Consider the following 454,256-nt stretch of genomic DNA (forward strand, 5'->3'; position numbering starts at 1 on the left):
CTCCAAGACCATGGTCGAGATGGCGGCGATCGCCAACGCGACCGGCCTGGTGCCCGACAAGCCAGGCATGCACGGGCCGGCCGCGACGCTCGGCGAACTGTCCAAGGTCCTGGTGCCGCAGAAGGATGGAGGGGTGCTGTCGAAGGTCGGCGTCGTCGACTATTCGATCGGCAAGGGCGTGGCGCCCGGCGTCTTCGTCATCGCCGACATGTCGCACCCGCGCATCTCCGAGCGCATGGAAGATCTGAAGATGGGCAAGGGCCCCTACTTCACCTTCCACCGCCCCTATCACCTGACTTCGCTCGAAGTGCCGCTGACCTGCGCGCGCGTCGTGCTTTACGGCAGGGCCGACATGGTGCCGCTGGCGAAACCGGTCGCCGAGGTCTGCGCCGTCGCCAAGAAGGACCTCAAGCCCGGCGACAGGCTCGATGCGATCGGCGAGTACTGCTACCGCGCCTGGATTATGACGGCTGAAGAGGCACGCGCCGCCAAGGCGATCCCCTGCGGCCTGCTGCAGGGCGGCTCGGTGACCGCGCCGGTCAAGAAAGGCGAGCTGATTACTTACCAGAATGCGGCGCCGGTACCCGGCTCAAAAATCGCGGAGCTCAGGGCGCGCCAGGACAGACTGGTCTACGGAGCATAGCAATGGCCACCGCCAGGAAGCTCGCCGACGCCGAAACGCCGTCCAACCTGCCTTTCGCCTACCGGCATTACAGCGCCGACCAGCTCAAGGACGTGCTGCGCAAGATGTATCTGATCCGCCGCTTCGAGGAAGGCGCGGAGGACTGCTACACGCGCGGACTGATCCACGGAACGATGCACCTCTCCATCGGCCAGGAAGCGAGCGCAATGGGCATCTGCATGCCGCTCACGGTCGAGGATCAGATCACCTCGACGCATCGCGGCCACGGGCATTGCATCGCCAAGGGCGCTGACGTGAAAAGGATGTTCGCCGAGTTCTTCGGCAAGACGACCGGCTACTGCAGGGGCCGCGGCGGCTCGATGCACATCGCCGACGTGTCGATGGGCAATCTCGGCGCCAACGGCATCGTGGCGGGCGGGATTCCGATCGCGGTCGGCGCCGCGCTGTCGTCCAAGCGGATGAAGACCGGCAAGGTGGTCGTCTCCTTCTTCGGCGACGGCGCCAACAACGAGGGCGCCTTCCACGAGGCGCTGAACATGGCCTCGATCTGGAAGCTGCCTGTCATCTTCGTCTGCGAGAACAACGGCTACGGCATGTCGACGTCCACCGCCCGCTCGACCGCGGTGAAGAACATCGCCGACCGCGCGGGCGCCTATTCGATGCCGGGCGTCATCGTCAACGGCAACATCTTTTCGGAGGTCGCGGAGGCCTCCCATGCGGCGGTCGAGCGGGCGCGCGCCGGCGAAGGCCCGACGCTGATCGAGTCCAAGACCTACCGTTACCGCGGCCACTCCAAGAGCGACCGCAACCGCTACCGCACCAAGGAGGAGATCGAAGACTGGATCTCCAACCGCGATCCGATCGCGCTGTTCGAGGCCGATCTCAAGGAGTTCGGCATCGTCGACGACAGGGGCATCGAAGCGATCCGCGAAGACGTGCGCGCCGAAATCGAGGCCGGCATCGAGTTCGCCAAGGCGAGCCCCTCCCCCGACATCCGCGACCTGGAAGAATTCGTCTACACGGAACCGGCCTGACCATGGACGCGACGCCGCGCGAGCTCAGTTATTCGCAAGCCATCCAGGAAGCCATGGCGATCGCCATGGAAGCCGACGAACGCGTCTTCCTGATGGGCGAGGACATCGGCGTCTATGGCGGCGCCTTCCAGGTGACGGGCGATCTCGTCGAGCGCTTCGGGGCGGATCGCGTCATTGACACGCCGATCTCCGAGCTTGGCGGCGCCGGCGTCGCCGTCGGCGCTGCGATGACCGGCATGCGGCCGATCTTCGAGTTCCAGTTCTCGGATTTCGCCACGCTGGCGATGGAGCAGATCGTCAACCAGGCGGCCAAGATGCGTTTCATGCTGGGCGGCGAGGTCTCGGTACCCGTCGTGATGCGCTTTCCGGCCGGCTCGGGAACAGGCGCGGCGGCTCAGCACAGCCAGAGCCTGGAAGCCTGGCTCGGCCACGTTCCCGGCCTCAAGGTCATCCAGCCGGCGACGCCGCATGACGCCAAGGGCATGCTGCTGGCGGCAATCGCCGATCCCGACCCCGTCATGATCTTCGAGCACAAGCTGCTCTACAAGATGAAGGGGCCGGTGCCGGAGGGCCACTACACGGTGCCGATCGGCAAGGCCGAGGTCCGGCGCGAGGGCAGCGACCTCACCATCGTCGCGACCTCGATCATGGTGCACAAGGCGCTTGAGGCCGCGGAGACGCTGGCCGCCGAAGGCATCGACATCGAAGTGGTCGACCTCAGAACCATCCGTCCGATGGACAAGGCCACCATCATCGCGAGCGTCAAGAAAACGTCGCGGCTTCTCTGCGTCTACGAGGCGGTGAAGACTCTCGGCATAGGCGCCGAGGTCAGCGCGACCATCGCCGAGAGCGAGGCGTTCGACTATCTCGACGCTCCGATCGTGCGGCTGGGCGGGACGGAGACGCCTGTCCCCTACAATCCCGAACTCGAGAAGGCCACAGTGCCTCAGGTGCACGACATCGTCGCCGCCGCGCGCGATCTCGTGCGCGGAAAGCGCTGATGCCGGTCGAAGTCATCCTGCCCAAGGTCGACATGGACATGGCGACCGGCCAGATCTCGCGCTGGTTCGTTGCCGAGGGCGCGACTGTGAAGCAGGGCGACCTGTTGTTCGAGATCGAGACCGACAAGGCCGCGATGGAGATCGACTCGCCGGCCGGAGGCATCGTCCGCGACATCGTCGGCAAGGAAGGCATGGACATTCCGGTCGGCGCGCCGGTGGCGTGGATCTATGCCGAGGGCGAGGCGTATCAAGGTTCGAAGGCTGAGCGCTCCAGCTCTGCGCTCAAGGAAGGTGGCGACGCCGAGCAAGGCGCAGGAGCCCCGCCAACGGTCGAAAGCGTTTCTAGGGCGTCCTCCCAAGACGCTGCCACGCTGGCCGCGCCGTCCGTTCCGCACGCTGCGGACGAGGCGGGCGCAGTCCGCGCGACTCCCCTTGCCCGCCGGCTGGCGCGTGAGAACGGCATCGCGTTGTCGGATATCACCGGTTCCGGTCCGCATGGCCGCGTGGTGAAGGCGGATGTCGAGGCTGCGGCCAGGACACCCCCCTCTGGCCTGCCGGCCATCTCCCCCTCGAGGGGGGAGACTACGCCTGCATCCACACCCGCGTCGAAGCCGATGTCTGACGACGCAGTCCTGCGCCTGTTCGAGCAAGGCTCCTACGAGCTCGTCCCGCACGATAATATGAGGAAGACCATCGCGCGGCGTCTGGTCGAGGCGAAGTCGACCATCCCGCATTTCTACCTGACGCTCGACTGCGAGATCGACGCGCTGTTGAAGCTGCGCGCCGAGATCAACGCGGCGGCCCCTGTCAAGAAGACCGAGAAGGGCGAGGAGCCGGCCTACAAGGTCTCGGTCAACGACATGGTCATCAAGGCGATGGCGCTGGCGCTGCGCGACGTGCCCTCGGCCAACGTGTCGTGGACCGAAAGCGCGATGGTCCAGCACAGGCATGCCGATGTCGGCGTCGCCGTCTCCATCCCTGGCGGGCTGATCACGCCGATCATCCGCCGCGCCGAGGAAAAGACGCTGTCGGTGATCGCCAACGAGATGAAGGACCTCGCCGCGCGGGCCCGCAACAAGAAGCTGAAGCCGGAGGAGTATCAGGGCGGCACCACCGCCGTTTCCAACCTCGGTATGTTCGGCATCAAGGATTTTTCGGCCGTCATCAACCCGCCGCATGCGACGATCCTGGCTGTGGGCGCGGGCGAGGAACGTGCCGTCGTGAAGAAAGGACAGGTCGTTGCCGCCACCATCATGTCGGTGACGCTGTCGACCGACCACCGCGCCGTCGACGGCGCGCTCGGCGCCGAACTGCTCGCCGCCTTCAAGCGCCGCATCGAGAACCCGCTGGGCATACTGGTGTAGCTAGGCAGGCGCGCCCTGCAGGTCGGCGTCAGCGCAAAAAGCCGCGCGCTTCCAGTTCCCGCCGTACCGCGTGCCAGTTCGCACAGGCGGCGAGCGCGCCGCGCGACATCAGCCTCTCTGCGTGCCCGTCATAGGTGTGGCCGCCGCCGGTGTAGCCGATCGCGGTCATGTTCGCCGCGACCGCACCCTCGACGCCGAACGGGGAATCCTCGATTACCACGCAGCACGACGGGTCCGCTCCCATCTTTTCTGCTGCGTGGAGAAAAATATCCGGAGCGGGCTTGCCGCGCTTCACCATGGACGAACTGAAGACAGCCTCCCCGAAGAACGGCGCCAGTCCCGTGATTTCCAGGCTGTGATGGATACGCTCGAGCGACGATGAAGATGCAACGCAGCGCTCCACCGACAGTGCTTCGAGAAAGTGTCTAAGTCCCTCGGTCTCCGCCAGTTTCTCCGTGAACAGCTGCTTGGTTTCGGCCCAGATGTCGTCATGCGCGTGGTCCGGAAACTGGTGGCCCGTCAATTCCTTGATCTTCACGATGATGTCGGCCTGCTTCATGCCTATGCACTGCGCGATGATGTCGGCGCCGACGCCGCTCATGCCGTGCTTCTCGTAGACACGCTCATAGGCTTCCGCCGCCAGCGGCTCGCTGTCGACAAGCACGCCGTCGCAATCGAAGATGATCAATCTATCCGCCAAGAGAAACGCGCCCCAGCCCAGCTGTCACAAATTCAGTCGATGAGTTCCGGCAGGGGATGTCTAATGCCGGTAAGCGAGCCGACGGTGGTCCGGCGTCTCGAGCGCCTCCACGATCGCCGGGCGCGAATGCGGATCGTCCGGGAGGAGCCAGTTCGGCTCGCCACCCAGAAACCTGTCCAGGAAGGCGACGGCATAAGCAGGCATCTCCGACACGTTCTCGCGATAGGACCACCACGTCCTGAGATCGTCGGCGCATTTGTCGATCGCCGGCGCCTCCCCGAACTCCTGTTCGTATATGGCGGCGATCGCCGAGACGCAGAAGTTGGTGTAGAGGAACCCTTCCGGCCAGAACTCCACGATTTCCGCCATTTCCGGGCCGGCCGACACCAGCGGCTGCTGGAGCGCTCTCTCGACCACTTTTGCAGGCTCCTGACGGATCAATTCCCGCAACACGAGGCCGGCGGCGAAGATGACGAAGTCGGCGCGGTCCACCTTGGCAAAATCCTTCCGCTTCTCCATCGTCTCGACCCAGTCGAGAAAGGCTTTCGTCAGCCTGGCATCGTCGATCTCGAAGCGCAGGCCATAGGTCGAGCCGACAAGCCGCGCATGGCTGCGGAACGTCAAGCGGAACCAGCGCAGCCTGCGCAGCCTGTGCCGCAAATCCGGCATCAACGCCAGTTCATCCTTGAAGCGCAGGTCCATAGGCATTTCTCCCATAGAGAAGTTTATCACCCTCGGCCAAGCGATCCAATGAGGTGATATTGTGTCGGAAGGACGCTCCTCAGGAATTATACACATTGACATTCTGAAAAACAAATGTTCTGTGATTGTCAGTTCCGGGGAAGCCTTGCCCGGCGTCGCAGGACTGGCTTGGGAGGAAGCCTGATGGCTATTTGGCAATGGGGATTGCTTGGTCTTTTTTGCGTCTGGGCGCTGCAGTCGCTCGGCGTCTGGCTTCAGATGCGGCACTATACCGACGTCTTCAAGGGCCTCACCAATCAGTACAATGACGGCTTTGTCGGCGCCGGCAACTTCCGCGGCCGTTTCTCCAAGGGGACGATCGTCGTCATCGTCGTGACGCCGGACCTGATCGTGCGCCGCCTGCTCGTCATGAGCGGCCGCACGGTATTCACCAAATTTCGCAGGCATGAAGAATTCGAGGGGATGACCCTCGATCGGCTCCGGTCCAATCCCGCCGTTCTGGGAGAGGGGGAACCGGGTGTGGCCGAGGCCGTCAAAAAGGCGATCGAACAGGTCGATCGCGCGCGGTCGGAGCCAGGGAGGCAGCCGGGCTTGTCCGGCTTGAACGCAGCTCGCGCATAGCGCAACCGCCCCTGCCGACAGGGACATGAGGCAAGGCGGCTGAAGGAGGAGATATGTCAGTCTTTACATTGTTGGCACAGCATGCCGACATGGCCGTCCAGCACCTGCATGTTGCGGGCGCGATGGTCACGGATGCTGCTATCCATCACGGCGCGGTCGGCCTCGATCATGCACGTGACAATCTCGTCGTGCTCGCGCAGGCGACCACGGAAGCCCCGGCGACACCTGCCCCCGGCGGCGGGATCTCGGTCGAGGAGTTCAAGGACAAGCTCGACAACATTACCCAGGAAGAGCAACTCGGCTGGCTGACTGCCGCCGGCAAATATTTCATCGGCATCTTCCAGGAGGGCGGCAAGGTCTTCGCCGGCTTCGTGACCGGCATCATCCCGACGCTGGTCGTGCTCATGACCGCCTTCTACGCGGTCACCGAACTCGTCGGCGAGGAGCGCGTGCACGGCATCGCGCGGGGCGCCGGCAAGATCGCGCTCACCCGCTACACGGTGCTCCCCGTCATCTCGGTCTTCTTCCTGACCAACCCGATGGCCTACACCTTCGGCTCGTTCCTGGAAGAAAAGCACAAGCCCGCCTTCTACGACGCGGCGGTGTCCTACGTGCATCCTCCGCTCGGCCTTTTCCCGCACGTCAATCCCGGCGAATACTTCGTCTGGGGCGGCGTGCTGGTTGCCCTGCTTGAGCTGGAGAGCCAGGGCGTGGTCGAGGTCGGCTACCACATCCGCGTCGCGATCTGGTACGCGATCGTCGGCCTGATCGTCATCCTGCTCAAGGGCATGCTCACCGAGCGGATCACGGCCATCATGGCACGCCGCCAGGGCGTCGAGCTCTAGTTCGGGACCCGGGAGGACATCATGGCAAAGAAATACAAAGCTGTAAAAATCACCCGTGGCTCGACCGGCTGGGGCGGTCCACTGGTGATCGAACCCACCGAGCAGCGCAGCAAGGTCGTGTCGGTGACCGGCGGCGGCATTCATCCGGTCGCCGCGCAGATCGCGCAGATGACCGGCGCGGAAGCCGTCGATGGCTTCAAGGCGCCGCCGATCGAGAGCGAGATGGCCGTCGTCGTCGTCGATTGCGGCGGCACCGCCCGATGCGGCGTCTATCCGCGCAAGCGCATCCCGACCGTCAACCTGACGCCGGTCGGCCAGGCTGGGCCGCTCGCCCAGTTCATCACTGAAGACATCTACGTTTCGGGCGTGAAGCCCGCCAACATCACCATGGCTGACGGGTCGGAAACCGTAACCGCTGCAGGGGAGTCAGCAGAATTGAGCACCGCGCCAACAGACTCGCCGGCGGTAAGGGCCGCCAACGCCGCACCGGAAGTCGAAGGCGGATTGGTCGGCTTCATCTCGACGATCGGCCGCGTCATGGGCCGCGTGGTCGGCATCTTCTTCAACGCCGGCCGCCGCACCATCGACCAGGTCATCCGCAACGTCCTGCCTTTCATGGCGTTCGTGACCATGCTGATCGGCCTGATCCTCTACACCGGCATCGGCGACGTGCTGGCGCAGCCCATGGGTCCGCTGGCCAACAACATCATCGGCCTGCTGATCATCTCGGCCATCTGCGGACTGCCGTTCCTGTCGCCGATCCTCGGCCCGGGCGCGGTCATCGCGCAGGTGATCGGCGTCGCCATCATCGGCCCGCAGATCGCCAACGGCACGATCTCGCCGGCGATGGCCCTGCCTGCGCTCTTCGCCTACAATACGCAGGTGGGCTGCGACTTCGTTCCGGTCGGTCTGGCGCTCGGCGAAGCCAAGCCCAAGACGATCGAGATCGGTGTGCCTGCCGTGCTGATCAGCCGCCAGATCATGGGTCCGGTTTCGGTCCTGATCGCCTGGCTGTTCAGCCTGGTGGTGCTCTAAGCAACGAAGAGGTTCGCCATATGTCTGTCCTTCTCAAGACACGGGTCACCGCGATCGGACCCGAAGTGGCGGACCTCGCCGAAGGCGGCGTGATCATCCTGTTCGCGGATGGCTCGCCGCCGGAACTCGCCGAAGTCTCGGTGCTTCACCAGGCCGAGGCGGGACCGAGCGACGACGCGCCGACCGCCGGCGCGTCGATCGCGATCGGCAACCTCTATGCGACCATCACCGCGGTCGGGCCCAGCGCCTGGGCCAAGGTCCGCGAGATCGGCCATGTGGTCATCAACTTCAACGGTGCGGCGCAGGCCGAGCGGCCGGGTGAAATCTGCGCGTCCGAGGTCGATGCGCAAGTGCTGGTCGCTGAATTGAAGGCCGGTGCTATCATCGTCCTGGCCGCGGCCTGACCTTAGACGCAGTTCGCAGAAACTCTTAAGGTAGATGCCATGGAACGCTCGACGATCGTCAGAGTGCATGAAGGGCTGCATGCGCGCCCCGCGACGCGCTTCGTCAGGCTCGCCAAGAGCTTCGAAGCCGACGTCGAGATCGTCAAGGAAGGCAAGGCGGTCAGCGCGAAGAGCTCGGTGAAGCTCATGCTGCTGTCAGTCAAGGAGAACCAGGAAGTCACAGTCCGCGCCAACGGGGCCGACGCCGCCGAGGCCGTCGAAGCGCTGATCGGCTACCTCGAAAATCCGCGGGCCGGGCTGGACGAGGAGCAAGGCACCGAAACGAAAACGGCGGTCGAACCCACCACAAAGGCTGTAGCGCCGGAGGCGGCCAACGACGAAAGCAAGGATCGCCTGCGCGGCGTCGCGGCCAGCGAAGGCGCGGCCGTCGGCCGGGCGTTTGCGTTTTTCCCCAGGCAGGTCGATCGGCAGCCGCACCTTGTCGCGGCGCATGAAATCGACGCGGAGATCGCGCGCCTTCGGACTGCCGTGGGGCAGGTTCGTGCGCGCATGACAAAGGCGCTCGCCGACGCCTCGCTCGCCGAGAGCGATCGCGCCATCGTCGCGGCGCTGATGGACATAGCCGCCGACGAAGCGCTGATCGGCGGCGCCGAGGCGCTCGTACGCAAGGGCTTGGACGCGGTGTCCGCCGTGATCGGCGCGACCGAGGCGACGGCGGCGGAGTTCGCCGCGGTCGAGGACAGCTATCTGCGCGCGCGGACCGACGACATAAACGCGGTCGGCCGCCAGATCTCGCTTGCCCTGCTCGGCGAGGAGGAGCCCGACCTTTCCGGCATCCCTGATGGAGCGATCCTGATCGCCGATGACATCGGCGCCTGGGATCTCGCCCGCGCGCCGCTGAACAGGATCGGCGGTATCGTCTGCGGCAAGGGTGGCGCGACGTCGCATATCGCCATCATCGCGCGCTCGCACAGCGTTCCTGCCGTACTGGGTCTCGGCGACCGGATTCGCGATCTTGCCATGGCGAAAGAGATCGCCATCGATGGCGGCAGGGGCTGGGTCGCTGCCGATCCCGACGAGCCGACCCGCAGCGAAATCCTGAAGCTTGGGGAAGCCGCCGTAAAAGAACGCGCGATGCTGGCGGCGTTCAAGGATACGGTGCCGCGACGCGCCGACGGAACCGTCATCGAGGTTGCGGCCAATCTCGGCTCGCTGGAGGAGATCGAAGCGGCCAAGGAAGCCGGGGCGATGGGCGTCGGCCTGTTCCGCACGGAACTGCTCTTCATGCGGCACACGCACCTGCCGTCGGAGGATCTGCAGGCCGAGACCTACGCTACACTCGCAAAGGCTTTCGCGCCCTGGCCGGTGATCATCCGCACGCTGGACATCGGCGGCGACAAGCCGGTCGCCGGCATAGAGTTCCCGCAAGAGGAAAATCCTTTCCTCGGCTGGCGCGGCATCCGCATGTGCCTCGACCGCCCCGACATCTTCAAGGTCCAGTTGCGGGCGCTCCTGCGCGCCGCCGTCAACGGCAACGTCAAGGTCATGCTGCCGATGGTTTCCGATCTCGCCGAAGTCGAGCAGTCGAAGGTGCTGATCGAGGAGTGCATCGCGGAACTGACTGCCTCCAGCACGCCGTTCGCACGGTTCGAGCTTGGCGTGATGATCGAGACCCCGGCGGCAGTGCTGATCGCCCCCCAACTTGCAAAGCACGTCGCGTTTTTCTCGATCGGCACCAACGACCTGACGCAGTACATCATGGCCGCGGACAGGCTCAATTCGGCGGTGGCTCGGCTGAACGACGTCACCAATCCGGCGGTGATGGCGGCGATCGAGATAACCGCGAAAGCCGCCGTCGAAGCCGGCATCATGGTCGGCATGTGCGGCGAAGCAGCCGGCCGCCCCGACCTCATCGCGCGTTTCATCCGATCGGGGCTGACCGAACTCTCGATGAGCCCGTCGTCGATCCAGCGCGCCAAGAAGGCGATCGCGGAAGGCGTTCTTGGGGCTGGAGCGACAGGGTAGGAAATCCAAGACGCCTCCGCCGCCCCTCGAAAAAAAATTTGTCCACCCCCTCAACATCCCCCGCATAATGCTTGCGGCGCTGATTGGAGGCTCATGTGGTGGACTGGAAACTGGCGATCAAGGAGGAAAGGGCAGCGCTGATGCGCATTGTCGCGCTGCTCTGTTCCCTCGCTGATCTCGCCGAATCCGCCAGCCGCCGCTGCCGGCTTGTGCGAAGCTTCGTGCTCTGGCTCCTTCGCCCGGCCGAAAGCCTGGCGCGGGATTTTGTCATGGGCGAGCAAGACGCGCCGCCAGTCTCGATGCCCGTCGGTCCGGCCGGCGGCAGTCATGCCGATGCGATGCGCCTTGCCGAAAATTTCCGCCATCTGGCTTGCGAGCTGGAATGTCAGGCGCGGCTGACCTTCGCCATTCGGGACGGCGCCGGGCAAGGCGGCCTGCCGCGTTTCGGCGCCTGTCGACCACTCGACGCGAATGATTTCCTGAACGCCTTGCGGTCGGCTGTCGCGACCATCTCCCGCCGAGCTGTGCGTGCGACAGGCCAGCCGGACACGTCGTGACGCCTCGCGATGCTAAAAAGGCCCGACGTTCTAATTGAGATGGGTGAGCAGGCTGGCGAAGAGCGGCGTCAGTTTTTTCACCGGGTCGTCGTTGCCGAGAGCCGCATTGATGCGGTCGGCGCGCGCGTCGACGGCAAGCACTGCGATCTCCATCAACTCGGGCCCGGCAGCCCCCTCCATATCGAGCGTCGCAAGGCCGCAGGCGATGGCGATTGCCGCGAGGCAGTTGACGGCGATCGTCTGGCCGATATCGATAGCGTCTATCTCGGTGGGGTCGGGAGCCGGCAGCTTGATGGGCTCCTGGCGGACGAGTTCGACGAACAGCGAGGACGACAGCGCGGCGACCAGGGAAACGCGCTCGTCGCGGTCGGTTTCCGCATGCAGCCTGGCGATCAGCGCGGCGTCGCGCTTCTCCAACGCTCCATGCACGGCGGCGAAGTCGCTCTCAAGGATGCGGAAATCGTTGAGCTTCTTCTGCTGGAGCACCAGCTTGGCGAGCCGATAGAGGTCGCGGCGGAACGCGCGCTCGCCGTCGAGATGCGACTCGCCCATCGAGCGGAAATAGGATTGCAGCGGCTGCGGGCCGGCGACTGGGGCTCCACCCAGGCCATTTCGGGGCGCAAGGCTTTCGGCCAGCGACATCACGTCGTCGAAGGCGCTCACCGCATGGCCCAGAAACCCTTCTATCTCGCGGACCGGAAACGGCTGTTCCCTGGCGTCCGGCGCAGGCTTGCCCGAGGCATGGTCGTGGCGATGCTGGCGGACGATCGAACGAAAGTCCCGCAGCCTGTCCTTCACCAGGATCCTGACGTCTTCGGAAAGTTCTCTGAGCATCTCGTTTCCTCACCCCGTCGCGCGGTACGCCCCACCCGTCATGATATAGTTATTCGGTGCCGCATGAAACCAGTCAAAGCGTGTTCGAGGCAGCGCCAAGGCCGGTCGACGGTCAAGAACGGGGCGAAGAACCCATTGCGCTTTTGCCCTGCAATGCGGTCTAAACTATCGGCTTGGCAGATGGTCCGGCCTGCCGGCAAGGCTTCGGGCATTTGGGGGATTCGATGGTAAAGCGTGCCAATCATGTGGGCGGACGCCGCAAACCCAGCGGCAATGCCGACGATTCGGGCGTACCGGCCAGCGATCGGCGGGCCGACCGGCTGCGCATCCGCGCCGCATGGATGTATTTCATCGAACAGATGACGCAGAGCGAGATCGCCGACGTGCTCGGCGTCGGGCGAATCACGGTCGTGCGCATGCTCGCCGAAGCGCGGGCGCGCAACGAGGTGCAGATCGCCATCGAGAGCGAACTTTCGGAGATCGTCCGGCTCGAGCGCGCGCTGGAGACCGCCTTCGATCTCAAGCAGGCGATCGTGGCGCCGCTGTCTCGCCCCGACGCCGATCCTATCCCGGCGATCAGCGCCAGAACCGGAGCTTTCCTTTCCGACGCCATGCGCCCCGGCATGCGAGTCGGCGTCGGCTGGGGCCGGACTTTGTTCAGCACGTTGTCTTTCATCACTCCAAAATCCTTGGCCGACTTCAAGGTGATCTCGCTTCTCGGCGGCGTCGGCGTCGCGCGTCATATCAATCCGGCCGAATTCGCGTGGCGCTTTGCACAGGCGTTTCAGGGCGAAGGATACCTGATCCCCGCGCCGGCGGTTGTCGACAGCGTCGAGACCAAGGTCGCGCTTATCGAGCGCTGCGGCCTGCAGGACATCTTCCGCATGACGGATGACCTCGACGCTGTCCTGCTCAGCATCGGCGGCATCAGGTCGGCAACGACTTTCTATCGCGGAGGGTTTCTCAAGGAAGCTCAGCGTGAGGAACTTGTCGCGCGCGGCGCGGTGGGCGATCTGCTCTTCCACCCCTTCAACGTCGACGGCAAGATCGTCGACCATCCCATCAACAGCGTGGTGATGTCGGTGGATGTCGAGCGGCTGCGCAAGGCGCCTATTCGTATCCTGACCTCGGGCGGACCTGAAAAGATCGAGGCGCTAATCGGCGCGATGAAGCTGCTTGCCCCGACCGTACTGATCACCGACGAGGAAAGCGCACGGAGAATGATCGAGCTGCGTGACAAGTCGGCTTGAGGCAATATCGCCCGGCCTTGCCGGTGCTACCGTGCTTTCCTCGCCAGCTCGGTCAGGGTCCCGCGAAACTCATTGAGCACCGAGGCTTGGCGCGACAGAAACTCCAGCCGGCGTTCGCAGTTGATGATGGAAGCGGTCAGGTCCTCCACCCTGTCGTTCGAGCGGTCGGACACGCCGTCATTCTCGATCGCTTCGACGAGGAAGGCGGCGTCGGTGGTGGCCGATCTGTAGCGGCGCTCGAGGCCGGATTTCTCCACCGATATCTCGTCCGTCAGCTCATTGAGGAGCCGGGCCAGGCGATCGAAACGACGCGCGTCCGTGGCCTCGTCCCGCTCGGGATTCCTGATACGGAAGTTGAAGATCGCCACGTCAGCCGGCTTGTCTGAGCGGTGCCGGCTCCGCCTCTTCCAGCAGTCCGGCGATGACATCGGCCATCTTGGCGGAGAAGTCGGGCCTTGCCAGCGCGAAGGCGACGTTGGCCTCGACAAAACCCTCCGGCGAGCCGCAGTCGAAGGTGCGGCCCTGGTAGTGGTAGCCATAGAAACCCTGGCTCTTTTCCAGCTTCAGCATGCCGTCGGTCAGCTGGATCTCGTTGCCCGCTCCCCGCTCCTGGTTCTCCAGGATCGAGAAGATCTCCGGCTGCAATATGTAGCGCCCGTTGATGTAGAGGTTGGACGGCGCCGTGCCCGGCTTGGGCTTCTCCACCATCGAGGTGATGCGGAACCCGTTGTGGGTGTCCTCGCCCCTGCCCACGATGCCGTATTTGTGCGCCTCGGCGGGGTCGCATTCCTGCACCGCCACGATGTTGCCGCCGGTCGCCTCGTAAAGCTCCACCATCTCCTTCATGCAGCTCTTGCTCGACTGCATGATCATGTCCGGCAGCAACAGCGCGAACGGCTCGTCGCCGACCAGTTCGCGCGCGCACCAGACCGCGTGGCCCAGCCCCAGCGGCTCCTGCTGGCGGGTGAAGCTGGTCTGCCCGGCCAGCGGCTGCAATCTCTGCAGCTTGGCCAGCTGGTCGTCCTTGCCGCGCTGCGCCAGCGTGTGGTTCAGCTCGAACTGGATGTCGAAATGATCCTCGATCACCGCCTTGTTGCGGCCGGTCACGAAGATGAAATGCTCGATGCCCGCCTCGCGCGCCTCGTCGACCACGTACTGGATCACCGGACGGTCGACGACCGTCAGCATCTCCTTGGGCACCGCCTTCGTCGCAGGCAGAAACCGCGTCCCCAAACCTGCTACCGGAAATACCGCCTTGCGGACTCTTTTCATGAGGCTCCTATCCCGCCTTTTGAAACGCCGCCCGCCAGCCATTGAAACCTATGCTGCAGCGCAGCATAGGTCAAGCGAAACGTCGGCGCGATCGAGTGCCGAAGCCTGCGGAAGCCTATGAGGCGTTGGCTTTCACGCTCAGCCGGACCGGGCTGAGATAGTCCTCTGTCGGACGGCCGACGCCGACATAGGCAAAGCCGTGACTCTTCGCTTCGTCCTTGCGGTAGATGTTCCTGAGGTCGACGAGCAGCGGCGTCTTCATGACCTGTTTCAGGCGGTTGAAATCCATCGCGCGGAAGGCGTTCCATTCGGTGACGATCACCAGCGCCTCGGCATCCTTGGCGGCATCGTAGGGATCGGTCGCGAAGGTCACGTTCTCCAGCATCGACTTCGCCTGCGACATGCCTTCGGGATCGTATGCGGAAATCTCCGCGCCGGCGTCCTGCAGGGCCTGGATGATGGTGAGCGAAGGCGATTCGCGCATGTCGTCGGTGTTGGGCTTGAAGGTCAGGCCGAGGATGGCGATCTTCTTGTCGCTGACGTCGCCGCCGCAGGCGGTGACGATTTTGCGCGCGATCGAGCGCTTGCGCGCCGTGTTCACCGCTACCGTCGTCTCGACCAGCCGCATCGGGCTGCCATAGTCCTGCGCGGTCTTGGCCAGGGCGACCGTGTCCTTCGGGAAGCAGGAGCCGCCGTAGCCGGGGCCGGCATGAAGGAATTTCGAGCCGATGCGTTTGTCGAGGCCGATGCCTTGCGCGACCTGCTGCACATTGGCGCCCGTCTGTTCGCAGAGATCGGCGATCTCGTTGATGAAGGTTATCTTCATGGCGAGGAATGCGTTGCCCGCATATTTGATCAGTTCGGCCGTGCGCCGGCCGGTAAACAGCAGCGGAGACTGGTTCAGGTACAGCGGACGGTAGACCTCGGTCATGACGGCCTGCGCGCGCTCGTCCGAAAGGCCTATGACGATGCGGTCGGGGCGGCGAAAATCATCGATCGCGGCGCCCTCGCGCAGGAACTCCGGGTTGGAGACAACGGCAACGTCGGCCGTCGGGTTGGCCTTCTTGATGATCTTCTCGATCTCGTCGCCCGTGCCCACCGGCACGGTTGATTTGGTCACCACCACGGTGAAATTCTTGAGCAACGGTGCGACCGAGCGCGCCGCCTCATAGACGAAAGACAGATCCGCATGGCCGTCACCGCGACGCGCTGGCGTACCCACCGCGATGAAGATGACCTCCGCGTCCTCTATGCCCTTGGCGAGATCCGTGGTGAAGGAGAGCCGGCCTGCCTTGACGTTGCCGGCCACGAGGCTGTCCAGCCCCGGCTCGAAGATCGGGATCTGGCCGTTCCTCAGTGAGGCGATCTTGTTTTCGTCCTTGTCGACGCAGACGACTTCATGGCCGAAATCCGCCAGGCAGGCGCCCGATACGAGGCCTACATAGCCACTGCCTATCATCGTGATCCGCATCTTTGGTCCTTTCCAGTTTTGGACGAAGTCTTTGCATTGTCGAGCCTCGAAACCAGGCTAAGCGGTGTCGCGACTGTATCCGGTTTCGCGATTCCGTTCCATCCGCCGCCTCAGCCGACGATCAGCGCGGCGCCGTTCGAATCGATCCGCAGGCAGCTCAGGCGATGCGTGGCATAAGCGCCGGTATCGAGATTTATTCTGTTCGGCCTGAATTCCGGCTCGGCGTTGGGCGTATGCCCATGCACCACGACGGCGCCGAACGGCCCGGCATGATCGAGGAACGGCTTGCGTATCCACAGCAGATCGTCCGGCACCTGCTCGTCGAGCGGGCGGTTGGGCAGGACGCCCGCGTGGGCGAAGAAATAGGGACCGTAGCGGAAGCTCGGCCGCAGCGACCTGAGAAAGCTGACGTCGTCCAGGGGAATCGCGCGTGAGAGCGCGGCGCTCAATATGGCTTCCTTGGCCGGGTTTACGCCATAGGAAAGGGCGGTCGCGGCGCCGCCCCAATCGAGCCACTCCCGGTCGGAAACCCGTCCTTCGAGGAAGCGCAGGAGCATGGCCTCGTGATTGCCCGAAAGCGGCATGACCTTGCAGGTCTTCGCCCGGGCGCGAAGGATCGCGATGACGGCCGCGCTGTCGGGACCTCGATCGACATAGTCGCCGAGATAGATTTCAAGCCGCCGACCGGCTTGGCGGGCTTGCCAATCCTTCTCGATCAGCTGGTTCACCTGCCGGAGAAGGTCGGCGCGGCCGTGGACGTCGCCAACCGCGTAGATAACCGTTCCGGCATCGATGGCCGGATAGGTTTGATCGTCGCGCATCCGTTCGGGCTTGCCGGCAAGACGCGCAAGCCATGCAAGCACGTCCCGTCCCCGGCTGAGCATTGCCGCGGGCGCTTCAGCTCTGCGATACGTAAGAGCTGAACTTTTCATGGTGGTAATATTCGCTGTTTCCGCTGCTTGACGTGTAGAGGCGCAGGCTTTGCTCGTCCGCCTTGTTGAGCAGGCAGCCGATGATCTTCTGGTTGACGAGCGGCGCGTTGTGGAGCGCATCGGAAACGGTCGCGGTCGAGGTTGCCCCCCATTCGACCACGAAGACGAATCCGTCAACCGCCCCGGCGATCGCCTTGGCGTCGATCACCGGCGCCAGCGGCGGAAGATCGATGATGACGTAGTTGTATGTCTGGCGGGCAGCCGTCAGCAATTGCGCCATCTTGCTCGAGCCGATCAGGTCGGTCTTCTGTGCCGCGCCGCCCTTGCCGGCGGCCGGCAGGAATTTCAGGCGCTTGGCCTCGTCCGTGTAGATCAGGTCGTTGATCGGAACGTTGTTGACGAGGAATTCGAACAGGCCGGCGCTCGCGTTCGGCGTGATCTCGCGCGTCAGGGTCGGGCTTCTCAGGTCCGCGTCGATCACCAGCACCGAATTGCCGGACGAGGCGATCAATTGGGCAATATTCATCGCCACCGTCGACTTGCCCTCGCCGGGCATGGATGAAACGACGCCGATGACGCGCACCCCGCCCTCGCTCGGGGCGAAGTCTATGGCGAGCTTCACCGATCTCAGGGTTTCGGCGAAACGCGACAACGGCGCTTTCACCACATGCTGGAAGACGCCAAGATCGCTGGCAAGAACCCGGCCCGTAGACGCGCCCTTGCGGACCGCGGGCGAGGGTCGCCGCGCCTGGGCGCGGGCCAGCTTCGGCAGAATACCCAGGCAGGCGAGGCCGAGGCCGCGTTCTATCTGCCCGGGTGTGCGGAAGGTGTTGTCGGCGATCTCGCGTCCCAGCGCCAGCAACAGACCCAGCGCAAGACCCGCGACGCCGGAGAGCGCGAGGGTTATGACCGTCTTGGGCGAGGACTTCTTGCGCGCCGGCGAGGCTTCGGTGAGCACCCGCGCATCGGTGATCGGGAATGACTGCTGCTGCAGGGCGGACTTGTAGCGGTCGAGGAAACTCTCGTAGAGATTCTGGTCGGCTTGGGCGTTGCGTTCCAGCTCGCGCAGGCGCACCTGCGCCTGTGCTATGTCGGAAGAACGGACCGTCGAACTTGCGAGCGCCTGCGAAACGTCGGCTTCCTGCTGGGTCGCGACTTCGAGGTCGCTTTTGTAGACCTGTTCGATCCGCCCGAGCTCCTTCAGGATCAGACCGTTGATGTCTTCCATCTGGCGGCGCGCCTTCTGCGCTGCCTCATGCTCGGCGCCGTAGCGGCGCGAAATGTCCGCTTCCTGCTGGGCGACCCTGGAATATTGCTGGCGCAGTTCGTTGATCACCGAACTGGCGAGCGAATCGACCACGGAGGCGTCCGGGTTGCCGGATGCAATCATCTGCGCGATCTGGTCGTAGCGCGCGCGGCGGGTGGCCGTCTCCTTCTGCGCCTCCACCAGCCTTGCGGAAAGATCGGTCAGCTGGGTGTCGGACAGCAGCTGGCCGCTGCCGGTATTGGTGTCGATGATGCCGTTTTCGCGTTTGTATTGCTGTACCAGCTGATCGGAGGCGACAGCCTTCTCGCGCAGTTCGGCGAGGCGCCCCTCAAGCCAAGCCGAGGCACGGCGCACCGAATCGTAGCGCGCATCGAGCTTCTCCTCCAGATAGGCGTTGGCAACCGCGTTGGCGGTGTCGGCCGCCAGCTGCGGGTCCTCGGATGCGAAGCCGATGGCAAGCACGAAAGTGTCGTCGACGCGATCGACGAAGAGCCGTCTGCTGAACTCTTCGACAATCCCGCGGGGAATGCCTTGCTCCACCACGACGGGCGGAGCCGAGCCGAGCCTGATCAGCGAACGCAGAACGCCAAGACCGCGCGACGCAAGCTCGACGATGACGTTCTGCGGACGGGTGAACTCGCTCGCATCCTCAAGACCCAGCCGTTTGATGACGCTCAGCGCGATTTTCTCCGACTGAATGATCTGCAGCTGGCTGTTGACGTCCACGTCGTCGAGGCTGGGCGGCATGCCGGAAGCATTCGCGTTATTGCCGTCGAATGTCTGCGCATTCTCGATGTCGAGATAGACGAGAGCCGTCGAGCCGAACATCGGCTTGGTGGTGGTCAGATAGAGAAGGCCGACCACCAGCATCGCCGCCACGGCAGCTCCGATCAGCAGGGACCGGCGCCTCAAAATGGCAAGGAGACTAGCGAAGCTGAGAAGCCCGGCGTCTGACTCGGCGGCCGGTTGCGGCGCGGGAGAATCCGCTGGCCAGTTCTTCTGGAGCTGCACGAGCATCAGGCGGCATCCTATATTGCGCTGCACCAAAACCGTCGAATTCAGCGACCAGGATGATCATCCCCAAAAGCCGACCACCGGCACCAAGTCACTGTATTCAATAGTTTATCTAAATTGCCTTACGTTGCCCGCGCCCGTGTGTGCAAGGTTAGCAGAGTTTTGCTGCAGTGCAAGAGAGCATGGCTTTGAGGCCGAAATTTGAATCGGCGGCAGGCGGGGAGCCAACCGCCCATCATCCCTGGCCGCTTGCCCTCGCGCTCGGCGTCGGGGTCCAGGTCTGGAACTTGTCGCCCCGCACGGACCGCCACACCCCCCATGACGTTCCGGCAAAGGAAAGCAGCATCGCCAGAACCTTCAGGGCGGGGCCGAACTTCGCCGCGACGAGAACGCCAAACGCTGCGGCAATGAGTAGCGGCGCGGCAAGCACCGGCGTCGGCGGAAAGACAGCGAGCATCGCCAGCATGAAAAACAGTCCGGCGAGCAGCAGATTGTAGCCTATGACCCACTTCAGCAGCCGATGCGACACGTAGCAATAGGCAAGCACCGGCTTTCGCCATATCTGCGGCCAGATCAGCCGGTGGACGTTGAAGGCCTGGCAGGCGATTCGTATCTTGCGGCGAAATTCGTCATAGGTGTTCGTAGCCGACTTCTCGAAGGCCAGGGCGTCCGGCGCCCGTACCACGCGCATGCCGTCGATCAGGATCTTCATCGACACGTAGAAGTCGTCGATGATGTCGTCCGGAACCACATGATGGGCCGATCGCCTGATCGCAAACAGCGAACCGTCGGCGCCGACGACGCTGAAGGCGTCGCTCTCCAGCTGCTTGATCGCCTCCTCGATGCGCCAGTAGAGCGAACCCGAACTGCTCATCGCGCTCTCGTCCGGATTGGAATAGACGAGATGGCCGCAGACGCAGCCGACCGACGGGTCGGAGAACCACGGCGCAAGCCGGCGCAGCACGTGGCTGTCGAGTTCGACATTCGCATCGGTGAACACCACGACGTCGGCCGTGCACCTGTCGACGAGCGCGTTCATGCCATACGACTTGCCGCGCCTGACCTCCGCGGCAACGATGTTGATCCGGTCCTTGAACGGTTCGAGTCGCTCCACCGTCCTGTCCGAAGCGCCGTCGACATAGATGAACAGCTCGCATTGAGGGGCGGTCTGCGCAACGGCGATCATATTGCGTGCCTTGTCGGCGATGGTGCGCTCTTCGTTGTAGGCGCAGACGCAGATCGCAAACGAGGGCAGCGGTCCTTGGACGGCCGGCGCCGGACGCCGCCGCCGGAACAGCATCAGCGAAAGCGGATAAGTCACAAAAGGATGGATGCTGAGCAACAGAAAGACGGCACTCAGGCCGATGCATACCCAAAACGTCACGGTGCGGGCACCCTCACAAAATCACCCTCCCCGCCCCGTCACGCAAAATCCTAAAACCGACCCATTGCGGGCTGAAAGCACCGCCGCGGCAGGCATGCCGGCCTTCTCGCATGGACAGACTATTGCGCCAACAGGACACGTCACACTCCGCTCGAAGCGCTGCGCGTCAGCCCGTGCAAGACCTGCCAAAACCCGTGCAGGCGGGATACCGCTGCCGCTAATGGGCCGCGAAACCGGCCTATTGTCAACGCTGGTCATGGCGACCCCACGCCAGTTAATCTCCCGGCCCTGTACAGGTTAAACGGGCTCAACAGCCAGCGAACCCTCCGAAAAGTCCCGGAGAATCGGGCTGAATCGAAATCCCGAACGGGATAGGCCGGCCCGCGGCAAGAACGGATTGCGCTGCGACATTTTGGGCGCGACACAAAAAAACCCAACTACGGTCATTCCGCCGACGCATTGCGTTCGCTATTCTTTCCGCGCTGGACTTTGCACTTTGGGACGGGTGGGACTGCACCGGCGCCGGTTCTGCCTGCGCTAACCGTCAACCGGAACGGCTCTACCGTTCAGGCCAAAGAAGCGAGACCATGGCAACAACCTCCGCAAGACAAGCTTTTTCCGCGTCGCCGAATTTCGTCTTCGGATCGAGCGCAGCCGATACGCTCACGGGAACCACCAGTTCCGACATCATCTACGGACGCGCCGGTAACGACATCGTTTCGGGCGGGCTCGACGTCGACATGTTCGTCCTGCGCCGGGGGGAGGGCTCCGATACGATAACGGACTTTCAGGCCGGATTTGGCGGCGACGTCCTTCGCCTTCAAAACTACGGATTCAGCGACTTTTCGTCCTTCAGGAACGCATCCGTGCAGACCGGCGCCGACGTCACGGTGACGCTGGCGAGCGGCGAGACGCTGACGTTGCGCAATGTCGACCGCGACGCGCTGCGGCCGGAGAACCTCGAACTCGACCGGCCGCTTCCAGCGTCGGGCGCGCCGGCGACCTGGAGTTCAACGGAGGTCGAAGGCAGCACGCTTGCCGGCACTGCCGGAAACGATCAACTGGCGGCCAGCGTTGCCGACGTCACGCTCGTCGGCGGGCTCGGCGACGACAACTACGTCGTATGGGATCATACCAATGTCGTGGTCGAAGACGCGGATGGCGCCATCGACACGATCGCCACCTATGGCGCGCATGGGTACTCGCTCGCCACCTCCCCCCACGTTGAAAATCTCACTTTGCACGGCGGTTTCGCCGCATCGGCGCGCGGCAACGACCTGCGCAACGTCGTCACCGGCAACGATGGAAACAATCTGATTGACGGCGGTGCTGCGGACGATGTCCTGATCGGCGGCGCCGGCCGCGATACTTTCGTGATACGCCAGGGCGAGGGGTCCGACGTCGTGATGGATTTCCAGACCGGACAACGGGGCGACACCGTCGCGCTCGCCGGCTTCGGATTCGAGAATTTCGCGGACGTCGCCGCTTCCCTGCAACAGGTCGGCTCCGACACGATCCTCGACCTCGGAGACGGCTCGATCCTGAGCTTCCGCAACAGCCAAGCGACTGCCTTCTCAGCAAACAATTTTTCGCTCGGCGTCGATACCGCCTCTCTCGTACAGACGTTTAACGACGATTTCAGCGACTTTGACCGCTTCTCGGACGGCAGCGGAACATGGCGCACCCGCTTCGAGTGGTGGGGCGACGGCGCCTTCACCTTGCCGCAGAACGGCGAGCAGCAGATCTATGTGGACACCGACTTCCGCGGCCTGACCAACACCGAGCAGGACGGGCCCTTGGGCTATAATCCGTTTTCGGTCGTTGACGGCCAGCTTGTCATTACGGCCGAGCCGATCGCCGAACCCAGCGCCGCCACCAAGCAATATGAATTCACCTCGGGCATGATCTCGACGCAGTCGTCCTTCTGGCAGACCTATGGCTATTTCGAGATGACCGCGGAGCTTCCAGCCGGCGCAGGCGCCTGGCCGGCCTTCTGGATGCTCCCGGTCGACAACAGCTGGCCGCCGGAACTCGATATCCTCGAGGCGTTTGGAGACCAGCCCAATCAGGTCCATTCCGCCGTGATCGGCTCGGGGGGAACGAGCGATGCGTGGTCCCAGGTGGACACCTCCGGCGAGTCGCACACCTACGGCATGCAGTGGACGCCGTACGAGATCACCTTCTATGTCGACGGCGTAGAGACGATGTCGACGCCGACCACCACCGAACTGCACAGCCCGATGTACATGATCGCCAACCTAGCAATCGGCGGCCCCTGGGCCGGCAATGCCGATCCCTCGCTGGTGGCGCAGCTCAAGATAGATCAGATCACCGCCTACCAGCTGCCCGAATACACGCTCGAGCAATACACGCTGCGCGAGACCGGCGCGAACACCCGCTATTTCCAGGGCACCAACGGCGACGATACGCTGCAGGGAAGCGCCGGCAACGATATCCTCAACGGCCGTCTCGGCACCGATACGCTGACCGGCGGTCTGGGCGACGATTCCTATACGGTCAACAGCACCGGGACACGAGTTGTCGAGGCATTCGATTCCGGCATCGACGAGGTCCGTTCCTCGATGAGCTTCAGCCTGCCCAACTATGTCGAGAACCTCTATCTCGTCGGCAACAGCGGTCCGAAGGACGCCACCGGCAACGCGCTGCCCAACATCATCGTCGGCAACGGCGGCGTGAACGTCATCACGGGCGGACTGGGCAACGACATACTGACCGGCGGGGCCGGCGCCGACACCTTCGTCTTCGAGCGCGGCGACGGCTCAGACATCATCACCGACTTCCAGGCCGGGACCGGCGGCGGCGACGTCGTGCGCCTCGACGACCACGGCTTTTCCACTTTCGAGGAAGTCCAGGCCGCGATGACACAGGTCGGCGGCGACACGCATCTTGCGCTGAGCAGCTTCGAGACCCTAGTATTCCGCAACACGCAGGTCTCCGGCTTTGCCGAGGGCGACTTCCTGCTCCCCGACACTCCGCCTGAGAGCCAGGCCTGGATCCGCGCCAATATCGGCACCACCGCCGCCGACACCATGCTCGGCAGCGCATCGAACGAGCGGTTCGAAGGCAAGGGCAATGCGGACATCTTTTCCGGCGGCATCGGCGACGACACCTATCTCGTCGACAATGTCGACCAGCAGGTCATCGAGCGGGTTCGCGAAGGGATCGACACGGTCGAGGCTTATATCTCGTACGCCCTGCCCGACAATGTCGAGAACCTCGAACTCCTCTCGCTGGGAACCAGCGGAACCGGAAACAATCTCGCCAACCGCATCACCGGTTCGGCCGGCGACGACGTGTTGAACGGCAAGGGCGGCGACGATTACCTCGTCGGCGGCGTGGGCAGCGACGTGTTCGTGTTCGAACACGGCAACGGGTCAGACACGGTTGCCGATTTCCGCGGCAGCGAGTCCGAAGAGGGAGACAGCCTGCGCTTCGTGGGCTACGGCGCCGGCGCATACCTGTCGAACGTCGGAGACGATTGGACGATCCATTATTCCGGAGGCGAGGCGACGTTCCATCTTGCCGGTGTCACATCGCTTTCCCAGTCCGATTACGTCTTCGCCTGATTCTGCCCAGCTTTGCGCATTTCACATGCGCAGGAGACCGGTCTTTTGCGGGCGCGGCCCCGGCCGGGTCTGGCCATGCCGTTTCGCGGCTGCAATTGAGGAGAATGCTCCACGGGAAAATGGCATGGCCAGTCATGCAAAAGCTCGACATTCCGTGGCTCAGCGCGGCCGCAGCAAAGATTTCGTTGCACTGCAATATTTTGTCATCTATTGCAGGATCATGTATAAAATTCTATATCTTTAGCAATTAGGAGTTTGACTTCTTTCGGTTGCATTGTAATACATATAAATACATCGTGATTGCTGCGCCGCAACATGGCAGTTTAAAAGTTAGTATATTTATCTTATATTTTACGCCAGTCGTCGTCATTACCGAAATGAGTCGTGATCGAAGGCTGAAAAATACCCACTTGATCCCGAATGCGATCGATGGTTTAAATTTAGTGTTCGCGAATAGGGGCGCTTTCGGGGTGGTTCGCGTGCAGACAGCGTTGATGGAGACGTCTGATGCTAGAAGCCGAAAGCTCCCTGGAGAATTCCCCAGGCTCTACAATTGAGATCGTTGGCGTCGGATCGGCCAAATATGCGCCTGGCGGCGCTCTCAAAAGGGTCCTCGACATTGCCCTGGCGGCGACGGGCATAGCGGTTCTTTGGCCGCTTATGCTCATGGTCATTCTGGCCATTCGCCACACCGATCCGGGACCGGCCATTTTCGGCCACGAGCGGATCGGCTTGAATGGCCGCCGCTTCAAGTGCCTGAAGTTCAGGTCGATGATCATCAATTCGGATGCCGCGTTGCGCAACCTGCTCGAGCGGGACCCTGCGGCGGCAGCCGAATGGGCCCAGTCCCAGAAGCTGAAGAACGATCCGCGCGTCACCAAGCTCGGAAAGATCCTCAGGGAGACCAGCCTTGATGAACTGCCGCAACTCTGGAACGTCTTGAAGGGCGACATGAGCATCGTGGGGCCGCGGCCGATCGTCTCGGCCGAGGTGCGCCGCTATGGCAACAGCTTCAAGGCCTACGCGGCCACGAAGCCCGGCATCACCGGCCTTTGGCAGGTCACCGGGCGCAGCGATTGCAGCTATGACGAGCGCGTATCTCTCGACGTCGCCTACGTGGAAAATTGGTCCATCCTGCGCGACATCTGGATCATCGCCAAGACGGTGGTCGTCGTGTTCGGGCGCAAGGGCAGCTATTGACGGCAAGCGGACGGCCTTATGGCTCCTCGCGGATCTGCGGCTTCCTCGGGAAGCCGGGCCTAGCTTCCCGGACATCGGTCTGCTCGGCAGCCGGCTTTGTGTCCTGCATTCTTCCGAGAACAAGCATCGTGACGAAATACACGGCCTCAATCACGAGCAGCGGGATCAGAATGGCTCCCAGAATCGACAGGCCACCGCCTTCGCTGACGGCAAACGCGCCGACAACGGCCGGAACCAACGCGATAATGCCGACGGCAATCGCCGAGAGCCGTATCAGCCCGCAACCAATGCCGATGGCGATATATAGCAATACGACAATGCCGGTCATCGGTGCCCCTTCCGTTGAACCGAGCGATACCTACCGACGATTAACTTTCGCCGAAGCAATGTCGCCTGATGCCAAGCGATGCCCGTGTTCGTAGCAGTCGAGGCAAGAAAAGCCAAGAATTTAGTCGATATCGTTAATTGAAGGCTGACGTCCGCCTCAAGATCATGCGGACCCAAGGGAACCACCAATGATAGTACGCACGTCGCCCGAAAGCGGTCTCAGCGCGCCCTTGTTTTCCATCGTCATGGTCACGTTTGCGCGCGATCATCTCGTTCCGGAAACCATCGCGCAGGCGGCCAGGGTGGCCGGGCCCCGACTCGATGAGGTCGAGTTCCTGCTTGTGGACAACAACGCGGACGAGCTCGACCGCTCGTCTTTCCTGGCCCCTTTCTCGCGCTGGCAATATGTGAAGCTCGGCTACAACAAGGGCGTTTCGGCGCGCAACGACGGGGCGATTGCGGCGCGCGGCTCCTATATGATCTTCGTCGACGATGATGCCTTCCTCAACCCGGAGGGCGTGCTTGATCGCTACGAGGCCGCCTTCGCGGCCAATCCGAACGTCGCCATCGTCACGGCGCGGCACATCGACCATGCGACCGGCGATACGCCGCGCGCGTCCTTTCCCCATACCGACAAATCGCTGCCGAAGGACCGGCCCTTCAAGACCTTCCGCTTCCAGGGCAACGGCTTCGCCATGCGCCGCGGCGCATTCGACAGGATCGGGCCGATGTCTGAGGATTTTTTCTATGGTTTGGAGGAGATCGACTACGCCTATCGCGTCGTCGACGCCGGCTACGAGATCTACTACGAGCCCGGCTGTTGGGTGGTCGAGCACAACGACCCCGGTGGCCGCAAGCCCAGGAAAGAAGTCGAAGAGATGCGGCTGACGAACAAGCTGATCATCTCGTTCAAATACCTTCCGGCGATCTACCTGCCGCTCAACTTCGTGCTGTTCTCGGCCTATGTATTCTATCTCAACCGCGGCCAGGTGAACGTCTTCCGCTCCTTCGGCAGTTTCCTGAAATGGGCGCGTGAGCATCCGGGCCGCCGCAAGCCGATCGGCAAGCCGGCCATCGCCTACATCGAAAGCTGCGGCGGCGCCGTGTGGAAATGAGCGGCCGCTCCGCCGGTCTGCTTCAGCACGTCGCCGGCGCGGCGGCGCTCATGCTCGTGCCGCTAGCTGCTTCGTCGGCCGAAGCGACCGAGATCGGCGCCTATCGCGGCCCGGGCTGCGACGGGCGAAAGCAGATGCACGTCTTCGAGGATTTTGTCGGCCGAAAGGCTGAGCGCACCGTGGACGCGCTCAACCAGGAGAGCTGGGCCGAGTTGAAGTCGAGCATTCCGTGGATCGCCAAATGCTGGGGCGGCTCCGACATCGAACTCACCTTGTCGGTGCCGATGCTGCCCAAGGACGGCAGCGGCACGCTGGCCGAGGGTGCTGCCGGCGCCTATGACGCGGTCTTCGTCGCCACCGCGCGTGCTCTGATTCAGAACTATCTCGCCGACGCCGTCCTCCGGATCGGCTGGGAGTTCAATGGCGACTGGATGCCGTGGACCGCGATGCACGATCCGGAAAGCTACAAGGATTATTTCCGCCACATCGTCGCCATCATGCGCGCTGCGCCGGGACAGAATTTCCGCTTCGAGTGGTGCCCCAACCACGGTCGCAAGGCGATGGATCCGACCGATGCCTATCCCGGCGACGATGTCGTGGACATCATCGGTATGGATGTCTACGCCGAAACCTGGGATGCTTCCACCCGCGATCCCGAAAGGCGCTTTGCGTATTTTCTCGACCAGCCCTTCGGGCTGAAATGGCACCGCGACTTCGCCAAGCAGCGCGGCAAGCCGATATCCTACCCCGAATGGGGCGTCGGCACACGCCCGGACGGACACGGTGTCGGCGACGATCCGGTCTTCATCGAAGGCATGGCCGACTGGTTCGAGGAAGTGGAGCCGCTCTACCAGAGCTACTGGGACGTGCAGGCGTCGGACTACAACGCGCAGATGTCGAACGGACAGTTCCCGCAAGCGTCCGCGATGTTCAAGCGGCGTTTCGGCTCCGTGGATTGACAGGCCTCACACAGGCTCGAAGATCGCAACCAACCGACTTCCGTCCGGGCGCAAGACGATTTCGTGCGCGTCCTCCAGCACATCGTAGTAGCGAGACCATTTCGCCGTCCCGATGGCGATCTGCCCACCCTCGACGCGCAGCCGAAGGATCGTCTCGTCACGACGCAGCGACAGTTCGTCTCCCTGCTGCTCGATCCGCCAATCCCCGGGGACGAGAAAGCGCGTTTGCGTATCCCCCTCGCCCGCCCACCGGTCGGCGATCTCCAGGCGGCCATCCGACGACAGTCGAACGGACCGCGTGACGACATAGCGGTCGAAGGCCAATTGCCCAGTCGCCTCCTGGACGCCGTCTGCGTCGACCGCCTCGACAATGGTCGCAGCGGCACGGCGGCCGACCTTGAACGATCCAAGAAAAGCGACAGGCAGCGGTCCGACAAAGGCGGGACCGTTATGGGCCGTCCAGGCGCGTAGCTCGTCGCGCGCCGAGCCGGCCGAATAGCTGAAGGTGCCAGGGTCGACCAGCAAGCGATGACCGGCGAATGATGCTTCGACGGAGAGGAAATCCGGATGGCCGTGGCCGGGGTTTTCGTCGGGACCGATCGCGCCGGCGTCAAGGACCGCGACCCAGTCGCGGCCGGCAAGCCGCACATAGCCGGCGTCACGCATGACGGTGAAGCCCGGCGGCGTCTCAACGACGATGCTCGAACTCGGCGGCGCCTCGCCGAGCCATCCGTCGTTGAACAGCACGGGTTGGTCGTCGCCGAGTGTGAGAGCAGCAAGCGCGCGCTCGGTTGCGAGGAGCCGGCTCTTGATCATGGCGTTCTGATCCTCGCTCCATATCGGCAGGCCGGAGAAGATGCGAAGGCTCTGGACGGTCAGCCCCTGATACATGGCCGAGCGCTCCTTCTGGACGCCGTCCTCGCCGATCGAATGCACGACGATCGCCTGGTATTGCGCCCTGAGCGCCGAAGCGATGGCGTCCGGAAACGTGTCGCGAGCGAGTCCGAACAGGCCGAGCGCGGCAAGATTGCGTTCCAGATGGTTGAAGCCGAGTTCCGTCTCGAGATTGCCGAGAACGAAGGCGGCGTTCAGCCGGACGAAGCTTTCCACGGCTTTGAACGCTTCCGTTCCGTCGAACTCGCCGGGCGTGATAAGCAGCGCCGAGTTGAGCGCCAGCAACCTCCGCGAGGCTATGTAGGGATGCCAGAGCTGGGAAAAATCACTGCCGTTTGAGAAATCGGCCGTGGCGAGAAAGCTCTCCGTCAGTTGCGCAGCCATGGCGAGAGCGCGTGCGGGATCGCGGAGCGCGGCCGCTGGGACGAAACCGAACTGCGCGAGGTTGGCGCGCCTTATCTGTCGGTCGCCCTCGTCGCCGTTGAAACGCCAGTCGACCTTGTCGAGGCTGCCGAAATCGAAGCGGCGGTTCAGAATATCGAAGCGACCATCGTAGCAGCCCGGGATCGTGTCGCGATATTCCGCCTCAAAACAGCGGGCGACCATGCCGGCGAGTTCGATCGCTTTCGCGTCGCGGCGGAAAGCTGAAAAGGCCGCGGCCCGCCGCTCGAGGCCGGCGCGATAGGCGGATGCGCCAAGCGGCACGATGCGGTTGCGCAGCCGCCGCCGCACATGGCCGGCGAGCGCGGCCGGAGAAAGATTCGATGCAGCCTCGACTGCGGCCATCACCTTGGCGATCTGTCGCATCATTTCTCCTGCGAAGCCGGCATCTTCGCCTGACGGCGGTCGATGATGGTCGCGACCGACCAGAAGATAGCGGCAGCGAGCATGGTGGCGATCAGCGCCGACCCTACCGCGCCGTCAATGCCGGCGTTGCGGATCAGCAGCACGCCGATGCCGATGCGCATAAACGTGGTGACGAGCTGTATCGCCGTGCTCCAGCCTACCTTGTCGGAGGCGACGAACAGCTCGGCGCCGATGTCTGCGATCGAGCGCAGCAGCGGCAAGGCGCCCATCAGCGGCAGGATGCGGACGAGTTCGCGATACTCCTCGCCGAAGATGTGGATGAAGAGCGGCGCCACCAGCGCGATGGCGCCCCAGGCGAAGAAGCCGTAGGCGACCGAGATCGGCACGATGCGCAGCATGAAGCGGTAGGCCGCCTGATGTCCCTTCGCGCCTTCGCGCATCATGCGCGCCTGCAGCGAGATGCGCAGCGCGCGCGGCGGGCTGAAGGCGCCGTCCATCAGCCGCGACGCCAGCGAATAGACGCCGACCGCCGCGGGCGTGGCGAAATAGGAGAGGATCATCTTGTCGCATTCGACCTGCAGCGAGCTGTTGACCCAGGACAGCGCGAAGCTGACGCCCTCGCCGAAGCGCGCTCCGCCAAGGCCGAGCTTGGGGCGGCCGATGTGGTGCGCCGTGTAGAAGTAGCAGGCGACCATCGCGACAAGCGTCGAGACGAAGTAGGCCGTGGCGAACGTCTCCAGAGGCTGCTGCCACGACATCAGCAGGACGCCCAGCGCCGAGACGAGCCGCGCTACCGGCACGAACATGCCCGACACCGCCGCCCGCGCCTGCTGGGAGAAGGCGATGAACATCTTCTGGCAGGTCATGGCGACGCGGCCGAAGAGGATTTCGGAGACGGCGACCGAGACAGGCAGCCAGAGCGGCATGTCGACCCGGCTGAGCCACAGTGTGAGCACGACGGCCCCGGCGGCGATCGGCAGAGCCGTCAACAGGATGAGCGTCAGCGCCTGGCCGAAATAGGACGCCACCGCTTCGTGCGCGCGAGCCACGGCCTTGAGCGCGACGCCGTCGCCGCCGATGCCGGCGACGAAGCTCGCGACCGTAGCGACGGCAACGCACAGCATCAGCAGGCCTAACTGGTCCGCGCCGAGGCCGCGAGCCGCGGCAATGACGTAGAGGAGCTGAAGCACGGTGGGACCGCCCAGGCCGACCAGCGCCCAGGCGGTGTCCTTGACCGTCGATCGCGAGACCCTAGCGAGCAAATCGGCCTCGGCTGTCAGCCTCCCAAGCGATCTTGCTCATGCGGCGAGACCCGAGCTGCGCGCCCAGTCGACGGTCATGGCGATGCCGTCGTCAACGCTCGTCTGCGGGACGAAGCCGGCCTTGGCCGCTTTGTCCATCGAGTAGGTCACGTCCATCGCGAAGCGCTGCATGTCGTCGTCGCTGGGCTTCAGCCGCAGATCCTCTTCGGTCTTCTTCATCAGGCTCTTCAGCTGCGGGCTGCGGTTGGCCGCCGACAGCAGCAGCTCGCGGTGATTGGCAAGCATGTATTTGCCGAACATGCGCACCGGCCTTCGCATCATCACCTTGACGCCGAGACTGCGGTCGGGGGCCTTGAGCGGCGGATATCCGAGCGCCGCATTGAACCGCTCGAGATAGGAGTTCCAGGTCGGCACCTCGGGACCGTTGGCGTTGAACACCGCATAGGACCCGACGTCGTTGTCGATCAGGAAACGGACGAAACGCACGACATCGCCGACATAGACGAGGTTGCATTTGCCCTCGCCGCGTTCGCCGAGCGCGTGCCATTTCCCGGATGCGAAGCGCGTCAGGTAGGGCGCGGTCCAGAGATCGCTGAATGGCCCGTAGACGAGCGTCGGCCGGATCACCGAGATGGCGAGGCGCTCGTCGGCATACTGCTCGCAGATCGCCTCCGCATCCCGCTTGCCTTGGCCGTATTCGGTGACCGGCTGAACGGGCGGCGTGTCCTCGCGCACGATGCCGGTCGCATCGCCGTAGACGGCGACCGAGCTGGTGAAGACCAGCTTGCTGACGCCCGCCGCCTTGATGCGCTCGATCAGCATGCGGGTGCCGCCGGTGGTAACCGAATTGTCGTTGCCCTTGCCGCGGGCGCAGTGGACGACGATGTCGACGCCCTTGAGCGCGGCGTCGAGCGAGGCCTCGTCCATTATGTCGCATTGTACGATCTCGACGGGGAAGCGCGCTATGCGCGCCGCACTCGACCAACGGCTGATGCCGGCCCTGATCTCGCCGAATTTCGCCAGATGGAGCGCCTCGGCGATCCACCCTCCGATGAAGCCGCCGGCGCCGGTGATGAGGACGACCGGTTTCCCGGTGAGGCCTGGCTTCCTGGTGAAGCCGGGCGCGTTGATGACCACGTTTTCGTTCATGCGACCCATTCCTGGTAGCAGTCGGGGAGATAATCTGTGGCGCCGGCATAAATCTCGTCGATCACCGCGAGCGGCGGCACCACGCTTGCCGCCTCGATGAGCAGCGACCCGGAACCGGCGACGACCTCGAGGAAGTTCGTGATCATGCGCCTGGCGATGTCGGTGCGGTCGGAATTGCCCGGCGCCGAGACCGTCTTGCGCGCGCCGGCCGGCGATATGATCTCCAGCCTGGTGAAATCGTTGGTGACGCCGCGGATCGTCGCCTTGGTTCCTTCGATGCGGAACTCGTTGGCGAGCTTGTTGAGGAAGCTGATCGACACATCGATCTCGGCGCCGCCGGCCGACAGTTGCGTGCTGACGAAACACTCCGGACCGCCATAGCCGTCCATCACCGCCTTTTCCACTTTCGGCTGGGCGTCCAGCCACCAGCAGATGATGTCGAAGATGTGCACGCCGATGTCGAGGAGCGCTCCGCGCGGGCGCCCGTCCGGCCACGGGCGGCGGAAATTGAACCCCGACTGCGTCGGCCAGTCGAATTTGTGGCCCTCCGCCCAGACGATGCGTTTGACCTCGCCCAATTGCCCCGACGCGATGAAATCGCGCACGAAGGCGTAGGACGGGGTCAGCCGGCGGAAGTGGTTGGCCGTCAGGATCGCCCTGCCCTCAGCCGCGGCGATCATGGCGCGCGCGTCCTCGGCCGTCTCGGCGAAAGGCTTCTCGACCAGTACGCTGATGTCGCGCTCGATCAGCGCGACCGTGGTGCCGCGATGGAGGTGGCTCGGCGTCGCGTTAGCCGCGATCCGGATCGAAGGCGGCAGATCATCGATCCGGCCGACAACCTGATCGTTTCGGAAGCCGAATTTTTTCGCGGCCTTGACGCCCCGGTCGAGCGCCGGTTCGACGATCCAGGTATTCGCCGAAAGATGCGGATCGGCCGCCAGAACGGGAAAATAGTAGTAGTCCGCTATTGCGCCACTACCGACGATTGCGAGGGGCATCGCCACCTGCATGGCTGGGAAGTCCTTTCACCGACAAAGTTCTCCCACGCCCGGGATCAGACTATGCAACCGCCGCGCCCGCGTAAAGGATTTTTGTGCAGTGCACACAAACACTTTGTTGCGCTCTGTCTCATGGGGCCGCTCGGTTCGTCCGCAGCGACGGCGCCGCCTGGGATCCGTCCGTGTGGCGTATGTTTTCTTGAGGCTCAGCAACGGCCGTTCGAGCAGTATCCAGGAGAAATGCGCCAGCACCACCGCGACGGCGAAGCCGAACGGCGCATCGAACTGGATCGGGATGTCGATGCCGGACTTCTCGCTGGCGACGTGCAGAATCGTGCGCGGGATCATGTTGTGGAAAATGTAGAAGCCGTAGCTGATAACCCCGAGATAGCGAAGCGGCGTCCATTCGAGGATTTTCACCAGGACCGATTGCTGGTTCAGGAATATTTCCGCTAGCAGCACCGCAGCCAAAGGCACCGCCAGCAGCTTTATCCAGCCGAGGTCCACGCCCCGGCCTGCTGCCGCAAACACCAGCGGCGGCAGCAGTGTTATCGCCGCCAGCACGCCGGCGGCCAGCCAGGATCGGCTGCCCTGTCCGGGCGCGGACGAGAGCAGCAGCGCCGCCAGGCCGCCCATGGTGATCATGCCGAAACCGATGAGCGAGTTGGTGTAGATCGCGATGTCAGGCGCGCCGGACAGATGCATCGCGCTCCAGACCGCGAGCCCGAGCAGGGAGACAGCGCCGCAGATGACGACCGACAGGCGCGACGGGACGAGCAGGAAGAGCGGCGCGGCGAACAGATAGAATTGCTGCTCGACCGCCAGCGACCAGAAATGGCTGAACCAGCCTATGAAAGCGCCCTTTATCTCGCCGATATAGATGTTGGTCGTATAGGTGTAGTGGGCGAGCGCACTTGGAAAATCCCAGTTCGGCAAAGGATGGACCAGCGAGACCAGGGTGAGCGCCAACAGCGTCGCGTAATAGACCGGAAAGATGCGCAGTGCCCTACGCCCGTAGAACTCCAGGATCGCCGACTTGGCGGATGCGCCCTTTTCGACGCGCATCCGGTCCTTGTGCAGCGCGCGGATGATCAGGAAGCCGCTGAGCACGAAGAAGGTCCACACGCCGTAGTCGCCGGTGTGATAACTGCGCCCGAACACCGTCCAGTGGTTGAAGAAGACGACGATCACGGCAAGCGCGCGGATGCCGTCGAAGCCCTTGATCATGGCGCCTTGCTCCGTGCTATTCGGCTGCGCTGAGCGCCGGGCGGGCGACGGCCGCCCTGTCCTTCCCGACGCGGTCCTTCAGCCGCAGGAACGGACGCTCGATCCAGGCGAAGCTCGCCTCCGCGACCCCCCACGCCATCACGACGAGGGCCAGAAACCCCAGCAGGCCGAGGGCTGAATATTTCTCGATGCCCGTCATGCGCAGCGCGGCGTCGAAACCGGCGACCATGACGGAATGGTAGATGTACATGCCGTAGGATACGCGTCCGATACGGTTGGCGATGCCGAGGCTGAAACCCTGGCCGAAGCGGATGACGGCAGCGATCAGCAGGCCGGAATTCAGCGCAAGCAGCGTGTAGAGCCAGACATAGGCGGAATTCTCGCGCGGCTCGATGCCCATGCCGAGCGACGTGGGGCTGAGCCGCCATTCGGGAATGTGGGAGAAGGCGAGCGCCGGCGAGAACGGCGTGATCAGGCCCGCTTCGGCGAGCACCCGATAGTTCCAGACAAGCATCGCAACTGACGCGGCCACGATCAGCGCGGCGACGGCGAGGAAGACGCCACGTTTCGCCGCGCGGATGCGCGCCTCGCCGAAAGCGAGCAGACCGCCCACCATGAAGGAATCCATCTGGAAAATCGTGACGGCCTTGACTACCGTCGCGGCGTGGCTCGCGTCCTCTGCCGAGAAGGACTGAAAAGCCCACCAGCGGAGCAGCGGGACGACAACCACCATGGCCGCGAAGAACATCGCGCCTGCGCGCAGCGCGAACAACAGCATAAACGGCGCAACGAGCAGGTAATATTGCTCCTCGACCCCGAGGCTCCACAGATGCGCGAAGGCGCGGCCGGTGACCTCTTCGCCGAAGAGCGGCGCGAGGTTGGTGGTGTAGGTATAGAGAAAAACGACGTCCTCGGCGGGCAGGCCCTCGCCCGCTATCGCGAACGCCAGGACGAAAACGGTTACGTAGAGAAAATAGACCGGGAATATTCTGAGCGACCGGCGGGCGTAGAAAATGCCCAGGCCACGCGAAAAACTCTCCGACTTGAGCCCGATCAGGCTTCTGGTGATCAGGAATCCGGACAACGCAAAGAAGACCCAGACGCCGATCCAGCCGAAGGAGAGGAACCTGGCGTGGAACGCCATGACGAGGATGACGGAAACCGCGCGTATCGCGTCGAGATTGTCTATATGCCGTGCGGCCATGGGGCGTCCTGCCGTTCTTCAGTCGTCCTGCGGCCGCCGCCCAAAAACCCCTGGCCAGTTTTCACTTTCGGTTAATGATTGAAATTAACCCTGAAGATGTTCCTCTTTCTATCCAACCAGCCTTCGCCTTCCCGTCAATATAAACGGCGCACATACATAGAACTCATGTCGCAACCGTCGCTCTCATTTAAGCAACACTATGTCATCCAGTCCCGCGAGACTGTCATATCGCTGCCGGCCGTATTCTATGGTGCATTGCACCATGCTCCATATCATGGCATAGATCAAGCCAGGAATTTTCGCGATCTGTGCATCGTCGCCTGTATCGTTTTTGGCGGCGAGCCCGAAACGAAGGGACGGATCGCATGCCCGCCCGCAGGAAGCAGACTGGAGTTGGAGCGACTTGAGCCCGGCAAGATCTCAGCAGACGTCCGCAGCCGGTGGTGTCCTCGGTGAGTGATAGCTCTCCGACGAACGCCGCCGCCGGATGGCCTGTCCAAGTCCGAGGCGCCCAGGGCAATCTCGCCGGTTCGGTCGATCCGGCAATCGCCAGGCGGATAGCCAACCTTCTGTCGGTGCACCTCGTTCTCGTCGTGGTGACCCAGAAGATGGCGCTGCCTGTCGGCGGCGGCATCCAGATCGCCTTTGCGATGGTGCTTCAATACGTCGTCTTCGCGATGTTTCTGCTGATGGGGGTGCTGCGGGTGCACCTGCTGCGCACGCTTTTCCTGCTCGCCTTCGTCAGCTTCGCGACCATCACCCACGCGCTCTACAATGGCGGCGATTTCTCGCCGGGCTCGCTCTTTCTGCTGATCCTGATTCTCGCCATGTATTCGTTCGTCGTGCCCATCGACGAGGAAAACTACAACCGCATCCTCAAGACGTTTCAGTTGGTCGCGGTCTGCGCGTCGCTTCTGGTCTTCTTCAATTGGGGTACCCAGATCGTAGGCCTCGGCATGTTGAACCTCGAGGACTACATTCCCGACTCGTTCCAGTACATCAACTACGTCTACATGAATAAGCTGCGGTGGGACCTGCCCTGGATAAAGCCGAACAGCATCTTCTTCCTGGAAGTCTCCCATCTGTCCCAGTTCATCGGCATGGCTCTGGTCATCGAAATGGCCAAGTTCCGCCGCCTGCGCTTTGCCGGCCTCTATGCCATCGCTCTGCTGAGTTCCTTCGGCGGCACGGGCACGCTGCTTGTGCTCGCCTCGACGCCCTTTCTGCTGGCGCAATTGCCCCGGAAATACACTTTGGCGATCATGCTCGCCGCCCCGATGCTGCTGGTCGTTGCCGCCCAGATCGGCGTGCTCGACAATTTCACCGAGCGCGTCACGGAGTTCGGGCAGGAGAAGAGCTCCGGCTACAATCGATTCGTGCTGCCGGCGATGACTGCCGCGGAGGCGCTGGGGCGCGAAGGGCTCGGCGGCATGCTCGGAAGCGGCGCCGGGACGATCCCGGCCGGCGACCCGACAAAGGGCGGCTTCAATGGCTTTGCGTGGAGCCCTTACGCCAAGGTCATCTACGAATACGGCCTGATCGGATTCCTGATCTGGCTGCCGCTGACGCTGGTCGCGATCTTCAACCGGGGCGTACCGTTCGTCATCTGCTGGATCGCTTTCCTGCAGTACAATTTCCTGAACGGCGCGCTCAATGTGCCCCTGCATACGGTCTACTGCTACCTGCTTACCGCGGGTTACATCATGCTGCCGACGGCGAGGCCGCTACCGCGGGCGGAAACCCAGCCGGTCAGCCTATCGCCCGTCCCGGCCTGAGCCGGACAGCCTGTCATTGCGAAAAGTCGAGCTCGGCGCGCCGGTCACCCGCCCGCGATGTCGGCGAGACGGCGCCGATGGCATTTTCCCTGACGATCGGGAAATAGAGCCTGACCGCCTCGGTGGCTCCGCTGATCGAGAAGTGGCCGAAATCCGAATAGCGGAAGACGCCGTCCTTCTTGAACGAGCAGAGCCCACCCTGGCACAGGAAAGACAGGGGATCGATGAAGCTCGCATCGGCGGCGGCGTTCTCCCGCAGTTCCCTGTTGATATCGGGGTCGACATTGTTGGACCAGGCGGCGGTGCCGACATTGCCGGTGCGGTAGTCCAGCACGTCGATGTTCGCGCCGAACTCGGTCGACTGGCCGATGAGATAGGTGCGCACGCCCATGGTGCGCAGTTCGTCGAGCGTGGAGCGTATCTCGTGCACGCCGCGCAGCCTGAGCGACGTCCAGCGCGCGCTGAGGATGACCGTCTTGACGTTGTAGCGCTTGATCACATCAAGCGCGTTGCGGTTGAACTCCTGGCAATTCGGACGCGCGAAGGAATAGTAGCTGAGGATGGGCGGGCAGCCGGCTGCGGTATAGTTGATCACATTGAAGGGAATCTCGCCGGCGTTGCGGATGATGCCCGGCACATAGTGCGCCGCGAAGGAATCGCCCCACAGCAGCGCATTCTCGGCATTGCCGTCGGTGAGGACGCAGTCGCCGTCACCCCAGTCCCGCCATGACTGGTCGGCGGAGAGAAAGCACTTCCGCTCCTTCCATTCCTCATGGCCGGCAATCGCCTGCTCCTTGAAATCCGGATACCGGAACGCGAAGCCGCCAGACATCGCGCCCGCCACGCCGACCGCCGTCATCGCCACCATCGCCGCGGCGCCCGCAGCAAAGAGCCGCCGGCGCGGGAAGATATTGCCGCGACGGCGAAACGGCTGCTCGACGAAGCGCCACGATATCCAGGCCAGCGCGAAGCTTGCGGCCACGATCAGCGCCGATTCGAACAAGGTCGGGTCGCGCAGCGTGACGTAGCGGAGAAAGACGACGATCGGCCAATGCGCGAGATAGAGCGAGTAGGAAAGCAGGCCGACCCAGACCATCGGCCTCCACGCCAGGGTTTTGGCGGTCAGCGTGTGGTGCGAGGTTCCCGACCAGATGATCATCGCGGCGCCGACACACGGCGCCAGCGCGTTGATGCCGGGAAACGGCGTCTCCTCGGTGTAGGTGAGCACCGCATAAAGGATCAGGCACAGCCCGGCGACGCCGATCGCTTCCGCCCAGGATTTCCTGGCCGGCGCCGGCGGCGGCGCAAGCACCAGCAGCGCGCCGATCAGCAGTTCCCAGGCGCGCGTCGGCAGCAGGAAGAAATTCGCCGTCGGCGCGGTCGACGTCGCGACAACGCTCAGGCCGAAGGACAGCAGCGCGGCCGGCAGGAAGACGAGCAGCCATTTTGCCCTGGCGTAGCGATAGGCCAGGTACATCACGATCGGCATGAATATGTAGTATTGCTCCTCGACCGCCAGCGACCATGTGTGCAGCAGCGGACGCAGCAGTGCGCTCGGTTCGAAATAGCCCGAAAACTTCCAGAAATAGATGTTGGAGGAAAACAGCGCCGCCGCCACCACGCTTTTGGAAAAATCCTCGAAGTTGGGCGGCAGGAACAGGAAGGCGGCCACCACCGTCGTCAGCGCGATCATGAAGAAGAGCGCCGGGAAGATGCGCCGCACGCGGCGTTCGTAGAAATCGACGATCGAGAAGCGGCCTTCCTGCAGATCCGACAGCAGCCTGAGCGTGATCACGTAGCCGGATATGACGAAGAACACGTCGACGCCGACGAAGCCCCCGTCGAATCCTGCGACGCCGGCGTGGAAAAGTACAACAGGGAGAACGGCTACGGCCCGCAGGCCATCGACATCGGCGCGATACTTCATCTTTCCCTTTACATCGGTCAGCCGGCGGCTGCTCGTGTCGGGCCGTCATGTCCTCTCTCGCGCCCCGATCGAGCGGACAAGACGGCGGCTGATAGTTGCCGTGTTCGATTGTGCATTGCAACATCGGCAATGCAACCCAAAAATTGTTACCGGCCGATAAGCGGACTCTGCACGACCGGACCGGGCGCGATCCTTCGTCCGAACGCCATCGTCACGTCACCACCCAGCCACATCAGCTTCATCGGCCTCAGGTGCCTGAGCCAGGGCTCCGCCTCGGGGTCGCCGGTGAGGCCGAAATAGATTTCGAGCCAGGCCAGCAATCGCACGACGCCGGGATCGAACTTCTCTTGGCGCGCGCCGGCGCGGCGCTCGAACTCGGCCGGATCCGCCAGTCCCGAAAGCACGCGCCGCACCAGGCGCCGGATGCTCTCCTGCCCGGTCTCGGTCAACGGACGGCCGTTCGCCTGCTCGAACGCCGCCATGACGACCAGCGCGCTTGCTGCGAAGGCGGTGTAGCGCAGCGACATCTCGCCGCGCTTCAGCTCGAGCGGCAGGAAGCCGTCGCCATCGATGTCGCCAATTCCGGCATGGAGCTGCGCGATGCCCCAGTCGTAGCGGCCGCGATCGCCGGCGACCGTACCGGCAACCACCGACGCCAGGCCCGCCCAGTACCAATGGTTGTTGCGGAGTTCGGCGGACAGGGGATAGCGGTCGGCGAGTTCGGAGCTGGCCTGGAGATACCAGTTCCTCGCCCATTCCGGCGCCTGCACGGCCACCTCTCCCGCCTGGAGCTTCAGCAGCGACAATCCGAGCGCGATCGACACCCATTCGCGTTCGTAGTGGCCCTCAGGCCATGTCACGTCGCCGAGCAGCGCCCCGTCGCCCAGCCATGCCCGCAGCCAGGCAAGCACGCAATCGGCGGCAGCCTGCCTGGCCTCGCCCTTGAGAAGCATCGCGCGGTCCGACAGATCGACGACATCGCCGACATAGGCGTGCAGCCTTTTGGTCAGCGCCTGCCTGCGCGCCACCCGCTCCGGCACCAGTTTTGTGTAGTCGCCGGAGGCGAATCCCGATTCGATCCGCAGGTCGCGCATCGGCGCAGGCGGCTGCGGACATGTCCTTATCGGCGCGGCCGCGCGGCGCATCTCCATCTCGAGCGGATAGGGCGAGGCGAACCGCCCGCCGGTCTCCTGCGCAAGGGCCGGCAGGACCGGGATTGCCAGCAGCGCCGCCGCAATCGCCTGTCTCAACCGTCCCGGCTCGAATCCCATGGTTCTATCCTGGCTGAACAAATGATCGAGACGAGGGAGACGGCGGCAAAGAAGGCGGCGTAGATCCAGAGCAGCGCGACCGGCCTGGCGCCGCTGAAGACAACCAGCAGCGCATAGGCCGCGGCGCCGGCGAAGGCGAACTGCGCGACGCGGCGTATCAACGCCGCTGCGTTGAGATAGCTGAGGAAGAGCGTCGCCGGCTGATAGAAGCCGCTGATCAGCACGATCGTTGCTGCGGCGGGCGCCGCCTGGGGCGGCACGACATTGTTCGGCCCGAGCAGCAGATCGAAGATCGCCTGCCCGAAGAACAGCACGGCGAGCGCGGGAACGGCGCTCGCCGCGACGCAGAGCACCGTGACCAGCAACAGGCCGCGACGCGCCTTCGGCATTTCGCCCGCCAGAAGCTGGCGGCTGATGCGAGGCAGGAAAATCTCGGCCAGCGTCCTCGTTCCCGCCATCGCAAGGCGGCAGACCTTCATGATGCTGTCGAACATCACCAGCGCCGGGCCGACGCCGAGCAGCGCCGTGACGACGGCATAGGGCGAGTTGAGGACGAGCAGCTCCGACAAAGCGAAGGTCAGCGACGACCAGAACCGCTTCCAATGGGCCGCGATGCCGCCCGGCGTCGCCGGCCCGGAACCGATCGCCCATATCCGCGACTGCCTGAGCAGACCGGCGAGCACCGCCATGAAGGCAACGACGACGACGGTGGTCGCGATACCGAAAGCGAGGAAGCTGCCCGTCGTCCAGAACAGGCCGAGCGCCGCGATGAAAAGCAGCCGCCGTATGATGGAGATGAAGGCGAACTGCCGGCCGAGGTCGGCCGACCAAACCGTCGATTGCAGATCGAAGGACCAGTAGGCGGTGAACAGGCAGCCGAACAGATAGAGCGCGTTGCCGAGATAGCGGACCGGATCGTCAAAGCCGGACGAACCCGGCATCAGGACCGGTATCAGGAAGGACAGGACGGTGAGCAGCAGCGCCTGCGCGCCGAGGAAGCGAAAGATCTCGCCGCCGGCCTGCCCGCCGATGCCGAGCGCGCCGGGACGCAGGGCGGTATAGTTTGCGCGGCCGATCGCCTGGTCGAGCGGCTGCACGTAGAAACCGACCGCGGTCAGGAAGACGATCTCGGCGTAGCGGGCCTGATCGAGCCCGCGCGCAAGCACGAGCATCTGGATCAGCGTGAAGGCAAGGTTGAGCACCGTATGGACGACATGAAGCGCGCCGAACCCGGTGGCCAGTCCGACGATCCGCTCCCTGCGGCTTCTCACTGCGATTTCGCTCAAGTGGGTATCACCGCGAAGGCCTCGCGTCCGCCGTAACAGTCAGCCTCCCTGACCTCCCCATTCGCTCACTTGCGCGTCGACGACGCGACCGTCCATGTCTGGAAGCGCTCGCCGCGCAGCGATTTGTAGACGCCAATCGCGGTGGCCCACATCGCCACCATGATCTCCCAGATGCTGGTCACGACGGGCAGGTTGAAGCGGTCCGCCGCGAAGGCCGCCGCCGCGAGCAGCAGCAGGTATATGATTGACGGCAACGCCCCGAAAGCGACGAGCACGATCGCGACCGACACCGCCGCGCCGGCCGCCAGGAAATAGCCGGCCAGCCAGCGCAGATATTTGTGCGACAGGTATTTGTAGACCGACAGGCGATCGAGTTTCGCGATCTTCGGCCACAGAAGCCGGTGGCAGTTGAAGGCGCGGCAGGCGATGCGCACTTTGCGGCGGAATTCGTCCTGGCGAACGCTGGCTGCGCGCTCGTAGGCGAGGAAATCCGAACCCCGCACGAGCCGGTAGCCGGCGCACAGGATGGACATTGAGGTGAAGAAATCGTCGATGATGTCGGCGGGCGTCGGCCTGTGCAATTCGCGCCGGATGGCGAAGAGCGAACCGTCGGCGCCCATCACGGAGCCGGTGTCGCTCTCGAGCTGCTTCACCCATTCCTCGTGTTTCCAGTAGAGCGCGCCGACCTTCGCCGTCTGGCTTTCGCCCGCGTTCTCGTAGAGCAGGTGCCCGGTGACGCAACCGACCTGCCTGTCGCGGAAATAGCGGGGCAGATTGCGCACCGCCACCGGATCGATCATCACATTGGCGTCGGTGTAGATGACGATCTCGGCGTTGGTCATCGAGAGCAGCCGGTTCATGCCGGCGCTCTTGCCGCTGCGTCCCTCCGCCAGCGACAGCGTGAACTCGCCGGCGACGGACTGGAGCACTTCGTTGGTGCCGTCCGACGACGCGTCGCTGTGGATCAACAGCTGGCAGTCGCCGAGCGAGTCGCGCACGGCGCGCATGTTATCGATCTTCTGATCGATCACCTTGCGCTCATTGTAGACGCAGCACACCACGGCGAAGCTTTGCGGCGGCGGCACGGTCGGGTTCAGGGGTTTCGCCCGCAAGCGCCGCACCACCATCAGCGATAGCGGATAGGTGACATAGGGATGCAACACGAGCAGGACGCAGGCCAGGAACACCGCGATCAGGAAGGTCATGGTCTCGCCTCCCCCCTTCTCGCATAATCCATGCTCGGGACGGCGATTGCCCACGAGCTTCCCGCATTCCGTACAGATGCGGCCGCCGCTCCCGTGACAGGCATTTGCGCATTCATTCCCTTGGCTACCTCTCTTTCAAGCTCCCTGCTGCCCGGGTTCCTAGTTCGTGGCGACGCGGCCTGCCGCTGCCGCCGAGGTCGTCGCTCCGACGACATCGATGAACTTCATGAACTTCACGATTGCCGCATTGCCGATGTAGATCACGTCCTTGTTGTGAATGGGGAACGACGAAGCCAGGAAGAATCCGCCGGGATCGCGAAGGTTGAACTGATAAATGACAGGAATGTGGTCGCCCTCGAATTTCTCGACCGGGACGCCGAGCTTGGCGGCGGTTTTGCGATCCTCGATGCGGTAGACCATGACCGCGCCGGGATTGGCGCGGTTGTCCAGCAGGCCGCCTGCCTTGCCGAGCGCATCGGACAGGTTGATCGTTTCGTCGGCGAAATCGAAGCGGCCATTTTCGCCGGACGCGCCGAAGGCGGTGAAGGCGTGCGGCTCGCGATAGACGTAAACCGTGTCGTTCGGCAGCACGTAGATATTGTTCGAAGGTTCGCGGACGAGCTTCTGGAAATAGATCGTCGCCTTTTTCGAGCCGCGCTGCAGCGTGACATAGGTTTCGTAGCCCGGCTGCTTGGGTCCGCCGGCTTTGGCGATCACGTCCAGGATGCGCTCGCCGTCCGCATTGACCGAGAATTTTGATGGCGCGTTGACATCGCCGAGCACGCTGACTTCCGACGAGGTCTGCGACTTCACGGCCACAACCGCCTGCGGTTCGATCGCGCGGCTCGCCAGCCGCTGCTCTATGACCCTCTGGACGGCCGCCGGCTCCTCGCCCGCCGCATGAATCGACCCGGCATAGGGGACCGATATGTTGCCGGCGCTGTCGACCTTCTGATCGGGAAGATTGACGAAATTGCCCGCGCTGTTGGTGGATTCGAGCGGGATGAAAAGGCCGCCGGGGCTCGCTTCGAATATGGTGACGGTCACCGTGTCGCCGACGCCCATGCGAATGCGGGCGGGGCCTGGACCGCGAAAATTCCCGAAGCCGGAACTCGGCTGCGATCTCTCCACAACCCTGACGACTTCGGGAGTCACGTTGACGACGGCGTGGGGGGCGCTGGCAGGCGCGTTCACGGCGGCGTAGCTGCTGGCCCCGACTTCAGGCCCGGCGGAAGGAAGTGCCGTGCACCCCGAGACGCCAAGGGCGCAAAGGAACAGAACCGATACGAGGGTCGGAGTCGACTGATACAAACTGCCTCACTTTAGCCCCCCGCAAAGCCTATATGTGCACCGCACAAATGCGAGTCCTGAAATTTGTTCAAATGTCCCGAATGACCGATTCGACAAGCGGTGTTGCCGATCGATCACACAGAAATAATAGCTCCACAATAAGATTGCGTCCCTTAGAAGGCGCGAAGGAACGAAGCCTAAACGAGTAAAGCTGGGATACAAATCAAAATCGTTTTCCGTTAATAATATAATTTGACGATTACAATTGACGTGCGCGCCTGCTGCTCGGGAGCCCTGAATCGGCAGTTCTGACAACGGCCGACGGAGCTCACTTCCGCTCTTTACGGATAGACGACATTCTGTAACTGTTGTTTAGGTTGCACTGCAGCATCGATAGACCGTCACGTCGGCCGGCGAGGCGGAACAGGCGGCGCCCCCTTTTTTCCAGGATGCGCAGCGTCACCGACCGGCCGGAAGGACCTGCATGAAGCTCGGCTCGAGACGTTCCCTCCTATCAGGCCGATTGGAATCAGCGTCCTCGAACGGGGTCGGGCGGGCCATGGCGGCGCTTCGTCGCGGGTTCGCCGGGCTCGTGGGCCTGTCCGCGGTCTTCAACCTGTTCATGCTGACGGGCTCGCTCTTCATGCTGCAGGTTTACGACAGGGTGCTGACCAGCCGCAGCGTGCCCACGCTGGTCGCGCTTCTCATACTCGTGACCGGCATCTACGCCTGTCTCGCCGCTCTCGAAATCGTCAGACTGCGTGCATCCACACGCATCGCCGACTGGTTCGGCGACGAGATCGGGGCGGCGGTCGCCCGGCTGGCCATCGGCCGGCCTTCCCATGGTTCGAGTGCCCATGGCTCAGGTACCGGCCGCCAGGAACAGCGCTCCAATCCGATGCAGGACTTCGACCGCCTGCGCGCTTTCATCGGTTCGCCAGCCGCGATCGCGCTCTGCGACCTGCCTTGGCTGCCGCTCTATCTCGCCGTCGCATTCGCCTTTCACGCATATCTCGGCATGCTCGCGCTGGCGGGCGTCGCCGTGCTCCTGGGGCTCGCCGCCGTCGGCGACCGCCTAGCGCAGGAGCCTGTCCGTCTCGCCAACGCCGCAACCGCGCAGAGGGCGCGTCTGATCGACACCGCCGCGCGCGCTTCGGAGACGATCGCCGGCCTCGGCATGCGTGGCGCCTACATCAGCAAATATGCCGCGGTGGATGGCGAATTGCGGGATGCGGGCCGCCACGCATCCGACCGCATGGCGCTGTTCATCGGCGCGTCGCGTGGGATCAGGCTGTTCCTGCAATCGGCATCGCTGGCGCTCGGCGCGTATCTGGCGCTGCGCAACGAGATCACCGCCGGAATGATCATCGCCGTCTCGATCGTCACCTCGCGAGCGCTTGCGCCCGTCGAGCAGGCCATCGGCCATTGGCGCGCCTTCGTCGCGGCGCGCCAGAGTTGGACGCGGCTTCGCGAGCAGGTCGCCGATCCGGACGAGCCGCGAACCAGGCTGCCGCGGCCCGAATCCTCGCTGGAGGTGGCCGGCCTGTCGGTTGCCGCGCCGCTGTCCGACCGCATCCTGCTCGGCGGCATCAATTTCTCCCTGGCCGCGGGCTCGTCGCTCGGGGTGATCGGGCCGAGCGGCGCCGGAAAATCGACGCTCGCCCGTGCCCTCGTCGGCGTCCTGCCGCCGCTCGAAGGCAGCATCAGGCTCGATGGAGCCGATCTGTCGCAGTGGCAGGCCGACCAGCTTGGCCGATATGTCGGCTACCTGCCGCAGGATATCGAACTCTTCGACGGCACGGTCGCCGAGAATATCGCCCGGCTCGACCTGCGTCCCGATTCCGAAGCCGTGCTGGCGGCGGCGCGCCGGGCTGGCGCCCACGCCCTGATAGCGAGCCTCCCGGAGGGATACGACACGGTGATCGGACAGGGCGGGATGACCCTTTCGACCGGCCAGCGGCAGCGAATCGGCCTTGCCCGGGCGCTGTTCGGGTCGCCCTTTCTGATCGTGCTCGACGAGCCCACCTCCAACCTCGACGCCGAAGGCGACGAGGCGCTGCGCAAGGCAGTCAAGGCGGCAAGGCTCGCACACGCGATCGTCATCGTCATCACCCACCGGCCAAGCGCCATAGCCGCCTGCGATCAGGTTCTGGTGCTATCCAACGGCAAGCAGGCGGCTTTCGGCCCGCGCGAGGCCATACTGCGCGAAAACGGCCAGCGGCCGGTCAGGGTAGCATCGCCATGACCGAATCTCCTCCCGCATCCGCCGCCGGACGCCGAAGCGTGAACCGCGAGTTGTTCGCCGGCGCAATGATATGTCTGCTCCTGGTCGGCGGGCTCGGAGGCTGGGCGGCGACGACGCATCTCGACGGCGCGATCGTCGCACGCGGGCAACTCTCCGTCAGCGGCAACGTCAAGCTGATACAGCATCGCGACGGGGGCATCGTCGAGCGCATCCTCGTGCGCGACGGGATGCGGGTCGAGGCCGGCCAGGAGATGCTTACGCTCGACGACAACGCCTTGCGCGGCAACTACGCGATCGTCGAAGCCCAACTCGTCGACCTCATCTCCAAGCGGCAAAGACTGCGGGCCGAGCAGCTCGGCGAAACCGAAATGTCGCAGGCCGAGGTGCTGCCCGGCTTCGGCGGCATGGAGAAGGAACTGTCGAAGGCGCTTGCCGCCGAAACCGCCCTGTTCAAGGCGCGCCGAACGGCGATAGCCGGACAGAAGGCCGGCATCTCCGAGCAGATTCGCCAGCTCAGGGCGGGCGTCCGCGGATTGGATGCGCGGCTCGTCGCGACAAGGGATCAGGTGCGGCTGATCGGACAGGAGCTCGAGAGCGTCGAGGTGCTGATGGCGCAGGGGCTGACCACGCAGCGGCAGCTCCTGGCGCTGCAGCGGACGCGCGCCGAACTGACGGGGACGATCGGCCAGCTCGAAACCGAGATCGCGCAGTCGAACATAGCGATCACGCGCAGCGAGCTGGAGATATCCCAGGTCGATCTGGTCCAGCGCGAACAGGCCGAGCGCGACCTGCGCGACGTCGACGCACGTATCGCGGAGCTGATGGAACGGCGCAGCGCCGCACGCGAGCAGCTCGACCGGCTGGTGGTGCGCGCGCCGCAGACGGGTCTCGTCAGCCAGCTTGCCGTCCACACGATCGGCGGCGTGATCGCCGCTGGCGCCACGGTCGCCCTGATCGTGCCCGAGAGCGACCAGCTCGTCGTCGAGGCGCGCATCCGCCCGACCGACATCGATCAGGCGGCAATCGGCCAGGACGCCGAGATCCGGCTTCAGACCGTGGATGCGCGCACCTTGCCGCCATTCGCCGGCAAGGTGACATCGATTTCCGCCGACGTGATCGTCCAGCCGGCGACGCGGGAATCCTACTATCTGGCACGCATATCGATCGCCGACGAGGCGCGCCTGCGGAAGGAGCGCTCCCTCGTTTCGGGCATGCCGGTCGAGGTGTTCCTCGCCACCACCGGCAGGCGCACCGCGCTCCAGTACCTGCTGGGTCCGCTGACGGACCAGCTCTCCCACGCCATGCGCGAAAGCTGACACGGGCGATGCGCATTTCCTGCTTGCCGCGACAGTGGGTCATCGCGAGAACAATATTGCAGTGCAATATAGTCCATAGCCGACATCATCGTCCGCCAGTTCCGGGCTCGCCATGACAACCGCATCGCTCACGCGTTCGCCGCCGGCAATGGCCTCGAAGACGTCCACGGGCGTGACCTGGCTGCTTGTCTTTGCCGCAGCGCTCACGACGGGGCTGGCCGCCTTCGCCGACCGATCCTGGCCCGGCGACATGATCATCTTCTTCCGGCCGCAGCTGGCGCTGGGCGTCCTGCTTCTCCTTTGCGCCGGCATCTGGCTGCGGCGCTGGCTGGCCTGCGTGGCGCTCGGCGCGCTGCTCGTGGTCAACGGCTTGCCGCTCTTCGTCACCGGCGCGCCGACGGCGGCGGCCGCCGAGACGCCCAACCTGCGCATCCTTTCGGCCAACGTGCTGTTCGACAACCCCGAGCCGGCCCGTTTCGGCGAGGTCGTCGCCGCGCTTGCCCCGGACATCATCGTCACGCAGGAGGCCAAGTTCAAATGGCCTGGCGTGCTGAAAGCCTTGCCCGGCTACCCCTATCTGGTCGGCCCGAACATCTCGAAATGGAACGGCAATCTGGTGCTGAGCCGCTATCCGCTTCGCGCCCGCCTCGTCGCCGACATGCCGCCGTCCGGATATGCGCTGGGCGGCGGATACGCCGTCCGCGTCGAGGTCGACTTGCCGGGCCGCGCGCAGCCGCTGGTCGTCTATGCCGTCCACGCGCCGACGCCGCGCACTTTCGCCGGCTGGCAGGCGCGCAACCGCTATCTCGACGTGGTGGCTGAACGCATAGCAGCCGAGCCGGAAGGCACGCCGGTCGTGCTCGCGGGCGATTGGAACACGCCGGTCTGGTCGCCAGCCTATGGGCGCACATTGCTGCTGTCGGGACTGGAGGCCACGGAGCGTTCCGCCTGGCCGCCCGCCTCGCGCCTCTTCGCAAGCTTTGGCGGCGTCGATTTCGGCACGCCGATCGACCACATCGCCATATCGAGAGGCGTGGAAGTCGCCGACCTGTTCACCGGGCCGGACTTCGGCTCGGATCACCTGCCTGTCGTGGTCGACCTCAAGCTGCCCTGATCGTTTAGCACCGCTTGTCCGGCCAGCGCGGCGACCGCCTCCTCCAGATGCCGGATGCTCGATGTCCCAAGGATGACCGAGGTGACGCAGGCGCGCGAGGCCGCCTGCTGAAGCGCCATCGTCGGCGAAAGACCCGGCTGCAGGCGGACGACCTCGCGCGCCAATACGCCGATCGCGCGTTTGCGGATCGTGTCAGACAGCCCGGTCTCGATGGCCTGGTCGATCACATCCAGCGGCAGTTCCAGAAGCTCGATGCCCGGAAGTTCCAGCGCCGCCTCCAGCGCCGGCAGATCGTCGCAGGAGATGCCGAAATGGCGCACTTTGCCCGCCTTCTTGAGCGCGGCGAGCGCTTCGCCGACGGCGGGTCCGATCTCGCACGCCGGCGGGCTGTGCAGCAGCAGCGCGTCGACCTGTTCGAACCCCAGTCTGCGCAGGCTGGCATCGGCCGCCGCCGTGACGTGTCGTGGAGAAAAGTCCGTTGCGAGATTTGCATCGCGCCGGCCGACGACGGCGCTCTTGGCCGATTTCGCGCGCGCCAAAAGCGGCTTCAGCAGGGGCTTGAAGGGCCGCAGCAGGCGCATCTTCTGCGAGAAGCGCTTGCCGACCTTGGTCACCACGAAGCCGCGATTCCGCCGTCCCGCGAGCAGCCGGCCGATCTCACGCTCGCTGTCGCCCTGGCCGTATATGTCGGCTGTGTCGAAAAGATTGACCCCGAGTTCCAGCGAGCGCTCCAGCAGCGCCTTTATGTCGCGCGCCGGAACGGGATTGCCCAACGAGCCTATCCGGCTGCAGCCGAGCCCGAGCACAGGCAAAGCCGTTCTATCCGTTCCGAACGCGCGCTGCATCATAGGCGATCTCCAAGTCAGCACCGGCGAATCGCCAATTTGCTGCACTGCAACCAAAAACCGCCCCACTCTTGTTGCAATTGCTAACATGAGATGGAATAGAAATCATCAGGGCTACGGGGCGAAACGATCTTCAGCGAAAGCTGCGAGGAGTGCCTTACGTGCTCGGAAGCCTGGCCGACCTGCAAAATTCGGATCGACACAACGACGTCGTCATCGTGGGCGGCGGCGCCGCCGGCCTGACGCTCGCGCATGCGCTCGGAGCCGCCGGCAGGCAGGTGATGCTGCTCGAAGCGGGCGGCGACAAGCGCACGAAAGCCTCGCAGGAATTCTACCGCGGCGAGTTGGTCGACAAGGTCGTTCATCCGTCGACGGACAATTATCGCGTACGCGCCATCGGCGGCACCAGCACCATCTGGGGCGGACGGGCGATTCCGTTCGATCCGATCGATTTCGAGAAGCGCGACTGGGTGCCGGATTCCGGCTGGCCCTTCGGCCGCGACGAACTCGCCGGTTTCTACGGGAAAGCCATGGACGCCGCCGAGGCCGGCAGGCCGGATTTCTGTCCCGAACACGCACTTCCCGGCGCGCAGAAGGAGCTGGCGCCAGGTCTCGACGGCGAGCTCGTGCGCACCACAATCGAGCGCTTCTCGAAGCCGACCAATTTCTGGCGGCGCTACGGGCCCGAACTCGCCCGCTCAGGCAACGTCAGGATAGTCAAGGACGCGCCCGTCATCCACATCCAGCTCGCCGAGGACGGCAACGTCGTCGACTGGATCGAGGTCGCCGCGCCGGACGGCGCCCGAATCAAAGTCCGGGGCGGCCATTACGTGCTTGCGCTGGGAGGGCTTGAAACCACCCGGCTGCTGCTTGCGTCGAACGATTTGCGGCCGGCCGGCGTCGGCAATCACAGCGACCATCTCGGCCGCAACTATATGAGCCATCTCTGCGCGACATCGGGCACGATATCCTTCGCCGGTCCACCCGCAGGAATCGCCTATGACTATGCCCGCGACGACGACGGCATCTATTTGCGGCGCCGCCTGTGGCTGAGCGAGGCGGCGCAGCGGGAGTTCAAGCTCCTCAACACCACATTCCGCACGCATTTGCCGGAGCCCGCCGACCCATCGCATGGCGACGCCATCCTGTCGGCGATGTTTCTGGTCAAGGACATGGTGCTCTACGAATACAGCCGCAAGTTCGCCGAGAACCCGATCAGCTGGGGCGGGCGGCTGCGCCATGTGAAGAACATCGCCACGCAGCCGTTCAGGCTCGCCTCTTTCGGTACGAACTGGCTGAGAAAACGCACCTTCGCCGAGCGCAAGCTGCCGTCGGTGGTGCTCGGCTCGCGCGACAACCGCTACGAGCTTGAATTCCACGCCGAGCAGGCGCCCAACCCGGACAGCCGCCTGACGCTGTCGGGCGAGCGCGACGCTCTCGGCATGCCGCGCCTCAAGATCGACTGGCGCATCACGGAACTCGACCTTGCGAGCCTCGAGAGGAGCTATGAGCTTCTGGCCACTGAACTGTCGCGCAGCGCCACCGGCCGGCTCGACTTCGACCGGCAGAAGCTGGCGGCAAAGGCGAAACGGCACGGTATCGTCGGCGGTCACCACATCGGCACCACCCGCATGTCTGTCGATCCCAGGGATGGCGTCGTCGATCCCGACTGCCGCGTCCACGGCGTCGGCAACCTCCATATAGCCAGCGCAGCGGTCTTCCCGACCTCCGGCCAGGCCAACCCGACGCTCACCTTGCTGGCTCTGACCTTCCGGCTGGCGGAGCATCTTGGCAGGAATGTCATGGCCCAACCTTCGCAGGCGCAAGCGTCCTGAAATCATCAACATCTTGATGTGTCAGTAGGAATACTTTGAAGACGGGAGGGAGGTTCCAAAACCGCCTTCAAGTCTATATATGCGACCGCTTGCCGCATCTATCGCCGCCAGAAATCCCCGGATCGACCGCATGAACGATCTTTCCCCGACAGCAACTCTGTCCGCCCTCGCCACCGGGCCTGCCATCGTCGCGCGCGGCCTGGTCAAGACCTTCGGCGATCTTAGCGCCGTTGACGGCATCGATTTGATCGTGCCACGCGGCATGATCTTCGCCATCCTGGGACCCAACGGCGCCGGCAAGACCACGCTGATGCGCATGCTGGCGACGCTCGCGCGGCCCGACGCCGGTTCCGCCACCGTCATGGGCCACGACCTGCTGCAATCTCCCCATGAGGTTCGCGCCTCCATCGCCATGACCGGGCAGTTCGCCTCGCTCGACGAGGATCTGACCGGCCGCGAGAACCTCGTCCTGCTTGCGCGCCTCTGGGGTTTCCGCGGCCGCGCCGCCAAGGGAAGGGCCGACGATCTGATGGCAGCGTTCGGCCTCTCCGAAGCCGCAACCAGGCAGGTCAAGAACTATTCGGGCGGCATGCGGCGCAGGCTCGACATCGCGGCATCGCTGATCGTCACGCCCGGCGTGCTTTTCCTCGACGAGCCGACGACCGGCCTCGATCCCAACGCCCGCAAGGACGTCTGGAAGATGATCCGCGGCCTCGCGGATTCCGGCGTCACCATCCTGCTGACCACGCAATATCTCGAGGAGGCCGACCAGCTCGCCGCGCGCATCGCCGTCATCGACCACGGCAGGAAGATCGCCGAGGGCACCAGCCGTGAATTGAAGGCGGCCACCGGTTCGGGCTTCCTGCATGTCGCGCTCGCCGATCCCGCGCGGCTCGACGAGGCTTCCGCCATTCTGGAATCGCTGCTTGGGCATCCCGCCCAGCGCAGCACCGAAGGCGCCGCGCTTTCCGTGCTTGGCGGCACGGCCAGGGAGGCCAACGAGGCGCTCGCCGCGCTCATCGCCGCCGGCATCGAACTTGCGGATTTCTCCATGGGCCAGCCCAGCCTCGACGAGGTCTTCTTCGCGCTCACCGGCAAGGGCAAGCCAGCCTCGGCCGAAACCCGGAAGGACGAAGCGGCATGAGCGACGCAACCTCCCTGCATCGGCTGCAAAGGGTCGAGCGGCCGGCGGCCCCTTCCGCACTCTCCAACGCGCTGGTCTTCGGCTGGCGCGCCGTGCTCAAGTTCAAGCACGTGCCCGAGCAGCTCTTCGATCTGGTGATGACGCCGATCATGTTCACGCTGCTCTTCACCTTCGTGTTCGGCGGCGCGCTGGCCGGTTCGCCCAGTGAATATCTGCAGTTCTTCCTGCCCGGCATCCTAGTGCAGACCGTGGTGTTCAACTCGGTCTATTCGGGCATGGGACTGTCGACCGACCTCGGCAAGGGCCTGTTCGACCGCTTCCGCTCGCTGCCCATCTGGTCGCTGTCGCCTTTCGCGGGGCTGATGGTGGGCGACATCCTGCGCCATTTGATCGCCGGCGGCATCATCCTCGCCATCGGTCTCATCCTCGGCTACCGGCCGGAAGCCGGCGTCCTCGGGGTCGTCGCATCCTTCGCGCTGCTCATCGCCATCGGCTTCGGCGTCGGCTGGATCTTCATGGTTCTCGGCCTGCTCATCCGCACGCCGATGACGGTGATGACCATCGGCTTCACGGCCATCTTCCCGCTGGTCTTCGCCTCCAACATCATGGTCGATCCCGCGACCATGCCCGGCTGGCTGCGCGTCTTCGTCGACGTCAATCCAGTGTCGCTGATGACGACGGCCATGCGCGGCCTGATGAGCGGCGACGCGACCGCCGCCCAGGTCGGGCTCGCGCTGGTCGCGCCCGTAGCGCTGACAGCTGTCCTCGCGCCGGTGACGCTCTGGCTCTACGTGCGCGGGGAACGGTGACGGCGCCGGCTACCCGGCCGTCGCGCGCCCTTCGGCATCGACGACATCCACGCGCCCTGAGGGCCTGAACACGTGCAACCTGACTTCGGCGCTCAGTTCCGCGCCGGGCTCCAGCGTCAGCAGGCCAGTGCCGCGCGCCTTGGCATCGGCCAGTCCGGCGCCCGACAGCGTCGTCGAGGGCTCGATGCCGATCATGTTGCCGCGCCCGAACCACGGCGCGTCGACCGTGCCGCCAAGCTCGTACCATAGCCAGGCGCAAGGGAAACGATCCGCATCCCATGACAGCGCTACGGCGACAGCGACATCCAGCCGCCTGATCGCCGCCCAGGCGCGCTCCGACGGAGCCGGTTCGAAATCGTACAGATAGGCCATCGCGGCGAGCGGACCGGCGCGTTTCGACAGGTCGACCAGCCCGCTCTTCCCGGGTACCATCGGCCAGTCACCCTTCGCGCCCGGCACCAGCGGATTGGCCGCCGGGTCGTAGCCGCCGTCGACTGTGACGCGTTTCGCCCCCGTCGTGATCTCCACCGGCCCCGCCAAAAGGTCGGAGCCGAAGGTCGTGTGCTGCCCCCACATCACCTCCACCGGCCGCGCGCCATGCATCTTCAGGCGCTCGCTCACAATGAGCAGGTCGCCTTCGACCGTCAGCTCGCGCTCCATCTCGGCCGGCACGCTGAAAAAGCGCCGGGTCAATGTGATCGAGTTCTTCGATGCCGAAAACTCCCAGGGCGAAATCGAAGCCTCGCCATGAAATCCGTGGAAGATGCCGCCGAAATTGCAGGCGTCGCCGCCGTTCGGGAAGAGCAGAGGCCAGCCGCCGGTGAAACGCGTCAGCCACTCCGGCTCGTCACGGGCCGCCAGACTCGCGACAGGCGCATCGACCGGGTCCCACGGAACCGCGCCAAGCACCGACAGCCCCGAACCCAGATGCGTGACCTCAGTGATCGTGCCGCCGACGCCAGGATTGACCGACACCCGCAGTTCGTCGCTGGCGATGACCACACCAGCCGTCATTTCACCGCGCCCGCCATCAGGCCGCGGATGAAATATTTCTGGAAGGAGATGTAGAGGATCAGCATGGGCGCCGATGCGATCACCATGCCGGCCATGGTCAGCGGCACCTGGTTGTTGTAGCGGCCCTGGAAGACGCTGATGCCCGCCATCAGCGTGCGCTTGGCGTCGTCCTGCAGGAAGATGATGGCGATCAGCAGGTCGTTCCAGACATAGAGCGAGTTCACCACCAGCAGCGTCACCAGCGCCGGCGCCGACAGCGGCAGCACTATTCTGATGAGAATGGTGAAATCGCTCGCGCCGTCCATGCGCGCCGATTCGAACAGTTCGTTGGGCACGGTGCGGAAGAAGGTTGCGAGCAGATAGACCGAAAACGGCGTGATCAGGCCGGCATAGATCAGGATCGCGCCCTGGTAGGTGCTGATCAGGCCGATGCGCGAATAGAGCACGAAGAGCGGCACGATCATGACGATCGGCGGCACCGCCATCAGCGAAGTGCTGACCGCCAGCAGCGTGTCGCGGCCCTTGAACTCCATGCGCGCGATCGCATAGGCGGCGAGGCACGAGACGACCGTGCTCACGGCCACCGCGCCGGCGACCAGGATCAGGCTGTTTAGCATCCACCACAGGAAGGGGCTGTCGACCAGTACGGCGCGGAAATTCTCGAGCACCGGCATCGACGGGAAGCCGAGCTTGTCGACCGCGTATTCCTCCTCCGTCTTCAGCGCCGTCATGATCATGAACACGGTCGGCACCAGCGCCAGGAAGGCCGAAAAGAGCAGCACAGCGTGCTTGGGAAGGGCGGCGAGGAACTTGTTCATCGCGCGGCCTCGTCGGCAGCGGCACGGCGGCGCGCGCTGAACAGCGGGAAGATCAGCGCCACCGACACCAGGAAGAGCAGCACCGAGGCCGCCGAGGCGATGCCCGGAAGGCTGGTGCGGATCAGCGCGTTGAAGATGTAGAACTCGACCACCGTCGTCGCCGTTCCCGGCCCGCCGCGTCCCCCGCCGATGACATAGACATAGGCGAAGACGGCCGACAGCATGGTGATGGCACTGACCACCACGTAGAACTCGATGACGCCGCGCATCTGCGGCAGGATGATGTAGCGCGCCCGCTGCCACCAGTTGGCGCCCTCGAGCTTGGCCGCCTCGATCAGCGATTCGTCGAGGCTGAGCAGCCGGGCGAGAAAGAGGATGATGCCGAGCGCGGATTCGCGCCAGATGATCAGGATCATCACCGTCCACAGCGCCACGTCGGACGAGCCGATCCAGTCGAGCGCCATGAAATCCAGGCTCAGCCACCTCAGCACTTCGTTCACAGGCCCGCTGAACTGGAACATGCGCTTCATCACCACCGCGATGATCGGGATCGCCAGCACGAAGGGCACGAAGACGATGATGCGGTAGAGCTTCCAGCCGGCGACGCGCTCGTAGAGAAGGATCGACACCAGCAACGAGATCGCCACCATGACCGGGATGGCGAGCAGAAGCTGCAGATTGTGCAGCACCGATTCCCAAAAGAGGTCCTGGCCCAGCACGAGCTGGTAGTTGCGCAGGCCGATCCACGGCCCATCGATGCCGCGCACCATCTTGAAGCTGAATTCGAAGATGCGCACCAGCGGGTAGCCGAAGACGAAGGCCATCAGCGCGACGAGCGGCGCGACATAGAGGTACGGCGTGAGCCGGGATGCTCTGGTCATGATGCGAATCCGGCGAAACGCGCCATGGGTGGGGGTATTAAGATTTGCAACGACATCTCCGGCATGACGGGAGGGGGCGTCTCGGACGCCCCCTCCCCCTGTATCTCTTCAACAATGCTAACCGATCACGTAGCCGAAAGGTCGACGACCCACTTCTGGTAGTTCTCGACCAGGTCGGGGTTGAACTCCCGCCATTCCTTGGCGGTGTTGGCCGCGAGTTCGCCGGCCTGCTCGCCGGTCATGGAACCCTGCACGATCTGCTGGCCCGTCGGGATGGCGGCGCGTTCGTAGAACTGGCCGGGCATCACGTTGGTGACGTTGGAGATGTTGGCCTTCAGCCCCCAGTTCTCCCACATCGAGCGCACCGTCGCGTCGGTGATCACGCTGGTATCGAAGGTGGTGTTGGAGGGTATCCAGCCGGTCGCGTCCCAGAACGCCTTCAGCCGCTCCGGCGAGTTCAGGAATTCGAGGAACGCCGCGGCGGCCTTCGGGTCCTCGGCGTTGCTCGATATGCCGAGGCCCTGCACGTCGAGCAGCGGCTGGCCGGCGAGCTTGCCCTTGCCGAACACCGGCATGACCATGACGCCGATCTCGCCATTCGCCGTCTTCAGGTCGGCGGGAAGGCGCGTGCCGATCGACTGGCCCATGGCGAGCTTGCCGGCCGGCACGAGATCGATGCCCGGATAGAGTTCGAGCGACGACATGTCCTTGTTGAGGTAGCCCTTGGTCTTCAGCTCCTCGAGCTTCACCCAATGCTCGTGATATTTCGGATCGCGGAAATCCTTGTCGCCGATGAACAGCTCCACCGCCTCGCCGAGCGAGTCGAGGTTCTGCGGCAGCGAATGGCTGATGTACCACTCGCTCCAGTAGCCGTCCTGGATACCGCCGCCGAGCGGCTCGATGCCGGCCGTCTTCAGCGCCTCGCAGGTGGTGAGCAGTTCGTCCCAGGTCTTGGGCGGCGCGTTCGGGTCGAGCTTGGCCTGCTCGAACAGCTTCTTGTTGTATATCCACAGCATCGGCAGCGGATACCAGCCGACGCGCCATGTATCGCCACCGAAATTGCTGAGCTTGGTCGGCGTGGACGCGGTCAGGATCTCCGGCTTGATCAGTTCTTTGAGGCCCTTGAGATAGCCGAACCACACGCTCTCCATGTGGTAGATGCCGTTCCAGAGATACTGGATGTCAGGCGCGTTGCCGGCGGCGGCGGCCGTCTGGAACTGCGAGATGACGACGGCCGTATCCTGAAGCATCGGCTTCACGGTCGCATCCTTGTAGGCGGCGACCGAACTGTCGACGAATTTCTGCAGGCCGGGCAACTCCTGCTCGCCCCACCACCACATGTCGAGCGTCAACCCTTGAGCGCGCGCCGAGCCGGGCAGCATGCCGCCAAGTGCTGAGCCCGCGCCGAGCGCCAGCCCCATTTTCATCAATTCGCGGCGGGATAGATCCCAGTCTTTTTTATCCGTCATTTTTCCATTCCCCTGTTGCGTCGCTGTCAGAACGTGCTCATCAGGCCGCCATCGACCACCAGCAACTGGCCGGTCATGTAGCGGCAATAATCGGACGCCAGGAACACCACGGATCCGGAGACATCCTCGGGATAGCCGGTGCGGCCGAGCGGTATCTTGCGGCGGCGCACATACCATTCGAGGAAATCCGGCGTTTCCGCCTCGTCGACGCCGTTCACGATCGACATCGGCGTCGCCATGAAGCCGGGCGCCACCGCATTGACGAGGATATTATACGGTCCGAGTTCCACGGCCATCGATTTCGTATAGGCGATGATGCCACCCTTGGCGGCGTTGTAGGGGCCGGTGTCGCCGCTCGAGGCAAAGCCCTGGATCGAGGCGATATGGATGATGCGGCCGCCCTCCTGCTTCACCATCTGCGGAGCGACGAGCTTGCTGCCCATGTAGACGGCTTCGAGGTTGATCGCGATGGTGCGCCGCCAATCCTCCAGCGTGTCGTTGAGGATCGTCCTGGTCGGCGGGTTGATGGCGGCGTTGTTGACCAGCACGTCGACGCGGCCGAGCTTGGCGATCACGTCGGCGACGATCTCGCCGTAGCGGTCGTAGTCGGTCACGTCGAGCGCATAGTGATACGCGTGCCCTCCCGCGGTCCTGATTTCATCTTCGACGGAAGCGGCCGTGGCGGCGTTGCGTTCGAGCAGGACGACCTTGGCGCCCTCGCGCGCCATCTCCAGCGAAACCGCGCGGCCAAGTCCCTGACCGGCGCCGGTGACGAGGCAGACCCTGTCGTTCAGCAGACCCAACGCCACACTCCTAGCATACCTGGAATCGACCTTTTGCCGATCCGCCCATCAGGCCGTCTTCCGGAATGTTGGACCTTGCTCTGATATGCCGGAAGATATTAGACTTTGCCCGAAAGTCGCGTCAAGGGCGCAAGGCCCTTCGGGCGCCTTTCATTTGCGCGCCCGGACAGCTCGAAGGATATTATGCATGGCGGACGAATCCCAAACGCTCAAGCTCGCCAATGTCGGCTATGCCTTCGACCATCCGGAGGCCGTCGCCTGGGGCCCGGACGGACGCGCCTATGCCGGCGGGGAAGCCGGCCAGCTCTATCGCTTCAGCCTCGACGGAAAGGGCATCGAAGAGGTCGCGCGGGTCGAGGGCGGCTTCCTGCTCGGACTGGCGCATGACGCCGACGCCAACACCTATGCCTGCGACGATCGCTCGGCCTGCGTCCACCGCATTACGCCGGACGGCAAGATCAGCACCTATGCCAATGGCAACGCCTCGCAGAAGATGCGCGTGCCGAACTATCCGGTGTTCGACGACCGCGGCAATCTCTACGTCTCGGATTCCGGCGCCTGGGGTGCGCGCGACGGCTTCATCTGGAAGGTCGCGCCGGGCGGCGTCGCCGAAATCTGGGACCGGCAGGCGAGCGGCTTCACCAACGGCCTGTGCCTGTCCGCCGACGGACGCTGGCTCTATGTCGCCGAATCCTGCCCTCCCCTCATCTCGCGCGTCGAGATCAAGGCCGACGGCAGCGCCGGCAAACGCGAGGTGCTGATCGAGCTGCCGCGGCAAGTGCCTGACGGCCTCGCCTTCGACACGGCCGGCGATCTCTACATCAGCCTCTACAACCCCAACATCGTCTACCGCCTGACCGTCGCCGGCGAGCTGATCACGCTCTACGACGACTGGGAACAGTTGATGCTGGTCGCGCCGACCAACATCGCCTTCGGCGGCCCCGATCTGAAGACCCTGATCATCGCCTCGATCTGCGGCTGGTCCGTCCACACCGCGCCGATGCCGGTCGCCGGTCTGCCGGTGCGCTACCCGAAGATTTAGCGCCCCTTCCTTCTCCCCTTGAGGGAGAAGGTGGCCGAGCCGAGCGAAGCGAGAGCGAGGTCGGATGAGGGGTGCTGGAAGAACTCGGCGTTGACAGTGCCAGCCATGTTGCTTGGCGTCTTGCGCCCCGCGCAGCACCTCTCATCCGTCGCCTTCGGCGACACCTTCTCCCTCAAGGGGAGAAGGGAGGGGCGCCCCACTAAAGCTTCGGCGTCCGATAGAGCACCTTGCCCTTCACGGAGATCTCGGCGTCGACGAGATATTTCCTGATCCCCTCGGCGCTCATCGTGACTCCGAGCCCCGGCTCCGCAGGCACGTTGACCTCGCCATTTGCATCCGGCGTCAGATGCGTCTGCGACATATCCCAGGCGACCGATTTCGGCGCGAATGGATACTCGCAGATGACATGCTTCTCCAGACCCGCAAAGGGTTGCAGCGAGGCGCAGAGCGCCAGATGCGATGTGAAGGTGTGGTTCACATAGGTCACGCCCCGCGCAACGGCATAATCGGCGACCTCCTTGGCCGGACCGATGCCGCCGATGCGGCCGCAGTCGATCTGGATGTAGGACACCTTGCCGTAATCGATCAGCTGGCGCGCCATGTGCACATTGTGCGAGGCCTCGCCGCCGGCGAGTTTTATCTTGCCGCTGCGCGCATCGAGCTTGCCGTAGGCGTCGTAGGCGCCGCCGTGGAACGGCTCCTCCAGCCAGGTCGCTCCCACTTCCTCCAGCATCGAAATGCGCGCCGCCGCCGCATCGACATCCTCGCGGAAGATCTGGCCTGCATCGATGAGCAGCGTGCCTTCCGGTCCCAGCCCTTCGCGCGCGGCCTGCAGATGGTCGCGATCATCCGCGAGGCCACCGCGCCCGAACGGACCCCAGCCGCATTTCACCGCCCGGTAACCCTTGTCGCGCGCCGACCGGCAGCCGGCCAGCGTCCCGGCCGGCGTGTCGCCGAAAAGCTGCGAGGCGTAGGGCAGCTTCGGATAAGCCTTCTTGTAGCCAAGCAATTCGTAGACCGGCGCATCGCGCTTCCTGCCCAGAATGTCCCACAGCGCCATCTCGATGCCCGACCAGGTGTGCGCTGCCTGCAGCAGGTCCATGCATTCCAGTTCGACGGCGGCGGCGAGCCCATAAATGTCGGCCGGCGAGTCGACCTTGCGGCCAAGCACCACGGCTTCCACCGGCTTGCAGGCGCCGTGCGACATCGGCGCGACGTAAGCCGCGATCGAGGTCAGCGGCGACGCCTCGCACTCGCCCCAGCCGATCACGCCGTCGGCCGCCACGCGCACGACAAGCGCGTCCTGGCTGCCGTCGCCGATGTCCTCGACGACCGGCATGGAGAGGTAGAAAAAATCGATGGCTTCGATAGGCATGCAAAAATCCTTGATCAGACGCGGAATGAATTGAGGGCGTTTTCGTCGATGGTGACGCCAAGCCCGGGCTTGGTCGGCAGAGGGATGCGGCCGTCGACGATCGGCAGCTCCTCCGAGCAGAGTTCCATCCTGAGCCTCGAATCGGCGAGTTCGCGCGGCAGGAATTCGATGTGGGTGCAGGTCGGCGACACGACCGAGAGATGCGCCGAGGCCGCGATGCCGATCGCCGATTTCCAGCAATGCGGCACCACGAGCAGTCCATGGTCGGCGGCATGCTGGGCCACGCGCCGCGCCTCGGTCAGGCCGCCGACGCGGCCGACGTCGGGCTGCGCCACGTCCAGGCCGCCGGCGCGGAAGAGTTCGAGGAACTCGAAGCGCGTGTTCAGCCACTCGCCCGCCGCCACGCGCACGGGCGAGGCCTTCACCAGCTTGGCGTAGCCCTCGACGTCGTCGGACGGCAGCGGCGTCTCGATGAAAAAGATGTCCTCGCCGGCAAACATCTCGATGGCGCGCAGCGCTTCCTTCCAGTCGCGCCAGGCATAGGCGACGTCGACCATCACCGTCATTTCCGGCCCGATCGCCTTGCGGCATGCGGCGACGATTTTTGCGATCTCGCGGTCGTCCTCGATCTGCAGCGAATTGTGGGAGTAAGGCCCCTTGGTGCAGACCTCGAGTTTCACCGCGCGGAAGCCGAGTTCCTTCGCCTTCACCGCCCGCTCGACCAGGATGCGTGTGTAGGTCTCGAGGTCGTCGCCTTCGGGCAACAGCGAGGCATAGGGCGTGATGACCGGGTTGACCGCGCCGCCGAGAAGCTGCCAGCACGGCTTGCCCTCGATCTTGCCGCGCAAATCCCACAGCGCCATGTCGAGCGCGCCGATGGCGCAGATGCCGAGGCCCCGCCGGCCGGTCATCGCCGACCCCTTGTACATGCGCTCCCAGAGCCCTTCGACATCGCTCGGATCGGCGCCGATCAGCATCTCGGTCAGCCCCAGGCCCATGATGTGGGTGCCCCGCGCCTCGATCATGGCGCGCGCGACCCACGGGTTGGTGTCGGTCTCGCCGATGCCGACATGGCCGTCGTCGGTGTGGATCTTCACGACGAGATTGTCCTGCGCCGACGAATTCGCGTCGGCGCGGTAGTCCGGCACGAGCAGCACGAAACACTCGATCTCGGTAATTTTCATATCGTCGCTCTCCGGTCTCCAGAATTGTCGTTTGTCGTTATCGTCGCGCCCGGCCAGGTGGCCCGGCGCGCCAGTTCGTCCAGCGAGTGGTGGCAGCGTATGCGCAAGCCTTCGTCGGTTTCGCGCCAAGGCGGCCGCTCGCTCTCGCAGATATCGCCGATCTGCCAGGCGCATCGGCCTGCATAGGCGCAACCGGCCGCGGACGGCGCTTTCGCCGCGTCGCGGCCCGGGCCGCGATGCGGGCTCGGCTTCAGCGGCGTCGGCACCGCCTCCAGCAGGCTGTGCGTGTAAGGGTGGAACGGGGCGGCGAAAATCTGGTCGCGGCGGCCGATCTCCATGATGTCGCCGCGAAACAGCACGCAGACCCGGTCGGCCAGCATGCGCACGACGGCGAGGTCGTGCGAGATGAACAGCATGGCGATGCCGCGTTCGGCCTTCAGCCGCTGCAGCAGCGCCAGGATGCTTGCCTGCACCGAAACGTCGAGCGCCGACAGGATCTCGTCGCACAAAAGCAGCGTCGGTTCGGCGATCAGCCCGCGTGCGATGGCGACGCGCTGGCGTTCGCCGCCCGAAAGCTCGTCCGGAAAGCGGGCTGCATATTTCCCGTCGAGCCTGACGTCGGCAAGTGCGGCCGTGACGTCTGCCTGCGACGATCTCCCGAAGAAAAATTCCAGCGGCCGCGACAGCGCCTTGGCGATGCGTGCGCGCGGATTGAGTGAGGCATCCGGATTCTGGAACACGAACTGGATCAGCCGCCGCTCCTGCGGCGTACGGTCCTTCACGAGTCCCGCGAGCGCCTTGCCGGAAAGCCTGATTTCGCCCTCGGCCGGCGCGATCAGCCCGGCCACGGCGCGCGCCAGCGTCGACTTGCCGCTGCCGGACTCGCCGACCAGCGCCACCGTCTCGCCCTTGCCGATATCGAGGCTGATCTCACGCAGCGCGAGAAACGCATTCCTGCCGGAGCCATAGACGACGCTGACATTGCCGATCGCCAGAAGCCGTTCGGCATGCTCGACCTCGGCCGCCTGCGTCACGGCGCGCGCGTCGGCCGGCACTGAAATCTCCGGCCAGCGCCAGCAGGCGACCTCGCGGTCCGCACCCGCCCGCTGAAGTTCCTGTTTTTCCTCGAAGCACCTGTCCAGGGCCCAGTCGCAGCGCGGCGCGAAGGGGCAGCCCTTGGGCAGATCGTGCCGCTGCAAGAGACCGCGCAATGGCCGCGCGGGAAGACCCGATTTGTCCTCGATGTTAGGTATCGAGCCTATCAATCCGCGCGTATAGGGATGTTTCGGATCGGTGAAGAGTTCGGCGGTCGGGGCGATCTCGACCATCCTGCCCGCATACATGACGCCGATGCGGTCGGCGATCTCGGACAGCAGGCCGAGATCGTGCGTGACGTAGAGCATCGACATCTTCAGCCGCGCCCGGAGGTCGACCAGCAGGGCGACGATCTGCTCCTGTGTCGTCACGTCGAGACCGGTCGTCGGTTCGTCGAGCACCACGAAGGCGGGCTCGCAGGCCAGCGCCATGGCGATGCAGACGCGCTGCTGCTGGCCGCCCGAAAGCTGGTGCGGAAAGCGCCGCAGGAATTGGATCTCGGCCGGCAGCCCGACCAGGCGGAATAGTTCGAGTGTGCGCCGTAGGCGTTTGTCGGGATCGCCGCTTCCATGCGCCCGCAGGATCTCGTCGATCTGCGCGCCGACCCTCATGCCCGGATTGAGCGCCGTGGTCGGATTCTGCGGCACGAAGGCAATGCGCGCGCCGCGTATCTTGTCGAGTTCCGGCCGGTCGAGCGCAAGCAGGTCGCGGCCGTCGAAGCGTATGGCGCCGGCATCCGTGCGCATAGCCGGGGGACGATAGCCCAGAAGCTGCAATGCTATCGTCGACTTGCCGCAGCCGGATTCGCCGACCAGACCGAATACCTCTCCAGGCGCGACCGAAAAATTCACGTCGTCGACGACGCGCAGGAAGCCCGCCCCCTGCCGGTACGATACCGACAGACCCTCGACCGAGATGGCGGGTGCCGCGCCCATTCACTGCACCCCGAGCTTGACCGTGCGGCCGAGGATGCGCGCCAGCCCTTCGGTGAAGAGGTTCAGCCCGACGACCAGCGACGCAAGCGCCAGTCCCGGTCCGAGCACCGTGATCGGCGTGATCATGATCAGTGCGCGGTTCTCGCTGATCATCAGTCCCCATTCGGGCGTGGGCGGCCTGAGCCCGAAGCCGAGGAAGCCAAGCGAGCCGATCAGCACGGGCGCGTAGCCCGCCCGCAAGGCGAATTCGACCAGGAGCACGCTCGTTGCGTTCGGCAGCAGTTCGCGCCGCATCACCGACCATGCGTTCTCGCCGCGCAGGCGCGCGACGGTCACGTAGTCGCGCGTCGCGATGTCGACCGCCACCGAGCGTGCCATGCGCGCGATGCGCGGCGCATAGACCAGCGCCACGACGAGCACGATCAGGACCGGGTTGCCGGAGAGCTCGGGGCCCGCCGCCGCGATCGCGATCAGCGCCAGCACGAGGAAGGGGATGCTGATCAGGGCTTCGAGCAGACGCTGCAGGATCTCGTCGACCCAGCCGCCGACATAGCCCGACAGCAAGCCAAGCACGGCGCCGACGACAAGTCCGAGCAGCGTTCCGGACAGCGACAGCAGGATGACGATATGGCTGCCGTGGACGACGCGCGAAAAGATATCGCGTCCGAGCTGATCGACGCCAAACGGATGCGCCCAGTCCATGCCGGACAGCGGGTGTCCGGTGCCCATCTGCGAGAAACCGTAGGGCGCCCAGAACGGGCCCGTCGCTGCGACGAGCAAATGAAGCACGAGCACGATCAGGCCGATGCGAAAGCTCAGCGGCGTCTGCCGCCAGAGCGGCAGCAGGCCGGTCCATCTGGCCGGTGGCGCTGAAAGCGTCTCGGTGCTCATATCACCCGGTCCTGAGACGCGGGTTGAGCAGGATCGCCGCGACGTCGGCGATCAGGTTCGCCGCGACATAGACGAAGGCGGCGATCATCACCGTCGCCTCGATGACAGGCAGGTCGCGCAGCTGCAGCGAATCGACCAGCAGGCTGCCGAAGCCCGGATAGGAGAACACCTTCTCGACCACCACCACGCCGCCGACCAGATAGGCGAGGTTGAGCGCCGTCACGTTGAGCGTCGGCACCAGCGCGTTGGGCAGCGCATGGCGCAAGAGCACGCGCCTGCGCGACAGGCCCTTCAGTTCCGCCATGCGGATATAGTCGGAGTCCAGCACCTCGATCAGATTGTCGCGCAGCATGCGCACCGCATAGACGGCCATGACGATCGCCAGCGTCAGCGCCGGCAGGGTCATCGCCCGGAAATATTCCCACGCACTGGAACTTGCGTCGACGAGCGAGATCGCCGGCAACAGCGGCACCATCACGACGAAGCTCAAAAGCAGGATCGTCGCCAGCAGGAAATCGGGCAGCGACAAAAGCACCAGCGTCACCACCGAGAAGGCATGATCAACCGCGCGGTCGCGGTTGAGCGCCTGCAGAAGCGCCGGGATGATGGTCAGCGGCAGATAGATCAGAAAGGCGTAGGCCGACAGCAGCACCGTGTTGAAGATGCGGGGGCTGAGGATTTCCGACACCGGCCGGCTGGAAACCAGCGACTGGCCGAGATCGCCGGTGACGAGCCCGCCCAGCCAGGCCAGATACCGAACCGGCGCCGCCCGGTCGAGCCCGAGTTCGGTGCGCAGTTGCGCCAGCATCTCGGCCGTCGCGTCGCGCCCGAGGATGCGGGACGCGACGTCGCCCGGCAGCACTTCAAGCATCCAGAAGATGATGAGCGACACCAGGATCAGTGTCACGACGGACATGAGGGACCGGCGGATCACCAGTTTGAAGATGGTCACGCCGGCTCCCCGTCATAGATCGGCATCGATGGAGTCCCGCGCCCCTGGAAATCCGGAGCGCGGGCAGTCTATTACTTGCAGCTCAGATCTTCAAAGTTCAGGTTGAAGTTCTGCGCCCGCGGCGTGTAGCCGTCGCAGCCGGCGCGCAGCGCCAGCACCTGATGCACGAACATCGGCAGCACCAGCCCGCCCTCGGTGGCGAGCATCTTGCCGGTCTCCTGGAACAGCTTGGTGCGCTCGGCGGCGTCGACGGTGGTGTTGGCCTTGAGCAGCAGCGCGTCATAGTCGGGACGCTCCCAATGCGTCTCCTTCCACTTCGCGGTCTGCGTATAGGCGGTGGCGAGGCCCTCGCCCGGCGGGCGCATCGACCAGGCGGAGGTCACCAGCGGCTTCTTCAGCCAGACGTCGTCCCAGAAGCTTTCGGCCGGCGTGACGATGACGTTGATGTTCATGCCCGCGGCCTTCGCCATCTCGGCATAGACCTGCGCCATCAACACCATGCCCGGCACGCCTTCGGCGGTATAGAGGTCGAAGCTCAGGCCGTCCTTGTAGCCGGCCTCCGCGAGCAGAGCCTTGGCCTTCTCGATATCCTGTTTGGGGGCTTCCTTGACGTAGGAAGCAGGACTGCCAACCGGCACCGGGTTGTCGGCGCCCGGTTCGCCGAAGCCGAGCAGCACGGTGTCGACCATCGCCTGGCGGTCGACCACGAGCTTCATCGCCTCGCGCACCTTGGGATTGTCGAAGGGCGGCGTGTCGATCCACGCCGATACGGTCATCGAGTTGGACGCGGCCGTCTCCAGCAGCTTCACCGACGGATCGTCCTTCAGCGTCGAGATGACCGAAGGATCGACATTGAGCATGAGGTCGACCTGCCCCGCCTTGATCGCCGACACGGCGGCCACCGCTTCCTGCGCGACCGTGATGCGCAGGCATTCCGACTTCGGGTGGCCGGCGTTCCAGTAGTTCGGATTCTTGCGCAGGATGCGCACCGGCGCATTGGGCGTGAATTGTTCCTGCATGAACGGGCCGGTGCCGTCGGCTTTCAGCTTGAGCGTCTCGCCGGTCGCGCCATCAGGAACGATGTTGGTGAACTTGTTGGTGATCAGCACCGGCAGTTCGACCACCGGGTTCTTCGTCTTGAAGACGACCGTCGTGGCATCCGGCGCGCTGATGCCGTCCGCGTCGAGGAATTCGAGCACCGCGCGTGCGCCAGAGCCGGTCTTCTCGTCGAGCAGGCGCTTGAAGCTCCACACCACGTCGGCGGACGAAAAATCCTTGCCGGAATGGAATTTCACGCCTTCGCGCAGCTTGAAGGTCCAGGTCAGCCCGTCTTCCGACACCGACCATTCCGTCGCCAGCTCCGGCAGGACGTTGAAGTTGTCGTCGATGTCGACTAGCCGGTTATAGACGGCGAAGGTGTGGTAGGCATCGTCGCCGGAATGCATGTCGGCGGGATCCATCGACTGCTTCTCGCCGCTCCACTCATAGCCCAAAATCTTCACGCATTCGTCGCCGGCGGCGGCAAATCCCGTCGTCGCCGACCCTGTCAGACCGAGCGCTGCCATCGCCGCGCCGGATAACCACGCAGAAATTTTCATCGTCCTGTTCTCCCTGACAACCAGTTCCCCGATATGTCGCCTTTTCCGAAATACCGGATAGGCGTACATTTATGTAGACTGGCACAATATCCGTGTTAGCTTGCGAGTCAAGGAACCGGAGACGCGCCGGCGCGCAATTCCGGTCTCCGATCTGGCATGAGGGGACGTTCGGAATGGCGCCTGTAAAGCTGCGCGGGATGACTTGGGATCATCGCCGCGCAATAGACCCGTTGACGTATAGCCTGCCGCAGTTCCGCAATCGCCACCCCGACATCGACATCGAGTGGTCATCGCGACCGCTCGCGGGCTTCGAATTCACCTCGGTCGACGCGCTCGCCGAGGACTACGACCTGATCATCCTCGACCATCCGTTCATGGGCGCGGTATCCGCCTCCGGCTCGCTAGCGCCGCTCGACGGGATCGGCGGTCTTTCGGATGACCTCTTCGTGGGACCGTCGCTTGCGACCTACCGCATGAAGGGAAGCCTATGGGCACTGCCGGTCGATGCCGCGGCCCAAGTCGCCGTGTCGCGTCCCGATCTCATGCAGGCGCTCGACGCAGAGCCGCCGCGCAACTGGAGCGAGCTGATATCGCTCGGCGCAAAAGCCCGGCGCAGGTCGCTCAGCCTCGCCATCGGACTATCGGGCGTACACAGCCTGATGACCTTCTTCACCTTGATGGCCAATCTCGGGACCCCTTGCGCGACCACGCAGGAAGAGCCCTTCGCGGACCGCCCCACGGCGCGCGGCGCCCTCGGCCTGCTGCGCGGCCTGCTGGAGTTCTGCCCGCGCGAGGCGCTCGACTGGAACAGCATCCGGCTGCATGACGAGATGGCCGCACGCGACGACCTCGTCTTCTGCCCCGCCGTCTATTGCTATGCCACCTATGCCGAGGCCGACCAGCGCCGCCCGCTGCGCTTCCACGACCTCCCCGGCCCCACCGGCCCCACCGGCTCGACCATCGGCGGCACCGGGCTCGCAGTCTCCGCTAAATGCAGACATCGCGAGGCCGCGTTCGACTATGTCCGCTTCGCCGCCGAGCTTGCCACACAGCGGGTTTTCGCCGAACATCACGGCCAGCCGGCGCACCGCGCGCTCTGGCTGGACGAGGCGATCAACCAACGTTTCGGCGGCTGCTACCGGAACACGCTGGCGACGATGGAAGCCTGCTGGGTCCGCCCCCGCTACAACGGCTATCTCGCCTTCCAGGAAGCAGCCGGCGGGCTTGTTGAGGCGCATCTGCGCGGCGACCTCGCAGAAGACGCGCTGCTCGACCGGCTCGAGCGCTTGCACGCCGGCCGCTGAAGATTGGAGCAGATTTTCAGCCGAGCCGGCGCGACAGCTTCTCGGCTGCGTTCATCACGCGCTCGATGAGATAATCCCGGTTGGGCTTGGTCAGCCGCTGTTCGGGCGCGACCACGCTCAAGGTGGCCACACAGCGGCCTGCCGCATCGACCACCGGCGCCGCGACGCAGCCGGCGTGCTCGTTGGTCTCGTTGATCTCGGTCGCATAGCCCTGGCGGCGGAATTTCCGGATCTGCGTGATCAGCTTCTTCACGTCGGTCGCCGCCCGGCCCGTCGGCGAGGGGCGCACCGTCGCGGTCAGCAGCGCCGTCAAGGCCTTGTCGTCCAGGTCGGACACGAGAAGCCGGCCCGCCGCCGCCCAGTTCACCGGAACGCGGGAGCCGACCTGGCTGATGATGCGCAAGGCGCGCACCCCCTCCTCCTTCAGCAGCACCATCATCAGGTCGTTGTCGAGCACGGAGAGCTGCACGGTCTCGCCGGTCTCGTCGCGCAGCTGCTCGGCAATGCGGCTGCCGTCCTTCAACAGATCGACATGGCCGCGATAGGCCATGCCGAGCTCGAACAGCTTGCGGCCGAGGAAGAGCCCGCTGCCGCGGCCGGACGGCGCCAGATAGTCGCCTTCCGACAGCGTGCGCACCAGTTCGTAGGCGGTGGATTTCGGGATCGACAGCTCGGTAACGATCTGCGCGACCGTGATCGGCTCGGCCCGCTTGAGCATCAGCTCGAATATGTCGAGCGCGCGGCGCACGCTGCGCGAGCCGGTGCTTTCTTCGTCCGCGGCGGTTTCGGGACCGGATTCCGGCTGACCCTTGGCATTCGATTTGAGCGAGGTGCGTATGTTCATCGTTCTTGTTTTTCCAGGATTGCGGACTACCGTCCGGCATTCGGAAATGTTACGGTGCCTTGAACGGAGGGAGCGGCATGAAAATCGTGGACATCGAGGTGATCGAGCTGCGCGTCCCCGGCTGGACCGGCGAGACGTTCGACGGGTCATACGACAATTGTCTGGTTCTCGTCCACACTGACGAAGGCCTATCCGGGATTGCGGAAGTGGACAGCGTGCCTTCGGTGATCCGGGCGATCGTCGATGCGCCGCGCTCGCACACCCACGCCATGGGGCTGAAGCAGGCGATCGTCGGGGCCGATCCAGGCGACGTCGAAGGCCTGTGGGAGCGCATGTACGACCTCACCAGCTATTACGGCCGTCGCGGCGCCGTCATTCACGCCATATCGGCCGTCGACATTGCGCTGTGGGACCTGCGCGGCAAGGTTCGGGGCAAGAGCGTCGGCGCGCTGCTCGGCGCCCAAAAGCGCGACCGCGTGCTCGCCTACGGCACCGTCTATCCGCTCGGCGAAACGGCTGACGACGTGCGCCGCAATATCGACCGCGGCCTGAAGCTCGGCCTCAAGGCGATCAAGATCGTCGCCGACCCGTTCTGGCGCGACGATCTCGACAAGACGGCGGAGCTCATCCGCGCCGCGCGCGAGCATGTCGGCCCCGACATCCGGCTCATGGTCGACGCCGCCACCGCCTGGACGAAGGCCGAGCAAGGCCTGCCGCTGATGCCGATCTTCAAGCAATACGATTTCTTCTGGGTCGAGGCGCCACTGCCGATCGACGATCTCGACGGCCATGCGCGCTTCCAGGGTTTCGGCGTGCCGATCGGTGGCGGCGATCTCGGCCTGACCACCCGCTTCGAATACGAGGAAGCCTTCGTGCGCGGCAGGATCGACATCGCCCAGCCCGACGTCACCATGGCCGGCGGCATCACCGAACTGATGCGCATCTCCGAACTGGCCAGGCGTCTGGGCAGGCGCGTCGTCACCCATGGCTACAAATCGAACATCACGATCGCCGCCAACCTCGCCTTCCTGTCGCAGCATTGGGCCGACGAGCCCTGCGAATATTCGACCAGCCAGTCGCCGCTGCGCTGGCAACTGACGAAGGAAGCCTTCCCGATCGAAGCGGACGGGCGGATAACGGTTCCGACCGCTCCCGGCCTCGGCGTCAGCCTCGACCCGGCGACCGTGGAAAAATACCGGATCGGCTAATCCACCCGCCAGCGCGCGACCAGTTCCTCGTTCAGCTCGACACCCAGCCCCGGCCCGGTCGGCAGTTCCATGAAACCGTCGACCACGGCGGGCTCGGGCGACACCAGTTCGCGCCTGAGCGGGCTGTCGAAGACCAGCGGCGAGACATATTCGAACACCGGCGCCGCCGGGCATGCCGCCTGGAAATGCCGCCCGGCGGCCGAGGTGATGCCGGTCTTCCAGCCATGCGGCACGACCTCGGCGCCGAAAAGCTCGCACATGTCGGCGATGCGGCGGATCTCGGTCAGTCCGCCGCCGCGCCCGATATTGGGCTGCACGACGCCGACCTTGCCGACCGTCAGCCATTCGCGCACCTCGAAGCGGGTCGCAGCCGCTTCTGCGCCGCCGATGCGGATTGAGCTCTTTTCCGCGAGCCGCGCATGGCCCGCGAGGTCGTCATGCTGCAGCGTCGCCTCGGCGAAGAAGATGTTGGCGTCCGCCACGCGCTCCAGCACGAACAGCGCATCGTGCCAATTGTGCCAGCGATAGCCGAAATCGACCGCCATGGTGATCTCGTCGCCGAGCATTTTCCGGCCTTCGTGGATCAGGTCGACCAGCTCGCGGTCGGTGACGAGATCGTAGAACAGCACCTCCATCTTCACCGCGCGAAAACCAGACGCCAGCGCCGTGTCGAACTGCCTGCCGATCTCGCGCATCAGCTCGGCTATGCCGCGTCCCTGCGCCAGGCCCGGAAAGATGGTGCAGTATGGCCTGAGCTTCTGCCGCCGCGCGCCGCCCATAAGCTTGTACGCAGGCACGCCGAGCTGCTTGCCGGCAAGGTCGTGCAGCGCGATGTCTATCGCCGAGATCGCATGGATGCCGAGCCCGCGGCGGCCCGGCCAGAAGGTGCCGTCATAGAGCTTCTGCCAGATGGCGGCGATCTCCAGCGGATCCTCGCCGACCAGGATCTCGCCGGCATTGCGGCTCCACAGATGCGCCGTCGGCATTTCGAGGAAGCTCTTCACCGCCCCGGGCGGCGCATCGGCCTCGCCGAAGCCGTAGCGGCCTTCTTCGTCGAACACTTTTACGATCACCGTGTCCGCCGTGCCGTCGAGGTCGTTCGCCGAGCTTGCCGGCGAGAAGACCGGAATGACCTCGATCCGTGCGATCCTGCTCGTCATCTCAATAGACCGCGCGGCCGCCGGAAAGGTCGAAGGTGAAGCCGGTGGTGAAGCTGCAGGCCGGCGAGACGATCCAGGCGATCATCTCGGCAGCCTCCTCCAGCTCGCCGCAGCGCTTCATCGGTATCTTGTCGGTCATGTAGGCGACCTGCGCCTCGGGCAGCGCCGCCACCATCGGCGTGCGGATCACCGCCGGCGCCAGCGCATTGATGGTGATGCCAGTCTCGGCATAGTCCTTGCCCATCGACTTCACCAGGCCGATGACGCCCGCCTTGGTGGCGGAATAGGCGGTCATGCCCGCATTTCCATCTTTCCCCGCTATCGAGGCCAGATGAAGGATGCGGCCGTAGTTCTTCTCCATCATGTGTGGCAGCACCGCCTGCGAAACCAGGAGCGGGCCAAGCATGTTGATGCGGTAGACGAGGTCGAAATCGTCGGGATCGACCTCGTGCACCTTGAGATTGGTCTTGCCGGTGACGCCCGCGCAATTGACCAGCGCATGGAGCTGCCCGCTCTCGCGAAGGACCGCGTCCCAGACGGCCTTCTGCGACCTGTCGGTAATTTCCAGCGCATAACCGGCCGCCTTGCCGCCGGCGGCGGCGATTTCGTTGGCCGCGCGCCGCGCGCCTTCGCCGTCGCGGTCGAGGCAGATCACTGCCGCGCCCCGCCCCGCCATCAGCGACGCGGCCGCACGCCCTATTCCGCTCGCCGCCCCGATGATTGCGATCGTATAGGGCGTGGGGAAACTGGTCATGCGGAACTCCTGCGCATCATGCCGGCAAGGTCCTCCCGCCGGGTCTGCGCAGACCATAGGCCATTCCGGTTATCTAGACAATTGTCCGTAATGCCGGACGAACAGGCAGGAGATTGGAGCAGTGGGAACCTCGCGACGGCGCCTATGTGTCCTCGGGCCGTCGCGGAAAATCGGGAACGCCGGTACGGAATGAGGCCGGTGCCGCAACAGCGCGGCTTCACACGCCGCGCGCGTCGGGCTGCCGCTCAGCTTTCGCCGCGCTGTTGCCAGAACGTATTGGCGAGCTGTTCGAGGTGGTTGCGCATGGCTGCTTCCGCCGCATCCGCGTCGCGCGCGGCGATAGCCTCGTAGATCGCTTTGTGCGCGTTGTAGGCGGTCCGCTCCTGGCCGCTCGCCCTCAACGTCACCACGCGCTGCTCGGTCAGCCATTCCGAGATCTGGTCGTGCAGCGCGATGAAGATCGGATTGCGTGCGATCTTGGCAAGCTCGAAGTGGAAGGCGATGTCCGTCGCGGTAAACTGGTCCGAATCGCCGATCGCCTTCTTGTTGGCGTCGAGCGCCCGCTTCAGCGCCGCGAGATCGTCCTCCGTCGCGGCCCTGGCCGCCTCGCGCGCCAGCCCCACCTCGAAAAACAGACGCGCGCCCTGGAAGTGCCGCTGCCCCTCGGCCTTCGACAGCATCTGGCGCACCGCCGGCGCCATGCCGGTGAAGATGTGGCTCGCCGTCGGCATCAGCACGCGGGCGCGGGCGCCGTTGGTGAGTTCCACCAGCCCGGCCTTCTGCAGCGAGATCAGTGCCTCGCGAATGGCCGGGCGGCCGACGCCGAAGCTGGTCTGGAGATCGCGTTCGGGCGGCAACTGGTCTCCCGGACGCAGCTTGCCGGCCAGGATCTGCGCCTCCAGATGAGCCGCGACATGTTCGAAGAGCTTCTTGCGCTCGATGACGAGTGGATCGACCATGTACCTTTCATACCATCATGCTTGACAACCATGCAATAGCTTGCAAGGATCAAAGCTCAAGACGGCCCGGATGGGAAGAGCGGGGAGCCATGACTCCACAGCTTTGTCATGCGTCCTGTCCTGAAAAAGCGGTCGTTGGGACTGCGGCAAAGCTGGTGGAGGAAACTGCATGAGAATCGCCATTCTGGGCGGCGGCGGAGCTATGGGCGGCCTGTTCGGCGGCTATCTTTCGCGCGCCGGCAACGACGTCACCCTGATTGACGTCTCCCGGGCGGCGATCGAAGCGATCAACGGCCGGAAACTGACCATAGAGGAAAAGGACGGCAGCCAGCCTGCCTTCGCCGTCAAGGCGAGCGACGACCCGAAGAGCGTCGGCCCGGTCGATCTCATCGTCAATTTCGTCAAGTGCTACCACACCGAGGCCGCTATCAGATCCGCCGCCCCGATGATCGGCCCCGAAACCGCGGTGCTCAGCCTACAGAACGGCTGGGGCAACGCCCCGCGCATCGCATCGATCGTCGGCGAGGACAGGGTTCTGGTCGGCCTGACCTATCACAGCGCGACGCTGCTGGCGCCCGGCCGGGTCAAGCATCCCGGCGCCGGCATGACCTATATCGGCGAACTCGGCGGCAAGCCCACCAGCCGGCTCGAAAAGGTCGCCGAGGCCTTTCGCGGCGCCTCCTTCGACGTGACCATCTCCGACAGCATCCTCGATGAGGTCTGGAAGAAGCTGGCGCTCAACGCCTGCACGCTGCCGACCTCGGCGCTGCTGCGTTTTTTCGCCCACGAACTCGTAGCTTTCGAGCCGGCGAAGCTCGAAATGGCGGCCATCCTGCGCGAGGTGGTCGACGTCGCCAACGCGCAAGGCATCGCACTCGACTATGACGAGCGCTGGAACGCGATCGTCAGCCTGCTCGAGAAGGCGATCGGCGGCAAGGCCTCGATGCTGCAGGACGTGGAAGCCATGCGGCAGACCGAAATCGAGGTGATCAACGGCGCCATCGTCGAGGCTGGCAGGCGCGCCGGCGTCGCCACGCCGCACAACCAGGCGATGGTCTGGATGGTCCAGGCCGCCGAGCAGCATTACCTCAAGGCGAAGACGCAGTGATGGCCCGGCGCCTCGCAGCGATCGGCAACCGCTCCGCAGCCGCAAGGCCGGTGGTGGGCTGACATGGTTCCGCGCGTCGAAGTCCGCAACCTCACCAAGACGTTCCCCGGCGTGCGTGCGCTCGACGACGTCTCGATGACGGTCGAGGCCGGCGAGATACGCGCGCTTCTCGGCGAGAACGGCGCCGGCAAGTCCACCCTCGGCAAGATCGTCGCCGGCGTCTATTCGCGCACGGCCGGCGCGGTGCTGTTCGACGGCGCCGAGGTCGGCGACATCGACGAGCGGGCGGCCGGCGATCTCGGCATCGGCATCGTCCATCAGGAAGGCTCGCTCGTGCCGCAGCTTTCCGTCGCCGAAAACATCTTCGCCGGGCGCCAGCCGACCAAATGGCTCGGCCAGGTCGACAAGCAAGTCATGCGAGACCGCGCCGCGGCGCTGATCGCCGAACTCGGCGTGGCCATCGACCCGACCCTCAAAGTGGCATCCCTGTCTCCGGCCCAGGCGCAGATCATCGAGATCGCCAAGGCGCTGTCGCGCGATCTGCGTGTCCTCATTCTCGACGAGCCGACCGCCGCGCTCACCCTCACCGAGACCGAAAAGCTGTTCGAGGTGGTGCGCAAGCTCGCCGCGAACGGCGTCTCCATCATCTACGTCTCGCACCGGCTGGCCGAGATTTTCGCGCTCTGCGATTCGGTGACGGTGCTGAAGGACGGCAAGTTCGCCGGCATGCGCAGGGTCGCCGAGACCTCGACCGACGAGTTGATCCGCCTGATGGTCGGCCGCGAGGTCCACATCAAGCGCGACGGCGCCGCGCGCCGCGTCGGCGACATCGTGCTCGAAGCAACCAATGTCGGCGCGCCGCCTTTCGTCCGCTCGGCATCGATGACCGTGCGGGCCGGAGAGATCGTCTGCCTCGCCGGCCTGATCGGCGCCGGTCGCACCGAATTCTGCGAGACCATCTTCGGTGCGCGCCGCCGCCGCTCCGGCGACATCAGCATCGGCGGCAGGCCGTTCGATCCGACCGGACCGTGGGACGGCAAGGCGGCCGGCATCGGCATGGTGCCGGAGGACCGCAAGCGGTCCGGGCTTTTTCCCGCCATGGACGTCGTCAGCAACATCTCGGCCACCGTGATGCGCAAGGTCTCGACCGGGGCGCGCTACTCGCAGCGCAAGGCCGATGCGCTCGCCTCGGCATTCGTCGACGAGCTCAGGATCGCCACGCCGAGCATCCGCCAGCTTGTCGGCAACCTCTCCGGCGGCAACCAGCAGAAGGTACTGCTCGCCAAATGGCTGGCGGTGGAGCCTAGGCTCTTGATCGTCGACGAGCCGACGCGCGGCGTCGACGTCGGCGCCCGCTCGGAAATCTATCGCCTGCTGCGCGCCCTTGCCGCGCGCGGCGTGGCGCTTGTCGTCGTCTCGTCGGACCTGCCCGAGGTGCTGGCGCTCGCTGACCGCATCATCGTGATGGCCGAGGGCAACACGGTCGGCGAACTGCCGGGCGATACGGCGACGGAAGAACAAGTGCTGAGGCTGGCCACGAAATACACGGCTTCGGTCGCGGAGGCGCGCCGCGATGCGGCCGCAGCGGAGGTTTAGAAATGACTGAGGCCGTTCATATCCAGGAAGCCGTGCAGCAGCGGGAATCGCTGCTGCTGCGGGTCGTCCGCCGCTTCGCCGATTCGCGCGAACTGACGCTGCTGATCCTGGTCGCGATCCTCGCCATCGGCATGAGCATCGTCTACCCGAACAATTTCCCGACCGGCGCCAACCTTCGCGCGGTGCTCCTGAACCTCGCGCCGGTCGGCATCCTCGTCTGCGGCATGATGCTCCTGATGATCGCCGGCAGCTTCGACCTCTCCTGCGGCTCGACGCTTGCGCTGGCGGGCGTCTGGGCCGGCGTGGTCGCCGGCTGGTGGGGCTGGCCGGCGGAGGTCGCCGTCCTGGTCGGCATCGCCGTCGGGGCGATCGCGGGATTGATCAACGGGCTGATCGTGACCCGCATCGGTATCAACGCGCTGATCGCCACGCTCGGCACGCTCACCATCTATCGCAGCCTCACCTACGTCACCGCCGGCACGGGCGTCACGCCGATCTCGGACGCCTTCGCCGCCTACGGCCGCGCCGCCGATCCGATCCTGCGCATCCAGTCGCCATTCTGGGTGATGCTCGTCATCGTGCTGGCCGGCAGCTGGCTGGTGTCGCGCACGCGCTTCTTCCGCCAGTTCTATTTCGTCGGCGGCAATCCGCGCGCCGCCCAGCTCTCCGGCATCCGCGTCGACCGCCTCACGCTGGTCGCCTTCATCATCATGGGCGCTCTCGCCGGCATCGCAGGTGTCTTCGGCGCCGCGCGGCTCAACAGCGCCGTCGTCAATGCCGGCGTCGGCATCGAGCTCAAAGTCATCACTGCCACCGTGCTCGGCGGCGCCAGCCTCAAGGGCGGCGAAGGCACGATCATCGGCGGCATACTCGGCGTCCTGTTCATCGCGCTCATCGAGAACGCGATGATCATCAACGCCATCGGCGTCTTCTGGCAGGGCATGGTCGTCGGCCTGGTCCTGCTCTTCGCAGTCTCGCTCGACCGCTTCAAGACGAGCGGCCGCGTGTGAAGTCGATCCTCGAGGGGGTCGGAGAGCATCGGCGAATCCGGTGCTCAACAGAGCATCGGCAAACCCCGATGCTCAGATGGAAAGCTCCGGGCAACCGGGAGGAACTGCAACTGGGAATGCCTGTCCTGTGGAGGAAATGAAATGAGAACAATGATGAAATCACTGCTCGCAGCCGCGGCGCTTGCCGCTTCGGCGGCTGCCTTGTCGGCGCCGGCTTCGGCGCAAGAATCGGAGTACGGGCCTGCCGACGCGAAATACACCTATTACTGGATTTCCAACAAGGCGAACCTGCCGCTGTTCGTCCAGTACGACTATGTCGGCATGAAGCGGATCGCCGAGGAGCTCGGCGTACGCGTCGTCGTCGCCGGCCCGACCGATTTCGACGTGCCCGGCTTCATCGCCGCCGTCGACCAGGTCTGCGCGCAGAAGCCCTCCGGCGTCTCCGTCGTCGGCGGCTGGGATCCGTCGCTGACGGAATCCGTCAAGAAGTGCATGGAGCAGGGCGTGCCGACCGTCGTCGACGACGGCGACCTGCCCGACTCCGGCCGCCTCGCGTATATCGGCACGAACTGGACCCAGGTCGGCGTCGCCCAGGCGAAGAAGATGATGGAGATGCTGCCCAACGGCGGCAAGCTCGGCATGATGTCGATCATCAACGCCGGCAACATGCGCGAGGCAGTCGCCGGCTTCACCGCCTATATCGAGGCCAATGGCGGCGGCAAATACACCATCGTCGCCAACGAGGACGACGGCGGCGACGCCCAGAAGGCGGCGCAGGTGACCGCGGCGATCATCGCTGCCAACCCCGACATCGCCGGCCTTGCCGGGTTCGATTCCGAATCCGGCGCGGGCATCGTGACGGCGCTGCGCGAAGCCGGCAAGAACCCGGGCGACATCAAGGTCACCGCGATGGAGCAGACGCCTGACTTCTTCAAGACAGCCAAGGAAGGCTGGGTCGACGGCATCGTCGTGCAGAACCGCGAGCTCTTCATCTACTACGCGGTGAAGCTGCTGCACGACTACAACACCAACACGCTGAAGTCGGCCGGCCTCGGCTCGGCTGACGGCGGCCGTCCGATCCCCGATACCGTCGACACCGGCGTGCTTCTCGTCACCAAGGACAATGTCGACAAGGTGCTGACCGCGCTCAACGTGAAGTAGGACGATCAACGGCGAGGAACGTTTCCTTGCCAGCCTCCGGCGATCTACTCCCTGTCGCCGGAGGCATTTTCAGACGGAGCATCGCATGACAACCTCGCCCACGACCCGCATCCGCTTCCACGGCGTCGCCGCCTACGAGATCATCACGAGTTCGGGAATACGCATCCTGTGCGACCCCTTCCTCGACCAGAACCCCGGCGCGCTCACTAAATCGGGCGACTTCGACAAGGTCGATCTCGTCATCGTCAGCCACGCCGCCTTCGACCACCTCGGCGACACCGACAAGATCGCGGCGAAATACGGCTGCCCGGTCGTCTGCGGCGGCGAGGTCAAGGCCTGGCTGATGGATCGCGGCATCCCCGCGTCGCAGATCCGCGCCACCACCTGGGGCATCCGCGTCAAGGTCGCCAGCATCGAGATCCAGCCGCTCGAATGCCATCACTGGTCGCAGATCCGGCTGAAGGACGGCAGCTTCATCTCCGGCGTGCCGATGGCCTTCATCGTCTATGCCGACGGCCTGCGCTTCTACCACTACGGCGACACCGCGATCTTCAGCGACCTCAAGCTGCAGGGCGAGCTCTACAAGCCCAATGTCGGCTGCATCGGCATCGCCAATCCGCAGGAGATCCTGCACTTGAACCCAATGCCGGGCGAGATGATGACCGGCGAAATGAGCCCCTATGAGGGTGTGCTCGCCACGCAATGGCTTGGCCTCGAGACGGTGCTGCCCTGCCACTACATCACGCTCAACGGCGACGCCGACGTCGCCGAATACATGAAGCACCACCGCGAGGCGAAAGCGCGGGGCGGCAGGATCGCCGACCCCTACCTGCTGAAGTCCGGCGAGTGGATCGAGTTCGACGCGGCCGGCAAGGTCCTGCGTCCCGCGGCGGCCGCCGCCTGATGCGCGCCGCGATCTTCGACGCGCCGCAGGCGATCCGGATAGTGGATGTCGCAAAGCCCGTGCCCGGGCCGGGCGAGGTGCTGGTCAAGGTGAAGGCTGCGGGCCTCTGCGCCGGCGACCTCTATATCTACACCGGCAAGAACCCCTATGTGAGCTACCCGCGCATCGGCTGCCACGAGATATCCGGCGTCGTGGAAAGCTACGGCTCGGATGCTGCCGGCCCCGCTCCGGGCACCCGCGTCGTCGTCGATCCCTTCATCGGCTGCGGCAAATGTTACCCCTGCCGCATCGGCAAGCGCAATTGCTGCGCCAACCTCGCCATCATCGGCGTCCACCGCGAGGGCGGCTTCGCCGACTATGTCGTCGCCCCCGCGCAAAACCTCAACGTCGTGCCCGACGCCCTCACCGATTTCGAGGCGGCCTTCGCCGAGCCGGTCGCCATCGGCGTGCAGGGCTGCCGCCGGGGCCAGGTCACCGCCGACGACACCGTGCTCGTGCTCGGCGCAGGCCCGATCGGGCTCGCCGTGGTCGAGGTGGCCCGCGCGCGCGGCGCGAAAGTCTACGCTACCGATATTTCGGCGGAGAGACTTTCGACCGCGGCCGATCTTGGCGCGATAGCTGTTGCCGGCGGCGCCGGCCTAGTCGAGCGCGTGCTCGAACTCACCAACGGCGAAGGCATGCCGGTCGTGATGGAAGCGACCGGTGCGGTTCCCGCGATGGAGCAGACGATGGACCTCGTCGCCGCGGGCGGGCGCATCGTCATCCTCGGCCTCGTCAAAAAGGGGCAAGGCATCACCCTGCCCGGCCTCGACTTCACCCGCAAGGAAGTCACGATCCTCGGCTCGCGCGCCTCGGTCGACTGTTTCCCCGAGGCGCTCGACCTGCTCGCGTCCGGCAAGATCCACTATCCTGAGATCGCCAGTTCCTTCGCTCTCGGCGAGGCGCCCGCAGTTTTCGCAAAACTCGCAGACAACCCGATGGCCCTGCACAAGGCCGTCTTCATACCGGAGGCCGCATGAAATTCGTTACATTCTCGCACAGCGCGGGCAAGCACCATCACGCCGGCGTGCTCGAGGGCGCTCAGGTTGCCTGCCTCACCGAAGCCGGCATCGCCGGCAGCGTTCTGGAGATCGTCGAGGGCGGCGCCGCGGCTCTCGACAAGGTGCGCGCAGGCCTCGCCAAGGCGCCGCGCTACGCGCTGTCGGACGTCAAGCTTGAGGCGCCGATCCGGCCGGGCAAGGTTCTCTGCTCGGGCATCAACTACAAGGGCCATGCGCTGGAGAATCCCAATGCAAAAATGCCGACGGAGCCGTTCTTCTTCGCCAAGCTGCCTAGCTCCGTGGTCGGCCACGACACGCCGGTCGAAAAGACCGCACGCACCGAGCAGATGGATTACGAGGTCGAGTTTTCCGCCGTCATCGGCAAGCGCCTGTTCAAGGCCAAGGAAGCCGACGTGATGCCGGCGATCTTCGGCTATACGCTCCTGAACGACATCTCGGCGCGTGACGTGCAGTTCAAGGACAACCAGATCACCATCGGCAAGAACCTCGCCGGCTACGCGCCGATCGGCCCCTGCATCGTCACCGCCGACGAGCTGACGCGGCCGGACAATGTCGCGCTCAAGACCCGCCTCAATGGCCGCACGCTGCAGGACGGCAGCACGTCGGATTGGTTGTTTTCGCTGCCGCAGCTCATCTCCTTCCTCTCCGGCTTCATGCCGCTGGAGCCCGGCGACATCGTCACGACAGGCACGCCGGCCGGCGTCGGCGTCTTCCAGAACCCGCAAATCTTCATGAAGGCCGGCGACGTGGTCGAGATCGAGGCGGCCGGCATCGGCATCCTCAGAACCCCGATCGTCGCGGGCTGACCACATGGCCAGGACCATCCGCATCGGCGTCATCGGCTGCGGCTTCTACGCGCAGAACCATCTCAACGCCTGGCGCGACCTCGCTCCTGATGGCGCCGCCCTCGCCGCCGTCTGCGATGTCGATCCCGCCAAGGCGAAGACTGCCGGCGAAACGTTCGGCGTGCCCTGGTACACCGACGTGAAGGCGATGCTCGGCGCGGAGAAACTCGATGCGATCGACATCGTGACGCGCCAGGACACGCATCGCGCGATCGCCGAGACCACCATCGCGCATGGCGTCTCGACCATTGTCCAGAAACCCTTCGCGCCGACATGGGAGGACGCCACGGCCATCGTCGACGCGGCAAGAAAGGCCGGCGTCTGGCTCGCCGTGCACGAGAATTTTCGCTTCCAGGCGCCGCTGCGCGCCGTGCGCAAGGTGATCGACTCCGGCGCCATCGGTCAGCCGAGTTGGGCGCGCATCACCTTTCGCACCGGCTTCGATGTCTACAAGACCCAGCCCTATTTCCTCGATGAGGAAAAGCTGGTCATCGCCGATGTCGGCGTTCATGTGCTCGACGTCTCTCGCTTCCTGCTCGGCGATGTCTCGCGCATCTCCTGCGAGATCCAGCGCCGCAACCCCAGGGTCAAGGCCGAGGACGACACCGCGACCATGCTGCTGCGCCACGAGAGCGGTGCCGTCAGCGTGGTCGAAGCCACCTACGAGGCGCGCCGCGCCGACGACTGGTTCCCGGAGACGCTGCTGGAGATCGAGGGTCCGCGCGGCTCGATCATCGTCACGGCCGGCTGCAACATGAAGGTGACCAGCGACGGCAAGGCCACGACAAGCGACATCGGCGCGCCGCTGCTTTCCTGGACCTCGCATCCCTGGCATGTCAGCCAGGAAGGCGCGATGGGCGCCTGCCGCCATTTCCTCGACTGCCTGCAGCGCGGCGTGCCGGCCGAGACGCGCGGCAAAGACAATCTGAGGACCTACGCACTGGTCGACGCCGCCTATCGCGCGGCGGCCGAACACCGCGCGGTCGCGCCAGTGAAATGGATCTGATCGTGCTCGGAGGCGGCCGGTGACGACAGTGGTTCAGTCCACGACCGAAGAGCGGCAGGCATCGCCTTCGGCGAACGCCTTTGCCATCACCGTCTCCTTCGAGCTGGAGGATGGCGCGGCGGAAAAGTTCCAGCGCCTCGTCGCCGAGAATGCGCGCCAGTCGGTCGCGCTGGAGCCCGGCTGCCTGCGCTTCGACGTGCTTTTCCCGACCGGTGGCGCGGTGGGCCGCGAGGTTTTCCTCTACGAAATATACACCGACCAGGCCGCCTTCGACATCCATCTCGCCTCGGCGCATTTCAAGAGTTTCGACGAGGAGACGCGGCCGCTCGTCCGCAAGAAGACGGTGAATACCTTCACCGTGGGCCAGAACGCGAAATGAGCATCGGCCCGCTGGAACTGTTCGGCACGGACGAGCCGCCGCCCGAACGACGACGCCTTGCCGCCGGCCTGCTCTCGGCGGTGCTCGAAGACGGCAATCTGCGCGACATACGTTTTGCCGGCATCGAGATCGTCCGCGCCATCAACTACCTTGCCCGGGACGAGTCATGGGGCACGTTCAAGCCGACGCTCTCCAACTTGCGCGTCACGCAAGGCGAGACCAGCTTCGCCGTCGACTATGACGGGTTGTGCGGCGAGCCTGGCGTGGGCTTTTCCTACACGATGCGCATACGCGGCGACGCGTCGGGAACGCTGACGATGGAAGCAGTGGGCGTCGCGCTCGCGGACTTTCCCACCAACCGCACCGGCTTCGTCATTCTTCACGCGACCGAAGCCGCCGGCGCGCGCATAAGCTTGCTTCACAGTGACGGCGCGCGCGAGGAAGCTGTCTTCCCGCTGCGGATCAGCGCCGACCAGCCCGCCTTCGACATAAAGGCGATCACCCACGAGGCCGCTCCGGGTCTCACCTGCACCGTCGAGATGGAAGGCGACGCCTTCGAGATGGAGGACCAGCGCAACTGGGCCGACGCTTCGTTCAAGACCTATGTGCGGCCTCTGTCGAAACCGCGCCCCTATGTCATCGCCAAGGGTTCTTCCGACCGCCAGCGCATCACCGTCAGCGTCGAGGGCAAGGCGCCGGCGCAGGGCACGGCTGCTTCCGGCTCCGCAAACCTCTCTTTCGGCGCACCGGTCGCGCGCATGCCTGATATCGCGCTGTTCTTCGACGAATCCGGCCTCGGCAGCCTGCCGCCAGATGGCGCGCCGCAGATCCTGATTGCGCGGCTCGACCCAGGCGATCCGGACAGCGTCGCCGGCCTTTCACGCATCGCCGCCTTCGCAAGGGACAGCCGCGCCTCCATCGCCGTCGAGCTCGTGCTTGGCGCCCGCAATCCCGATGCGGAGGCGGCCGAGGCGCTGAGGTCGATCAAGTCCGCGGGCCTGTCGCCGGCCGCCCTACTCGTCTCGCCGCGCCGCGAGTTCACGTCGCGGCCAAGCAACGCCCTGCCCGACGGCGAGGGTCCGATCGACGAACTGGTTGCCGCGCTGAGACGCGCAGGCTTCGCTAGGCCGATCGGCGCCGGCACGCCGTCCTATTTCACCGAATTCAACCGCAACCCGCCCGGAACGGCCGGCGACTTCGTCTTCTTCAGCATCGCCGCGACGGTTCATGCCGCCGACGACATTTCAGTCGCCGAGACGCTGTCGGTCTATCCGACGCTGGTCGAAAGCGCCCGCGCGCTTTGTCCCGGAAAACCCGTCTGGCTCGGCCCCTGTACCATCGGCGTCAGACACAACCCGTACGGCTCCGCCACGCAGCCCAACCCGTCCAACCGCCGCGTGCCTTCCGCAACCATCGACCCGCGCCAATCCGCTCTGTTCGCAGCAGCCTACGCCGTCGCGGCGGCTGCTCAGGTCGCATCGTCAGGCGTCGAAACGCTGATCCTCGCAGCGCCCTCGGGCCCGTTCGGCATCTTCAACGCCGACGGCTCGTCCCGCCCCATCAAGGCCGTCGTCACGGAACTCGCCTCCGCCTCCGGCTTGGAGGGCCATGCCCTCCACACCGGCATCCCCGGCGTCTACGGCATTGCCTATGGCTCCGGCCGGAACCGCAAAGCGCTGGTCGCCAACCTGTCGCCCGAGCCCGTCTCGCTTACCTTCCCGGCCGGGCTTACAAGCGCCTCCTTGCTCCAGCCCGAAGCTGCGTGGTCGGCGGCAGCGCAACAGGGCGATCGCCTTGATCTTCCCCCCTACCGGACCGCGCTTCTCCCGGCCTGACGAAGCGTCGACCTCTTCCGCCGATCGGGTCACCAACTCCGTATTGCAATTCGCCGGGAAAATTCCGAATGTGCCGGAAGTCGCGAATTATTTAGACGACGAACAAAGGGAGGAATTCAAGGCATGAAAACGATCTATCTTCGTTCGGCCGCCGTAGCAGCCTTTCTGACGGCAGGCGCCGTATCGGCAAGCGCGCAAAGCCTCACCCTCTACTGCTCTGCCGATGAGGCCTGGTGCCAGCAGATCAAGACCGGCTTCGAGGAGAAGACCGGCATCACCGTCGACATGACGCGCAAGAGTTCGGGCGAGACCTACGCCCAGGTGCGCGCCGAGGCGTCCAATCCCAAGGGCGACGTCTGGTGGGGCGGCACGGGCGACCCGCATCTCCAGGCCGCGGAGGAAGATCTGACCGAGGCCTACGAATCGCCGATGCGTGCCGAGCTCCACGACTGGGCGATCGGCCAGGCCGAAGCGGCTGATAACAAGACGATCGGCGTCTATTCCGGCGCGCTCGGCTTCGGCTACAACAAGGACCTGCTGGCCAAGAACGGTCTGCCCGAGCCGAAATGCTGGGCCGACCTGATCAAGCCGGAGTTCAAGGGCCATGTCCAGATCGCCAATCCGAACTCGTCGGGCACCGCCTACACGATGCTCGCCACGATGGTTCAGCTGATGGGCGAGGAGGCCGGCTTCGAATACATGAAGTCGCTTCACAAGAATGTGAACCAGTACACCAAGTCGGGCTCGGCCCCGATCAAGGCCGCCGGTCTCGGCGAGACGACAGTCGGCATCGTCTTCATGCACGATGCGGTGGCGCAGACCGCCGCCGGCTTCCCGATCGTCACCGTCGCCCCCTGCGAGGGCACCGGTTACGAGATCGGCTCGATGTCGCTGATCAAGGGCGCGCGCAATCCGGACCAGGCCAAGCAGTTCTACGACTGGGCGCTCAGCGCCGAGATGCAGGACAAGGCCAAGGACGTGAAGTCGTACCAGATTCCGTCGAACAAGAACGCCACGCCTTCGCCGCTCTCGCCTGACCTGTCGACGATCAAGCTGATCGACTACGACTTCAAGAAGTACGGCTCAAGTGACGAGCGCAAGCGCCTGCTCCAGAAGTGGGACACCGAGGTCTCGACGCTGCCGCAGTAGCCCGGCGCCTTGCGCGCTAAGCGAACCGCCCCTGCCCTTCACCCGACCGTCGTCCTGTGGACGGCGGTCGGTCTTGCCGGCTACTGCCTGCTGCCCTGGTATGGGCTGAACAGAAACTTCTTCACCTTCTCCTGGCTGTTCGACGGCTGGCCGCTTTCGGGCAACGTCGCTCCCGCGCTCTTTCTGGTGCTGCAGGGGGAAAAGCTCTGGCTGGCGCCGCTCGGCGCTCTCCTGCTCGCGCCTCTTCTCCTGTGGCGGCGCAAGAAGCAGGAGCCTTTCTTCGGCGCCCTGCTGATCGCGGTCGGCGCCGCCGGCCTTGCGTGGTTCCTGCTGCAGGGCTTCGGCATCGGGCTGCGCGGCTTCCAGTGGCAATGGCTGACGGCCATGTTCGGCGAACTCGGCGATCGCCAGTTCGGCATGGGCTGGGGCGCGGTGCTGGTGGGCGGCGCCTTCCTCTTCCTCCTGACGCTTGGATTCGCCGCGCGCGGCGCGGTCGGCGGCGACGAGTTCGTCGTCGGCTCGATCGGCTTCGTCGTCGCCGTCGTCGCGCTCTTCATCTTCATGCCGATCCTGCAGATGTTCTCCAGCGCGCTGGTCACCCAGGACGGCGACTATTCGTTGAGCATTTTCCTGCAAAAACTGTTCAGCGACCGGCTCTGGGGCCTTGCCTGCCTGTCGGGCGGGCAGCGCTGCGGCGTCGCCTGGAACTCGCTGTTCCTCGCCGTGCTCGTCGGCATCGTCACCACCGGCCTCGGCCTCGTCTTCGCGCTGATGGTCACGCGCACCGGCTTTCGCTACGCCGCCCTGCTGCGCGCGCTCACCGTGCTGCCGATCATCACGCCGCCCTTCGTCATCGGGCTCGCCATCATCCTGCTCTTCGGCCTCTCGGGCATCGTCACGCAGGGCTTCTCGGAACTGTTCGGCGTGCAGCCGACGCGCTGGGTCTACGGACTGCCGGGCCTCGTCATCGCGCAGGTGCTGGCCTTCACGCCGATCGCCTTCCTCGTCATGATCGGCGTCGTCGAGGGCGTCAGCCCGTCGATGGAGGAAGCCGCGCAGACGCTGCGCGCCAACCGCTGGCAGACCTTCGTCACCGTGTCGCTGCCGCTGATGCGGCCGGGGCTCGCCAACGCCTTCCTGCTCGGCTTCATCGAGAGCATGGCCGACTTCGGCAATCCGCTCGTGCTCGGCGGTAATTTCGACGTGCTGTCGACCGAGATCTTCTTCGCCATCGTCGGCGCGCAATACGACCAGGCGCAGGCGGCCATCCTGGCGCTGGTGCTTCTGTTCTTCACGCTCGGCGCCTTCTACGCGCAGCGCTTCTGGCTCGGCAAGAAGTCCTACACCACCGTGTCGGGCAAGGGCGACGCGGGCGTCCACCCGCAACTGCCCGCGACCTTCCGCAAGGTCGTCTACGCGGTGGCAGGCTTGTGGACGCTGTTCACGCTCTTCATCTACGTGACCATCTTCTACGGCAGCTTCGTCAAGCTCTGGGGCGTCGACTTCTCGCTCACCTTCGACCACTACGTGAAATCCTTTGCCATCGGCTGGAACGAGTTCGGCATCCACTGGCGGGGCGCTGCCTGGAGCTCGTTCTGGACGACGATGCAGATCGCGCTGATCTCGGCGCCGCTGACGGCCGGGATCGGCCTCATCACCGCCTACCTTTTGGTGCGGCAGAACTTCGCCGCCAAGGACGCCTTCGAGTTCGGCACCATGCTGTCCTTCGCCATCCCCGGCACGGTGATCGGCGTCTCCTACGTCATCGCCTTCAACGTGCCGCCGATCGAACTCACCGGCACCGGCATCATCCTCGTGCTCTCCTTCATCTTCCGCAACATGCCGGTCGGCGTGCGCGCCGGCGTCGCCTCGATGTCGCAGATCGACCGCAGCCTCGACGAGAGCTCGCTGACCCTCGGCGCCAACTCCTGGCAGACCTTCCGCAAGGTGGTGCTGCCGCTCTTGCGGCCCGCGATCCTCGCCGCACTCGTCTATTCCTTCGTGCGCGCCATGACGGCGATCAGCGCCGTCATCTTCCTGGTCAGCGCGCAATACGACATGTCGACCAGCTACATCGTCGGCCGCGTCGAGAACAACGAGTACGGCATCGCCATCGCCTATTCGGCGGTGCTGATCGCCGTCATGCTCTTAGTCATCGGCCTGATGCAGCTCGCCGTCGGCAGCCGCAACATCGGCCGTCGCGGCAGCGGCGACCTGTCGCAATCGCGCACCAATGTGAGCCTGCCCCAGGGCGGCGCGCCCGTGATTTCCGGAGGAGGATGATGGCCGAGATCAAGAGCAACGCCGCTTCGGTCGAGTTCCGGAACGTCACCAAGATCTACGGCAAGAGCAAGACGCCGGCCGTCAACGACATCTCGCTCAACATCGAGGCCGGCAGGCTGGTCACGCTGCTTGGACCCTCCGGCTGCGGCAAGACCACGACGCTGCGCATGATCGCGGGCCTGGAGATGGTGACATCAGGCCAGGTGCTGATCGGCGGCGCCGACGTCACCAGGCTGCCTGCAACCGACCGCGACGTGTCGATGGTGTTCCAGTCCTACGCGCTGTTCCCGCATATGACGGTGCGCGAAAACGTCGAATACGGCCTGCGCTTTTCGGGCTTCGCCAAGAAGGAAGTCGCCGGCCGCGCCCAGGCCGGGCTCGATCTCGTCGGCCTCTCCGGCTACGGCGAGCGCCTGCCCAGCCAGCTTTCCGGCGGCCAGCAGCAGCGCGTGGCGGTCGCCCGCGCGCTGGTGCTCGAACCGCAGGTGCTGCTCTTCGACGAGCCGCTCTCCAATCTCGACGCCAAGCTGCGCCGCCATGTCCGCGAGGAGATCCGCGAGATCCAGCAGAAGCTCGGCCTGACCGTCGTCTACGTCACGCACGACCAGGAGGAGGCGCTCGCCGTCTCGGACCGCATCATCGTCATGAACAACGCCGTCGTCGCGCAGGACGGCACGCCGCGCGATCTCTACGAAGCGCCGGCCAACGCCTTCGTCGCCGACTTCATCGGCGAGGCCAATATCTTCGATTGCGAGATCGCCAGCGTGGCGGACGGCGTCGCTTCCGTCAGGCTGGGCGGCCTGACGCTTGCCCTGCCGGCGCGCGGCTTCAAGCCCGGCCCGGCCAGACTCGCCGCGCGGCCGAGCCGGCTGGTTCTCCACCCGGCCGGCACGCCCGGCACGCTTGCCGCCACGATCGCCAAGGCGACCTATGTCGGCAGCCACCTCGAATTCGTGGTCTCCACCGCGCTCGGCGAGGCGTTTGTCGTATCCCCCGACGTAGACGCGTCCTTCGCGACCGGCCAGGCCGCCGGGCTCGGTTTTCCGGCGAAAGGCCCGGTTCTGATCGCATCCGAGGTCGCCGGCCCCAAAATGTGACCCCGTTTTGTGACCCAGGCTGTCAGGCGTGGCGACGAGCGCGGCCTGACAGCGCGTTGCAGCGGATGATCAGCCGACCTTCTTCACGGGCGGTATCGTCCACGAACCGTCGATGATCGACGGATTGCTTTCGTTCGGCCAGTAGAGGCGCATCATCAGGATGAACTTTCCCTTCGGGGCGGGCAGCCAGTTGGACTCCTTGTCGGCGCCGGGGGATTCGTTCTGGATCAAAAGGTCGATCGAACCGTCGGCGTTGGCCTTGAGCGGCTGGCGGGCGCTGATCGAATAGCGGTTCAGCGGGTTGTCGACGAAGAAATAGTTCTCGTCATACATGGTGAGCGACCAGAAGCCGGAAACCGGCGGCGTCAGGCCCTTCTTGAAGGTCAGGACGTATTTTTCCGAACCGTTGTAGGCTCTCTTGATCAGACCGCTATCCGCCTTCATGGACGTCGGATAGATCGCGTCCTGGGGCCGGTTGGCGCCAAGGCCGATCGCCGTCACCAGCGCCCGCTGGATATAGTTGACGCCATAGATCCCGGTCTTGGTCGTGAAGCCCCATCCGTTGATGTCCTGGACATCTCCGTCGCTGAACTTGAAATGCAGCATGATGCGGGCGAAGGCGATTTGCGGGACACGCTTGGCAAAGGCGGGATCGAACTTGCTCTTGTCGAAGTCCTGTCCGGGCACGATGCCTATCTGGGCAAGCTTCTCGACCATCGGCGCATCGGCCTCGGTCGGGGGGTTGGTTTTCAGGAGTTCGGCCAGCAGCGTGAAATACTCGACCGCGTCCATGTTGTTGACCTGGTCGCGTACCGCCGTCTTCATGTCGATCGAGGGGTCCACCTTGCCGGGGGGCGGGGTCCAGTCCTTGCCGTAGGCGCTCAACGGATAGAGCTTCACCTCATCCTGGATCTTGTGAACCGCAGCGTAGTCCTCCGGCGTGCCGGTGCAATAGATGCGCCCGAGCAGCCAGACGATGCTGGTCGGCGACTTGTACTGCCTGACGCCTTCCGGCAGCGTACCCTCCCAGCCGGGGCCGGTGATGGCGAAGGTCTGTGCGCCGGTGCCGGTGGTGCGTTTTCCCGGAACGTCGAAGACCGTCGTCCAGCCGTCGAGCATCGGGAACAGGGCATAGCGGTCATGCAGATCCGGCAGGCTGACGATCCAGGGCTCCTTGCCCACGTCGAGGAAGGCGGTTGTGTAAAGCGTGTCCGCGTTGGGCGCCGTCACGTCGCGGAATGCCGCATTCGGATATTCGCGCAGCTTGATGAGGTGGCCCATCGGACCTTTGGTGCCCTCGGGCTCTACGACATTGGTGACGACGCGACGTGTCATCTCCATGGTGACCAGAGGATAGCCGTAGGTGTAGGCCTCGACCGCCAGGCCGAATTCGTCGGAACCCTCCATCAGGTCCGAGACCAGGCCTTCCGCAAGTGCGCTGGGCGACCCGAGCGAGGTCGCGGCCAGCAAGCCGGCGCCTCCAAGGGCCACCGTGCGACGTGAAATTTTCATGCTTCCCTCCTTGGTTGTTCACGGAAAAACGCTTGGCTGCGCAAAGGTCCAAGCGTAAACTTCACCTTCGCGCGGACCTGCCCTTTGCAGCGCAGTCATATCTTTTACTTAACCGTTATGTACACGACGCAAGATGTTTTTGACCAACCATTTTGCGCCAACACCCCGCAAGCTTGCCGAGGCTTCCCGGTTCGATTCGGTGCCCGTCATCTCGATCACCGCGCTCGCCGGTGTCCCCGGCTTCGTCCGCGGCGCCTTCGGCGAGAAATTGCTCAGGCAGGCCAACCGGGCGGCCATGCTCGATATCGAGGCGATCGACGACAAGGACTGTTTCGTCCCGCACGTCACCATGAGTACGTTCGTCAGCGCCGTCGCCAGGCTGGCAGGCGAGGACAGCTTCGGGCTGATGCTGGCGCCTCACCTGACCGTTGCAAGCTACGGATGCTGGGGCGAATATGTGCTTGGCGCCCCCACCCTGGGCGACGCCATCCGGCGGGCCATCGCCACGATCGGGTTTCACAGCAGGGGCGATGCGCTGTCGCTCGTCGTCGTGGCAGGGCAGGCGCGCCTGAGCTACGCCAGCGCGGCGAAGGGGCTGGACGGATATGCGCAAGTCGCATGCGGCGCGGCAGGCGTCGTCGTCAACGTCTGCCGGTCATTCCTGCCGGCTCACATTCCGCTGCGATGCGTCGAGCTCGACATTCCGACGCCGCGGCGGCCTGGCGCCTTCGAGGATGTTTTCGGCTGCGCCGTCATTTTCGACGCCCCTGCCGTGACGGTCTGCTTCGATGCCGACCGGCTCGGCGCCGTTCGCCGTTCGCGCGGCGCGCCTTCGCCCGTTACGGTCGAAGACCTGGCGCGGGCACGCGTGGACTGCAGGAAGCTCGCCGGTCTGCGCGATGTGCTTGCCGAGCAGGTATGGTCCCAGGTGCTGGCCGGCAGCGTGTCGATCGAGAGCGCCGCACGTTCCCTGGACACCAGCGTCCGCACGCTGCAGCGCGAGCTTCACCGCGAGGGCACGGACTTCCGGGCGATCACGAACCTGGTGCGCAGCCGAAGGGCGCTAGAACTGCTACGCCGCCCGGACCTCTCGGTCACTCAGATATCCGGGTCGTTGGGCTATTCGGCGCCGGCACACTTCGCCCGTGCGTTCCGCAAGGCCACGGGCCTCGGCCCTCAGGAGTTCCGGCGGTTCGTGGCGAATCAATCCGCGCGGCCGGATTGGTCCAGCGACGGGGTCCAGTCGGCCGATATCGCAAACTCGATCTGACCGCCGCCGGGCACTCGCCACCGGCGAAGTGCTGACAGTCAGTTGATCCGCACGCCTCAGGCCTTCTCCAGCCCGAACGTCTTCGCGCAGAGCGCGTAGATGTCGTCATAGACATCGGCTCCGCCGGCGACGACGACCGTACCCTCCTTCAGCACCGTCTTAGGATCGGGCGTGACGATCCTGCCGCCCGCTTCTTCGATCAGCAGCAGGCCGGCGATGCAGTCCCAGGCGTTCATGTGGTTCTCGATGTAGCCGATCAGCCGGCCCGACGCGACATAGGCGAGCATCAGCGCGCCCGAGGCGTTGCGGAAGAACACGCCGCCCTTGGCCAGCAGGTCGGTGATGAGGCCGGGCACGGCCGCCGTCTCGCGGCGGTTGGAGAAGCCGATGCCGAGCGAGCCGTCGCCGAGGCTCTTGGACGCGCTCGCGCGCATCGGCTTGCCGTTCAGCCAGGCGCCGCCGCCTTTCTCGCCGTAGAAGGTCTCGCCGGTAGACGGCTCGTGGATGACGCCGATGACCGTCACGCCGTCCCTGGCGCAGGCGATCACCACGCACCATGCAGGGATGCCCTTGACGAAGTTGGCCGTGCCGTCGATCGGATCGATCACCCAGTCGTAGCCCGTCGTACCCTTTGTCGGCGCGTGCTCCTCGCCGACGACGCCGTCGTCGGGATAGGCCTTCGCCAGTTCGCGCCGCACGAACAGTTCGACCTCGCGGTCGGCCTCCGACACCAAATCCTGATGGCCCTTGGCCTCGATGGTCAGGGAGTCGAGTTTCCGGAAGTACTCCATGCCGAGTTTTCCGGCGCGCTCGGCGAGTTCGCGGGTAAAGGTCAGGCGTTCGCTGTGGGTGGTCATGGGATTCCGCTGCAAATCGAGGACAACGCAGGGCGAATGCCTCGCGCTAGGCCTTCATAGGCCAAGTCCCGCGCCCGTGGAAAGATCGCAGAAACGCAGTCGGCTAACAGCTTGACCGGAACCGGCCGACAGCGATGCGATCAGGCCGCGCGATCCGCCGGCCGCGAGGTCTTCGCCGCGAGATACATCAGGCTGTAGCTCGCGATATTCCTGTCCCATCCGGCTTTCACCGCAAGATCGAGGATCGCATCGAGATGCGGCCTCAGAGCCTCGCGGCATTCCTTTTCGTAGCTGGCGTCCTTGACCTGGGTCTTGGGCTTCTCGACGACTGGCTCTCGGATCAACATGGCATGCACTGCACTGACTGAGGGGAAGGTACGATGGTTCTCCTAGCCCCATCGTGCCGCCGGTCAAGCGCCTTGGGCGACATAAAGCCGACGCTCCACACATTCTTGTCCGCGACCGAAGCAAGACGGCAACACCACTTGGCGAAAGAAGCTACGCCGCCTGCGGCCTGGGGCTTCCCGATTTCCACAGGAGCATGAAGGCGATCAGCATGTTGAGCAGGTTCCAGGCGATGCCGTTCAGGAATGCAGCGGCGTAGGAGCCCGTCAGGTCGTAGATCCAGCCCGACATCCAGCCGCCCAGCGCCATGCCGGCGATCGTCGCCAGGACGACGATGCCAATGCGCTGGCCGGCCTGCGCGGCCGGCATGTATTCGCGCACGATGATGGCGTAGCTCGGCACGATGCCGCCCTGCGACAGACCGAAGACCAGCGAGACGACATAGAGCGAGGCCAGCCCGTCGAAGGGAATGTAGAGGAAAAGCGCCAGGCATTGCAGCGTCGAGCCGACGAGCAGCGTCTTCACGCCGCCGATCCTGTCGGCCAGGAAGCCCGAGGCGAGACGACTGACGACGCCGGCCGCCAGCATGAGCGACAGCATCTCGCCGCCGCGCGCCACGCCGTAGCCAAGGTCGACGCAATAGGCGACGATGTGCACCTGCGGCATCGACATGGCGACGCAGCAGCCGAGCCCGGCGACCACCAGCAGCGCCTGCAGCGCGGCGGGCGAGAGCGGGATCTGCTGCAGCGGCCGCACCGTGCCGCCGGCCGCCGCGTCCCTCAACGGCCTCTGCCGCCGCAGCATCAGCGCCAGCGGCGCCATCGCGGCAAAGCAGATCGCGCCGCAGGCAAGGTAGGCGAAGCGCCAGCCGCCATGGTCCATCATATAGGGCATCGCCACAGGCCACAGCGTGCCGGCAAGGTAGTTGCCGGCCGCGGCGACCGAGACGGCGACGCCGCGCCGGCGCTCGAACCAATGCGAGATGTCGGCCATCAGCGGGCCGAAGATGATGGACGACCCCGCGCCGATCAGCCCCTGCACGATGGTGAACTGGACGATCGACGTCGCCATCGAGGCGAGCGCGAAGCCTGCCGCCAGCACCACCGAGGCGATCAGCGCCGGCAGCCAGTAGCCGAAGCGGTCTATCGCGCGCCCGAGCAGGACGTTGCCCGCGGCGAAGCCCATCATGGTCGCCGTGTAGGGAAGCGACGCATCGGCGCGGTCGACGCCGAACTCGGCCTGCACGGCCGGCAGCACGACGATCACCGCCCACATGCCGACGCCGCCGACCGTGGCCAGCACCGTGCCTATGGCGAGCCGGGTCCAGGCATACGCGCCGTCAATGTCGGCGTCGGCGCCGCGTCCGGAAAACATGCCGGCAAAGGACAGTGTCACGTCGTCTCTTCCCTGCCCCGTGCGTCGAGGATCGGACCACGCCGCCGCGACGCGTCTCGTCAACCCTGGGGTGCGGAACCGTCTACCGGACGGGCTGGGTGAGAGCGAGCGCCACGGCCTTCAATCGATGAAACCAGCCTGGCAGGTCGGCGGGCGGCAAAGCGACGGAAAGGAAGCCCTTGCTCGCTGAAAACGCGCGCGAACGCCGCCTCTTCGCCTCCAGTGAACAAATTCTCGACCAGCAGCGACGGGCATCATCGGCAAGCCGCTGATTCACCGAAGGGTATCTAGATCCGGTTCGGCGGGAACCTTCTTGTTTATTCACGCATGCCCGTGCGGGGGCACAATAATCGCCTCAGCTCACCGACAATTCGACGAGGTCGGCGGCGAAGCGCGTCTCGGAAAACTGCACCGGCGCGCCGTCCGGGCCGACATTGACATAGATTGTAACCAGCACGATCGCGCCAGGCGAAAGACGCAGATCCGCCAGGTCCGCCACGCTTGCATGGCGCGCCGATATCAGCGTTGAGCGGCGGAAATAGTCGGAAATGCCGAAGCTTTTCAAGGCGATGGTGATCGAGCCACTGTCGTTGTAGAGCCCCTCGATGCCGCCGAAGCGCCTGGCGTCGAAATAGATGGTCGCGCGCGAAACCGGCCTTCCGTCGGCTTCTGACAGTGTTTCGAGCCGCGTGACCCCGGCTCCGGGCGCAAGGCCCAGCGCCTCGGCCGTGCGCTGGTCGGCCGCCTCGACCGCGTGGTCGAGCAACACGCCCCGCCGGTCCTTCGCCTGTCCGCGCAAGCCCTCCGAAAACCGCGTCCGCGCGCTGATAGGGTACGCAAGCCTTTGTCTTCGCTCGATAAAAGTCCCCCGGCCCTGTTCGGCCCGCAGCACACCTTCCTGCTCCAGCGCCGCGATCGCCCCCCTGACCGTATGGCGATTCACGCCGAATCGCGCGGCCAGCGCCATCTCCGGCGGCAGGCGGTCGGCGAATTCGCCGGTGCCGATCGCGAATCGAATCTGGTCGGCGATCTGTCGCCAGAGCGCGACGCCGTTGCGCCGCTCCATCGCCGCTTCGGGCGCGGCCGCCTTTTTCGCCTGCATTTTTGCCCCTGTCACGCAGCCGTCATCGACACGCGTTATCAAACGTGTATAATTTGTATGATTGTATAGATCAATAGACAACTTTGGAATGACCATGCCCCGCGAACGAGACATTCCGACCAGTGACCGGACTAGCGACCGCACTGGCGCCCGGCTTGGCGACAACCGGCTTGGCGATCGATCGCGCGACAATGCCCGCAAGGCGGCGATGGCGGCGTTCGCATCGGCCTCGGCCGCCGATCTGCGGCAGCTTAGCGAGGCAGCGGGATTGCCGCTCGATGCCGAAACGCTGCGCGGCCCGGAAACCGGCCTGGTGACGGTGCGCGGCCGGATCGGCGGCGGCGGCGCGCCGTTCAACACCGGCGAGGCGACCGTGACGCGCGCCACAGTGCGCCTGCCCTCCGGACAGGTCGGCCATGCGTATGCGCTCGGCCGGGACAAGGAGAAGGTGCGGCTGGCCGCGATCCTCGACGCCATCTGGTGCGGCGAAGAAACGCGCGAAACCGTGCAGGAGAAAGTGGTCGCGCCGCTCGTCAGGATGGCCGCTGAGGCCGACGCAAGGCGGCGCGGCGAAACGGCTGCGACAAGGGTCGATTTCTTCACCATGGTGCGCGGAGAGGACTGATGCCTGTATCCGAAAAGACCGCCGACCGGCTCGCGCAGCACATCACGGGCGGCTTCGCCCATCCCGTCTTTGACGCGCAGGCGATCTTCCGCGCCGTCATGGACGCCATGGCGCGGCCCGGCACGGTCCAGCCGGTCAAGCTGCTCGCGCAGCCGCCGCAGCCGCTCTCGCCGGTCGCCGCCGCGATAGCGCTGACGCTCTGCGACCACGACACGCCGCTCTGGCTCGATCCGGCGCTGCGGCAGACGCAGGCTGTCGCAAGCTGGCTCGGTTTCCACACCGGCGCGCCGCTCGCCGGCACGCCGGCCGACGCGCATTTTGCCCTTGTCGGCGATCCGGCCGCCCTGATCGCGCTCGAAAATTTCGCGCAAGGCACGCAGGAATATCCCGACCGCTCGACCACGCTGATCCTGCAGGTCGTGAGCCTCTCGTCGGGCGAGAACCTGCTGCTCGAAGGCCCCGGCATCGAGCGCACCGCGCTGACGGCGCCTTCTCCCCTGCCGCGTCATTTCGTCGAGCAGTGGAAGCAGAACCGGGCGCGTTTCCCGCGCGGCGTCGATCTCATCCTGGCAGCACCCGAGGGAATCGCATGCCTGCCGCGCACGACGCGCATCCGCCTGAGCGAGGGCTGACCGATGTATGTTGCCGTCAAGGGCGGTGAAGCCGCCATCCGCAACGCCCACCGGCTGCTCGCAGACCGCAGGCGCGGCGACCGCACTGTGCCGGCGCTGAGGCTCGACCAGATCGTCGAGCAGCTTGGCCTCGGCGTCGACCGCGTGATGAGCGAGGGTTCGCTCTACGACAAGGAACTCGCCGCGCTCGCCATTGTGCAGGCGCGCGGCGACCTCATCGAGGCGATCTTCCTGGTGCGCGCCTATCGCACCACCCTGCCGCGCTTCGGCTATACGCGGCCGGTCGACACGGCCGCGATGCTCGCCGAGCGACGCGTGTCGGCGACTTACAAGGACTTGCCCGGCGGGCAGATGCTCGGGCCGACCTTCGACTACACCCACCGGCTGCTCGATCCGGAAATCGCCACCGGGGCGGAAGTCGCGGAGCCGGAGCAGCGGGAAGCGGACGCCGAGCCGATGCCCCGCGTGTCCGACATACTCGCCGGCGAGGACCTGATCGAGCCGGACGGCGCGCTGCCTGCCGGCCATGTCACCGGCGACATCACGCGCGAGCCGCTGGAATTCCCGCTTGCACGCGACACGCGGCTGCAGGCGCTTTCGCGCGGCGACGAAGGTTTTCTGCTGGCGCTCGCCTATTCGACGCAGCGAGGCTATGCCCGCAGCCATCCATTTGTCGGCGAAATCCGCATCGGTGAGGTCGAGCTCGAACTCGACGTGCCGGAGTTGGATTTTCCCGTCACGCTCGGCCGCATCCGCGTCACCGAATGCCAGATGGTCAACCAGTTCCACGGCTCGGCCAAGGTGCCGCCGCAATTCACCCGCGGCTACGGGCTGGTGTTCGGCCAGAGCGAGCGCAAGGCGATGGCGATGACGCTTTGCGACCGGGCACTGCGCGCAAGCGAATTCGGCGAGGACATCACGGCCGCTGCACAGGACGAGGAGTTCGTCATCTCGCATTCCGACAATGTGCAGGCGACAGGCTTCGTCGAGCATCTGAAGCTGCCGCATTATGTCGACTTCCAGGCCGAACTCGACCTCGTGCGCCGCATGCGCGCCGAACATGACGCGAAATCCGCGCCGGACGAATTGCGCAAGGAGGCCGCGGAATGAACGCGCCCGAGCCGAATATCGCCACCTACAACTTCGCCTATCTGGACGAGCAGACCAAGCGGATGATCCGCCGCGCGATCCTGAAAGGTATCGCGATCCCCGGCTACCAGGTGCCGTTTGCCAGCCGCGAAATGCCGATGCCCTATGGCTGGGGCACCGGTGGGGTGCAGGTGACGGCCTCGATCATCGGGCCGGACGATGTGCTCAAGGTCATCGACCAGGGCGCCGACGACACCACCAACGCCGTGTCGATCCGCGCCTTCTTCGTCAAGGTGGCGAATGTCGCGGTGACGACCGAAACCGCCAAGGCGACCATCATCCAGACGCGCCACCGCATCCCGGAACTGCCGCTGACGGCAGGCCAGACGCTGGTCTATCAGGTGCCTATCCCCGAGCCGCTGCGTTTCCTCGAGCCGCGCGAGACCGAAACGCGAAAAATGCATGCGCTCGAGGAATACGGACTGATGCACGTGAAACTCTATGAGGACATCGCCAGGCACGGCCACATCGCGACGACCTACGCCTATCCGGTGAAGGTCGAAGGACGCTACGTGATGGATCCGTCGCCGACGCCGAAGTTCGACAATCCGAAGATGCACATGTCGCCGGCGTTGCAGCTGTTCGGCGCCGGCCGCGAGAAGCGCATCTACGCGATCCCGCCCTTCACCGAGGTGGTGAGCCTCGACTTCGAGGATCATCCGTTCGAGGTGCAGAAGTTCGACAAGCCCTGTGCGCTCTGCGGCGCCGAACAGGTCTATCTCGACGAGGTGATCCTCGACGACCGTGGAGGACGCATGTTCGTGTGCTCGGATACCGATCATTGCGAGACCAGGCGGGCTGAGGGGCATCGTGGGCACATCGCGCCGAAGGAGGCTGCGGAATGAGCGACGAACCACTGCTGCGCGTTTCCTCGCTGTCGAAATTCTACGGATCGCGGATCGGCTGCGAGAATGTCTCGTTCGAGCTGTGGCCGGGCGAAGTGCTGGCGGTCGTGGGGGAATCCGGCTCGGGCAAGACGACGCTCTTGAACTGCATCTCGACGCGGCTGACGCCGACCTCGGGCTCGGTGTCCTACCGCATGCGCGACGGCACCTTCCGCGACCTCTACCGCATGAGCGAGGCGGAGCGCCGCTTCCTGATGCGCACCGACTGGGGGTTCGTGCACCAGAACCCCGCCGACGGCCTGCGCATGACGGTTTCGGCCGGCGCCAATGTCGGCGAGCGCCTGATGGCTGTCGGCGACCGGCATTACGGCAAGATCCGCGAGACGGCGGTCGACTGGCTGGCGCGCGTGGAAATCGGCGAGGACCGCGTCGACGACGAGCCCCGCGCCTTCTCCGGCGGCATGCGCCAGCGCTTGCAAATCGCGCGCAATCTCGTCACCGGTCCCAGGCTCGTCTTCATGGACGAGCCGACCGGCGGGCTCGATGTCTCGGTGCAGGCGCGCCTGCTCGACCTGCTGCGCGGGCTGGTCAATGATCTCGGGCTTGCGGCTGTCGTCGTCACCCACGACCTCGCCGTCGCCCGGCTTCTGTCCCACCGCATGATGGTGATGAAGGACGGCCACGTCGTCGAGACGGGCCTGACCGACCGCGTGCTGGACGACCCGCGCGCGCCGTACACGCAGCTTCTCGTTTCGTCCATTCTGCAGGTCTGATCATGGCTACGCCCGTCGTCGTTTCGGAAGTCTCCAAGAGCTTCACCATGCATTTGCGCGACGGCATCCGCCTGCCCGTCGTGGACGGCGTGTCATTCGCCCTCAAATCGGGCGAGTGCGCCGTGCTCGGCGGTCCGTCGGGCGCCGGAAAGAGCTCGGTCCTGAAGATGCTCTACGGCAATTATGCCGTCGATGCAGGCCAGATCATCGTCGAACATCGCGGTCAGCTGATCGACCTCGCCACGGCCAGCCCGCGCACGGTGCTCGCGATACGGCGCGACACGATCGGATATGTCAGCCAGTTCCTGCGCACCGTGCCGCGCGTCTCGGCACTCGACGTGGTGGCGGAGCCGCTGGTTTCACTGGGCGAAAGCCGCGAGACCGCACGGGATCTCGCCCGCGCGTTGCTTGCCCGCCTCAACCTGCCTGAAAAGCTATGGGCCCTGCCGCCGGCGACCTTCTCCGGCGGCGAGCAGCAGCGCGTCAACATAGCGCGCGGCTTCATCACGCCGCATCCGGTGCTGCTGCTCGACGAGCCGACTGCCTCGCTCGACGCCAGGAATCGCGAAGTGGTCGTCGAGATGATATCGGGCAAGAAACGCGAGGGCGTGGCGCTGCTCGGCATCTTCCATGACGCGGACGTGCGCGAGGCAGTCGCCGACCGCGTCATCGACGTCACGCAATTCGCCGCACGGAAGGCCGCAGCATGAGCTCGAAGCTCTCGGAAACGCCGCTGGTCCACGAGACGGCGGAGGTCGAGAACTCGACGCTCGGCCGCTGGACGGAGATAGCCGAGCGCTGCCGCGTGTCGGAATCCGTGCTTGGCGACTACTCCTACATGATGCAGGATTGCGCGATCTGGTGCGCCGACATCGGCAAGTTTTCCAACATCGCGGCTTCCGTGCGCCTCAACGCGACGAATCATCCGGTCGACCGACCGACGCTCCACCATTTCACCTATCGCGCCTCGGACTATTTCGACGATGCCGAGCACGAGCAGGATTTTTTCGCGCAGCGTCGCGCGAAGCGCGTGCGCATCGGTCATGACACCTGGCTCGGCCACGGCTCGACCGTGCTGCCGGGCATCACCATCGGCGACGGTGCGGCGGTCGGCGCGGGCGCGGTGGTGACGAAGGACGTGGCGCCCTACACGATCGTCGCCGGCGTGCCGGCAAAACCGATCCGCGAACGCTTCGATCGCAAGACCGCCGAGCGCTACCAGGCGCTTGCCTGGTGGAATTGGGATCATGCACGGCTGCGTTCGGCGCTCGACGATTTTCGCTACCTCTCGGCCGAAGCGTTTTTGGAAAAGCATGGGGGATAGGCCTTCCTTCGCCCCGGCTGCGACGGTGCGGGAATATCGGCACAGCGATGTCGCATCCAAATCCCGCTCACCGTCTCGGTCCTTCGGACCTCGCCACCTCTCCCCCACTTTCGTGGGGGCGAGGAGATAGGCGCACTTCATCGTCACCACGCCTGCTTTCGCATCTGGCTTTTGCAGGTCCTTGTTGCCCATGACTCGCGACCCGACTCAGGCTTCGCCGGTCGGGCGTCTTGGGTAAGTGGGAAGCGGGGCACGGGGCCGAGCCTCTCAATTGTTTAGTACGTGGCCGGTTTCCCGCGCCCCGCCGGCGTTCTTGCCCTACCTGGAGGAGACGCAGCGAATTGTTTCACCGCGCGACCTCGGTCAGGGCCTGGTCCTCAGGGCTCATCACCCAGCGGCACACCGTCTTGCCGCCGAACCAGCGCCGTCCCCTCCACGCTCATCCGGTTCATGACCCGTGTTCCCGCGAGGGCGATGGGGGAAGTATGGCCTAGGATGGAACTGCGTGGAGAAACCGTCGCGAATTATTTTCGAGACCGCACGAAATCAATGGCTTGGCGGGAATGTATATCCACGCGGCAGGGGCAGTTGGCGCGCACCCTCTCGGGCCTGCTGCGGTGACCAAATCTCCACCGCTCCGCGGAAGCCGGAGAAGGCGGCCCCTCCAGCCCTGTGCACTGTCACAAAACTGCAATCACTGCGACATGCCTCGTTCATGGCGGTGGTTTAGGCGGTTGGCGCAGTGGGCGGCGAAAGCCGCGTTGGACAGGGAAGCCGCCATGCTGCAGATACGCGACGTGACGCGCCGTTTTGGCAGGAACACAGCCGTCGACCGGGTCGCTCTCGAAATCCCCGAGGGACAGATGGTCGGCATCATCGGCCGCTCCGGCGCCGGCAAATCCACTCTCCTTCGCATGATCAACCGTCTGATAGATCCCTCCCAGGGGTCTATTTTTTTTGACCAGACGGAAGTCTCGGCACTCGCCGGTTCCGCCCTTCGCCGCTGGCAGCGCGACTGCGCCATGATCTTCCAGCAGTTCAATCTGGTGCCGAGGCTGGACGTGCTCACGAACGTGCTGCTCGGCCGGCTGAACCACCGCTCGACCGCGCTCAACCTGCTCGGCATGTTTTCGCGCGAAGAGCGCGCAGCGGCGATCGCCTCGCTGGAGCGGCTCGGCATCGCGCAGGCCGCACTCCAGCCCGCTGGCACGCTGTCCGGCGGCCAGCAGCAACGCGTGGCGATTGCCCGCGCGCTGATGCAGCAGCCGAAGGTGATCCTCGCCGACGAGCCGATCGCCTCGCTCGATCCGATGAACGCCAAGGTGGTTATGGATTCGCTGCAGGACATCAATCTGCGCGACGGCATCACCGTCATCACCAACCTGCACACGCTCGACACCGCCCGCGCCTACTGCAACCGCATCATCGGCATGGCCGCAGGCAAGGTCGTCTTCGACGGCGCGCCGGAAGAGCTGACGCGCGAAACGGTGCGCATGATCTATGGCGCGGAAGCCGACGGCGAAGAGATTTCCGAGGCCATCACTTCGACCAGCATAGGCGTCACCAGGCCGCGCAAATACGAGCCTGCGATGCAGTTGCAGGCCGCGCTCGCCGCTCACTGAGCGGCCGCGAACCGCCGCATCTTATTCCCGATCACCAAGCGTCCGGCGCGTAAAGCCGGGTTACAACAGGAGAGACGAAAATGTTCAGGAAAGCACTCTACGGAGCCGTCGCGCTCACCACCATCATGATCGGCGCAGCACAGGCCGAAGACCTCAAGGAATTCCGCATCGGCATCCTTGGCGGCGAGAACGAATCCGACCGCCTGCGCAGCTTCCAGTGCCTGGTCGACAAGCTGCCTTCGGTGCTCGGCGTCGAGAAGGTGTCGCTGTTCCCGGCGGCCGACTATGACGGCACCATCCAGGGCCTGCTCGGCGGCACGCTCGACTATGCTGAGCTCGGCGCTTCGGGCTACGCCAAGATCTATCTCGAGAACAAGGACGCAGTCGAGCCGATCCTGACCACGGTCCAGACCGACGGCTCGACCGGCTATTATTCGATCATGGTCGCCAAGGCCGACTCCGGCATCAAGACGCTGGCCGACGCCAAGGGCAAGAAACTCGGTTTCGCCGATCCGGACTCGACCTCGGGTTATCTGGTTCCTGTCACCGCGCTTCCGAAGGATCTGAACGGCACCGCCGTGAAGGAATATTTCGCCGAGACCGGCTTTGGCGGTGGGCACGAAAACCTCGTGCTTGAAGTGCTGAAGGGCACGTTCGATGTTGGCACGACCTGGGGCTCGGGCGTCGGCGAGTGGAAGAACGGCTACACCTCCGGCAACCTCGCCAAGATGGTGCAGAAGGGCATCCTCGACATGGACGACATCGTCGAAGTGTGGAAGTCGCCGCTGATCCCGAACGGTCCGATCGTCGTGCGCTCGTCCATGGACGCCGACATGAAAACGAAGTTCAAGGAATTCATGATCGGCCTGCCGAAGTCCGACGCCGCCTGCTTCTCTTCCATCCAGGGCGGCGACTTCACCAGCTACACCGAAGTGACGCCGGAATTCTACCAGCCTATCATCGACGCCCGTAAGGCGCAGATCGGCTCGTAAGCCAATCAGGCAACCGGACGCGCCGCGGACTTCCCCCCGCGGCGCGTTTGTTTGACCGGCAACGCGATGAGCGCAACCGCCTCCGATACGGCACTCTCCGTCGAGCGGCACTGGCAGGAGCTTGCCAGCCGCCGCCGGCTCTACACGATCGGCGGGCTGGCCTTCATGCTCGTCGCCATAGCCGGCTCGCTGTGGTTCGCCAACGATAGCAACGCAGGGAAATTCTGGGACCGCTTGCCGCATCTTTTCGACTTCGTCGGCCAGTTGCTGCCGCGCGACGGCTGGGAAGTCTGGCGCGCGCTGTTCGACCTGGCCTCGCCCTATGACGACGGCAGTCTGAAATACAATTACCCCGAAGGGCGCATGTACATAACGCAGTCGCTCTACGTTCCCGAATATTTCTACAAGATGCTCGAGACGCTCAACATCGCGCTGGTCTCCACCCTCGTCGGATTCGGGCTCGGCTTCTGCCTGTGTTTTCTCGCGGCGTCGAACGTGACGACGCAGCGCTGGCTGCGCTTCTTCGTGCGCCGCTTCATGGAAATCCTGCGCGCCTTCCCGGAGATCGTGATCGCAGGCTTCTTCCTCGCCGTGCTTTCGCTCGGCGCGATACCTGCGATCCTTGCAGTGGGCATCCACACGGTCGGCGCGCTCGGCAAGATGTTTTTCGAGGTCGTGGAGAACGCCGACATGCGGCCGGAAGAAGGCCTGCGCGCGGCCGGCGCCAACTGGCCGGAACGGGTCTGGTTCGGCATCGTGCCGCAGGTGATGCCGAACTTCCTGAGCTATGCACTGCTGAGGCTCGAGATCAACGTGCGGGCATCGACAATCATCGGCGCGGTCGGCGGCGGCGGCATCGGCGAGGTGCTGCGGCTTTCGATCAGCCAGACCCATGAGGCGAAGACGCTGGCGATCGTGCTGCTGTTATTCCTGACCATCATCGCCGTCGACCAACTGTCCGCCTGGCTGCGCCGCAAGCTGGTCGGCGAGCAGGCCTTCGCCTTCGGCCGGGGAGACTGACGATGGCAGCGCTGTCGACAACGACGCTGTCCCAGGCCGATATCGCGGCAATCGCCGACCGGCATCCCGCGGTTTTCGCCGGCTCGCGGCGCAAGCAGCTGACACGCTGGCTGATCGGTCTCAGTATCGTCGCCTATCTCTGCTTCGCCTGGTGGTTCTTCGCCATCGGCACGGTGCTCGCGAACGGCAATTGGGGCATCGCCGGCATCTACCTCGCCGACTGGGTGTCCTACGAAACGCGGCCCAATATCGATTTCACCGACGGCGGCCTGCATGTCCAGTATCCACGCTACTCTGCCTATAACGAGAACCGCCAGCCCGCTTGGGTCGAGTTGCAGGACATCCGCTCGCCGGGCGTCGCAGGACGGGTATCGATGACCATCGGCGACGGAACCGTCGAGATCTTGCCCGGGCGAGTGACGGCGCGGCGCGGAACCGAGACGGTGGTGATTGCCGTGTCGCCCGATAGGACTGTCACGGCGGAAGGGCCGCTGCCCTCATGGGCGATACCGGAGCCGGCCGGCGACGCGATCATGCTGCGCTTCGGCTTTTCCGGCAGCGTCGAGATCGAGGGCGACGAGGTCAAGGTCAGGCAGCGCTTCTGGGGCTGGGAGAATTTCGTCTTCGATCCCAACTCGCCCTTCTGGGGAAAACCCTTCGGCGAGGTGATGTCGCTGATTTTCTCCGGCGAGCGCATCAAGCCCGAGATGTCCAACGCAGCGCTCGCCTGGGACAACATCCTCAACAACGCCGAGTGGCAGCATGGCGACGTCTGGCTGAAACTCGGCCAGACCATCGTCATGGCCTTCGTCGGAACGGTGTTCGCCAGCCTGCTCGCCTTCCCGCTCGCCTTCGCCGCGGCGCGCAACATCACAAGGAGCCGCGTCGTCAACCAGGTGCTGAAACGCTTTTTCGATTTCCAGCGCTCCGTCGACATGCTGATCTGGGCGCTGTTCTTTACCCGCGCCTTCGGACCGGGACCGCTTGCCGGCATATCCGCGATCTTCTTCACCGATACCGGCACGTTCGGGAAGCTCTATTCGGAAGCGCTGGAGAATATCGACGACCGCCAGCGCGAAGGCATCCGGTCGGTGGGCGCCGCGCCGGTACTGGTGCAGCGCTACGGCGTGCTGCCGCAGGTGCTGCCGCTCTTTATCTCGCAGTCGCTCTATTTCTGGGAATCGAACACGCGTTCTGCGACGATCATCGGCGCGGTCGGCGCCGGCGGCATCGGTCTCAAGCTGTGGGAGGCGATGCGCACCAACTCGGACTGGGAGAACGTCGCCTATATGGTTCTGCTGATCCTGGTCGTGGTGTTCGTTTTCGATAATATCTCGAACGCGCTGCGCAAACGGCTGGTCAATTCGCAGGCTGCTCACTAGGCCTTCGAGGTAGCCGCCGGCTTACAAATATCGGCCGCCAATGCTTCCTGCCGGCGTTTCGGGCGCTATAGTTCCGTCAAAACGACAGGACGGAGGAGCGCCATGCATGGACCCAACAACGGACCGAACCCCGGGATCAAGCATCCGATCCCGATGCACAGCAGAGTAGGCTTCCTGAAATCCCTGGTGACGGCCGACAACATCGAGGTGGGCGATTTCACCTATTACGACGACCCGGACGGGCCGGACCTCTTCCAGACGAAATGCGTGCTGCATCACTACCCGTTCATCGGCGACAAGCTGATCATCGGCAAGTTCTGCGCCATTGCGGAAGGGGCGCGCTTCATCATGAACGGCGCCAACCACGCGATGTCGGGCTTCTCGACCTATCCGTTCAACATATTCGGCCATGGCTGGGAGGAAGGTTTCGACCCCGAGACCTGGCATCGCGAGCTGCGCGGCGACACGGTTGTCGGCAATGACGTCTGGATCGGCATGGAAGCCCTCATCCTGCCCGGCGTGCAGATCGGCGACGGCGCCATCGCTGCGGCCAAGGCGGTGGTGACGCATGACGTGCCGCCTTATGCGATCGTGGCCGGAAACCCGGCCAAGATGGTCAAAAGGCGCTTCGACCAGCGCACCATCGACCGGCTGCTCGCCGTAGCCTGGTGGGACTGGCCGGTTGACAAGATCGGCCGCAACCTCAATGCCATACGCGGCGCCGACATCGCGGCGCTGGAGGCAGCGGCTTGAGCGAAAAGAAATACGGAACAGTGGGCGTCGAGATCTTCGCGTCGCCCTGGGTGTTTATCCGCGGCGTGCCGGCGATGCAGTTCCTGCCGCCCGAGGGCCCGCCCGAGATCGCATTCGCCGGCCGTTCCAATGTCGGCAAGTCGTCGCTGATCAACGCGCTGGTCGGACGGAACGGTCTTGCGCGGACGTCGAACACGCCCGGCCGCACGCAGGAACTCAACTATTTCGTGCCCGATGGCTATTCGGGTGAGGCCGGCGACCTGCCGCCGATGGCGCTGGTCGACATGCCCGGCTACGGCTACGCCACCGCGCCCAAGGAGAAGGTCGACCAATGGACGAAGCTCGTCTTCGACTATCTGCAGGGGCGCGTGACGCTGAAGCGCGTGTATGTTCTGATCGACTCACGCCACGGCATCAAGAAGAACGACGATGAGATCTTCACGCTGCTCGACAAGGCGGCTGTGTCCTACCAGATCGTGCTGACCAAGACGGACAAGATCAAGGCGGCCGGCGTGCCGAAACTGATCGAGGAGACGCTTGCGAAGACCAAGAAGCGCCCGGCTGCCTTTCCCGGCGTGATCGCGACATCGTCGGAAAAGAACGAAGGTCTGGAGGAACTGCGCGCCGCGATCGTGCTGGCCGTCAACGGCGGATGATCGCATCGGTGTTGTGAGCGGTGCTCCGGCGCAGATAGAAACGCCCCGCTCATGTCCGGGTGGACCGAGCGGAGCGTGACCTAGATGGCGCCCGGCCCGGGGGCCGAACGCGACGTTGCCTGAGCGGCTCGGTACTACATCTTCGGCAGCAGCACCTTGTCGATCACGTGGATGACGCCGTTCGACTGCTCGACATTGGCGATGGTGACGTTGGCGACGTTGCCGTTCTCGTCGGTCAGCATGACCTTGTTGCCCTCATATTGGGCGGTCCAGGTGCAGCCGCCGACAGTCTTGACCGGATGCTCGCCCTCGTCGTCGTCGACCATCTTCTTGATGTCGGCGGCCATCGCTTTCGCGCCGACGACATGGCAGGTCAGGATCTTGGTCAGCTGATCCTTGTTCTCGGGCTTCAGCAGCGTCTCGACGGTGCCGGCCGGCAGCGCGGCGAAGGCCGCGTTGGTCGGCGCGAAGACGGTGAAGGGTCCGGGACCGGAGAGCGTCTCGACGAGGCCGGCGGCCTGCACCGCGGCCACGAGCGTCGAGTGATCCTTCGAGTTGACGGCGTTCTCGACGATGTTCTTGTCGGCATACATGGCGGCGCCGCCGACCATCGGGTTCTCGGCATAGGCGGCGCCGGCAGCCAGTGCGATCGTTCCGGCCAGCAGGGCAGTGGTAAATGTGCGCATGATTTCCTCACTCCTCGGGAAAGTTTGACCTTCTTGGAAGGCAGGGGGAGTTACGGGATGCGCGGCCGGTAGTTTCGGGCTGGCGGTCACATATGTTTTATGATGCCGCTGAAACTTTTTGGGATGCCGGTTCGTATGACCGCGCCCGAAACCATCTCCGAAACGATCACGGCCGGATGACGTCGCATCGCCGAAATTTGTCGGTCAGATGGCCTTCAGGTCACCGGCAGCGACGATGGGGCCGGTCGCCTGCCCGGTCGGCGAACCGCCCGGCGGCTCGAGCGTAATGGCGAACACGGCCCCGGATACGATCTTCGCCGCCAGGTCATCCGCGACGGGCAGCATGGCGCGAGATCCCGGGGGAATGACGCCAAGCGAGGTTGCGACCTGCCGATCGTCGATCACCCAAAGTTCGAAGTCCCGGCCCGGTGCAAGCGGACCCGACACATGCGAAAGGCCGATGTCGTGCGTGCTGGCGTCGTAGACGGCCAGATAGCGGACATCGCTGCCATCGGCGGCGAGTGAGGCGACCAGCCGTTCCGGCGGGACCTCGACGCTTGGATTTAGGACAGGCAACGCGATGTACAGCGCCAGTGCCGCAAGCGCGGCCACGGCAAGACTGCGCCAGAGGGCGAGGCTGGAAAGCAAGCTCGCGGATCGGGTGGCGGGCCTTGTTGCGGGCGTGGTTCCGCTGCTGAACAGCCGGCGGTCGACCGCAGCCTTGACGCCGGCCGGCACATCGCCTGCCGCGTAGCCAGCAGCCAGAGGCGAAAAATAGACCTCCCAACGGTCTACTAGACGCGCAAAGGCCTGTTCCGCCTCGATGCGTTGCGCCGCGATTTGCCTTTCTTGCGCAGGCAGGACACCCAGAACGTATTCGGCGGCGACCAGATTGTCGCCTCCGCCTTCCGGTCCCATGTCGTCCGCGACGTTCATCGCTCGAGGCAGTCCTTCAACTTCATCAGGCTGCGCCGCAGCCAGGTCCTCATCGTGTTCAGCGGCACCCCGAAGCGCTGCGAAAGCTCGGTGTAGCTGTCACCGTTCAGATAGGCCCCGCGTACGGCATCGGCCCGATCCTTCTCCAGTTCCTCAAGGCAGTTCTGGATCCGCATGCCTTCGTTGCCTGCCACCGCCATCGCCTCGGGTCCGGGCGACGGATCGGAGACACCGAGCGCGGCATCGATGTCGGCGGAAGCGGGCCGCCGCGCGCGGATGACGTCGATCGCGTGATTGCGAGCAATCGCCACAAGCCAGGAAATCGGACTCAAATCCGACACGGCAAAACGATCGGCCTTCGTCCATATCTTGACGAAGACCTCCTGAAGCGCCTCCTCGGCTTCCCCCCTGTCCCTCAAGACACGCAGGCAGACGCCGAAAAGTTTCGAGCTGGTCTCGCGATAGAGCAAGTCGAAGGCGGCTCGATCCTTCATCGAGACTCGCACGATCAGCTTGGTGATGTCCTGCGGCGTCATTCGCGGGCACACTATGTCGCGGGCGGACACTTGGGAAGTGGCTCGCGACCGACGGCGAGTGCGAAAAGACGGCGCGTCCATGCGCGCCGAACCATTTGCCCGCGCTGGCGTTTCCCGCTAGATCGTTTCACCGCTTCATGGAAGCGGTGAAACGATCTAGCTTTTGTTTTTTATCGCAATTCCGGACGGAAAACCGGTTTCCACTTTGCCTGGAATTGCTCTAAGACGCCGCCACCGTTTCCCAGCCCGCCCGAGGACCCAGATGACGCCGGATATCGCCGCCACCGCAGAGATGCAGGCCGCCCTGCTGTCGAGAGCGCTGCCCTACATGCAGCGCTACGAGAACAAGACGGTGGTGGTGAAGTATGGCGGCCACGCCATGGGCGACGCAGCACTCGGCCAGGCCTTCGCGCGCGACATCGCGCTGCTCAAGCAATCGGGCGTCAATCCGATCGTCGTGCATGGCGGCGGCCCGCAGATCGGCGCCATGCTGACCAAGATGGGCATCGAGTCCAGGTTCGAGGGTGGCCTGCGCGTCACCGACCAGAAAACGGTCGAGATCGTGGAGATGGTGCTCGCCGGCTCGATCAACAAGGAGATCGTCGCGCTGATCAACGCCGAGGGCGAATGGGCGATCGGGCTCTGCGGCAAGGACGGCAACATGGTGTTCGCCGAAAAGGCGCACAAGACATTCAAGGATCCGGATTCCAACATCGAGCGCGTGCTCGACCTCGGCTTCGTCGGCGAGCCGGTAGAGGTCGACCGTACGCTGCTCGACCTGCTCGCGCGCTCCGAGATGATCCCCGTGCTGGCGCCGGTGGCACCGGGCCGCGACGGCCACACCTACAACATCAATGCCGACACGTTCGCGGGCGCCATCGCCGGGGCTGTGCAGGCCACGCGCCTGCTGTTCCTCACCGACGTGCCCGGTGTGCTCGACAAGGACAAGAAGCTGATCGACGAGCTGACGGTCGGCCAGGCCAAGGCGCTGATCGCCGACGGCACCATCTCGGGCGGCATGATCCCCAAGGTCGAGACCTGCATCGAGGCGATCGAACGCGGCGTCGAGGGCGTCGTCATCCTGAACGGCAAGACGGCGCATGCGGTGCTGCTGGAGCTGTTCACCGAACACGGCGCCGGCACGCTGATCGTGCCGTGAGCCGATGCCGGTCGTCTTCCGACATAGAGGGTTCCGGTTTCTCTTCTACGCAAACGAAGGTGATCCGCGCGAGCCGGTGCATATTCACGCCGTGAAGGACGGCATCGATGCAAAATTCTGGCTTTGGCCGGAGGTAAGCGTAGTCTACAATGACGGCTTCAACGCAAAGACGTTGCGCGAGTTGGTCGAAGTGATCGGCAATCGGCGCAACGAGATAGCGAGAGCATGGAATGGGTTCTTTGGTGAGGGCGACTAGCGTCCGCTTCGACAAGGATAGTTTCTGGGTCGAACTTTCGGACGGCCGCACGTTGGGGGTGCCACTTGCCTGGTTCCCAAGGCTGCTGCGCGCCTCGCCGGCCCAGCGCAAGCGCGTGAAGATCAGCACGCGCGGTCTCCACTGGGAAGATATCGACGAGGACATTCTTGTTGAGGGGCTGCTTGCCGGCCGTGGCGACCAGACGCGACAGAACTCCGCCGAGCACGCAGCTTAGCCGATAGCCAGCAGCACCAGGATGCCGCCGACGATCAGCGCGCAGCCGGCGATCTCCAGCCGGTTGATCTTCTCCTTGAAGAAGAACACCGTGGCGGCGAAGGTGAACAGCATCTCGATCTGGGCGAGCGACTTCACCACCGCGGCCTGCTGCAGCGTCATGGCCGTGAACCAGCCGAAAGACGCCGACGCGCCGACGAAGCCGGTAAACAGCGACGGCTTCCAGGCTTTCGCGATGCGGCCTATCTCGGCGCGGTCCTTCCAGATCATCCAGGCGAGCATGACCGCCGTCTGGAAGGTGATGACGACGGCCAGCGTCACCGCCGCCTGCATCAGGAAATTCGGACCGCCGAGCGCCAGGGACGCGGCGCGGTAGGCGACCGCCGAAATGCCGAAGGCAGTGCCCGAAGCGAGCCCGATCAGCGCATTTCGGCTGAAGGTCGAACTGAGCATGGAGCGCAGGCTGACGGCGACATGAGCGACCGAGATCAGCATGACGCCGAAGACGCTGATGGCGATGGCGGCGACGGCGCCCAGGCTCGCCCTCTCGCCGAGGAACAGCAGCGCAAACAGCGCCGCCTGCGCCGGCTCGGTGCGCGAATAGGCGGTGCCCACGGCGAAGTTGCGGAACGAGAACAGATGGATGAGCAGGAAGGTCGCGGCGATCTGGCCGAGCGCGCCGAGCAACGCCCAGCCGAAGAAGGCCGCGTTGAGAGCCGGCAGGCCGTATCCCGCGAACCAGTGCAGCACCGCCACGAAGGCCAGCGCGAACGGAAAGCCGAAACCGAAACGCACGAAGGTCGCCCCGGTCGTGCCCATCACAGCCTTCAGATGCTTCTGCGCCGCCGAGCGCAGGTTCTGCAGAAAGGCGGCGGCGATGGTGATCGGGATCCAGAGTTCCATGCGTAGACCTTCTATGCGCAGGGAGCGTTCTTGGCACGAACCTCTACGCGCGCCACCGTTGGACCAACCGGCCAACGTTCGAACCCGGTGCCGACGCACCGGCTCTATCGTTTTCGCGCGGCCAGCCAGATCACGTGCCGGGCGCCGCGCTTGCCGCGCGCGCGGGTGTGGACTTCCTCGACCTCGAAGCCGGATTGCCTGAGCCGCGCGGCGAAGCCCCGATCGGGGTGCGCCGACCAGACCGCAAGAACGCCGCCCGGCGTCAACGCGGCGCGAGTGGCCGCAAGCCCCGCCATATCGTAGAGGCGGTCGTTGGCGCCGCGCGACAGGCCGTCCGGCCCGTTGTCGACATCGAGCAGGATCGCGTCATAGACGCCTCTGCCCAACCGGATGACATCGGCGACGTCGGCCTCGCGGGTTTCCACGCGGGGGTCGTCCAGGCTGCCGGCGAACAGCTCCGCCATCGGACCGCGCGCCCAGGCCACGACGGCGGGCACAAGCTCGGCGACGAGGATCCTCGCATCCGGACCCAGTTCAGCGAGGGCCGCGCGAAGCGTGAAGCCCATGCCCAGCCCGCCAATCAGCATCCTCGGCTGCGTTCGGCCGCCGATCGCGGCGCATGAAAGCCTGGCGAGCGCTTCCTCAGAGCCGCTGAGCCGGCTGTTCATCAGCTCGTTGGCGCCAAGCATGATGGAGAACTCAGCTCCGCGCTGCTTGAGCCGCAGTTCCTCCCGGCCGCCGGGAACCTTCGCCGAGTCGAGCTGAATCCACGGGATCATGTATGGCTACATGCTCCATAACCGGTCGACTTCGACGACATGGCCCGCGGACCTGAAAACCCGGCCCGTATCCGCGGCGCTATTTCGCCTTCTTGCGGCGCGGCTTCCTTGCGACCGGCTTCTGCCCAAGGCCGATGTCCTTGGCCATTGCAGAGCGCGCCGCCGAATAGTTCGGCGCGGTCATCGGATAGTCGGCCGACAGGCCCCACCTGACGCGGTATTGCTGCGGCGTCAGCCCGTGCGAGGTCAGGTGACGCTTCATCGATTTGAACTTCTTGCCGTCCTCGAGACAGACGATGTGGTCGGCATGAACCGACTTCTTCGGATTGACCGCCGGAACCAGCGCGGCTTCCGGCGCCACAACAGGCTCCCCGAGCTTGCCGATCGATTTGCTGATGCTGGCGATCAGTTCGGGCAGCCCAGTCGCCGGCAACCGGTTTTTCGTTACATACGCCGAGACGATCTCGGCGGTAAGCGTGATCAAGGTAGTCTCTTCAATATCTGCCAATGTCATTCTCCCCAAGCCCTTGCCGCTGCCGTGTTTATTCCGGAAATTCGCGTGGCTCAATGTCTATGCTTGCCTTAACCGGCAAAAATCCCGGAAATTGCAGAGAAAAGACGCTGATGTCTTGTTTGGGGCAGTCCAACGACGACTGCCGGCAGTCCGAATAGATGAATGCGTCGACGGATTTGCCTGGGGTCAGCGAATCGCAGCCGCTCCAGCGAATAGAAACGACTTCAGGGCGGTTTGCGCCATGGTGGGTTGTCGGTCGCGGTGCGAGATGAGAGCGAAATCGCGCGCGGGAAGGTCCAGCGGCACATGGCGCAACGATCCCTTCGCCACCGCCTTGCCGGCCACAAGCTCGGAGATGACAGTGGCGCCGGCCCCGGCTTCGACCGCCTGGACGATGGCCTCGTTGCTCGGCAGCACCAGGAAGACGCTCAGCGTGTCGAAAGCTATCCCCATCCGACGCGCCAGATCCTGCAGCACCTCGCGCGTGCCCGACCCCTCCTCGCGCAGGATCCAGCGCAGGCTGCTTATGTCCGGCTGGCCGGGCGAGAGTTCCGCTACGTCGGGATGCGCGTCCGCCACGACCAGGAGCAGCCGGTCGACATCGACCCTGGCGCGGCGGAGCAGGTCGGATTCGGTGCGGCCCTCGACGAGGCCGAGGTCGGCGGTGCCGTCGAGGACTTTGTTCTCGACCTGCCTCGTATTGCCGATGCTGACATCCAGCCTGACGGCCGGGTGCTGCTCCTGGAAGGCCGCCAGCCGGCGCGGCAGCCAGTAGCTGGCGATGGTCTGGCTTGCCGCGATCGACAGGCTGCCGGCGACGGTCTGCGAGGCGTTCTCGAGCACGTGACGCGCGACGGCGATCCGCTCCAGCACCGCCCTGGCTTCCGGCAGGAACCGGCGACCGGCGGAAGAAAGCTCGACGGCGCGGCCAACCCGGTTGAAGAGTTGCACGCCAGTGCTTCGTTCCAGCGCCTTGATGGCGGCGGACGCGGCGGACTGCGATATTGCGAGAAATCCCGCCGCATTGGTGACATGGGCGCGCTCGGCAACCGCCACGAATATTCTGAGCTGCTCAGGAGTCATGCGGGCTATCAAGAAGCATTTTCGATTGGAATTACAACAACAATCTGTTGGACCGATCTTTCCAGTTCGGCCAATCTTTGCGGAATGGTGTTTCCTGTTGTGGACAAGAATCGCGCCACCTATTTCGCAAAACTCCTGCTATGCGCAAAATCCGCGCCCCAAGGCCGTTGAAGGCGGGCAACCATGAGCGAAGCTTCGAGGCGACCCGCCAATTCCGCGCCATCGCAGCGGGCGCTGGGGTTGGCGCGCGCGCCGGCCGAGGGCGACGGCGTCGACACCTCGCCTGATGTCGCCGACCGCGTCGCCAAGACCACCTGCTACATGTGTGCATGCCGGTGCGGCATCGACGTGCACATCAAGGACGGCAAGGTCCGCTACATCAGCGGCAACAAGGATCATCCGGTCAACCGGGGCGTGCTCTGCGGCAAGGGCAGCGCCGGCATCATGCAGCACTACAGCCCGGCACGGCTGACCAAGCCGCTGCTGCGGTCGGGGCCACGCGGCTCGGGCGAGTTTCGCGAGATCGAATGGGAAGAGGCGCTGGGAATAGCGACGGAGCGGCTTTCCCGGATAAGGCAGACGGATCCGAAGAAGCTCGCCTTCTTCACGGGCCGCGACCAGTCGCAGTCGCTGACCGGCTGGTGGGCCTCGAAATTCGGCACGCCGAACTTCGCAGCACATGGCGGCTTCTGCTCCGTCAACATGGCGGCGGGCGGGCTCTACACGATCGGCGGCTCGTTCTGGGAGTTCGGCGAGCCGGACTGGGACCGCACGAAATATTTCATGCTGTTCGGCGTGGCGGAGGATCACGATTCCAACCCGATCAAGATCGGGCTCGGCAAGCTCAAGGCTCGCGGCGCCAAGGTCGTGTCGGTCAATCCGTGCCGGACCGGCTACAACGCCATCGCCGACGACTGGATCGGCATCCGGCCGGGAACGGACGGGCTGTTCGTGCTGGCGCTCGTGCACGAGCTGCTGAAGGCCGGCAAAATCGACCTCGACTATCTGATCGCCTACACGAACGCGCCGGTGCTGGTGATCCAGGAACCGGGCGCCGACGACGACGGGCTCTTCCTGCGCGGCCCCGACGACAGGCCGCTTGCCTGGGATAGAGAAGCCGGTACGGCGGTGAGCGCGCTCGACCCATACATAAAGCCGGCGCTGACAGGGGTTCATCAGGTCAACGGAAGGCGCTGCGTTCCGGTATTCCAGTTGCTGGCCGAGCGATATCTCGAAGAGACCTATTCGCCCGATGCGGTAGCCGAGCGCTGCGGCGTCGATGCCTCGACCATCCGCCGGATCGCGGCTGAGCTTGCCGACGTCGCCTTCGAGCAGGCGATCGAACTGCCGGTCGCCTGGACGGATTGGGCCGGCCGCCGCCACGCGACGATGCGCGGACGGCCGGTCGCCATGCATGCGATGCGCGGCATCTCGGCCCACACCAACGGCTTCCACACCTGCCGCGCCATCCATCTCCTGCAGGTGCTGCTCGGAACGGTCGACGTGCCCGGCGGCTTTCGCTTCAAGCCGCCGTTCCCGAAACTCGCGCCGCCGGGTCCAAAACCTGCCGGCAAGGATGGCGGCAGGCCGATGACGCCGCTTTCGGGCATGCCGCTCGGCTTCGTGACCGGACCGGAGGATCTGCTTGTCGACGAAGCCGGCAAGCCGCTTCGCATCGACAAGGCCTATTCCTGGGAGGCGCCGCTCGCCGCCCATGGGCTGATGCACACCGTCATCCGCAACGCATGGGCCGGCGACCCGTACCCGATCGACACGCTGTTCCTCTACATGGCGAACATGGCGTGGAACTCGTCGATGAACACGGTCGAGACGATCCGCATGCTGACGGATCGCGACGAGGCGGGCGACTACAAGATCCCCTTCATCATCTATTCGGACGCCTACTACTCCGAGACCGTCCCCTACGCCGACCTCGTGCTGCCGGACACGACCTATCTCGAACGCCACGATTGCATCAGCCTGCTCGACCGCCCCATCAGCCATGCGGACGGCCCGGGCGACGCGATACGCCATCCGATCCTGGCGCCGGACCGCGACGTCAGGCCGTTCCAGACCGTGCTCATCGATCTCGGCGGCCGGCTCGGCCTGCCGGGCTTCGTCAACGAAGATGGGACCGCGAAATACCGCGACTATGCCGACTACATCGTCAACCACGAACGACTGCCGGGCATCGGCCCGCTCGCCGGCTGGCGCGGCGAGGACGGGGAGACCTTCGGCTCGGGCAAACCGAATCCGGACCAGTTGCAGCGCTACATCGACAATGGCGGTTTCTGGCACCACGAGCTTGCCGAGGACCAGCGCTTCTACAAGATGGCGAACCGGTCCTACCTCGAATTCGCCGTGCGCATGGGCTTCAAGGAGAGAACAGGGCCGGTCCATTTCCAGCTCTATTCGGAACCGCTGCAGAAATTCCGGCTTGCCGCGCGCGGGCACGGCAAGGCGGTGCCGCCGGAGGCTGAGCGCGCGCGCATCGAGGCCTGCATGGACCCGCTGCCCTTCTGGTATGCGCCGTTCGAGGAAACCGCCATCGACACGGAGCGCTATCCGCTGCACGCTCTGACCCAGCGACCGATGCACATGTATCATTCCTGGGGTTCGCAGAATGCCTGGCTGAGGCAGATCACCAACCAGAACCGCCTCTTCGTGAATCGAAAGACCGCCGCCAAGCTCGGCCTCGACGACGACGACTGGGTCTGGATCGAAAGCATCAACGGCCGCGTCAAGGGACAGATCAGGCTGGTCGACGGCGTCAACCCCGACACGGTCTGGACCTGGAACGCGATCGGCAAGCGTCGCGGCGCGTGGGGCTTGAAGGACGATGCCGGCGAATCGAACCGCGGCTTCCTGCTCAACCACATCATCGGCGACAAGCAGGCCGGCGCGGGGGGCTACTCCAATTCGGATCCGGTGACAGGCCAGGCGGCCTGGTTCGACCTCAGGGTCCGCATCGAGAAATGCTCGGCTCAAGAGGCCGGTTTCACCGAACCGCAGTTCGAGCGCTTCGCGCAGCCGCCGCATTTTTCGCCGACGGCGGAGAAGCTTTCCTTCGGGGCCGGATTTCGAAAGGGCCGAGTCGCATGACCTGCCTGCCCGCAAGCACCGAACGCAAGCTCGGCCTCGTCATCGATCTCGACACCTGCGTTGGCTGCCAGGCCTGCGTGACGTCATGCAAGGAGTGGAACACCGGCGGCCACATGGCGCCGCTGACCGACATCGATCCTTATGGCGGCAGGCCCGACGGCGTCTGGTTCAACCGCGTCCACTCTTACGAGCATGTGACGGAAGCAGGCGGGCGCACGGTGCATTTCCCACGCTCATGCCTGCATTGCGAGGAGCCGGCCTGCGTCACCGTCTGCCCGACCGGCGCATCCTACAAACGGACCTCCGACGGCATCGTGCTGGTCGACGAGGACAAGTGCATCGGCTGCAAGCTGTGCAGCTGGGCCTGCCCCTACGGCGCGCGCGAGTTCGACACGGATGTCGGCGTGATGAAGAAATGCACGCTCTGCGTCGACCGCATCTACAACGACAACATCGCGCCCGAAGACCGCGTGCCGGCCTGCGTCGCCGCATGCCCGACCAGCGCCCGCCATTTCGGCGATCTCGGCGATCCGGACTCGGCCATTTCGCAGCTGGTCGCGGAGCGCGGCGGCGTCGAACTGATGCCGGAACTTGGCTACAAACCGACCAACCGTTATTTGCCGCCGCGCGCCCGCACCGAAAACGGGGCGAAGGCCGCGGCTCCAGCGCTCGAGACCTTGAAAGCCGAAGGCGGCTTTCTCGGCTGGGTCGACCGCATGTTGTCCTGATGCATCCCGCCTATTCGGTCATCTTCTTCACCACGGCAACGGGCGCGGGCTACGGGCTGCTCGCCTGTCTCGGCCTATGGGGTGGGCTCGGCCTCATCGACGCCGGCTTCTGGTTTCGGTTCATCAGCCTCGGCCTGGCGCTCGGCCTGATCTCGGCGGGCCTGCTGTCCTCGGCCGCGCATCTCGGCCGTCCGGAGCGCGCCTGGCGCGCATTCTCGCAGTGGCGAAGCTCGTGGCTGTCGCGCGAAGGCGTGGCGGCCATGGCGACCTTCGTTCCGGCCGGGCTGTTCAGCGCTGGCTGGGCCCTGCTCGGCAAGGATGGCGGCTGGGTCGCGGCGATGGGGCTGCTTTCAGCCATCGGCGCAACCGTCACTGTCTCGACGACCGGCATGATCTACGCCTCGCTGAAGCCGATCGTGCAATGGTCGAGTCGCTTCACCCTGCCGGTCTACCTCATCTTCGCGGCGATGACGGGAGGCGTGCTGTTCAACGCGCTGCTTTCGCTGTTCGGGCTGGCTTCCACGCCCGTGCTGGCGCTGGCGTTTGCGCTGACAGTCGTCGGCTGGAGCTGGAAGGTTGCTACATGGCGGCACAATGATGCGCTTGGCATCGGCACGACGCTCAACAGCGCGACCGGGCTCAAGGGCGGCGAGGTCCGTTCGATCGAATGGCCGCACACGGAAGAAAACTATCTGCTCAAGGAGATGGGTTTTCGCATCGCACGCAAGCATGGCGCGCGGCTGCGTCTCATCGCGCAGATCTTCGCCTTCGGCCTGCCGCTGGCGCTGCTTGCAGCCGCATTCTGGCTATCGGGCCCGGTATGGCTGGCCGCCGTCCTGTCGATCGCGGCCGCGACGGCGCAACTCGCGGGCATGCTCGTCGAGCGCTGGCTTTTCTTCGCCGAAGCAAAGCACGTGGTGACGCTCTACTACGGGCGGTAGTGTCCCGACACGCCGGCCATCTGAACGCGCAAAGGGTCAAAGCGACGTCCGGTTGAGCCGGAGCGCGTTGGCCACGACGCTGACCGACGAGAGCGCCATGGCGGCCGCGGCTATCATCGGCGAGAGCAGAATGCCGAAGACAGGATAGAGCACGCCGGCAGCGATGGGCACGCCCGCCGCGTTGTAGATGAAGGCGAAGAACAGGTTCTGGCGGATGTTCGCCATGGTCGCCTCGCTGAGGCGCCGCGCCCTGACGATGCCGGTCAGGTCGCCCTTCAACAGCGTGACGCCGGCACTTTCGATGGCAACGTCAGTGCCCGACCCCATGGCGATGCCGACATCGGCCGCCGCCAGCGCCGGCGCGTCGTTGACGCCGTCGCCCGCCATCGCGACCACCTTGCCCTCCCGCTTCAGCCGCTCGACCACGGCGCTCTTCTGGTCGGGAAGAACTTCGGCCTCGACCTCCGCGATGCCCAGTCTGCGCGCCACCGCCTCGGCGGTGGTCCTGTTGTCGCCGGTCAGCATGAGGACGGCGATGCCTTCCTTGCGCAGGGCGGCAAGCGCAGCCGGCGTCGTCTGCTTGACAGGATCGGCAATGGCGAAGATGCCGGCTACGGCCCCGTCAACGCCGATGAAGATCGCCGTCGCGCCATCTCGGCGGAGCGTATCGGCCTCCTCGCTCAAGCTGGCCGTGGAGATTCCAAGTTCCTCCAGGAAGCGGGTGTTGCCGAGCGCGATCTTTTTGCCATCGACGGTGCCGACAGCGCCCCTGCCGGTCGGCGAGTCGAAGTCGCTGACCTCCGGAAGCGGCAGCTTCCGCTGCTCGGCCGCGGCCACGATGGCCAGCGCCAGCGGATGCTCGGAGACCCGCTCCACGCCGGCGGCAAGCCGCAGCAGCTCGTTCTCGTCACGGCCTTCCCCCACAACGATGCGCGTGACGGACGGCTTTCCCTCGGTGAGGGTCCCGGTCTTGTCGACGACCAGCGTGTCGACCTTTTCCAGCCGCTCCAGCGCCTCGGCGTTCTTGATGAGCACGCCTAGACCCGCGCCGCGCCCGACGCCCACCATGATGGACATCGGGGTCGCCAGCCCCAGCGCGCAGGGACAGGCGATGATCAGCACCGCCACCGCCGCGATAAGCCCGTAAGCGTAGCGCGGCTCCGGCCCCCAGGCACCCCAGGCGAAGAAGGCGAGTATCGCGACAAGAATCACGGCGGGCACGAACCATGCCGAAACCTGGTCGGCGAGGCGCTGTATCGGCGCGCGCGAGCGCTGCGCCTCCGCGACCATCTGCACGATGCGCGCAAGCATCGTGTCACGGCCGACCTTCTCCGCGCGCACGACGAGCGCGCCGCTCTGGTTGATCGTACCGCCGATCACATGGTCGCCAACCGTCTTGGTGACCGGCATGGACTCGCCGGTCACCATGGATTCGTCGATCGACGACCGGCCCTCCTCCACGAGGGAGTCGACCGGAATCTTTTCGCCCGGACGCACGCGCAGCCGATCGCCGACCGAGATGATGTCGAGCTCGACTTCCTCGTCCCCGCCGTCCTCGCGGATGCGCCGCGCCATCTTCGGCGCCAGGTTGAGCAGCGCCTTGATCGCGCCGGAGGTCGATTCGCGGGCCCTGAGTTCCAGAACCTGGCCAAGCAGCACCAGGACGGTGATGACGGCGGCGGCCTCGAAATAGACGGCGACCGAGCCGTCCATGCCGCGAAAGGCTTCGGGGAAGATCGAGGGAAAGAGCGTCGCGACCACGCTGTAGACCCAGGCGACGCCAGTGCCCATCGCGATCAGCGTAAACATGTTGAGGTTCATCGTGCGGATCGACGCCCAGCCGCGCTCGAAGAAGGGCCAGCCCGCCCAGAGCACGACCGGCGTCGCCAGCACGAACTGTATCCAGCCGGAGAGTCGCGGCGGGATCAGATGATGAAGGGCCGGGAAGAGATGACCGCCCATTTCGAGCAGGAGAACCGGGACCGCGAGCGCCAGCCCGATCCAGAAGCGGCGGGTCATGTCGACCAGTTCGGCGCTTGGCCCCGCCTCCGCGCTCACGGTCAAGGGCTCAAGCGCCATGCCGCAGATCGGGCATGCGCCGGGGCGGTCGCGCCGGATCTGCGGATGCATCGGGCAGGTCCAGATCGTGCCGGACGGCACGTCGGCGGCCGCTTTCAACTGATGATCGGCGCCGCGATGCCTCTCCTGATCGTGATGGCCATGGTGGGCATGATGGCCCGCCTCGCCGCCATCGCCATCACCGTGCATGTGGCCGGTGTGGCTCGGCTCTTCGGAAGTCACGGCTTCGTCCTCCAGGTTCTCCGCCAACAATCCGACCGGCAATGCGGACCGCCGACAACGATACTAGGCAAGCGCTCACGCGATTCAAGGCTCCGGCGCCGGGCTTGCTGTTCTCGGAAGGGTCGTTGGATGGCCGGCCTGACGCTGAAAGAGGCGCGAGGATGAGGTCAGACCCCTTCCTCACAGGGGCGATGCACAGCCCGAAGCGCGTTTCCGGGGCGTTCGTCCATTCCGTGCGGCCATTGATTCAGGTCAACGCGCGTTGACCGCCTGTCCTGGCAAACGTAGCGTGCCTAGCAGCGAGACATTCCGCATATCCCTGCGCCTTCAAAGAACAGTGCCGATGGATGAATTTCTGCGAAACCGGACGTTCGACGAACTTCAGCCCGGCGAGTCCGCCGCGACCGTGCGCATCGCCGGGCGTGACGACATGGAGCTTTTCGCGGCGGTCTCCGGCGACGTCAATCCCGCTTATCTCGACGCGGCCTTCGCAGCGACGGGCCTTTCCGGACACGTCGTGGCGCACGGCATGTGGACGGCAGCGCTTGTCTCGGCAGTGTTGGGCTCGAAGCTGCCCGGGCCAGGCACGATCTATCTTGGCCAGGAGTTCAAATTCCTGAAACCAGTGACGCAGGGCGACACAATCACCGCCACGGTCACGGTTATCGACAAGCAGGCAGACAGACGCGTCACGCTAAGCACGGTCTGCACCAACAAGTCGGGCGAGGAGGTGCTCCGCGGCACCGCCACGGTCATAGCGCCCGATCGGAGGATCGAATGGCCGCGGACGCCGCAGCCGGATATTTCGCTCAGGCGGCATGACCGCTACCAGGCCTTCGTCAAGCAGGCGCGCGCGCTCCCGCCAGTGCGCGCCGCCATCGTTCACCCGTGTTCGGCCGCCGCAATCAGCGGTGCGATGGAGGCGCGCGAGATGGGCCTCATCGAACCTATCCTCGTCGGGCCCGAGCACAAGATCAGGGCGGCGGCCGAGGCGGCGAAGGTCTCCCTCGAGGGTGTCGCGATAGAGCCCGTCGAACACAGCCACGCGGCGGCGGCGCGGGCTGTAGAGCTCGCGGTCGCCGGCAAGGTCGCCATTCTCGTCAAGGGCAGCCTGCACACGGACGAATTGCTTGGCGCGGTCGTCGCGCCGGATTCCGGCCTGCGGACGGAAAGGCGCGTGAGCCATGTCTTTGCGATGGACGTACCCGCCTATCACAAGCCGCTGATCGTCACCGACGCGGCGATCAACATCCAGCCCACGCTGGAGCACAAGCGGGACATCTGCCAGAATGCAGTGGATATGTTTCGCAGGCTGGGCATGGACGAGCCGCGCGTGGCGGTACTGGCAGCCGTCGAAACCGTCAACCCGAAAATGCCCGCGACGCTCGACGCGGCTGCGCTCACCGTGATGGCGGCGCGCGGCCAGATCACAGGCGCAAAGGTCGACGGACCCCTTGCCTTCGACAATGCGATCAGCCCCGATGCCGCACGCACGAAGGGGATCGTCTCGCCCGTCGCCGGCCAGGCCGACATCCTGCTGGTGCCGGATCTCGAGGCCGGCAACATGCTTGCCAAGCAGCTGATCTACTTCGGCGGCGCCACCGCGGCCGGGCTGGTGCTGGGCGCGCGCGTGCCGATCGTGCTCACCAGCCGGTCCGATTCCCTTTCGGCCCGGATTGCATCGGCCGCGCTTGCCAAGATGGTGGCGGTCGCGCGTCCGGCAAAAGGGTTGGCCGATTGAACGACAAGATTCTGCTGACCTTCAATGCCGGTTCCTCGACGCTCAAGATCGGGCTGTTCCGGATCGCCGTGTCCGGCCCAATGAGGGAGACGCGCGGCCTGGTCGACTTTCGCCACGAGCCGCTGACATTGCGCATCGACGGACCGGAACCGCTCCAGGTCGCGCTCCGCGCCAAGCCGGACGAGGACCTGAGCGATACCGTCTCCGAAATATTCGAGGCCCTGGCGAAGCACCTGGACATCGGCCGGATCGCGGCTGTCGGCCATCGCGTCGTGCATGGCGGCGACCGCTTCGGCGGGCCGGTCGCGCTCGACAACAGGACCATCGACGCCATCGACGCGCTGACGCAGCTTGCCCCGCTGCATCAGCCGCAGGCCCTGCGCCTGATACGCGCCATCCACAAAGTTGCGCCCGACATGCTCCAGACCGCTTCGTTCGATACGGCGTTCCACCGCACCAACGCCGACGTCGTGAGGCGCTTCGCGATCCCGCGCGCGTTCCACGACCAGGGCGTCAAGCGTTACGGATTCCATGGCCTGTCCTACAAATACATCGCCGGCGAACTGGCCCGGCGCGCTCCGGCGGTCGCCGGGGGCAAGGTGGTCGTGGCTCATCTCGGCAGCGGCGCCAGCCTCTGCGCCATGGAGGACGGCAAGAGCCGGGACACCAGCATGGGGTTCTCCACGCTCGACGGGATTCCGATGGCGACTCGTTGCGGCGCGCTCGACCCCGGCGTGCTGCTGCACCTGCTGGGTGCGGGCGGACAGACGCTCGCCGAAGTGGAGAATATTCTCTATCATCGCTCGGGCCTTCTCGGCATCTCCGGCATCAGCGCCGACAGCCGCGAACTGCTTCGAAGCAGCGAGGCGGCGGCCCGCGAGGCGATCGATCTTTTCACCTTCCGCACAGCCGGCGAGATCGCCCGGCTTGCCGCCACGCTGGAGGGCCTCGACGCGGTCGTCTTCACCGCAGGCGTCGGCGAGAATCAGCCGCGGATACGGGCCAGGGTCTGCACCCGGCTCGGCTGGCTTGGGGTCGAACTCGACGATATGGCGAACGCCGGAAACGCAACACTCATCAGCAGTCCGGCGAGCCGCGTATCCGTCTTCGTCATTGCAACCGACGAGGAGCAGATCATCGCCGACGAGACCTATTGCGTGATCGGAGCCGCATAGAGCATCGGACCGAAAAGTGCGCAGCGGTTTTTGGACAAATCCGATGCTGAAACAAAGAGATAGAGCGGCGAATCGATCCCGATTGAGCGTTCGCCGCTCTAGGCGTGATGGAGCGAGGCATGATCTTTCGGCCGCACTGCAGTCATCGTGACCCGGCGCAGAGGCCGCTATCGATCATGCCGCTGGGGCAGGCTCAGGGATGACCGCGGAGAAAGCGGGAAGCCGGTCCACGCTATCGGAGCAGGGTGATCTGCACTGGCACTGCCGGAGCGTTGCGGATGTGCTCGCCGCGGTGGGGTCGAGCGCCGGCGGCCTCTCACCGGACGAGGCCAAGGGGCGCCTGGAGGCTCATGGCCCGAACCAATTGCCGGCTGCACCCCCGCAGCACCCGATGCTGCGCTTCCTTGCACAGTTCAACAATGCGTTGATCTATTTCCTGCTGGCGGCGGCGGGCGCCGCCGCGATGCTCGGACACGTCATCGACGGCGCCGTCATCCTCGCCGTCGTGTTGATCAATGCGATTGTGGGCTTCGTGCAGGAAGGCAAGGCCGAACAGGCCCTGAACGCCATTCGCGGCATGATCGCCCCGCAGGCGGTCGTCATTCGTGATGGGGAGCGGCACTCCATCGATGCCAGGTACATCGTGCCGGGCGACATCGTCGTGGTGGAGGCCGGCGACAAGGTTCCGGCGGACGCCAGGTTGCTGCGGGCCCGGCAGTTGAAGGTGGACGAGGCCATTCTCACCGGCGAGTCGGTGCCTGCCGAGAAAAGCGAGCTGTCCGTCCGCGCGGAAGCGCCGCTCGGCGACCGCTTCTGCATGCTCTATTCCGGAACGCTTGTCGCGACGGGACAGGCGACCGCCGTCGTCGTGGCGACGGGAGGCAGGACCGAGATCGGCCGCATATCGAGGCTGATCGGCAGCGTGCAAACCCTGACGACCCCGCTGTTGCGGCAGATCAATCAGTTCGGCCGGGTCTTCACCTGGTTTGCGATCGTCACCGCGGGGCTGCTGTTCGCATTCGCCGTGCTCGCGAGGGGTTACGGCTGGGTCGATGCGCTGATGGTCGTGGTCGCGCTCGCGGTGGGCGCGGTGCCCGAGGGACTCCCGGCCGTCATCACCATAACCCTGGCGATCGGGGTACGCCGGATGGCTTCCCGCAACGCCGTGGTCCGGCGTCTTCCCGCCGTGGAGACGCTGGGCGCGACATCCGTCATCTGCTCCGACAAGACGGGCACGCTCACCAGGAACGAAATGACCGCGCGCCGGGTCGTGACCGCCGACAGCGAGTTGCTGGCGCCGGGCACAGGCTATGCGCCGTCGGACGGCTCGACCGCCTCCGGAACCGGCGATACAGTGCCCGATCCGGTGCGCTTCGATCTGATCCGTGCGGCGCTGCTCTGCAACGACGCCCGGCTGGTCGAGCGTGACGGGCTGTGGAGCGTGCTCGGCGATCCTATGGAGGGTGCGCTCGTCACGCTCGCCATGAAGGCGGGATTTTCCACCGACGACGAGCGCGAAATGTGGGCGCGGCTCGACGAGATTCCCTTCGACGCGCAACACCGCTTCATGGCGACGCTGCATGTCGGGCCGGACGGCCGCCGGCGGATCTTCGTCAAGGGAGCGCCGGAGCGGGTCCTGTCCATGTGCTCCGGCCAGGCGGGCGCCTCGGCCTCCGCCGGCATCGACCAGCACTACTGGCAGCGGCGCATAACGGAAGCGGCGTCCGATGGCGAACGGGTCCTGGGCTTTGCCATGGCCGAAGCCGACGGAGACAGCGAACGGCTCGCCTTCGACACGTTCGAAAGCGGCCTGACCTTCCTCGGCATCGTGGGTTTCATCGACCCGCCGCGCGCGGAAGCCGTGGCTGCGGTAGCGGAATGCCGCGCGGCGGGCATTGCGGTCAAGATGATCACCGGCGATCACAACGGCACGGCGCTGGCCGTCGCGCGCCAGCTCGCCCTTGCCGATGATCCTCAAGCGCTGGCGGGGGTCGCGATCGACGTTATGTCGGACGACGAACTGCGCAACGTCGTCGAGCGGGTCAGCGTTTTTTCCCGCACCACGCCGGAGCACAAGCTGCGCATCGTGCGCGCCCTGCAGGCCAACGGGCGCATCGTCGCCATGACCGGGGACGGGGTTAACGACGCGCCGGCGGTCAAGCAGGCCGATGTCGGCGTCGCCATGGGGCGCAAGGGCACCGAGGCGGCCAAGGAGGCGGCCGAGATCGTGCTCGTCGACGACAACTTCGCCTCCATCGTCGCCGCGGTGCACGAAGGGCGCACCGTCCACGACAACATCCGCAAGGTGATCGGCTGGACCTTGCCGACGAACGGCGGCGAAGCGCTCGCCGTCATTCTGGCCATTGCATTCGGTCTGAACCTGCCGATGACGCCGGTGCAGATTCTCTGGATCAACATGATCACGAGCGTCACGCTCGGTCTGGCGCTCGCCTTCGAGCCGCCGGAACCGAATGTCATGCGCCGCCCGCCAAGGCCGCGCGACGCCCCGATCCTCTCGCGCTTCCTCGTCTGGCGCATCGTCTTCGTGTCGCTGCTGTTCACGCTCGGCATTTTCGGCATCTTCGAATATGCGCTGCAACAGGGCCTGGGCGAAGATGTTGCGCGCACCATGGTCGTCGACACGCTGGTGGTGATGGAGATATTCTACCTCTTCAACGTGCGTTACCTTCACACGACGTCCTTCAGCTTCGTCGGGACGATGGGTACGCCGGCGGTCCTGGCGGCAATCGCGGTGGTCGTGGCGGGCCAGCTCGCCTTCACCAACGCGCCCTTCATGCACACGCTGTTCGGCAGTGCGCCGGTGGCTTTTACGGACGGGCTGCTGATCGTCGGCATAGGCCTTGCCCTGATGGCCGTGCTGGAGGTGGAGAAGGTCGTCATGCGACGGCTCTCGCCGGCCGTCGCCGACGCCGCCTGACGGGTCTCGCGATGGTGCGCGCCGGCCCGCTCAGCCCGGCCAGCGCCAGTCCCTGATCTCCGGCATGTCTTCGCCGTACTTGCAGACATAGGCCGTGTGCTCGGCAAGCTTTGCCTCAAGCGCGGCGGTGAGTTCCGCGGCCCGATCGGCCGCGAGGGCGGGCAGGCGCCGGATTGCCGCGAGCGCCAGGTGATAGCGGTCGAGCTGGTTGATGACAGCCATGTCGAAGGGCGTCGTCGTCGTTCCCTCCTCGCGGAAGCCATGGACATGGAGATTGCCGTGGTTGTTGCGCCGGTAGGTCAGGCGATGAATGAGGTAGGGATAGCCGTGATAGGCGAAGATCACCGGCTTGTCCGCCGTGAACAGCCGGTCGAACTCTTCGTCCGTGAAGCCGTGCGGATGCTCGGTGTGGGATTGCAGCGTCATCAGGTCGACGACATTGACCACCCTGATCTTCAGATCGGGCAGCGCCGTGGACAGCATGTCGACGGCGGCGAGCGTCTCCAAGGTCGGAACGTCGCCGGCGCAGGCCATGACGAGGTCGGGCTCCTGCCCGGCGGGACACCGGCAGGCCCATTCCCATATGCCGGCGCCGGCCTCGCAATGTTTCTCCGCCGCTTCAGCCGTCAGCCATTGCGGCGATGGCTGCTTGCCAGCGGTGATGACGTTGATGCGATTGTAGGTCCTCAGGCAATGGTCGGTGACCCACAGCAGGGTGTTGGCGTCGGGCGGGAAATAGAGCCTGACGGTATCGGCCTTCTTGTTGGCGACGAAATCGACGAAGCCCGGGTCCTGATGGCTGAAGCCGTTGTGGTCCTGCCGCCAGACATGCGAGGTGAGCAGGTAGTTGAGCGATGCGATCGGCTTTCGCCAGGGCAGCTCGGCGGAGGTCTTCAGCCATTTTGCGTGCTGATTGACCATCGAATCGACGATGTGGATGAAGGCCTCGTAGCATGAGAACAGCCCGTGCCTGCCGGTGAGCAGATAGCCTTCGAGCCAGCCTTGGCATAGATGCTCCGACAGCACTTCCATGACGCGGCCCTCGCGCGCCAGATGCACGTCATAGGGCTCGATCCTCTCCATCCAGACCCGGTCCGTGACCTCGAACACGGCATCGAGGCGGTTCGAGGCCGTCTCATCGGGACCCATCAGGCGAAAATTCCGCGCCTCAGCGTTGAGGCTCATCACGTCGCGCAGATATGCCCCCATGAGGCGGGTTGCCTCCGCGGTCACGACGCCCGGCTCGGGCACGTCGATAGCGAAACTCTTCCACGCGGGCAGCACGAGGTCCTTCTTCAGCAATCCGCCATTGGCGTGCGGCAGCGCGCCCATGCGCTTGGCGCCCCGCGGCGCGAGCGCGGCGATGTCCGGCAGCAAGCGGCCGTCCGCATCGAACAACTCGTCGGGCCGGTAGCTTTTCATCCACTCCTCGAGGATCTTGCGATGCGCCGCGTCGCCGCGCGCATTGGACACCGGCACCTGGTGCGAGCGCCAGAAATCCTCGACCTTCTTGCCATCGACCTCCTTGGGTCCGGTCCAGCCCTTGGGGCTGCGCAGCACGATCATCGGCCAGCGCGGGCGGTCGCCCGACCAGCCTTGCGCTCGCGCCTCAAGCTGGATCGCGCGGATGCGGTCGAGCGCCGTATCCAGCGCCTCGATCATGGCCCGGTGCATCGGTTCCGGCTCGTGACCCTCGACAAACAGCGGCTCGTAGCCGAAACCCGTGAAAAGGCTTCGCAGTTCGCCGTCCTCCATCCGCGCGAGCAGGGTCGGATTGGCGATCTTGTAGCCGTTGAGGTGCAGGATCGGCAGCACCGCGCCGTCGACCTTCGGGTTGAGGAATTTGTTCGAGTGCCATGCGGCCGCCAGCGGCCCCGTCTCGGCCTCGCCGTCGCCGACGACGCAGGCCACAACCAGATCAGGATTGTCGAACGCCGCGCCGAAGGCATGCACCAGCGCATAGCCGAGTTCGCCGCCCTCGTGGATGGAGCCGGGCGTCTCCGGCGCGACGTGGCTGGGGACGCCGCCGGGGAAAGAGAATTGCTTGAACAGCTTCTTCATCCCGGCAGCGTCCTGGCTGATCTCGGGATAGTGCTCGCTGTAGCTGCCTTCCAGATAGGTGTTGGCGACCATGGCCGGCCCGCCATGTCCGGGTCCGCAGATGTAGAGAACGTCGAGGTCGCGCTGCCTGATGACCCGGTTGAGATGCACGTAGATGAAGTTGAGGCCGGGCGTGGTGCCCCAATGGCCGAGCAGCCGGGGCTTCACGTGCTCGGCCTTCAGCGCATCGCGCAGCAGCGGATTGTCCATCAGGTAGATCTGGCCGACGGAGAGATAGTTGGCCGCGCGCCAGTAGCGATCCATTTCGCCGAGCATCCTGGATGACGTCGAATCCGTCATATGGTCCTCCGATTGCTGCGTGGGAGCTCTATGCCGGGAAATATGGGCTTGCTTAATGACCGTAGTATGGAGCTTTGCATCCGGCCACAAGGGCCGCCGCTGTCGCACGTCTGCCCGCGGCGCAAGACTTACGTGCGGGCTACCGAGAAGGTTGCCCTGGCCTGCATGGATTCACCCGGCCCGAGCTGGCGCAGCCCGTTCCACGGGGCGGACGGCGCGCAGTTGTGCGCGTCGACGACATGGCTCACCGGTTCGAAACAGAAGAAGCCGCTGTCCCCGGAAGGCGAATAGATCAGGTAGAATTCAAGCGGCGTCGACGCCTCGATCCGAAGTTCCATTGCGTTGTCGGGCCAGACTATGCGGGCCTGCCCCGGCCAGCCGGCGAGCAGGTTGTTGATCCATTCGCCCGGCAGCGGCGAAGGCTGGCTGAAGTCCCAATTCGGGTGACGGCTCAGCGGCTCGAACCCGTCTGGAAGATGGTCGTGCGTCTCCAGACATACAGCGGCGGCCGGCGCCTGAAGCAATGTTCCGGCGGTCCGTGGCAGCCACGGATGAAGACCCAGGCCGTAAGGCAGCGTCAGCGATGCCTGGTTGACGATTCGCAAGCCAATCGTGAGCGACAGTTCCGTCGCCGTGTAGCTGACCTCCCCAGCATATCGGTACGGACCTGGCCCGTCGCTTTCCAGGTTCAGCGTCACACTGTCGGGCGCGGTGGCGCCGACAGCCCATTCGCTGTGGAAGGCATTGCCGTGGATGGGGTAGCGCTCGCCGGGCAGGTTCGGCTCGAGCCGATGGAAGATGCCGTCGGCATGGAATCCGCCGCCCGAGATGCGGTTGGACCAGGGCATGAGCAGGTTGCACGCCAGCGCAAACGGATCGCCGCTCCCGCCTGGAGGCCATGGCCTGAAAACCGGAGTTCCGGCAAAGTCGAACCTTGCCAAGCCCGCTCCGAGGGACGGTACGACCTCAGCGCGAAGGTCACCCTTCCCGATGACGATCGTCCTTGTGGTCATCGCGTCCGCTTGCGGTCGGCGGATCGCCTTTCCTTTAGCCCGGCCTTGTCGGCCACCGCCAACAGGTCGAGCGAGGCGATGTCGATCAAAGCGCTCATCTGGCGTTGGGCGTCGTTTTCGCGGCGCATCCGGATCGCCTCGAGCACGCCGCCGTGAGCGCTGAGCGTCCTCTGGTAGTTCTCGGTCGCGGAGGTGGTCAGCCTGAAGGAGAAGCTCAGCGCCGCCGCCAGCATGTTCGCCAAGTTGGCGAACACCGGATTGCGGCTTGCACGCAGGATGCCGCTGTGGAAGCGGACGTCTGCGTCGAGGCAGGCGGCGAGGTCATTCTCCGGCGCCGCGCACATGGCTTCATAGGCGGCCTCGATCACGGCGAGATCGCCCGAACTCGCCATTCGTGCCGCGAGCCGCGCGGCGGCGGGTTCTATGACCAGGCGCGCCTCGATCAAGCCGCGTACGAAATCGAGGTCGGGCTCGATCTCGCCCATCCACTCCAAAACCTGCGCGTCGAGCCGGTTCCAGTCGGCTGACGGCCGCACGCGCGTGCCGGCCCGCTTGCGCGCCTCGATCAAGCCTTTGGCCGAGAGCGTCATGAGGGCGTCGCGCAAGGCGGTGCGGCTCGCCGCGTAATGCGCGCACAGTTCGGCCTCGGTGGGCAGGACGGCAAGCGGCGGATAGAAGCCGGACAGGATGCGCTGTCCGAGATCGCGCGCGATGCGATCCTTCAGGGACAGGCCCGACGCCTCGGCGGCGGGCTCCTGTCTCGGCTGCGCGGCCGCAGCGGGTGCGGACTCCATCGTCACGTCCTGTTCAAGTGATACTCGGCGATCACGACAGCAAGGATCAATAACGAGCCTTTTGCAAGCAGCTGGTAGAAGGTGGGCACCGAAGTCAGGATCATGCCGTTGTTGAGGACGCCGATGATGGCGACGCCCAGCAGCGCGCCGACGATCGTTCCCTTTCCGCCCTGAAGCGCGCAGCCGCCGAGCACGGCCGCCGTGATGGCCTCGAGCTCCAGGCCCTGGGAGCCCGACACAGGCTGACCCGATCCGGTCCTTGCGGCGAGCAGGATTCCGGCAAGCCCGGCCGCGACGCCGCTCATGATGTAGATGCCGACGCGGTAGCGGTTGATGTTGATGCCCGAGAAGCGCGCGACGATCGGATTGCCGCCCAGAGCGTAGATGTTGCGGCCGACGATCGACCGCGACAGGAACAGATGGAAGGCGACGGCCGTCAGGATCAGTATCCAGATGAGCAGGGGAAGGCCGAGGATCCGGCCGATGCCGATGAACCGAAACGTATCGCTGAAGATGGCGATGGACTGCCCGTCCGACATGATGAAGGCGATGCCGCGGAAAATCGCCATGGTGCCGAGCGTGGCGATCACGGCGTTGACGCGTCCGTAGGTGATGATGATGCCGTTGACGAGCCCTGCGATGCCGCCCACCACGAGGCCGGCCGCGATGCCGGCGCCCGGCGAACCCGTCGACTGGATGGCCATGGCCGTCGAAACGGTGGTCAGGCCGACGATGGCGCCGACCGCTATGTCGAGCCCGCCGGCCACGATGACGACCGTCTGGCTCATCGCCAGCACACCGAGGATGGTGATGCCGAGGCCGATATTGAGGACATTGCGGCTGGAGAAGAAGACGTCGCCGCGAAGCGATCCGAAGATGACGACCAGGATGGCGAGAGCAACCAGCAGACTGATGTTGTGGACGCCCACGCGTTCGACGATCCGCGACAGGCCTTGCCGGGGGTTTTCCGCCGCGGACGATCTGAGTTCGACAGTGTTCACTGGACGCGGTCTCCAAGGGACGAAGGCGATTGCGGCATTGCGTGGCGCAGTATGGCCGCTTCATCGATGTCGGGGCGGGTGAGTTCGGCCGTCACGCGGCCGTCGGCCATGACCAGGATGCGGTCGGCAAGCCCGATCAGTTCGGGCATTTCCGAAGAGATCAGGATCACGCCGATGCCATTGGCTGCGAGTTCGCCGATCAGACGATAGATTTCCGATTTGGCGCCGATGTCGATGCCGCGGGTCGGTTCGTCCAGAATGAGCAGCATCGGCTGGCGGGCAAGCCAACGCGCCAGCACCACCTTCTGCTGGTTGCCACCGGACAGTTTCGAGACCTCCTCGTCGAGGCTCGGCGCCTTGATCGACATCTTGGCGGCCAGCGGCGCGACGATGTCCATGGCCCGGCGCCGGCTGAAAAAACCGAAGCGCCCGGTCCGATCGGTCACGCACAGCGCCGCGTTGTCGAGAATGCTGCGGAACAAGAGCAGTGCTTCATACTTGCGATCCTCCGGCGCAAAGCCGATGCCGGCGATGATTGCCGCCTGAGGACTGTCGGGAGCAACGGCGACGCCGTTCATGGAGACGCTGCCGGAACGGCGCCGATCAAAGCCGAAAATCCCCTTGGCGAGTTCGGAGCGGCCGGCCCCCATGAGCCCGGCTATTCCCAGCACCTCGCCCTTGCGCACGGTCAGGCTGACATCCTTCACCTTGTCCGTGGTCAGACGATCGACCTTCAGCACGACGTCCTGCGCGGCCTTGCTCTCGCGCGTGAAGAGGTCGGCCACGTCGCGTCCGACCATAAGCTTGGCGATCCCCGGTTCGGTCGCGCCGGCCGCCGGCGAATCGTCGACCAGCCTGCCGTCGCGCAGCACGACGATGCGGTCGGCGAAGTCGATGATCTCGTTCAGCCTGTGGGAAATATAGACGATCGAAGCGCCCTCGGCGCGAAGCCCGCGGATCACGGCGAACAGCCGCCGGGCCTCGTCGTCGGTCAGCGAGGATGTGGGCTCGTCGAAGGCGATCAGCCTGCCCCCTGCCCTGACGGCGCGCATGATCTCGACCATCTGCCGCTGCGCCGGTCCGAGCGTCGAACAAAGCTGGCGCGGGCTCATATCGCGCTGCATGCCGAAGTCCGCCAGCACGGCATTGGTCCGGTCCTCCAGCGTCCGCCAATCGAGGAACAGGCCGGCCAGCCTCGGCATCTCGCCGACGAAGATGTTCTCGGCAACCGTGAGGTTGGGCACGATCTCCGGTTCCTGGTGGATGATGCGGATGCCCGCCCGCTGGCTGTCGCGCGGCTCGGCGAAGGCAATCGGCGCACCGTCGCCATGGACCGTGCCGCTGTCAGGCTGGAACACGCCCTCGAGTATGCGCATCATCGTCGACTTGCCGGCGCCGTTCTCGCCGACGAGAGCAAGGAGCTCGCCCGGGCGGAACGCGATCGAAACCCTGTCCAGCGCCTGCACGACGCCGAACCGCTTCGATACGCTGTCCAGCCTGAAGAAGTCCGATTGCGTCAACACTTGCTCCCGATAAATCGATCCGGCGGAAGTACGGATCGTGCGCCTTGAAGGCGCACGGTCCGATGTCGCTCAGGGGCAGAGCTTCGCCTTGTAGTCGGAGGCGAAGTTGGCTGCCGTGATGTATTCCGGATCGGTGAAGGACTGAACGGGCAATTCCGTTCCATCCTTGATCGAAGCCAGCAGGATCTTCATCGCCAATGCGCCGTGATTGGCCGAGTTGAGCCACATCGTACCGCGGAAGGCCGACGCCGTACCCGAACCGAACGCTTCGCAGGCACGGCTTCCGTCGATGCCTATGCCCATGCCCTGGTCGGCACTGTAGCCGGCGTTTTCCAGCGCGCGGGCGCCACCAAGCACGCCATCGTCGTTGCAGGAATAGAAGATCCAGTTGGTGACGTCGGGATTGGCGGTCAGGGTCGTCGTCATCACGTCGATGGAGTTCACCATCGTGTTGTCATAGGCCACGCGCACGATGTTTTCGGGCTTGAAGTCCGGAACCGCCTTCAGGAAAGCTTCCTCGGCGCCCTTGTTGCGCTGCATGCAGGTGTCCGCCTTGCGGTCCTCGATCGAGGCGATGCGGACTTCCTTGCTCGCCCATCCTTCGGATGTGTAGAGCTTGGCCAGTTCTTCGCCGACGCGGGCACCGATGTTGTAGGCGTTCATGCCGACATAGGGCACCTGCGTGCCGTCTTCGTAATAGATGTCGTCGTCGACGGCCACCAGCGGAATTCCCGCGGCCTTCGCCTTCTGGGCGATGACGGGGCCAAGCGCCTTGTCGGGGACGACGATGGCCACACCCTTCACGCCGTCGCCGACCATCGTGTCGAAGGTGGTGATGGTGAGGTTGGCGTCGAACTGCACGTCCTGCGACACGAAGGTCGCGCCGGCGTCCTCGGCCGCCTTCTTGGCGCCGGCGACCTCGGCGACGAACCACGGATGGTCGCCCATCTTGTTGATGTAGCCGATCTTCACGTCCTCGGCGGCGGCGTAGTGCGAAAGTGCGAGCGTAACGGCGGCGGTGCCGATGGCTGCGATGGTCTTGCCTGTCAGTCTCATGAGTTCCTCCCTGTGAGCTGGTTATCGTGGTTAGTCGTGGTAGAGAACCGAACGGCCTCCATCGATGGTGATCGTCGCGGCATTGATGAACGGCGCCTCGTCCGAAGCGAGGAAGACGGCCGTCATGGCAACCTCCTCCGGCCTGCCGATTCTTTTGGGCGGATGGAGATCGTAGGCCCGCTGCTTCTCCGCGGCCGGGTCCGGAAAAGTGTTCCAGTAGGCTTCGGCGATCGGCGTTTCGATGTAGCCGGGAGCGATCGCGTTTACCCGTATGCCGTGTGCCGCGTATTCGATGCCGAGCGAGCGCGTCAGACCGAGCAGAGCGTGCTTGGCAACCGGATAGGGGAATGTGTGCGGGATGATCCGGAAGCCGTGGCAACTCGCGATGTTAATGATCGCGCCGGCTCCCTTTTCCAGCATGATCGGAAGCACCGCCCTGGAGCACAGCCAGGCGGCTTCGAGGTCGAGCCTCAGGCAGCGTTCCCATTCCTCGTCGGGCATCGCCAGCGGCTCGTAAAAGACATTGGCGCCGGCATTGTTGACCAATATGTCGACGCCGCCGAAGGTCTCGACCGTGCGCGCTACCATGGCCGCGACGGCGTCCTTTTCCGTCACGTCGGTCTCTATGAAAATCGCCTGCGCTCCCGATGACCGCAACTCGTCGGCGATCGCCCTGCCGGTTTCGCGATTGAGTTCGGCGATCACGGTTGCCGCGCCTTGCGCCGCGAAGGCGCGCGCGGTCGAGGCCCCGATGCCCTGCCCGGCGCCGGTGACGATGGCGATCTTTCCCTGCAGACGTCCGCCCATCGTGTTCACCAGTCGACCACCGTGCCGTCGGCCATCACCGCATTGCGGGCATGCAGCACCTCTTGCCGGAAAGGATGTTTGGCGATGACGGCCTCATCGACGGTGACGCCGAGTCCCGGCAGTTCGGGAAGGTCCCATCGGCCCGGCTTGCGTTTGATCGGCCAGGTCACGACCTCGTCGTACCAGGGCACGGCGCCCGACATTTCCTCCTGGATGATGACGTTGGGGGTGGATATGCCGAAATGCAGCGCGGCGACGCCGGCAAGCGGCCCGAGCGGATTGTGCGGCGCCAGTCCGATGCCGGCCGTTTCGGCAAGCGCGGCGATCTTCTTCGTCTCGAGCAGGCCGCCCGTATGACAGATGTCGGGCTGCGCGATGTGGAAGGCGCGCGCACCTATCGAATGCGAGAACTCGCGCCGCCCGATCAGGCGTTCGCCCGAAGCGATGGGCACCGGCGACTTGGCGGTGATGTGCGCCAGTCCGGCCACGTCCTCGGGCGGCACGGGTTCTTCCGCGAACATCACCCTGGCCGGTTCGATGGCTCTCAGATAGTCCATGGCGGCGTTCACCGAAGCCGGACGGCCGTGGAAGTCCACCATGATGTCGACGTCCGGGCCAACGGCGTCGCGCAGCGAGCCGACCATGCTGGCGACTGAATCGACCGCCTTGGCGGGGGATACGTAGTGCGTATAGGGAATGCAGACGACCTTGACCGCGTCGTAGCCGGCCTGGGTGACGATGCGCCCACGTTCGATGATCGAGGCCACGGAGTCGGTTTCGTAAACGGCCTTCATGTCGCCGAGACCGAGATGTGTATAGGTGCGCAGATAGTCGCGCACCTTGCCGCCGAGCAGGCGCCAGACCGGCACGCCAAGCGTCTTGCCGAGAATGTCCCAAAGGGCGATCTCGATGCCGCTGACGGCGGACATGCCTTCGACCCCCAGGCGCCAGAACCCGTGCCGGGTCAGGATCTGGTAGCACTGTTCGATATTGCGCGGGTCCTGCCCGACCAGCAGCGCCTCAAGGTCTGCGACGGCGCCGACCACGGCGCGGGTCTTCCATTCAAGCGTAGCTTCGCCCCAGCCGAACAGCCCGGGCTCGTCGGTCTCGACCCGGACGAACACCCAGTTGCGCATCTCCGCATTGCAGACGCGCGTGCTGACGGCGGTAATCTTCATCATTCCTCCCGAATGTCGTCTTTTGCGACATTATGTATGATTTATTATAAGTAAAATCGGGTATGTCAAGCCACTGCACCGATTTGTATGGCGCGTCAGCAGGGATTGAGAGGCTAGAATCACAAGATCGGTTCGGGTCCTGAGCGATTTGCCGAGCCGATCAATCATTCCGATCGATTGCCGCGACAGCTTTCGCCAGTCCGTAAAGCGGCGCCAGGATCGTGGCGGTCTCCCTACCGGAGAGGCGGAACGTCACGGGTTCAGCACGCTGGATCATTCCGCGCATGTCCCGATCCAGCAAGAGTGTGGCAATGCACACATTGGGGTCGCAGGCTTCGACGGGGACCGCGATTTCGCGCGCATTCGAAAGGCGCAGCGTGATCGTACCGTCAGGTCCGATGCTCGCCGGCGCGCGCAGGATGAAGACAGGGCTGCCGTTTTCGGTGGCGGCGAGCGACCACGAGAAGACAGTCTTGCCACTGGCGTCGACAAAGGTCTCGGTGACATTGCACACCTTGGTGCGGGCCTTCAGATCTTCGTCGCAGATGAGCGTCCAGTTCGGAAACGGATGCATGATCCGTCGAATCTGCCCGAGCATGGCTCCTTCGGGAATGGCGATGTCCGTCGGCTTGACCCTGGCGGCGGAGTCGGCGGCAAAGGCATGCGAGGCCAGACAGAGGCAAGCAATGACGGCGAGCGCGGCGATGCTCCGCAAAGCGCTTGCCGCAACGGGCGCGCTCATCGCCACCCTCAGTTCAGCGTTAGACTGAGGCCGGCGCCGCCGCCAAACGAGCCGCCGGCGAGCGCGGCCGAGGCATTGGCGCGCATACGGCCGCCTTCGCTGGTGTAGCCGGCGCCGAAGGCCGCCGCGCCCTGACCTCGCCAGAAGCCGCCGCCGACACCGACGCTGAACTTTCCAGGCGTATCGTCGTAGCGGATGGAGGCGGCCGCCAGACCGACCGCGGCCGCCTGCCGCGCTTCGTCGCGCACGCCGTCGATCTCCCCGGAGAGCTGGTTGAAGCGAACGTCGGTATACGCGTTGGCGATCTCGATCACCTCCTCATTGGCGTTGAAGACGAGACTGTCGGCATACGTGTTCGCCTGGATCAGAGTGGTCGCAAGACCGTCTTCGAGCTGTGCTACGTTGACGGCGTCGGTGTCGTCGACGCCTTCCGCCACGTTCTTGACCAGGACCGGCGCCGATGGATCGCCGCCGATCAGGGTGACGGTGTTGGTCTTGTCGCCGTTGATGTCGAGGTCGTACTGCACGGCATTGTCGGCGAGTTCGGCCAGCGCGACATTGGTGGCGTGAAGCTGGGATCCGTTGACGGCGTCGGTTGAGGTGGCGTCGACGAGACCCGGGCGGAGGTTGGTAATCGTCGTCCCGCCAACCCCCTCCAGCGTGATCGTATCCTTGGGATCTCCCTCTGCGCCATCGTAACGAACGGCGCGGTCGCTTACCTCTCCGACCGCAATATCGATGTTGTCTATGCGCGTGTTGATGTTGGTGATTTCCCCATCGACAGCGCCAAAGGCGTCGAAGACCGTCGTGTAGCTGCCGCCCTGGATCTCATAGGTCGGGCCGGTGATGGTGCCGTCGACATTGACCGTCGCCGTGCCGCCGAGGTGCGAAACGATGCTCTGCGAGACACCGAAGAGCTGCGAGCCGTTGATGGCGTCGGTGGAGGATGCGTCGACCGCGCCGTCGGCGAGATTTGTGATCAACGTCCCGGAAGCCCCCTCGAGCGTTGCGACATCCTTGTCGAGCGTATCGTAGCGGATCGACCATTCGACGGCTGCCTGCAACTGACTGACGTTCACAGCGTCGGTCGGCGCGGAGCCGGCGGCGAGATTGGTAATTCGGCGCTGCTCGGTATCACTGCCTACGGAGACCTCACCCGAGGCGGTCGCACCTGCGAGCGTGCCGAAGCCCGGATTGTAGGCGGGATCGGAGAGGATGGCCGTGGTCGTCGAGTTGGCTCCGAGCGCGACGCTGTTTGCGGCTGTCGCTGCCGCGCCGGAGCCGAGCGCAACCGCGCCGATGGCGTCGACACCGACCGTCGCTCCCGTTCCGATAGCGATCGAGCCGAGCGCAGTGGCGTCGGTGGCGGCATTGTTGCCGATAGCGATGGAGTTGATCTCGCCGGCATCGGCCTCCAGTCCGTTGGCGCCGAGGCCGGTAATGCGGTTGCCGCCGATCGAGACGCCCTTCTCCTCGTCCAGCGTGACGCCGTCGGCGGTCATGATGCACTCCTCAGACGGGCCGACGATGTTGCCGTCGACGTCGAGCACCGAAAGCGTGACTGGATCGCCGCTGGCGGCATCGATGAGCAGTTGCGACGCGTTGACGTTCGTCGGCGCCGGAAGACCGATAAGGGTCAGCAGATCAACCACGGCAAGCAGGTCGTTCAGCACGCCTTCGATGGGCACCACGGTTCCGATAATGACCGGCTCCATGATGTCAGTGACGACGGAGGGCGGAAGACTGACCCCTGAACAGGCACTGACGATGGCTTCTTGGGAATGAGCGAAAGTCCCGCCGCCGCCAAGCAAAGCGACCGTGGAGAGCGCAAGTCCGGCGGCGGAACGATAGAGCGACCGATGCATGCGAATTCTCTCCCTTCTCAGAAGAGAATCGACCCGTATAGTTACGAAACTGCTAATATGACGCGGTAGAACCAATTATCGACCTCCACCCTATGGAAGATCCGGGCGCGAACATTGCTACCGCACGCGGCGGCAGCGGATTCAAACAGGCGAATATTGCCTCGCTCGCTCGGGTTCGGAGCAAACCTCTTGCGCTATCGGTCTGTGACCTGATTGCATCAGCCTGCGCCAATTCGTTGAGCCGGTTGCCCGGAAGGCAGAGATTCCGATTGCCCAAACAACCGTTTCGATCTGAAAAACGTGACGTTGGGTAATCCATCCGGGCAGGCTTGGCAGACAAGCGCCCGGAAAACGGCCAGCGTCGAGCTTCCTGTGGGGCATGGATAGTGGAAGCCGGTCGGGAGTCGTGCAATGAGCGTTCATTGCAGTGGCGTACCGACGCGTGTCGACTGGTTCGAGCAAACCGGCTTGGCCGATCGTCATTCAAAAGAAGACCCAACAGTCTTCGCCCATTCGCATCGTCTTGAGGTCAGCAGGCTCGTCCTGCTGACAAGCTCAGCATTGGTTCTGCTCGCCGTCGCCGTCTATTCGCCTGCCACCCACGCCCAGATCGTCATCGATCAGGACGGTGTTGCTGGCCCCGACGGGGCCGACGTCATCGGCGACGCGGATGCCGACAATGGCCAGCCTGGCGGGAACGCAACACACACAAACAACGCCGACGCAACTACCGCTGGAACGGCGTTCCTCGGAACCGCGAAGGGTGGTCGCGGTGGCGATGGCGGCACTGCGATTTCCATAACCGTAATTCCCATTCCGCCCTTCCTGGATGTCACTCTCGATGGCGGCAACGGCGGCAATGGCGGCAATGGGGGCGTCGTCGACATAACGAACACGGCGACGCTACAAAGCAGCAACAACAACGCAGACGCAATGACCGCCAACGCCAGCGGCGGTAATGGCGGCAACGGCGCCTGGGCATTCCATCCGCTCACCTCCGATGGTGGCGTTGGGGGCCGCGGCGGCAATGGCGGCACGGCTACCCTCACCACCACGGTGACCAGCAACATTACGACGTTCGGCAATGTGTCCAATGGCATCAGCGCCATCGCCGATGGCGGCAATGGCGGCAACGGCGGCACTGCGTTGGGCGGCGTTGGGTCAGGCACCGGCGGCAATGGCGGCGCCGGCGGATTCGGCGGGACCGCGAGCGCGACGAACGCCGGCACCATCGTGACGCATGGCGTTCACTCGAAGGGCATGCTGGTGCGTTCGGCGGGCGGTGTCGGCGGAGATGGGGCTAGCGGCGCCGGACTGATCGACGGCGAGGGCGGCAATGGCGGCGTCCCGACGGTCGGCGGCAATGCGACCGGCACGAATTCGGGCACGATCGATACGTTCGGCGACTTCGCGAACGGCATGGTCGTGCAATCAATCGGCGGCGGAGGTGGCGACGGTGGCGGCGCTTTCGGTGTGTTCGGCGGCGGCGGCTCCGGTGCCGCCGGCAACAATGGCGCCGCGGCGACGGGCACCAACACCGGCACGATCAGCACCAGGGGCACTGGCGCTATCGGCATGCTGGTCGAGTCGATCGGCGGCGGCGGCGGCGACGGTGGCGGGGCCATCGGATCGAGAGCGCTGGGCGGAGATGGCGGAGGCGGCGGCAACGGCGCGACGGCGACGGGACATCTTGGCGGCACCATACGCACTGGCTTCGACGACAACGGCGGCGACGGTGCGCATGGGATCGTGATCCAGTCGATTGGCGGCGGCGGCGGCAATGGCGGCTTTGCAATCTCCGGCGGACCGGTCGTCGCGGTCGGCGTGGGCGGCAACGGCGCAACCGGCGGCAATGGCGGCACGGTGGATGTGCAGCAGGCTGCTTCCGGACCGATCGTGGAAACGAAGGGGACCTCGGCGATCGGCATCCTGGCGCAATCGGTCGGCGGCGGCGGCGGTAACGGCGGCGGCAGCTATTCCGTTTCGGCCGGTGTCTCGGTCTCGATCGGCGGCAAGGGTGCGGCCGGCGGCGATGGCGCCGCGGTCACCTACAATGTCGGCAATGCAAACGTAACGACCCACGGCGCGGATTCATCGGGCATCATGGTCCAGTCGATTGGCGGCGGCGGCGGCAATGGCGGATTTTCGCTGGCGCTGGCGGCCGGTGCATCCATCGGCATCGGCGGCAGCGGCGGCGCGGGCGGCGACGCCGGAACCGTCACCGTCACCTCGGGCGGTTCGGTGTTCACCCAACAGGACCGCTCCGCCGGCATCATCGCGCAGTCGATCGGCGGTGGCGGCGGCAACGGCGGCGGCAGCGTCTCGGGAAGCCTCGGATTCAACATAGGGGTCGGCGGCAAGGGGACCGGCGGCGGCGTTTCGAACACGGTCAGCCTGACCAACAGCGCGGCCGTCACGACGCAGGGAATCCAGTCGCATGCGCTGCTCGCCCAATCGATCGGCGGCGGCGGCGGCTCCGGCGGGTTCTCCGTCTCCGGCGGAGGCCCCGCAGTCGCCATCGGCGGCGACGGCGGCGCTGCCGGCAGCAGCCGCCGGGTCTATGTCAGCAACACCGGTACGCTCAGCACCGACAAGGACCTTTCGATAGGTCTCTTCGCGCAATCGGTCGGCGGATCGGGCGGAGACGGCGGCTTCTCCATCGCGGGGGGCGCCTTCGCCGCCATAGGGGTCGGCGGTGCCGGTGGCGGCGGCGGCAACGGCGGATCCGTGGACGACATCAATGCCGTCGAGGTCCACAACAACGCCAACATCACCACGCGGGGAGCTTTGGCGCACGGCATCCTGGCGCAGTCGGTCGGCGGCGGCGGCGGCAATGGCGGCAGCACGGGCGCCTTCGCGGTCGGTCTGTTCGGCGCCGCGGGTGTGGCGGTCGGCGGCGGCGGCGGCGCCGGACGCGACGGGTTCAAGGTCGACGTCACCCACGCCGGCAACATCACGGTATCGGGAATGGGTGCGAAGGCGATCGTCGCGCAGTCGATCGGCGGCGGCGGCGGCAACGGCGGCAACGCCTATTCCGGCGCGGTGAGCGTCGGCCTCTACGTTTCGGCCGGCGTGGGCGTCTCGATCGGCGGCGGCGGGGGCGTGGGCGGCTCGGCGGGCGAAGTGGTGCTTCGCGCCGACGGCAACCTCATCGCCGACACCGGCCCGCCCGACGTCGGCGAGATCGTAGCAGATCACAACGCGATCGGCACCGGCGGCATCGTCGCGCAGTCGATCGGCGGCAGCGGCGGCAATGGCGGACGGGCGGTTTCGGTCGCCGGCAGCCTCAGCACCGGGGCCAGCATCAATCTCGGCGTGTCGGTGGGCGGCGGCGGCGGCGGCGGCGGGCTCGGCCGTGCCGTCACCGTGGAAACCGGATTGGTCAGCGGCGGGCTCATCGTCACTCAGGGCTACCAGGCGGCGGGCATCATGGCCCAGTCGATCGGCGGCGGCGGCGGCAGCGGCGGCGACTCGTGGAGCGGCGCCGGCGGCTTCGGCGTCAGCGCCACCGTGAGCGCTACCGTCACCATCGGCGGTCCTTCCGGCAACGGCAATGAAAGCGGCGCGGTCCGCGTCACGAACGCGATGTCCGTGCTGACCCACGGCGACCAGAGCAGCGCCATCGTGGCGCAGTCCATCGGCGGCGGCGGCGGCAATGGCGGCTCGTCGAGCGGAGCGACGGCCAGTCTCGGCGGCGGGAGCGGCGTCAATGTCGACGCCAACGTCTCGGTCGGCGCGGTGGGCGGCGATGGCAACCTTGGCAATACCGTCGACGTCACTAACACCGGCAACCTCACCACGAAGGGCTATTTTTCCTCAGGCATCTACGCCCAGTCGATCGGCGGCGGCGGCGGTTCGGGCGGATCGAGCAACGCCAAGGCGTTCAATGTCGGCGGGACGGCTAGCACCAATGTCAGCGCGAAGCTCGCGGTTGGCGGCGCCGGAGGAGATGGTAACGACGCGAGGAAGGTGACGGTCAATAACAGCGGCGTCATCAGCACGTCCGGCTTCGGATCGACCGGCATCGTCGCGATGTCCGTCGGCGGCGGTGGCGGTGGCGCGGGCTCGGCCGGAGTCGGCGACGAAGCGGTTCTCGACCCCGGCGGCGACAGCGGCTCGACGAGCGTGTCTGTCGGGGCGGCGATCGGGCTGGCCGGCGGCGGCGCCGGCAACGGCGGCGAAATCGACATCACCAACAGCGGCTCCATCTTCACTAACGGGGCAGATTCCTTCGGCATCAGCGCCAATTCGATCGGCGGCGGTGGCGGCATCGGCGGTTCGGCCTCGGCGGGCGCGACGGCTGAGTACGCGATCGGCGGCGCGCTCGGCGGCGTGGGCGGCTCGGCCGGCAATGGCGGCGTCGTGACGGTGAGAAACACTTCTACCGGAGCGATCATTACGCAACGCGAGCGTTCGCTCGGCATTTTCGCCCAGTCGATCGGCGGCGGCGGCGGCGTCGGTGGCGCGGGGCAAAGCACCGGCGGCGACGGCGGTACGGTCAACCTACAGATGTCACTGGGCGGTTCGGGCGAGGCGGGCGGAAACGGCGACGCCGTGACCGTCGACAATGCCGGCCTCATCTGGACCCAGCGGGAGAACTCGCACGGCGTCATGGCCCAGTCGATCGGCGGCAGCGGCGGCCTGGGCGGCGCATCCGGCTCGGCGACGGCGGACGAAACGCAATACGCCCTCGCCTTCAGCCTCGGCGGCGCCGGCGGCAATGGCGGGTTCGGCGGCAGCGTGACCGTCACCAACCGCGACACCGGCCTGATCTTCACCGACGCCGACAATTCCTACGGCGTCTTCGCGCAGTCGATCGGCGGCGGCGGCGGCTCGGCCGGCGGTGGATCGACGACGGCGGGCGTGTCCGACCTGTCCGTCAACCTCGCGATCGGCGGCGCGGCCGGCGGCGGCAACTACGGAGGCACCGTCCGCGTCGACAATTTCGGCCAGATCATCACGCAGGGCGCGCTGTCTCACGGCATCTACGCCCAGTCCATCGGCGGCGGCGGCGGCGCCTCGGGCGCCGCGGCCAACGCGTCGGAAGCGGAGACCGCGATCGGCGGCACCTTCTCGCTCGCCGGCGGCGGCGGCGCCGACGGCGGCCACGTGATCGTCAACAATGCGGGCTACATCGAAACCTTCCGCGCCGGCGCGCTCGGCATCTTCGCCCAGTCTGTCGGCGGCGGTGGCGGTTACGGCGGCGTGGTATCGGACGACACTGCCGTCGCCAGCGCCTTCGGTCTCCAGGTCGGCGGCTTCGGCGGCGACGGCGGCAATGGCGGCGCCGTGGACGTGACCGTTTCCGGCGCGATCATTACGCATGGCGAAAGGGCGCATGGCGTCGTCGCGCAGTCGGTCGGCGGCGGCGGCGGCTATGGCGGCGACGCCAACGGGAAGGTGGCCAACTCGCTCGCCATCGGCGGCATCGGCGGCGAGGGTGGCAACGGCGGCGACGTCACCGTGACCCGCACCGGCACGATCACCACCACCGGCAAGGATTCGATCGCCATCATCGCACAGTCCGTCGGCGGCGGCGGCGGCTTCGGAGGCGCCGGCTTTGGCCGGTTCGAGACCGAGGGCGACGGCAGCGCGCCGGACTCCATCGGCTTCAACTCCCCGACCGGTGGCATCGGCACGGGCGGCACCGTCACCATCATCCAGACGGGTGCGATCGAGACCAGTGGCGACCGCGCTCACGGCATCGTCGCGCAGGCCGTCGGCGGTGGCGGCGGCATGGGCGGCACGTCGTCACTGGCGCTCGGTCAATCGGCCGCGGGCTCGCAGGGGGGAACCGGCAACGCAGCGGCTGTCGGTGCGACGGCCAACAGCGAGGTGTGGATCAAAGGTGCGAGCGCCTATGCCCTGTTCGGCCAGAGCGCCACGGGCAACGGCACGGCCGGCGCGGTCGATCTGATCGCACACAACAGCCTGTTCGCGCGCGGCGCCGATTCGGTCGCGGCGTATGGCGAGAGCTCGGCGAGCGGCGCCAAAGGCAATATCACTCTGACGCTGAACGGCGCTTACACGATCGGTGGCTCCGCCTCCGGCGTGGCGGCGATGCTCGTCGGCGGCCAGAACAACAACATCGTCAACCACAGCCTGATGTTCGCCATGGGCATCACCGCCCCAGAGGTCGGCCAGACGGTCGCAACCGTGCCCAACGGCGTGCTCGAAACCTATCTCGGCCAGTTCAGCCCGCTGACGATGTCGGGCACCTTCGGCAACGACAATTTCGACAACGTCACCGGCCGCGTGATCGGCAACCTGGAATTCGGGGACGGAAGCAACGGGTTCCACAATTTCTCGGGCGCTTCGATGGTCGGGCTGTCCTACATCGGACTGCACGACGGGACGTTCCTGAACGACGGGCTGATGAGCAATCAGGGCATCGGGGTACGCGCCGTCGTCGATATCGCCAGCAGCTACACACAGTCGCTCTCGGGCCTTCTCGTCGTCGACGTCGACCTCGACGCGCAGACGACCGACATGCTGACGATATCCGACGCCGGCGACTTCAACGGAACCGCGCCGCTCAATTTCCTGACAATCGACAAGCTCTTCGAGGAGTACGCGGTCGCGAATGCAGTGACGATCGTCAACTCGGGCATAGAGGCGACAACCCTACATCCGACCGTAGGCTTCCTTTTCCAGTTCCGGGTGGACGACGTCCCGGGCGGCCAGAACCTCGTCCTCTTCGCCGACAAGCCGACCTTCGTGTCGCTGATCCAGGATCCGGCTTCCGGCGTCGATGATCCCGGCGTCTTCGACATGGCCGAATATTTCGATGCGGTGGAAGCGGCTTCCAGTCCCGACAATCCCATGGCGCGGCTGATCAACATGCTGCGCTTCCTGCCCGACGAGGAGACGTTGGGCGAGACGCTGACGCGGCTCACTCCACACTACGCGGTCCACACCTTCGATATGCTCAACCGGTCGACCGATGTGTTGCTTGACAACGCCTGGGGATGCTCCGACGTCAGGGGGCCATTCGACGCGGGCGGTCGCTGCATCTGGGCCACCATCAATCCGGACGATCGGTACGAGCGAGAGACAGGGCCGAACGCAACCCTGCGCGACGATACGCTGAAGACGATGTCGGCGGGCGTGATCGCCGAGGTTTCCACGAAATGGTCCTTGGGATTGGCCATCGGCCGTACCGAGTACGATTCCGAAATCACCTTCAAGGATGAATGGCTGTCGACCAACAAGGGCGAATCCTGGCAGGCCTTCGGCCTGGCGAAGTTCGTCAGCGGCAACTGGTTCGTGGACATTGCGGCTGGGGGCGGCACCGGTCGCTTTGACGGCACGAGAAATACCCGTGTCGACCAGGTGGCGATGATCCCTGGCGAACTGGTGGACGGTCAGTACCTTCCCGAAGTGCTGCTCGAGGGGATCGGCAACAGCGTCGAGTTCAGCCAGACAACCGCGCAGGTCGGCGCTTCGGCCCGCATCGGCTACAATCACTATGCCGGCAAGTTCTACATGCAGCCGAACGTGCAGCTCGATGCCCGCTGGCTGAGGGTCGAAGGCACGGAGACAGGCTCGCTGGCCGCCATCAACTTCGACGGCAGCAGCAACGGCTTCTATGCCGCGACGCCCGGCATCGAGATCGGTGCGCAGATTCCGATCGGCGCCACGGCAAGCCTGCGGGCCTTCGCCAAGGCGGGGGTCCAGTTCTCCACCGACGAATGGACTATCGAGGGTCAGTTCGCGGCCACGGAGGGTCTAATCGACGAACAGCTCGAGCTGCAGCAGGCAATCGACACCCCGCTTTATCGCGTGGGTGCGGGCCTGGAACTGGACGGCGTCCAGGGTGTCGGCCTCGTCTTGAAATACAGCGGCGCATTCGGAGAAGCGGTGGACAGCCATTCCATTGGCACGGGACTCAAGGTTCGGTTCTAGGAGTTCGCATGAAGCAAAAGTTCATTGTAGCCGGCGCCGCGTTGCTGCCGCTGGTTTTGCAGACCTCCACCTGGGTTGCGGCGCAGGAGCAGCCGCCGGCCGACGCCGCGCCGCAACCGGAGCAGACCTCCACCGTCCTCACCGGCGGGGCGTCGGCTCTGACCGAGACGCATGGCGACTGGAACGTCAACTGTCAGATAGTCGCCAACACCAAGGTGTGCACTCTTTCCCACCAGCAATTCGATCAGGCAAAGAACCAGCGCCTGCTGGCGATAGAACTCTCTTCGCGCACCGGCGAAACGGCGAATGGAACGATAGCCATGCCGTTCGGACTCGAGCTTTCGGCTGGCGTCACTCTATCCGTCGAGGAGAAACCCGCGCAAACCAACATGGCCTTCAAGACCTGCTTCGCAGTCGGCTGCCTGGTGCCTGTCAACTGGGAAAAGGCTTTCATCGACCGGTTGAAGGCGAACAAGATGCTCAAGATCAGCGCGGTCGCGGCCGATACGCAACAGCCAGTCAGTTTTACGGTGTCGTTGCGCGGCTTTTCCAGCGCGATTGCCCGAGTCGCCGAACTTATCAAGGACTAAAGCCGGGCAATCGACAGACCGCCGTCGGCGGCAACGACCGAGCCGGTCGCGAACGACAAGTCGTTCTGCACCAGCAGCCGCACCGCCCGTGCAATGTCCTCCGGCTCGCCCCAGCGGCCTGCCGGCACCAGCCCACCCTCGATCAGCGGATCGTAGCGCGCAACGACGCCGGCCGTCATCGGCGTGCGGATGATGCCTGGCCTGATCTCGAACACGCCGACGCCGTGGCCCGCGAGCCTCAGCGCGAACAGCTTGACCAGCATGGGCAACGCCGACTTCGACAGGCAGTATTCGCCGCGCTCCGGCGAAGCCATGACCGCGCTGACGGACGAGACCACGACGATGCAGCGGGCATGTCCTTCGACGCGTGGCCGGGCAGCCATGCGGCGGCCGACCGTCTGCGTCAGGAAGAAAGTGCCCCGCAGGTTGATGCCAAGCACTTGATCGAAGGAATCCGGCTTCATCTCAAGCAGGTCGCCACGCACCTTGGCAGGCACGCCGGCATTGTTCACCAGGACATCGACCGGTCCCAGCGCGGCTTCGATCGCGTCGAGCAATTCGTCATGCGATTCGATCAAGGCCAAGTCGCCCGACACGACATGAGCCGATGGCGCGCCGAGCGCCTTGAGCGCTTCGATCAAGCCCTCCCTATCCGGGACGGTGCGATCCAATATGCCGACGGCAAGCCCGCCGCGCGCCAGTTCGTACGCGGCGGCCAGCCCGATGCCGCTGCAGCCGCCGGTAACCAGGGCGACGCGGCCGTCGCTCATTGCCGCCGCCCGCATTGCCGCGGATCAGTGCGCATAATCCGGCTGCTCGGCGTCAAGCGTCCGGCGCACCGAAGCGAGATGCAGCCGCGCCGATTCCGGATCGCCTTCCCGCATCTGCCGGTAGGCGACGGCGGCGACCGCCGGATCGACCGGCAGCACCTCGCGCCCGGTCGACAGGGCCAGTACCTGCGCCTGCGCGGCCCGCTCCAGATAGTAGAGGTCGTCCCAGGCCTCGGCGATGTTGGGGCCGAGCACCATCACGCCGTGATTCTTCAGGAAGACGATGTCGGCGTCGCCGGCCGCCGCCGCGATGCGGTCGCCCGCCCGCTCGTCAAGCGCCAGGCCGTTGTAATCGCGGTCGAAAGCCGTCCGGCCGTAAAATTTGAGCGAGGTTTGACCTGCAAAGATCAGCGGATCTCCTTCGGTCATGGACAGAGCCGTGGCGTAGGGCATGTGGGTGTGGAACGCGGCGCGGGCACGGGGAATGCGTTTGTGAATGCGAGCGTGGATAAAGAAGGCCGTCGCCTCGGGCTGCCCCTCGCCGGCCACCACATTGCCGTGCAGGTCGCAGATCAGCAGCTTCGAGGCCGTCAGTTCCCGAAAGGCGTAGCCATAGGGATTGACGATGAAGAGGTCGTCATAGCCCGGAACCAGAGCGGAAAAGTGATTGCAGATGCCTTCTTCCAAGCCGTAGCGCGCGGCCATGCGGAAACAGGCGGCAAGGTCCGCGCGTGCCTGCCAGACTTCGGGCGATTCGAGGTTGGGCTGGCTGCTTCCGGAAACGGCCGGCGCCTCGGGAGATGGATTCAAGGCATGCGCCATGACGAGCGTCCTCAGGATGGTGCGCGACTGGAGGCGGATGCCTCGCGCGCGGCAAGTTTGGCGATGGTGTCGCGAATGACCGCGACAACGTTTTCACGCTCGGCGCCTTCCAGCGGGAGACGGGGCTGGCGCACCCATTCAGGCGCGCCGTAGACCAGGTGCTCGGCCATCTTGATGTACTGGACGAGCTTCACATGCGTGTCGAGGTGAAAGGCCGGGGTCATGATGCGATAGAGGGCTCGCGCCTCTTCATAGCGACCTTCCCTGGCAAGATCGAAGAGCGTGACGCATTCCGCCGGCCACGCATTTGTCATTCCGGAGACCCAGCCGGTGACGCCGAGAGCGACACTTTCCAGGATCAGATCGTCGACGCCGCAGAAGACAGAGAAGCGGTCGCCGCAGGCGTTGTAGATGTCGGTGACGCGGCGGATGTCGCCGCACTCCTCCTTGATGCAGACGATCGACGGCGTGCCGGCAAGCTGTTCCAGGATCGGCGGCGTCACGTCGACGCCATAAGCGATCGGATTGTTGTAGATCATGATGGGCAGGCCGCACGACGCCGCGAGATCCCTGTACCAGGCAACTGTCTCGCGAGGATCGCTCTTGTAGGCGATCGAGGGAAAGGCCATCAGCCCCTCGGCGCCCAGCTTTTCGTAGTGGCGGGCAGAAGCGGCGGCGGCGGCGGTCGAAACCTCGGCAAGGCCGCTGAGAAGGGGCACGCGGTTCGACACGGCCTCCTTGGCGGCGCGGATGACAGTCTCGCGCTCGCTCATCGCCAGCGATGCGTTCTCGCCGAGCATCGGCAACACGATGATACCCGACACGCCAGCGGAGATCAGACGGTCGATGCTGCGCTGCGTCCAGTCGAGGTCGATGCCTCCATCCTCGCGCAGCTTCGTGGTAATCGCGGGAAAGACGCCGTTCCAAACAGTCATTTCAGCCTCCCTCTGCAAAGTCACAAAGCGCGCCGCAAGGGCAGCACGTTGTCGCGCGCCGCAAGCGCTTCGCCGGCATGGAAGCTGCGCATCGACGGCGGCAGCGACCGCTCCCAGCGCTCGAAGTCCGCCAGCATCCACCCGCGCTCGGGATAGTGCAGTTCATCGAGCGGAGGCAGCATGCGGGCCCATGACGGCTGCCCGGTCACCTGCGCCAGAACGGCCTTGATCGACGCGCCAAAAGATTGACGTGAGAGGATCAAGTCGCCGGATGTGATGAGCGGGACAAGCCCGCGGCGATCGAATGCGGACGGCGCCTCGAACATCGCCCGCAGGAGGCGCGGCATGACGTTGCCCAATCCGCAGATCGTTCCATACGCACCAGCGGCGAGAGCTTGCGGCAGATGGATCTCCGTTCCCGTGAAGATGCGCAGATGACCGCATGAACGGATCAGCGCTTCCGTGAAGCCGAAATCTCCTCCGCTGTCCTTGACGCCTGTGACTATGCCGGGAAAGGCCTCGTCGAGGCGCCGCACGATCGGCGGCGTCAGCGGGACTCCGCAAATGTCCGGAAAATGATAGAGGCAGAGCCGCAAATCGTCACGTGCGATGCGATCTATGACCGTGGCGTAGAAACGGTATGCCCCTTCCGCCGTGATGTTCGAGCGAAACATGCAGGGCGGCATGAGAAGGATGCTGTCCACATTCGCATCGAGCGCATGTTTGGCCAGATCAACTGTCTCGCCGATCGACATGGCCGTGGCCGAGACGATCAGCCGTCCCGGCGCAATCCCCGCGCGGACCGCCGCCTCCAGCCCGCTCTTGCGGTCGGTCGCGGTGAATTCCGGCCCCTCTCCGGTGGTGCCGAAGAGCGCGATGCCATCGCAGCCCGACGCGAGCAGCATCTGGCAATGCATGGCAAGCAGCGAATGATCCGGAGCCAGGTCGATCGCCACAGGCGTGGCCGCCGCAACGGCGAGACAGTCCCGCGCCGGAAGATGCTCGTCCTCTGGGCTATCTGAAGTCGCTGTCATCGAGGACTCTCGGTTCCGAAGGCCGGAATGGCCAGCTCGCGGCAAAGAAATGATGATTGATTGCACATTGTCAACATTTATCTTGACGCTTGACCCGGCCTGTGGAAGCCTTCCTTCCGCAGGGATGGGCATCGACGTTCCATCGACAAAATCAGAAGCTCTAGAGGGGTCCCAGAATGTCAAAGTCTTCGTTTTATTCGTTCGGACCAGGCATCACCCGCCGTACCGTGTTGGCCGGCGCCGCGGCAGGTCTCGCCGCCGCGACGGTCCTGCCCCGCGCCGCTTTCGCTCAGGCGAAGGTCATCCGCATGTCCACCCCCGGCGCCGCCGAGGAGTGGCAGTCGAAGGCGCTGGTGAAATTCAAGGAAACACTGGAAGCCGCTGCTCCCCGCAAGTTCGACGTGCAGGTGCACTTCAACGGCACGCTGTTCGGCCAAGGCACCGAGATTGAGGCGATGCAGCGCGGCAATCTCGAGGTCGCGATGATCTCGCCGCAGGACGTCGCCGAACTCATCCCCGAATATTCGATCTTCACCACCGGGTATCTGATGCGGGACGCCGCGCACCTCGACGCCGTCTATGACGGCGAGATCGGCAAGGAATACAAGGAGCGCGTCGCCAAGGATCTCGGCCTGCACATCGTGCGCAGCCAGTATCTCGGCAGCCGCCAGGTCATGCTGCGCAAGCCGAAGGAGGTGAAGGTGCCGGCCGATCTTGCCGGCCTGAAGCTGCGCATGCCGGGTTCGGAGGCATGGCAGTTCCTGGGCAACGCGCTTGGCGCGAATGCGACGCCGCTCTCCTTCGAGGAGATCTACCTGGCGCTGCAGACCGGCACCATCGACGGTCTGGAAAACCCCCTGCCGGACATCATCTCCAACAAGTTCTATGAAGTCGCCAAGCAGGTCGTTCTCACCAACCACATGGTCTCGAATACCTTCTTCACCTTCGCAGGCGGCTTCTGGAACGGCCTATCCGACGAAGAGAAGGCGGCGATCGAGAGCGCCGAGGCGCAAGCCAAGGCGTTCAACGACCAGGGCGTTCTCGACACGGAGAAGGACGCCGTCGCGTTCCTCGCAGGCCAGGGCGTCACAGCGACCACGCCTGATGTCGACGCCTTCCGCAAGAAGGTTCTCGATGCCTTTGCCGGCTCCGACTTCGCCAAGTCCTGGCCGGCCGGCCTTCTCGATCGCATCCAGGCCGCCTAGGCGTGAGCGTACAGGAATACATTGCGGAGGCGGGCCCCGAGCCCGCCAAGCCGCGGGGTTGGCTCGGCCTGTGGATGCGCTTCAGCGAGGGCATGGCGGCATTTCTCTTCGCCGTCATGTTCCTCGGATTCATGATCCAGATCGTCAGCCGGTATGTATTCAACATGCCGGTCTCCTGGTCGCTGGAGCTGTGCTCCATAGCCTATATCTGGGTCATCTTCTGGAGCTGCGGGATCCTTGTCAGCGAGCGCAGGCAGATCCTGTTCGACCTGCTTTACAACAGATTTCCGCCACGCGCCCGCCGGGCGGTCGCCCTCTTCAATACGGCTACTCTCGGGCTGGTCTTCCTTGCCGCCATGCCGGGTGTCGTCGACTATCTGCTGTTTCTGGGCAGGCGCACCACGATGCTGCTCAAGCTTCCGATGGACATCGTCTATTCCTGCTTCGTCATCTTCATGCTGGCGGTCGTCGTTCAGGCTGCGATCCGCGTTCGCCGCCTGCTGGGTCGCCAGTGGCGTGCGGAACTCTAGGGCTACGCCATGAGCAGCGCCGCCTATGTGATGTTCATCCTTTTTTTCGCGTGGTCCTTCCTGGGGATGCCGATCGGCCACGCAATGCTCGCCTCGGCGATCGTGTATCTGTTCATGACGGGTCAGGATATCGGCCTCGTCGCGTCGCAGAGCCTGAACGGCCTCTTCAACAGTTTCGTCCTGATGGCGGTGCCGCTGTTCATCTTCTCGGCGGAGATCATGAACGCCTCGAAGATCACCGATCGTCTCTTCCAGTACGCGAACCTGATGGTCGGCCGTTTCCGCGGCGGCCTTGCCCATGTGAACATCGTCGCCAGCGTCATCTTTTCCGGGATGAGCGGCAGCGCGCTTGCGGACGCGGCAGGCCCGGGAAAGCTCGAGGTCGACATGATGGTGAAGGCCGGCTATTCGCCCGGCTTCTCCGCGGCGCTCTCCACCACATCGGCGATTATCGGACCGATCATTCCGCCGTCGATCCCGATGATCCTCTATGGCGTGGTGACAAACACCTCGATCGGCTACCTGTTCATCGGCGGCATCATACCGGGTCTGTTGCTGGCGGCCGCCCAGTCGGGCGTGGTCGTCTATCTCGCGCGCCGGCGAAACTTTCCGACCGAAGTTCCGCCGACGATCGACGAAGCGGTGCGCGCGACCTTCAGTGCGCTCCCGGCTCTGATGATCCCCGCCATCATGCTCGGCGGCATATACAGCGGCGCGTTCACTCCCACGGAGGCCGCGGCGGTGTGCGCGATGTTCGGCCTTCTGCTTGCCTTCCTATGGTACCGCTCCTTCTCCTTCGCCGACCTCTACAAGGTGCTGGTTGAATCCTCCCGTTCGACCGGGATCGTCGCGGTGACGATTGCCGGAGCGCTGGTCATGAACTGGATCGTGGCGGCGGAGCAGATTCCCTCGCATATGGGGGTCTGGCTCTCTTCGCTCGACATGCCGCCGCTGATGTTCCTGCTGATCGTGAACCTGTTGTTCCTCGTTCTCGGCGCGTTCCTGGACACGCTTCTGATGCTGCTGATCATCGTGCCGATCCTCATGCCGACGGTCATCAGCCTGGGAATCGACCCCGTTCATTTCGGCGTCGTGTCGGTGGTGAACATGATGATCGGCCTGGTGACGCCGCCAATGGGCGAACTCGTCTTCCTCATCGCCGGCGTTTCAGGGATCAAGGTCGCGGACATCACCAAGGAGCTGTGGATATTCCTCGCCGTCCTGATCGCAATGCTTCTTGTACTTGTGCTCTTTCCGGGCATCACGCTCTGGTTGCCCGAAATGATGGGATATCAACCGCTCCGCCTGCCCGCGGGCTGAGCACGCAACCTCCTTCGATACATCCAAGAAAGAAGACCAAGCATGCCTGCGATGAAAGAACTCGTGAAAGGCGCGGATCGCTACAAGCACTTCATCGGCGGACAGTGGGTCGAGTCCACGGTCAAGGAGTGGATCGACGTCGAGAACCCCGCGACCGAACAGGTGATCGCCTCCGTGCCGAACGGCAGTCCGGACGACGCCGACCGCGCGCTGGTCGCGGCGCGATCCGCCCAACCGGCCTGGGAAGCAATGCCGCCGGCTTCGCGCGGACAGCTGCTCAGGGATCTCGGACGCCTGATCCTGGAGAACCGCGAGCGGCTCGCGCGCATCGTGGTGGCGGAGCAGGGAAAGCCTATCCAGGAGGCGCGCGGGGAGATCGAAGGTGCGGCCCTCTACCTCACCTATGCGGCCGAGGAAGCGCGCCGCATCACCGGCGACATCATTCCTTCCGACATGCCGGACGAGCAGATCTGGATCCAGCGCGTCGCGCATGGAGTCGTGCTTGCCCTGACGGCCTGGAACTATCCAGCCGCCCTGATGTGCCGCAAGATCGGTCCCGCTCTGGTCGCCGGCAACACGGTGGTGGTCAAGGCGCATGAGGGCACGCCCGTCTCCGCCTTCGAGATTGCACAGCTTTCAGTCCAGGCCGATTTCCCGCCCGGCGTCATCAACGTGGTCAGCGGCACCGGCGAAGGCATCGGCGCTGCGCTCGTGCGGCATCCGATCCCGCGTCTGATCACGCTCACCGGCAGCGTGCGGGCGGGCAAGGAGATTTTCCGCAACTCGGCCGATGACCTCAAGCTGCTGAGGCTCGAACTCGGCGGCAAGGCGCCTTTCATAGTCGCGGAGGACGCCGACATCCCCGCGGCGGTTCGCGCGGCGGTGCTTTCCCGTTTCGAGAATTGCGGCCAGATCTGCATCTGCAATGAGCGCATGTATGTCCACAAGAAGGTTGCCGGCGAGTTCACCGAGCGCTTCGTCCACGCGGTCAAGACCTTGAAGGTCGGCGACCCGACGACACTGGTCGATGTCGGCCCGAAATTCAGCAAACCGGAACTCGAAAAGGTCGAGCGCATGGTCGACCAGGCCACTCAGGCGGGGGCGGAGATCCTGACGGGCGGCGGGCGGATGCGCGGAGAGGAATTCGCGCGGGGACACTGGTTCGAGCCGACCGTCATGTCGGTGAACGACAACCAGATGCGCATTATGCAGGACGAGATATTCGGACCGGTTGTGCCGATCATGACGGTCGGCGATTTCGACGAGGGCCTGCGCCTTGCCAACGAATCCCGCTATGGCCTCTCCGCTTATGTGTTCACGAAGGACATGCGCCGCATGATGCGGCTGGTGCGCGAGCTGAAATTCGGCGAAATCTACGTCAACCGCCCCGGCGGCGATGCGGTCCACGCCCATCACGCCGGCATTCGCGACAGCGGCATCGGCGGCGAGGACGGCAAGTATGGTCTGGACGCGTATTTCCAGAAGAAGACGATGTACATCAACTATGCCTGACGGTCCGCGCGGCCCGAGGACGGGACGGTGAATCTCGCCGCCTGGCTCGGTATCGCTGATCCACCCGGCCAGCCTCCCGACAGGCGCCCGGCAGTGTTGCTCGACGGCAGCGCGCGCCATGTCGAGGCGATTTGGCCGGTCGTCGATGCCGCGCTTCGCCGGCGCGCCGACTATCGCCTGATCATCGCTGTCCCCGAGGTCGAGCGCGAGGCCGCGCAGCGGCGTTTCAGCCACGAGCGCGTGGTGGCGAAGCCGGCGCTGGCGGGTGCGCTTCGCCGCAAGCAGGACATGGCACTCGTGATCGATGCGAGCGCCAAGCCGGAGACGGTGTCCCAAGCCATCGACGGACTGCCTCGCCTGCGCGAACCCGACGGCGGTGTGCTCGGCAGCTTGGCTGCGACGTTGCTCCCTCTTCTTGGCGCGCGTCGGATCGCTACCATGACAGCGCTCGGCGAAGCGCTCGGCTCGCCCGACACTATCTTGTGCCTCGGCAACGGCCCGACCTCGGAAGATCCCGCTGTCGGCGCTTATGCCGACGCAACGCTCTTTCGCGTAAACTGGACCTGGCGCGCACGCGGCAGGATGACGCTGCCGGCCGCCGTGTTCACCGCCGATCCGGATCTGCCGCCCGAAGGTTCAAAGGCAGTTCTGATCTTCCCGCGAGCCTCCATCGGACGCCTGGTGCTCACGCAGCATCTCCTCGCGCTGCGACCGCCGCCCGCCGGCTATCTGTTCGCCGACGAATTGTCGCCAGCGGTCGCGGATCTGCGCGCGCCCGTCATTCCCACCAACGGCGCGTTGATGATCGCGGTGGCCGCGGCTCTGAGGCCGCGCCGGCTGGCGATCGCCGGCATGGACCTCTATCGCCACCCGGAAGGGCGATACCCCGGCAGCGATGCGGTGGAAGGCTACGCGCGCGGCCACAGCGCCGGCTGCGACCTCGCCGCGATCGGCAAGGCGCTGGAAAATTTCGCCGGCGATGTCGCGATTCTCAGCCCCAATCTGGCGGCCGCACTGAAGAAGTAGCGCCCTGCTGCTTCGGATCGCTCATCAGCCTGCCGTCGACCGCCCAGTCGTCGCGCGCGACGCGCGCAAAGACGACATTGATGGATTCAGGCGCGCAGCGCAGGATGCGGGCGCCTTCGCGCGTCACCATCTCGGCGAACTCGCGTTTCTGCTCGACGGTCCGGCCTTCCAGCAACTCGACCCGGATGATAGGCATTCATTCTACTCCTAGAGCCAGGCGTTGACGTGCCAGGGCGCGAACTCGTCCTCGCCGTAGCCGAGCATTTCGCTTCGGGTAGGCGCGCCGGACGCTGTCGCGAGCATGGCCCGGAAGATCCGCTCGCCCATCTCGTCCACTCCGGCGGAGCCGTCGAGGATTTCGCCGCAGTTGATGTCCATGTCGTCTTCCATGCGCCTGAACATCGGCGTGTTGGTCGCGAGCTTCAGCGACGGAGCCGGACGGCAGCCGAAGCAGGAACCGCGGCCGGTGGTGAAGCAGATGAGATTCGCGCCGCCCGCGACCTGGCCTGTCGCAGAGATCGGATCGAAGCCGGGGGAATCCATGAAGACCAGCCCGCGCGTCACCGGCCGATCCGCATAGGCGATAACGTCGGCGAGGTTGGTGCTGCCTCCCTTGGCGACGGCGCCGAGCGACTTTTCCAGAATTGTCGTCAGGCCGCCCGCCTTGTTTCCCGGCGATGGATTGTTGTCGAGCCCGGCCGGTTCGTCGCGGGTGTGATCTTCCCACCAGGAGAGCAGGCCGATCAGCTTCTCGCCGACCTCGCGGTTCACCGCCCGCTCGAGCAGCAGGTTTTCGGCGCCGTAGATCTCCGGCGTCTCCGACAGGATTGCCGTGCCGCTGAAGGCGACCAGCCGGTCGACGGCGGCGCCGAGAGCGGGATTGGCCGTGATGCCTGAAAAGCTGTCGGAGCCGCCGCATTGCAGCCCGACCGTCAACTCGCTGGCGGGGATCGGCTCACGGCGTGCTCGCGAAGCGATGGCCAGCATCTCCTCGACCGCGGCGATGCCGGCCTGCACGCTGGCGCGCGTGCCGCCGAGATCCTGCATCACCAGCGTGCGCAAGAGCGGCCCTTCCACCAAGTTCTCGTCGCGCATGAGCGCCGCGATCTGGTTGTCCTCGCAGCCAAGCCCGACCAGAAGGATGCCGCAGAAGTTCGGATGCCGCGCATAGCCGCCGAGGGTGCGGCGGAGCATGCCCATGGAACGCCCGCCCTCCGAGACGCTGCAGCCGGACTTGTGCGTCAGCGCCACCACCCCGTCAACGCCCGGGAAATCGTTGAGCGCCGCGGGGTTGCGGAAATGATCGGCGATCATCCGCGCCACCAGCGACGAGCAGTTTACGGAGGTCAGGATGCCGACATAGTTGCGTGTGCCGGCCCGCCCGTCCGCCCGAAGGAAACCGCGGAAGGTCGGGATGTCCGCAGCGGGTACAAGCGCCGCATTGCTCAGCCGCGTGCCGATCCGCCGCTCGGCCAGCGATTGTTCGAAGCCGAGATTATGCGTGTGGACATGCGCACCTGCCGCAATCGCCTCGGTGGCGAGGCCGATCGGCTGCCCGAGCCGATGCAGCGTTGCACCCGGCATGAGCGAAACCAGCGACACCTTGTGTCCGAACGGGATCGGCTCGCGCGCCACGAACGCAAACGGCGCGAGCGTTTCGCCCTGAGCGATGTCGCGCATGGCGACCGCAACCTCGTCGACCGCGCGCAATTGCAATGCGATGCTGGGGGAATGCTGCGCGATCGACATGAGCCTTGCCGTTCAGACGCTTTCGGCGGCGATGCGACCCGGCTGGACGCCCGGCTGCAGCGACGCAGTCAGCAGCCTGACTTCGGCTTCGTTGTGGCTTCGCGCCAGGCGCTCGGCGCGGTCGGCGTCTCCGGCGATCACCGCCTCGATCAGTTCCTTGTGCTCGGCAATGAGCCCGTCATAGTCCTTGGGCAAGAAGCCGGACTGCACCATGTGGAACCGCACCTGGTGCATGATCAGTCGGTGCTGCTCGGCAAGACGGCGGTGCCGCGCCAGCGCAATGATGGCGGCGTGCAAATCGAAATCGATGTCGGTGGCGTCCTGGAAACGCCGCTCGCTGATTGCCCGAAGCAGTTCGGAGCCAATCGTGCGCAGCCGGCCGGCGTCCTCGGGGGTGACATTAGCTGCCGCGAGGCTTGCGCCCAGCCCCTCCAGCGCGCCGCGCAGCGTGTAGATCTCCCACCCATCCGTGGTGGAAGAGCCCGATACTTCCCAGCGGGTGAAGGCGACCTGCTTGACCAGCCCCTCGCTGGCAAGCTGCGCCAGCGCGGAGCGAACGGTCCCGCGGCTGACCTCGAGTTCTTCGGAGAGCTGGGTTTCCAGGAGCCGGCTGTTGGCGGGAAATATTCCGTCCAGGATATGTGAGCGGATGTGGTCCGCGGCACGTCGGTCGAGTTGGCGTTTTTCCGCCTTCAAGCTGGTGAGCTTCGCCATTGATTCTCGCAAAATTCCTGATGTCCTCTCCTCATACGAGGGACCAGAAACGCGCGCAACTAAAATTGCTGACAATTGGCGATTGACAAACGCCGAGCGAAGCGCCCACAACTTTGTTGAATGTCAGCAATGGTGATGAATGTCTCGCACGGTCCGGATCGGAGTTGATGTCGGGGGAACCTTCACGGATTTCGTGATGCTGGTTGGCGACGGTTCAACCGTCGCCCTGAAAATTGCCTCCACGCCGATTCAGCCCGAACTCGCGGTGATCGAGGGCATCCGGACGCTTCTCGCGCAGGCCGCGATCGGCCCAGCGTCCGTGTCCGAGATTCTGCATGGAACGACGGTCGGGTCGAACACGCTGCTTCAGAAGACGGGCGCGCGCTGCGGACTGATCACCACCGCCGGCTTCCGGGACGTTCTCGAGATCGGCCGGGTGCGGACGCCGACGATGTTCGACCTGTCCTGGAGGAAGCCGGAGCCGCTGGTGCCGCGGCGCTGGCGCATCGAAGTCAAGGAGCGCATCGCGGCCGACGGCTCCGTGCTGGAACCGCTCGACACGGGCGAGATCCTGGAAGCCGGTCGCCTCCTGGTCGGCCAGGGGATCGATTCGATCGCAATCTGCTTCCTCAATTCTTACGTGAACCCCGCGCACGAGCAGGCGGCCGCCCGCGTGCTCGCGACTGCATTTCCCGGCCTCCCGGTCACGGCGTCCGTCGACGTATTGCCGTCGATGGGCGAATACGAACGCTGCTCCACCACGGTCGTGAATGCCTATGTCGTGCCGACGCTGCGCGGCTATCTGAAGCGGCTCGAACAGGAATTGCGGGCGATCGGCCTCGATGCGCCGCTGTTGATCGGCAACTCCAACGGTGGCCTCTCGACGGCCGCCGTCGCCCAGGCGAAGCCGGTCTTCTTCGTTACCTCCGGTCGGGCTTCCGGCGCGGTGGGCGCGGCTCGGCTCGGCATGAGCATCGGATGCGCCGACCTGATCGCCTTCGACATGGGCGGCACCACGGCTTCCGCGACCATGGTGCGTGGCGGCGATGTCAGCCGCACCCACGAATACGAATTCCGCGACGGCATCTCGACGCCCAGCCGCTTCATCAAGGCGGGCGGCTACATGATGCGCGTCCCGACTGTCGATGTCGCGGAGGTCGGCAGTGGCGCCGGTTCAATCGCCTCGCTTGACGAAGGCGGCCTGTTGCGCGTCGGCCCCGTCTCCGCGGGCGCCTTGCCGGGGCCGGCCTGCTACGGGCTCGGCGGCGACCGGCCCACGGTTACTGACGCCAATGTGGCGCTCGGCCTGTTGCCGACGAAGCTCGGCGGCGGATCGCTGCAACTCGACCCTGAAGCTGCTCGGACCGCGATTGCGCGTCATATCGCCGAGCCCGGCCGCCTGACGGTTGACGATGCGGCGCAGGGCATCCGGGACCTGGTCAACGCCAATATGGCAAGGGCCATCCGCGCGGTGACGGTGGAGCGCGGGCTCGATCCGCGCGATTTCATGCTGCTCGCCTTTGGAGGATCGGGACCGGTGCACGCCTGCGACGTGGCGACGACGCTCGGCATGAAGCGCGTGCTCTTTCCCGCCACGCCCGGGGTTTTCACGGCGGCGGGCATGCTCGCCAGCCGTCTCGAACATCATTTCCTGCGATCCTTCGCCCACTATCTCGACAGGCTCGACATACAGGCACTGATCTCGACGCGGCGCGAGATGGAGGACGATGCGCGCAAGGCCTTCGCCACTGAAGGTCATGCCGCGGCTGCGCTAGACTTCGCGTTCTCGCTCGACATGCGGTTCCAGGGGCAGGAAGCGTCGCTTCCGGTGCCGCTTCCCGTGGCGCCTGAGGCCGCCGCGCTGCGCGGCGCGTTCCTCAACGCCTATCGTGAGACCTATGGATATGCCTCGGACGACCGGGTCGAGATCGTGGCTGTCCGTCTCGCGGCCACCCGCGGAGATGGGCAGGTGCTCGATTTTTCGTCGCTGCGACGCCCGCGCCTGGCCGGTGGCGCCGGACGGCAAACCCGCCGCGCCTTTTTCGGCAGGGAGCAGGGTTGGATCGACGCTCCCGTCCTCAAGCGGGCCGGCCTCGACGCTTCGACCATCGGCCCACTCATCGTGGAGAGCGACGACTGCACCATCGTTATCCCCGTCGGGGCAACAGCGGATACGGACGGGACCGGCAACCTGCTCGTCACGCTCGCCTGAGGAGGCAGACCATGGCCGAAACCGCCTTCGACCCGATCACCTTCGCCGTTCTCAAGAACGCACTCGACACGATCGTCGACGACATGGCCTATGCGATGATGCGGACGGCTCGGTCACCGATCGTGCGCGACGTGCTCGACTACTCCGTGACGATTTGCGACCGGCAGGGCCGCATCCTGTCTCAGGCCAAGACCGTCGCGCTGCATCTCGGCGCGGTGCCCGACGCGATGGACATCGTCATGGACCGCTTCGCGCGAGACCTTGCGCCCGGCGACGTGGTGATCCTCAACGATCCCTATGCCGGCGGCATGCATCTGCCCGACATATTCATGTTCAAGCCGGCGTTCTTCGATGGCGCGCTGTGCGGATTCACGGTAGTGATCGCGCATCATTGCGACGTCGGCGGGCGGGTTCCCGGCTCGAACGCCAGCGATTCGACCGAGATCTTCCAGGAAGGGCTGCGCATCCCGCCGATGAAGCTCTTCGAGGGCGGGATGCGCAACGAGTCGCTGTTCTCGCTGATCCGCGCCAACGTGCGCCTGCCCGAGCTTGTGCTTGGCGATCTCGACGCCCAGCACGCAACCTGCGCCCTCGGCGAACGCGACATGCTGAGGCTCTTCGAGCGTTACGGGTGTGCGGAACTTGAGGGCTATTTCGACCGGCTGATCGACTACGGCGAAGCACTCACCCGCAAGGCGATCGCTTCCTGGCCGGACGGCAGCTACAGCTTTACCGATTACATCGACGGGGACGGCTTCTCGCCGGACCCGATTCCCATCCGCTGCACGCTGACGATCAGGGGCGACCACCTGCATGTCGATTTCACCGGCTCATCGCCGCAGGTCAGGGGCGCCATCAACTCGACCTTCTCCTTCGTCAAGTCTTCGACCTACCTGACCGTCCGCTGCGCGCTCGACAGTGACGTGCCCAACAACGCCGGCGTCTATCGATGCATAACGGTGACCGCGCCCGAGGGCTCGATCCTCAACCCTCGTATGCCGGCCGCCGTCGCTGCCCGCGCGCTGACTGGTTACCGCGTCGTCGACACGGTGATGGGTGCGCTGGCGCAGATCGTGCCGCACAAGGTGATGGCTGCCGGCGAAGGCGGCAATACGGTCGTCGCCATCGGAGGCTACCAGGGAGAGGAACGCGAGCCGTTCATCCTGGTCGATATGATCAACGGCGCCTGGGGCGGCCGGTTCGACCAGGACGGCATCGAGGGTGTGACGAACCCGTCGCAGAACATGTCCAACCTGCCCGTCGAGACGCTGGAGTCACGCTATCCGATCCGGGTTGAGCAATACGGCCTGCGCGACGATTCGGGCGGCGCCGGAAAATATCGCGGCGGGCTGGGGCTGACGCGTTCCTACCGCCTGCTGGCCGACGAGGCCGTGCTGCAATTGCGCGCCGACCGCACCGACCATCCGCCCTACGGGTTGTTCGGCGGCCTGCCGGGCGCGCCTTCCCGCAACCACATCGCCGACGCCGGCGGCGAGTTGCGTCCGCTGCCGGGAAAAGTCACCTTGCGCATCACAAAGGGAACCTTGATCCGGCATGACCAGGCCGGCGGCGGCGGATATGGCCCACCGCATTCACGCGACGCCTCGCGCATCCGCGCCGATCTCGCCGACGGCAAGATATCCGAAGCCCATGCATCGGAATTCTACGGGATAACCCCGCGCGACGGACCGATAGACGAGCCGCCGGCATTGGAGCGGAGCCGTTGATCCGATAGAGAGCAGTCAATCGGAGCGTCAGGTGCCTGAAGCGCCCAGTCGTGCGGCCTGACCGGCGCCGATGGCAGCGAGCACCCGGCGATGGTCTTGGCTGATGATCTTGCCTCAGTCGAATGGCAAACTGCCGGCAAAAACGAGGATGATGAAAGCCAACGATCGTCAGCCAGCAGCGTCAGTCGACGGGGTCGATGGCCGTGAGGCATCCATGGTGGTGGCCATTTGCTGCGCCACCCGCCGCCGCCCGAAGATGCTGCGTGCGCTCCTTCGATCGTGGGCGCATCTCGAATTTCCGACCGGCGTAAGCCCTGTTTTCGTGGTGATCGAAAATGACGACACGGATTTGAACGCGACCAGTGTCGAACATTTTCGGTCGGGTCTGCGGTTCGGCGACGCGGAATACCGGCTTGAGCCTGAAATCGGCATCCCCTACGCCCGCAACGCGGCCGTCGCGGTTGCGGTTTCTCAAGGAGCCGAAATCGTATGTTTTGTCGACGACGACGAAACGGTGGCCCCCGATTGGTTCATGCAACTCTGGTCGACCTATCGATGCACCGGCGCCCGACTGATCGGAGGGCCGGTCAGGGCGGGACCTCTTAGCACCGGTGGCACCTTCTATCGCCGCATGATCGAGGCCGGCATACGCAGCCGCTACGATGCCGTCGAGCGCAAGGCGCGCGCAAGGATGCGACACGCTGGCGCCCAGACCACCATACTCACCAACAACTGGTTTGCGGATGCCGCTCTCTTCACCGAGCACGGTCTGCGTTTCGACAACTCGTTGCGGTATTCGGGGGGCAGCGATACCAAGTTCTTCCGCGATGCGGTTGCCAACGGCATTCGCACGGCCTGGTCGCCCGATGCCGTTGTGTTCGAGACGATCTCGCCCGAGCGTGCAACGTTGAGGTATCAATTCTGGCGCGCGAGCGAGCAGTCGAAGAATTCTGTTCGCGCAAAGATCAACCGGACCGGACGGACAAGGGAATTGCCGCGTGTGCTGGTCGTGACGTCTGGGCGCCTGATCGGAATGGGTTTGCTCTTCGTGGCGATACCCTTTTCCGGCGGCAGGACGCTTGTGCCCACGGCAAGGACGGCGGGCTGGATCTTCGGCCGCATCGCGGGCTTTCTCGGACATTCCTCCAATCTCTATCGGTACGGAACGGGCTTTTGAGATCGCCGATGAGAGCAAGATGACGCCCCGCCGAGAGATGAGAATTCTGCGCCTGACGCCGCATTTTCACCGCGAGGGATCGTGGCCGGTCGCATTCGATCCCGTGGGAGGGCTGCAGATCCAGACATTCGTGCTGACCAGAGGGATCGATCGGTCCGGCATCCGGCAAACGGTGGCCGCCACACATATTCCCGGCAGCCCGCGCCGACAGGGTCTCTTCGAGAAGGCGGAGTTCCTGTCCGTCGGTCCTTGGCTTCCCGGCTTCCTGGCAGGCTCCCTCCTTGGTTTCGGCTGGGCGCTAGGGGTCCTGCGGCTGCTGGCTCGCGACCACGGCCGATATGATCTTGTCCACATCCACTACAACCACTCCGTCTGGTGCCGTGTTCTGGTGCTTGTGCTCGCGCGAACGGGACTTCCTGTCGTGGTATCCCTCAACACCGCCCTTTGGGGTGGGCTGCAGCGGGCGCTGCGGCTGGAAGGCTCGCCGTTCGACATCACGCTGTGGATCGAGCGGCTGGCCATGCGCCGCGCCGACCGGGTCGTCGCGCTCACCGACAGCGCTGCGAATACCGCCGAAGCCGTGCTGCGCGTCCCCCGCAGCAAGATCGTCGTCATCCCGGATGCCGTGGCCGTGGAGGAGTTTCAGCGGGTTCTGGATCCGGAGGCTGCCCGCTCCTTTCGGCTGCGGCACGGCATTCCGGAGGGCTGGCGGATCGTCAGCTATGTCGGACGCATCAGCGCGGAAAAGGGCTGGCGCGATCTCCCCCATCTGGTCCACGCCTTGGCGCGCAGGCAGGTCTTTCTGCTGATCTGCGGGGACGGACCGGACCGCCCGAAGCTCGAGGCCGCTTTTCGCCGCTGCGGTCTCGAAGGCGGCTGGAGTATTACCGGCTTCCTGCCTCCGGCCGCGGTCCGGGTAGCCTTGATGATGAGCGAGGTTCTGATCCTGCCGTCGCGCCGCGAAGTCTTCGGCAGCGTGCTGATCGAGGCCATGGCTTCGGGCGTTCCCGCGGTCGCCTATCGGGTCGGCGGCATCGTCGACGTCGCGGGCGAACCGCCCGCCGTGTCGCTCGCCGAGGCAGGTGACCGGGACGATCTGCTAAGGCGGATATTCGTGGTTCTGGATGATCCCGGCGTCGCTGAAAGACTGGCCGCCCTTGGCCGGGAGCGCGTGAAGAGTTTCACCATCCAGCGGTCGGTCGCGCTTACCGGGAAGCTCTATGAAAGCGTGCTCCACGAGCAAGGCCGCATGCCGGCCGGCCGACTGCAGCAGCCCGCCCAATGATCAATTTCGTCACCACGAGATCGCATCGCTACACGCTGCGTCGCCTGATCGCCGACCTCGGAAGAAGCCGTTGCCGCCAGTGGAGCTACGAAACGCTCTTCACCAGGAAGCGTCTGCCGGGCGGAACCTGGATCTTCACCGACCACGAACGCCTCTCGAGATTCGAACTCTCGCTCGCGGCCAGGGTCGCCGCCCTGCTCGAGCAGGGCGGCGCGGTTGTTCTGAATCATCCCGCGCGGGTACGCTTCCGGCATGATCTGCTGGTGGCCTTGAGGCGGGAAGGGATCAACCGCTTTTCGGCATGGCGCTGCGAGACCAAGCCCAGTCCGGAACGCTTCCCGGTATTCATCCGCAGCGAATTCGACCACGACTCGACTTCGCTCGAACTGATCGCGAACCAGGGCGACCTCGACGCGGCGATCGCGCGGATGGAGCGATCGGGCGTGCCCCTGGTCGGAAAGCTGGTGATTGAATACGCCGGCGACGAAATCGATCCTGGCGTCTGGCAGCGCTTCGCCACCTACCGCGTCGGGGACGCCGTCATCGGCCACCACAACGTCGTCGATTTCAAATGGGTAGCCAAGGACGTGGAAGACAAGGCGCGGCTTCGCGGCCATCCGCGCTACCGGGATTTTCTCGCGAACGAGCGGCGCTTCGTCGAGGAGAATCTCTACGAGGACGTGCTTCGGCGGGCCTTCGAAATCGCCGGCATCGATTATGGCCGCGCCGATTTCTCGATCGTCGACGGCGGGCCCCAGGTATACGAGATCAACACCAATCCCAAACACTCGTCCCGCCGTGCGCTGGAGCGCGAAACCCATCCCGACCGGCGCCAGACGCAGCTCCACGCGGACGATCTGCTGAGGAGGTCCATCCTGGCGACCGGGACGCCCGACCGCGGGCCGATCTCCATGAGCGATCCCGTCCTGCGGCGCCAACAGGGGCTCCTGGCCAGGCTGAGGGGGCTGGCGCGACCGTGATCGACCTCACCGTCGTCCGCCGCTTCGACTTCCGTTCGGCCGAATATCGCGAGCTGCTGCGGACGTCGAATGCCACCGCCTTCCAGCATCCGGATTGGCTCGATCCGTTCTATCGCATCCTCGCACCGGCACACGGCGTCGAGCCGCACATCGTCGTCGGCCGCGACCGGGCGTCCGGCGGGCTGCAGATGATCCTGCCTCTGGTCCATGCCGGGACGTCGGTCGAATACGCGTTTTTGGGCGTCACCGACTACGCATGCCCGGTCATCCGCCCCGAGGCATTGGCGACCGGGGGAGACGCGTCCGCAAGGCTGCTTGCGGCGATGAATGGTGGACCCGTGACGATCGCGCCGGTGCGCCAGGAGCATGTGGCGGAATGGCGCTTGCTGCTCGGCGCCGATCCGAAGCCGCTTGCGTTCAGCGCGCATTCGATGCCCGTAGCGATGCCCGACCCCAACGGCAGGGCGCGGCATTTCAGCGCGCGCCGGCGCAAAGATCTGGCGCGCAAGGCAAGCCGCCTTGGCCGGCTCGAGCTGGAGGTCGTTCACGGGGGAGCGATCGGCGATATCTTCGTGCAGGCGCAGGAATTTCGGCGCGGCCGGTTCGAGAACGACCCGCTGCAGCTCGATCACGGCCTGCAATTCTACACCGAGGTGGCAACGCGCGGTGACCTGTCGGGTCTGTCGCGTACATTGCGCCTGACCCATGATGGCCGCACCGTGGCGATGCTTTTCGGCCTGATCGACAGCAGCCGCTTTCGCTACATCATCCTGGCCTGCGACTACGCTCGCTACTCGGACTTTTCGCCCGGATTGCTGATCTTCGACCGGGCCATCGCGCATTGGGTGCAAGCCGGCGGCGACGTCTTCGACTTCACCATTGGCGACGAACCGTACAAAAGCGAACTCGGTTGCACATCGACCTCCATGTTCGCGTTCGCCGTGGACTGAGCAAAACGACAGGGTTCGCCAGATCGGGGCGGCTACAGCGGGAGCAAGGGATTGGCGGTAGGCCGCAGAACGACTACGTACGCTGCACGCCGGCCGAACTGCGCCGGCTGGCGGCTTCCCTGAAGGCGGCACCCTCGCCAGGCCTGCTCGGCTCGGTCGACTTCTGAGATCATGGCGGTCACGCCGCAACGAAGCAAAACGAACGGTGGAGAAACGACGATGGGCACAAGCGTTGACGTGAAGCTGGAGACTGCCGTGATCCTGGATCGGCTTGGGGTTGCGCGCGAGGCATGGAATGGTGGGGACATGGCTTCCTTCAGCCCAGTCAGCGGCGAGGAGATCGCACGGCTGAGGCTGCTGTCGGCCGCCGACGCCGGCAAGGCCATCGATGCCGCGCACATGGCCTTCAACGCCTGGCGTCTCGTGCCCGCCCCGCGCCGCGGCGAGCTGGTGCGGCTGCTGGGCGAGGAACTGCGCGCCGCCAAGGCCGATCTCGGCCGCCTCGTCTCGATCGAGGCCGGCAAGATCGCCTCCGAGGGCCTCGGCGAGGTGCAGGAGATGATCGATATCTGCGACTTCGCCGTCGGCCTGTCGCGCCAGTTGTACGGCCTGACCATCGCCACCGAGCGCCCCGGCCACCGCATGATGGAGACCTGGCATCCGCTCGGCGTGATCGGCATCATCTCCGCCTTCAACTTCCCCGTCGCCGTCTGGTCGTGGAACGCCGCCCTCGCACTCGTCTGCGGCAATGCCGTGGTCTGGAAGCCGTCGGAGAAGACCCCGCTGACCGCGCTTGCCTGCCAGGCGATCCTCGACAAGGCTGTCGCCCGCTTCGGCAGCGACGCGCCGGCTAACCTCTCCACCGTTCTCGTCGGCGACCGGGCGACCGGCGAGGTGCTGGTCGATCATCCGAAGGTGGCGCTGCTGTCGGCCACCGGCTCCACCCGCATGGGCCGCGAGGTCGGACCGCGGCTTGCGAAGCGCTTCGCCCGCTCGATCCTGGAACTGGGCGGCAACAATGCCGGCATCGTCTGCCCCTCGGCGGATCTCGACATGGCGCTGCGCGCGATCGCCTTCGGCGCGATGGGCACGGCCGGCCAGCGCTGCACCACGCTGCGCCGCCTGTTCGTGCACGAGAGCGTCTACGACCAGCTCGTGCCGCGGCTGAAAAAGGCATACCAGTCGGTCTCGGTCGGCAATCCGCTCGAGACCTCCGCCCTCGTCGGACCGCTGATCGACAAGGCCGCATTCGACGCCATGCAGAAGGCGCTCGGGGCAGCGAAGGCCGAAGGCGGGGCCGTCACCGGCGGCGAGCGCGTGGCCGGGGCCGGCAAGGACACCGCCTGGTACGTCAAGCCGGCCATCGTCGAGATGCCTGAGCAGGCCGGTCCGGTGCTGGAAGAGACCTTCGCGCCGATCCTCTACGTGATGAAGTATTCCGACTTCGACGACGCCATCGCGCAGCACAATGCGGTGACGGCCGGCCTGTCGTCGTCCATCTTCACGCTGAACGTGCAAGAGGCCGAGCGCTTCCTGTCCGCCGACGGCTCGGACTGCGGCATCGCCAACGTCAACATCGGCACCTCGGGTGCGGAGATCGGCGGCGCGTTCGGCGGCGAGAAGGAGACCGGCGGCGGACGCGAAAGCGGCTCTGACGCCTGGAAGGCATACATGCGCCGCGCCACCAACACGGTGAACTACTCGAAAGCCCTGCCGCTGGCCCAGGGCGTCTCCTTCGATATCGAGTAGGCCATGATTCGACAGCCGCGTCAGGCATTCTCGGCTGGCACGAAATGATACCGCCGGCGAATATAGTCGGCCCAGGAATCTCCTGCCGGAGCATCGGCTACCAACGGCGCAAAAGCGTGTTCGGTGGAACGGCTGATGAAACTTCCGGGATCGGCCAGCAGTCCGCTGTAGACCGTGAATGCATCGTCGCCAAAGGCGCGCAGGGCAGGCGAAGTGACGCGTCGAAGCCGCTTGTTCGCCGCCGGCGCAATGTGCAGCACGCGGACACGTTCGGTCCCGTCCTCTTGTTCGGACTGCATGCGCGCGGCGAGGATCTGCTGGCGGAAGAGCTGGTAAAAAGGCTCCCAGAACAGGTCGGTAAGTTTTAACCCGGCATCGCTCCGCAGCGGGCCGAACGGCGCAAATGCGATGCTCTGGTACCGGCGAAGACGCTCCGTCTCCCGCTTGGGTTCGGGCGGTGTCCCATAGGACTCCGTGTATTTCCACTCGATCAGCAAGGTTTCGACCCGCCCTGCCTGCCGGAATCGAAGGATTGCGTCGGCGCTGGTGACATTGGCGCCACGTTTCGGCGATCCGGTCCGCGGCCATTCGTTAAGGTAGTCCTTGCGGCCGATCCATTCGAATCCGACGAACCAGGGCCTGCCATCAGGTCCCTTTTCGACCTCCAGCATTTCGGGAAGCCCGCCGCCAACGACGCTCCGAACCAGTCTGGCCAGGACGTCCGGACGGGTTGCCAAGGGCATAAAAAAATTCAGGCAGGCGACCTGCGAGGAGAGACCATGAGCGGCATGCTGGTGCCAGGCAATGGCGTTTTCGGTGAAATACCGCTCGGCGATATCGCGGATTCCAGGATTGAGGTTCGACAGCCTGCGGTCTGGAGGCAGGCGGTAATCGCAGCCGTCAAACCCGCACTCGCCGGGCAAGGTTTCACGAAAGAACGCAGCTTGGCGCGCGCGCTCCTGTTCGACGAAATGCGGCTCGCGCGGATCAGTCATGCGGCGGTCCCGCGCGAGGTCTGAGCCAAAGCTTTTTCATGGGCCGCGATGTCTCCAAAAGGAAATCCGCGCCCATTGTCCGCCACAAGAGTGGCCCGCGGCAAGATGCTGCGGATGCGAGCCACAGCGGAACAGGGATGGTTGATGGAACGGCGGTCTACTCCTGCGTGCTTACCGACTGGGGACCGCCGGTTACACAAGTTGCTGTGGGCGGAGCGACACCGCCTCGACTTGACGTTCGGACAATTGCGCGCGCTCGCAGCCGCAGTCTGGCAACCGTGGACGGCGACTGGCGGTCAGAGCGCAAGCTGCGCCTTTATGCCGGCGATCGCACTCAGAGCGGCCGCGCGGCCGGCAGCGATCGACTCGGCAGCGCGGTGGAAATCAAGGAGTGCGATGTTCGAGACTTGTGGCGATATCATCGCGTGGGGCGGCTCGCCGGCAAGCCGTGAGCGAGTGATCCTGTCCTGCATGATGTTGATCGCATTCGCCATAACATCGAAATAGCCCGGCGATCGCGGCCCGCGGGCAAGCAGTTGCGGAAGTATGCGCCGGGCCTGGTCGCGCAGAGGGCCAGGCATTTGGGCGAGCATATCGTCAAGCCGTCTTCGCCCCTCGCTCGGGCCGTCCTCGGACGAGCCTGGCGTAAGGCTCGCGGCGCGTTTCGTCAGCAGACCATCGCTCACCCTTACGGCAATGACGAAATCGGCGCCAAGTGCCCGGCAGGTCGACACCGGAACCTGGTTCACGAGCCCTCCGTCTGCCAGCCACCGCCCGTCAACGAGCGTCGGGCTAAAAATGCCCGGCAGGCCGATCGACGCCCGAACCGCGACATCCACTGGACCCGTCTGAAGCCAGATCTCGCGGCCGTCGGCCAAATCGGTCGTCACCGCCGCGTACTTCATCGGCAGGTCTTCGATGGCCATTCCGATGCCGAGATCTTGCAAAAGCCGCAGGATGCGGCTGCCTTCAACAAGCCCGCCATTGGCGATCTGCACGTCGAGAAGGCCGACGATCGCGCGCCAATCAACCGCCTCCGCCCAGTCCTTCAGCCTGCTAAGCACGCCTCCGGCATAGGCCGCACCGACCAGCGCGCCCATGGACGTCCCCGCAACGATCTTCGGCTCTATGCCGGCCTCCAGAAGCGCTTCGAGAACTCCTATATGCGACCAGCCGCGGGCTCCGCCGCCGCCCAACGCCAAACCAATCGTGCGTCTCGCCATCGCCCGTTCTCCTCGCTGCGGGCCATTCTGGCTCCTGTCGGCGGCAACGTCGAGACAAGGTTACCGCGACAAACCGACGGTCAGACAGACGATGCGGCCGAATAGTGAGGCCGCAGCGTTCCGATACGCGATTACAATGACTTAGCGAGAGGCTGCGGTTTGGAAGATGGCGGAGAGAGCGTCCGTCTCCGCCTCATCTAGAGTGTTCCCGTACGTCCCAAAATGCCTAGGAAATCGCCACGAAAGCCTTGCGTCATAAGGATTGCAGTTCCGGTGCGTTACAAAGAGGTCTTGCCAAGTCCCGTAGCAAGTTGTACGTAAATTTGTTCGCAGTTGAGGGCTTGTCATGCGGATCAATCGCCTTTCCGTCGCAGCGGTCAACGCCAAGCGAAAGTCGGGCCTGTATGCCGATGGCGGTGGGCTCTATCTCCAGGTGGCCAAGGGTGGGTCGAAGACTTGGATTTTCCGCTACATGCTGGCTGGCCGTCCGCGGAAGATGGGACTGGGCTCGATACACACCGTGTCGCTCAAGCTGGCCCGCGAACGAGCCGCCGAGCAGCGCCTGAAGCTGCTGGACGCCGACGATCCGATTGAGTTGCGCAAGGCCGAACGGATGGCGAAGCTGGCGACATCGACGACGGCGCTGTCCTTCAGGGAGGCGGCGGAGCAGTACATCAACACGCATCGCGCCGGGTGGAAAAATGTGAAGCACGCTGGCCAGTGGGAAGCCACGCTGAAAACTTACGTCTATCCCGTATTCGGCGATCTCGCCGTGTCACGCGTCGACGTCGCGCTGGTCATGAAGGTGCTGGAGCCGATCTGGAGCGTCAAGCCTGAAACTGCCTCGCGGGTCAGGGGGCGCATCGAGAGCATCCTTGATTGGGCCAAGGCGCGGCATCTTCGCGAGGGGGAGAATCCGGCGCGCTGGAAAGGCCATCTCGACAAGCTACTTCCTGCTCGCAACAAGGTGGCCAAGGTCGAGCATCACGCGGCGCTTCCTTACGCAGAGATCGGCGCCTTTATCGACGACCTGGGCGAGCTGGATGGCAACGGCGCGAGGGCGTTGGAGTTTGCGATCCTGACTGCAGCGCGTACGGGCGAGGTCGTCGGCGCGAACTGGCAGGAGGTCGACTTCGACAGCGGCATGTGGACGATACCAGCCGAGCGCATGAAGGCAAGCAGGGAACATCGCGTCCCGCTGTCCAGCCGTGCCGTCGAAATTCTCAAGGCTTTGCCGCGTGAGGAGGGCAACCCGCACGTGTTCATCGGCGCCGGGAGGAGCAGGCCGCTCTCGAACATGGCGATGTTGATGACGCTGCGCCGCATGGAGCGCGCCGACCTTACCGTGCATGGGTTCCGCTCGACTTTCCGCGACTGGGCTGCTGAGCAGACCGCCTACCCGAACGAGATGCTTGAGATGGCCCTTGCGCACACAGTCGGCGACAAGACCGAGGCGGCATATCGCCGGGGCGACATGGTCGAGAAGCGGCGACGATTGATGGATGACTGGGCCGTCTTCTGCGACAAAGGGAAGAGCACGGCGGACAACGTAACGCCTATCAGGAAACCCGTGACGGTTGAACGGCTTGCTGACCTGAAGATGGGGCTCACCAACTCCCGGAAAGACTTGCGCCTAAATCGGCAGGAAAAGCTCGTTCTCTCGCTTGAAGCTGCCGCCGAGACTTTCGACAGCAATAACGCCAAAAGTGCTGCGATGGCGCTGGATGCCGTTATGGCATTCCTGCACGACGAGCGGCTGGAGGCACCTTTCCGCTTTCTCGTCGACGGTCTGGATGAGAGCCGGCGTAAGGGAGCGACCAAGCGGCTCGATCAGGCTTTGGATGAAGCCCGGCTCGCGGCGACGGTCGACGCCGTGATGGCTGAAGGCGACGCTGGTCAAGGTTGCACTCTGGAAGATGCCTGCAAAGCCGTGTCCGAACAGGCCGCATGGACGGGTACCATCAAAAACCTGCGAGGTAACAGGAAGGGGGGCCGCGCCCTGCCTGACTGGAAGATCATAAAAAGTCTCAGGGACAACATAAGGCACGGCAAAGCACGGTCTGAAGCGACCGAAGTTTACCGGTATCACCTGTATCACCTGCTTCGCGATTGGAGCCCCAACGAGGAGCTGCCCGCACCGCTGGCTGGGTCGAAGAAGGGAAACCGAAAGCGCGATCATAGACCGTAACTTACCCCCCATACTTTTACGGTCTGGTCTTTCCGATACTACCCTGAGACTTATTAGTTCTCAGGAGCATGAACATGAACACCCCGCAGAATATCCTCCGCCGCGACGCCGTGGAACGTATGACGGGCCTGCCCAAATCCACCCTTTACGCCAAGGTTGCCGCAGGCGAATTCCCGAAACCTATTAAACTCGGTGCCAGGGCGGTCGGCTGGCTTGAACATGACATCGCCTCTTGGCAGCTAGCCCGTATTGAAGCGCGAGCCGCGTGACAAAAAGAGGCCCCGCCGCACCGGAGCGCGACGAGGGGAATAAAGGACAGTTTTCTTTCGCCGAACAATAGGAAGATAGTCCCAACAACCCCGAAGGTCAACGGCGCGGCGGTCCGGAAAGGACTGCTGAAATGGCTACTCAAAAGACCCTCCCGATCCCTGCCACTGCCGGTCTGCGCGTCGAACAGTTCGACCTCCAGCTTCCGGTCGCGATCTTCGTCGGCTTATCCACGTATACCGTCGCCAACGGTGTCGTCTTTCTGCTGAGGGGTCTCGTCTGCCGCTTGCTGTCAGTGGTGCTCGCATGAGCACCGCCGATCCCACAGGCATCCGGCTGCAGCTGCTCGCCAACGGATTTACGCCTCTGCCGAACGTCGCGAAAGGCTGCTACCTCGCGGGCTGGCCTCGGCTCGCTGTTAATAGGCACATGATCCGCAAATGGCGGCGGCTCCTGCGATACAGCGACACCGGCATCAGGCTCGATAACGGGCTAGCGGTCATCGACATCGACATCGACGATGTTGCTGCCGTCGGCGCTATCTTGAAGCAACTGGCGGCGTTGCTGCCGGGTGCGCTGCGGCTCGTGCGTCACGGCAACGGTGCCAAGGTTGCGATATTCGTCAGGACCGACGAAGAGTTCGGCCGCATATGCTCGTACTCGTGGACGAAGCCCGGCGAAACCGAGGACGAAGGCGCTTACCGGGTCGAGATTTTCGGCGGCGGATCAGCTCGTCAGTTCGGAGCTTTCGGCAGTTGCGGCCCCGGCAAGTCCTACCGCTGGGCCGGGCGCTCGCCGCTCGACAGCCGCCTCGATCAACTGCCCTTTGTCACCAAGAAGCAATTCTTCAGCGCTGTCGACATTGCCGAGAAGGTGCTGCGCGAGCTGGGCTGGGGGCAGATGCTGCGGTCCAAGAGAGGCGAAAACGTGTCGCGGCCTGTCCGCGACCTGACCCCCGATATGGTCTTCAATTGCAACGACGGTGTGACGCGCACGCTTTCCGAGCTGACGGAACTGGCCAGAAGCGGCGGCCTTCCAGGAGGACTGGAATGCAGCGCGAGTTGGCTGGAAGGGCCGTCGGCGAAGCGCACCGACCGCTGCCTCATCGGCGCCACCGCGGACGGGAGCCTGACCGTCTGGGAAACCTCGTCTGACGTCACGCATATGTCCAAGCCGGTCGAGATCGACGTGGTCGAAGCGGCAAAGAAAATCCGCCGCGCGAAGGAACTATTCAATGTCCGCGCCTGAACCCATCCTCGTACCGCCGCCGACGGCACCGCTCGGCGTTGCTCAGGCTTTCGCCAAGACGCGTTACATGCAAGGCGACCTGCTGACGCTCCTGTACTGGCGCGGAAGTTTCTGGTCTTGGACCGGCACCCATTGGTCGGCGCTCGGCAACGACGAGATCGAAGCACTGATCTACGATTTTACCGATGACGCGCTCTACAGGAAGCCTGGCGGCGACACGGTGCCGTGGAACCCGAACGCGCGTCGTGTCCACGACGTGAAACACGCCCTGAAAGCGGTCTGCCGTGCACCGGAAGAGCTACAGCCGCCGTGTTGGCTCGACGGGCGCGAACTCGGCCCGGTCGTACCTTGCAGCAACGGCCTGCTAGCAGTCGACGGCCGAGAGCTGTTGGTGCACACACCGCTGTTCTTCAACCTGAACTCGTTGCCATACGGCTACGATCCCAGAGCCGACGCCCCGGCATGGCGCGATTTCACGGGTCAGCTTTGGCCCGATGACGACGAACCGCCGGCAGTGCTTGAAGAGTGCATGGGCTGCGCTGTCGCTGGCAAGGCCGATTTGCAGCGCATGGCTGCGATTGTGGGGCCACCGCGTTCGGGCAAGGGCACCATATTCGAGGTAATCAAAAATCTCGTCGGCCCCCCGCACACGGTCTCGGCGCAGCTGTCCAAGCTGACGGACGATAAGATACTGGTGGGCCTTCTCGGCAAATCGGTTTGCCTGATCCCCGACATGCGCGACGCTGGGCGCAATCCGCAGGCAGTCGCCGAGGTCCTGCTGTCAATAACAGGACAGGACGATTTCACGATCGACCGAAAATACAAGGACCCCTACTTCGGGCCGCTCAGCCCGTTTATCTTCACGGCCAGTAATGAACTCCCGTCGCTCAGGGACGCCAGCGGTGCGCTACCGTCGCGCTACCTGCCGATCATTATGACCGAGAGCTTTCTCGGTCGCGAGGACCGCACGCTGCGGTCGAGGTTGTTGGCCGAGCTGCCGGGCATCCTAAACTATGCGCTCGACGGTCTCGACCATGTCATCAAAACCGGGCGCTTCACCGAGCCTAAAGTATCGGCCGAAGCCGCCGAGGACTTGGCCGAGATGGCGTCACCGATGAAGCGCTTCGTTGCGGAACATCTCGCGGTGATGCCAAAAGGCGGCGACCCTGCCGAATACATCGAGCCGATTGCCGACCTGTTCAACACGCATAGGGCGTGGTCGCGCGACAACAACGAGAAGCCGATCTCGCGCGAGACGTTTGGCCAACGCCTCCGCGCAGCGGTGCCGACGATTAAGCGGTCGCAGCCGAGGGGCGAGGGCGGGGTACGTATACCGAGCTACATCGGCGTACGTTTGCTGCGTCGTGAGACCGAGACGGCACGTGCCAAGCGGCACGCGCTGGCAAAATTGAACGAGCGCGCAGGCGGCAGGGTGCGTGTAATCGAGGGCGGCGGCGATGACAACGACGCGTAGGCACGGGCTTGACACCGGCTTGGTAGGGGTTTGGAACGGGGTGAAAACATCCGCCCACCCCTTGGTATTTCTAGTGTTTATCCATCTGGCACAAGTGGCACAGGCTAATTCTCAACAATATTATTATGACAGTAGAGCCCTATACAGAGAGTGTTTAAAACCCTTGTTGCGTTTTCGCCCGTGCCGCCCGTGCCCCGTGTGTCAGCGCGCCGCCGCCACCCAAGACCGGCTTGCTGGTCGGCGTGATGTAGATTTCCGAACCGCTTGATGGCTCGCTGCCTTCTGCGATGATTGTTTATGGCGAGGATTTCGCCGTTGTTGATCAAACGAAAATTAGGGGCCAACGCCGTGAACAAGTATTTTCTCTCTGTCCTTTGCATTTTAACCGCCTGCGCGACACCGCCGGACCAAATCAAGCCGGTGGCTGACAACCGTAGGTGCACGCAGAATGATCGGGACCGGCTAGCCGACATAAGCGCCAATCAAAAGAAGAACGCCGACCGTGATGCGCTTGGAGTTTTCTTGGTCGGCGTACCCCTCGGCAAGGATGATGACCATGCGCCCGAAATCGCCAGACTAAAGGGCCGCTGCGGAGTAAAATAGAACGTGATGACTGCGCCCAAAGAACGCCGCGAGATCAGCCTAAGCCTGTTCGACGAGATTGAGCGGGCGGTCTTGACCGCGCCGCGCACCGCCAAGCCGGCCGCCGATCCGGCCGAAGCTCGACGCAAGCGCGAGGAGCTTCTGCGTTCACTGGATGAAGTGGGGGCGCGGGTCGGAGTAGGCCGAGAGATAGAAGAGGAGTGAGGCGATGCGGTCGGGTATGGCCCGATATGTCTATACGCTTATGCCACCCCTAAAGGCGGCCGGCCCGACGCCTTGCCTGCGCGGCGGGCTCGCCCAGGAGGCCCAGATATGACACCAGACCAGCGGAAAGGCCGGCCGTCCACCTTCCGCCCTGAGGCGGTCCAGCTCGCCGAAACCGGCATCACGCAGCCCGAAATTGCCGAGGCGCTCGGCACCACGAACAGGACCATCTCGCGCTGGGCGCTCCAGTACCAGGAATTCCGCGCTGCCCTTGATCGAGGTCTCGCCCGACGCGAGGCCGAACGGCGCTTGGCCGAGACAGCACCTCTCCGCGAAGCTGCCTCGAAACTTCGACGAATGATAGCTGACGCCCTGGCCTTCGATGGTGCTTGGGAAGGTCCGAAGGACCGTGGTAGCGCTGCCGGCACGCTGGACGGGGCCTTGACAAGCACCACACGCATGCTCTCGCGCCCGCGCCTCGCTCAGGCACGCCGCGAACGACAGATTATCCGGTATTCGCTGTCCGATCCCGAGCCTGATCTGGCCTTCGACTGCGATCCCGTTGAACTGCTCGATCCGCGCTCGGATTGTTAGCTTGCGCCTTAACCTGACGGCGGCTAGTCCTTTGTTTGCCCCGCACTCAGCGGTCGCGGAGGGCAAGCGCATGTGGAGGGTATTTTGGGCTGCGGCCGGCGGCGCCATCTTTGGCGGGCTTATCGTGTTGACGATCACCAGCCAGGATTGGTTAGTTGCTAGCATTCGCCACAACGCGACCTGGGAAACTGCGCGTGATTGGATCGGGGCGCTGAGTGGTTGGGCTGCCTTCTTCGCGGCGGCAGCAAGCCTTCCTTACCTGGTAGGCCAGTGGCTTGAAGCTAAGCGCCAGACGGCGTTTATCGTTGGCGACGCTGACCCAGACTTCCTTGTTTACCGCAATCGACAGAAGCGAGAAACCTATCTGACCGTCAGGAATTGGAACCGTCGCCGCGTGATGGTGGGCACGATTGTGATCCTTGGTAAGGCTGGGATCGAAATCGACAACGTTGTCGACCGACAAAACTCGAGCAAATCATGGAAGAGCATGAAAGCCGCCGACGAGAGTGGCGAGTTTAAGATTGACGGGTGGACTGACCGCAACAGGGAGCCACCGCCGGATCGGTCGTTCATTATCAACATGGTACAGAGAGGCGAGCCAGTTCTCGATCACGGCTCCAAGCTCGAGTTCAAGATTTCGTACCGGATACTCGGTCAAGAGCATGAGCGCCGTTCGACGCGAGTTGTGACTAGTGCGATCATCGAACAGAATTGATGCATTGGCCCTTAAGAGGGTTTGTGCACTAGTCTGTTCTCGCCTAAGGCTAGCGGCTCAACGCCTACTGGGCATCGCACCTTGGACGCGGACAAGTCGAATTCCCTCATTTTTCCTTAAGCCAATACCTTCTGCACAGTGGCTTTCGAGAACCCAATCTGCGCAGCGATCTTGCGGATGCTGATACCGTCCTTCCGGAGCTTGCGTATCTCGGCTTCGACGGCATCGGTCACGAGCTTAGGCCGACCGCCTACCCTGCCCTCAGCCTTGGCCTTGGCTATGCCTTCCATCTGGCGTTCCCGACGTATCTCAGTCTCGAACTCGGCAATCAGCGCCAGTATGCCCATGACAAGCTTGCCGGTTCTCGACGTGGTGTCCACGGCGGCATCATCCAGCACCTTGAAGCCGACCCCTCTATCGTTCAGGTCGGTCACGATCTTGTAGAGGTCGGCTGTTGAGCGAGCGAGCCTGTCGAGCTTGGTGACCAGCAGCGTGTCGCCTTCCCTGACATAGCGCAGGCACTCGGCTAGCTGTGGTCGCTTGCCGTCCAAGCCTGACCACTTCTCTGAAAAGAGCTTCGTAGCGCCTGCTGCCTTCAAGCGATCAAGCTGTGTTTGGTAGTCCTGCTGTCCTGTCGAGACGCGCGCGTAGCCGACGATGCTGCCCATATATGTACCCTTCTCTCTAGGCGATTGCAGACACGTGCTTAGTGTACGCAATAGGTACAGTCAATAGGTCTGTGCTAGAAAGGTGTACAAAAGTGTACGATCTGTTGATACCGCCGACTTCATATCGCGCAGCGATAACGCCGTTAGATTTGAGGTTCCAGGTAATTGTTACGCATGGTAGCCCTTTGGAAAATGCAGTTGCCCGAAAAACTTCGATGGCGTTTCGGACGACCGCTTTGGGGCCGTATCCAGACTGTCCGCGGGCGGCGAGGATCGAACAGCTGCCAGACTGCCGGGTCGACACCGGGCCAGATTGTCGCGGCCGCCTAGAGGTTCACTGAGGTGCATGCTCTCCGCTTGGCTGAACGAGCGCAAGGCATGTGGACAGCCGCTGGCCGCTGAGTTCGATAGTTTTAGACTGCCCTTGTACGACTTCTTGCGATCGCAAAAGTAGTTCGTCGTCAATTGGTGTCACAGGTATCTCGAGCACGCATCTGCCGAATGCGTTTCAGCTAAAATGACTATATGGCCTGTGACGCAGCTTCAGTTGCGCAAGAAGTCCTTCTCGATCCCCTATCCAGATCAGCTCACCGCTTGTCATAAACACCAACGCTCCGGCGATCGCGCCGGTGACCGACACGTATTCGTCGAGTTGGGCAAAGTAGTCCGATTTGACCTTCGGTGACGGATTCACATCTGACTTCCAGTCGAGCACGCCGACCACCCTGCCCTCGCGCACGATCAGGGCATCCACACGGCCTGCCAGGAGGACCGCGCCGTCGGCGTTCCAAACTGGAACTTCGCCCTCGAGAAACGGTAGCAGGGTAGCCACGTCCTCCAGCGCAAACGTGTCACGGATCAGAGTGGCGGCCTGCGCGGGGTCCGGAAACTCAACATCTTGGTCCAGCAATTGCGAGCGCAGCTGTGTCAGAAGCTCAACGGCGCGAACGGTCAGCGCTTCGAGGGTAACAGTCAGTTCGCCGGTGACCACCTCCTCAGCCAGCTTGTGGAGCAGCGTTCCACGTAGCGGACCGGCGCCGATCGGTGGTAGCGCCGGATAGGTCAGCTCGCTCGATGGCGGCAGATCGATGACCGGCGGGGTGCGATCGCCGTCATGAAGGCTCGGCTGGCGCCACCGAAGCGCGCGAGCGCCCGCGGCGACGATCGCGGCCTCCTCGGCAAACTTTTGGGCGGTCTGCAAATTGGTCTGTGCCGGGCGATCTTCGACGACCTTGGCTGGCAATAGATCGAGGTTGACTTCGGGCAATTCGAGCTTGTCGAGCCGCACTGCGCGGTACCAGGACGCTGCCCGCGACGTCGGCAGGTTGGGGACAATCAGCAGATCCCGCGCCCGGGTGCAGACGACGTACCACATCCGCTGGCGCTCAAGAGCCTGCTGGCGCGCCTCTTCCCTGCGCGCCGCGTCGAGCGAAGCCGGTGTCACGCCGCCCACCACCCAATGTAACGTGTTGTCACCGGGCTGGTGAACGAACTGCGATGGCGGACGGAAATTGGTCGCCGTGCCGATCGGGATGACGATCGGCCACTCCAACCCTTTCGAATTGTGCATCGTGACGATCTGCACGGCTTCTTCGACGCTGTCGCTTCGCCCTTCCTGCACGGTGGCGCGGCGCTCCCATTGCTGCTGCAACTCCTCGACAAGGCTCGACAAGCCGAATACCGAGTAGCGGCGCGCCATCTCGACCAACGCATCCAGATTGGTGATCGCGCGGGCATTGCGGGTGACGTGGCGGGCCGCGAGGATCGGCCGCATCAACAGCGCCTCGATCGCCTCGGACAGCAGTTGCGCCGGTGGAACGACGAACGAACGCCGTCGCAGCCGCTGCAGGGTTTCGATCGTCGACTTCGCATATGCATTCGAAAGGCCACTGACATCGGTCAGCAAGCTAAGATCGGGGGGCCTTCCATCCTTCCACTCGCCGAGCTCAGCGACGATATCGAGAAGTTCGGCATCGCTCAGGCCGATGATCGGCCCGCGCAGCAGCGCGCCGAATGCCAGCTTGTCGGTGGCATCGGACAACGCGCGCAAGAGCGTCAGCACATCGTGGGTTTCGGGCCGCAGAAACAAGGCCTTGCCGGCCTGGGACGCCACCGGGATGCGGCGCCGCTCGAGTTCCTGCTCGTAGCGCCAGAGTTCAGTGTGGCTCGCCGCCATCAGCGCGATGTCGCCAGCCCGAGCCGGTCTCAAGCTCCCATCCTTCTGGCGCACCGGCACCCGGCCGATCAGGCCCTCGCAGATTTCCCCGACGGCGAGCGACTCGAGCCGCCGGACTTCGCCGGGACCCTCGTCCTCGGTTCCGATCGACAGCCGGACCACATGCGGCATAACTGCCGGCTGCTGCTCAATCGTTGGATGAAGGGCAACATAGACCGGCTGGCTTCCGCCATCGAACACTTCGGCGAAGTTCAGATTGACGAAGTCGATGATCGGGCTGCGTGACCGGAAGTTCGCGGTGATTGCCACCAGCGCGCCATTTGGCTGGCCGATGATGAGGTCGCGCGCCGCCCGGTAGGCGGCGATATCGGCGTTCCGGAAGCGATAGATGCTCTGCTTGGGATCGCCGACAAAGAACAGGGCGCCGGGCCGAAGACGGGCCTGCCGCCAGTCACTGACCGGCCCGTCGGCGGCGATCGCGAACAAGATTTCGATCTGAAGGATATCGCTGTCCTGGCATTCGTCGACGAGGATGATCGGAAACCGCGTCGCAACATTTTCTCGGACCTGCTTGTTGCCGATCACCAGATCGCGGGCATGCTCGAGCAGGTCATCGAAATCCATGACGGCAGCGCGCCGCTTCATTTCGTCGTAGGCGTCGAGCGCCGCCTGCATCGATCCGGACAGCTGCCAGATCATGCGGCTGCCGGTATGGGCGAGGAGCCCGAGCAATTTTTCGCCGACCGAGCCATAGAGCGCCAGCACCTCTTCATGCAGCCGAGCGCCCTCTTCTTCTCCGTACGTCTTCTTGAATGGGCCGAGGCGCTGGAAAGCCTCGAACTCGAAACTCTTCCATTTCATAGCGCCGATCCGCGGGGGCCGGGTCAGCCGCCATAGCGTGTCGAAATTGACCTCGCCGGCAAACGCGCCATCACAATAGCTACGCAGCTGGCCGAAACCGGCCACGTAGTCATTGGTCTTCTTGTCGACCGGATGGCCGGCAACCCAGCGCGCATAGGCATCAACAGCGTCCACCAACTCAATATCGGGCCGCGCCAAGAAGTCGGGACGCGGTGGCTGCGCCCGGCGGTGCTGCCGGCGGATCTTGGCGAGATCGCGCAGCTCTCGCTCCACCTCGAGCGGGTCATCTTCTGCCAGGACGACCACAGACCGGTCCATCTCACTGCCACTCGACAGCGCATCGGCAAACCAGTCCGAAAAAGCCTGGTCGAACATGGCCTCCGCGACCATTTCGTCGGCGACCTTGATGCCGGGGTCGAGTTTGGCCTCGACCGCATTGTCTACGATGATCTGTTGGCAGAACGAATGGATCGTCGTCACCGTCAGCTCATCGAGGTGGCCGGCTGCGGCTTCGAGCGCGCTCTCCTGCTCGGCACTGAGCCCAGTCGGCAAGGCGGCCTTGAGCTCGAGCGGCACGCTGCCCGTCAAGAGCTCTTCGACGACCGAGTGGATGCGCTTGCCCAATTCCGAAGCGGACGCCTCGGTGAAACTGATGGCGGCTATGGTGGCGGGCTGATGGCCCGCAGCCAAAAGCATGGCCACCCGGCACGACATCAGCGTCGTCTTGCCCGTGCCCGCCGCGGCCTCGACCACAAGATTGGTCGAAAAGTCGGTGACGCAGCGCGTGCGTGCATCCTGGTCCGGGACGATCACGGACATGAACGCCAGTCCTCGAGCGGTGCATTGGCGACGGCGAGCGCGTCGCCTTTGTCGGCGAGGTAGCCCTGAAGGTCAGCCGGCCGCGCCAAGCGATAGGCCGAGTACTTGTCGAAGGCGTCGGGACCGGCGATGGCGAACCCGCTTTTGAGCGATGTTGTCGCGGCGGTCACGAAGGTGGACAAATCAATAATGGCCTTGTCGAGACGCTCGGCCTCGAGCGGCCTCGTCGTGATCGGGGTGCCCAGATACAGCAACCGCGCAACGACACGGCCAGGCCGGACGAGCATTCGGATGGCGATTGCATAAAGCACCCTCTGGAGCTCCCGGCCCCCGTCCATCACGAGGTCGTCAGGAGATCGCTCGGGCTTGGACGTTTTGTAGTCGGTGATCCGCGCGACGCTTCCCGACTTCGCCAGGTCCAGCCGGTCGATGCGGCCGATGACCCGGACGCCGGTGCCATCGAGGACGACATCGCGCTCCTCGGGCCAAGGCGCCCCGCCTGGGTTCGCGGTGCCGCCGAAGTTGAGCTCGGTCCAGGTGTCGAGGGAATGCGGCAGGTCCTCGTCGATCTTGAGCGCATGAAGAGTGAGATCGACGGCCTTGCCGATCGTGCTTGTCCAGAGCGTAGCCGGCGGCACTGCCCGCTCGAGCGGCCATGACGCTTCGATGGCGGTAGCCGCGTCCCTGACAACCTGTTCGCGTTCGTCGGTCGAAGTCTTCTGAACCCCACCCAGCCGGTCGAGCCGACGCACGCTGGCAGCGATGAGTTCGTGCACCAGCTCGCCGAAGCTTGCAGCGCTCAAGACCAGCGGCCGGTGCGCGAATTCCCTCGGCCGCCAGTCAAGCGCACGATTCCACACGAAAGATTGGGGATCGCGGAGAAGCAGCCGAAGTGCGGTGGAGGACAGTGGCTCTTCGAGCGCCCGCAGGATGACCGGATGGTTCGGAGGCACCAACCCATCGAACGCGTTCAGTTCACCCCTCAGGGCCGCTCGCCAACTGACCCGGCTCCGCGATACCCTGGGATCAGCCAGCGCGTCAGCTGGGCGCGACAGCAGCCGGTCGGCTTCCGAGAAGCAATGTGCCGGCACGCGCAGGCGTGCCAGTTCGACCTCCTCTTCCTTAGGCCATAACGGACTGGCGGCCTGCAGCCCACCGCGCACCGAACGGCGGCTGCGCGACAAGGCCAGATGCCGGGCATGACCAGTGATTATGTCGAAGCTGGTGCGATCAATCTCGGTAACTGAGCGCGCCTGCAGCTCGCGCCGCGGGACCACGTGATGCGGCACCAGGGGATCGTCGCCGCCGGCGCGGGGCCAGGACCTGACTGACAACCCGATCAATCGGGCGGCTGGACGAGGGCTGGCAGCGAGCTGATCGGCCGAACACCAGGCGACCGAATTGGCGGCGTCGTTCTCGTCAGCGACCCGCAGATGCTGCAGCGACAGGGCCAGCGCCTCGGCCGGCGAAGCCCGCAGCGCGTCCCTCCAAATCTCTTTGGACTCGGCGCCAAGGAGCAGCTCGCCCAATTCGAGCGCTTCGCCGATCCCCCTGTCGAGGCGGCTGAGGATCGGCAAAAGCACGCGCTCGGCCAGGTCACCGTCGGCGCGGCGCTCGCGGGCCCTGAACAGGCTCGTTTTCCACTGCACCACGCTGTTCAGCGACGCGGCGGGTCGAATGCCACGCGACCAGTCGGTCGGCAGGAGTTCCAGCACCCCTGCCTTTGGTAGCCCGAGCAACAACCGGCGGACACGATCCTGGCTCAGGCCGCGCAGAAGGATATCAGCCAGCGCCGCGCAGCTCTGGCCAGCGGCGGTCGATAGCGCCGGAATACCGCCGGCAAAGTGGATCGGCAGCGAGGCTTCCCGGCGAAGCACCAGCATGTGCTCGTCGTAGTCGCTAAGCGACGTGCTGGCGATTGCGATGTCGGAAGCCGCGACCGTGCCGGTGCTCATGAGCCCCCTCGCCCAGCGCAGCGCTTCGATCACCTCGCTGCGGTGATCAGCCACGGCCTCCACCCTGCGGAATTCCGGCGTGGACACAGGTTGCTCGACTAGACGCCCGGCAAACCACTTGCGGTCGACCTTTCCCGATGTCCGCCACTCCACAGTCGGTACCAGCGCATTGATCAGCGGCCGCCAGAGCGGCTCGATATCGACAATTCCCTCGAGCACGATTGCGCCGAGGAGCTTCGGGGCCTTACCGGCACGCGCGATTGCCCGGTCACGCAGGTCGGTGGGTAGCAGCCACGCCGCGGGAAGTTGGCGACGGATCTCGGCCTCGACGCGCATGAGGTCGGCCATCTGCTCGCCGCGCCCGGCGAGGGATTTGAGGTCCAGATCGGCATTCCAAATCTTGTGCAATGCCTCCATTACGGCTCGCGGCATGCCGGGAAAGCCGGCAATTTTATTGAACTTGCTGAAGCCACCTTCCGCCAGCACCGCCCTGATCAGGGGGAATAGTACTTCCTGCGGCGCCACATCGAGGAAGCCACCGCTCAACCGGGCGGCAAGCTGGGGCAGCATTAGGATTTCGAGGCCGATGGCGTTGGCGTGCGCTGCCGCGGCACGCTGCATCCGATAGGCCAGAAGGCCTGAGACGATCAAGGTCTGGCGCTGCATCGGGTTAGGTGTTGGCTTCTCTGTCGTCTTTGAGGTTTGATGCAGTAATCGAACATGCACAGCGACGGAATCCAAGTGACCAAAACCTTCCAAGCGCCGATAACCCGCTTCCTGGGCACTATTTGTCTGGCGCAAGCTGTGAGAAGGCTGTCGCATGCGCAGCCATTCGCTGAGCTTGGCAATATCGGCCCCAGCTTTCCAGCATTTGAGGCAGTGGAAAAATAGCGCCACCGCAACGGCCCCGACGGGGACAGTGACGGCTCGCGGCCAACAAGCGATGCGATGACCCTCGGCGGCACCAAACGACAACTTTGGGGCCTCTCCGGACCGTCCGGTATCGACCGGGATCGCGATAAGCTGCCGTTCAGCACCCGACCCCAAATCAGACGTTTGGTTGACCTGCCAGCGTTCCTGAAAGCAGCCGTACCCGGTCGCGAAATACGACCTCATTCGACGCACCGGACCCGCCTGAGCGCTGTGTGTCCAATCTACAAATTGTCATTTACGTTAGTCATCGTGTTCTGGTCCTCAGCTGAGGAGCCAGCCACCTGTCCTGCCGATGAAAGCGTCGCGCTCCTTTGCTGCCTCAGGAACGTCGACCTCCAAATTTCCGAGCAAAGTTCTGATGTTGGTAGCGATCAAGTCCGCAAACCTCTTCATGCCCCGTTTGTTGAGTTCATCCAAGCGGGCAGCGAGGGCAGATGCGATTTCATCGCTATATCGTACTCGGAGGCGGCGCCGAGCTGGGGCGCTATCGATTCCCATGTCGCGAAGAAACGCGTCGAAGTCTTGGATCGCGATTTCCCCAAGCCTTTGGGCAGATCCGATGCGAAACGCGAACTCGTCCGTCAGGCTGTCGTCTAGCCTCGTCGGTAAGATATCGTAGCGAGGGGCGAGGCGGACACTCCGTCCCCGTCCAAACAGAAGTGCGAAATTTTTCGCATGCCCGTCTGTGTTGCCAATCAGCAGATCGAAAAGGGTGGCCCGAATAAACCGGTCCTTATCGCCGGCCGGATCGTCGGTCGCCTCCAAGACTTTGCGGATGCCGGCAACATCGAACCGGCGGCCTTCTGTACCGCGTCGTTCATACTTCAATGATGCCGGCAAGCCGAGCGCCTGGGCGAAATCCTCCTGATGGATTCGAATGATTCTCCCCTGTCTATCCAGGCCGCGGTCGAAGCGCGTGACGAGCAGTGTGTTGATTTTTGCTATAGGCATCGCAACGACCTCGGCCGTTTCGAAGCCAAGTACCTGCGAAAGGCTCATTGCCTCCGCCTCTAGCAGCGCATCCTGGAGATGTTCTTGGTCAGGAACCTTTAGGATATGTGTTGTGGGTGCGCCAGTACCGGGGTTGGGCTCAGCGAGCTGGCCGTCTGGCAACAGTGTCAGCGCTATCTTGCTTTGCATGCCTGCCAGCGGCGATGGGTCTTCTGTACCCTCTGGCAGACGCTGACGTTTGTGAAGCGAGTTGACAATCGCTTTCAACCGTTCCGGCGATATTACTGTGTAGTCGTGATCGTAGTCTCCAGGTACTTTCACCGGGGGAGTTCCGATAGGTAGAACTGACAAGGCGCCGGCGCAGTCCTTTCCAAGATGAAAAAGCAAGCCCGCTATGTCGTCGCGTGATAGTCCCTCACGGTCCATGATGTCGGTGAGCGCTGAATCGCGTTCCTGGAGAAGATTGTCGAAGAATGGCCGGGCAATGACATCTTCGTAGGGCTCTGGACTAAGCGGTAAGGATAACGACAGCGGCGTAGCATCCGAAGCGGACACATATTCTTCCTTGTAGGCGAACGCTACCGCTCCTCGATCATCACGGATGAGGACGCCAACAGGATCGTTGTAGCCGTCTAGGCGAACGTCAAGGGCAAGCGGTTCCATCTTAGGGCGGGTTCCGCGCAAATATCGATATGCCGGCAGCGCGCATAACTTTTAGAACCTTGCCCAGTTCGAGGGTCGCCTTGCCATTCTCCAACTCAGAGACAAACCGACGTCCCACGCCTGCCAGGTCGGCGAAGCTTTGCTGCGACTGTTTTCGCCTTTCACGGGCTTTGCGGATCAAGAGCCCCAAGTCTTCTGGCGATTTTACCTCGATACTAGGCAATTCGCTGGTGGGGAGGCTGGCCCTTGGCGCAGTGTTTGATTTGCTAACAACCCCCGCGCTTTCATGCTGCGGACGCAAATATGAGTCCGTAAGTATCCGCGGCAAGGAAGCCTGTATCATCCGGGACGTGTCCGGCAAATTGAGATTCACCTTGGGAAACGTGTGACTCTTGGTCAGATCGCTCAAGGCGCCGTAGCGGGACAACGCCTTGGCAAGGTCAGCTGCTGTTTGATGAGCCTTATCTATTTCGTTGTTTGTAGGCAGCGTCGGAATGACTTTCTTTAGCGAGTCAATGGGTGCGTTGATTGCAGCGAGCTGCTTGGCCAGAGTTTGGGCTGCTCCCGCTTGTGCAGCTACACGCGCTAACTCCGTTGCGTTAAGCGTGCTCAGATTGGGGTGAGATTTGGAGGGTTTTTCAGCCATTGAATTGCTCCCGCACGGGAACTTAGTTGAATTTAAAGGGGCATTCAAGGCCTAATGTTCCCGCTCGGGATCATTGAAGGTGGATGACACCGTACGGGAACACATAGGAGCGAATCGCTCGAAACTAACGGCCATGATACCGCTCGGGAACCGCCGTCTACGAATGCGAGCGATGTACTACGAACCGTAAAAGACGACTGGATCGAGTGATACCGCCCTTCCAGAGGCTTAGCGACCGTACAGCGAAACAGGCCGGCTGAGAGGCGGTCACCTGAGCGGCCGCTTCTCAACTTCAACATCGAAAAGCGGTCGGTCAGGTTTCCACCCCCGACCGGCCGTTTTCGTCTGCACGACCTGCCTGATGGGAAGTGCTTCCCAATAACGTTCTCGTGACCGATAATTGCCCCGCAGCAGCAGCGCAGGGGAAAGCTGTCCTCGGCGCCACGAGGGGGCGGTCTAGAACAACAAGCGACATGTTCCTCTCGCGAAAATGCACGTACGTATTTCAGTCCGCGCGTAGATTGGTCCCGAGAAGACATTCATTGCGTCAGGTCCCGCGTGCCGCGCCAGCATGCGCTCCGTAAGAAGCGCTCCGTCTGAGGCGCCGATGAAGAGAACACCGTCACCGCGTAGAACCTCCAGTATGTCTGAAATCAGGCTGCCCGCGCGCGCCGCACATCCACGGCGGGACGATTCGACAAGGATCCAGAAAATCGGCCCATAATTGTCATAGATAAAGTCGAATTTTCCGCCAGAGACCGGAAGCATCTGTGGCAGATCACCGATCAGTTGCAGGTCGATCATAGGCTGACGAACTACGCTTTCGCTCTCTCCTCCTTGCCCCTGAAACGGGTCGATCGGCGTCAATCCAATCGTGGTCAGAGTGCATTGAGGAACGATTCTCCTGATCTCCGCGGCGGCGACGCCGGCGCCTGGTCCGAGTTCCAGTACGCGCAGCGATGACCGACCTCGAAGCCGGTACAGCATGTCAGCCGCACGGTCGCACAATGGGCGGGTGTGGGTCGGCTTCCAGGACCAGCCGCCACGGGAACCAGGGTGGATGAAAGGATTCTCGACGGGCAACCTGACCGCTTCGCCGAAAGCGATCAGGCCCAACTCGATCGCTCGTCGAACCCCTTCGTGATAACGGTGAGCCGGAATGCTATCCGCTCCACCGAAAGTCATCGGCGTCCACCGATACCGTCCCTTCACGTCCTGGCAAAACCGAATGTCTCTGGACACTTGTTGGCACGACCGGCTCGCTTATGGCTGTGTGACGGAAATTGACGTTCTGCTATCCGATGCGCTTCGCGTCCGCGTCCGGATCATTTGCCTTCCACCAGTCATAGAAGTTCGTGACGCGCTCGTCGCTCCAGCGTGGCGCCCCGATCGGCATCCGCCCGCTTTCGACGGATGCGTGAATCTGTGCGGCGTAGTACAGAACGTTCCCCTCATCGTGCAGGTCCATCTGCTTGGGCCAAGCCTGCGAGACCTGCTTCATGTGGTCCACATCCGTGCCGGTGAAGTACTCCTTGATCGTTTCCCATGTGACGGCCATGCTCTTCTCCATTGTCATGGTCAGTTTTCACCGGAGTGGAGGCAGCCGCACCATCTGGCTTTCACCTGCATTTCCGTTCACCGACATTCGGCAGATATATACGCCGCCGGCCATGCGGTTGCCCTGATCGTCCAATCCGTCCCAAACGACACTGTGGCGCCCCGCCGCCTGGGGAATCCGGTCCACGATCGTTCGAACATGGAAAGCGAAATGGTTCCAGATGCCGACGAAGACACGTTCGGCATCCTGCTGCAGCACGTAGCTAATTTCGACCGACCCACGCGAATCGAACGGCACGTGGGCCATCGCGAACTGCGCCGGCTTGGGCCTCGCCGCAGCGGCGGCAACCTTCAGACCCGCCATTGCGGATGACGGGCCGCCCTTATAGACCGTCCGCCCGCTGCAGTAGCCGACCCGGATCGGATCGCCGATGAAGCGATAGCGGTTGATTCGCGCGCGGGCGTCGGACTGCGAATCTCCAGGCACATTGTCCTGTGCTGTCCAGGTTGCGCCGCCATCGACCGTCACGCTGTTGAAGAGGCCCTCGAATGATTGGCCCCAACCGCCGACCCAGCCGGCTTGGGGCGCGATGAATCCGATGCCTTCGAGATCCATGTTGATCTGCTTGCCCGAAGCGTCGGCTATGGGCTTTCGCGTCCAGGTCTCACCACCGTCGTCGGTGAGGAGGATGGCGGCCGCCGTGAAGTTTTCCAGCGACACATAGCCATGTCGGCTGTCGAGCCACTGGATCTTCCAACCCCACTCTCCGCAGTCGACGCCCGCCACGTCGGCTGCTTTGTTAACCCAGGTCTGCCCACCGTCAGTGGTCTTGAGCACCACCGGCTTCAGCTGCGCGTATTGAGGTGCCGTCTCGAAGCCCGGCTTGTTGTTAGGGCAGGCCGGATCGATCTTGCCACCGACCACCCAGCCGGTCTTGGCGTCTGTGAAATGGATATCGATCAGGTTGTCGGCCTGCGTGGACAGATCCACATAGGACCAGCTTGCGCCGCCATCGGTTGTCTTTACAACGCCGGGCCCAGGGAGATTCGGATCGTTCGTCCCGGCTCCGTAGATCACGTCCTCGTTGACGGCGAAGATCCCGCAGATACCGGCGGGTGCGTCCTGGGGCATGTTCCTTTGGGCTGTCCAGGTCGCGCCGCCGTCCTCGGTTCTATGCAGCAGGATGTCCAGATACTCTTTGCTGGACGAGAACTTGGTCACTGATCCGATCCAGCCTTGCTCACGGCTCGGCCAGGCCATGCAGCGCAGATACGGGAATGCGGTGGACGAGGGGTCGATGAACTCGCGTTGCTGCCAGGTCTGGCCGCCGTCATTGGTCTGGCAGACCTGGCCGCTGCTATTGACCAGCCACCCGGAAGTCTCATCGAAGAACCAGATGTCGTCGGTGCGAGAGCTGGCCTCTGGCGCGTCGCCGGCCACGGCCCAGACCCAGTCCTTGATATCGGTCATTCGGTCAATTCCCGCTTTTTCGCTGGCTGAAGAAGCCGTTCTTCATGATGTGGCTGATGTTCATGTTCAGCGCAGGCACCGTAATTCCGTCCTTGGTCTCTTTGGCGGGTGCATGGCAGGCAAGGCAATTCACCCCGGCGAATATCTGGTCGAAGGTTTCCATCGTCGCGTTGGCCAGGCTTGTCGAACCGAGTTGGGGGCTGACGAAGCTGCCCGGGATCAGGTTGTTCGGCGTGGTCCAGACGCCACCGACCAACATGTAATTCTCCCACACAGTTCCGGCCGTAACTTGAGCCTTAACGCTGGCGTTCAGGGATTGGATGTTCGCGACATTCTCTGGTGAGCCTCCGCCGAACGCAAACGCCCGGAACACATCGACCGTCGGCGAAAGAAGTTGCTTCTGGGCGTTTACCAATCGCAGGTCGTCGTTTGGGTTCCGATTGCTGTCCTTTGCCGGGGTGTTTGCGTCGTAGAAGGTCCAATCGCGGTTGCTGACGGGATCGGGCGAGGTGATGTTCATGCCAGGCGGGAGGTCGGGGGCATTGTTCACGTGTTCGAACGTCGCCCAGATGAATTCGGGGTGGTCCTTGACGACGCCGACCACATGCACGCCGACAAGAGCGACAGTGACCTTCGCCGTATTGTCCGGATCGAGGACGATCGTCTTTTTACCGTCGATCATCTTCTCGGTAAGGACGAAGATTTCTGCCGGCGTGGTGTAGAATTCTGAGACGTCCTCGTTCTCGTCCACGATCTTCCAAGAATACTTGAACTCCATCGCGCCGACCGGAAAATTCGTGTTTGGAGGAGCAGCCTCATACACGTCCGCGTCATAGTACCTGTTCGTGCGAACAAACTCGAAAAAAACCTCCTCGACGTTTTGCGAGTAGTAAACCGCTCGACCGGACGTCTCGCCCGGACCGTGTACGATCACCCCGTTGGTCCGCGCCTGGAAAACAGAGTCCAGATCCTGCATTTCCTCGGTCTTGGCCGTGCGGACCGTCAGCCGAAGGATTTTCTCGGACGGCAGCTCAGAGAAGCGCATCGGTGCGGCATCCGGAGCAAACAGATCAGCCACCGTCGCGAAGCTCTCGAACCTCAGGCTGTTGCCGCTCATCTGGGTCATCCAGAGGAACGTGTTCCAAGCCCAGACATGGAAATCGCAGTTGCTGGTCGGTTCGGTCTCGTTGTCCGGAGCCGGGACAGCGGCGTGCGAGGTCCAGCCAGCAGGCGCCGTGCAGGAAGACTGCGCCTTTGCCGGGGTAAGCGCGACAACGAACATGACGGCAAATATGAACAGGCTGCGCCAAATTGTTGATCTCTGCACGAGATATCTTTCTCGATGAGCCGACATTGAGATCTCATAAGTGGAAGTAGGCTTGGCCACCTCCCGTATGAAATCTACAAATATCTGCTTGTTTTACAACTAAAATTGATTGTGCAGTGCAAAATGTTTCTCATATTCAGGAGCAACTGGATCACGATTCCGAAAATGATGCCTAAAAATCAGTATTCGTTGGATTGAACTAGGAATTTAAGGTTGCTAATCTGACAGTTAGCAGGCGTCGATCTATCTGCTTTGCGAGATTCAGCTCTGGAGGCTGCAATGGCCAGAAAGCCAAGGAATTCCGATGTGCCCAAGGGTCGCACTTGCGCGACGATGGACCACCACAAGTACTTGGCGCAGACCGACGAAGTCTACCAATCCAACCGGCGCCGCATTGAGGCTTTCTCTAGCGTGGCGCGCCTTGCGGCCCGCTCGTCCATCATCCGGATCCCGGTCGTGGTGCACGTCATCTTCAATGATCCGCAAGACAACATCAGCAGCGAACAGATCGACAGCCAGATCGATGCGTTGAACCGCGATTTCCGAGCGCGAAACAATGATCGCACCGACATTCCCGACGCATTCAAGCCGTTCGCGGTCGACACGATGATCGAGTTTGCGCTGGCAAGGCGAGATCCTGACGGGAAGCAGACTATGGGAGTGACTCGAACGCAGACGTCGCTCGACCAGTTCCCCTATGATCAGTTCGACCCGAGCGCGACCGAGAAGCTCGACAGCCTCATCAAGCACGACGAGTTCGGGAAGTCGCCATGGCCGCGTGATGATTATCTGAACCTCTGGGTTTGCAGGATTGAAGGCGGACTTCTGGGCTACGCGGCCTTCCCGGGCGAGCCGGCCTCGACCGACGGCGTGGTGGTCAATGTTACCGCATTCGGCACAACCGGAACCGCCCAGGCCCCCTTCAATCTGGGCCGCACGGCGGTGCACGAGGTCGGCCACTTCTTCGATCTTCTGCACATCTGGGGAGATGACGGCAATGGATGCAGCCGGTCGGACAATGTTGCGGACACCCCGAATCAAGCAGGTCCGAACGGCGGTGACGTGACCAAGGACAGCTTTCCCCTGATCAGCTGCAACAACGTACCTAATGGCGACATGTTCATGAACTACATGGACTATGTGAACGATGGTACGATGGTGATGTTCACCGCCGGTCAACTCGCCCGGATGAACGCCGCGCTGGCAGGTCCCCGCAAGTCGTTGACCAGTTCCAAGGCGCTCGATCCCGTCACGACCGAGGATGTGCTACTCGGTGATGCGGCCGCCGGATTCGCGGCGGCAAGGGCTGTCCATCCAACCGAGGTCGGCGACGGTCGGGAAAAATGGTTCGACGGTGTGACTTGGGTGTAGCGGAGCGCCCTGAATGGATCGCAAGACCGAGATTCTATTGGGGCAATGGGCTCATTCGGCCGAGGAGGACACCGGCGACGTCTTGGTGTTTCGACAGCAGGACTATCCGCTCCCGCCGAGTCGGGGACGGCGGAAGCTGGCCTTCTATCCGGGCAATCAGGTGAAGTCGGCGGGGGTCGCACCGAACGATGTGAACCGGGTCACCAGCGGAACCTGGGCGTCTGTGGCAGGCTCCGACGCAGACTTCGAGATGGTCCTTGATGATGGGGACGGGCCGTGCCGGCTTTCCGTGGCAGACGATGGCGCTCCGATTCTCAAACTCAAGAAGCGTTCCTCTGAATAAGTTCCTCGAAAAGGGCAACGGCGATGCGGGCTGTCATCGAAGTCGAACCCACGGACCGGAATGGACGGTGTTTTCTGACCTGGGCACCGGTTCGGGCAACTCTGAGGCTTGAGGACGCCGACCGTACGGTCGGTGGCCATGATGTAACGTTGAGAAATGCCGGTCCGGCCGGTGGCGGGCGTGTCGTGTTCTCGACCAGATTTACTCAATCGGACGATGCTGAACTCAGGCTGCAGCAGGTTGCCTCCGACGGGACCCCTCGGACGTTCTGGGTCGCCGGCGAGTTCAGATCCCCGAGCACCGCCTACGGCGACGTGGTGATCGAGGCTGTCGACAACAGCAACGCCGTCATCGGTAAGAGGGACGGCATGGTGCGGGTGCGCAAGAACGCCGTTGCGCTGACCGCGGCCGAGCGTGACCTTTTCCTCGACGCGCTCGGGCAACTGAATGATGCCGGGGGAGGGCCGTTTCGCGCGTTTCGCGACATGCACGTCGCGGCGTCCGCCCCCGAGGCTCATGGCGCCGCCGGATTCCTGGCCTGGCATCGCGCCTACCTGCTCGACCTCGAACGCTGCCTGCAAGAGATCGAGCCAGCGGTTGCACTGCCGTATTGGCGTTTCGACGAAGCAGCCCCCTCGTTATTCGTTCCCGAATTCCTCGGTTCACCATCGAACAGTCCCGGCGCATCCGATCTCGTGGTCTTCCGGCCGGGACATGCCCTCGAATTCTGGACGACGGATGGGGTAGTCGGGATTGCGCGACGCCCACGGTGGGACATAACTTTCGCGCCAACCACTAACGTGAGCATTGGGGGAGGCACAATACCGGCGGTTCTGACGGAAGGCGATACTTTCGAGCTTGGCGGGAGCCAAGATCGCTACGCCGGCTTCCGCCGCATGGAAGCAAATCCTCATGGAGCCGCTCACGTGCGTTTCACCGGTCCGGTCAATTCGGTGCCAACCGCCGCCCGGGATCCACTGTTCTTCCTCCTGCATACGAATGTCGATCGGCTCTGGGCTCGATGGCAGTGGCTGAACCGGCGCAGCAACGCAGACGATCCGTCGGCTTACTCAGTGTTTGGCACCTCCCGCCCGGACGGCGGCGGCACCGTCGGTCATCGACTGGACGATACAATGTGGCCGTGGAATCAGGATCGCGTTGCACCACGGCCAGATTTCGTACCTCCGCGAGCCGGGCTGCCTCCATCGCCATACGCGACCGCGCCCGGGACCGGCACGCCACGCGTGCGTGACATGATCGATTTTCACGGGCTCTACAGTCGCGGTAGTCTCGGCTTCAGTTACGATGACGTTCCTTTCGAGATCGAAACCTTGGAGACAGAGGAGGCCATCGTATGAAGGTCAGAGATTTTCGCCGGGAAGTCGAGGCAGAACTGGAACGAACGCAAGCACGGGCCGCGACAGAACGGCTTGGGCCGGCCGTTGCTGACGCCGAGACATGGGAGGCAGCCTTAGCCAGTCTACAAGATCGTCGCGCGAAGCCGGAATCGCGGCTCGCTGCTCTGTACACGCTTCAAGCTGGCGCTTTCGACCTCGCGAAGTTTGCTCCATTTGCAGCAGTTTTCGTCGCTGCCCTGCAAACGGTCGCCCAAGCGGTGGATGAGACGGCAGAACTTCGCCGTGCGGCTTTGGACCATCTGGCCAATACGGGAGATACGATCGCTAGCCGCGTCTTGATCGAAGGACTTGAAGGCACACAACCAGCAGCCGTACCCCCAGCCGCTGCCTTGGAAATGCTGGCGCGAGACGACCATGGGTCGGCAGTCCGGATTGCCACTAAAATGCTGGATGTCAGCGAAGAGGTGCAGGTGAGGGAACAAGCCGCCCGGATACTCGGCTCGGACCCAGCGTCCGCTGGCAGGCTTGAAACGATGATGAAGGATACCGGCGAAGCGAACGCAGTCAGGCGGGCCAGCGCGGTCGCGTTGCGGGCGCTACGCCCCGATGCGTTCGGCACTGCAGCGCACACTGTTCTCGGCAACGAAGCCGACACGGAAATCGACGCGACGGTCCGCCGTGGATTGCGCACGTCGAGCCCCAAGCAGCTATGACGACCATCCCCCGAGACGTGCCGGCGCCCGACGAGATCCTTGAAATGCTCGCGGAAAACCATCCTGTCTATCGCGGACGAAGCTCGTCCGACGCGCTGCAATTGCGTGCCACGTTGATGATGCAGGCTATTCAATTCGGTCTCTCGGATCGCATCGTTGAGCACGCAATGGCTGATCTCGAAAGCGCTGATTCTCCGGCCGTCCTCGCTGCTGCCGCCATCGCTCTCCGGCACAGCAGCACGCCGCCAACAGGAGCGTCCGTTGCGCTGAAGGCGGCTCAACGACGTTTGGGAGGCATTGACCGATATGTCGATTTGACCCGCTTTCCTCCTGGACCGGGTGGCGTGAGTGTCCTCAGGGAGATCGAGCGGACATTGGCGGAACTGCCCGGATCGAGCGGACGATCATCAGGTCAGATGTCGTCGTGTTGCGGTGGCAATTTGCCCGCGCGTCATTCTGTGTCCGACGTCCTGTCACTCGGCGACTTTGTTGGACTGGAGATGGAAACTCAGCACGGGAGACGAAGCCCGTTGCGCGAGATTCTTGGCGACAGCGCCGGGCTGATCGCGTTCTTCTACACGCGCTGCATGAATCCCCTGCGCTGCTCCCAAACGATCAGCCAGCTCGGTGAATTGGCGCGCGCCCTCGCCGGGCGGCCCGATGCAGGATCGATACGGCTGGCAGGCATCACCTACGACCCCGAATACGACATCGCTGAGCGCCTGGCTGCCTACGGGGGCGAGCGGTCGTTGCCGTTTGGCGAAAATTGTAACCTGTTGCGCACGATCGGCCCCTTCTCGGCTCTTGCCGCGCATCTGGGCCTCGGGGTCGGCTACGGCCCGGCCACGGTCAATGTGCATCGGATCGAATGGCTTGTTTACGGCCCAGGCTTGAGTTCGGTTCGGATGGGACGGAATCGTCACTGGAACACCGAGGATGCCGTCGACGAGCTTCTGTCCTTGACGAAGAAGCGAGAACAGCTGGCCTGATCCCCTGCAGGCGGCCAACGTGGGCACAGCAATGCAGGACACAATCAACGGCGGGTCTCGGGGATAGGCAAGAAGCGACAAAGATGGGTGCGCGTTGCTGTTGAAGTAGGGCTGCCACCTGAACGGCAGCTTCTCCGACTTAGCCGCCCGAAAGCCGCCAGGCAGGGAATCCACCCCATCTGAGACATAGGAGTCGCCGTCGCGGACCGGCAGTTTGCAGGATCACGAACTGCCGGGGCGAACGACCGAATTGGGGCGCCGTGAAGGGACTGCGGCTTCGCAAGAGCTAGTCCAGGATAGCAGACATTCGTTTGCGTTCGAATAGACCGTAGGTTTGCCTCTCGTCTCGCGCGGCATGATCACCGAAGACCCTAAGCTCGTAATTTCGTTGCTAGACCGGCCTGAACCACCCGCAAGCGTCCTTCACTAGCAAAGAAGAAACGGATCGCAGCGCTCGCACCTTATCCCAAAGTTGGTCCACCGTCGGCTCATCAACAGATGCAAGGGTTCGTTTTCTGGGGGACATGGCCGATGCTTCTTCGCCTGCTGGCGGGCGGTGCTGGAGGGAAAATTCAGTCAACGGGAGGGCGATCAGGACTAGCGGAACGACGTGGATTGACGCTGCAGGCCTTACCGCTTCAATCTAAGGAGACTGCAACCGACTGAGGCATAAGGTGCGAATAAGAACAGACATGTATGCTGTCGAATTGGGTGCAGCGATGCTGCTTCAGTTCGAAACTACGGACGGAATTGTAAGGATTCTTGCGGACGCCGGCAGGAAAAGTCATCGGGTGAATGATCGTCTCGACAACAGCATCAAGGCATTCGGCGGCGACAAACTTCGCATCGACTTGATCGTGGGCACCCATTACGACGCGGACCACCTCGACGGCCTGGTGGACGTCATCGAAAACCCAGACATCGAGATCGGCGAGGCCTGGCTTCCGCCGGTTGCCAATGACACTGAATTTGCACTTGCCGGAAGTCCTTTGAGGGACGAGTCCCTGTTGGCTTTGCAACTCGCCGGTGAGGCTGGTCAGGGCGTATTGCGCCGCTACCTGGCCGACAAGGCAGCAACCTGCTCAAGGCTGGCAAGTCTTGAGCGTGAGGCCGACCGAAGGCGCGGCAGAGATGCTCGTCCACGCGAACGCGCGTTCGAAGATGACAGACTCATGCTCGACCCGAATCGATCGCAGCAGGGCGGTGTCGAACCGAGCCGAGAGTATTTTGAGGCGCACATCGCTGACGCCGGCGTTACGATCGGCCGGGCCAGTTCGGGTCACGCCGAAGACGACATCACAGACCCCTGGAAGGTAGATGAACAACTCAAGGAATATGGGGAGCGCGCCCGCTGGTGGCTCGATGATCCGTTCATCGACGAACGGGTAACTGGGTATAGCCATCTGGCTCACATTGAAGCCCAGACGTTGGGGTTGATCAGGGAATCCACGGCGAAAGATGCCATCACCGCGTCGTCTCTTGCGGCGGTTGTTGAAGCCCTAAAAGCGCGCTCGATCAAAATTCGCTGCGCTACGATCGAAGATGGCAAGCCACAGACCTTTGGGTGGGTAAAGCCGGTGGGGCAGCCCGGTCGATTCGAGAGGGCATTGCCCGCTGACCCGGATGCGCCAAAAGTAATCCTGCTCGGCCCATCGCAGGGTCTGGTCAACAAGTTCCGGCATTTGCTACCGATCGGGTCATACCTCATGGCGGCCCGGCTGGAGATGATCCCGGTAGCCAGCATCACGCCGAGCAACCAGCTCAGCTACATCATGGTCGTCGAACATGCCGACCAGCGAATCCTGGTGACTGGCGACGCCGGTGCCAATGATTTCAAGGTGTCCAGCTCACCCCATTTCCATGCTGAACTGATCGAGCAGCTGGCGCCGCTACACATTGTGCAGGTTGCCCATCACGGTGGAGCCAATGCATACTTTTATCGTGCATTGCTGGCGTCTGGTTATGCCAAGCAGGCCGAGACCACCCGGCTGCTGTTGTCGCATGCTACCCACGACAGTCACCGTCCATCCGACAACTTTATCCGCTTCATCGCGGCCCTGCGGCGCACACCTGCCAACACGCAGGTGATGTTCACCTCTAAACCCAAGGAAGCCAAGGTACGGGATGTGCTCACTTACATCGCGCCTGTCGTAGGAACAGAAGCAACGTCAGGAGATCTCACGCTGATCTTTGATGAAGGTTGGTCTCTCAATGCGCATGCGGTCTCCCTTCCCTGAAGTAGACGGGCCGCTCCTACCGCGATCGAGACCTATACGAATCCTTTGACCGTCTATCCGGGAAGGATTCATTGTACAGGTCAGGGGCCGAAACCAGACCGTCCGGTTTCGACGGGGTAGCCATGGCGAGTTCCTCTCATTGAAGGGAACTCCATGGTCAGATCGATGCTCTCACCCGCTCAAGGGATATGCCAGCCGCGTCGCTTCAGAAGGAGGCACCCCTCCCGCGGAGCGGGTTCGTGCATGGGGGCGCGAGGCAGCCGTTTCTCTAGTCGCAGCAATGTCCGCTTTTTGTTGAAGCGCAACGCTCGCTAAATCCCTCGATGAAACACTCCGAATCGGATGCTGAGGCGGAGCATCCCTCCGCCTCAAGACACCCTATCCTGCCATAAGCGGTGGGGGCTTCAGGTAGATAGTCTCACTCCACGTACAATTCAGCGCACAACCTTGGGTTAAATGCTAACCGATACCGAGCTTTCTTCCGACGTGACCGATCAACGCGCGCCGCTCTGGATTAACCTCGACTACAAAATGAATGCGGGCTTCGGTAGGAGCGAGATCACAATGATCGCTGAAGATGCGTGGATTGCCATCGGCGTCCTGAAACTCAGCAAGCCCGCGCCGACTTTTACTCTCAGGCCGTACATTGAACGGGAACATGGGATGAGCCCCCTGGACGATTTTCCAAGCCTCAATAGCTTGATCGATACCTCGCAGTTTGACCCAAGCTTGCTCCAACATTGGATCGCCGGCAAGAATGCCTTGCAGTTGCGCGCGCGTACGCGGGATGAAGGCGAGATTGGGCAAAAGCTCAGCTCGGCGCTCCCAAAGTTCCGCGCCGTCGGCGATGGCCGGCGCTAGGAGCGCGCGAAGCGCAGCCGAGTGACTTACAATGGTGGCTGGTCGATCGGCATTGCGCGCCACGACCTGCGTAGTAACCAATTCACCGACAGAATCGAATGTAGCCAGATCGAGCTCAATCGACTGCGCTAGCCAAAAGTTGTGGGAAGCCAGACTTAGCCCCAAGCCATCAAAGAGATGCGCGAATCCGAGCCCCGGAGCAGCCTCGCCGGGATACAATGGGGCGGCCACCGGCAGCCGATACTCGCAAAGGTCAGGATCGACTTTCGCCACATCGGCTGCAGCTAACATCAGGGGAGCGCGATTATTTACTGTTTTGAGATAGAGGCTTTCTTCGACGCATTCGCCATCATTACGAACTGAAGCTATCGTGGCTCCGTCGCCAAGTGGAAAGTTCGCGAGCGGCACGTCGCTATTTAGTATGAGAGCCGCATCGATACCCCGCGCCTCACGAATCGTCGCAACTAGTTGCTGGAGGTGGCCAATCGTTACTGCGTGCGCGAGTTGCGTCTTCGGCACTGACAGCTCGTTCAGGAATAGCTGTAGGGGCATCTAACTTTAACCCAATAGCCGGTCGAGGGCTCGCTCCCATTGATCAAAGAAGCCGACGGGCCAAAATGAGAGCCGTCCATCGCGTCCAAGCTTCGGGGTTTCATAGCCGCTTGGCTGGCCGCGCTCGCGTGAAAAGAAATGTAACCGCGCTCGCTCAGGCGCAAGCAAACCGTCCTTGACCGCCAAGCGTATGCCGTTGAGGACGTGGTCACTATGCGTCTCCACGATTACTTGGACGCCATTCGCGGCAGTCAGGGCGAGTAACCGCCCGATTGTCGACTGACCGCGAGGATGCAACTGCGCTTCCGGGTTCTCAGCAATCACCAATGTGCCCGGTTGCGCCGCAAGGCATGCAGTAACCACCGGAAGCGCATGGGTCAGCCCAAAGCCGACGTTTGTCGGTCGCAAAACGTCCCCATATGCCGCACCCTCCCCGCGATAGGAGAAGACAAGGCGAACCAAGTCCGTCATCGGCACCGAAGCGGGTTCGACGCGAACGCCGGGACTGAACTCTTGCATCCAGGCGTTGACCTGCGCGATTAAGCTCAGCGCCTTCGGCTCATCCGCGCAGCGAACGATTTCGGCGGTGGTAATTTGCTCGCCGAACTCAAGCAGGAAGTGCGCAGTGAACTCGCCGCGCGCCCCTAAAAAAAGTTGCTGGCGCACAGCATTTTGCGACTTCGGAAAGGTGACTGCTGGGGTGATGCGATCAGCGCGCAAGAATTGAAATCCTCGCGCGAATAGAGCAAGTGGAGGTAATTCGCCTTCCCCCGGCTTGGCCGTGCATGGCAGCACATCTGCGTCGGAGCCCGCTGGCGCGCGCCAAAGATAAGCGTCCGCATCATCGCTAGACTCGCCTAGTTCGATCGCAATCTCAGGCGAATCGAAGCGCTGGTACAGCACGTCCCGCCCGGTGCCCAGTTCGACCAAATCGCCGTTCAACGCCAGCGAGCCTTCGAGCAGGAAGCGCACGTCGAAGGACTGGCGCAAGAGCCCAAGCGCTTGCAAAATCGTGCTCTTGCCACTGCCGTTGAGGCCCGAAAGCAATGTCAGTGCGCCGAGTTCTATTTCGACCTCTTTGAACGCTTTGAAGTTCTGCAATCCGATATGATCAATCATGGTCGATCACCTTCGTAAGCATCTCTTGGATGGCGTTGAAGCGGCGATTAACCTTATTGATGTCGCCAGTGCCTTGCGAGATCGCCGACTCGAAAGAGCGATCGAGGCAGAGCTCGATAAATGCTCTTCTAACCTGCTCGCCACGCTCGATCAGCGTCGCCCGCTCGGCATCAGTGAGGTGCGCAAGATTGACGGACAAGCATTCGAACACAGCCTTATTAATTGGGAGCCGGGCGGCTCCTACAAAAAAGCGCTTGCGAAATGCATCTTTTCCGAAGATCGAATGTGCGGTGCTCATTGCACGCACGAAGCTCTCACGCACCTTCGCCAACCCGTCATCATCGGTCGCATTAATTATCTTCATCGAGGTAATCAAAAACCCGTCCATGTCGGGTTGACGGTAGGCGTCGAGCCCGCGCTGGTAGAAGGCAATAAAGCGAAGCACGAGTTCGCGATCGTCCATCCGAATCGACCGGACGCTCCCATCGGTTGCCTCGATAAACTCAGGAAGTGTTGCCCAGTCTTCCAGAAGATCACGAGCTTTGCCGGGGGTGATCGCATGGCGCAACTCCTGCGGCGAAAGCGTCATTCCACCGGTGTTGATGCGCGCGAAAATGTTAAACTTGACTTCGGGCGGCGTCCCTTTGCGGATCAAGTGGATAATCAGCTCGGCCTCGCGCAGCCGCAGCTGCAGCCGTGATCCTAATCCGTCGAAATCTTTCCCCTCATAATCGTGCAGATACTCAAGACCCTGAAGAGTCAGCGGCTTCACGTCGATAATCTCGGGTTTCATGAATCGTGCGATCGTCGAAAGCCGCTGGATGCCATCAACGATCTCCCATCGCTCGTCATCGTCCTCTGCCGCGTAGAGCACCGGAAGCGGGATACGCAACAAGAGCGATTCGATGAGCCGGCTTTGTCGCTTGATGTCCCACACACCCCAGCGCCGCTGAAAATCTGGCTGGAGATCGATCATGCCCGAAGCCGTGCGTGACAGGAGTAAATCTACGGTCATCGATCGTGTGACGACATCAATATCATCCGGATCGAAAGGCTCAGCGATGCGCTCGCTTTCTTCTGCGGGCGGCTCTTCTTCGACACCTGTCTTTTGGCCTAGCGTATCAAGCTGCTCGTCGACTGTTCTAACGTTCTGCATTCCCCACCTTAACACACCCGTGTCGCATCGAATTGCTCGACCTGTATTAGTATGGCTATCATGTTTTTTCCCATCCGCCGACACCAAGGGGCGGACGGTGCTGCGTCTGCTTACTTCCGCCGCGTGGTGGATACTGCCTTTGAAAGGAGGTAGCGCTCGAGCGGAAACAGTCAGAGGCCACGAGCACGTGACAGCAAGTGGGAAATTATCTTGACAGAAGACTCGGTGGAAAGGACCTTGCCTACCGCCGCTTCTCCAACAACGGCTCGATGCGATTGGCAGCATCGAGAACACAATTGATATTTAGTCTTTCATTGTCCAGCGGAGCGACCTTGCTTGCCAGATAGTCCGGCGCTGTCGACGCTATGCCGGCGCGGTTCGCGATGATCCAGGCAACTGCCTCGGCTTCAAACTCCTTGATGTCGTGCCGCATGCCTTCTGGCAATCCACCAAGGCTCTTGCGGTCTGGCCACCAACCTAGCGGATGCATGCCCAGGTGGCCACACATGATGTGCCCGAGTTCGTGGATCAATGTTAGCACCCGTTCCCTCGGTGAAGCGATTCGGTTGATCCTGATGACGTATCTGTCACGCCTGTCACGCCGATGGTGAACGTCGCCCTTGCGGGCTGTTCCGAGACCCTCGTCGACAACTCGAATGAGCCCGTCCGGATGTTTCTTCGTCAGGCCCACGGCTTCGACGCGTGAGGCAAAGGATCGATAGAAGGCCTCCGAGATGGCCTTGTCACCTCTGTGATCTTCGTCGTCCAGCAAAGACAGCTGCTGCGACCCCTCAGTATCCTCATACTCGTAGAGGATGGCAATCGGCCCGCTCGGCGCAAGAATGACGATCGGCATCGCGCCGGGCCGGATCGTACGATGTTTTCGTTTCCAGTAGAACTCGGTGCCGACCGCGACTGCGCCCGGGCGCTGCAGAAAGATCAGCTTGGCATTGAACACGGAGTATCGGGACATCTGCGCGATCAGCTTGAGCAGGCCCCGCATCCAAGCTTTCGGATCGCCTTCGGTAAGCGCGCGTCGGAACAGACTGTTGATCGCCTCCTCCGCTTCGGCTCGCTGAATAGGGCGATTGCGGTCTTCCATGCTAGGGAAAAGGGACGCTTCCGATTCAGAAGTGCCGGCCTTCTCCCCCATCCACTTTTCTCCCCGCGCGCTAGTCGCCGAATCCCGTGGAGTCCGGTCGAAACTTCAACTGGCGGGCATTGTCCCGCACCACGTCGACATCCTTCTCGTCAAAGCCCTGCTCGTTGCGCGCTTCGACTTCCAATGTCAGCGTCACCTTCGTGCCCGACTGTCTTTGCAGTTCGGCAACGATTGAGTTGATGATCGTCTCGAACGAACGAATGGGACGGGCGGGATCGATGTCGACGATCCCGTAGAATCTTTTGGGCTTCGCCGGCCCAGCTGGAGGAACAGGCGGGTTCGGCGAAGGAGAAACAGATGTTGTCCCCGTGCCCCCCGTCGGGGCTCCGGTTCCAGGTCCCGTGGGCGGCGCCAGATACTGTGCGGCAACATCCTTGCGGATGATGACCGCATCTGGGCTGAAGGCCGTCGGCGCCAGCTTTCCATAGACAAGATTGACGTAGCGGCCTGCTTCCGCCTCGTATCGGTCTGCGTATCCGAAGAGCGGATCGGACGTCGAAACGCCTTCCGCGATCGCGCTTTCCAGCACCGCAGCATCGCGAAGCTTCGGCAGGTAGACATAAGAGGCGAACCACTCCTTCAGATCGGCGATCGCGACATGTGGCTGTGCCGCCGGCCACAGATTCTGCAGCTTGGCCGACAGCATCCGCGGGCCGAGCGTGTCCTTCACGATACTGTCACCGCGCGAGGAGAGCTTCTCGTAGACCGATGCCGCAATGGATGGACGATCCCGCGCTAGCAGGGTGGTCTGGGCAATCTCGAAGGGCCTGCCGTCGAGGGCGCCCTCTTCCTTCTCCGCGTACAGGATATGAATCCAGGCGGCGCGAACGGCCTTTTCCGCGGACTCGCGATTGGATCGTGCACGCTCGGCCACGTCTTCGATCTGGCCCTGAGTCAGCTGCTTGCGCAAGTCGCCTTTGTCTGCCTCCTTTTCGATCGAGGACCAGGCGAGAGATTTCCGCACCACTTCGCGCGCGGTTGTCAATGCGGCCTCGTCGGCAGCCGAGAAGATCAGCGTGTTCCTGTATCTCCGCTGCGCAGTGCGGCAGCGCGTGAGTGCATCTGTTGCCGCCTCAAGAGCCGGAGATGCCGTTGCGCCCTTTGTGTGGAAGCTCACTGGCAGCAGGACAACCAGCGCCAAGGCAGGCGCTTCGTCGACGCCGCTCGGTGAATCTGGGGCGGCGTGCACGCGGGAGAAACCTGTGCTGCGCTGTGAGGCCTCCTTGCCGAGAATGCGGATGATCTCGGCGTCGACCTCGTGAGCTGGCAGCGCTTTTGCGCGCTCATCGGCGAGACGGTTGAGTGTCGGCTGCGTCGAGAACCAATAGCGGCCGGCATCCTCGTAGAGATAGGTCGCATTTTCATGCAGCTCGCGAAGCGCCTCGCCGAAGATCGCCAGCTGGTCGCCAGGCTCGGCCGAGGCGAGCCGGACGGCCTGCCCGGTCACGCCATGATGCGGCTGTCCCACCGTCGGCGCAGAGCAGAGGAACACAGCGCGTGCCGCGCGGGTTGCGGCGCGCGCTTGCGAGATACGCCTCGTCGTCACCGCCTCCATGCGCGCCGGCAACGAGCCGTCGCCGTCGACCTCGCTGTCGATGACCGCTGAGTAGGCTGGGTTAAGCGGGTAGATCGCCGACGCCTTGACGCGCTCGTCGGCCAGCGGTACCCGCGCCGGGAGGATCAGGGCATCGCGGGTCCGCTGCTGCCACAGCACGCTCACAACATTCGCCATGAAGCGCAGCACACCGCGCGTGCGTTGGAAATTGTCAAGTGTCGACCAGTCTTTCGCGAGCCGTTCGAACAGCTCTGGATGGATTGGATAGGAGAGCCGCAGCAGCTCCAGGTAACGCGGCTCCTTGGCATAAGGCGGGAACTCGCTTGGATTGTTCCTGTAGAGCTGGTGGAAAGCCTTGACCGTGTCGTCCCGCGCCTTCTCGCCCTCGCCGTCGAGTTCCTGGAACAGGCGACGGCGGACGATCTCGTAAGTCTCGTTGCCATGTGCGGCGAGCCAGGGCGAGCCGGTGCGGCCGAACACGCGCTCCAGCCTGCGTAGCGCTGCGACGCCCTTGTCGCCGCCCGCCTCCTGGTCGCTCTCCGGAAGCGAGCCGACAAGCAGCACGTCCGGCACCATTTTGGTTGCCTCCGTCAGCGACTGGATGAAGGAGAGGAAGGCTTCGAACCGATCGTCGGGAAGTTGCCGCGCGAACGCCACGACTTCGTCGAGCAGGATGACGCTTGGGCCGGCAAGCCTGAACACCTCGACCATCAGCTCCGAGCCGGGGTTGGTACCGGCATTCTCGGCCTCGCGCACCAGCTCGAGCCCGGCATCGCCTGCCAACCGCCAGGCGATGTAGCCCCACAATGTCCTGACCTTCGGCCCGTCCCGTAGGACCAGCGATGAATCGACGCCCTTGGCGGTGCCGACGAAGACGACCGTCTTCACTGACGGCCAGTTCTTCACGCCCAGCGTGTCGGCGAGCTCTGCGACGCCCTTTAGCAGGCCGAGGTCGCGCGCCTTGGCGAGGTGATAGAGCGCCAGCATGGTGTGCGTCTTGCCGCCGCCGAACGATGTTTGCAGTCCGAGCACCGGATCGCCGCCCGCCCCCGTCAGGCGCTCCAAGGCGGTCCGCAAGACGCGCTGCAGCCCTTCCGTTAGGAAGGTGATGCGGAAGAAGTTTTCCGGCGTCGCATAGTCATCGCTGGCATTGCCCATGTCGACGGCCGCGAGATCGGCGGCAAACTCAGACTGCTTGTAGCGGTTGGCGATGACGTCAGGATGCGGAAAGGCCACCTCGATCCAGGGGCGCAGGGAGCCTGCTGGAGCTTCGTCTGGATCGAGGCCGAGCGACAGCGTGCCCGGCTTCGACTCAATCTTGGCCTTGTCCTCTTTCCCCGGCAGAGTAAGCGTCGGTCGTGTCGTGGGTTTGTCAGCCGTTTTTGCCGGCTCTGCGGCCGTCGGCGCAGGCAGTCCGGACTGTCGCTGCGCCTCGTAGAGTTTTGCGATCTCGTCGATCTCAGCCTTCGGCCCTTTCACAGCACGTCCGAGGCATACCATTGCGTCCAGATAGCGAAGCGCCTCGGCGTCGGTCAGCGGCAGCGCGAGATGCGAGGTCGCGTTTCGGCCGTCGAACGCCGTCGATGCGAAATTTCGGACCTTGAATTTTTCGTTGCGCGCAAAGGCCTCGTCGAACACGTCGCGCCACTGGTCGAGCATGGTCTTCAACATGCCGTAGATGTCGAGCGGCTCCCGCGGGCCGGACCCGTGCGCTCGGCTGGCGAAGGAAAGCCAGCTTTTGCCGTACTTCTTCTCCATCCGCTCTTCGATGAAGGAAGCAATTGCGCGCTGGAGATGGAACAGCCCGTCTTGGACGCGGCGCAGCGTTTCCTTTTCGGTGCTCACGTTTACGATCCCCCTTACTTCCCCTACGCGAATAGGTCGCCTGTCGTTGCTGGCCGCAACTCCTCAGCGACGTTAGTTGACCGCTCCAGCAAGTGCGGCCATTCCTCGGCAAGTTGGTTGTAGACGAGCGCTTCCTGCGCCCAGCCTCTGTCAGTGGCGATCTGAAACAGCCGATCGAGCAGCGCCCTAGCGTCACTAGCCTTCGATCCCATCTCCGCAATCAATCGCGCCGCAGCGCGCGCGCCACCTTCTTCGGCATTCAGCGTGCGGGCAAGGTGCTGCACGCATTCCCACACGGTTAGCCGCTTGTCCTTGTGCGGCGACCAGCTAGGGTCCAGGTTTTCCCGCGCCGTTAGCGCCGCGCGGCCCTTGAGGTCGGTGAAAACTTCAGAGGCGAAGAGGTCATCGATCGCTGTGTCCTTGGCGTTCGCCAGCGTGATCAACTCGCCGGACGGTTTGGCGTCGAAACCATACGAGCCGAACCAGGCCAGCGCCACTTGAGTCTCGGGGTCAACGCTCGCAACCATCTCATTGTCGAGTTCTTCCCAGACCCGATTGATTATCGACAGCGCATTCTTCACGGTCATTGGTTTGTCGTCATCCTCGAGCACCTCGGAAAAGCGCGTGAAGACACCCATCCCAGGCCCGATCACCGACTGTTGCATGTCCACCGGCCCGACGCCTGCCGCGCGGATTTTAGCGATGGCGCCGGGAAGATCGCGGCGAAGAGCGGCGGTGAAGCCTGCTCGGTCAGTTGAAGCAGCGGGTGCCGAGCGTTTCCGACAAACAAGGACGATTGAGGAGGCCAGGGCATTAATACCTGCTTTCAAGGAATTGGTTGCCTCGGTTCTTAGCGGCCAGGTGCCGTCAACTGCTAAACCAGCATCAACAACCGCTTGCAAGAATGACGCCCAACCGGCACTCGTCACGCCGTCTTGCGCCGCCTCAGATTGCTTGAATGCATAGTAAATTGTGAGCGGAGCGCTCTCAGACGCAGCCATTTGCATCGCAGCCATCGCTTCGCCCATTCCATTCATAAAGAATTTCTCTGCGTCCGCCTTGCTAGCATGACGGTAAGGAGCCGCGATGAGCTCTTCTTGCTTTGGTGTCGTTAGCCTCCTGAAAAGCTCAGGCCAGGATGTTGCTAACGAGCGTCGCAGCCAAACGTAGAAAAAATCTGAGAGATCAGCGTATCCGACGTTGTCGTAGTAGGGAGGGTCCGTAGAGAAAATGATTGGCGTTTCAGAGAAGGTATTCTTCTGTGCCGCCAGATTGCGGATGCTTCCTTCGCCTCCAAAGCCGAGGTTCTGCAGATTCTCGGCAACTGAAATAGCGGTGCCTGCGATATCCCCGCCGGCACCCGCCAACGGGTTCGTTTCAGCAAAAGTCCACTGCATACCAATTGCCTGCCGACCCATGGCCCCAGCCAGTCTGCCCATACCTGTCTCCCAGATCGCAAGCGAGCAGGAACGCGTGGATGACTTGCTAACAGCGAATGCCAGGTAAGTCGCCACGGCGTCTGCATACGCGGCCGCGCCGGCACCTCCGGCATGGAGGCGCGCGTCGTTGTCCTCAAGACCGGCAACGAGGGCTGCGGCGAGCACCTGCTGTTGCGCCTCCGCGACCAAGTCTGAAAACGTCGTCAGTGCCAAAAGCTGGCGGGAGGTGAACAGATCGCGGAAAGTGGGCAAGCCGTATAACTGCGTGCGGAAATCCCGTGTATTATTCGGCATGTCCACAGCAATCTCGGCGGCCTCAGGCCTGTCGATTGAAGCGGCGGTTACCTGGGTCTCGGAGGGCGTTAGATAAACTCGGGCCCCAGGGCCCTCGGCAACGATTGCCATCAGCCGCTCGCCCAGTCCATCGGCCCGACCTCGCTCTCGGATGTAGTCGAAGGGCATGAAAGTTCCAGTCAAAATGCACGTGCCTCCAGACCGGGACATCGTACCCTTCTTCTTCTCCAGTTCCTCAGACTGACTCAGTTGTCCTGTCGTCACCTCGAAACGCCAGCCATCGGCCGCCGAGGCATCGATCACTGGCGTGACCCAAGCCTTGATGTGGCCTTTCGTCGAGAGCATGAACGAGGAGACAAGAGGAACCATAGCTCCTTTCGCAGCGGGGTCGGGAGACCGCACCGTGCGCGCCCAAAGCCAGGCGATCACTGTGGCTTCGGAGCCGTCCTCCAGCTTCGCCTTGGGATAGATGTGGCCGATGCGCTTTTCCGCCTCGTCGCGCATCCAATTCCCATAATATCGTACGTCCTCGGCTAGACCCCGTGCGCCCTTGCCGTTCCAGCGACCGCCGCGCACCAGCTCAGCCTGGCTCTCAGGGTTGACCGGAGGCAGGCCTGCAAATTTCGGCGGGATTTCCACCAGCGCCTTGCCGATCAGTACCGCGACCGGATTGAGGTCCGAACCATAGGCGCGCAGTCCCAGACGCTGTGCCTCAAGTGGGATCGATCCACCACCCGAGAATGGGTCGTAGACTGGCGGCGCCTTCGTCTGCAGATAGGCAATGATCGCGTTGCCGTCGCCTTTCGCAGGCGGTTCCTCGCCGAGCCCCCAGGCGACCGAGCGCGCAATCTCCCAGCGGGCCTCGTTGAGGATGGCCTCGTTGTTCGACGCCTCCCACGGCACCATCTTCTCGATAATGCGATGAAGCCTCAGCCGCTCGACCTCCTGCTCGGCTTCCGTTGGAAACCTGTCGGGCCACGAGGACGGGTCGTCGACCAGTTGCGAGAATAGCACCGCCCGGCATGCGGCCAGCGGCCGCCGCGCCCACCACAAATGCAGCGTCGACGGATGGCCGTGACGGATCGACTTCTCCTTGGCCGATGCCTTGTTGATGGCTTCGAGCGGGATCGAGACTTCGATGAGCTTCTTGCGGGGTGCCGCCATTACTAGCCTTCTCGAACTTGCATATGAAGCACGAACGCAGGCCGGTCCGCTTCTGGGCGACGTTTGCGGAGCAATGCGCGCAGAGCGTCTATCGTCGGCGTATGCAGTCTCTGGTCGCCGATGAAAGACTGGAAATGGCGTTCGAAGAACTGCCTGGGAGCCATCCCGTAGAGCCTGAAGATGTCCTTGCCTTCGTAACTGGCGACGCCGAGTGCAGAAAAGAATCTCATACCGTCGCCGGTCGAATACGTAACGACAAAAGCGTCAGGGGTCCGAGCTAGCATTGTCCGACACTGGCCTTGCAGGCGTTTCCATTCGGCTGACGAAAATGGCACTCCCGGTTCTGCTTTCTTCGCCTGCGCCAGGAAGCCCTTCGCCACGTGGTAGCCCTTCAGCTTTGCCGTGAACACCCCCAGTAGATCAGCGCCGTGTTCCTTCTCATGCGCCGCCGACCGGGACCCTGCCCTCAGCGTCAATGCGCGCCAATGGATATGACGCCCTTCCCAACCTTTGCATTGGATGTCCAATCGAGTTTCGGCTGAACCTAGAAATCGATCTGTTATATGAGGTTCGTCGACGACGCGCTGCTCACGGTAGGCATCCATAGCATCATGAGCTGCTTGCGCCATGGCATCCGCCGCTTTTCGCACCACACCTAACTGAATCAACGCAGCCCCCTCCGCCCAGAAGAAAACCCCTTGGATATTCTCCGGCTCTTGATCAGATCAACCCCTTCAACTTGGCGGTCGACCCAGCGATAGCAGATCGTTCACGTTGAAGACCACCGCCGTCTCCGCAAAGCCAAGTTCCCTGTTGAAAAACTTGCGCACATAGACTGGTTCGCGCGCGAAGCCCTCGTCGATCTGCACAATCGCGAGGACAAAGGCATCGGACGCGTTCAATGACGCGAGTATCTCGTTCTTGGTGAGGATGACGTCTCGACCGCCGGCATGGCGCCCTTTGACCTCGAGGAAACGCAGATGCCCTGTAGTGCCATCACGGCTTTCAATGTCCCACCCCTTCTTCTCAGCCGAAACGTCGCGCGCTTCATGGCCGAGCGCGCGCTCGGCAGCGAACACGGCCTCCATTGCCATTCGCTCGCTCTCGGCACGCTGGATCGGGTCCTCTGAAAACTCTTGGGATGGCGATTCCACCGGCTGCCCGGCTTTGAGCACTCCTGCCGGAATAATCAGAGCCGCCCCTTTCAGCACCGGCGGCAAGGCAGAAATCTGCCGCTCGCGATCGAGCTCCGTTTGCCGGCGGTGAAGCCGCTCGACGAGGCGCGCTGCAGTCGCTTCAGCGTTCTGCGCGTTGATACGCTGCTCCTTACCGGCGCGTTCTTCTTCCCGCAGCCGCGCCGCCCGTGCGTCCCAATAGTTGATCTCCCGGTTCAGCCGCGCGCGAACCTCGCGCTCGACCTTGTCGACCTCGGCGATGCGCCTGGCGCGCACCTCGTTCAAATGCTCGGGCACGAGTGCGCTGATCGCATAGGCCATCGCCTGGTTTTCGACATTGCCGGCAAGCCATGGCGCCTTGATCTGCTCTGCGGCCAGTTGGCGCTCCTCGACCGTGATCGGACGGCAGTCTAGATAGGGTGCCGGCCCGCCGTCAGCTGCGCTCCCATCCGGTTTTAGAAACACGAACTGCAGGCGCTGCGAGACGGCACGCGGTTCACCCGACCGGCTGACGCGGCCGTCGCGAACGGCGTGCTCGAGATAGATGAGGAGGCGCGACTCGAGGCCGTCATCGGCATCGTCGACAAGCACCGATCCCTGGCTTAGCATAGGCTGATAGCGTTCGAGGATGATGTCGACCAGGGCCTCAAGCAGAGGGTGACCTGGCGCCAGGAGTTCGGCCTGCGGCTGGCCGGCAATCAGCGACTTCTCGAACGTAACCCGGGCATAGCGGTCAAGCACCGGGTCGGAGCGGCCGATCAGACGGTCGCGCTCCTTGAGGATTGGCGGAACGCGCAGGATTTCGTAACGACCCTTCTCGCGCTCCGAGATGCGCCCGCCGAGCTTGGTGAACGCCTCCCTGAAGAACGAGCCAATGAAGTGTGGCTGCAGGCGCCGTGCCGCGGCTCGCTCCATCTGCTCGCGGATTTCGGCCACCGAACCGGCCGACATGCCCTCGGAGGTAAGCTTTCTTTCTTCGACGAGCTTCTCGATCGCGTCGACATCGACGGCGCCTTCGACCTTGCGGAACAACTCGGCCTTCTTCTCTGGCCGATCACCGTATCGGATGGCGTCGACCAGGAGGTCGCGAAGGGCGTGACCTTCGAAGAGCTCGCCCAGTACATCGTAGACCCGGCCGCCAAGCGCTTTGCGTGCCTCCTCTAGCTTCTCGAGAAGCCGCCGGTAGACCTCACCTTCGCGCGTGTTGGCAGCGCAAAGATTCCACAGGTGGCACGTCATCGTCTGGCCGATGCGGTGGATGCGCCCGAACCGTTGCTCCAGTCGGTTCGGATTCCACGGCAGGTCGTAGTTCACCATAAGGTGTGCACCGCGCTGCAGGTTGACGCCTTCGCCTGCCGCATCGTTGGCGATCATAACCCGCACCGCCGGGTCGGAGTTGAAGGCGGCAATGGCCGCGCGGCGGGCCTCGCGAGCGACGCCGCCATGAATAACGACGACGGCGGCGGGGTCACCGATGCGCGCTGCAATCTTCTGATGAAGATACTCGAGCGTGTCCTTCGGCTCGGTGAAGATCAGGACCTTGCGCCGCATGCCGGTTGAGGGATCGGTCATCATCGGCTCGTCGAGGACGGATTCGAGCTCGCGCCACTTCGTGTCCTGGCCGGAAAGCTTCAGTTGGAGCGCGCGCTCCTCCAGGTCCTTGAGGATCGCGATCTCGGTTTCGAGCTCTCCGATCGTGCCCGCGGCAGTCGCCTGGTCGAGGATTTCTTCCTCGGCCGCTTCCGCTTCCACGCCCGGCACGTCGTCGGCATCGTCAGGATCGAAAGAAGGCAGGCTTGGTGCGCTAACGAATTGCGCCGCACTGCCGCGCATCATCTTGGCTTCCCGAAGCCGCTCTTCCATGCGCTTGCGCCTTCGCTCCAGCGAGCGGTGGATGGCTGCCGGCGAAGATGCGAGCCGTCTCTGCAGGATTTGCAGGGCAAACCCGACGCTCGACCGACGCTTGTCGTCGCCCGAGCGGTCAGCCCGGTTCATTTCTTCGCGGACATAGGTCGTGACTGCCTGATAGAGCTCGGTCTCCAGCGGAGACAATTCGTAGCTTGCGGTATACGCAAGCCGCTCGGGAAAGAGCTTCGTACCGTCGAACCGGTAGAGTTCCTCCTTTGTCAGGCGGCGCATCATGTCGGACACGTCCGCCTTGTGCACGCCTTCCCGGAATCTACCCTCGAACCGGTCGGCGTCGAGCAGGCCCATGAACAGTTGGAAGTCCGCCTCCTTGCCATTGTGCGGCGTTGCCGACATCAGAAGGAAGTTTCGCGTTCGTGTGCCCAGCAGCTTCCCAAGCTTGTGGCGCTGGGTTTCTTTGATCTCGCCGCCGAAATAGGAGGCAGCCATGCGATGTGCTTCATCGCAGATGATCAGGTCCCAATCTGGCGCAGCGTCCAACTTCGCCTTTAGGTCATCTGATCTCGATGCCATGTCCAGACGAACGATCAGGCGGTTGTTATCGGCAAACGGATTGCCGGTGACCGACGCCTCGATTTGATCGCGCGTAAGCAGGTTGAAGTGCAGTCCGAACTTTTCGGCCAGCTCTTCCTGCCATTGCTCGACCAGGCTGCCGGGGGCGACGATGAGGCAGCGTTCTAGGTCACCGCGGATCAGCAGCTCTTTGATCAGCAGACCGGCCATCACCGTCTTGCCGGCGCCTGGATCGTCGGCGAGCAGGAACCTGAGCGGCTGGCGCGGCAGCATTTCCCCATAGACGGCCGTGATCTGATGCGGAAGCGCTTCGATCTGCGATGCGCTCACCGCGAGATAAGGGTCGAACAGATGAGCCAGCCGAATACGATATGCTTCAGATGCGAGCTTGAGCAGTTCCCCGTCGGCATCGAATGAATAGACGGTCCCTGCGCTAGCAAATTCAAGGCCGACTTCCTCGCCTCGGTAGAGAAGCCGTTCAGAGACGCGCCCATTGGAACGAAACACCACGTTGATTGCGTCGTCGCCGAACTTCGAAACAGAAACGACTTCAGCGATACCCTGTGCTTCAAGCCCCTTGATTTTTGCCCCGGGGCGAATTGCTTCGAATCCTGCCATGAGGCTTTTGACCCTACCCCTGGAGTCGCGTCAACAGGATCGGCAAATGCTTATTGTACGCACATTTGTGCGCCAGAATTCAAAATCGACAAATTTTCTTTGTTTTTCAATACCGTATGGCGGAGAGAGCGGGATTCGAACCCGCGTTACGGTTTCCCGTAAACACACTTTCCAGGCGTGCGCCTTCAACCACTCGGCCACCTCTCCGCAAATGCCGGGACCTGGAAATTTTGCCGGCGCGGGCTGATCTAGTCGATCCAGTGCCGAATGCCAAGGCCGCGGCGACGTTATTGTCGGCCTGACCTGTCGGCCCAACCGGCGCTCTCGTCCGCCGCAGCGACATACGGGCCTGTCCCCTGCTTGGGCGTCGCGCCCGGTGTCGTTCCCGCGACGCCGGAGATTGCGGAATGCGCGACGCCGACATATGTGTCAGCTCAAACGACAAAGCGAAGGCCTGCCATGTTCCGCTTCCTGTTCCGGCTGATGGCCACAGTGGCGCTTGCGGTCGCCGTCATCATGGCGGTGCTGGACGTGACCCGCACGATCGCCGCTTCGCGGCTGGTGCTCACCTCGCTCGGTGAGAGCTGGCTAGGCGTATCGCCGGCGACGCTGGAACGAGTGCAGTCCTTCATCATCGACAATGCGCACCCGCTGGTCTGGAATCCGGTCATGGTCTTCATCCTTGGCCAGCCCGGTTTCGTGGTGTTCGGCGTGCTCGCCTTCCTGCTCTATGCCATCGGTCACAAGCCGGAACGCCGGATTGGCCGCTTCGTCGCGGAACGCTGACCAGGCCAGCAGCACACATCGGCCAAGGCACGACCGCGAAACGCAGGACCGCGTAACAAACGTCGGACCGGTTTCGAAAAGGATCGTGCCCGACAACCATAGGAGAAATGCATGTTTTTCCCCAGCGACCTGCTGAACAAGAAGATCCAGCTGCCAAACGCCCAAGAGGCGCTGCCCGGGCGCGACAGGCCGATCCCGACGGCTTCGAGACATTTCGTCTCGAAGAGGGATCTGAAAGGCCCGTATCCTGAAGGCATGGAGACCGCCATGTTCGGCCTCGGCTGCTTCTGGGGCGCCGAGCGGATGTTCTGGCAGACACAAGGCGTGTGGGTGACGGCGGTCGGTTACGCCGGTGGCATCACGCCCAACCCCACCTATCCGGAAACCTGCACCGGCCTCACCGGCCATGCCGAAGTCGTGCTCGTCGTGTTCGATCCGAAGACCGTTTCCTACGCGCAGTTGCTGAAGATCTTCTGGGAGGCGCACGATCCGACGCAAGGCATGCGCCAGGGCAACGATGTCGGCACCACCTACCGCTCGGCGATCTACACCTTCGGCGAGACCCAGCATCGCGCTGCACTCGCCTCGCGCGAGGCCTACGAAGCCCAGCTCGAGGCCGCAGGCCGCGGCGGGATCACCACCGAGATCGCGCCGGCGCCGGCCTTCTATTTCGCCGAGGAGGAACACCAGCAGTACCTGGCGAAGAACCCCTATGGCTATTGCAACCTCAAGGGGACGGGGGTTGCCTGCGCGATCCCGCAGGCGGCCAGCCAGCCCGCGGTTCCCGCCGAATAGTGGCATATGCCTGGCCGCCGGCGCGGCCTCGCACCCTGTTTGCCTTCACACGCGCCGCCCGGCGGTTTTTCCGGAAGGTCAAAATTCCGCGTGAATTTTGTTCTTGGCCGTGCCAGATTGCGCCATCGGCTGCGGACACGAGGGGTCGTCCGCCGAATGTTCTTGCAAAGGATGTTTCTCATGAAGCGCAATACGTTGCTCATTATTCTGGCAGCGATCGTGGTCGTAGTCGGCGCCTACCTGTTGCTGAACCGCAAGGCCGGGGAAGAGGCAGCCGGGGCGGGTGGACCGGCGCTGCTCTATGATCTCGGAGGGAAGTTCGACAAGTCGTTCAACGAGGCGTCCTTCAACGGCGCCGAGAAGTTCAAGACGGAAACCGGCGTCTCCTATGTCGAATTCGAGGTCTCCAACGCCTCGCAGCGCGAGCAGGCGCTGCGCCGCTTCGCCGAAGAAGGCCGCAACCCGATCGTCATGGCGGGCTTCTCCTGGGCCGAGTCGCTCGACAAGGTCGCCACGGATTTCCCAAATCTCAACTTCGCCATCATCGACATGGTGGTCGACAAGCCGAACGTCCGCTCGCTGGTGTTCAAGGAGCAGGAAGGCTCCTACCTAGTCGGCCTGATGGCCGGCATGGCCTCCCAGACCAAGAAGGTCGGCTTCGTCGGCGGCATGGACATCCCGCTGATCCGCCGTTTCGGCTGCGGTTATGTCGGCGGCGCCAAGGCGGCCGGCGCGACCGAAGTCATCCAGAACATGACCGGCGACACGCCGGCGGCCTGGAACGACCCGACCAAGGGCGGCGAAATCGCCAAGACGCAGATCGACCAGGGCGCTGATGTCATCTACGCCGCGGCGGGCGGCACCGGCGTCGGCGTTCTCCAGGCGGCAGCGGATGCCGGCAAGCTCGGCATCGGCGTCGATAGCAACCAGAACGGCCTGCAGCCGGGCAAGGTGCTGACCTCGATGCTGAAGCGCGTCGATGTCGCCGTCTACAACGCCTTCATGGACGGCAAGAACGGCACGTTCAAGGGCGGCATCAACGATCTCGGCCTCAAGGAAGGCGGCGTCGACTTCGCCATGGACGACAACAACAAGGCGCTGGTCACTCCCGAAATGCTGGCTGCGGTCGAAAAGGCCAAGGCCGACATTATCGCGGGCACGATCACCGTCCACGACTACATGTCGAACGACACCTGCCCGTATTGATCCCCGTATCGATCGGGTATCGTCTCCAGAAAAGCCGCCGGACTGGTTCCGGCGGCTTTTCTCATGGCGCCGTGGCAATTGCAGGCGGGGCTTCGACCGAGGTGACGCCCGCCACATAACCCAGCACAAACGCCGCGATCAGGCACAGCGCCAACAGGAGCGCGCGGCGGCTGGGAACCGAATGCAGCCCCCTTCCGATGGTTCCTGGCGGCATCTCGGGCACGATCGCGCCGTGCAGCCTGTCGGAGCGCCGCCGGCCGAAAGTAACCTGCGGCCCGGATGGCGCCGGCCCGGATGGCATCGGTTCTGGTGCCGCCGGCCGCATCTGCGGCATTGCCTCGAGGCGCTCCTTGATCAGCCGCCAGTCGTCCTGCGGCGGCTTGCCAGGGGGTTGGCCAGGGGGTTGGCCAGCGGGTTGATCCGGCGCCGGCATGCGGTCGAAGACGTGCATGCGCTCGGCGATCTCGACCATCGCGTCGCGGAAGGCCGGGTCGATCTCCAGGTCGCGCTCGGCGCGCTCGCGCTCCTCATCGTCCATCAGGCCGAGCACGTAGCGGCCGGCCCTGTCCATGCGATCGCCCAGTTCGCCCATAACCACCCCCCCTCGCCGCCTCTCACCAGTGCGGCGGTTTCGTCACCGGCACGTCGGGTGCGGTCTGCTCCTCCAGCACCAGGAAGCGGTCGGTCAGCGCATCCAGCTTCTTGCGCAGGCCCTCTATCGTCTTCCACTGCTCGGCGATCTGGCCGGACAGTTCCTCGATGGTCTTCTCCTGCTCGGCCGCGCGGATTTCCAGCGTCGTCAGGCGGTTTTCGGGCGTCGTCATGGTGCAATTCCTCGCGGCAATACCCGCCGCCGATGTCCCCAATGGCGATCCCCACCGAAATTGACAAGCGGCGGTGGATTTGTCGAGATGCCGGCGGAGCGCGCGATTGGCAGCCGTTGGGCGGCATGCTAGCGTTTTGACCGGATGATAAAAAGACAAGAAGGTGGGAACCGGCCGCATGGCTGAAGCCGCAATCGAGCTCATCGGGATCGACAAGAGTTTCGGCGCCGTCCGGGCAAATCGCGACATCAATCTCGTCATCGAGCGCGGCACCATTCGCGGCATCGTCGGCGAGAACGGCGCCGGCAAGTCGACGCTGATGTCCATACTCTACGGCTTCTACCAGGCCGACAGCGGCGACATCAAAGTCGGCGGCAAGCCGGTCTCGATCAAGACGCCCAACGACGCCATCGCGCTCGGCATCGGCATGGTCCACCAGCATTTCATGCTGGTCGAGAACTTCACCGTCATCGAGAACGTCATTCTGGGCGCCGAGCACGAGGCGCTGCTCAAGAAGAGCATTGCCAACGCGCGTTCCGAGCTGGAGCGGCTGGAGCGCGAATACGGCCTGGAAGTCGATCCGGACGCCGTCATCGAGGAACTGCCCGTCGGCCTGCAGCAGCGCGTCGAGATCCTCAAGGCGCTCTACCGCGGCGCGGAAATCCTCATCCTCGACGAGCCGACCGGCGTGCTCACTCCTCCGGAAGCGGACCACCTTTTCCGCATCCTCAGGCAGCTCAAGGACCAGGGCAAGACGATCGTGCTGATCACCCACAAGCTGCGCGAGATCATGGCGATCACAGACACCGTCTCGGTCATGCGCCAGGGCACCATCGTGGCTACCCGCGAGACCGCGAAGACGACCGTCGAGGAACTTGCCGAGCTGATGGTGGGCCGCCGCGTGCTGCTGCGCGTCGAGAAGGGCGAAGCGAAACCCGGCGCGGTGAAGCTCGCCGTCAAGAACCTGACCGTCAGGGACTCGCGCGGCGTCACCATGGTCAACGACGTCTCCTTCGACGTACGCGCCGGCGAGATCGTCGGCATCGCCGGTGTCGCCGGCAACGGCCAGTCGGAGCTGATCGAGGCAATCTCGGGCATACGCCGCGCCGTCTCCGGCAGCGTCATGCTCGACGGGACGCCGATCGACGTCATCGGACATGCCGATCCGGGCGAACTGCGCGACCGCGGCCTCGCCCATGTGCCCGAAGACCGCCACCATGTCGGCCTGGTGCTCGCCTTCGAGGAGAACGAGAATTCGATCCTCGGCTATCACGACGAGCCTGAGTATCTGAAAGGCCCGTTCCTGAACATCGAGGCCATCCGCGACGATGCCCGAAAGAAGATCGAGAAATTCGACATCAGGCCGGCCAACGACCGGCTGAAGACCGCCAACTTCTCCGGCGGCAACCAGCAGAAGATCGTGCTCGCGCGCGAGATGGAGCAGGACCCCGGCGTCTTGATCGTCGGCCAGCCGACGCGCGGCGTCGACGTCGGCGCCATCGAGTTCATCCACAAGCAACTCATTGCCATGCGCGATCGCGGCAAGGCGGTGCTGCTCGTCTCGGTCGAGCTCGACGAGATCCGTTCGCTTTCGGACCGCATCCTCGTCATGTTCGACGGCCGCGTCGTCGGCGAGCGCGGACCGGAGGCGACCGAAGGCGAACTCGGCCTCCTGATGGCCGGCGTCGAACGGCAGGAGGCCGCGGAGTAATGGGAGGGATTACTGACACAGAGGCCGAATGGGCGATCGTCGATCGAATGGCTTACCAACTGTGGTCACTCCAAAGCGACGACTATGCCCAGACGTTAAGTTTAGCGCTGTTGGGTGGAATCGTATCTTGGTCATGCCAACGCATTAGGACACCAGCGAACTGGCCGAGCGAAACGCCGAGAGGAATGCGAGAGCTACGCGAGAAACTTGAGGGGGAACGCTTATCCGAGATTTTTGGATTCTCTTTGGAGAGCCTCATCTGCAAAGATAGGCATTTGCCCGATTGGCATTCAGAAATGTCGTCTGACGAGTTTGTCAGAGAATTGCCTGTCGGCAGTGCGTTAGACGATTTGACACTTCTCCGAAATGCCCTTTGTCATTCAGACGCGAGGACAATCTGGCCATGGAACGGCGAGACTAGGTTGCATGGATTCTATTTCTTTTTGACGAGATGGAAGAGACGGTCGGAATGGCAACCAAACTGCCTTACACAAGGCGAGTGGATCGGAATTTCGGCTCCACAAATGTGTGATATCGGGCTTCGCCTGACGACAATATTCTGCCAAGCCATGGATGACGAATATAGGCGGAAAGGATTTTCGGCAGGCAGCGTTCCACACAGCGATCCGCTCATGTCCGAGGACAAAGCGAAAAAGGCAGCCTAGCCATGCGAGTGCTGGACAATTCAGAAAGCTATCTGATCGTCAACATGTCAGAGCCATTCCAGATTGGGGCCTTGTCATGAGCACCCCCTACGCAAAGCTTCCCGGCTGGGCCGACTACGGGCTGATCCCGCTGATCAACCTGATCGTCGCCTTCATCGTCGCCGGGCTGGTGGTGCTGCTCGTCGGCGAGAATCCCTTCCGCGCCGCGGTCATCCTGGTCGATGGCGCGTTCGGCAGCGGCACCGGCCTCGCCTATACGCTCTACTACGCGACGAACTTCATCTTCACCGGCCTTGCGGTCGCCGTCGCCTTCCACGGCGGCCTGTTCAACATCGGCGGCGAGGGCCAGGCCTATATCGCCGGGCTGGGAGTCGGCGTCGTCTGCCTCGCCTTCGACCATGTCCTGCCCTGGTGGCTGACCTTTCCGATCGCCATCCTCGGCGCCGCCGCCGTCGGCGCGCTGTGGGCGCTCATCCCGGCCTATCTGCAGGCCAGGCGCGGCTCGCACATCGTCATCACCACCATCATGTTCAACTTCATCGCGGCGTCGGCGATGGTCTATCTGCTGGTCGACGTGCTGAAGCCCGCCGGCTCGATGGCGCCGCAGACACGCCAGCTCGCCGAAGGCGCGCAGCTTCCCAAGCTCGGCTGGTTCCTGTCGGAGTTCGGCTTCGCAGTGCGGCCGTCCGCGCCGCTCAACGTGTCGTTCCTGCTGGCGCTCATCATGGCCTTCGTGGTCTGGTTGCTGATCTGGCGCACCAGGCTCGGCTACGAAATCCGCACCATGGGTTTCAGCTCGAAGGCAGCGCGATACGCGGGCATTTCCGAGACGCGCATCATCATCGTCACCATGCTGATCTCGGGCGCGCTTGCCGGCATGATGGCGCTCAACCCGATCATGGGCGACCAGCACAACGTCTCTCTCGACTTCGTCTCCGGCGCCGGCTTCGTCGGCATCGCCGTGGCGCTGATGGGCCGCTCGCATCCGGCCGGCATCGTGCCGGCGGCGATCCTGTTCGGCATGCTCTACCAGGGCGGCGCCGAGCTCGCCTTCGAGATGCCCGTCATCGGCAGAGACATGATCGTCATCATCCAGGGGCTGGTGATCCTGTTCGCCGGAGCGCTGGAGCACATGTTCAGGGCGCCGGTCCAGACAGCCTTCGCGAGTTTCAGCCCGCGCTCGGTCGGTGTGGATCAACCGAAAGGGGAGCGGGCCTGAGATGGAGTTCTTCAACGCAGCCGTCAACGTGCTTGACTCGACGATAAGGGTCTCGGTGCCGCTGCTGCTCGCCTGCCTCGCAGGCCTCTACTCCGAACGCGCCGGCGTCTTCGACATCGGCCTGGAGGGCAAGATGCTCGCCGGTGCATTCGCCGCCGGGGCAGCCGCCGCCGTCTTTGGCTCCGCCTGGATCGGCCTGCTGATGGCCGTCTTCGTGTCCATAGGGCTTGCCCTCGTCCACGGCTTCGCGTCGATCACACATCGCGGCAACCAGATCGTCTCGGGCGTCGCCATCAACTTCATCGCCGCCGGCTCCACCATCATCCTGGGACAGGCCTGGTTCCATCAGGGCGGGCGAACGCCGTCCCTGCCGCCTGCCGGCCGCTTCAACGCTCTGACCCATGAAGCCTTGGGCGGCTTCGTCGACAACTTCTCCGTCACCCTGACATCGCTTTCGGGCATCCTGGCCTCCATCGCGGGCCTGATTGCCTATCCCTTCGCCTTCCTGCTGGTGCTGTTCGGCGATCTGATCGGCGGCGTTCCGTTCGTCGGGCCGGTCTACAAGGAACTGATCCTTGGCCAGACGCTGCTCGCCTACATCGCCTTCCTCGCCGTGCCGTTCACCTGGTGGGTGCTGTTCCGCACACGCTTCGGCTTGCGTCTGCGCGCCGTCGGCGAGAACCCGGCAGCCGTCGACACCGCGGGCATCTCGGTCGCCTGGCTGCGCTACCGCGCCGTCATCTGCACCGGAGTGCTGACCGGGCTTGCCGGCTGCTACATGGCGCTGTCGCAGAATGCCGGCTTCGTGAAGGACATGACAGCCGGGCGCGGCTACATCGCGCTCGCGGCGCTGATCTTCGCCAAGTGGAAGCCGGTGCCGGCGATGTTCGCCTGCCTGCTGTTCGGCTTCCTCGACGCGCTGTCGATCCGCCTGCAGGGCACGCCGCTGCCCCTGATCGGCAAGGTCCCCGTCCAGTTCATGCAGGCCCTGCCCTACATCCTCACCGTCATCCTGCTCGCCGGCTTCATCGGCAAGGCGATCCCGCCGCGCGCCGGCGGCGTGCCTTATGTGAAAGAGCGGTGAGAGCGGCGATTCGCATGTATCACACCTCAACCACCCCCACTCCGTCCGCTGCGCAAACCGGAGTGGGGGTCGAAACATCCGGTTAGATAAAGCATGTCCCACGATCTCTTCCTCGCGGCGAAGACCGCCATGGCGAAAGCCTACGCGCCCTATTCGAAGTTCCCCGTCGGCGCGGCTCTGCGCACCGCAGACGGGAAAATCTATTCCGGCGCCAACATCGAGGTCGCGTCCTATCCCGAGGGCTGGTGCGCCGAGACCACGGCGCTCGGGCACTACATCATGGGCGGCGGCGGCAAGATCACCGAGATCGCCGTCGTCGCCGAGCGCATGCCCAGGGTCACGCCCTGCGGCGGCTGCCGCCAGCGCCTTGCCGAATTCGCTCAGGCTGACACCAGGCTGCATCTTTGCGACGAGACCGGCGTGGTACAGACGGTCACCATGGGCGAGATGCTGCCCTACGGCTTCGCCGGAGACATGCTCAAGTGAGCGCCGCCGACATCCTCGCCCGGAAGCTGGGCGGACTCAAACCCGACGTCGCCATCGTGCTCGGCTCGGGCCTCGGGCCTCTGGCAGGCGAAGTGAAGAACCCCATCCGCATCCCCTATGCCGACCTGCCCGGCTTTCCGAAGAGCGGCGTCAGCGGCCATGCCGGCGAGGTTGTTGCCGGCGATTTCGCCGGGCGGCCGGTGCTGCTGCTCGCCGGCCGCGCGCATTATTACGAGCATGGCGACGCCGCGGTCATGCGGCCGGCGCTGGAGGCGCTGGCCGGAATCGGCATCAAGAAGCTGATCCTCACCAACGCGGCCGGGTCGTTGCACGCCGACATGCCTCCCGGATCGGTCATGCTGATCACCGACCACATCAACTTCTCCGGCACCAATCCGCTGTTCGGCGAGCAGGACGACCGCCGCTTCGTTGGCCTGACCGAGGCCTATGACGCAGGCATGCGCGCGGCGATCGAAGAGGCCGCGAACGCCACCGGCACGCCGCTGTCGAGGGGCGTCTACATGTGGTTCTCCGGCCCCTCCTTCGAGACGCCGGCCGAGATCCGCATGGCGCGCGTCATGGGAGCCGATGCGGTCGGCATGTCGACCGTGCCGGAAGTCATCCTCGCGCGTTTCCTCGGACTTCGTGTCGCCGCAGCTTCCGTTGTCACCAATCTCGCGGCCGGCATGACCGGCGGCGAACTCTCGCACCAGGAAACCAAGGACAGGGCGCCCGTCGGCGGCGCGCGGCTGGCGACCATCCTGAAGCATGCGCTCGGTAGAGGGCTCTGATCTTGCTGCCGCAGGAAGTCATCCGCAAGAAGCGCGACGGCAAGCCGCTGTCACCGGACGAAATCGCGCATTTCGTCGCCGGCATGACCTCCGGCAAGGTCACCGAAGGCCAGGTTGCGGCGCTCGCCATGGCCGTCTTCTTCAACGGCATGAGCCGCGACGAGGCGGTGGCGCTGACGCTCGCCATGCGCGATTCCGGCGACACGCTCGACTGGTCGGACCTGCCTGGCCCTGTCACCGACAAACATTCGACCGGCGGCGTCGGCGACAACGTCTCGCTGATGCTTGCGCCGATCGTCGCTGCCTGCGGCGCCTATGTGCCGATGATCTCCGGGCGCGGGCTTGGCCACACCGGCGGCACGCTCGACAAGATGGACGCCATCCCCGGTTATGTCAGCCAGCCGGCCAACGCGCTGTTCCGCAAGACGGTCCGGACCGCCGGTTGCGCCATCATCGGCCAGACTGCGGCGCTGGCGCCCGCAGACAAGCGCTTCTATGCGATCCGCGACGTGACGGCGACGGTCGAATCCGTGCCGCTCATCACCGCCTCCATCCTGTCGAAGAAGCTTGCCGCCGGGCTGCAGTCGCTGGTGCTCGACGTCAAGGTCGGCAACGGCGCCTTCATGGCGAAGAGCCGCGACGCCACCGAACTCGCCAAAAGCCTGGTCGAGGTGGCGAACGGCGCCGGCACCCGCACCTCAGCATTGATCACCGGCATGAACGAGCCGCTGGCGTCGGCCGCCGGCAACGCCGTCGAAGTGCTCAATGCGGTCGATTTCCTGACGGGCCGCCGTCGTGACAGGCGGCTTTTCGAGGTGACAATGGCGCTCGCCGCCGAGATGCTGATTGCGGCGGGCATCGCCGGCTCCAACCGGGAGGGGATTTCCCGCGCCACGGAGGCGCTCGATCGCGGCAGAGCGGCGGAAACCTTCGGCCTTATGGTGGCGACGCTCGGCGGACCGGCCGACTTCATGGAACGGCCGCTCGCCTATCTCCCGAAGGCGCCGTTGGAGCATGCGGTACACGCCGGGAAGAACGGCTACGTCACCGGCATCGAGACCCGCGACATCGGCCTTGCGGTCGTTGCGCTCGGCGGCGGCCGCACCGCGCCGGACGATATCGTCGACCACGCGGTCGGCATCACGAGGCTGCTGCCGGTCGGCGCCGAGGCGGTCGTGGGCGAGCCGCTCGCGATCGTCCACGCACGCTCGCAAGCAGCCGCCGAAAAGGCCGAGCGGGAAATCCACGCGGCCTATGCGATCGGCCCGGCAAGGCCGGCTACGCAGAAGGCGGTCGTCAGGCGGATCGCGCCGGGCGGCTGAGCAATTTTAGAGCGGCGAACGCTCAATCGGAATCGCTTCGCCGCTCTATCTCTTTTGTTTCAGCATCGGACCGAAAACCGCTGCGCACTTTTCGGTCCGATGCTCTAGGAAAAGTGGAAGCCGGATTTCCGCGAGGAATTGGGGCAAACGAAGCTACTGCACCAGGAGCAGCGCGCCGTTCTCGACCTGGTATTTCGCGAGGCGCTTCAGGAAGCTGACGCCGATCAGCGTGCCGTCCAGCGCCTTGTCGTCGAGCACCACCGCCTCGACGTTCTCGACCAGGATGCGGCCGATCTGCAGCTTCTCGATCATGACGCCCGCGGCGCGGGTCTCGCCGTTGGCGGTCTTCACCGTGTATTTGAAGTCCACCGGCATGACCTTGATGCCGACCCGGCGCGCGGTCGACTGGTTCATCGCCACCAGCGTCGCGCCTGTATCGACCATGGCGCCGACGCTGCGGCCGTTCAGCCTGAAATCTGCGTTGAAATGCCCCGACTGGTCCGCGGCGATGCGCACCTTGCGCCCAAGCAGTACCTCGACCGCCGGCTCGACAGGCTGCGACGTCCTGATCTCCGCCATCGCTACGGTCTGCGGGGGCGTCTGCTGCTCCCCGGCAGGCGCGAGCAGGCTGTGGAACAGGTCCGGATTGCGCTCGTAGAGGATCGGCACCGAAGCGGAGGCGACGGCGCAGACGATCAGGATGAGAAGCTTGCGCAGCATGGCAAGGCCCGGTTCCGCTTGGCCGGACCATAACCGGCCAAGGTCATCACAGCCTTAAAATCGGCAGCCGGATTGCCGGCCGGGCCCGGATTCCAGCGATTGTGTTAACGGAGGGTAAACGCGGCTATTTCGTCCCGTACATGCGGTCTCCCGCATCGCCCAGGCCCGGAACGATATAGCCCTTCTCATTCAGCCGCTCGTCGATCGAGGCGGTGAACACAGGCACGTCCGGATGCGCCTTTGTGAAGCGCGCGATGCCTTCCGGCGCGGCGAGCAGGCAAAGATAACGAAGATTGGTGGCGCCACGGCCCTTCAGCTTGTCGACCGCCGCGATCGCCGAATTGGCGGTGGCAAGCATTGGGTCAACCACGATCACCAGCCGGTCGCCGAGGTCGCTCGGCGCCTTGAAGAAATACTCAACCGCCTCCAGCGTCTCGTGATCGCGGTAGAGGCCGATATGGGCGACGCGGGCAGCCGGCACGAGGTCCAGAAGCCCTTCGAGCAGGCCGTTGCCGGCGCGCAGAACCGAGGCGAAGACCAGCTTCTTGCCCTCCAGCGTCGGCGCCTCCATGGTCACAAGCGGCGTCTCGATCGTCTTGGTGGTCAGTTCGAGGTCGCGCGTCACCTCGTAGCCGAGCAGCAGCGAAATCTCGCGCAGCAGCCGGCGGAAGCCGGCCGTCGACGTCTCCTTGTCGCGCATGATGGTCAGCTTGTGCTGCACAAGAGGATGGTCGACGACGGTAACGCCTTTCATGGGCAGCGCTCCTGCACGAGGGGGTAAATGGTGAATAGTGAATGGCGGATGGTTTGGCGAGTCCTGTCGCCAGCCGTTCCACAATGAGCCGGCTTCGGACGAACCTCTCTCCATCATTCACCGGCCCTTCAGCTTCGCCAGCAGCGCCTGCTTGGTCTTGCGGTCGACGAACGCGGCCTCGATGGCCGTCCTGGTCACGCCAAGCAGTTCCTCGTCGCTCATGCCGAAATGCTCGGCCGCGATGTCGTATTCGCGCTTCAGCGAGGTCCGGAAATAGGGCGGATCGTCGGAGTTCAGCGTCACCTTGCAGCCGGCCTTCCTCAGCGCCGGGAAAGGGTGCTCGGCAAAGCTCGGGAAGACGCCGAGCGCAACGTTCGAGCCCGGGCAGCATTCGAGTACGACGCCATCGTCGGCGATCCGCTTGACCAGATCCGGGTTCTCGATCGCCCGCACGCCGTGGCCGATGCGCGAGGGTTTAATGTGGTCAAGGGCGGCTTGCACACTCTCCCAGCCCATCAGCTCGCCGGCATGGACGGTGATGCCGAGACCCGCCTCGCGCGCGATCTCGAAGGCGCGCACGTAGTCCTCGAAGTCGCCGATCCGCTCATCGCCGGCCACACCGAAACCAGTCACCAGCGGATGCCCGCACCTGGCGGCAAACCGGGCTGCCCGCTCGATCGCATCGACGCCGACATGGCGCACGCCGGTGACGATCATGCGGCCCTCGATGCCGGTCTTCGCCCTGGCACGCAAAATCCCTTCGCCCAGCGCATCCGTATAGGCCTGCGGCGACAGGCCGGCCTTGATGGCGTGATCGGGTGAGGTGAAGAATTCCGAATAGATTGCGCCGTCGCGGGCGAGGGCGGTCAAATAGTGCTCGGAAAGCCTGGCATAGTCCTCCTCGGTGCGGAACAGGTCGGAGGCGAAATCGTAGGCAGCCAGGAAGGATGTGAAATCGTGCCAGACGAAGGAGCCGTCCCTGATGTAAGGCGAAACATCCGCGCCGTATTTCTTGGCCTGCGCGATCACGAGTTCCGGCGAGGCCGCCCCCTCGATATGGCAGTGCAGTTCCGCTTTCAGAAGCATGCATGATCCATGGTATTGAGCTTAGGTGACGCCCGCCCTGCGCGGCTGACCGCCGCGCCGGCAACCATAGCGCCACCGGATATGATCGGCTATGGTCCCGCCGCCTTTCACTGGTACACGAAAATGTCAGAACAACGTTCCGCCGCAGCCTCCGACATGGAGACCTCCTACGGCTTCAAGAATGTCGGCGCGGGCGAGAAGCAGCCGCTGGTCAACGCGGTCTTTCACAAGGTCGCGGGCCGCTACGACCTGATGAACGATTTGATGTCGGGCGGCCTGCACCGGCTGTGGAAGGACGCGATGGTGGCCTCGCTCAATCCGCCGAAGCGCGACGGCTGGCGCGTCCTCGACGTCGCCGGCGGCACCGGCGACATCGCCTTCCGCATCGTCGACGCCTCGCACGGCCACGCCCATGCCACGGTGCTCGACATCAACGGCTCGATGCTTGCCGTCGGCCGCGAGCGCGCCGAAAAGAAGGGTTTTGCCGGCAAGGTCGATTTCGTCGAGGCCAATGCCGAGCAACTGCCCTTCGGCGACGATAATTTCGACGCCTATACGATCGCCTTCGGCATCCGCAACGTGCCGCGCATCGAAACGGCTCTCGCCGAGGCGTTTCGCGTCTTGAAGCCCGGCGGCCGTTTCCTCTGCCTGGAATTCTCCGAGGTCGACATGCCGCTGCTCGATCGCGTCTACGAGGCGTGGTCGTTCAACGCCATACCGCGCATCGGAAAACTCGTCGCGGGCGAAAGCGAACCCTATTCCTATCTCGTCGAGTCCATCCGCAAATTCCCGAACCAGGAAACCTTCGCCGCCATGATAAGGCGCGCCGGCTTCGATCGGGTCACATACCGCAACTACTCCGGCGGAATCGCGGCACTTCATTCGGGCTGGAAGCTTTGACGGACGCTTGCGCATGAGCGACGTCGGCGCGGCGCTTCGGCTCGTCAGGGCCGGCTGGATCATGGTGCGCGAAGGCGTGGTCGCGGCACTTCCCGGCGACCAGCTTGCCGGCCTTCCGAAATTCGGCTGGCGGGTCGCGCGCCTGTTCACCAGGCGCCGCGCGCTGCGCGCGGGCCGCAGCGACCGCCTTGCCGCGGCCATCGCCCGGCTCGGTCCATCCTACGTCAAGCTCGGCCAGTTCCTCGCCACCCGCCCGGATGTCGTCGGCAACGATATCGCGCTCGATCTCGCGCTGCTGCAGGACCGTATGGAGACTTTCCCGATGGCCGATTCCGTCGCGGCCATAGAGGGTTCGCTCGGCCGGCCGGTCGGCGAACTGTTCTTGAGCCTCGGCGAACCGGTCGCCGCCGCCTCGATCGCTCAGGTCCATGCCGCCGAGGTGGACCGCGACGGCACGCCGACAAAGGTCGCGGTCAAGGTGATCCGGCCGGGGGTGCGCCGGGCCTTCCAGCGCGACCTTCAGTCCTATTTCCTCGCCGCGCGCCTGCAGGAGCATTACATCCCGGCAACGCGAAGGCTGCGGCCGGTCGAGGTCACCAGGACGCTCGCCCAGACCACCAAGATCGAGATGGATCTGCGGCTGGAGGCAGCCGCGCTGTCCGAACTCGGCGAGAACACCAGGGAGGACCCGGGCTTCCGCGTGCCCGCGGTCGACTGGGCGCGCACCGGCCGCGACGTGCTGACGCTCGAATGGATCGATGGCATCAAGATGTCGGATGTCGAGGCAATGGCCGCGGCCGGCCACGACCTCAAGGCGATCGCCGCCAACCTCGTCCAGTCCTTCCTGCGCCACACGCTGCGCGACGGCTTCTTCCACGCCGACATGCACCCTGGCAATCTCTTCGTCGAACAGGACGGCACCATCGTCGGCGTCGATTTCGGCATCACCGGCCGGCTCGGCAAGAAGGAACGGCGCTTCCTCGCCGAGATCCTCTACGGCTTCATCACGCGCGACTACCGCCGCGTCGCCGAAGTGCATTTCGAAGCCGGCTACGTGCCGCGCATCCACAATGTCGACGCCTTCGCGCAGGCGATCCGCGCCATCGGCGAGCCGATCCACGGCCAGCCCGCCGAGACCATCTCCATGGCGCGGCTGCTTACGCTGCTGTTCGAGGTGACCGACCTGTTCGACATGCAGACCCGCACCGAATTGGTGCTGCTGCAGAAGACCATGGTCGTGGTCGAGGGCGTGGCGCGCACGCTCGATCCGCATTTCAACATGTGGAAGACGTCCGAGCCGGTGGTCGGCGAATGGATCCGCCAGAATCTCGGTCCCCGCGGCATTCTGGAGGATGCGCGCGAGGGCGTCGGCGCTTTTGTCTCGCTCGCCCGCCAGGCGCCGGAACTCGCCCACCGCGCCGAGCGGCTGTCGCGCGAAATCGACGCCATGGCCGAAAACGGCCTGCGCTTCGACGAGAACACTGCCCGCGCGATCGGCAAGGCCGAAGCCCGCGCCACGCGCTGGGGCCGCGTGGCGCTGTGGGTGATTGCGCTGGCGCTGGTGTGGATTGCCATAAGACTCGGCTGATTGACTGCAATGCTAGCAGTGCTTACGTTGCTAGCATTGCATGGAGGCTCCTATGGCCACTTTGATGATCCGAAATCTTTCGGACGACATTAAACGCGAATTGCGCAGGCGTGCGGCCGATCGCGGCGTTTCCATGGAACAAGAGGCCCGCGATGCTCTCGCTCGCGGCGTCGCTGCGCCGGCCGGTCGCCGCCAAAAATCCATCCTGGAAGACCTGCGGAAGCTCGGCATCAAGCCGGCGGAACCGTACGACTTGAAGAGAGTCAGCGACGAGATGTGGGATGAAGGCCTTCGGTGAGCGGTTTCGTCATCGACACCTCCGCCATCGTCTCGGTCCTGTTGCGCGAACCGGACGCGGATGCGTTCAGTATTTATCTGGACCGTATGGCCCTTCCTATGATCAGCGCAGCGACCGTTCATGAAGCCTACTGCGTCTCCGTCCGAGACACGTTTCCCCAGAAGGCGCGTCAGATCGACGAGTTCTTGAGCCTTGTTGAACCTGAGATCGTGCCCTTCGATGTTGAACAATTGACCGCCGCTCGCGAGGCCTACATTCGGTACGGGAGGGGGAGCGGCAATGCGACCGTGCTGAATATGGGCGACTGCTTCTCCTATGCGCTCGCCAAGACCCGCAACCTCCCCCTGCTGTTCAAGGGCGACGATTTCATCCATACAGACATCGAGCCGGCTCTGAAGCCGGCATGACGGTTAACCGCATGACCCTCTCCGGCAAGCGCATCCTGCTCATCATCGGCGGCGGCATCGCCGCCTACAAGTCGCTCGACCTGATCCGCCGCCTGCGCGAGCGCGGCGCGTCGGTCCGCTGCGTCATGACATCAGCCGCGCGCGAATTCGTCACGCCGCTGTCGGTCGGCGCACTCACCGCCGACCACGTCTTCACCGATCTGTTCGACCGTCAGGACGAGCACGATGTCGGCCATATCCGACTCGCGCGTGGTGCAGACTTGGTGGTGGTTGCCCCCGCCACCGCCGACCTGATGGCGAAGCTCGCGGGCGGCCACGCCAACGACCTTGCCTCTACCGTGCTTCTCGCTGCCGACAAGACCGTGCTCATGGCCCCGGCGATGAACCCGAGCATGTGGTCGCATGCCGCCACCCGCCGCAACCGCGCGCAGCTCGAAAAGGACGGCATCGCCTTCGTCGGCCCGAATACCGGCGAAATGGCCGAGAGCGGCGAAGCGGGCGCCGGCCGCATGGCCGAGCCACTGGAGATCGTCGCGGCGGTCGAGGCGCTGCTCGACAGCCGTCCGAAGCCGCTTGCCGGCAGGAAGATCATCGTCACCTCCGGCCCGACGCACGAGCCGATCGACCCCGTGCGCTACATCGCCAACCGCTCGTCGGGCAAGCAGGGCCACGCCATCGCGGCGGCGCTCGCCAGGCTTGGCGCCGACGTCCGCCTCGTCTCGGGGCCCGTGGCGATCCCCGATCCCGCAGGCGTGACGACCATCCACGTCGAACGCGCCGAGGAAATGCGCGACGCAGTCGAGCAATTGCTGCCTGCCGACGCGGCGATCTTCGTCGCCGCCGTCGCCGACTGGCGCACGGCCGATGCCGTGGGCCAAAAGATCAAGAAGGTAGCCGGCAAAGGACCGCCTTCGCTGAAGATGGTCGAGAATCCCGACATCCTCGCCGGCATCGGCCACCACAAGAAGCGCCCGTATCTAGTCGTCGGTTTCGCCGCCGAAACGCAGGACGTGCTGAAGAACGCCGAGGCCAAGCTGAAGAAGAAGGGCGCGGACTTCATCATCGCCAACGATGTCGGCCCATCAGGCACCAGTTCCGGCGGCGTCATGGGCGGCGATCGCAACCGGGTGAAGATCGTCTCGAGAACCGGCGTCGAGGAATGGCCCGAGATGGGCAAGGACGATGTCGCCGAGCGCCTCGCCGTCCTCATTGCCGAGAGGCTGAAAACGACCTCGGTCTGAGGCCGTCCGGAACATTGCTTCCGCTGCGGCATATTTTCTTCTTCGCCGTTGCACAAATTTGTGCCAAACGCACCGTCATCTGCCTTCGCGGTGCGTGATCGCGGAAAGCAGCGCCGCTTTCGGGACCAGTCGTGCCCGACAAAAAGTTGGAGCGGGATGTCGTCCGGTTCGGGGAGGAGCACCGCTTGAGCGCGACCGCACGGGCAAAAAGCCTGAATCCGCAGTCGATCCTCGCCCGCAAGGGCGGCGTTCCGATAGTCTGCCTGACCGCCTACACCACCCCAATCGCGCGTATCGTCGATGCTCATTGCGATCTGGTCTTGGTCGGCGACAGCGTCGGCATGGTGCTGCACGGTCTCCCATCCACCATCGGCGTGACGCTTGAGATGATGGTCCTGCACGGCCAGGCGGTCAGGCGCGGCGTCGAGAACGCGCTTCTCGTGGTCGACATGCCGTTCGGCTCATATGAAGAAAGCCCGGCGCAGGCATTCCGCAATGCCGCGCGCGTCATGGCCGAGACCGGCTGTGCAGCCGTCAAGCTCGAAGGTGGCGTCAGCGTGGCCGAAACGATCCGCTTCCTGGTCGCACGCGGCATTCCCGTTGTCGCACATGTTGGCCTCACCCCGCAGGGCGTAAACGCCTTCGGCGGCTACACGGTGCAAGGCCGAGGCAGGGACGCCGACCGGGTGTTCGCCGACGCGCGCGCGGTCGCCGCTGCCGGCGCGTTCAGCGTCGTGCTGGAGAAGGTGCCTGAAGCGCTCGCCCGCGCGATCACCGCCGACATCGCAATTCCCACCATCGGCATCGGTGCCTCGCCCGCCTGCGACGGCCAGATCCTTGTTGTCGACGACATGCTCGGCCTGTTCACCGACTTCCGCCCGAAATTCGTCAGGCGTTACGGCGAACTCGGACAGGCCGCGGCGACGGCCGTGGCGGCCTATGCCGAAGATGTGCGGCAGCGGCGCTTCCCCGGGCCGGAGCATGTATTCGCGGAAGCCTTGCCGGCGAGGCCGTCCTGATGGCAGTGCCGATCGTCCGGACGCTGTCGGTACTGCGCCAGACGGTCGCCGGCTGGCGCGCCCAGGGGTTCACCGTCGGCCTCGTGCCTACCATGGGCGCTCTGCACGAGGGGCATCTCAGCCTCGTGCGCGCCGGGCTGGCGAGAACCGACCGCGTCATCGTCACCCTCTTCGTCAACCCAAAGCAGTTCAACAATCCCGCCGATCTCGCCGCCTATCCGCGCACTGAGGACAGCGACGCCGCGAAGCTCGCCGGCGCGGGAGCCCATATCCTTTATGCTCCGAACGCCGCGGAGATTTATCCGGAGGGATTTTCGACGACCGTCTCGGTCGCCGGCGCCAGCGAAGGCATGGAAGGACACTTCCGTCCCGGTCATTTCGACGGCGTCGCCACCGTGGTGGCGAAACTCTTCCTGCAGTCCGGAGCGGACCTCGCCTTCTTTGGCGAGAAGGATTTCCAGCAGCTGCACGTCGTGCGCCGCATGGCCGGTGATCTCGACATCCCGATCGAGGTGGTCGCCTGTCAGACCATCCGCGAGAAGGACGGACTGGCGATGTCGTCACGCAATGTGCGCTTGTCGGCGGCCGAGCGCACGCTGGCGCCGCGCCTCGCCGCAACGCTGTTCGAAACGGCGGCGAAGCTCACCGCCGGTGCCGATGCGCCGCCGTTGCTTGCCGAGGCCGCGCGGGCGCTGGGCAGCGCCGGTTTCGGGCAGGTGGAGTATCTGGAATTGCGGTCCGAGGCGACGCTGGCACCGCTTGTGCGTGCATCCGAACCGGCGCGGCTGCTTGTCGCCGCCTGGCTCGGCGATGTCAGGCTGATCGACAACGTTCCAGTCGCGCCCTCCTCGCGCTGAGACGCGCCATGCCGAACCTCCGGAAGATATCCTGACACAATGTTGTCAGTTGTTTGAGCGGCGGCGGTAGCGCGCCGGCGAGAGGTTCCGTACGGAAAAACCATCGACACAGGAGGAACGACCATGACCATCGCGGAACTCGCCAAGGACTTCACCGGGCTTCTCAAACAGGGTGACGACGAAGGTGCCGCCGGAAAGTACAATGCCGACGACATCGTCAGCTATGAAGCCCAGGAAGGGCCGATGGCGGTTTCGCGCGGCAGGGAGGCCTTGAAGCAGAAAGGCGAATGGTGGCGAGCGAACCATGAAGTCCACGGCGGTTCGGTCGAAGGCCCGTTCGTCAACGGCGACCAGTTCGCTGTCCGTCTCAAGTACGATCTTACGCCCAAGTCGACCGGCGAGCGCGTCACCATGGAAGAGGTCGGCCTCTACACGGTCAAGGACGGCAAGATCATCGAAGAGCGCTTCTTCTACTGATACCGGAAGCGGCTCGGGCTGGCGCCCGCGCCGCTTGAGCGCGACTTCCGGATTTGCTTGCGAACGAAAGCGCCCGCGCTCTAGTCTGTTGCGACGGTAGCGAGGACGAGAGTGTGGCGCATTCCGGCGGCAGCGACATGGACGAGGTGGTCGGGGCGCCGCCGATAAATCCCCTTCTATCGCGCTTCGACCAGATGTTCCCCGTGCTTTCGGCCGCCGAACTCAAGCGCGTCTCCGCCTTCGGCGCGCCGCGCAGTTTCTCGGCCGGCGAGCGCCTGCTGGAGACCGGCCGGCAGGCGCCCGGCATGGTCGTCATTCTCTCCGGTCACGTCGCCATCTCGCAACGCGATGGGCTCGGCCATGTCTCGCCGGTGGTCGATCTCGGACCCGGCCAGTTCGTCGGCGAGGTCGGGCAGCTGTCCGGGCGCGCCTCGCTGGTCGATGCAGACGCGGAGGAAGACGTCGAGGCGATCATCCTCCAGCCCGACCGCCTGCGCGGTCTCCTGGTCGCCGAGGCCGATCTTGGCGAGCGGATCACGCGCGCGCTCATCCTGCGCCGCGTCGGCCTCATCCAGAGCGGCGTCGGCGGACCGCTGATCCTCGGCGCGCCGGACCTCCCTGACGTCACGCGGCTGAAAGGTTTCCTCGCGCGCAACGGCCTTCCGCATCATCATGTCGACCCGGCCAACGACCCGGAAGCGGCGCGCCTCATCGAAGCGTCCCCCGGCTGCGTGCGAGACCTGCCCTGGGTCGTGCTGGCCGACGGCGCCATACTGCACAATCCGCCGGAGGCGGAGCTTGCGCGCCGAATGGGCGTGGCCGGCGCAGTGTCAAGCTCCACCCTCTACGATGTGGCCATCGTCGGGGCCGGGCCTGCCGGGCTCGCGACCGCCGTCTACGCGGCGTCCGAAGGCCTCTCGGTCGCCGTGCTCGACGCGCGCGCCTATGGCGGCCAGGCCGGGGCCAGCGCGCGCATCGAGAATTATCTCGGATTTCCAACGGGCATATCGGGCAATGCGCTTGCCGGACGGGCCTTCGTGCAGGCGCAGAAATTCGGCGCGGATATCCTGATCCCGGTCGAGGTGACGAGCCTCGACTGCCGGAAGGAGGACGGCTTTTTCAGACTTGAGCTTGAAGGCGGGGAGCAGGTCAGCGCCCGTTCGGTTGTCATCGCCAGCGGCGCGCGCTACCGCAGGCCGTCCATACCGGAACTGCCAAACTTCGAGGGCAAGGGTGTCTGGTACTGGGCTTCGCCGGTCGAGGCGAACCTTTCTTCCGGCAGGGAAGTCGTGGTCGTCGGGGGCGGCAACTCGGCCGGCCAGGCCGCCGTCTATCTCTCCGGCGCCGCCTCGAAGGTGCACATGCTGGTGCGCGGATCCGGCCTCGCCGAGACCATGTCGCGTTATCTCGTCGACCGCATCGCGGCGACGCCCAACATCGAGCTGCATACCCGCACCGAGCTTTCCGGTCTGGCCGGGACTTCCGGCAGCCTTGAGCGTGTCCGGCTGCGCAATAACGCCACCGGCACGGAAACCGAACACGACATCCGCCACGTCTTCCTCTTCGTCGGAGCGGAGCCTGCCACCGGTTGGCTTGCGGATTGCGGCGTCGACATGGACCGCCCTGGCTTCGTTGCCACCGGCGCTTCGCCGCACGGCCATCTGGCGACCAGCGTGCCGGGCGTCTTCGCCGTCGGCGACGTCCGCTCCGGCTCGGTCAAGCGCGTCGGCGGCGCGATCGGCGAAGGTGCCCAGGTCGTCGCGGCGCTTCACGCCTATCTGTCCGGCACCGCCCAGTCAACCGCCTGAAGACCCCCTGGAAGGATCGATCCATGGCCTACGAATGCCGCCACGCCGAACAGGTTCGCGACGTGAAGCCCAGCGCGCGCGGCTGCGAGGAGTGCCTGAAGAGCGGCAGTCCCTGGGTGCATCTGAGGCTCTGCCGCACTTGCGGCCATGTCGGCTGCTGCGACGACTCGCCCAACAAGCACGCCACGGCGCATTTTCACGAAACGCGCCACCCGGTCATCGAGGGCTACGACCCGCCGGAAGGCTGGGGCTGGTGTTATGTCGACGAGGTTTTCCTCGACCTGACAGGCCGCCAGACGCCGCAGGACGGGCCGATCCCGCGATTTGTCTGATACGGCTGGCGGCAGAGTGCCTAAGCGCCGGCGCCTCGCTGCTTAAACGTCCAGATTGGCCACGGAAAGCGCGTTCTCCTGGATGAACTCGCGCCTCGGCTCCACGTCGTCGCCCATCAGCCGGAGCGACGGCCATGGCCGGGCCGTCCCGTTTCTGCATCCGAGTTCAATTGGCCGGTGTGCAGACCAGGAACCACGCGTTAGCAATGTCCGGCGCTTGGACGACGATTGTAGCCTCAAGAGGCTCTGCCGGTTCAACTTCCGTAGCTATAGTGAATGCGCTGAAAGTACCGGCATCGCCTTCTTCTATAGCTGATATTTGAAGCAAATTCCGTGCAACAATACGATACGTTGACGCACTCGGCCTGAATGACCTTGAAGTAACCTCAACTTGGTATGCGTCTGCCCCCTCGCTGATTGTGAATATCTTTTCTAGGTTTGCCTTTTTGAAAGCCTCATCGCCTGTATCCGAGGCGTTCGAGAAATCCTTCACAATACAGCGGTAGATATCGCCCTCGGCCGCGACACCATGTGTCGATGGGAACGCTGCCACGCTCAACAACGCCATTGTGGAAAGTAACCGCATTTAGAGAGTTCCGTATCGGCGATGAATAAAGGACCCACTCCCGCGCATCTGGATTGGATGGGACACAGCGTAAGGTTTGCAACCGGCATCACGCAAGTTCACGCAATTTTAATTGCCAGGCAGGGGTCCCCTCGATTTATCCACGCGCCAGGAATTGATGACTCCAAAGTGGCGTCACACGTCCAGATTGGCCACGGAAAGCGCGTTCTCCTGAATGAACTCGCGCCTCGGCTCCACGTCGTCGCCCATCAGCCGCGCGAACAGCGAATCGGCGTCGGTGGCGTCGTTGACCCTGACCTGAAGCAGTGAGCGCACGTTCGGGTCCAGCGTCGTTTCCCAGAGCTGCTCGGCATTCATCTCGCCGAGACCCTTGTAGCGCTGCATGGCCAGGCCCTTCCTGCCCGTCGCGAAAACCGCGTCGAGCAGCGAGAGCGGTCCCGACACCGTTTCCGAAACGTCCTTGCGCCTCAGGACCGGCGATTGCGCATAGACTTCGCCCAGCCGCGGCGCGTAGCGGTCGAGCGCGCGCGCATCGGCGGAGTTGATCAGCCCGAGATCGAGCTGGGCGGATTCCTTGACGCCGCGCACGGTGCGCTCCAGGACGTAGCCGCCCGGCCCCTCGTTGGAGGTCGAGAGCCGCCCGCTCCAGCCGCGCTCGGTGTCCTCGGCGACCGCGTCGAGGCGCCTGGCGACCGTGTCTGCCATCGCGGTGGCGGCGCCGAGGTCGGCAAGCAGCGCCGGGTTGAGCGCGCCGGCGATCGCCGCCTGTTCGACCACGGCGCGGCTGTAGCGCGTGTGCAGCCCGTTGATCAGCGAGCGCACGGCCAGCGCGTCGTCGACGGCTGCCCTGAGGTCCTGTCCCGCCCGCACCTCGCCGGAGCCGAGCGCCAGCGTCGCCTCCTCGAGGCCAAGCCCGATCAGATATTCCTCGAAAGCCTGCTCGTCCTTGAGATATTGCGAGCTCTTGCCGCGCGACACCTTGTAGAGCGGCGGCTGCGCTATGTAGAGGTGGCCGCGCTCGATCAACTCCGGCATCTGCCGGAAGAAGAAGGTGAGCAGCAGGGTCCTGATATGAGCGCCGTCCACGTCGGCGTCGGTCATGATGATGATCTTGTGGTAGCGCAGCTTGTCGGCGTTGAATTCGTCGCTGCCGATGCCGGTGCCGAGCGCGGTAATCATCGTGCCGATCATGTCGGACGACAGCATGCGGTCGAAGCGCACGCGCTCGACATTCAGGATCTTGCCGCGCAGCGGCAGGATCGCCTGGTTCTGGCGCGAGCGGCCGCCCTTGGCCGAGCCGCCGGCCGAGTCGCCCTCGACGATGAAGATTTCGGACTTGGCCGGGTCGCGCTCCTGGCAGTCGGCGAGCTTGCCGGGCAGCGAGGTGACGCCGAGCGAGGATTTGCGCGTGATGTCGCGCGCCTTGCGCGCGGCCTCGCGGGCCGCCGCCGCCTGGATCACCTTCTCGATGACGATCTTGCCCTCGGCCGGATGCTCTTCCAGCCAGGTGCCCAGCGCCTCGTTGACCAGCCCCTCGACCACCGGCCGCACCTCCGACGAGACCAGCTTGTCCTTGGTCTGGGAGGAGAATTTCGGGTCGGGAACCTTGACCGACAGCACGGCGGTCAGCCCCTCGCGGCAATCGTCGCCGATCAGCGCCACCTTCTCCTTCTTGGTCAGGCCGGAGGATTCGCCGTAGCCGGTGACCTGCCTGGTCAGCGCGCCGCGGAAGCCGGCCAGATGCGTGCCGCCGTCGCGCTGCGGAATGTTGTTGGTGAAGGCCAGCACGTTCTCGTGGTAGCTGTCGTTCCACCACATGGCGACTTCGACCGTGATGCCGTCGCGCTCGGCCTTGATGGCGATCGGCTGCCCGATCAGCGGTTTTTTGGCGCGGTCGAGATATTTCACGAACTCGATCAGCCCGCCGTCATAGAGCAGTTCCAGCGACTTCACGTCGGCGTGGCGCGCGTCGGTCAAAACGATCCGCACGCCCGAGTTGAGGAAGGCGAGCTCGCGCAGCCGGTGTTCCAGGGTTCCGTAGTCGAACTCGACCATGGTAAAAGTCTCGGTCGAGGGAAAGAACGTGATCTCGCTGCCCGAGCGCCCTTCATTGGTGCCCGGCGCCTTGTTCTGCACGTAGGAACCGGTGACCTGCAGCGGCGCATCGGCATTGCCGTGGGTGAAGCTCATCTCGTGGATCTTGCCGTCGCGGCGGATCTTCAGCTTCAGCCAGGACGACAGCGCGTTCACCACCGACACGCCGACGCCGTGCAGGCCGCCTGATACCTTGTAGGAATTCTGGTCGAACTTGCCGCCTGCATGCAGCTGCGTCATGATCACTTCGGCGGCCGAAATGCCTTCGCCGGTGTGGATATCGGTCGGAATGCCACGTCCGTTGTCGATCACGGTGCAGGATCCGTCGGGGTTCAGCGTCACCGTCACCAAGTCGGCATGCCCGGCAAGCGCCTCGTCGATGGCGTTGTCGACGACCTCGTAGACCATGTGATGGAGGCCAGAGCCGTCGTCGGTGTCGCCGATATACATGCCCGGGCGTTTGCGGACGGCGTCCAACCCCTTCAAAACCTTGATGGAATCGGCGCCATACTCGGCTTCGACGCCGGGAATGTTCTCGGAGTGGTCGCTCATGAAGTGCTTTCGTCTGATGGCCGCGAAAAGAGCGCGCGAGACATGCTCCGAATCGCGCGCTTCGACATGCCCAATATATAGGCTCTAAAGGTGGTTTTTCCAAGGTTTGCGAAGGGTCTTACCGGCCGCAAACCACTTATTTCTCTTGGGGTTGGAGCTTGGCCAGTTCGTCGCGCAGCAATCCCGGGATGAAGGCGTCCGCCGGCATGAGCATCCCGCTCGCCTCCATCCGCGCCGCGATCTCCAGCGCCTTCTCCAAATGGCCCCTTGGGTCGTCTCCCAGCGAGGCGATCTTGAAATGCGCCACGAGCAGGTCGCGCTGCCACTGGGCATTGGACGGATCGGAGGCGGCGAGCCCTTCGGTGATCGCAAGCGACTTGTCGTAAGACAGCAAAGCGGCGGCAAGGTCGCCTTGCATGGCGCGGACTTCGCCTATGTTCAGATGGCTGATCGACAGGTCGCGTTGCCACAGCGTGTTGCTGGCGTGGGCTTTGGTCAGTTCCATGGCGTCCGCCAAGCCTGCTTCGTAGGACGACAAGGCGCCCGCGAAATCGCCGGAAGCCCTGCGACCGTCGCCTATCTTGCCGTGGCTGACTGCGAGGTCGCGCCGCCATCGCGTATTGGTAGGGTCGGCCATCGCCAGGCGCTGCCAGACGATGCTGCCGGCAGTGAACGCGTCGAGCGCCTTGGTGCCATCGCCTAACGCCAGGTACATGTCGCCGATGTTGTCGTGATTGACCGCGAGATCGCGCTGCCGTTCCGAATTGCCGGGATCGGCCACGGCAAGCCGGACTGAGATTGCCAGTCCCGCCTCGTAGGATAAGAGGGCGCCCTTCAGATCGCCGGTTGCCTTTTGCCCGTCCCCAATCTTGGCGTAGCTGATCGAGAGGTCGCGCTGCCATTCGGCATTATCCGGTCGCGCCTTGGCCAGGACTTGCCAGATTGCGTGCCCGGCATTGAATGCATCGAGCGCATCGGGAATCTTGCCCAGCATCGGGAGGACGTCGCCGATACTGTCATGGGCGACCCCCAGATGACGTTGCCGTTCCAGGTCGTTCGGATCCATGCCGGCAATCATCTCGGAGATGAACAACGCCATCTCGTAGGATGGCAGGGCGCCCTCGAGGTCGCCCTGCGAACGCAGCACATAGCCGATGCTGGTGTAGATGACCGCCAGGTCGTTGTGCAACTCGACATTGCCGGTTTCGGCGATGACCAGCCGCGTGGCGATCGACAGCGCCGACTCATAGGACGAAAGTGCGCCAGCCAGATTTCCCTGGGCCACCTGCACGTCGCCGATCTCGCTATGGCTGACGGCGACCTGGCGTTGCCAGTTCATGTTGTCAGGATCGCCGTTGGCGCGATCGACGGCAATCTTGTGCCGCTCTTCAAACGCGCGGCTTGCCGCATCGAGGTTTCCAACCGTGACGTAGATGTCGCCGATGCTTGCAAGCACAAGGATCTGCTGGAAGCGGTCATCTGCCGGAACGTCCTCGCCCTCTATGTCCCGGTACAGTTGGGCCGCCCTTTCGAAGTCGATGATTGCCAGCTCGTATCTCAACTCGGCCCTGGCCATTCCCCCCGAAAGATAATGCGTCGCGGCCTCCGACAGCGTCCTCTCGACATAATTTGCCTTCAGCCTTTCGCGTGAGGCGCTGTCGATCTGTGCCGCCTCGGTGAGCTTGGCCCGGGCGGCCTCGAAGGCGCCAAGCGAGAGCTGTTCTTCCGCATCCTGCCTCAGCCTCGTGACCGCCGGATCGCCGGACGCGAGCGCCCTCATATCCCCGCGCACCTTCACAAAGGCGTCGGCGGCCTCGCCGAGCCTCCTGGCTCGTTCCTCTGCCGTGAGCCTAGCGAGATCAGACGAAATCAGCGCCCCATAGAGCGGCGCCAGCGGCATGTCCCGCGTCGCGGCAACCTGCTCGACCTCGGCGCGCATGTCAGGCGTGATGTCGGCCATGGCCAAAAGCAGCTTCTCGCGCTCCGGAAGCAGATCGCCTGCCGTCGAAGCGAAAAACAGCGCCGGCAGACCGCTTTCGACATAGGGAAGCTGTTTTCCGCGCGAAAGATCGTAGACCTCCTGCTGAACCAGCGTCAGGACCGAGCGGATTTCCAGCCCGTCCGTTCCGACATATTTCGCCGGCGCGGTCGTGAATGGCGAGTGCCCACCGGCCCCGTCGGCCACCGTCTCGCCCGGCGCCGCGGAGAAGGCGAACAGGATGTTTTCGGCGCGGCCCATGCGCCCCAGCCCCGGCTTAGCGGCGGCGGCGACGTCCGGCTTGAGCGGGACGGCGCTCCGACCCCCGCCCGCACGACCCGCGAACGGATCGTTGCGGCAGGCGTCGAGCATGATTAGCCCTACCTTGGTGACGGCTGCGACCGCCTCGCGGATCTCTTCCAGAGGCAAGGTCGAGTTCTTCAGCGCCGCAAGCGAAGATGTATCGGCATCTACCGGCATCAGCCGGTTCTCGCCGGAAATCTCGACCCCGTGGCCGGCAAAGAACACAAGGGCGACATCCGCGCCTTTGGCGTCCTCGCGGAAATCGTCGAGAGCGCGGCGCATGCGCCTCAGGTCGCGGTTGATCTCGGGGAATACTTCGAAGCCCAGCTTCTTCAGTGCGTCGCCGATCGCCTGGGCATCGTTGACGGCGTTTGCGAGCGGCCGGATGGTCCGATAGTCGTCCGCGCCCATCACCAGCGCAACACGCCGTTCCGCCGCTGCCGCGACGGTCAGCAGGACAGTCATCACGAACGCGACGATCAGGCGCACGGTCACCACCAAGCCCAGTGGATCGTATCTTGCTCCCATGCGATTGTGGCTTTGGCAAGGTTCTCATGACCAGGCCGGGCGCGGGACAGCAAACAGGCTTTGGATTGCGCCGGCCCCGTGTCGCCTCGTCGCGGCAGGCTGTCAGAGGTTGCGCGTATGGCCGTGGCCCGTGCCGCGTACTACATCAAGGTTCAACCGCGGAGCCGATCATGGATAGCAAGCCCGCCCCTTTCGTCCCGCCGGCGCCGAAGCCGCGCAGCCAGCCGCCGTCGACGCTGGAGATGATGCGCATCGTCTACCGCAACCCGCTCGAACTGTGGGGCGAGCCCTCATACAACGAGCCGTATATCTCGGTGAACGGCGTCGGCGGTCCGCTGGTCATCGCCAACGACCCGGCGCTCATCCGTCATGTGCTGGTCGACAACGTCAAAAACTACAGGATGGCGACGGTGCGCCAGCTCATCCTGCGGCCCATCCTTCGCGACGGGCTGCTGACGGCCGAGGGCGACGTCTGGAGGCGCTCGCGCAAGGCGATGGCCCCTGTGTTCACGCCTCGCCACATCTTCGGCTTCGCCCAGCCCATGCTGAAGCGCAGCCTCGCCTTCGCCGAACGCTACGAGGAAGGCGGTGTCTTCGACATCGCCGTCGACATGACCAACCTGACCTACGACATCCTCGCCGAAACCCTGTTCTCGGGCGAGATCGCGGGCGAGCCGGGCGCCTTCGCCAGCCAGATCGACAGGCTGTTCGAGACGATGGGGCGCGTCGACCCGCTCGACCTCCTGCGCGCTCCCGAATGGCTGCCGCGTCTCACCCGCCTGCGCGGCAGGAAGACCATGGCCTATTTCCGCAGCATCGTCGCCGACACGATGGAGATGCGCCGCGCCCGCATGGCGAAAGACCCGGACGTGCCGGAGGATTTCCTCACTTTGCTGCTGCGCGCCGAAGGCCCGGATGGTCTCACCCGCGGCGAGATCGAGGACAACATCATCACCTTCATCGGGGCCGGCCACGAGACCACCGCGCGCGCGCTCGGCTGGACGATCTACTGCCTCGCCGAAGCGCCCTGGGAACGCGAGCCTATCGAGCGCGAGATCGACGCGGTGCTTTCGCGCGAGCCGGACCCGGTCAAATGGCTCGACGCCATGCCGCTCACCCGCGCCGCCTTCGAGGAGGCGCTGCGGCTCTATCCGCCCGCGCCCTCGATCAACCGCGAGCCGATCGAGCCCGAGCAATGGCGCGACCTCTGGATCCCGCCCAAGGCCGCCGTGCTGATGATGCCGTGGACCATTCACCGCCACAGGAAGCTCTGGGACCAGCCCGACGCCTTCATGCCCCAGCGCTTCCATCCGGGAAGCCGCGAAAAGATCGACCGCTACCAGTACCTGCCCTTCGGCGCCGGTCCTCGCGTCTGCATCGGCGCCAGCTTCGCCATGCAGGAGGCGATCGTGGCGCTCGCCGTCTTGATGAGCCGCTACCGCTTCGACACGACGCCTCAGACGAAACCCTGGCCGGTGCAGAAGCTGACCACCCAGCCGCAGGGCGGCCTGCCGATGCGGGTCAGCGCGCGGCGGTAAATCCGGAATGAGGAGGGGGCGTCGTCCCGCCTTCCTCAGGCCGCTGGCCCGTCCGGCACGAAAGGCTCGACCTTGCCCTTCAGCTTGATGGTCATCGGATTGCCGAAACGGTCCTTGGAATTGCCGGCCGGCACGCGAATCCAGCCTTCGCTCACGCAATATTCTTCGACGTCTTTGCGCTCCTTGCCGTTGAACAGGATACCGACGCCGCGTTCCAGCGCCTGCGCGTTGTAGAACGGGCTGCGTTCGTCGTTGCTCAGTCTGTCGGGAAGGGTCATCGTCTGGTTTCCGTGGCCGCATCAGACACGGCGGACCGCCGATAGCCGGTCGCGCCTCGGGATACAAGCCGCCATGTGCACGCCAGCCTCACCCGAATCGTCAGTTCCGGCCGTAGAAGACGTTTTCCACATGCACCGGCCAGCGCCAGGGCAGCACGGCCACCATGTCGAAGCGCACCGCCAGTTTCGCGTAATCGCGCTGCCTTGCCAGCCAGAGGTCGGCCGCGCCCTCGATGCGCCGCTCGGATTCGCGCGCGATCGCCTCCATCGCCTCGATCAGCGTCTTGCGCGCCTTCACCTCGACGATCAGAACGAGGTCGCCGCGCCGCGCGATCAGGTCGATCTCGCCGAGTTTCGTCCTGTAGCGCCGCGCGACGATGCGGAAACCCTTGATCATCAGCGCGGCCGCCGCCAGCCATTCGCTGGAATGGCCGCGCCGGTAGGCTTTTCGGCGCAGCCGCAGCGTATCGTTGCGGGCGCGCTCAGCCATCGCGCAGCTCGATCAGCCGGCGGTAGAGCGCCTGCTTCGGCTGCCCGGTCATGCGCGCGGCTTCCGCCGCCGCCTTCGATGCCGGCATCTCGGCCGCCAGCGAGACCAGCAGCCTGTCGATGTCCTCCGGCGCCTCGGTCTTTTCCTCGGGCGGACCGACGCAGATGACGACCTCGCCCTTCGGCGTCGCGGCTTGCCCATAATGCGCCGCGAGCGCGGAAAGCCTGCCCGTGCGCATCTCCTCGAAGGTCTTGGTCAGTTCGCGCCCGATCGCGGCCGGCCGGTCTCCCAGCACCTCGGCCATCGCAGCCAGCGTCTCGGCGAGCCGCCTGGGCGATTCAAAGAAGATCAGCGTCGCCGAAACCGCGGTGAGCTGCGTAAGCCGTGTCTTACGCTGCCCGTCCCTGACCGGCAGGAAGCCGGCAAACAGGAACGCGTCCGACGGCAGGCCGGACGCCGTCAGCGCGGCCAGCACGGCGGACGCACCGGGGATCGGCACCACCCTTATCCCCGACGCCAGCGCCTGCTCGACCAGCCGGAAGCCGGGGTCCGACACCAGCGGCGTGCCGGCGTCGGATACCAGCGCCACGCTTTTCCCCTGTTCGAGCGCGGCGATCAGCTTCGGCCCCGCCTCGGTCGCATTGTGCTCGTGATAGGCGACCGGCCGCTGTCTGATCCCGTAGCGGTCGAGCAGCACTCGCGTCACGCGCGTGTCCTCGCACGCCAGCACGTCGCATGCTGCAAGCGTCTCAAGCGCGCGCAGCGTGATGTCGCGGAGATTGCCGATCGGCGTCGCCACCAGATAGAGCGCCGGCTCCAGCGGCCGCGCCGCGATTGCTGCCTGCCCTACCACATAGGTCTTCGCCTGATTTTCCATTCCCGCATTAACCAGCCAGCGCACCTGTCCGGCAAGCGCGTTCGTTCTTGTGCATCACCCACGCCGCCGCCACTCGCCACAGTCCGGAACGAAACCGGAGATGGCGGGTTAAACGGGCAACAATCATTTCTGTCCCGGGAGGACGCGATGGCCAATCTGATCATCCAGGATACGTTCGATCCCTACTACGCCGGCCGCGACAATGACGACGCGCGCGCCAAGCCGCGCCAGGTCGCGATGAAAAAATCCGAGCACAGCGCGGAGAGCGAGATCAGGCTTTCCAAGCAAGCGCCCGCCGCGGAAGTCCGCCGCGACCGCCGCCCCACGGCGCACTGACGGCAGGGCCGCACCGCGCTTGCCCAACCGCTTCGACATCTGCCTGGCGCGGCTCGAAACCGGCGCGCCGAAAGCTCAGCGCGCGAGGTCCGCCACCACCGCGTCGAGCACGATCATGCCCGACGGGGTGGCGCGCAGCCTGGAATTGCCGACCGGCGCGACCAGCCCCTCTTCCTGCAGCACCGACAGCCGCGCCGGCGAGAAGCCCTTGCCCGACATAGCTTCGTAGCGGGCGAGGTCGATCCCTTCCGCCAGCCTCAGCCCCATCAGCAGAAACTCGTCGGCTTCTTCCGAACGTGTCAGCACCTCGCCGCCGGTGATGCCGTGGCCGCGCGCCTCGACGAGGTTCGCCCAGGTCTCCGGCATCTTTTCCGCCACCGTCACCACGCGCCGTCCATTCTCCACGAAACGCCCATGCGCGCCCGGTCCGACGCCGACATATTCGCCGTAGCGCCAGTAGGTCAGATTGTGCCGGCTTTCCGCGCCCGGCCTGGCATGGTTGGAAATCTCATAGGCCGGCAGGCCGCGCGCCGCCGTCACCGCATGCGTCACCGCGTAGAGGTCGGCCGCGAGGTCGCTGTCGGGTATTTCGAACTTTCCCGCCGCGTGCAGCGCATGAAAGCGAGTGCCTTCCTCGATGGTGAGCTGGTAGAGCGACAGATGGTCGGCGGCATGGCCGATCGCTTCCTCCAGCTCCGCCTCCCAGGCTTCCGGCGTCTGGCCAGGCCGCGCATAGATTAGGTCGAAGGAGAGGCGCGGAAAGGTGTTTCGCGCCAGTTCGATCGCTTGCAGCGCCTCGGCGACGTTGTGCAGCCGGCCGAGGAAGCGCAGATCCTTGTCGTTCAGCGCCTGCACGCCGAGCGACACTCGGTTCACCCCCGCCGCGCGATAACCCCTGAACCGCCCGGCCTCCACCGATGACGGGTTCGCCTCCAGCGTCACCTCGATGCCTTCAGGCACCGTCCAGTTCCTGGCCACCGCGTCGAGCACGGCGCCGACCGTCTCGGGCTTCATCAGCGAGGGCGTTCCGCCGCCGAGAAAGATGCTGGTCACCGCGCGAGGGCCTGTCCTCTCGCGCATGGTCTTCAGCTCGATCTCGAAGGCGCGCGCAAAACGCTCCTGGTCGACCGGCTGGTGGCGCACATGGCTGTTGAAGTCGCAATAGGGGCACTTCGCCGCGCAGAACGGCCAGTGCACATAGACGCCAAAACCGGGGGAACGGTCCAGGGTCATCCGCTCAGGCCGCCCCCAGCTTCGCTTCGGCGAATTTCTGGAACGCCCGCGCCCGGTGCGACAGCGCGGTCGCCTGCCCCGGCTTCCAGCCGTGCTTCTCTTCGGCCGTCATCTCGCCGAAGGTGCGCGTCTGCCCGTCCGGCAGGAAGACCGGGTCGTAGCCGAAGCCGGAACCGCCGCGCGGCGGCCAGACCAGCCGCCCTTCCGCCTCGCCGCGGAAATATTCCGCCTTCCCGTCCGGCCACGCCAGGCAGATCACCGCCACGAAGCGGCCGGTGCGCTGCTCCGGCTTGACCGCGCCGACCTCCTGCATCGCTACCTCGGCGCGCTGCATGGCGATGCCGAAATCGCGCGTGCCGTCGGGCGTTTCGGCCCAGTTGGCGGTATAGACGCCCGGCTGGCCGCCCAGCGCGTCGATCACCAGCCCGGAATCGTCGCTGAGCGACGGCAGGCCGGTCGCCTTAGCCGCGGCGTAGGCCTTGATGTAGGCGTTCTCCTCGAACGTCGTGCCGGTTTCTTCCGGTTCCGGCAGGCCGTATTCCTTAGCCGACTTCGCCTCCAGCCCGAACGGGGCCATCAGATCGGCGAACTCCCTGAGCTTGCCGTCATTGTGGCTGGCGACGACGATCTTGGTCCCCTTGGGCAATTGCATCACAAACCCCACACTACTGGCCCCAGATCCTCGGCTCGGCGAATTCGATCGAGTTGCCGGACGGGTCGCGGAAATAGATCGAGCGGCCGCCCGAGGGCCACTCGAAATCGGCCTCGACCACGATGCCGCGCCGTTCGAGCGCCGTCCTCCACCGGTCGATCTCTTCGGCGCTTGCGGCAAAGCAGAGATGGCCTTCGCCGACCGCGCCATGCGGCGGCACCGGCAGTTTTGCGTCAGGCGGCAGCTGGTGCTTGGTCGCCTCTGCATTGAAGAGCAGCAGCACGCCCTGGCCGCAGCGGAAGAAGACGTGCCGGCCATCCACCTTGGCGATCCGCTGCAGCCCGATCACGTCGCGGTAAAAAGCTTCGGCCGCATCGAGATCGGTGACATAGAGCGCGGATTCGAGGATGGCGGAGGGCTGCATTGCGTCCTCACGCAACCGCCATCTGCTGCAGACCCACCAGCCGCGCAATGCCTTTCTTGGCGAGTTCCATCAGCCCCAGGAACTCCGCCTCGCTGAACGGGATGCCCTCGGCGGTGCCCTGCACCTCCACGATGCCGCCCCTGCCGGTCATCACGAAATTGGCGTCGGTGCCGGCCGAGGAATCCTCGACATAGTCGAGGTCGAGCACGGGCTGCCCGTCATGGATGCCGCAGGAAATCGCCGCCACATGGTCGCGCAGCACCTTCTGCACGCTCACCATCTGGCGCGCCTCCATCCAGCGCAGGCAGTCGTGGAGCGCCACCCAGCCGCCGGTGATGGACGCCGTGCGGGTGCCGCCGTCGGCCTGGATCACGTCGCAATCGACGGTGATCTGCTGCTCGCCGAGCGCACCAAGGTCGACCACGGCGCGCAAGGAGCGCCCGATCAGCCGCTGTATTTCCAGCGTGCGGCCGCCCTGCTTGCCGGCGGAGGCCTCGCGGCGCATGCGCTCGCCGGTCGAGCGCGGCAGCATGCCGTATTCGGCCGTCACCCAGCCCTTGCCGGAATTGCGCAGCCAGCCGGGAACCTTCTCCTCCAGGCTCGCCGTGCACAGCACGTGCGTGTCGCCGAACTTCACCAGGCAGGAGCCCTCGGCATGTTTCGACACGTTGCGTTCGAAGGAAACGGCGCGCATTTCGTCGAACTGGCGCTTGGATGGACGCATTTAGGCTCTTTCTGTTCAGGGGAACGCGACTCTTGGCCGGCTTTTAGCCCCCGCCCGGCGGCAGCGCAAAGGAAAACGGGGCGGCATCCAGCCTCCCCACAGTGTTGTGATACGGCGTTGTGTTCGTACCCCGGCTGTCTATATCTTGGGGGCCGGAGGTTATTGCCCACAATGACCAAGCCAGTGCTCGACCAGAATCTGCAATTGCTCGACATGCGCTCGCGCGACATCTTCCGGCGCGTCGTCGAATCCTATCTCAAGGACGGCGAGCCGGTCGGCTCGCGCAACCTGTCGCGCATGCTGCCCTCTTCGCTGTCGCCCGCCACCGTGCGCAACGTGATGAGCGACCTCGAGCAGCTCGGCCTCGTCTATGCGCCGCACATCTCGGCCGGGCGCCTGCCGACGCAGAAGGGCCTGCGCTTCTTCGTCGACGCCTTCATGGAACTGGGCGATCTCTCGGAAGAGGAGCGCCGTGTCATCGAGGCCCAGGTCAAGGCTTCCGGCAGCGGGGCCTCGCTGGAACAGATGCTGACGGAGGCAAGCCAGCTGCTGTCGGGCATGTCGCGCGGCGCCGGCCTTGTCGTCACCGCCACCAACGAGGTCGCGCTGAAGCACATCGAGTTCATCCAGCTCGAGCCGACCAAGGCGCTGGCGGTGCTGGTGTCCCAGAACGGCGACGTCGAGAACCGCGTCGTCGACCTTCCGGCCGGCGTCACCGTCTCGCAGCTGCACGAGGCCTCGAACTTCCTCAACGCCCATATTCGCGGCCGCACGCTCGCCGAAGCCAAGGCCGAGATCGCGCGCGTCAACGAAGAGACGAGGGCAGCCCTCGACACGCTGTCGCAGGAGCTGGTGGAGAAGGGCCTCGCGGTTTGGGCCGGCAGCGAAAGCGGCCTGCCGTCGCGGCTCATCGTGCGCGGCCGCGCCAACCTCTTGGAAAACGTCACCGCCCAGGCCGACATCGAGCTCATGCGGCGCCTGTTCGAGGACCTCGAGACGCAGGACGGCCTCATCCAGCTGCTCGGGCTGGCCGAGGAGGGGCCGGGCGTGCGTATCTTCATAGGCTCGGAGAACAAGCTGTTCTCGCTGTCGGGCTCCTCGCTGGTCGTCGCTCCCTACCGCGACAAGGACGCGCGCGTCATCGGCGCGCTCGGCGTCATCGGCCCGACCCGTCTCAACTACGCCCGCATCGTGCCGATGGTCGACTACACCGCACAGATCGTGTCGCGCATGCTGCGATAGGATGGCGGCGCGCTGCCGCCCGGTATAGGTTGGCTGCCGACCGCAGGAGATACCCATGGCGCTCGAAGAATTAAAGGCTCAGATCGCCCTCCTGCTGGAGGAGATGGTCAACCAGCCCGAAGACGAGCACGAGGTGCTGGAACAGCTGCGCGAGAAGCTCAACGAGCTGCGCGCCATGGGCATGCCGCTGCCCGACGACCTCGTGGCATTGGAAAAGCGCCTCGAGGAGCGGTTTCCGGAAAGCCGCGCTTGATGCATCCGCCGCTTCGTTCGCAACGCCGTCATTTGCGCGCCTGAAGGCTGCCCATGGCCGGCTCGCGTGATGATATCCCCCGGGTGAAGCGCCGTCTGTGGCGGTACCTGCTGCTCTCGTCTTATGCGATTGTTCTCTTTGCCTCCGGCGCGCTCGTGGCGCTCGCCGGCGCTGCGATCATCTACGTCAACTCGAAGCCGGACCTTGCCATCTGGCACACGGCCGACCTCGACGGCGAATTCGCCGCCCGCTCCGGCCTCAAGACCTTTGGCGAGTATCTGCAGCTTGAGGAAGCGTTGTTCACCGAGCTGAAAAGCGAGGTCTACGACAAGATCGAGGAAAGCGAGCGCTCCACCTTCAACCGCTACACGGCGGGCAGCAAGTCCGACCCCGACATCTGGACGCCGAACTGGAACCGCACTTTCGAGCTCGCCAAACCGGAGGCGACCTTCGGCGTCCTCCTGCTGCACGGCTATTCCGACAGCCCCTACAGCCTGCGTGGCTTCGGAACCGTGATGCACGCAGCGGGCGCTCATGTCCTCGGCCTGCGCATTCCCGGACACGGCACGGCGCCGAGCGCGCTGAAGTACACCGTCGCGGACGACATGACGGCCGCCGTCAGGCTTGCCATGCAGCATATGAAAGCGGTCATGGCCGACCGGCCGATCTTCATCATCGGCTATTCCAATGGCGGCGCGCTCGCCGTCAACTACAGTCTGGAAGCCATCGAGGACGCCACCCTTCCGGTGCCGGCCGGCCTCGTGCTGATGTCGCCCGAGATCGGCATCTCGCGCGCCGCCGCCTATGCGAACTGGCAGGCCAAGGTCGGCGACCTGCTCGGCCTCGACAAGCTCGCCTGGAGTTCGGTTCTGCCGGAGTTCGACCCGTACAAATACAATTCCTTTGCCGTCAATGCCGGCGAGCAGGCCTGGCAGATGACCGAGAAGGTCCGGACGAAGCTCGACCGGCTGTCGCGAAACGGCCAGCTCGGCGAAGTCGCGCCGATCCTCGCCTTCCAGTCGGCAGTCGACGCCACCGTGATCGCCAATGCCGTCGTCACCGGCCTCTTCGCTAGGCTGCCGTCAGGCGACCACGAACTCGTCATCTACGACGTCAATCGCTTCTACGAGGCGCAGGGACTGATCACCAAGCAGATCGACCTCGAAAGACTGATCTCTGGCCCGAGTACGGCCTATGCTGTCGACATCGTCACCAATCGCGACAGCACGACCTTCGACGCCGTGCTGCGCAGCCGCGCCGCCGGCAGCGACGCCGTGACGACGACCGAACTCGGCCTGTCCTGGCCGGACGACGTCTACTCGCTCGCCCACATCGCGCTGCCCTTCTCGCCCGACGATCCGCTCTACGGCGACGATCCGCGCTCGGAAAACCCCGGCATCAGGCTCGGCCGGCTCGCGCTGCACGGCGAGAACAACACGCTCTCCATCCCGCCGACGATGATGACGCGCCAGCGCTGGAACCCGTTCCACGCGTTCATGGTCGCGAAGATCGCGCAATTCGTGCGCGAGCGCGTGGGCGGCGCGTCAAGTCAGTAGGAAGCGCACAGCCGAATTTCCGGCGTGCGTCGAGCGCCAGTCCCAACCCCACGCTGCCGAACACGTCGCCCTCGACGACCGCCGCGTCCGGAACCAGCGACAGGATGCTGCCCCGCGCCAGCGGGGTGGCGGTGGAACCGCCGGTCAGGAACACGGCGGTGATGTCGGCGGGCTTCAACCCGGCGTCGGCGATCGTCCGCTCCACCGTCGCGGCGACGCGACCAACGTCGTCGAGGATCGTTTCCTCCAGCCCGTCGCGGGTGATCTCCGCGCTGAACCTGGCATCCGTCAAGTCGACTACGATCGACGCCTTTGGCCTGTCGGTCAGCTCGATCTTCGCCCGCTCCACCAGTTGCGCCAGCGCATGGCCGAAGCGGTGATCGACGACCTCGATCAGCCGTTCTACCAGATCAGGCCGCGCCGCCTCGAAGCGCATCTGCCTGAGCTCGATCCTGGCCTTGGCGGTGTAGAGCAGGTTGATGCGCTGCCAGGTCGCCAGGTCGACGAAATAGCCGGCGGGCAGGTTGCGTTTGCCGTCCTTCGTCGGCGTCAGGTAACCGAGTTCCGGCATCACATGGGCGAGGCTCGCCAGCCGGTCGAAATCGGTGCCGCCGATATGGATGCCGCGATTGGCGAGGATATCGTCCTTGCGGTCGCCTGCTTTGGCGCGCTTTGGCGAAACCCTGACAATCGAGAAGTCCGAGGTGCCGCCGCCCATGTCGACGATCAGCGCCAGTTCTTCGCGCGTCACGCTCTGCTCATAGTCGAGTGCTGCCGCGATCGGCTCGAACTGGAACGCGATCTGCCTGAAACCTTGCGCGCGCGCCGCCTTCTCCAGTTCAGTCTGTGCCGCTGCGTCGGCCTCGGCATCGTCGTCGACGAACTGCACCGGCCGTCCCAGCACGACGGTGTCGACGGCTTCGCCGGCATGACCTTCCAGCCGCTTCTTCAGATGTCCCAGGAATATGCCGATGATGTCGGTGAAGGCGATCGAGCGCGACTTGAGGCGCGTCTTCTCATGCACCAGCGAGCTGCCGAGCACGCTTTTCAGCGCACGCATCAGCCGGCCCTCGACCCCGTCGGTATATTGCCCAATGCCGCTGCGGCCGAGATAGGTGCCGTTGTCCTCGTAGTTGAAGAAGACGGCGCTGGGCAGCGTGACCTCGTCCCGTTCCAGCGGCACCAGCCGCGGCTTGCCGTTCTCGATGAGACCGACGGTCGAATTGGAAGTGCCAAAGTCTATGCCGCCGTAAACCGGTCGCATGGCAATGTCCTCGATCGTGGCTGAAAGCGTGGGGACGTGCCCGATACACAAGCGCGGACTGTTTGTCGATGCCGGAATTGCGACCGGCCGCGCGATGCGGCGGGTCGTGTGGGATGGCGGTCACACTGCGCGGATCGTCACGCGCGGGCTATGGCTGCCCGGCTTCAGTTCCGCGTGCCGTGCAGCGTCATGTCGAACTGGACGAGGTTCGAATAGATCGGCGTACCGACGCCCATGCCATAGGGCGAGCGGTAGATCGAGCCGGTGACATGGAAGGAGATCGCACCGCCCTTCTGCTTACCGACCGTCGCCTGGAACGTGGCCGGTCGCGATTTTCCCCGCGCCGTCAACACGCCGTCGATGCGCGCCGTCGATGATCCGGTCCTCGTCACCGCTGTCGAGCGAAAGGTGATCTCCGGATATTCAGCTACGTCGAAGACAGCATCCGAGCGCAGGAAATTCTCTACCCTGGCTTCATTGGCGTGCACGCTTTCCGGATAGAGCGTGATCGTCACTTTCGATTTGCCGACGTTGCTGCCGTCGATGCGGAAGCTGCCCTTGTAATCCGGAAAGCTTCCCTTGATGCCGCCGCCACCCACCTGGTCCACCGCGAAGCGGATCGAGGATGATTTGTCGATCCGGTAGCTGCCCGCCGCGTCGGACAGTGCGTCAGCCGCCGCCTGCGCCGTCGCCGAGAAGCCGGCCAGCGGCGCCGCGAGGAGAAAGGCCGCAAGGCCTGCGCGAACTCTCGTCTGCAAACTGGAACTACGCATCGTCGTTGGTCCTTCTGATGAGCCCCGCGCCGAGGCCTGGAACCATGCGTCCGAGCACGTTGTCGCGCAGCAGGAAGTGATGTCTGAGCGCCGCCGCCGCATGGCCGGCGACGAGCAGCAGCGCCAAATAGGCAAGAAGTTCATGTGCCTCGCGCCAGAACGCCTCGGCCTCCGCCGAGGGCGGCAGCGGCAGCGGCGGAATAAGCACGAGGTCGAAAACGAAGCTCGGTATGCCGAGCGTCGAGGTCGACGCCAGCGCCCACCCGGCGAGCGGCACGATCAGGGTCAGCGCAAGCAGCGCGCCCTGCACCGTTGCCGCGGCCAGTCGCTCGATGCGGCCGAGACTCGCATCGGCGGCAGGAGCGCCAGCAACGATGCGCCAGCAAAGCCTCAGCACGGCCAGCGCCAGGATGAGGAAGCCGAACGACTTGTGCCACTGGATGAGTTCGAACTGCAGCGCCATGCTCTTCAAGCGCTCCATCGAGAAGCCGAGCAGTATCTGGCCGAGAAACAGTGCCGCGATCGCCCAGTGGAAGCTTATCGAGACGGGGCTGTAAGCCCTGTGCCGCGACATTGCTGCCGCCTCGCTTTGATGTTTCACGCGCTGCTAACGATGGCCGCTATCGGGATATTCCCTGACCGCTCCGACATTCCATCAGCCGCTCTTATGGGTCGATCTCGGGAATTCGTGTGAGACCCGGACCAAAATCTGCTAAACGCCGCGCTTTCCGTTTCGTGGACCCTTGTCATGACCCTTGCCGGTTTCATCGCCTATAGCGGCGCGCTCGCGCTGGCTGCCGCCATCCCCGGCCCCGGCGTCACTGCGCTGGTCGCCCGCGCGCTCGGCTCCGGCTTCCGCTCGTCGCTCTTCATGTCGCTCGGGCTGATCCTCGGCGACCTCACCTATCTCACCGCAGTGGTGCTCGGCTTGGCAATTGTCGCGCAGACCTTCGGTCTGGTCTTCCTCGCCATCAAATGGGCGGGCATCGCCTATCTGGCGTGGCTCGCCTGGACCTTCTGGACGACCGGCATCACCGCCGAGACCGTCGAGGCGAAGAAGGCGAAGGGCGGCTTTTTCGCCAGCTTCCTTGCCGGCCTCACCGTCACGCTCGGCAATCCGAAGACGATGATCTTCTATCTCGCGATCACGCCGACCATTGTCGACCTGAAAACGGTCACCCTCGCCGAATACGGCGTGCTGGCGCTGCTGACGGTGGTTGTCCTGCTGGTCGTACTTGTCCCCTATCTGGCGCTCGCGGCCAAGGCGCGCTGGTTCCTCAGGACGCCGCGCGCCTTGAAGGCGCTCAACCGCACCGCCGCCGCTTTCATGGCCGGCGCCGCTGCGGCAATCGCCGCCCGCCAGTAGTTTTTGCGCCAAATTATTCCTGAAACCGGCGCCTTGGCGAAACAGGAATCCGTGCGTTGTGCGTTTTAGGCATGCCGGGCACTCGGATTCCTCGGCCCCGCGCACTATGTTCCGATGCCAAGAGGAGGGCCTTTCCATGAACAAGCCTGTCACCGCCACCCACGTTCCCGGCCGCGGACGCGTCTACAACTCGATCACCGAAACGATCGGCGACACGCCGCTGGTCAGGCTCGACAAGTTCGCCAAGGAAAAGGGCATCGTCGCCAACCTCCTGGCCAAGCTCGAATTCTTCAACCCGATCGCCAGCGTCAAGGACCGCATCGGCGTCGCCATGATCGAGGCGCTGGAAGCTTCCGGCAAGATCGCGCCGGGCAAGAACACGCTGATCGAGCCTACGTCCGGCAACACCGGCATCGCGCTCGCCTTCGCGGCGGCCGCCAAGGGCTACAAGCTCATCCTCACCATGCCCGAGACGATGTCGGTCGAGCGCCGCAAGATGCTGGCGCTGCTCGGCGCCGAGCTGGTGCTCACCGAAGGCCCGAAAGGCATGAAGGGCGCCATCGCCAAGGCCGACGAGCTCGCCGCCACCATTCCCGGCGCCATCATCCCGCAGCAGTTCGAGAACCCGGCCAACCCGGAAATCCACCGCAAGACGACGGCCGAGGAAATCTGGAACGATACCCAAGGGGCGGTCGACATCTTCGTCGCCGGCATCGGCACCGGCGGCACCATTACCGGCGTCGGCCAGGTCATCAAGAAGCGCAAGCCGTCGCTGCATGTCGTCGCCGTCGAGCCCGAGGCCTCGCCGGTGCTGTCGGGCGGCCAGCCCGGCCCGCACAAGATCCAGGGCATCGGCGCCGGCTTCGCGCCAAAAATCCTCGACACCTCGGTCTACGACGAGATCGTAAAAGTCTCCAACGACGACGCCGTCGCCAACGCTCGCCTTGTCGCGCGGCTCGAAGGCGTGCCGGTCGGCATTTCGTCGGGCGCAGCACTGCAGGCGGCGATCGTCGTCGGCTCGCGCCCCGAAAACGCCGGCAAGAACATGGTGGTGATCATCCCCTCCTTCGCCGAGCGCTATCTGTCGACGGTGCTGTTCGAAGGGCTGGGCGGGTAGGCGTCGCGGCTCGGGCCGAGCAGGGGGCCGGGTCTGCGCCTGCCGGAGACAGGCCCGTGCTATTCGAGTAGAATTGCGGGATGCGGCAACGCCTCCAGTTTTGTACGTCCGCCGACGGTACCCGCATCGCCATAGCCTCCATTGGTCGCGGGCCGCCTCTGGTGCGGGCGGCGCACTGGCTCAGCCATGTCGAATTCGACCTCGAAAGCCCGGTCTGGAGCCCATGGCTGCAGGCCCTTGCCGATCAGAACACCTACATCCGGTACGACCAGCGCGGCTGCGGCCTGTCCGACCGGGAGGTGACGGACTTCTCGCTCGATGCCTGGGTGAGCGACCTGGAGGCAGTCGTCGACACGCTGGGGCTTGAGCGGTTTCCTCTCCTGGGCATGTCGCAGGGCGGCGCGGTTGCCATTTCTTACGCCCATCGGCACCCCGAAAATGTCTCCCGGCTGATCCTCGTCGGCGCCTATGCCCGAGGAGCGCTGCGGCGGGGCGGCGGCGCCGCCGAAAGGCTTGAAGCCGAGACGCTGGTGAACCTCATCCGCGTCGGCTGGGCGCGCGACAACCCGACCTTCCGGAATGTGTTTGGACAGCGGTTTCTTCCCGCGGGCACGCCGGAACAGCACCGATGGTGGCACGACCTCGAACGAATCACGGCAAGCCCCGAGGTCGCCGCCCGGACGCTGGAAGCCTTCCAGATGGTCGAGGTTTCGCAGCTCGCCGCGCAATTGCGCCTGCCGGCGCTGATCATGCATTCGCGCGGCGACGCTGCCGTGCCATTCGAGGAAGGCCGTCACCTGACCGCCCTCATCCCCGAGGCGCGGTTCGTGCCGCTCGAAAGCGACAATCACATCATTCTCCAAAGCGAGCCCGCCTGGGCGAAGTTCCTGGCCGAGTTGCGCGCCTTCCTCGGCCAGAACGCGCCACGCAGCGGCGGCCGCCCCACTGGCCCCCGCACCGGGCTGACGGCGGCGGAGGCCGACGTGCTGGCCTATCTCGTGCAGGGCCTCGGCAACCGCACGATCGCGGAACGGCTCGGCAAGAGCGAAAAGACCGTTCGCAATCAGGTCTCGGCGATCTTGAACAAGCTCGGGGTCCATACCCGCGCCGAGGCAATCGTGCGCGCGCAGGACCTCACGACCGGTCAATAGGCGCCAAACTCGGGACATCGGTCCCAATCCTTTCGCATTTTCCATCTCCCGCATGGGACATCTGCCTCATGCGCTCGCGCCGATGTTGGCGGAGGTTGCGCCGCGTCGAAGCGAGAGGGAGGACGCATGCACAGGGTCGACTTCCATCATGGCGCCTTTGGGCGCTGCAGCTGAACGTGCCTTGAGCAGCGCCAAGCCGAGAAGAAGTCACGTCTGAAGATTTTGCGCCGTTACCGATCAAGAAGCTTTTCGACGTGTTTTCAGAAACACGAGGTCCTCATCCGGAACGCCCGTACACGTCTCGGTGCGGCGGGTAGTTCCATCTGAATAAAGCCAGATGAAAGGGAGAATACCAATGTTGCGGACATCTTGCACGATAGCCGGATTGCTAAGCCTTGGCGTTGCCTTGCCCGCTGCCGCCGATGAAACATGCCTTTCGCCTTACATGGCCAAGATCACCGGCCACGAAGACTATGTCTACGTGTGGACGCTCGGCGTGGATGGCCTTGGCGACGGTTCCGACAAGCTGGTCACCATCGATGTGCGCGAGGGTTCGCCGACTTCAGGCAAGGTGATCGACGTCGATTCCGTCGGCAGCCGCAACGAGGCCCATCACGGCGGCTTCACCGACGATCGCCGCCAGTTCTGGGCGACAGGCCTCGACACGAGCACCATCTTCATCTTCGACGTGGCGAGCGACCCGGCCAATCCGAAGCTCGTCAGGACGATCGACGATTTCGAGGAAAAGACCGGCGGCGTGGTCGGACCGCACGGCGCCTATGCGCTGCCCGGCCGCATGATGATCCCGGCGCTGTCGAACAGGGACGGCACCGGCCGCACCGCGATCGTGGAATATTCCAACCAGGGCGAGTTCGTCGCCACCCACTGGATGCCGACCGCCGCGGAGGCGAAGAAAATTCCCGGCGGCGAACACGCCGACGGCTACGGCTACGACGTGCGCGTGCTGCCCCGCAAGAACGTGATGCTGACCTCCTCCTTTGCTGGCCGCGAGAATTATATGCGGCCCTTCGGCGAGGTGGCCGGCGATCCGGAGGCGATGAAGAAGTTCGGCGGTTCCATGATCATCTGGGACTTCCATGCCCGCACGCCGAAGAAGGTGTTCCAGGTGCCGGGCGTGCCGCTCGAGGTGCGCTGGGCCTGGGGCGAGGACAAGGCGCACGCCTTCACCTCCACCGCGCTGACCTCGCAGCTCTGGCTGGTCTACGAGGACGACGGCGGCGAATGGCAGGCCAAGGCCGTCGCCGACATCGGCGATCCCCAGAAGCTGCCGGTGCCGGTCGACATCAGCCTCAGCGCCGACGACAAGACGCTTTTCGCCAACACCTTCATGGACGGCATGACGCGCGTCTACGACGTCTCCGACCCGCATGCGCCCAAGCAGATCTACGAGAAGAAGATCGGCACGCAGGTCAACATGGTCTCGCAGAGCTGGGACGGGCAACGTCTCTATTACACAAGCTCGCTGCTGGCCAACTGGGACAAGTCGGGCGCCGACAACGAGCAGTTCCTGAAGGCCTACAGCTGGAACGGCAAGGAACTCGCGCCGCGCTTCGAGATCGACTTCACCGGGGAGGAACTCGGCCGCCCGCACATGATGGCGTTCGGGGCGGCGAGCCTCTACGCCAACTAAAGGCCGGGAGCGGGGCTCAGGCCCCGCCCTTTTCAAGGGAACCCGACCGATGGCGCGCACTCTCGTACTGGCGTCCGCACTGCTTGCGGCAGCCTGCTTCGCCGGCGCCGCTTCCGCGCATGACGACGCCTATGCCAAGCCGTCCGCGCCCCCGTCAGGCGCGGCGGCCTTCGCCTTCACCCTGCCCGAGCCCGGCTCGTACCGGCTGCCGCCGATCCGCGCGGCGGCGGGCGGGCAGGTGCTGGCCGAGGACGGATCGAGGATCGACCTGGCCGCGCTGCTGCGCGGCAGCATCACGGTCTTCTCCTTCATCTACACGCGCTGCGCCGACATCTGCCCGGACGCGACCATGCGGCTCGCCGACCTGCGCGAACGCGCTAGGCGCTATCCCGCTCTTGGCGACGGGCTGCGTCTGGTGTCGATGAGCTTCGACCCCAGCCACGACACGCCGTCGGTCATGCGCGACTATGGAGCGCTGTGGAGGACGTCCGGCGACGGAGGCGCCGAGTGGCGCTTCCTCACCGCGGCCGGCAGGCCGCAGCTTGCCCCCATACTCGCCGCCTACGACCAGGCGGTTGCCCCTGTCGATCCGAAGGACCCGACCGGCGGTCTCGATCATATCCTGCGGGTCTTCCTGATCGACCGGGCCGGGCAGATCAGGAACGTCTACAGCATGGATTTCCTCGACCCCGAACTGGTGCTGACCGACATCCTGACGCTCGCCGGGGAAAGCGCCGGCGATTGATCGCCGGCGGCGCAAACGTGCTTCCAATCAGGAACTTGTTGTCGGCCATCGGCGACTCCGCCGGCGGCAACGCAAGGTACCCCGAAGCCCGTTCAATGCGCGCGACGCCCCTCGCGCGGCCGGCATCTCCGATCGTCTGGCCCGTGATCCATTGGCAAAAACTTAGCATATTAGCTAAGTTTTCACTTGCGGTTCGCGGCCGTGGGGTGATAGTTAGCAACATGGCTAAGCATGACACCGATCTCTCGCTTCTGTTCCACGCTCTGGCTGACGCAACCCGGCGGTCGATGCTCACCCAACTGGCCGAACGGCCGGCCCGGGTAACCGATCTGGCTGGTCCGACGGGCCTCAGCCTGCCGACGGTAATGCGGCACCTTTCCGTGCTGGAGGAAGCAGGATTGATCACGACGTCCAAGGACGGGCGCGTGCGCACCTGCGCCATCGTACCCGAAGCCATGGAACCGGTCCGGACATGGATCGACGAGCAGCGGGCCATCTGGGAAGCGCGGCTCGACCGGCTGGAAACATTTGTGATGGATGTGATGAAGGAACGCGGAAAATGACATCGAACCCGAAGCCGAGCATTGCGAAGATGACGTCGCCTCACGACCGAAAGGGCCGTTTTGCGACGCTGACCTTCGAGCGGGAGGTGGCCGCGCCGGTGTCGACGTTGTGGCAGGCCTGGACGGCGCCCGCCGCACGCGCGGTCTGGGCGGCGCCCTCCCCGTCGGTCACCGTGGATTTCCTGGAAGCCGATACCAGGGTCGGCGGACGCGAGGTCTCGCTCTGCAAGGTGGAGGGCCAGCCCGACATTCGCTGCGAGGCTGGCTGGCTGGAGTTGCAGCCAGCGCTGCGCAGCGTGAACTACGAGGTGATCTCGTCCGCGGGCGTGTCGCAATCGGCGGCCTTGGTCACCGCGGACTTCGCCGATCTCGGCAAACGCAGCAGTCTGGTCGTGACGGTACAGCTTTCCTCGCTGGCCGGGGATATGGAGGCCGGTTACCGGCAGGGTTTCGGCGCCGGACTGGACAATCTCGCCGGCGTGGCCGAGCGGACCATGGTGCTGCAGCGGGTGATCAGGGCGCCGCGCGCGGTGGTCTGGAACGCGTGGATGAACAACGAGACGCTGCCGCTGTGGTGGGGACCGGAGGGCTATTCCTGCCGCACGAAGAGGATCGACCTCAGGACGGGCGGCGAATGGGTCTTCGACATGATCGGGCCGGACGGCACGGTCTACCCGAACCATCATCTCTATGGCGAGGTGAGGCCGGAAGAACGCTTCGGCTATACGCTTCTCTGGGGCGAAAACGGACCGAAACATGCCGACGCATGGGCCTCCTTCGAGGATCGGGACGGGTTCACCGAGGTGACGCTCGGCATGGTCATGTCCACGGCCGCCGGGTTCCAGGAGGCGATGGGCTTCGGGGCGGTGGAACTGGGACTGGAGACGCTGGGCAAGCTGGACCGTTTCATCGCGTCGCAGTGACAGGCCTGTCGGTTCGGCTTCCGCCTGAGCCGAAGCGCGCTTCAGGACCTGGGCACCTCGCCCCCACGAAAGTGGGGGAGAGGTGGCCGCGAAGCGGCCGGTGAGGGGGCACATCACATCCCTTTGTGAGAGATTAGTCTGCCGGCCGCACCATCTTGCACGTTCTTCCCTACCCGGCCCGCCGGGATCGCGAAGCCGCGACGTATCGTCGGCCGGCGTCCCGAAACCGCCGTCGTGGCATCAATGATAGAAGTAGGGATCGAGAACCCGCACCTCGGTGATGCGGTTCACCGGCAGAGCGCTTTTCTGAGCGGCCTGGCGGACGGCTTCGGGCGTGGGAGCATCGTAAATACAGAAGCTCTGCCGCTTGTCGGGAGTCACGAAGGACTGGACCCAGGTGACGCCGCCTTCGGCGTTGCGTGCGATAACTCCCCCGCAGGCGCCGGCGCCTTCGTCGTCGACAGGGATGTTCAGTCCGTCCGGGAACGTGCGTTCCACCATGTAGCGGGGCATTCAAGGTCTCCGTTTCTCGAGTTCGATCGCCCGTTTCGGGCAGGTCGAGAATGTACCGGGCGCATCAAACCGGCATCGGCGGAATTCCCCATTCTCGTGGGGAACATTCCCCATTTTTTTTGCGGGCGAACCGCTGCTATTCTCGCGCCATGAAGCTGCTCGAGCGCCAGGATCTTATGGCCAGGCTCCAGTCAATGCTCGCCGACGCCGAGCGGGGCAACGGTCGGGTCGTGGCGCTGAGCGGCGAGGTCGGCGTCGGAAAGACGGTGCTGGCGCGCGCGTTCGCGGAGCTGGTGGGCGAGAAGGTTCGTGTGTTGTGGGGAGCGTGCGAGGACCTCGCGACCCCCGAGCCACTCGGCCCACTGCAGGAAATCGCTCGAAGCGCCGGCTGGGACCTGCAAGGCGCCGTCGCGCGCGGCGGCAGGCTCGCCGCCTTTTCGGAAGCGCGAGCCAGCTTCGAGCGGGAAGGGTCCGCCAGCCTGCTGGTGATAGAGGACCTGCACTGGGCGGACGACGCGACCGTCGACTTCGTCCGCTTCCTTGGCCGCCGCATCGGCGACACGCGCATCCTGTTGTTGCTCACCGCCCGCAGCGACGAGCCGGCGGGCCGCGCGCGCCTCAGACGCTGCCTTGTCGACATTCCCGCAAACAATGTCGCGCGCATCGACGTGCCCCTGCTGACGGAGGAAGCGGTTGCCGATCTCGCCCGCGCGGCCATGCTCGACGCGGCGGCGATCTACCGCCTGACCGCGGGCAACGCCTTCTACGTAACCGAGCTTATCCGCGCCGCCGGCGCCGGCGCCCTGCCCGCTTCGGTCAACGATGCCGTGCTTGCGCGCGCCGACCGGCTTTCGGCGGCGGCGCGCAGCCTGCTGGACGCGGTTTCGATCTTTCCGCGCCGGGCCGAGATTGCTTTCGTCAACGCCACACTCGGGCGAGATTGCCTTGCCGAGATCGAGGAAGGCGCGGCGGTGGGGATTCTCACCATCTCCGGCGAGGCTTGCTGTTTCCGCCACGAAGTCGCCCGCCGCGCGATCGAGAGCGCACTCGCTCCGGGACGCCGCCGCGGCTTGAACGCCGCCGCGCTGGCGGCGCTCAGGAAGGCGCGCGTGGCGGCGACGCGCCTTGCCCACCACGCGCACGAGGCGAACGACGCAGCGGCCGTCAGGAAATACGCGCCGGTCGCCGGCGAGGAGGCATCACGCCTAGGCGCCCACCGTGAGGCCGTCGAGCACTTCAGGAGGGCGCTGGCGCATACCAACACATTCGGGTTGGACGAGCGCCTCGCGCTCTACGAACGGTTCGCCTTCGAATGCCATCTGATCGGCCGCACCAGAGAGGCCCTGTCCGGGCAGAAGTCGGCCCTGGACCTCTACCGGGCGATGGGTGACATCGTACGCGAAGGCGACAGCCTGAGATGGCTCTCGCGTCTCAGCTACCTCGACGGCAACCGGGCCGACGCCGACCGCTTCGGGCAGCAGGCCGTCGACGTACTGGAGCCGCTGCCGCCGGGGGCGGAGCTCGCCATGGCCTATTCCAACATGTCGCAACTGGCCATGCTGGGAAACGACCCCGACGCAGCCGTTGCCTGGGCCGACAAGGCGATCACGCTTGCCGGGCCGGCCACGCTCGACCGGCCGGATATCGTCTGCCACGCGCTCAACAACATCGGCACCGCCGTCCAGTGGCGCTGTCCCGGGGACGCCAGGGACCGGCTGGAACGAAGCCTGGAGACGGCGCTGGCCAACGACTTCCCCGAACATGCCGCCCGCACCTACACCAATCGCGGTTGCCTCGGATACAATCTGTTGGCGGATGCCGAGGCCAGGGCGTGGCTCGAGGCGGGCATCGGCTACTGCATCGAGCGCGATCTCGACACATGGCGCGACTATATGCGCGCTTGGCTGGCCGACGTGCATCTGCGGCAGGGGCGCCTGGACGAAGCCGCGACGGTCGCCGAGTTGGTCCGGGCGAATGACGACGCCGCTCCGCTGGCCCGCTACCCGGCCAATCTTGTGCTGGCGAAGGTGCGCACGCGCAGAGGCGATCCGGCCGATGACCTCGTTCGGGAACTGGCCGGATATCTCGAAACCGGCATGGAACTGCAGCGGTTCGCGCCTTATGCCGCGCTGATGGCCGAGCGCGCTTGGCTCGGCCTTTCAGATCGCGAGGCTGCGCTCGCCTTGCTCGACAAGGCGAGATCGATGGCCTCCGACGCGAACATGATTGCCTATGTGCTCTGGTGGCAGAGGATGCTCGGCGCTGAAGCGACTTCCGGGGACATGGGCGGGATGCCGCGCCCCTTCGCCCTCGTCTTCGCCGGCGACTGGCGATCTGCCGCCCTAAGCTGGCAGGCGCTCGGCGCGCCTTACGAGCAGGGGCTGTCGCTGCTGGAGGGCGATGGCCAAGCGCAGCGCAGCGCCCTTGATCTTTTCGAGGCGCTCGGTGCAGCGGCGGCTAGCGCGCGGGTGCGCGAGCTTTTGCGGCAAGGCGGCATCAGGATTGTTCCTCGCGGGCCGCGCGCGACTACGCGCTCCAATCCCTGGGGTCTGACCAAGCGGCAGATCGACGTGCTGAAGCTGATCGACCAGGGCCGGTCGAACGGCCAGATCGCCGGCGCCCTCTTCATCTCGGCCAAGACCGTCGACCATCACATATCCGCGATACTCGACAAGCTGCAGGCGAGGTCGCGCGGTGAGGCGGCGGCGGTCGCCCGCAACTCCGGCCTCATCCTCAACTGAGCGCGTTGCCAGGTCGGCGGAAGCGTTCCATGTGATCCCACTTTCCAACCGACATACGCGGTGAGCAGCGAAGGTCGGCGAGAAGGACACTGCGCCGGCGGATGAAAATGCCCCTCACTTCCACTTGATCGAACACCCGATCGAGGCGACCTGCTCGCGCGGCCCTTGTCCCGTGCGCGCCACCTCGACCATCGCCTCGAACAAATCGCGGGGAAGATCCGGCTGGTCGGCCTGGTTGCGCGAGGCGTCGAGGCGGCCGCGATATTGCAGCTCCAGCTTGCCGTTGAAGCCGAAGAAGTCGGGCGTGCAGGCGGCATTGTAAGCCCGCGCGACCGTCTGGTCCGCGTCATGGAGATAAGGAAACGCAAACGCGTTGTGCTTCGCAAACAGCTTCATCTCCGGAAACGAATCGGCCGGATAGGCTTCGGCGTCGTTGGAACTGATCGCCACGAAGCCGACGCCATGCTCCTCGAGGTCGGCGGCGCCGCGCACGATGCGCCCAATCACCGCCTTCACATAGGGGCAGTGGTTGCAGATGAAGGCCACCACCAGGCCGTTCGGCCCGGCATGGTCGAAGATGCGGTGCGTCTTGCCATCGACGCCCGGCAGCGTCGCATCCACCGCCTTCCATCCGAAATCGCAGACCGGCGCAATTTCCGCCATCGCATCCTCCGTCAGCGCCGCGCGCTGTCGGCCGCGCTCCTGATCGCCTCGATGTTGACGCGGTAGGCCTCGACGCCGTCGCCCTTGAAGACCGCGGCGCCCGCCACCAGCACGTCGGCGCCGGCAGCCACGACCAGCGGCGCCGTCTCCGGCGACACGCCGCCGTCGATCTCGATCCTGATCGGCCTTTTGCCGATCAGCGCCTTCACGCGCCTGACCTTGTCGACGACCGCCGGGATAAAACTCTGGCCGCCGAAGCCGGGATTGACCGTCATGATCAGCACCAGGGAAAGGCGGTCGAGCACATATTCGATGGCGCTTTCGGGCGTCGACGGGTTGATGGCCACACCCGCCGTCTTGCCGAGCGACTGGATCGCATGCAGCGAGCGGTCGAGATGCGGCCCGGCTTCGGCATGCACGGTGATGTTGTCGCAGCCTGCCTCGGCGAAAGCCTGCAGGTAGGGGTCGGCCGGCTCGATCATCAGGTGGCAGTCGAACGGCTTTTTCGTGCGCCCGCGGATCGCCTTGATGACGGGCGGGCCGAAGGTGATGTTGGGCACGAAATGCCCGTCCATCACGTCGAGATGGATCCAGTCGGCGCCGGCTCTGTCGATCGCCTCGACCTCGTCGCCGAGTTTCGAAAAATCCGACGCCAGCACCGAGGGCGCGATCAGGGTCTTCGACGACATGGCAACAATCCTCCCGGCGGGTTGCGGAGCAGGATCTTGCCTTAGCGCAACTGGCCGGTCGGGCCTAGAACCATAATATACAGCCCCCGCCTGAGCCAGCGGGAACCCGGCGCAACGGCGACGCGCCGGATTCACGTCCAGACGAATCGGCCGTCTGTCAGCACTGGCCGATGTTCGGCACGCAGACACCGGCGCAGCCGCCGCCGAACGGCAGGCAGGCGCCGACACAGCACCGCCCCGCGCCGCAGCAGTCCGAAGGCGACAGCGCGGCGCTGCGGTCGAGCGCCTTGCTCAACTGGCGGGCGACGGGTTTTGCTTGACTTGGCAACTTCATGATATTTTCTCCTCTGTGTTGGCTGGTCGGCAGGATCAGTCCTTGGCCGACGCCGAGTTCCGCCCCTCCGTGGGCGCGAATGCGTGTCTTGACGGACGCTCGATGCTCAGCAAACTGCCTGGTCGCAGGCGATGTGACACGCCTGCTTGGCGAGCGGATTGCCGATCGCCTCGCAGGCAAGGTGGCAAAGCTGGCATTCAATGCCCGCGGACGGGGTCAGGCCCCCTGATGCCGAGCGAGACTTGTTGGATTGCCGCGCGACCGGCACGGCCTGGTTTGGGAAGTTCATCGCTTTCTCCTCTGGTCCGGCCGGCCCGGGTTGCCGGCCTCTTTGATTGCGTCTCTCGCGAGACGACGGCGCCATCGCTCCCGGATCGATGCGCGATCATGATCACAGGCAGTCGATGCAAGAACCAGCGCCGAGCGCGCCGAGGCAGCTCACGCAAGCCGGCACTGCGCCGGTAACGCAGACCGCCCCGCAGGCCGCCAGCGCGATGGCGCAGCCGGCGGCCTTGAAGATATTGCAGCCCGACGGCTCGACGCCGGTGTCGGCCGATCCGACCCCTGCTTTGCGATGCACCGGCCGGCTTTGATTTGGAAAGTTCATTTCGTTCTCCTCTTCGTTGACCCATGCCTCTTGGATTTCGCACGACCCGCTCGCCGTTCAGCCGCGGCACGCCGACCTGCACATGCTTTCGCAGACCGTCCGCAAGGGGGGCGGCAGGGCGGCGCAAGCGCTCAGGCAGGCGACGCATTCCTGCGCGGCGGCGATCCCGATGCGGAACGGCGCGGTGGACAGCCTTCTCACCACGGGGTCGGACTGGCGCGGCAGGCGCAGCCCGGGAGAAGCGCTGCGCGCCCTCCTCGCGGCCGGCCGCCTGGCTGCAGGTTGTTTCGCGGCCGTCCGAGATGCAGCTGGCCGCTTCGCCTTCTTGCCCGTCTTCATGGTCACGCCCTCTTGGCCCAGCTGCGCACCGCGCCGAGCGTCACCGGAACGATGTCGCTGACATCCACGCTGAAGCGGTGGACGCGGTCGGCGGTGTTGGTGTTGTTCGGATTGAAGAAGGAAAGCTCGACGTCGTAGCACTCCGAATCGGGCCGGCAGACGGGGCTGCGCTTCACAGCGATCGTGTCCAGCTCGAGCTCGTCGCTGGTGGTGCCCTGGATGACGGCGGCGATCTGGATGGCGTTGGTCGCAGCGTAGTTCAGCGCGCGCTCCTCGCCGGTGACGCCGAGGTTGCGCATGTCGTAATAGACGCGGCCGAGGAAGTTGCTCAGCCCCGCAGTCAGCCGGTCGTAACTCGCCCGCTCCGCCGCCGCGGCCGGGCGCGCGCCGAGCACATGGGTGACGAGCGGCTCGGTCGCCCAGTAGTGCATGCCGCGGAGCGCCGGCACGATGAGCGGCAGCACCTGGCCGGACTCCAGCGTCGCGTTGCCGCCGACCGCGCCCGGCACCGAGACGATGTCCGCTCCTTCCTGGATCTGCGCCCGCAGCGCATCGCGCAGGATCTTGTAGCCGGCCTCCGCGAAGGCGCCGGCGGGATGCACCGCATAGATCGGCGTAGCGTCCAGGTTGAGCGTCCAGATCACCGCGGCGGCGTCCCACGGGGCTGGTGTCGAGATGCGCCAGGAACTCCAGCGGCGAGAGCGGGTTGCCACCCGCCATCGCCTGCGCGATCGAATCGCGGCGCGCCTCCGAGCCGAAGTCGTAGGAGAGCGTGCCCAGCGCGTAGATGAGCTGCGGCTTCTTCGGCGCCGTCGCGCCGGACTTGGCGCCGCCGCAGCCACAGCCGCAATCGGCGCCGGCCGGCTTCTCCTTCTTGCCGCCGCAACCGCAGCCGCAGTCGGACGGGGCGATCGTAGCCTGCTCCGCCGCCATCGAAGGCGCGACATCCGGCGCTGCCTCGCCCGAGGGGAAAACCGCCGCCCCGCCAGGCAATGCGAAGGCAGGCACAGGCCGCGCTGCCCGCGCTGCCTGTGGGGCCAAGGGCTGCGGCTCGGACGGCGCCACGGCGCCCGTGTCGATGCCGGGATATCGGGTTGTTAGGTCTTCCGTCATGACAATTCCCCCTTGAATGAGTTTGGTGGCTGCGTTCACGTCGATCCGTCCGGTCAGAAATCGGCGGCATTCCCCGTCATCTGGGTCCGGGCAGGGCGCGGCGCTGGCGAGCAATGCCGCGCGGATGGCGAGCGGGTCGGGCGGCCGGCCCTTGGCGATCTGCAGGCACGCCAGCAGCGCCGCGTTGCCGGTGACGAAGGGCGTCGCGTAGCTCGTGCCGCGCTTGCGTTCGGCGCCGCCGCCCGCCGCCGCGGCCAGCACGTCGTCGCCGGGCGCCAGCAGCCCCTTGCCGCGGTAGACCTCGCCGTAGTTGCTCGACGCCAGCGGCTGGCCCGCCGCGTCCATCGCCCCGACCGCCAGCACGCCCGGTGCGGCCGCCGGCACGTGCAGGCAGTCGCAGCCGTCATTGCCCGCCGCCGCGACGATCAGCACGCCACGCGCCGCGCAGCGCTCGATCGCCTGCGCCAGCATCGGCTCCGTCGCGCCGGACGGCGAAAGCTGGCCGCCGGAGATGTTGATGAAGTGCGCGCCGTTCTCCAGTGCCGCGAGCAGGGCGCGCGCGAGATCGAGCTGCGAGCAGGCGAGGCCTTTTGCCCCGCGATCCTCGAAGATCGGGATGACCAGCCCCCGGCAGCGCGGCGCGATGCCCTCCACCGGGCTGCCCGGCTGGCCGAAGATGATGCTGGCGACTTGGGTGCCGTGCCTCGCCGCGGCGTCGCGCGGATCGAACTCCGGCTGTCCGTTCGGGAATTCCAGCAGCGCGCCCTGGAAGCAGGGATGGCCGGCATCGACGGGACCGTCGAGCACCGCCACCGTTATGCGCGGATCACCCTTTGCGAGTTCGCCCAACCGAGACATGGAGTGCCCCCTCGGGAATATACTCCTATCCTCTTTTGGCTTTGTCAATCCTGAATTGCATTATATTTGTGTCATGCAATTTCTAGTCGCAAATCTTGACCGCGAACCGATGCCGGCGGCCGCCGGTTGTTTCCCGCCCCCGCGCTTGCCGCCTTCCCACCCGCCTGCTAAAGCGCCGGCCCATGTCCACACCCATTTCCCACATCCGCAACTTCTCCATCGTCGCGCATATCGACCACGGCAAGTCGACGCTCGCCGACCGGCTGATCCAGTCGACCGGCGGGCTGGACGCGCGGGATATGAAAGAACAAGTCTTGGACTCGATGGACATCGAGCGCGAGCGCGGCATCACCATCAAGGCGCAGACCGTGCGCCTGAATTATCGCGCCAAGAACGGCGAGGACTATATCCTCAACCTCATCGACACGCCCGGCCATGTCGACTTCGCCTATGAGGTGTCGCGCAGCCTCGCCGCCTGCGAGGGCTCGCTGCTCGTCGTCGACGCCTCTCAAGGGGTCGAGGCGCAGACGCTGGCCAACGTCTACCAGGCCATCGACAACAACCACGAGATCGTCGTCGTCCTCAACAAGGTCGACCTGCCGGCCGCCGAGCCCGAGCGCATCCGCGAGCAGGTCGAGGAGGTGATCGGCATCGACGCCTCCAACGCCGTGCTGATCTCGGCCAAGACCGGGCTGGGCATCCCCGACGTGCTGGAGGCCATCGTCAACGACCTGCCGCCGCCGCGCGAGGGCGACGCCAAGGCGCCGCTCAAGGCCATGCTGGTCGACTCGTGGTACGACCCCTATCTCGGCGTCATCGTGCTGGTGCGCATCATCGACGGCGTGCTCAAGAAGGGCCAGACCATCCGCATGATGGGCACCGGCGCGAAATATCTCGTCGAGCGCACCGGCGTCTTCACCCCCAACAAGCTTCCCGTCGACGAGCTCGGCCCGGGCGAGTTCGGCTTCATCACCGGCTCGATCAAGGAGGTGGCCGACACCCGCGTCGGCGACACCATCACCGAGGACAAGCGCCCGACCGCGAAAGCCCTGCCCGGCTTCAAGCCGGCGCAGCCCGTCGTCTTCTGCGGCCTGTTCCCGGTCGATGCCGCCGAGTTCGAGGAGCTGCGCGCCGCCATGGGCAGGCTGCGCCTCAACGACGCCAGCTTCTCCTTCGAGATGGAATCCTCGGCCGCGCTCGGCTTCGGCTTCCGCTGCGGCTTCCTCGGCCTGCTCCACCTCGAGATCATCCAGGAGCGGCTGGAGCGCGAGTTCAACCTCGACCTCATCGCGACCGCGCCCTCCGTCGTCTACAAGCTCAACCTCACCGACGGCACGCAGAAGGAGCTGCACAACCCGGCCGACATGCCCGACGTGATGAAGATCGTCTCGATCGAGGAGCCGTGGATCCGCGCCACCATCCTCACCCCCGACGATTATCTCGGATCGATCCTGAAGCTCTGCCAGGACCGGCGCGGCATCCAGGCCGACCTCTCCTATGTCGGCAAGCGCGCCATGCTGGTCTACGACCTGCCGCTCAACGAGGTGGTGTTCGATTTCTACGACCGGCTGAAGTCGATCTCCAAGGGCTACGCCTCCTTCGACTACCACCTCACCGACTACCGCGAGGGCGACCTGGTCAAGATGTCGATCCTGGTCAACGAGGAGCCGGTCGACGCGCTCTCCATGCTCGTCCACCGCACGGCGGCCGAAAAGCGGGGACGCGTCATGTGCGAGAAGCTCAAGGAGCTGATCCCGCACCATCTGTTCAAGATCCCGATCCAGGCCGCCATCGGCGGCAAGGTCATCGCCCGCGAGACCATCTCGGCGCTGAGGAAAGACGTGACGGCGAAATGTTACGGCGGCGACGTCACCCGCAAGCGCAAGCTGCTCGACAAGCAGAAAGAGGGCAAGAAGCGCATGCGCCAGTTCGGCAAGGTGGATATTCCGCAGGAGGCGTTTATTCAGGCGCTGAAGATGGGGGATTAAGATAAATCATCTATGTTCAGAATGACTTGACCCGCCTAGTGTTATCATGATGACAGAAAGCTGCGTGAGGCGGGTGTCGCTTTGTCAATTAGGAAGCAGGAGTTCTATGAAGGTGCGGCACTTCATCTGCTAGTCAGTGGCGGGTGCGTTAGCCGACTGACCTATGACGCTCCATTTTTTATTGCGAATAGTATTCTACCTATCCTTCTAAAATATAGTACCAAGAATCGCAGTCCTTGGGGTTTCACCTTTACCGCGAAGGAACAGCGGGCTCTCGAGCGTCTGAGCCGGCCGGAATCTGTGATTGGACTTATCTGCGGCTACGATGGTATCGCAGCCGTACGTCTGCACGAATATCTACTAATCGCCCCACCGACCGAATCAGCTATACATATTTCTTGCGCGCGCGGACATCGCGAGCATTACGAGGTGTCAGGGCCGAGCGGTTCCCTGGCTAGAAAAGTCCCTCCCTCGTATTGGTCGCATGTCTTAGATGGTTGAGGGGGTGGGACGTGAGGCATTTGGAACAGATTACCGCGCTGCTTACGAAGCAGATCGGAAACGAGAACGAAGTAAAGGATATAGTCAAAACCGCTAAAGAGGTCTCAGAAAAATGGGTCAATCCCACCAGCGGCGGAAAGCAGGAAACTAACGGTCTCGTATACGGCCTTGTTCAGAGCGGCAAGACAGGTGTGTTAACTGTCACCGGCGCGATGGGCGCCGACGAAGGGTATAGGACATTAATCGTCTTAACGTCCGACAACGATGCACTTTATGAACAAACGCTCGGACGCATTCGCGAGGCGTTTCCGGGCATCGACATTTTAGGCAAACCTGACTTCAAAGACACGGAGGCGTTCCTAAGAAGAATTAAGGGTGGCACTTGCGCGATTGTCGCGACAAAGAATGGTAGCCGCTTAGACGCGTTAATTCAGAATTTTCAAAAGGGTAACGTCAAAGGTCTTTCGTGCCTATTGATTGACGATGAGGCCGATCAGGCGTCCCCTAATACCAAAGCGAGCAAGGGCGATGGCTCGGTAAGCCCCATCAATGATAAGATCACCACTCTTAGATCGTTCTTCGAGAAGACAACTTATCTGCAGGTAACGGCCACTCCTCAGGCGTTGTTCCTGCAAGCGCCAGACCATGCCTACCGGCCCAAGTTCACTGTATTGAGCCACCCGGGACACGACTATGTTGGGGGAGACGACTTTTTCTCTGCCAACTCCACTCTGGTAACCGAGTTTGACCTGAATGACATTTCTAAAATTGCACCCGGACCAATGCCGAGCCCAAGACTAGAGATACCGAAATCACTTTTACAGGCGCTCGATACCTTCGTTGTCGGCGCAACCTACAAAAGAATGAAAGAAGCCGATCAGAATTGTGCGTTTCTATGTCATGTAAGTACGAGAAAATCTGATCACAATCACATTGTAAATGTTCTTTTGAAGTATAAACTAGACCTAACAAGTCTACTGAAGAAGAGAGATCAGGGCGTGCTTTCGCGACTGCAGGCCGTGTACGTGAGCCTGAAGGCTACGCATAGCGACCTTGGAAGGGTGAGCTTTGACAAGTTGGTAGACGACATCGAGTTCCTTTCTCCGGGCATCGCCGTAAAATTGGTGAATGGTGAAACCGATGAGGATGTCGCGGTCAGGTCGCCGTTGAATCTATTTGTCGGCGGGAACAAGCTCGGACGTGGAGTGACTATCAAAAATCTTCTGGTCAGCTACTACGGTCGAAATCCAAAAAATCCACAAGCAGATACGGTCCTTCAGCATGCGCGAATGTATGGCTACCGACGCAAGGATATTGGCCTCCTAAGGCTCTTTCTGCCCAGACAGCTCCACACTGTTTTTCGCGCGATCAATAAGATGGAAACGAGCCTTAGGGAATTTATTGGACAGCACCCTGGTGAGGACTTTCGAGGCATCTACGTGGAGAGTGGACTTAGCGCGACTCGGAAAAACATCCTCGCTCCCGGAGCCGTTGGCGTTTACACGGCTGGTTCAAACTATAACCCGTCGCAGGTTCTACGAAATGCAACCGTGAAGGCCAATACCAAGCGAATTGATGATATGCTCGCTGGAGTTAAGGATAAGGAGGCCGTTGAGCTCCCAATTGCCGAAATTGAGAAACTCATTAGCTTGACAATGCCTGATGCGTCGACGTCTGAACTCGTTTGGAATCCAATTGCTGTTGCATCTTCGGTAGCTCAACTAGGCAAGCTTCTTAAACATACAAAAGGGTTCGTGTACGTAGACCGAGATCGCGGTCTAAATGAGCGCCGGCGAGAGACACAGGGCATTATTACCGGTGGCGAGCAAGGCCAGGTGCCTGATGATCGAATTGCGCTTTTTCTTTTGCGAACTTCTGGCGGACCAGGCCAAAATCCGTCGTGGTGGCCACAGATAAGGTTCCCCAACGGGTCTTACGCTTTCGCATTTGCAGTGTGAGTAAGCAAATGGGCAGCAGACCGAACGAAACGTCACCAGTAGGATTGACAGCCATCGACCTGTTCGCGGGCTGCGGTGGGCTCACATTGGGTTTAAAGCATGCTGGCTTTCAAGTGTTGGGAGCCGTTGAAATAGACGAAGTCGCAGCTGAAACGTATCGACTTAATCATCCAGCGGTTGCGTTACTAAAGTCCGACATCCAGTTGGTCTCGCCTGACAAGTTCCGTAAGACTTTGGGCCTTAGGAAAGGCCAATTGGACCTGTTGGCCGGCTGCCCTCCATGTCAGGGGTTTTCTACTCTGCGAACGCGAAATGGCGGTCAAAGGAATCGCGATCCGCGGAACCAGTTGATTTCGGAAATGCTCAGGTTCGTGGACGCCTTTGAACCAAAAAGCATCATGATGGAGAATGTGCCTCGGCTAAGAGAGCATAGTCTTTTTAAGTCGCTGTGTCGCAATCTCCGGCGGCGAGGCTATAAGCTTACCTTCGATGTCAAGGATGCGGCTGCCTATGGGGTGCCGCAGCGGAGGCGTCGTCTTATTTTGATTGGCAACAAAACGTCAGCTGTTGCCTTGGCGGAGGAGTGCCCCAAGAGGACGACCGTCCGTACGTTCATCGGCGATCTTCCTCGTCCAGGTCATAGCAAAGATGTCCTTCACGATCTTCCGGAGAGGATTCGATCTGAGCGCGTCCAGAAACTTATTCGTGACATCCCGCGAGATGGAGGTAGCCGCCGAGACCTACCGAACGATCGCCAACTCCCGTGCCATACTAAAAGCGATGGTTTCGGTGATGTGTACGGCCGGATGGCGTGGGACGATGTGGCACCTACCATTACAAGCGGTTGCTTCAACCCATCAAAGGGACGCTTCCTTCATCCTGATCAAGATAGAGCGATCACAATGCGAGAGGCGGCGCTTCTCCAGACTTTTCCTGAGGACTACCATTTCCCGGTCGCGCGCGGGAAACAGGCCATAGCCTTAATGGTTGGCAATGCCCTACCGCCAGAGTTTATTCGGGTACATGCCTCTCAGATAGCGGAGGCCTTAGCTGGCACTTCGGCACACAAGTAGGTCTGATGGACGTTTTCTCACCGACCAAACGATCTGAGGTCATGGCTGCTGTCCGAAGCGCGGGCAACAAAAGAACTGAGCTTCGGTTGGCAGCGATCCTAAGGGAACACAAGATCACGGGCTGGCGTCGAAACTATAGAATTTTTGGAAAGCCTGACTTTGTGTTTCGAGGTCCGCGATTGGCGATCTTCGTCGATGGTTGCTTCTGGCATCGCTGCCCCCTTCATGGCTCGGTTCCGGAAACCAACACCCAATTCTGGTCAGAGAAGTTGTCTCGAAATGTTAAGCGCGACCAAGCGGTCAATGCGCATCTCGGCGAATGTGGATGGCACGTAGTTCGGATTTGGCAGCATGAGCTTCGTGACTCTCAGCAAGTTGCTGAGAAGATACGTCGGAATTGGCCCCACCGGGACGCCCCATGATTCGCCTCGCCCTCATCGCCCTCCTGTTCGCCACGCCCGCCGCCGCCGATGGCATGGCGTTCTTCATCGACAACCGGCATCCCGGCGACGTGGCGGTCGAGCTGTACGGCCGCCAGACGGTGTGGCCGGGCAACGACCAGGTCTATCTGATCGAGAAGGGCATGAAAAAATCGGTGTCGATCACCTGCGAGGCCGGCGAGAGGATCTGCTGGGGCGCGTGGGTCAACGGCGACGCCGGCGCCTCCTGGGGCGTCGGCCCGGACCGCGACCGGCAATGCGCCACCTGCTGCGTCATCTGCGTCGGCAAGACCACCGCCACCGTCGAGATCGGGGGGTAGCCCTCCTTCGTCATCCCAGGGCAAGCGCAGCGAAGCGGAGCGCGACCCTGGGATCCATGCCGTGACGCTATTGCCGCGAGCCAACGGTGCAGGACGTGCCCCCTCTCCGCCTCGGTCCTCCGGACCTCGCCACCTCTCCCCCGTTCCGGGGGCGAGGATAGGCGCCAAGCTTTCCGCTATCCTCTCCCTCACGAAGTGGGGAGAGGTGGCCGCGAAGCGGACGGAGAGGGGGGCCGGCGAGCGCGCGACGCAGGAGAGGGGCTCTGAAGTGTGGAAACAGTTGCCCCCCTCTCCTGCGATTTCCAGCACTTAGCCTCCGCTGTCGCTCCGGCTAAGATGTTGAAATCGCTTTCCAGCCGGGTCCCCGCTGCTTCGCAGCGTCCCGGCGTTCGCTGGCCTTTCACCATGCCACCGGCATGGCGAATTCGCTTCGCGAACCGGCTGCTCACCCCGCCGCAAGGGGGGAGATAGAGGCCGCCGCGCCCCTCCACAAACTCACCCATCTTTATCCACGCCCCAAAACCCCGGGCTAAAATCCATCCGCCCCGGCAAGGAGGGACGGCGATGGACTGGAACCTGGCAATCGAAAAGAACCGCGACGCGCTGACGCGCATCGTCGCCATGCTCGTCGCCATGGCGGCGCTCACGAACTCTTTCACCTCCCCCCTGAGGGGCTTCGAGGCCCGATCTTCCGGTCGAGCCAGTGGCTCGACCGTCGGCCGAGAAGGCCGGGGAGATTGCGGAGCAATCGGGGACCCCGGCAATATGCCAGACCGCCGGGTGGGGGTCATTGCAGCGCCGCAACCCCCACCCGACGCTTCGCGTCGACCTCCCCTCAAGGAGGAGGTAGAACCCGCTCCGACCCTCCCGCGCCATCTCCACCGCGCGATCCTGCGGCTGCTCAGGCCCGCCGAATCCGCCGTGCGGCGGCTGATCATCGTTTTGGCGCGCGGGCTGGTGGTGACGCTCCCGCCGCCGCGCCCGCGCAAGCCGAAACCGGCGTCGATCGTCCTCAGCAAGCCCGGCGGCACCGGCATTTATCTGCCGCCGGGCGCCCGCCTTTCAGGCTTCCCCTTGCGGGAAGCAGTCGAGGATGGGCATCGAGTCGCGCGCCGGCCCTCGCTGCCGCTGCTCGATCCGCTCAGGCCCTTCCGCCCCGGGCCGAGGCGGCCGGCAGCAAACAGCGTCCCGCGCATCTCGTTCCCCTGTTACACCGCGCCGTCGCCCATTACGCCCCGCCGCCCGCCCGCGCCGGACGATCCGCTCGACGCGACCCGGCTGGCGCTGCGCCTCCAGGCGCTCCGGTCCGCGCTCGACGACCTGCCCGCACAGGCAAAACGCTTCGCCCGCTGGCGGGCGAGGAAGGCGACCGGCCGCGACGCCGCAGGCGCGCAAAACAGAAATCCGGACGCCGCAGGCGCGCAAAACAAGAGGCTTGCCCGCCGCGCCTGGCCGCTGCGTCCGGGCCGCCCGCCCGGCCAGCTCCAGGCCAAAAGGCGCACCAACGAGGTGCACGAGGTCCTGCACGACCTCCACTGGCTCGCCTTCGACGTGCTGGAGCATCCCGACACGTCCTGACGTCTATCCTCTCCCCCACGCATGTGGGGGAGAGGTGGCGAGACCCCAAGGGTCGAGACGGAGAGGGGGAAGTTGATGGGCCTTAGCGATCGCCCCCTCTCCGCCTCGCCTTCGCACGCTCAGGCTCGGCACCTCTCCCCCGCTGCGCAGGGGGAGAGGATAGACGTCATGCCTCCCCACCCTTCCCCCATCGCCCGCAATCCTCTATTGCGTCCGGACAATTTTCCCGGACCGCATGACCAAGACCTCCCCCCAATCCCCCGGCCCCCTGTTCCTCGGCATCGACACCGGCGGCACCTATACCGACGCCGTGCTGTGGCGCGAGGCGACAGGCGCGACGCCCGGAGCAGTCGTCGCCAAGGCCAAGGCACTGACCACCCGCCACGACCTCGCGGTCGGCATTTCCGGCGCTGTCGACCGGGTGCTGGAAGAAGCCCGCGTCGACCCGGCGGCGATAAAGCTCGCCTCCATGTCGACCACGCTCGCCACCAACGCGCTGGTCGAGGGCCAGGGCGGCCGCGTGGCGCTGGTCATGATCGGCTTCTCCGAAACCGACCTTGCCCGCGACGGTTTGCGCACCGCGCTCGGCACCGACCCCGTCCTGTTCTGCCCGGGCGGGCACGACGTGCATGGCCGCGCGGCCGAGCTCGACCTGTCCGGCCTTGAAGCGGCACTCCCCGAACTGGCGGCGTCCGTCTCGGGCTTTGCCGTCTGCGCCTATTTCGCGACACGCAACCCGGCCCACGAACTCGCCGCCCGCGACCTCATCCGCGAGCGGACCGGGCTTCCCGTCACCGCCAGCCACGAACTGTCGGCAAAACTCGGCGGCCCGCGCCGCGCGCTCACCACGCTGCTCAACGCGCGGCTGATCTCGATGATCGACCGGCTGGTCGCCGCCACCGAGGGTTTCCTGGAGCGGCGCAACATCGCCTGTCCGCTGATGGTGGTGCGCGGCGACGGCGCGCTCGTCTCGGCCGCCTTCGCCCGGGCGCGGCCGATCGAGACGATCCTCTCGGGTCCCGCCGCCTCGCTGGTCGGCGCGCGCCACATGACCGGGCTCGACGACGCCGTCGTCTCCGACATCGGCGGCACCACGACGGATGTCGCCGTGCTCGACCGCGGCCGTCCGCGCCTCGACCCGGAGGGCGCCACCGTCGGCGGCTACCGCACCATGGTCGAAGCGGTGGCCATGCGCACCTTCGGCCTCGGCGGCGATTCGGAAGTGGCGCTGGAATCAGGCGCGCTCGACCCGAAGATCCTGCTCGGGCCGCGCCGCCTGCTGCCGCTGTCGCTTGCGTCCCTGACGCACGGGACGGCCGTCACGGCCGAACTGGAGCGGCAACTGCGCGCGCCCAATCCCGGCCGGCTCGACGGCCGCTTCGCCGTGCGCACCGGCGTGCCCGAGCGGCTGGCCGCCGGCCTCACCCCGCCGGAAGCCAAGCTCTACGAAGCGATCGGCGCAGTGCCGCTGCCGCTCGACGCGCTGCTATCTTCCACAGCGCAGAACGCGACGCTCAGCCGGCTGGTCGCGCGCGGCCTCGTCCACATCGCCGGCTTCACGCCCTCCGACGCCGCCCATGTGCTTGGCCGCCAGTCGAACTGGGATGTTGTCTCGGCAAGATTGGGCGCCGAGCTTTTCGCGCGCCGGCGCGACGGGCGCGGCCAGGCCATCGCGCCGTCGGCGCAAGCATTTTGCGAGCGCGTGCTTGTGGCGCTCACCCGCCAGTCGGCGGAAGTCATCCTGGAGACCGCCTTCGCCGAGGACGGGCTCGACGGCGCGGCGACCGTCGCCCATGCGCTCGTCCAGCGCGCCGTCGACGCCAATCACGGCATCGCGCGGCTGTCGGTCGCGCTCGACCGCCCCGTCATAGGACTCGGCGCCTCCGCCGGGCTGCACTACGCGGGCCTCGCGCCGCTTCTCGGCAACGACGTCGTCATCCCCGCCGACGCCGACGTCGCCAACGCGCTCGGCGCCGTGGTCGGCCAGGTGCGCGTCTCGGCCGAAGCTATGATCACCCAGCCCGCCGAGGGCGTCTTCCGTCTCTCCGCCGCCGACGACGCGCCGCGCGATTTCGGCGACGAGGCAAAGGCTCTTGCGCAAGGCGAGGCGCGCATCCGCGCCATCGTCGCCGAACGGGCGCTCGCGGCCGGCACCGACACCGCCGAGATCGACGTCGCTCGCGACGTGCAGACGTCCATCGTCGAAGGCCAGCGCATGTTCATCGAGGCACGGCTGGTGGCCACCGCGTCCGGGCGGCCACGAATCGCGAAATAGGACGAGCTACAGCAGCCCGGCGGCCTGCGCCTCCTGGCGCAAATTCTGGCGCGGGCGCGGGCCGATCTGCTGGATCACCAGCCCGGCGGCCAGCGAGCCGAGATCGCCGCAGCGCTTGAGGTCGAGCCCGGCCGTGTAGCCGTAGAGGAAGCCGGCTGCATAAAGATCGCCGGCGCCGGTCGTGTCGACCAGTTCCCCGATCGGCATCGCCTCGATCCACACGGTCTCGTCGCCTTTTACAATGACCGAGCCCAGTTCCGAGCGCGTCACCGCGGCGATCTTGCAGTCCTTCCTGATCGCTTCCAGCGCCGCCTCGAACGACGAGGTCTGGTAGAGCGACTTGATCTCGTGGTCGTTGGCGAAGACGATGTTTACCGTGCCCGTCCGCATCAGGTCGAGGAACTCGTCGCGGTAGCGGTCGACGCAGAAGCTGTCCGACAGCGTCATCGACACTTCGCGGCCTGCCCTGTGCGCATGGTCCGCCGTCAGCCTTATCGCCTCCTTGGCGCGCGGCGGGTCCCACAGATACCCCTCGAAATAGGTAACCTTCGCGCCTGCCGCCTTGTCGGCCTCGACGTCCTCCGGCCCGAGCTCCACGCAGGCCCCGAGATAGGTGTTCATCGAACGCTCGCCGTCCGGTGTCACGAAAATCATCGAGCGCGCGGTCGGCGGCGCTCCCTTCAGCGGCTTGGTGTCGAAGGCCACGCCTTGCGCGCGGATGTCGTGGCCGTAGATGCGGCCGAGTTCGTCGTTGGAGACCTTGCCGAAGAAGGCGGCGCGGCCGCCGAGGCTCGCAATGCCGGCCGCTGTGTTGCCGGCGCAGCCGCCCGAGGCTTCCGTCGCGGGGCCCATGCGGCTGTAGAGCAGGTTGGCGCGCTCGGTGTCGATCAGGTTCATCGCACCCTTGATGATACCGTTCTCCGTCAGGAACGCGTCGTCGCATTGCGCGATGATGTCGACGATGGCATTGCCGATGCAGAGCACGTCGTAATCGGTCATGCGGGTCTCCGGATGCGCGCCGTTGGAGCGAGTTGAATTTGTGGCACGCGCGCCGCGCGTGGGTCTAGCCGCCACGACTGGTTTTGCAACCCCATGCCACCCGCATTCTTGTCGCATCCGTCGGCTTAGCCTATCTGCGAACCCAAGAACGGGACCCGAACCATGATCCTTGACGCCGCCCGCGCCGCCGCAAGCCGGCTTTTTTCGGCCGAATTCCGCTCGGTCTTCGCCAAGACGCTCGGCCTCACGCTGCTGGCGCTTGCCGCCTTGTGGTTCGGGCTGAAAGAACTGTTCGAATGGCTGGCTCTGCCGTGGATCGATGCGCTGCTGCCCGGGCTCCCCGGTTGGGCCGGCTGGCTCGGCTTTATAGCCGCGATTGCCGCCGGCATCGGGCTCGCGCTGGGACTGGCTTTGCTGATCGCGCCGGTGACCGCGCTCGTCGCCGGCCTGTTCCTCGACGACATCGCCGAAGCGGTGGAACGCACCGACTACCCGCGCGACCCGCCGGGTAGGCCCGTGCCGGCGCTGACGTCGATTGTGCTGGCGCTGAAATTCTTCGCCGTCGTCGTCGCCGGCAATCTGATTGCGCTGTTGCTGCTGCTTGTCCCGGGAATCAATATCGGCGCGTTCTTCCTGGTCAACGGCTATCTGCTCGGGCGCGAGTTCTTCGAATTCGCGGCGATACGCTTCCGGCCGGAAGCCGACGCCAAGGCGCTGCGGGCCCAAAACGCCGGCACCGTATTCCTCGCCGGCATGGTCATCGCCGCCTTCCTCGCCGTGCCGCTGCTCAATCTTCTGACGCCACTCTTCGCCGCGGCGATGATGGTGCATCTTCACAAGGCGATCGCGGCGCGCGAGAGGATCGGTGCGTCGCCGCGGTAGCGGGCGCTCAACCGTCGTCCTGTTTGGAAAACAGCGCCTGCACCCGCGAAAAGGCCATGCCGGCGCGCGCGAAGCCGAAGGTGCCGTCGCGCAGCATCTCGCGCGAGGCGTTCTCGATCATGCCATAGGCGAAGGTGGCGAGCTTGGAGCCGAGCGAGATGCGCCGCACCCCCGCCTCGGCAAGCGCCTTGACCGTCAGCGTCGGCACTGCGAGCACGTTGACCGGCTTCGATACGGACGAGCAGATCGTCCTCACCGTCTCGATGTCGGTGATCCCAGGCGCGTAAAGCACGTCGGCCCCCGCCACTTCAAAGGCCTGGAGGCGCCGGATCGTGTCGTCGAGGTCGGAGCGGTTCCACAAAAAATTCTCGGCGCGCGCGGTGAAGACAAAATCACGCTTCAGCGCGCGGGCGGCGTCGACGGCCGCCGCAACCCGCTCGACCGCCAGTTTGAAATCATAGATCGGCATGCGCGGATCGCCAGTGTGATCCTCGATCGAGCAGCCCGCGAGCCCGGCGGCCTCCGCCGCGAAGATCGTTTCGGCGGCGCTGTCGGGGCTGTCGCCCTTGCCGCGTTCGAGGTCGGCCGAAACGGGCAGGTCGGTCGCCGCGACGAGTTCGCGGCAATGCTGGATCATGGTGTCGAAGCCAATGCCACCGTCAGGCAGGCCGCGGGAAAAGGCGTAGCCGGCGCTGGTGGTGGCAAGCGCCTTGAAGCCGCAGGATGCGAGCAGCTTGGCCGTTCCGACATCCCAGGGATTGGCGACGATGAACGGCGCATCGCCATAGTGGAGATCGCGGAAGATCTTGCCCTTGTCCATGCCGGCGGCCCAAACGGAAGCTTTTGATCGCCGGGAAGCACCGTCCCGGCCTGCGGCAATCCTAGAGCATCGGACCGAAAAGTGGAATTCGGTTTTCGGGCCAGCCGGTGCTCTATCGAAGGGCCAGATCGGCTCTCGGCGCGTCCGTCATCCCGTGCCGGTAGAGCCGAACCCGCCCGAGCCGCGCCCGGTGGCTCCGGACAGGCTGCGCTCCTCTAAACCGGCGCGCGTCACCTGCGCGAAGACAATTTGGGCGACACGCATGTTTCTGGTCACCTCGAAGTCGTCGTTGCCGAGATTGACCAGCAGCACCTTCACCTCGCCGCGATAGTCGCTGTCGATGGTGCCCGGCGTGTTGAGGCAGGTGACGCCGTATTTCAGCGCGAGGCCCGAGCGCGGCCGGATCTGGCCCTCGAAGCCGTCGGGGATTTCCAGCACCAGCCCGGTCGGGACCAGGGCACGCTTGCCCGGCGGCAGGATCAGCGGGCGGTCGTCGGGAACCGCGGCGCGCAGATCCATGCCGGCCGCGCCCGCCGTTTCATAGGATGGCAACGCAAGACCTTCGGCGTGCGGCAGGCGGACGACGCCGATGACGGGAGATTGGTCGGAGACAAGCTTCATGGACTCAATACGTCCCTGTGGAGCGGTGCTCCCCTATCGGGCGTCGCCGCCGCGCGGTCAATTCCGGCGCGCCGATTTCAACGACATTCTTTTGATCCTAGCGCAATTCCACCGGAACGACCGTCGTCTCCTTGATTTCCTCCATGACGAAGGATGCCGAGACGTCCGACAGCGGCACTTTTGCGATCAGCCGCTGATAGAGCCGGTCATAGGCCTTCACGTCAGAGACGCGGGCGCGCAGCACGTAGTCGAGGTCGCCGGACATGCGGTAGACGCCCGTGATCTCGGGGAAGGAGACGACCGCCGCACGGAACCTCGCCAGCCACTCCGGATCGTGGTTGGAGGTGCGGATGATGATGAACACCGAAAGGCCGAGCCCCACCTTGTCCGCGTCGACCAGAGCGACGCGGCCGACGATGAAGCCGTCATCCTCCAGCCGGCGCATGCGCCGCCAGCACGCATTGCGCGACAGGCTTATCCGCTCGGAAAGCTGATCGACCGACAGTGTGGCGTCCCGCTGCAGCTCCGCCAGGATTTTTCGATCGATTTGGTCGATTTCATCCTTCATCTTGGGATGAATGTCCCAAGATTTCCCCAAATGCAATGATGAATTGGGATCAAAGAGCCGTCCGTCCGCGGCATCATGTTTCAAATCAGCAAAGGGGAACGCTGCCATGAACGTTGCTAAACTCTTCACCGGGCATCCGGCTTCGGTCGACGAAACCTATTTCGGCCACATGGCCTTCGCGTCTTGGTTCGCCTCCAGGCTGTTCATGGCCGGCTGCGCCGCGCTCGTCCATGCCGTCCTGCCCTTCATGTTCGAGACGACGGCAAGCCGGATCGTTCGCGAGCTCTATGAGCGCACGAGCAAACGTAAGCCGGTGCATGCAGGCGGCGCGGAGAACGTCGCGGCGTAGGTGGAACTCTCCTGACAGGCGTTGTCAGCAGGAGCGTGTAGCTTCGCCCCAAAAGGACGAGGCGACGATGGCAGATTCGGCAGAGGCCGTTCCGGCGCTCAAGGAGATTTTCAACCGCGAGCGGCTCAGGCATGTCGCGCGGGAAACAGAAGCCGTCTGGCCGGACTTCGACCAGAAGCGCTTCCTCAAGCTTGCGACTGCCGGGCTCGACGATCTCGGTATCATGCAGCGCATGCGCCAGACCGCCGCCAGCCTGCACGATACGCTGCCCGAGGATTTTCCCAAGGCGCTGCCGATCCTCAAGAAGCTCGCGCCGCGCATCGGGCACGGCTTCGTCGCCATCACGCTTTCGGAATTCGTGGCGCTCTACGGGCAGAGCCATTTCAAGCAATCGCTCGATGCCCTGAAGTTTTTCACGCGTTTCGGTTCATCGGAATTCGCTGTCAGGCATTTCCTGGTCGCCGATTTCGAGCGCACCATCGCGGCGATGTGGAAATGGGCAAGGGACGAGGAAGAGCATGTGCGCCGGCTGGCCAGCGAGGGCTCGCGACCGCGCCTGCCCTGGTCGTTCCAGTTGAAAAACCTGATTGCCGATCCGTCGCCGACCGGCCCGATCCTCGAAGCGTTGAAGGCCGATCCGAGCCTCTATGTGCGCAAGTCGGTCGCCAACCACCTGAACGACATCGGCAAGGACCATCCGGACCTGCTGGTCGAGCGCGTGTCCGGCTGGGACCTTTCCGACAAGCACACTGCCTGGATCGTGCGGCATGCGCTGCGGACCTTGATCAAGAAAGGCGATCCGCGCGCGCTGGCGCTGATAGGCACGACGGGAAAGGCCGAGGTAACGGTCGAGACGTTCGCCGTGGAGCCGGCGAAGATAAAACTCGGGGAACGCATCGCCATCAAGGCGACGCTAGGCTCGACCTCAAAGACCGCGCAGCGGCTCGTCATCGACTACGCCGTGCACTATGCGAAGAAAAATGGCATCTCGCGAAAAGTGTTCAAGCTGAAGGAAACCGAGCTTCAGCCGAACGCGACTTGCGAGCTTGCCATCAGCCAGACGGTCAAGGATTACACCACGCGCAAGCACAATGCCGGCTTTCATCGCGTCGAACTGATGGTAAACGGGGAAATCCTTGCAGAGAGCGGCTTCGATCTCCGTATCCCGGAGTGAACCGGTACGTCGAAAATTACCGGCAGCCATGCAGCAGCGGCTCTTTACAATCGCGCGCCGCCGGGGTTCCGTCAGGGTCTAGCCAGGTCTTTAGGGAGCCGAGCGATGGTTTTGGGAATGACGCTTACCGCCTACACGATTCTGCATGTCGTGCTCAGCATCATCGGCATCGTCACCGGCCTCATCGCCGTCGGCGGCCTGCTTGCCGGCCACCGGCTGCCGGTCACCACCGCAATCTTCCTGATCACGACGCTTGCCACCACGCTCGGCGGCTTCCTCTTCCCGTTCAACGGCTTCACACCGGCGATCGGCGTCGGCATCGTCTCGACCATTGTGCTCCTGGTCACGATCGCGGCGCGCTACATCTTCCGCCTGCACGGGTCGTGGCGCCGGGTCTATGTCGGCGGCGCCGTGATCGCACTTTACCTAAATTCCTTCGTGCTGGTCGCGCAGTCCTTCCGCAAGGTGCCGTCGCTCAACATTTACGCGCCGACCGGGTCGGAGACGCCTTTCGCGATCACGCAAGGGGTCGTGCTCGCCGTCTTCGTGGTGCTCGGCATCTTGTCGGTCTGGCGGTTCCGCCCGGCGGTCGGCTAAGCTAGGAGCTCTTGATCCTCCCCCGTTTCGATGGGAGGAACCGCTTTCTCGACATGGCCGCCGCGCGTGGCTATATAGCCGGCCATCCAACGGAATCCCGACATGGCCGAAGACATCGCCCGGGCGGTTGCCCGCCGCCGCACCTTTGCGATCATCGCGCATCCCGACGCCGGCAAGACGACGCTCACAGAAAAGCTGCTGCTTTTCGGCGGCGCGATCCAGCTTGCCGGCGAGGTGAAGGCCAAGAAGGACCGCATGAACACGCGCTCCGACTGGATGAAGATCGAGCGCGAGCGCGGCATCTCGGTCGTCACCTCGGTGATGACCTTCGAATATGGCGACAACGTCTTCAACCTTCTGGACACGCCCGGCCACGAGGATTTCGCCGACGACACCTATCGCACGCTGTCGGCGGTCGATTCGGCGGTCATGGTCATCGACGCCGCCAAGGGCATCGAGCCGCGCACGCTGAAACTCTTCGAGGTCTGCCGGCTGCGCGACATCCCGATCGTCACCTTCGTCAACAAGATGGACCGCGAGGCGCGCAACACGTTCGAGATCCTGGATGAGATCGAGCAGAAGCTGGCGCTGGACACCGCGCCCATCACCTGGCCGATCGGCCAGGGCAAGAGTTTTTCGGGCACCTATCACCTCGCCCAGAACGCGGTGCGCCGCGGCGACGCGGAAGCCGAGCGCACGCCCGTCAACGGTCCGGATTCCAATCGTGTCGCCGGCCTGCTGCCTGAAAATGAGCGCGAGACCTTCATCGAGGAGTTGGAGCTCGCGCGCGAAGCCTGCCGGCCCTTCGACCTCGATGCCTTCCGCGAAGGGCATATGACGCCCGTCTATTTCGGCTCGGCCCTGCGCAACTACGGTGTCCGCGATTTGATCGAGGGGCTCGGCGCCTATGCGCCACCGCCGCGCGACCAGGACGCCGACACGCGCGTCGTCCATGCCGTCGAGCCGAAGATGACCAGCTTCGTCTTCAAGATCCAGGCCAACATGGACCCCAACCACCGCGACCGCATCGCCTTCGTGCGCGTCTGCTCCGGCCAGCTTTCGCGCGGCATGAAGGCGAAGCTCGTGCGCACCGGCAAGCCGATGAGCCTGTCGGCGCCGCAGTTCTTCTTCGCCCGCTCGCGCATCACCGCCGACGAGGCCTATGCCGGCGACGTGGTCGGCATCCCCAACCACGGGACGCTGAGAATCGGCGACACGCTGACCGAAGGCGAGGACATCCTGTTCCGCGGCGTGCCCAACTTCGCGCCCGAGATCCTGCGGCGTGTCCGCCTTGGCGACGCGATGAAGGCGAAGAAGCTCAAGGAGGCACTGCAGCAGATGGCCGAGGAAGGCGTGGTACAGCTCTTCCAGCCGGAGGACGGTTCGCCGGCCATCGTCGGCGTCGTCGGCGCGCTGCAGCTCGACGTGCTGAAGGAACGGCTTTCGGCGGAATACACTCTGCCGGTCGACTTCGAGACGGCGCGCTTTTCGGTCTGCCGCTGGATCTCCGCCGACAACAGGCTCGAGGTGGAGCGCTTCATCGAGGCGCATCGCGGCGACATCGCGCGCGACCTCGACGGCGATCCGGTGTTTCTCGCGCCGCACGAATTCGGCCTCAACTACGAAGCCGAGCGCTGGAAGGCGATCCGCTTTGCCGCCGTCAAGGACTACCAGGTCCGCGACAAGGCGGCCTGATAGCGCATCGGGCGCGCGCCACCTATGCTAGGATTCGGCCGACGAGGCGGTTCCGGAGCACGCATGATCGACGCCGTTGCCATCGACGAGCTGGTCGACTGGATGATCGACGGCGCGCGGCCGGGCGGCAATGCCCGGCAACTGATCGATGGCGTCGGCCGCCGGCTGTTCGGCGCCGGGGTCCCGATCGGGCGCTTCGCTCTCTTCGTCGATACGCTCCATCCAAATGTCGCCGGCCGCCGCTTCCTCTGGACTCCGGAGGAAGGCATGAAGATGAGCGAGGGCGCGGTCGGCCTCCATTCGCGCGACGAATATGCAAAGAACCCGCTGCCCACCGTCACCACCAGGCAGGTGACGATACGCCGCCGCCTCACCAACCCCAACATGCTGTCCGACTATCCCATCCTCGGAGAACTCGTCGCTGAAGGTTTCACCGACTATGTCGCGCAACCGTTGATATTCACCACCGGCGAAACCCATGCGGTGACCTGGTCGACCAAACATGCCGACGGCTGGAGCGAGGAGGCGATCGCCGTCTTCGAACGCATCCGGCGGCCCCTCGCGCGGTTGGTCGAGGCCTATCTGCTGAGGCTCAACGCGGCCGCGATCATCTCCGCCTATGTCGGGCGAAACAGCGGCGAGCAGATTTTACAGGGCCGAATCCACCGTGGCGACGGCGAGGAGATCGATGCCGCGATCCTGTTCACCGACCTGGTCGGTTTCGCGACCCTCTCCAACACGCGTACAGGGCACGAGATCGTCGCCGTGCTCAACGAGGCGTTCGACATCATGGTGCCGCCGGTCGAGGCGTATGGCGGCGAGATCCTGAAATTCCTTGGCGACGGTTTTTTCGCGATCTTTCCCTATGGCGAGAAAACGACGCTCACAGGCGCCGTGAAGGCCGCGAGCGAAGCGGTGCTGGAAGGCGAGAAGAAGCTCGCCGAGTCCGAGGTCGGCAAGCTGCTCGGCTTTCGCTCGGCAATCCACGCCGGGCGTTTCCACTATGGCAACATCGGCGGCGCGAACCGGCTCGACTTCACGGCGATCGGCCAGCCGGTGAACTATGCCGCGCGGCTGCTCGCCGCCGCCTCCGACCTGTCGCTGGCACGGGTCGCCTCGTCGACGACGGCCGGGCATCTGTGCCTGCCGTCGCGGCTGGTCGGCGAGGTCGCGTTCAAGGGGTTTGAAGGACCGCAGCCGATATACGCCTATTGAGCCGCGTCAGGCCGCGGCCGAAATGCCCTGGTCGAAGATCGCGAGATTGCGGCCGCGGCTCTTCGCCTCGTAGAGTCGCTTGTCGGCGATGCGCATCAGTTCGGAGACGTTGGCCTCGCACGCGCAGATCGTACCCCCGATGCTCACCGTCAGTGGGACGATCCGATCGGCCGAAGGCTGAAAACGGATCAGCTCCACCTCGCGGCGGACGCGCTCGGCCACATGCACGGCCTCCTGGTCGCTCGCCGCGACGAGGAAGGCTCCGAACTCCTCGCCGCCGATGCGGCCCAGCACGTCGCCGGCGCGCACGGCGCGCGTGATCGCCGCCGCGATCTCGAGCAGTGCGGTATCGCCGGTCAGATGTCCGAAACTGTCGTTGATCTTCTTGAAATGATCGGCGTCGATGATTAGCAGCGCGCCGCGGTCGGTCTTGCGGCGCGACCGGTCCAGCGCGGCGAAGAAGGTCTCGCGGTTCAGCATGCCGGTCATGGTGTCGCGGCTCGCCTTCTCCTCCAGCCGCCGGTGCGCCGCGGCAAGCTCCGCATGGGTTCGCGCCAGGTCGCGGTGGGCGGCCCTCAGCTTCTCGCTCTGCCAGAACATGAAGGCGCTGGCGGGCCAGGCTATCGCCAGCGGACAGATGGTGAGCATCAACCAGGCATTGCCGTCGACGGCGCCGCCAAACGCTGGAACGAGCGTGAGCGCAAGCACAAGGGACGCAAGGAGGGACGAGAAAGCGACCGCCGTGGATTTCAGGAAGATTCGATTCATGCAGCGCTCCACATCCGTGCGGCTGCATGACAGGACGCGCGTGAACGTGCCCTTTCCGGCTCGGTTAAAATTTTACCCGACCCGCCTTTTCACGATTTTTATGCACATAAAAATGCCGGCATCGGGATGTCCCCCTGCCATCCAATTTGTGACATAAGGCCCCTATGACCGTACTCCCCGATCCGAACCGCTTCGCCCATGTCACCGACTGGGTGTTCGATCTCGACAACACGCTCTATCCGCACCACTCGAACCTGTTCTCTCAGATCGACGTCAAGATGACCTCCTACGTCTCGGAGCTTCTCACGCTGCCGCGCGAGGAAGCCCGCAAGCTGCAGAAGGAACTCTACCGGGAATATGGAACCACGCTCGCCGGGCTGATGCAGCGGCACGGCATCGATTCGGACGACTTCCTGCAGAAGGTGCACGACATCGACTATTCATGGCTGGTGCCCGATCCGGTGCTTGGAGCCTCGATCCGGCAACTGCCCGGACGCAAGTTCATCTTCACCAACGGCAACCGCAATCACGCCGAACGCACCGCGCGCCAGCTCGGCATCCTCGAGCATTTCGACGACATTTTCGACATCGTCGCCGCCGGGCTGACCCCGAAACCGGCGCGCCAGACCTATGAGCGCTTCGCCGAGCTTCACGCGGTGACCGGGCCTAATGCCGTCATGTTCGAGGATCTGGCGCGCAACCTCTCCGTGCCGAAGTCGCTCGGCATGACGACGGTCCTCATCGTGCCGAAGAATTTCGAGCCGACCTTCGCCGAGATCTGGGAGAAGGACAAGGAATACGAGGACGACGTCGATTTCGTCACCGACGATCTGGCGGGCTTCCTCGGCGCCATCGTCCAGGCTGCCGTTTGAGGCGATTCACGTCTGTCGAACAACGCATCGACCATGCCGCGCATGGCGTGCTCGACCGGTTGCCGGCGCACGGGCTTTCAGGCGCGCTGGTCGAACTCCTGGTGTTCGGCCTGAAACAGGCATGGGCCTGCCTGTTCGGCGGCGCGATGCTGTTCATGATCATCGTCACGAAATACGCACCGCCCGACGGGCTCGGCATCGCCCGCTACGATTTCCTGTTCCTGGCGGCGCTGGCGATCCAGCTTCTCATGCTCGCCTTCAAGCTGGAGAAGCCATCCGAGGCTGCGGTCATCCTGCTCTTCCACGTCGTCGGCACCGCGATGGAAATCTTCAAGACCTCGGCAGGCTCATGGGTCTATCCGGAGGACAGCTTCTTCCGCATCGGCGGCGTGCCGCTCTTCTCGGGCTTCATGTACGCCTCGGTCGGCTCCTACATGGCGCGCATCTCGCGCATATTCGACATGCGCTATAGCGGCTATCCGCCGATGCAGGCCACCGTGCTGCTGGCCGCCGCCATCTACGTGAACTTCTTCGCCCACCATTTCGTGCTCGACATGCGCTACGCGCTCTTCGCGGCGACGGCGGTGCTCTACCTGCGCGCAACGGTGCACTACCGGGTCTTCCGCTTGCGCCACCGCATGCCCCTGCTTCTCGGCTTCCTGCTGGTGGCGCTTTTCATCTGGTTCGCCGAAAATATCGGCACGTGGTCGCGGGCCTGGCTGTATCCCGGCCAGCAGGAAGCCTGGACGCCCGTCTCGATCCAGAAGCTCGGCGCGTGGTACCTGCTGATGATCGTTTCCTTCGTGCTGGTGACGCTGGTGCACCGGCCGCAGCCGCCCGCGCCGCCAGACAGCGAAAGGCGATGATCAGGCCTTGCGGCTGCCGCGCTTGATGTTCGAGCGCCTGACCGCGCGCCGCAGGTCGTCGCCCGACGGCTTCCGGTCCACGCCATGGTCGACAGCCGCCAGACCGTCGTCGCCGAGGATGCTCTCTTCGAGCCTCTCCTCCAGCCGCCCGATACGCTCTTCCAGTTCGCTCTCCGTCGGCTTCTTGCCGACGTTCTGGTCACGGGGTGATTTTGTCGCGCCTGTCATCGGCTGCCTCCTCGGAGGAGGATAACCGCAGAAAGCCGCCGTCGTTCCGTCAGAGATCGTAGAAGCGCCGGATGATCTCCCAGGCGTCGTCGGCGGAATCGACGAAGTCGATGATGTCCTGGTCGCCCGGCGATATCGTCCCTTGCTCGGCGAGGAAGTCGAGGTCGATCGCCCGCTTCCAGAAATCCTTGCCGAACAGGATGATCGGCACCCGCTCCATGCGGCCGGTCTGGATCAGCGTCAGCGTCTCGAAGAACTCGTCCATCGTGCCGAAGCCGCCGGGGAATACCGCGACCGCCTTGGCGCGCATGATGAAATGCATCTTACGGATCGCGAAGTAGTGGAAATTGAAGCACAGCTCCGGCGTGACGTAGGGGTTTGGCGCCTGTTCGTGCGGCAGCACGATGTTCAGCCCGATCGACGGCGCGCCGACATCGCTGGCGCCCCGGTTGCCGGCCTCCATCACGCCCGGCCCGCCTCCCGTCATCACCACGAACTCACGGTAATAGGATGCTGCCGAATGCTGCGAGCACACCCGCGCGAAGGCTCGCGCCTCTTCGTAGTAGCGGCTGTTAGCCTCGAGGTTCTTCTTCTGCGTCTCGTTCTTGGCCGCCCAGGCCGCGCCCCCCGGTTCCGGGATGCGGGCGCCGCCAAACAGGATCACCGTCGAGCGTATGCCGCGTTCGGCGAGTGTCATCTCAGCCTTCAGCAGCTCGAGCTGCAGCCGAACCGGCCGCAACTCGCGGCGCGTCATGAACTCCTCGTCGTTCCAGGCGAGCCTGTAGGTCGGCGCGGTGGTCTGCGGCGTCTCGGGCACGCTCTTGGCCCGTTCCAGATCCTCGTCCGAATGCGGCAGCGGCGTCCATCCCGCCTTCTCGGTCGGATTCATGTTTTTCCCTGCCCCGTATTGTTCCGCGCCATCCCATGGCGCACGTACGATTGACCCCCTTGGAGGCTTGCCATAGGGTCCGCGCGATTTCGGCCCAGCTTAGCGGCCACAGGCTTAACAGCACGTTGTAATGGGGAATTTCATGGCGAAGGCCGACCTGTCGCAGCTCGAAAGCGTCATCGAGAAGGCTTTCGATGCGCGCGACACCATTTCCACCTCCACTCGCGGCGAGTTCCGGGACGCTATCGACGCTGCGCTTACCCTGCTGGACAAGGGCGAAGTGCGGGTCGCCGAGCGCCAGGCCGACGGACGCTGGACGGTGAACCAGTGGCTGAAGAAGGCGGTACTCCTGTCCTTCCGGCTCAATCCGATGGAGATCGTCAAGGGCGGCCCGGGCAATGCCGTCTGGTGGGACAAGGTGTCGTCCAAGCTCGACGGCTGGAGCGCCAGCGATTTCGAGAAGGCCGGCTTCCGCGCCGTGCCCGGTGCGATCGTCCGCCGCTCGGCCTATGTGGGACGCAACGTCATCCTCATGCCGTCCTTCGTCAATCTCGGCGCCCATGTCGCCGAAGGCACCATGGTCGACACCTGGGCTTCCGTCGGCTCCTGCGCCCAGATCGGCAAGAACGTGCATCTGTCGGGCGGCGTGGGCATCGGCGGCGTGCTGGAGCCGATGCAGGTCGGCCCGACCATCATCGAGGATCATTGCTTTATCGGCGCGCGTTCGGAGGTGGTCGAGGGCTGCATCGTGCGCGAGGGCTCGGTGCTCGGCATGGGCGTCTTCATCGGCCAGTCGACCAAGATCGTCGACCGCACGACCGGCACGATCACCTATGGCGAGGTGCCCCCCTACTCGGTGGTGGTCGCCGGCACGCTGCCCGGCAAGCCGTTCCCCAACGGCGAGCCCGGCCCGGGTCTGTATTGCGCCGTCATCGTCAAGCGCGTCGATGCTCAGACCCGCTCCAAAACCTCGATCAACGAGCTTCTGAGAGACTGACCGTCGTGAACGGGCGGCAACTGCTCTGGCTCTTCTTCGGCTTCTCCGGGCGCGTCGACCGGCAGGCGTTCGCGCTTGCCGGAATGCTGCTGTACCTCGCCCGCCTCTACCCGGTCTATCGCATGATCCTTGCCGGTAACGACGAGGCCGCTCTCGACTATTGGGGCGGCATATTCATCACGCTGTTCGCCGTTCTCCTTGTCTCCCACATCGCGCTCGCCGCCAAACGGCTGCACGATTTCGACCGCCCGGGCTGGCCTGCGATCTTCTTCCTGATCGGCGACATTCTCGCCTTTCTCTTCTTGTGCATCCCGCGGGGAACAAACGGCCCGAACCGCTACGGCCCGCGCACCAATGCGCCTGCCGGGACCAGTTGAGGTCGTGCGCGAGACGGCGGAAGCTAAACGGACGGGGCGCTATCGCCGCCTCGATCCGCGACTGATCATAACGACCGCGCAAAAACTCGAGCAGCGCATCGCCGAGCGCTTTCCAGACAGCGGGCTGAGAGGCGTCGCGGCCGAGCTCTCCGTGCTCTCTAAGGACCTAGCCGCCGCGGCCCGGGCGCTTGAAGCCCCGATCTGGTGGGTGCGCATCCTGATCGGGCTGGCGATCCTCGCCGGCGCCGCGATGTTCCTGTTCGTCGGGACGATCATTTCCTTCGACCGCATCTCGACCGGCGCCTTCGACATCGTCCAGGGCATCGAGGCGTCGATCAACACCATCCTGCTGGCCGGGCTCGGTTTCCTCGCCCTGGCGCGCAGCGAGGAGCGCATCAAGCGCACCCGCGTTTTCGCCGACCTGCATGCGCTGCGCTCGCTGATCCACGTCATCGACATGCACCAGCTGACCAAGGACCCGGCGGCGCTGTCGGAAAGTTTCACGCCTATGCCCCATTCGCCGGTGCGCATCACCAACCGGCAGGATCTCGCCCGTTACCTCGACTACTGTTCCGAGATGCTGTCGATCACCGGAAAGCTTGCGGCGCTGTTCGCCCAGTCGGTCAATGACGGGGTGGTTGTCGGCGCGGTCAACGACATCGAGGAACTCGGCTCCAACCTGTCGCGCAAAATCTGGCAGAAAATCACCATGATAGAAGGCAGCGCGGCCGCGCCGCGGCACCTGGCCCAGCCAAACGCGGCAGGCAGCCCGTGACAGGGAACCGGCGTTCGGCTATCCCGGCGGGCATGACCCTGCCCACCGATCCTGCCGCGAATCTCGCCGCGCTTATCCGCTGCCCTTCGGTCACGCCGGCCGAGGGCGGCGCGCTTTCGGCGCTTGAGACGATGCTGAAACCGCTCGGCTTTTCCGTCGAACGGCCGGTCTTCTCCGAAGACGGCACCCCGGACGTCGAGAACCTCTACGCACGCCTGTCGGGCAACGGGCCGCATCTGATGTTTGCCGGCCATACCGACGTCGTGCCCGTGGGCGATGAGGCAGCCTGGACCCACCCGCCCTTCGCGGCGGACATTCACAACGGACATATGTACGGTCGCGGCGCCGTCGACATGAAGGGTGGCATCGCCTGCTTCATTGCGGCGGCAGCCCGGCACATTGCCGCCAACGGTGGCTTCAAGGGTTCGGTTTCGCTGCTGATCACCGGCGACGAGGAGGGCCCGTCCATCAACGGCACGGTCAAGGTGCTCGACTGGGCGGCGTCGAAGGGCGAGACCTGGGATGCGGCGATCGTCGGCGAACCGACCAATCCCGACCGGCTCGGCGACATGATCAAGACCGGCCGGCGAGGCTCGATCTCGGGGGTGATCACCGTCAATGGCCGGCAGGGCCATGTCGCCTATCCGCATCTTGCCGACAATCCCATACGCGGCCTGATGACGCTTGCCGATGCGCTGCTCGATCCGATCCTCGACAGCGGCACGGCCGAGTTCCAGTCCAGCAATCTCGAAATCATCTCGATCGATGTCGGCAACCCGGCGGTCAATGTCATCCCGGCGAAGGCGACCGCTGTCTTCAACATACGCTTCAACGACACGTGGACCGCCGAGACGCTGCAGGCGGAGATCCACAATCGGCTCGACCGCGCCAGCCGCCGCAAGAAATACCGCGCCGGGCGCGAGGAGCCGATCGCCTTCGACCTCGTCTGGCGTGGCCGGGTGAGCGAAGTGTTTCTCACGCGGGATGAAAAGCTCGTGGCGGCGCTGAGCGCGTCCATCCGCAGCGTGACCGGCAAGACGCCGGAACTCTCCACGTCCGGCGGCACCTCCGATGCGCGCTTCATCAAGGACTATTGTCCGGTGGTCGAATTCGGGCTTGTCGGCAAGACCATGCACATGGTCGACGAGCGCGTCGCGCTTGCCGATCTCGAGACGCTGACCGATATCTACAGCCGTTTTCTCGAGGACTGGTTCGGGTAGGGCCGATGCCTTCCTCCGACGACATCCAGCAATATCTGACCGGCGCCTGGCGCATGATGATGGGCAAGGCCGACGGGCTGCGCCTGCTCGACCTCACCGTCGACGGCTTCTGGAATTCCTTCTTCGCCATGGTGGTCGCGCTGCCGGCATTGATGGTCGGCTGGGTCGCCGTGGCGAGTGAATTCAGCATGGTTTCCGCCGACGTCGGCAGCAGATTTTCGATTGCCGTCCGTTTCGCGGCGATCGATCTCGCGGTCTGGCTGCTGCCGATCGTGGTACTCGCCGCAGTCGCTTCAAGAGTCGGGCTGGCCGACCGTTTCGTTCATCTCGTCGTGGCGAGCAATTGGGCGTCGGCGCTGTTCATCTGGCTGACCGTGCCCGTGCCTCTCGCCGGGCTGATCTGGTCGTTCGGCCCCGAGTCGAGGGTTTCGCTTTCTCTTATGCTGCTGGCGCTCAATCTGTTCGTCTCCTGGCGCGTCACCAACGTGGCGGTTGCGAAGGGAGCGGCCATCACCACCGCCGTCATCGCCGCTATGTTCGTCCTGTCCCTCCTGGTTCAGGCGCTTCTGATGGCGGCCCTCGGCCTGGGCCAGGCTGCCTAGGTTGGAGGGTAGTCCACCTTCATCAGGTAGAGCCCTTCGGGCGGCGCCACCGCTGCGCAGGCGGCGCGGTCCTTCGCCTCCAGCGCGGCCTTGACGTCGGCTGCGCTCCACGCACCCTCGCCGACGCGTTTCAGCGTGCCGACCATCGAACGCACCTGGTTGTGCAGGAAGGATCGCGCCGATGCGGTCACCTCGATGAGATCGCCGGAGCGTTTCACGTCGAGCCGGTCGAGCGTCCTCAGCGGGCTCTTTGCCTGGCAATGGATAGAACGGAAGGTGGTGAAATCGTGCCGTCCGACCAGCTCCCGCGCCGCCTCGTGCATCGCGTCCGCATCGAGCGGGGCCGGCACCCACCATGCCCGGTCCTTCTCCAGCGCCGGCGGCGCGCGCCGGTTGAGGATGCGGAAGAGATAGTGGCGGGCGGTGGCCGAAAAGCGCGCGTCGAACTCATCGGCGGTTCGCGTCGCCCGGATCACCGAGACCGCCTCGCCGGCGAGCTTCAGATGCGCGTTGATCGCGTCGCGCACCGTATCGCCGGGCCAGTCCTTCGTCAGGTCGAGATGCGCAACCTGCCCGGCGGCGTGCACCCCGGCGTCGGTTCGGCCGGCGCCGCGCATCGAGACGGTTTCGCCGCAGAAGCCGCGCACCGCGTTTTCGAGCGCCGCCTGCACCGAATGCTGTCCGGCCTGCCGCTGCCAGCCGGAATAGGGCGTCCCGTCATATTCGATATCGAGGCGGTAGCGCGGCACGCCCGAGGCCGGCTCTAAGCGGCCAATTCCGAGCTGAAAGCCGGCGCGTAGACCAGCTTGCCGCTTGCCGGAGCTTCGCCCCAGGCCACCGCCTGCAGCGCCTCGCACTGATAGTCGCTGTCGAAGCCGCCCGCGCGCTCATGCGCATAGCCGAAGCGGCCGTAATAGGCCGGCTCGCCCAGAACCAGAGACAGCTTCTCGCCGGCCTGCTTCAGCCGGACATGCGCCTCGCGGATCAGCGCTCCGCCTATGCCGCTGCCGTGGAAGGACGGCTCCACCGCCAGGGGAGCCAGCGCCACGGCCGGAAACCGCCTGTTGCCATGGTCGACATAGAGCCGCGAGAACAGGATGTGGCCGACGACCTGGCCTTCCTCCTCGGCGACCAGTTCGAGCACCGTGTCGCCGCTCTCCACCAAGGCGTCGACAAGCCCGGCCTCCGCCTTCTGGCCGAATGCATGCTCCTCGACGAGGCGGATCGCTTCGCGATCCCTCGCCGTGGCAGTCCTGATCGACATCATGCTCATGAGAACCTCGTTCCTTTTTCCATTCTCAAGCCGCGGAGGAACTCCTCCGCCGTCACCGGTCTGCCACCGGCGCGCTGCAATTGGGTCAGCCGCACAGCGCCGTCCGCGCAGGCGACCGTCAGGTGCTCGTCAACAAGCTCGCCCGGCTCGCCAATGCCTTCCGCCGGCATCGAGCGCAGGAGCTTCAGCCGCTCGGCCTTGCCGCCAACCGCCATCTCGCACCATGCGCCGGGAAAGGGCGACAGGCCGCGAATGCGATTGTGCACGTCGACCGCCGGCTGCCGCCAGTCGATCCGCGTGTCCCCCTTATCGATCTTTTTGGCGTAAATCACGCCCTCGGCGGACTGCGGTGTCAGGGCGAGCGTGCCGGCTTCGAGTTGCTTCAGCGCCTCAACCATCAGTCCGGCGCCAACCGTCATCAATCGGTCGTGCAACTCTCCTGATGTCTCGCAGGGCCCGATCACGACGCGCTGGTCCAGCGCCACCGGCCCGGTATCGAGCCCTTCCTCCATCTTCATGACCATCATGCCGGTTTCATGGTCGCCGGCCATGATCGCCCGCTGGATGGGGGCGGCACCGCGCCAGCGCGGCAAGAGCGAGGCGTGTCCGTTCCAGGCACCCAGCCGCGTGCCTTCGAGGACCTGTTTCGGCAAAAGTAGCCCGTAGGCGACCACGACAGCCGCATCGGCCTTCAGGGCGGCAAAGGCCTCCTGCTCGGCCTGCCCCTTCAGCGAAACCGGCGTCCTCACCGCGATGCCCAGCCTTTCGGCCTCGCGCTGCACCGGCGACGGCGTCAGCTCCAGCCCCCGCCGGCCGGCCGGCCGCGGCGGCTGCGTGTAGACGGCAACGATCTCGTGCCCCGCTTCCACGATCGCGCGAAGCGTCGGCACGGAAAATTCCGGCGTGCCCATGAAGATGATGCGAAGCGGCATTGCTGGTAGCGCTGTCCAAGCCTTTCGGTCCCGCGTTCAACCGGTCTTGCGGCTTCAGGTCAAGCCAAATGCGGAGGGCGCGAAGCGCTACCCTACCATCTTCGCCGGCGGGCGGTCCCTGGCGAGCTTCTTGAACTTCTTCACCACCATGTCGCGCTTCAGCTTCGAGATATGGTCGATGAAGAGCACGCCGTTGAGGTGGTCGATCTCGTGCTGCAGGCAGGTCGCGAGCAGGCCCTCGGCTTCGACCTCCTGCTCTCTCCCCTCGCGGTCCAGGTGGCGCAGGCGAACCTTGGCCGGGCGTTCGACCTCGGCGTAATAGTCCGGGATCGACAGGCAGCCTTCCTCGTAGACGGAGCGATCGTCGCTGCTTGCAAGGATCTCCGGATTGATGAAGACCTGCGGCGCCGGCGGCTCGCCTTCCTTGGCGAGGTCGATGACCAGCATGCGCAGCGGTTCGCCGACCTGGATCGCGGCCAGCCCTATCCCCGGCGCGTCATACATGGTTTCGAGCATGTCGTCGGCAAGCTTCAGCAGCGGCGCGTCGACGCATTCCACCGGCTTGGAAACCAGGCGCAGGACGGGATCGGGAAGGATGACAAGCGGCTTGATCGGCATGCGCCTCACCTAAGACCTCGAAATAGAAGCGTCAACATCGTCGTTTGTTCTTGTTTTGATCTAGCCGGACCCGCCGAATCGGTTATGCTTGGCGGATGGATCAGCTTACCGCCATGCTTTCGGAGCCAATCGCCAAGCTGGGGGCGACCACGATCACGCTTGGGCAGGCGCTGGCTTTCGCCGCCTTTCTTTTCGCGACCCTCTTCGTCGGCCTGGTTGTTTCGCTCTGGCGCTCCGGGCGTGCGCGCGCCGCGGCCGCCGCGGAAGCCGTCGAACGCGCGCGGCAGGCCGAGACCCAGATGATGGCGCTCGCCCAGGCGCAGGCCGAGATGCAGGGCCGGCTCGGCGCCGTGGCGGAGGTATTCGGCGCGCGGCAGGCCGAACTCAACCAGTCGCTCGGCCAGCGGCTCGACGCCATGACCGGGCGCATCGGCCTGACCATCACCGAGCAGACCAAGTCGACGCATGATTCGCTGGCCAAGCTGCAGGAGCGGCTCGCGGTGATCGACAGCGCGCAGAACAACATCCAGTCGCTTGCCGGCCAGGTGGTGCAGCTCCAGGCGATCCTCTCCAACAAGCAGACGCGCGGCGCCTTCGGCCAGTCGCGCATGGAGGCGATCGTCGCCGACGGCCTGCCGCAGGGGGCATACGAGTTCCAGGCGACTCTGTCGAACGGAAGCCGGCCGGACTGCCTCGTCAAGATGCCCAACGGCACGCCGTCGCTGGTCATCGACGCCAAGTTTCCACTCGAAGCCTGGAACGCCATCCGCGCCGCGGCCGAGGCCGAAAATGCGGGCGATGCACCCAAGTACGCTGCGCAGGCCTTCCGCCGCGACGTCGAGTACCACATCAAGGCGATAGCGGATAAATACCTGATCTCGGGCGAGACCCAGGAAACGGCGTTCATGTTCGTGCCGTCGGAATCGATCTTCGCCGAGATTCACGAGAATTTCGAAGCGGTCGTCCAGAGGGCTCACCGTGCGCGCGTGGTCATCGTGTCGCCCTCGCTGCTGATGCTGTCGATCCAGGTCGTGCAATCGATTCTCAAGGACGCCCGGATGCGCGAGCAGGCGCATCTGATCCAGGGCGAGGTCTCACGGCTGATGGATGATCTTTCGCGGCTGGATGAACGCGTGCGCAAGCTGCAAACGCATTTTGCCCTCACAAGCCGCGATATCGAGCAAATCGTCACGTCGACTGAAAAGGTGACCAAGCGAGGTCAGAGGATCAAGGACGTTGAGCTCGGCGCAGATGCTGTCGACGAGGCCGACATTTCGCGCGCGCTGCCGGCGGCGAATGAAAGCGCATCGGTCGGGACGAAGAGCGGGCAGCTCCGGCTGCGCGTCGTCGACGAGGGCGCCTAGCCGGTCCGACCAGCCAGACCGAGCCCGGCCCTTTAGCCCATTTCCTTGGTCGCAAGCCCCTCGATGCCGGGAAGCCACGGCGCGGCGGAGCGATGCCAGATCTGCCGTCTGGGCTTTAGATCGGCGCGCTGGCGTGCCGTGCCGACCCTAATGCCATAGGATTTGGGACCATCGTCGGCCGAGGTTGCGTAGATCGGCGAGCCGCATTCGGCGCAGAAGGCCTGGACGCGTCTGTTGCCGCTTTCGGCCGTCTTCACGTAAGCCTTCGGCGTGCCGCGGGTCAGACGAAAATTTTCCTCCGAGGCGAAGATCACCACGCGGAACGCCGTCCCCGAAAGCGTCTGGCAATCCGTACAATGGCAGATGCTGACCATATCCGGGTCGATCTCGGCCTCATAGGCGATCGCGCCGCAGTGACAGCCGCCGTCGATCTTCATCGTACTCTCCTATATCCGCGTCCGCGGCATATCCGCCGCGGCCCCGAGAACAGCAGAAGATTCAGGCGAGCGTGAGGTGCAAAGGGACTCTTGCCGTTGGGGCAGAGTCTTGTTTCACTGCGTTCCCGTCAACGAGGAGCGAATCATGGCCAAAGGCAGCATGAAAGCGAAGAAGGAAGTCCGCAAACCGAAGAAGGACGCAAAGAAGCCGGTAGCGGCTCCGGCGCTGAAACCGGCTCCGGTTGCCGCCCTGCGGCAAAAGGAGAAGTAGGCACGCGTCCGATCTCGGGCGGGCAGCCGGAGGATTGTAGTGGATTCTTTCCGGCGCCGCCGAAAGGCGCATGCGCGTCGTCGCCTCGCGCCAGGCGGGGTCATTGAACATGTCCAAGGCCGGGGCCGCTTCATCGGTCCCGGCGTCAGGGTCGGATGCTTGGATCGCCTTTTGTGCGTCCACGCGGAGCACTGCTTCTCAGTGTCTGCCGGACCTGGCTTTGCGCGCCGCGTAACGCGCATCGCGCTTGGCCTTGCGTTCGGCCTCGTCGGCAAGTACCCGGGCGATGCGTTCGTTCTCTTCCGCTTCCCGGGCTCTTGCTTCCGCTTGAGCAGCCTCCTCGGCGGCGAGACGCGCCGCCTCCTCCGCTGCCTCGCGTTCCGCACGCTCCACGGCTTCGCGCGCCAGTCTTTCCTGGCGCAGCTTTTCCCTCTCGGCCTCGCGCTTCTCACGCGCCTCGATGATGGCCTGCCGCTCCGCCTTCCTTGCGAGCACCGCGGGATCGTCTTCCGCGGGCCGCGCCTTGAACCGGTCAAGCAATGCTTTCTTGGCTTCGTTCGCCGCATTGCGGCGTTCGAAGATGTCCTTTTCCCGATACATGATCAAATTCAGTCCTTGAAGTCTGCCAGCGCAGCTTAAATACGCAAGACGGGCGAGAGTTCAAGCGGCATTCCAGCATCACTCCCATGAAAATCCGCGGTTTGCCGCAAAGAACGCGCCGCCGACATGCTCCGGCTCGATCCGAAGCGGCGTGTTTAGGATACGAGTCCCGTGAAAGCCGACTAAGCGCCGGGTTTCTGGAACTTTGGCCAAGCTGCCGCGTTTCTGCGCGCAAGCCTCTTGTGCACTGTATAGATGGTGGCCGGCTGATTTATGGGGGGACCGTCATGGCAACCGAGACCGCTGATACCGGCGTGACAGCGCCGGAAGCGGCTGACACGCGTCGATCTGACACACGGCTCATGCGCTCGCTGCTCATCGGGATTTTCCTGCTGATGATGGTCTATGCGCTCTATTTCGGGCGCGAATTCTTCATGCCTGTCATCCTGGCTTTCCTGCTCGCCTTGATGATGACGCCGATCGTCCGGTTCCTGCGCAAGCGCGGAATCTCCGAGCCCGTTTCCGCCACCCTGCTCATCCTGGTTGCGGTTGCCGGCATCGGCGGCACCGCTTACTTCATCAGCGGCCCGGTGATGGGGCTTGTGAACGATGCGCCCGCCATCGGGCGGCGGCTTTCCGAAAGGCTGGCGGAGCTGCGCCATCCGTTCGAACGGGTGCTGCAGATCTCCAGGCAGGTCGAGCAGGTTGCCGACACCACTCAGGAGCCCGGCGTCCAGAAGGTCGTCATGGCGCAGCCGGGCATCGTCTCGCAGGCCGCCGGCAACCTCCTGTCGGCCTCCACGACGATCGCCATCACCTTCGTGCTTTCGCTGTTCCTCATGGCGTCCGGCAACATGTTCTATGAGAAGATCATCCAGTCATTCGCCCGGATGAGTGAAAAGAAGCGCGCCCTGAGGTTGGTGTACGATGTCGAGCGTGAAATTTCCCGCTACCTTCTGACAGTCGCATTGATCAATGGCGGACTTGGCGTCGCCATCGGCCTGGGCCTTTGGGCCATAGGCATGCCCACTCCTCTGGTGTGGGGCGTTGCGGCGGCGCTGCTCAATTTCCTGCCCTATGTCGGCGCGCTGCTGACCATCCTGCTCGTCGCCATCATCTCGATCATCACCTTCGACAGCCTGTCCTACGCCCTCGCGGCGCCCGCCTTTGTCATATTGTGCAACGTGATCGAGGGACAGATCGTCACGCCGCTGGTCGTGGGCAGGCGGCTGGAGATAAACGCCGTCGCCATCTTCATCGCCGTGGCGTTCTGGTCGTGGCTCTGGGGGTTCGTCGGCGCGCTGATCGCAGTTCCGTTGCTCGTCGTCATCAAGGTGTTCTGCGACCATTTCGAGAGCTGGCGGCATGTCGGCAACTTCCTTTCGGCGCAGCAGACAGCCGACGAGCCCGAAGAGCGCGCATCCGAGCATTGACGAGGAACGATGCGGGCCGCGCCCGCCAGGCATGGCGATCCCTTCGGCATTTGCGGCAAGGCCAGGCAGTCCTTATATCCCGGGCTGAACCTCGGATAAAATTGCCATGGCCGTGCTTTCCGTCCTCGATCTCTCTCCCGTACCCGAAGGCAGCACCGCCGGCCAGTCGCTGAGAAACACGCTCGATCTCGCCCGTCATGTCGAGCGCCTCGGGTATCATCGCTACTGGCTCGCCGAGCATCACAACATGCCGGGCATCGCGAGTGCGGCGACCTCCGTCGTCATCGGCCATGTCGCGGCGGGCACGTCGACCATCAGGGTGGGCGCCGGCGGTATCATGCTGCCCAACCACGCACCGCTCGTCATCGCAGAGCAGTTCGGCACGCTGGCCGCGCTCCATCCCGGCCGCATCGACCTCGGGCTCGGGCGCGCGCCCGGCACCGATATGCTGACGGCACGGGCGCTCCGCCGCAATCTCGAAGCCGGCGCCGACAATTTCCCGCAGGACGTGGTCGAACTGATGAATTATTTCCAGCCCGCCGAGCCCGGCCAGCGCGTGCGCGCCGTGCCCGGCGAAGGCGAGGATGTCGAGGTCTGGGTCCTGGGATCCTCGACCTACGGCGCGCAGCTCGCCGCCATGCTCGGCCTTCCCTATGCCTTCGCCTCGCATTTCGCGCCGGCCGAGATGGAACATGCGATCGACATCTACCGCTCGCGCTTCCAGCCCTCGGACCGGCTGGCTGCCCCCAAATTGATGCTTGGCCTCAATGTCTTCGCCGCCGACACCGATGGCGAGGCACGGCTGCTGTTCAGTTCCCTGCAGCAGGCTTTCGTCAATTTGCGCACCGGGCGGCCGGGCAAGCTGCCGCCTCCGGTGGAGAATTTCGAGGCGACGCTCGATCCGATGGCAAAGGGCATGCTCGCCGGAGCGCTTTCCTGCGCCATCGTCGGCTCGCCGGCGACCGTCAGGAGCGGTCTCGACGAGTTCGTGCGCCGCACCGGCGCGGACGAGTTAATGGTCACGGCGCAGATATTCGACCACAAGGCGCGGCTCAGGTCGTTCGAAATCCTGGCCGAGGCGCATCGCGAACTTTCCCAAGCGGCCTGAGTCTTGCCACGCTAACCCTTAGCGGAGAGGTTGAGACGGCTTCACGCGTGGAAAGCCCGGTTGGCCAACCCATTGATTTCGTTCAACGCTTAGGAGCGGCAGGGGGAAAACGCCGGCGACGCATGCAGGGCGTGGCGACGGTCGACTATGTCCTGAGACACAGGAGACGCCTTGCCTCAGTCATCCATCCCAAGGCACGCGATACATGCCCGCCCGTTCATAGAGTGCAACGGCAGGCTTGTTGCCAGCCTCCACTTTGAGGTCGACCGCCGGGGCATGGCGATCGGTGAAGGCGACGAACACCTGTCGCAGCAGGTTATCGCCGAGACCAATCCTTCGGACGTCAGGGTGAACCGCAAGGTCCTTCAGAAATGCGCTGGTCCAGCACAACGCGACAGCGACCAGCTTCTCTTCGCGAACGACCAGGAAGCAGAGCGAGGCGTCGAATTCGGTATCGCTGGAGAATCTCGTCCACCAGTGATCGAAGTCCGGCACGCCCCGGCCGTCGGTATAGGCCTTGTCCATCACCTCATGGACGGCGCGGGCGTCGTCCGGCCGGAGAGTGCGGCAGGAGAAGCCGGGCCGCCACGCGGGTGGCGGGATTGGCCGGTCGAGATCTTTGCGCAGCCTGAAAGCCCGCTCCCCCATTTGCATCCTCGACGGTTAGCGGAGGGCTTTGACGATGCCCGCATCCGGGAAGCAGGTCGGCGTCTGGCCGTTCTTGGCCTGCCAATCGCCGATCGAGCGGCGCGTCTTGAAGCCCGGCAGGCCGTCGGCGCCGCCAACGTCGTAGCCGACCTTTTCCAGTCCGCGCTGCATGGCGGCGATGTCGGAGCGGTAGAGACCGCCGACCTTGCCCCACGTTCCGGCGAAACGCCCGTCGCCACCGGCGATGCGGTCGGCGCCGTGGCCGATGAAGAGCGCATAGAGATCGCTCTCATTATATTCCTTGAGCACGTAGAAATTCGGCGTGACGACGAAGGCCGGTCCGCTGCGTCCTGCCGGCATCAGCAGGAAACCCTCGGCCTTCAGCTCGCTTTTCGGGAACGGCTTGCCGCTGACCCTCTCTATGCCGAGTGCCGCCCATTCGGCGATCTTCTTGCCCCGGTCCGGCCCTTCCAGCGCGCAGGACACGCTGTCGGGAACGGTCACCTCAAAACCCCAGTCGCGGCCCTTCACCCAGCCATAGTCGACGAGGTAATTGGCGATCGAAGCCAGCGTGTCCGGCGTCGAACTCCAGATATCGATCACGCCGTCGCCGTCGAAATCGACGGCATGCTTGAGGAACGAGGTCGGCAGGAATTGCGGCTGGCCGAGCGCGCCGGCCCATGACGATTTCATCGCCTTGCGTGTCACCAGACCCCGTTCCAGCATGACCAGGGCCGCGAGCACCTCGGTCCGGAACATGTCCTTGCGGGTCGCGAGAAACGCCTTGGTGCCCAGCACCTCGAAGGCGTCGTGCGGGATCTTCGCCGCACCGAAACCCGATTCGCGGCCCCAGATCGCCAGAACGACGCCACCGGGCACGCCGTAGCGTTTCTCTATCGCGGCAAGCGTCTTTCCATGTTTGCCGGCACGGGCACGGCCTCCCGAACTCACCGCACCGATCGTCTTCTCGGCGAAATAATTGCCGGGCGAGCCGAACTCGGCCTGAAGCTGCTTCTTCGGCGTCTTCGGCTTTTCACCGGGCATGACCAGATCGGGAAGATCGAGGTTCGGCTTCACGCCGGCAAACGCCGCGTCGAAGGTCGGCTTCGACACGCCGCTCGCCTGCGCCTCCGGCCAAAGATCTTGCTCGAGCCAGGCGCGGAACTGGTCATCGATCCTTGCCGCGAAGGCGGGGAAGGTTGAGCCTATGAGCGTCAATATCAACGCCGCCACAGCCGCAATAATGGTACGGGGGCACCGTAGAGAGCTGGTCATCCCGCTCTTCTCAATGACAACCATGTCAAAACGCTGTCCGCGATTTCAGCGCCGCCGACAACGTGCCCTCGTCGAGATAGTCGAGTTCACCGCCCACCGGCACGCCATGCGCCAGCCGCGTCACCTTCACGCCGAAGCCGGCAAGCTGGTCGGTCAGGTAGTGCGCCGTGGTCTGGCCCTCGACCGTGGCGTTGACCGCGAGGATGACCTCCTTCACCTCGCCCTCCGCTATCCTGTCGACCAGCGTCCTGATGTTCAACTGCTCCGGGCCGATGCCGTCGAGCGGCGACAGCGTGCCGCCAAGCACATGGAAACGCGCATTCATCGAGCCGGCGCGCTCCAGCGCCCAGAGGTCGGCGACATCCTCGACCACGATGATCATCGCCGGATCGCGGCGGGCGTCGGTGCAGATCATGCAGGGGTCGGCCGTATCGACATTGCCGCAGACCGAGCAGATGCGCACCTTGTCGACCGCCTCGCTCATCGCGTCGGCGAGTGGCGAAAGCAGCTGCTCCTTCTTCTTGATGAGATGCAACGCCGCGCGCCGCGCCGAGCGCGGCCCGAGCCCCGGCACCTTGGCCAGAAGCTGGATCAGGCGCTCGATCTCGGGGCCGGCGATTCGTTTGGAGGACATGGTGTAAATATAGGCCGTAGGCAGTTGGGAATAGGGAGTAGGAGAAGAATTCCGCACGCCTTTTCGCTGTTATTCCCTACTCACTATTCCCTACTCCCTTCAAAACGGCAGTTTCATGCCGGGCGGGATCGGCAGGCCGGCGGTCAGGTCACGAGTCTTTTCCTGCATGATCGCCTCGATCTTGGCCTTGGCGTCGTTGTGGGCGGCAAGCAGCAGATCCTCCAGGATCTCGACCTCTTCCTCCTTGAACAGCGACGGGTCGATCTTGATCGACTTCATCTCGAACTTGCCGGTCAGCGTCACGCCGACCAGACCGCCGCCGGCCTGGCCGGTCGCCTCGATCCCGGCGATTTCCTCCTGCATGGCCTGGAACTTGGCCTGCATTTCCTTCGCCTTGCCCATCAGGCCGAGAAGGTCCTTCATCACTTGCCTCCGTCAGAAATCGGTTTCGTCGTCATCCGCTGCCGGCTCGGGCGGCAGGTCGGCATCGCCGGCTTCCGCTTCCGGCGCGTTGGGAATACGTACGTCGATGATCTTTGCGCCTGGAAAGCGTGCAAGGATTGCAGCCACGGCAGGATCGTTCCTGGCGTCGAGGATGGCGTCGTTTTTCTTGGCAGCCTCTGCCTCGGCGAGCGTCTGTCCGCCTTCGTCGCGCGAAACCGACACCATCCAGCGCCGGCCGGTCCATTTTTCGAGGCGCGCGCTAAGATCGGTGACCAGGCTTTTCGGCGCGTCAGCGGTAAGGCTGACGTCCAGACGGCCCGGGTCGATCCGAACCAGCCTTATGCAGCTTTTGAACTGCGTCTTGAAAAGCATGTCGCGATTTGCATCGGCAAGGGCCGCGATATCTGCCAGCGACTTCACCGGCACCGCAGGTGCAGCTTCCGCAACGGGCTGCGGAGGCGCGACCATTTCGGCAGGTGCGGATTGGGTTTCAACCAACCGCATCGTCTGGCCGCCGCCGGATGTCACCGGCATGCGGCCCGAGGCAATCGCGCTGGCTCCACCGTTGCCAGGCCCGGCAGCAGTTGGCGACGAGGATCGTGCTGGTGGAGAACCCGTCGACTGCGGCCCGTCGTCGAGCGACTTCAGCGCCTCGTCGAGCGTCGGCAGGTCGGCGGCGTGCGCGATCCTGATCAGAACCATCTCGGCGGCGCTCGCCGGGCGATTGGAAGACTGCACCTCGGGGATGCCCTTGATCAGCATCTGCCAGGTCCGCGACAGCACCCGCACCGAGAGCGCCTTGGCGAACTCAACGCCGCGCCGGCGCTCGTCCTCCGAAAGAGATGCGTCGCCGGCGGCCGAAGGCACGAAGCGCAGCCGAGTCACCAGGTGGTTGAACTCGGCAAGGTCGGTCAGCACCGCCGCCGGATCGGCGCCGACATCATATTGCGCGCGGAACTCGGTCAGCGCCGCCGCCGCATCGCCCTTCATGAGGTGCTCGAACAGATCGACGATCCGCGCGCGGTCGGCAAGCCCGAGCATCGAGCGCACCTGCTCGGCGGTGACGGCGCCCGCGCCATGCGCGATCGCCTGGTCGAAGATCGACAGCGCGTCGCGGACGGATCCTTCGGCGGCGCGCGCGATCATGGCGACGGCTTCGTCGTCGACCGAAATGTCCTCCAGCCCGGCGATCTTGTTGAGATGTTCGGTCAGCATGCCGGCGTCGACGCGTCTCAGGTCGAAGCGCTGGCAGCGCGACAGCACCGTGATAGGAACCTTGCGTATCTCCGTCGTGGCGAAGATGAACTTCACGTGCGGAGGCGGCTCCTCCAGCGTCTTCAGCAGGCCGTTGAAGGCCTGCGTGGAGAGCATGTGCACCTCGTCAATGATGTAGACCTTGTAGCGGGCCGACACCGGCGCGTAGCGCACCTGCTCGATGATCTCCCGGATATCGTCGATGCCGGTGTGGGACGCTGCGTCCATCTCGATGACATCGACGTGGCGGCCCTCCATGATCGCCTTGCAATGCTCGCCCAGTATGGTCAGGTCGACAGAGGGCTGATTTACCGTGTCGGTCCTGTAGTTCAGCGCCCGGGCAAGAATGCGGGCGGTCGTGGTCTTGCCGACGCCGCGCACGCCAGTCAGCATCCAGGCCTGCGCGATGCGGCCGGTGGAAAACGCGTTGGTGAGCGTACGCACCATCGGCTCCTGGCCGATCAGGGCGGAAAAATCAGCCGGCCGGTATTTGCGCGCAAGCACCCGGTAGCCGCCGGCGGCCTTGCCCTGCATGTCGCTTCCGGCGTCGCTCATCTCGCCTTATGATACTCCGCTGGCAGACCGAATTAGGCGGGCCGGTCCTAGCGAACCGATTCCCATTCGCAAGTTTCGCCCGCGCGGCGTCGCTGCGTCAATGACGCGGCAATCGGCTGGCGGACAGCGGGAAGGCGGGAGGCTGGAACAATGACCCGTTCCGTGCTCGTTAGGGCTGCTTCCTTCCGGACCTGACCCGGTTGGCGAGTGGCTCGTCCACCACCAACCTCCCGCTTTTCATATCGGCAATTCGGCCGCCGATTGCAAGAGCAAGGTCGATCGCGGCCGCTGCCAAGCCAATGATTCGCTTGCAGGGCGCTGCCCGCCGCTCTAGCCTTCGTAAAAAGTCGAGGGAAACGCCATGATGCCGGGCGTCAAGGCCGGATTTTCGCTGGATGCCAGGCTGGAAGGCGACAGCAACCAGTTGATGTGGCTTGGTCTCTGCGAACTGCGGATCATGAAAGACCGCCGCTGGCCCTGGCTTGTGCTCGTGCCGCAACGTCCGGGCATCGAGGAGGTCCACGATCTGACGCCGCTTGACCAGGCCATGCTCACCTTCGAGACCAACATGGTTGCGCAGGCGCTGAAAAACGTGACCGCGTGCACCAAGATCAACACCGGCGCGCTCGGCAACATCGTGCGCCAGCTCCACGTCCATGTCGTCGCCCGCAGCGTGGGTGACCCCGGCTGGCCAGGACCGGTCTGGGGCCATGGCATGCGCGAGCCCTACCAGGGCGCGGAGCTTCGCCAGTTTGCCGAAAAGATAAAGGCGGCGCTATAAGCGCCTGGTCCTATCCTCCACCCCTTGAGTCCTCCATGCCATTTCGCCTTTTCGACGCGCCGCTAGCCGAGCCGAGCCAGTTCGTCGGCTTCGCCGGCAATATCATCGACCGGCAGTCGGAGGACCGGACCGACGATTCCGTCGAGAAGGCGCTCGCCGATCCGGCGACGCGGCTCCTCCTGATGGGCGGCGGGCGCATCCTGCTCAGGTTCAACGGCGATGGCAGCGCCGCGGGCTATTTCGGGCTTTCCGACATGCGCGAACTCGGCGTGGACCTTGCCAATGCGGTTCTGCTCGGCACCGCGCCGGAGGGCCCTGTCGTCGCCATGCCGGCCGCCACCGAGGCCGAAGCGCTGCCCGAGGCGATCAAGGCTGTCGACTACCGCTCCGTCTATATGCAGGGCCTGCTTGATCCCGAAGCGCTCGGCGCGCTCGCGCAGGGAGCGAGCCTGCTTGCGTGGCATGCCAACCACCGCTTCTGCGGCAAATGCGGCCAGCCGACGCAGATGCGGGCAGGCGGTTACAAGCGCCTCTGCACCGCCTGCGGCACGGAACATTTTCCGCGCACCGACCCCGTCGCCATCATGCTGGCGGTGTCGCGCGACCGATGCATCCTTGGACGCGGCAGGCATTTCGCTCCCGGCATGTATTCGGCGCTTGCCGGCTTCATCGAGCCCGGCGAGACGATCGAGAACGCAGTCCGGCGCGAAACGCTGGAGGAGTCGGGCATCAGGCTCGGCCGCGTCGTCTACCACGCCAGCCAGCCCTGGCCGTTCCCCTATTCGCTGATGATCGGCTGCTTCGGCGAGGCGCTGAACGAGGACATCGAAGCCGACCTCGCCGAACTGGAGGACTGCCGCTGGTTCGAGCGCGCCGAGGTGCTGACGATGCTCGGCAGGACGCACCCGACGCTGTTCACACCGCCGCCCGGCGCGATCGCCCACCATCTCATCCGCGCCTGGGCCGAAAGCGCCTGACGTTGCCACGCGACATTATTCTTAGTTCTTGTGGCAACGGAACAGCCCGAGGAACATCCCGATGATCCGTCACACCGTCGCCTTCCGCCTGAAACATCCGCGGGGTTCGGTCAAGGAAAAATCCTTCCTCGAAGCCGGCAAGGCGCTCGGAGGCATACCGGGCGTGGAGCTCTTCGAGCAGCTCGGCCAGGTCAGCCCGAAGAACGACTTCCACTTCGGCTATTCGATGGAGTTCGCAGACCAGACCGCCTACCAGGCCTACAACGACCATCCGGTCCACGTCGCCTATGTGCGCGACCGCTGGATTCCCGAAGTGGAGGCGTTCCTCGAAATCGACTACGCGCCGCTGGATTAGTCGGCGACCTTCCATTCCTCGCGTGAGGCGCTGCGCGGGTAGACGCCGAGGATGCGTACCTCGCGCGAGAAGAAGCGCAGCTCGTCGAGCGCGAGCTTCACATTCGCGTCGTCCGGGTGGCCCTCGATGTCGGCGTAGAACAGCGTCGCGGTGAAGGCGCCGAGCTGATAGCTCTCCAGCTTGGTCATGTTGACGCCGTTGGTGGCGAAGCCGCCCATCGCCTTGTAGAGAGCCGCCGGCACGTTGCGCACGCGGAAGATGAACGTCGTCATCATCCTGGCGTCGGCCGATGGGCGTTCGGCCCACTGCTTCGACCTGGTCAGCACGACGAAGCGCGTGACGTTGGTGTCGGTGTCCTCGACGTTCTCTTCCAGTATGTCGAGCCCGTAGAGGCTGGCGGCGAGCCGGGGGGCGAGCGCCGCCATGGTGCGATCCTGGATCTCCGCGACCAGCTTGGCCGCACCCGCGGTGTCGCCCGCAACCATCGGCTTCCAGCCGTTCTTGCGGATGTATTTACGGCACTGACCGAGTGCATGGATGTGGCTGTGGACGGTCTTGATCTCCTTGCGCTCGACGCCGGGCAACACCATCAGCTGGAAATGGATGGGCAGGAAATATTCGCCGACGATGTGCAGCTTCGATTCCGGCAGCAGATGATGGATGTCTGCCACGCGGCCGGCGATCGTGTTCTCGATCGGAATCATCGCAAGGTCCGCCTTGCCGGTCTCGACCGCGTTGAAGGCATCCTCGAAAGTCGGGCAGGGCAACGGCTCCATGTCTGGATACATGTTGCGGCACGCCGTATCGGAGTTGGCGCCGGGCTCGCCCTGGAAGGAAATCCGGTTGGTCTTTTCGGGTGCCATGGTCGGCCCTTATCGTTTTGAAAGCATGGTTCGCGCCCGCTCGAGGTCTTCGGGCGTGTCGACCCCGAGCGGCACGGACTGGACGATCTCGGCATCGATGCGCATTCCGGCCTCGAGTGCTCGGAGCTGTTCCAGCTTTTCGCGTTTTTCCAGCGTCGAGGGTTTCAGCGTCACGAAGCGCTGAAGCGCCGCGCGGCGATAGGCGTATAGTCCAATATGATGGTAGAGCGGTCCCTCTCCCCACGGCGCGGTCGCTCGCGTGAAATAGAGAGCGCGAAGCCTCGTCTCCGACAGCGGCGAGCCGACGATCTTGACCACGTTGGGGTTGGTTCGCTCCTCTTCGCGCACGATCTCCACGCCGAGGGTGGCGATGTCGACGACATTGTCCTTGAGCGGCGCGAACACGGCGCGGATCGCGGCCGGATCGATCGTCGGAAGATCGCCCTGGACGTTCACCACCGTTTCCACCAGCCCCTCCGGATCGAGCGCCTGCAGCGCTTCGTAGATACGGTCCGAGCCGGACTGGTGATCGGCGCGCGTCATCGCCGCCTCGAAGCCGTGGTTGCGGACGGCTTCGGCGACGGCATCGTCGTCAGTCGCCACGACGACGCGGCCAAGCCCGCTCTCCCGCGCCCTTGCCGCGACATGGACAATCATCGGACGGCCGGCAACGTCGGCCAATGGCTTGCCCGGAAGCCGCGTCGAGGCCATGCGGGCCGGGATCAGGATAAGGATGGACATCTGGTTTGCTGAGCCGGAAAGGGTGCGTGGAAAGTGGCAAAACGTCTCATGGAAGCCGCCCTTATAGGTGTTGCAACGACCAAGCAAAAGACCTAGTTTCCGGCCAAATCGGCCGGCCCTGCCGGTCAAAGCAGCATGCCGTCTTGCCGCGTTTGAATTCGTTGCGCCGGCAAGGGGACAAGGGAGCCAGGGGCGAATGGACTCTTTCGAATACAACAAGTTGATCGGCGCCTTCCTGGGAGCCGTGTTTGTTGTCTTTTCGGTTGGCATCGTCTCGGATGCGATCTTCGCCGCGCCGCATCCCGAGAAGGAGGGCTTCATCATCGAGGCCGCCGAATCCGAAGCAGCCGGCGGCGGCGAGGCGGCCCCGGTTGAAGAACCCATCGCCGTACTGCTGGCAACCGCCGATCCGGTCGCCGGCGAAGCCGTGCACAAGAAATGCGTCGCCTGCCACACCACGGAAAAGGGCGGCCCGAACAAGGTCGGCCCGAACCTGTGGGGCATCGTCAACCGCCCGATCGCCTCGCATGAGGGCTTTGCCTATTCGACGCCGATGAAGGAATTCTCGCAGGGCGGCACGGTGGTTTGGGACTACGATCACCTCAACCAATTCCTGACTTCGCCCAAGGGCCTCGTGAAGGGCACCGCGATGGGGTTCGCCGGCCTCAAGAATCCGACCGAGCGCGCCAATTTGATCGCCTATCTGCGTACGCTTGCCGATACGCCCGCGCCGCTGCCGGAAGCCCCGGCGCCGACCGCCGAGCCTGCTTCGGCTCCGGCCGGCGAGGCAGTCCCCGCGCAGCCGGCCGCTCCGGCGGAAGCCGCCCCGGCCGAGCCTGCTCCGGCGCCCGCCGAACCGGCGCCCGCTCAATGACGAAAATGTAATGCTCAACGACACGAAAAAGCCGGGTTCAGCCCGGCTTTTTTTGTTAGACGGGTTGACGGTGGCTACCGGCCACGCAGGTAGTTGTTGTTCAGCGTCATAAGAATTGCCCACGAGGATTGCATGAGAAGATCAGCCGTCCTGCCCCTTTCGATGTATGCGGTCGCAGCTGCGCTGCTTTTCGTCCCGTCGGCGAATGCGCAGGAATGGCAGACCACCGGCTCATTACTCGGCGAATCCAAATATGGGCAGAACTTCCAGCGATACGACTATGTCAGGCCTGATGCGCCGAAAGGCGGCACGCTGAACTCGGCGGCGTTTGGGACCTTTGACAGCTTCAATCCCTTCATCGCAACCGGTACGGCCGCCGCAGGCCTGAACTACCAGGGCGGGCTTCTTTGGGACACGCTAATGGCGAAATCGACCGACGAAGGCTCGGTCAGCCATCCGCTGATTGCGGAGGCCTATAAGCATCCGGCGGACTTCTCCTCGGCCACTTACCGCCTCAACCCGAATGCTATATGGCATGACGGCAAGCCGATCACGGTCGAGGACGTCATCTGGTCCTTCAACGTGATGAAAAAGGAGAGCCCGAACTACAACCAGTACTTCGCCAACGTCACCGAGGCCGTGGCCCTGTCCGATCACGAAGTCGAATTCCGTTTCGACCAGAAGGGCAATCGCGAGTTGCCGCTGATTATGGGCGACCTCGTCGTCCTGCCCAAGCATTGGTGGGAAGGAACCGACACGAACGGCAAGAGGCGAGACGTGACGCGGCAGACACTGGAGCCGCCCCTCGGTTCCGGCGCCTACAAGATCGAAAGCTTCAAGCCGGGATCCGAAATTATCTGGTCGCGGGTGCCAGACTATTGGGCAGCAAATCTCGGGGTCAATATCGGCCGTAACAATTTCGATAAGCAGCGGTTCGTCTACTTTCAGGATGACAACGCCGAATGGCAGGCCTTCACCAAGGGCGGCATCGAAGACATCAGGACTGAGAACCGCTCGGCACGTTGGGCCACGGGCTACGATTTCCCGGCTTTCAAGTCGGGAGCGGTGGTGCGCAAGGAGTTCGCCAACACCTCGGGCGAGCCCATGCAAGGCTTCGTTCTTAATACGCGCCGGCCGCAGTTCCAAGACCGCAGGGTACGCAAGGCGCTGACTTGGGCCTTCGATTTTGAAAGCATGAACCGGACGCTGTTCTACAGCCTCTACAAACGTACCGACAGCTATTTCGAAGCCCAGGACCTAGCTTCCACTGGCTTGCCGCAGGGCGAGGAGCTCGAAATACTCGAACAGTATCGCGATAAGCTGCCGCCAGAGTGGTTCACAGAGGAGTTCAAGCTACCAGTCTACGACACTCCGCAGGCGACACGCGACAACCTGCGCAAGGCCTTCGAGCTCTTCAAGCAGGCCGGCTGGGTGAACAAGGGCGGCAAGCTGGTCAACGAAAAGAGCGGCGAGCAGTTCAAGATTGAGTTCCTCGGTAACGACCCGACCGACGAACGCGTCACGACGCCCTTTATCGACAATCTGAGACGGCTCGGTATCGACGCCTCGCTTCGCATCGTCGACACCAACCAGTACATCGCGCGACTGCAGACCTACGATTATGATTCGGTGACGGTCGTACTTCCACAGTCCTCATCGCCCGGAAACGAGCAGCGAGAGTTCTGGGGATCGAAGGCGGCGGACGCGCGTGGCTCCCGGAACTATTCGGGCATTAAGGACCCAGTGGTCGACACATTGGTCGAACGCGTGATCTTCGCAACCAACCGCGAGGACCTTTTGGCTGCCACCCATGCGCTCGATCGCGTGCTGCTCTGGAACTACTACCTCGTCCCGCAATGGCATAACCCAACGATCTGGCTCGCCTGGTGGGATAAGTTCGGCATCCCTGAAAAGCAGCCCAGCTATATAGGTGTCGATCGCGATTCCTGGTGGATTGATCCTGCTAAGGAGAGCGCATTGGCGGCAAAATACAGAAGTTCTAATTGATGCGCTGGCGGGGGCCAAGGTCGGAGATCGGGCGGCGCGAATTCCTGGCGCTGGCAGCCGGCGCCGCCACTGCTTCGCTTCTGCCAGGCCGGTCGTTCGCCGCCAGCCCTACCGAGACTCCGCTGCACGGCCTGTCGGCCTTCGGCGAGCTGAAGTATCCGGCTGATTTTCCAAATTTCGACTACGTGAATGTCGACGCCCCCAAGGGCGGAACGTTCAACTATGGCCCGTCGCAGTGGCTGTACAACCAGAACCCCTACACGTTCAACACGCTGAACAGTTTCGTGGCGAAGGGCGATGCGCCGCCAAGAATGGAAATCTGCTTCGATTCGCTGATGGTCAGCGCGCTCGACGAGCCGGATTCCATCTACGGCCTCGTCGCAAATACAGTTACGATCTCGCCGGACCGCAACAGCTTCGAATTTGCGCTGTGGCCTGAGGCCAGGTTCCACGACGGATCGCCGCTCACGGCAGACGACGTGGCCTACAGCTACAAGCTGTTCAAGGAGAATGGACACCCCGACCTGCTGCTGCCGCTCAGGGAGCTGAGTGAGGCCGTCGCTGTCAACCCGCATACATTGCGGCTAACGTTTTCGGGCAAGCAGTCGGATCGCACGATCCTCGATGTCGCGACCTTCCCGATCCTGTCCAAGGCGTATTTCGATAAGGTATCGTTCGACAGCTCGCGGCTGGAAGCGCCGCTGGGCTCGGGACCCTACAAGGTCGGGCTGGTGCGCGCGGGCCAGACAGTCGAATACGAACGCGTCGCCGATTATTGGGGCCGCGATCTGCCAGTCAACAAAGGCATGTACAATTTCGACCGGCTGCGGGTTGAATTCTACGGCGACCGCCAGGCAGCTTTCGAGGCGTTCAAGAAGGGCGAGGTGCTGTTTCGCGAGGAGGCGACCTCGCGCCTCTGGGCAACCGCCTACGATTTCCCTGCTCTGAATGAAGGCAAGGTGGTCAAGCGCGAATTCCCCTCCGAAAAGCGCCCGGCCATGCAGGCGATTGCGGTGAACCAGCGCCGCGAGCGCTTCCGGGATGTGCGCGTGCGCCGCGCAATCGCGTTGTGCTTCGACTTCGAATGGACGAACAAGTCGCTGTTCTACGGACTGTACAACCGGTCGCAGTCGAGCTTCGAACGATCGGAGTTCAAGGCGAGCGGGATGCCCGGTCCGGAGGAGCTTGCGCTGCTGGAACCCATGCGCGACCGACTGCCGGCCGAAGCGTTCGGCGAAGCCTACAGCCTGCCCGCGTCCGACGGCACCGGCCGCGACCGCAAGCTGCTCGGCGAAGCGCGGCGCCTCATGATCGAGGCCGGCTGGAAGCTGTCGGGACGCGTCTTTACCAACGACAAGGGCGAGACGTTCAAGCTCGAGATCCTAGTCGACGACGAAGGCTTCGTCCGGATCTACTCGCCCTGGGTGGAAAGCATGAAGGCGATCGGCCTCGACGCATCGATCCGCATGGTCGATTCCGCGCAGCACCAGGCGCGGCAGAACGATTTCGACTTCGACCTTATCTCGATGGCGCTGTTGTTTTCGTCCACACCGACGCGCGAGGGCATGGACGGCATCTTCCATTCCAAGTCCGCGACGCTGCCCGGTTCAGGCAACCTTCCCGGCACTGCCGATCCGGCGATCGACGCGCTTGTCGACGCGATCGATCGGGCCGAGAACCGCGAGCAGCTGACAAACGTACTGCGGGCGCTTGATCGGGTCTTGCGCTCGCGGATGGACTGGATTCCAAGTTGGTACTCGGCGAATCATCGCGTGGCGTTCTGGGACATGTTCGGTTTCAAGGAGCCGAAGCCGGACTACGGGTTCGCGACAGAAACCTTGTGGTGGTTTGACAAGGACAAGGCGGCGGCGATTGGCAAGGGGTGATCCGAGCACGGCAACCGGCGTCATCCGTTGCCCTGACCTGCAGGCGGAGACTGCCTGATGGGAGCCTATATCCTCAGACGCGTGCTGCTGATGATCCCGACGCTGCTCGGTATCATGGCGATCTCGTTCGCGCTCATCCAGTTCGCGCCGGGCGGGCCTGTCGAGCAGGTGATCGCAAAGCTGACGGGACAAGGCGGCGATCAACTAAGCGGCGGCGGCGGCGACGGACTTGGCGGGCAGGACAACATCGGCTCCGCCGACGCGTCGTCGAAATATCGGGGAGCGCAGGGGCTCGATCCGGAATTCATCGCCAAGCTGGAGAAGCAGTTCGGCTTCGACAAGCCGCCGCTTGAACGCTTCGGGCTGATGATCTGGAACTATGCCCGCTTCGACTTCGGCGACAGCTATTTCCGCGACATCTCGGTGATCGACCTGATCCTGGAAAAGATGCCGGTGTCGATCTCCATCGGCCTTTGGATCACGCTGTTCTCCTATCTTATCTCCATCCCACTCGGCATCCGCAAGGCGGTGAAGGACGGCTCGGCCTTCGACGTGTGGACGAGCGCCGTCGTCATCGTCGGCTACGCCATCCCAGGCTTCCTCTTCGGCGTCATGCTGATGGTGTTCTTTGCCGGCGGGTCCTTCTTCGACTGGTTCCCGCTGCGCGGCCTCACCTCGGACAATTTCGACCAGCTCGCCTGGTACCAGAAGATCGGCGACTATTTTTGGCACCTCGCCCTGCCCTTGACGGCGATGGTGCTGTCGGCCTTCGCGACGACCACGCTTTTGACGAAGAACTCGTTCCTCGACGAAATCCGCAAGCAGTATGTCGTCACCGCGCGCGCCAAGGGGCTGTCCGAGCGGCAGGTGCTTTACGGGCACGTCTTCCGCAATGCCATGCTGATCGTCATCGCCGGCTTTCCGGGCGCCTTCATCTCGGCCTTCTTCGCGGGCTCGCTTTTGATCGAGAACATCTTCTCGCTCGACGGGCTTGGCCTGCTCGGCTACCGCTCGGTGATCGACCGCGACTATCCGGTAGTGTTCGCCACGCTCTACATCTTCTCGCTGATCGGCCTGTTCGTCTCGCTGCTCTCGGACCTGATCTACACCTGGATAGACCCCCGCATCGACTTCGAGCGGAGGGACGTATGACGATTACGGCCGACGCCGCGCCGGTCCGCGTGAAGCGGCCCCGGCTGTCGCCGCTCAACCAGCGGCGCTGGGCAAGCTTCAAGGCGAACAGGCGCGGCTACTGGTCGCTGTGGATTTTCCTGGCGATCTTCATCCTGTCGATGTTCTCCGAACTGATCGCCAACGACCGACCGATCTTCGCCTGGTACAAGGGCGAGCTGCTTTTCCCGGTAGCGGTAGACTATCCGGAAGAAAAGTTCGGCGGCTTCTATGCCGTGACCGACTATCGCGATCCGGTGATCCAGGACGAGATCGAGGCGAATGGCTGGCTGGTCTGGCCGCCCATCCGCTACTCATACAGGACCGTCAACAACCGGATCCCGACCGCGGCGCCCGCCAAGCCATCCTGGCTCTACGACAAGGCGACGCGCTGCCAGGCCTACCCCCAAGGCGTTGACGATCCCAACTGCACGATCGGCAACTGGAACTGGCTGGGCACCGACGACCAGGCGCGCGACGTGCTCGCCCGTGTCATCTACGGCTTCCGCATCTCGGTGCTGTTCGGGCTCATCCTGACGCTTGGATCCGCCGTCATCGGCGTGACCGCCGGCGCGGTGCAGGGTTATTTCGGCGGGCTGATCGACCTCTTTTTCCAGCGCATCATCGAGATATGGTCGTCGCTGCCGCAACTCTATCTGCTGCTGATCATCGCGGCCGTGCTGCCGCCGGGTTTCTTCATCCTGCTCGGCATCATGCTTTTGACCTCGTGGGTCAGCTTCGTCGGGATCGTGCGGGCGGAGTTCCTGCGGGCGCGCAACTTTGAGTATGTGAACGCGGCCCGCGCGCTCGGCGTATCGAACGGGACGATCATGCGGCGGCATCTGCTGCCCAACGCGATGGTGGCGACGCTGACCTTCCTTCCCTTCATCCTCAACGGCTCGATCTCCACGCTGACGGCGCTCGACTTCCTCGGGCTGGGGCTGCCACCCGGCTCGGCCTCGCTCGGCGAGCTGCTGCGGCAGGGCCAGCGCAACCTCAATGCGCCGTGGCTCGGCATCTCGGGATTCGTCGTCATTTCGCTGATGCTGTCGCTGCTGATCTTCATCGGCGAAGCCACCCGCGACGCCTTCGACCCCAGGAAGACGTTCAAGTGAGCGGCCCCCTCCTCTCCATCCGCGATCTCTCCGTCGCCTTCGCGCAGGGCGGCGCGACCACCACCGCCGTCGACCACGTTTCCTTCGACATAGGCAAGGGCGAGACGGTGGCGCTGGTGGGCGAGTCCGGCTCCGGCAAATCGGTGTCGGCGCTGTCGGTGCTGAAGCTGCTGCCCTATCCGCCGGCCAGCCACCCGTCGGGGCAGATATTGTTCGAAGGCAAGGACCTTCTCGCGCTCGACGAGAAGGAATTGCGCCGCGTGCGCGGCAACAAGATCACCATGATCTTCCAGGAGCCGATGACCTCGCTCAACCCGCTGCACACGATCGAGCAGCAGATCGGCGAGATTCTGGCGCTCCACCAGGGCATGCGCGAGCGCGCCGCGCGCGAACGGACGATAGAACTCCTGCACGAGGTCGGCATCCGCGATCCGGAGAAGCGGCTCGGCGCCTATCCGCACCAGCTCTCCGGCGGGCAGCGCCAGCGGGTCATGATCGCCATGGCGCTGGCAAACGAGCCGGAGCTGCTGATCGCCGACGAGCCCACGACCGCGCTCGACGTCACGGTGCAGGCGCAGATCCTCGAACTACTCGCCCAGCTGAAGGCGGGGAAGGGCATGTCGATGCTCTTCATCACCCACGATCTCGGCATCGTCAGAAAGATCGCCGACCGCGTCTGCGTGATGACCAAGGGCAAGATCGTCGAGGCCGGCCCAACCGCCGAGATATTCGCCAATCCGCAGCACGATTATACGCGCCATCTGCTCGCGGCCGAGCCCAAGGGCAAGCCGCCCGCCGCAGATGCATCGGCCAGGATCGTGATGTCCGGCGCCGACGTAAAAGTCTGGTTCCCGATCAAGCAGGGATTTTTCCGCAAGGTCGTCGACCACGTGAAGGCGGTCGACGGCATCGACGTGACCGTGCGCGCCGGCCAGACGCTCGGCGTCGTCGGCGAATCCGGTTCCGGCAAGACGACGCTCGGCTTGGCGCTCGCCCGCATGATCTCGTCGCAGGGCAGCATCCATTTCAATGGACGCGATATCGACAAGCTCTCTTTCAGCGCCATGCGCCCGCTGCGCCGCGAGTTGCAGATCGTCTTTCAGGACCCGTTCGGATCGCTCAGCCCCCGCATGTCCGTTTCGGAGATCATCGACGAAGGGCTCGCCATCCACGAGCCGACGCTTTCGGAGGCCGAGAGGGACGCGCGGGTCGTGGAGGTCCTCAATGAGGTCGGGCTCGATCCCGAGACCCGCTTCCGCTATCCGCATGAGTTCTCCGGCGGCCAGCGCCAGCGCATCGCGATCGCGCGCGCCATGGTGCTGAAGCCCAAATTCGTCATGCTCGACGAGCCGACCTCGGCGCTCGACATGAGCGTGCAGGCGCAGGTGGTCGATCTCCTGCGCCATTTGCAGGCCAAGCACGACCTCGCCTATCTGTTCATCAGCCACGACCTCAAGGTCATCCGCGCACTCGCCAACGACGTGATTGTCATGCGCAATGGCAAGATCGTCGAATATGGCCCGGCACAGCAGATATTCGAGCGGCCGCAATCGGACTACACCAAGGCGCTCATCTCCGCGGCGTTCAACATCGAGGCCGCTCCGCTCAGCGTCGTCGCGCAATAAAATCGGCGAAATTCCCGGGAGGAACCATGCCGGAGAAGAAAAAAGGCCGAATCCTGCTTGCCATGACGGGCCTAAACCCGCGGCCCTGGTATGAGTTGCTGTCCAAAGCGCGCCAAGTGGTCACCGAGCCGGATGGGGCGGAGGATCCCTCGATCACCTATGCCGTGGTGTGGAAGCAGCGCCGGAACCTGCTCGCTAGGCTTCCCAATCTGCGAGCCATCTTCTCGGTCGGCGCAGGCGTCGACCACATCCTCGCCGATCCAACCCTTCCCGACGTCCCGATCGTGCGCATAGTCGCCGACAATTTGACCCAGCACATGACGGACTACGTGCTCTGGCGCGTATTAGACCACCACCGCCAAGGCATGCTCTACCGCGAGCAGCAGAAGCGCAAGATCTGGCGCGAGCCTCCGCAGCGGCCGGCCAACGACATCTCGGTGGGTATCATGGGATTGGGCGAGCTTGGCCGCGCCGCCGCCCGCGCGCTGCTCCTCGCCGGCTTCCGGGTCAACGGCTGGAGCCGCAGGGAGCGATCCATGCAGGATGTGGCGACGTTCCACGGCGAGCAGGGGCTGACACACTTCCTCAACGCGACGGACATTCTCGTCGTGTTGCTGCCGCTGACGCCGCAGACGACAGGCATCGTCAACTACAGGCTGCTTGCGCAGCTCAGGAAGCGCAACGGGCTCGGCGGGGCCGTACTTATCAATGCCGGCCGCGGCAGGCTGCAGAAGGACGCCGACATCGTGAAGGCGCTGGAGGACGGCACGCTCAAGGAGGCGAGCCTCGACGTGTTCGAGGTCGAGCCGCTGCCCAAGACCAGCCCGCTCTGGACCCACCCGCGCGTCTTCGTCACGCCGCATGCGGCAGCGACTTCGGACCCGGCCCATCTCGTCGCGCCCATGCTTGCCCAGATGGACGCCTTTGAGCGCAACGAGCCGCTGACGAATCTGGTGGACCGCAAGGCGGGGTATTGAGGCATAGCAGGGCGATTGGCGCGCTTTGTCGACGGCGTCGCCTACCGGCTCGCAATCACGGCCGCCTGAAGCCCGTCGGGCCGCCGTAGAGATAGCCGATGCGGCCGATCGCTTCGCTCAGGCCTTCGCGCGAGACCAGCATGGTGTGGCCGTTGGCGTGGATCATGGTGCGCTCGTCGGTCATGATGGCGACATGGCCTTTCCAGAACACGAGGTCGCCCCGGCGCAGGCCCGAATACGCCTCGCCTGTAACGATCGGTTCGCCGAGAGCGGCTGCCTGCATGTCCGAATCGCGCAGCACGTCGCGCCCCGCCATGCGCATCGCCAACTGCACGAGGCCGGAGCAGTCGATGCCGAAGGCGGTCGAGCCGCCCCACAGATAGGGCGTCATCAGCAGCGTCTCGGCGACGGCGACATAGTCGTCGGAGACTTCGCCGGCCGGCCGCAAATGACCTGAAATCATCGCCTCGCCGGTAGACAGCAGCGCGTAGCGCGTGCCGCGCGTCTCGGCGAAATCCTTCACAGTTACAGATGAACCGAGCGAGAGTTCGCCCAGCCTCGGAAATCTGAGATCGGGGCCGGGATAGAGGAAGCTTCGCGGCGCCGAAACCACGTGGGTCGGCTCATCGGACCGGGGTCCGAGAAACCCGCCCGAGACATAGCCGACATAGCCGTCGCGCGCGGCCTGCACCCAGGCCCAGCCTTCCGCCTCCTCGAAGACCGAGACGTCGTCGCCGCGCAGCAGCTGCGTATTGAGGCCGGCGTCGGGACGCGGCTCCCTGAGCATGTCGGCCACCGGCGCGACGATGCGCGCGGCCCGTCCCGCCACGAACCGCTCGGCCGTCACTTCGCCCTTCAAGCGCTCGTCGGCCAGATCCGGCCGGAAGGCATGCAGTCTCTTGTCATGGGCGGTCAAAGCGGCAGCTCCAGTCCTTTCGCGATGATAGCATCGCCGAAACGCTCGACATAGAGGGCGCCCTCGACGGTGCGCCTTATCAGCACGTTGCGCCTGTCCTTTTCGTCGCGATGCCGCGAGACCAACTTCAGCGCGCCCATCGTATCCAGCGCCCGCGTGATCACCGGCTTGGTCACGCCGAGCTTCGCCGCCAGTCCGCGCACCGTGTGCGGCGGCGCGTCGAGATAGATGGTGAGCAGGATCGCCATCTGGCGCATGGTGAGGTCGGGCGCGTCGTCACGCACCTCGGACAGCGTCACCTGCTGCCACAGGCGCAAGGCTTGTATCGGACGCAAAACGATCATGACGCATTGATGCGCCCAAATTGTTTCGTATCCGTTTCATTTCCGGAAGCCGGCTGACGGATTATTCAGGCCGGGTCGCGCTATTCAGATCGAGGTACGGCTGGCCCAAAGCGCGCCACGCTCGAAGATCGTTCGCATCTCAGGTACCGCGAACTCGTCGGCGGTGTGGCCGAGCGCGCTGTAGAAGACGCGGCCCTTGCCGTAGCGGCGTTTCCAAACAACCGGCATGACGACGCCGTCGATGAAGTCGAGATGTTCGCCGGTAAACGTCGTTGTCGCCAGCACCTCATTGGTCGGGTCGACATGCATGTAATATTGCTCCGAACGATACGCGAAGCCGCCGATGCCGCTCATGATCGGGTCGTCGGGCCTGGAGATGTCGACCCGGTAGTCGATGATATCGCCCGGATGGGCGACCCACTGGCCGCCAGTCATGAACTGATACGCCGTCTCGTTGCGGAAACTGTCGCACATGGTGCCGTGAAAGCCGGCAAGACCCGTCCCGCCGCTGACGGCGCCGGTCAGGTTTTCCAGTTCCGGCTTCGCGACCGCCGACATGGTGATCACCGGGACGATAAGGTCGAGTTGCGAGATCGCCGGATCGGCGAGCGCCGCCGTTCCCTGTTCGAGCCGGACGTCGAAGCCGTGACCGGTGAGCAGCTCCTTGACCGCGCTTGCGCTTCGGGCCGGAGTGTGGCCTTCCCAGCCGCCCCAGAAAATCAGTGCCGTCCTGCTCATGCCGTGCGAATCCTTGCCGGTACTACCCGAAGCGTCGCGCCATCACGCTTTCCAGCGCGCGGATGCCCTGAGCCTCGCCGCCGGCCGGACCGTGCGGCCGGTCGGCGGGGTTCCAGGCGAATATGTCGAAATGGGCCCAGCTTTTCGCCTTTTCGACGAAGCGCTTGAGGAACAGAGCGGCGGTGACAGAGCCTGCGAAGCCGTCGGTCGTGACATTGTTCATGTCGGCGATCCTGGACGACAGCTTGGCGTCGTAGGGCCGCCACAGCGGCATGCGCCACAGCGGATCCTCCTGCTCCATGGCGGCGGCGGCAAGGTCGGAGGCGAGCCCGTCATCGTCCGTGTAGAAGGGCGGCAGGTCGGGGCCGAGCGCAACCCGGGCGGCCCCCGTGAGGGTCGCCATGTCGATCAGCATTTCGGGCTCCTCCTCGTCGGCGAGCGCCAGCGCGTCGGCCAGGACCAGCCGTCCCTCGGCGTCGGTGTTGCCGATCTCGACGGTCAGGCCCTTGCGGCTCTTCAACACGTCGCCCGGCCGGAAGGCGCTGCCGGAAATGGCGTTCTCGACCGCGGGAATCAGCACGCGCAGCCTGACCTTCAGCCCGGACGCCATGATCATCGACGCCAGGCCAAGCACATTGGCCGCGCCGCCCATGTCCTTCTTCATCAGCAGCATGCCGCTCGACGGCTTGATGTCGAGGCCGCCCGTGTCGAAGCAGACGCCCTTGCCGACCAGCGTCACCTTCGGCGCGCCGCGGACGCCCCAGACCATGTCGATAAGGCGCGGCGCCTTGTCGGAGGCGCGGCCGACCGCATGGATCATCGGAAAATTCTTCGCCAGCAGGGCGTCGCCCGCGATCACCGAAACCTTGGCCTTGTGCTTGCCCGCCAATGCCCGCACGGCCCGTTCCAGATCGTCCGGACCCATGTCGTTGGTTGGCGTGTTGACCAGATCGCGGGCGAGGAAGACACCCTCGGCGGCGCGCCTGACATAGGCCGCGTCGGCGCCGGCGGGGCAGGTCAGGCGGATGGCCTTGCCCGGTTTCTTGCCATAGCGGGTGAAGACATAACCGCCGAGCACGACGCCCAGCGTCGAAAGGGTCGGATTGCCGGGCGTGCTCGCGAAATGCCAGTCGCCTTCGGGCAGTGCCTTCGCCAGCGCGCCGGCACAGAGCGCTGCGTGCTCTTCCGCCTTGCCCATGCCCAGCATCGCCGACGCGACGGCGCCGTCGGCGCCGGGAACGAGCAGCAGGCGTCCGGCCTCGCCGTTGAAGCCCGCGGCCTTGGCCCATTTCCGCGCCGCGGCGTCCAGATTGCTGTCCGAAAGCCCATCCTTGGCCACCAGATGAGCCGGACGGGACGCCTTCGGCTTCCTCTCGATCAGTTCGACGGGCATGCAGATGTCCTTGCTCGGCGCCGGGGGCGTCTCTTAACCATCCGTTAGGGTTAACGGAATATTGCTTCGGGTGGGCGATGAGCCTTCGGGTGGCCACGCTAGAGCATCGGAACGAAAAGTGGAATCCGGTTTTCGGTAATTCCGTGCTCGATCAAGGCGATGGATCGCCCCTCGTGCGTCGGATGAACGCGCGGCGATCTGGATGGATGGGAGATCCGGCGCAGATGTTGACCAGCCGCTCGATGACCGCAACGGGCAAGAGACTGCTTCGCGCGACCGTGGCGGTGACCATCCTGGCAAGCGTCGCCGGCTGCGGCACGAGCAAGCTCACCACCGGATCCGTTTCCAAGGCTTCGGGAAAGGCCGTCGAGCAGATGTCGGCGGGCGAACTCGCCGGCGCAAGTTCGTCGCTCGGCAAGGCCTATGCCTCCAACCCTTCCGACAAGCAGACGGCGATGCGCTACGCGCAGGTGCTGCAGATGAACGGCCGCACCGAGCAGTCGCTCGCGGTCATGCGCAAGCTCGCCATCGCCTATCCGACGGATCGCGACGTGCTCGCCGCCTACGGCAAGGCGCTCGCCGGCACCGGAGAGCTCGAGCCCGCGCTCGACGCGGTGCGGCGCGCCCAGACGCCGGAATATCCCGACTGGAAGCTGCTGTCGGCCGAGGCCGCCATCCTGGACCAGCTCGGCAAGCCGGGCGAGGCGCGCGCGCTCTACCGCCGAGCGCTCGACCTCAAGCCGAACGATCCCTCGATCCTCTCCAATCTCGGCATGTCCTATGTGCTCAAAGGCGATCTGAAGACGGCCGAAACCTATATGCGCTCGGCGTCCGAGCAGCCTTCGGCCGACAGCCGCGTGCGCCAGAACCTGGCGCTGGTCGTCGGTCTTCAGGGCCGCTTCGAGGAAGCCGAGAAGATCGCCAGCCACGAATTGTCGCCGGAACAGGCCAAGGCCAACATCGCCTATCTGCGCGGCATGCTGGCGCAGCAGAACGCCTGGAGCCAGCTCAAGGACGAAGACAAGAAGAAGTCCGACACCAATTGAGAAGTCAGCCGATCGGGCGCGTCAGCGCCAAGCGCAAAGGAGGCCGGTCGCTCGACCGGCCTTTTGCTTTCGCGCGGCGGCGGCCTACGCGGCCGCTATTCCTGCATGGTCTTCGGGCCGTCGCCGAAGAGGCCGCCGCGCTGGCTGACCTGGATGCCGGCGGGGCCGAGGATGATCGCAAACAGCACCGGAAGGAAGAACAGGATCATCGGCACGGTGAGTTTGGGCGGCAGCGCGGCGGCCTTCTTCTCGGCCTCGTTCATGCGCATGTCGCGGCTTTCGCTGGCGAGCACGCGCAGCGCGTGGGCGACGGGCGTGCCGTAGCGCTCGGCCTGGATCAGCGCCTGGCTGACCGACTTGACGGATTCCAGCCCCGTGCGCTGGACCAGATTCTCATAGGCCTGCTTGCGCTCGGGAAGATAGGACAGCTCGGCGTTGGTCAGGATCAACTCCTCGGCCAGGGCGACCGACTGGCCGCCGATCTCGTCGGCGACCTTGCGGATGGCCGCCTCGATGGACATGCCGGATTCGACGCAGATCAGCATCAGATCCAGCGCATCGGGCCAGGCGAGCTGGATCGACTGCTTGCGCTTGGTGGCGCGGTTGCTGATGTAGAGGACCGGCGCATAGAAGCCGGCGTAGGCGACGACGACGCAGACGAAGACCTTGACGAAGGTCGGCTGGTCGGGAAGTCCGCCAAGCAGGAAGACATAGGCGGCGGCCGCGGCGAAGAAGACGAAGGGCAGGACCAGCCGGAAGAAGAGGAAGCGCGTCAGCGGATTCTGGCCGCGGAAGCCGGCGACCTTCAGCTTGGCGAGCGTGTTCTCGTCGGCCAGCGCGCGCCTCAGATCCAGCCGGTCGACGATCGCCCGCATGCCGAGAGACTGTTCCTCGCGCAGACCCTTGCGGCGCCTGTCAGCCTCCGCGGCGAGCCGGGCGCGCTGCTTGAGGCGCAGTTCGTCGCGCTCGAGCGCCACGGATTTCATACGCGTTTTCAGCGTGTTGCCGCTCAGCGAAGGCATCACGGTGAAGAAGGTCGCGAACACGGCGATGCCAACCAGCAGCGCGATCAGGAACGCCGGGTCGGTCAGGGCCTTGACGACTTGCACGGTCATTGGCTGGCGATCCTACACGTCGAAATTCATCATCTTGCGCATCACGAAGATGCCGATCGACATCCAGATGCCCGCGACACCGAGAATGAGATGTCCCGTGCTGGTGGTGAACAGCGGCATGATGTAGTTGGGGCTGGACATATATACGAGCAGGGCCACGATGAATGGCAGAGCGCCGATGATGGCGGCCGATGCCTTCGCCTCCATCGACAGCGCCTGAACCTTGGCCGTCATCTTCTTGCGGTCGCGCAGCACGCGCGACAGGTTGCCCAGCGCCTCCGACAAATTGCCGCCCGCCTGCTGCTGGATCTGGATGACGATGCCGAAGAAACCCGCTTCCGGGCACGGCATCGTCTCCTGCATGCGCATCGCCGCTTCGGGGATCGACATGCCGACCTGCTGCGATTCGACGATGCGGCGGAACTCGCCCCTCACCGGCTCCGGCGCTTCCGAAGCGATCAGCCTGACGCCATCGTTCAGCGGCAGGCCGGACTTGACGGCCCGCACGATGATGTCGAGCGCGTTGGGAAATTCGTTGAGGAACGCCTTCACGCGGCGCGCCCGCCGGAACGAGACGAACCAGCGCGGCAGGCCGAGCACGCCGGCTATGAATGCGCCGGGCAGGACGAGAAGCGGGGCCTTGAGGAAAAAGGCGAGCGCCGTCACGACGACGCCGCAGACGACGGAATAGAGATAGAAGCGCTCGACAGAAACCTTCATGCCAGCCTGCCTGAGCTGGATCCTCAGCGGCGGCTTCTTGATGTTCTTGTCCGCGGCAAGCTGCTTGGCATCCAGTTCCTTCAGCGAATCCTGGACGGATTTCCTGCGCTTGGCGGCTTCCGCCACGCGGTCGCGGCTGGCGTTGACGACCGACCGGTCGGTCTCGGCCCTCTTGACGGTGTCGAGCCGCCTTTCGGTGGCCTTCTCCTCGGCGATCGTATTGAACAGGAACGCATAGGCGACCGCGCCGGCGCTGAAGCCGGCGAGCGCGATGAAGGCCAGTACGGTCGTATCGATGCCGAACATCTCGTCAGCTTATCCCGATCCGGGCATCAGGCCGCCCGCTTCTCCATGGACTCCAGAGCCGCCGCAAGCCGCTGCTCTTCTCCGTAGTAGCGCGCGCGGTCCCAAAAATGCGGCCGGCCGACACCCGTCGACACATGTTCTCCCAAGAGCTTGCCGGCCGCATCCTCGCCCTTGATGTTGTAGAGGACCAGGTCCTGCGTGATGATCACGTCGCCTTCCATGCCGATCACCTCGGTGATGTGGGTGATGCGGCGTGAGCCGTCGCGCAGACGCGCCGCCTGGATGATGACGTCGACCGAACCGACGATGATTTCGCGCACGGTCCTCTGCGGCAGCGTGTAGCCGCCCATGGCAATCATGGATTCCATGCGGTTCAGGCATTCGCGCGGGCTGTTCGAGTGGATCGTGCCCATCGAGCCGTCGTGGCCGGTGTTCATCGCCTGCAGCAGATCGAAGACTTCCGGTCCGCGCACCTCGCCGACGATGATGCGCTCGGGGCGCATGCGCAGGCAATTCTTGACCAGGTCGCGCATGGTCACCTCGCCCTCGCCCTCGAGGTTGGGCGGGCGCGTCTCGAGGCGCACGACATGCGGCTGCTGCAGCTGCAGTTCCGCCGAGTCCTCGCAGGTGATGACACGCTCCTCGCGGTCGACATAGTTGGTCAGGCAGTTCAGCAAGGTCGTCTTGCCGGAGCCGGTGCCGCCCGAGATGATGATGTTGCAGCGGACGCGGCCGATGATCTTCAGCACCTCGGCGCCCGCCGGCGAGATGGCGCCGAACTTCATGATCTGGTCGAGCGTCAGCTTGTCCTTCTTGAACTTGCGGATGGTGAGCGCGGCCCCGTCGATGGCGAGCGGCGGCGCGATCACGTTGACGCGCGAGCCGTCGGGCAGGCGGGCGTCGCAGATCGGGCTGGATTCATCGACGCGCCGGCCGACCTGGCTGACGATGCGCTGGCAGATGTTCAGAAGCTGCTGGTTGTCGCGGAAACGGATGCCGGTCTGCTCGACCTTGCCGTTGACCTCGATGTAGACGTTCTTGGACCCGTTCACCATGATGTCGGCGATGTCGTCGCGCGCAAGCAGAGGCTCGAGCGGACCGTAACCCAGCACGTCGTTGCAGATATCCTCGAGCAGTTCCTCCTGCTCGGCGATCGACATCGCGAAATTCTTGATCGCGATAATGTCGTTGACGATGTCGCGGATTTCCTCGCGGGCGCTGTCGGGATCGAGCTTGGCGAGTTGCGAAAGATCGATCGTGTCGATCAGCGCCGAAAACACCTGGCTCTTGGTGTCGTAGTAGGTCTCGCTGCGCTCGCGGGTGAGCTTGCGCGGCTCGGGTGCGATCGGCGGCGCCTCGACCGACCTGCGCGCCACCGGCTGAGCGGCCGGGGCGACCGCGGGCCTGGCTTCCGGCGCTTTCACCGCAGGTGCAGGCGCTGCCGCCGCCGGCTGCGCGGGCGGGCGGAAGTCGGGCGTCGCCTTGGTACCCTCGTCGTTACCTCTTCTACCAAACATGTCTGATTGCCAATCCCCGACTATTTCTTCTTCGTGAACTTGCCGAGCAAGCCGCCTATGCCGGCCTTCTTCTTCGTCTTGATCTCGCTGCGGCCGGTCAGGATATGCGCGATCTCGTTGATGATGGCGGTGACCGGGTGGGCAGCATCCATCTCGCCGAGCATACGGCCGTTGTTGGAGGCGTTGCCGAAAAGCAGCGGTTCAAACGGAATGACTGCCATCGGCGAGATGCCGAGCGGCTCGGCGAAATCAGCCAGCTTGATCTCTGGCCGCTTCGGCACGCCGGCCTGGTTGATGATCAGCTTGGGCGGCTGGTCGTTGGGCCTGAGCCGCTTGAGCATGTCGATGATGTTCTTGGCGTTGCGCAGGTTCGCCAGCTCCGGCGTCGCCGTCACGACGATCTCGTCCGCCTTGGTGAGCGTCGCCTTGGACCAACCGGTCCAGACATGCGGCATGTCGAGGACCACGATCGGCGCGCTGCGCTGCGCCGTGTCGATGATCTGGGCGAATGCGTCCTGATCGAAATCGTAGACGCGCTCGAGCGTCGAGGGCGCCGCAAGCAGCGACAGGTGCTCGGAGCACTGCGCAAGCAGCCGGTCGAGATAGACCTCGTCGATGCGCTCGGGCGAAAACACCGCTTCGGCAATGCCCTGCGCCGGGTCCTGGTCGAAATCGATGTTCGCGGTGCCGAAGGCGAGGTCGAGATCCGCGACCACGACCTCGGACTTGAACAGCGACGACATCGACCACGCGATATTGTGCGCGATTGTCGAGGAGCCGACGCCGCCCTTGGCGCCGATGAAGGCGATCGAGCGGCCTATCGGTTCGGATTCCGGATCGACGAAGATGGTGGAGATGACGCTCACCACATCGGCCATGGAGATCGGCGCGACGACATATTCGGAAATGCCCGAGCGGATCAGCTCGCGGTAGAGTCCGACGTCGTTGTAGTGCCCGATGACGACCACCTTGGTGGTCGGATCGCAGTATTCGGCGAGTTCGTTCAGCGACTGAAGCATGTCGCGCGGCTCCTTGCGCGACTCCAGGATGATCAGGTTCGGAGTTGGCGCCGACTGGTAGAGTTCGATCGCCGTCGCCGCCCCACCCATGTGGACCTTCAGGTGAGCCTTGGCCATGCGGCGGTCCTCGCCCGCCCGCTCAATCGGCTGGGCGACGCCTTCCGTCTCGCAGAACGCCTGGATGGAGATGCGCGGCACCGGCCGCAGCGCCTGCAGGGCCGCGATTTCCGGTGTCGCCGTCTCGCCGTCGGCGGGGCTGTCGTATGCCAGATTTGTCATGTTGCCCTTACCCCAGTTCCGCCCGCGTCAGAAGTCGACGTTCTGGTCGAATTCGGATTCCCCGGTCTGGTAGATGTTGATCACCGTTTCGCGGTTGGCCGCGTCGATCGGCGTCTGCTTGCGCGGCCCGAGCAGATCCGCCGGATTGGCGATCTGAGCGGCCACGTTGTTCTGATACGAACAGCCGAAATTCGCGTAGTGCTTGTTCTCGCTGGTTTCGAGGAGATCGTCGGGCCAGCGCCCGCATTTGTCGGTTTGCGCCCGCATCGCCAGGAACGAAACCCGCACCGGCGCCGACACCTCTTCCGGGGAAGCCTGGTAGGATGCGATCATGATCCGGCTTGCCGGCACGCCGTTCTTCCTGGCGATGTGCGCGAAATCGGTTGCGGCGTCGGCAGCCGCCACGCCGTTGGCGGAACCCGATGGCGCGACGATGTTCAGCACCGGGGCCGCGGACTTGTCATATCCGGCGAGGAAACCTTCGAGCGATGCGCGCTGCGAGGCCGTCGCGCCGCGGTCGCTTGCACCGACCGGCAGGTCGAGCGTCTGTTCCTTCTCCGCGATGACAATCGGATGATTGGTCCGGTAGTCGTCCGGGACCGCACCGACCGTTATCGAATCGCGTTTCGCGCATCCGGAAAGAAGCGCGACCGTGGCGGCCGCCAGGACGAGGCCCATGCCTCTGGTCGTGAACGCTGCGTAGGACATGCCCGAGACCCCGTTCATTTGTAGATGTAGCCGACGACGCCGTGGTAGCGCCCGTTGGGCAGATCGGTCTGCATGGTGCCGTAGACGCGGTTGACGCGGCCGAGGAACATGGCGGCGCCGTCGCTGGCGGCGTTGAAATTGTCGTCCGGCTTGGCAAGCTGATTGCGCGCAGTCGGCCGAGCGATGTAGGGCGTGACGATGATGACGAGTTCGGTCTCGTTGCGCACGAAGTCGCGGCTGCGGAAAAGCGTGCCCAGCACCGGCAGCTTCGACAGGCCGGGCAAGCCATTGACCGCCTGCCTGACGTCGTCGCGCACCAGGCCGGCGATCATCATGGAGCCGCCGGAAGGCAGCTCGACCGTGGTGTCGGCGAGACGCTTGCGGATCGACAGCGCGGTCATGCCGGCCTGCCTGAATTGCTCACCGTTGAAGCCGCCCGACAGCGTCACGGAACCCTCGTCGGTCGGCTCGGAAACGGAGGTGCGGATCTTCAGGCTGATGCGTCCGGCGGAAAGCACTACCGGCTTGAATTCCAGGCCGATGCCGTATTCCAGCTTTTCGACCGTATACGTCGTTCCGCCGGTGTCCTCGTCCGCCGATTGATTAGTCACCAGGTTGAACTCGCCGCCGACCCTGAACGTGGCCTGTTCGCCGGAAACGGCCGTCAGCGTCGGTTCGGCGAGCGTCTTCATCACGCCGGCCTGCTCCATGGCGTTGAAATATGCGTCGAGCGCCGAGGTGCCGATGGAGGCCTGCGAAGCGCTCAAGGGCTTGCCTAGACCGGGCAGGGTCTCGCTGATCGCGCCCCAGCTGATGCCGTTGCTGTCGCCGCTGCCAATCATATTGACGCCGAGCTGCTTCATGACGTTGCGGCTGACCTCGGCGACGGTGACCTTCAGCATCACCTGGTCCTCGCCGATGATCTGGATCAGGTTGACGATGCCGCTGATCTGGCGCGTGGAGTCGGGGTTGTCGATATCGACGCCGCCGCCGTCGCTGCTTGCGGCAGCTGTCTGAGAATACTGGCCCGTGGTCGCTTCACCGCCGCGCACCAGCATGTTGGCGATCTGCGCGGCGCGGGACGCGTCGAGCGGCGTATCCACGGTGCCGGTCAGCACCACGTTGTCGTTGATCAGCTCGACCTTAACGTCGGATGTCGGAATGAACCGCTTGATGTATTCCTCGACGCCGGCCGTATCGCGCTCGACCTGCAGGTCCAGGCTGACGATCTGTTCGCCGTTCGGCCCGAAGACGAAGATGTTGGTCTCGCCCACCGACTTGCCGAAGAGATAGATGCGGCGCGCCGTGCGCGTAACCGCGTCGGCGACGGCCGGGTTGGCGACCAGTATGTCGTAAGCGTCCGCGGGCAGATCGATGACGACGGATTTGTTCAACCCGAGCTTCACGTTCTGGGTCGCCGCCATCGCGCCGACGCCGGTCTGGCCACCGTCGGCATAGCCCGCGACCTGGTCGCCATTGAGCTGTCCGCCCGCAAAGGCGCCGTTCGTCTGCAGGCTGGTTCCGGCCAGCAGCAGTCCGAGCGCAGCGGCAACCGTGGCGCCGGCCCGTCTGCCCTTCGACGCCGGCGAAGCTACCCCTGAAGTCATTTCCTTGCTCCCACTTCGGAAACTTCACCGGATTTGATCAGCCGGATCGTGCCGCGCCTGCCAGCGCCCGAGACAAGATAGTCCGCCTCGTCGGTGACTATCTCGCGGGTGTCGACCAGCGAGCGCAGCGACAGGGTCAACCGGTCGGCCAGCTGCTGGGCGACGGTGATGATCTCCGCCTGCTGCGGCGTCAGCTCCAGCGTCGCCGTCTCGCCGATCTTCACGCGGCGGCCCTCCTCGTCCTCCTGAATGGCCTGGTCGATCGCCAGCACCTTTATGTTCTTCAGAATTGTCTCGGTGACGAAACCGCCTGTCGTGGCGGCCGTGTCGGAACGCCGTGTCATGATGACGTCGACATAGTCGTTTGGAAGGATGAAGCCGCCGGCGGAGGTGTCGGCCGCGATCTGGGTGGCGACGGCCCTGTAGCCGGTCGGCAGGATGGAGGACATGAAGCTCTGGCCTTCGCCGATGAGCTTCGACTTGCGCAGCGGCTCGCCGGCGAACATGGCGAGGCGGGCGACCGAGCCCTTGTACGTCTGCAGAGCCTCGGGGTCGCCGTCGCGCGTGATGAAGTTCTCGTTCACGCCGTCCGACGGCCAGGACTGCCAGGTCAGCTGGTCGCCGACCGCCGCGCCCATCGGCACATCGCCCTTGAGCACCAGGACATCGGTGAGTTCGATCGAGGGAGCCTGCGGCCCCTGCTCCACGATGACTTCGGGAGGCGGGGCGGCCATCATGTTCTTCGCTACATAGCCGGCGCCGCCCGCCGCGGCCACCGCTACCCCCAAAATGATCAGTCGGGATGCTGCCATCTGTCCAACCTCGTACCCGGCAAACCCTCAAGCCAAGCCGGACAATGCAGTCCCAATCGTCAAATTACGGTTAATGCATTCCTTACGATCGTGATTAATTTAAAGTTTATGCAAAGGCCGCCGACCGGCACCCGGCGGCTAAGCCGGCTTCGGGATTATTGCGCGGCCAGGCGCTCCAGCGCCCACGTCATCATCGGGGAACCGGGATAGGTGATGAGGCCGCCGATCCCGAGCGCGATGCCGTAGGGAATGCCGCCCTTGGCGTCGGCGAAATTGCGCAGGAACATGTTCCTGCCCGTATATACGGAGAGCGCCGAGCCGCGGAAGCTGAGGATGGCCAGGGTGAGCGCGCCGCCGACGAAGGCGGATACGACCAGATATTCGATGAGATGGAGATTGAAGCCCATCCACACGGCCGTCGCGGAGAGCAGCTTGGCGTCGCCGCCGCCCATCCCGCCCAGCGCGAACAGGCCGAAGGTCACAGCCAGAACGAGCGCGCCCGCGGCGAAATGCCAGCCATAGGCGGCCCACTCCATTCCGGTCAGCGGCGCGACGACGGCAAAGACGGCAACAAGCAGGAGCGGCACGCGATTGGCGATGGTCATCGAAAGCGTGTCGGACACGGCCGCGAACACCATGCAGAACGGGAACACGACGAAGATCAGCGCTTCAAGCATGGAAGAGTTTCCGCGAGACGATGCACACCGGCGCAATCATAGGGCAGCGGGCTTAACCGCCGGTGAAAGGAGTCACGCGGATTTTCCCCGAATGGCGGACGCGCCAGAAACGAAAAGGCCGCCCGTTGGGGCGGCCTTTCCAATCCAGCCGGACAAGCCGGCAAGAGATGGATTACCCGTCCAGCGCGCTCGAGATGTCGTTGAACTTGGTGCCGATCGAGTTACCGACGGCGCCAGCGCCAACCATGATGGCGAGAGCGATGAGAGCGGCGATCAGACCGTATTCGATGGCGGTCGCGCCGGATTCGTCCTTCACGAAACGTGCAAAGATGTTGGACATGCTAGAGCTCCTACTCCGTGTTACAGCACTTCCGTCAACTTCTGTGACCGGTTGATCGGATGACCGCACTGTAGGGAGAAGCTCTTTCAAACGGCTTAAGAAACAGCCTTACCGAATCCTTTCCGGCGAAAATGCCGCCATTGGTTAACACCTTCACAACAGCCGAAGCGGCGAACCGACACTGCCGGCCGTGGATGAAATGCCCGCATAACCGGGGCGATGCAGCAATGGTCTCCGGCAGCGGCCGGAAACCCGCTTAACCCTTGGTTCACCAATATCGTTCATCTTCCGTTGAAACTTGACCCCGTCGGAGAGCCTTCATGGCGAAGCTTGCCCTTGGACTCGCATTCCTGATCGCCTCGGCCGCCGCTACGCCCGCCCTTGCGGAGTCGGGCATCGAGGTCACGATGAACCAGGCCAAGATCGTCAAGCTGTCCCGCGCCGCGGACACGATCATCATCGGCAATCCCGACATCGCCGACGCCTCGGTGCAGGATGCATCCACCGTGGTGCTGACGGGCAAGGGTTTCGGCGTCACCAACCTCGTCATCCTGGACGAGACCGGCGCCCCGATCATCGATGAGCAGGTGACGGTCAGCCGCTCGACCGCTTCGAGCGTGCGCATATACAGGCGCGCCGTCGTGCAGACGCTTTCCTGCGCGCCCTATTGCGAAAGCTCCTACAAGTCCGATGCCGAACGCGCCTCCGAATCCGAGATGAGCAGCCAGTAGGATTCGCCCTCCCAAGGCGGCATGCGGCAGCCTGCCGGCCATTAACGGTCGGTAAAGACGATCGCGACAATTGCGCCCGTCAACAATACGCGACTTCAACCCGGATATCATAGAGTCCCGCCGATACCGCATCAGGATCGGCAGGAACCCGATATGAGCATGCAATCCGAACCAATCGACAAAGGGCGCCGGCAAGGCTTCCTTTCGCGCTTCCTGCGCAACCGCAGCGGCAGCACCGCGGTCGAATTCTCGCTGTTGTCGATCCCCTTCGCGATGCTGGTCTTCGCCATCCTCGAAAGCTGCATCTCGTTTGCCGGCCAGCAGGTCCTGGCGAATGCCACCGACGACGTCGCCCGCCAGATCCGGACCGGCCAGTTGAAGCCCGCGGACCTGACCAAGGAATCGCTGGAGGCGATGATCTGCGACAGGCTGGACATCATCGTCACGGCGGGCTGTCCCGGCCTGGAAGTGGATTTGCGCGAGTTCGCGACCTTCGCGGAGGCTGCAGCCGTACGCATCAAGCTCACTCCCGAGAGGGAACTCGACACCAGCGACTTTGCCGTGGATCCCGGCCTCTCCATGTCCAAGAACATGCTGCGCGTCTTCTACGAATGGCCTGTCATCACCGACTTCATGGCCCGGATGTTGTCCAACCTGAAGGGCGGCAAGACGCTGCATTTCGCAACGGTCACCTGGCAGAACGAGCCGTTCGACGACTGAGATTTTTTGCTTCGCACTGGCGAAGCGTGGAAAGGGCGGAAAATGTCAATGCGTGCGGGGGCACAGTTTCTTGGAATCGCGCGTCGGTTGGTTCGCGACAAAGGCGGCGTGGCGGCGCTCGAGTTCGCGATGATCGTGCCGCTTCTGCTCATGCTCTATTTCGTGACGATGGAGGTCGCGCAGGCGATCGAGGTCAACAAGAAGGTCAGCCGCGTCGGCAGCCTGGTCGCCGACCTCGTCACCCAGATGCAGGAGATGAACAAGACGGAACTCGAAGGCATCATGCGCATCGGCGAGGCGACGCTGCAGCCCTACAACCGCAGCCAGCCGAACATCACCATCACAGCGATCGAGGTGACCGACGAGGCAACTCCGAAAATCCAGGTGGTCTGGTCGCGCAAGCTGATAAACGGCGCCTTCAGCGCCGGTTCGGCGGCGGGAACCGCCGTCTCCGATCTCCCCCCGGCGCTCAGGATCAAGGGCAGTTTCCTGATCCGCGCCGAAAGCTCGCTGGAGTACGAGCCCGTGATCACGTGGGCGGCGTCCTCGAAAACCACGCTCGGCCTCGCTTCTGCATTCGACGGCATATCGATGGCGGAAACCTACTACCTGCGGCCGCGCATGAGCATGACCATCCCCTGCACGAACTGCTACTGAGCTTCCGGCCGCGCCTCGCCCAGCATCCGCACCATATCGAGCGCAACCGCGTAATCCGGCTGCGAGGCGGCGGTGAAGCCGCCGAGATGATGCGTCTCGATCCGCTCATACATTTCCGGATCGGCAGTTCTCAGCCCCGTCAGGAACTCGGTCAGCCTCCGCTTGGGCTCCGGATCGAGGCCTATCGATACGGCATGGGGCCCGAAGCGCAGCACGTCGGAGCGCCAAACGATATCGAGCGCCGAGCGATCCATGCCCGCCGCCGCAAGCCGCGCCGGCGTGCCGCCATCGATCTCCTCGGCGTCCGGCAGACCGGCAGGCATCCAGCCGAAGATCGCGTCCACGCTGCCCTCGGCGAGCATCGCCTCCGCGGCCTCGGCCGAATCCGCCTTCACGAAGAAGCTCTCCGCTCCACTCAGCGGCTTGCCGCCGGGCTGGAACGCCGCGAGCGGCAGCTGGTGTCCTGCAATGCTGTCTGGCGGCTGCAGCGCAATGCGCCGCCCCGCAAGATCGGACGCTGAAGAAAGCCTACCGTTCGCGGCAATCAGTACCGAGCGTATGCCGATCGACCCGTCCTCGCCGGTCGGCGCAACCAGCGGCTCCACGCATTCGCAGCGCCGGTAGGCCGACGCATAGGCCGATGCGCTGTAGATCGCGTATTCGATGCGCGACGACGCCTGCGCGTCGATCAACGCCGCATAGCTGCGCGCGACGAAGAACTCGACCTTGAGGCCGAGCGCCTTGGTGAAGGCGTCATTGAGTTCGGCGAGCCCGGCGATCGTGTCGCCAGCGCCCGGCTCGGCGACGACGCCCACCCTGAAGGTGCCGATGTCCTCGCGCCAGTCGGCCGAGGCAGTCGTGGTCAGGCAAGCGGCAGCCACGCAGAACACCCCGCCAGCGACCCTCGCCATTGTCAGGATCGGGCTGCCACGCCGCTCTTCCGAATTGCCAATGTCCATGGCAAACCCTATGTCTGGCCCATCCGTCCGGCAACAGGAGCCAGTACTTATCCAATGTCGCGTGCGTTCCTGTTCGTGCTTGATTCCTTCGGCGTCGGCGGAGCCGACGACGCGGCGCGTTTCGGCGACGCCGGCTCGAACACGTTCGGGCACATAGCGGAGGCGTGCGCGGCAGGCCTTGCAGACCGAGAGGGAGTACGGCGCGGGCCGCTCGACCTTCCCACCATGATGGCGCTCGGCCTCGGCCATGCTGCCAGGACTGCCGCCGGTTACCCGCAGATCACCGGCGCACTTCGCCCGTCCGCCTTCCATGGCGCCGCGCAAGAAGTCTCAACGGGTAAGGACACGCCGTCGGGCCATTGGGAGATCGCGGGCTTGCCGGTGCCTTTCGAATGGGGCTATTTCCCCCGCACGGTCCCGGCCTTCCCCGCCGGTTTGACGCAGGCTATCATCCGCGAGGGCAGGCTGCCGGGCATCCTCGGCGACTGCCATGCCTCCGGCACCGAGATCATCGAGAAATTCGGCGAGGAACACATCCGTACCGGTAAGCCGATCCTTTATACCTCGGCCGATTCCGTCATCCAGATCGCCGCGCATGAGCAGCATTTCGGCCTGGAGCGGCTCCATGAGCTCTGCCTCGCAGTCAGGCGGCTGGCCGATCCGCTGAACATCGGCCGCATTATCGCCCGTCCTTTCGTCGGCGAGACCGCGGCCGGCTTCGAGCGCACCGCCAACCGGCGCGACTATGCCGTGCCGCCCCCAGAAGCCACTCTGCTCGACCAGCTGGTCGCGCGTGGAACGAAGGTCATCGGCGTCGGCAAGATCGGCGACATCTTCGCTCATCGCGGCGTTTCGGATGTGCGCAAGGCCGCCGGCAACATTGCCCTGTTCGACACGTCCCTCGGCGCTATGAAGGACGCCGGCGATGGCGACCTGGTGTTCGCCAATTTCGTCGATTTCGACTCGCTGTTCGGCCACCGCCGCGACGTAGCCGGTTATGCCGCCGCGCTGGAGGCCTTCGACCGCCGCCTGCCCGAGGCGCTGGCGCTGCTCCAGCCGGGCGACCTGCTGCTGCTGACCGCCGATCACGGCTGCGACCCGACATGGAGCGGCACCGACCATACGCGCGAGCGCGTGCCGGTCTTCGGCTGCGCGCCCGGCCTGCCCGGCGGCGACGTGGGGCTGCGCAAGACCTTTGCCGATATCGGCGAGACGGTCGCCGAGCATCTCGGCCTGCCGCCCGGCCGGCACGGCGCCTCCTTCCTCACGTCCATCGCCATGACCCTGGATCGCCATGCCTGAGCTGCCCGAGGTCGAGACCGTCCGGCGCGGCCTGCAACCGGTCATGGAGGGCGCGCGGATCGTCTCGGTCGAGACCCGGCGTGCGGACCTGCGTTTTCCCTTTCCACCCGATTTCGCGGGGCGTCTCTCCGGAAGGAAGATCGTCTCGCTTGGCAGGCGCGCGAAGTACCTGACCGCCGAGATCGAGGGCGGCCCGCTGCTCATCTGCCATCTCGGCATGTCCGGGTCGTTTCGCATCGAAGCGGAAGGCGGGGCCTCGACGCCCGGCGCGTTCCATCATGAACGCTCCAAGGCGGCGTCGCACGATCACGTGGTCTTCCACCTCGCCTCGCCGCGCGGGAAGAAATCGATGGTCGTGTTCAACGACCCGCGCCGCTTCGGCTTCATGCTCTTTGCCGACGCCAACAACGAACATCCGATGCTCGCCGACCTCGGCGTCGAGCCGACCGGCAATGCGCTTGACGGCAAGCTGCTCGGCGAGCTCCTGCGCGGCAAGAAGACGCCATTGAAGGCAGCCCTCCTCGATCAGACGCTGATCGCAGGCCTCGGCAACATATACGTGGCGGAGGCGCTGTGGCGCGCCGGTCTGTCGCCGCGGCGCGCGGCAGGCACCATTGCGACTGCAAACGGCAAGGTGGGCCAGCGCGCGGAAAAACTCTCCTCGGCCATACGCTCGGTCATCGCCGACGCCATCGAGGCGGGCGGCTCCTCGCTGCGCGACTATATCCATGCCGACGGCTCGCTCGGCTATTTCCAGCATTCCTTTTCGGTCTATGACCGCGAGGGCGAGCCTTGCCGCAAGCCCGGCTGCAGCGGCAGGATTTCCCGCATCGTCCAGAGCGGCCGCTCGACATTCTACTGCCCGATCTGCCAACACTAGATGCCGGCGCAAGCGCATGATGGCGACGAACGGAGGGACCGCGATGGCCTATGAGACAATCCTGGTGGAGACGCGCGGCAAGGTCGGCCTCGTCACGCTCAATCGCCCGAAAGCGCTCAACGCGCTGAACGGCCAGGTGCTGGCCGATCTGCTCGCAGCCTTCAAGGCGTTCGACGCGGATCCCGCCATTGCAGCCAGCGTGCTCACCGGCTCGGAAAAAGCCTTCGCAGCCGGCGCCGACATCAAGGAGATGGCGTCGATGGACTATGCCGACGCCTATCTCGACGACACTTTCGCCGGCTGGGAGGAATTCGCACGCACGCGCAAGCCGGTGATAGCGGCGGTCGCCGGATATGCGCTCGGTGGCGGCTGCGAACTCGCCATGATGTGCGACTTCATCATCGCCGCCGACAGTGCCAAGTTCGGCCAACCGGAGATCACGCTGGGCGTCATGCCGGGCATGGGCGGCTCGCAGCGGCTCACCCGCTTCGTCGGCAAGTCCAAGGCAATGGACATGGTGCTCACCGGCCGCATGATGGACGCGGCCGAAGCCGAGCGCTGCGGGCTCGTTTCGCGTGTGGTGCCTGCCGCCGATCTGGTCGAGGAGGCGCTCAAGGCCGCGGCGAAAATCGCCGCATTCTCGCTGCCGGCCGTCTTGATGGCCAAGGAGGCCGTCAACCGCGCCTACGAGACGACGCTCGCCGAAGGGCTGCGCTTCGAGCGGCGGCTTTTCCACTCGATGTTCGCGCTTGAAGACCAGAAGGAAGGCATGGCCGCCTTCACCGAAAAGCGTCCGCCGAACTTCCGCAACCGTTAAGCCGGAATTCGCCGAAACTTCGTTGACGCGCCGGAAAAGCTGCACTATAAGCCCGCACCAACCGAGGCGGCCCTGTGGCTGCCCGTTTATTTTTTGCGCCCTGCCGTTTGTCGCATAGCGCTTATCGAAAAAGACACGAAGAGAGGCATCATGGCCAATACATCCTCGGCCAAGAAGGCGGCGCGCAAGATGGTCCGCAAGGCCGCCGTCAACAAGAACAGGCGCTCGCGCGTGCGCACGTTCGTCCGCCAGGTCGAAGAGGCGCTGGCCTCGGGAGACAAGGCGGCAGCCGAAGCGGCTTTCAAGGCCGCGCAGCCGGAACTGATGCGCGCCGCCAGCAAGGGCGTGCTGCATTCCAACACCGCATCGCGGAAGGTTTCGCGGCTGGCGCAGCGGGTCAAGTCGCTGTCCGCCTGACACCGATCTCGACCCTTCCCGACCTGTTCAGCCCGGCGCGCCGCGCCGGGTTTTTTGTTTGCCGGACAATGGCTTGGCGGAGGCCCGTCGGCATCCGTTCATGTCGTTTTTTTGACCGCCCGATTCATTTGCCGGCACATGCGCTGTTTCTTATGTGTGCAGAGACCGACGCGGCTTTGCGCAAGCGATGCGCGAAGCAGAAATTATCTATTGTTTTCAATGACCTATGGATGGTTATCCACAAGTTCCACAAGAGCCGCCTCGCGCTTGGGGGACAACCTGCTGTCAAGCGAATAATTTAAAAAAAAATTCCCGTGCGACGACAGTTTTCGCCACCGTCGGGAAAGGTTTTGAATCACAAAGGCTTTGCCGATTTCCGCCGCTGCAGGACTCTCTGAATCGCTCACGGGGCCGCCTCGATTCATTAAAAAACAGTTAGCCTCGCACTTGCCCTGCCCGCAGCGATTTCTGTAGAGTTCGATCATTGAGATTGGACGGGCTTCCACCCCGAACAAACCAGCCAAACCCGGCGAAGTTTGCAGCACGGATGATTCCGTGATCGGGAGAGCTTTGTCCATATCGACGGAAAAGTGGGGTTAGCAACAGCGTAAAAAGTCCGGGCCGGCATTTCGCCGGATGGGGCAGCTTTTGCCGAGCGACGGGGCGCGGCAAGGCGGCGCATCGGAAATGTTGGTCGTGCGTGCGGAAGGCTGAAGACGCTGCCGGGCGGGCAGCGATGGCAGGCGATTACGAGGAAACGAGGATTTGAAAATGCAAAGCGGCATCGAAAGGGAGGCCCACGGACGGGCTCTCTTTCCTGTAGACTTGACCGAGGGCAACGAAATGGTGGCTGCGAGCGAGGCGGAGAGAATTTTTGAACGCTTGAGGACGCAGCTGAAGGCCCGACTGGGAACCGAGGTTTATTCGAGCTGGTTCGGGCGTATGAAGCTTGCCGAGGCTTCCAAGGGCGTCGTGCGCCTGTCGGTACCGACCGCCTTCCTGAAGTCCTGGATCAACGGCCACTATCTCGACGTCATCGCCGAGCTTTGGCGACAGGAGGAGCCCGAACTCTTTCGCATCGAGATCATCGTGCGCAGCGCGACGCGGCCGCTGCGTCCGGTGATCGAAAGCCCGCCGGAGGCGCTGCGCAAGCCGGCGGCGCGGCCGGCGCAGACCGCGCTCGGCTCGGGCATCGTCCCGGCCGGAAAGGCGGAGGCCTCGCCTTCGCCGCGGACGGGCGGCGCTCATGCGCCCGAGTTCCGCCAAGGGGTGCTCGGCTCGCCGCTCGACCAGCGATACACTTTCCAGTCCTTCATCGAGGGACCGTCGAACCGCGTCGCGCTCGCCGCGGCGCGCGCCGTCGCCGAATCCATGTCGCGCTTCAATCCGCTGTTCCTCCATGCGACGGTCGGTCTGGGCAAGACCCATCTGTTGCAGGCGATCGCGGCGGAGTCGCTGAAGCAGAATCCCAAATCGCGGGTCGTCTACCTGACGGCCGAATACTTCATGTGGCGCTTCGCCACCGCGATCCGCGACAACAACGCGCTGACGCTCAAGGAGCAGCTGCGCGACATCGATCTCTTGATCATCGACGACATGCAGTTCCTGCAGGGCAAGTCGATCCAGCACGAATTCTGTCACCTGATCAACATGCTGCTGGACAGCGCCAGGCAGGTCGTCGTCGCGGCCGACCGGCCGCCCGCCGAGCTTGAATCGCTCGAGCCGCGGGTGCGCTCGCGCCTCAATGGAGGCGTCGCGCTGGAAATGTCGTCGCCCGACTACACGATGCGGCTCGGCATGCTGAAGATCCGCCACGCCGCGGCGAAGGCCGAGGACCCGTCGATCGATATCTCCGAAGACATCCTCGCCCACATCGCGCGCACCGTGACCGGCAGCGGCCGCGAACTCGAAGGCGCGTTCAACCAGCTGCTCTTCCGTCAGAGCTTCGAGCCGCAGCTCACGATCGAACGCATCGACGAGATCCTGGGCCACATCTACCGCTCCGGCGAGCCGAAACGGGTCCGCATCGAAGACATCCAGCGTGTCGTCGCGCGCCACTACAACGTGTCGAAGACCGAGCTCCTCTCCAACCGGCGCACGCGCACCATCGTCAAGCCACGGCAGATCGCCATGTATCTGGCGAAGGTGATGACGCCGCGCTCCCTGCCTGAGATCGGCCGGCGCTTCGGCGGTCGCGACCACACGACCGTGCTCCACGCCGTGCGCAAGATCGAGGGTCTCTCCGGCTCCGACAACACGCTGGCGCAGGAGTTGGAACTGCTGCGGCGGCTGATCAACGACCAGTCCTAGGGGCCCTGACCGAAGGATCGCGTCGGCGAAAGGCGGGAACCGGTCTTGCGAAACGGCCGTGCGCACGACCGGATAGATCGAGCCCATTCGTCCGGTCGGCGCGTGCCGACCGGACAGGGGGAACGCTTTATCCCCAGAAAGCCTGCGGAACCGGCCCGGCAAAGCCTCGCGGACTTGCCTTTGGGCCGGTTTTCCTGTCAGTCTGCCGCGATTCCGAAGCTGTTTTAAAGCCCGTAGCGGAATTCCGGTCCGGAACTCCGGCAGTTACATTCAAGCGAGCTCGTTTGGTCATGCGTGTCATCCTCGAACGGTCCAACCTCCTGAAGTCGCTGAACCACGTTCACCGCGTGGTCGAACGGCGCAACACGATCCCGATCCTGTCCAACGTGCTGCTCAATGCGTCGGGCGCGATCCTGGAGATGAAGGCGACCGATCTCGACCTGGAGGTCACCGAGGCGACCCCGGCCAAGGTCGAGCGGGCAGGCGCCACCACGGTTCCCGCGCACCTGCTCTACGACATCGTGCGCAAGCTGCCGGAAGGGGCCGAGGTGATGCTTCGGACCGACGAGGACGGCAACGCCATGTCGGTGATCTCGGGACGTTCGAGCTTCCGGCTGCAGTGCCTGCCGCAGTCCGATTTCCCCGAGCTCTCGGCCGGCTCCTTCTCGCACATCTTCCGTATAGATTCGTCGGCGCTCAAGGGGCTGATCGACAAGACGCAGTTCGCGATCTCGACCGAGGAGACGCGCTACTACCTCAACGGCATCTACTTCCACGCGATCGAGACCGGCGGCAAGCTCAAGCTGCGCTCCGTCGCGACCGACGGCCACCGCTTGGCGCGCGCCGAGATGGACGCGCCGGCAGGCTCCGAAGGCATGCCCGGCATCATCATTCCGCGCAAGACGGTAAGCGAGTTGCAGAAGCTGGTCGACGTTCCTGACGTCGCGGTGACGACCGAGCTGTCTGACGCCAAGATCCGCTTCACCATCGGCAGCGTGGTGCTGACATCGAAGCTGATCGACGGCACCTTCCCCGACTACCAGCGCGTTATCCCGACCGGCAACGACAAGGCGCTCGTCATCGACCGCGCGACTTTCGCCGCCGCCGTCGACCGCGTCTCCACCATCTCTTCCGAACGCGGCCGCGCGGTGAAGCTGTCGATCTCGGACGGGCAGCTGACGCTCGCCGTCAACAACCCGGACTCCGGCAGCGCGACGGAGGAGCTTGCGGCGGACTATTCATCCGACCCGATCGAGATCGGCTTCAACGCACGCTATCTGCTCGATGTAGCGGCGCAGCTTGGCGGCGGCGACGCGCGCTTCATGCTCGCCGACGCCGGCTCGCCGACGCTGATCCAGGATACCGCCGACGAGAACACGCTTTACGTGCTCATGCCGATGCGGGTGTAAGCCGCCACGAACAAGGTCGATCCGCGAAAATGACGCCGACGCCCAGAAACGACGGCGCCGGCTCGGTGTTCATACGTAAGCTGACGCTTACGGATTTCCGTAACTACGCTGCACTTGCGCTCGACCTCGAGCCGGGCATGGTGGTGTTCAGCGGCGACAACGGCGCCGGAAAGACCAATCTGCTGGAAGCGATCTCGCTGCTGACGCCCGGGCGGGGCCTGCGCCGCGCGCCCTACGGCGAAGTCGCGCGCGAGGGCGCCGCCGCCGGCTTCGCTGTCCATGCCCGGCTCGACGGCCCGCAGGGCGAGTTCGAGATCGGCACCGGGACGACGGGCCTCGACGCCAACGGCGAGGCGGGCAGGCGCGTGCGCATCAACTCGACCCAGACTACCGCCGACGAGCTGCTCGAATGGCTGCGTGTGCTGTGGATCACGCCGGCGATGGACGCACTCTTCACCGGGCCGGCCGGCGACCGCCGCCGTTTCCTCGATCGGCTGGTGCTGGCCATCGACCCGGGCCACGGTCGCCGGGCGCAGGATTACGAGAAGGCGATGCGCGGCCGCAACCGGCTGCTCGCCGAAGGCTCGCGCGACCGGGCCTGGTTCGACGCGATCGAGATGCAGATGGTGGAGGCGGGCACCGCGATCGCGGCGGCCCGCGCCGAGATGGTGCGGCTGCTCGCCGCCATGATCGACAAGTTGCCCGAGAGCCCGTTTCCGCGCGCCGACCTCGCCCTGTCGGGATCGCTGGAGGCGATGGTCGGCCATGCGCCCGCCGTCGAGATCGAGGAAACCTTCCGGCTGGCGCTGGCCTCCGGCCGCGACCGCGACCGTGCGGCGGGGCGCACGCTCGACGGCCCGCACCGCTCGGACCTTCTCGTTCGCCATCGCCCCAAGGCGATGCCCGCCGAGCTGTGCTCGACCGGCGAGCAGAAGGCGCTGCTCGTCGGCATCGTGCTGTCGCATGCGCGGCTCTGCGGCGAGATGTCGGGCAGCGTGCCGATCTTGCTGCTCGACGAGATCGCCGCGCATCTCGATGCCGGCCGCCGCGCCGCGCTGTTCGCCATCCTCGACGAGCTCGGCTGCCAGACCTTCATGACCGGCACGGAGGCCGCTCTGTTTTCCAGCATCGAGGGCCGTGCGCGGTTCCTCACCGTCGACCACGGCACCGTTTCGCCCACGGCTGACCATTGACCAAGGGTTTGGGGGACCGGGCATGGAATCCTATATCGGGGGGTTGGAAGCGAAGGCGGAGCAATGGTCCGGCCTTGGGGTGTGGCGTTACGCCGACGGAACCGCGCGAATAGGACACCTGCCGAAACGAGGTATCGAGGCCTATCTGCACTATTGGTACGGACCGCTGAGCGAAGCGGAGGTCGAGGAGTTGGAGCGGATTGCAATGCAGCCGATTCCGGAAAGCTTGAAACGCTTTTATCTTCATCACAATGGATGCAACCTCTTTGGAGGCAGCATCTTTGTGTTCGGCCTGAGGAAGAGTTACGATCGGGCGGATTTCGATGCCATGGCCTGCAATCCCTTCGACCTACGAATTCCTGCCATCACAAACAGGAAAAGGAGTCCGTCCGGACAGGGATTGTGCATTTGCACGTATCAGGACAAATCTCTTGTGTTCATAGAGCCGGACGAAACGATCGCTCGGACCCCGGACAACGACTCCCGCACCGTCTTGAATGAATGGGCCAGTTTCGAGGGTTGGATTACCTCGGAGTTTGAGCGCATAAGTCGGTACTTCGATCAGTCGGGCAACTGCACGGTTCCTCTATTGGAAACGGTGCCGCGGTCCCGAAGCGAGCGTTTGTCATGAATCAGATTGCCCCGCTTTCGCCAGAAGAACTCGAACGCTATGCGCGCCACATCGTGCTGCCGGAGATCGGCGGCGCCGGCCAGCAGAAGCTCAAGCGCGCACGCGTGCTGGTCATCGGCGCCGGCGGGCTTGGCGCGCCGATGCTGCAATATCTCGCGGCGGCGGGCGTCGGAACGCTCGGCATCGTCGACGACGACACGATCTCGCTCTCCAACTTGCAGCGGCAGGTCATCCACGACACCGCCTCGGTCGGCAAACCGAAGCTCGACAGCGCCCGGGCCGCCATCGAACGCATCAATCCGAATGTAAGCGTCGATTTACACAATACTCGCCTCGACGGGAGCAGTGCCGCTGCGCTTGTTGCGCAATATGACGTCGTCGCCGACGGCTCCGACAATTTCGAGACGCGCTATGCCGTCGCCGACGCCTGTGCTGTCGCCCGGCGCCCGCTGGTGCACGGCTCGGTCGGACGCTTCGACGGCCAGGTCACGGTGCTGAAGCCCTACGAAACCGGGCCGGATGGCAAGCCCCACCCGTCCTACCGCGATCTGTTTCCCGAGCCGCCGCCCGCCGGGCTGGTACCATCCTGCGCCGAAGCCGGCGTGCTCGGCGCGCTGACGGGTGTTCTGGGCACGTTGCAGGCGCTGGAAGTGATCAAGCTGATAACAGGCATCGGCGAGCCGCTCATTGGACGGCTGCTGCTCTACGATGCGCTCGCCGCCCGCTTCGACACGATCCGCTACAAGGCCCGGACGTGAGCCTGACACTCACCGCCGAAGAACGCTCCATTGCCGCGGGCGATCATGGCGAGGGCGCTGCGATGACCATGCGCATCATCGCCGAGAGCGCACGCCTGCTCGGCGCGCCGCGCCTCCTGCCAATAGCCTCCGCCCACATCGACGGGGCACTCTATCATGGCGATTCCGGCACGCTCTTCGCCGAGAGGCTGGTCGAGGGCGGCGCGCGCGTTGCCGTGCGCTCGACGCTCAATGTCGGCGCGCTCGACCTGATGGGCTGCTCGCGAGTCCGGCTGGAGAAACCGGCGCGCGGCATGGCGCGGCGGATGATGGAGGCCTACAGAAAACTCGGCTGCGAGCAGAGCTGGACCTGCGCGCCCTACCAGGCCGGGCACCGGCCGGCTTTCGGCACGGATGTCGCCTGGGGCGAGTCCAACGCGGTCGTCTTCTGCAACTCCGTGCTTGGCGCACGCACCAACCGCTACGGCGATTTTCTCGACATCGCCTGCGCGATTTCCGGCCGCGCGCCGGACTACGGCCTGCACCGACAGGAGAATCGCCGCGCCACGCTCGTCTTCGATGTCTCGGCCCTCCCGGCAGCTTTCCTGGCCTCGGAAATCGCCTGGCCGGTGTTGGGCAGCCTTTACGGCCGCGAGGTGGGCAACGCGGTCGGTGTCGTCACTGGTATTGAAAAGCACCCCGGCGAGGATGCGCTCAAGGCATTCGGCGCGGCAGCCGCCTCGTCCGGCGCGGTCGGGCTGTTCCACATCGCCGGCGTCACGCCGGAAGCGCCGAGCCTAGCCACAGCGCTCGGCGATCAGGAGCCGGACACAAAGATCCGCGTGACGCGGGACATGATAGCGAATGCACACGCCGCGCTTTCGACCGCCGTCTCATCCGACAGGATCGACGCGGTTGCGATCGGCAGTCCGCATCTCTCGCTCGCCGAATTCATCGAACTGGAGCGGCTCATCGCCGGGCGGAAGCTGCGCGTGCCCATCTATGCCTGCACCGGCCGCCATGCGCTCGCCGAACTCGACCGCGACGGCAGCCGCAAGGCGCTGGAGGCGTCAGGCGTCGTCGTCGTCGCCGACACCTGCGTCGTCGTCACGCCGATCCTGCCGGATCGGCCAGGCGCGGTTTTGATGACGAACTCGGGCAAGTTCGCGCACTACGCGCCAGGCAACACCGGGTACGCGGTGCTCTACGCTTCGCTTGCAGATTGCGTGCAAAGCGCCGTCGTCGGTAAGCCTGTCTTTACGGAGCTGACATGAGCAGCAACGCTTCCGCCACGCTCGACGCCGTGCAGGCTGAAGTGCTGGTCGCCGGCGACGCCGGTGCCGGCGCCGCACTCGTGCTCTCCGCACCGATCAGCTTCTGGGGCGGCGTCGATCCGAGGACGGGAACTATCGCCGATGTGCGCCATCCCGAGCATGGTCAATCGATCGCAGGACGCGTCCTCTTCCTGCCCGGAACGATAGGATCGTCCTCGGCATCGGCCGTGCTGATGGAACTTGTCCACAACGGCCACGCACCGGCAGCGCTCGTGCTGCACGAACCAGACGCCATCCTGCTGCTTGGCCTCATCGTCGCCAGGGAGATGGGTTGGCCGACGCCGGTCGCGGTCAAGCTCGACAGAAGCCGTTTTGCAGGCTTCGCCGGCGCGGCCCTGTCCGTTTCCGCCGGCGGCCTGCTGGGAATCCACCCCGGCTGAGTTTCGCAGTCAGAAGCGCCAGGCCGTTCCCTGTTCCGGGATAATGTAGCGGACGCCGAGCGTGTTCCCCGCTTCCAGCTCGGCCAAGATCCGGTCCTGCGGCAGCTGGCCCTTCTTCAACGAATATTTGACGTGGCTGATCACCACCGGCAGGCCCTCAAGGGAGCCCGCGCCGGCAGCCGTTTCGAGGCCTGCAAGCGACTTCCGCAGCCAGGCCGGCGTCAGGTGGCCGAAGAGTTGCTTGTCCAGCTGTGCGTTGTCGTAGGAGGCCTCGATTACGATGGCCTTCAGCCGCTTCTCTTTCACCAGCCCGGCAACCGCCGTCCAGACGTCGCCGATCGCGGTCGACTTCTCGACCTCGTCCGGCCCGGTGTCGCCGAAGCAGAGCAGAGCGTCCTCGCCGCTCTCGATCAGGAACGCAGTGGATTCGACCCCGCCATGGGCGAGCGGATAGGCGGTGACATGCATCGCGGTTCCGGTCAGTTCGCGCCGCTCGCCCGGGACCAGCGCCGTCATGTCGTACTTCCTCAGCCTCGGTTCTTCACCGCCGGTGCCGAAATTCGGCCAGGCGTCCCAATTGAAGTAACTGGTCTGGATATCCTCCAGCACCGACGGCAGGCCGTAGACCGGCTTCTTGGAATCGTCCGGCGACGCGATGACCAGGCCGGCGATGTGGTCGAGATGCGCGTGGCTGATGAGATAGCCCTTGATCTGCTCGGTCAGCACATAGCCAGCGCGCATATAGGGCGAATCGGCGGGCACTTCGACCGCGTCGAACACGCCCTTCCCGTCGGCGACACGCAGGCCGTTGACCAGCGAGCCGGCGTCGCAGGTCACCGCGCGGCCATCGCCCGCCGGCGAGATCATGAAGGCGCTGAGATTGCCGTCCTCGATGCCGCCGCGCGCGCCGAGCACGACGACGTCGAAGCCCGCACCGGCATTGGCGAATGAGGTCATCGCCACTACGGCCAGCGCGGCTGCCGTGAATGCGCCTGACATCGATTTCATGCCGCTAGCTCCTCCGCCGATGCGGCGCCATGCTAACGACGTGCGTTGGCGCTGACATGCTGGCCGCGGCTTCGAAACGTCACACCCGCGTCGGCAGCACGCGATCCGGCGGGCGGTGGCCGTCCTGGTGGGCGCGGATGTTGATGATCACCTTCTCGCCCATGTCGATGCGGCTCTCGATCGTCGCCGATCCCATATGCGGCAAAAGCACGACCTTGCCCTTGGCCGCGAGCTTGAGCAGCTTGGGGTTGATCGCCGGCTCGTGTTCGAACACATCGAGGCCCGCGCCGGCGATCTTGCCGTCCTGGATGAGCTTGATCAGCGCGTCCTCGTCGATGATGTCGCCGCGCGCGGTGTTGACGATGTAGGCGGAGGGCTGCAGCAGCGCCAGCCGCCGGCCCGATAGCAGATGGAAGGTCGCCGGCGTCGAGGGACAGTTGACCGAGATGATGTCCATGCGGGCGAGCATCTGGTCGAGGCTTTCCCAGTAGGTTGCCTCCAGTTCGTCCTCGACCGCGGGCATCACGCGCTTGCGGTTGTGGTAGTGGATCGACAGGCCGAAGGCCTTGGCGCGGCGCGCCACCGCCGTGCCGATGCGGCCCATGCCGACGATGCCGAGCCGTTTGCCCCCGATGCGCCGGCCAAGCATCCAGGTCGGCGACCAGCCGGCCCATTTGCCGTTGGCCACGAGCATGGCCGCACCCTCGATCAGACGGCGCGGCACGGTGAGAATGAGGCCCATCGTCATGTCGGCCGTGTCTTCGGTCAGCACATTGGGCGTATTGGTGACGGCGATGCCCTTCTTCCCGGCCGCCACGATATCGATATGGTCGACGCCGTTGCCGAAATTGGCGATCAGCTTGAGGTTCTGGCCGGCGCCGGCAATCAGCGAGTCGTCGATCCGGTCGGTGATGGTCGGCACCAGCACGTCGGCTTCCTGCATCGCCGCCGCGAGCTCGTCGCGCGACATCGGCTTGTCGTCGATGTTCAGCCGCGCGTCGAACAGCTCGCGCATGCGGGTTTCGACGGGATCGGGCAATTTGCGCGTGATGACGACGAGAGGCTTTTTCTTGCCGGCCATTCTTCCCTCAGAGTCGGGGCCCCAGATTACAGGTCTCAGATCCGTTCCCGCTTCAGACCTCTTTAACCAAGACAGGCGAAAGTGGAAACAGGCCCCGGCACGGCTGCCTGTGTAACAAGCGCTGCCGCCGATGACAAAGAAAAAGGCGTCCCGCACGGTGCCTGCGCGGGCGCGGAGCTGCAAAGGAACGAAGGTGTTTCGGTTTTCGTCTCTTGGCCCGGCCGTCGGCGCCGCATTGGCCGGTCTTGCCCTGCTCTCCCCGATTCTTGCCGCCGCCGATGCCTCTGCCGCGCCGGCCGAACAAGGCGCGCAGGATATGCGGCGAGGCCCGAGCGGCCTGCCGCTGCCGCGTTTCGTCAGCCTCAAGTCCGGCCGCGTCAACTCGCGCATCGGCCCCGGCGTCAACTACGCCGTCGACTGGCTCTATCTGAAGCCCGGTCTGCCGATGGAGATCATCCAGGAATACGACAACTGGCGGCGCGTGCGCGACCCCGACGGCGCCGAAGGCTGGGTCAACCAGTCGCTGCTGTCAGGCCGCCGCACCGCGATCGCCGCGCCCTGGCAGAAGGGCAAGGACGCGAGGATCAACCTGCTCGCCGATCCCGATGCCAATTCACGGACGCTGGCCGTCATCGAGCCGGGCGTCGTCGGCACCATCCGCAGTTGCAACGGACAATGGTGCGAGATGACCTTCGACGGCCACACCGGCTGGATCAGCCAGTCACTGGTCTGGGGCGCCTATCCCGGCGAACTCGTGAAGGACTGACTCTTATCGGCCCTTGCCGATCCGGCCGAGATGCGTGTCGGAAAATCCAGTCGGCAGCTTCAGCCCGTAGCCAAGCGCGCGGTCCATCGCGATGTGTGCGATCCAGATGGCCGCCACCTGGATGGCAATCGGATTGTCCGCCCAGAAGCCGACGAACAACAGGATCACCGGCCAGACGAGTATGTGAAAGGCATTGTAGAGGATCGCGCCCGCCGCCGGTCCGGCAAGATAACCCAGCATCGCAAGATCGGGCGCCAGAATGAGCAGCACGAAGAGCTGCCAGGATCCGTCGGCAAGCACATATGCTGCGACCGCGGCAGCGAGCACGGCTGCCCATTCCAGCCGAAACAGCAGATCGACAGTTCGAAAAGAGGGTGTCACGCCGGTGGACTAAGCGCCGCGCTTGGGCCGCAGCCTGACCACGATGTCGACGTTGACGATTTCCATGCCTTCCGGCGGCTCCGGCAGGTTGACCACCCGCACCGGTCCGGCGGCGATGTCGAACACCTTGTTCTCGCCTTCGATGAAGAAATGGTGGTGGTCCGACGTGTTGGTATCGAAATAGGTTTTCGCGCCCTCGACGGCGAGGATGCGCAGCAGGCCCGCGTCGGTGAACTGGTGCAGCGCGTTGTAGACGGTCGCAAGCGAAACCGGCACGCCGGCGCTGAGCGCCTCCTCATGCAGTTCCTCGGCCGAAAGGTGCCGGTCGCCCTTGGCGAACAGCAGGTGGGCCAGCGCCACGCGCTGGCGCGTCGGCCTCAATCCGGCGTCGCGGACGCGCTTGTCGACAGCCAGCGTATCTTTGCGGACCTTGTGATCCATCAGCCCCGGGTTCGGTTCGTACCGGACATTGCTGCCTCATGCGGCGCAATTCCGGCAAATCCAGATGGTCCAGATATATTCTGTCGGGCTATCCCGATCAATAGCGGCACATTGACCCCTCATTCTCCCCGGATTGACCCCGGCGATGGGCCGCTATAATCGCTGACCCCGCTTTCCGCCCATGGATGGCTGTGTTAGCTACGCAACAAAAAAGGGGCGCCCGATCCGCCCCGGAGGAAACGGGAAGGCGATTTGATGGCGGTTTCGAAGTCCAGCTACAACTACGAGGAATTGCTGGCCTGCGCGCGCGGCGAACTTTTCGGCCCCGGCAACGCCCAACTGCCCTATCCGCCGATGCTGATGTTCGACCGCATCACCGAGATCAGCGAGACTGGCGGCGCCTTCGACAAGGGTTTCATCCGCGCCGAATTCGACATCAAGCCCGACCTGTGGTTCTTCGCCTGCCACTTCATCGGCAATCCGATCATGCCCGGCTGCCTGGGTCTCGACGCCATGTGGCAGTTGACCGGCTTCTATCTCGGCTGGCTCGGCGAACCCGGCAAGGGCATGGCGCTCTCGACCGGCGAGGTGAAGTTCAGGGGCATGGTCACGCCTTCTGTGAAGAAGGTCGAGTACGGCGTGGATTTCAAGCGCGTCATGCGCGGAAGGCTGGTGCTCGGCATCGCCGACGGCTGGTTGAAGGCGGACGGCGAGCCCATATACGCGGCGACCGACCTCAAGGTCGGCCTGTCCAAGCAGTCCGCCGCCTGACCGGCGGACGCATTCATCTTGACGAGGAGCACATCATGAGACGTGTCGTGGTGACGGGCTTGGGGATCGTCTCCTCCATAGGCAGCAACGCGGAAGAAGTCACCGCTTCGCTGCACGACGCCAAATCCGGCATCAGCTTTTCCGAATCCTTCGCCGAGCACGGCTTCCGCTGCCAGGTCTGGGGCGCGCCGACGCTCGATCCGGCGCCGCTCATCGATCGCCGCGCGCTGCGCTTCCTGTCCAAGGGCGGCCAGTGGAACCACGTCGCCATGCAACAGGCGATCAAGGATGCCGGCCTTGAGGAGAGCGAGATCAGCAACGAGCGCACCGGCATCGTCATGGGCTCGGGCGGGCCGTCGACCGCGGTGCTGGTCGAGGCAGCCGACATCACCCGCAAGAACAACAGCCCCAAGCGCATCGGCCCGTTCGCCGTGCCGAAGGCGATGTCGTCCACGGCGTCGGCCACGCTGGCGACCTGGTTCAAGATCCACGGCGTCAATTATTCGATCTCGTCGGCCTGCTCGACCTCGGCGCATTGCATCGGCAACGCCTGCGAGCTGATCCAGTGGGGCAAGCAGGACATGATGTTCGCCGGCGGCCACGAGGATCTCGACTGGACGATGTCGAACCTGTTCGACGCGATGGGCGCGATGTCGTCCAAATTCAACGACCGCGCCTCGGTCGCCTCTCGCGCCTATGACGTCGACCGCGACGGTTTCGTCATCGCCGGCGGCGCCGGCGTGCTGGTGCTGGAGGAACTGGAACACGCCAAGGCGCGTGGCGCGAAAATCTATGCCGAGATCGTCGGCTACGGCGCCACCTCCGACGGCTACGACATGGTCGCGCCTTCGGGCGAGGGCGCCGTGCGCTGCATGCGCCAGGCGCTGGCGACGGTGTCTTCGCCTGTCGACTACATCAACACGCACGGGACCTCGACGCCGGTCGGCGACTCCCGCGAGATGGGAGCCATCCGCGAGGTCTTCGGCAACAGGATGCCCCATATCACCTCGACAAAGTCGCTCACCGGCCATTCGCTGGGAGCTGCCGGGGCCCAGGAATCGATCTATTCGATCCTGATGATGCAGGGCCGCTTCATCGGCGAAAGCGCCCATATCGAGAACCTCGACCCGGAATTCGAAGGCATGCCGATCGTGCGCAAGCGTATCGAGAACGCAAAGATCGACACCGTGCTGTCGAATTCCTTCGGCTTTGGCGGCACCAATGCGACGCTGGTCTTCCAGCGCCACGCGGCGTAGGGGCCGCTCAATGGGTCAGCTGATGAACGGCAAGCGCGGGCTCATCATGGGCGTCGCGAACGATCATTCCATCGCATGGGGCATCGCCCAGAAGCTTTCGCAGCAGGGGGCGACACTCGCCTTCACCTATCAGGGCGAGGCTTTCGGACGCCGCGTGAAGCCGCTGGCCGAACGGCTCGGCGCGCCGTTCCTGCTGCCCTGCGACGTCGAGGACAGCGCCTCGATCGACACGGTGTTCCAGACATTGGCGAGCGAATGGGGCGGTATCGACTTCCTGGTCCACGCCATCGGCTTCTCCGACAAGAACGAGCTCAAGGGCCTCTATGCCGACACCAGCCGCGAGAACTTCGTGCGCACCATGGTGATCTCCTGCTATTCCTTCACCGAATGCGCGCGTAAAGCAGCGCCGCTGATGAAGAGCGGTGGCGCGATGATCACGCTGACCTACGCAGGCTCCGTCCGCATCATGCCGAACTACAACGTGATGGGGGTCGCCAAGGCCGGACTGGAGGCCAGCGTGCGCTACCTCGCCAACGATTACGGGCCGAAGAACATCCGCGTCAACGCCATCTCGGCCGGCCCGATCCGCACACTTGCCGGAGCGGGCATCGCCGATTCCAGGCAGATGCTCTCCTACCAGCAGCGCAACTCGCCGCTCAGGCGCACGGTCACGATAGACGAGGTCGGCGGCTCGGCGCTCTATCTGCTGTCTGATCTTTCCTCCGGCGTCACCGGCGAGATCCACTATGTCGATTCCGGCTACCACATCGTCTCGATGCCGGTGCTGGAGGAGCTGAAGCGCTTCGACGAAGCCCGCGACCAGGACTAGCTAGCTGCCCGGCTCCAGCCCGATCCGTCCGGGTTGAATTTTGCGCATTCCGGCGACAAAATGGCTCAAAAGCATGCTGGAAACGCCCGGGACGGAGCCATGTCCGAGATCGCCTCGATCGCCGCCGCCATTTTCAAGCGCGCTGGGAAGTCTCCGCGCTTCGTCGTCGCCATCGCCGGGCCACCCGGCTCCGGCAAGTCGATGCTGGCCGAACGGTTGCACGAGGTGCTGCCCGAGGCAAAATCGGCCGTCGTCCCGATGGACGGTTTTCACTTCGACGACGCCGTGCTCGAATCCCGCGGCCTGCGCCCGCGCAAGGGGGCGCCCGAGACCTTCGACTATGCCGGCTTCGCGGCGCTGCTGAAACGCATACGGTCGGGCGAGCCGGACGTGGCCATTCCCGTCTTCGACCGTTCGATGGAATTGTCGCGCGCGGGTGCGGCGATCGTCGGCTCGGACGTGAAATTCGTCATCGTCGAAGGAAACTATCTGCTTCTCGACGAGGCGCCGTGGTCCGCTCTGGCCGGCCTGATCGATTTTTCCGTCTTCATCGATGTTCCGCGCGGCGAACTCGAGCGCCGGCTGATGGAACGCTGGCGCGGCCACGGCAAGTCGGACGATGACGCCCGCGCCTGGATCGCCTCCAACGACCTGCCCAACATCGAGCGCGTGCTTGCTCGCCGACGCAACGCCGACCTCGTCGTCAGTCTCTCGCCACAGGGGATCTGAAACCGGCACACGGAACCAACCGCCACCCAGACCGTTGTGCGCGTAAGGCGCGGACGCAACTTGCACGGCGGAGATTCCCCCATGCGTGGTATCATGCTCCGAACCTGTAACGCGGCGCTTCAGCCGCGATGGCCAAAAGGAGAGGGCAATGGCTACGAAACCGAAGAAGGCAGCACCCGCGAAGAGCAAGGCTACGCAAGCGAAGGCTGGAGCCGGGCCGGCAGTCGCGGCGCGGTCCAAGGACGCCAAGAAAACCTTCGGCAAGGCAGCGCCGAAGACGGTGAAAGCCGCAACGGCGAAATCCGCGAGCCCGGCCAAATCCGGCAAGAGCGCGTCCGCAAAACCGTCGATGGCCAAGCGCGTGCTGCGCAGCGTGACGAAAACCGCGACCGGCGCGGTCGCGATGGCCGCATCCGTCGTCGGCAAGGGCGGCAAAGCCGCGAAGGCCAAAAGCAAATAGACCGACCTGGTCGCGAACTGCGCTGCGAAACGGCCCGCATGGCGGGCCGTTTGGGTTGCTCGTAAACCTGCCGAGGTCGCTCGGCGTCAGCCGCGCGCCGGTATCGTCAGGCCCCGCTGCACGGCGGGCCGTTCCAGCATACGCTTCAACCAGGCGTCGACCGCGGGGAAATTGTCGAAGCCTACCAGGTCCCGCGCCTCGTAAAATCCGATCAGGTTGCGCACCCAGCCCACATGGGCGATGTCGGCGATCGTATAGTCGTCATCGATGAACCATTTGCGCCCGGTCAGCCTGGTCTCCATGACCCCGAGCAGGCGCTTGGATTCATCGACGTAGCGGGTGAGCGGGCGTTTGTCCGCGATGTCGCGGCCGGCGAATTTGTGGAAGAAGCCGAGCTGGCCGAACATCGGCCCGATCGAGGCCATCTGGAAGAACACCCACTGGATCGTTTCGTAGCGGCGCGCCGGATCGGCGGGAAGAAGCCTGCCCGTCTTCTCGGCGAGATAGAGCAGGATGGCGCCGGATTCGAACAGGCCGATCGGCTTGCCGCTTGGTCCATCGGGGTCGATGATCGCCGGGATCTTGCCGTTCGGGTTGAGCGACAGCAATTCAGGCGTCCAGCTCTCGTTCTTCATGATGTCCACGAAGTGAGGCTCGAAGGGAAGCTCCAGTTCCTCGAGCGCGATCGACACTTTCACGCCGTTCGGCGTCGGCACCGAATAGAGCTGGATACGGTCGGGATATCCCGGTTTCCAGCGAGTCGCGATCGGAAAAGCGGAAAGGTCGGTCATGTCGGCTCCGGAACACGGGAATGACGGGCGGGTCGTCCAGAAGTAAGCGGGCGACCGGCGACTATCAATATAAACGGAACGATCGAACCGCGACGGAGGGAAGCCGTCAGGCCGCCTTGAAGGCAACCACCGCATTGGTGCCGCCGAAGGCGAAGCCGTTGCTGATGGCGGCGCGCACCTTGCGCTGGCGGGCGACATTTGGCGTCACGTCGAGGTCGCAGTCCGGATCCGCCTCGCGGTAGTTCGCCGTCGGCGGGACGACGCCGTCGCGGATTGCCATCACGCAGGCGATCATCTCGATGGCGCCGGACGCGCCGAAGCAATGCGCATGCACCGACTTGGTCGACGAGACGGAAAGCTTGCCGGCATGCAAGCCGAAAGCCTGCTTGATCGCCATTGTCTCGATCTGGTCGTTGGCCTTGGTTCCGGTGCCGTGCGCGTTGAGGTAGTCGACGTCCTCCGGATTCAATCCGGCATCGGCAAGGCAGGCGCGCATCGCCGCAGCCGGTCCCTCGACGGTCGGCGCGACGATGTCGGAGGCGTCGGCGGAAAGCCCGACACCGGCCAGTTCGGCAAGGATGGTCGCGCCCCGCGCCTTGGCATGCTCGTAGGTTTCAAGCACGGCCATGCCGGCGCCCTCGCCGATCACCAGGCCCTGCCGGTCGGCCGAGAACGGCCTGCAGGTGTCGGGGGAAAGGATTCTGAGAGCCTCCCAGCCCTTGAGCACGCCCCATGTAAGCGGCGCCTCGGCACCGCCCGCGATCATGGCGTCGGCCCGGCCGAGCCGCAGCTGGTCGAGCGCCGATGCAAAAGCGTGGTTGGAGGAGGCGCAGGCCGAGGTCACCCCGAAGGTCGGACCGCGCAGGCCGAGACTCATGCTCACCTGGCCGGCAGCCGCGCCTGGCATCGCCTTGGGTACGGCGAAGATCGCGGCCCGCGGCTTGTTGTTGATCAGGAGCTGGCGGTAATTCTCGTCGACCGTTTCGGCCCCGTATACGCCGACCCCGACGACCGCGCCGACCCGATAGGTGTTGCTGCCGTTTATCGCCAGGCCGGCCTGCGCCATCGCCTCTTGCGCGGCGATCACCGCCAACAGGCTGAAGCGGTCCATGGTTACGGTGCGCCTGCGGTCGATGCCGTGGTCCGGAAGGACCTTGATCTCCGAGGCAGTCGACACCTTGAGGTCGCGCAGGTCGATGGTGGTGATCGGGCCGATGGCCGAGCGGCCTTCCCGCATGGCCTCCCAAATCGACGGCGCATCGTTGCCGAGCCCGCACAGCCCGCCTATGCCCGTGACGACGATGCGCTGGCGCATAGGCCTCTAGGCTTTTTTCTCGATCAGCGCCCGGACGGCCTCGACCATGTCGCTTACGGTCTTCAGGTTGCTCCAGGCGTCGACCGTGTTCATCTCGATCTCGATGCCGTATTCCTCCTCGAGATCGAAGATGATCTCGGTCAGTTCGAGAGAATGGATGCCGAGCGCGGTCAGCTCCGTATCCGGCCCGATTTCGCCGATCTCCGGATCGGCATGCCTCTTGATCTTGGAGATGATGTCGTCGGCAAGTTGGTCTGCCATCACGCCCTTCCAGAACTCCTGAACCGCCCGAACGCGCATGCATCTGCGACATTAGCGTCGAACGTTTCGTTTCCTCCGGACACGCCCCACCGCGTCCCCCGAGCGCGCCGTGCGTCTTTTCAGATGCACAAAGGACGCGCCAGCACATTGAATCGCTGCATCGTGCCCGCCGAAAAACCGAATCCGGCTTTTGGGCCGATGCAGTAGCCCCGCGGCTGCCGGGGACCCGTCCCTCTATAGAAAGCCGGACGGCCGGAAGCAATAAGGGAAGTTTCTCGACAAAAGGCCCAGCCTGGCCGACGATGCCGGCAAAGGATCGAGGACCACCCATGCTGATGACCGCCGGCGAGGTGAGCGAGCTTTCGGCGCAGCGCGTCGATGCACGGGCGCGCCTTGAGGTGCGCCGCAGCGACGGCCGCACCCGCATCGAACGCCTCTACCAGGAAGGCGCCGCCAAAATCCGCATGCCCGTGGTGCGGGGCGACCCGCTCGAAGCCATCCTGATCAACACCGCCGGCGGGCTGACCGGCGGCGACCGCGTCGCCTGGGAGATCGAGGCCGGCGCCGGGGCGGCCGTCACGGTGACCACCCAGGCCTGCGAAAAACTCTACCGCTCGCGTTCCGGCGAGGCACGGGCCGATGTACGTCTGTCCGTCGCGAAAGGCGGCCGCATCGCCTGGTTGCCGCAGGAGACCATCGTCTACGATCGCTCCTGCTTTGCCCGGCGGCTCGAGGTCGACCTCGCCGACGATGCCCAGGCGCTGGTCGTCGAGGCGACGCTGTTCGGGCGCCGGGCCATGGGCGAAACCGTCGCGCAGGCGCTCTTTCGCGACCGCTGGCGGGTCCGGCAGGGCGGCCGGCTCGTCCATGCCGAGGCCTTTTCCATCGGTCCCGACCTTGCCGCGACCCTCGCCCGGCCCGCCGCCGCCGGCGGGGGCGTGGCGGTCGCCACCGTTCTGCTCGTTGCGCCGGACGCCGAAACCTATCTGGAGCAGGCGCTCAAAATCATCGGCGACGAAGGCGGGGCGAGTTTCTGGACCGTCGGCGGAACTGGCAAGCTTCTTGCGAGGCTCGTGGCGGGCGACGGCTACGCGCTGCGCAGGCGGCTGACACCGTTGGTCGGCCTGCTCAACGGGCAGGCAGGGCTGCCCAAGATTTGGTCATTGTGAGACTGTCGAGCCTGGAACACGCATGAACCTGACGCCGAGGGAAAAAGACAAGCTGCTGATCGCCATGGCCGCGATCGTGGCGCGCAAAAGGCTCGAGCGCGGCGTCAAGCTCAACCACCCTGAGGCCATCGCGCTGATCACCGATTTCGTCGTCGAGGGCGCCCGCGACGGGCGCTCCGTCGCCGACCTGATGGAGGCCGGCGCGCATGTCGTCAGCCGCGCGCAGGTCATGGACGGCATCGCCGAGATGATCCACGACGTCCAGGTCGAGGCGACCTTTCCCGACGGCACCAAGCTGGTGACCGTGCACCATCCGATACGGTAGAAGCGCCATGCTCGAGCTGCGCCCAAACTGCGAATGCTGCAACAAGGACCTGCCGCCGGACGCAGCGGACGCCATGATCTGCACGTTCGAATGCACCTTCTGCGCCGACTGCGCGTCAAATGTGCTCGGCGGGAGTTGCCCCAACTGCGGCGGCAATTTTTCGCCGCGCCCGATCCGTCCTGCTGCCATGCTCGCCAAGTACCCGCCCTCGACCAAGCGCATCCTCAAAGCCGAGGGCTGCGCGCCGAAAGCCGCCTGAGACCAGCATAGCGAATGAGGCTCGAAACATGTTGAAACGGATTTCCATCGCCGCCGCCCTGCTCGCCGCCAGCGCCGCGCCCGCCTTCGCGCATCTCGATCCCGCCGAGCACGGTTCGTTCATGGCCGGCGTCTCGCACCCGCTCTTCGGCGCCGACCACATCCTTGCGATGGTGGCGGTCGGTCTTTGGGCGGCGCTGCTGGCTCAAGGCGCAGACCATCGCATCCCCAATCGCCGCGCGCTGTGGCTGGTGCCTGCAGCCTTCGTCGGCACGATTGCGCTGGGCTTCACCGCCGCCCTGCTAGCCGTTCCCCTGCCCTTCGTCGAGCCGGTCATCCTCGCCTCGGTGGTCGTCATCGGCCTGCTCGCGGCGGTCGCGCTCAACGTGCCGACCGCCATCGCCATGGTGATGGTCGGCTTCTTCGCCTTCTTCCACGGCCATGCGCATGGCGGTGAACTCGGTTCCGCCGGGGCGCTCACCTTCGGCATCGGTTTCGCGCTGTCCACGGCGGCGCTTCACCTCGCCGGCATCGGGCTTGGGCTCGGTCTCGGCAGCATGTTCGGCGACGGCATCGGCCGCTTCGCCACCCGGATTGCCGGCGGCGCCACCGCACTCGGCGGGCTCTGGCTGGCGCTCGGAGCATAGGCCCATGATCCCGGGCGAAATCATCACCGCCGCCGGCGAAATCGAGCTCAATAAGGGCGCGCCGACCGTGACGCTCAAGGTCGCCAACAGCGGCGACCGGCCGATCCAGGTCGGCAGCCACTATCACTTCTACGAGACCAATCAAGGCCTGGCCTTCGACCGGGAAAAGGCGCGCGGCATGCGCCTCGACATCGCGGCGGGCACCGCCGTGCGCTTCGAGCCTGGCCAGGAACGCGACGTCACGCTGGTGCCCTACGGCGGCAGCCGCACGGTCTACGGCTTCCAGCAGAAGATCATGGGGAAGCTCTAGCCGATGCCGACGGCCGGGGTCACCAAGGCACGTTCAGCTTGCGGGCTTGGCCGCCGCGAAGATCACGATACCGTTCGCATCGTCGAACTCGACGGCCAGAATGTCCTGCGGCAGGATCTGCCGGGAGTCCACGGCGTGGAAAAGCATCGCGTTACCCTCGATCTCCTTGCGCAGTTCGGCGATCTCCGCTTCGCGTTCCTTGACCTTGGCTTCGACCGCCGCGGGCGGGCCGCCTTCCGAACGCGTGGAGTCGGACAAGAAAACGATATCGACCTTGTCGAGGCTGGAGGTCTTGCGCACCGTCGCCGTGTTTTGCGCCGTCTTTTCGATGGCCGCGATCACCCGGTCCGGCTCCGCCGCCGCCTGGATTTCTTCTTCCTGAACCTCGGTCCCGATGATCGCATCGACCGCATTGGGGTCGGCCGTGTTCTGCGCAACGGCAGCGCCTGCGGCCGCCAGACAGATCGCCGCCAGCGTTGCCGTTGCGAGCCTTTTTCCGGTCGTCATAATTCCTGCCGTCCTACGGTTGTTCGTTCGTCTCATTTGCATGTGAAATATGGCAACGATGTCACGCGGCCTTGGGTTCCGCGCTTCCTGGCATCCCGCCGAAAGGGAGTCTGACGCCGCATGCCCGCAAAGATCAGCCGCGCTTCCTATGCCCAGATGTTCGGCCCGACCGTCGGCGACAGGGTCCGACTCGCCGACACCGAACTCCTCATCGAGGTCGAGAAGGACTTCACCGTCTATGGCGAGGAGGTGAAGTTCGGCGGCGGCAAGGTCATCCGCGACGGCATGGGCCAAAGCCAGGCAACGCGCGCCGAGGGCGCGGTCGACACGGTCATCACCAACGCGCTGATCGTCGACCACACCGGCATCTACAAGGCGGATGTCGGTCTCAAGGACGGTCGTATCGCCGCCATCGGCAAGGCCGGCAATCCCGATACGCAGCCGGGCGTCACCATCATCGTCGGACCCTCCACCGAGGCGATCGCCGGCGAGGGCAAGATCCTGACCGCCGGCGGCATGGACGCGCATATCCATTTCATCTGTCCGCAGCAGATCGACGAGGCGCTGATGTCGGGCCTCACCACCATGCTCGGCGGCGGCACCGGCCCGGCCCACGGCACGCTCGCCACCACCTGCACCGGCGCCTGGCATATCGAACGCATGATCGAGAGCTTCGACGCCTTCCCGATGAACCTGGCGCTCGCCGGAAAGGGCAACGCTTCGCTGCCGGCCCCGCTGGAGGAGATGATCCTCGCCGGCGCCTCCTCGCTCAAGCTGCACGAGGACTGGGGAACGACCCCAGCCGCGATCGACAACTGCCTCACCGTCGCCGACCGCTACGACGTGCAGGTGATGATCCACACCGACACGCTGAACGAGTCAGGTTTCGTCGAGGACACCATCCGCGCCATCAAGGGCCGCACCATTCATGCCTTCCACACCGAGGGCGCCGGCGGCGGCCACGCGCCGGACATCATCAAGATCGCCTCGCATCCGAACGTCATTCCCTCCTCGACGAACCCGACGCGGCCCTACACGGTCAACACGCTGGCCGAGCATCTCGACATGCTGATGGTTTGCCACCACCTGTCGCCGTCGATCCCCGAGGACATCGCGTTCGCGGAAAGCCGCATCCGCAAGGAGACGATCGCCGCCGAGGACATCCTTCACGATATCGGCGCCTTCTCGATCATCTCCTCCGACAGCCAGGCCATGGGCCGTGTCGGAGAGGTGGCGATCCGGACATGGCAGACCGCCGACAAGATGAAGCGCCAGCGCGGCCGGCTGCCGGAAGAGACCGGCGACAACGACAATTTCCGGGTACGCCGATACATCGCCAAATACACGATCAACCCGGCCATCGCGCACGGCCTCAGCCATGAGATCGGCTCGGTGGAGGTGGGAAAACGCGCCGATCTCGTGCTGTGGAGCCCGGCCTTCTTCGGCGTGAAGCCGGAAATGGTGCTGCTCGGCGGCTCGATCGCCGCCGCTCCTATGGGTGATCCCAACGCCTCCATCCCGACGCCGCAGCCGATGCACTACCGGCCGATGTTCGCCGCCTTCGGCAAGCTCAGAACCTCGTCCTCCGTCACCTTCGTCAGCCAGGCCTCGCTCGACGCCGGGATCGTACAAAAGCTCGGCGTGGACAAGAAGCTGCTGGCCGTGAAGAACACGCGCAGCGGCATCGGCAAGGCCTCGATGAAGCTCAACACGGCGACCCCGCACATCGACGTCGACCCGGAAACCTACGAAGTCCGCGCCGACGGCGAACTTCTGACCTGCCAGCCGGCGACCGTGCTGCCGATGGCGCAGCGGTACTTTCTGTTCTAGCTTTCCGGCGCTGCAATCGGAGCCGGATAATGTACCAGGCCGTCGGTGCTCGCGGGTCCCGCGTTTCCCGCGTTTTGTGGATGCTGGAAGAGCTCGGCGTTCCCTACGAATTCATCGAGGTCGGCCGGCGTTCCCCTGAGGCTTACGCGTTCAATCCGTCGGGCAAAGTGCCGATCCTGATTGATGGCGATCTCAAGATCACCGACTCTGCGGCAATCTGCGTCTATCTCGCCGACAAGCACGCGGAAAAGGGTTTTGGCGCGAATCCGGGCCTTGCCGGCCGCGCGGAGATCGACAGTTGGATGCATTTCGCGCAGTCGGAATTCGAAGCGCCGCTGTGGAACAAGCTGCGCCACCGTTTCATCCTTCCGCCGGAACTGCGCGTCGATGTCGGTCCCGCCGCCGCCTACGATTTCGCCAATGAGGTCAAGGCACTCGACGGCCGGCTCGGCGACGCCGACTACGCGCTCGGCGACCGCTTCTCCGCGGTGGACGTGCTGCTCGGCGACATCGGCGCCTGGGCGCGCGGCGGCCGTTTCCGCATCGAGTCGGACCGCGTCAACGCCTATCTCGACCGCGTCCTCTCGCGGCCGGCCCGGGCCCGCGCCCAGGCCAATGGCGGAGCTCTCGACAGAGAGGCATTTCGCAAATAGATGCCGCCTCGATACCGGGGGGCCGAACTGCGAGCCGACCGTCTGAGACAGTGGCAAGCGGACGCGAATTCGCGCATGATCCACCCAACGAACAGCTGAACGGTTCTCCATGAAACTCTCGCTCAACACCGATTTCACCAAATTTCCGCGCGCGGTTTCGATCGCGCCGGCCGGAACCGCGTCGGGCGAGATCGCCGGCAGGGCCGTGCTGCCGCATGACGAGCGGCACCTGCGCCGGCGCGCGATCGAGCTGACCGAGGGGGTTGTTGAAGGGGGTAAAGTGCTGGTCGACCTGCCCGAGCCGGTGACGCTTGCCGACGGCGACCGCCTGGTGCTGGAGGACGGCCGCCAGATCGAGATATCGGCGGCGCCGGAGGAGCTCTACGACATCCGCGCGCACGACGCGGTGCATCTCGCCGAACTGGCCTGGCACATCGGGAACCGGCATCTCGCGGCGGCCATCCGCGCCGACCGCATCCTCATCCTGCGCGACCATGTCATCAAGGCGATGCTGGAAGGACTTGGCGCGACGGTGACGGACGTCGTCGAACCCTTCACGCCGGTGCGCGGCGCCTATTCCGGCCACGGTCATGCGCACGATCATCACGATCATGGACATGACCATTCGCATCCTGACCACGACCATGGCGAACGCGACGCCTACGGCCGCCTGCCCGATGATCCGCACTACGGCCACAACCATGCCTGACGCGACCGCCGCGCAGCTTCGACTGATGGCTTTTTTGTCGCCGGCCTTTCCCGTCGGCGGCTTTTCCTACAGCCACGGCCTCGAACGCGCCGCGCATGACGGCCTGCTGCCGGACGCGGACGCGCTCAGGGAATGGCTGTCCGACCTCATCGCCTTCGGCTCCGGCTGGAACGACGCCGTTCTCTTCGCAGAAGCGGACCGGCGGACCCGGGACGGCGGCGATATCGTCGAACTCGCGGAGCTCGCCGAAGCGCTGGCCGGCTCTCAGGAACGTCACCGCGAATCCATGCTGCAGGGCGCAGCCTTCATCGCAGCCGCGCGCGCATGGCCGCATGCGGTGTTGGAGCGCCTTCCCGCCGACTGCCCCTACTGCGTCGCGGCGGGCGCTATCCTCGGCGCGCACCGCGTTCCCCTTGAAACGGCGCTCGCCGCCTGGCTGCAGGCCTTCGCGATGAACCTCGTCCAGGCAGCGATCCGGCTCGGCGTCACCGGCCAGCAAGGCGCGATGTCTGTTATCGCCGCGCTGGAGCCGGTCATCCTGGACGCCGCGCGCCGCGCTCAAAGCTCCACGCTCGACGATCTCGGCTCGGCCACCCTGCTGTCGGAAATCGTCGCGATGAAACACGAAACCCAGACGTCGAGGCTCTTCCGATCCTGATGGCCCTCTACAAAGCCAACCAGCAAAGGGGATCATGGGTGGCTCGGCTGCTCAACGGCCATGCCGAACTCGGCGTGCCGGTGGACGACCCTGTCGTCGCGGTACTGATCGACGATGAGGAAAGCCACATCGACTGGAAAACGGGATGCTACGTGTCAGGCGCGGCAAGCACCGGCCTCGCCGACTGGTGGAACAAGCCTTCGCACGAAGAGTGGCGTCGGCTGCTGCGTGATGGCCGCCCGATCCTGCTGCGCAAGGGCATGGACTGGACGACGCGGACCGCCGGCCCGAAGATAGGTTTCTTTTCGATCGGAACGCCGGAGTTCGGCGAAACCGAGTTTTCCGTCCGGCTGACCGGACGCCTTGGGAGTTGCGAATGACATCGAAGAACGGCCCCCTCCGCGTCGGCATCGGCGGCCCAGTCGGCTCCGGCAAGACGACGCTCACCGAAAAGCTCTGCAAGGCGCTGCGCGACCGCTATTCTATCGCCGTCGTCACCAACGACATCTACACCAAGGAGGACGCCATGATGCTCGCGCGCCTACAGGCGCTGCCGGAGGACCGCATCATGGGCGTGGAGACCGGTGGCTGCCCGCACACGGCGATCCGCGAGGATGCGTCGATCAACCTGCAGGCGATCGCCGAGATGAACAAAAAATTCCCCGACCTCGACATCGTCTTCATCGAGTCCGGCGGCGACAATCTGGCTGCGACCTTCTCGCCGGACCTCGCGGACATCACGCTCTATGTCATCTCGGTCTGCCAGGGCGAAGAGATCCCGAGGAAGGGCGGGCCGGGCATCACGCGTTCGGACTTCCTGGTCATCAACAAAAGCGACCTCGCGCCCTATGTGAACGTCAACCTCGACGTCATGGAAAGCGACGCCGCGCGGCAGCGGGGCAAGCGCCCGTTCGGCTTCACCGACCTGTCGCGCGGCAAGGGCCTGCAGGAGGTGATCGACTTCCTTGTCGAGAATGGCGGCCTCGCCGTGCCGCAGGTCGCGGCCGAGTAGGCGCTTCCGGCAACTTGCCGTTGCCCTCCACCCGCGGCTGTCGACGACGAAGAGCCGGCCTACCGGGATTGAAGCTCAAAGCATTCCCAGCAGGCGCCTGATATCCTCGGCGGTGTTCGCCATCAGCGCGCCTTCCGGCCCCGCCATCGGCCGCTCCGGCCAGAAGATGGTGCGCATGCCGGCGGCGAGCCCTGCCCGCGATCCGGTAAAGCTGTCCTCCATCACCACAGTGTTGGCCGGGTCGATGCCGGTCAGCCAGGCGGCGCGCAGGAAGGGTTCGGGATGCGGCTTGCCTTCGGCGACATCGTTGCGCGACACGGTCTTGAAACCCGGCTCGACAATGCCGACAACCCTCAGGTTGGCGTCGACGATCAGCCGGTCGGAGTTGGATACCACAGCCTGCGCCACGCCCATGCGCTGCAGGTCTCGGAATATCTCCAGCGCCCCCTCGCGCGGCTTCAGCCGATGCACGTGCTCGAGATAGTAGGCGTATTTTCGCCGGATCCAGTCGTCGAAGGGCAGCTTCAGCCCGAACTCGTCGCGCATCATCTCGTAGACCGGCCAGGCCGCGATCCCGAGTACGCGCTCATGCAGGTCGGGCGGCGGCGAGATGCCCACGGCCTTCATCGCCGACACGAGCGCCTCGTCGTGCAGCGGCTCGCTGTCGATCAGCGTACCGTCCATGTCCCAGTAGACTGCCTTCGGCGTCATGGCATGTTCCTTCCGGTCCCCCACCCTATCTGCATATTCTCGCAATAAAATCGATGACCAAAATGCCGATCCCGGCAGCGCCTCCGGATTTCGACGCGAAAGGCGACCTCCGGCGGCGCGAATTGGTGCAAGGATGCTCGGTTTTGTCCCTTCCGGCGGCGTTGTGAACAAATCTGCGGCGCCCGAGGCGTCGCTTTTCGCTCAACCTCATGACATTGCTCGAGGTTTTATGCGTCATCCTGGCCGTGCAGGGAATTTCATCCACGTTTCGGCCATTTTCGTCGAAAATCCAGCGGAACCCACGGGCGTCGGCTGAATCGAACCCTCTCCGGTTGGTCCGAACATTTGCTCGATCGAGTCGACAATTGCGCAAGCGGGCTTTCCCTGCAAAAATGGGCCACTTCCTGGACGGGGGCGCGGTAGCAATGAACATCAGACAGGAAGCAGCGACAAATCCGAGGCTCGACGACGCCGCGCGCGCCGGATGGCTCTATTACGTCGCGGGAAACACGCAGGACCAGATCGCGACGACGCTTGGTGTCTCGCGGCAGACGGCGCAGCGGCTGGTCTCGCTGGCCGTGTCGGAAGGGCTGATCAAGGTCCGCGTCGACCATCCGATCGCCAACTGCCTCGAGCTCGCGGCGAAGCTGCGATCGCGCTTTGCGCTGGATCTCGTCGAAGTCGCGCCGAGCGATCCGACGTCCAGCTCCACCACCATCGGCGTGGCGGAAGCCGCCGCCGCCGAGATCGAGAAGCGCCTCAAGTCGGAGCAGCCGATCGTCATGGCGATCGGCACCGGCCGCACGCTGAAGGCCGCCATCGAGCAGCTTCCGCCCATGATCTGTCCCCAGCACAGGATCGTCTCGCTTACCGGCAACATCGCGCCTGACGGCTCTGCCGCCTTCTACAACGTCATCTTCACCATGGCCGATCGCATCAAGGCGCGCTTCTTCCCGATGCCGCTGCCGGTCATCGCCTCCTCGGCGGAGGAGCGCGCCATGCTGCACAGCCAGCCGATGATCCAGCCGACGCTGGAACTGGCCGCCCGCGCCGACGTCACCTTCGTCGGCATAGGCGATCTCGGCCCGAAGGCGCCGCTCTACGAGGACGGTTTCATCACCGAAGCGGAGCTGAAGGCGCTGCAGAAGGCCGGCGGCGTCGCCGAAATCATGGGCTGGGTGTTCGATCGCGACGGACGCCTCATCGAGGGCGTCACCAACGACCGCGTGGCGTCGGCGCCGCTGCCGTCGCGCGAGCGCTCGCTGGTGATCGCGCTTGCAATGGGCGAAAACAAGCTGCCCGGCATTCTCGCCGCCGTGACGCGGCGGCTTGTCAACGGGCTCATCACCGACGAGCGCACGGCGGCGGCTCTGCTGGCGGCGGGTTGAATGCCGACGCGATTTTCCCTTGGCAGCCTTATGACGCCACGCGCGTCAAGGCGAGCAGGTCGAGGCGGCGCGAGCGGCCGTCGAATTCGGCCGATCCCGCCCCGCAGGCCGGCCCGCCATCGATGAGGCCGATGTCCCGGCGCATGTAGTCGGACATCTCGTCGACGTTCAATCCCCTTCTGCGCAAGGAATTGGCAATGGACCGGAAGACCGTTCCTGCCTTGATGTAACGCATGGCCGTCCTCCTCGAAGAGGTTGCTGTCTTTCTTTCCATATGAGACAAGACAGCCTTGCCGGCCAATTGAACGTGACATAACATACATAAGGGAGAATTATGCATGCGTCTGCCGCCGCTCGCCGCCATCCGCGCTTTCGAGGCTGCCGCCCGGCTCCTCTCGTTCACCCGCGCGGCGCAGGAACTGGCGATGACGCAGGCGGCCGTCAGCTACCAGATCAAGGTGCTGGAAGAGCGCGTCGGCTCACCGCTGTTCATCCGCAGGGCGCGTCAGATCGAGCTCACGGAGACCGGCCGCGCGCTGTCTGCCAGCGCGACGGAGGCCTTGCGCATTCTCGCCGAAGGTTTCGAACGTGCGAAAACCGGGGGACAGGGCACGCTGTCGATCAGCACGGTGCCCACCTTCGCGGCGAACTGGTTTGCATTGCATCTCGGCGCGTTCCAGATCGCGCATCCGTCGATTGCGGTCAGGCTGGAGAGCGTTCAACGGACGATCGACCTGGCACAGGACAATATCGACATAGGCATCAGGACCGGCAGCAAGGGCGAGTGGCCGGGGCTGGTGTCGCACCGGCTGTTTCTGGCCGACTTCACGCCCATGCTCAGCCCCGCGCTCGCCGCCACCATCGGCGGGGTCAGGCAACCGGCCGACCTGCTGAAGCTGCCCATCATGGATGCCGGCGACCCCTGGTGGGCGATGTGGTTCGACCTCGCCGGGGTCGACGCACGGGAGAACCTGGCCGCCAGGACGCGCAGCCAGCTCGGCTCGCAGGCCTTCGAGGGACGCGCCGCCGTAGCCGGCGTCGGCGTCGCGATCCTGACCAGGGCGCTTTTCCTCCCCGAACTTGCGAATGGCAGCCTGATCCAGCCCTTCGACATCGTCGGCAATGACGGCCACGCCTACTGGATGGTCTATCAGGAGGCGCGCCGCAACGTGCCCAGGATCAGGGCGTTCCGCGACTGGATGCTGGCCGAGATCGGGGCGACGGGGGGTCGAGCAGTTTAGGCCGAGGCATCGAACCCGTCCATTCACCCAGCCAAGCCGTTTGGGGATCGAGGCCGCTTCTTCCACGCCGAGGTTCTTGGGCTTCAAGGCCAAGTCAGCCTCATCCATGGCGATGTACCCGGCGAATGTGCCCAGGATGAACGTCGGGCGACAGGGCAGGATGCGCAAGACCCGCCAAATCGCTGGCTTTTGCGCGGCGATCAGGCTCATTGGATTCATAGCCCGGAGGCCTCGGCTCTTCTCAATGTCTCCTCTAAGACCGTACGCTACCTGCGGGAATCGAATCCCATCGGGCTACAGATCGTGACGGGGGCTCCGATACCTTTCGCGGCACATTGGGGGACAGCACGTGCGATGCTGATGCAGGATCTGGGTTATCGCGCTCCGCACCCTTCGGAGGAGACGGAGGTTTGTGCCAGGTTCGGGGAAAAGGCGTTGCCCGCCGAGATGCCGGAAGCCATCGGACTGATACCGGCGGCCGTCCTGCACGCCGATCCGCTGATCTCCTATTCGGGCTGTCGCCAGGACGCTCCTCTTGGCCTTGCCAGCGTCGCCGGGCGGCCCTTGAGGGACCGCGCGGCATGGTTCCTGATTTCGCCGACATGGACAATCGAAGGGGAGGACCGCGCCCGTGAGCTTCGTCAACTTGCGATGCTGCACCGCGCCCGGAACCCCGGCCACCGCTTGATATTCGCGTGCAACACGCAAGAAGAGTCCGACGGCCTGCGGGCATTCGGCGAAGCAGCCTTTCTCCACAGCCACAACGCGCATGTGCCGGAATGGATTTTCAAGCCGCTCGACGGCGTCGCGGTCGAGTTCGACGCCGTCTACAACGCGCAGCTCGTGCCCTGGAAACGGCACGAGCTCAGCCTCGGGATCGAGAGTTGCGCATTCCTGTTTCATCGCGGTGCAACGCTGCCAACTGCCGCCGCGACGGAGGCTGCGATCATCGCCCGGCATACCGCCGCGGTTCCGGGGCACGTCTTCATCAACCGGTTCGACGCGCACGGCAAACCGGCCCGGCTCTCTCCGTCCGAGGTCAACACACAGCTCAATCGGGCGCGTGTCGGGCTTTGCCTGTCCGAGAAAGAGGGGGCGATGTTCGCCAGCATGGAATATCTGCTGGCCGGCTTGCCGGTGGTCAGCACGCCGAGCATTGGAGGGCGGGACGTCTACTTCGACGAGGAATATTGCCTGGTCGTGCCGCCCGATCCGCGCTCCATTGCCGAGGCGGTGCAGGCGTTGAAGGTTCGCGGGATTCCGCGCACCCATATCCGCGAAAGGACGCTCAAGCGGCTGGAGAACGACCGCGCCCGCTTCATCGGACTGCTCAACGCCATACTGGAAGAGAGCGGTTCCGACAGCAGGTTTTCCATGCCGTGGCCGTTCGCAAAGCCGGTCACGATGGAATGGCTGGCTGTCGATGAAGCCGTGCACCGCGCCGCGCACGGGATCGTCGACGGCTTCGAGAAGAAGAACAAAAGAAGGGGCTTCCTGTTGTGGCGCAAATGGTGGCCGAGGCTGCGAGCAAGGTACGGCAGGGCTCGCGTCGTTCCAAAGGCATAGGTCAACCCTGACCTCAGGCCGCCGACTGGGCGGCCCGCGTTTGCGCGAAGCCGGCCGCCAGTTCCGCACCCTGCGGCACTACGCGCACGTTGAGCGGTCTGGCGCTGCCGCGGATCGCGATCTCGCGTACCTCGTAGTCTCCGAGATCGAGGCCCGACAACGCCACCACGGTATCGGACACCACGATAGCGGCATTGAATTCCTTGGCTGCGGCCTCGAGCCGGCTGGCGACGTTGACCGTGTCGCCGATCGCCGTCACATGCATGGTGCCGCCATAACCCATGGCGCCGACGATGGCCGGCCCGGCATGGATGCCGATCGCCACCTTGAGCGGCGATGGAAGTTCGGCCGTCAGTTCCTGGCTCAATCGGTCCAGTTCGGCGAGGATGAACGCCGATGCGGCAAGCGCCTGGCGGCAGGCCTCAGCCGTCGAACTGTCCAGTCCGAACAGAGCCATAGCGCCGTCGCCGATGAACTTGTCGAGGCGGCCGCCCGACTGTTCGACGGCCTTGCCGACGATGGCGAAATAGCGGTTGAGCAGGAAGACGACGTCGTAGGGAAGGCGATGGTCGGCGAGCGCGGTGAAGCCCCTGATGTCGCAGAACAGCACGGCGATTTCCTGCTCGCGGCCGGGCCGCGCCCGACCCGCGTCAACGGGGAGCGCGCGCTCGCGGTCGGCGGCCAGAAGCGGCAGCACGGTGACTGGGGCGGTCGGCCGAAGCTGGCAGGCCAGCCTGACGCTTGGATCGGCATGGATGCGCGACAGCGTGGCACGTTCCAGCGGATTGGGCGGCGGCAGCGCGTCGACGCCCGCCGTCACGCGGATGCGGCAGGTCGAGCAGCGGCCCTTGCCGCCGCAAACCGCGTAATGCGGGATGCCGCCGATGCGGCTGGCCTCGAGCACGCTCGATCCTTTCGGGACGCGCACCACCTGGCCGCTCTCGTAGCGCACCTCGATCTGGCTGCGGCGCGCGAGCGCCTGGCGCAGGCCACGCAGGGCAAGCGTTGCCGCGACGGCTCCGAGCGCCGTCGCATAGGCAAGCGTCAGGAACATGTCCTTGGCGGCAAGCGCGGCCCAAACCCGCTCCTGCGCCGCCTCGTCCGGGGCCGCCGGCAGCGGCAGTTCCTGCACGGCCTTGCCGGCGTCGGCAAATCCGAGGAGCCCCAGCACCGGAACCAGGACGGCGCCGATCAGCAGCCACGGCGCCGCGGCCGGGTACGAATCGCGGTAGCGGAGCCAGAAATGCAGCCCCAGGCAGCCATGCGCCCAGATGACGAGGAGGGCGACGACCTGCTTGAAGCCGACCGAGGGCTGGTCGATCCACAGCGCGCGGACGACGAATTCGTAGTCGATCTCGAAGCCGGTCATGGCGCCGTAGACCCGGGTGCCGATGACGTGCTCGGCGATCAAGAGCGGAATGAAGAGGCCGAGCAGGATCTGGGCGGCCTCCTTGGCGGGCATCTTCAGCGTGCGCCTGCGGTAGAGCGCGCGCAGCACCAGCGCGACGTGCACGGCCGCCGCGCCATAGAGGAGCACGGTGCCGGGAAGGCTGCGCCAGGGCCAGGTCAGCCATTTGAGGCCGGCGTCCGCCGTCTCGATGGACACAAGGTTGAGCGCCAGATTGGCGACGTGCATGACCACGAAGGTCATCATGACGAGGCCCGAGACGAGGCGCGCGGTCCTGAACATGCGTTCGGAAGACTGCCGGCCGCCTGGATCCCGGGCCGGACCCGAGCCAGCACCCCTGGCGGCGCCTGCGTCCGGTCGAGAAGCTGACGTCATGCGGGAAGCGGCGCCGGATTTTCCATCGCCGCAATCTGGCAGGGTCAGGGCGGCGCTTCAATGGCCCGCGCGGCAACTCACCGTCTACCGGAGCGCACCAACGCATTGTGGATCGTCGGCGGCATCGGTGAATGGATTTCCGGCAACGCTCCGGCAGCGCCGGAAACTTCGCCGCGGGAACAACGGCTTGCCTGCAGAGCGCGGATTGGAGCATCCGGAATTTGTTCACACCGCCGCCGAGCAGCCGGAAAGCCGGAGGTTTGGGCGCGAAACCGGACGTTCGGGGCCGCTTGCGACGCTTTTCGCAAGCTACACGCCGTCGAGCACGCCGTCCCGGCCGCGCGCGGCCTTCATCTGCTGCAGTGCAACATTGAATCCAGCTTGACACCTTCGTCGCATAATCGAATAATTGCCCACAGCCAAGGCAAATGCTCACTTGGTTTCCATGGGAGGAATCTGAATGAAACTGAAAACGCTCGTTCTGAGCCTGTGCTCCGCCAGCGCTCTCGCGTTCGCCGCGCACGCCGAATCGATCACCATCGCCACCGTCAACAACGGCGACATGATCCGCATGCAGAAGCTGACGGACGACTTCACCGCGAAGAACCCGGACATCCAGCTCAACTGGGTGACGCTCGAGGAGAACGTGCTGCGCGAGCGCGTCACCACCGACATCGCAACCAAGGGCGGCCAATACGACGTGATGACGATCGGCACCTACGAGGTGCCGATCTGGGCGAAGCAGCAGTGGCTGCTGCCGCTGGACGGCCTCGGCGCGGACTACGACGCCGCCGACATCATACCGGCGATCGCCGGCGGCCTCAGCGTCGACGGCAAGCTCTACGCCGCGCCGTTCTACGGCGAGTCGTCCTTCATCATGTACCGCAAGGACCTGATGGAGAAGGCGGGGCTGACCATGCCCGACGCGCCGACCTGGGAGTTCGTCGCCGACGCGGCGCGCAAGATGACCGACCGCGCCAACGACATCAACGGCATCTGCCTGCGCGGCAAGGCCGGCTGGGGCGAGAACATGGCCTTCCTGACGGCCACCGCCAACTCGTTCGGCGCGCGCTGGTTCGACGAGAACTGGAAGCCGCAGTTCGACCAGCCGGAGTGGAAGGCGACGCTGCAGTTCTACGTCGACCTGATGAAGGACGCAGGCCCGGCGGGCGCTTCGTCGAACGGCTTCAACGAAAACCTGGCGCTGTTCCAGCAGGGCAAGTGCGGCATGTGGATCGACGCCACGGTGGCGGCGTCCTTCGTGTCCAACCCCAAGGATAGCACCGTCGCCGACAAGGTCGGCTACGCGCTGGCGCCCGACACCGGCCTCGGCAAGCGCGGCAACTGGCTGTGGGCGTGGTCGCTGGCGGTTCCGGCCGGCACGCAGAAGGCGGAAGCCGCGCAGAAATTCGTGTCGTGGGCGACCAGCAAGGCCTATCTCGACCTCGTCGCGTCGAAGGAAGGCTGGGCCAACGTTCCTCCGGGCACGCGCACCTCGCTCTACAACAACCCCGAATACCAGAAGGCAGCGCCCTTCGCCAAGATGACGCTCGACTCGATCAACTCGGCCGACCCGACCAAGCCGACCGTCAAGCCGGTGCCTTATGTCGGCGTGCAGTTCGTCGCCATCCCCGAGTTCCAGGGGCTGGGCACCACAGTCGGACAGCTCTTCTCGGCAGCGCTCGCCGGCCAGTCCACCGTGGACGACGCGCTGAAGCAGGCGCAGGACGCCGCCACCGCGACGATGACCGAAGGCGGCTACATCCAGTAAGGCATCCTCCCGGTGCCTTGGCCGTCCGGATCCCTGCCGGGCGGCCACCTTTCAACATCAGCAAAGGCGTAGAAACTCCCCCTCTCCGCCTCGCTTCGCCCGGCACCTCTCCCCCGTCCCGGGGGAGCGGATAGAGCCACGCTGGACGCTGTGTCCGCCCCCGGGTCTTGCCCCTGGCAAGCCCGAGGACTGGCTCCGCGGGACGCAGAGGGGGGAAACTATCCACCGCACAAGGTGGAGCAGACGGACAGGAACGTCGTCCTGGGAGGGAATGATGGCTACTCAACAGACCCGTTCGCTGGCGCGCATGATGATGGCGCCGTCGGTGATCCTGCTGCTCGTCTGGATGGTCGTGCCGCTGGCCTTCACCCTGTGGTTTTCGTTCCAGCAGTACAATCCGCTCAATCCGATCCGCGACGGCTTCGTCGGCTTCGGGAACTATGCGCTGTTCTGGTCGAACCCGGCCTTCATCCAGTCGATCGTCAACACGCTCGTGCTCGTGGGCAGCGTGCTGGCGATCACCGTCATCCTCGGCATCCTGCTCGCGCTGCTGCTCGACCAGCCGATATGGGGCCAGGGCATCGTGCGCATCCTGATCATCTCGCCGTTCTTCGTCATGCCGCCGGTGGCGGCGCTGGTTTGGAAGAACATGATCATGCATCCGGGCTACGGCGTGTTCGCCGACATAGCCCGCTTCTTCGGCGTGCAGCCGATCGACTGGTTTGCGCACTACCCGCTGTTTTCGATCATCGTCATCGTCGCCTGGCAATGGCTGCCCTTCGCGACGCTGATCCTGCTGACCTCGCTGCAATCGCTGGACGGCGAACAGAAGGAAGCCGCCGAGATGGACGGCGCCGGCTTCGTGAGCCGCTTCATCTATTTGACGCTGCCGCACATGGCGCGCGCCATAACCGTGGTCATCCTGATCCAGACGATCTTCCTGCTGTCGGTCTATGCCGAGATCCTGGTCACCACAAATGGCGGCCCCGGCTTCGCATCGACCAACCTGCCGTTCCTCGTCTACCAGAAGGCCCTGCTCGAATTCAAAATCGGCCAGGCCTCCGCCGGTGGCGTGATCGCCGTCATCCTCGCCAACATCGTCGCGTTCTTCGTGATGCGCGCTGTCGGCAAGAACCTCGAAAAATAGGGAGGAAACGCCATGGCCCGCGCAGTCACCACGCAGCACAAGACGATAGCCACGGTCGCCGCCTGGATCGTCGCCTTCATCATCTTCTTTCCGATCCTCTACACGATCATCACCTCGTTCAAATCGGAGACGGAGGCGATCGCCGGCTTCAACCTGATCCCGTCCGGCACGCTCGAAAGCTACGCCGAGGTCCAGGCACAGAGCGGCTATTTCAAGTTCTTCCTGAACTCGGTGATCCTGGCGGTCGGCTCGACCATACTGGCGCTCCTGGTGGCGATCCCGGCGGCCTGGTCGATGGCGTTCTCGCCGACCAGGAAGACCAAGGACATCCTGATGTGGATGCTCTCCACCAAGATGATGCCGGCGGTCGCCGTGCTGTTCCCGATCTACCTGATCTTCCGCGACACCGGCCTGCTCGACAGCCGCATCGGCCTCACCGTCATGCTGATGCTGATCAACCTGCCGATCGTGGTGTGGATGCTCTACACCTATTTCCGCGAGATCCCCGGCGAGATCCTGGAAGCCGCGCGCATGGACGGCGCGTCGCTGTGGGGCGAGATCTGGTACGTGCTGACGCCGATGGCGGTGCCGGGCATCGCCTCGACGATGCTGTTGAACATCATCCTCGCCTGGAACGAGGCGTTCTGGACGATCCGCCTGACGACGACGGAAGCCGCGCCGCTGACCGCCTTCATCAGCTCGTTCTCGAGTCCTCAAGGGTTGTTCTGGGCGAAGCTGTCGGCAGCCTCCACGCTCGCCATCGCGCCGATCCTGATCATGGGCTGGTTCAGCCAGAAGCAGTTGGTGCGAGGGCTGACCTTCGGCGCCGTCAAGTAAGCAAGAAGAAGACCGGGAGGGACCAATGGGCCAGATAACGCTGAAGAACGTGTCGAAATCCTTCGGGGCGACGATCATCATCCCCGACATCGACCTCGAGATCGAGGACGGCGAGTTCGTCGTGTTCGTCGGTCCGTCGGGCTGCGGCAAGTCCACGCTGCTGAGGCTGATCGCGGGCCTCGAGGACACCAGCGGCGGCACGATCTCGATCGACGGCCGCGACGTGACCGGCGAGGCGCCGGCCAAGCGCAAGCTCGCCATGGTGTTCCAGTCCTACGCGCTCTACCCGCACATGACGGTGGCCAAAAACATCGCCTTTCCGCTGAAGATGGCCGGCGAGAGCAAGGAGACGATCGAGAAGAAGGTCGGCGACGCGGCGCGCGTGCTCAACCTGACGAACTATCTCGAGCGGCGGCCGGGGCAGCTTTCCGGCGGCCAACGCCAGCGTGTCGCCATCGGCCGCGCCATCGTGCGCAACCCCAGCGCCTTCCTGTTCGACGAGCCGCTGTCGAACCTCGACGCGGCGTTGCGCGGAACGATGCGGCTGGAGATTTCGGAACTGCACAACCAGTTGAAGACGACGATGATCTACGTCACGCACGACCAGGTCGAGGCGATGACCATGGCCGACAAGATCGTCGTGCTCAACGCCGGCAATGTCGAGCAGGTAGGTTCGCCGATGGAGCTCTACAAAGCGCCGAAGAACCTCTTCGTCGCCGGCTTCATCGGCTCGCCGAAGATGAACCTGATCGAGGGTGCGCCTGCGGCCAAGGTCGGCGCCAAGACGATCGGAATCCGGCCCGAGCATCTCACCGTGTCGACGACGGCGGGCGGATGGAAGGCGACGGTGGGTGTCGCCGAACATCTGGGATCCGACACCTTCCTGCACGTCCATTCCGACGATGTCGGACCGCTGACCGTTCGAGCCGGCGGCGATATCGGCGCACATCACGGCGACACGATCTGGCTGACGCCCGACGCCGCCAAGATCCACCGCTTCGGTCCGGACGGCAAGGCGCTCTGACATGCGGCTGGCCGGCAAATCGGCGTTGATCACCGGAGCCGCGCGCGGCATCGGGCGGGCCTTCGCCGAAGCCTATGTACTGGAGGGCGCCACCGTCGCCATCGGCGACATCAACATCGATGCTGCCGAGAAGGCAGCCGGCGAGATCGGGCAGCAGGCCTATGCCGTGAAGCTCGACGTTACCGATCAGGCGAGCATCGATTCGGCGGTGAAGGCGGTCGAGGCGAAGGCCGGCGGGCTCGACATCCTGATCAACAATGCGGCGCTGTTCGACGCGGCGCCCATCGTGGAGATCACCAGGGCGAGCTACGGAAAACTCTTCGCCGTCAACGTCGCAGGCTGTTTGTTCACGCTGCAGGCCGCGGCCAGGTCGATGATCGCCCGGGGCAAGGGGGGCAAGATCATCAACATGGCAAGCCAGGCCGGGCGTCGGGGCGAGGCCTTGGTGGCCGTCTACTGCGCCACCAAGGCCGCCGTCATCTCGCTGACCCAGTCGGCGGGGCTCGACCTGATCAAGCACGGCATCAACGTCAACGCGATCGCGCCCGGCGTGGTCGACGGCGAGCACTGGGACGGCGTCGATGCGCTGTTCGCGAGATATGAGGGCCTGAAGCCCGGCGAGAAGAAGCGCCAGGTCGGTGCAGCCGTGCCGTTCGGGCGGATGGGCACGGCGGCGGACCTGACCGGCATGGCGGTGTTCCTGGCGAGCGCGGAGGCCGACTACATCGTGGCGCAGACCTACAATGTCGACGGCGGCAACTGGATGAGTTGAGCCATGCCGATAGCGCAACAACGGACCGACGCAGAAGTGGCGGAAGCACCCCCCTTCGGGACACCTCTCCCCCCGCCCGGGAGAGAGGAAGCGGACCAGGCCGGCCACCGGATTTCCCCTTCCCCGTCGATCGGGGGAGAGGTGGTTGGCGCAGCCAACCGGAGTAGCGGTCGAAACAGGCCCAATGAAAGCATCGACCAATGACCGTAAAACTCTCCCTCGCCAATCTGGACAAACTGCCTGACAGCGTGGCTGCGCCGCAATATCCGCGCGACAACCTCACCGCCGGCATACTGCATTTCGGCGTCGGCAATTTTCACCGCTCGCACCAGGCGGTCTATCTCGACCGGCTGTTCAATGCCGGCGAAGGTCATGACTGGGCGATCGTCGGGGCCGGCGTGTTCGAGGGCGAGAAGGCCGGCCGCGAGAAGCTGAAACAGCAGGACTGGCTGACCACCGTGGTGGAACAGGATGCCGGCCACAGGCAGGCGCGGGTGACCGGCGTGATGATCGATTTCATCACGCCCGGCGAGACCGAAAATATTGTCGAGAGATTGGCCGACCCGGCCATCCGCATCGTGTCGCTGACCATCACCGAGGGCGGCTATTTCATCGATCCGGCGTCGGGCAAATTCAACCCCAAACACCCCGATATCGTCGCCGACGCGAAGAACATCGCCCATCCCAAAACCGTGTTCGGGCTGATCCTCGCCGGGCTGATCAGGCGGCGCGAGGAGAGCCTCACGCCGTTCACCGTGATGTCCTGCGACAACATTCCCCACAACGGCCACGTGACATCCGACGCGGTGGTGGGACTGGCGGAACTGGTCGAGAAGGAGCTGGCCGCATGGGTGCGCGAGCATGTCGCCTTCCCGAACGGGATGGTCGACCGCATCACGCCGGCCACGACCGACCGCGAGCGCGCCATGCTGGCCGAGCATTTCGGCGTCGAGGACAACTGGCCGGTGTTCTGCGAACCCTTCATGCAGTGGGTGCTGGAGGACATATTCACCGACGGGCGGCCGGCGCTGGAAAAGGCCGGCGTGCAGTTCGTCGACGACGTGTCGCCCTTCGAGCTGATGAAGATCCGCATCCTCAACGGCGGCCATGCGGCGATCGCCTATCCGTCGGGCCTGCTCGACATCCATTTCGTGCATGAGGGCATGCAGGAGAAGCTGGTCAGCGATTTCCTCGACAAGGTCGAACAGGAGGAGATCATCCCGACGGTGCCGCCGGTGCCCGGCACGTCGCTGCAGGAATATTATGCGCTGGTGGCGCGGCGCTTCTCCAACCCGACGATCGGCGACACGATCCGCCGGCTCTGCCTCGACGGCTCCAACCGGCAGCCGAAATTCATCATTCCCACCATCGCCGACCGGCTTAAGGCGGGCAAGGGCATCGAAGGGCTGGCGCTCGAATCGGCGCTGTGGTGCCGCTACTGCTTCGGCACCACCGATTCGGGCGCGGTAACCGAGCCGAACGACCCGAACTGGGAGCGCATGACGGCAATTGCGAAGGCGGCGAAGGCCGACCCGTCGGCGTGGCTCGCCATGGGCGACATTTATGGAGCGGTGGGCAAGAGCGCCGTTTTCGGCGAGGCCTTTGCGCGGCACCTCAAGGCGCTGTGGCAGGACGGCACGCGCGCGACGGTTGGGCGCTATCTGGAGGCAAAGGCATAAGGGTAGCACCCCCCTCTCCGCCTCGGCCCTCCGGGCCTCGCCACCTCTCCCCCTGCCCGGGGAGTGGATAGCCAATCGCCATGGCTGAGCTTGTCATCTTCGATTGCGACGGCGTTCTGGTCGACTCGGAGACCATCTCGGTCTCGGTGCTTTGCGACTTCGTGCGCAAGGCGGGCGCCGATATCGGCGAGGAAGAGGCGTATCGGCTTTTCCTGGGACGCAGCATGGCGGCGGTCGAAGAGGCGCTGCGCGGCGAGTTCGGGCTGAGTCTCAACGAAGCGCAGCTCGGCCGCATACGGGCGGAAACCTTTCGGCGCTTCCGCGACGAGCTGAAGCCGATGCCGGGCGCGGTCGAGACGCTGTCGCGGCTGAACGTGCGGCGCTGCGTGGCGTCGTCGAGCAGCCTGGAGAGAATCCGGCTCTCGCTTGACCTCACCGGCCTGCTGGAAATGCTGGAGCCGCATATATACAGTGCCTCGATGGTAGCGAGAGGCAAGCCGGCGCCCGACCTGTTTCTCCATGCGGCGAAGGCAATGGGCGTCCGGCCGGAGGATTGCGTCGTCGTGGAGGACAGTCCGGCAGGGATCGAAGCGGCGCGGCGCGCGGGCATGCGCGTCTTTGCCTTCACAGGCGGGTCGCATGCCGGCCAAGCGGCGCTTGCGGCGACGCTCGCGGCGCTGCGGCCGGACCTGGTCTTTTCCGATCTGCGGCGACTGCCCGGGCTGCTCGCCGCAACGCCTTCCCATTTGGGCGGGCGAACCGGCTGATGGAGCGATATGTCTGCGCCGTCGATGTCGGGACGGGGAGCGCGCGGGCGGGCATAATCGACCGCGCCGGCACCATGCTTGGCCGCGCCGAACACCCGATCCTGATGCACCGGTCGAGGGCCGATCACGCCGAGCACGATTCGCAGGATATCTGGGCGGCTGTCTGCCATGCGGTGCACGGCGCGCTGGCGAAGGCCGGCGTCGCGCCGGAAACGATTGCCGGCATCGGCTTCGACGCGACCTGCTCGATCGTGGTGAGGGGCGTGGACGGCGGTCAGGTCAGCGTCTCGGCGACGGGCGAGAAGCGCTGGGACACGATCGTCTGGCTCGACCACCGCGCACTTGCCGAGGCCGACGAATGCACCGCGAGCGGGCACCGCGTGCTCGACTATCTCGGCGGCGTGATGTCGCCTGAGATGGCGACTCCGAAGCTGATGTGGCTGAAACGGCATCTGCCCGAAAGCTGGAACAAAGCCGGCTTCATATTCGACCTGACGGACTATCTGACCTGCCGCGCGTCGGGCTCGCCGGCGCGCTCCCAAAACACGCTGACCGCCAAATGGACCTATCTCGCCCATGAGACGCCCGGCTGGCAGCGCGACTTCTTCGCCAGGGTCGGGCTCAAGGATATTTTCGAGCGGGCGTCGCTGCCCGAGCTTGCCGAGCCCGTCGGCTCCGACCTCGGCCCGCTTACCCCGCAAGCGGCGGCGGAGCTCGGGCTGACCGAAGGCTGCCGCGTGGCGAGCGGCGTCATCGACGCCTATGCCGGCGCGCTCGGGGTGCTCGGCGGTTTCGCCGGCGAGCCGGCCGACCTCAACCGGCACCTGGCGCTGATCGCCGGCACGTCCTCCTGCGTGATGGCGATGGCGCCGGAGGAACGGCCGTTCGCCGGCGGCTGGGGACCGTATTTCGGCGCGGCTCTGCCGGGCTTTTGGATCGCCGAGGGCGGGCAGTCGGCGACCGGCGCGCTGCTCGACCACGTCATCCGCCTGCACGGCGCGGGCGGCGAACCGACCGCCGAGCGCCATCGCGCGATTGGCGAGCGCATCATGGCGCTGCGCGCCGAGGAAGGGCTGGAGCTTGCCGGACGGCTGCATGTGCTGCCCGACTTCCACGGCAACCGCTCGCCGCTCGCCGACCCGCATGCGACGGGCGTGATCAGCGGGCTGACGCTCGACGCCTCCTTCGACAGCCTGTGCCGGCTCTACTGGCGCACGGCGGTCTCCATCGCGCTCGGGGTCAGGCACATCCTCGAGACGCTGAACGCCGGCGGCTTCGTCATCGACACGCTGCACGTCACCGGCGGCCATACCAAGAACCCGCTTCTGATGGAGCTATACGCCGACGCGGTGGGCTGCACGGTGGTCGAGCCGCTCGCCGACGAGGCGGTGCTGACCGGAACGGCCGCGGTCGCGGCGACGGCCGCGGGGCTCTATCCCAACCTCGCAAGCGCATGCGCCGCGATGCGCCAGCCGGTGCGCGAGCGGCGGCCTGACACGGCGGCCAAGGCGCGTTTCGACCGCGACTACCGCATCTTCCTCGAAATGCACCGCCAGCGGCAGGTGCTGGACGAGATGGAGTAGCGACCCGCACAGACTTGCCAAGCTCGTCCTGACGCCGGACGGGGTGAGCCAGGAGCCGGGGCAATCCAGCATTATCTTTTGCAACTGGATGTCATCTGGCTCATAATGGCCGGATGAAGAGACGGACGAAGAAACGGCTGGATTACGAGAAGGAACTGCGCCGGCAGGGTGTCAGGATCACGCGCCAGCGCAGCATCATCCTCGGCATCGTATCCGAGACGGAAGACCACCCCGATGCGCTCGAGATCTTTCGCCGCGCCGTGGCCGTCGACGATTCGATTTCGCTCTCCACCGTCTACCGCACGATGAAGCTGCTCGGCGACATGGGTGCGATCCACCGCCATGCCTTCGAGGGCGGGCCGTCGCGCTTCGAGCATGCCACGGGCGATCACCACGATCATCTCATCGACATCGAGACCGGCGACGTGATCGAGTTCAAATCGGACCGCATCGAGCAGTTGCAGAACGAGATCGCCAAATCGCTCGGCTACGACATCGTGCATCATCGGCTCGAGCTCTACGGCCGCAAGCTCAGGGCGGGCTAATCGATTCAATCGGCGGCGCAGATTCGTCGGCCGGCGTGTTGACGAAGCTTCCGGAGCGCGTCAAACATCGCCCGCGCAAAGGGTGTCCACGGGTCGGCCGACGCCGATGCACAACCAAGGGATGGAACGATGGCGGATGCCGAGATCGGACTGATTGGCCTCGGCGTGATGGGTTCGAACCTCGCGCTCAACATCGCCGAAAAGGGCAACCGCATCGCGGTGTTCAACCGGACGACGGCCAGGACCCACGCATTCTACGAAGACGCCGGTCCGCTCAAGGACATGATCGTGCCGTGCGACACGATCGAGGCGCTCGCGGCGGCGATCCGTCCGCCCCGCCCGGTGATCATCATGGTGCAGGCGGGTGCGGCTGTCGACGAGCAGATCGCGCATCTGCGCGGCGTGCTGTCGGCAAACGACATCATCATCGACGCCGGCAACGCCAATTTCCGCGACACGATGCGGCGGTTCAAGGAACTGGAGGGCTCGGGCCTGACCTTCATCGGCATGGGCGTGTCGGGCGGCGAGGAAGGCGCCAGGCACGGCCCTTCCATCATGGTCGGCGGCACGGAAGCCTCGTGGAAGCGCGTCGAGAAGGTGCTGACCGCTATTTCCGCCAAATATGAGGGCGAGGCCTGCGCCGCATGGCTCGGCACCGACGGCGCCGGCCACTTCGTCAAGACGATCCACAATGGCATCGAATATGCCGACATGCAGATGATCGCCGAGATCTACGGCATTTTGCGCGACGGTCTCGGCATGGGACCGAAGGAGATCGGCCAGGTCTTCGCCAGATGGAACAAGGGCCGGCTCGATTCCTACCTCATCGAGATCACGGCCAAGGTGCTGGAGGCCGACGACCCCAAGACCGGAAAGCCGGTGGTCGAGATCATCCTCGACCGCGCCGGACAGAAGGGCACCGGCAAGTGGTCGGTCATCGAGGCGCAGCAGCTCGGCATTCCCGCGACCGCCATCGAGGCCGCGGTCGCCGCGCGCGTATTGTCTTCGCTGAAAGACGAGCGCGTCGCCGCCGAGAGGGCCTACGGCACGGCTGGCATCGGAAAATTCTCCGGCAGCAAGGACGAGGTGCTTGCCGACCTGGAACTGGCGCTCTTCGCCGGCAAGATCGCCGCCTATGCGCAGGGTTTCGCCGTGATGGCCGGCGCTTCCAAGGAATTCAACTGGAACCTGCCGATGCCGACCATCGCCAAGATCTGGCGCGCCGGCTGCATCATCCGCTCGCAGTTTCTCGGCACGCTGGCAAAAGCCTTTTCCGGCGGACCTGTCGCCAATCTGCTGATGGCGCCGGCCTTCATCGAGATGATGAAGGAGGCGAACCCGGCGCTGCGGCGCATCGTGGCGCGCGCGGCCGAGGCCGGCCTGCCGACGCCGGCGCTGTCGTCGGCGCTCGGCTATTTCGACAGCTACCGACTCGGCCGCGGCACCTCTAACCTGATCCAGGCGCAACGCGACTTCTTCGGCGCGCACGGCTTCGAGCGCATCGACATTTCAGGCGCGCATCACGGGCCGTGGGGCAGCGGCGCGGCCTGACAAGCCGCCACGGACCGCACGGCAGCAACGAGGAAGCAGACATGACATGGCATCCAGCCGACAATCGCTATGACGCGATGATCTACAACCGCTGCGGCCGATCGGGCCTGAAGCTGCCGGCGATTTCGCTCGGCCTCTGGCACAATTTCGGCGACGACACGCCGCACGCGACAAAACAAGCGATCTGCCACAAGGCGTTCGACCTCGGCATCACCCATTTCGATCTCGCCAACAATTACGGCCCGCCCGGCGGAACGGCCGAGACCGCATTCGGCGACATATTGCGCACCGACTTCGCCGGCTATCGCGACGAGATGATCGTCTCGACCAAGGCCGGCTACGGGATGTGGCCCGGCCCCTATGGCGAGTGGGGCAGCCGCAAATATCTGCTCGCCAGCCTCGACCAGAGCCTGAAGCGGCTCGGGCTCGACTATGTCGATATCTTCTACTCGCACCGCTACGATCCGGACACGCCGCTTGAGGAGACGATGGGCGCACTGGATACGGCGGTGAGGTCCGGCAAGGCGCTCTATGTCGGCATCTCGTCCTACAACTCGCAGCGCACGCGCGAGGCGGCCGACATCCTTCGCGGCATGGGAACGCCTTTCGTCATCCACCAGCCGAGCTATTCGATGATCAACCGCTGGGTCGAGGAGGACGGGCTGCTCGACACGCTGGAGGGGCTCGGCATCGGCTCGATCGTCTTTTCGCCGCTGGCGCAGGGCATGCTGACCGGGAAATACCTGAACGGGATTCCCGAGGACAGCCGCGCGGCGCAGGGAAAATCGCTCAGGCAGGCATTCCTCAACGACCAGACCCTCGCCAACATAAGGTCGCTCAACGGCATTGCCGAAAAGCGCGGCCAGACGCTGGCGCAGATGGCGCTTGCCTGGGTGCTCAGAAAGGGCCGGGTGACCTCGGCGCTGATCGGCGCGAGCCGGCCCGGCCAGGTCGAGGACTGCGTCGGAGCGCTGAAGAACCTGGAATTCAGCGACGCCGAACTCGCCGAGATCGACCGCTTCGCGCATGAGGCGAACATCAATCTCTGGGCGAAGTCAGCCGAACGCGAAGGACCGCCGCGCAAACCGTGAGAGGGCAATGATCCGGAACCCTATCCTGCCGGGCTTCAATCCGGATCCGTCGATCTGCCGGGTCGGCGGCGACTATTTCATCGCCACCTCGACCTTCGAATGGTTTCCGGGCGTCCAGATCCATCATTCCACCGACCTCGTGAACTGGCGCATGATCAAGCGGCCGCTCGACCGTGCGAGCCAGCTCGACATGCGCGGCAATCCCGATTCCGGGGGCGTCTGGGCACCCTGCCTGTCTTATGCCGACGGCAAGTTCTGGCTGGTCTATACCGACGTCAAGCGGCTCGACGGCAACTTCAAGGACGCGCACAACTACATCGTGACCGCTCCTGACATCGAGGGTCCGTGGTCGGACCCCGTCTACGTCAACTCGTCGGGCTTCGACCCGTCACTGTTCCACGACGACGACGGCAAGAAGTGGTTCCTCAACATGCTGTGGAACCATGTCTCGCACGGCGTCGGCGGCCAGCCCAAGCAGCCATCCTTCGCCGGCATATTGTTGCAGCAATACGATCCGGTGGCGCGGAAACTGGTCGGTCCCGTCAAGAACGTTTTCGCCGGCAGTCCGCACGGGCTGGTGGAAGGGCCGCATCTCTTCAAGCGCGACGGCTGGTACTACATGACCACTGCAGAGGGTGGCACCGGCTACGGCCATGCCGTGACGATGGCGCGTTCGCGGAGGATCGACGGGCCCTACGAACTGCACCCCGACACGCATCTCATGACCTCGAAGGACACGCCCGACGCGCGGCTGCAGCGCGCCGGGCACGGCCAGATTCTGGAGACGCCCGACGGCGCGGTCTATCACACCCATCTATGCTCGCGGCCCCTGCCCGGCTTGCGGCGATCGCCGCTCGGCCGCGAGACAGCGATCCAGGAATGCGTCTGGGGCGAAGACGGCTGGCTGCGGCTTGCCAACGGGACGCTGGTGCCCGACATCGAGGTGCCGGCGCCGTCAAGTGCGGAAGCGAAGGCTGACGCGGGCGCTGTGCGCTGCGATTTCGACGCGGCCGTGCTGCCGCTCGACTTCCAGTGGCTGCGCACGCCGGTTCCGGAGCGGATATTCACGCTCGCCGACCGGCCGGGCTTCCTGCGCCTGATCGGTCGCGAATCGATCGGCAGCTTCTTCGAGCAGGCGCTGGTGGCGCGGCGGCAGCAGCAGTTTTCGTTCCGCGCCGAGACGGAACTGGATTTCGCGCCGGAGACCTTCCAGCAGGCCGCCGGCCTGACCCTCTACTATAACAGGCACAAATTCCATTTCCTGGCGGTCAGCCACGACGCCAGGCTCGGCCGGGTCCTGACGATTATGAGCTGCCCCGGCGATTGGCCGGACGGCAAGCTCACCTTCCCGCTATCCGAACCGATCCCGCTGAAGGACGGTCCCGTGAGCCTCGCCGCGGATGTCGACGGCGCGAAGCTGCGCTTCAGCTATCGAAACGGTGGCGAATGGCTGCAGGTGGGTCCCACGCTGGACGCCAGCCTCGTCTCGGACGAGGCGGGCCGCGGCGAACACGGCTCCTTCACGGGAGCTTTCGTCGGAATGGTCGCGTTCGACACCAGCGGGGCGGCAAAACCGGCCGACTTCGACTATTTCGAATATCGGCCGGCCTGAGCATCGAAGACCAACGAAGCCGGCAGACTGCCAGCCAGCTCGCCGGTCGCGGACGCTGCTACTGCCCGGTCTTGCCGGCGATCCAGTCCTTGTAGTTGGCGACGCGCGTGTAGACGCCATAGGCGTTCTCATGCCCGCAGGCGGCCGCCGCATCCATCGGCCCCTCGCCCCAGGAGACGATGCCGATCTGCTCGACGCCGTCCGCCTTCTCGACGAACAGCGGCCCGCCGCTGTCGCCGTTGCAGGAGTCGCGCATGCCTGATGTGGTGCCGGCGCAGATCATGTTTCCGGTCAGCCGGTCGCTCATCGTGCCGACGATCGACTGGGTGGCGGCGCTGATGCCGGTCTCGGAATACCTCATGCGCGGCGCGAAGTTGCGCAGGATCATCTCGAGGTCCTTCGCGTAGATGGCGCGAATGCCCTCGTTGCAGGCGGCATTCGCCTGCAGGTCGAGCTCCGCCTCCATCAGATTGATGGGGAAGTCGCCGTCCTCCATGCGGCCCCAGCCGGTGACGCGGACCTTGCCGCTGTCCTCGCCGGCCGTTGCGACCAGCTTCACCGCCGGCGCGCTCGCGGCTTCCGCGAGCTTGATCAGCGCGATGTCGTTGTCGAGGGTGTTCTCGTCGTAGCCGTCGTGACGGACGATTTCGGCAACCTTGTAGCGCTTGCCCTCGGTGAGTGCGGTCGCCTCGGTCAGGATCGTCACCGATTCCGGCACGATGGTCTCGCCCCCGTCGGTCACGCAATGCGCCGCGGTCAGCACCCACAAGGGCGCGATCAGGCTGCCGCCGCAGAACTGCGCGTTGATCTGCGAGTCCATGCTGTCGTCGAGCATATCGTTTGACAGCAACGCGACCTGGAACGGCCACTCGCCCGGTTCGGCCTCGTTGCCGCCGTACACGCGCTCGCCCGAATTGCCGGTCTCCTTGGCTCTTGCGACGCGCGCGGCGGTGACGCGGCTCTTCGGCGACAGTTCCGGCCGCGCTTCCTGCGCATGGGTAGTAGAGGGCGCCGTGACGGCGCTCGCGCCAAGCAGCGCGAACGCGGCAAGCGGCGTGATCTTCTTCATGCAGTTCAAGGTAACCTCCTGAGACGGATTCCTGCCGACGCAACGGCCGGAACAAACCCCGGAGCCCGGCCCGCGCCATTTATCTACAGCCCCCCATGGGCCAAGAGATAGCGATATGTCGGTCCAATGTTGGATTAATTTGGGCGACGCGTTCAGAGTTTGCACCGTGTCGGGCGATGCGCCTGGCGATGTCACGGCCACGTCAACGTCGACTGGATCAGCGGCCAGTTGAAACCGAGGACGGCGCGTTCCGCGTGCCCGGCTAAGGGGCCAGGGCCGGTTTGGCGCCGCCCAGAACATAGCTCTCGATGGGCTGGGCGTAGGTCGGCGAGACCGTGGCGCGCTGCCGCTCGGCATAGCCGGCAAAATAGGCCCAGAAGGATGTCGCGTAGTCGCGGAAATAGGCGTCGATGACATCGCGTGAGCACAGGCCGCCCTCGACGCAGAAGGATATCCGGTTGAGGAAATAGACGATGCGCTCGAAGTCCTCCTGGAACTCTTCGGCGGCCTGCGTCCCGCCGTCTTCCGTCATCGCCTCCATGCCGATCCGCTTCATCAGGAAGGCCCGATCGTCGATGGTGGGCCGGTCGCCGAGGAGCGTGGCGTATTTGGCGTTCAGGCCGCCGATCCGCCGCTTCACCGCGCGCTGGGCGTCCTGGTATTCGGGCTTTTCCCAAAGCTCGACCATCTCGAGCGCGCGCTGGACGCGCGTCTCCTCGCGGGCGAGCAGGAACTGGTAGACCGAGAAGACCGCGCCCGCGACGAGCATGATGCGCACCAAAAGGCCGGACCAGGCGTAGACGAGCAGACGCCAATCCGTCTCGTTGAAGGGATTGGATTCCTTCTTGATGTCCTGATGGCCTTCCGCCGGCTCGGGCAGGGGCTTCCTTGCCGGCGGCTGCCCTTCCGCCGGCACAACGGGCGGCTCGCCCGCGGCCAGTTTTGCGGGCGCGCTCACTGGCAAGTGCCCAGTTCGATGACCGCCGACGGATCGAGGTCGATGCCCTCCTGCTCGAGCTTCTTCTTGAGACAGTCGAGCTGCGCGCGCGTCACCATGAAGGTGACGCTGGGCTCCTGCACTTCCCCCTCGGGCGCGGCGAGCGGCGGCACGATGCTTCGCTGTGCCTCGCATGCCGACAGGTCGACCACGATGGCCCCGTTCGCCTTGCCGGCCAGGAACGGATATTCATCGAGGAAGCACTGGGCGAGCGTCGGATTGGTGACGATCTTCTCGTCGCAAAGCCCGCAAGGCTCGGCAGCACCGGCGCCGGCGACGGCGGCAAGGCCGGCCAGCAGACTCGCGCCCGCAGCAATAAACCTGTCGCGCATCCACATGCCCTTCATCCTAAGCCGTCTCACCAACCACGCATCCGCGGGCCTTACGGCAACGGAACCGTTTCGATCGGATAGATCATCACCGCGTTCTTGGGACCGCTCTGGTCCTTCAGCCTGACGACGGAGCGGGTAGCCGGCGCAAGCCCTATGTCGGAAAGCGCCGCGGCGAAATCCGATACACCGCCGGCGGCGCGCGTCGCGGCCGGCACCCTGCCCTGCTCCAGGAAGCTCAGATCCTCGACCTCGCTCTGCGGCGGCGCCTCGGTGACGACCGCGATCATGCGCTCGGTGCCGAAGCTGGAATCGGTGAAGGCGAGCAGCGGTTCCTCGATCCTGGCGCCGCCGACCAGCCGCTGGGCATCCATATGGGTGATCGAATAGTCGCTGCCGAGGTAGAGGATGTTGATGTCGACCGGGTCGCGCGACTTGTTCTCGGCCACGATGTGGACCTGGTCGCCCGGCGTTACGGTCGGCACCGTAGCCTCGACCAGCGGTTCCATGGCGCCGCCGCTGGAGCGCTTGATCTCGAATCGGACAGTGACGTCCTTCGGCTGCCCGCCCGAAGCGGACGAAAGGCGCGCGAGCGCGGTGGCGCGGAAGATCTTTTCCAGGTTTTCGGCGGTCGCCGCGGACAGCTTCTCCTTGTTGGCCGCGTCGATGACGACCAGCGGCGGCCGGCGGCCCGGATCGAGCGACATCTCGCCGGAAGAGGGCAGGAACCATAGCGCCGGCTCGCTCGGCGCATCGCTTGCCGCGCCCGCGATGTCGCGTTCCCTCAGAACCGCAAGCCGGATATCGGCCTCGGCGCCGGGCGCGACGAGCTCGATGTTGAAACGCCTGCCTTCGGCGCCGGCGAGCTGCCCGAGCATCGTGTCGACCAGCTCGACCTCGTTTTCGAGCCCAGACGCGGCGGAGGGGCGGGCCACCCTCAGCTTGTAGTCGACGGAGAGCTCCGTGAGCCTTGCATAGGCGTTCGGCGGCAGGTCGGCGAGTTTCAGCGCCGGCTTGCCTTCGAAGGCGACGGGGACCACCTTCGCCGACAGGTTGTCGGCCGAGCTGACCTTGAGATAGCCGACCGTCTCCTCGAGCTCGGAGGCCGGCGACGGCAGGATCGCGAGTTTGGTGCCGGGGCTGAGCCTGTGCAGCAGGCCGGCAGGCAAGGTTGCGGCATTGTCCTTCACCTCGACCTGCCACTGCATGATCGTGTCGATGGGCTCGGAACCGAAGACGCGCGCGTCGAGCTCGCCCTCGAAGATGGGCGTCGGGCGCTGGCGCGAATCCGCCGCATATTGCTGCAGCACCGAATGGCCGAGCTGGCGATACGTCATGTCGGGATTTTCGGCGAGCTTCGAAAAGATGGTGAAGGTGAACAGGCCCAGTCTTTCCGCGCCGGGCACGCCTTTGGGCAGCGGCATTTCGGGCGTCGTCTCGATGGTCTGCGCGGCGAAGAAGGCTACCAAGCCGCCCTTGGCGATCGATTCCGCGCCGGTCGGCGTCTGGTCGGCGCCGTCGAGCCGCACCATTCTCTCGCCTTGCTCGCCTGCGAGTTGCATTGCGGACTTGCGCTCCCCGGCCGGCGCGGCTGGCGCGGCGGCCAGCATTGCCGCGGCCGGTATGCCGAGCCCGTCCGGGTCGGTCGGTTCGAGCTTGCGGTCCGTCGCCGCAGCCTCTTCGTCGATGAAGGCCGCGCGCGTCACGCTGCCTGAATTGCAGGCGTCGACGACGAGCCAGACGAAGGCGCCCTTGTCGCGGATGGCGTCCAGCGCCGTGCCGATCTCGTCGTCGAGCAGGGCGTTCGGGATGCGCTTGGCGTCGGCGTCCCAGGGGGAGGAATCGGCGGGCAGGAGGATTTCGTCGAGGCCGTCGCTCTCGGTTTCGGGCGTCAGCGTCGGCTGCTGCGAGCCATGGCCGGAATAGTGCAAATAGACGAAGTCGTCGCGCTCGACCTTGTCTGCCAACGCCTTCAGCGCGGCGAGGATGTTCTCCCGGGTCGGAGAGGAGCCCGCGCCGTCGAGCCCGTCGGCGAGCAGCGTCACGTCGGCCGGTTCGAATTTGACCGGCGCACGGCCGGTCAGGTAGTCGCGCACCAGCTTCGCGTCGTGGTTGGGGCCGATCAGCGCGTTCTTCGGCGGCAGGTTGGGGTATGCGGTCACCGCGACGAGAACCGCGTGGTTCGTGCGCGCCCAGGCTGGAGCGGCGAAGCCCGTGCCCAGCACGGCCAAGGCCGTCGCGGCCAGCAGGCCGCGCGCAATCACCCATTTCCTCATGCCGAAGAATCTCCCAAGCCCATCCGAAAGTCCCAAGCCGACACACTCCTCATCGAGGAATTTGGCAGTATTTTGAAAGTCCCCGCCGCAATCAACCTAAATTGCGGCACGGAGCCGTCCAAAGCGCGCCAGATTGTCTTTGCGGCCGGGAATCGGTAGCAAATGAGCAGGATCGTTACCATCTCAGGCCGAACGATCGATTGGATGATGAAAGCAGATCAATGGCCGCCCGCGATGCGCTGACCAGAAACCAGCTGTGCGTTCTCGAACGGCTCGAGATTTCGACGGGCCCGCTCAGCGCCTACACGCTGCTCGACCAGCTCAGGGAGCAAGGCTTTCGCGCGCCGCTGCAGGTCTACCGGGCGCTCGATACGCTGATCAAGGGCGGCTTCGTGCACCGCCTGGAAAGCCTGAATGCCTTCGTCGCCTGCGCGGAGCCGCACGACCACCGGCATGGGCACGGGCACGACATGACCGCTTTCGCCATCTGCGACAAATGCGGACAGGTCGTGGAGATGTCCGACCACGAGGTCGGCGAGCAGCTGGCCCACTGGATCGGCTCGACGGGCTTCGTGGCCAAGAAGGCGGTCATCGAGTTCCGCGGCACCTGCGCGAATTGCAGGGCAGAAGCGGCGTAGCTGGTTAGTCTACTTCGAACTCATTCCTAAATATCTCGTAGACAACATAGTGGGTCGGTCCCGGCGTGAGATATTCCACGAGGAGCGGCTTCACGTCCTCGTCCCACGAAAGCTTGCCAAGCCCCGCGCCGATCTTGGGCAAGGCGACGGATTCTATGCTTTGCCTGTCAGCCCACTTCGCGAGAATGCGAATGGCCTTGCGTAAATAAGGCATGGTTGCGTGATACATGTCCGGTTGCGTCGCCATGTAGACGAAGCCTGGGCGGCCGGGACCGGGCTTAAGGGTCCAGATGTCGCCGCCACTGAAATTACCTGATCGGGCTTGCTTCTTGAAGGCGACCTGCACCTCCGGCCAGCGCCGGGAAATCTTAAGGGCGAGGCCGGTGCCGAGCCCTTCCTGGTTTCCCTCGGCGACGCCTTGCGCAGTGTAAGCTTCGTTGCCCGCAAGCAGATCGCCGGCCACGAAGGAGATCATGGCAGCTCCCGTTTCTAGTGCGCCTCATCCCAATTGTCGGCGGCGCGCGCATCGACGTGAAGCGGCACCTTGAGCGCTATCGCCGGCATGGCGGAACCCTCCATCACCGAACGCACGACGGGAAGCGTCGCGGCGACCTCGTCGTCGGCGACCTCGAAGATCAGCTCGTCATGCACCTGCAGGAGCATGCGCGCCGACAGCCTTTCGGCGGCGAGCGCGTCGTCCATGCGGATCATGGCGCGGCGGATGATGTCGGCGGCGGAACCCTGGATCGGCGCGTTGATCGATGCGCGCTCGTTGAAGGAGCGGACCGAGGGGTTTGACGAGCGTATCTCCGGATAGTGGATGCGCCGGCCGAAGATCGTCTCGACATAACCCTTGTCGCGCGCCATCTGCTTGCGGCTTTCCATGTAGTCGCGGATCCCCGGAAAACGCTCGAAATACTTCTTGATGTAGTCGCCAGCCTCGGAGCGCTCGATGGAAAGCTGGTTGGCGAGGCCGAAGGCCGAGATGCCATAGATGATGCCGAAATTGATCGCCTTGGCGCGGCGGCGCACGTCCGCCGGCATGCCCTCGACCGGCACGCCGAACATCTCCGACGCGGTCATGGCGTGGATGTCGATGCCGTCGGCAAATGCCTGGCGGAGCTGAGGGATCTCGGCGATGTGGGCGAGCACGCGAAGCTCGATCTGGCTGTAGTCGGCCGACACCAGCTTGTTGCCGGGATCGGCGATGAAGGCCGTGCGGATGCGTCGTCCCTCGCCCGTGCGGATCGGGATGTTCTGCAGGTTCGGCTCGGAGGACGAGATGCGGCCGGTCGGCGTCGAGGCAAGCGCATAGGAAGTGTGCAGGCGCCTGGTCCCAGGGTTGATGTATTCCGGCAGCGCGTCGGTGTAGGTGGATTTCAGCTTGGTCAGCTGGCGCCAGTCGACGATGCGGCGCGGTAGCTCATAGCCCTCGGCGGCGAGTTCCTCCAGGCGCTGGGCGGTGGTCGACCACTGACCGGACTTGGTCTTGGCGCCGCCGGGCACTCCCATCTTGCCGAACAATATGTCACCGAGCTGTTTGGGCGAGCCGATGGTGAAACGCTCGCCGGCGGCCTGGTAGACGTCCTCTTCCAGCGCCGCTGCGCGCTGCGCGAATTCGCCCGACAGCCGGCTAAGCATCTGGCGGTCGACCGAAATGCCGCGCTCCTCCATGCGCGCCAGAACCGGCACCAGGGGCCGCTCCAGCCGCTCGTAGACGGAGACCAGCCCGTCGGCGGCGAGCCTCGGCTTCAACACATGCCAGAGGCGGAGCGCGATGTCGGCGCCTTCGGTGGCGTAGGTGGTGGCGCGCTCGATGTCGACAAGGTCGAACGTGACGAGGTTCCTGCCGGAGCCGACGACATCCTTGAACGGGATCATCTCATGGCCGAGCCAGCGTTCGGCAAGCGCCGCGATATCGTGCGACCCGGCGCCGGCGCCGAGCACGTAGGAGATCAGCATGGTGTCGTCGAAGGGGCCGACATCGATGCCGGCGCGGTGCATGGTGAGCCAGTCGTACTTCAGATTGTGGCCGATCTTGAGGACAGAGCGGTCCGTCAGCAGCGGCTTCAGCGCGGCCAGTGTCTCGTCGAGCGATATCTGGCTTTCGACGCGGCCGCCGCCCAGCAGGTCTTCCGCGCTGGAGCGGTGGGCGACCGGAATGTAAGCCGACTTGCCGGGCTTGACCGCCAGCGCGAAGCCGACGGGCTCGGCCAGCATCGGATCGAGCGAAGTGGTTTCGGTGCGGAAGGCGACGACGCCCGCCTCGCGAGCCTCGGCGATCCAGGCCTGGAGCTCGGCCAGATGGCGGATGCAGGCGTAACGCTTGGGGTCGATCTTGGCGCCTGTGACAGCGTGCGCACGCGCGCCGGCAAGCGCTGCCGGTGTGTTGATCTTTCCGTTTGCGACGGGGACTGGGGCAGGCGTATCGGCCTTCGCCGCGCCCGCGCCGACGTCAGGTCCGTGAATGTCGGTCGTGTCGACGACCACGGCCGCCGGCGTGATTGCCGCGACATCGGTGCCTGTCGCCTCGGCGACGCGGCGCGTCAGGGTCGAGAACTCCATCGTCTTCAGGAAGGCGATGAGCTTCGGTCCGTCGGGCTTCTGCAGCACGAGGTCGTCGAGCCCATCGCTCAGCGGCACGTCGTCCTTCAGCCTGACGAGCTCCCGCGAGATGCGCGCCTTGTCGGCATTGTCGATGATCGTTTGCCGGCGCTTGTCCTGCTTGATCTCGCCGGCGCGGGCGAGCAGCGTGTCGAGGTCGCCGAACTGTTCGAGCAGCTGCGCGGCCGTCTTCGGGCCGATGCCCGGCACGCCGGGCACATTGTCGACGGAATCGCCGGTCATCGCCTGCAGGTCGATCATCTTTTCGGGCGGCACGCCCCATTTCTCGACGACCTCGGCGACGCCGATCTGCCGGTCCTTCATCGGGTCGTACATGGAGACCGCCGGCCCGACGAGCTGCATCAGGTCCTTGTCGGAGGAGATGATGGTAGTGTCCGCTTCGGCCTCGCGGGCGAGCCTTGCATAGGTGGCGATGATGTCGTCGGCCTCGAAACCCTCCATCTCGACGCAGGGGAGGCTGAACGCGCGCGTCGCCTCGCGGATCAGGCCGAATTGCGGGATCAGATCGTCCGGCGGCGCCGAGCGGTTGGCCTTGTAGTCGGCATAGAGTTCGTTGCGGAAGGTCTTGGACGAATAGTCGAAAATGACGGCGAAATGGCTGGGCACCACGCCGACATCGGTGTTGCGGGCGTCCTGCATCAGCTTCCACACCATGTTGCAGAAGCCGAGCACCGCGTTGGTCGGCAGCCCGTCCGATTTCCGGTTGAGCGGCGGAAGCGCGTGATAGGCGCGGAAGATGTAGCCGGAGCCGTCGACGAGGAAGAGATGGTCGCCTTTTTTCATGGCCGAAGGGGTAGCGCGCAGCCCTGACAGTGTCCACCGCAAACACAGGCCCGGAATATCACTCCTGACGGCCGGTTTCGTAGGCTTGCCCTTCAACCGTGCGGTCCGATGATCGCCACTCACGGGTTTGTTACATAAGTGTAATGTTTGCGCCCTTGAATCGCCACGTTGCGCTCTACAAATAAAGCTCATCGGCGGTTTTCGCCGAAGTCCGGAGTATGGCCCGTCCCCCGCCTAGACCGGACATTTGCGGCAGCCTCATCCCCCTCTCCGGGCTGCCGCGTATATAGTAGCGCCGCCGTGGTTGTCCCCTCCGCCACGGCGGCATTTTTTTGCCTCAACGAGGCTGCACAGGGTGGGGCGACGAGGAGCGGACGTCTTTGAAGAGGGTCAAAAAGCGGGCATTGCTGCTCGTCAATCCCAAGGCCCGGCGCGGCGGGGAAGCCATGGATGCAGTCGTGGGACGCCTGCACAAAGGCGGCCTCGATGTCACCATCGAGCCGTTCGACGCGCTTCCGGAGATTGCCCGCGACATCGTCAGGCTGCGCGAAATCGCGGATATCATCATTCTTTGCGGCGGCGACGGCACGATCGCGTCGGGTGCGATGGCCGTGGTGGAGTGCGGCCTGCCTCTCGGCATTATACCGCTCGGCACCGCCAACGACCTCGCCCGCACGCTGGGCATACCGATGGATCCGGCGCAGGCCGCCGATGTGATCCTTGCCGGCGAGACGCGCAGGATCGACCTCGGCACCGTCAACGGTCATGCCTTCTTCAACGTCGCGAGCATCGGGCTCAGCGCCGACCTGGCGCAGGGCCTGGATCCGAAGCTGAAGAAACGCTTCGGCAGGTTCGGCTACGCGCTCGCGGCGGCCAAGGTGCTGCTCAAGGCGCGGCCCTTTACCGCCAGCATCCGCGAAAAGGATCAGGTCACGCGGGTAAAGACCTTCCAGATCGCGGTCGGCAACGGCCGCCACTACGGCGGCGGCAACGTCGTCGAGGTGAGCGCCGAGATCGACGACGGTCATCTCGACCTCTACAGCCTGGAATTCGGCACGGTCTGGAAACTCGCCGGCCTGCTGCGTTCGTTCCGCTCCGGCACGCACGGCGCGTGGGCCGAGGTGCGCACCGCGCGCGGCATCGAATTCGAGATCGAGACGCGAAAGCCGATGCCGGTGAACACCGACGGCGAAATCGTGACGTCGACGCCGGCAAAGTTCATCGTCCATCCGGAGGCTATCACCGTGCTTGCGCCGAGGGCGCTGCCGGCAAATCCGGCTTCCCGGGGCGGCGGGGCGGCCTGATTCCGCTGGGCGGCCCGGTTTCCTTCGCCGCGGCCTTGTTGTAGGAACCGGGCCAGTCGTCCAGAACCTCCGAGCTTTCATGTCCGCGCTTTCCCCCGTCCTCGACCGTCTCGACAAGCATCTCGATGCAAGCCTGGGGCGCCTGTTCGCGCTGCTGAGTATCCCGTCGATCTCGACCGACCCGGCCTATGCGGCGGAATGCCGGAAGGCGGCCGAATGGCTGGTCGGGGATCTCAAGACGATCGGCTTCGACGCCAGCGTGCGCGACACGCCCGGCCATCCCATGGTGGTGGCGCATCATCCCGGCCCGCGCCCCGACAGCCCGCATGTGCTGTTCTACGGCCATTACGACGTGCAGCCGGTCGACCCGGTCGAACTGTGGGAGACCGCACCCTTCCAGCCCGTGGTCAAGGAGATCGAGCCCGGCCGCAAGGTGATCACCGGCCGCGGTTCCTCCGACGACAAGGGCCAGCTCATGCTGTTCGTCGAGGCCTGCCGCGCCTTTAAGGCCGAGCACGGCCAACTGCCGTGCCGCGTCACCATCCTTTTCGAGGGCGAGGAAGAATCCGGTTCCCCGTCGCTGAAGCCGTTCCTCGATGCCAACAGGGAAGAACTCAAGGCGGATGTCGCGCTGGTTTGCGACACCGACATGTTCGACCGCCAGACCCCGTCGATCTGCGCCTCGCTGCGCGGAATGGTGGGCGAGGAGATCACCATCAAGGCGGCTAGCCGCGACCTGCATTCGGGGATGTATGGCGGGCCTGCGGCCAATCCGATCCGCGTCCTGTCGAAAATACTGGCCGACGTCCACGACGAAGACGGCAAGGTCACCGTGCCGGGGTTCTACGATGGCGTGGAGGAAACGCCCTCGCAGATCCTGAAGGCGTGGGAGACGCTGGGCACCAACGCTGAAAACTTCCTCGGCCCGGTCGGCCTCTCGCATCCGGCCGGCGAAAAGGGTCGTTCCGTCCTCGAAATGACCTGGGCGAGGCCGACGGCGGAGTTCAACGGAATTTCCGGAGGTTACACCGGCAAGGGTTTCAAGACGGTCATTGCTGCGGAGGCCTCCGCGAAGGTATCGTTCCGCCTGGTCCACAAGCAGGATCCCGACAAGATCCGCGAGGCGTTCCGGCAATTTGTGCGCGACAGGCTTCCCGAAGACTGCAGCGTCGAATTCCATCCTCACGGCGGCTCGCCGGCGATCCAGCTTTCCTACGACTCGCCGTTCCTGGCCAAGGCGAAGAACGCGCTGTCGCAGGAGTGGCCGAAACCGGCGGTGACGGTCGGCAGCGGCGGCTCGATCCCGGTCGTCGGCGATTTCCAGACGTATCTAGGCATGGAGTCGCTGCTGGTCGGTTTCGCGCTCGCCGACGACCGCATCCATTCGCCGAACGAGAAATACGACCTCAACTCCTTCCACAAGGGTCAGCGCTCCTGGGCGCGGATCCTCGACGCCCTGTCGCGCTGAGCTTTCGGCCGAGGACACCATGACCGACATCCGCTTCCACAAGCACGATCTGCCCGACCTCAGCCGCTACGCCGTTCCGGCAGTGGCGATCGACACCGAGACGCTTGGCCTCAATCCGCACCGCGACCGGCTCTGCGTGGTGCAGATATCGCCGGGCGACGGCAGTGCCGACGTCATCCAGATCGCGCCCGGGCAGAGGGAGGCGCCGAACCTAGTCCGGCTGCTCGCCGATCCGTCCATCGTCAAGATCTTCCATTACGGCCGCTTTGACATAGCGGTGCTCTATCATGCGTTCGGCGTCATGGCCGAGCCGGTCTTCTGCACCAAGATCGCCTCGCGGCTGACACGCACCTACACCGATCGCCACGGGCTGAAGGACATCTGCGCGGAACTGCTGAACGTCGGCCTGTCCAAGGTGCAGCAATCGTCCGACTGGGCGGCCGAGACGCTGACGCCCGAGCAACTGGAATACGCGGCTTCCGACGTGCTCTACCTGCACCGGCTGCGCGAGGCGCTTTCGGGCCGCCTCGCAAGGGAGAACCGCGCCAGCGAGGCGGATGCCTGCTTCCGCTTCCTGCCTACACGGGCGAAGCTCGACCTGATGGGATGGGCCGAAGAGGACATCTTCGCCCATAGCTGAGCTGTCGGCTGCCTGCCGCCTATTCCGGCTTGCGGCGTGGTGGCGTGCGCGCCGGCGGTTGCGCGGATTCGGTCGGCTGGCTGCTCCACCAACGATAGAGCGCGTAGCCGGCAAGGGCGATCAGAAGTCGTTTCATCGGCATACCTCGATACGGTCGGGTTTCCCAACCAATCCGCAAGGCACCCAAACGGTTCCCTTTGGCATTTCACCGCAGACCGCTAAAGTGAGGCAGAGGAGACCCGGCATGGCACAGAAACCCATCGACACCGCCCCGAAGGACGGGCGCAAGGTCACGGTTTTGTGGACCGACCGCGACGGGCAGGAGAATGAAACCATCGCGCAGTACCGCTCGCTCGACCGGCTGAGGCTCGCGGGCGGCGACTGGGACGAGGGCGACGCCGGCTGGTGGGCCTATGTCGACAGCGACACGCAGAAACGCATCGAGCCGCATAGCTGGAAACCTGCATCCGCAGGCGACGAAGAAGAGTGACTTGAAGGCCGAATGGGCCGCAGAATGCGGCTCTCGCCGGGATTCCATTTATCCACTATCATGAACGCGATGTGCGACTGATTCGTGCCTTCCGCCGTTTCGGGTTCGTGCTTCACATCGGAGGGGAATCGCCATGGGAATTGAAAGTCTTCTCGTCTTCCTCATCGTGGGCGCGATCGCCGGCTGGCTCGCCGGCCTGCTCGTCAAGGGCTACGGCTTCGGCCTGCTCGGCAACATCGTGGTCGGCGTCGTCGGTGCTTTAATCGCCGGCTGGCTGTTTCCGACGCTCGGCATCTCGCTCGGAAGCGGCATCGCCGCCGCGATCATCCATGCCGTCATCGGCGCTGTGATCCTGCTGGTGCTGATCCGGCTCATCAAGCGCGCCTGACGAGCGACGGCAGACGCGAACAAGACAGGGCAGCGCCGATGAAACAGAACCAGCTCTATCTGGTCATCGGCGCGCTTATCGTCGCGGTTATCGCGCTCGGCATCTACGTCTATCGCGAGGAATCGAAGCCGGCCGGCATCGAACTCAAGATCGACGAATCCGGCATCTCCATCCAGGAAAACTGATTTTCTGATGTCCGCATGCCGTTCCGGAGCCTGTCGGCGTTGGAGACGGCGGCGCTTAACCCCACCTTAAATCGCCGCATTTAGCTTCCAACCCGAGCCGTCTTCGGGATTGGACCAGCGCATTTCATGGCGAAACGAAACGACCGGCGCATCGAGCCGACATTCGACGGGCCGGCAAAGGGCAAGGCTGCGCGCGGCCTGTCCGTCAGCGAGGACGACCGCGTCGTGCCCAGCCGGCGCGCCAAGCCGGCACCCAAGAAGAAGGCCGCCGCACCCCGCGGCCGCAATCGCTCAGCCAAACGTGGCGGCTTGATCGGCGGCATCGGAAGGCTTGCCTATTGGGCCTTCGTGCTGATGATCTGGTGCGGCATCGCCGGCGCCGGCATTGTCGTCTATTACGGCGCCAAGATGCCTGCGGCGACGACATGGTCGATCCCCGACCGCTCGCCCAACATCAAGATCGTCTCCGCCGACGGCCGGCTGCTCGCCAACCGCGGCATGACCGGCGGCGAGGCCGTCGGGCTGCACGAGATGTCGCCCTATATCCCGCAGGCGGTGATGGCGATCGAGGACCGCCGCTTCTATTCGCATTTCGGCATCGACCCGATCGGGCTGGCGCGCGCGATGGCGACGAATGTGATGCATGGCCGCTTCACCCAGGGCGGCTCGACGCTGACACAGCAGCTGGCGAAGAACCTGTTCCTGAAGCCGGACCGGACCGTTGAGCGCAAAGTGCAGGAAGTGCTGCTCGCGCTGTGGCTGGAGCAGAAGCACACCAAGGAACAGATCCTCGAAATGTACCTCAACCGGGTCTATTTCGGCTCGGGCGCCTATGGCGTCGAGGCGGCGTCGCGGCGCTATTTTGGCAAGAGCGCGCGTGACGTATCGCTTTCCGAGGCTGCCTTGCTGGCGGGACTTCTGAAAGCGCCGTCCAGGCTTTCGCCGGCACGCGACCCGAAGGCGGCGGAGGAGCGCGCGCAACTGGTGCTCGCGGCGATGCGCGACGAGAAGATGATTGGCGACAAGGAGCTGACCACGGCGATGAGTGCGCCGGCGACGCGCGCCGCCGCTTACTGGACCGGCTCTGAGAACTACGTCGCCGACCGCATCATGGAAGAGCTGCCCGGCCTGATTGGCGAGGTCCGCAGCGACATCATTGTCGACACGACGGTCGACCTGACGCTGCAGGAGCTGGCGGAGAAATCGATCCGGCGGCTGGTCGACGAAAACGGCGAGAAGCTCAGCGTCACCCAGGGCGCGCTGGTGTCGATCGACAATTCGGGCGCGGTGCGCGCCATGGTCGGCGGCCACGATTATGCCAACAGCCAGTTCGACCGTGCCTCGGAAGCGCGCCGCCAGCCCGGATCGGCCTTCAAGCCGTTCGTCTACATGGCCGCGCTGGAGCAGGGCCGCACGCCCGACAGCGTGCGCAACGACGCGCCGATCAAGATCGGCAAATGGACCCCGGAGAATTACAACGGCAAGTATTTCGGCAAGGTGACGCTGGCGACAGCGCTGGCGAAATCGCTGAACTCTGTGGCGGCGCAGCTGACCATGGAGGTCGGCCCCGAATCGGTAGTCGAGGCGGCGCACCGCATGGGCATCGAGAGCGACCTGCAGGCTAACACGTCGATCGCGCTCGGCACGTCGGAGGTGACGCCGCTGGAATTGACGGCAGCCTATGTCCCCTTCGCCAATGGCGGCTACCGGCCCGACATCCATTTCGTCAAACGCATCACGACGACCGAGGGCGAGGTGCTTTACGAAAACACCGGCGGCGGCAATCCTCGCGTCGTGCGCTCGGAAATCGTCGGCATGATGAATTCCATGATGACCGGCACCGTCGAGACAGGCACCGCCCGGAAGGCCGCCTTCGCGTGGCCGTCGGCCGGCAAGACCGGCACCAGCCAGAACTCGCGCGACGCCTGGTTCATCGGCTACACGGCAAACCTCACCACGGGCGTCTGGTTCGGCAACGACGACGGCGCGCCAATGAAGAAGGTAACCGGCGGCGCGCTGCCGGCGCTGGCATGGCACGAGTTCATGGTGGCGGCGCATGAAGGCGTTCCGGTTGCGCCGTTGCCCGGCACCTGGCGCTCCGGCGACGGAACCGCGGTGTCGTCCCATCCGAGCGTTCCGGCCGGCGAGCAGCCGTCCGAACCCGCGCCCCGGCGGCAGGCCGAAAGCCAGCGGACGGAAAGCGCGGACTACGGCCGGCCGCAGGAAGAGACGCCGACCTCGTCGATTCGCCGCATCGTGCCGCCGGGCGATGTCGGCGTGCCGGCGCCGCGGCGCACGAATTCGATCCTCGACATATTGACCGGCGGCTGAGGCGTCGGGCCTCCACTCAGGAAGCCTGAGGCCCGGACGGTTTAGGCGCTGCCGGCGCATCTCCGGGCAATATCGGATCGGGCGCGCCGCGCAGCACTTCCTCGACGATGCCGCGGGCGATCTCGCGCTCGCCCATGATCACGGTGTTTGCGCCGAGCCCGGTCAGATGTTCGACCTCGGCATCGGAATGGGCGCGCGCGATGATCTCGATGCCAGGATTGGCCGCGCGGGCCCTGAGCACGATCTGTCCGGCCTCGAAGGCGTTGGGTATGGCGAGGATCAGCCTGCGCGCCCCGGCCGCGTTCGCGGCGGCGAAGACGCCGGCGTTGGCGGCATTGCCGGTGACCGTCTCGATGTCTTCGGCACGAAGGCGTGCAACCGTCTTGTCGGCATCCTCGATCACCAGGAAAGGCATGTTGCGCGCCTTTAGCGATTGACCGACGAGGCTGCCGACGCGGCCGTAGCCGATAAGGATCGTGTGGTCGGTGAGCGCGGTCGACGGTGGCGGGCCGTCTTCTGTACGAGCGCTGTCCGTCGCCGGGGCGAGCGAGGCAACCGCGCCGGCCTCCGTCGCCGGGCCGAGCGGCGCCCTGGTTTCGGAAGGCTGTGCCAAAGGCGCAGCGGCGCGTTTTTCCAACCACGGCTTCAGCCGGTCGATGCCGGCAAAGACCAGCGGGTTGAGCACGATGGACAGGATCGCGCCGGCAAGGATCAGGTCGCGTCCTTCCTCGGGCAGCAGGTTCAGGCCGACGCCGAGTTCGGCCAGGATGAAGGAGAACTCGCCGATCTGCGCGAGGCTTGCCGAGATCGTCAGCGCCGTGCCGATCGGATGGCGGAACGCCACGACGATCAGGAAGGCAGCGACCGACTTGCCGACGATGATGATGAAGACCGTGGCGAGGATCGGCCATGGCTGTTCGAGCAGGCTCATCGGATCGAACAGCATGCCCACCGAGACGAAGAAGAGCACCGAAAAGGCATCGCGCAGCGGCAGCGATTCCTCGGCCGCGCGGTGGCTGAGCTCGGACTCGCTCATGATCATGCCTGCGAAGAACGCGCCGAGCGCCAGCGATACGCCGAACAGATGCGAAGCGCCGAAGGCGACGCCGAGCGCGATGGCGAGCACCGACAGGCGGAACAGCTCGCGCGAGCCGGTATGCGCGACGTAGTGCAGGATCCAGGGGATGACGCGGCGGCCGACCACAAGCATCAGCGCGACGAAGGCAGCGACCTTTGCCAATGTGACGCCGACCACCCCCCAGACGCCAAAGTTGGCGGGCAACGCGAAGACCTCGACGCCCGCGGCCGGAACGTCGCCATTTGTTCCGCCAAGCACGCCCGCCAGCGCCGGCAGCAGGACCAGCGCCAGCACCATCGCCAGATCCTCGACGATCAGCCAGCCGACCGCGATGCGGCCGCGTTCGGTCTCGATCAGCCGGCGCTCCTGCAATGCGCGCAGCAGCACGACGGTAGAGGCGACGGAAAGCGCCAGGCCGAAAACCAGACCTGCGCCGATGCTCCAGCCGAGCGCCCAGGCAAGGCCGGCGCCGAGCACGGTGGCGAAGGCTATCTGCACGATCGCGCCTGGCACGGCGATGGCGCGTACCGACAACAAATCCTTGAGCGAGAAATGCAGTCCGACGCCGAACATCAGAAGGATGACGCCGATCTCGGCGAGTTCCAGTGCCAGCGATTGGTCCGCCACGAAGCCCGGCGTGTTCGGACCGACGAGCACGCCGGCGACGAGGTAACCGACCAGCGGAGGAATGCGGAAACGGTTGGCAAGGGCGCCGAAGATGAAAGCCAGCCCCAGGCCGGCGACAATCGTTGCTATAAGCGGCGTCTCATGCGGCATCGTTTGGTGGCGGCCTTTCGCGGCAAGACGGGATCTGGTGGATGCTGCCGAAAGGCCGCATGCGCACTATGATTGACGGGCGCGCCCCAGCGCAACCCAAATGGGCGCGAAACACGTGCAGGAATAAATTTCTCCGCTTGGAGGGCTTCGCGCAAAAGCGATTGCGCGGCTGTTTGGGGCAAGCGACTGCGTTTCTTTAGAATTCAGCCGCTTGCCGGTAGAACGACCGACTACCATACCGGAACTGGATTTCATGACCCAGGGAACCCCCAAGCTGAACGCATTCCCGATCTTCATTCGGGTCGAGGGCGCAGCCGTGGTCATCGTGGGCTGCGGCGACGAGGCGCTGGCCAAGGCGCGGCTGCTCAGCCAGTCGAGCGCGAAGCTGCGCATCGTGGCGGCTGAGCCCGAGTCCGCCTTGTCGGAGTGGATCGCGACCAACGGCGCCGAGCATATCGACGCCGCCTATGCGCCTGACCATCTGAGAGGCGCCGTGCTGGCGTTCGCCGCCACGGGCGACGAAGCGCTCGACCGCCGCATCTCCGAGGACGCCCGCGCTGCGGGCATTCCGGTGAATGCCGTCGACCGGCCGGAACTCTGCGATTTCTTTACGCCCGCCATCGTCAACCGGGCGCCGCTCGCCGTCGCCATCGGCACCGAAGGCGCAGGACCTGTGCTCGCGCAGTTGGTGCGCGCAAGGATCGACCGGCTGCTGTCGCCCTCGCTGGGACCGCTTGCGACGCTGGCTAATTCCTTTCGCGAGGCCGCGGAGCGCCTGCTGCCGAAGGGCAGTCCGCGCCGGCGCTTCTGGAGCGAATTCTTCAACGGTGCGCCCGCGCGCGCCATGGAGGCCGGCGACCGGGCCGGCGCCAGCCGCGCGGTATCGCGGCTTCTGTCCCGCTCCACTGACGCCCAGGGCCATATCGCGCTGGTGGGCGCGGGGCCAGGCGCGGAGGATCTGCTGACCTTGCGCGCACAACGCCTGCTCATGGAAGCCGACGTGATCGTCCATGACGCGCTGGTGCCGGAGGAGGTCGTCGCCATGGGGCGCCGCGACGCGGAGCGGCTGCCGGTCGGCAAGCGCAAGGGCTGCCACTCGAAGAGCCAGGCCGATATCAACGCGCTGCTGGTGAGGCTCGGGCGCGAGGGCAGGCGCGTGGTGCGGCTGAAGTCGGGCGATCCGCTGGTGTTCGGCCGCGCCGGCGAAGAGATGGCGGCGCTGCGCGACGCGGGAATCTCCTACGAGGTCGTGCCTGGTGTCACCGCGGCCTTCGCCGCCGCCGCCGATTTCGAGCTGCCGCTGACGCTGCGCGGCGTCTCCTCCTCGATGGTCTTCACCACCGGCCACGACCTCAAGGGCGGCACGCTGCCGGACTGGGCGAAGCTCGCCATTTCGGGCGCGACGGTCGCCGTCTACATGGGCCGTTCGGTGGCGGCGGACGTCGCCTCGCGGCTGATCGAGGCGGGCCTGTCACCCGACACGGCGGTCGCCGTGGTCGAGAATGCCAGCCAGGCGAAACGCCGGCGCTTCCACGGGACGCTCGCCGACCTGCCCTCGCTCGAAGCGCGCGGCGACCTCACCGGCCCCGTCATGACTGTTATCGGCGACGCGGTCGCGGGCGCAAACTTCGAACATTCCGAGCCGCTCGCGGCACACAGGCAGGAAGCGGCGATCAAGCTGCAGGGAGCCGACGCATGAAGGTACTCACGGCAAACCGGCTGACCGACGGCGAGGCCGTGTGGTTCGCGAAAGATGGTTCCTGGGCCGAAGAGATCGGTCTTTCGGAGGTCGTCGGCGACAAGGAAGGCGAAGCCAGACTGGAAGCGATCGGCAAGGCGGCCCTCGACAACAACGAAGTCGTCGACGTCAATCTGATCGATGTCGAACTGGTTGACGGCGGGATCGTGCCGCAGCGCCTGCGCGAACGCATCCGCGCAGCGGGTCCGACCAATCGTGTCGATCTCGGCAAGCAGGCCCGTCAGGGAGAAACCCGGGCGGCATAGAGCCTGAAAAGATCATGCTCAAACAGGAAGACAAGCGGGCGGACGCGCCCTGAAAGACGAAAATGTACCGTTACGACGAGTTCGATCACGATTTTGTAAAAGCCCGGGTCGCCGAGTTCAGCGACCAGGTCGAGCGGCGCCTCGCCGGCGAGATTACCGAGGACCAGTTCCGTCCGCTGCGGCTGATGAACGGCGTCTACCTGCAGCTGCACGCTTACATGCTGCGCATCGCAGTGCCCTACGGCACGCTGAACGCGAAGCAGCTTCGGATGCTCGGCCACATCGCCCGCAAATACGACAAGGGCTACGGGCACTTCACCACGCGCCAGAACATCCAGTTCAACTGGCCGGCGCTGTCGGACATTCCTGCCATCCTCGCCGACCTCGCCTCGGTCGAGATGCATGCCATCCAGACATCAGGCAACTGCATCCGCAACGTGACGGCCGACCATTTCGCCGGCGCGGCCGCCGACGAGGTCGCCGACCCCCGGCCCTATGCCGAGATCCTGCGCCAATGGTCGTCGGTGCATCCGGAATTCTCCTACCTGCCGCGCAAGTTCAAGATCGCGGTGACGGGGGCGGAGCGCGACCGGGCTGCCATCCAGACGCATGACATCGGCCTGCATCTGAAGAAGAACGAGAAGGGCGAGCTCGGCTTCGCCGTCTATGTCGGCGGCGGACAGGGCCGCACGCCGATGATCGCCAAGAAGATCAGGGACTTCCTGCCGGAAGAGCACCTGCTCTCCTATTCGACCGCGATCCTGCGCGTCTACAACCTCTACGGACGCCGCGACAACAAATACAAGGCGCGCATCAAGATCCTGGTTCACGAGACCGGCGCGGAGGAATTCGCCCGCCAGGTCGAGGCCGAATGGCAAGCGCTGATGGACAGCGAGCTGAAACTGCCGGACGCCGACATCCGCGCCATCGACGCCTATTTCGCGCCGCCGGCGCTCGCAGCCCGGCCGGAAGGCGACGAGGCAATCCGGTTGGCCCGGCTCGATTCCAGGAGCTTCGCTGAATGGCTCGACCAGAATGTCGTCACGCACCGGCATCCGGACTATGCAGCCGTCACCATTTCGCTGAAGGGCATCGGCGAGGTTCCCGGCGATGCCAGCGACAGCCAGATGGAGGCGGTCGCCGATCTCGCGGAAAAGTACGCTTTCGACGAGATCCGCGTCAGCCACGAGCAGAACCTGATCCTGCCGCATGTCGCGCGCGCCGACCTGAAGGCCGTGTATGACTGGCTGGTCGAGATCGGCTTCGCCACCGCCAACTCCAACCTGATCTCGGACATCATTGCCTGCCCTGGCCTCGACTATTGCGCGCTGGCCAACGCCCGCTCGATCATCGTGGCGCAGAACATCTCCAAACGTTTCGCCTCGCTGGAGCGCCAGCGCGAGATCGGCGAACTGAAGCTGAAGATATCGGGCTGCATCAATGCCTGCGGCCATCATCATGTCGGCCACATCGGCATTCTCGGCGTCGAGAAGAAGGGCGCCGAACTCTACCAGGTCACGCTCGGCGGTTCGGCCGACGAGAATACCTCGGTCGGCGAGATCATCGGCCGCGGCTTCGGCCCCGACGAGATCACCGACGCGATCGAAACCATCGTCGACACCTATCTCGCCATCCGCAGCGACGCCGGCGAAAAGTTCCTTGACGCCTATCGCAGGGTCGGCCCGGCTCCGTTCAAGGAGGCGCTCTATGCTGGCGAAGCCAAGGCCGCGTGACGCCGAGGTCGAGGCTCTCGGCCGCGCCGCGAGCCTCGACGCCCTCTACGGCCATCTGCCGGCCGAGAAGATCGTCGAACTCTCGATCCGCGAGGAGTTTGCGGGCGAGGTCGCGGCCGTCTCATCGTTCGGCGCGGATTCAGCGGTGCTGCTCGACATCATCGCGCGCGTCGACCGCACTTTGCCCGTGCTGTTCCTCGATACGGGAAAGCATTTCGAGGAGACGCTCTCCTACCGCGACGCGCTGGTCGCCGATTTCGGCCTGACCGACCTGCGCGTGCTGACGCCCGACGAGGCGGCGCTCGAACGGCTCGATCCCGACGGCAGGCTGCACCAGTCCGATACCGATGCCTGCTGCGACATCCGCAAGGTGGAGCCGCTGGCGCGGGGCGTGGCGCCGTTCCGCGCCTGGTTCACCGGGCGCAAGCGCTTCCAGGCCTCGACGCGCGCCGCACTGCCGGTGTTCGAATCGGTCGGCTCGCGCATCCGCATCAATCCGCTGGCGCGCTGGACCACGTCGGACCAGGCCGACTACATGCGCTCGCACAGCCTGCGCGAAAACCCGCTGGTGGCCTATGGCTACCTCTCCATCGGCTGTTTCCCCTGCACGCAGCCGGTCAAGCCCGGCGAAGATGCGAGGAGCGGCCGCTGGACCGGCCAGGCCAAGGTCGAGTGCGGCATCCACCTGACCGGCCTCGACGCGTCGCTGACCGACGCCTCGCTTTAAGGCAGAACCCATGCCCACCATCGTCCCGTTCCGTCGGGTCGCACTGGAAACCGATAGAAGAATAGTTCATATGCTGGCCCTCATGACCGAAACCAAGCCCGAAGCCAGCGCGCCGCCCGCGCCGCGCCTGTGGACGCCCGACGGCTTCCGCGACGACGAATGGACGCATGCCGAAAGCGCCGAGGCGCTGGCCGGCAACGGCCGCTTCATCCTGCCGATGCAGGTGTTTCTCGCTCTCGACCCGGATCAGCGGAAATCGGCCAGGGAGCGGCTCGGCGTGCTGGTGCAGCCCGGCGACAAGCTCGACGCTATAGTCGGCCTGCTCGACGACCTGTCGCTGGTCGCGCTGGCTTTCCCGGCCTTCAACGACGGGCGCTCCTTCTCCAAGGCGGAGCTGCTGCGCTCCCGCCACCATTTCGAAGGCTCCATCCGCGCCACCGGCCAGGTGCTGGTCGACCAGCTGCCGCACATGCTGAGGCTTGGCTTCGACGAATTCGAGGTGTCGCATCCGGTGCTGATCGAGCGGCTGGAAAAGGGCGAGGTGGGAGGGCTCGGCCTCTACTACCAGCCGACCGGCAAGGAATCGGCCAAAACAGGAACATACTCCTGGCGACGGAAAAAGGGCGCGTAAGCCCGCCGCGATGTCAGCAAGGCAGACTGAACCGTTCTACTACCAATCTCCATGCCCGTTCCTGTCTGGACCGCGTTGAGAGGATTCGGCGCGATCGAGTTCAGCCAGCAGGTTGGAGAACCGCTCCGGGATCTTGTGCTCTACCCTGAAGCCCGGCAAGGCGCGCAGAAACCGCGATGTGCCGGCTGATCCGAACTGCTTGCGGATCTCATCCTGCAGGATATTGGCGCTGTTTGGCTTGTTGCGGGGCATGGTCTTCCAACTCTTTGTTCGCTCAGGAACTGCCCTGCGTTTGAATGGTTCCGCATCCGGCGTCGCAGGGCAAGCCACAGCGTCGATCAAGGTAAAGTTTGATTTAATGTTGAATGGCGGTGGCGGGCCGGCCTTCTCCGGCATGTCTGTTTGGCCCTCGCTTGCTTCCCGCGGCCAACTGCCCTTGATTTTTTACCTCCAAACATCGATATGCGGCGCAACCTCCAGTACTGATGGACCACGTTATGAGCGACCACGCAAAAGACGAACGCGCGCCCAACGACGATCAGCTTTCCGAGGCCGGGTCCGCCCAGGCCCAGCCTACCGGGAATCAGGCCGAACGGACCGAGGGCACGGTCAACGACGATTACGAAGCTCTTGTCCGGCTGCTCAAGGAAAACGAGGAACTGAAGGATCGCGCCCTTCGCGTCGCGGCCGAGATGGAGAATCTGCGCCGCCGCACGGCGCGGGACGTGCACGACGCGCGCTCCTATGCGATCGCCAATTTTGCGCGCGACATGCTCTCCGTCTCCGACAATCTGCGCCGCGCACTCGACGCCATCCCATCCGAGGCAAAGGCCTCCGGCGACGCCGGATTCAAGGCGCTGATCGACGGCGTCGAGATCACCGAGCGCGCGATGCTGTCGGCGCTCGAACGCCACGGCGTGAAGAAGCTGCAGCCCGAAGGCGAGAAATTCGACCCGAACTTCCACCAGGCGATGTTCGAGATACCCAATCCGGACGTGCCGGCGAACACGGTCGTCCAGGTGGTGCAGCCCGGCTACTCGATCGGCGACAGGATCCTGCGCCCCGCCATGGTCGGCGTCGCCAAGGGCGGGCCGAAAGCCGCGAACGAGACGCCACCCGAGCCGGGCCCGGTGGACGGCCAGGCCGAGACCGACGCCTGATCTTTCGGCCTCCGCCGCATTCGTCTATGGCTGACGGATGGAGCATATTCTGCTGCTCGACTATGCCGGGGTGGCGGTTTTCGCCGCCACCGGCGCGCTCGCCGCATCGCGCAAGGAACTCGACATCATCGGGTTCCTGTTCCTGGCATGCGTGACCGGCATAGGTGGCGGAACGTTTCGCGACGTTATCCTGAATGTGCCCGTCTTCTGGGTGGGCAACCGCGACTACGTGCTGATCTGCGTGGCCGTGGCGGTCATCGTGTTCTTCACCTCGCATCTGGTGGAGTCGCGTTACAGGCTGCTCCTGTGGCTCGACGCGATCGGACTCGCGGCCTTCTCGGTCATGGGCGCGGCCAGAGGCCTCACGATCACCGGATCGCCTGTCATCGCCATTGTCACGGGAGTGCTGACAGCGGCCTTCGGCGGCATATTGCGCGATCTGCTGACGGGAGAGCCTTCCGTTCTGCTCAGGCCCGAAATCTACATTACGGCGGCCATGGCGGGTGCGGCGGTCTATACGATTGCCGACCTAGCCCTGCTGCCGACCGATGTCTCGGCGCTGATTGCCTTCGCGGCCGCCTTCATCGTACGCGGAGGAGCGCTGAAATACGGCTGGAACGTACCGACCTACAAGAGCCGCCCCGGTCGGCACCCGAACGACATTCCGTAAGGCCGGTTAGATAGCTACGCCTTCCATGGCGATGATACGGGTCCTGGCGCAGGTCTTTCGCAGCGCCTTGAGCGGGAGCGTATTCGGGCGAGTCGTACCAAGCCGTCAGCGATGTCATATCGGGAAATTCGATGATGACGAGGCGGTGCGGCTCCCAGTCCCCTTCGAGCACCTTGGTCTGTCCGCCGCGACCGAGATAGCGCCCGCCATAGCGCTGTTCGGTGGCCGGTACGTCGCGTCGATAGGTTTCGAATGCGCCTGCGTCGATAATGTCGACGTCGGCTATCAGATAGGCAGCCATGGCATCGTCCTCGGTTGGCGCGGACGAAATGGCCGACAGCGCCATTTCAAGCCGCGAAGCGCTCGGCCTCTCCGCTGTAGTAACTCACATAGCGGGCGGAGATTTCCTTGACCGGCATGACGATGAAGACGTCGACCGTGCCGAACTGGTGGTCGATCACGCAGCCGTCTCCGATCTTGGCGCCGACGCGGAGATAGCCCTTGATCAGCGGCGGCATCGCCGCGAGCGCCGACTTCATGCCGATCGCCTCGGCGGGCACGAGATCCATCGGACAGTAGCGGCCCGACACGGCGCGGACATCCCACTCAAGGCTGGCCCGGCAATGGTGCGCCAGATAGGACAGCGCCTCGGCATGCGCGGCCGGCACCGTGCCGTGGAAGGAGGCGCAGCCTGTCATCACCCCGATGCGGTGGTGGTTGATATAGGCCCAGATGCCCTGCCACAAAATCTCGATCGTTCGCTTGGAACGGTATTCGGGCAAAACGCAGGAGCGTCCGAGCTCGAGGAAGCGCTGGCCCGGATGGCGTGCAACCAGCTTGGTCAGCTCGAACTCGCCCTCCGAATAGAAGCCGCCAGCCTCGGCGGCGATTTCCTGGCGCAGGAGCCGGTAGGTGCCGACGATCCGCCGGTGGTCCGGGCCGGGAAGCGACGTGTCGAACACCAGGAGATGGTCGCAGATATCATCGAAGCGGTCGGCGTCGCGTCCGGCCGTCGAATTCAGGTCGAGCTGCCTGGCGCCGAGCTCGTCATAGAAGACGCGGTAGCGGACCTCCTGCGCGGCGGCGATCTCGGCGGGATTGCGTGCGAGACGCACTTCCAGGGTGCCGATGCGTCCGAGCGTTGCGGCGGGGAGAATGTCTTCGCAATAGCGTTCGCACAGTGCGGAAACCGCGGCGGTCGGGTGAGCCTCACGATCCGGCAAAACAGCACGCACGGGTGATTCTCCTTCGAGCCAACCCTCTCCTGGCGCGGGATAAGCGCGGTGTGCAACAGGATTGTGACACTACCGTGATCGGCAGGTCCGGGCAATAGTTTGCCGGCCCCCCATGGTCCGCCCGGGAAATGCAGCCGGCTCAGCGCCTGGCGCGCCTGTGCACCACGGACGATCGGTGTATCAGGCAGCGCGTTCTTCCACGGTGCGCACGAGCGCCTCCGGATCGAGCGGTTTGGTGACGAAGCCGCTCGCCCCATGCGCAAGGACGGCATGCCGCGTCTTCTCCTGGCTGTCCGCCGAAAGAACCAAGATCGGCACGGGCGGGACGCCGACCTCCTCCTCGTAGCGGCGGATGGCGGCGATCGCGTCGAGGCCGTCCATCACCGGCATATGGAGATCCATCAGCACCACGTCGTAGCGGCGTTTTCGACCGCCGCCGGTGACGGCCTCGACGGCCGCTTTGCCGTTGCCGACGATATCGACGCGGTGGCCGGCCTTGAGCAGCGTCGCCCTCGCCAGCATGGCGTTGATGTCGTTGTCTTCGGCGACGAGGATAGCCAGCCCCGGCAGGCGGTTGTTGACGCGCGGCGCCTTGACGGCGACCTCCTGCCTATCGATGGAGCGGGCCGGTTCCTGCGGATGTGTGAGCCCGGCAAGCAGCACACGCAGCAACGTCTCGCCGCGTACCGGTCTGGCGAGGAAGGTCGAATAGCCGCTGGCGCGGAATTCGCCGAGCATGCCGCGGTCGGTCGGCGCGATCATGGTGATGGCGTCGGCCGTGGCGAAGCCGCTCTGGCGCAGGCGCTTCAGCACCCTGCCGTCGGCCTTTTCGATGGCGGCGTCGACCAGCAGCGCGGTGCACCCTGCCGCGTGTATCGCGGCCTGCGCCACGGTTGCCGCGATTTCGACCGCGCCGCCATGCGCGCGGATGGTCATTGCGATGGCCTCGGTTTCGACGGCGTTGTTGGAGAGCACAACGACCTTGCGGCCGGCGAGCACCTGGCCGCGCATCTGCGGCCCTTCGGTGGCGCCCGCCGCCGGGATCTCGAAGGCGAATTCCGATCCCTTGCCCGGCTCGCTGATGACCGAGATCGTGCCGCCCATCGAGCCGACGAGGCGTTTCGATATGGCGAGGCCGAGGCCGGCGCCGCTATGCACCCTTGTCGAACTGCCGTCGGCCTGCTCGAATTCCTCAAAGATGCGCTCCACGTCCCCGGCCTGCAACCCCGGTCCGGTGTCGGAAACGGCGAAGCGGATCGCGCCGTCCGTGCCGTTGCCGGACCTCGTGACCGTCAGCAGGACGCCGCCGGCATCGGTGAACTTGACGGCGTTGCCAAGCAGGTTGAGCAACACCTGCCTTATGCGGCCCGGATCGGCGGTGATCATCTGCGGAACGTCGGGCGCGACATGGCAGCCCAGGCCGATGTTCTTGGCGAAGGCCTTGGCGGCGAGCAGCTCGACGACGTTGTCGGCGATCTCGCGCGGCGACATCGGCTGCGGTTCGGCGTCGAACCGGCCGGCCTCGATCTTCGAATAGTCGAGCAGGTCCTCGATCAGGGCGAGCAGCGCGCTGGCCGACGTGGAGACGGCGCCGACATAGGTCCGCTGCTCCGCCGAAAGCTCGGTGTCGGCGAGCAGCTTCGCCATGCCCATGATGCCGTTCATCGGCGTGCGTATCTCGTGGCTGACGGTTGCCAGGAACCGCGACTTGGCCTGGCTGGCAAACTCGGCCCGCTCGCGCGCGTTGATGAGCGCCGTTTCAGCCTGCTTGCGCGAGGTGATGTCGCGCGCGATCGCCCGGTGCGAGACATGGTCGCTGGCCTTGTCGCGCACCGACAGTTCGATCCAGGAGAACCAGCGGATTCCGCTCGGCGAGCGGATCGCCACATCCGTCGAACTGAGGCACTCACCGTCGGAGAATGCGGCATCCGGCACGATGCCGACATCGACGCCCAAGCGGGCAAGCGTCTGGCCGATGAGATCCCGCTGGTCCACCCCGACCAGATCCGCAAAGACCTTGTTGGCGTAGACGATGCAGCCTTCGCGGTCGCGGTGGACGACGAGGTCGCCGAGCGCGTCGATCAGGCCGCGAAAGCGCTCCTCGCTCTCCTGCAGTTCCCACATGCGGTCGGCAAGCGTCTCGACCTCGGCGCGATTGCGCTCGGTGCTCTCGGCGATGATCGACCTGGCCCGGCTTTCCGTACGCAAAGCCCGCGCGAGCACGGCGAGGCAGGCAACGCCGGCGGTGGCCAAGGCGACGACCAGAAAATCGGGCGCGCCGGTCAGCCGGGCTACCCCGGCGAGCGCGAGGATGGCGGTTATGGCGGTGAATGACAGGAACCGCGGCGTGCGTTTCGGCAATTCCGGGACGAGCGGCGGCGCGGCCATAAGCTGCCTGTCCCGCGCGCCGCCTTCGGCGCCGACGGCATGGCTCGCCGCTGCCATTCTATCGTCCTGCGAGAGGTCCGTGGTCATGCGGACAGCCTTGGCAGAGACAGATTAGGGAAGCTTTTGGCCGATAGGTCAAATTTTAGCGGTTTGCCGGGAACGAAGCAAAATCCGCGGTTTCGTGCGGAAAAATCACATTTCGCCCTATTTGGGCGATTGCGCGTCCCTGCGCTGGCGGCGCCAGCCCAGCAACTCCTCCAGCAGCACCATGGCCGCGCCGATCGTGATGAAGGCATCGGCGAGGTTGAAGATGGCAAACGACCAAACCGGCGTATGGAACAGGATGTAGTCGATGACATGGCCGTAGGCCGCGCGGTCGATGAGATTGCCGATCGCGCCCCCGATGATCAGCGCAAAGCCGATCCTCGCCAGCACCTGGTCGCCCGCCGAGCGGCTGGCGAGATAGAGGACGAAAGAGATGACGGCGAGCGACACCACGATCAGCCCGGTGTCGCCGAAAGACGACAGCATCGAGAAGGCGACGCCGGTGTTGTAGGTGCGGTAGAGCGACAGGAACGGCAGGAGTTCGACCTGTTCGTGCAGGACGAGCCGCGTCTCGACGACATATTTGATCCACTGGTCGAGCACTACCGCGACCGCCGTCAGTCCGGCATAGGGTGCGAGCCTCGTCACGAGCGCGAGTCTCCGTCGAGCTTCAGCGCGGCGCGCCTGATCTCGAAAAGCATCACGCCGGTCGCGACCGCCAGGTTCAGGGAATCGGCGCGGCCGGCTTGCGGGATGCGCAGCAGCCGGTCGCAGCCCGCCGCGAGTTCGTCCGTCAGGCCCTGCTGCTCGTTGCCCATCACGAGGAGCACGGGCTGTGCGCCGAAGTCGACCGTGCGGTAGTCGACGGCGCCCTTGAGATGGGTCCCCGCGACCAGCCCGGAAAAGCCCTTGCGCCAGGCGAGGAACGCCTCCTGCGAGGCTTTCGCTACCGGCACGGCGAAGATCGAGCCCATCGTCGCGCGCACTGTTTCGAGCGAGAACGGATCGGTGGTCTCGCCGACAAGGATCACGCCCTTTGCACCGACGGCATCAGCGGTCCGGATGATCGTGCCGAGATTGCCGGGATCGCGCACCCGGTCGAGCGCCACCCAGACGTCGCCTTCGCCCGGGCTGATGCCCTTCAGCGGCATGAGTTTCTGCGCGAAGACGCCGACGACCGCTTGAGGGTTGTCGCGCCGGGTGATGGCGGTCAGCACCTTCTCGGAAACCTCGAGCACGGTTCCGCCGGCGGCCACGGTCCGCGCCGCGACCTTTTCCACCGCCGGATTGCCGCGCGCCGACTTGGCGAAGACCAGCGTCCTGATCGACCAGCCGAGGTCGAGCGCGTCGATGACGAGCTTCAGCCCTTCGGCCATGAAGGCGTTCTGCTGGTCGCGGAATTTCTTCAGCGACAGCGCCTTGATGTCCTTGACCAGGGGATTGGCGAGGCTGGTGACCTCCTTGACCTGACCCGGCGCGCCGTCGCCGCGGTTCTGGATCATGGCGTTTCTCTTTTTGGCCGCATGATCCGATCCAAAAACCGGCATCCACTTTTTGGGATCATGCGGCAATCCACCGCGAAAAGAGCGAGGTCGACAAGGCGCGCCCGGCCGATTTCTCGCGGATGATCAGTTCGCCGGACTCCACCGTGCCGCCCATGCCGGCGAAGGCGTCGCGCATCAGCGCATGGATGGCGAAGAAGGAGGCGCGGATGGAATAGGCCGTCAGCACCACGGCAAGCGGCCTGGGCGTGAGGATGCTGCGGCAGATTTCTGTCAGAGCGGGAAGGTCCTCGAAGAGTTGCCAGACCTCGCCCTTGGGCCCGCGGCCGTAGGCCGGCGGGTCGAAGAGGATGATATCGTAGAGGCTGCCGCGGCGCGCCTCGCGCTCGGCGAACTTCATCGCATCCTCGCAGATCCAGCGGATCGGCTTCTGCTGGAGGCCTGCCATCTCCTGGTTCTCGCGCGCCCAACCGATCGCCTTCTTCGATGCATCGACATGGGTGACCTCGGCGCCCGCGCGGGCCGCCACCAGCGAGGCCAGTCCCGTGTAGCCGAACAGGTTCAGCACCTTCACCGGCCGTTTTGCCGTCTCGATGAGGCCGGCCATGTGGTCCCAGTGCGAGGCCTGCTCGGGGAAGACGCCGACATGGCGGAACGAGGTGAAGCGGCCAAGATAATGGACGCCGTCATGCTTCATCGGCCAGGTCTCGCCGAGCGGCGCTTGCGGGAAGCGCCAGCGTCCCATGCCTTCTTCGTCGGTATCGCCGGTGAAGACCGCGTCGGCGCTGCTCCACTCGCCTTGCGCCAGCGCGCGCCGCCATATCGCCTGGCCCTCCGGGCGCACGATACGGTACGGCCCGTACTGCTCCAGCTTCTCGCCATCGCCGCTGTCGAGCAACGCGTAGCCGGCATTCGGGGCGACTTCGAGGATCACCGGCAGTTTTTCGGCCGGCAGCGCGCCGGAACGGCGGGGCTGATGCTGGCGTGGCGCAGGCCTCTCGGCGACGCTCTGGGGACGGTCGGGCTGCGTTGGCGCTTGCCGTGGCTGTTGCCGGCCCGGCTCGAAACGTCTTTCGTGGCGATGGTCGCGCGTCGGCTTCAACAGGCTCTCCGGACGATGCTGGCCGCTTTTGGCACAGGCTTTCCGGCCGCGCAACAAAGCCTCCCGCGGCAGGTCAGGCTTTCGTGCCGCGCTTCTCGAACACGGCCACTGCCGCGGCCAGATCCTCCAGCGCCGCGCCCACCGACTTGAACAGCGTGATTTCCTCGGCGCTTTCGCGTCCCTTCTTCTCGCCGCGCGCCAGTTCATGCAGGTCGGCGACGATGGCTTCCGGCTTGAGCAGGCCGGATGCAAGAGGCTGGACGATGTCGCCCGCCTCCTTGGTCGCGCCGGCGCGCGTGTCGACATAGACGCGGGCGCGGCGGATCGTGTCGTCGTCACTCTCGCGCATGGCCGGCGTGAAGCCACCGACGAGGTCGACATGCGTGCCGGGCTTCAGCAGTGCCCCCTTGACCAGGGGCGTGGTGGCGATGGTGGCCGCCGAAACGATGTCGGCCCAGCCGAGCGCGGAATCGAGATCTTCCGCTACCCCGGCCTGCAAGCCTTCCGCGGCAAGCTGGGCGGCGACCTTCGCCGCGTTGGCCGGCGTTCGGTTCCAGACCCGGATGTCGCGGATCGGGCGGACAGCGGCATGAGCTCGCGCCAGGAACGGCGCCATCGCGCCTGCCCCGACGATAAGCAGCTTCGACGCGTCCTTGCGTGCCAGGTAGTCGGCCGCCAGCGCCGAAGCGCAAGCGGTTCGCCATTGCGTCAGCCGCTGCCCATCGATCAGCGCCCTGGGCTCGCCCGTCGTGCCGTCGAGCAGCAGATAGACGCCCATCACCGCGGGCTTGCCGAGCGCGTTGTTGTCGGGCGAGACGGTGACGATCTTGACCCCGATGTAGCCGTTGCCTGAAGCGTTCGCCGCGCCGAAATCGGTCCAGGCCGGCATCAGCAGGAGCGTGGACGCCGCCGCGCCGCCGGGCCGTTCGACCGTATGGTGATGGCGCACCGGCTGGATGGCGCCGGCCCTGAAGGCCTCGCGCAACGTTTCCACGAGGCCGGGAAAGGTCAGCGCGCGATCGACGTCATCGGCCGATATCGTCAACATCCCAGTACCCTCGATCGGAAGCGAGCCGTGGCGCTCAAGGTCGCGGCAGTTGCGGCGCAACCCGCGCCGGCGGCGTGCTGGCAGCCGCTTGCCGCAGCATCTCGGCCTCCTGGCTGCGCTGGCGCGCCAGCTTGCGGTAGCGGTGCTGCTTCACCCAGGTGGCCAGGCTGCCGACGAACATTCCGACAATCATCGCGGCAAAGATGAGCACGAAGAGCGGCATCTGCCAGGTGAGCGCCGGGTTGCCGGGATTGAATGGATCGAGCGTGAAGGAAGCCGGGCCGCGATTGGCGACGGCCAACGCGACCAGGATAATGGCGAGCGGCACGAGGACCGCGATAAGTATGATACGGTTGAGCATTGCCGGGGTTCTGCCGAGCGGACTATTTGCCGCCGTTCAGCCTTTCACGCAACTCCTTGCCGGTCTTGAAGAACGGCACCCATTTCTCCTCCACTTCGACCGATTCGCCCGTTCTCGGGTTGCGGCCGGTGCGCGCTGGCCGATTCTTTACGGAAAACGCGCCGAAACCCCTGAGTTCGACGCGGTTTCCGTCGGCAAGCGCGTCGGTGATTTCCTCGAAAATAGCGCTGACGATGTTCTCCACGTCCCTCAAAAACAGATGCGGATTGCGTGACGCGATAAGCTGCACGAGTTCGGATTTTATCATGAGTGCGGTCCCCGCCAATATCACTCTGCCAGAATATGCGGATGATTTTGTTGTCTTTTTCAGTCGCCCCACACGGCATTTTCAGGTTGCCAGACCGACAGGAGACCGTCAAGGAACAAGCGCTCGCCGCCAAGTTCCTTGAGCAGGCCTGCGCCATGATCGGGCAGGCCCATGAGCCGCGCGGCCGCTCCTGCCAGCGCCTCGGAGGACAGGAACCAGCTGTCGCTCTTCGCCTTCCACTCGATGACCTCCAGCTTGCCGTCCACGCCCTTGGTGGAAAGCCAGCCGATCGCCTCGCTCTCGCCGCCGAGTTCGTCGACCAGTTTTTTCTGCAGCGCCTGGCGGCCGGTGAAGATCGAACCGTCGGCAAGTGCGGTGGCCTCGCTCCTGGTCAGCGGGCGGCGCTCGGCGACGAGGCCGACGAACCAGTCGTAGCTGTCGAGGATCATCGAGCGGACCATCGCCCGCTCCTCGTCGGTGGTCGGGTTGAAGGGCGAAGGCTCCGCCTTCAGCGGCGACGACTTCACCTCCTCCAGCTTCACCCCGATCTTGTCCATCAGGCCGGTGACGTCGGGGAACTGAACCAGCACGCCGATCGAGCCGACGATCGACGACTTGCGCGCGACTATATGGTCCGAGGCGGTGGCGATCATGTAACCGGCCGAGGCCGCCAGCGTTCCCACCTGGGCGACGACCGGCTTGTCCGCGGCGAGCTTGCGGACCTGGTCGAAAATCGCCTCGCCGCCGGCCGTCGTTCCGCCAGGCGAATCGATCGACAGGATCACGCCCTTGACGGAACGCGACTCGCGAATCGTTTCCAGCCGCTCGAGCAGTTCCTCGTCTTCGGTGATTGTGCCCTCGATGCGGACCTTGGCGATGTGATCGGCGGCGGCGGCGCCGAAATCCTCCCGCAGCATCCAGGCGGCTGCCGAGGCCAGGCATATGGCCGCGATGGCGAGTGCGGCGACACGCCAGAATGTGAGCTTGCGCCGCAGGCGCCGTCGGTCGATCAGGTCGTCGGCGCGCATGGCCATGAAACTCTCCTGTGCCCGCGAAAATCGAAGCGTCTTAGAACAAGCTCGCGACCGCCGCCACCTGGTTTTCTCGCCCGCCAGCAAGTGGGCCGGATGAGCGTCGATCCAGGCTGCGCCAAGCCGGGCTGGTCAAACTTCCCAAAATAACCATATTAGGGTGCAAATCGCGATCGTGTAAGATTTCGTGATGACGTCATTTGCGGCATCAGGCCTCGCGCGGGGCGACAAACTTGGCTGGCCGCTTCGAAGAGCGTTCAAGCTCACACGGGTTTAGGATTTGTTGGGATAATCCGGCCTAAGCCGCCGGATATTCCAGCACTTGGCAACGGAAGGCGAGCGCGTTGGCGCGATCAACCGAATCGACCGGCACTCACGCGGACTTTGCCATTTCGGCAGCGGGAGACGCGGGGAATTCGCGCGCCGAGGCTTTCAGCCAGGCCGAGCGGCATTCGCGCAGGGTTCACAGACTGAAGATCATGCTGCCGTTGCTGGCGGTCGTCATGTCGGTCGGTTTCATCGGCTATTCCTACCTCTCGACGCCGGCGTCCGTGACCGTCCAGACGGAAGGCTCGGCCTTCACCGAAGGCAAGCTGGTGATGGACAGCCCGAAGCTCGAAGGTTTCACCAAGGACGGACGGCCCTATTCGGTGAGCGCTGCCCGCGCGACGCAGGATTTCGACAAGCAGGACATCATCAGCCTCGACGGCATCGACGCCAAGATGCCGGTCGAAGCGGAGAATTGGGCGAGGGTCGAAGCCACGAGCGGCGTCTACGACCGCGCGGCCAACACGCTCGACGTATCGACCGACATACTGGTTACCACGACCGACGGCATGGTCGCCAAGTTGAAATCCGCCTTTCTCGACATCGCCAACGGCAGCTTGAAAAGCACCACGCCCATCGATATCCAGTCGCATGGGTCGAGGATTACCGCGGACTCCATGGCGGTGCTCGAAAACGGCAAGCGGGTGATTTTCGAGACGCATGTGCGGGTGTACATCGACCCTGTCCAGATGAAGGCCGCGCAAGCAGCCAGGGGAGACATGAATGCGTCGAATTGAATCTCTGGCGGCGACGGCGTTCGCGCTTGCTCTGGCCTGCGGCGCGGCGCTCGCCCAGACCGACGCCGAAAGCCGCCTAACCGGGCTGCGCCTGAACGGCAACGAGCCGATCGAGATCGAAAGCGACAAGCTCGAAGTCAGAGAGGCCGAGAACGTCGCGGTCTTCACTGGCAATGTCAGCGTCACCCAGGGACCGACCATACTGAAGTCCGGGACCATGACCGTCTTTTATGCAAAGGACGGCGGTTCGGCGGCGACCGGTTCATCGAACATCGAGCGGCTTGAGGTGGACGGCAAGGTCTATGTCAAGTCGGACAAGCAGGTCGCCACCGGCGACAGGGGCGTCTTCGACATGAAGACCGAGGTGCTGGTGCTTTCGGGCAGCGAAGTTGTCCTGTCGGAAGGCAACAACGTGCTGCGCGGCTGCAAGCTGACCGTCCAGATGAAGTCCGGCCGTGCCCAGGTCGACGGCTGTTCCAAGGGGAGCGGCAGCGGGCGCGTGCAGATGAAGCTCGATCCTTCGTCCAGGCAGTAATGGCCGCAAAACCCTCGCTTCTGTCGCGCCTGCTCGGACGGCGCCAATTGGCCGCGCCCGCGGTGAAGCGCAGCGAGATCGCTGCCTTCAAGGGCACCTTGATCGCCAAGGGACTGACCAAGAGCTACAAGAGCCGGCGCGTTGTGAACGGCGTCTCGCTGGGCGTTCGAGCCGGCGAGGCGGTCGGCCTGCTCGGGCCTAACGGCGCCGGCAAGACCACGTGCTTCTACATGGTGACCGGGCTGGTGCCCGTGGACCATGGCACGATCGAGATAGACGGATTCGACGTCACCTCGATGCCGATGTACCGCCGCGCCAGGCTCGGCATCGGCTATCTGCCGCAGGAATCCTCGATCTTTCGCGGCCTGACCGTCGAACAGAACATCCGCGCCGTGCTTGAGGTCGTGGAAAAGAGCCGAAAGCAGCGGGAATACGACCTCGACGCGCTGCTCGACGAGTTTCACATCGCGCATCTCAGGAAGGCCGCGTCGCTATCGCTGTCCGGCGGCGAGCGGCGGCGCCTCGAGATTGCACGGGCGCTCGCCAGCCGGCCCAACTACATGCTCCTCGACGAGCCCTTCGCGGGCATCGACCCGATCGCAGTCGCCGACATCCAGCTGCTGGTGCGGCATCTCACGGCGCGCGGGATCGGCGTGCTCATCACCGACCACAATGTGCGCGAGACGCTCGGCCTCATCGACCGTGCCTATATCATCCATGCCGGCGAAGTGCTCACGCATGGCCAGGCGGACGAGATCGTCGCCAACCCGGACGTGCGCCGGCTCTATCTCGGCGAAGGCTTCACGCTCTGATCGCCACTTGCCGCGCCAACGCCGTTGGGACGCGAAAAACACGCTGCGGGCACCGGTTTTATCCCCAAAGCCGCGTCTAAACGCTCCGGTAAGGCCGGTCTGCTAGCTCTTAATCCTTGACAAGCAAAAGCCGGGCCACTTTCTATGGCTGGCAATATCCGCACCGGGCTGGGCAAGCGTGCGAGTACGCGGGAGCAACGGGTTCGCATATGGGACTGACCGCCAAACTTCAGCTGAGGCAGTCGCAGACGCTTGTGATGACGCCACAGCTGATGCAGTCCATCAAGCTGCTGCAGCTCACCCATATCGAGCTCGAACGTTTCGTCGACGAGGAGATCGAGCGCAATCCCCTGCTCGATCGCGCCGAGCCGCGAGACGACGCGGCGGCCGACCAGTTGCAGAAGCAGGAAGGGCTTGCGGAAGAGGCGTCCGGGGGTGACTGGTTCGAGAACGAGCGAGCCTGGACGTCCGAGGCGATCTCCGACAAGCTCGACACCACGCTGGAGAACATATTTCCCGACGATCCCGGCACCTCGGAACGGCTCGGCCCCGACCTGACGGCGCAGTGGAAGTCGGCAGGCGGGGGCACCGGCGGCAGCGGGTCGACGGACGGTTTCGACATGGACGACATGGCGGCGGCGGCCGTCACCTTGCGCGATCACGTCAGCGAGCAGATCGCCTTCGCCTTTCCCGATCCCGAGGCGCGGCGCATCGCGCGCGAGCTGGCGGAAAACTTGGACGAAGCCGGCTACATGCGGGCTGACGTCGCCGAAATCGCCGCCCGGCTCGGCGCGACTCCGGACCGCGTCGCGGCGGCCCTTTCGGTCTGCCAGACCTTCGAGCCCATCGGGCTTTTCGCAACCGATCTCGCCGAGTGCCTGGCGCTGCAGCTTGGCCAGCGCGACCGCCTCGATCCGGCGATGCGGGCGCTGCTCGGCAATCTCGATCTCCTGGCGCGCCGCGACTTTGCGTCGCTGAAGCGCATCTGCGGCGTCGACGAAGACGATCTCCTCGACATGCTGGCGGAAATACGCGCGCTCGATCCGCGTCCGGCTACGCGTTTCGTCGGCGGCAATACCGATGCGATCGTCGCCGACGTGGAGGTGCGGGCGGCGGGCGACGGCAGCTGGGCGGTGGAGCTCAATCCCGAAACCCTGCCGAGGGTTCTGGTCGATCATATCTATTTCGCGCAGGTCGCCGGCCTCGCCAAGGACCAGGTCGAGAAGGACTTCCTCTCGGAATGCCTGCAGAACGCCAACTGGCTGACGCGAAGCCTGGACCAGCGCGCGAAAACCATCCTCAAGGTCGCCTCCGAGATCGTGCGCCAGCAGGACGCGTTCCTTGCGCATGGCGTGCGTCACCTGCGGCCGCTCAATTTGCGCACGGTGGCGGACGCCATCGGCATGCACGAGTCGACGGTGAGCCGCGTGACTGCCAACAAATACATGCTGACGCCGCGCGGCGTGTTCGAACTGCGCTACTTCTTCACCGCCTCGATCGCAGCCGCCGGCGGCGGCGAGGCGCATTCATCGGAATCCGTGCGCGACCGCATCCGCGAGATGATCGATGCGGAGAAGCCGGCGGACGTGCTCTCCGACGACGCGATTGTGGATATGCTGCGGGAAAGCGGCGTCGACATCGCCCGGCGGACCGTGGCCAAGTACCGGGAAAGCATGAGTATTCCCTCTTCGGTGCAGCGCCGCCGCGAGAAGCGGGCAAGGGTAACGGCCGGACGGTGAGTGCCGTCCGGAATAGCGACTTCGGGCAGCTTCATTGACATTCCTGGGCGAAGTGACTAGAAGCCCGCCCGCATGGAACGGGCCGCCGACCCGCCCGTTTAGGTACCGTCTGGAGACGGCTTGTGATCAACCGGAAAGTTCGGACCAGAAATCGGCCCTGAGGCCGCTGCGAAGCTTGTGCCCATCGCCCACGGGTATAAACTCCAGGACATCCAGAGTCTGAACAGGGAAGGTCAATAAGAAGATGAGCCTGCGGATATCGGGAAAACATATGGAGATCGGCGACGCGTTCCGGTCTCGCATCGAGGGCCGGATTGGCGAAACGATCGAGAAGTACTTCGGCGGCGGGTTTTCCGGACACGTGACCGTCGAGAAATCGGGGCCTAGGTTCTCCGCCGACTGCGTCATCTTCCTTGACACCGGCATGGGGCTTCAGGCAACCGGCCACGCCTACGATCCGCAAGCCGCTTTCGAAGCCGCCTCGGACCGCATCGAAACCAGAATGCGCCGCTACAAGCGCAAGCTGCGCTCCTATGACAACGCCGCCAATGGCCGCGACGAGGACATCGCCTACCGCGTCATGGCACCCGCGGTGGCGGAAGGGGAGGAAGACGAGGAGGTGTCGGAGGACTACGCGCCGGCCGTCGTCGCGGAATCAACCCTCTCTCTCAAGACGATGTCGGTTGCCCGCGCCATCGTCGAACTCGACGTCAAGGACAGCCCTGTCTTCGTGTTCCGGAACGCCGGCAACGAGCAGGTCAACATCGTCTACCGCCGAGCCGACGGCAATATCGGCTGGATCGACCCGTCCACAGCCATGACTGCCTAGAGACAACCAGCATCGCCCGGCCCGCACCAAGGAAGGTGGCGGCGGATAGCGGCGAAGCACAAGGATTTATTGGAATGGATCTCAGCGATCTCGTCGATGTGCCGGCAATCATGCCAGGACTAAAGGCCAATTCGAAGAAGCAGCTGCTGCAGCTGCTCGCCGAGCGCGCCGCGTCGATCACCGGCATTCAGGAGCGTGAGATCTTCGACACCATCCTGCAGCGCGAGCGGTTGGGCTCAACCGGGGTCGGCAACGGCATCGCCATCCCGCATGGCAAGCTCGCCGGCGTGAAACGCATCACCGGCGTCTTCGCGAGGCTCGACACGCCGGTCGATTTCGAGGCGCTGGACGACGAGCCGGTCGACCTGGTGTTCCTGCTGCTTGCGCCGGAAGGGGCTGGCGCCGATCACCTGAAGGCGCTGTCGAGAATCGCCCGCGTGCTGCGCGACGGCGAGACGGTCGCCAAGGTGCGCGGGACCCGGGACGCCACGGCCATCCACGCGCTGCTGTCCGACACTCAAGGCTCCAAGGCGGCCTGACAGCATAGCGGCTTCCAGTCGTCGAAAAGGGCGGCCTTAGCCGCCCTTTTCCTTGAATTCAGCGGATGCCGACGGAATCAGTGGATGCTGACCGGAGTGAGGTCGTTCTCAAACGCTCCTGCGATGGCGCGCTCGCGCGCATCGGAAATCAGGATCGGCTGGCCGTTTGCCGCAAACAGGGCCCAGAGCTTTGTGCCGGGCGCGATCTCGGGGAGGCCCGGGAACTTTCCGTTCAACTCCTCGCCGCCCATCTCGCGCAGATACGCGACCGTTCCTTCGCCGAGATGGGCGAGGTCGGCCTCGGTGAAGCGGGTTTCGTCGTGTCTAGTCATGCAAGCCTCCTGATTGCGGAGCGTCCCAACGGACCAATCCGCCTTAGAGCCAAAAGTTCCGATTCGTCGCCGGTGCGGATTCGGAGCAAGACCTGGATCAGTCTTTCACCGAAATGTTTATTTTCCGTACCAGCCTTTCCGGTTCGGGCCGGTCGAGATCGATCGCCAGCAGACCGTTCCTGAGTTCGGCTGCGGTCACCCGCATGCCGTCGGCAAGCACGAAACAGCGCTGAAACTGCCGGGCGGCAATGCCGCGGTGTAGATATTCACGTTCCGTCTCGTCGGTCTGGCGGCCCCGCACCACGAGCTGGTTCTCCTCGGTGGTGACTTCGAGGTCGTCCTCAGCGAAGCCGGCCACGGCGAGCGTGATGCGCAGGCTTTGCCCCGTGCCGTCGGCGCCGCGAAGTCGCTCGATGTTGTAGGGCGGATAGGAATCGCCGGTTTTCGCCAGACGCTCCAGCGTCTTTTCCATGGCGTCGAACCCAAGCAGATGCGGGCTCGAAAACGGCGTCATACGGCTCATGTAACAGCGTCCTCTGCGAGCGACATAAAGGGGAAAAACCCGAATGGCATTTTTCCCGCTGGTGCTGATATGGTCCGCCCCGCCGTCGAGTTCAAGAGTTGCGGCAAGCCGCATCGCCCAAGGAAATGAAATGCCCGAAAGCAGGAAGATAGTCATAGACACCGACCCCGGTCAGGACGATGCGGTCGCCATACTTGTGGCGCTTGCGAGCCCGGAACTGGAGGTGCTCGGCATCACCGCGGTCGCCGGCAACGTGCCGCTGACGCTGACTGAGAAGAACGCCCGCAAGATCTGCGAACTCGCCGGCCGGCCAGAGGTCAAGGTGTTCGCTGGTGCAACCCATCCGATGGTGCGCAGCCTCGTCACCGCCGAGAACGTACACGGCAAGACAGGCCTCAACGGACCTGAACTGCCGGAACCCGAGATGGCGCTGCAGGCACAGCACGCCGTCGACTTCATTCTGGAAACGCTGATGCGCGAAGAGAGTGGTTCGGTCACGCTCTGCGCGCTGGGACCGCTCACCAACATCGCGCTGGCGCTGGAGCGCGAGCCGAAAATTGTGCCGCGCATCCGCGAGATCGTGCTGATGGGCGGCGGCTTCTTCGAAGGCGGCAACGTCACGCCCGCTGCCGAGTTCAACATCCATGTCGACCCGCACGCGGCGGATGTCGTGCTCCGGGCCGGCATCCCGACCGTGATGATACCGCTCGATTGCACGCACAAGGCGCTGACCACGTCGAAACGCGTCGAGGCCTTCCGCAAGCTCGGCACTAGACCCGGCGTCGCCACCGCCGAGATGCTCGAATTCTTCGAGCGTTTCGACGAGAACAAATACGGGACCGACGGCGGGCCGCTGCACGACCCCTGCGTCATCGCCTACCTGCTGAAGCCCGAATTGTTCTCCGGCCGCCACATCAACGTAACGGTCGAGATTGCCTCGGAACTGACGATGGGCATGACGGTCGCCGACTGGTGGGGCGTCTGCGACCGGCCGAAAAACGTCACCTATATGCGCGACGTCGACCATGAGGGCCTTTTCGGGCTTCTGGTCGAACGGATCGGGCGGCTGTAGCGGCCACATCTAGGAGACGACGCGCCCTATCCGCCATTCACCAGATTGAGGATGAGCTGGTGCACGGCGCCGCCTTCGCTGAGTTCGACGCGGTCGAAGTCGCGGCTTTTCTGACGCTGCGTCTGCGAAATCTGTGCGAGGCGTTCCGTCATCCGCGCCCTGATTTTCTTGCAGTTCGGGTCGCCCGGCACGGACAGGCCGACGGTGAACGCCTCGATCTCCCTGACCATGGCGACGATCATCTCGCCATGCACGCGCTCGTGCCGGCGCACCCCGTCGATGAAGGTCTGCCAGTTGGCGGCGATCGGTGCCGGCAGCTTTTCGGACGGCTTCGGCAGATGATAGCTGATGATGAGTTTTGGCCGCGCCGAGACGAGCGTGCAGGCGCCGTCGGTCTGCGGCCGGTAGTCGCGCGACCATGTCAGCTTGAAGTTGGTAAAGGCGATCGCCCGGCCGATGCCGGCCTTTGGTCCGTGCTCGCCGATCGACGCGTAGAGTTCGGGCCCGGTTTTTCCGGTGATGGAATAGGGCTCGATCTTCTCGACCGGCTTCCATTCGGCCTGCGCGGCGACAGGGGCCGATGCGAGACAGGCCGCCAGCAGGCAGGCCGCGATGCGGTACGCCACGCCTACTTCGCCCGCGAGAAGGCGAGCCAGACGCCGCCGCCGATAAGGAAGCCGCCGCTGATGCGAGACAGAAGCCGGACGCGGTTCGCCGAGAGCATGTTGCCGGCGCGGCCGGCGACCAGCGCATAGGCCGAATCCGACATGGCTGCAAAGACGAGCGCCGTCGCGCCCATGACCGCGATCTGCAGCGCATAGTTTCCGGCGGGGTCGATGAATTGCGGGAAGAAGGCGCCGAAGAAGATCAGCGTCTTCGGGTTGCTGACGGCGACGAGGAAGCCCTGCAGGAAGAAGCCGCCGCGCGGGCGGGCGGGCGCCTCGCCGGGCGCAAGCCGGCCGCTGGAGCGCAGCATCTGCCATCCCATCCAGATGAGATAGGCCGCACCGAGCAGCCTCAGCAGCTCGAACCAGTGGCCCATCGCCTCGATGATCGTGGTGAGCCCGATGCCGGCGATGGCGATCATCAAAGCGATGCCCGCCTGCGTGCCGGCGACATTGGCAAGCCCGGCGCGGGCGCCGTGGCGCATGCTGGATGCGATGATCAGCGTGACGGTCGGCCCGGGCACCATGATGATGACGATGCAGGCGGCGAGATAGGCGGCATAAAGTTCGAGCGACATTCTTCTCCTCCGACAAGGGAGGTCGCATGATGCATTGCGAAACGCCTCTGTCCAGAGGCCGCCTGCTTCACGCCTTGGCTAAAGCCTCGTCAACCTCCCTGGCGTGCGGGATCGCCGGCTGCGCGCCGGGTTTGAGGCAGGCGAGCGAGCCTGCCGCGGCTGCGCGGGCCAGCGCCATTTCGAGCGGCAGTCCGGCGGCGAGGCCCGCGCCGAAATAGCCGCAAAACGTGTCGCCGGCGCCGACCGTGTCGACCGGCGTGATCTTGAGAGCCGGCACGGCGAATTCGCCTTGAGGCGAGGCGGCGACGACTCCCTCGCTGCCGAGGGTGACGATTATGGTGCGGCCGGTGTTCTCGGCAAAGGCGCGCATGCGCGCTGCCCGGTCTCGCCCCGAAAGCTTCAGCGCCTCCGTGTAGAGGTCGAACTCGGATTCGTTGCTGACAACATAGTCTGCCATAGGCAGCAGCTTGGCCGCCTCGGCACGGAAGGGCGCGGTGTTGAGCACGCTCACCGCTTCGGCCTGGGCGGTGGCCGCAAGCGAGGCCTCGACGGTGGCGAGCGGGATTTCGTGCTGCAGGAGCACGACCTCGCCTTTGGCGAAACGCGCCTTGGCAAGATCGCCGGCGAGCACCGTGTCGTTTGCGCCGGGCACCACGACGATGACGTTCTCGCCCTCGCCGTCGACGAAGATGAGCGCGATGCCGGTGGCGGCGGCCGCTTCGCGGACGCCCGACAGTTGCACCTTGCCCTCCTTGAGACAGGCAAGCGCCTCCGTGGCGAAGCCGTCCTTGCCCACCGCGCCGATCATGCGCACCTCGCTGCCGGCGCGCGCCGCCGCAAGCGCCTGGTTGGCGCCCTTGCCGCCGGGCGCGGTGCGGAAATTGCTGCTGCGCACTGTCTCGCCGGGCGCAGGCAGCCGGTCGACGGTGGCAATGAGGTCGAGATTGATGGAGCCGACGACGGTGATCAAGAAAAGGCCTCCCGGTTTTTTGCGGGAGGCTAGCGTATCGGCGATGGAACCGAAATCAATTTTCGTCGGGCCCGGGTGGTCCCAAGTGGGGCAGGTCAGGCCGACGCTTGCCCGGCCTCCCAGCCCAGGATCGCCCGTTTGCGGGTCAATCCCCAGTGATAGCCGGTGAGCGCACCGGATTTGCCGAGCGCGCGATGGCACGGCACGACGAAGGATACCGGATTGGCGCCGACCGCCGCACCCACGGCGCGCGACGCCGACGGCGCGCCGATCTCGGCGGCGATCGAAGAGTAGCTGCGCGCCTTGCCCATCGGGATCTTGAGCAGCGCCTGCCAGACGCGGACCTGGAAGTCCGTGCCGATGAGCACGACGCGCAGCGGCTGGTCGGGCCGCCAGCGGCCGGGATCGAAGATGCGCGCCGCATAGGGCTGGGTGGCGGCCATGTCCTCGACATAGGTCGCGTTCGGCCAGCGGCCCGACATGTCGGCGAAGGCTTCGCGCTCGCCGCCCGGATCGTTGAAGGAGAGGCCGGCCAGCCCCCGGTCGGTGACCATGATCAGAGCAACGCCGAAAGGCGAGATGTGATAGCCGTAGCGGATGACCAGGCCTTCGCCGCGTGTCTTGTAGTCGCCGGGCGACATCGCCTCATGCGTAACGAAGAGGTCGTGCAGGCGGCCGGGGCCCGACATGCCGACCTCGAAGGAGGCTTCGAGCAGCGGCATGCCGCCGTCGAGCAGTCTTCGCGCGTGGTCCAGCGTGACGGCCTGCAGGAAGGCCTTCGGCGACAGCCCCGCCCAGCGCGTGAAGAGCTTCTGCAGGGCGGTCGGCGACAGGCCGACGTCGCCCGCGAGTTCTTCCAGCGAAGGCTGGTCGCGATAATCGAGGCTGATCTTCTCGATGACGCGGCGGACAGCCTCGTAGTCGCTTCCTTCGGGCGTGATGTCGTGCTGGAGGACCGGGGATATCGGCATGCGGGCATTCATAGGCATAAGGGCGTTCATGGCAATGTCTCCTTGAACGCGAATATCGGGCTTCGAGGACGCGTTCTCCACCCGTTTCCTGCAGACTCGAATTTAGTTCCCGCCGTCAGCGGGATTTTGCCGTCGCCAGCGCGCGAGAGAATGCGGCAGCGAAGCTCTCGCGGTCGTCGGGGTTGAGGAAGCCGCCGATCGGCACCGAACGCCCCTGCCCCTCGACCGCCATGCTGACAATGCCGATCTCGTCATGGCGGGCTATCGCGAATTTCGCCCAGAACGGATTGAAGCGGTGCGCCTCCGAACGGCCGGAAGGCGCGATCTTCCTGATGTCGAGGCTGGTGCGCGAGACCGAAACTTCCTCGCGCGCACGGGCGGCGCGATAGTTCAACTTGAAGCAGACATAGACCAGCAGCACGTCGAGCCCGAGGAAACCGAACACCGGCCATGCGCCCTGGCTGAGGAAGATGGCGCCGGTGGCCAGCCAGCCGAACAGCAGCGCGCCCATCAGCATGGCGAAGCCTTTGCGGCCAAGCGAACGGTGCGGCGTGAGCAGGGCCTGGAAGAAGGGTTCGTCGGCTGCGGCGTTTGTCTCGCTCATGGCGCCCGATTATAGAAGGGCCATGAAAAACCCCAAGCAAAAAGCGGCCCGCGCGTCAAAGTTGCGCGACGGCTCCAACGCCATGCGCCGGCCGCGCCCGGTGCGGCCCTTCTCGCTCTATACGCCGGCCGAGGTGCATGAGATTTTCCGTCGCTTCTCGGTACAGCGGCCGGAACCGAAGGGCGAACTCGAGCACGTCAACGCCTTCACGCTGCTTGTCGCGGTCGTGCTGTCGGCGCAGGCGACCGACGCCGGCGTCAACAAGGCGACGCGCGCCTTGTTCAAGGTGGCCGACACGCCGCGGAAGATGCTGGCGCTGGGCGAGGTGAAGCTCGGCGAGCATATCCGCACCATCGGCCTGTGGCGGGGCAAGGCGAAGAACGTGATCGCGCTTTCTGAGGTGCTGATTCGCGATCATGGCGGCGAGGTGCCGGGCGACCGCGAATCCCTGACCAAGCTGCCCGGAGTGGGGCGCAAGACCGCCAACGTCGTCCTGAACATGGCGTTCGGTCAGCCGACAATGGCTGTGGACACGCATATCTTCCGGATCGGCAACCGGCTGGGCCTGGCGCCGGGCAAGACGCCCGAAGAGGTCGAGCAGGCCCTGATACGCGTCATTCCGCCTGAATACAGGCGCCATGCGCATCACTGGCTGATTCTGCACGGCCGCTATGTCTGCAAGGCGCGAAAGCCGGAATGCGGGCACTGCGTGATCGCCGACATCTGCAAGGCGACGGTCAAGACCAACAGCATTCCGGCGCCGCTGGTCGAGCTCAGGCCGGAGACCCTGCCAGCGCCCTAAGCGCCGATGCCGCGGGCCATGGCGGCGGCGAAGACCAGCACCAGCGCGAGGAAGGCAACCTCGCCCTTGATCCATGAGCGCACCGCCAGGATCTCGGCTTGCGGCACCGCGCCCGTTCCGCTCCTGCGCCAGGCGATGATGCGCATGGTCGGACGGATCGAGAGAAGGCCGACGATCACGAAGGCCACCATCTTGCCCCAGAAGGCATGGTTGCCGACGTAATATTCCCAGCCCTTCAAGCCGAACACAACGCGGCCGACGCCGACCACGACGACAGCCATGGCGACGCCGCCATAGGCTCCATCGATGCGGCCGAGCAGACCGAGGTTTTGGCCGGCGAGCCCAGGGCGGACGAGCACCAGTTCCGCGGCAAGGATGCCGGCGAGCGAGAAAACCAGGAAGTGATGCAGGATGGCGAGGAGGAGGTCGACGATTTGCATGCGGGCGTCCTCTGGCTGTTGGCTGCAGGATCGTACATCTAGTTAATAGCTGCGGTGGCCGCGAGCACCATGACAACTGCCATCAGTTGCCAGAACAGCCGCCGCAATGCTGTGCCTGCCGTGCAACGCGAAGCGTCGTGGCCCTATCCTTCGAGCCGGTCGTGGCCGAGTCTGACGCGAACGACAGCGGTGAAAGCATGACCACAGCGCCAATCATCGAGACCGAACGCACGATCCTGCGAGCGCACAGGCTCGACGACTTCGAAGACTATGCGGCGATGTGGGCCGATCCCGTCGTTACCCGCTTCATCGGCGGCAAGCCGAGAACGCGCGAAGAAAGCTGGATACGTTTCCTGCGCCATCCCGGCATGTGGTCGATGATCGGCTTCGGCTTTTGGGCGGTCGAGGAAAAGGCCACCGGCCGCTTCATCGGCGAGGCGGGATTTCATGATTTGAAGCGCGATATACAGCCGTCAATCGAGGGCAGGCCGGAAGCTGGCTGGGTGCTTGTCACTTCCTCGCACCGCAAGGGCCTTGCCACCGAAGTGGTGCGCGGCGTGTTCGGCTGGGCTGAGGGTCGACCGGGCTTCGACAGGACGGTCTGCATCATCGATCCCGAAAACGAACCGTCGCTCGCCGTTGCGCATAAGCTTGGATACCGGGAGATCGCCCGAACGGCCTATCACGGGCAGCCGACCATTCTGCTCGAGCGCTGACGCAGCCCGCATAGCCTTCTCATGTCTCGGTGAAATATTCAACCAAACGGTTGACCTTCCGATTCACCTGTGTATATTCAACCCTATGGTTGAACTTCATACCCATCAACTCGACACTGTTTTCCACGCACTCGGCGACCCGACGCGCCGGCAGATGCTCCGCCAGCTGACGGACGGCGAGCGCACGGTAAGTCAGCTCGCCGAGCCGTTCTCCATCTCGCTCGCGGCCGCATCCAAGCACATCAAGGCGCTGGAGAACGCCGGGCTGATCCGGCGCGAGGTGCGCGGCCGCACCCATTTGTGCCGCCTCGATCCAGGCCCGCTGGCCGACGCGCATGAATGGCTGCGCTTCTACGAACGCTTCTGGACCGATCGTCTGGACGCCCTCGAACGGCTGCTGCGCGAGGAGGACGCGCGCAAACGATCCGAAACCAATCCCGGCCCGAAAGGAGACGACCAATGACCCGACTCGTCACCATCGACGCTTACGGCGTCCTGACCGAACCGGCCACGTTGAAGATCCAGCGCGTCCTGCCCGGCCCCATCGAGCGCGTTTGGGCCTACCTCACCGACGGCGACCTGCGCCGCCAGTGGCTGGCCGGCGGCCGGATGAAGATGGAGGCGGGCGCGGCCTTCGAGCTGGTCTGGCGCAACGACGAGCTTTCCAGTCGCCCCACAAGGCGGCTGGCCGGCTTCCCCGAGGAACAGCGCATGAAAAGCCGCATCACCGAACTCGATCCGCCCCGCAAGCTTTCCTTCACCTGGCAAGGCAGCGGCGACGTCACCTTCGAGCTGGAACGGCAGGGCGACGAGGTTCTGCTCACCGTCATCCATCGCCGCCTGCCGGATCGCGACACGCTGATCAAGGTCGCCGGCGGCTGGCACATGCATCTCGACGTCTGGGAGGCCCGCGCCACAGGCAAGGAGCCGGAGCCGTTCTGGGAAGGCTGGAGCCGCCTGCGCGAGGAATACGACCGGCTGTTGCCCGCGTAACCCAGCGCGTCGGCGAAACCCGCCGGCGCATCACCACAAACCGATCTGGAAACTCGTGTCTAAAAACAGGAGACGACGATGCACGACCAAAACTTCACCACGGCCTTCACGGTCGACTGCACTCCCGAAGAGGCCTTCGCCGCCATCAACGACGTCCGCGGATGGTGGTCGGAAGATATCAAGGGCCGTACCGAGAAGGCCGGCGACATATTCAACTACCGCTACAAGGACATCCACCGCTGCACGATCAAGATCAAGGCTTCGGTCCCCGGCGAACGGGTTGTCTGGAATGTCGTCGACAACTATTTCAACTTCACCGAGGACAGGACCGAGTGGAAGGGAACCGACATCGTCTTCGACATTTCGAAGAAGGGCGGCAAGACCGAACTCCGCTTCACGCATGTAGGCCTGATTCCGGAATATGAATGTTTCGACGTCTGCTCCGACGGCTGGACCACCTACGTCAACGGAAGCCTCCGCTCACTCATCGCCACCGGCAAGGGCCAGCCCAATGTCGGCGAGCCGATGAACGAATCCGAGCGCGCGCTCGCGCTCTGAAACGCAGTGTTCTTCTCCTCTGAAAAAGTTCGCGGATCGTGCGCCGCCCGTCCGGGCGGCGCACCTTCGCCTGCAAAGGATTTGTCATGCGCAAGCTGATTGCCGGAATGAAGGTCTCCCTCGACGGGAAGGTGGAAGGGCCGGAAGCCATGGCCGACTGGGTGGAGGCATGGTCGGAGGACTACGGGCTCATGGAAGAAATAGACGCATGCGTGCTCGGCGGAGGCATGTATGGTGGCTACGAGCGCTACTGGACCGGGGTCCAGGACGAGCCCGACAAGCCGGCCTGGATCACCGGCGCGCCGCCGACGCCCGCCGAGCGCGCATGGGCGGACTTCATCAGGAGGACGCCGCACTATGTGCTGTCGAGCACGCTCGACCGAGCCGCGTGGCCGAACACGACGTTTCTGCGCAGCACCGGCGAGGTCGCCGCTTTGAAGCAGCAGTCCGGCAAGAACATCTATCTCGTCGGCGGCGCCCGCACGACGGCGAGCTTCATCGACGCCGGGCTCTTGGACGAACTGAGGCTCCTCGTCTACCCGCTGGTCGTCGGCGACGGAAGAGCGCTTTTCGGTACGACGGAGCGGCGGCATGCGCTGGAATTGCGCAAGGCCGAAAGCCTGCCCGACGGCCGGATCAGCCTGGTCTACGCACTCGGCCGAGCCGGCTAAGCTTACGTTCGCATCAGATCGCCGCGATGGCTCCGACCAGCACCTTGTTCTGGCGCCGGATCGCGGCGCGCAGTTGCGCAAGCGGCATAGCCTCCTGCTTCACGAACTCGATGAACATCATGTTCATGTTGTTGAAGATGATCTCGCCGGTCGCCCGCACGTCAGTCTCGGGCCTGACGAGGCCGAGGACTTTCAGCCGCTCGACGAGTTCGCAGGTTTGGTCGGTCAGCCCGCGATCGAGTGCGGCATAGGTCTGGCCGAACGGGCTGTCGGGCTGCTGCGTCGAGGTCGCCATCGCCTGCCGCCACATCTCCTTCGAGAGATAGATCAGCGAGTGGTCGATATAGATGCCGATCAACGTGTCGATCGCGTCGGCGACGTTTCTGGGCGGCGTGGCGACGACGCCGCGCCCGGCGTTAAGCACCTCGTTGACTTCCATCGAGACGATGGCGACGAGAATATCCCCTTTGTTGCGGTAATAATTGTAGATCGTGCCGACCGAGACCTCGGCCTCGGCCGCGATTGCCTCGATCTTGGCGCCGTCGTAGCCGGATTGGCGAAACAGTGTGGCCGCCGCCTCGATGATACGGTGGTGCCTGTCCGCCCGGTTTTTCGCGCGCAATCCGCTCATGCGCGCGAGACTGCCTCGAATCTGGAATTGACTCAAGTTTGGAATTGGTTCAATTTTTTGCAGACAGCTAAACGGCAATGGGAGCAATACGATGAAATCCATCTTCGCGAAGCACGTCCGCGCCTCCGCCCTGGCCGCAGCGGCGCTCGCCATCGTGGCCGCCGCGTCGCCGGCGCTCAGCCAGGAACTCAACGCCTTGATCTGGTGCGATCATGCCGATCCGGCCCTGCTGCAGCCATTCGAGGAAGCCAATGGCGTCAAGGTCAACATCAAGGAATTCGAGGGTACCGGCGCCGGCCTGGCTCTCGTCGAGCAGTCGCAGCCGGGAGACTGGGACGTCATGGTGATCGATTCCATCGACGTGCCGCGCGGCGTCGAGAAGGGCCTGTTCGAACCGCTGCCGGAGGACCAGCTCCCCTTCGCAGATCTCTTCCCGGAAGTGAAGATGGACGCTTCCACCGTGGTCGACGGCAAGCGCTACGGCATCACCGAGAAGTTCGGCTACAACACGATCGGCTTCAACAACAGCAAGGTCGATGTCGCCGACATGCAGTCGATGGCGGCGCTGACCGACGAAAAATACAAGGGCCGCATCGCCATCTACGACTATTATCTGCCGGTCGTCGGCATGGCGGCACTGTCGCTCGGCAAGAAGACCGCGGAACTCACGGAGGCCGACCTGCCTGCGATCCGCGAGGTGCTGATGAAGATGAAAGCCAACGCCAAGCTGGTCGGCGAGGTGACCGCCAGCCAGACCGCGCTCGCCACCGGCGAGGTCGACATTCTGGTCGGCGGCGGCGAATGGGTGACGGCCGGGCTGGCCAAAGAGAATCCGGCGCTCGACTTCTCGATTCCCAAGGAGGGCGCGGTGCTGTGGTCCCAGGCGCTCGCCATGTTCAAGGATTCCAAGAACAAGGAGCTGGCTCTGAAATTCATCCAGTACGTGCTCTCGCCCGAGGGTCAGGCGCGGCTCGCCACCTCGTCGTGCTACTGGGGCATGCCGGCCAACAGCAAGGCTGCGTTGACCGACGAACAGAAGAAGACGCTGCGCTTCGACGAGCAGCCCGGATTCCTCGCCCGCGCGCAGGCCTATCCGGCGCCAGACGCGGATCTCGACAAGAAGATGCAGGATATCTGGACGGAGATGCTCCAGGCGCAATAGAGCGGTGCCTGGCCCTTCTGGCGCGCCCCGCCGGTGGATTCTTCCGTCGGCGGTCGCTTCGGCTGGCCGGAACAGCTTCAATATCGTCCAACATTGCTCTAAACAAAATCCGTGAACGATTCGTCGCCTGGCCGGCTCTTGCCCTGGGCGCTGGTCACTCCAGCGCTTCTATGGACCCTCGTTTTCTTCGTGCTCCCGTTCATCGCGATGGCCGTGCTCAGCCTCTCCGAACATGGCGGGGGCGCCGCGACGCTGGAGAACTACCGCCAGTTCTTCAACAATCCGAGCTACTGGCGCGCGCTGGTCAACTCGCTCGAAGTGACGCTGACGGTGACCGCCATCTCCGTGCTGCTTGCCTATCCTTTCGCATGGATCCTCGCCGAGGTCGTGCCGCCACGCCTGCAGCGACTGGCCTTGGTGCTCGCGATCCTGCCCTTCTGGACCTCCTATGTCGTGCGCTCCTACAGCTGGCTGCTGGTGCTGGCCCAGAATGGCGTCGTCAACCGCGCGCTGACTGGGTCCGGCCTGGCTGACGCGCCGATGCAGCTTGCCAACACGCGCACGGCGACCGTCATCGGGTTCGTGCATTTCTTCGTCATGCTGCTGACCCTGACGATCTTCGCCAACCTCAAACAGCTCTCGCCGAGCTATCGCCGCGCCGCCGCGGACCTCGGCGCCGGGCCTGTCAGGACCTTCCTGCATGTCATCCTGCCACTGACCCTGCCCGGCATCATGGTGGGCGCGTTCCTTACCTTCGTGCTCGCCATCGGCGACTACATCACGCCGCAGATACTGGGCGGCAACAACGAGCTGTTGATGCCGCAGCTGATCATGATGCAGATCGGCCGGCGCGGCGATTTTCCGCTGGCGTCCGCACTCGCCATCATCCTGATGGCCGTGGTGACGCTCGCTTATCTCTTTTGCGCACGCTGGCTGAAGGTCGAGCGGGCCTGATGCGCGCGCTGACCAAAATCCTCGTCTCGGCCTACGCGCTGACGATCTACGGCTTCATCTTCCTGCCGGTCATCGTGCTGGTGCTGTTCTCGCTGCAGGCAACCTCCTTCCCGATCCCGCCATTCACCGGCCCATCGCTGCGCTGGTACGAGGTCGTGCTCGGCGACCAGCGCCTGACCTCGGCGCTGTTCAATTCCGTGCTGGTCGCGCTTTTCTCGTCCATTACCGCCGTGGCGCTGGGCTTCCTCGCCGCCTGGGGTTTTGCGCGCTACCACCTGCCGCGCGCCGCGATCCTTCGCGGGCTAATCACCCTGCCGCTCACCGTCAGCTACCTGATCATCGGCATGGGCCTGCTGATCCTCTTCAACGCCGCCGGCGTCCCGAAATCGCTCGCGGCCGCCGGCATCGGCCATGTAGTGATCAACCTGCCGCTCTGCTTCGCCATCATCTACAGCCAGATGGGCGATCATCAGGTGAACCTCGAGCGCGCCGCACGCGATCTCGGCGCGCCGGAATGGAAGGTACTGTTCCTCGTCAGCGTGCCTGTCATGTGGCCGGCGATCTTCGCCAGTTTTTTCCTGTCGATGACCTTTTCCTGGGACGAGTTCGTCATTTCGTTCCTGCTGACGCGCTTCGACACCACGCTGCCGGTCGAGATATGGAACATGCTGCGCTCCGGCCTCAATCCGCGCACCAACGCGGTCGGTTCGCTTGTTTTCGGCGTCTCGGTCGTGCTCGCGTTGTTGCTCGAACTCGCTTTCCTGCGAAGGAGCCGCCAATGACCGGCCCGCTGGTCGAAATCCGAAAGATCTCGCACAGCTTCGGCCGCCAGAAGGCGCTCGACGAGGTATCGCTGAACGTCGAGCCGGGCAGCTACACGGTCCTGCTCGGGCCGTCGGGCTCCGGCAAGACGACGCTGCTGTCGATCCTCGGCGGCTTCGTGCACCCAAGCGAAGGCAACGTCTTCATCCGCGGCAACGACTTCACCCGGATGCCGCCGGCGCAACGGCCGACCGCGACCGTCTTCCAGGATTACGCGCTGTTTCCTCACATGACGGTCGGCAACAATGTCGGCTTCGGCCTGAGGATGCGCGGGATCCAACGCGCAAGGCGCATCGGGCGGGCGCGCGAGGCGCTGGCGATGGTTGGCCTTGCCGACAGCTTCAACCGGATGCCGCACCAGCTTTCCGGCGGCCAGCGTCAGCGCGTGGCGCTGGCGCGCGCGCTGGTCGTCGAGCCGGCCGTGCTGCTGCTCGACGAGCCGCTCGGCGCGCTCGACCTGAAGCTGCGCCGCCAGATGCAGGACGAACTGAAGGCGCTGCAGAAGCGCGTCGGCACCGCCTTCATCCATGTCACGCACGACCAGGAGGAGGCGATGGCGCTGGCCGACCATTGCGTGGTGATGAACCACGGCAGGATCGAGGACCAGGGACCGCCCGAGCGCGTCTATTCGCGGCCGGCCTCCCGCTTCAGCGCCACCTTCATGGGTGAATCGACACTGCTCTCCGGCAAAGTGCAGGATCTCGGCATGGACGAGATCAGGATCGAGACGCAGGTCGGGCTGGTTTCCGTCGAGGCGGCCGGCGAGCCAGGCTTCGACGTGTCGCTGGCGATCCGCCCGGAGCACATCACGCTCGAGCCGCAGGGCGCATCCGTCTCGCTCGGCGAAGCAAAGGTAGTCGATGTCGTCTTCCAGGGCAGCTTCAAGCGCGTCTCGGCCGTTTCGATCAAGAACCCGGATGTGACCTTCATCGCCAAGGCTCGCTCCAACCAGCCGGTCGCGGTCGGCGATACGGTCGAACTGCACGCCGCGCCGGCCGACATGATCCTGCTGTCGCGCTGATGCAGGAGATTTCGCCGGCCGCGATCGACGCAACGCGCTGGTACGAGACCGTGCGTATGGGCGACGGCGTGACGCTGATCCATGAGCCGTGGATCAAGCCCTTCTTTCGCTGCAACATCTGGCATGTCAGCGGGCGCGATCGCGCCCTCTTGTTCGACAGCGGGCTTGGCCATTTCAGCCTGAAGCGCCACGTGCCGCTGGTCAGCGAGAAGAAGCTCGTCTGCGTCGCCAGTCACACCCATTTCGACCATATCGGCTGCCATCATGAGTTTCCCGACCGCTGCGTGCACCGGGCCGAAGCCGCTATCCTCGCCGATCCGAGGAATGACTGGACCCTCGCCGACCGCTACGCGACCGAAGAGATGTTCATCGTGCCGCCCGCCGGCTGGGACTCGGCGCGCTACCGGATCGAGGCCGCGCCGGCCGGGCGCATCCTGGAAGCCGGCGACGTGGTCGATCTCGGCGACCGCGCCTTCGAGGTGATTCACACGCCCGGCCACTCGCCGGGCGGCATCGCGCTCTACGAACGGGCGAGCGGCATCCTGCTTTCGGGCGACATCGTCTATGACGGCCCGCTGATCGACGACGCCTACCATTCCGACGCAGGCGACTATCTGGCGACGTTCGAGACGATGCGCGAGCTGAACGTCGCGGTCGTGCATGGCGGACACTTCCCGAGTTTTGGCCCGACCCGCTACCGCCAGCTCATCGACGAATATCTGGAGCTGAAACGCAAGCCCGGCTGCCATCTGTGAGCCGGACGTACAACGCCGAATTACGGTCTCGCCCTTGCGGGGTTCCCCTGCCGCCGCCTCCTTGCGTGCTCAGTGACGCAAAACGCCTCGCGCCCGTTGAAGCGCCCGGCCAGTTCGGCTATGAGGGGCGGGCTTTCCGGTCTTGCCGGGATCGTTCCGGCATGCACCCGTAGCTCAGCTGGATAGAGCGCTGCCCTCCGAAGGCAGAGGTCACAGGTTCGAATCCTGTCGGGTGCGCCAGCAAACTACTGATTTTGTTTAGTTAATCGGCTTTCCACGAGCACTGCCGTCGCGCTGAGAACCTCGGGGTAACACCCGGGTAACACGGAACGGGTATTTCGAGGTGCGTGAGGCACTTTGGCACTCGCCGAAACAATGGCTCCTGCAATGCCGATTGTGACACCTGCCTCTGAAATCAATCTTGCGGTGGCAGGCATGCTTCGCGACTATGCCGATCTGCTTCAGGAACAGGGGGAGGATGGATTTCGCTGGCGCGCGTGCCGCCAAGCAGCCGACGTCGTTGCCGAGCTTCCGCGTAGCGTCGATTGCCTAAGCCACTAAACCCAATTTCGCGTGAAGAGCCATGAACCAAGGCGTTAAGGAAAATGTCGACAACACGTCGTACCCAACTCGGGTCACCAATGTTTCGATACCGCCGTTGAATTTGGCCGGATCGCTGCGCTCTCCACCTGAGCCGCGGGGCATCGTTGTCTTTGCTCATGGGAGTGGCTCCAGCCGGCTCAGCCCTCGAAATGTGTATGTGGCGGAAGCACTCAATCGCTTCGGATTTGCCACCCTGCTTTTCGATCTGTTGACGGAGGACGAAGAGGGCGATCGATCCAATGTTTTCGATATCCCGCTCCTCGCGGAACGCCTAGTCGCAGTGCTGACATGGATATCGGCGGAACCGCAGACTGCCAAACTGCGGATTGGACTGTTCGGCGCAAGCACAGGCGCCGCTGCTGCGCTTGTGGCCGCGGCTTCACTCGGACACAGGGTCAGCGCGGTGGTATCGCGCGGCGGGCGACCGGATTTGGCGGCTTCCGCGCTCGAAGAAGTTCGCGCGCCGACACTCTTGATCGTCGGCGGCAACGATCATGAAGTACTTATACTCAACAGAAAAGCTCTGACTCGTCTCGCCGGTCCCAGGGAACTCAGGATCATTCCGGGTGCAAGCCATCTTTTTCCCGAACCCGGTGCGCTCGACGCAGTTGTGGCCGAGGCTGGCGCGTGGTTTCAGCGCTATCTCCTGTCCGCAACGCGCAATGCTGGAGGAGACTGATCCCATGTCGTTCGCCGATCGCTCCGAAGCGGGGAAACGTCTGACCGAGGCGCTCAAACATTATCGAGGCAAGAATGTCGTCGTGCTGGCTCTGCCCCGAGGCGGCGTCCCTGTCGCGGCGGAGGTGGCCGCGTACCTGAACGCGCCGCTCGACCTGCTGCTGGTGCGCAAGATCGGAGTACCGACCCAGCCCGAACTTGCCATGGGTGCTGTGATCGATGGTGACAATCCCATCGTGGTACGCAACGATGACGTCATCCGCCTTGCCTGGGTATCGGCGGCTGAGTTTGACAGGTCGTGCCAAGAAGAACTCGCCGAAATCGAACGCCGGCGTCGCCTCTATGTTGGTGATCGCCACCCTGTCGGCGTCGAGGGACGGATAGCGATCATCGTCGATGACGGGATCGCAACGGGCGCGACCGTCCGGGCCGCGATCCGCGGCCTGAGGCGACGCAAGCCCAGCAGCATCGTGGTGGCGGTTCCTGTGGCCCCGCCGGATACGATCGAGGCTTTGAGGAAAGAGGCCGACGATGTCGTCTGCCTTGAAATACCCGAATTCTTTCAGGCAATCGGCCTTTACTATCGCGATTTCCGGCAATTGAGGGATCAGGACGTGATCGCCCTTATGGACGCCGCACAGACAAGGGTAGCTGCGGGAACTCCCTCCACGAGAGATAAATCGGGGCCCAGGCATTCCTGACATGCGGCGTGGCCTCGGCCCGCGATGGCCGTCACCGCTGGGAGCGGCCAACGATTTCCGCGACGGCTAGGGCATGGGGTTGTGCCGCTCCCGCGACTTGTCGGCAGCGGACCTGCCTGCCGAGGCCGAAATTATCCACATTGAGAGCGAACAGCTGAAAGTGATAGTGGTGGATGCCATGTCCCTTGGGCGGGCATCCGATGCATTCGATAATTGATCCCCTTGGCTTCCGGTATGCCGTCGGCGGTGATGCTGGTTTCAAGGTTGATGATTCTGAAGTCGGGTTCTCGCCGATCCATTTCATCCAGGGCATCGCCCCAAATGTAGTCGAAAGGCACGGCCCTCGGAATTGGGCCGGACTTGCGTTCCGCAAGAGTTACGTATCCGAGCGCGGACTGGAGATGAGGCTCATGAAGCGCTGGATCGCAGGGGCGCGGCATGATCTGGTCGATGCCGCGGCCGGTCATCACGTCACCGCAAAGAAAGAGCCTCATCGATACCGACCTCAATGCCGATGGTCTACGGGCCGCAAACTCTATTTGAAAAGAATGGCATCGGACCACATGAATGGCGTTGATCCTCATCAATGCACCAGCTGTCCTCCCGAACGTGCCCTCTGAACCGCGCATACGCATCTTTTTGCCTCGGGCAGGCCGTCTTGATTGAAATCAAGACCTTTCACCGGTGAGGGGCGTATCTGGAGATGGATTGTTTCAGGACTGAGGAGGTCGTCATGAGTGACACGCAACTTCCGGTACTCGATCACACAATCCAGCAAACGAATTTGTGGCTGAAGAAGCTCATGGTGGGACACCATTTCCAAACCCGTCATGATGCCTACAGTGCGCTGCGAGCGGTGCTGCATGCCTTGCGGGATCGCCTCACGCCGGACCAAGCAGTCCATTTCGGCGCGCAGCTTCCGATCCTTGTCCGGGGCATATATTACGAAGGTTGGCACCTCGCCGGAAAGCCGACGGACGATCGCCAAGTCAACGAATTCATTCAGCGAGTTGCCGCAGAATTCCCACCGCAATTTCCCCGCGATGCGCTCGCCGTAACGCAGGCGGTGTTCGACCTTCTCTTCCAGGAAATTGATCCAGGCGAGACGGCAAAGATCATCGACACGCTTCCGGTTCCGCTGAGAATCTTGTGGCCTTCTGCGGCTCAACGCTAGCCGGGTCGTCGTGCGATTGGCCACTGAGAAAAACACAGGAGTCCCTCAAGACCAATACGCGGCCCCAAGCCGCGAGATGCCCAACCGTCTTCAAATAGAAGGGCAGGCGTCACTACATCGTCGGCTCAGCCTGCCGCTCCTCGTCCTGTACGGTGTCGGCATCACCGTAGGTGCAGGCATCTATGTGCTGATAGGAGCGGTTGTTGGCCATGCAGGCATCTACGCTCCCTGGTCCTTTGCATTGGCCGCTTTTGTGATGGCATTCACTGTCGGTTCTTATGCCGAACTGTGCACGCGTTTTCCAGTCAGCGCCGGCGAAGCCGCCTACGTCAGGGAAGCGTTCCATTCGCGCCCCCTCTCTGTGTTGACGGGCCTGATCACCATCGGGATCGGAGCGGTCTCTTCCTCTGCGGTTGCGCTTGGATCGGCTGGATATATCCAGCAATTCATCGATCTGCCGCAAAATCTCATCGCTGTGATCGTCGTGTTGGTTCTCGGCGTGGTGGCGGCTTGGGGAATTTTGGAATCTGTGCTCCTCGCGAGTTTATTCACCGTGATCGAGGTCGGCGGATTGGTGGCGATCATTGCTGCCGGCATCTATGCCGATGTGCCGGCGACCATATCCTTGCAGCCGCCCCTCGAGATCGAAGCGCTGTCAGGGATCGCTTATGCAAGCCTTCTCGCCTTCTTTGCGTTCATTGGCTTTGAGGATCTTGCCAATGCAGTGGAAGAGGCGAAAGTCCCTCACCGGGATATCCCGCGAGCCATGGTGCTCACACTGATCATCTCCACATTTCTCTATATTGCAGTGGCGGCCACTGCGGTTGGTGCTGTTTCCGTCGAAAGACTGTCAACGGCGCCAGCACCGCTCAGCCTGGTCTTCCGCGAATTGGCCGGCATCAGTCCGATGACGATCAGCGCAATAGCTATTGTCGCAACGTTGAATACAATTCTGGCACAGATGACCATGGCCGCACGCGTGATCTATGGCATGGCGCGCGGAGGCGACTTGCCGAGGGCTGCCGGCCACGTCAATCCACGAACCGGAACACCGCTTCTGGCCACATGTCTCGTGGCCGTCGTTGTGATCGCCTTGGCATTGTCGGTGCCGTTTGAGTGGCTCGCGGAGAGCACTTCTCTGGCAACATTGTCAGTCTTCGGGCTGATCAATCTGGCCTTGCTGACGATTCACGTTCAGCGAGCCAACGTGCACCGCCATCACTTGCGCGTTCCAATCTGGGTCCCAGCCGCAGGATTCATCAGTTGCGTGGCAATGATCGCGAGCGCATTGCTGCGCTGACCGTCGGTTTCACAAGACACCGGCAACGGTAGGTCGAGACTCTCTGACGATAGCGCCGGATGTCTCTTGCGGCAGCGGCCTGAGGACCACGAAAATGGGGGGCTCGCCGCAGAATGTCAGGGTCGTGGCCGCCATACCAAACGCGTCAAAGCCGTCAGCGCGCTGACCGCGCTGACGTGAAGAATTCGATGGTCAGGCCGCCTTGACCGTGATCTTCTTCTCGGCTTTCTGGGCCTCGGCAGTTTTGGGAAGTGTCACTGTCAGCACCCCCTTGGCGAAGGTCGCATCGATTTTGTCGGCGTCCACTCCTACCGGAAGCTGAAACGAGCGCTGGAAGGAGCCGTAGCGACGTTCGGACAGATAGTAGTCCTTCTCCTTCTCTTCCTTTTGTTCCCTCTTCTCGCCCTTGATGGTGAGAGTGTGATTTGACAGCTTGATCTCGACGTTATTCTCGTCGATGCCGGGCAGCTCGGCCGTGATTTCGTATTCAGTTCCCTTCTCCACAAGATCCATCGCAGGCGCGACCGACCAAGCCTCCCGCAGCTTGGGCATGTCCAGATCGAAAACCGAGCGCGAGGATGGCAAACGCCAGCCGAACGGATGGAAGTCGTCGAATGCGCGTTCGATCTCGCGGCGCAGGTTGTTGAACGGTGTCCAGCCTTCGGGGGATGCGATGGTGGATTTCTCGGACTTTACAGGTAGTTTGGTGGCAGCTTCAGCCATGGTTTTTCTCCTCTCGAGTTGAATTGCTTGGCAGATGCCGGTCGATCCGTCACTTCGCGAATTCACGTCTTGCGACGCTTTCTTCGCCCGCTTAATCAACTTCGGCTCGGCAACTTCGGCTCGGCCTGACATGGTTTGTATTAAAGCCTAAAGGCGTGACGGCCTCATTGATCCGCATCAAAGATCAGCCGAATTTTCTGGCGACCTAAGAGGGGGCAGCGTCGTTTGATACCGATCAATGCGGTCGGCGCCCCAACCGGATAGAGGGATGTATGCGTCTCTTTGCATTGAACGGTTCCGAAGAGTTGGGCGCGGCGGCAGCGTCGGCGCTTGGCGTCAAGATCGACCCGCATGAGGAGCGCGACTTCGAAGATGGCGAACACAAAACCCGCCCACTTGTTAGCGTACGCGGGAAGGACGTCTATGTTTTGCTTAGCCTCGCGGGAGGCGGCGGTTCATCCGTCAATGACAGACTGTGCAAGCTCTTGTTCTTCCTGGCGACGTGTCGCGAAAACGGCGCTGCACGAGTGACAGCGGTCGTTCCCTATCTCGCCTATGCTCGCAAGGACAGGCAGACCAAGGCTCGCGATCCGGTGACAACGCGCTACGTAGCGAAGCTGTTCGAGGCTGTAGGGACCGACCGGATTGTAACACTCGACGTCCACAATTTTGCAGCGTTCCAGAACGCGTTCCGGTGCGAGAGCATACATCTCGACACGCGCAAGCTATTTGTGCCGATCATCCGCACTCTTGTGGGCGACCACCCGGTCACGGTCTTTTCGCCCGATTGCGGCGGCGTGAAGCGGGCACAGTTGCTCAAGGAGACTTTTGAGGCGCTCACGGGGAAAGATATCGGCTTCGGTTTCATGGAGAAGCGCCGAAGCCGCGGCGTGGTTTCCGGGGATATCTTCGCCGGTGACGTCACCGGCTCGGATGTGTTCATCGTCGATGACATGATCGGCACCGGCGGGACCATGTTACGCGCTGCGCTTGCCTGCCGCGAACGCGGTGCAAACGCTATCCACGCGATTGCCGCGCACGGTGTGTTCGGCAAGGGTGCCAAAGCGCTGTTCGACAGCCCGGCAATAGACCGCATCATCGTTACTGATAGCGTCGCTTCGGCGGCAAGCGCCAAAGCCGATTACCCTTCAGCCCGACTCGACATTCTGCCGGCTGGTTCCTTGATTGGCGAAGCCGTCAAGCGCCTCCACTCACATTCTTCAATATCCGATCTCCTGGGGATCGAGAACTGAGGCATTCTCGCTCCGCCTGCTGGATGTAACGGATAGCGAGAGGCCGCCATTTCCCGGCGTGACGAACCGGCCGCTCGAGCAGGTGAGCAATGCACAGCCGGGCCCTCAGCAGCGCCCGATACCCGCCATAGAGTGCGAGGAGCCCGGTATCCGGGCGGTAGGGGAAGCGGTTATCGAGTGCGTGGTTCAGCCGAGGCCGGATCCATGGCATGCCGAGAATGTCACATTCCATTCCAAGGCAATTGATCTCGTCATAAGGGTCTACGATACGCATCGAACGATTGAATTCCAGGCAGTCGATGATCTGCGGAGGTTCAGCCAGGCAGACATGCTCAGGGCGCAGGTCGCCATGTCCTTCGACGATCGCGCCGCTGGCAACCCTCGCTTCGATCCACGGCCTTGATCGTTGCAGGAGGTTGTCCACCATATCGAGCGTATCCGAGGCGATGTCGACCAGCCCAAACTCATGGCGCAGCAAGATCGCGCGGTTGATCCGCTGCTCCTTGACGAGTTGCCGCAGATAGACGTCGCCATTCGTGATTTCAGGTTCCAGTTTCGAATAGAAGTCCGCCAGCAGCTCGGCGACTTTGCCGATCTCGTGCTTGGTTACATTGTCTGTCCGGATGCGCTCATCCAGCATGTCGGTCTGGGGGAGTCTGTTCATCTCAACCAGCCAGTCGATGGCGCGTCCTTCGCCGCCGAGGACGAAACCGCCCGATGCGTTGCGGCAAAGAGGGGTGACTTGCCGGTAGGTTTTCGCGGCAAGCCGCCGGTTCAGTCGCAATTCCTCTCCGCAGAAGAAGCGGCGTTTGGCAATTGTGCTGAAATCGAGGAATGCATGCCGCACCGGCTTCTTCAGTTTGTAGACTCGAGTGTCGGTCAGGAAGACCCAGGACATATGGGTCTCGCGAGCTTCAACGTGTGTCGTCGCATGATTGTACGCTGCCGGTTCGCTCAGAAAGCTCACCTTTTCCGCAAGGTCTGCGATGTGCCGTCGCCTTGTCATCGTGGACACAATGCCCGCAGGCGCGTGTAGGCACTTTGACACGTATCAAGGACCAGCCCGCAACCCCTGACATGATGCGGGCAGTCAACAACGCGCGAAGTGACGCCGGAAATTATGGATCGCAAGCACAGTTTCAACATCGGCTATCTCATCGCCGCGCTGGTTCTGATCGCGCTCTTCCAGCTGTGGCTAGGGTATCGGGATGTGGCCTCGATCTCCTACAGCGACTTGGTGCGCTATGTTTCGGGCGGGAACGTCGCATCCGTGACGGTGACGGAAACGACGATCCAGGGTCGCTTTTCGGCGCCGCAGAACGGCAAGCAGTACTTTGTCGCCAACCGCGTCGATCCCGACATGGCCGAACTGTTCGAGAAAGCCGGCGTCGAAATAACGGGCGCCACCGACAGCAACTGGCTGACCACGATGCTGTCATGGGTGCTGCCCACGCTCATCTTTTTTGGCTTGTGGGCCTTCCTGTTCCGGGGGTTCGCGGATCGTCAGGGAATGGGCGGGCTGATCAACATCGGCAAGTCAAAGGCCAAGGTTTATCTGGAGCGCAAGACAGGGGTCACCTTTGACGATGTCGCTGGTGTCGATGAGGCCAAGGCTGAACTGCAGGAGATTGTTTCCTTCCTGAAGGACAAGGACAAATACGGCCGTCTCGGCGCCAGGATTCCGAAAGGCATCCTGCTCGTAGGGCCGCCTGGAACGGGCAAGACCTTGATGGCGCGGGCCGTCGCAGGCGAAGCGGGTGTGCCGTTTTTCTCAATCTCCGGTTCCGAGTTTGTCGAAATGTTTGTCGGCGTCGGGGCGGCGCGAGTACGCGACCTGTTCCAGCAGGCGCGACAAGCCGCGCCCTGCATCATTTTCATCGACGAACTGGATGCACTCGGGCGCGCCCGCAGCCCGTTCGCGGGCTATGGCGGCGGCGACGAGAAGGAACAGACGCTGAACCAGCTTCTATCGGAGCTGGATGGCTTCGATCCGCGGGTCGGCATCGTGCTGCTCGCTGCCACCAACCGGCCGGAGATTCTCGATCCGGCTCTGCTACGGGCCGGGCGATTCGACCGGCAGGTGGTGCTCGACCGACCCGACCGCAAAGGGCGCGCGGCGATTGTCAAAGTCCACATGAAAAACGTTTCGGTCGCCCTGGAAGTCAGTGCGGACGAAATCGCCGCGATCACGCCCGGCTTCACTGGAGCGGACCTTGCCAACCTCGTAAACGAAGCCGCTATCGTGGCCACGCGTCGCGGTGCCGACCAGGTGACGATGGATGACTTCACCAATGCGGTCGAGCGTATCGTTGCCGGGTCGGAGCGCAAGAGCCGCCTGCTCAAGCCTGAAGAACGTGAGCGGGTTGCCTTTCACGAAATGGGGCACGCCCTGGTGGCGGTGGCGACGCCCAGGGCCGATCCGCTACACAAGGTCTCGATCATCCCCCGCTCGATCGGTGCGCTTGGTTATACGATGCAACGCCCGACCGAGGATCGATTCCTGATCACAACCAGCGAACTCAAGGATCGGATGGTGGTGCTCATGGGCGGCCGCGCGGCCGAGGAAATCA

At 64.5% G+C, this 454,256-nt stretch carries 430 protein-coding genes, 2 tRNA genes and 1 other RNA gene (2 of these 433 running past the window's edge); 244 read left to right on the forward strand and 189 right to left on the reverse strand.

The genetic code is table 11. The features are described 5' to 3' along the window. The 4 genes in view from ABLE71_RS03765 to ABLE71_RS03780 are tightly spaced (at most 2 nt apart) and all read left to right on the forward strand, a layout consistent with a single transcriptional unit that may run on beyond the window. A protein-coding gene (locus ABLE71_RS03765) for an NAD(P)H-dependent oxidoreductase (protein ID WP_348782013.1) crosses the window boundary here: on the forward strand, window positions 1-643 show its 3' portion. The gene continues 677 nt to the left of window position 1, outside the view; the window shows 643 of its 1,320 coding nt (coding positions 678-1,320); its start codon lies beyond the left edge, outside the window; the stop codon is at window positions 641-643. 2 nt (window positions 644-645) lie between these two features. Further along, entirely contained in the window at window positions 646-1,677 is a 1,032-nt protein-coding gene (locus ABLE71_RS03770; RefSeq protein ID WP_348782014.1) for a thiamine pyrophosphate-dependent dehydrogenase E1 component subunit alpha, read from the forward strand. Between the two features lie 2 nt (window positions 1,678-1,679). Continuing rightward, the gene (locus ABLE71_RS03775; protein ID WP_348782015.1) at window positions 1,680-2,678 is read left to right on the forward strand and encodes an alpha-ketoacid dehydrogenase subunit beta; all 999 of its coding nucleotides are present in this window, start codon (window positions 1,680-1,682) and stop codon (window positions 2,676-2,678) included. Continuing rightward, window positions 2,678-4,042: a pyruvate dehydrogenase complex dihydrolipoamide acetyltransferase gene (locus tag ABLE71_RS03780; RefSeq protein WP_348782016.1), complete on the forward strand. Its 1,365-nt coding sequence runs from the start codon at window positions 2,678-2,680 to the stop codon at window positions 4,040-4,042. Before ABLE71_RS03775 ends, ABLE71_RS03780 begins: the two co-directional genes overlap by 1 nt. A 28-nt stretch (window positions 4,043-4,070) precedes the next feature. Here the strand turns inward: ABLE71_RS03780 and ABLE71_RS03785 are convergent, their stop codons facing one another. Beyond that, window positions 4,071-4,730, reverse strand: a complete 660-nt coding sequence (locus ABLE71_RS03785; protein ID WP_348782017.1) for an HAD family phosphatase — start codon at window positions 4,728-4,730, stop codon at window positions 4,071-4,073. 72 nt (window positions 4,731-4,802) lie between these two features. Continuing rightward, on the reverse strand, window positions 4,803-5,444 hold the full coding sequence (locus ABLE71_RS03790) for a hypothetical protein (RefSeq protein WP_348782018.1): 642 nt from the start codon (window positions 5,442-5,444) through the stop codon (window positions 4,803-4,805). Between the two features lie 183 nt (window positions 5,445-5,627). Between ABLE71_RS03790 and ABLE71_RS03795 the strand changes: the two genes are divergently transcribed. From ABLE71_RS03795 to ABLE71_RS03820, 6 genes are all read left to right on the forward strand, one after another. Further along, on the forward strand, window positions 5,628-6,065 hold the full coding sequence (locus ABLE71_RS03795) for a transcriptional regulator GutM (RefSeq protein ID WP_348782019.1): 438 nt from the start codon (window positions 5,628-5,630) through the stop codon (window positions 6,063-6,065). A 53-nt stretch (window positions 6,066-6,118) separates the two neighbouring features. Continuing rightward, entirely contained in the window at window positions 6,119-6,910 is a 792-nt protein-coding gene (locus ABLE71_RS03800; RefSeq protein ID WP_348782020.1) for a PTS glucitol/sorbitol transporter subunit IIC, read from the forward strand. 21 nt (window positions 6,911-6,931) lie between these two features. Then, on the forward strand, window positions 6,932-7,945 hold the full coding sequence (locus tag ABLE71_RS03805; protein WP_348782021.1) for a PTS glucitol/sorbitol transporter subunit IIB: 1,014 nt from the start codon (window positions 6,932-6,934) through the stop codon (window positions 7,943-7,945). A gap of 20 nt (window positions 7,946-7,965) precedes the next feature. After that, a complete protein-coding gene (locus tag ABLE71_RS03810) occupies window positions 7,966-8,349 on the forward strand; it encodes a PTS glucitol/sorbitol transporter subunit IIA (RefSeq protein WP_348782022.1) in 384 nt (127 codons plus the stop codon). A 39-nt stretch (window positions 8,350-8,388) separates the two neighbouring features. Continuing rightward, complete coding sequence (gene ptsP / locus ABLE71_RS03815; protein WP_348782023.1) at window positions 8,389-10,374, forward strand: phosphoenolpyruvate--protein phosphotransferase; 1,986 nt, start codon at window positions 8,389-8,391, stop codon at window positions 10,372-10,374. 98 nt (window positions 10,375-10,472) lie between these two features. Continuing rightward, on the forward strand, window positions 10,473-10,931 hold the full coding sequence (locus ABLE71_RS03820; protein ID WP_348782024.1) for a hypothetical protein: 459 nt from the start codon (window positions 10,473-10,475) through the stop codon (window positions 10,929-10,931). Window positions 10,932-10,961: 30 nt separating this feature from the next. Here ABLE71_RS03820 and ABLE71_RS03825 read toward each other — a convergent pair whose 3' ends face one another. Further along, entirely contained in the window at window positions 10,962-11,765 is an 804-nt protein-coding gene (locus ABLE71_RS03825) for a hypothetical protein (RefSeq protein ID WP_348782025.1), read from the reverse strand. 224 nt (window positions 11,766-11,989) lie between these two features. Between ABLE71_RS03825 and ABLE71_RS03830 the strand changes: the two genes are divergently transcribed. Further along, window positions 11,990-13,015 (forward strand): sugar-binding transcriptional regulator, encoded by a 1,026-nt coding sequence (locus ABLE71_RS03830; RefSeq protein ID WP_348782026.1) that lies wholly within the window; start codon window positions 11,990-11,992, stop codon window positions 13,013-13,015. Between the two features lie 26 nt (window positions 13,016-13,041). Here ABLE71_RS03830 and ABLE71_RS03835 read toward each other — a convergent pair whose 3' ends face one another. From ABLE71_RS03835 to ABLE71_RS03860, 6 genes are all read right to left on the reverse strand, one after another. Next, window positions 13,042-13,383 (reverse strand): hypothetical protein, encoded by a 342-nt coding sequence (locus tag ABLE71_RS03835; RefSeq protein ID WP_348782027.1) that lies wholly within the window; start codon window positions 13,381-13,383, stop codon window positions 13,042-13,044. Between the two features lies 1 nt (window position 13,384). Further along, window positions 13,385-14,287, reverse strand: coding sequence for a UTP--glucose-1-phosphate uridylyltransferase GalU (gene galU / locus ABLE71_RS03840; protein ID WP_348782028.1), 903 nt, complete (start codon window positions 14,285-14,287; stop codon window positions 13,385-13,387). Window positions 14,288-14,402: 115 nt separating this feature from the next. Then, window positions 14,403-15,758: a UDP-glucose/GDP-mannose dehydrogenase family protein gene (locus ABLE71_RS03845; RefSeq protein ID WP_348782029.1), complete on the reverse strand. Its 1,356-nt coding sequence runs from the start codon at window positions 15,756-15,758 to the stop codon at window positions 14,403-14,405. 110 nt (window positions 15,759-15,868) lie between these two features. After that, on the reverse strand, window positions 15,869-16,621 hold the full coding sequence (locus ABLE71_RS03850; RefSeq protein WP_348782030.1) for a metallophosphoesterase: 753 nt from the start codon (window positions 16,619-16,621) through the stop codon (window positions 15,869-15,871). A gap of 34 nt (window positions 16,622-16,655) precedes the next feature. Continuing rightward, window positions 16,656-18,974 (reverse strand): polysaccharide biosynthesis tyrosine autokinase, encoded by a 2,319-nt coding sequence (locus ABLE71_RS03855; protein ID WP_348782031.1) that lies wholly within the window; start codon window positions 18,972-18,974, stop codon window positions 16,656-16,658. A gap of 232 nt (window positions 18,975-19,206) precedes the next feature. After that, window positions 19,207-20,355 carry a glycosyltransferase gene (locus ABLE71_RS03860; protein WP_348782032.1) on the reverse strand — a complete coding sequence of 383 codons (1,149 nt, stop codon included), beginning with the start codon at window positions 20,353-20,355 and terminating at the stop codon, window positions 19,207-19,209. Window positions 20,356-20,942: 587 nt separating this feature from the next. Between ABLE71_RS03860 and ABLE71_RS03865 the strand changes: the two genes are divergently transcribed. Further along, window positions 20,943-23,942 carry a family 16 glycosylhydrolase gene (locus ABLE71_RS03865; RefSeq protein WP_348782033.1) on the forward strand — a complete coding sequence of 1,000 codons (3,000 nt, stop codon included), beginning with the start codon at window positions 20,943-20,945 and terminating at the stop codon, window positions 23,940-23,942. 507 nt (window positions 23,943-24,449) lie between these two features. Beyond that, window positions 24,450-25,142, forward strand: a complete 693-nt coding sequence (locus tag ABLE71_RS03870) for a sugar transferase (RefSeq protein WP_348782034.1) — start codon at window positions 24,450-24,452, stop codon at window positions 25,140-25,142. Between the two features lie 16 nt (window positions 25,143-25,158). Here ABLE71_RS03870 and ABLE71_RS03875 read toward each other — a convergent pair whose 3' ends face one another. Then, on the reverse strand, window positions 25,159-25,470 hold the full coding sequence (locus ABLE71_RS03875; RefSeq protein WP_348782035.1) for a hypothetical protein: 312 nt from the start codon (window positions 25,468-25,470) through the stop codon (window positions 25,159-25,161). A gap of 187 nt (window positions 25,471-25,657) precedes the next feature. Here ABLE71_RS03875 and ABLE71_RS03880 point away from each other — a divergent pair, with 187 nt between their 5' ends. Next, the gene (locus ABLE71_RS03880) at window positions 25,658-26,584 is read left to right on the forward strand and encodes a glycosyltransferase (protein WP_348782036.1); all 927 of its coding nucleotides are present in this window, start codon (window positions 25,658-25,660) and stop codon (window positions 26,582-26,584) included. Next, a complete protein-coding gene (locus ABLE71_RS03885; RefSeq protein ID WP_348782037.1) occupies window positions 26,581-27,543 on the forward strand; it encodes a glycosyl hydrolase in 963 nt (320 codons plus the stop codon). The genes ABLE71_RS03880 and ABLE71_RS03885 overlap by 4 nt, the downstream gene beginning before the upstream one ends. A gap of 6 nt (window positions 27,544-27,549) precedes the next feature. On the opposite strand, the gene ABLE71_RS03890 is transcribed toward ABLE71_RS03885, so the two are convergent. From ABLE71_RS03890 to ABLE71_RS03915, 6 genes are read right to left on the reverse strand one after another with little or no spacing between them, the layout of a single operon-like run. Further along, window positions 27,550-29,247 carry a heparinase II/III-family protein gene (locus tag ABLE71_RS03890; protein ID WP_348782038.1) on the reverse strand — a complete coding sequence of 566 codons (1,698 nt, stop codon included), beginning with the start codon at window positions 29,245-29,247 and terminating at the stop codon, window positions 27,550-27,552. Continuing rightward, on the reverse strand, window positions 29,244-30,506 hold the full coding sequence (locus ABLE71_RS03895) for an oligosaccharide flippase family protein (RefSeq protein ID WP_348782039.1): 1,263 nt from the start codon (window positions 30,504-30,506) through the stop codon (window positions 29,244-29,246). Before ABLE71_RS03895 ends, ABLE71_RS03890 begins: the two co-directional genes overlap by 4 nt. A 36-nt stretch (window positions 30,507-30,542) precedes the next feature. Further along, on the reverse strand, window positions 30,543-31,655 hold the full coding sequence (locus ABLE71_RS03900; RefSeq protein WP_348782040.1) for an NAD(P)-dependent oxidoreductase: 1,113 nt from the start codon (window positions 31,653-31,655) through the stop codon (window positions 30,543-30,545). Next, window positions 31,652-32,653, reverse strand: a complete 1,002-nt coding sequence (locus ABLE71_RS03905; protein WP_348782041.1) for a Gfo/Idh/MocA family oxidoreductase — start codon at window positions 32,651-32,653, stop codon at window positions 31,652-31,654. Before ABLE71_RS03905 ends, ABLE71_RS03900 begins: the two co-directional genes overlap by 4 nt. A 27-nt stretch (window positions 32,654-32,680) precedes the next feature. Continuing rightward, window positions 32,681-33,880 (reverse strand): acyltransferase, encoded by a 1,200-nt coding sequence (locus ABLE71_RS03910; RefSeq protein WP_348782042.1) that lies wholly within the window; start codon window positions 33,878-33,880, stop codon window positions 32,681-32,683. A gap of 16 nt (window positions 33,881-33,896) precedes the next feature. Next, the gene (locus ABLE71_RS03915; protein WP_348782043.1) at window positions 33,897-35,084 is read right to left on the reverse strand and encodes an acyltransferase; all 1,188 of its coding nucleotides are present in this window, start codon (window positions 35,082-35,084) and stop codon (window positions 33,897-33,899) included. A 452-nt stretch (window positions 35,085-35,536) separates the two neighbouring features. Here ABLE71_RS03915 and ABLE71_RS03920 point away from each other — a divergent pair, with 452 nt between their 5' ends. Beyond that, on the forward strand, window positions 35,537-36,859 hold the full coding sequence (locus tag ABLE71_RS03920) for a hypothetical protein (protein WP_348782044.1): 1,323 nt from the start codon (window positions 35,537-35,539) through the stop codon (window positions 36,857-36,859). A gap of 13 nt (window positions 36,860-36,872) precedes the next feature. On the opposite strand, the gene ABLE71_RS03925 is transcribed toward ABLE71_RS03920, so the two are convergent. The 5 genes from ABLE71_RS03925 to ABLE71_RS03945 form a co-directional block, all read right to left on the reverse strand. Next, window positions 36,873-38,786, reverse strand: coding sequence for an acyltransferase family protein (locus tag ABLE71_RS03925; RefSeq protein WP_348782045.1), 1,914 nt, complete (start codon window positions 38,784-38,786; stop codon window positions 36,873-36,875). Between the two features lie 146 nt (window positions 38,787-38,932). Further along, entirely contained in the window at window positions 38,933-40,057 is a 1,125-nt protein-coding gene (locus ABLE71_RS03930; RefSeq protein WP_348782046.1) for an alginate lyase family protein, read from the reverse strand. Continuing rightward, complete coding sequence (locus ABLE71_RS03935; protein WP_348782047.1) at window positions 40,033-41,343, reverse strand: hypothetical protein; 1,311 nt, start codon at window positions 41,341-41,343, stop codon at window positions 40,033-40,035. The genes ABLE71_RS03930 and ABLE71_RS03935 overlap by 25 nt, the downstream gene beginning before the upstream one ends. A 65-nt stretch (window positions 41,344-41,408) precedes the next feature. Next, the gene (locus ABLE71_RS03940; RefSeq protein ID WP_348782048.1) at window positions 41,409-42,548 is read right to left on the reverse strand and encodes a glycosyltransferase; all 1,140 of its coding nucleotides are present in this window, start codon (window positions 42,546-42,548) and stop codon (window positions 41,409-41,411) included. Between the two features lie 159 nt (window positions 42,549-42,707). After that, window positions 42,708-43,742: a polysaccharide biosynthesis/export family protein gene (locus ABLE71_RS03945; RefSeq protein ID WP_348782049.1), complete on the reverse strand. Its 1,035-nt coding sequence runs from the start codon at window positions 43,740-43,742 to the stop codon at window positions 42,708-42,710. A 655-nt stretch (window positions 43,743-44,397) separates the two neighbouring features. Here ABLE71_RS03945 and ABLE71_RS03950 point away from each other — a divergent pair. From ABLE71_RS03950 to ABLE71_RS03960, 3 genes are all read left to right on the forward strand, one after another. After that, window positions 44,398-46,083, forward strand: a complete 1,686-nt coding sequence (locus tag ABLE71_RS03950; protein WP_348782050.1) for a type I secretion system permease/ATPase — start codon at window positions 44,398-44,400, stop codon at window positions 46,081-46,083. A gap of 38 nt (window positions 46,084-46,121) precedes the next feature. Beyond that, window positions 46,122-47,399: an HlyD family type I secretion periplasmic adaptor subunit gene (locus ABLE71_RS03955; RefSeq protein ID WP_348782051.1), complete on the forward strand. Its 1,278-nt coding sequence runs from the start codon at window positions 46,122-46,124 to the stop codon at window positions 47,397-47,399. A gap of 112 nt (window positions 47,400-47,511) precedes the next feature. Then, window positions 47,512-48,513, forward strand: a complete 1,002-nt coding sequence (locus ABLE71_RS03960; protein WP_348782052.1) for an endonuclease/exonuclease/phosphatase family protein — start codon at window positions 47,512-47,514, stop codon at window positions 48,511-48,513. Here the strand turns inward: ABLE71_RS03960 and ABLE71_RS03965 are convergent. Then, window positions 48,477-49,361 (reverse strand): aldo/keto reductase, encoded by an 885-nt coding sequence (locus tag ABLE71_RS03965; protein ID WP_348782053.1) that lies wholly within the window; start codon window positions 49,359-49,361, stop codon window positions 48,477-48,479. The genes ABLE71_RS03960 and ABLE71_RS03965 overlap by 37 nt on opposite strands. Before the next feature lie 158 nt (window positions 49,362-49,519). On the opposite strand from ABLE71_RS03965, the gene ABLE71_RS03970 reads away from it, so the two are divergent. The 3 genes from ABLE71_RS03970 (at window position 49,520) to ABLE71_RS03980 (ending at window position 53,146) form a co-directional block, all read left to right on the forward strand. Beyond that, a complete protein-coding gene (locus tag ABLE71_RS03970; protein ID WP_348782054.1) occupies window positions 49,520-51,193 on the forward strand; it encodes a GMC family oxidoreductase in 1,674 nt (557 codons plus the stop codon). Window positions 51,194-51,323: 130 nt separating this feature from the next. Further along, window positions 51,324-52,337: an ATP-binding cassette domain-containing protein gene (locus ABLE71_RS03975; RefSeq protein WP_348782055.1), complete on the forward strand. Its 1,014-nt coding sequence runs from the start codon at window positions 51,324-51,326 to the stop codon at window positions 52,335-52,337. Beyond that, the gene (locus ABLE71_RS03980; RefSeq protein ID WP_348782056.1) at window positions 52,334-53,146 is read left to right on the forward strand and encodes an ABC transporter permease; all 813 of its coding nucleotides are present in this window, start codon (window positions 52,334-52,336) and stop codon (window positions 53,144-53,146) included. Before ABLE71_RS03975 ends, ABLE71_RS03980 begins: the two co-directional genes overlap by 4 nt. 9 nt (window positions 53,147-53,155) lie before the next feature. Here ABLE71_RS03980 and ABLE71_RS03985 read toward each other — a convergent pair whose 3' ends face one another. The 5 genes from ABLE71_RS03985 to ABLE71_RS04005 form a co-directional block, all read right to left on the reverse strand. Next, window positions 53,156-54,160 (reverse strand): hypothetical protein, encoded by a 1,005-nt coding sequence (locus ABLE71_RS03985; RefSeq protein WP_348782057.1) that lies wholly within the window; start codon window positions 54,158-54,160, stop codon window positions 53,156-53,158. Further along, window positions 54,157-54,978 (reverse strand): carbohydrate ABC transporter permease, encoded by an 822-nt coding sequence (locus tag ABLE71_RS03990; protein WP_348782058.1) that lies wholly within the window; start codon window positions 54,976-54,978, stop codon window positions 54,157-54,159. Before ABLE71_RS03990 ends, ABLE71_RS03985 begins: the two co-directional genes overlap by 4 nt. Further along, a complete protein-coding gene (locus ABLE71_RS03995; RefSeq protein WP_348782059.1) occupies window positions 54,975-55,859 on the reverse strand; it encodes a sugar ABC transporter permease in 885 nt (294 codons plus the stop codon). The genes ABLE71_RS03990 and ABLE71_RS03995 overlap by 4 nt, the downstream gene beginning before the upstream one ends. Before the next feature lie 125 nt (window positions 55,860-55,984). After that, window positions 55,985-57,328 (reverse strand): ABC transporter substrate-binding protein, encoded by a 1,344-nt coding sequence (locus tag ABLE71_RS04000; RefSeq protein ID WP_348782060.1) that lies wholly within the window; start codon window positions 57,326-57,328, stop codon window positions 55,985-55,987. Between the two features lie 26 nt (window positions 57,329-57,354). Next, complete coding sequence (locus tag ABLE71_RS04005) at window positions 57,355-58,131, reverse strand: SDR family oxidoreductase (RefSeq protein ID WP_348782061.1); 777 nt, start codon at window positions 58,129-58,131, stop codon at window positions 57,355-57,357. Between the two features lie 187 nt (window positions 58,132-58,318). Here ABLE71_RS04005 and ABLE71_RS04010 point away from each other — a divergent pair, with 187 nt between their 5' ends. Then, entirely contained in the window at window positions 58,319-59,173 is an 855-nt protein-coding gene (locus ABLE71_RS04010; RefSeq protein WP_348782062.1) for an SMP-30/gluconolactonase/LRE family protein, read from the forward strand. Window positions 59,174-59,372: 199 nt separating this feature from the next. Here the strand turns inward: ABLE71_RS04010 and ABLE71_RS04015 are convergent, their stop codons facing one another. From ABLE71_RS04015 to ABLE71_RS04040, 6 genes are all read right to left on the reverse strand, one after another. Then, window positions 59,373-60,548: a mandelate racemase/muconate lactonizing enzyme family protein gene (locus ABLE71_RS04015; protein WP_348782063.1), complete on the reverse strand. Its 1,176-nt coding sequence runs from the start codon at window positions 60,546-60,548 to the stop codon at window positions 59,373-59,375. 14 nt (window positions 60,549-60,562) lie between these two features. After that, window positions 60,563-61,732: a mandelate racemase/muconate lactonizing enzyme family protein gene (locus ABLE71_RS04020; RefSeq protein ID WP_348782064.1), complete on the reverse strand. Its 1,170-nt coding sequence runs from the start codon at window positions 61,730-61,732 to the stop codon at window positions 60,563-60,565. Further along, window positions 61,729-63,762: an ABC transporter ATP-binding protein gene (locus tag ABLE71_RS04025; protein ID WP_348782065.1), complete on the reverse strand. Its 2,034-nt coding sequence runs from the start codon at window positions 63,760-63,762 to the stop codon at window positions 61,729-61,731. Before ABLE71_RS04025 ends, ABLE71_RS04020 begins: the two co-directional genes overlap by 4 nt. After that, entirely contained in the window at window positions 63,763-64,653 is an 891-nt protein-coding gene (locus ABLE71_RS04030; RefSeq protein WP_348782066.1) for an ABC transporter permease, read from the reverse strand. Window position 64,654: 1 nt separating this feature from the next. After that, a complete protein-coding gene (locus tag ABLE71_RS04035; protein WP_348782067.1) occupies window positions 64,655-65,605 on the reverse strand; it encodes an ABC transporter permease in 951 nt (316 codons plus the stop codon). A gap of 71 nt (window positions 65,606-65,676) precedes the next feature. Next, window positions 65,677-67,203: an ABC transporter substrate-binding protein gene (locus ABLE71_RS04040; protein ID WP_348782068.1), complete on the reverse strand. Its 1,527-nt coding sequence runs from the start codon at window positions 67,201-67,203 to the stop codon at window positions 65,677-65,679. Window positions 67,204-67,376: 173 nt separating this feature from the next. Here ABLE71_RS04040 and ABLE71_RS04045 point away from each other — a divergent pair, with 173 nt between their 5' ends. After that, complete coding sequence (locus tag ABLE71_RS04045) at window positions 67,377-68,507, forward strand: extracellular solute-binding protein (protein ID WP_348782069.1); 1,131 nt, start codon at window positions 67,377-67,379, stop codon at window positions 68,505-68,507. 16 nt (window positions 68,508-68,523) lie between these two features. Here the strand turns inward: ABLE71_RS04045 and ABLE71_RS04050 are convergent, their stop codons facing one another. Next, complete coding sequence (locus ABLE71_RS04050; RefSeq protein WP_348782070.1) at window positions 68,524-69,351, reverse strand: IclR family transcriptional regulator; 828 nt, start codon at window positions 69,349-69,351, stop codon at window positions 68,524-68,526. A 77-nt stretch (window positions 69,352-69,428) separates the two neighbouring features. Here ABLE71_RS04050 and ABLE71_RS04055 point away from each other — a divergent pair, with 77 nt between their 5' ends. Then, entirely contained in the window at window positions 69,429-70,559 is a 1,131-nt protein-coding gene (locus tag ABLE71_RS04055; RefSeq protein WP_348782071.1) for a mandelate racemase/muconate lactonizing enzyme family protein, read from the forward strand. Here the strand turns inward: ABLE71_RS04055 and ABLE71_RS04060 are convergent. From ABLE71_RS04060 to nanR, 3 genes are all read right to left on the reverse strand, one after another. Next, window positions 70,556-71,719 carry a mandelate racemase/muconate lactonizing enzyme family protein gene (locus ABLE71_RS04060; protein WP_348782072.1) on the reverse strand — a complete coding sequence of 388 codons (1,164 nt, stop codon included), beginning with the start codon at window positions 71,717-71,719 and terminating at the stop codon, window positions 70,556-70,558. The genes ABLE71_RS04055 and ABLE71_RS04060 overlap by 4 nt on opposite strands. A 1-nt stretch (window position 71,720) precedes the next feature. Continuing rightward, complete coding sequence (locus ABLE71_RS04065) at window positions 71,721-72,473, reverse strand: SDR family NAD(P)-dependent oxidoreductase (RefSeq protein ID WP_348782073.1); 753 nt, start codon at window positions 72,471-72,473, stop codon at window positions 71,721-71,723. Window positions 72,474-72,718: 245 nt separating this feature from the next. Beyond that, the gene (gene nanR, locus ABLE71_RS04070; RefSeq protein ID WP_348782074.1) at window positions 72,719-73,432 is read right to left on the reverse strand and encodes a transcriptional regulator NanR; all 714 of its coding nucleotides are present in this window, start codon (window positions 73,430-73,432) and stop codon (window positions 72,719-72,721) included. 169 nt (window positions 73,433-73,601) lie between these two features. Here nanR and ABLE71_RS04075 point away from each other — a divergent pair, with 169 nt between their 5' ends. The 13 genes from ABLE71_RS04075 to ABLE71_RS04135 all read left to right on the forward strand — a co-directional run bounded on the left by ABLE71_RS04075 (window position 73,602) and on the right by ABLE71_RS04135 (window position 88,866). Next, entirely contained in the window at window positions 73,602-74,540 is a 939-nt protein-coding gene (locus ABLE71_RS04075; RefSeq protein WP_348782075.1) for a 2-dehydropantoate 2-reductase, read from the forward strand. A 63-nt stretch (window positions 74,541-74,603) separates the two neighbouring features. After that, on the forward strand, window positions 74,604-76,136 hold the full coding sequence (locus ABLE71_RS04080) for a sugar ABC transporter ATP-binding protein (RefSeq protein ID WP_348782076.1): 1,533 nt from the start codon (window positions 74,604-74,606) through the stop codon (window positions 76,134-76,136). 2 nt (window positions 76,137-76,138) lie between these two features. Beyond that, complete coding sequence (locus ABLE71_RS04085; RefSeq protein ID WP_348782077.1) at window positions 76,139-77,146, forward strand: ABC transporter permease; 1,008 nt, start codon at window positions 76,139-76,141, stop codon at window positions 77,144-77,146. Window positions 77,147-77,287: 141 nt separating this feature from the next. Continuing rightward, window positions 77,288-78,307: a substrate-binding domain-containing protein gene (locus tag ABLE71_RS04090; RefSeq protein ID WP_348782078.1), complete on the forward strand. Its 1,020-nt coding sequence runs from the start codon at window positions 77,288-77,290 to the stop codon at window positions 78,305-78,307. 85 nt (window positions 78,308-78,392) lie between these two features. Continuing rightward, on the forward strand, window positions 78,393-79,211 hold the full coding sequence (locus ABLE71_RS04095) for an MBL fold metallo-hydrolase (RefSeq protein WP_348782079.1): 819 nt from the start codon (window positions 78,393-78,395) through the stop codon (window positions 79,209-79,211). Further along, the gene (locus tag ABLE71_RS04100) at window positions 79,211-80,230 is read left to right on the forward strand and encodes a zinc-binding alcohol dehydrogenase family protein (RefSeq protein WP_348782080.1); all 1,020 of its coding nucleotides are present in this window, start codon (window positions 79,211-79,213) and stop codon (window positions 80,228-80,230) included. Before ABLE71_RS04095 ends, ABLE71_RS04100 begins: the two co-directional genes overlap by 1 nt. Then, the gene (locus tag ABLE71_RS04105; protein WP_348782081.1) at window positions 80,227-81,078 is read left to right on the forward strand and encodes a fumarylacetoacetate hydrolase family protein; all 852 of its coding nucleotides are present in this window, start codon (window positions 80,227-80,229) and stop codon (window positions 81,076-81,078) included. The genes ABLE71_RS04100 and ABLE71_RS04105 overlap by 4 nt, the downstream gene beginning before the upstream one ends. A 4-nt stretch (window positions 81,079-81,082) precedes the next feature. Next, the gene (locus tag ABLE71_RS04110) at window positions 81,083-82,123 is read left to right on the forward strand and encodes a Gfo/Idh/MocA family oxidoreductase (protein WP_348782082.1); all 1,041 of its coding nucleotides are present in this window, start codon (window positions 81,083-81,085) and stop codon (window positions 82,121-82,123) included. A gap of 19 nt (window positions 82,124-82,142) precedes the next feature. Beyond that, the gene (locus ABLE71_RS04115) at window positions 82,143-82,502 is read left to right on the forward strand and encodes a putative quinol monooxygenase (RefSeq protein WP_348782083.1); all 360 of its coding nucleotides are present in this window, start codon (window positions 82,143-82,145) and stop codon (window positions 82,500-82,502) included. After that, the gene (locus ABLE71_RS04120; RefSeq protein WP_348782084.1) at window positions 82,499-84,337 is read left to right on the forward strand and encodes a hypothetical protein; all 1,839 of its coding nucleotides are present in this window, start codon (window positions 82,499-82,501) and stop codon (window positions 84,335-84,337) included. The genes ABLE71_RS04115 and ABLE71_RS04120 overlap by 4 nt, the downstream gene beginning before the upstream one ends. Before the next feature lie 123 nt (window positions 84,338-84,460). Then, a complete protein-coding gene (locus tag ABLE71_RS04125) occupies window positions 84,461-85,486 on the forward strand; it encodes an ABC transporter substrate-binding protein (protein WP_348782085.1) in 1,026 nt (341 codons plus the stop codon). Window positions 85,487-85,495: 9 nt separating this feature from the next. After that, window positions 85,496-87,769: an iron ABC transporter permease gene (locus ABLE71_RS04130; protein WP_348782086.1), complete on the forward strand. Its 2,274-nt coding sequence runs from the start codon at window positions 85,496-85,498 to the stop codon at window positions 87,767-87,769. Further along, entirely contained in the window at window positions 87,769-88,866 is a 1,098-nt protein-coding gene (locus ABLE71_RS04135) for an ABC transporter ATP-binding protein (protein ID WP_348782087.1), read from the forward strand. Before ABLE71_RS04130 ends, ABLE71_RS04135 begins: the two co-directional genes overlap by 1 nt. A gap of 69 nt (window positions 88,867-88,935) precedes the next feature. Here the strand turns inward: ABLE71_RS04135 and ABLE71_RS04140 are convergent, their stop codons facing one another. After that, window positions 88,936-90,378, reverse strand: a complete 1,443-nt coding sequence (locus ABLE71_RS04140) for a DUF1254 domain-containing protein (protein WP_348782088.1) — start codon at window positions 90,376-90,378, stop codon at window positions 88,936-88,938. 133 nt (window positions 90,379-90,511) lie between these two features. Here ABLE71_RS04140 and ABLE71_RS04145 point away from each other — a divergent pair, with 133 nt between their 5' ends. Beyond that, complete coding sequence (locus ABLE71_RS04145) at window positions 90,512-91,648, forward strand: AraC family transcriptional regulator ligand-binding domain-containing protein (protein ID WP_348782089.1); 1,137 nt, start codon at window positions 90,512-90,514, stop codon at window positions 91,646-91,648. Between the two features lie 56 nt (window positions 91,649-91,704). On the opposite strand, the gene ABLE71_RS04150 is transcribed toward ABLE71_RS04145, so the two are convergent. From ABLE71_RS04150 to phnF, 4 genes are all read right to left on the reverse strand, one after another. Next, window positions 91,705-92,505: an inositol monophosphatase family protein gene (locus ABLE71_RS04150; protein ID WP_348782090.1), complete on the reverse strand. Its 801-nt coding sequence runs from the start codon at window positions 92,503-92,505 to the stop codon at window positions 91,705-91,707. 140 nt (window positions 92,506-92,645) lie between these two features. After that, on the reverse strand, window positions 92,646-92,852 hold the full coding sequence (locus ABLE71_RS04155) for a hypothetical protein (RefSeq protein ID WP_348782091.1): 207 nt from the start codon (window positions 92,850-92,852) through the stop codon (window positions 92,646-92,648). Between the two features lie 151 nt (window positions 92,853-93,003). Further along, a complete protein-coding gene (locus ABLE71_RS04160; protein ID WP_348783657.1) occupies window positions 93,004-94,224 on the reverse strand; it encodes an MFS transporter in 1,221 nt (406 codons plus the stop codon). Window positions 94,225-94,600: 376 nt separating this feature from the next. Continuing rightward, window positions 94,601-95,347, reverse strand: a complete 747-nt coding sequence (gene phnF, locus ABLE71_RS04165; protein ID WP_348782092.1) for a phosphonate metabolism transcriptional regulator PhnF — start codon at window positions 95,345-95,347, stop codon at window positions 94,601-94,603. A 94-nt stretch (window positions 95,348-95,441) separates the two neighbouring features. Between phnF and phnG the strand changes: the two genes are divergently transcribed. From phnG to yihA, 13 genes are all read left to right on the forward strand, one after another. Beyond that, window positions 95,442-95,972, forward strand: a complete 531-nt coding sequence (phnG, locus tag ABLE71_RS04170) for a phosphonate C-P lyase system protein PhnG (protein ID WP_348782093.1) — start codon at window positions 95,442-95,444, stop codon at window positions 95,970-95,972. After that, window positions 95,972-96,604 (forward strand): phosphonate C-P lyase system protein PhnH, encoded by a 633-nt coding sequence (phnH, locus tag ABLE71_RS04175; RefSeq protein ID WP_348782094.1) that lies wholly within the window; start codon window positions 95,972-95,974, stop codon window positions 96,602-96,604. The genes phnG and phnH overlap by 1 nt, the downstream gene beginning before the upstream one ends. Window positions 96,605-96,607: 3 nt before the next feature. Next, window positions 96,608-97,714 carry a carbon-phosphorus lyase complex subunit PhnI gene (locus ABLE71_RS04180; RefSeq protein WP_348782095.1) on the forward strand — a complete coding sequence of 369 codons (1,107 nt, stop codon included), beginning with the start codon at window positions 96,608-96,610 and terminating at the stop codon, window positions 97,712-97,714. Then, on the forward strand, window positions 97,711-98,598 hold the full coding sequence (locus ABLE71_RS04185; protein WP_348782096.1) for an alpha-D-ribose 1-methylphosphonate 5-phosphate C-P-lyase PhnJ: 888 nt from the start codon (window positions 97,711-97,713) through the stop codon (window positions 98,596-98,598). Before ABLE71_RS04180 ends, ABLE71_RS04185 begins: the two co-directional genes overlap by 4 nt. After that, on the forward strand, window positions 98,595-99,371 hold the full coding sequence (gene phnK, locus ABLE71_RS04190) for a phosphonate C-P lyase system protein PhnK (protein ID WP_348782097.1): 777 nt from the start codon (window positions 98,595-98,597) through the stop codon (window positions 99,369-99,371). Before ABLE71_RS04185 ends, phnK begins: the two co-directional genes overlap by 4 nt. Window positions 99,372-99,373: 2 nt before the next feature. Then, a complete protein-coding gene (phnL, locus tag ABLE71_RS04195; protein WP_348782098.1) occupies window positions 99,374-100,081 on the forward strand; it encodes a phosphonate C-P lyase system protein PhnL in 708 nt (235 codons plus the stop codon). Then, on the forward strand, window positions 100,078-100,695 hold the full coding sequence (locus ABLE71_RS04200) for a DapH/DapD/GlmU-related protein (protein WP_348782099.1): 618 nt from the start codon (window positions 100,078-100,080) through the stop codon (window positions 100,693-100,695). The genes phnL and ABLE71_RS04200 overlap by 4 nt, the downstream gene beginning before the upstream one ends. Window positions 100,696-101,474: 779 nt before the next feature. Then, the gene (gene phnC / locus ABLE71_RS04205) at window positions 101,475-102,317 is read left to right on the forward strand and encodes a phosphonate ABC transporter ATP-binding protein (RefSeq protein WP_348782100.1); all 843 of its coding nucleotides are present in this window, start codon (window positions 101,475-101,477) and stop codon (window positions 102,315-102,317) included. An 80-nt stretch (window positions 102,318-102,397) separates the two neighbouring features. Beyond that, window positions 102,398-103,309, forward strand: a complete 912-nt coding sequence (gene phnD, locus ABLE71_RS04210; RefSeq protein ID WP_348782101.1) for a phosphonate ABC transporter substrate-binding protein — start codon at window positions 102,398-102,400, stop codon at window positions 103,307-103,309. A gap of 66 nt (window positions 103,310-103,375) precedes the next feature. Beyond that, on the forward strand, window positions 103,376-104,329 hold the full coding sequence (gene phnE / locus ABLE71_RS04215; protein WP_348782102.1) for a phosphonate ABC transporter, permease protein PhnE: 954 nt from the start codon (window positions 103,376-103,378) through the stop codon (window positions 104,327-104,329). Window positions 104,330-104,331: 2 nt separating this feature from the next. Further along, window positions 104,332-105,711 carry a phosphonate ABC transporter, permease protein PhnE gene (gene phnE / locus ABLE71_RS04220; protein WP_348782103.1) on the forward strand — a complete coding sequence of 460 codons (1,380 nt, stop codon included), beginning with the start codon at window positions 104,332-104,334 and terminating at the stop codon, window positions 105,709-105,711. A gap of 102 nt (window positions 105,712-105,813) precedes the next feature. After that, entirely contained in the window at window positions 105,814-106,464 is a 651-nt protein-coding gene (locus tag ABLE71_RS04225; protein ID WP_348782104.1) for a CatB-related O-acetyltransferase, read from the forward strand. Beyond that, entirely contained in the window at window positions 106,461-107,120 is a 660-nt protein-coding gene (gene yihA / locus ABLE71_RS04230) for a ribosome biogenesis GTP-binding protein YihA/YsxC (protein ID WP_348782105.1), read from the forward strand. The genes ABLE71_RS04225 and yihA overlap by 4 nt, the downstream gene beginning before the upstream one ends. A 134-nt stretch (window positions 107,121-107,254) precedes the next feature. Here the strand turns inward: yihA and ABLE71_RS04235 are convergent, their stop codons facing one another. From ABLE71_RS04235 to ABLE71_RS04245, 3 genes are all read right to left on the reverse strand, one after another. Continuing rightward, the gene (locus ABLE71_RS04235; RefSeq protein ID WP_348782106.1) at window positions 107,255-107,806 is read right to left on the reverse strand and encodes a fasciclin domain-containing protein; all 552 of its coding nucleotides are present in this window, start codon (window positions 107,804-107,806) and stop codon (window positions 107,255-107,257) included. A gap of 204 nt (window positions 107,807-108,010) precedes the next feature. Further along, on the reverse strand, window positions 108,011-108,742 hold the full coding sequence (locus tag ABLE71_RS04240) for an anti-sigma factor (RefSeq protein WP_348782107.1): 732 nt from the start codon (window positions 108,740-108,742) through the stop codon (window positions 108,011-108,013). Then, entirely contained in the window at window positions 108,739-109,278 is a 540-nt protein-coding gene (locus tag ABLE71_RS04245) for a sigma-70 family RNA polymerase sigma factor (protein ID WP_348782108.1), read from the reverse strand. Before ABLE71_RS04245 ends, ABLE71_RS04240 begins: the two co-directional genes overlap by 4 nt. A 262-nt stretch (window positions 109,279-109,540) precedes the next feature. On the opposite strand from ABLE71_RS04245, the gene argB reads away from it, so the two are divergent. The 3 genes from argB to ABLE71_RS04260 are packed head-to-tail and all read left to right on the forward strand — an operon-like array spanning window position 109,541 to window position 110,928. After that, entirely contained in the window at window positions 109,541-110,437 is an 897-nt protein-coding gene (argB, locus tag ABLE71_RS04250) for an acetylglutamate kinase (RefSeq protein WP_348782109.1), read from the forward strand. Window positions 110,438-110,441: 4 nt separating this feature from the next. After that, complete coding sequence (locus ABLE71_RS04255) at window positions 110,442-110,693, forward strand: DUF4160 domain-containing protein (RefSeq protein WP_348782110.1); 252 nt, start codon at window positions 110,442-110,444, stop codon at window positions 110,691-110,693. Continuing rightward, window positions 110,668-110,928: a DUF2442 domain-containing protein gene (locus ABLE71_RS04260; protein WP_348782111.1), complete on the forward strand. Its 261-nt coding sequence runs from the start codon at window positions 110,668-110,670 to the stop codon at window positions 110,926-110,928. The genes ABLE71_RS04255 and ABLE71_RS04260 overlap by 26 nt, the downstream gene beginning before the upstream one ends. Here the strand turns inward: ABLE71_RS04260 and ABLE71_RS04265 are convergent. The 4 genes from ABLE71_RS04265 to ABLE71_RS04280 form a co-directional block, all read right to left on the reverse strand. Next, entirely contained in the window at window positions 110,925-111,830 is a 906-nt protein-coding gene (locus ABLE71_RS04265; protein WP_348782112.1) for a DMT family transporter, read from the reverse strand. The genes ABLE71_RS04260 and ABLE71_RS04265 overlap by 4 nt on opposite strands. A 104-nt stretch (window positions 111,831-111,934) precedes the next feature. After that, window positions 111,935-112,609: a hypothetical protein gene (locus tag ABLE71_RS04270; RefSeq protein ID WP_348782113.1), complete on the reverse strand. Its 675-nt coding sequence runs from the start codon at window positions 112,607-112,609 to the stop codon at window positions 111,935-111,937. A gap of 79 nt (window positions 112,610-112,688) precedes the next feature. Beyond that, complete coding sequence (locus ABLE71_RS04275) at window positions 112,689-113,117, reverse strand: MucR family transcriptional regulator (protein ID WP_348782114.1); 429 nt, start codon at window positions 113,115-113,117, stop codon at window positions 112,689-112,691. A 192-nt stretch (window positions 113,118-113,309) separates the two neighbouring features. Continuing rightward, window positions 113,310-114,206, reverse strand: a complete 897-nt coding sequence (locus tag ABLE71_RS04280; RefSeq protein WP_348782115.1) for a LysR substrate-binding domain-containing protein — start codon at window positions 114,204-114,206, stop codon at window positions 113,310-113,312. 183 nt (window positions 114,207-114,389) lie between these two features. Here ABLE71_RS04280 and ABLE71_RS04285 point away from each other — a divergent pair, with 183 nt between their 5' ends. The 3 genes from ABLE71_RS04285 to ABLE71_RS04295 are packed head-to-tail and all read left to right on the forward strand — an operon-like array spanning window position 114,390 to window position 118,977. Then, window positions 114,390-117,308: a molybdopterin oxidoreductase family protein gene (locus ABLE71_RS04285; protein WP_348782116.1), complete on the forward strand. Its 2,919-nt coding sequence runs from the start codon at window positions 114,390-114,392 to the stop codon at window positions 117,306-117,308. Continuing rightward, window positions 117,305-118,036: a 4Fe-4S dicluster domain-containing protein gene (locus ABLE71_RS04290; protein ID WP_348782117.1), complete on the forward strand. Its 732-nt coding sequence runs from the start codon at window positions 117,305-117,307 to the stop codon at window positions 118,034-118,036. Before ABLE71_RS04285 ends, ABLE71_RS04290 begins: the two co-directional genes overlap by 4 nt. Beyond that, window positions 118,036-118,977: a DmsC/YnfH family molybdoenzyme membrane anchor subunit gene (locus ABLE71_RS04295; protein ID WP_348782118.1), complete on the forward strand. Its 942-nt coding sequence runs from the start codon at window positions 118,036-118,038 to the stop codon at window positions 118,975-118,977. The genes ABLE71_RS04290 and ABLE71_RS04295 overlap by 1 nt, the downstream gene beginning before the upstream one ends. A 36-nt stretch (window positions 118,978-119,013) precedes the next feature. On the opposite strand, the gene ABLE71_RS04300 is transcribed toward ABLE71_RS04295, so the two are convergent. Next, entirely contained in the window at window positions 119,014-121,278 is a 2,265-nt protein-coding gene (locus ABLE71_RS04300; protein WP_348782119.1) for a copper-translocating P-type ATPase, read from the reverse strand. 343 nt (window positions 121,279-121,621) lie between these two features. Between ABLE71_RS04300 and ABLE71_RS04305 the strand changes: the two genes are divergently transcribed. From ABLE71_RS04305 to ABLE71_RS04315, 3 genes are all read left to right on the forward strand, one after another. After that, window positions 121,622-123,019, forward strand: a complete 1,398-nt coding sequence (locus ABLE71_RS04305; protein WP_348782120.1) for a bifunctional enoyl-CoA hydratase/phosphate acetyltransferase — start codon at window positions 121,622-121,624, stop codon at window positions 123,017-123,019. Then, entirely contained in the window at window positions 123,016-124,194 is a 1,179-nt protein-coding gene (locus ABLE71_RS04310; RefSeq protein WP_348782121.1) for an acetate/propionate family kinase, read from the forward strand. The genes ABLE71_RS04305 and ABLE71_RS04310 overlap by 4 nt, the downstream gene beginning before the upstream one ends. Window positions 124,195-124,393: 199 nt before the next feature. Continuing rightward, window positions 124,394-127,132 carry an HAD-IC family P-type ATPase gene (locus ABLE71_RS04315; protein ID WP_348782122.1) on the forward strand — a complete coding sequence of 913 codons (2,739 nt, stop codon included), beginning with the start codon at window positions 124,394-124,396 and terminating at the stop codon, window positions 127,130-127,132. A 30-nt stretch (window positions 127,133-127,162) separates the two neighbouring features. Here ABLE71_RS04315 and ABLE71_RS04320 read toward each other — a convergent pair whose 3' ends face one another. From ABLE71_RS04320 to ABLE71_RS04365, 10 genes are all read right to left on the reverse strand, one after another. Further along, window positions 127,163-129,532, reverse strand: a complete 2,370-nt coding sequence (locus ABLE71_RS04320; protein ID WP_348782123.1) for a phosphoketolase family protein — start codon at window positions 129,530-129,532, stop codon at window positions 127,163-127,165. A gap of 128 nt (window positions 129,533-129,660) precedes the next feature. Beyond that, the gene (locus tag ABLE71_RS04325) at window positions 129,661-130,545 is read right to left on the reverse strand and encodes an aldose 1-epimerase (protein ID WP_348782124.1); all 885 of its coding nucleotides are present in this window, start codon (window positions 130,543-130,545) and stop codon (window positions 129,661-129,663) included. Next, the gene (locus ABLE71_RS04330) at window positions 130,542-131,339 is read right to left on the reverse strand and encodes a FadR/GntR family transcriptional regulator (protein WP_348782125.1); all 798 of its coding nucleotides are present in this window, start codon (window positions 131,337-131,339) and stop codon (window positions 130,542-130,544) included. The genes ABLE71_RS04325 and ABLE71_RS04330 overlap by 4 nt, the downstream gene beginning before the upstream one ends. A 2-nt stretch (window positions 131,340-131,341) precedes the next feature. Further along, window positions 131,342-132,340, reverse strand: a complete 999-nt coding sequence (locus ABLE71_RS04335) for an ABC transporter permease (protein WP_348782126.1) — start codon at window positions 132,338-132,340, stop codon at window positions 131,342-131,344. After that, window positions 132,337-133,860 (reverse strand): sugar ABC transporter ATP-binding protein, encoded by a 1,524-nt coding sequence (locus ABLE71_RS04340; RefSeq protein ID WP_348782127.1) that lies wholly within the window; start codon window positions 133,858-133,860, stop codon window positions 132,337-132,339. Before ABLE71_RS04340 ends, ABLE71_RS04335 begins: the two co-directional genes overlap by 4 nt. 72 nt (window positions 133,861-133,932) lie before the next feature. Beyond that, on the reverse strand, window positions 133,933-134,919 hold the full coding sequence (locus ABLE71_RS04345) for a substrate-binding domain-containing protein (protein ID WP_348782128.1): 987 nt from the start codon (window positions 134,917-134,919) through the stop codon (window positions 133,933-133,935). A gap of 30 nt (window positions 134,920-134,949) precedes the next feature. Next, complete coding sequence (locus ABLE71_RS04350) at window positions 134,950-135,726, reverse strand: SDR family oxidoreductase (RefSeq protein WP_348782129.1); 777 nt, start codon at window positions 135,724-135,726, stop codon at window positions 134,950-134,952. A 5-nt stretch (window positions 135,727-135,731) separates the two neighbouring features. Further along, window positions 135,732-136,904 (reverse strand): galactonate dehydratase, encoded by a 1,173-nt coding sequence (gene dgoD / locus ABLE71_RS04355; RefSeq protein WP_348782130.1) that lies wholly within the window; start codon window positions 136,902-136,904, stop codon window positions 135,732-135,734. A gap of 160 nt (window positions 136,905-137,064) precedes the next feature. After that, window positions 137,065-137,646, reverse strand: a complete 582-nt coding sequence (locus ABLE71_RS04360; RefSeq protein ID WP_348783658.1) for an invasion associated locus B family protein — start codon at window positions 137,644-137,646, stop codon at window positions 137,065-137,067. 8 nt (window positions 137,647-137,654) lie between these two features. Then, entirely contained in the window at window positions 137,655-139,511 is a 1,857-nt protein-coding gene (locus ABLE71_RS04365) for a YadA-like family protein (RefSeq protein WP_348782131.1), read from the reverse strand. Window positions 139,512-139,922: 411 nt separating this feature from the next. Here ABLE71_RS04365 and ABLE71_RS04370 point away from each other — a divergent pair, with 411 nt between their 5' ends. Together ABLE71_RS04370 and ABLE71_RS04375 are read left to right on the forward strand one after the other, a co-directional pair. Beyond that, on the forward strand, window positions 139,923-147,416 hold the full coding sequence (locus ABLE71_RS04370) for an autotransporter outer membrane beta-barrel domain-containing protein (protein WP_348782132.1): 7,494 nt from the start codon (window positions 139,923-139,925) through the stop codon (window positions 147,414-147,416). A gap of 8 nt (window positions 147,417-147,424) precedes the next feature. Continuing rightward, complete coding sequence (locus ABLE71_RS04375; protein WP_348782133.1) at window positions 147,425-148,006, forward strand: invasion associated locus B family protein; 582 nt, start codon at window positions 147,425-147,427, stop codon at window positions 148,004-148,006. Here the strand turns inward: ABLE71_RS04375 and ABLE71_RS04380 are convergent. The 4 genes from ABLE71_RS04380 to ABLE71_RS04395 are packed head-to-tail and all read right to left on the reverse strand — an operon-like array spanning window position 148,003 to window position 151,567. After that, the gene (locus ABLE71_RS04380; protein ID WP_348782134.1) at window positions 148,003-148,776 is read right to left on the reverse strand and encodes a 3-ketoacyl-ACP reductase; all 774 of its coding nucleotides are present in this window, start codon (window positions 148,774-148,776) and stop codon (window positions 148,003-148,005) included. The genes ABLE71_RS04375 and ABLE71_RS04380 overlap by 4 nt on opposite strands. Before the next feature lie 24 nt (window positions 148,777-148,800). Then, on the reverse strand, window positions 148,801-149,598 hold the full coding sequence (locus ABLE71_RS04385; RefSeq protein ID WP_348782135.1) for an aldolase: 798 nt from the start codon (window positions 149,596-149,598) through the stop codon (window positions 148,801-148,803). Window positions 149,599-149,609: 11 nt separating this feature from the next. Then, window positions 149,610-150,533 (reverse strand): dihydrodipicolinate synthase family protein, encoded by a 924-nt coding sequence (locus ABLE71_RS04390; RefSeq protein ID WP_348782136.1) that lies wholly within the window; start codon window positions 150,531-150,533, stop codon window positions 149,610-149,612. Between the two features lie 20 nt (window positions 150,534-150,553). After that, a complete protein-coding gene (locus tag ABLE71_RS04395; protein WP_348782137.1) occupies window positions 150,554-151,567 on the reverse strand; it encodes a dihydrodipicolinate synthase family protein in 1,014 nt (337 codons plus the stop codon). 176 nt (window positions 151,568-151,743) lie between these two features. Here ABLE71_RS04395 and dctP point away from each other — a divergent pair, with 176 nt between their 5' ends. From dctP to ABLE71_RS04420, 5 genes are read left to right on the forward strand one after another with little or no spacing between them, the layout of a single operon-like run. After that, window positions 151,744-152,772 (forward strand): TRAP transporter substrate-binding protein DctP, encoded by a 1,029-nt coding sequence (dctP, locus tag ABLE71_RS04400; protein WP_348782138.1) that lies wholly within the window; start codon window positions 151,744-151,746, stop codon window positions 152,770-152,772. Between the two features lie 2 nt (window positions 152,773-152,774). Further along, a complete protein-coding gene (locus ABLE71_RS04405) occupies window positions 152,775-153,302 on the forward strand; it encodes a TRAP transporter small permease subunit (protein WP_348782139.1) in 528 nt (175 codons plus the stop codon). 9 nt (window positions 153,303-153,311) lie between these two features. Continuing rightward, the gene (locus tag ABLE71_RS04410; protein ID WP_348782140.1) at window positions 153,312-154,622 is read left to right on the forward strand and encodes a TRAP transporter large permease; all 1,311 of its coding nucleotides are present in this window, start codon (window positions 153,312-153,314) and stop codon (window positions 154,620-154,622) included. Window positions 154,623-154,664: 42 nt separating this feature from the next. After that, complete coding sequence (locus ABLE71_RS04415; RefSeq protein ID WP_348782141.1) at window positions 154,665-156,134, forward strand: aldehyde dehydrogenase family protein; 1,470 nt, start codon at window positions 154,665-154,667, stop codon at window positions 156,132-156,134. 27 nt (window positions 156,135-156,161) lie between these two features. Further along, window positions 156,162-157,160 (forward strand): hypothetical protein, encoded by a 999-nt coding sequence (locus tag ABLE71_RS04420; protein WP_348782142.1) that lies wholly within the window; start codon window positions 156,162-156,164, stop codon window positions 157,158-157,160. Here ABLE71_RS04420 and ABLE71_RS04425 read toward each other — a convergent pair. From ABLE71_RS04425 to ABLE71_RS04435, 3 genes are read right to left on the reverse strand one after another with little or no spacing between them, the layout of a single operon-like run. Next, entirely contained in the window at window positions 157,126-157,356 is a 231-nt protein-coding gene (locus ABLE71_RS04425; protein ID WP_348782143.1) for a 4-oxalocrotonate tautomerase, read from the reverse strand. The genes ABLE71_RS04420 and ABLE71_RS04425 overlap by 35 nt on opposite strands. Window positions 157,357-157,367: 11 nt before the next feature. Then, the gene (locus tag ABLE71_RS04430; RefSeq protein WP_348782144.1) at window positions 157,368-158,909 is read right to left on the reverse strand and encodes an altronate dehydratase family protein; all 1,542 of its coding nucleotides are present in this window, start codon (window positions 158,907-158,909) and stop codon (window positions 157,368-157,370) included. A gap of 12 nt (window positions 158,910-158,921) precedes the next feature. Next, window positions 158,922-159,623 (reverse strand): GntR family transcriptional regulator, encoded by a 702-nt coding sequence (locus ABLE71_RS04435; protein WP_348782145.1) that lies wholly within the window; start codon window positions 159,621-159,623, stop codon window positions 158,922-158,924. A 139-nt stretch (window positions 159,624-159,762) separates the two neighbouring features. Between ABLE71_RS04435 and ABLE71_RS04440 the strand changes: the two genes are divergently transcribed. From ABLE71_RS04440 to ABLE71_RS04470, 7 genes are all read left to right on the forward strand, one after another. Beyond that, window positions 159,763-161,835, forward strand: a complete 2,073-nt coding sequence (locus tag ABLE71_RS04440) for a hydantoinase/oxoprolinase family protein (RefSeq protein WP_348782146.1) — start codon at window positions 159,763-159,765, stop codon at window positions 161,833-161,835. An 11-nt stretch (window positions 161,836-161,846) separates the two neighbouring features. Further along, on the forward strand, window positions 161,847-163,562 hold the full coding sequence (locus tag ABLE71_RS04445) for a hydantoinase B/oxoprolinase family protein (RefSeq protein ID WP_348782147.1): 1,716 nt from the start codon (window positions 161,847-161,849) through the stop codon (window positions 163,560-163,562). 148 nt (window positions 163,563-163,710) lie between these two features. Further along, entirely contained in the window at window positions 163,711-164,739 is a 1,029-nt protein-coding gene (locus ABLE71_RS04450; protein ID WP_348782148.1) for a glycosyltransferase, read from the forward strand. A gap of 19 nt (window positions 164,740-164,758) precedes the next feature. Continuing rightward, window positions 164,759-166,024: a glycosyltransferase gene (locus tag ABLE71_RS04455; RefSeq protein WP_348782149.1), complete on the forward strand. Its 1,266-nt coding sequence runs from the start codon at window positions 164,759-164,761 to the stop codon at window positions 166,022-166,024. Continuing rightward, the gene (locus tag ABLE71_RS04460; protein WP_348782150.1) at window positions 166,021-167,004 is read left to right on the forward strand and encodes a hypothetical protein; all 984 of its coding nucleotides are present in this window, start codon (window positions 166,021-166,023) and stop codon (window positions 167,002-167,004) included. The genes ABLE71_RS04455 and ABLE71_RS04460 overlap by 4 nt, the downstream gene beginning before the upstream one ends. Beyond that, the gene (locus tag ABLE71_RS04465; RefSeq protein WP_348782151.1) at window positions 167,001-167,954 is read left to right on the forward strand and encodes a GNAT family N-acetyltransferase; all 954 of its coding nucleotides are present in this window, start codon (window positions 167,001-167,003) and stop codon (window positions 167,952-167,954) included. The genes ABLE71_RS04460 and ABLE71_RS04465 overlap by 4 nt, the downstream gene beginning before the upstream one ends. Window positions 167,955-168,173: 219 nt before the next feature. Then, a complete protein-coding gene (locus tag ABLE71_RS04470; protein ID WP_348782152.1) occupies window positions 168,174-169,703 on the forward strand; it encodes an aldehyde dehydrogenase family protein in 1,530 nt (509 codons plus the stop codon). A gap of 20 nt (window positions 169,704-169,723) precedes the next feature. Here the strand turns inward: ABLE71_RS04470 and ABLE71_RS04475 are convergent, their stop codons facing one another. Further along, window positions 169,724-170,587 (reverse strand): hypothetical protein, encoded by an 864-nt coding sequence (locus ABLE71_RS04475; protein WP_348783659.1) that lies wholly within the window; start codon window positions 170,585-170,587, stop codon window positions 169,724-169,726. On the opposite strand from ABLE71_RS04475, the gene ABLE71_RS04480 reads away from it, so the two are divergent. After that, the gene (locus tag ABLE71_RS04480; protein ID WP_348783730.1) at window positions 170,483-170,722 is read left to right on the forward strand and encodes a hypothetical protein; all 240 of its coding nucleotides are present in this window, start codon (window positions 170,483-170,485) and stop codon (window positions 170,720-170,722) included. The genes ABLE71_RS04475 and ABLE71_RS04480 overlap by 105 nt on opposite strands. Window positions 170,723-170,994: 272 nt before the next feature. On the opposite strand, the gene ABLE71_RS04485 is transcribed toward ABLE71_RS04480, so the two are convergent. Beyond that, entirely contained in the window at window positions 170,995-171,921 is a 927-nt protein-coding gene (locus ABLE71_RS04485) for a patatin-like phospholipase family protein (protein ID WP_348782153.1), read from the reverse strand. A 346-nt stretch (window positions 171,922-172,267) separates the two neighbouring features. Between ABLE71_RS04485 and ABLE71_RS04490 the strand changes: the two genes are divergently transcribed. The 9 genes from ABLE71_RS04490 to ABLE71_RS04530 all read left to right on the forward strand — a co-directional run bounded on the left by ABLE71_RS04490 (window position 172,268) and on the right by ABLE71_RS04530 (window position 179,214). Next, window positions 172,268-174,109 (forward strand): integrase arm-type DNA-binding domain-containing protein, encoded by a 1,842-nt coding sequence (locus tag ABLE71_RS04490; protein ID WP_348782154.1) that lies wholly within the window; start codon window positions 172,268-172,270, stop codon window positions 174,107-174,109. A 74-nt stretch (window positions 174,110-174,183) separates the two neighbouring features. Beyond that, window positions 174,184-174,378: an AlpA family phage regulatory protein gene (locus tag ABLE71_RS04495; RefSeq protein ID WP_348782155.1), complete on the forward strand. Its 195-nt coding sequence runs from the start codon at window positions 174,184-174,186 to the stop codon at window positions 174,376-174,378. 131 nt (window positions 174,379-174,509) lie between these two features. After that, entirely contained in the window at window positions 174,510-174,686 is a 177-nt protein-coding gene (locus tag ABLE71_RS04500; RefSeq protein WP_348782156.1) for a hypothetical protein, read from the forward strand. After that, window positions 174,683-175,624, forward strand: coding sequence for a hypothetical protein (locus tag ABLE71_RS04505; protein WP_348782157.1), 942 nt, complete (start codon window positions 174,683-174,685; stop codon window positions 175,622-175,624). Before ABLE71_RS04500 ends, ABLE71_RS04505 begins: the two co-directional genes overlap by 4 nt. A 67-nt stretch (window positions 175,625-175,691) precedes the next feature. Next, window positions 175,692-177,098, forward strand: a complete 1,407-nt coding sequence (locus tag ABLE71_RS04510) for a phage/plasmid primase, P4 family (protein WP_348782158.1) — start codon at window positions 175,692-175,694, stop codon at window positions 177,096-177,098. A 315-nt stretch (window positions 177,099-177,413) separates the two neighbouring features. Then, entirely contained in the window at window positions 177,414-177,701 is a 288-nt protein-coding gene (locus ABLE71_RS04515; protein WP_348782159.1) for a hypothetical protein, read from the forward strand. Between the two features lie 6 nt (window positions 177,702-177,707). Continuing rightward, complete coding sequence (locus ABLE71_RS04520; protein ID WP_348782160.1) at window positions 177,708-177,905, forward strand: hypothetical protein; 198 nt, start codon at window positions 177,708-177,710, stop codon at window positions 177,903-177,905. Between the two features lie 108 nt (window positions 177,906-178,013). Further along, a complete protein-coding gene (locus tag ABLE71_RS04525) occupies window positions 178,014-178,499 on the forward strand; it encodes a helix-turn-helix domain-containing protein (protein WP_348782161.1) in 486 nt (161 codons plus the stop codon). A gap of 1 nt (window position 178,500) precedes the next feature. Continuing rightward, on the forward strand, window positions 178,501-179,214 hold the full coding sequence (locus ABLE71_RS04530) for a hypothetical protein (RefSeq protein ID WP_348782162.1): 714 nt from the start codon (window positions 178,501-178,503) through the stop codon (window positions 179,212-179,214). Window positions 179,215-179,330: 116 nt separating this feature from the next. Here the strand turns inward: ABLE71_RS04530 and ABLE71_RS04535 are convergent, their stop codons facing one another. The 9 genes from ABLE71_RS04535 to ABLE71_RS04575 all read right to left on the reverse strand — a co-directional run bounded on the left by ABLE71_RS04535 (window position 179,331) and on the right by ABLE71_RS04575 (window position 193,268). After that, window positions 179,331-179,882 carry a recombinase family protein gene (locus tag ABLE71_RS04535; RefSeq protein ID WP_348782163.1) on the reverse strand — a complete coding sequence of 184 codons (552 nt, stop codon included), beginning with the start codon at window positions 179,880-179,882 and terminating at the stop codon, window positions 179,331-179,333. A gap of 508 nt (window positions 179,883-180,390) precedes the next feature. Beyond that, window positions 180,391-183,738, reverse strand: coding sequence for a UvrD-helicase domain-containing protein (locus tag ABLE71_RS04540; RefSeq protein WP_348782164.1), 3,348 nt, complete (start codon window positions 183,736-183,738; stop codon window positions 180,391-180,393). Next, window positions 183,729-186,809, reverse strand: a complete 3,081-nt coding sequence (locus tag ABLE71_RS04545; RefSeq protein WP_348782165.1) for a PD-(D/E)XK nuclease family protein — start codon at window positions 186,807-186,809, stop codon at window positions 183,729-183,731. The genes ABLE71_RS04540 and ABLE71_RS04545 overlap by 10 nt, the downstream gene beginning before the upstream one ends. 78 nt (window positions 186,810-186,887) lie before the next feature. Further along, entirely contained in the window at window positions 186,888-188,240 is a 1,353-nt protein-coding gene (locus ABLE71_RS04550) for a HipA domain-containing protein (protein ID WP_348782166.1), read from the reverse strand. Window position 188,241: 1 nt separating this feature from the next. After that, window positions 188,242-188,886 carry a helix-turn-helix transcriptional regulator gene (locus ABLE71_RS04555; protein ID WP_348782167.1) on the reverse strand — a complete coding sequence of 215 codons (645 nt, stop codon included), beginning with the start codon at window positions 188,884-188,886 and terminating at the stop codon, window positions 188,242-188,244. A gap of 456 nt (window positions 188,887-189,342) precedes the next feature. Further along, entirely contained in the window at window positions 189,343-190,071 is a 729-nt protein-coding gene (locus ABLE71_RS04560; RefSeq protein WP_348782168.1) for a hypothetical protein, read from the reverse strand. A gap of 109 nt (window positions 190,072-190,180) precedes the next feature. Then, window positions 190,181-190,444, reverse strand: coding sequence for a hypothetical protein (locus ABLE71_RS04565; protein WP_348782169.1), 264 nt, complete (start codon window positions 190,442-190,444; stop codon window positions 190,181-190,183). A 27-nt stretch (window positions 190,445-190,471) separates the two neighbouring features. After that, entirely contained in the window at window positions 190,472-191,914 is a 1,443-nt protein-coding gene (locus tag ABLE71_RS04570) for a YCF48-related protein (protein WP_348782170.1), read from the reverse strand. Window positions 191,915-191,918: 4 nt separating this feature from the next. Beyond that, window positions 191,919-193,268, reverse strand: a complete 1,350-nt coding sequence (locus ABLE71_RS04575) for a hypothetical protein (RefSeq protein WP_348782171.1) — start codon at window positions 193,266-193,268, stop codon at window positions 191,919-191,921. A 252-nt stretch (window positions 193,269-193,520) separates the two neighbouring features. Between ABLE71_RS04575 and ABLE71_RS04580 the strand changes: the two genes are divergently transcribed. The 6 genes from ABLE71_RS04580 (at window position 193,521) to ABLE71_RS04605 (ending at window position 200,252) form a co-directional block, all read left to right on the forward strand. After that, window positions 193,521-194,612, forward strand: a complete 1,092-nt coding sequence (locus ABLE71_RS04580) for a zinc metalloprotease (RefSeq protein WP_348782172.1) — start codon at window positions 193,521-193,523, stop codon at window positions 194,610-194,612. Between the two features lie 13 nt (window positions 194,613-194,625). Beyond that, on the forward strand, window positions 194,626-194,955 hold the full coding sequence (locus tag ABLE71_RS04585; RefSeq protein ID WP_348782173.1) for a hypothetical protein: 330 nt from the start codon (window positions 194,626-194,628) through the stop codon (window positions 194,953-194,955). Window positions 194,956-194,978: 23 nt separating this feature from the next. Next, window positions 194,979-196,313, forward strand: coding sequence for a tyrosinase family protein (locus ABLE71_RS04590; protein ID WP_348782174.1), 1,335 nt, complete (start codon window positions 194,979-194,981; stop codon window positions 196,311-196,313). Then, the gene (locus ABLE71_RS04595; RefSeq protein ID WP_348782175.1) at window positions 196,310-197,026 is read left to right on the forward strand and encodes a hypothetical protein; all 717 of its coding nucleotides are present in this window, start codon (window positions 196,310-196,312) and stop codon (window positions 197,024-197,026) included. The genes ABLE71_RS04590 and ABLE71_RS04595 overlap by 4 nt, the downstream gene beginning before the upstream one ends. A gap of 44 nt (window positions 197,027-197,070) precedes the next feature. Beyond that, window positions 197,071-198,015, forward strand: coding sequence for an SCO family protein (locus ABLE71_RS04600; RefSeq protein ID WP_348782176.1), 945 nt, complete (start codon window positions 197,071-197,073; stop codon window positions 198,013-198,015). A gap of 692 nt (window positions 198,016-198,707) precedes the next feature. Beyond that, entirely contained in the window at window positions 198,708-200,252 is a 1,545-nt protein-coding gene (locus ABLE71_RS04605; RefSeq protein ID WP_348782177.1) for a hypothetical protein, read from the forward strand. Window positions 200,253-200,711: 459 nt separating this feature from the next. Here the strand turns inward: ABLE71_RS04605 and ABLE71_RS04610 are convergent, their stop codons facing one another. From ABLE71_RS04610 to ABLE71_RS04650, 9 genes are all read right to left on the reverse strand, one after another. Continuing rightward, the gene (locus ABLE71_RS04610) at window positions 200,712-201,632 is read right to left on the reverse strand and encodes a hypothetical protein (RefSeq protein ID WP_348782178.1); all 921 of its coding nucleotides are present in this window, start codon (window positions 201,630-201,632) and stop codon (window positions 200,712-200,714) included. 39 nt (window positions 201,633-201,671) lie between these two features. Next, window positions 201,672-202,784, reverse strand: coding sequence for a DUF3696 domain-containing protein (locus tag ABLE71_RS04615; protein ID WP_348782179.1), 1,113 nt, complete (start codon window positions 202,782-202,784; stop codon window positions 201,672-201,674). Beyond that, window positions 202,777-203,940, reverse strand: a complete 1,164-nt coding sequence (locus ABLE71_RS04620) for a DUF262 domain-containing protein (protein ID WP_348782180.1) — start codon at window positions 203,938-203,940, stop codon at window positions 202,777-202,779. The genes ABLE71_RS04615 and ABLE71_RS04620 overlap by 8 nt, the downstream gene beginning before the upstream one ends. 241 nt (window positions 203,941-204,181) lie before the next feature. Then, complete coding sequence (locus tag ABLE71_RS04625; protein WP_348782181.1) at window positions 204,182-205,093, reverse strand: ImmA/IrrE family metallo-endopeptidase; 912 nt, start codon at window positions 205,091-205,093, stop codon at window positions 204,182-204,184. A gap of 19 nt (window positions 205,094-205,112) precedes the next feature. Next, complete coding sequence (locus tag ABLE71_RS04630; RefSeq protein ID WP_348782182.1) at window positions 205,113-208,502, reverse strand: DUF499 domain-containing protein; 3,390 nt, start codon at window positions 208,500-208,502, stop codon at window positions 205,113-205,115. A gap of 23 nt (window positions 208,503-208,525) precedes the next feature. Further along, window positions 208,526-211,399, reverse strand: coding sequence for a DUF1156 domain-containing protein (locus ABLE71_RS04635; RefSeq protein ID WP_348782183.1), 2,874 nt, complete (start codon window positions 211,397-211,399; stop codon window positions 208,526-208,528). 2 nt (window positions 211,400-211,401) lie between these two features. Further along, window positions 211,402-212,028 (reverse strand): hypothetical protein, encoded by a 627-nt coding sequence (locus tag ABLE71_RS04640; RefSeq protein WP_348782184.1) that lies wholly within the window; start codon window positions 212,026-212,028, stop codon window positions 211,402-211,404. A gap of 105 nt (window positions 212,029-212,133) precedes the next feature. Next, window positions 212,134-215,631, reverse strand: a complete 3,498-nt coding sequence (locus ABLE71_RS04645) for a helicase-related protein (RefSeq protein ID WP_348782185.1) — start codon at window positions 215,629-215,631, stop codon at window positions 212,134-212,136. A 117-nt stretch (window positions 215,632-215,748) separates the two neighbouring features. Continuing rightward, window positions 215,749-215,838, reverse strand: a tRNA-Ser gene (locus tag ABLE71_RS04650). A gap of 252 nt (window positions 215,839-216,090) precedes the next feature. On the opposite strand from ABLE71_RS04650, the gene ABLE71_RS04655 reads away from it, so the two are divergent. From ABLE71_RS04655 to ABLE71_RS04665, 3 genes are all read left to right on the forward strand, one after another. Then, complete coding sequence (locus tag ABLE71_RS04655; protein WP_348782186.1) at window positions 216,091-216,417, forward strand: hypothetical protein; 327 nt, start codon at window positions 216,091-216,093, stop codon at window positions 216,415-216,417. Between the two features lie 111 nt (window positions 216,418-216,528). After that, window positions 216,529-217,212 (forward strand): peptide-methionine (S)-S-oxide reductase MsrA, encoded by a 684-nt coding sequence (gene msrA, locus ABLE71_RS04660; protein WP_348782187.1) that lies wholly within the window; start codon window positions 216,529-216,531, stop codon window positions 217,210-217,212. A gap of 180 nt (window positions 217,213-217,392) precedes the next feature. Next, window positions 217,393-218,418, forward strand: a complete 1,026-nt coding sequence (locus tag ABLE71_RS04665; protein ID WP_348782188.1) for a BMP family ABC transporter substrate-binding protein — start codon at window positions 217,393-217,395, stop codon at window positions 218,416-218,418. A gap of 61 nt (window positions 218,419-218,479) precedes the next feature. Here the strand turns inward: ABLE71_RS04665 and ABLE71_RS04670 are convergent, their stop codons facing one another. Beyond that, the gene (locus ABLE71_RS04670) at window positions 218,480-219,010 is read right to left on the reverse strand and encodes a hypothetical protein (protein ID WP_348782189.1); all 531 of its coding nucleotides are present in this window, start codon (window positions 219,008-219,010) and stop codon (window positions 218,480-218,482) included. A gap of 22 nt (window positions 219,011-219,032) precedes the next feature. Next, on the reverse strand, window positions 219,033-219,242 hold the full coding sequence (locus tag ABLE71_RS04675) for a SlyX family protein (RefSeq protein ID WP_348782190.1): 210 nt from the start codon (window positions 219,240-219,242) through the stop codon (window positions 219,033-219,035). 178 nt (window positions 219,243-219,420) lie between these two features. On the opposite strand from ABLE71_RS04675, the gene ABLE71_RS04680 reads away from it, so the two are divergent. From ABLE71_RS04680 to deoA, 6 genes are all read left to right on the forward strand, one after another. Next, window positions 219,421-220,953: an ABC transporter ATP-binding protein gene (locus ABLE71_RS04680; protein WP_348782191.1), complete on the forward strand. Its 1,533-nt coding sequence runs from the start codon at window positions 219,421-219,423 to the stop codon at window positions 220,951-220,953. A 741-nt stretch (window positions 220,954-221,694) separates the two neighbouring features. Then, a complete protein-coding gene (locus tag ABLE71_RS04685; RefSeq protein WP_348782192.1) occupies window positions 221,695-222,837 on the forward strand; it encodes an ABC transporter permease in 1,143 nt (380 codons plus the stop codon). Window position 222,838: 1 nt separating this feature from the next. Then, a complete protein-coding gene (locus ABLE71_RS04690) occupies window positions 222,839-223,921 on the forward strand; it encodes an ABC transporter permease (RefSeq protein WP_348782193.1) in 1,083 nt (360 codons plus the stop codon). 93 nt (window positions 223,922-224,014) lie between these two features. After that, window positions 224,015-224,407, forward strand: coding sequence for a cytidine deaminase (cdd, locus tag ABLE71_RS04695; RefSeq protein WP_348782194.1), 393 nt, complete (start codon window positions 224,015-224,017; stop codon window positions 224,405-224,407). Then, window positions 224,404-225,198, forward strand: coding sequence for a purine-nucleoside phosphorylase (locus ABLE71_RS04700; RefSeq protein WP_348782195.1), 795 nt, complete (start codon window positions 224,404-224,406; stop codon window positions 225,196-225,198). The genes cdd and ABLE71_RS04700 overlap by 4 nt, the downstream gene beginning before the upstream one ends. A gap of 2 nt (window positions 225,199-225,200) precedes the next feature. After that, complete coding sequence (gene deoA, locus ABLE71_RS04705) at window positions 225,201-226,520, forward strand: thymidine phosphorylase (RefSeq protein WP_348782196.1); 1,320 nt, start codon at window positions 225,201-225,203, stop codon at window positions 226,518-226,520. Window positions 226,521-226,673: 153 nt separating this feature from the next. On the opposite strand, the gene ABLE71_RS04710 is transcribed toward deoA, so the two are convergent. The 3 genes from ABLE71_RS04710 to ABLE71_RS04720 all read right to left on the reverse strand — a co-directional run bounded on the left by ABLE71_RS04710 (window position 226,674) and on the right by ABLE71_RS04720 (window position 229,080). Further along, a complete protein-coding gene (locus tag ABLE71_RS04710; protein ID WP_348782197.1) occupies window positions 226,674-227,240 on the reverse strand; it encodes a TIGR02281 family clan AA aspartic protease in 567 nt (188 codons plus the stop codon). Between the two features lie 124 nt (window positions 227,241-227,364). Continuing rightward, on the reverse strand, window positions 227,365-227,994 hold the full coding sequence (gene upp, locus ABLE71_RS04715; RefSeq protein ID WP_348782198.1) for a uracil phosphoribosyltransferase: 630 nt from the start codon (window positions 227,992-227,994) through the stop codon (window positions 227,365-227,367). A gap of 117 nt (window positions 227,995-228,111) precedes the next feature. Then, window positions 228,112-229,080 (reverse strand): adenosine deaminase, encoded by a 969-nt coding sequence (locus ABLE71_RS04720; RefSeq protein WP_348782199.1) that lies wholly within the window; start codon window positions 229,078-229,080, stop codon window positions 228,112-228,114. Window positions 229,081-229,203: 123 nt separating this feature from the next. On the opposite strand from ABLE71_RS04720, the gene ubiE reads away from it, so the two are divergent. From ubiE to ABLE71_RS04770, 10 genes are all read left to right on the forward strand, one after another. Then, a complete protein-coding gene (gene ubiE / locus ABLE71_RS04725) occupies window positions 229,204-229,980 on the forward strand; it encodes a bifunctional demethylmenaquinone methyltransferase/2-methoxy-6-polyprenyl-1,4-benzoquinol methylase UbiE (protein WP_348782200.1) in 777 nt (258 codons plus the stop codon). A gap of 13 nt (window positions 229,981-229,993) precedes the next feature. Further along, window positions 229,994-231,568, forward strand: coding sequence for a 2-polyprenylphenol 6-hydroxylase (ubiB, locus tag ABLE71_RS04730; protein WP_348782201.1), 1,575 nt, complete (start codon window positions 229,994-229,996; stop codon window positions 231,566-231,568). Window positions 231,569-231,620: 52 nt separating this feature from the next. Then, entirely contained in the window at window positions 231,621-231,866 is a 246-nt protein-coding gene (locus ABLE71_RS04735) for a hypothetical protein (RefSeq protein WP_348782202.1), read from the forward strand. Continuing rightward, complete coding sequence (locus tag ABLE71_RS04740; protein ID WP_348782203.1) at window positions 231,863-232,273, forward strand: type II toxin-antitoxin system VapC family toxin; 411 nt, start codon at window positions 231,863-231,865, stop codon at window positions 232,271-232,273. Before ABLE71_RS04735 ends, ABLE71_RS04740 begins: the two co-directional genes overlap by 4 nt. Window positions 232,274-232,284: 11 nt before the next feature. Continuing rightward, a complete protein-coding gene (coaBC, locus tag ABLE71_RS04745; protein WP_348783660.1) occupies window positions 232,285-233,514 on the forward strand; it encodes a bifunctional phosphopantothenoylcysteine decarboxylase/phosphopantothenate--cysteine ligase CoaBC in 1,230 nt (409 codons plus the stop codon). Between the two features lie 185 nt (window positions 233,515-233,699). Beyond that, complete coding sequence (gene panB / locus ABLE71_RS04750) at window positions 233,700-234,533, forward strand: 3-methyl-2-oxobutanoate hydroxymethyltransferase (protein WP_348782204.1); 834 nt, start codon at window positions 233,700-233,702, stop codon at window positions 234,531-234,533. Continuing rightward, window positions 234,533-235,390 carry a pantoate--beta-alanine ligase gene (gene panC / locus ABLE71_RS04755; protein ID WP_348782205.1) on the forward strand — a complete coding sequence of 286 codons (858 nt, stop codon included), beginning with the start codon at window positions 234,533-234,535 and terminating at the stop codon, window positions 235,388-235,390. The genes panB and panC overlap by 1 nt, the downstream gene beginning before the upstream one ends. A 123-nt stretch (window positions 235,391-235,513) precedes the next feature. After that, on the forward strand, window positions 235,514-235,867 hold the full coding sequence (locus ABLE71_RS04760) for a SnoaL-like domain-containing protein (RefSeq protein WP_348782206.1): 354 nt from the start codon (window positions 235,514-235,516) through the stop codon (window positions 235,865-235,867). Between the two features lie 137 nt (window positions 235,868-236,004). Beyond that, window positions 236,005-237,675 (forward strand): FAD-dependent oxidoreductase, encoded by a 1,671-nt coding sequence (locus ABLE71_RS04765; RefSeq protein ID WP_348783661.1) that lies wholly within the window; start codon window positions 236,005-236,007, stop codon window positions 237,673-237,675. A 23-nt stretch (window positions 237,676-237,698) separates the two neighbouring features. After that, window positions 237,699-238,007 (forward strand): UBP-type zinc finger domain-containing protein, encoded by a 309-nt coding sequence (locus tag ABLE71_RS04770; RefSeq protein ID WP_348782207.1) that lies wholly within the window; start codon window positions 237,699-237,701, stop codon window positions 238,005-238,007. A 166-nt stretch (window positions 238,008-238,173) separates the two neighbouring features. Here the strand turns inward: ABLE71_RS04770 and ABLE71_RS04775 are convergent, their stop codons facing one another. From ABLE71_RS04775 to ABLE71_RS04785, 3 genes are all read right to left on the reverse strand, one after another. After that, window positions 238,174-238,593: a hypothetical protein gene (locus ABLE71_RS04775; protein WP_348782208.1), complete on the reverse strand. Its 420-nt coding sequence runs from the start codon at window positions 238,591-238,593 to the stop codon at window positions 238,174-238,176. Between the two features lie 174 nt (window positions 238,594-238,767). Then, entirely contained in the window at window positions 238,768-241,239 is a 2,472-nt protein-coding gene (gene gyrB / locus ABLE71_RS04780) for a DNA topoisomerase (ATP-hydrolyzing) subunit B (RefSeq protein WP_348782209.1), read from the reverse strand. Window positions 241,240-241,375: 136 nt separating this feature from the next. Continuing rightward, window positions 241,376-244,048, reverse strand: coding sequence for a caspase family protein (locus ABLE71_RS04785; protein WP_348782210.1), 2,673 nt, complete (start codon window positions 244,046-244,048; stop codon window positions 241,376-241,378). 170 nt (window positions 244,049-244,218) lie between these two features. Here ABLE71_RS04785 and ABLE71_RS04790 point away from each other — a divergent pair, with 170 nt between their 5' ends. Beyond that, window positions 244,219-245,586: a cytochrome P450 gene (locus ABLE71_RS04790; protein WP_348782211.1), complete on the forward strand. Its 1,368-nt coding sequence runs from the start codon at window positions 244,219-244,221 to the stop codon at window positions 245,584-245,586. A 35-nt stretch (window positions 245,587-245,621) separates the two neighbouring features. Here ABLE71_RS04790 and ABLE71_RS04795 read toward each other — a convergent pair whose 3' ends face one another. The 3 genes from ABLE71_RS04795 to rsmI all read right to left on the reverse strand — a co-directional run bounded on the left by ABLE71_RS04795 (window position 245,622) and on the right by rsmI (window position 247,231). Beyond that, on the reverse strand, window positions 245,622-245,864 hold the full coding sequence (locus ABLE71_RS04795) for a DUF3297 family protein (protein ID WP_348782212.1): 243 nt from the start codon (window positions 245,862-245,864) through the stop codon (window positions 245,622-245,624). Between the two features lie 100 nt (window positions 245,865-245,964). Next, window positions 245,965-246,354, reverse strand: coding sequence for a YraN family protein (locus ABLE71_RS04800; protein WP_348782213.1), 390 nt, complete (start codon window positions 246,352-246,354; stop codon window positions 245,965-245,967). Beyond that, window positions 246,347-247,231 carry a 16S rRNA (cytidine(1402)-2'-O)-methyltransferase gene (gene rsmI, locus ABLE71_RS04805; protein WP_348782214.1) on the reverse strand — a complete coding sequence of 295 codons (885 nt, stop codon included), beginning with the start codon at window positions 247,229-247,231 and terminating at the stop codon, window positions 246,347-246,349. The genes ABLE71_RS04800 and rsmI overlap by 8 nt, the downstream gene beginning before the upstream one ends. Window positions 247,232-247,378: 147 nt before the next feature. Between rsmI and ABLE71_RS04810 the strand changes: the two genes are divergently transcribed. Continuing rightward, complete coding sequence (locus tag ABLE71_RS04810; protein WP_348782215.1) at window positions 247,379-247,567, forward strand: hypothetical protein; 189 nt, start codon at window positions 247,379-247,381, stop codon at window positions 247,565-247,567. A gap of 75 nt (window positions 247,568-247,642) precedes the next feature. Here ABLE71_RS04810 and hemW read toward each other — a convergent pair whose 3' ends face one another. The 4 genes from hemW to rph are packed head-to-tail and all read right to left on the reverse strand — an operon-like array spanning window position 247,643 to window position 250,600. Beyond that, entirely contained in the window at window positions 247,643-248,800 is a 1,158-nt protein-coding gene (hemW, locus tag ABLE71_RS04815) for a radical SAM family heme chaperone HemW (protein WP_348782216.1), read from the reverse strand. Window positions 248,801-248,804: 4 nt separating this feature from the next. Then, complete coding sequence (rdgB, locus tag ABLE71_RS04820; RefSeq protein WP_348782217.1) at window positions 248,805-249,452, reverse strand: RdgB/HAM1 family non-canonical purine NTP pyrophosphatase; 648 nt, start codon at window positions 249,450-249,452, stop codon at window positions 248,805-248,807. Between the two features lie 13 nt (window positions 249,453-249,465). Next, complete coding sequence (locus ABLE71_RS04825) at window positions 249,466-249,876, reverse strand: VOC family protein (RefSeq protein ID WP_348782218.1); 411 nt, start codon at window positions 249,874-249,876, stop codon at window positions 249,466-249,468. A 7-nt stretch (window positions 249,877-249,883) separates the two neighbouring features. Beyond that, entirely contained in the window at window positions 249,884-250,600 is a 717-nt protein-coding gene (gene rph / locus ABLE71_RS04830) for a ribonuclease PH (protein ID WP_348782219.1), read from the reverse strand. A gap of 171 nt (window positions 250,601-250,771) precedes the next feature. Between rph and hrcA the strand changes: the two genes are divergently transcribed. Genes hrcA through ABLE71_RS04845 form a run of 3 tightly spaced genes read left to right on the forward strand, consistent with a single transcriptional unit; the run spans window position 250,772 to window position 253,651 of the window. Then, the gene (hrcA, locus tag ABLE71_RS04835; protein ID WP_348782220.1) at window positions 250,772-251,842 is read left to right on the forward strand and encodes a heat-inducible transcriptional repressor HrcA; all 1,071 of its coding nucleotides are present in this window, start codon (window positions 250,772-250,774) and stop codon (window positions 251,840-251,842) included. A gap of 55 nt (window positions 251,843-251,897) precedes the next feature. After that, entirely contained in the window at window positions 251,898-252,095 is a 198-nt protein-coding gene (locus ABLE71_RS04840; protein ID WP_348782221.1) for a hypothetical protein, read from the forward strand. A 53-nt stretch (window positions 252,096-252,148) separates the two neighbouring features. After that, window positions 252,149-253,651: an alpha/beta fold hydrolase gene (locus ABLE71_RS04845; protein ID WP_348782222.1), complete on the forward strand. Its 1,503-nt coding sequence runs from the start codon at window positions 252,149-252,151 to the stop codon at window positions 253,649-253,651. On the opposite strand, the gene ABLE71_RS04850 is transcribed toward ABLE71_RS04845, so the two are convergent. The 3 genes from ABLE71_RS04850 to ABLE71_RS04860 form a co-directional block, all read right to left on the reverse strand. Then, entirely contained in the window at window positions 253,590-254,915 is a 1,326-nt protein-coding gene (locus ABLE71_RS04850) for an Hsp70 family protein (RefSeq protein WP_348782223.1), read from the reverse strand. The genes ABLE71_RS04845 and ABLE71_RS04850 overlap by 62 nt on opposite strands. 164 nt (window positions 254,916-255,079) lie before the next feature. Further along, the gene (locus tag ABLE71_RS04855; RefSeq protein ID WP_348782224.1) at window positions 255,080-255,688 is read right to left on the reverse strand and encodes a YceI family protein; all 609 of its coding nucleotides are present in this window, start codon (window positions 255,686-255,688) and stop codon (window positions 255,080-255,082) included. Continuing rightward, entirely contained in the window at window positions 255,681-256,262 is a 582-nt protein-coding gene (locus tag ABLE71_RS04860; protein WP_348782225.1) for a cytochrome b, read from the reverse strand. The genes ABLE71_RS04855 and ABLE71_RS04860 overlap by 8 nt, the downstream gene beginning before the upstream one ends. A 174-nt stretch (window positions 256,263-256,436) precedes the next feature. Between ABLE71_RS04860 and ABLE71_RS04865 the strand changes: the two genes are divergently transcribed. The 7 genes from ABLE71_RS04865 to ABLE71_RS04895 all read left to right on the forward strand — a co-directional run bounded on the left by ABLE71_RS04865 (window position 256,437) and on the right by ABLE71_RS04895 (window position 263,204). Then, complete coding sequence (locus ABLE71_RS04865; protein ID WP_348782226.1) at window positions 256,437-257,054, forward strand: LysE family translocator; 618 nt, start codon at window positions 256,437-256,439, stop codon at window positions 257,052-257,054. A 136-nt stretch (window positions 257,055-257,190) separates the two neighbouring features. Next, on the forward strand, window positions 257,191-258,171 hold the full coding sequence (cysK, locus tag ABLE71_RS04870; RefSeq protein WP_348782227.1) for a cysteine synthase A: 981 nt from the start codon (window positions 257,191-257,193) through the stop codon (window positions 258,169-258,171). A gap of 80 nt (window positions 258,172-258,251) precedes the next feature. Further along, window positions 258,252-259,322 (forward strand): alpha/beta fold hydrolase, encoded by a 1,071-nt coding sequence (locus tag ABLE71_RS04875; protein WP_348782228.1) that lies wholly within the window; start codon window positions 258,252-258,254, stop codon window positions 259,320-259,322. A gap of 355 nt (window positions 259,323-259,677) precedes the next feature. Beyond that, window positions 259,678-260,973, forward strand: a complete 1,296-nt coding sequence (locus ABLE71_RS04880) for a selenium-binding protein SBP56-related protein (protein ID WP_348782229.1) — start codon at window positions 259,678-259,680, stop codon at window positions 260,971-260,973. Window positions 260,974-261,022: 49 nt separating this feature from the next. Then, the gene (locus ABLE71_RS04885; protein WP_348782230.1) at window positions 261,023-261,718 is read left to right on the forward strand and encodes an SCO family protein; all 696 of its coding nucleotides are present in this window, start codon (window positions 261,023-261,025) and stop codon (window positions 261,716-261,718) included. A 221-nt stretch (window positions 261,719-261,939) separates the two neighbouring features. Further along, window positions 261,940-262,281 carry a metalloregulator ArsR/SmtB family transcription factor gene (locus ABLE71_RS04890; protein WP_348783662.1) on the forward strand — a complete coding sequence of 114 codons (342 nt, stop codon included), beginning with the start codon at window positions 261,940-261,942 and terminating at the stop codon, window positions 262,279-262,281. After that, entirely contained in the window at window positions 262,278-263,204 is a 927-nt protein-coding gene (locus ABLE71_RS04895; protein WP_348782231.1) for an SRPBCC domain-containing protein, read from the forward strand. The genes ABLE71_RS04890 and ABLE71_RS04895 overlap by 4 nt, the downstream gene beginning before the upstream one ends. Window positions 263,205-263,444: 240 nt before the next feature. On the opposite strand, the gene ABLE71_RS04900 is transcribed toward ABLE71_RS04895, so the two are convergent. Next, the gene (locus tag ABLE71_RS04900) at window positions 263,445-263,717 is read right to left on the reverse strand and encodes a DUF4242 domain-containing protein (protein ID WP_348782232.1); all 273 of its coding nucleotides are present in this window, start codon (window positions 263,715-263,717) and stop codon (window positions 263,445-263,447) included. A gap of 149 nt (window positions 263,718-263,866) precedes the next feature. Between ABLE71_RS04900 and ABLE71_RS04905 the strand changes: the two genes are divergently transcribed. Continuing rightward, the gene (locus ABLE71_RS04905) at window positions 263,867-266,458 is read left to right on the forward strand and encodes an AAA family ATPase (RefSeq protein ID WP_348782233.1); all 2,592 of its coding nucleotides are present in this window, start codon (window positions 263,867-263,869) and stop codon (window positions 266,456-266,458) included. Between the two features lie 114 nt (window positions 266,459-266,572). Here the strand turns inward: ABLE71_RS04905 and ABLE71_RS04910 are convergent, their stop codons facing one another. The 6 genes from ABLE71_RS04910 to ABLE71_RS04935 form a co-directional block, all read right to left on the reverse strand. Continuing rightward, window positions 266,573-267,121, reverse strand: a complete 549-nt coding sequence (locus tag ABLE71_RS04910; protein WP_348782234.1) for a thioredoxin family protein — start codon at window positions 267,119-267,121, stop codon at window positions 266,573-266,575. A gap of 11 nt (window positions 267,122-267,132) precedes the next feature. Continuing rightward, window positions 267,133-267,810 carry a ribulose-phosphate 3-epimerase gene (rpe, locus tag ABLE71_RS04915; RefSeq protein WP_348782235.1) on the reverse strand — a complete coding sequence of 226 codons (678 nt, stop codon included), beginning with the start codon at window positions 267,808-267,810 and terminating at the stop codon, window positions 267,133-267,135. A 157-nt stretch (window positions 267,811-267,967) separates the two neighbouring features. Continuing rightward, window positions 267,968-268,144: a hypothetical protein gene (locus ABLE71_RS04920; RefSeq protein WP_348782236.1), complete on the reverse strand. Its 177-nt coding sequence runs from the start codon at window positions 268,142-268,144 to the stop codon at window positions 267,968-267,970. Between the two features lie 106 nt (window positions 268,145-268,250). Further along, entirely contained in the window at window positions 268,251-268,433 is a 183-nt protein-coding gene (locus tag ABLE71_RS04925) for a hypothetical protein (protein ID WP_348782237.1), read from the reverse strand. A 102-nt stretch (window positions 268,434-268,535) separates the two neighbouring features. Further along, window positions 268,536-268,751 carry a hypothetical protein gene (locus ABLE71_RS04930; protein WP_348782238.1) on the reverse strand — a complete coding sequence of 72 codons (216 nt, stop codon included), beginning with the start codon at window positions 268,749-268,751 and terminating at the stop codon, window positions 268,536-268,538. A gap of 341 nt (window positions 268,752-269,092) precedes the next feature. Beyond that, entirely contained in the window at window positions 269,093-269,803 is a 711-nt protein-coding gene (locus tag ABLE71_RS04935) for a hypothetical protein (RefSeq protein WP_348782239.1), read from the reverse strand. Between the two features lie 412 nt (window positions 269,804-270,215). Between ABLE71_RS04935 and ABLE71_RS04940 the strand changes: the two genes are divergently transcribed. The 6 genes from ABLE71_RS04940 (at window position 270,216) to ABLE71_RS04965 (ending at window position 281,194) form a co-directional block, all read left to right on the forward strand. Beyond that, window positions 270,216-271,115: a hypothetical protein gene (locus tag ABLE71_RS04940; protein WP_348782240.1), complete on the forward strand. Its 900-nt coding sequence runs from the start codon at window positions 270,216-270,218 to the stop codon at window positions 271,113-271,115. 128 nt (window positions 271,116-271,243) lie between these two features. Beyond that, complete coding sequence (gene lepA, locus ABLE71_RS04945; protein ID WP_348782241.1) at window positions 271,244-273,049, forward strand: translation elongation factor 4; 1,806 nt, start codon at window positions 271,244-271,246, stop codon at window positions 273,047-273,049. Between the two features lie 521 nt (window positions 273,050-273,570). Beyond that, on the forward strand, window positions 273,571-275,508 hold the full coding sequence (locus tag ABLE71_RS04950; protein ID WP_348782242.1) for a Z1 domain-containing protein: 1,938 nt from the start codon (window positions 273,571-273,573) through the stop codon (window positions 275,506-275,508). 1,491 nt (window positions 275,509-276,999) lie between these two features. Further along, window positions 277,000-277,341, forward strand: a complete 342-nt coding sequence (locus tag ABLE71_RS04955; protein WP_348782243.1) for a hypothetical protein — start codon at window positions 277,000-277,002, stop codon at window positions 277,339-277,341. Window positions 277,342-277,905: 564 nt separating this feature from the next. Continuing rightward, window positions 277,906-278,919: a hypothetical protein gene (locus ABLE71_RS04960; protein ID WP_348782244.1), complete on the forward strand. Its 1,014-nt coding sequence runs from the start codon at window positions 277,906-277,908 to the stop codon at window positions 278,917-278,919. Between the two features lie 235 nt (window positions 278,920-279,154). After that, entirely contained in the window at window positions 279,155-281,194 is a 2,040-nt protein-coding gene (locus tag ABLE71_RS04965; protein WP_348782245.1) for a hydantoinase/oxoprolinase family protein, read from the forward strand. Window positions 281,195-281,200: 6 nt separating this feature from the next. Here ABLE71_RS04965 and ABLE71_RS04970 read toward each other — a convergent pair whose 3' ends face one another. Beyond that, window positions 281,201-282,193, reverse strand: coding sequence for an adenosine kinase (locus ABLE71_RS04970; protein WP_348782246.1), 993 nt, complete (start codon window positions 282,191-282,193; stop codon window positions 281,201-281,203). 162 nt (window positions 282,194-282,355) lie between these two features. On the opposite strand from ABLE71_RS04970, the gene ABLE71_RS04975 reads away from it, so the two are divergent. Next, window positions 282,356-283,075 carry a sulfate transporter family protein gene (locus ABLE71_RS04975; RefSeq protein ID WP_348782247.1) on the forward strand — a complete coding sequence of 240 codons (720 nt, stop codon included), beginning with the start codon at window positions 282,356-282,358 and terminating at the stop codon, window positions 283,073-283,075. Between the two features lie 7 nt (window positions 283,076-283,082). On the opposite strand, the gene ABLE71_RS04980 is transcribed toward ABLE71_RS04975, so the two are convergent. From ABLE71_RS04980 to ABLE71_RS04990, 3 genes are all read right to left on the reverse strand, one after another. Further along, window positions 283,083-283,895: an isocitrate lyase/phosphoenolpyruvate mutase family protein gene (locus ABLE71_RS04980; RefSeq protein WP_348782248.1), complete on the reverse strand. Its 813-nt coding sequence runs from the start codon at window positions 283,893-283,895 to the stop codon at window positions 283,083-283,085. 147 nt (window positions 283,896-284,042) lie between these two features. Next, the gene (gene dut / locus ABLE71_RS04985) at window positions 284,043-284,516 is read right to left on the reverse strand and encodes a dUTP diphosphatase (RefSeq protein ID WP_348782249.1); all 474 of its coding nucleotides are present in this window, start codon (window positions 284,514-284,516) and stop codon (window positions 284,043-284,045) included. A 97-nt stretch (window positions 284,517-284,613) separates the two neighbouring features. Further along, window positions 284,614-285,084: an Lrp/AsnC family transcriptional regulator gene (locus ABLE71_RS04990; RefSeq protein ID WP_348782250.1), complete on the reverse strand. Its 471-nt coding sequence runs from the start codon at window positions 285,082-285,084 to the stop codon at window positions 284,614-284,616. Between the two features lie 106 nt (window positions 285,085-285,190). Between ABLE71_RS04990 and ABLE71_RS04995 the strand changes: the two genes are divergently transcribed. The 5 genes from ABLE71_RS04995 (at window position 285,191) to ABLE71_RS05015 (ending at window position 290,114) form a co-directional block, all read left to right on the forward strand. Continuing rightward, window positions 285,191-285,433: a DUF6356 family protein gene (locus ABLE71_RS04995; protein WP_348782251.1), complete on the forward strand. Its 243-nt coding sequence runs from the start codon at window positions 285,191-285,193 to the stop codon at window positions 285,431-285,433. Window positions 285,434-285,500: 67 nt separating this feature from the next. After that, window positions 285,501-286,607, forward strand: coding sequence for a DNA alkylation repair protein (locus ABLE71_RS05000; protein WP_348782252.1), 1,107 nt, complete (start codon window positions 285,501-285,503; stop codon window positions 286,605-286,607). Between the two features lie 105 nt (window positions 286,608-286,712). Continuing rightward, window positions 286,713-287,204: a hypothetical protein gene (locus ABLE71_RS05005; RefSeq protein ID WP_348782253.1), complete on the forward strand. Its 492-nt coding sequence runs from the start codon at window positions 286,713-286,715 to the stop codon at window positions 287,202-287,204. Between the two features lie 102 nt (window positions 287,205-287,306). Next, on the forward strand, window positions 287,307-288,899 hold the full coding sequence (locus tag ABLE71_RS05010) for a peptide chain release factor 3 (protein WP_348782254.1): 1,593 nt from the start codon (window positions 287,307-287,309) through the stop codon (window positions 288,897-288,899). A 63-nt stretch (window positions 288,900-288,962) separates the two neighbouring features. Beyond that, window positions 288,963-290,114 carry an adenylate/guanylate cyclase domain-containing protein gene (locus ABLE71_RS05015; RefSeq protein ID WP_348782255.1) on the forward strand — a complete coding sequence of 384 codons (1,152 nt, stop codon included), beginning with the start codon at window positions 288,963-288,965 and terminating at the stop codon, window positions 290,112-290,114. Between the two features lie 6 nt (window positions 290,115-290,120). Here ABLE71_RS05015 and ABLE71_RS05020 read toward each other — a convergent pair whose 3' ends face one another. After that, window positions 290,121-290,882: a GGDEF domain-containing protein gene (locus tag ABLE71_RS05020; protein WP_348782256.1), complete on the reverse strand. Its 762-nt coding sequence runs from the start codon at window positions 290,880-290,882 to the stop codon at window positions 290,121-290,123. Window positions 290,883-291,046: 164 nt separating this feature from the next. Between ABLE71_RS05020 and ABLE71_RS05025 the strand changes: the two genes are divergently transcribed. Both ABLE71_RS05025 and ABLE71_RS05030 read left to right on the forward strand, forming a co-directional pair. After that, a complete protein-coding gene (locus tag ABLE71_RS05025) occupies window positions 291,047-291,754 on the forward strand; it encodes a pyrimidine 5'-nucleotidase (protein ID WP_348782257.1) in 708 nt (235 codons plus the stop codon). Continuing rightward, a complete protein-coding gene (locus ABLE71_RS05030; RefSeq protein ID WP_348782258.1) occupies window positions 291,751-292,620 on the forward strand; it encodes a DUF817 domain-containing protein in 870 nt (289 codons plus the stop codon). The genes ABLE71_RS05025 and ABLE71_RS05030 overlap by 4 nt, the downstream gene beginning before the upstream one ends. Here the strand turns inward: ABLE71_RS05030 and ABLE71_RS05035 are convergent, their stop codons facing one another. After that, on the reverse strand, window positions 292,621-292,848 hold the full coding sequence (locus ABLE71_RS05035) for a hypothetical protein (protein WP_348782259.1): 228 nt from the start codon (window positions 292,846-292,848) through the stop codon (window positions 292,621-292,623). It abuts the gene before it with no gap. 49 nt (window positions 292,849-292,897) lie between these two features. Next, the gene (locus ABLE71_RS05040; RefSeq protein WP_348782260.1) at window positions 292,898-293,737 is read right to left on the reverse strand and encodes an LOG family protein; all 840 of its coding nucleotides are present in this window, start codon (window positions 293,735-293,737) and stop codon (window positions 292,898-292,900) included. A 142-nt stretch (window positions 293,738-293,879) separates the two neighbouring features. On the opposite strand from ABLE71_RS05040, the gene dapD reads away from it, so the two are divergent. The 5 genes from dapD to ABLE71_RS05065 are packed head-to-tail and all read left to right on the forward strand — an operon-like array spanning window position 293,880 to window position 297,708. Then, window positions 293,880-294,734, forward strand: coding sequence for a 2,3,4,5-tetrahydropyridine-2,6-dicarboxylate N-succinyltransferase (dapD, locus tag ABLE71_RS05045; protein ID WP_348782261.1), 855 nt, complete (start codon window positions 293,880-293,882; stop codon window positions 294,732-294,734). 5 nt (window positions 294,735-294,739) lie between these two features. Next, entirely contained in the window at window positions 294,740-295,111 is a 372-nt protein-coding gene (locus tag ABLE71_RS05050; protein ID WP_348782262.1) for a DUF805 domain-containing protein, read from the forward strand. Beyond that, window positions 295,089-295,886, forward strand: coding sequence for a hypothetical protein (locus tag ABLE71_RS05055; RefSeq protein WP_348782263.1), 798 nt, complete (start codon window positions 295,089-295,091; stop codon window positions 295,884-295,886). Before ABLE71_RS05050 ends, ABLE71_RS05055 begins: the two co-directional genes overlap by 23 nt. A gap of 32 nt (window positions 295,887-295,918) precedes the next feature. Then, window positions 295,919-297,106: a succinyl-diaminopimelate desuccinylase gene (gene dapE / locus ABLE71_RS05060; RefSeq protein ID WP_348782264.1), complete on the forward strand. Its 1,188-nt coding sequence runs from the start codon at window positions 295,919-295,921 to the stop codon at window positions 297,104-297,106. Window positions 297,107-297,111: 5 nt separating this feature from the next. Continuing rightward, a complete protein-coding gene (locus ABLE71_RS05065) occupies window positions 297,112-297,708 on the forward strand; it encodes a transporter (RefSeq protein WP_348782265.1) in 597 nt (198 codons plus the stop codon). On the opposite strand, the gene truA is transcribed toward ABLE71_RS05065, so the two are convergent. The 4 genes from truA to def all read right to left on the reverse strand — a co-directional run bounded on the left by truA (window position 297,705) and on the right by def (window position 300,531). Further along, entirely contained in the window at window positions 297,705-298,457 is a 753-nt protein-coding gene (gene truA, locus ABLE71_RS05070) for a tRNA pseudouridine(38-40) synthase TruA (protein WP_348782266.1), read from the reverse strand. The genes ABLE71_RS05065 and truA overlap by 4 nt on opposite strands. A gap of 14 nt (window positions 298,458-298,471) precedes the next feature. Then, window positions 298,472-298,981, reverse strand: coding sequence for an N-acetyltransferase (locus tag ABLE71_RS05075; protein WP_348782267.1), 510 nt, complete (start codon window positions 298,979-298,981; stop codon window positions 298,472-298,474). Beyond that, window positions 298,978-299,913 carry a methionyl-tRNA formyltransferase gene (fmt, locus tag ABLE71_RS05080; RefSeq protein WP_348782268.1) on the reverse strand — a complete coding sequence of 312 codons (936 nt, stop codon included), beginning with the start codon at window positions 299,911-299,913 and terminating at the stop codon, window positions 298,978-298,980. Before fmt ends, ABLE71_RS05075 begins: the two co-directional genes overlap by 4 nt. Window positions 299,914-300,000: 87 nt before the next feature. Next, window positions 300,001-300,531, reverse strand: coding sequence for a peptide deformylase (gene def / locus ABLE71_RS05085; RefSeq protein ID WP_348782269.1), 531 nt, complete (start codon window positions 300,529-300,531; stop codon window positions 300,001-300,003). A gap of 95 nt (window positions 300,532-300,626) precedes the next feature. On the opposite strand from def, the gene rmuC reads away from it, so the two are divergent. Further along, complete coding sequence (rmuC, locus tag ABLE71_RS05090) at window positions 300,627-301,895, forward strand: DNA recombination protein RmuC (protein WP_348782270.1); 1,269 nt, start codon at window positions 300,627-300,629, stop codon at window positions 301,893-301,895. Window positions 301,896-301,927: 32 nt separating this feature from the next. Here rmuC and ABLE71_RS05095 read toward each other — a convergent pair whose 3' ends face one another. Beyond that, window positions 301,928-302,332, reverse strand: a complete 405-nt coding sequence (locus tag ABLE71_RS05095) for a GFA family protein (RefSeq protein WP_348782271.1) — start codon at window positions 302,330-302,332, stop codon at window positions 301,928-301,930. Window positions 302,333-302,477: 145 nt separating this feature from the next. On the opposite strand from ABLE71_RS05095, the gene ABLE71_RS05100 reads away from it, so the two are divergent. Beyond that, window positions 302,478-302,603: a hypothetical protein gene (locus ABLE71_RS05100; RefSeq protein ID WP_348782272.1), complete on the forward strand. Its 126-nt coding sequence runs from the start codon at window positions 302,478-302,480 to the stop codon at window positions 302,601-302,603. Window positions 302,604-302,801: 198 nt separating this feature from the next. Here the strand turns inward: ABLE71_RS05100 and ABLE71_RS05105 are convergent, their stop codons facing one another. Next, window positions 302,802-303,209, reverse strand: a complete 408-nt coding sequence (locus tag ABLE71_RS05105; protein ID WP_348782273.1) for a DUF6481 family protein — start codon at window positions 303,207-303,209, stop codon at window positions 302,802-302,804. A gap of 281 nt (window positions 303,210-303,490) precedes the next feature. Between ABLE71_RS05105 and ABLE71_RS05110 the strand changes: the two genes are divergently transcribed. After that, a complete protein-coding gene (locus ABLE71_RS05110; protein WP_348782274.1) occupies window positions 303,491-304,636 on the forward strand; it encodes an AI-2E family transporter in 1,146 nt (381 codons plus the stop codon). A 106-nt stretch (window positions 304,637-304,742) separates the two neighbouring features. Next, window positions 304,743-305,744 carry an LLM class flavin-dependent oxidoreductase gene (locus ABLE71_RS05115; protein WP_348782275.1) on the forward strand — a complete coding sequence of 334 codons (1,002 nt, stop codon included), beginning with the start codon at window positions 304,743-304,745 and terminating at the stop codon, window positions 305,742-305,744. Between the two features lie 180 nt (window positions 305,745-305,924). Here ABLE71_RS05115 and ABLE71_RS05120 read toward each other — a convergent pair whose 3' ends face one another. The 6 genes from ABLE71_RS05120 to ffs form a co-directional block, all read right to left on the reverse strand. Next, window positions 305,925-306,269 (reverse strand): GNAT family N-acetyltransferase, encoded by a 345-nt coding sequence (locus tag ABLE71_RS05120; RefSeq protein ID WP_348782276.1) that lies wholly within the window; start codon window positions 306,267-306,269, stop codon window positions 305,925-305,927. 138 nt (window positions 306,270-306,407) lie between these two features. Then, window positions 306,408-307,667, reverse strand: a complete 1,260-nt coding sequence (locus ABLE71_RS05125) for a lytic murein transglycosylase (protein WP_348782277.1) — start codon at window positions 307,665-307,667, stop codon at window positions 306,408-306,410. A gap of 25 nt (window positions 307,668-307,692) precedes the next feature. Beyond that, the gene (recR, locus tag ABLE71_RS05130; protein WP_348782278.1) at window positions 307,693-308,301 is read right to left on the reverse strand and encodes a recombination mediator RecR; all 609 of its coding nucleotides are present in this window, start codon (window positions 308,299-308,301) and stop codon (window positions 307,693-307,695) included. 99 nt (window positions 308,302-308,400) lie between these two features. After that, the gene (locus tag ABLE71_RS05135; RefSeq protein WP_348782279.1) at window positions 308,401-308,724 is read right to left on the reverse strand and encodes a YbaB/EbfC family nucleoid-associated protein; all 324 of its coding nucleotides are present in this window, start codon (window positions 308,722-308,724) and stop codon (window positions 308,401-308,403) included. 12 nt (window positions 308,725-308,736) lie between these two features. Then, window positions 308,737-310,554 (reverse strand): DNA polymerase III subunit gamma/tau, encoded by a 1,818-nt coding sequence (locus ABLE71_RS05140; RefSeq protein WP_348782280.1) that lies wholly within the window; start codon window positions 310,552-310,554, stop codon window positions 308,737-308,739. A gap of 134 nt (window positions 310,555-310,688) precedes the next feature. Next, an RNA gene (ffs, locus tag ABLE71_RS05145) (signal recognition particle sRNA small type) lies at window positions 310,689-310,785 on the reverse strand. A 130-nt stretch (window positions 310,786-310,915) separates the two neighbouring features. On the opposite strand from ffs, the gene ABLE71_RS05150 reads away from it, so the two are divergent. The 3 genes from ABLE71_RS05150 (at window position 310,916) to ABLE71_RS05160 (ending at window position 312,667) form a co-directional block, all read left to right on the forward strand. Continuing rightward, window positions 310,916-311,335 (forward strand): HIT family protein, encoded by a 420-nt coding sequence (locus ABLE71_RS05150; protein WP_348782281.1) that lies wholly within the window; start codon window positions 310,916-310,918, stop codon window positions 311,333-311,335. Window positions 311,336-311,370: 35 nt separating this feature from the next. Next, the gene (nudC, locus tag ABLE71_RS05155; protein ID WP_348782282.1) at window positions 311,371-312,312 is read left to right on the forward strand and encodes an NAD(+) diphosphatase; all 942 of its coding nucleotides are present in this window, start codon (window positions 311,371-311,373) and stop codon (window positions 312,310-312,312) included. A 61-nt stretch (window positions 312,313-312,373) separates the two neighbouring features. Then, window positions 312,374-312,667: a Dabb family protein gene (locus ABLE71_RS05160; protein WP_348782283.1), complete on the forward strand. Its 294-nt coding sequence runs from the start codon at window positions 312,374-312,376 to the stop codon at window positions 312,665-312,667. Here ABLE71_RS05160 and ABLE71_RS05165 read toward each other — a convergent pair. Then, complete coding sequence (locus ABLE71_RS05165) at window positions 312,664-313,530, reverse strand: prephenate dehydratase (RefSeq protein ID WP_348782284.1); 867 nt, start codon at window positions 313,528-313,530, stop codon at window positions 312,664-312,666. The two genes, ABLE71_RS05160 and ABLE71_RS05165, sit on opposite strands and share 4 nt — an antisense overlap. A 9-nt stretch (window positions 313,531-313,539) precedes the next feature. Continuing rightward, window positions 313,540-314,271, reverse strand: a complete 732-nt coding sequence (locus tag ABLE71_RS05170) for a 3-deoxy-manno-octulosonate cytidylyltransferase (protein ID WP_348782285.1) — start codon at window positions 314,269-314,271, stop codon at window positions 313,540-313,542. Between the two features lie 196 nt (window positions 314,272-314,467). On the opposite strand from ABLE71_RS05170, the gene ABLE71_RS05175 reads away from it, so the two are divergent. The 7 genes from ABLE71_RS05175 (at window position 314,468) to ABLE71_RS05205 (ending at window position 323,925) form a co-directional block, all read left to right on the forward strand. After that, the gene (locus ABLE71_RS05175) at window positions 314,468-315,145 is read left to right on the forward strand and encodes a cytochrome c family protein (protein ID WP_348782286.1); all 678 of its coding nucleotides are present in this window, start codon (window positions 314,468-314,470) and stop codon (window positions 315,143-315,145) included. A gap of 132 nt (window positions 315,146-315,277) precedes the next feature. After that, window positions 315,278-317,152: an extracellular solute-binding protein gene (locus ABLE71_RS05180; RefSeq protein ID WP_348782287.1), complete on the forward strand. Its 1,875-nt coding sequence runs from the start codon at window positions 315,278-315,280 to the stop codon at window positions 317,150-317,152. After that, entirely contained in the window at window positions 317,152-319,038 is a 1,887-nt protein-coding gene (locus ABLE71_RS05185) for an extracellular solute-binding protein (RefSeq protein ID WP_348783663.1), read from the forward strand. The genes ABLE71_RS05180 and ABLE71_RS05185 overlap by 1 nt, the downstream gene beginning before the upstream one ends. A 57-nt stretch (window positions 319,039-319,095) precedes the next feature. Beyond that, window positions 319,096-320,190, forward strand: coding sequence for a microcin C ABC transporter permease YejB (locus ABLE71_RS05190; RefSeq protein WP_348782288.1), 1,095 nt, complete (start codon window positions 319,096-319,098; stop codon window positions 320,188-320,190). Then, window positions 320,187-321,323, forward strand: a complete 1,137-nt coding sequence (locus tag ABLE71_RS05195) for an ABC transporter permease (protein WP_348782289.1) — start codon at window positions 320,187-320,189, stop codon at window positions 321,321-321,323. Before ABLE71_RS05190 ends, ABLE71_RS05195 begins: the two co-directional genes overlap by 4 nt. Further along, window positions 321,320-322,948: an ABC transporter ATP-binding protein gene (locus ABLE71_RS05200; protein WP_348782290.1), complete on the forward strand. Its 1,629-nt coding sequence runs from the start codon at window positions 321,320-321,322 to the stop codon at window positions 322,946-322,948. Before ABLE71_RS05195 ends, ABLE71_RS05200 begins: the two co-directional genes overlap by 4 nt. Before the next feature lie 26 nt (window positions 322,949-322,974). After that, entirely contained in the window at window positions 322,975-323,925 is a 951-nt protein-coding gene (locus tag ABLE71_RS05205; RefSeq protein ID WP_348782291.1) for a glyoxylate/hydroxypyruvate reductase A, read from the forward strand. 55 nt (window positions 323,926-323,980) lie between these two features. Here ABLE71_RS05205 and ABLE71_RS05210 read toward each other — a convergent pair whose 3' ends face one another. The 4 genes from ABLE71_RS05210 to ABLE71_RS05225 all read right to left on the reverse strand — a co-directional run bounded on the left by ABLE71_RS05210 (window position 323,981) and on the right by ABLE71_RS05225 (window position 327,316). Next, window positions 323,981-324,841 (reverse strand): NlpC/P60 family protein, encoded by an 861-nt coding sequence (locus tag ABLE71_RS05210; RefSeq protein ID WP_348782292.1) that lies wholly within the window; start codon window positions 324,839-324,841, stop codon window positions 323,981-323,983. Then, window positions 324,838-325,185 carry a MarR family transcriptional regulator gene (locus tag ABLE71_RS05215; protein ID WP_348782293.1) on the reverse strand — a complete coding sequence of 116 codons (348 nt, stop codon included), beginning with the start codon at window positions 325,183-325,185 and terminating at the stop codon, window positions 324,838-324,840. The genes ABLE71_RS05210 and ABLE71_RS05215 overlap by 4 nt, the downstream gene beginning before the upstream one ends. Window positions 325,186-325,269: 84 nt before the next feature. After that, window positions 325,270-325,923, reverse strand: coding sequence for a ThuA domain-containing protein (locus tag ABLE71_RS05220; RefSeq protein ID WP_348782294.1), 654 nt, complete (start codon window positions 325,921-325,923; stop codon window positions 325,270-325,272). Window positions 325,924-325,945: 22 nt separating this feature from the next. Beyond that, entirely contained in the window at window positions 325,946-327,316 is a 1,371-nt protein-coding gene (locus ABLE71_RS05225; RefSeq protein WP_348782295.1) for a leucyl aminopeptidase family protein, read from the reverse strand. Between the two features lie 224 nt (window positions 327,317-327,540). Here ABLE71_RS05225 and ABLE71_RS05230 point away from each other — a divergent pair, with 224 nt between their 5' ends. After that, window positions 327,541-328,362: a tetratricopeptide repeat protein gene (locus ABLE71_RS05230; protein ID WP_348782296.1), complete on the forward strand. Its 822-nt coding sequence runs from the start codon at window positions 327,541-327,543 to the stop codon at window positions 328,360-328,362. A gap of 95 nt (window positions 328,363-328,457) precedes the next feature. Here ABLE71_RS05230 and ABLE71_RS05235 read toward each other — a convergent pair whose 3' ends face one another. The 9 genes from ABLE71_RS05235 to ABLE71_RS05275 all read right to left on the reverse strand — a co-directional run bounded on the left by ABLE71_RS05235 (window position 328,458) and on the right by ABLE71_RS05275 (window position 337,462). Further along, window positions 328,458-329,477 carry a type II secretion system F family protein gene (locus ABLE71_RS05235; RefSeq protein WP_348782297.1) on the reverse strand — a complete coding sequence of 340 codons (1,020 nt, stop codon included), beginning with the start codon at window positions 329,475-329,477 and terminating at the stop codon, window positions 328,458-328,460. Between the two features lie 12 nt (window positions 329,478-329,489). Continuing rightward, complete coding sequence (locus ABLE71_RS05240) at window positions 329,490-330,503, reverse strand: type II secretion system F family protein (protein WP_348782298.1); 1,014 nt, start codon at window positions 330,501-330,503, stop codon at window positions 329,490-329,492. Between the two features lie 26 nt (window positions 330,504-330,529). Further along, window positions 330,530-332,020 carry a CpaF family protein gene (locus ABLE71_RS05245; protein ID WP_348782299.1) on the reverse strand — a complete coding sequence of 497 codons (1,491 nt, stop codon included), beginning with the start codon at window positions 332,018-332,020 and terminating at the stop codon, window positions 330,530-330,532. 20 nt (window positions 332,021-332,040) lie between these two features. After that, window positions 332,041-333,318 carry an AAA family ATPase gene (locus tag ABLE71_RS05250; RefSeq protein ID WP_348782300.1) on the reverse strand — a complete coding sequence of 426 codons (1,278 nt, stop codon included), beginning with the start codon at window positions 333,316-333,318 and terminating at the stop codon, window positions 332,041-332,043. 27 nt (window positions 333,319-333,345) lie between these two features. Then, window positions 333,346-334,026, reverse strand: a complete 681-nt coding sequence (locus ABLE71_RS05255; RefSeq protein ID WP_348782301.1) for a CpaD family pilus assembly protein — start codon at window positions 334,024-334,026, stop codon at window positions 333,346-333,348. 14 nt (window positions 334,027-334,040) lie between these two features. Beyond that, window positions 334,041-335,633, reverse strand: a complete 1,593-nt coding sequence (locus ABLE71_RS05260) for a type II and III secretion system protein family protein (RefSeq protein WP_348782302.1) — start codon at window positions 335,631-335,633, stop codon at window positions 334,041-334,043. After that, window positions 335,630-336,445 carry a Flp pilus assembly protein CpaB gene (gene cpaB, locus ABLE71_RS05265; RefSeq protein WP_348782303.1) on the reverse strand — a complete coding sequence of 272 codons (816 nt, stop codon included), beginning with the start codon at window positions 336,443-336,445 and terminating at the stop codon, window positions 335,630-335,632. Before cpaB ends, ABLE71_RS05260 begins: the two co-directional genes overlap by 4 nt. 155 nt (window positions 336,446-336,600) lie before the next feature. Then, complete coding sequence (locus tag ABLE71_RS05270; RefSeq protein ID WP_348782304.1) at window positions 336,601-337,122, reverse strand: prepilin peptidase; 522 nt, start codon at window positions 337,120-337,122, stop codon at window positions 336,601-336,603. 172 nt (window positions 337,123-337,294) lie between these two features. Beyond that, complete coding sequence (locus ABLE71_RS05275; RefSeq protein WP_348782305.1) at window positions 337,295-337,462, reverse strand: Flp family type IVb pilin; 168 nt, start codon at window positions 337,460-337,462, stop codon at window positions 337,295-337,297. Between the two features lie 320 nt (window positions 337,463-337,782). Here ABLE71_RS05275 and ABLE71_RS05280 point away from each other — a divergent pair, with 320 nt between their 5' ends. The 3 genes from ABLE71_RS05280 to ABLE71_RS05290 all read left to right on the forward strand — a co-directional run bounded on the left by ABLE71_RS05280 (window position 337,783) and on the right by ABLE71_RS05290 (window position 339,570). After that, window positions 337,783-338,193, forward strand: a complete 411-nt coding sequence (locus tag ABLE71_RS05280; RefSeq protein WP_348782306.1) for a pilus assembly protein N-terminal domain-containing protein — start codon at window positions 337,783-337,785, stop codon at window positions 338,191-338,193. Between the two features lie 159 nt (window positions 338,194-338,352). Beyond that, the gene (locus ABLE71_RS05285) at window positions 338,353-338,913 is read left to right on the forward strand and encodes a TadE/TadG family type IV pilus assembly protein (RefSeq protein ID WP_348783664.1); all 561 of its coding nucleotides are present in this window, start codon (window positions 338,353-338,355) and stop codon (window positions 338,911-338,913) included. Window positions 338,914-338,961: 48 nt separating this feature from the next. Further along, complete coding sequence (locus ABLE71_RS05290) at window positions 338,962-339,570, forward strand: TadE/TadG family type IV pilus assembly protein (protein WP_348782307.1); 609 nt, start codon at window positions 338,962-338,964, stop codon at window positions 339,568-339,570. Here the strand turns inward: ABLE71_RS05290 and ABLE71_RS05295 are convergent. Next, complete coding sequence (locus ABLE71_RS05295) at window positions 339,564-340,529, reverse strand: PhnD/SsuA/transferrin family substrate-binding protein (RefSeq protein WP_348782308.1); 966 nt, start codon at window positions 340,527-340,529, stop codon at window positions 339,564-339,566. The two genes, ABLE71_RS05290 and ABLE71_RS05295, sit on opposite strands and share 7 nt — an antisense overlap. A 54-nt stretch (window positions 340,530-340,583) precedes the next feature. Here ABLE71_RS05295 and ABLE71_RS05300 point away from each other — a divergent pair, with 54 nt between their 5' ends. From ABLE71_RS05300 to rpsT, 4 genes are all read left to right on the forward strand, one after another. Next, on the forward strand, window positions 340,584-341,831 hold the full coding sequence (locus ABLE71_RS05300) for a phosphopentomutase (protein ID WP_348782309.1): 1,248 nt from the start codon (window positions 340,584-340,586) through the stop codon (window positions 341,829-341,831). Beyond that, window positions 341,824-342,711 carry a bifunctional DNA-formamidopyrimidine glycosylase/DNA-(apurinic or apyrimidinic site) lyase gene (mutM, locus tag ABLE71_RS05305; protein ID WP_348782310.1) on the forward strand — a complete coding sequence of 296 codons (888 nt, stop codon included), beginning with the start codon at window positions 341,824-341,826 and terminating at the stop codon, window positions 342,709-342,711. Before ABLE71_RS05300 ends, mutM begins: the two co-directional genes overlap by 8 nt. A 43-nt stretch (window positions 342,712-342,754) precedes the next feature. Further along, the gene (locus tag ABLE71_RS05310) at window positions 342,755-343,528 is read left to right on the forward strand and encodes an enoyl-CoA hydratase (RefSeq protein ID WP_348782311.1); all 774 of its coding nucleotides are present in this window, start codon (window positions 342,755-342,757) and stop codon (window positions 343,526-343,528) included. 150 nt (window positions 343,529-343,678) lie between these two features. Next, window positions 343,679-343,945: a 30S ribosomal protein S20 gene (gene rpsT, locus ABLE71_RS05315; RefSeq protein WP_348782312.1), complete on the forward strand. Its 267-nt coding sequence runs from the start codon at window positions 343,679-343,681 to the stop codon at window positions 343,943-343,945. A 224-nt stretch (window positions 343,946-344,169) separates the two neighbouring features. Here the strand turns inward: rpsT and ABLE71_RS05320 are convergent, their stop codons facing one another. Next, window positions 344,170-344,490 (reverse strand): hypothetical protein, encoded by a 321-nt coding sequence (locus tag ABLE71_RS05320; protein WP_348782313.1) that lies wholly within the window; start codon window positions 344,488-344,490, stop codon window positions 344,170-344,172. Window positions 344,491-344,788: 298 nt separating this feature from the next. On the opposite strand from ABLE71_RS05320, the gene dnaA reads away from it, so the two are divergent. The 7 genes from dnaA to ABLE71_RS05355 all read left to right on the forward strand — a co-directional run bounded on the left by dnaA (window position 344,789) and on the right by ABLE71_RS05355 (window position 351,939). Beyond that, on the forward strand, window positions 344,789-346,255 hold the full coding sequence (gene dnaA / locus ABLE71_RS05325) for a chromosomal replication initiator protein DnaA (RefSeq protein WP_348782314.1): 1,467 nt from the start codon (window positions 344,789-344,791) through the stop codon (window positions 346,253-346,255). 290 nt (window positions 346,256-346,545) lie between these two features. Continuing rightward, on the forward strand, window positions 346,546-347,664 hold the full coding sequence (dnaN, locus tag ABLE71_RS05330; RefSeq protein ID WP_348782315.1) for a DNA polymerase III subunit beta: 1,119 nt from the start codon (window positions 346,546-346,548) through the stop codon (window positions 347,662-347,664). A 29-nt stretch (window positions 347,665-347,693) separates the two neighbouring features. Beyond that, window positions 347,694-348,857 (forward strand): DNA replication/repair protein RecF, encoded by a 1,164-nt coding sequence (gene recF, locus ABLE71_RS05335; RefSeq protein ID WP_348782316.1) that lies wholly within the window; start codon window positions 347,694-347,696, stop codon window positions 348,855-348,857. A gap of 22 nt (window positions 348,858-348,879) precedes the next feature. Then, complete coding sequence (locus tag ABLE71_RS05340) at window positions 348,880-349,488, forward strand: SMI1/KNR4 family protein (protein ID WP_348782317.1); 609 nt, start codon at window positions 348,880-348,882, stop codon at window positions 349,486-349,488. Continuing rightward, window positions 349,485-350,246: a molybdopterin-synthase adenylyltransferase MoeB gene (locus ABLE71_RS05345; protein WP_348782318.1), complete on the forward strand. Its 762-nt coding sequence runs from the start codon at window positions 349,485-349,487 to the stop codon at window positions 350,244-350,246. The genes ABLE71_RS05340 and ABLE71_RS05345 overlap by 4 nt, the downstream gene beginning before the upstream one ends. After that, window positions 350,243-351,499, forward strand: coding sequence for an aconitase X catalytic domain-containing protein (locus ABLE71_RS05350; protein ID WP_348782319.1), 1,257 nt, complete (start codon window positions 350,243-350,245; stop codon window positions 351,497-351,499). The genes ABLE71_RS05345 and ABLE71_RS05350 overlap by 4 nt, the downstream gene beginning before the upstream one ends. Further along, complete coding sequence (locus ABLE71_RS05355; protein ID WP_348782320.1) at window positions 351,496-351,939, forward strand: DUF126 domain-containing protein; 444 nt, start codon at window positions 351,496-351,498, stop codon at window positions 351,937-351,939. Before ABLE71_RS05350 ends, ABLE71_RS05355 begins: the two co-directional genes overlap by 4 nt. A gap of 9 nt (window positions 351,940-351,948) precedes the next feature. On the opposite strand, the gene ABLE71_RS05360 is transcribed toward ABLE71_RS05355, so the two are convergent. Both ABLE71_RS05360 and ABLE71_RS05365 read right to left on the reverse strand, forming a co-directional pair. Further along, window positions 351,949-352,947, reverse strand: a complete 999-nt coding sequence (locus tag ABLE71_RS05360; RefSeq protein ID WP_348782321.1) for a 3',5'-cyclic-nucleotide phosphodiesterase — start codon at window positions 352,945-352,947, stop codon at window positions 351,949-351,951. Window positions 352,948-353,026: 79 nt separating this feature from the next. Beyond that, the gene (locus ABLE71_RS05365) at window positions 353,027-354,028 is read right to left on the reverse strand and encodes a D-glycerate dehydrogenase (RefSeq protein ID WP_348782322.1); all 1,002 of its coding nucleotides are present in this window, start codon (window positions 354,026-354,028) and stop codon (window positions 353,027-353,029) included. A gap of 193 nt (window positions 354,029-354,221) precedes the next feature. Between ABLE71_RS05365 and ABLE71_RS05370 the strand changes: the two genes are divergently transcribed. Beyond that, window positions 354,222-354,794, forward strand: a complete 573-nt coding sequence (locus ABLE71_RS05370) for an SH3 domain-containing protein (RefSeq protein ID WP_348782323.1) — start codon at window positions 354,222-354,224, stop codon at window positions 354,792-354,794. A 3-nt stretch (window positions 354,795-354,797) separates the two neighbouring features. Here the strand turns inward: ABLE71_RS05370 and ABLE71_RS05375 are convergent, their stop codons facing one another. Together ABLE71_RS05375 and irrA are read right to left on the reverse strand one after the other, a co-directional pair. Then, entirely contained in the window at window positions 354,798-355,121 is a 324-nt protein-coding gene (locus ABLE71_RS05375) for a DUF4260 domain-containing protein (RefSeq protein ID WP_348782324.1), read from the reverse strand. 63 nt (window positions 355,122-355,184) lie between these two features. After that, window positions 355,185-355,616: an iron response transcriptional regulator IrrA gene (irrA, locus tag ABLE71_RS05380; protein ID WP_348782325.1), complete on the reverse strand. Its 432-nt coding sequence runs from the start codon at window positions 355,614-355,616 to the stop codon at window positions 355,185-355,187. 255 nt (window positions 355,617-355,871) lie between these two features. On the opposite strand from irrA, the gene fabA reads away from it, so the two are divergent. From fabA to ABLE71_RS05405, 5 genes are all read left to right on the forward strand, one after another. Beyond that, window positions 355,872-356,387, forward strand: coding sequence for a 3-hydroxyacyl-[acyl-carrier-protein] dehydratase FabA (gene fabA, locus ABLE71_RS05385; protein WP_348782326.1), 516 nt, complete (start codon window positions 355,872-355,874; stop codon window positions 356,385-356,387). Window positions 356,388-356,422: 35 nt separating this feature from the next. Continuing rightward, the gene (gene fabB / locus ABLE71_RS05390; RefSeq protein WP_348782327.1) at window positions 356,423-357,643 is read left to right on the forward strand and encodes a beta-ketoacyl-ACP synthase I; all 1,221 of its coding nucleotides are present in this window, start codon (window positions 356,423-356,425) and stop codon (window positions 357,641-357,643) included. Window positions 357,644-357,653: 10 nt separating this feature from the next. Further along, on the forward strand, window positions 357,654-358,472 hold the full coding sequence (gene fabI, locus ABLE71_RS05395) for an enoyl-ACP reductase FabI (protein ID WP_348782328.1): 819 nt from the start codon (window positions 357,654-357,656) through the stop codon (window positions 358,470-358,472). Window positions 358,473-358,571: 99 nt separating this feature from the next. Then, window positions 358,572-359,201, forward strand: a complete 630-nt coding sequence (locus tag ABLE71_RS05400; protein ID WP_348782329.1) for a nucleoside triphosphate hydrolase — start codon at window positions 358,572-358,574, stop codon at window positions 359,199-359,201. Between the two features lie 148 nt (window positions 359,202-359,349). Further along, window positions 359,350-359,661: a hypothetical protein gene (locus ABLE71_RS05405; RefSeq protein WP_348782330.1), complete on the forward strand. Its 312-nt coding sequence runs from the start codon at window positions 359,350-359,352 to the stop codon at window positions 359,659-359,661. An 86-nt stretch (window positions 359,662-359,747) separates the two neighbouring features. Here ABLE71_RS05405 and ABLE71_RS05410 read toward each other — a convergent pair whose 3' ends face one another. From ABLE71_RS05410 to ABLE71_RS05420, 3 genes are all read right to left on the reverse strand, one after another. Continuing rightward, entirely contained in the window at window positions 359,748-360,452 is a 705-nt protein-coding gene (locus ABLE71_RS05410) for a glutathione binding-like protein (RefSeq protein WP_348782331.1), read from the reverse strand. Window positions 360,453-360,558: 106 nt separating this feature from the next. Then, entirely contained in the window at window positions 360,559-361,767 is a 1,209-nt protein-coding gene (locus tag ABLE71_RS05415) for a beta-ketoacyl-[acyl-carrier-protein] synthase family protein (RefSeq protein WP_348782332.1), read from the reverse strand. A gap of 6 nt (window positions 361,768-361,773) precedes the next feature. After that, on the reverse strand, window positions 361,774-362,028 hold the full coding sequence (locus ABLE71_RS05420; RefSeq protein ID WP_348782333.1) for an acyl carrier protein: 255 nt from the start codon (window positions 362,026-362,028) through the stop codon (window positions 361,774-361,776). Between the two features lie 329 nt (window positions 362,029-362,357). Here ABLE71_RS05420 and ABLE71_RS05425 point away from each other — a divergent pair, with 329 nt between their 5' ends. From ABLE71_RS05425 to ABLE71_RS05445, 5 genes are read left to right on the forward strand one after another with little or no spacing between them, the layout of a single operon-like run. Next, a complete protein-coding gene (locus ABLE71_RS05425) occupies window positions 362,358-363,197 on the forward strand; it encodes an urease accessory protein UreD (RefSeq protein ID WP_348782334.1) in 840 nt (279 codons plus the stop codon). Between the two features lie 22 nt (window positions 363,198-363,219). Next, window positions 363,220-363,522, forward strand: a complete 303-nt coding sequence (locus ABLE71_RS05430) for an urease subunit gamma (protein ID WP_348782335.1) — start codon at window positions 363,220-363,222, stop codon at window positions 363,520-363,522. Between the two features lie 7 nt (window positions 363,523-363,529). Then, window positions 363,530-363,781: a DUF1272 domain-containing protein gene (locus ABLE71_RS05435; RefSeq protein ID WP_348782336.1), complete on the forward strand. Its 252-nt coding sequence runs from the start codon at window positions 363,530-363,532 to the stop codon at window positions 363,779-363,781. Window positions 363,782-363,809: 28 nt separating this feature from the next. Continuing rightward, entirely contained in the window at window positions 363,810-364,427 is a 618-nt protein-coding gene (locus ABLE71_RS05440; protein WP_348782337.1) for a HupE/UreJ family protein, read from the forward strand. A gap of 4 nt (window positions 364,428-364,431) precedes the next feature. Next, complete coding sequence (locus ABLE71_RS05445; protein ID WP_348782338.1) at window positions 364,432-364,737, forward strand: urease subunit beta; 306 nt, start codon at window positions 364,432-364,434, stop codon at window positions 364,735-364,737. A gap of 33 nt (window positions 364,738-364,770) precedes the next feature. Here the strand turns inward: ABLE71_RS05445 and ABLE71_RS05450 are convergent, their stop codons facing one another. Continuing rightward, entirely contained in the window at window positions 364,771-365,244 is a 474-nt protein-coding gene (locus tag ABLE71_RS05450; RefSeq protein ID WP_348782339.1) for a hypothetical protein, read from the reverse strand. Window positions 365,245-365,364: 120 nt separating this feature from the next. Here ABLE71_RS05450 and ureC point away from each other — a divergent pair, with 120 nt between their 5' ends. The 6 genes from ureC to ureG all read left to right on the forward strand — a co-directional run bounded on the left by ureC (window position 365,365) and on the right by ureG (window position 370,106). Continuing rightward, the gene (gene ureC, locus ABLE71_RS05455) at window positions 365,365-367,074 is read left to right on the forward strand and encodes an urease subunit alpha (RefSeq protein ID WP_348782340.1); all 1,710 of its coding nucleotides are present in this window, start codon (window positions 365,365-365,367) and stop codon (window positions 367,072-367,074) included. Window positions 367,075-367,103: 29 nt separating this feature from the next. Continuing rightward, window positions 367,104-367,727 (forward strand): glutathione S-transferase family protein, encoded by a 624-nt coding sequence (locus ABLE71_RS05460; RefSeq protein ID WP_348782341.1) that lies wholly within the window; start codon window positions 367,104-367,106, stop codon window positions 367,725-367,727. A gap of 109 nt (window positions 367,728-367,836) precedes the next feature. After that, window positions 367,837-368,436, forward strand: a complete 600-nt coding sequence (gene ureE, locus ABLE71_RS05465) for an urease accessory protein UreE (RefSeq protein WP_348782342.1) — start codon at window positions 367,837-367,839, stop codon at window positions 368,434-368,436. Next, window positions 368,405-369,094 (forward strand): urease accessory protein UreF, encoded by a 690-nt coding sequence (locus ABLE71_RS05470; RefSeq protein WP_348783665.1) that lies wholly within the window; start codon window positions 368,405-368,407, stop codon window positions 369,092-369,094. Before ureE ends, ABLE71_RS05470 begins: the two co-directional genes overlap by 32 nt. Beyond that, window positions 369,094-369,474, forward strand: a complete 381-nt coding sequence (locus tag ABLE71_RS05475; RefSeq protein ID WP_348782343.1) for a hypothetical protein — start codon at window positions 369,094-369,096, stop codon at window positions 369,472-369,474. The genes ABLE71_RS05470 and ABLE71_RS05475 overlap by 1 nt, the downstream gene beginning before the upstream one ends. Next, window positions 369,471-370,106, forward strand: coding sequence for an urease accessory protein UreG (ureG, locus tag ABLE71_RS05480; RefSeq protein WP_348782344.1), 636 nt, complete (start codon window positions 369,471-369,473; stop codon window positions 370,104-370,106). Before ABLE71_RS05475 ends, ureG begins: the two co-directional genes overlap by 4 nt. 75 nt (window positions 370,107-370,181) lie before the next feature. Here the strand turns inward: ureG and ABLE71_RS05485 are convergent, their stop codons facing one another. Beyond that, window positions 370,182-370,817: an HAD family phosphatase gene (locus ABLE71_RS05485; protein WP_348782345.1), complete on the reverse strand. Its 636-nt coding sequence runs from the start codon at window positions 370,815-370,817 to the stop codon at window positions 370,182-370,184. Between the two features lie 425 nt (window positions 370,818-371,242). Between ABLE71_RS05485 and ABLE71_RS05490 the strand changes: the two genes are divergently transcribed. Beyond that, window positions 371,243-372,205, forward strand: coding sequence for a sugar-binding transcriptional regulator (locus tag ABLE71_RS05490; RefSeq protein WP_348782346.1), 963 nt, complete (start codon window positions 371,243-371,245; stop codon window positions 372,203-372,205). Between the two features lie 28 nt (window positions 372,206-372,233). Here ABLE71_RS05490 and ABLE71_RS05495 read toward each other — a convergent pair whose 3' ends face one another. After that, entirely contained in the window at window positions 372,234-372,440 is a 207-nt protein-coding gene (locus ABLE71_RS05495; protein ID WP_348782347.1) for a hypothetical protein, read from the reverse strand. 103 nt (window positions 372,441-372,543) lie between these two features. Here ABLE71_RS05495 and ABLE71_RS05500 point away from each other — a divergent pair, with 103 nt between their 5' ends. Both ABLE71_RS05500 and ABLE71_RS05505 read left to right on the forward strand, forming a co-directional pair. Then, window positions 372,544-373,446, forward strand: a complete 903-nt coding sequence (locus ABLE71_RS05500; RefSeq protein WP_348782348.1) for a LysR substrate-binding domain-containing protein — start codon at window positions 372,544-372,546, stop codon at window positions 373,444-373,446. Window positions 373,447-373,800: 354 nt separating this feature from the next. After that, a complete protein-coding gene (locus ABLE71_RS05505; protein WP_348782349.1) occupies window positions 373,801-375,012 on the forward strand; it encodes a glycosyltransferase in 1,212 nt (403 codons plus the stop codon). A gap of 13 nt (window positions 375,013-375,025) precedes the next feature. Here ABLE71_RS05505 and ABLE71_RS05510 read toward each other — a convergent pair whose 3' ends face one another. Continuing rightward, the gene (locus tag ABLE71_RS05510; protein ID WP_348782350.1) at window positions 375,026-376,702 is read right to left on the reverse strand and encodes an adenylate/guanylate cyclase domain-containing protein; all 1,677 of its coding nucleotides are present in this window, start codon (window positions 376,700-376,702) and stop codon (window positions 375,026-375,028) included. Between the two features lie 553 nt (window positions 376,703-377,255). On the opposite strand from ABLE71_RS05510, the gene ABLE71_RS05515 reads away from it, so the two are divergent. The 12 genes from ABLE71_RS05515 to ABLE71_RS05570 all read left to right on the forward strand — a co-directional run bounded on the left by ABLE71_RS05515 (window position 377,256) and on the right by ABLE71_RS05570 (window position 391,174). Then, complete coding sequence (locus ABLE71_RS05515) at window positions 377,256-378,566, forward strand: sugar ABC transporter substrate-binding protein (protein ID WP_348782351.1); 1,311 nt, start codon at window positions 377,256-377,258, stop codon at window positions 378,564-378,566. 274 nt (window positions 378,567-378,840) lie between these two features. Then, window positions 378,841-379,713, forward strand: a complete 873-nt coding sequence (locus ABLE71_RS05520) for a sugar ABC transporter permease (protein ID WP_348782352.1) — start codon at window positions 378,841-378,843, stop codon at window positions 379,711-379,713. Window positions 379,714-379,725: 12 nt separating this feature from the next. Further along, on the forward strand, window positions 379,726-380,550 hold the full coding sequence (locus ABLE71_RS05525) for a carbohydrate ABC transporter permease (protein ID WP_348782353.1): 825 nt from the start codon (window positions 379,726-379,728) through the stop codon (window positions 380,548-380,550). Window positions 380,551-380,575: 25 nt separating this feature from the next. Continuing rightward, the gene (locus ABLE71_RS05530) at window positions 380,576-381,574 is read left to right on the forward strand and encodes an ABC transporter ATP-binding protein (RefSeq protein WP_348782354.1); all 999 of its coding nucleotides are present in this window, start codon (window positions 380,576-380,578) and stop codon (window positions 381,572-381,574) included. 1 nt (window position 381,575) lies between these two features. After that, window positions 381,576-382,346, forward strand: a complete 771-nt coding sequence (locus ABLE71_RS05535) for an L-iditol 2-dehydrogenase (RefSeq protein WP_348782355.1) — start codon at window positions 381,576-381,578, stop codon at window positions 382,344-382,346. A gap of 200 nt (window positions 382,347-382,546) precedes the next feature. Further along, window positions 382,547-384,025 (forward strand): mannitol dehydrogenase family protein, encoded by a 1,479-nt coding sequence (locus ABLE71_RS05540; RefSeq protein WP_348782356.1) that lies wholly within the window; start codon window positions 382,547-382,549, stop codon window positions 384,023-384,025. An 80-nt stretch (window positions 384,026-384,105) separates the two neighbouring features. Then, a complete protein-coding gene (locus ABLE71_RS05545; protein WP_348782357.1) occupies window positions 384,106-384,792 on the forward strand; it encodes an HAD family hydrolase in 687 nt (228 codons plus the stop codon). Next, the gene (locus tag ABLE71_RS05550; protein ID WP_348782358.1) at window positions 384,792-386,375 is read left to right on the forward strand and encodes an FGGY-family carbohydrate kinase; all 1,584 of its coding nucleotides are present in this window, start codon (window positions 384,792-384,794) and stop codon (window positions 386,373-386,375) included. The genes ABLE71_RS05545 and ABLE71_RS05550 overlap by 1 nt, the downstream gene beginning before the upstream one ends. 113 nt (window positions 386,376-386,488) lie before the next feature. Then, window positions 386,489-386,920, forward strand: coding sequence for a Fur family transcriptional regulator (locus tag ABLE71_RS05555; RefSeq protein WP_348782359.1), 432 nt, complete (start codon window positions 386,489-386,491; stop codon window positions 386,918-386,920). A 129-nt stretch (window positions 386,921-387,049) separates the two neighbouring features. Further along, on the forward strand, window positions 387,050-388,471 hold the full coding sequence (gndA, locus tag ABLE71_RS05560) for an NADP-dependent phosphogluconate dehydrogenase (RefSeq protein WP_348782360.1): 1,422 nt from the start codon (window positions 387,050-387,052) through the stop codon (window positions 388,469-388,471). Window positions 388,472-388,512: 41 nt separating this feature from the next. After that, a complete protein-coding gene (mgrA, locus tag ABLE71_RS05565) occupies window positions 388,513-389,562 on the forward strand; it encodes an L-glyceraldehyde 3-phosphate reductase (protein ID WP_348782361.1) in 1,050 nt (349 codons plus the stop codon). Window positions 389,563-389,569: 7 nt separating this feature from the next. Continuing rightward, the gene (locus ABLE71_RS05570; RefSeq protein WP_348782362.1) at window positions 389,570-391,174 is read left to right on the forward strand and encodes a glycoside hydrolase family 43 protein; all 1,605 of its coding nucleotides are present in this window, start codon (window positions 389,570-389,572) and stop codon (window positions 391,172-391,174) included. 58 nt (window positions 391,175-391,232) lie between these two features. Here the strand turns inward: ABLE71_RS05570 and ABLE71_RS05575 are convergent, their stop codons facing one another. From ABLE71_RS05575 to ABLE71_RS05590, 4 genes are all read right to left on the reverse strand, one after another. Beyond that, the gene (locus ABLE71_RS05575; RefSeq protein WP_348783666.1) at window positions 391,233-392,243 is read right to left on the reverse strand and encodes a serine protease; all 1,011 of its coding nucleotides are present in this window, start codon (window positions 392,241-392,243) and stop codon (window positions 391,233-391,235) included. Between the two features lie 262 nt (window positions 392,244-392,505). Continuing rightward, window positions 392,506-393,201 (reverse strand): hypothetical protein, encoded by a 696-nt coding sequence (locus tag ABLE71_RS05580; protein WP_348782363.1) that lies wholly within the window; start codon window positions 393,199-393,201, stop codon window positions 392,506-392,508. After that, entirely contained in the window at window positions 393,198-393,602 is a 405-nt protein-coding gene (locus tag ABLE71_RS05585) for a hypothetical protein (RefSeq protein ID WP_348782364.1), read from the reverse strand. The genes ABLE71_RS05580 and ABLE71_RS05585 overlap by 4 nt, the downstream gene beginning before the upstream one ends. A 20-nt stretch (window positions 393,603-393,622) precedes the next feature. After that, window positions 393,623-395,845, reverse strand: coding sequence for a caspase family protein (locus ABLE71_RS05590; RefSeq protein ID WP_348782365.1), 2,223 nt, complete (start codon window positions 395,843-395,845; stop codon window positions 393,623-393,625). A 221-nt stretch (window positions 395,846-396,066) separates the two neighbouring features. On the opposite strand from ABLE71_RS05590, the gene ABLE71_RS05595 reads away from it, so the two are divergent. Then, on the forward strand, window positions 396,067-396,483 hold the full coding sequence (locus tag ABLE71_RS05595; RefSeq protein ID WP_348782366.1) for a Fur family transcriptional regulator: 417 nt from the start codon (window positions 396,067-396,069) through the stop codon (window positions 396,481-396,483). Between the two features lie 4 nt (window positions 396,484-396,487). On the opposite strand, the gene ABLE71_RS05600 is transcribed toward ABLE71_RS05595, so the two are convergent. Both ABLE71_RS05600 and polA read right to left on the reverse strand, forming a co-directional pair. After that, entirely contained in the window at window positions 396,488-396,958 is a 471-nt protein-coding gene (locus ABLE71_RS05600; RefSeq protein ID WP_348782367.1) for a macro domain-containing protein, read from the reverse strand. 14 nt (window positions 396,959-396,972) lie between these two features. Continuing rightward, the gene (gene polA, locus ABLE71_RS05605; RefSeq protein WP_348782368.1) at window positions 396,973-399,891 is read right to left on the reverse strand and encodes a DNA polymerase I; all 2,919 of its coding nucleotides are present in this window, start codon (window positions 399,889-399,891) and stop codon (window positions 396,973-396,975) included. A 380-nt stretch (window positions 399,892-400,271) separates the two neighbouring features. On the opposite strand from polA, the gene ABLE71_RS05610 reads away from it, so the two are divergent. The 7 genes from ABLE71_RS05610 to ABLE71_RS05640 all read left to right on the forward strand — a co-directional run bounded on the left by ABLE71_RS05610 (window position 400,272) and on the right by ABLE71_RS05640 (window position 406,697). Then, window positions 400,272-401,195 carry a lipid kinase gene (locus tag ABLE71_RS05610; protein WP_348782369.1) on the forward strand — a complete coding sequence of 308 codons (924 nt, stop codon included), beginning with the start codon at window positions 400,272-400,274 and terminating at the stop codon, window positions 401,193-401,195. Between the two features lie 79 nt (window positions 401,196-401,274). Next, window positions 401,275-402,663 (forward strand): M20/M25/M40 family metallo-hydrolase, encoded by a 1,389-nt coding sequence (locus tag ABLE71_RS05615; protein ID WP_348782370.1) that lies wholly within the window; start codon window positions 401,275-401,277, stop codon window positions 402,661-402,663. 19 nt (window positions 402,664-402,682) lie between these two features. Continuing rightward, entirely contained in the window at window positions 402,683-403,303 is a 621-nt protein-coding gene (locus ABLE71_RS05620) for a ribonuclease D (RefSeq protein WP_348782371.1), read from the forward strand. Window positions 403,304-403,547: 244 nt separating this feature from the next. Next, the gene (locus ABLE71_RS05625; protein WP_348782372.1) at window positions 403,548-403,793 is read left to right on the forward strand and encodes a hypothetical protein; all 246 of its coding nucleotides are present in this window, start codon (window positions 403,548-403,550) and stop codon (window positions 403,791-403,793) included. Between the two features lie 133 nt (window positions 403,794-403,926). Continuing rightward, a complete protein-coding gene (locus ABLE71_RS05630; RefSeq protein WP_348782373.1) occupies window positions 403,927-404,181 on the forward strand; it encodes a GlsB/YeaQ/YmgE family stress response membrane protein in 255 nt (84 codons plus the stop codon). A gap of 38 nt (window positions 404,182-404,219) precedes the next feature. After that, window positions 404,220-404,366 carry a hypothetical protein gene (locus ABLE71_RS05635; protein ID WP_348782374.1) on the forward strand — a complete coding sequence of 49 codons (147 nt, stop codon included), beginning with the start codon at window positions 404,220-404,222 and terminating at the stop codon, window positions 404,364-404,366. 126 nt (window positions 404,367-404,492) lie between these two features. Next, on the forward strand, window positions 404,493-406,697 hold the full coding sequence (locus ABLE71_RS05640; protein ID WP_348782375.1) for a transglycosylase domain-containing protein: 2,205 nt from the start codon (window positions 404,493-404,495) through the stop codon (window positions 406,695-406,697). Window positions 406,698-406,713: 16 nt separating this feature from the next. Here the strand turns inward: ABLE71_RS05640 and ABLE71_RS05645 are convergent, their stop codons facing one another. After that, window positions 406,714-408,552 carry a cation:proton antiporter gene (locus tag ABLE71_RS05645; protein ID WP_348782376.1) on the reverse strand — a complete coding sequence of 613 codons (1,839 nt, stop codon included), beginning with the start codon at window positions 408,550-408,552 and terminating at the stop codon, window positions 406,714-406,716. Window positions 408,553-408,805: 253 nt separating this feature from the next. On the opposite strand from ABLE71_RS05645, the gene cysG reads away from it, so the two are divergent. From cysG to ABLE71_RS05670, 5 genes are all read left to right on the forward strand, one after another. Beyond that, window positions 408,806-410,251: a siroheme synthase CysG gene (gene cysG, locus ABLE71_RS05650; protein ID WP_348782377.1), complete on the forward strand. Its 1,446-nt coding sequence runs from the start codon at window positions 408,806-408,808 to the stop codon at window positions 410,249-410,251. Then, complete coding sequence (locus ABLE71_RS05655; RefSeq protein ID WP_348782378.1) at window positions 410,248-410,556, forward strand: DUF2849 domain-containing protein; 309 nt, start codon at window positions 410,248-410,250, stop codon at window positions 410,554-410,556. The genes cysG and ABLE71_RS05655 overlap by 4 nt, the downstream gene beginning before the upstream one ends. Before the next feature lie 62 nt (window positions 410,557-410,618). After that, window positions 410,619-412,289 (forward strand): nitrite/sulfite reductase, encoded by a 1,671-nt coding sequence (locus ABLE71_RS05660; protein ID WP_348782379.1) that lies wholly within the window; start codon window positions 410,619-410,621, stop codon window positions 412,287-412,289. Next, window positions 412,264-413,016 carry a phosphoadenylyl-sulfate reductase gene (locus ABLE71_RS05665; RefSeq protein WP_348782380.1) on the forward strand — a complete coding sequence of 251 codons (753 nt, stop codon included), beginning with the start codon at window positions 412,264-412,266 and terminating at the stop codon, window positions 413,014-413,016. The genes ABLE71_RS05660 and ABLE71_RS05665 overlap by 26 nt, the downstream gene beginning before the upstream one ends. Before the next feature lie 82 nt (window positions 413,017-413,098). Beyond that, window positions 413,099-413,647 carry a DUF934 domain-containing protein gene (locus ABLE71_RS05670; protein ID WP_348783667.1) on the forward strand — a complete coding sequence of 183 codons (549 nt, stop codon included), beginning with the start codon at window positions 413,099-413,101 and terminating at the stop codon, window positions 413,645-413,647. Window positions 413,648-413,686: 39 nt separating this feature from the next. Here the strand turns inward: ABLE71_RS05670 and ABLE71_RS05675 are convergent, their stop codons facing one another. Next, entirely contained in the window at window positions 413,687-414,043 is a 357-nt protein-coding gene (locus ABLE71_RS05675) for a hypothetical protein (protein ID WP_348782381.1), read from the reverse strand. A 101-nt stretch (window positions 414,044-414,144) separates the two neighbouring features. Between ABLE71_RS05675 and grpE the strand changes: the two genes are divergently transcribed. Together grpE and ABLE71_RS05685 are read left to right on the forward strand one after the other, a co-directional pair. Further along, entirely contained in the window at window positions 414,145-414,807 is a 663-nt protein-coding gene (grpE, locus tag ABLE71_RS05680) for a nucleotide exchange factor GrpE (RefSeq protein WP_348782382.1), read from the forward strand. Window positions 414,808-414,844: 37 nt separating this feature from the next. Next, a complete protein-coding gene (locus ABLE71_RS05685; protein ID WP_348782383.1) occupies window positions 414,845-415,477 on the forward strand; it encodes a trimeric intracellular cation channel family protein in 633 nt (210 codons plus the stop codon). Here the strand turns inward: ABLE71_RS05685 and ABLE71_RS05690 are convergent. The 10 genes from ABLE71_RS05690 to sppA all read right to left on the reverse strand — a co-directional run bounded on the left by ABLE71_RS05690 (window position 415,389) and on the right by sppA (window position 424,499). Next, window positions 415,389-415,823 carry a DUF1330 domain-containing protein gene (locus tag ABLE71_RS05690; RefSeq protein ID WP_348782384.1) on the reverse strand — a complete coding sequence of 145 codons (435 nt, stop codon included), beginning with the start codon at window positions 415,821-415,823 and terminating at the stop codon, window positions 415,389-415,391. The genes ABLE71_RS05685 and ABLE71_RS05690 overlap by 89 nt on opposite strands. 1 nt (window position 415,824) lies before the next feature. Beyond that, entirely contained in the window at window positions 415,825-416,712 is an 888-nt protein-coding gene (locus ABLE71_RS05695) for a GNAT family N-acetyltransferase (RefSeq protein ID WP_348782385.1), read from the reverse strand. Window positions 416,713-416,892: 180 nt separating this feature from the next. Then, on the reverse strand, window positions 416,893-419,157 hold the full coding sequence (locus ABLE71_RS05700; protein WP_348783668.1) for an ATP-binding protein: 2,265 nt from the start codon (window positions 419,155-419,157) through the stop codon (window positions 416,893-416,895). 147 nt (window positions 419,158-419,304) lie between these two features. After that, complete coding sequence (gene lspA / locus ABLE71_RS05705; protein ID WP_348782386.1) at window positions 419,305-419,793, reverse strand: signal peptidase II; 489 nt, start codon at window positions 419,791-419,793, stop codon at window positions 419,305-419,307. Beyond that, window positions 419,790-420,647, reverse strand: a complete 858-nt coding sequence (locus ABLE71_RS05710) for an RNA methyltransferase (RefSeq protein WP_348782387.1) — start codon at window positions 420,645-420,647, stop codon at window positions 419,790-419,792. Before ABLE71_RS05710 ends, lspA begins: the two co-directional genes overlap by 4 nt. A gap of 58 nt (window positions 420,648-420,705) precedes the next feature. Next, window positions 420,706-421,749 (reverse strand): class I SAM-dependent rRNA methyltransferase, encoded by a 1,044-nt coding sequence (locus ABLE71_RS05715; RefSeq protein ID WP_348782388.1) that lies wholly within the window; start codon window positions 421,747-421,749, stop codon window positions 420,706-420,708. A 73-nt stretch (window positions 421,750-421,822) separates the two neighbouring features. Further along, a complete protein-coding gene (locus ABLE71_RS05720; RefSeq protein WP_348782389.1) occupies window positions 421,823-422,797 on the reverse strand; it encodes an ornithine cyclodeaminase family protein in 975 nt (324 codons plus the stop codon). A 34-nt stretch (window positions 422,798-422,831) separates the two neighbouring features. After that, a complete protein-coding gene (locus tag ABLE71_RS05725) occupies window positions 422,832-423,158 on the reverse strand; it encodes a LapA family protein (protein WP_348782390.1) in 327 nt (108 codons plus the stop codon). A 22-nt stretch (window positions 423,159-423,180) separates the two neighbouring features. Beyond that, entirely contained in the window at window positions 423,181-423,465 is a 285-nt protein-coding gene (locus ABLE71_RS05730; RefSeq protein ID WP_348782391.1) for an integration host factor subunit beta, read from the reverse strand. 59 nt (window positions 423,466-423,524) lie between these two features. After that, the gene (gene sppA, locus ABLE71_RS05735; protein WP_348782392.1) at window positions 423,525-424,499 is read right to left on the reverse strand and encodes a signal peptide peptidase SppA; all 975 of its coding nucleotides are present in this window, start codon (window positions 424,497-424,499) and stop codon (window positions 423,525-423,527) included. Between the two features lie 341 nt (window positions 424,500-424,840). Here sppA and lptC point away from each other — a divergent pair, with 341 nt between their 5' ends. From lptC to ptsN, 6 genes are all read left to right on the forward strand, one after another. Beyond that, window positions 424,841-425,560 (forward strand): LPS export ABC transporter periplasmic protein LptC, encoded by a 720-nt coding sequence (gene lptC, locus ABLE71_RS05740; protein WP_348782393.1) that lies wholly within the window; start codon window positions 424,841-424,843, stop codon window positions 425,558-425,560. Continuing rightward, the gene (locus ABLE71_RS05745; protein ID WP_348782394.1) at window positions 425,547-426,095 is read left to right on the forward strand and encodes an LptA/OstA family protein; all 549 of its coding nucleotides are present in this window, start codon (window positions 425,547-425,549) and stop codon (window positions 426,093-426,095) included. The genes lptC and ABLE71_RS05745 overlap by 14 nt, the downstream gene beginning before the upstream one ends. After that, complete coding sequence (gene lptB, locus ABLE71_RS05750) at window positions 426,095-426,907, forward strand: LPS export ABC transporter ATP-binding protein (protein WP_348782395.1); 813 nt, start codon at window positions 426,095-426,097, stop codon at window positions 426,905-426,907. Before ABLE71_RS05745 ends, lptB begins: the two co-directional genes overlap by 1 nt. A 209-nt stretch (window positions 426,908-427,116) precedes the next feature. After that, a complete protein-coding gene (gene rpoN / locus ABLE71_RS05755) occupies window positions 427,117-428,646 on the forward strand; it encodes an RNA polymerase factor sigma-54 (RefSeq protein WP_348782396.1) in 1,530 nt (509 codons plus the stop codon). Window positions 428,647-428,890: 244 nt separating this feature from the next. Beyond that, window positions 428,891-429,475: a ribosome-associated translation inhibitor RaiA gene (gene raiA, locus ABLE71_RS05760; protein ID WP_348782397.1), complete on the forward strand. Its 585-nt coding sequence runs from the start codon at window positions 428,891-428,893 to the stop codon at window positions 429,473-429,475. 74 nt (window positions 429,476-429,549) lie between these two features. Next, complete coding sequence (gene ptsN, locus ABLE71_RS05765) at window positions 429,550-430,014, forward strand: PTS IIA-like nitrogen regulatory protein PtsN (protein ID WP_348782398.1); 465 nt, start codon at window positions 429,550-429,552, stop codon at window positions 430,012-430,014. 77 nt (window positions 430,015-430,091) lie between these two features. On the opposite strand, the gene ABLE71_RS05770 is transcribed toward ptsN, so the two are convergent. Both ABLE71_RS05770 and ABLE71_RS05775 read right to left on the reverse strand, forming a co-directional pair. Next, entirely contained in the window at window positions 430,092-430,346 is a 255-nt protein-coding gene (locus ABLE71_RS05770) for a DUF1150 family protein (RefSeq protein WP_348782399.1), read from the reverse strand. A gap of 97 nt (window positions 430,347-430,443) precedes the next feature. After that, the gene (locus ABLE71_RS05775) at window positions 430,444-430,869 is read right to left on the reverse strand and encodes an Hsp20 family protein (RefSeq protein ID WP_348782400.1); all 426 of its coding nucleotides are present in this window, start codon (window positions 430,867-430,869) and stop codon (window positions 430,444-430,446) included. Between the two features lie 130 nt (window positions 430,870-430,999). Here ABLE71_RS05775 and ABLE71_RS05780 point away from each other — a divergent pair, with 130 nt between their 5' ends. Further along, a complete protein-coding gene (locus ABLE71_RS05780) occupies window positions 431,000-431,941 on the forward strand; it encodes a nucleoside hydrolase (protein ID WP_348782401.1) in 942 nt (313 codons plus the stop codon). Between the two features lie 26 nt (window positions 431,942-431,967). Here ABLE71_RS05780 and ABLE71_RS05785 read toward each other — a convergent pair whose 3' ends face one another. From ABLE71_RS05785 to ABLE71_RS05805, 5 genes are all read right to left on the reverse strand, one after another. Beyond that, complete coding sequence (locus ABLE71_RS05785; protein WP_348782402.1) at window positions 431,968-432,567, reverse strand: DUF922 domain-containing protein; 600 nt, start codon at window positions 432,565-432,567, stop codon at window positions 431,968-431,970. A 2-nt stretch (window positions 432,568-432,569) separates the two neighbouring features. Further along, window positions 432,570-433,184 (reverse strand): LysE family translocator, encoded by a 615-nt coding sequence (locus ABLE71_RS05790; protein ID WP_348782403.1) that lies wholly within the window; start codon window positions 433,182-433,184, stop codon window positions 432,570-432,572. A 67-nt stretch (window positions 433,185-433,251) separates the two neighbouring features. Beyond that, entirely contained in the window at window positions 433,252-434,154 is a 903-nt protein-coding gene (locus ABLE71_RS05795) for a ribokinase (protein WP_348782404.1), read from the reverse strand. A gap of 95 nt (window positions 434,155-434,249) precedes the next feature. Next, entirely contained in the window at window positions 434,250-435,137 is an 888-nt protein-coding gene (locus ABLE71_RS05800) for a bifunctional helix-turn-helix domain-containing protein/methylated-DNA--[protein]-cysteine S-methyltransferase (protein ID WP_348783669.1), read from the reverse strand. Between the two features lie 103 nt (window positions 435,138-435,240). Then, window positions 435,241-435,729, reverse strand: a complete 489-nt coding sequence (locus tag ABLE71_RS05805) for a DUF2244 domain-containing protein (RefSeq protein ID WP_348782405.1) — start codon at window positions 435,727-435,729, stop codon at window positions 435,241-435,243. Window positions 435,730-435,751: 22 nt separating this feature from the next. Here ABLE71_RS05805 and nth point away from each other — a divergent pair, with 22 nt between their 5' ends. Further along, entirely contained in the window at window positions 435,752-436,531 is a 780-nt protein-coding gene (gene nth, locus ABLE71_RS05810) for an endonuclease III (protein WP_348782406.1), read from the forward strand. Here the strand turns inward: nth and ABLE71_RS05815 are convergent. After that, the gene (locus ABLE71_RS05815; protein ID WP_348782407.1) at window positions 436,528-436,971 is read right to left on the reverse strand and encodes a DUF2214 family protein; all 444 of its coding nucleotides are present in this window, start codon (window positions 436,969-436,971) and stop codon (window positions 436,528-436,530) included. The genes nth and ABLE71_RS05815 overlap by 4 nt on opposite strands. Before the next feature lie 197 nt (window positions 436,972-437,168). Between ABLE71_RS05815 and ABLE71_RS05820 the strand changes: the two genes are divergently transcribed. The 5 genes from ABLE71_RS05820 (at window position 437,169) to ABLE71_RS05840 (ending at window position 439,909) form a co-directional block, all read left to right on the forward strand. Beyond that, window positions 437,169-437,687, forward strand: coding sequence for a GNAT family N-acetyltransferase (locus ABLE71_RS05820; RefSeq protein WP_348782408.1), 519 nt, complete (start codon window positions 437,169-437,171; stop codon window positions 437,685-437,687). A gap of 85 nt (window positions 437,688-437,772) precedes the next feature. Then, complete coding sequence (locus ABLE71_RS05825) at window positions 437,773-438,150, forward strand: metalloregulator ArsR/SmtB family transcription factor (RefSeq protein WP_348782409.1); 378 nt, start codon at window positions 437,773-437,775, stop codon at window positions 438,148-438,150. Next, window positions 438,147-438,680, forward strand: coding sequence for an SRPBCC family protein (locus ABLE71_RS05830; RefSeq protein ID WP_348782410.1), 534 nt, complete (start codon window positions 438,147-438,149; stop codon window positions 438,678-438,680). Before ABLE71_RS05825 ends, ABLE71_RS05830 begins: the two co-directional genes overlap by 4 nt. Window positions 438,681-438,758: 78 nt before the next feature. Continuing rightward, window positions 438,759-439,238 carry an SRPBCC domain-containing protein gene (locus tag ABLE71_RS05835; RefSeq protein WP_348782411.1) on the forward strand — a complete coding sequence of 160 codons (480 nt, stop codon included), beginning with the start codon at window positions 438,759-438,761 and terminating at the stop codon, window positions 439,236-439,238. Window positions 439,239-439,324: 86 nt separating this feature from the next. Further along, on the forward strand, window positions 439,325-439,909 hold the full coding sequence (locus tag ABLE71_RS05840; protein WP_348782412.1) for a dihydrofolate reductase family protein: 585 nt from the start codon (window positions 439,325-439,327) through the stop codon (window positions 439,907-439,909). 13 nt (window positions 439,910-439,922) lie between these two features. Here ABLE71_RS05840 and ABLE71_RS05845 read toward each other — a convergent pair whose 3' ends face one another. Further along, window positions 439,923-440,540, reverse strand: coding sequence for a TetR/AcrR family transcriptional regulator (locus ABLE71_RS05845; RefSeq protein WP_348782413.1), 618 nt, complete (start codon window positions 440,538-440,540; stop codon window positions 439,923-439,925). 91 nt (window positions 440,541-440,631) lie between these two features. On the opposite strand from ABLE71_RS05845, the gene ABLE71_RS05850 reads away from it, so the two are divergent. The 9 genes from ABLE71_RS05850 (at window position 440,632) to ABLE71_RS05890 (ending at window position 447,236) form a co-directional block, all read left to right on the forward strand. Then, the gene (locus ABLE71_RS05850; RefSeq protein ID WP_348782414.1) at window positions 440,632-441,702 is read left to right on the forward strand and encodes a spermidine/putrescine ABC transporter substrate-binding protein; all 1,071 of its coding nucleotides are present in this window, start codon (window positions 440,632-440,634) and stop codon (window positions 441,700-441,702) included. 111 nt (window positions 441,703-441,813) lie between these two features. Beyond that, window positions 441,814-442,656: an ABC transporter permease gene (locus tag ABLE71_RS05855; RefSeq protein ID WP_348782415.1), complete on the forward strand. Its 843-nt coding sequence runs from the start codon at window positions 441,814-441,816 to the stop codon at window positions 442,654-442,656. Further along, entirely contained in the window at window positions 442,656-443,438 is a 783-nt protein-coding gene (locus tag ABLE71_RS05860) for an ABC transporter permease (RefSeq protein ID WP_348782416.1), read from the forward strand. The genes ABLE71_RS05855 and ABLE71_RS05860 overlap by 1 nt, the downstream gene beginning before the upstream one ends. Further along, window positions 443,435-444,499, forward strand: a complete 1,065-nt coding sequence (locus tag ABLE71_RS05865; RefSeq protein ID WP_348782417.1) for an ABC transporter ATP-binding protein — start codon at window positions 443,435-443,437, stop codon at window positions 444,497-444,499. Before ABLE71_RS05860 ends, ABLE71_RS05865 begins: the two co-directional genes overlap by 4 nt. Further along, window positions 444,499-445,254, forward strand: a complete 756-nt coding sequence (locus ABLE71_RS05870) for an MBL fold metallo-hydrolase (protein ID WP_348782418.1) — start codon at window positions 444,499-444,501, stop codon at window positions 445,252-445,254. Before ABLE71_RS05865 ends, ABLE71_RS05870 begins: the two co-directional genes overlap by 1 nt. 163 nt (window positions 445,255-445,417) lie before the next feature. Next, window positions 445,418-445,494 (forward strand) — tRNA-Arg (locus tag ABLE71_RS05875). Between the two features lie 147 nt (window positions 445,495-445,641). After that, entirely contained in the window at window positions 445,642-445,815 is a 174-nt protein-coding gene (locus ABLE71_RS05880) for a helix-hairpin-helix domain-containing protein (protein WP_348783670.1), read from the forward strand. A gap of 22 nt (window positions 445,816-445,837) precedes the next feature. After that, a complete protein-coding gene (locus ABLE71_RS05885) occupies window positions 445,838-446,536 on the forward strand; it encodes a dienelactone hydrolase family protein (protein WP_348782419.1) in 699 nt (232 codons plus the stop codon). Window positions 446,537-446,540: 4 nt separating this feature from the next. Next, window positions 446,541-447,236, forward strand: a complete 696-nt coding sequence (locus ABLE71_RS05890; RefSeq protein ID WP_348782420.1) for a phosphoribosyltransferase — start codon at window positions 446,541-446,543, stop codon at window positions 447,234-447,236. A 131-nt stretch (window positions 447,237-447,367) separates the two neighbouring features. Here ABLE71_RS05890 and ABLE71_RS05895 read toward each other — a convergent pair whose 3' ends face one another. Beyond that, the gene (locus tag ABLE71_RS05895) at window positions 447,368-447,730 is read right to left on the reverse strand and encodes a CapA family protein (RefSeq protein WP_348782421.1); all 363 of its coding nucleotides are present in this window, start codon (window positions 447,728-447,730) and stop codon (window positions 447,368-447,370) included. 239 nt (window positions 447,731-447,969) lie between these two features. Between ABLE71_RS05895 and ABLE71_RS05900 the strand changes: the two genes are divergently transcribed. Continuing rightward, window positions 447,970-448,410: a DUF2267 domain-containing protein gene (locus ABLE71_RS05900; protein WP_348782422.1), complete on the forward strand. Its 441-nt coding sequence runs from the start codon at window positions 447,970-447,972 to the stop codon at window positions 448,408-448,410. 76 nt (window positions 448,411-448,486) lie between these two features. After that, window positions 448,487-449,710, forward strand: a complete 1,224-nt coding sequence (locus tag ABLE71_RS05905) for an APC family permease (RefSeq protein ID WP_348782423.1) — start codon at window positions 448,487-448,489, stop codon at window positions 449,708-449,710. A gap of 192 nt (window positions 449,711-449,902) precedes the next feature. Here ABLE71_RS05905 and ABLE71_RS05910 read toward each other — a convergent pair whose 3' ends face one another. After that, window positions 449,903-450,433 carry an Hsp20/alpha crystallin family protein gene (locus tag ABLE71_RS05910; RefSeq protein WP_348782424.1) on the reverse strand — a complete coding sequence of 177 codons (531 nt, stop codon included), beginning with the start codon at window positions 450,431-450,433 and terminating at the stop codon, window positions 449,903-449,905. Window positions 450,434-450,705: 272 nt separating this feature from the next. Between ABLE71_RS05910 and prs the strand changes: the two genes are divergently transcribed. Continuing rightward, window positions 450,706-451,686 (forward strand): ribose-phosphate diphosphokinase, encoded by a 981-nt coding sequence (gene prs / locus ABLE71_RS05915; RefSeq protein ID WP_348782425.1) that lies wholly within the window; start codon window positions 450,706-450,708, stop codon window positions 451,684-451,686. On the opposite strand, the gene ABLE71_RS05920 is transcribed toward prs, so the two are convergent. Next, window positions 451,631-452,584 carry a hypothetical protein gene (locus ABLE71_RS05920; RefSeq protein WP_348782426.1) on the reverse strand — a complete coding sequence of 318 codons (954 nt, stop codon included), beginning with the start codon at window positions 452,582-452,584 and terminating at the stop codon, window positions 451,631-451,633. The genes prs and ABLE71_RS05920 overlap by 56 nt on opposite strands. Window positions 452,585-452,806: 222 nt before the next feature. Between ABLE71_RS05920 and ftsH the strand changes: the two genes are divergently transcribed. Beyond that, a protein-coding gene (gene ftsH / locus ABLE71_RS05925) for an ATP-dependent zinc metalloprotease FtsH (RefSeq protein ID WP_348782427.1) crosses the window boundary here: on the forward strand, window positions 452,807-454,256 show its 5' portion. Its footprint extends 371 nt past the window's final position; only the first 1,450 of its 1,821 coding nucleotides appear in the window; the start codon lies at window positions 452,807-452,809; its stop codon lies off the right edge, out of view.

The sequence above is a fragment of the Mesorhizobium sp. KR9-304 genome (assembly GCF_040049215.1).
GTDB lineage: Bacteria > Pseudomonadota > Alphaproteobacteria > Rhizobiales > Rhizobiaceae > Mesorhizobium_K.

Bases quoted from the DNA above. Each gene is read 5' to 3' on its own strand.
- ABLE71_RS03770 (WP_348782014.1), top strand. From the start codon at position 646: ATGGCCACCGCCAGGAAGCTCGCCGACGCCGAAACGCCGTCCAACCTG.
- ABLE71_RS03775 (WP_348782015.1), top strand. From the start codon at position 1,680: ATGGACGCGACGCCGCGCGAGCTCAGTTATTCGCAAGCCATCCAGGAA.
- ABLE71_RS03780 (WP_348782016.1), top strand. From the start codon at position 2,678: ATGCCGGTCGAAGTCATCCTGCCCAAGGTCGACATGGACATGGCGACC.
- ABLE71_RS03790 (WP_348782018.1), bottom strand. From the start codon at position 5,444: ATGGACCTGCGCTTCAAGGATGAACTGGCGTTGATGCCGGATTTGCGG.
- ABLE71_RS03795 (WP_348782019.1), top strand. From the start codon at position 5,628: ATGGCTATTTGGCAATGGGGATTGCTTGGTCTTTTTTGCGTCTGGGCG.
- ABLE71_RS03800 (WP_348782020.1), top strand. From the start codon at position 6,119: ATGTCAGTCTTTACATTGTTGGCACAGCATGCCGACATGGCCGTCCAG.
- ABLE71_RS03805 (WP_348782021.1), top strand. From the start codon at position 6,932: ATGGCAAAGAAATACAAAGCTGTAAAAATCACCCGTGGCTCGACCGGC.
- ABLE71_RS03810 (WP_348782022.1), top strand. From the start codon at position 7,966: ATGTCTGTCCTTCTCAAGACACGGGTCACCGCGATCGGACCCGAAGTG.
- ptsP (WP_348782023.1), top strand. From the start codon at position 8,389: ATGGAACGCTCGACGATCGTCAGAGTGCATGAAGGGCTGCATGCGCGC.
- ABLE71_RS03825 (WP_348782025.1), bottom strand. From the start codon at position 11,765: ATGCTCAGAGAACTTTCCGAAGACGTCAGGATCCTGGTGAAGGACAGG.
- ABLE71_RS03830 (WP_348782026.1), top strand. From the start codon at position 11,990: ATGGTAAAGCGTGCCAATCATGTGGGCGGACGCCGCAAACCCAGCGGC.
- galU (WP_348782028.1), bottom strand. From the start codon at position 14,287: ATGAAAAGAGTCCGCAAGGCGGTATTTCCGGTAGCAGGTTTGGGGACG.
- ABLE71_RS03845 (WP_348782029.1), bottom strand. From the start codon at position 15,758: ATGCGGATCACGATGATAGGCAGTGGCTATGTAGGCCTCGTATCGGGC.
- ABLE71_RS03855 (WP_348782031.1), bottom strand. From the start codon at position 18,974: ATGCTCGTGCAGCTCCAGAAGAACTGGCCAGCGGATTCTCCCGCGCCG.
- ABLE71_RS03865 (WP_348782033.1), top strand. From the start codon at position 20,943: ATGGCAACAACCTCCGCAAGACAAGCTTTTTCCGCGTCGCCGAATTTC.
- ABLE71_RS03870 (WP_348782034.1), top strand. From the start codon at position 24,450: ATGCTAGAAGCCGAAAGCTCCCTGGAGAATTCCCCAGGCTCTACAATT.
- ABLE71_RS03875 (WP_348782035.1), bottom strand. From the start codon at position 25,470: ATGACCGGCATTGTCGTATTGCTATATATCGCCATCGGCATTGGTTGC.
- ABLE71_RS03880 (WP_348782036.1), top strand. From the start codon at position 25,658: ATGATAGTACGCACGTCGCCCGAAAGCGGTCTCAGCGCGCCCTTGTTT.
- ABLE71_RS03885 (WP_348782037.1), top strand. From the start codon at position 26,581: ATGAGCGGCCGCTCCGCCGGTCTGCTTCAGCACGTCGCCGGCGCGGCG.
- ABLE71_RS03890 (WP_348782038.1), bottom strand. From the start codon at position 29,247: ATGATGCGACAGATCGCCAAGGTGATGGCCGCAGTCGAGGCTGCATCG.
- ABLE71_RS03900 (WP_348782040.1), bottom strand. From the start codon at position 31,655: ATGAACGAAAACGTGGTCATCAACGCGCCCGGCTTCACCAGGAAGCCA.
- ABLE71_RS03905 (WP_348782041.1), bottom strand. From the start codon at position 32,653: ATGCCCCTCGCAATCGTCGGTAGTGGCGCAATAGCGGACTACTACTAT.
- ABLE71_RS03910 (WP_348782042.1), bottom strand. From the start codon at position 33,880: ATGATCAAGGGCTTCGACGGCATCCGCGCGCTTGCCGTGATCGTCGTC.
- ABLE71_RS03915 (WP_348782043.1), bottom strand. From the start codon at position 35,084: ATGGCCGCACGGCATATAGACAATCTCGACGCGATACGCGCGGTTTCC.
- ABLE71_RS03925 (WP_348782045.1), bottom strand. From the start codon at position 38,786: ATGAAGTATCGCGCCGATGTCGATGGCCTGCGGGCCGTAGCCGTTCTC.
- ABLE71_RS03930 (WP_348782046.1), bottom strand. From the start codon at position 40,057: ATGGGATTCGAGCCGGGACGGTTGAGACAGGCGATTGCGGCGGCGCTG.
- ABLE71_RS03940 (WP_348782048.1), bottom strand. From the start codon at position 42,548: ATGACCTTCCTGATCGCGGTGTTCCTGGCCTGCGTCCTGCTCGTGTTG.
- ABLE71_RS03950 (WP_348782050.1), top strand. From the start codon at position 44,398: ATGGCGGCGCTTCGTCGCGGGTTCGCCGGGCTCGTGGGCCTGTCCGCG.
- ABLE71_RS03960 (WP_348782052.1), top strand. From the start codon at position 47,512: ATGACAACCGCATCGCTCACGCGTTCGCCGCCGGCAATGGCCTCGAAG.
- ABLE71_RS03965 (WP_348782053.1), bottom strand. From the start codon at position 49,361: ATGATGCAGCGCGCGTTCGGAACGGATAGAACGGCTTTGCCTGTGCTC.
- ABLE71_RS03975 (WP_348782055.1), top strand. From the start codon at position 51,324: ATGAACGATCTTTCCCCGACAGCAACTCTGTCCGCCCTCGCCACCGGG.
- ABLE71_RS03980 (WP_348782056.1), top strand. From the start codon at position 52,334: ATGAGCGACGCAACCTCCCTGCATCGGCTGCAAAGGGTCGAGCGGCCG.
- ABLE71_RS03985 (WP_348782057.1), bottom strand. From the start codon at position 54,160: ATGACGGCTGGTGTGGTCATCGCCAGCGACGAACTGCGGGTGTCGGTC.
- ABLE71_RS03990 (WP_348782058.1), bottom strand. From the start codon at position 54,978: ATGAACAAGTTCCTCGCCGCCCTTCCCAAGCACGCTGTGCTGCTCTTT.
- ABLE71_RS03995 (WP_348782059.1), bottom strand. From the start codon at position 55,859: ATGACCAGAGCATCCCGGCTCACGCCGTACCTCTATGTCGCGCCGCTC.
- ABLE71_RS04000 (WP_348782060.1), bottom strand. From the start codon at position 57,328: ATGACGGATAAAAAAGACTGGGATCTATCCCGCCGCGAATTGATGAAA.
- ABLE71_RS04010 (WP_348782062.1), top strand. From the start codon at position 58,319: ATGGCGGACGAATCCCAAACGCTCAAGCTCGCCAATGTCGGCTATGCC.
- ABLE71_RS04015 (WP_348782063.1), bottom strand. From the start codon at position 60,548: ATGCCTATCGAAGCCATCGATTTTTTCTACCTCTCCATGCCGGTCGTC.
- ABLE71_RS04020 (WP_348782064.1), bottom strand. From the start codon at position 61,732: ATGAAAATTACCGAGATCGAGTGTTTCGTGCTGCTCGTGCCGGACTAC.
- ABLE71_RS04025 (WP_348782065.1), bottom strand. From the start codon at position 63,762: ATGGGCGCGGCACCCGCCATCTCGGTCGAGGGTCTGTCGGTATCGTAC.
- ABLE71_RS04030 (WP_348782066.1), bottom strand. From the start codon at position 64,653: ATGAGCACCGAGACGCTTTCAGCGCCACCGGCCAGATGGACCGGCCTG.
- ABLE71_RS04040 (WP_348782068.1), bottom strand. From the start codon at position 67,203: ATGAAAATTTCTGCGTGGTTATCCGGCGCGGCGATGGCAGCGCTCGGT.
- ABLE71_RS04045 (WP_348782069.1), top strand. From the start codon at position 67,377: ATGGCGCCTGTAAAGCTGCGCGGGATGACTTGGGATCATCGCCGCGCA.
- ABLE71_RS04050 (WP_348782070.1), bottom strand. From the start codon at position 69,351: ATGAACATACGCACCTCGCTCAAATCGAATGCCAAGGGTCAGCCGGAA.
- ABLE71_RS04055 (WP_348782071.1), top strand. From the start codon at position 69,429: ATGAAAATCGTGGACATCGAGGTGATCGAGCTGCGCGTCCCCGGCTGG.
- ABLE71_RS04060 (WP_348782072.1), bottom strand. From the start codon at position 71,719: ATGACGAGCAGGATCGCACGGATCGAGGTCATTCCGGTCTTCTCGCCG.
- ABLE71_RS04065 (WP_348782073.1), bottom strand. From the start codon at position 72,473: ATGACCAGTTTCCCCACGCCCTATACGATCGCAATCATCGGGGCGGCG.
- nanR (WP_348782074.1), bottom strand. From the start codon at position 73,432: ATGGTCGATCCACTCGTCATCGAGCGCAAGAAGCTCTTCGAACATGTC.
- ABLE71_RS04075 (WP_348782075.1), top strand. From the start codon at position 73,602: ATGAGAATCGCCATTCTGGGCGGCGGCGGAGCTATGGGCGGCCTGTTC.
- ABLE71_RS04080 (WP_348782076.1), top strand. From the start codon at position 74,604: ATGGTTCCGCGCGTCGAAGTCCGCAACCTCACCAAGACGTTCCCCGGC.
- ABLE71_RS04085 (WP_348782077.1), top strand. From the start codon at position 76,139: ATGACTGAGGCCGTTCATATCCAGGAAGCCGTGCAGCAGCGGGAATCG.
- ABLE71_RS04090 (WP_348782078.1), top strand. From the start codon at position 77,288: ATGAGAACAATGATGAAATCACTGCTCGCAGCCGCGGCGCTTGCCGCT.
- ABLE71_RS04095 (WP_348782079.1), top strand. From the start codon at position 78,393: ATGACAACCTCGCCCACGACCCGCATCCGCTTCCACGGCGTCGCCGCC.
- ABLE71_RS04100 (WP_348782080.1), top strand. From the start codon at position 79,211: ATGCGCGCCGCGATCTTCGACGCGCCGCAGGCGATCCGGATAGTGGAT.
- ABLE71_RS04105 (WP_348782081.1), top strand. From the start codon at position 80,227: ATGAAATTCGTTACATTCTCGCACAGCGCGGGCAAGCACCATCACGCC.
- ABLE71_RS04110 (WP_348782082.1), top strand. From the start codon at position 81,083: ATGGCCAGGACCATCCGCATCGGCGTCATCGGCTGCGGCTTCTACGCG.
- ABLE71_RS04120 (WP_348782084.1), top strand. From the start codon at position 82,499: ATGAGCATCGGCCCGCTGGAACTGTTCGGCACGGACGAGCCGCCGCCC.
- ABLE71_RS04125 (WP_348782085.1), top strand. From the start codon at position 84,461: ATGAAAACGATCTATCTTCGTTCGGCCGCCGTAGCAGCCTTTCTGACG.
- ABLE71_RS04135 (WP_348782087.1), top strand. From the start codon at position 87,769: ATGGCCGAGATCAAGAGCAACGCCGCTTCGGTCGAGTTCCGGAACGTC.
- ABLE71_RS04140 (WP_348782088.1), bottom strand. From the start codon at position 90,378: ATGAAAATTTCACGTCGCACGGTGGCCCTTGGAGGCGCCGGCTTGCTG.
- ABLE71_RS04145 (WP_348782089.1), top strand. From the start codon at position 90,512: ATGTTTTTGACCAACCATTTTGCGCCAACACCCCGCAAGCTTGCCGAG.
- ABLE71_RS04150 (WP_348782090.1), bottom strand. From the start codon at position 92,505: ATGACCACCCACAGCGAACGCCTGACCTTTACCCGCGAACTCGCCGAG.
- ABLE71_RS04155 (WP_348782091.1), bottom strand. From the start codon at position 92,852: ATGTTGATCCGAGAGCCAGTCGTCGAGAAGCCCAAGACCCAGGTCAAG.
- ABLE71_RS04160 (WP_348783657.1), bottom strand. From the start codon at position 94,224: ATGTTTTCCGGACGCGGCGCCGACGCCGACATTGACGGCGCGTATGCC.
- phnF (WP_348782092.1), bottom strand. From the start codon at position 95,347: ATGCAGGCGAAAAAGGCGGCCGCGCCCGAAGCGGCGATGGAGCGGCGC.
- phnG (WP_348782093.1), top strand. From the start codon at position 95,442: ATGCCCCGCGAACGAGACATTCCGACCAGTGACCGGACTAGCGACCGC.
- phnH (WP_348782094.1), top strand. From the start codon at position 95,972: ATGCCTGTATCCGAAAAGACCGCCGACCGGCTCGCGCAGCACATCACG.
- ABLE71_RS04180 (WP_348782095.1), top strand. From the start codon at position 96,608: ATGTATGTTGCCGTCAAGGGCGGTGAAGCCGCCATCCGCAACGCCCAC.
- ABLE71_RS04185 (WP_348782096.1), top strand. From the start codon at position 97,711: ATGAACGCGCCCGAGCCGAATATCGCCACCTACAACTTCGCCTATCTG.
- phnK (WP_348782097.1), top strand. From the start codon at position 98,595: ATGAGCGACGAACCACTGCTGCGCGTTTCCTCGCTGTCGAAATTCTAC.
- phnL (WP_348782098.1), top strand. From the start codon at position 99,374: ATGGCTACGCCCGTCGTCGTTTCGGAAGTCTCCAAGAGCTTCACCATG.
- ABLE71_RS04200 (WP_348782099.1), top strand. From the start codon at position 100,078: ATGAGCTCGAAGCTCTCGGAAACGCCGCTGGTCCACGAGACGGCGGAG.
- phnC (WP_348782100.1), top strand. From the start codon at position 101,475: ATGCTGCAGATACGCGACGTGACGCGCCGTTTTGGCAGGAACACAGCC.
- phnD (WP_348782101.1), top strand. From the start codon at position 102,398: ATGTTCAGGAAAGCACTCTACGGAGCCGTCGCGCTCACCACCATCATG.
- phnE (WP_348782102.1), top strand. From the start codon at position 103,376: ATGAGCGCAACCGCCTCCGATACGGCACTCTCCGTCGAGCGGCACTGG.
- phnE (WP_348782103.1), top strand. From the start codon at position 104,332: ATGGCAGCGCTGTCGACAACGACGCTGTCCCAGGCCGATATCGCGGCA.
- ABLE71_RS04225 (WP_348782104.1), top strand. From the start codon at position 105,814: ATGCATGGACCCAACAACGGACCGAACCCCGGGATCAAGCATCCGATC.
- ABLE71_RS04235 (WP_348782106.1), bottom strand. From the start codon at position 107,806: ATGCGCACATTTACCACTGCCCTGCTGGCCGGAACGATCGCACTGGCT.
- ABLE71_RS04240 (WP_348782107.1), bottom strand. From the start codon at position 108,742: ATGAACGTCGCGGACGACATGGGACCGGAAGGCGGAGGCGACAATCTG.
- ABLE71_RS04245 (WP_348782108.1), bottom strand. From the start codon at position 109,278: ATGACGCCGCAGGACATCACCAAGCTGATCGTGCGAGTCTCGATGAAG.
- argB (WP_348782109.1), top strand. From the start codon at position 109,541: ATGACGCCGGATATCGCCGCCACCGCAGAGATGCAGGCCGCCCTGCTG.
- ABLE71_RS04255 (WP_348782110.1), top strand. From the start codon at position 110,442: ATGCCGGTCGTCTTCCGACATAGAGGGTTCCGGTTTCTCTTCTACGCA.
- ABLE71_RS04260 (WP_348782111.1), top strand. From the start codon at position 110,668: ATGGGTTCTTTGGTGAGGGCGACTAGCGTCCGCTTCGACAAGGATAGT.
- ABLE71_RS04265 (WP_348782112.1), bottom strand. From the start codon at position 111,830: ATGGAACTCTGGATCCCGATCACCATCGCCGCCGCCTTTCTGCAGAAC.
- ABLE71_RS04270 (WP_348782113.1), bottom strand. From the start codon at position 112,609: ATGATCCCGTGGATTCAGCTCGACTCGGCGAAGGTTCCCGGCGGCCGG.
- ABLE71_RS04280 (WP_348782115.1), bottom strand. From the start codon at position 114,206: ATGACTCCTGAGCAGCTCAGAATATTCGTGGCGGTTGCCGAGCGCGCC.
- ABLE71_RS04285 (WP_348782116.1), top strand. From the start codon at position 114,390: ATGAGCGAAGCTTCGAGGCGACCCGCCAATTCCGCGCCATCGCAGCGG.
- ABLE71_RS04290 (WP_348782117.1), top strand. From the start codon at position 117,305: ATGACCTGCCTGCCCGCAAGCACCGAACGCAAGCTCGGCCTCGTCATC.
- ABLE71_RS04295 (WP_348782118.1), top strand. From the start codon at position 118,036: ATGCATCCCGCCTATTCGGTCATCTTCTTCACCACGGCAACGGGCGCG.
- ABLE71_RS04305 (WP_348782120.1), top strand. From the start codon at position 121,622: ATGGATGAATTTCTGCGAAACCGGACGTTCGACGAACTTCAGCCCGGC.
- ABLE71_RS04315 (WP_348782122.1), top strand. From the start codon at position 124,394: ATGACCGCGGAGAAAGCGGGAAGCCGGTCCACGCTATCGGAGCAGGGT.
- ABLE71_RS04320 (WP_348782123.1), bottom strand. From the start codon at position 129,532: ATGACGGATTCGACGTCATCCAGGATGCTCGGCGAAATGGATCGCTAC.
- ABLE71_RS04325 (WP_348782124.1), bottom strand. From the start codon at position 130,545: ATGACCACAAGGACGATCGTCATCGGGAAGGGTGACCTTCGCGCTGAG.
- ABLE71_RS04330 (WP_348782125.1), bottom strand. From the start codon at position 131,339: ATGGAGTCCGCACCCGCTGCGGCCGCGCAGCCGAGACAGGAGCCCGCC.
- ABLE71_RS04345 (WP_348782128.1), bottom strand. From the start codon at position 134,919: ATGAGACTGACAGGCAAGACCATCGCAGCCATCGGCACCGCCGCCGTT.
- ABLE71_RS04350 (WP_348782129.1), bottom strand. From the start codon at position 135,726: ATGGGCGGACGTCTGCAGGGAAAGATCGCCATCGTCACCGGCGCCGGG.
- dgoD (WP_348782130.1), bottom strand. From the start codon at position 136,904: ATGAAGATTACCGCCGTCAGCACGCGCGTCTGCAATGCGGAGATGCGC.
- ABLE71_RS04360 (WP_348783658.1), bottom strand. From the start codon at position 137,646: ATGAGCGCGCCCGTTGCGGCAAGCGCTTTGCGGAGCATCGCCGCGCTC.
- ABLE71_RS04365 (WP_348782131.1), bottom strand. From the start codon at position 139,511: ATGCATCGGTCGCTCTATCGTTCCGCCGCCGGACTTGCGCTCTCCACG.
- ABLE71_RS04370 (WP_348782132.1), top strand. From the start codon at position 139,923: ATGAGCGTTCATTGCAGTGGCGTACCGACGCGTGTCGACTGGTTCGAG.
- ABLE71_RS04375 (WP_348782133.1), top strand. From the start codon at position 147,425: ATGAAGCAAAAGTTCATTGTAGCCGGCGCCGCGTTGCTGCCGCTGGTT.
- ABLE71_RS04380 (WP_348782134.1), bottom strand. From the start codon at position 148,776: ATGAGCGACGGCCGCGTCGCCCTGGTTACCGGCGGCTGCAGCGGCATC.
- ABLE71_RS04385 (WP_348782135.1), bottom strand. From the start codon at position 149,598: ATGGCGCATGCCTTGAATCCATCTCCCGAGGCGCCGGCCGTTTCCGGA.
- ABLE71_RS04390 (WP_348782136.1), bottom strand. From the start codon at position 150,533: ATGACTGTTTGGAACGGCGTCTTTCCCGCGATTACCACGAAGCTGCGC.
- ABLE71_RS04395 (WP_348782137.1), bottom strand. From the start codon at position 151,567: ATGACAGCGACTTCAGATAGCCCAGAGGACGAGCATCTTCCGGCGCGG.
- dctP (WP_348782138.1), top strand. From the start codon at position 151,744: ATGTCAAAGTCTTCGTTTTATTCGTTCGGACCAGGCATCACCCGCCGT.
- ABLE71_RS04410 (WP_348782140.1), top strand. From the start codon at position 153,312: ATGAGCAGCGCCGCCTATGTGATGTTCATCCTTTTTTTCGCGTGGTCC.
- ABLE71_RS04415 (WP_348782141.1), top strand. From the start codon at position 154,665: ATGCCTGCGATGAAAGAACTCGTGAAAGGCGCGGATCGCTACAAGCAC.
- ABLE71_RS04425 (WP_348782143.1), bottom strand. From the start codon at position 157,356: ATGCCTATCATCCGGGTCGAGTTGCTGGAAGGCCGGACCGTCGAGCAG.
- ABLE71_RS04430 (WP_348782144.1), bottom strand. From the start codon at position 158,909: ATGTCGATCGCGCAGCATTCCCCCAGCATCGCATTGCAATTGCGCGCG.
- ABLE71_RS04435 (WP_348782145.1), bottom strand. From the start codon at position 159,623: ATGGCGAAGCTCACCAGCTTGAAGGCGGAAAAACGCCAACTCGACCGA.
- ABLE71_RS04440 (WP_348782146.1), top strand. From the start codon at position 159,763: ATGTCTCGCACGGTCCGGATCGGAGTTGATGTCGGGGGAACCTTCACG.
- ABLE71_RS04445 (WP_348782147.1), top strand. From the start codon at position 161,847: ATGGCCGAAACCGCCTTCGACCCGATCACCTTCGCCGTTCTCAAGAAC.
- ABLE71_RS04450 (WP_348782148.1), top strand. From the start codon at position 163,711: ATGATGAAAGCCAACGATCGTCAGCCAGCAGCGTCAGTCGACGGGGTC.
- ABLE71_RS04455 (WP_348782149.1), top strand. From the start codon at position 164,759: ATGACGCCCCGCCGAGAGATGAGAATTCTGCGCCTGACGCCGCATTTT.
- ABLE71_RS04460 (WP_348782150.1), top strand. From the start codon at position 166,021: ATGATCAATTTCGTCACCACGAGATCGCATCGCTACACGCTGCGTCGC.
- ABLE71_RS04470 (WP_348782152.1), top strand. From the start codon at position 168,174: ATGGGCACAAGCGTTGACGTGAAGCTGGAGACTGCCGTGATCCTGGAT.
- ABLE71_RS04480 (WP_348783730.1), top strand. From the start codon at position 170,483: ATGAGCGGCATGCTGGTGCCAGGCAATGGCGTTTTCGGTGAAATACCG.
- ABLE71_RS04485 (WP_348782153.1), bottom strand. From the start codon at position 171,921: ATGGCGAGACGCACGATTGGTTTGGCGTTGGGCGGCGGCGGAGCCCGC.
- ABLE71_RS04490 (WP_348782154.1), top strand. From the start codon at position 172,268: ATGCGGATCAATCGCCTTTCCGTCGCAGCGGTCAACGCCAAGCGAAAG.
- ABLE71_RS04495 (WP_348782155.1), top strand. From the start codon at position 174,184: ATGAACACCCCGCAGAATATCCTCCGCCGCGACGCCGTGGAACGTATG.
- ABLE71_RS04500 (WP_348782156.1), top strand. From the start codon at position 174,510: ATGGCTACTCAAAAGACCCTCCCGATCCCTGCCACTGCCGGTCTGCGC.
- ABLE71_RS04505 (WP_348782157.1), top strand. From the start codon at position 174,683: ATGAGCACCGCCGATCCCACAGGCATCCGGCTGCAGCTGCTCGCCAAC.
- ABLE71_RS04510 (WP_348782158.1), top strand. From the start codon at position 175,692: ATGCAAGGCGACCTGCTGACGCTCCTGTACTGGCGCGGAAGTTTCTGG.
- ABLE71_RS04520 (WP_348782160.1), top strand. From the start codon at position 177,708: ATGACTGCGCCCAAAGAACGCCGCGAGATCAGCCTAAGCCTGTTCGAC.
- ABLE71_RS04525 (WP_348782161.1), top strand. From the start codon at position 178,014: ATGACACCAGACCAGCGGAAAGGCCGGCCGTCCACCTTCCGCCCTGAG.
- ABLE71_RS04535 (WP_348782163.1), bottom strand. From the start codon at position 179,882: ATGGGCAGCATCGTCGGCTACGCGCGCGTCTCGACAGGACAGCAGGAC.
- ABLE71_RS04540 (WP_348782164.1), bottom strand. From the start codon at position 183,738: ATGTCCGTGATCGTCCCGGACCAGGATGCACGCACGCGCTGCGTCACC.
- ABLE71_RS04545 (WP_348782165.1), bottom strand. From the start codon at position 186,809: ATGAGGTCGTATTTCGCGACCGGGTACGGCTGCTTTCAGGAACGCTGG.
- ABLE71_RS04550 (WP_348782166.1), bottom strand. From the start codon at position 188,240: ATGGAACCGCTTGCCCTTGACGTTCGCCTAGACGGCTACAACGATCCT.
- ABLE71_RS04555 (WP_348782167.1), bottom strand. From the start codon at position 188,886: ATGGCTGAAAAACCCTCCAAATCTCACCCCAATCTGAGCACGCTTAAC.
- ABLE71_RS04560 (WP_348782168.1), bottom strand. From the start codon at position 190,071: ATGACTTTCGGTGGAGCGGATAGCATTCCGGCTCACCGTTATCACGAA.
- ABLE71_RS04565 (WP_348782169.1), bottom strand. From the start codon at position 190,444: ATGGCCGTCACATGGGAAACGATCAAGGAGTACTTCACCGGCACGGAT.
- ABLE71_RS04570 (WP_348782170.1), bottom strand. From the start codon at position 191,914: ATGACCGATATCAAGGACTGGGTCTGGGCCGTGGCCGGCGACGCGCCA.
- ABLE71_RS04575 (WP_348782171.1), bottom strand. From the start codon at position 193,268: ATGTCGGCTCATCGAGAAAGATATCTCGTGCAGAGATCAACAATTTGG.
- ABLE71_RS04580 (WP_348782172.1), top strand. From the start codon at position 193,521: ATGGCCAGAAAGCCAAGGAATTCCGATGTGCCCAAGGGTCGCACTTGC.
- ABLE71_RS04585 (WP_348782173.1), top strand. From the start codon at position 194,626: ATGGATCGCAAGACCGAGATTCTATTGGGGCAATGGGCTCATTCGGCC.
- ABLE71_RS04590 (WP_348782174.1), top strand. From the start codon at position 194,979: ATGCGGGCTGTCATCGAAGTCGAACCCACGGACCGGAATGGACGGTGT.
- ABLE71_RS04595 (WP_348782175.1), top strand. From the start codon at position 196,310: ATGAAGGTCAGAGATTTTCGCCGGGAAGTCGAGGCAGAACTGGAACGA.
- ABLE71_RS04600 (WP_348782176.1), top strand. From the start codon at position 197,071: ATGCTCGCGGAAAACCATCCTGTCTATCGCGGACGAAGCTCGTCCGAC.
- ABLE71_RS04605 (WP_348782177.1), top strand. From the start codon at position 198,708: ATGTATGCTGTCGAATTGGGTGCAGCGATGCTGCTTCAGTTCGAAACT.
- ABLE71_RS04615 (WP_348782179.1), bottom strand. From the start codon at position 202,784: ATGATTGATCATATCGGATTGCAGAACTTCAAAGCGTTCAAAGAGGTC.
- ABLE71_RS04620 (WP_348782180.1), bottom strand. From the start codon at position 203,940: ATGCAGAACGTTAGAACAGTCGACGAGCAGCTTGATACGCTAGGCCAA.
- ABLE71_RS04625 (WP_348782181.1), bottom strand. From the start codon at position 205,093: ATGGGGGAGAAGGCCGGCACTTCTGAATCGGAAGCGTCCCTTTTCCCT.
- ABLE71_RS04635 (WP_348782183.1), bottom strand. From the start codon at position 211,399: ATGGCGGCACCCCGCAAGAAGCTCATCGAAGTCTCGATCCCGCTCGAA.
- ABLE71_RS04640 (WP_348782184.1), bottom strand. From the start codon at position 212,028: ATGGCGCAAGCAGCTCATGATGCTATGGATGCCTACCGTGAGCAGCGC.
- ABLE71_RS04645 (WP_348782185.1), bottom strand. From the start codon at position 215,631: ATGGCAGGATTCGAAGCAATTCGCCCCGGGGCAAAAATCAAGGGGCTT.
- ABLE71_RS04655 (WP_348782186.1), top strand. From the start codon at position 216,091: ATGTTCCGCTTCCTGTTCCGGCTGATGGCCACAGTGGCGCTTGCGGTC.
- msrA (WP_348782187.1), top strand. From the start codon at position 216,529: ATGTTTTTCCCCAGCGACCTGCTGAACAAGAAGATCCAGCTGCCAAAC.
- ABLE71_RS04665 (WP_348782188.1), top strand. From the start codon at position 217,393: ATGAAGCGCAATACGTTGCTCATTATTCTGGCAGCGATCGTGGTCGTA.
- ABLE71_RS04670 (WP_348782189.1), bottom strand. From the start codon at position 219,010: ATGGGCGAACTGGGCGATCGCATGGACAGGGCCGGCCGCTACGTGCTC.
- ABLE71_RS04675 (WP_348782190.1), bottom strand. From the start codon at position 219,242: ATGACGACGCCCGAAAACCGCCTGACGACGCTGGAAATCCGCGCGGCC.
- ABLE71_RS04680 (WP_348782191.1), top strand. From the start codon at position 219,421: ATGGCTGAAGCCGCAATCGAGCTCATCGGGATCGACAAGAGTTTCGGC.
- ABLE71_RS04685 (WP_348782192.1), top strand. From the start codon at position 221,695: ATGAGCACCCCCTACGCAAAGCTTCCCGGCTGGGCCGACTACGGGCTG.
- ABLE71_RS04690 (WP_348782193.1), top strand. From the start codon at position 222,839: ATGGAGTTCTTCAACGCAGCCGTCAACGTGCTTGACTCGACGATAAGG.
- cdd (WP_348782194.1), top strand. From the start codon at position 224,015: ATGTCCCACGATCTCTTCCTCGCGGCGAAGACCGCCATGGCGAAAGCC.
- ABLE71_RS04710 (WP_348782197.1), bottom strand. From the start codon at position 227,240: ATGCTGCGCAAGCTTCTCATCCTGATCGTCTGCGCCGTCGCCTCCGCT.
- upp (WP_348782198.1), bottom strand. From the start codon at position 227,994: ATGAAAGGCGTTACCGTCGTCGACCATCCTCTTGTGCAGCACAAGCTG.
- ABLE71_RS04720 (WP_348782199.1), bottom strand. From the start codon at position 229,080: ATGCTTCTGAAAGCGGAACTGCACTGCCATATCGAGGGGGCGGCCTCG.
- ubiE (WP_348782200.1), top strand. From the start codon at position 229,204: ATGTCAGAACAACGTTCCGCCGCAGCCTCCGACATGGAGACCTCCTAC.
- ubiB (WP_348782201.1), top strand. From the start codon at position 229,994: ATGAGCGACGTCGGCGCGGCGCTTCGGCTCGTCAGGGCCGGCTGGATC.
- ABLE71_RS04735 (WP_348782202.1), top strand. From the start codon at position 231,621: ATGGCCACTTTGATGATCCGAAATCTTTCGGACGACATTAAACGCGAA.
- coaBC (WP_348783660.1), top strand. From the start codon at position 232,285: ATGACCCTCTCCGGCAAGCGCATCCTGCTCATCATCGGCGGCGGCATC.
- panC (WP_348782205.1), top strand. From the start codon at position 234,533: ATGGCAGTGCCGATCGTCCGGACGCTGTCGGTACTGCGCCAGACGGTC.
- ABLE71_RS04760 (WP_348782206.1), top strand. From the start codon at position 235,514: ATGACCATCGCGGAACTCGCCAAGGACTTCACCGGGCTTCTCAAACAG.
- ABLE71_RS04765 (WP_348783661.1), top strand. From the start codon at position 236,005: ATGGACGAGGTGGTCGGGGCGCCGCCGATAAATCCCCTTCTATCGCGC.
- ABLE71_RS04770 (WP_348782207.1), top strand. From the start codon at position 237,699: ATGGCCTACGAATGCCGCCACGCCGAACAGGTTCGCGACGTGAAGCCC.
- ABLE71_RS04775 (WP_348782208.1), bottom strand. From the start codon at position 238,593: ATGCGGTTACTTTCCACAATGGCGTTGTTGAGCGTGGCAGCGTTCCCA.
- gyrB (WP_348782209.1), bottom strand. From the start codon at position 241,239: ATGAGCGACCACTCCGAGAACATTCCCGGCGTCGAAGCCGAGTATGGC.
- ABLE71_RS04785 (WP_348782210.1), bottom strand. From the start codon at position 244,048: ATGGGAGCAAGATACGATCCACTGGGCTTGGTGGTGACCGTGCGCCTG.
- ABLE71_RS04790 (WP_348782211.1), top strand. From the start codon at position 244,219: ATGGATAGCAAGCCCGCCCCTTTCGTCCCGCCGGCGCCGAAGCCGCGC.
- ABLE71_RS04795 (WP_348782212.1), bottom strand. From the start codon at position 245,864: ATGACCCTTCCCGACAGACTGAGCAACGACGAACGCAGCCCGTTCTAC.
- ABLE71_RS04800 (WP_348782213.1), bottom strand. From the start codon at position 246,354: ATGGCTGAGCGCGCCCGCAACGATACGCTGCGGCTGCGCCGAAAAGCC.
- rsmI (WP_348782214.1), bottom strand. From the start codon at position 247,231: ATGGAAAATCAGGCGAAGACCTATGTGGTAGGGCAGGCAGCAATCGCG.
- ABLE71_RS04810 (WP_348782215.1), top strand. From the start codon at position 247,379: ATGGCCAATCTGATCATCCAGGATACGTTCGATCCCTACTACGCCGGC.
- hemW (WP_348782216.1), bottom strand. From the start codon at position 248,800: ATGACCCTGGACCGTTCCCCCGGTTTTGGCGTCTATGTGCACTGGCCG.
- rdgB (WP_348782217.1), bottom strand. From the start codon at position 249,452: ATGCAATTGCCCAAGGGGACCAAGATCGTCGTCGCCAGCCACAATGAC.
- ABLE71_RS04825 (WP_348782218.1), bottom strand. From the start codon at position 249,876: ATGCAGCCCTCCGCCATCCTCGAATCCGCGCTCTATGTCACCGATCTC.
- rph (WP_348782219.1), bottom strand. From the start codon at position 250,600: ATGCGTCCATCCAAGCGCCAGTTCGACGAAATGCGCGCCGTTTCCTTC.
- hrcA (WP_348782220.1), top strand. From the start codon at position 250,772: ATGACCAAGCCAGTGCTCGACCAGAATCTGCAATTGCTCGACATGCGC.
- ABLE71_RS04840 (WP_348782221.1), top strand. From the start codon at position 251,898: ATGGCGCTCGAAGAATTAAAGGCTCAGATCGCCCTCCTGCTGGAGGAG.
- ABLE71_RS04845 (WP_348782222.1), top strand. From the start codon at position 252,149: ATGGCCGGCTCGCGTGATGATATCCCCCGGGTGAAGCGCCGTCTGTGG.
- ABLE71_RS04850 (WP_348782223.1), bottom strand. From the start codon at position 254,915: ATGCGACCGGTTTACGGCGGCATAGACTTTGGCACTTCCAATTCGACC.
- ABLE71_RS04855 (WP_348782224.1), bottom strand. From the start codon at position 255,688: ATGCGTAGTTCCAGTTTGCAGACGAGAGTTCGCGCAGGCCTTGCGGCC.
- ABLE71_RS04860 (WP_348782225.1), bottom strand. From the start codon at position 256,262: ATGTCGCGGCACAGGGCTTACAGCCCCGTCTCGATAAGCTTCCACTGG.
- ABLE71_RS04865 (WP_348782226.1), top strand. From the start codon at position 256,437: ATGACCCTTGCCGGTTTCATCGCCTATAGCGGCGCGCTCGCGCTGGCT.
- cysK (WP_348782227.1), top strand. From the start codon at position 257,191: ATGAACAAGCCTGTCACCGCCACCCACGTTCCCGGCCGCGGACGCGTC.
- ABLE71_RS04875 (WP_348782228.1), top strand. From the start codon at position 258,252: ATGCGGCAACGCCTCCAGTTTTGTACGTCCGCCGACGGTACCCGCATC.
- ABLE71_RS04880 (WP_348782229.1), top strand. From the start codon at position 259,678: ATGTTGCGGACATCTTGCACGATAGCCGGATTGCTAAGCCTTGGCGTT.
- ABLE71_RS04885 (WP_348782230.1), top strand. From the start codon at position 261,023: ATGGCGCGCACTCTCGTACTGGCGTCCGCACTGCTTGCGGCAGCCTGC.
- ABLE71_RS04890 (WP_348783662.1), top strand. From the start codon at position 261,940: ATGGCTAAGCATGACACCGATCTCTCGCTTCTGTTCCACGCTCTGGCT.
- ABLE71_RS04895 (WP_348782231.1), top strand. From the start codon at position 262,278: ATGACATCGAACCCGAAGCCGAGCATTGCGAAGATGACGTCGCCTCAC.
- ABLE71_RS04900 (WP_348782232.1), bottom strand. From the start codon at position 263,717: ATGCCCCGCTACATGGTGGAACGCACGTTCCCGGACGGACTGAACATC.
- ABLE71_RS04905 (WP_348782233.1), top strand. From the start codon at position 263,867: ATGAAGCTGCTCGAGCGCCAGGATCTTATGGCCAGGCTCCAGTCAATG.
- ABLE71_RS04910 (WP_348782234.1), bottom strand. From the start codon at position 267,121: ATGGCGGAAATTGCGCCGGTCTGCGATTTCGGATGGAAGGCGGTGGAT.
- rpe (WP_348782235.1), bottom strand. From the start codon at position 267,810: ATGTCGTCGAAGACCCTGATCGCGCCCTCGGTGCTGGCGTCGGATTTT.
- ABLE71_RS04920 (WP_348782236.1), bottom strand. From the start codon at position 268,144: ATGAAGTTGCCAAGTCAAGCAAAACCCGTCGCCCGCCAGTTGAGCAAG.
- ABLE71_RS04925 (WP_348782237.1), bottom strand. From the start codon at position 268,433: ATGAACTTCCCAAACCAGGCCGTGCCGGTCGCGCGGCAATCCAACAAG.
- ABLE71_RS04930 (WP_348782238.1), bottom strand. From the start codon at position 268,751: ATGAACTTTCCAAATCAAAGCCGGCCGGTGCATCGCAAAGCAGGGGTC.
- lepA (WP_348782241.1), top strand. From the start codon at position 271,244: ATGTCCACACCCATTTCCCACATCCGCAACTTCTCCATCGTCGCGCAT.
- ABLE71_RS04955 (WP_348782243.1), top strand. From the start codon at position 277,000: ATGATTCGCCTCGCCCTCATCGCCCTCCTGTTCGCCACGCCCGCCGCC.
- ABLE71_RS04960 (WP_348782244.1), top strand. From the start codon at position 277,906: ATGGACTGGAACCTGGCAATCGAAAAGAACCGCGACGCGCTGACGCGC.
- ABLE71_RS04965 (WP_348782245.1), top strand. From the start codon at position 279,155: ATGACCAAGACCTCCCCCCAATCCCCCGGCCCCCTGTTCCTCGGCATC.
- ABLE71_RS04970 (WP_348782246.1), bottom strand. From the start codon at position 282,193: ATGACCGATTACGACGTGCTCTGCATCGGCAATGCCATCGTCGACATC.
- ABLE71_RS04975 (WP_348782247.1), top strand. From the start codon at position 282,356: ATGATCCTTGACGCCGCCCGCGCCGCCGCAAGCCGGCTTTTTTCGGCC.
- ABLE71_RS04980 (WP_348782248.1), bottom strand. From the start codon at position 283,895: ATGGACAAGGGCAAGATCTTCCGCGATCTCCACTATGGCGATGCGCCG.
- dut (WP_348782249.1), bottom strand. From the start codon at position 284,516: ATGAAGCTTGTCTCCGACCAATCTCCCGTCATCGGCGTCGTCCGCCTG.
- ABLE71_RS04990 (WP_348782250.1), bottom strand. From the start codon at position 285,084: ATGAAGGATGAAATCGACCAAATCGATCGAAAAATCCTGGCGGAGCTG.
- ABLE71_RS04995 (WP_348782251.1), top strand. From the start codon at position 285,191: ATGAACGTTGCTAAACTCTTCACCGGGCATCCGGCTTCGGTCGACGAA.
- ABLE71_RS05000 (WP_348782252.1), top strand. From the start codon at position 285,501: ATGGCAGATTCGGCAGAGGCCGTTCCGGCGCTCAAGGAGATTTTCAAC.
- ABLE71_RS05005 (WP_348782253.1), top strand. From the start codon at position 286,713: ATGGTTTTGGGAATGACGCTTACCGCCTACACGATTCTGCATGTCGTG.
- ABLE71_RS05010 (WP_348782254.1), top strand. From the start codon at position 287,307: ATGGCCGAAGACATCGCCCGGGCGGTTGCCCGCCGCCGCACCTTTGCG.
- ABLE71_RS05015 (WP_348782255.1), top strand. From the start codon at position 288,963: ATGATCGACGCCGTTGCCATCGACGAGCTGGTCGACTGGATGATCGAC.
- ABLE71_RS05020 (WP_348782256.1), bottom strand. From the start codon at position 290,882: ATGAATCGAATCTTCCTGAAATCCACGGCGGTCGCTTTCTCGTCCCTC.
- ABLE71_RS05025 (WP_348782257.1), top strand. From the start codon at position 291,047: ATGACCGTACTCCCCGATCCGAACCGCTTCGCCCATGTCACCGACTGG.
- ABLE71_RS05035 (WP_348782259.1), bottom strand. From the start codon at position 292,848: ATGACAGGCGCGACAAAATCACCCCGTGACCAGAACGTCGGCAAGAAG.
- ABLE71_RS05040 (WP_348782260.1), bottom strand. From the start codon at position 293,737: ATGAATCCGACCGAGAAGGCGGGATGGACGCCGCTGCCGCATTCGGAC.
- dapD (WP_348782261.1), top strand. From the start codon at position 293,880: ATGGCGAAGGCCGACCTGTCGCAGCTCGAAAGCGTCATCGAGAAGGCT.
- ABLE71_RS05055 (WP_348782263.1), top strand. From the start codon at position 295,089: ATGCGCCTGCCGGGACCAGTTGAGGTCGTGCGCGAGACGGCGGAAGCT.
- dapE (WP_348782264.1), top strand. From the start codon at position 295,919: ATGACCCTGCCCACCGATCCTGCCGCGAATCTCGCCGCGCTTATCCGC.
- ABLE71_RS05065 (WP_348782265.1), top strand. From the start codon at position 297,112: ATGCCTTCCTCCGACGACATCCAGCAATATCTGACCGGCGCCTGGCGC.
- ABLE71_RS05075 (WP_348782267.1), bottom strand. From the start codon at position 298,981: ATGAGCATGATGTCGATCAGGACTGCCACGGCGAGGGATCGCGAAGCG.
- fmt (WP_348782268.1), bottom strand. From the start codon at position 299,913: ATGCCGCTTCGCATCATCTTCATGGGCACGCCGGAATTTTCCGTGCCG.
- def (WP_348782269.1), bottom strand. From the start codon at position 300,531: ATGCCGATCAAGCCGCTTGTCATCCTTCCCGATCCCGTCCTGCGCCTG.
- rmuC (WP_348782270.1), top strand. From the start codon at position 300,627: ATGGATCAGCTTACCGCCATGCTTTCGGAGCCAATCGCCAAGCTGGGG.
- ABLE71_RS05095 (WP_348782271.1), bottom strand. From the start codon at position 302,332: ATGAAGATCGACGGCGGCTGTCACTGCGGCGCGATCGCCTATGAGGCC.
- ABLE71_RS05100 (WP_348782272.1), top strand. From the start codon at position 302,478: ATGGCCAAAGGCAGCATGAAAGCGAAGAAGGAAGTCCGCAAACCGAAG.
- ABLE71_RS05110 (WP_348782274.1), top strand. From the start codon at position 303,491: ATGGCAACCGAGACCGCTGATACCGGCGTGACAGCGCCGGAAGCGGCT.
- ABLE71_RS05115 (WP_348782275.1), top strand. From the start codon at position 304,743: ATGGCCGTGCTTTCCGTCCTCGATCTCTCTCCCGTACCCGAAGGCAGC.
- ABLE71_RS05120 (WP_348782276.1), bottom strand. From the start codon at position 306,269: ATGGACAAGGCCTATACCGACGGCCGGGGCGTGCCGGACTTCGATCAC.
- ABLE71_RS05125 (WP_348782277.1), bottom strand. From the start codon at position 307,667: ATGACCAGCTCTCTACGGTGCCCCCGTACCATTATTGCGGCTGTGGCG.
- recR (WP_348782278.1), bottom strand. From the start codon at position 308,301: ATGTCCTCCAAACGAATCGCCGGCCCCGAGATCGAGCGCCTGATCCAG.
- ABLE71_RS05135 (WP_348782279.1), bottom strand. From the start codon at position 308,724: ATGAAGGACCTTCTCGGCCTGATGGGCAAGGCGAAGGAAATGCAGGCC.
- ABLE71_RS05140 (WP_348782280.1), bottom strand. From the start codon at position 310,554: ATGAGCGACGCCGGAAGCGACATGCAGGGCAAGGCCGCCGGCGGCTAC.
- ABLE71_RS05150 (WP_348782281.1), top strand. From the start codon at position 310,916: ATGATGCCGGGCGTCAAGGCCGGATTTTCGCTGGATGCCAGGCTGGAA.
- nudC (WP_348782282.1), top strand. From the start codon at position 311,371: ATGCCATTTCGCCTTTTCGACGCGCCGCTAGCCGAGCCGAGCCAGTTC.
- ABLE71_RS05160 (WP_348782283.1), top strand. From the start codon at position 312,374: ATGATCCGTCACACCGTCGCCTTCCGCCTGAAACATCCGCGGGGTTCG.
- ABLE71_RS05165 (WP_348782284.1), bottom strand. From the start codon at position 313,530: ATGGCACCCGAAAAGACCAACCGGATTTCCTTCCAGGGCGAGCCCGGC.
- ABLE71_RS05170 (WP_348782285.1), bottom strand. From the start codon at position 314,271: ATGTCCATCCTTATCCTGATCCCGGCCCGCATGGCCTCGACGCGGCTT.
- ABLE71_RS05175 (WP_348782286.1), top strand. From the start codon at position 314,468: ATGGACTCTTTCGAATACAACAAGTTGATCGGCGCCTTCCTGGGAGCC.
- ABLE71_RS05180 (WP_348782287.1), top strand. From the start codon at position 315,278: ATGAGAAGATCAGCCGTCCTGCCCCTTTCGATGTATGCGGTCGCAGCT.
- ABLE71_RS05185 (WP_348783663.1), top strand. From the start codon at position 317,152: ATGCGCTGGCGGGGGCCAAGGTCGGAGATCGGGCGGCGCGAATTCCTG.
- ABLE71_RS05190 (WP_348782288.1), top strand. From the start codon at position 319,096: ATGGGAGCCTATATCCTCAGACGCGTGCTGCTGATGATCCCGACGCTG.
- ABLE71_RS05195 (WP_348782289.1), top strand. From the start codon at position 320,187: ATGACGATTACGGCCGACGCCGCGCCGGTCCGCGTGAAGCGGCCCCGG.
- ABLE71_RS05205 (WP_348782291.1), top strand. From the start codon at position 322,975: ATGCCGGAGAAGAAAAAAGGCCGAATCCTGCTTGCCATGACGGGCCTA.
- ABLE71_RS05215 (WP_348782293.1), bottom strand. From the start codon at position 325,185: ATGATCGTTTTGCGTCCGATACAAGCCTTGCGCCTGTGGCAGCAGGTG.
- ABLE71_RS05220 (WP_348782294.1), bottom strand. From the start codon at position 325,923: ATGAGCAGGACGGCACTGATTTTCTGGGGCGGCTGGGAAGGCCACACT.
- ABLE71_RS05225 (WP_348782295.1), bottom strand. From the start codon at position 327,316: ATGCCCGTCGAACTGATCGAGAGGAAGCCGAAGGCGTCCCGTCCGGCT.
- ABLE71_RS05230 (WP_348782296.1), top strand. From the start codon at position 327,541: ATGTTGACCAGCCGCTCGATGACCGCAACGGGCAAGAGACTGCTTCGC.
- ABLE71_RS05235 (WP_348782297.1), bottom strand. From the start codon at position 329,477: ATGACCGTGCAAGTCGTCAAGGCCCTGACCGACCCGGCGTTCCTGATC.
- ABLE71_RS05240 (WP_348782298.1), bottom strand. From the start codon at position 330,503: ATGTTCGGCATCGATACGACCGTACTGGCCTTCATCGCGCTCGCCGGC.
- ABLE71_RS05245 (WP_348782299.1), bottom strand. From the start codon at position 332,020: ATGTTTGGTAGAAGAGGTAACGACGAGGGTACCAAGGCGACGCCCGAC.
- ABLE71_RS05250 (WP_348782300.1), bottom strand. From the start codon at position 333,318: ATGACAAATCTGGCATACGACAGCCCCGCCGACGGCGAGACGGCGACA.
- ABLE71_RS05255 (WP_348782301.1), bottom strand. From the start codon at position 334,026: ATGTCCTACGCAGCGTTCACGACCAGAGGCATGGGCCTCGTCCTGGCG.
- ABLE71_RS05260 (WP_348782302.1), bottom strand. From the start codon at position 335,633: ATGACTTCAGGGGTAGCTTCGCCGGCGTCGAAGGGCAGACGGGCCGGC.
- cpaB (WP_348782303.1), bottom strand. From the start codon at position 336,445: ATGGCAGCATCCCGACTGATCATTTTGGGGGTAGCGGTGGCCGCGGCG.
- ABLE71_RS05270 (WP_348782304.1), bottom strand. From the start codon at position 337,122: ATGCTTGAAGCGCTGATCTTCGTCGTGTTCCCGTTCTGCATGGTGTTC.
- ABLE71_RS05275 (WP_348782305.1), bottom strand. From the start codon at position 337,462: ATGTCCAACATCTTTGCACGTTTCGTGAAGGACGAATCCGGCGCGACC.
- ABLE71_RS05280 (WP_348782306.1), top strand. From the start codon at position 337,783: ATGGCGAAGCTTGCCCTTGGACTCGCATTCCTGATCGCCTCGGCCGCC.
- ABLE71_RS05285 (WP_348783664.1), top strand. From the start codon at position 338,353: ATGCAATCCGAACCAATCGACAAAGGGCGCCGGCAAGGCTTCCTTTCG.
- ABLE71_RS05290 (WP_348782307.1), top strand. From the start codon at position 338,962: ATGCGTGCGGGGGCACAGTTTCTTGGAATCGCGCGTCGGTTGGTTCGC.
- ABLE71_RS05295 (WP_348782308.1), bottom strand. From the start codon at position 340,529: ATGGACATTGGCAATTCGGAAGAGCGGCGTGGCAGCCCGATCCTGACA.
- ABLE71_RS05300 (WP_348782309.1), top strand. From the start codon at position 340,584: ATGTCGCGTGCGTTCCTGTTCGTGCTTGATTCCTTCGGCGTCGGCGGA.
- mutM (WP_348782310.1), top strand. From the start codon at position 341,824: ATGCCTGAGCTGCCCGAGGTCGAGACCGTCCGGCGCGGCCTGCAACCG.
- ABLE71_RS05310 (WP_348782311.1), top strand. From the start codon at position 342,755: ATGGCCTATGAGACAATCCTGGTGGAGACGCGCGGCAAGGTCGGCCTC.
- rpsT (WP_348782312.1), top strand. From the start codon at position 343,679: ATGGCCAATACATCCTCGGCCAAGAAGGCGGCGCGCAAGATGGTCCGC.
- dnaA (WP_348782314.1), top strand. From the start codon at position 344,789: ATGGTGGCTGCGAGCGAGGCGGAGAGAATTTTTGAACGCTTGAGGACG.
- dnaN (WP_348782315.1), top strand. From the start codon at position 346,546: ATGCGTGTCATCCTCGAACGGTCCAACCTCCTGAAGTCGCTGAACCAC.
- recF (WP_348782316.1), top strand. From the start codon at position 347,694: ATGACGCCGACGCCCAGAAACGACGGCGCCGGCTCGGTGTTCATACGT.
- ABLE71_RS05340 (WP_348782317.1), top strand. From the start codon at position 348,880: ATGGAATCCTATATCGGGGGGTTGGAAGCGAAGGCGGAGCAATGGTCC.
- ABLE71_RS05345 (WP_348782318.1), top strand. From the start codon at position 349,485: ATGAATCAGATTGCCCCGCTTTCGCCAGAAGAACTCGAACGCTATGCG.
- ABLE71_RS05355 (WP_348782320.1), top strand. From the start codon at position 351,496: ATGAGCAGCAACGCTTCCGCCACGCTCGACGCCGTGCAGGCTGAAGTG.
- ABLE71_RS05360 (WP_348782321.1), bottom strand. From the start codon at position 352,947: ATGAAATCGATGTCAGGCGCATTCACGGCAGCCGCGCTGGCCGTAGTG.
- ABLE71_RS05365 (WP_348782322.1), bottom strand. From the start codon at position 354,028: ATGGCCGGCAAGAAAAAGCCTCTCGTCGTCATCACGCGCAAATTGCCC.
- irrA (WP_348782325.1), bottom strand. From the start codon at position 355,616: ATGGATCACAAGGTCCGCAAAGATACGCTGGCTGTCGACAAGCGCGTC.
- fabA (WP_348782326.1), top strand. From the start codon at position 355,872: ATGGCGGTTTCGAAGTCCAGCTACAACTACGAGGAATTGCTGGCCTGC.
- fabB (WP_348782327.1), top strand. From the start codon at position 356,423: ATGAGACGTGTCGTGGTGACGGGCTTGGGGATCGTCTCCTCCATAGGC.
- fabI (WP_348782328.1), top strand. From the start codon at position 357,654: ATGGGTCAGCTGATGAACGGCAAGCGCGGGCTCATCATGGGCGTCGCG.
- ABLE71_RS05400 (WP_348782329.1), top strand. From the start codon at position 358,572: ATGTCCGAGATCGCCTCGATCGCCGCCGCCATTTTCAAGCGCGCTGGG.
- ABLE71_RS05405 (WP_348782330.1), top strand. From the start codon at position 359,350: ATGGCTACGAAACCGAAGAAGGCAGCACCCGCGAAGAGCAAGGCTACG.
- ABLE71_RS05410 (WP_348782331.1), bottom strand. From the start codon at position 360,452: ATGACCGACCTTTCCGCTTTTCCGATCGCGACTCGCTGGAAACCGGGA.
- ABLE71_RS05415 (WP_348782332.1), bottom strand. From the start codon at position 361,767: ATGCGCCAGCGCATCGTCGTCACGGGCATAGGCGGGCTGTGCGGGCTC.
- ABLE71_RS05420 (WP_348782333.1), bottom strand. From the start codon at position 362,028: ATGGCAGACCAACTTGCCGACGACATCATCTCCAAGATCAAGAGGCAT.
- ABLE71_RS05425 (WP_348782334.1), top strand. From the start codon at position 362,358: ATGCTGATGACCGCCGGCGAGGTGAGCGAGCTTTCGGCGCAGCGCGTC.
- ABLE71_RS05430 (WP_348782335.1), top strand. From the start codon at position 363,220: ATGAACCTGACGCCGAGGGAAAAAGACAAGCTGCTGATCGCCATGGCC.
- ABLE71_RS05435 (WP_348782336.1), top strand. From the start codon at position 363,530: ATGCTCGAGCTGCGCCCAAACTGCGAATGCTGCAACAAGGACCTGCCG.
- ABLE71_RS05440 (WP_348782337.1), top strand. From the start codon at position 363,810: ATGTTGAAACGGATTTCCATCGCCGCCGCCCTGCTCGCCGCCAGCGCC.
- ABLE71_RS05445 (WP_348782338.1), top strand. From the start codon at position 364,432: ATGATCCCGGGCGAAATCATCACCGCCGCCGGCGAAATCGAGCTCAAT.
- ABLE71_RS05450 (WP_348782339.1), bottom strand. From the start codon at position 365,244: ATGACGACCGGAAAAAGGCTCGCAACGGCAACGCTGGCGGCGATCTGT.
- ureC (WP_348782340.1), top strand. From the start codon at position 365,365: ATGCCCGCAAAGATCAGCCGCGCTTCCTATGCCCAGATGTTCGGCCCG.
- ABLE71_RS05460 (WP_348782341.1), top strand. From the start codon at position 367,104: ATGTACCAGGCCGTCGGTGCTCGCGGGTCCCGCGTTTCCCGCGTTTTG.
- ureE (WP_348782342.1), top strand. From the start codon at position 367,837: ATGAAACTCTCGCTCAACACCGATTTCACCAAATTTCCGCGCGCGGTT.
- ABLE71_RS05470 (WP_348783665.1), top strand. From the start codon at position 368,405: ATGATCCGCACTACGGCCACAACCATGCCTGACGCGACCGCCGCGCAG.
- ABLE71_RS05475 (WP_348782343.1), top strand. From the start codon at position 369,094: ATGGCCCTCTACAAAGCCAACCAGCAAAGGGGATCATGGGTGGCTCGG.
- ureG (WP_348782344.1), top strand. From the start codon at position 369,471: ATGACATCGAAGAACGGCCCCCTCCGCGTCGGCATCGGCGGCCCAGTC.
- ABLE71_RS05485 (WP_348782345.1), bottom strand. From the start codon at position 370,817: ATGACGCCGAAGGCAGTCTACTGGGACATGGACGGTACGCTGATCGAC.
- ABLE71_RS05490 (WP_348782346.1), top strand. From the start codon at position 371,243: ATGAACATCAGACAGGAAGCAGCGACAAATCCGAGGCTCGACGACGCC.
- ABLE71_RS05495 (WP_348782347.1), bottom strand. From the start codon at position 372,440: ATGCGTTACATCAAGGCAGGAACGGTCTTCCGGTCCATTGCCAATTCC.
- ABLE71_RS05500 (WP_348782348.1), top strand. From the start codon at position 372,544: ATGCGTCTGCCGCCGCTCGCCGCCATCCGCGCTTTCGAGGCTGCCGCC.
- ABLE71_RS05505 (WP_348782349.1), top strand. From the start codon at position 373,801: ATGCTGATGCAGGATCTGGGTTATCGCGCTCCGCACCCTTCGGAGGAG.
- ABLE71_RS05510 (WP_348782350.1), bottom strand. From the start codon at position 376,702: ATGTTCAGGACCGCGCGCCTCGTCTCGGGCCTCGTCATGATGACCTTC.
- ABLE71_RS05515 (WP_348782351.1), top strand. From the start codon at position 377,256: ATGAAACTGAAAACGCTCGTTCTGAGCCTGTGCTCCGCCAGCGCTCTC.
- ABLE71_RS05520 (WP_348782352.1), top strand. From the start codon at position 378,841: ATGGCTACTCAACAGACCCGTTCGCTGGCGCGCATGATGATGGCGCCG.
- ABLE71_RS05525 (WP_348782353.1), top strand. From the start codon at position 379,726: ATGGCCCGCGCAGTCACCACGCAGCACAAGACGATAGCCACGGTCGCC.
- ABLE71_RS05530 (WP_348782354.1), top strand. From the start codon at position 380,576: ATGGGCCAGATAACGCTGAAGAACGTGTCGAAATCCTTCGGGGCGACG.
- ABLE71_RS05535 (WP_348782355.1), top strand. From the start codon at position 381,576: ATGCGGCTGGCCGGCAAATCGGCGTTGATCACCGGAGCCGCGCGCGGC.
- ABLE71_RS05540 (WP_348782356.1), top strand. From the start codon at position 382,547: ATGACCGTAAAACTCTCCCTCGCCAATCTGGACAAACTGCCTGACAGC.
- ABLE71_RS05545 (WP_348782357.1), top strand. From the start codon at position 384,106: ATGGCTGAGCTTGTCATCTTCGATTGCGACGGCGTTCTGGTCGACTCG.
- ABLE71_RS05550 (WP_348782358.1), top strand. From the start codon at position 384,792: ATGGAGCGATATGTCTGCGCCGTCGATGTCGGGACGGGGAGCGCGCGG.
- ABLE71_RS05555 (WP_348782359.1), top strand. From the start codon at position 386,489: ATGAAGAGACGGACGAAGAAACGGCTGGATTACGAGAAGGAACTGCGC.
- gndA (WP_348782360.1), top strand. From the start codon at position 387,050: ATGGCGGATGCCGAGATCGGACTGATTGGCCTCGGCGTGATGGGTTCG.
- mgrA (WP_348782361.1), top strand. From the start codon at position 388,513: ATGACATGGCATCCAGCCGACAATCGCTATGACGCGATGATCTACAAC.
- ABLE71_RS05570 (WP_348782362.1), top strand. From the start codon at position 389,570: ATGATCCGGAACCCTATCCTGCCGGGCTTCAATCCGGATCCGTCGATC.
- ABLE71_RS05575 (WP_348783666.1), bottom strand. From the start codon at position 392,243: ATGAAGAAGATCACGCCGCTTGCCGCGTTCGCGCTGCTTGGCGCGAGC.
- ABLE71_RS05590 (WP_348782365.1), bottom strand. From the start codon at position 395,845: ATGAGGAAATGGGTGATTGCGCGCGGCCTGCTGGCCGCGACGGCCTTG.
- ABLE71_RS05595 (WP_348782366.1), top strand. From the start codon at position 396,067: ATGGCCGCCCGCGATGCGCTGACCAGAAACCAGCTGTGCGTTCTCGAA.
- ABLE71_RS05600 (WP_348782367.1), bottom strand. From the start codon at position 396,958: ATGATCTCCTTCGTGGCCGGCGATCTGCTTGCGGGCAACGAAGCTTAC.
- polA (WP_348782368.1), bottom strand. From the start codon at position 399,891: ATGAAAAAAGGCGACCATCTCTTCCTCGTCGACGGCTCCGGCTACATC.
- ABLE71_RS05615 (WP_348782370.1), top strand. From the start codon at position 401,275: ATGTCCGCGCTTTCCCCCGTCCTCGACCGTCTCGACAAGCATCTCGAT.
- ABLE71_RS05620 (WP_348782371.1), top strand. From the start codon at position 402,683: ATGACCGACATCCGCTTCCACAAGCACGATCTGCCCGACCTCAGCCGC.
- ABLE71_RS05625 (WP_348782372.1), top strand. From the start codon at position 403,548: ATGGCACAGAAACCCATCGACACCGCCCCGAAGGACGGGCGCAAGGTC.
- ABLE71_RS05630 (WP_348782373.1), top strand. From the start codon at position 403,927: ATGGGAATTGAAAGTCTTCTCGTCTTCCTCATCGTGGGCGCGATCGCC.
- ABLE71_RS05635 (WP_348782374.1), top strand. From the start codon at position 404,220: ATGAAACAGAACCAGCTCTATCTGGTCATCGGCGCGCTTATCGTCGCG.
- ABLE71_RS05640 (WP_348782375.1), top strand. From the start codon at position 404,493: ATGGCGAAACGAAACGACCGGCGCATCGAGCCGACATTCGACGGGCCG.
- ABLE71_RS05645 (WP_348782376.1), bottom strand. From the start codon at position 408,552: ATGCCGCATGAGACGCCGCTTATAGCAACGATTGTCGCCGGCCTGGGG.
- cysG (WP_348782377.1), top strand. From the start codon at position 408,806: ATGACCCAGGGAACCCCCAAGCTGAACGCATTCCCGATCTTCATTCGG.
- ABLE71_RS05655 (WP_348782378.1), top strand. From the start codon at position 410,248: ATGAAGGTACTCACGGCAAACCGGCTGACCGACGGCGAGGCCGTGTGG.
- ABLE71_RS05660 (WP_348782379.1), top strand. From the start codon at position 410,619: ATGTACCGTTACGACGAGTTCGATCACGATTTTGTAAAAGCCCGGGTC.
- ABLE71_RS05665 (WP_348782380.1), top strand. From the start codon at position 412,264: ATGCTGGCGAAGCCAAGGCCGCGTGACGCCGAGGTCGAGGCTCTCGGC.
- ABLE71_RS05670 (WP_348783667.1), top strand. From the start codon at position 413,099: ATGACCGAAACCAAGCCCGAAGCCAGCGCGCCGCCCGCGCCGCGCCTG.
- ABLE71_RS05675 (WP_348782381.1), bottom strand. From the start codon at position 414,043: ATGCCGGAGAAGGCCGGCCCGCCACCGCCATTCAACATTAAATCAAAC.
- grpE (WP_348782382.1), top strand. From the start codon at position 414,145: ATGAGCGACCACGCAAAAGACGAACGCGCGCCCAACGACGATCAGCTT.
- ABLE71_RS05685 (WP_348782383.1), top strand. From the start codon at position 414,845: ATGGAGCATATTCTGCTGCTCGACTATGCCGGGGTGGCGGTTTTCGCC.
- ABLE71_RS05690 (WP_348782384.1), bottom strand. From the start codon at position 415,823: ATGGCGCTGTCGGCCATTTCGTCCGCGCCAACCGAGGACGATGCCATG.
- ABLE71_RS05700 (WP_348783668.1), bottom strand. From the start codon at position 419,157: ATGGCAGCGGCGAGCCATGCCGTCGGCGCCGAAGGCGGCGCGCGGGAC.
- ABLE71_RS05710 (WP_348782387.1), bottom strand. From the start codon at position 420,647: ATGATCCAGAACCGCGGCGACGGCGCGCCGGGTCAGGTCAAGGAGGTC.
- ABLE71_RS05720 (WP_348782389.1), bottom strand. From the start codon at position 422,797: ATGTTGACGATATCGGCCGATGACGTCGATCGCGCGCTGACCTTTCCC.
- ABLE71_RS05725 (WP_348782390.1), bottom strand. From the start codon at position 423,158: ATGCTCAACCGTATCATACTTATCGCGGTCCTCGTGCCGCTCGCCATT.
- ABLE71_RS05730 (WP_348782391.1), bottom strand. From the start codon at position 423,465: ATGATAAAATCCGAACTCGTGCAGCTTATCGCGTCACGCAATCCGCAT.
- sppA (WP_348782392.1), bottom strand. From the start codon at position 424,499: ATGGCCATGCGCGCCGACGACCTGATCGACCGACGGCGCCTGCGGCGC.
- ABLE71_RS05745 (WP_348782394.1), top strand. From the start codon at position 425,547: ATGCGTCGAATTGAATCTCTGGCGGCGACGGCGTTCGCGCTTGCTCTG.
- lptB (WP_348782395.1), top strand. From the start codon at position 426,095: ATGGCCGCAAAACCCTCGCTTCTGTCGCGCCTGCTCGGACGGCGCCAA.
- rpoN (WP_348782396.1), top strand. From the start codon at position 427,117: ATGGGACTGACCGCCAAACTTCAGCTGAGGCAGTCGCAGACGCTTGTG.
- raiA (WP_348782397.1), top strand. From the start codon at position 428,891: ATGAGCCTGCGGATATCGGGAAAACATATGGAGATCGGCGACGCGTTC.
- ptsN (WP_348782398.1), top strand. From the start codon at position 429,550: ATGGATCTCAGCGATCTCGTCGATGTGCCGGCAATCATGCCAGGACTA.
- ABLE71_RS05770 (WP_348782399.1), bottom strand. From the start codon at position 430,346: ATGACTAGACACGACGAAACCCGCTTCACCGAGGCCGACCTCGCCCAT.
- ABLE71_RS05775 (WP_348782400.1), bottom strand. From the start codon at position 430,869: ATGAGCCGTATGACGCCGTTTTCGAGCCCGCATCTGCTTGGGTTCGAC.
- ABLE71_RS05780 (WP_348782401.1), top strand. From the start codon at position 431,000: ATGCCCGAAAGCAGGAAGATAGTCATAGACACCGACCCCGGTCAGGAC.
- ABLE71_RS05790 (WP_348782403.1), bottom strand. From the start codon at position 433,184: ATGTCGCTCGAACTTTATGCCGCCTATCTCGCCGCCTGCATCGTCATC.
- ABLE71_RS05800 (WP_348783669.1), bottom strand. From the start codon at position 435,137: ATGAATGCCCGCATGCCGATATCCCCGGTCCTCCAGCACGACATCACG.
- ABLE71_RS05805 (WP_348782405.1), bottom strand. From the start codon at position 435,729: ATGAGCGAGACAAACGCCGCAGCCGACGAACCCTTCTTCCAGGCCCTG.
- nth (WP_348782406.1), top strand. From the start codon at position 435,752: ATGAAAAACCCCAAGCAAAAAGCGGCCCGCGCGTCAAAGTTGCGCGAC.
- ABLE71_RS05815 (WP_348782407.1), bottom strand. From the start codon at position 436,971: ATGCAAATCGTCGACCTCCTCCTCGCCATCCTGCATCACTTCCTGGTT.
- ABLE71_RS05820 (WP_348782408.1), top strand. From the start codon at position 437,169: ATGACCACAGCGCCAATCATCGAGACCGAACGCACGATCCTGCGAGCG.
- ABLE71_RS05825 (WP_348782409.1), top strand. From the start codon at position 437,773: ATGGTTGAACTTCATACCCATCAACTCGACACTGTTTTCCACGCACTC.
- ABLE71_RS05830 (WP_348782410.1), top strand. From the start codon at position 438,147: ATGACCCGACTCGTCACCATCGACGCTTACGGCGTCCTGACCGAACCG.
- ABLE71_RS05835 (WP_348782411.1), top strand. From the start codon at position 438,759: ATGCACGACCAAAACTTCACCACGGCCTTCACGGTCGACTGCACTCCC.
- ABLE71_RS05840 (WP_348782412.1), top strand. From the start codon at position 439,325: ATGCGCAAGCTGATTGCCGGAATGAAGGTCTCCCTCGACGGGAAGGTG.
- ABLE71_RS05845 (WP_348782413.1), bottom strand. From the start codon at position 440,540: ATGAGCGGATTGCGCGCGAAAAACCGGGCGGACAGGCACCACCGTATC.
- ABLE71_RS05850 (WP_348782414.1), top strand. From the start codon at position 440,632: ATGAAATCCATCTTCGCGAAGCACGTCCGCGCCTCCGCCCTGGCCGCA.
- ABLE71_RS05860 (WP_348782416.1), top strand. From the start codon at position 442,656: ATGCGCGCGCTGACCAAAATCCTCGTCTCGGCCTACGCGCTGACGATC.
- ABLE71_RS05865 (WP_348782417.1), top strand. From the start codon at position 443,435: ATGACCGGCCCGCTGGTCGAAATCCGAAAGATCTCGCACAGCTTCGGC.
- ABLE71_RS05870 (WP_348782418.1), top strand. From the start codon at position 444,499: ATGCAGGAGATTTCGCCGGCCGCGATCGACGCAACGCGCTGGTACGAG.
- ABLE71_RS05880 (WP_348783670.1), top strand. From the start codon at position 445,642: ATGCCGATTGTGACACCTGCCTCTGAAATCAATCTTGCGGTGGCAGGC.
- ABLE71_RS05885 (WP_348782419.1), top strand. From the start codon at position 445,838: ATGAACCAAGGCGTTAAGGAAAATGTCGACAACACGTCGTACCCAACT.
- ABLE71_RS05890 (WP_348782420.1), top strand. From the start codon at position 446,541: ATGTCGTTCGCCGATCGCTCCGAAGCGGGGAAACGTCTGACCGAGGCG.
- ABLE71_RS05895 (WP_348782421.1), bottom strand. From the start codon at position 447,730: ATGAGGCTCTTTCTTTGCGGTGACGTGATGACCGGCCGCGGCATCGAC.
- ABLE71_RS05900 (WP_348782422.1), top strand. From the start codon at position 447,970: ATGAGTGACACGCAACTTCCGGTACTCGATCACACAATCCAGCAAACG.
- ABLE71_RS05905 (WP_348782423.1), top strand. From the start codon at position 448,487: ATGCCCAACCGTCTTCAAATAGAAGGGCAGGCGTCACTACATCGTCGG.
- ABLE71_RS05910 (WP_348782424.1), bottom strand. From the start codon at position 450,433: ATGGCTGAAGCTGCCACCAAACTACCTGTAAAGTCCGAGAAATCCACC.
- prs (WP_348782425.1), top strand. From the start codon at position 450,706: ATGCGTCTCTTTGCATTGAACGGTTCCGAAGAGTTGGGCGCGGCGGCA.
- ABLE71_RS05920 (WP_348782426.1), bottom strand. From the start codon at position 452,584: ATGTCCTGGGTCTTCCTGACCGACACTCGAGTCTACAAACTGAAGAAG.